This is a genomic window from Nocardiopsis sp. LDBS1602, from assembly GCF_035818715.1.
Taxonomy (GTDB): Bacteria; Actinomycetota; Actinomycetes; order Streptosporangiales; family Streptosporangiaceae; genus Nocardiopsis; species Nocardiopsis alba.
This window is the reverse complement of the sequence record NZ_JAYLVW010000001.1, coordinates 171,710-619,836: the sequence shown is the minus strand read 5'-3', so window position 1 is coordinate 619,836 and position 448,127 is coordinate 171,710. Positions and strand designations below refer to the sequence as shown.

Below are 448,127 nucleotides of genomic sequence, written 5' to 3'. Positions count from 1 at the left end.
CGGTTGGTTTGACCTGTGGGGTGTGCGGGGGCTTCCCCGTGGGTTATGGGGGGGGGGGGGGCGCCGTGGGCCCCCCCGCCCCCGTGGTGTCTCCGTGGTCTCCCTCAGGAGCGCGGGTGGTCGGGGTCCCGCTCCAGCAGGTGGACCAGGGTGCGCCGGGCCGAGTCCACGTGCTCCTCGGCGGCGCGGGCCAACTCCTCGCTGGGGCCGCGGCTCATCAACCGGAGCAGGTCGTGGTGTTCGGGGACCAGCCGGTCGCGGTAGTCGACCTGATCACGCTCTATCCGGATGAGCTGGAAGAGACGGACCTGAGAGCGCACCCCGTGCCAGGCGTCGGTGAGTCGGCCGTTGGCGGCGGTCTCGTAGATCCGGTCGTGGAAGGCCATGTCCAACGCGAGCAGTGTGGAGCCGTCGGCGTCGCCCTCCAGGGCCCGGCCCATGGCCTGCACCAGGGATTCCAGATCGGCCAGCCGGGCGGCGTTCATGCGGGCCGCGGCGCTGATGGTGGCCAGGCGTTCCAGGGCCGCGCGCACCGTGTAGACCTCGTTGACGTCGCTCGGGCTGAGTTCGATGACGCGGGCGCCGCGATGCCACTCGCTGCGGACCAGCCCCTCGCGTTCGAGGATCGCCAGCCCTTCACGCACCGACCCGCGGCTCACGTCCAGGGACGCGGCGAGTTCGACCTCGCGCAGCGCGGAACCCGGGGCGGCCCGTCCGTCGAAGATGGATTCGCGGATGTGGTCGGCGGCCTCGTGGGCCAACCCTCGCCTGCGGACTCTGCGCATTCCGCTGTTCTTGCCGTCATCGTGTGCCACGACGCAAAAGTGTACGTCGTACACCGGTACGGGTGAGGCGTCTCCCGGGTCTCGGTACCACATGGATGTTCGAATGTTGACATTTCGACAACCGCTGAACGAGTATGGGGCATCGTGTGGTGTTCGGAGTCCGGGTCCCGTCCTGACCCGGACCCCGAACACCGCGCACCACCGTAGCGTGCCCGAGGTCTTGCGCACTCCGTGTTCTCCGCGCAACGAGGGTCAGACCGTCGCCGTCCCCTCCACCCCGTCCAGGGCGTCGCGCTCGCGCAGGAGCGCACGGGCGTACCCGATCGCCTCGGACGTGTTCTCGAACACCCGGCCCCGTTCTTGGAGCCCGGCCACCACCTCCAGCGCGTTCAACGCGCGACGGTGCTCTTCCCGGATCCCCGACATCAGCACGACGATGCCCCGCCGCCCGAGCCTCTCGACCGCCTCGCCCAACACCCGGGCACCGGTGGCGTCCACCGCGCTCACCCGCGACATGCGCAGGATCACCACCGCCACGTCGGAGCCCTCGGCGGGCTCCAACGGGAACCGGTGCGCGGCGGCGAAGAACAGGGGACCGTCGAGTCGATAGGCCACGACGCGCTCGTCCACCAGGTCCGGCTCCCGAGCCTCATGTCCCTCGGGAAGGTCCTCGGTCAACTCGACCCGCTCCACACGCGCGTCACGCGAGACCGCCCGCAACGCCAGGACCGCGGTGACCGCCATCCCCGCCAACACCGCCATCACCAGATCCAGGGCCACGGTCGCCACCGCGGTCAACACCAGGACCGCCGCGTCACCACGGGTGAAACGCATCATCGAGCGCAGCGAGGAGATCTCCACCATGCGCACGGCCGTGGCCAGTAGCACCCCGCCCAGGGCGGCCAAGGGCACCAGCCCCACCAGGGGGGCGGCCACCAGAACCACCAGGGCCAGCACCAGGGCGTGGGTGATGGCGGCCAGTCGGCTCCGGGCCCCCGAGCGCACGTTCACCGCGGTCCGCGCGATCGCGGCGGTGGCGGGCACCCCGCCGAAGACCGGGGCGACCAGGTTGGCCACACCCTGACCGAACAGCTCACGGTCGGGGTCGTGGCGCTCGTCCGAACGCATCCCGTCGGCGACGGTGGCCGACAACAACGACTCCAACGCGGCCAGGGCGGCGACCGCGAACGCCGCCCCCATCAACGGCCCCAGGGCCGCCGGATCCAGGAAGGACGACGACGGGGCGGGCAGGCTCGCGGGCAACGCCCCGATGGTGGGGGCCGACAGCGGGGACAGTTGGATCAGGAGGGTGGCGGCGACCACCGCCACCAGGGAGAAGGGCACCGCCGGGTACATCCGGGCGCCGATCAGCATCACGGCGGCCACACCCAGGGCGATCAGCGGCGGGGTCCAATCCGGGGCCGCCGCGAAGTCGCGGACCAGGGAGACCGCGCCCACGAGCACGTCGTGCCCCTCCGGCTGAGGCAGACCCAACACGAACGGCGCCTGTTGCAGGGCGATGACGGCGGCGATGCCCAGGGTGAAGCCCTCGATCACCGGAGCGGGCACGTAGCGCATGTACCGGCCGCCCCGGGCCCAGGCCAGGACGATCAGGATCAGCCCCGCCATCACGCCGACCATGAGCACGCCGGAGGGGCCGTGCAGGGCGACGATGGGCACCAACACCACCGTCATCGCCCCGGTGGGCCCCGAGACCTGGAGGTTGGAGCCGCCGAACACCGCCGCCAGGAACCCGGCGACGATCGCGGTGACCAGCCCGGCCTGGGCGCCCAGACCGGAGGAGATACCGAAGCCCAGCGCCAACGGCAGCGCGACGATCGCCACGGTGACGCCGGCCAGGAGGTCGCGGCCGGGGGAGCGGCGCATCGCGGTCAGATCCGAGGCGCGCGGTAGCAGCGCGCGCACGCGCCCCCACGCTCCCCGGCCCGTTCGGGTGGAGGAGGTCGTCGTCATGTCAGTCCTCGCGCAGTTCGGAGAGGAGCTCCTCACGCCCGGTGCTCAGTTCGGTGAGGATGCGTCGGGCGGCGCGCAGCAGGTCGGCGACGTCGGCGCCGGCCAGTTCGTAGACGACGGTGGAGCCCTCCCGGCGTGAGGTGACGATGCCCGAACGGCGCAGGACGGACAGTTGCTGGGAGAGGTTGGAGGGTTCCACGTCCACGTCGGCCAGGAGGTCGCGGACGGCCTTGGGGCCGTCCTGGAGCAGCTCCAGGACACGGATGCGGACGGGGTGGCCGAGCATGCGGAAGAACTCCGCCTTGGCCTGGTACAGGGGTCGATGCACGGTGGACCTCGGTAGGACGCGACTGGTTCGGCCACCACCATATGTTGAATTGAAGAAATCTTCATGTCGGAATGACGTGAAGGCGATCCTCCACGTCCCCGGGCTCAACCGGTCAGGTCGGGGATGACCCGAGGCCCCACCCGGCACACGTAATCGCGAAAGAGCGCCACGGCCGGCGGCTCGTACCCGCCTCCGGAACCCTCCCGATGCCACACCACGCCGACGGGACGCTCGGCCGGCCCTCCGACGATGGGCACCTCCACCGTGCCCTTCAGCGGCCCCCTGGGGCGCGCGGGCAGGATCGACACCCCCAACCCCGCCGCGACCAGACCGCGGGCGGTGGCGATGTCGTCGGCCTCGAAGGCCACCTTGGGGGTGAAGTCGACCTGGTCGTTGAGGCGATCGGTCAGATGCCGCACCCCGCGCCCCGGTTTGAGCAGGATGAACTCGTCCACCACCGAGGCCGGGGAGAGCGACCCCCGACGGGCCAGCGGGTGGTGTTCGGGAAGCACCAGACGCAGATGCTGGGTGTGCAGGACCTGCGAGGCCAACCCCCGGCCCGTGGGCAGGGGAGAGGTCAACGCCAGATCCGCGCCCCCGGCCGACAACCGCTGGAGGGACTCGGCCCAGGCCTCCTGGGTCAGGGTGAAGCGCACACCCGGATACAGCGAACGGAACCCGCCCAGAAGAGTCGGGACCACCTCCACCCCCAGCGTCGGTAGGAAGGTGAGGGCGACGCGCCCCTCCTCGGTCCCGGTGAGTTCGGCCACTCCCCGGCTCAGATCGTCCAGGGCCCGCTCCACGTGGGGCAGGAGCACGCGTCCGGCCCGGGTGAGCCGGATCCCGCGCCCGGTGCGCTCGACCAGGGCCATCCCCAACTCGTCCTGGAGTCGGGCCAAAGCCCTGCTCAACGTGGGTTGGGGCGTGTCCAGGGCGGCGGCCGCGTGCGTGACGTGCTCGGTGCGGGCGACCTCGGAGATCATCCGCAGGCGAGGCGCGAGCACCCGGGTCAGCGCCTCCACATCAGGACTATCCATACATTTCAGTATGCAACAACGTGAAACCATGCATTGGACGTATGAAAAGGCGCTTTCTAGCGTTGACACATGACCGTGACCAGCGTGCCCTCCGAGACCCACGACCCGCGCCCCCGCGCGGGGACCGCCGCCTACCGGCGCACGGTCATCGCCCTGGTGGCCGCCGCGGTGGCCACCTTCGCCCAACTCTGGGCGGTCCAGCCGATCCTGCCCGCCATCGCCGAGGGCTTCGACACCTCCGCCGGGCAGGCCGCGCTCACCGTCTCCCTGGCCACCGGCGGACTGGCCGGGTTCACCCTGATCTGGAGCGGGATCGCCGACCGGGTCGGCCGCGCGCGCGTCATCGCGATCTCCCTCCTCCTGGCCACCCTGCTGGGCTTCGCGGCGCCCTTCTCCGCCGAACTGTGGACGCTCCTGCTGCTGCGCACCCTTCAAGGGGCCGCCCTGGGCGGGGTCTCGGCCGCGGCCGTCGCCTACCTGGCCGAGGAGATCCACCCCGCCGACGCCCCCAAGGCCACCGGCCTCTACATCGCGGGCAACCCCCTGGGCGGTATGGGAGGGCGCCTCCTGGCCGGTTTCGCCGCCGACCTGGGCGGCTGGCAGTGGGGTGTGGCCGCCAACACCCTGCTGGGTCTGGTCTCCCTGGCCGTGTTCGTGCTGGTCCTGCCCCGCTCGTCGAGGACCGCCCCCGCGCCTCGCGCCGCGGGCGACCCCGGGCCCCTGAGCCTGGGTCGGCGGCTGCGCGCGGCGGCCACCACCCGTGGGCTGCTGCCCATGTACGCCCAGGCGCTGCTGCTGATGGGCGCCTTCATGGCCGTGTACAACGTGCTCGGCTTCCGGTTGACGGACGAGCCCTTCGGCCTGTCCCAGGCGATGGCCTCGTTGTTGTTCCTGTCCTACACGGCCGGGATGGTGGGGTCGGCCGTGGCCGGATCGGCCACCCTGCGCTGGGGCCGCTACCGGGTGCTCACCCTGGCCACCCTGCTGCTGCTCGTGGGGATCGGCGGGCTGTTCACGACCTCGCTGCCGCTGCTGTTCCTGGCCCTGTTGCTGTTGACCTTCGCCTTCTTCTCCGCCCATGCCACCGCCTCGGCCTGGGTGGGTTTCCACGCCGTCACCGGGCGGGCCCAGGCGGCGGCGGTCTACACGCTCGCCTACTACCTGGGCGCCGGTCTCTTCGGCTGGCTGGGCGGGGTGGTCTACGACGCGGTGGGCTGGAACGGCACCGTGGTCCTGGCCTTGACGCTGACGGTCCTGGCCGGACTCGTGGCCCTGCGCCTGCGTCGCCTGCCCACCCCGGCCCAGCCCTGAGTCCACGTTTCTCACGGAGAGTAGTTGCCCGCCCGTGGAGATCGGCCACTTTCCTCTACGGAGAGTGACGATTCGGGGGTCTCGTGGCTAGAGCGGGCGGACGGTGAGGCTCTGCTCGGCGCGCCCCAGCTCCCCCCGGCGGTCGTGCAGCACCGAGGCGGTCAGCCCCAGGCCGGTCGGACCGAAGGCCACCGAGGTGTCCAGCCCCACCCAGGGCCCCTCCGGGCGTCGGTACAGGTGCACCGTCAGGTCCACGTTGGGGAACATCCACTCGCGGGGCGACTCGCGGACCGCGATGCCGTTGGCGGTGTCCACCAGCGCGACGTAGGAGGCGACGGGGCCGACCTTCTCGCCCTGGACCAGCTCCAGCCCGGTCCCGATCCACGCCGTGCCGCGCCCGGGCGCGGGGGTCCCGACCGGGCGCACGTCGATGGAGGAGATGTAGCCGCCGGGCCACAGCGAGGAGATGTCGGCGGTTTCGAGCCCCTCGGGATCGGGGAGGGGGTCGGCGGTGCTCCCGGCGACGGCCTCGGTGTCCCCGGAGATCAGCAGCCAGGCCCTGGCCCGCACGACGGTACGGTCCCCGATCCGGGCCCGGGCCTCGACCAGTTCGATGGTGCGCCCCGGCCGTAGGACCTCCACCTCGATCTCGCACTCCTCACGGGGGAGACGGCCCAGGATGTCGAAGCCGATCCGGGAGATCTGGAGCTTACGTCGGTCGGCGTGGGTCTCGATGGCGTGGGCGATCAGGCCGCCCAAGGGGCTGAAGTGCTGTTCGGCTTCGTTCCAGGCGCCTCCGGTGTGCTCGGTGGGGCGGTATCGGCCCTCTCCGGTGCGGACGTAGTAGGCGTCGGGGACGGGGCTGGTCATGGTCTTCTCCCGGAGTGGCGGACGGGGCGAGACGGGGTGCCTCGTGGTGAGGTTTTCACGTGGGGAAGGTGAGCGCTTCGGGGAGGGGGGATCGTTTCATGGCCGAGACCAGGGAGATTTTTTCCAGGAAGTAGTTTAAGATTCAACATATTGGTGTCGACCCGCACGGCGAGGAAAGGACGAGGACATGGATGTGCGCCCCTCGGGGATCCACCACGTGACGGCGATCGCGAGCGATCCCCAGGCCAACGCCGACTTCTACCTCAACGCGCTGGGCATGCGCATGGTCAAGCGCACGGTGAACTTCGACGCCCCGCAGACCTACCACTTCTACTACGGCGACCGCGCGGGCAACCCCGGCACGATCATGACCTTCTTCCCCTGGCCCGACGCGCCCAAGGGCAAGATCGGCGCCGGTCAGGCGACCACCACGACCTTCTCCGTGCCCGAGGGCTCCCTGGGCTGGTGGGCCGACCACCTGGCGTCGCTGAACGTGCCGACCACGCGCCCGGCCGAACGAGGTCAGGAGGACGTGCTCGCCCTGCGCGACCCCGACGGTCTGCTCATCGAACTGGCCGCCTCCGCCGACTTCCACGACACCGACCCCTGGGACGGGGGAGGGGTCCCGGCCGAGCACGCGATCCGCGGCATCCGCGCGGTCACCCTCACCGAGCAGGACCTGGACGGCACCGCCGCGATGCTCGGCGACACGCTGGGCTTCCGTCTGGAGAGCGAGGGCGGTGGCCGGATGCGTTTTCGGACCGACGAGTCCGGCCAGGGCGTGGGCACGATCGTGGACGTGGTCGGCGACCCCTCGGCCGAACGCGGCGTGGTCGCGGCCGGTACGGTCCACCACGTGGCCTACAGGGCCCCCGACACCCCCGTGCAGGACGCCTGGCGCCGCAGCCTGGCCGAGGACGGGGTGGGGGTCACCGAGATCCGCGACCGTACCTACTTCACCTCGATCTACTTCCGTGAGCCCGGCGGCGTCCTGTTGGAGATCGCCACCGACGGCCCCGGGTTCGACTACGACGAGCCGCTGCTGGATCTGGGGCGTTCGCTCAAGCTGCCGCCGTGGCTGGAGCCCGACCACGAGCGGATCGCCGCGAACCTGCCGAACGTGCGGGTGGGCGGATGAGCGCGGTGGAGGACTTCGTCCACGTCTTCGAACCGGCGACCCGTCCGGACGCGCCGACTCTGCTGCTGCTCCACGGCACGGGCGCCGACGAGTACGACCTGTTGCCCTTGGGGCGGGCTCTGGCGCCCGGCGCGGCCCTGCTCTCGCCGCGCGGCAGGGTCGACGAGAACGGGATGAACCGTTGGTTCCGTCGGCTGCGTGAGGGCGTCTTCGACGTCGAGGACCTGATCGCGCGCACCGCCGAGCTGGCCGGGTTCGTCGAGGCCGCCGTCAGGGCCTATGACCTGGACCCGAAGCGGATCGTGGTGAGCGGTTTCTCCAACGGGGCCAACACGGGCGCGGGGCTGCTCCTGCTCCACCCGGGGCTGGTCGCGGGGGCGGTGCTGCTCGCGGCCGGGGCCCCGTTGCAGGGTCGTGAGCCCGACCCGGTCGATCTGTCGGGGACCCGGGTGTTCCTGGGCAATGGGACGGCCGATCCGATCACCACGGTGGACCAGGGGAGGCTGCTGGCCGAGCAGTTGCGGGGCAGAGGGGCCTCGGTGCGTCGGGAGGAGCATCCCGGGGGACACCAGGTGCCGGCCCCGGTTCTGGACCGGGCGAGGGAGTGGTTCGCGGGCTCGGACTTCTGAGCCCCTTCGAGACCGCGGTGGTGTCCCGTGCCCCCGGGCGCCACCGCCTTCTTTCGAATCGGTACGAATCTACAATATCAAGGTGAAGCTCTTGTAAGGGGATCAAAATACCGGTCCCCTGACAAAACGGGCATTCGATGGTCGATACGTTGGCTCGCGTCCCTTTCCCCACCTCGGAGAAGAGCCCATGATCCCCTCTATCGATGGACCGTTCCGGTAATGGCCCCCGAGATCCTCGGCCTGCTGCTGACGGCCGCCGTCGCCGCCGGTTGGGTCGACGCCGTCGTCGGGGGAGGGGGCCTGCTCCTGCTGCCCGCCCTGATGGTCGCCGCCCCCACGACCCCCCTGGCCACCCTGCTGGGCACCAACAAGCTCGGCGCCGTCTTCGGCACCGCCTCCGCCGCCATCGCCTACGCGCGCAAGGTGCGCGTGGACCGGAGCGTGGTCCTTCCCACGGCCGGACTGGCGCTGCTCGGCTCTGGTCTGGGCGCCGCCCTGGCCACCGCCCTCACCGCCGACGTGCTCAAACCCATCATCATGGTCGTCCTGGCCGGGGTGGCCCTGATGGTGGTCCTGCGCCCCTCCATGGGGGCCTCTCCCGATCCGCGTCCCCGTAGTCGCAACCGTCTCCTGGCGACGCTGGCGCTGGCCGGGGTGGCGATCTCCTTCTACGACGGCGTGGTGGGGCCCGGAACCGGGGTGTTCCTCATCATCGCCTTCACCGCGGTGCTGGGCATGGACTTCCTCCAGGCCTCGGCCTCGGCCAAGATCGTGAACGTGTGCACCAACCTCGGGGCGCTGACGGTCTTCGCGTTCGGCGGTCATGTCGATTGGCTGTTGGGTCTGGGGCTGGCGGTGTGCACCACGCTGGGGGCGCAGATCGGCGCCCGCATGGCCCTGCGGCGGGGCGCGGGGTTCATCCGCGCCGTGCTGTTGGTGGTGGTGCTGGCGCTGCTGGTCCGGATGGGCTGGGACGTCTTCGCCTGAGGTCCGCGCCGTGGCCGCTCATACGGCCGGTTCGGTCCGGCCGGTCAGGGCGTCGGTGACGTCCTGGATCACACGGAGCGCGGCGTGGTGATTGGCCGCGCCCCACACGTCCTGGTCGACCCGGTACAGGTTCCGCTCTCGGACCGCCTCCAGGTGGGACCAGACCCCGTCGGAGAAGGTGTCGGGGGCGTCCGGGAAGCCGGAGCCGACCAGGACGAACACAGCGTCGCCGTCGCCTCGTTCGAGGTGTTCGTAGCCCAGGGGGACGAAGTCGGTGTTGCCCTCGCCCTCCAGTTGTGCGTCGGGGCGGGCGAAGCCGAGGTCGTCGACGACCTGTCCGGCGAAGGAGTCGGGGGTCTCCAGGCGGATCTCGGTCTCGCTCTGGAGGCGGATCAGGGAGAGCTCGGTCTCCTCGGGGACCACCCCGGCCTCCCGGAGTTCGGCGCGGGCCCGCTCGAGGGCGGTGTCGTAGGCCTCGACGGTCTCGTCGGCGGCGTCGGCGGCGTTCAGGATCTCGGCGACCTCCTCCAGGTGTCGGCGCCAGGAGCCGGTGCCCTCCCATTCCAGGAGGACGGTGGGGGCGATGACCTCCAGGGGGTCGAGGAGGGCGGTCTGGGCGCCGACCGGGGTGCTCACGCCGATGATCAGGTCCGGGTCGCTCGTGGCGAGCGCCTCGATGTCGACGTCGTCCTCGGCGGGGGAGGAGGTGACGGGTCGTAGGTCGGCGCCGTCGATGTGGTCGGGTAGGAAGGGGGTCAGGCCCTGGTCGGGGGAGCCGGGTGAGGCCATGGTGGCGACGGGTTCGTGGCCCAGCGCGGTGGCGGCGGCCAGGGTGGGGCGCCATAGGACGGCGACGCGTTCGGGCGCGGTGGGGATGGTCACGGTGCCGTTGGCGGCCTGGACGGTGCGGGTCGGGCCTTCGGGGGCGGCGGTGGGTGTTCCGTCGGTGGCGCAGCCGGTCAGGGTGAGTGCTCCCGCCAGGGTGAACACGGTGGCGGCCTGGAGCGGGCCGAGGGGGTGGGGCATCGTGTCGGGACCCTTCCGTGCGAACATGATGTAGGTAAGGCTAACCTGGCTCGGTGGTGTTCGTCGGGTAGATGGCCGAAAAGCATGATCCGTCCCCCATCGTCACCACCCATAACCGTCCTCGCACAACGAACGGGAAAGCCGTGGTCCTGCGCGCTCCCACACCGACACGCCCCACACGAACCAGACGTGCCCTACGCCCCGTGGGCCTGCTCCTCGCCCTGGGGGCCCTGCTCGTCTGCGCTCTGCTGAGCATCACCGTGGGAGCCAAACCGATCCCCGTGGCCGAGGTCTGGGCCGCCCTGACCGCCCACGACGGCGGCTACGACCACAACGTCATCCTCACCCTGCGCGTCCCCCGCACCATCATCGGGATCTTCGTCGGTGCCGCCCTGGGGCTGGCCGGCGCCCTCATGCAGGCGCTCACCCGCAACCCGCTGGCCGAACCCGGCATCCTGGGCGTCAACTCCGGGGCGGCCGCCGCCGTGGTCATCGCGGTGTTCCTCTTCGGCATGGGCGGGGCCGGTCTGGTCTGGCCCGCGTTCATCGGCGCGGCGGTGGCGGCCGTGGCCGTCTACGCGTTGGGTTCGCGCGGCCGCTCCGCCGCCACCCCGGTCCGTCTGGCCCTGGCCGGAACGGCGATGGCCGCGGTCCTGCAAGGGCTCGTCCACGGCGTGATCGTCCTCAACGACTTCGTCTTCGACCGCATCCGCTTCTGGCAGGTGGGCTCGTTGACCGGACGCGACCTGGACGTGTTCTGGCAGGTGATGCCCTTCCTGGTCCTGGGCATCGTCCTCACCCTGGCCCTGGGCCCCTCGCTCAACACGATCGCCCTGGGCGACGACCTGGCGGCCACCCTGGGCGCCCGCATCCCCTTGATCAGGACCGCCACCGCCGTGGCCGTCATCCTGCTGTGCGGGGCGGCCACCGCCGCGGCCGGACCGATCTGGTTCGTGGGGCTGATCATCCCGCACGTGGCCCGGATCATCACCGGCCCCGACCAACGCTGGCTGCTGCCCTACTCCGCCGTCCTGGGGGCCGTCCTGCTCACCGCCGCCGACACGGTCGGACGCGTGGTCCTGCCGGGCGCGGAGTTGGAGGTCGGCATCATCACCGCTCTGGTCGGGGCGCCGCTGTTCATCGCCCTGGTCCGCACGAAGAGGATGGCCCAGCTGTGAACGAGACCCTGACCTCCGCACGTCCCGACACGGCCGCGCCGTTCCGGCCTCGTGACACCCTGGCCTGGCGCAGCCCCAAGGGGCGGCTGTCGTTCCTGATGCGGCCGCGCACCCTCGTGGTCTGTCTGGCCCTGGTCGCGGTCACCTTCGTCACCCTGGTGGTGTCGGTGTCGGTGGGCGACTACGAGATCCCCCTGCCGGTGGTGCCCGGCGCCCTGATCGGTCAGGGTGAACGTCTGGACGTGTTCTTCGTCCAAGGGGTGCGCCTGCCCCGCGCGTTGACCGCGATCGGTGTGGGCGCGGCCCTGGGCATCGCCGGAGCCGTCTTCCAGAGCCTGTCGCGTAACGCCCTGGGCAGCCCCGACATCATCGGGTTCACCTCGGGGGCGGCGACCGGGGCGGTCTTCGCCATCCTGGTGGTGGGCGCGAGCCGGGTGGTGGTCTCTCTGGGGGCGATCGCCGGGGGGTTGGTGACCGCCGCGGTCGTCTATCTGTTGGCGATGCGCAACGGGGTCCAGGGCTACCGGTTGGTGCTGGTCGGTATCGGTGTCTCGGCGATGTTGGCGTCGGTGCGCGACTACATGATGACCCGCGCCGATCTGACCGACGCCCTGGGCGCTCAGATCTGGATGATCGGCAGCCTCAACAACCGGGGTTGGGGCGAGGCGGCCGCGGTGTGGATCGGTGTTGCGTTGTTGGCGCCGGTCCTGTTGGCGTTGGGTCGGCGGATGCGGTTCATGGAGTTGGGCGAGGACACCGCCCGCGGGTTGGGCGTGCCCACCCGTTCCACGCAGGTGATCGCGCTGGCCGTGGCCAGCGCCCTGACGGGGGCCGCCATCGCCGTGGCCGGTCCGATCGGTTTCGTGGCCCTGGCCGCGCCCCAGTTGGCGCGTCGTCTCACCCGTACCGGCGGTACCACTCTGGTGGGTTCGGCGCTGATGGGCGCCACTCTGCTGGTGGTGGCCGATCTGGTGGCGTTGCGCGCTCTGGCGCCCACGCAGTTGCCGGTGGGTGTGGTGACCGCCGTGATCGGCGGCGGCTACCTCATCTGGTTGTTGTACACCGAGTGGCGTGGTGGACGCGCCTGAGACGTCCGGTGTTCCCGCCCCTTCGATCCGCATCCGAAAGAGAACGATGACCCAAGACGCCCGTCTCAGCGGCCGTGACCTGACACTCGCCTACGACCAGCGTGTGATCTCCCGGGATCTGGCCGTCACCATCCCCGACAACTCCTTCACCGTGATCGTGGGCCCCAACGCCTGCGGTAAGTCGACGCTGTTGCGCGCCCTGTCGCGCACCCTCAAACCGGCCGAGGGCAGTGTGCTGTTGGACGGTCAGGTCATCGGTTCCTATCCGGCCAAGGAGGTGGCGCGCCGGTTGGGGTTGTTGCCGCAGACCTCCATCGCCCCGGACGGGATCGGTGTGGCCGATCTGGTGGCGCGCGGTCGTTTCCCGCATCAGAGTTTCCTGCGCCAGTGGTCGGCCCAGGACGAGGCGGTGGTGGCCGAGGCGATGGAGTCGACGGGGGTGTCGGCGTTGGCCGACCGGTCGGTGGACGAGTTGTCGGGCGGTCAACGTCAGCGGGTGTGGTTGGCGATGGTGTTGGCCCAGCAGACGCCGTTGCTGTTGTTGGACGAGCCCACCACCTATCTGGACATCGCCCACCAGATGGACATGCTCGATCTGTGCGCCGATCTGCACGCCGAGCGCGGTCACACCCTGGTGGCGGTGTTGCACGACCTCAACCACGCCTGCCGTTACGCCACCCATCTGATCGTGATGAAGGACGGGACGATCGTGGCCGAGGGCGAGCCGGCCACGATCGTCACCGCCGATCTGGTGGAGAAGGTGTTCGGGTTGCCGGTGCGGGTCATCGAGGACCCGGAGACGGCCACCCCGATGATCGTGCCGGTGGACCGGCGCGGGGTGCGCCGGGTCCACGACTGACCGTCGGGGCGGGCCGGGTTCAGCGGCGCAGCAGGTCCCGGAGTTCCTTCACGATCAGGGCCGGGTCCTCCTCGGCCATGAAGTGGCCGCTGTCGACGGTGGCGTGCCGCAGGTCTCGGGCCCAGGGCCGCCACAGGGCGGTGGCGTCGTAGCCCAGGGCGGCGCCCCAGTCCTGTTGGAGGACGGTCACCGGCATCGACAGCCGGTGTCCGGCCTCCTGGTCGGCCAGATCGTGTTCGAGGTCGATGCCGGCCGAGGCCCGGTAGTCGGCGACGATGGAGGGCACGTTGCGGCGGCAGGCGTCCAGGTAGGCCCGGCGTACGGGGGCCGGGATCGCCTCGGGGTCGCGGCCCCACAGGTCCAGGAAGTGGCCGAAGAAGGTGTCGGGCGCGGCCTGGATCATCCGTTCGGGCAGGTCCGGTTCCTGGGCCATCAGGTACAGGTGGAAGCCGACCGCGCCTTGGACGCCGCGCAGCGCCTCCCACATCTGGGGGACGGGCAGCACGTCCAGGATCCCCAGGTGGGTGATGGTCTCGGGGTGGTCGAGGCCGGCGCGGATCGCCACCAGCGCGCCCCGGTCGTGTCCGACCAGGGCGAAGCGCTCGTGGCCCAGGGCGCGTGCCAGGGCCACGACGTCTGCGGCCATGGTGCGCTTGGAGTAGGTGTGGGGTCCGGTGGCCTCGGGGGCGTCGCTGTCCCCGTAGCCGCGCAGGTCGGGGCAGATCACGGTGTGGTCCGCGGTCAGGTCGGCGGCCACGTGGCGCCACATCAGGTGGGTCTGGGGGAAGCCGTGCAGCAGGACGAGGGCGGGTCCGTGGCCGCCGACGGCCACGTTCAGCTCCACGCCCTCGGCGACGCTCACGCGTCGTGTGGTGGTGCCGGGGATGACGGTGTCCATGATGGAACCCCTCTGGTCGTTCGAATGGGTGTGCGATCAGTGTGTCGAGCGTCGATGAGCGTTCGATGAGCAAGCGGTACGGTGACCGTGTCCGCCACCGGGGGAGGGAGAGGGGGAGCCCGTGACGGTGCGCTTCGGTGTCCTTGGGCCGCTACGGGCCTGGGACGAGCGGGGGCGGAGCCTGCCGTTGAAGGGGCCGCGCCACCGCGCGGTCCTGGCCCGTCTTCTGGTGGCCCACGGTCGTCTGGTCCCCTTGGACACGCTCATCGAGGACCTGTGGGAGGAGGAGGGCCCTCCTGCGGGGGCGGCGAGCGCGGTACGCACCTTCGTGGCGGCCCTGCGCCGCGCCCTGGAGCCCGAACGGGCGCCTCGTGCCCCCGCGCGTCTGCTCGTGACCGAGGGCCCCGGCTACGCCCTGCGCGCCGATCCGGAGGCGGTCGACGCCCTGGTGTTCGAACGCACCGTCACCGGTGTCCAGGGCCCGCCCGACGAGGGCGCCCTGGAGCGGGCCCTGGACGCCTGGCGCGGCCCCGCCTACGCCGACGTCGCCCACACCGGTTGGGCCCGCGCCGAACGGGCCCGGCTGGAGGAGTCGCGTTCGGGTGCGGTGGAGGAGTTGGCCCGGCTGCGTCTGGCCCGGGGCGCCACCGGCCGGGTGATCGCCGACCTGGACGCCCACGTCACCGATCACCCCTGGCGGGAGGAGGCCTGGCACCTGTTGGCCTCGGCCCTGTACCGCGCCGACCGTCAGGCCGAGGCTCTGGCCGTCCTACGACGTGCCCGTACCCTGCTCGCCGACCGGCTGGGCCTGGATCCGGGACGGGCGTTGGGCCGGTTGGAGCAGGACATCCTCCGACAGAGCGAACACCACGACCCCCGTCTCTCCTCCACCGGGACGGCGCCGGTCGAGGACGAACGCGTCGACCGGCTCTGGCACAGCACGGCCCGCGCCTATGAGAAGGGGCCCGGTACGCGGGCACGTCTGGAATCGACGGTGGGGCTGCTGCGTTCCCTGGCGTTGACCGGCGCCGACGGGCTGCGCGCCGCCCGCGATCGACGCTCCCAGACCATCGACGCCGCCCTGGCCTCCGGTGACGTCGACCTGACCGCGCGGATCATCGGCGCCTACGACGTGCCCGCCGTCTGGACCGGTTCGGACGATCCCGAGCAGGCCGCCCGGGTGGTCCGCGCCGCCGAACACGCCCTGGCCGAGGCGGGCTCGGCCGTCCACCCCACCGTGCGGGCGCGTCTGCTGGCCACCGTGGCCCTGGAGTCCCGGGGAAGCCGTGGTGAACGTCCGGCGAGGGCCGCCGCCGAGGCCGAACGGATCGCCCGCGACCTCGCCGACCCGGCGCTGACGGTCTTCGCGCTCAACGCCCGCTGGATGCAGACCTTCTCCCGTCCGGGGCTGTCGCGGCGGCGCGGCCGGATCGGGACGGAACTGGTGGAGCTGTCCGAACGCCACGGCCTGGACTCCTTCGAGATCCTGGGCCACCTGATCGGCGTCCAGACCCACGCCGCCCACGCCGACGTCGAAGGGGCCGACCATCACGCCCACCGGGCCGATGCGCTGGCCCGACGGCACGAACGCCCGCTGGTGGGGGTCTTCACCGACTGGTATCGGGCCCTGCGGCTGGATCTGACCGGACAGGACCCCGAACGTGTCGCCCGCGCCTACCGGGCCGCCGCCGAACGCACCAAGGGGGCGGGCATGCCCGGCCTGGAACGCGGTCTGGCCCCCTTGGCCCTGCTGTGTCTGCGTGTGCGCCATGGTCTTCCCTGGCGGAGAGAGGCGGGGAGGGTCGACGACTGGGGGCCGCACCTGCCCTGGGTCCATCCGCTCCTGCTCGCCTCCGAACAGCCGGAACGGGCCTCCTCGGTTCTGGACCGGACCCCCGACCCCGCCCCGGGGCTGCTCATGGAGGCCCACTGGGGACTGCTCGCCCACGCCGCCCTGACCCTGGGGGAACGGCCGACACTGCTGCGTGCCCGCACGGCGCTGGAGGCGGCCCGCGGCGAGCACGCCGGGGCCGCCTCGGGCCTGTTCACCCTCGGACCCGTCGACGACCTGCTCGACCGCCTACAGCGGGCCCTGGGCGCCGGCTAGCTCCAGCCGCAGCACCAACTCCACCAGTTCCACCAGCACGCCCTTGACCGACTCCCGGTCCCGGGCGTCGCACAACGACAACGGCACCTCCTCGGCCAGGTCCAACGCCACACGCACGTCCTCGGCGCGATGGGTGCGCTGACCGTCGAAACAGTTCACCGCCACCACGAACGGCAACCGACGCGACTCGAAGAAGTCGATGGAATCGAAGGAGTCCGCCAACCGTCGGGTGTCGGCGATCACGATCGCGCCCAGAGCGCCCTGGGAGAGCTCCTCCCACATGTAGGAGAACCTGCGCTGGCCCGGGGTCCCGAACAGGTACACCACGGTCGAGGCGTCCAACGTGATCCGCCCGAAGTCCAGGGCCACGGTCGTGGTGGTCTTGTCCTCCACCCCGGCCAGATCGTCCACGCCCACACTCCGCGAGGTCATGATCTCCTCGGTGTGCAACGACTCGACCTCGCTCAACGTCGAGACCAGGGTGGTCTTGCCCGCCCCGAACCCGCCGGCGACCACGATCTTCAAGGTGTCGGGAACCGGCGGGTCCCCCTCCACCACCGTCCAGGGACCTGCCATCGTCCACCCCTCACAGTCGTCGGATTCCATCGAGTACCGAACGCAGGGTGTCCGCGTCCGGTCGCCGGTGCTCCCAGGGCGAGGTGTGCGCCACCACCCGCCCCTGGTCCAGCAGGTCCGACAGCAGGACCCGCAACACCCCCAGAGGGAGCCCGGCACGCGAGGCCACCTCGGCCACCGACACCGGACGCGCGCACACCGACAGGATCAGCTCCAGCTCGGGGTCCAGATCCGCCGAACCCATCGAGGGGACCGCCACCACCTGGGAGGTCACCGTCAGATCGCCGCGCGAGGGGCGGGTACGCCCACCGGTGAGCGAATAGGGGCGGATCAGGTTCGATTCCACCGACCGGTCGTCCTCCTCGTAGGCGGACACGTTCACGCCTCGCCCACGCGGCCGCGTGGCAGCGCCGACAGATGCGGCCCCACCTGACGCACCAGACGGTTCACCTCGAACGCCGCCTGTCCCATGTCGCAGTCGGCGTCGGTGATCAACGCCAACTGCGTGCCCTGACCGGCGGAGAGCACGAAGAAGAACGCGCTGTCCATCTCCACCACGCTCTGGCGGACCTCCTCTGCCCCCAGCTCCGAGCGCGCGCCTCGCGCCAGGCTGGCGAACCCGGCCGCGATGGCGGCCAGGCGTTCGGCGCCGTCCCGGTCCAGTTCGGGGGAGCGGGACAGTACCAGGCCGTCCGCGGACGACAACAGGGCGTTGCGGGCACCGGCGACCCGGGCCACCAGGTCGCCCATCAGCCAGTCCAGTCTCCGGATCGCCGAACCCGCGTCCGGGTTCTGCGCGGCGGTGTTCACCGACATCGAGATCACCTCTCCGTGTTCTGCTCGTGTTGATCGTGTGTCTGTTCGACGGGGTCGGCGCCTTCGCGGTCCGATAGGGCGCGGGCCCGTTCGGTACCGGTCTGGAAGGCGCCCATCATCGTGCGGATCTGGTCCAGGGATCGGCGGGGGACGGTAGCGGTGTCGGAGGCGGGCGGGGGGTCGGCGACGACGCGGCGGCGTCGTCGGGGCAGACCCATGTGGGTGTCGGGCCCCTCCTCCAAGGGGGGTAGGGCCTGTGGTTCGGGGACCTCGTCCTCGACCCGGACGGGGGCCGGGGCGGGGGCGACGTCGCGGTCGGAGGGCGGAGCGGGCGCGGCCCCCAGGTGGCCCACCCGCATCGGCCCGGTGGTGTGGGCGGGTTCGACCACCGTGTCGGCGGGAATCTCCACCATGGCCACGGTGCCCTTCCCGGGGGCCGAGTCCACCCGCACCCGGAAGCCGTGGCGGGCGGCGATCACGGCCACCACGTACAACCCCAGCTGGGAGTCGTCCCGCACCCGGGCCAGATCGAACCGGGGCGGGTCGGCCAGCAGCGTGTTGGCCGCCTCCGCGCGCTCCCCGGTCATGCCCAGCCCCTGGTCGCGGACCAGGATCCGGTACCTTCCACGCTCGTCGACGTCGCCCTCCACGATCACCGGGGTGTCGGGAGGGGAGAAGGAGGTCGCGTTCTCCAACAGTTCGGCCAACAGCCGCACCAGATCGGCGCCGGCGCCGCCGCGCAGGGCCACCGGGGGCAGGGCGCGCGCCTGGACACGCGTGTAGTCCTCGATCTCACCGGCCGAGGCCCGCACCGCCTCGTGCAGGCCCACGGGGGCGGCGCCGTGCCGGGTGGGCCGGTCGCCGCTCAGCAACATCAGGTTCTCGGCGTTACGCCGCATCTGGGTGCTCAGGTGGTCGATGCGGAACAGCGCCTCCAATACCTGGGGGTCGGTCTCCTCGCGTTCGACCCGGTCCAGGAGGGAGAGCTGGCGGTGCACCAACGACTGGGTGCGTCGGGCGAGGTTGCGGAACATGTACCGCACCCCGGCGCGTACCCGGGCCTCCTCCACCGCCGCGGTCACGGCGGCGCGGCGGGCGTCGTCGAAGGCCGACGCGACCTGGCCGATCTCGTCGTGGTGGGTCGCGTTCAACGGGGGGACCTCGGCGTCCACGTCGACCTCCTGGCCGGCGCGGAGTCGGGCGGTGACCCGGGGGAGACGGTCACGGGCGTGTTCCAGGGTCCGGGTGCGCAGTTCCTGAAGGCGCGCTCCCAGGCGTTGGGTGCCGACCACGGCCACACCGACGGAGGCCAGGGCCACCAGCAGGGTCGGCACGGTGATGATCAGGGCACGGTCGCGCAGGTCGGCGGCGTGTCGGTGCCCCAACGCGACCACGTGGTCGCGGCGTTCCCGTTCGACCTCGCTCATGCGCCGGTCCAGGGCCTCGGCCGCGCCCTGCCAGGTCTGGGCGTTGACGGGCACTCCGGAGCCGTGTTCTCGGCCGGGGGTGGCGATGACGGTGTCCTGGAGGAGTTCGACGGTCTCCATCTGGGCGGAGCCGTCCAGGCGTACGAAGTCGCGTCCGGCCTCTTCTCCGGCTTCGGCGTCGACCCGGGACCAGGTGTGGCGTTGGGCGCCCACGGCCGCGGCGAATTCGGCGTGGGCCTGGGCGGTGAACTCGTTGGTGGCCACGGCGTGGGCCAGGATCGTGTCCTGCCGGTTGAGGAGTTCGCGGGTGCGGGTGAGGGAGGTCAGGGAGCGCAGGTGGGGGGAGAGGGTGGCGTCGGCGCGTTCGACCAGGGTGCCCCATACGCGTAGGCCGGTTTCGATGAGTTCGGTGTAGGGGCCGGCCGCCAGGGTGAGGGTGTCGGCGTCGTGGGGGAGGGCGTCGACCTCGGCTCGGTGGTTCTCCAGCGAGGTCAGGTGGTTCTGGAAGGCGGTGGCCTGACGGGGCAGGGTGGCGCCTTCCTGGGCGTTCAGGGAGCGGTCCAGGGTGAGGACGGCCTGGTCGGTGGCGGCGCGGGCCTCGTCGAGTCGGCCGTGGGTGCTGCTGGTGGGGGAGTTGAGGGCGGCCAGGGTGGCGCGGCGTTCGCTTTGGAGCCGGTCGATGACGTCGGTGGTGGGGGAGCCGACCTCCTCGATGAGGGTCGCGGTGGTGCGCAGGTCGCCGATGTCGCCTGCGAGGGTGGTGGTGAGCAGTGCCCACAGGGCCAGCAGGGCGGTGCTGGGGATGAGCACCAGGGTGATCATGCGGGCGCGAAGCGATCGGCGCTTCTCGTGGGGCATGGGCTCGCTCTTCGAGGGGAGGCGGGGGGTCCGCCGAGGGGGGTGGGGCGGGGGTGGGACCGAGCTAACCGCCGTGGTGGGGGTTTTGGCAAGACCGAGTGGGGGCCGGGGTGCGGGGTGGGACGGAGGTTCCAGGCATCCCGAAAGCTCCTAAAATAGGACATGTATAGAATCTACGTCGTACAGGCGGCGGTGCTTTTGTTCCAAAAGCGCACCTCAAAACATAAGGAGCGGCTCCGCCGCACCGACCACACCAGGGTCCGCTCGGGGGAGCGGTCGGGTGAGGGACGGCCTCCGACCGGGTAGGTATCGGCCGGAACCGGCCAATCGCGGATTGGCACCACAAGCGGCACCGACAAGGGGGCGGAAACATGCTCCGGCTCAGCGAAGAGCAGATCCGGGACGGTCTGGAACGGCTCACCGACTGGGAATGGGATCCTGACGCGGTCCTGATCCACCGCACCGTACGCCTGGCCGACTTCCCGACCGCCATCTCCCTGGTCCAAGAGGTGGCCCAGGCGGCCGAACAGGCCGACCACCACCCCGACATCGACATCCGCTACGACACGGTCCGGCTCACCCTGAGCACGCACTCCGAAGGCGCCGTGACCGACCAGGACATGGCCCTGGCCGCGCGAGTGGACGAACTGGTCGAGGTCGTCACCGGCCAGGGCTGAACACGACAGGGGCCACGGCGGATCCGACGGCTCTCACCGGGGGCGATCACGGACCCGGTGCGGGCGGGGCTAGGGTCGTGGTCCATGGCGGTACACGAGACGGGCGCGGCCCGTTCCTATGGCATGATCTCCGAGCTCTACGCGGACTTCGCGGCGGGGGCCTTCGAGTCCGACCCGTTGGGGCGGTCGATGATCGACGTTCTGGCGAAGTCGGTGGCGGCCTCCGGGGGTGGGCCGGTGTTGGACGCCGGTTGCGGTCCGGGTCATGTGACGGCGTATCTGCGCGGTTCGGGCGTGGAGGCCTTCGGGGTGGATCTGTCGGAGGGGCTGGTGGAGCTGGCCCGGACGCGGCATGGGGGGATTCGCTTCGAGGTGGGCGATATCGGGGCCCTGGAGGTCGAGGGGGGCTCGTTGGCGGGGGTGGTGTCGAACTATTCGATCATCCATTCTCCGCCGGAGCGGTTGGCGGTGATCATGGCGGAGTTCGCGCGGGTGTTGGCTCCGGAGGGGTATCTGATGGTGGCCTTCCAGAGTCATGAGGATCCGGGTGCGGGGGTGGAGACCTTCGATCATCAGGTGGCGATGGCGTATCGGTACGGGGTGGATCACGTGCTGGCCGAGGCCGTCGCTGTGGGGTTGGTGGAGCAGGCGCGTCTGGTGATGGCTCCGGGGTTGGATGCTCGGCGTGGGTTCTCGCAGGCGCATCTGTTGTTGCGGAAGGCCGGGGTGGGCCTCTAGAGGGCTGTTCCGGGGCGGGTCCGGTGTGTGCCGGGCCCGCTCTTCGTGTGCGGGCGGGTGTCGTGGGGATACGACAGCATGTCCGGCATGGATGATTTCGAGGCTTATCGTGCTGCGGCTCGTGCGGGTGGTGTTCCCGATGAGGCGGTGGAGCTGGCTCTGGGGTTGGCGCGTCCCCAGGTGGAGTTGAGTTCCTCACCGGGGCCGGACGCGGTCCTGGCCGGCCGTTATGGCGGGTGGCCGTCTCTTCCGGCGGAGGTGGAGTGGGAGGGCTATCCGGACTTCGTGGCGTCGGTGGACTGCGCCGCTCTGCCGCGGGTGTTCGATTTCCCGTTTCCGGCGGAGGGGAGTCTGTTGTTCTTCGCCGATCGGCGTGACACGGAGGGGCCCGAGTCGGAGCGGGGCTCGGGGTTCGTGGTGTACGTGGGCGCGGACGCGGTGGTGGAGGAGCGGGTGCCCGAGGACGGGGAGGCGGTGTACGGCGAGCCGGTGCCTTTGTTCGCCCGGTCGTTGTGGAGTCTGCCGATGGCGTGTGATGACGTGGTGGCGGCGGATGAGCGTGTGCGTGGGGTCTATGGGCGGTATCGGTTGGATCAGTGGGATGAGAGGAGGGGTGTGGCGCAGGTGGAGCTTCTGTTGGGGGGTTACGCGTATTCGCCGCAGGATCCTCCTTCGACGGAGGGCGGGGAGTGGGTGTTGTTGGCGCAGGGCCAGTACGGGTTCCGGGATGAGCCGGATTTCGTGGGGTGTCCGTTCTGGTCGGTGCGGCGTGGGGATCTGGAGGTGGGGGATTTCTCGTCGGCGTGGATGGTGATGTGGTCGTACCACTGAGGTGGTGTGTACACGTTGGAGGGACCCCCGGGGTGTGGCCCGGGGGTTTCGTGGTGTCGGGGGTGGGTGGTGTCGGTGTGGATCGTCGTGAGGCGTCCACGGGAGACGGCCTAGGGGAGTCGGGCTCTGCGCATCTTGCCGGAGGCGGTGCGGGGGAGTTCGTCGACGAAGTCGATGGTGTGGGGTGCGGCGTGGGGTGCCAGGTGGGTGCTGACCCAGTCGCGGAGTTCGTCGGCCAGGTGGGGGTCGCCGGTGTGGTCGGGTGCCAGGACGACGCGGGCGCCGACGAGGTGTCCGGCGATGGGGTCGGGGATGGCGTAGACGCCGCATTCGTCGACGGCGGGGTGTGAGGTGAGGATGGTCTCGACCTCGGTGGGGCCGATGCGGTAGCTGCGGGTGATGATGGCGCCGTCGTCGCGGGTGGAGAAGTGGAGGTTGCCTTGGCGGTCCATGATGCCGGTGTCGCCGGTGAGGTGGTGGGTGTGGTCGGGTGTGCGGCGGATGTCGAGGGTGTCGTCGTAGCCGTGGTAGCCCTCGAACCAGTCGAGGGGGCTGGTGGTGTGGTCGATGGCGATGCGGCCGTAGACGCCCAGGGGTGCGGGTTGGTCGTCGATGGGGTCGAGGACGTGGATGTTCCAGCCGGGGAGGGCGGGGCCGATGGCGCCGGGGGGTAGGGGGGCGTCGGCTTGGGGGAGTTCGGGGTTGTTGGGGATGCCGGCGCACCAGCCGAGTTCGGTCTGTCCGTAGTGGTCGCGGATGGGGATGCCGAAGAGGTCGGTGGCCCAGTCGATGACGTCGGGGGCGAGGGGTTCTCCGGCGCTGGCGAGGCGTTGGACGATGATCTCGGGTGGGAGGGTCTTGGTGGCGGCGCGGATGGTGCGGTAGGTGGTGGGGTCGGAGGCGAAGTTGGTGACCTGGTACATGCCCAGGACGTCGAGGGTGAGTTCGGGGTCGAAGAAGCCGGCTTGGAGGGCGAGGGAGGTGTGGCCGGCGAGGAGGGGTGAGATGAGGCCGTGGTAGAGGCCGTAGGCGGTGCCGGGGTCGGCGGTGTTCCAGTAGGTGTCGTCGTCGGTGACGCCGAGGCCGTAGTGGTGGTAGGCGTGCATGGCGGCCAGGGCGCGGACGGGGACGCGTGCGCCGCGGGGTGGGCCGATGAGGTTGGAGACGTAGACGAGGGCGAGGGTGGTGTCGCCGGTGGTGGGGGGTGTGGGGGGAGGTGTGTGGTCGCTGGTGGTGAGGGTGTGGAGGGTGTGGTCGCCGTCGCGGAGTGGGTGGGTTCCGGTGGTGGCGGTGTGCCAGGTGGGTGGGGTGGTCTGGTGGGGGCCGGGGTCGAGTTTGGTGCGGTAGTCGTCTTGGGCGATGACGAGGGTGGTGCCTGAGTCGGTGAGGCGTTGGTGGATGGCGGAGGGGGCCAGGGAGGTGAGGAGGGGGACGAGGGTGGCGCCGAGTCTCCAGGTGGCCAGGGCGGTGATGGTGAGGTCGATGCCTTTGGGGATGAGGGTGGCGATGCGGTCGCCGGGTCGGATGCCGAGGTGGTGGAGGCCTGCGGCGAGGGTGGTGGATTTTTGGTGGAGTTGTCCGTAGGTGAGGGTGGTGGGTTCGAGGGTGGGGCCGATCTGGGTGGTGGCGGTGGTGTGGGGGTCGTGGCGGTCGCAGAGGAGGTGGGCCACCGACGTGGTGGGGGTGTGGTAGGTGGCGATCCAGTCGCGTAGGAGTTGCGCCGGGTCGGACATCGGTGGTGTTCCTCGTTTTCGGTGGTGGTGGTCGTGGGGGGTGCTTTCCACACTATGCCCTTCTGTGGGACGGGTCTCACTTGTGGTGGGTGGGCTCTTCCGTCGGGTGTGGGGTGGGGGCCAGGATGTGGGGATGGATAGTGCTCGTGTGGTGGAACGTTTCGGTTTGGATGAGGGTGCGCGGTCGTGGTTGGAGGCGGCGGAGGGGTTGCCGGAGTCGGGGTTGAGGGTGCCGTCGGGTGTGGAGGCGGCGCGGGTGTTGGACATGTTCGTGTTGGAGGGGCGCGATCGTGTCGAGGTGGAGGGGTTGTGGCCGGGTGAGGGTTGTCCGGTGGAGTTGTGGTGGTTGGTGGAGTTGATGTGTCGGAGGTTGTGCGCCGATGCCGATCTGCCGGTGGGTGTGTGGCGTGGGTGGCCTTCGTTGGTGGAGGTGGAGGATGCGCGGGCGCGGGTGGCGTCGTTGTTCGCGTTCGCGGCGTGGGTGCCGGTGCAGTTGGCGCGGCATGGGGCGTTGGGTGTGGATCGGTCGGTGACGGTGGCGACGTTGGCCGATGTGGGTGTGCAGGTGCGGCGGTCGCGGTGGTTGTTCGGGCGGTTGTCGTTGGAGACGGCGGCGTGGGTGGCGGCGCAGTTTCGGGGGCGGTTGTTCTGGGTGGGTGGTTTGCAGTTGGAGCCCGCGGTGTTGGGTTCTCAGGGGGTGGTGGAGTGGTATTCGCCGGAGGAGGCTTCGGGGTTGGGTCCGGGGTTGGGTGTGGGGGATCCGGTGTTGAGGTTGCATATTCCGACGGGTGGGTTGGATCCGTCGGTGGTGGATGAGGCGTTGGGGCGGGCGCGGGGGTTCGCTCGGGATCATTTGGGGATCGATCCGGTGGTGGCGACGTGTACGTCGTGGTTGTTGGATCCGTTCTGGGCGGAGGTGTTGGGGGAGGGGTCGAATATCGTGCGGTTCCAGCGGCGGTTCAGGTTGGTGGGTGAGGGGGTTCCGGGGGAGTCGGATGTGTTCCGGTTCGTGTTCGGGTCTCCTCGGGTGGATGTGGGGGCCGTGTCGGCTGGGACGCGGTTGGAGCGGGCGGCGTTGGAGCGGTTGGGGTCGGGTGCGGGTTTGAGGGTGTGTACGGGGTGGTTGCGGTTGCCGTGAGGGGCCGGTCCGTGTGTTTCGGTGGCCCTCTGGGTGTGTTCTTCGTGGACGTGTCCGGGGGGCTTCGTCGTGTCCGGGTGGGGAGGGTGAACTCGGGGGTGGTGGGGGGCATCGCACGGGGGTGAGATGCCCTTTTCGTGTTCTGCGGAGGTTCCCCCGATGAGTGATGTCCTCGACCGGTCCGATCCGGCTCTTTCGGTGCCGGGGCGGGTGTGGTTCCTGTTCCTCTACCCCTTGTTGGTGGGGGTGGTGATGATGGTGTCGGGTTTCTTCGCGTTTTTGGGGTTGTTGTACGAGGACACTTCCTTTGCGGCGTTGTTCTTGTTGGTGATGGCGGTGCTCATCGGTGGTGGTTCGGCGGCGCGGTCGTGGGTCGCGCGTCGTCGTGGGGTGGTGGTGCGTCCTTGGGAGGGGGCGGTGGTGTCGGCGGTGGCGTTGTCCGCGGCGACGGTGGGTGTGTGTTTTCAGGCTGTGGCGGGTGTGGCCTGGTCGTGGTCGATGCCGGTGTTGTGGTGTGTGGGGTTGTCGGTGGTGGGGGAGACGGTGTGGGCTCGGTTCGCGGGGCGGTCGTGGTGGTGGTTGTCGTTGGTGGCGGTTCTGGTGGTGGCCGCTGTGGGGGTGGGGGCGGTGTGGTGGGCCGATGCGGTCGGGTAGGGCCGGCGGGTGCGGGGCTCGCACTGGAGGGGCCCACCGATGCGTTGGAGGGAGGCGGGGGTCCGGGGTCGACCGGGTGGAGCCTGTGGGGTGGGTGTGGGTCGGGGGCGTGTGGAGGAGAGTCGGGGTGCCGCGTCTGTTCGGTGCGGGCGTGGGGGAGTCGGGACGAGCGGTGGTCGCTGATTGTTCTCGCGTCATCGCTCTGTGTGTTCGTCGGGGGTGTGGAGTCCGGGTGGTGTCCGGAGGGGCCCTGGGCGGCGTGGGGGTCCTCGGTCGGCGTGGGTCGGGGTCGGGGGTGTGGAGTGGTGGGGGTCATGGGGGGTGAAGGGTCGGAAAAGGCGGCCGTTGGGGGCGTGTCGGTGGTGGCGGAGGGCCTTCCACACCTTCTACTTGACATAATGTGCATTATCGGCGATGTGGAAACGCCTGTGGGGAAGGGGTTTTCGTGTTCTGCGGGCCGTCCGGGGCCTTCGAGGGCTTCGGCGGCGGCTCGCCGCTCGGCGCGGGTCGTGTCGAGTCCCTGCCCGGCGGCCGGATCGACGCACGGTTCGTCCACAGGGAGATCGCACGGGCCGGCGCCGGTCGGCCGCGGCGCGGTAGCGTCGATACGGGGGCACTGTGCGCGTTCGGTGGCCGGGCGTGATGCCCCCGAAGTCGAGTCTGGTCTCTGAGCGGCCTCTGGGGCAAGGTCGGATCTTCGGCCTGTGGACGGTGAGCGCGTGGCGTGAACGCGTGCACCCGCTCTGACGTGGTTCTTCGTCGGTGGGGTCGTCGTGCAGGCGGTGGTATGTCGACGAGCGTCCTCTGGTGTCCGGTGGGCTCTGTGGGGCGCTCTGGGAACGCGCTCCTGGGCGAAGGGCTCGAGCGGGTCGGCCTCGGTGGGTGTCTTCCCGGCGGCCGGGTTTCGCCGGGGCGTTCTCGTCTCGGTGGCTCTCCCTGTGCGCCCCGAGTCCGCCCCGGCGTTCGCCATGGTGTTCGTGAGGCGCCCGACCTGCGTTTTCGTGCTCTTCGTGCCCGCTCGGCGGCTGTCCCGGGTCTGGGGTGGGTGTGCCCTCCAGGGCGCGGCTCGGGTGGGTTCGAGGGGGTGGTGTTCGGTGTCGAGGGGCCTGTGCGGGTGTTCTCGGTGGGCGCGGTCCCCTCTCGGTGGCCCGGTATCTCCATGTTTCATGCATAAACTGTGTTATGCAGCATTTTGCACTCTTTGAGCGACACGTGACCGATATGGCGCGCGCGTCCCTTTTCTTCCATTCTTGACCCCCACTCCCCGCTCTCGCGCCGGCCCGTCCCGACCTCGCATCGAACGTGTGTGCCCATGGCCGCGATCGCGCCCATCGGGGTCGTGTACATCTGTACGAATCCACCCCTCCCCCGTCCTTCATCCCCCAGAGCTCCCCGCGCCGGCGCCACTCACCAGGGAAAAGGGGAGAAATCGCAGGTCACAAGGGGTGTCGAAGATGTTCCCTCGCCCCCCTCTCCCCTATCGGGCGGGTGCCTCACACCCCCAGAACGGCGCGCACGTCGGCTCGTTCGAACGTGCGTACACACCAGAGGAAGTGGCCGTCCGCCCCCGTGTCGGAGTAGGCGTTGGCGCTGATCAGGGCGTAGGCGGCCCGGTACAGCAGCGCTCGTTCGCGTTCGGGGCCCGAGGTGCCGGTCCAGCGGGTGAGCAGGGCGTCGTCGTGTTCTCGGGCGTGGGGTCCGTACATGTCGTGGAAGCCGGCCGCGGTGGCGGTGTCGAAGAGGGGGTCCGCGGCGGTGGTGAGGAAGCCCCAGTCGAGTACGGCGGTGGGGGCGCCCTGGTCGGTGGCCAGGATGTTGGGCGGGCACAGGTCGCCGTGGACGATGCGGGGCGGTTCGGTGGGCAGGTGTGACAGGCGTCGTCGTAGGGCGTCGTGGAGGGTGTCCAGGTCGGGTAGGGCGGCGCGCAGTGGGTGTGCGAAGCGGGTGGTGCGGCGGTCGATGAGGGCGGTCAGGGCCTGGGGCCAGGTGGTGTGGTCTCGCCAGAGGGGGTGGGGTTCGTCGAGGGCGGTCAGGGCTTTGGTGGCGGGGCCCGCGGTGGTGTGGGCCAGGGCGTTCAGGACGTGGGTGGTGGCGTCCTGGACCTGGGTGCGGGTGAGGGTTCCTTGTCGGTGGAGGGTGTCCAGGGGTGTGCCGGGCAGGTGGGGTTCGAGGGTGATGGTGGTGTCGTGGTGGTGGCGGATATGGAGGATGCGCGGGGTGGCGAAGGGCGGGTGTTGGGCGGCGAGTTCGTCGTGGAAGGCCTGGAGGGGGCGTAGGTCGGTCTCGGTGCGGTGGTGCCAGGCCTTGGCGATGAGGTGGTCGCCCAGGGGGCCGGGGCCCAGGGCGTGGACGGTGCCTTCCATTCCTCGGCCCAGGAGGTGGTGGCGGGGGTGGCCCCAGGCGGTGTAGGCGGTGGTGGGGGCGGTGGTCATGGGGGGCAGGTTAGTGGCCGCGACACGGGTTCGTGGGGTGTCCGGGGGGTTCGGGGGTGGACGGTTACGGTGGCCTGGATCGGGCGTACGCGTCGGCCTCGGGGTGGGGTGGGCGGGGTCCGGTCCTCCCCCACCGTGAACACCTCGTCCTGGGAGGGTCGATGGTCGTGGAGCACGAGGACGATCTGGCGGGGCTGGACGCCTATTGGCGGGCGGCGAACTATCTGTCGGTCGGGCAGATCTATCTGTTGGACAATCCGTTGTTGCGGGAGCCGTTGGCTCCTGAGCACATCAAGCCGCGGTTGTTGGGGCATTGGGGTACGACGCCGGGGTTGAACTTCTGTTATGCGCATCTGAACCGGGTGATCCGGCGGCGTGATCTGAACATGATCTATGTGATGGGTCCGGGTCATGGTGGGCCGGCGGCGGTGGCCAACGCGTGGTTGGAGGGCACCTATAGCGAGGTGTACCGGGAGGTGACGTGGGACGAGGAGGGGATGCGGCGGTTGTTCCGTCGGTTCTCGTTTCCCGGTGGGATCCCTTCGCATGTGGCGCCTGAGACGCCGGGGTCGATCCATGAGGGTGGGGAGCTGGGGTATTCGTTGGCGCACGCGTTCGGGGCGGTGTTGGACAACCCCGATCTGGTGGTGGCGTGTGTGGTGGGTGATGGTGAGGCCGAGACGGGGCCGTTGGCGGCGTCGTGGCATTCGAACAAGTTCTTGGATCCGGTGGGCGATGGGGCGGTGTTGCCGATCCTGCATTTGAACGGGTACAAGATCGCCAATCCGACGGTGTTGGCGCGGATCGGTGAGGAGGAGCTGCTCAAGCAGTTGGAGGGGTTCGGGTATCGGCCGTTGGTGGTGTCGGGGTCGGATCCTGAGGTGATGCATCGGCGGATGGCGTCGGTGTTGGACGAGGCGTTGGAGGAGATCGCGCGGATTCAGCGGGAGGCGCGTGAGGGTGGTGTGGGGGGTCGGCCGGTGTGGCCGATGGTGGTGTTGCGTTCGCCCAAGGGGTGGACGGGTCCGGTGGAGGTGGACGGGCTGGCGGTGGAGGGGACGTGGCGGTCCCATCAGGTGCCGTTGGCGGGGGTGCGGTCGAATCCGGAGCATCTGCGGCTGTTGGAGGGGTGGATGCGCTCCTATGGTCCGGAGGGGTTGTTCGACGCTCAGGGCGCGCCGGTGGAGGGGTTGCGGGCGTTGGCGCCGCGGGGTGGTCGGCGGATGAGCGCGAATCCGCACGCCAATGGCGGGTTGTTGTTGCGGCCGTTGGTGTTGCCGGATTTTCGGGACTACGCGGTGGAGTTCGAGGGGCACGGGGTGCGGTCGAGTGAGGCCACGCGTGTGTTGGGCGGGTTTCTACGGGACGTGGTGCGGGCCAATCCGGATCGTTTTCGGATCGTGGGGCCGGATGAGACGGCGTCGAATCGGTTGTCGGCGGTGTACGAGGCGACGGACAAGGTGTGGCGGGGTCGGTTGGAGCCGGGTGATGAGCATCTGGGGCCTCGGGGTCGGGTGATGGAGGTGCTGAGTGAGCATCTGTGTCAGGGCTGGTTGGAGGGGTATCTGCTGACGGGTCGGCATGGGTTGTTCGACTGCTATGAGGCGTTCGTGCACATTGTGGATTCGATGTTCAATCAGCATGCGAAGTGGTTGAAGGTGACGCGGGGGTTGGAGTGGCGGGCTCCGATCGCGTCGTTGAACTATCTGTTGTCGTCGCATGTGTGGCGGCAGGATCACAATGGGTTCACGCATCAGGATCCGGGGTTCTTGGATGTGGTGTTGAACAAGCCGGCGGAGTTGGTGCGGGTGTATCTGCCGCCGGACGCGAACACGTTGTTGTCGGTGGCCGATCATTGTCTGCGTTCGCGTGACTATGTGAACGTGGTGGTGGCGGGTAAGCAGCCGGCGTTGGACTATCTGCCGATGGACGAGGCGGTGGCGCACTGTACGCGGGGTATCGGGATCTGGGAGTGGGCCGGTACCGATGGTGGTGTGGAGCCGGATGTGGTGTTGGCGTGCGCGGGTGATGTGCCGACGTTGGAGACGTTGGCGGCGGTGGATCTGTTGCGGTGTCATTTCCCGGAGTTGCGGGTGCGGGTGGTGAACGTGGTGGATCTGATGCGGTTGTTGCCGGCGGGTGAGCATCCGCATGGGTTGCCCGAGGCCGAGTACGAGGCGTTGTTCACGACGCGGCGTCCGGTGATCTTCGCTTTTCACGGGTATCCGTGGCTGGTGCATCGGTTGACGTATCGGCGTCGGGGTCACGAGAACCTGCATGTGCGGGGGTTCAAGGAGCGGGGTACCACGACGACGCCGTTCGACATGGTGATGTTGAACGATCTGGATCGGTTCCATCTGGTGATCGATGTGATCGATCGGGTTCCGGGGTTGGCGGAGCGGGCGGCGCATGTGCGTCAGCGGATGGTGGACGAGCGGTTGTGGGCGCGGGCCTATACGCGGGAGTTCGGGGAGGATCCGGGGTCGGTGCGGGAGTGGGTGTGGCCGTACTGATGCGGGTTCTGGTGGTGAACGCGGGGTCCAGCAGTGTGAAGTTGAGTGTGGTGGGCTCCGATGGGGTGGTGGAGTGGTCGGAGTCGGTGCCGGTGGAGGCCGGTGTGTGGGATGAGCGTCGGGTGGAGCGGGCGCTGGCCGGTGCGGGGCGTGTGGACGCGGTGGGTCATCGTGTGGTGCACGGGGGTGGGGAGTTCACGGCTCCGGTGAGGTTGGAGGGGTGGGTGGTGGAGCGGTTGCGGGAGTTGGGGTCGTTGGCGCCGTTGCATCAGTCCAAGTCGTTGGCGGGGATCGAGGTGGTGGGGCGGGTGTTGCCGGGGGTGCCGGCGGTGGCGTGTTTCGATACGGCGTTTCACGCGTCGTTGCCGGTGGAGGCGTCGACGTATGCGGTGCCCGAGGAGTGGCGGGCGCGGTGGGGGGTGCGTCGGTTCGGTTTTCATGGGCTTTCGCATGCTTATGCGTCGCGGCGGGTGCGTGAGTGGTCGGGTGCGGAGCGGGTGGTGGTGGCGCATTTGGGGGCGGGTGCGTCGTTGGCGGCGGTGCGGGCCGGTCGGTCGGTGGATACCACGATGGGGTTCACGCCGTTGGAGGGGTTGGTGATGGCGACGCGTTCGGGGAGTGTGGATCCGGGGTTGGTGTTGTGGTTGCAGCAGCACGCGGGGGTGGGGGTGGATCGGATCGCGTGGGTGTTGGAGCACGAGTCGGGGTTGTCGGCGTTGGCGGGGTCGGCGGATATGCGGCGGGTGTTGGAGGCGGAGCGAAGGGGTGAGGCGCGGGCGGTGAGGGCGGTGGGGGTGTATCTGCATCGGTTGCGTGGGGCGGTGGCGTCGATGGTGGCGTCGTTGGGTGGTGTGGACGCGTTGGTGTTCACCGGTGGGGTCGGTGAGGGTTCGTCTCAGGTGCGGGGGCGGTGTGCGGAGGGGTTGGGTTTTCTGGGTGTGGGGGTGGATGAGGTGGCCAACGCCGGGTTGGTGGGTGAGGGTGAGATTTCGGCGGTGGGGGCCGAGGTGAGGTGTTGGGTGGTGCTGGCGCGGGAGGATGTGGAGATCGTGCGGGGGGTGCGTGCGGTGTTGGGGTGAGCGCGGTGGTGGTGCGTGTGGGGTTCGGCCTTGGGGTCGGGCCCTTTTCTTTGTGGTGCCCGTGGGGTCGGGGTGGGGTGGGCAGGGGGCAGGATATGGGGTATGAGTGGCGATGCTGTGGTGGTGGAGCTGGCGATCGAGCGGTATCTGGTGGCGCGGCGGGCGGCCAAGCCCTCTCCGCATACGGTGGCGGCCTATCGGCGGGATCTGGTGGGTGTGGCGGGGTGTGCGGCGCGGGTGTTGGGTGTGGATCCGGGTGGGGTGGTGTTGTCGGATCTGACGTCGCGGGTGTTGCGGGAGGCGTTCGCGGATTTCGGTGAGGAGCGGGCGGCGTCGAGTGTGGTGCGGGCCTGGTCGACGTGGAACGGGTTCTTCGGGTTCTGGGTGGCCGAGCAGGTGGTGGCGGGCAATCCGATGTCGGCGGTGCCGCGGCCTCGGGTGCGGCCTTCGACGCCTAAGCCGTTGATGGGTGAGGATACGCCGGAGCGGTTGTTGGAGGCGTTGGCGCGGGGTGCGCGTCGGGCGCGGGATCCGTGGCCGGAGCGGGATCTGGCGGTGTTGGCGTTGGCTTTGTTGACGGGGATGCGGTCGGCGGAGATGTTGTCGTTGCGGGTGGATTCGTTGGGTGGGCGTTCGGGTGAGCGGCGGATCCGGGTGGTGGGTAAGGGCGGCGGTGAGCGGGTGTTGCCGATCGAGGTGCCGTTGGAGGTGTTGTTGGAGGGGTATTTGGAGTCGCGTCGGGTGCGGTTCGGGGTGGTGCGGGGTGGGGATCCGTTGTTGGTGGACAACCGGGGTGAGGGGTTGCGTCGGGGTGGGTTGCAGTATCTGGTGAAGCAGTGTTATCGGCATGCGGGTGTGCATGATCGGGTGGCGCGGGGGACGTTGGTGCATGCTCTGCGGCATACGTTCGCGACGCGGTTGGCCGAGGATGGGGCGTCGGTCACCGAGATCATGCATTTGTTGGGGCATGCGTCGGTGACGTCGTCGCAGGCCTATATCGAGGTGACGGCGCGGGCGCAGCGGGAGGCGGCGGGTTCGAATCGGACCTATGGGGTGTTGCGTCGGTTGGCGGGGTCGGAGTCGCCGGTGGAGGGGGGTTGAGGGGGTGGGGGTGGTGGCTACTCTGTTGGCGTGAGCCAGTCGAGTTTTGTTGTGTCCAGCGTCAATGTCAATGGTCTGCGCGCGGCGTCGCGTAAGGAGCCGGGGTTCGTTTCGTGGTTGGCGGCCACGGACGCGGATGTGGTGTGTTTGCAGGAGACGCGTGCGGAGGCGGACCAGTTGCCGGCGCATGTGGTGGCGCCCGAGGGTTGGCGTGTGGTGTTGTGTCCGGCGGCGGCGAAGGGTCGTGCGGGGGTGGCGATCTATGCGCGGCGTGAGCCGGACGCGGTGCGGGTGGGTTTTCCGGGGACGGAGTTCGAGGACGCGGGTCGGTATGTGGAGGCCGATCTGGGTGGGGTGACGGTGGCGAGTCTGTATCTGCCTTCGGGTGAGGTGGGGACCGAGCGTCAGGAGGAGAAGGAGCGGTTCCTGGAGATGTTCCTGCCGTATCTGGTGAAGCGTCGCGCTCAGGTGGAGGGTGCGGGGCGGGAGTTGGTGGTGTGCGGGGATTGGAACATCGCGCACACGGAGGCGGATTTGAAGAACTGGCGTGGTAATCGGAGGAATTCGGGGTTCTTGCCCGAGGAGCGGGCGTGGTTGTCGCGGGTCTTCGATGAGGCCGGTTATGTGGATGTGGTGCGGTCGTTGTATCCGGGGCAGGAGGGGCCGTATTCGTGGTGGTCCTATCGTGGGCGGGCCTTCGATAACGACACGGGGTGGCGGATCGACTATCAGGTGGCCACGCCGGGGTTGGCGGCGCGGGCGGTCGAGGGTGGTGTGGAGCGGTATCGGGATCGTGAGAGTCGTTGGTCCGACCATGCTCCGGTGACGGTGCGTTATCGGGTGGAAGGGTGAGGGGTCGGGGTATGGACGTGCCGATCGTGTTGGTGCACGGGTTGCGGTTGTCGTCGAGTATGTGGCGGCCGCAGGTGGAGTTGTTGCGGGCTCAGGGGCGTACGGTGGTGACGCCGGATCTGCCGGGGCATGGTTCGCGGCGGGGTGAGGAGTTCTCGCTGGGGCGTGCGGTGGACAGTGTGTTGGCGGCGATCGATCAGGTGGGTGGTCGGGCGTTGTTGACGGGGTTGAGTCTGGGCGGGTTCGTGTCGATCGCGGTGGCGGGTGCGGCGCCGGGTCGGGTGGCGGGGTTGGTGGCGGCCAGTTGTACGGCCAAGCCGGCGCAGTCGTTGGCTCAGGTGTATCGGATTCCGGCGGTGTTGATGGATCGGTTGCCGGATCGGGGTGCGGCGGTCAATGAGCGTTTTCATCGGTTGACGTTGCGTGATGGTGCGGCCGAGGCGGTGTTGGACGGCGGGTTGGCGGTGGAGGCGGCGACGTCGGTGATCGATGAGATCTCGAATATGGACGCGATCGCGTCGTTGTCGGCGTATGAGGGTCCGGTGTGGTTGATCAATGGGGCGCGGGATCATTTCCGGATCCATGAGAAGCATTTCTTCGACGCGTGCGCGGATGGCCGGTTGGTGAACGTGCCTCGGGCGGGGCACATGGTGAGTTTGGATCAGCCGGTGAATTTCGCGCGGATCGTGGGTGATGCCGCTGATGTGGTGTCGGTGCGTGAGGGGCGTGCGGCGTTGGAGGCTCAGGCGGAGGCTGAGGCGGGTGGGGCTTCGTTGGAGGCCGATGGGGTGTGACCTCGTGTAGGGGTGTGTGCTCTTTGGGGGTGGTGGGGCCGGTGGGGTCCCGCCACCCCCTTTTTTTTGTGTGGTTTCAGGTGCGGGGGGCGGGGTCGGGGTCGCTTGTGTGGCGGGGTCGGGGTGGGGCGATGGTGGCGGCGGGTCGGGGTCGGGCGGGCATGCGGAAGAAGATCATGGGGTTGTGGAGGGATTCGCGGACGGGGGTGTCCAGGCCGAGTTCGGTTTTGAGGTCGTTGAGCATCTGGTGGTGGTGGGGTGCGCGGGCGGCTGAGGCGGTGAAGTAGTCGGTGGTGTTGTTGGTGAGCCATTTGAGGACGACGGCGCCTTCGGTGAAGGGCAGGGCGTAGCGCTGGTGGAAGACGTCGTGGACGCTGATGGGGATGTGGGCGGGCAGGGTGGGCAGGAGGTGGTGGATGTACCAGCGGGCGAACCAGCCGTTGTGGGCGGCGTCGATGAACAGGTAGTCGGTGTGGGAGGGCATGTGGGCGATCTTGGCGCGGACGTCGCCTTTGGTGAAGGTCCAGCGGTCTTGGGCCAGGTGTTCGGGGACGTGGCGGGGGGCGTGGTCGACGATGTCGAAGGAGTGCAGGTGGCCGGTGTCGTTGTCGCGTAGGGCGGACAGGATCCAGGAGGTGGACCAGCCGTAGTAGGTGCCGATCTCGACGACGTTGTGGGGGCGGTGGTGGCGTAGGAGGAGGTAGGTGATCTCGGCTTCGAGGTCGTCGAGTTGGGGGGTCATGGCGGGGTCGGCGTTGGCGTGTTGTTCGCGTTGTTGGTCGCGGACGCGGGCGAGGTCGTCTCGGTGGGTTCGGTACAGGTGGGTGATGAGGTCGAGGTCGATGGCCGGTGGCGTGGTCATGGTGGTCTCCCCCGCGGTGTGTGCGACCGTTCGATTGCCGAACGTAGCACTGTCGTGACTTTGTGTTGGGCGTGTCGTGGGGTGTGTCGTGGGCTCATGTGTGGTGGCGGGGGTGGATGAGTCCGGCGTCGTAGGCGGCGATGACGGCTTGGGTGCGGTCGCGGACGCCGAGTTTGGTGAGGGTGTGGGAGACGTGGGTCTTGATGGTCTGGACGCCCAGGTGGAGGTGGGTGGCGATCTCGGCGTTGGTGAGGCCTTGGGCGATGAGGGTGAGGGTCTGGGCTTCGCGTTCGGTGAGGGTGGCCACGGCGCGGGCGGCGGGGGTGGGTGCGTGGTGGGGGGTTCGGGTGGCGGCGAGGGTGCGCAGGGTGGTGGGGAACAGGAGGGTGTCGCCGCGGTGGACGATGCGGATGGCGGCGAGGATGTCCTCGGGCGGGGTGCGTTTGAGGAGGAAGCCTTGGGCTCCGGCGCGTAGGGCGTCCCAGACGTGGTCGTCGTTGTCGAAGGTGGTGATGACGATGACGCGGGGTGGGCGGGGGGTGCGTTGGAGGGTGTGGGTGGCCTGGATGCCGTCGAGGCCGGGCATGCGCACGTCCATGAGGACGATGTGGGGTCGGGTGCGTTCGACGAGGTCGGGGACGTCGGCTCCGTCGGCGGCCTGGCCGGTGACCTCCATGTCGGGTTCGGCGTCGATGAGGGCGGCCAGGCCGGTGCGGATGAGGTGTTCGTCGTCGATGAGGTTGATCCGGATCATCGGGTGTCTTTCCAGGTCAGGTGGAGTGTGGTGGTCCATTGGTCGTGGTGGGGGCCGTGGGTGAGGGTGGCGCCGATCAGGTGGGCGCGTTCGCGCATGCCGTGGAGTCCGTGTCCTCCGCGGGTGGGGTGGCGTCGTCGGGGTCGGTGGGGTGTGGGCAGGGGGTTGGTGAGTGTGAGGGTGAGTGAGGTGGGGGTGGTTTTGAGGGTGAGGGTGAGGGGTTGGTGGGGTGCGTGGCGTAGGGCGTTGGTGAGGGCTTCTTGGGTGATGCGGTAGGTCTCGCGGGAGAGCAGGGTGGGGATGTGGTCGAGGGGTCCGTCGATGTGGCTGGTCAGGTCGGTTCCGGTGTGGCGGGTGGCCTGGGTCAGGTGGGGTAGGTGGGTCAGGTCGGGGGGTGGGGTGCGTGGGGTGGGGGTGTCCTGGCGTAGGAGTCCGAGGGCGTGGTCGAGGTCGGCGGTGGCGGTGCGGGCGGTGTCGGCGATGTGGGTGAGGGCTTGGCGGGCGAAGTCGGGGTCGGTGTCCAGGAGGCGGGCGGCGGTGGCGGCTTGGAGGGTGACCACGGACAGGGCGTGGCCGAGGCCGTCGTGGAGTTCGCGGGCCAGGCGGTTGCGTTCGGCGAGGCGGTGGGCGTGGGCTTGGGCCGCGGCGAGTCGGTCGGTGGGGGTGGGGCCGAGGAGGTGGGGTGCGATTTTGGTGAGGAGTCGGCCGGTGAGGGCGATGGTGTGGATGAGTGCGAGGAGCCAGAGCAGGGCCAGGGGTGGGCCCAGGTAGGGGTGGGTGGGGGTGAGGGGGGTGGCGGTGCCGTGGTCGAGGGGGGCCAGGGTCAGGAGGGCGGCTTCGGTGAGGGCGACCATGGTGGCGACGCAGGCGAGGAGGCCGATGGTGAGGTGGAGGTGGAGCCAGAGGGTGGGGCGTAGGCGGCCGCTGGTGGGGGTGGTGTCGTGGAGGATGCCCAGGGCGTGGGCGAGGTGGTGTTGTCCGGTGCGGGTGGCGGGGATGAGGGCGGTGGCGGTGATGAGGGTGAGGCCGATGGCCAGGGCGAGGGTGAGGGTGAGTCCGGTGGGGGTGGGTGGGGTGGTGGTGTCGGTGATGAGGGAGGCCAGGACGAGGGAGGCCATGAGGTAGGGGGTGGCCAGGGCGCCGCCGATGATGAGGTGGGCCCAGTGTCGGTAGGTGCGCGGGCTGGTCAGGGCGCCCAGGGGTGGGATGGGGGCGGTCATGGTGTGGATGGTGGCATGTTCGGGTGGGGTGTGGGGGTTCGGTGTGGGGTTTAGGGTGGTGTGACCCCCCGTGCGGATGTGTTGCGCCGAGTCACGTTTGTTGATTTCTGGTCTGTGGCGCACCCCTTTGTGAAGTGTGACCGATCTTTCGTCCTATGGTGGGGCTCGTGACAGGCAGTGAGACGTCGCCCGGTGAGGCGGCACAGAAGAAGGACGGGTCGGGGCTGGCGCACGGGTTGCGCCGCCGGCACATGACGTTGATCGCGATCGGCGGTTCGGTGGGTGCCGGGCTGTTCGTGGGTTCGGGCGCGGTGATCCAGACCGCGGGGCCGGCGGCGGTGTTGTCCTACGCGTTGGCGGGCGCCCTGGTGTTCTTGACCCTGCGGGCCTTGGGCGAGATGGTCGTGTCGGTTCCGGCCGGTGGGAGTTTCTCCGACTACGCGCGGTTGGCGTTCGGGCCCAGGGCGGGTTTCGCCATCGGGTGGGTCTATTGGTGGATGTACGCGGTGTTGGTGGCGGCCGAGTCGGTGGCCGGGGCCACGATCCTGGCCCAGTGGGTGGATCTGCCCGGTTGGGTTTTGGCGTTGACGGTTCTGTTGGCGATGACGGTGGCCAATTTGATCTCGGTGCGGGTCTTCGCTGAGACGGAGTCGTTGTTCTCGCTGATCAAGGTCGCCACGATCGTGGCGTTCTTGCTGGTGGGCGGCTTGTACGCGTTGGGTCTGTGGAGTGGTTCGCAAGGGTCGACGGTGTCGAACCTGTGGGATCTGGGCGGGTTCGCCCCCAATGGCTGGGTCGCGGTGTTGGGTGCCACGGTGGTGGTGTTGTTCGCCTTCGGTGGGGTGGAGATCATCACGATCGCGGCGGGTGAGAGTTCCGAGCCCGAGCGGGGGGTGGCCTCGGCGGTCACCAACGTGCTGTGGCGGATCGGGTTGTTCTACGTGGCCTCCATCCTGGTGGTGGTGATGGTGGTGCCGTGGAACTCCTCCGATCTGGATCGGAGTCCGTTCGTGGTGGTCATGGAGACGGTGGGTATCCCGGGCGCGGCGTTGATCATGGAGATCGTGGTGTTGATCGCGGTGTTGAGCGTGTTGAACGCCGCGATGTACACCTCGTCGCGGATGTTGTTCATGCTCACCCGTCAGGGTGACGCTCCGGCGGTGTTGCGGGGCACGAATCGGCGTGGTGTGCCGGTGCGGGCGATCCTGTTGGGCACCGTGGTGGGGTACGCGGCGGTGGTCGCCGACTATGTGGCGCCGGGCCAGGTGTTCCATTTCCTGGTGGCCTCGATCGGCGCGATCCTGTTGGTGTTGTTCTTGACGATCTGCGCTTCGCAGTTGGTGGTGGGTGCGCGGGTGCGTCGTCGGGCGCCGGAGCGGTTGACGTTGCGGATGTGGGCGTTCCCGTATCTGACGTGGGCGACGTTGTTGGGTCTGGTGGGGATCTTCGTGGCGATGGCGACGTTGCCGCAGCATCGTGAGGCGCTGTGGGCGTCGGTGGGTGCCGTGGTGGTGGCGTTGGTGGCCTATGAGGGGCGTCGTCGTTGGGGTCGGAGCGCGCCGAGTCGTTTGGTGTTGGGTGTGCGTGAGCGTGCCACGCCCGAGGAGTTGGAGCGGATCGCGGGTAAGGGGGGCTCCTCCCCCGCCGGTGGGTGAGTCGTTCGTGGTGTTCGGTGGCGTCGTGTCCGGTGCGGGTGCGGCGCCACCGGTGTGTGGTATCACCGGCGCGGTACACCCTTTTGTGGTGGTTTGTCTAGGTGGTGTCGATGGTGCCGAAGCGGGGTTTTGTCGCTAGGGTGCTGCGCAACCCTTGAGAGGAGCACCCCCGTGCGACATTTCGTCGGCTTCCTGTCGGGCCTGATCCTTGGTCCGGTCCTGTTGTTGTTGACCGGCTGGGCCTTCTCCCACCTGCGCGGTCTGCACGCGGTCGGTACCGCCGTGCTTCAGGGCACCGGTCCGGTCGCCCTGGCCGGTCTGGTGGGCGTGGGATTGTTGGTGGCCCTGGTCGCGGTCCCCCCGCGGCTGACCCCGATGCTGCCCTTCGGTGCCGCCCTGGTCCTGGGCGGTCTGAGCGCCGTGGCCCTGACCCGTATGCATCTGGTGGAGCGTCTGCCGGTGCTGCCCGGGAGCGAGGGCGCCCTGGTGCTGTTGCCCCTGGGCGTGTTCGTGCCCTTGGCGTTGCTGTTGGCGGCGCCGGTGTTCGTGGGCGGGCGTTGGGTCCGTGACGATGACGAGGGGCCCACCAAAGAGGAGTACTTCGACGGCCTCTATGAGGACGATGATGAAGAGGAGCGTTCGGCGCGCGCCGAGCCGGTGCCCGCGCGCTCCGCTGCCCGACATCGGGCGCGGGACTGACCCGTCGGGGCGGCCCCGTTCTCGGACCGTGAGGTCCGGGGGCGGGGCCGTCTCGTGTGTTCGGGGGGCTTCAGCGCCAGGCGGGTCCCCAGCCGCTGCTCTGGGAGACGCCCTTGGGCAGGGGCGGCAGTGAGGGGCCGGTGTCGGCGGTGGGCGAGGGGGTGGCCCGGGTGCCGTCGGGGGGTGTGGCGTCGGGGTCCGGGGCGGGTTCGGGTCGGTGCGGGTCGGTGGGGGGTTCGAGTGTGGCCGGGGCGGTGGGGGGCGTGGTCGCCTCCTCCTCGTCCTGGTGGGTGGTGGGCGGGTTCTCGGCGGGGGCGACCCGGCTCCACCATCGGTGGGCCTCCTCGGCGCTCAGTTCCGATTCGACCTCCAGCCAGCCGCGGACCTGGGGGTGGCGTCGTCCGGCCTTCCAGGAGCGGGGGTGGGTGGGGGTCTCCAGGATCAGGACGTGTTCGCCGTCGATGGTGGGGATCTCCGCGGGCAGGCCTTCGTTCCATACCCAGGAGCCGTCGTGGGCGACCAGGTTCCACCAGCCGTGTACGAGGTCGGCTTCGGGATCGACGGGGGCGTGGCGGTAGGAGGCGCTCCAGCGCGGGTCGGGGGTGTGTCCGGCCAGGCCTTGGCCGTGGGGGCCGATGAGGGCGTCGGCGAGCAGGGTGTGGAGTTGGAGGTTGTCGCCGATGCCGTCGAACAGGACGCGGAAGCCGCGTTCGGAGGCTCGGTCCAGGACCAGGGCGGAGGTGGCCTCGGCCATGCGCAGCAGGGTGCGGATCTGGTCGAATTCGGTGAGCAGGTCGCTGAGCTGGTTGGTGATGGCGACCAGTTCGGCGTGCAGGGAGGGGTCGCGGCGGATGTGGGCGCGGACCTCGGAGTGGGCGAGCATGGTCTTGGCGGCCAGGCCGTGGCGTTGGATGGTCCACCAGCACATGGTGGCGGCGGGGGCGTCGGGGCCCAGGTCGGCGGCCACGCGGGTCTCGGCGTCGGCGGTGACGGCCTCGGGGGCGGGTGGGGTGCCGCCTCCGGTGCGTTCCCAGGCGCGGGCGAAGGCGATGGCGCCCTTGCCCATGGTGCGCAGTAGGTGGAGGATCTCGATTCCGGCGGGTCCGGGGTCGGTGCCGGTCTCGACGAGGGCTCCGGCGATCACGGCCAGGTCGGCGACGATGCCGGGGGCGGCGTGGTCGGTGGCCAGGAGGGGGGCCAGGGCCTCCAGGGCCAGTTCGCGTTCGGCGACGGGGATCTGTGGGGCCAGGAGGTAGACCTTGTGGACGGCCGGTGGGAACTGGTGGGGGTCTGTGGCGACGGAGGCGTCGATCAGTGCTTGGAACGCTGCGCGAAACTCGTCGACCATAGGTCCGTCCCCTTTCTCACGCGACCAACCTAATGCCTCATCAGGGCAGGTTCGCACGTTAACGGGCTATATCGGGTGTTGCGGGTGTGTTTGTTGGTGTTTCGAGATGAGGTCGGTCGGGCCGGTGAAGGGGGGTCACAGGCCCAGTCGGGTGACCGCGTTGTCCTCGAGCGGGTTGGCGGTGCGGATGTAGTCGTGCACCGTGCCCGGGTTGGTCCATCGGCCCTGGCGCATGATCTCGCGGTCCGCGGCCCCGCCCAGGGCGGCCTGGGTGGCGAACCCGGCGCGCAGGGAGTGGCCGCCGAAGTCGTCGGGGTCCAGGCCCGCGCGTTGAGCGTAGCGTTTGACCAGGTCACCGATGGCGCGGGGGGACATGGAGCGTTCGGCGACGCGTCCGTGTCGGTCCACCGAGGGCAGTAGTGGGCGTCCGGTGCCGTCGGCCGGGGTGAGGCGTTCCAGCCCGGAGCAGGAGTGCGCTCCGGTGGGCGGGGTGGGGGGCGTGTGCTCCAGGTGGTTGCGCAGGGCGTGGGCGCCGTGGTCGCGCAGCAGCTCGATCAGACGCGTCCAGTCGGTCAGGGCGCAGATCGGGCAGGTGGCGCGGTGGCGGCCGCGCGGGAGGGCGACCTGTTGGTTCTTGCGGCCCTCCTGGTCGGTCTTGGTGGTGTGCAGGGACACCACCAGGGTGGGGGCGCCGTCGACGGGGTCCTTGACCAGGGTCAGGTCGTCGAAGGTCAGGGCGGCCAGTTCGGAGCGGCGTAGCGCTCCGGCGAAGCCGGTCAGCAGTAGGACGGCGTCGCGTCGGCGGGCCACTCCCCCGGGGTGTCCGTCCTGGGGGCGTACCGCGAGCAGGGCCTCCAGGGTCGAGAGCAGGACGGGGGCCTTGCGGCGGGGGCGGGCCTTGTGGGTGCGGCGGATTCCGCGCAGGGTCATGCGCACCACTTCGGCGCGGGTGGGCGAGTCCAGGCCGTGGGCGCCGTGGACGGCGGCGATGGCGGCGGCGCGTCGTTCCAGGGTGGAGGGGGCCAGGGGGCGTCCGGTCCCCTCTCCGTTCTGGGCGCATGCGGCCAGGTAGACGGCCACGTCCACGGGGTCGGCCGGTAGCGAGGTGCGGCCTTCGGTCAGGCACCAGGCGCCGAAGGCGGTCCAGTCGGCGCGGTAGGCACGCAGGGTGGCCGGTGATTGGGCGTTGGCCAGGAAGCGGCCCAGGAGTCGGGCCTGTTCGGTGTCGAAGCGTTCGCGGACCCGTTCCAGGGCGCGGGTGTCGACCAGGACGTTGTGGTCCAGATGACTCAGGCGGCTGCGTACGGGGACCGGGAGCGGGCTGTCGGTGTCGGTGGTGTCCACGGGGTCCATTGTGGCCTGGGGCGGGTCGGGGCGCGTGAAGGCGTGCGGGTGGGTCGGGGCGCTCAGCCGAACAGGTGGGCGATGACGGCGTCCCAGAGTTCGTTGGGCGGGGCGACCAGCAGTAGGAGGGTCACCGACAGGGCCAGGGCCACACCGAAGGCGATGGCGGCCATGCGTCGGCGTAGCGCCAGGGCGCACACGGTGCCCAGGGCGGGGACGCCCCAGGCGAAGACCAGGAGCCAGATGAGGGCGTTGCCGATGGAGCGCATGGTCCGGTCGGTGTGTTCGGCGATCACCTCTTGTGCGGTCTGGGGGTCCTCCAGGCGCGGGTCCATGGGGTCCACGCCGGTGTCCAGGCCGGCGAAGAGCAGCGCGGCCAGGGCCAGGGGGGTGCCCAGGGCCCACAGGATCCACAGCAGGACCCACAGCGCGGTCACTCTGCGGTCGGGTGGTGAGGCGATCACCGCCGGGGTGCGTTTGAGCGGCCGCTTGTCGGGTGTGGTGCCCGGGGCCACACGGCCGGCCTCGGTGGGCGCGGGTGTGGTCCGGGCGCGGTCCTGGCGGGTGCGGCGGCTCTTGCGTTTCTTGGGTGACACGCCCGGGAGCCTACCCGGCCGAGCGCAGGAGGTGGATAACCACCACGAACACCACGGGCCACAGGAGTAGGGCCAGGGACCACAGGGCGGCGCGGCGGTCGCCGGCGACGGTGGCCACGGCGGCGGCCAGGAAGGGGATGCCGACGGCGGCGCCGAAGGCGAGGGTGAACCATTCGGCGGCCGAGCCGGCGTGGGAGTCGGCGTCCAATCCCATCAGGTATCCGAAGGGGCCCGCGGCCAGGGCGAACAGGGCCAGGAGGCACAGGACGACGCGGATACCGGTGGGGTGGCGGGTGTTGCGGCCGCCGCCGGGGGCGGAGGGACGTTCAGACACGGGGGCCGTGGGGCCTTTCGACGAATACGGGTGGTGGGCCGGATCGTTGGGGCGCGGCGGGGTGCGCCGCGCGGGTGTCGTGGCGCACACCAGAACGAGGTCCCGTTCGTGGGGCGGGACGGCGTGGTGTGCCACGTAAAACGTACTCCACCGGGCAGGTGTCCGAAACCGTGGAGCGGGGTGTCCTCAAGTGTGGTTCCAGGGGCGGGCGTGGTGGGTCAGTCCGGTGAAGGAGGCCAGGAGGCGGAGTTCGTCCACGGTGCGGGGCGCGGTGGTGAGCAGGTCGGGCGAGTAGACGACCAGGGCCAGGAGTTGGGCGCGGGAGAGGGCGACGTTGAGTCGGTTGCGGTCCAGGACGAAGGAGGGGCCTCGGCTGGTCTCGGCGGCGTTGGAGACGGTCATGGAGCAGATGACGGCGGCGGCCTCCTGGCCTTGGAAGCGGTCGACGGTGCCCACGCGTACGCCTTCGAGGGCGGGGTGGTCCTGGGCGGCGTGGGCCAGGGCCTGGCGCAGGGAGCGCACTTGGAGGTTGTAGGGGGCCACGACGAGGATGTCGGCGCCGGTGAGGGGGCGTGGGTCCTGGTCGGGGTCGAGGGTGAGGTGTTCCTCGGTCAGGCGTAGTGCGGCGGCCACGACCGCCTCGACCTCTTCGGGGCTGTGGGTGGTGCGGCCGGTGTGGTGGACGGGGTGGGCGTACACGCCCGCCTCCAGGTGGTGGAGGCGGCGTCGGGCGGTGGTGGGGTGGGCTTGGAGTCGGCCTTGGTAGGACAGGGTGGAGACGGGGGCGCACACGTTCGGGTGCATGCGTCGGGTCTGGTCGAGGAAGTAGCCCAGGGCGGGGTCGATGATGGCCTGGCCGTCCATGAGGTGTTGCAGGGCCGAGGCGTCGGCGCCGTCGGTGTGCACTCCTTGGACGACCTGGGGCAGTTGGCGGGGGTCGCCGAGCAGGACGAGGTCGTGGGCGGAGGCGGACACGGCCAGGGTATCGGCGAGGGCGAACTGGCCGGCCTCGTCGATGATCATCACGTCCAGGGGGTCGGCGATGGTGTCGGCGCCGGACATGCCCCAGGCGGTGCCGCCGATGAGGACGGGCTGTCCTTGGGCGGCGCGTTTGGTGCGCCAGTTGGCCAGGACCTGTTGGCTCGAGGGCTGGTACCAGGGGGCGTCGGGGTCCTTCTTGCCGCCGCGGGGGCGTTTGGCGGCCTCGATGGCCAGGCCTTGTTCGTTCGCGGCGCGCAGGGCGGCGCTCATGACGTTCTCGACGGCCTTGTGGCCGGTGGAGCAGACGCCGACGCTGCGGCCCTTGGCGATCAGGTGGGTGATCAGGCGTGCGGCCAGGTAGGTCTTGCCGGCTCCGGGTGGGCCTTGGACGGCGAGGTAGGAGTGGTCGAGGCGGTCCACGGCGGTGATGGCGGCGTCGATGAGGTCGTCGTGGTGGGCGGGGTCGGGCAGGGGGCCCGGGGGGTCCAGGCGGGGCGGGGTGCGGCGTAGGACGTCCAGGCCGGCGTGGTGGGGCCAGTCGGGCAGGGTGTGGGCGGCGGTGTGGGCGACCGTCTCCAGGGCGCCGTCCTTGGGTTTGGGGTCGACCGGGGAGCCGGGCAGGACGGCGATGGGGGCGCTGGAGGTGATCTGTTCGGGTGGGGCGGTCTCGATGAGGGTGAGGGCGTCGGGTTCGGCCTTGAGGACCTTGGCGGGGCGGGTGGTGGCGCTCTGTCCGGGGGCGGCCGGGTGCAGTAGGTGGACGCTCTCGCCGGTGGTGAAGGGGTTGGGGTGGGCGCGGTCCAGGCGCATGGCGACCTCGCGGCGGGCGTTGCGGCGTTTGCCGGTGGGGTGTTCCCACTCCCCCACGTGGGCCTGCCAAGGGACGGCGCAGTTGCCGTCGGTCTCCAGTTCGTGCAGGGGTGCGTTGGAGCGTTGGAAGTGTTCGCGCCAGGGCGGGCTGTTCTCGCGCCGGTAGTAGCCGACCAGGGCGGCCAGGGTGGCGCGGGGGTGGTCGGCGTCGGTGCGCTGTTCGGGTTGTTCGGGCACGCCGTCGAGGAGGGGTTCGGTCAGGGCGGCGTGGCGGGCGTCCCTTTCGGCGCGTTTGCGGGCGCGTTCGGCCTCTTCCTCGGTGATCTCGATCTGGAGGAGGGGGCGTGTGGTGATGCCCTGGTCGGCGCGGTGGCCTTCCAGCCAGTCGCGTAGGCGTGCGGTGGAGTGGCAGTCGTCGCGATTGTAGGCGGCGATGTCGTCCAGGACGCGGGCGGCGGTGTCGGTGTCGCCGTCCTGGTGGGCGCGCAGGTAGGCGGCGTAGGCGTCGATGCTGGAGGCGGCGGTGGTGACGCCTCCGTCGCGGGCGGTGTCCAGGTAGAGGGGTTCGAGGTACTTGATGGAGTAGGAGCGTTGGGATACGCGCAGGCTCTTGCGGACCACGGTGTACAGGTCGATGAGCCGGTTCTGGCGTAGGAGCCGGTCGACCTCCTCTTCGCGGGTGGCGTAGGCGGAGCTGAGGTGTTTGAGCCGGTCCACCTCGTAGGAGGCGTAGTGGTAGATGTGGGCGCCCTCGTCCGTGTCGATGCGGGCGGTGACGAAGTCGACGAAGTCCTCCAGGGCCTTCTTCTCCTGGGCGCGGTCGTGGGCCCAGAAGGTGTGGAAGGTCTCGTGTCCGTCGGGGTCCTCGGTGGTGGCGCCGAAGAGGTATTCGAGGCCGCGTCCGTCCTGGTGGGAGTGGTAGGGGTAGCCCTCCATGTCGAAGAAGACGTCGCCGGTGGAGGGGGCGGGCAGGGAGGCGAGTCCGTCGGGTGAGAACACTTCGGCGCTGACCCGCCCTTGGGGGTCGTGGGCGGTGCGGGTGGTGTCCTGGCGGACCTGGAGGGCGGCCTGGGCGCGGAGTTGTTCGAAGGAGCGTCGGGGCAGGGTGGTGGGGCGGTCCTGGTCGGGGACGCGGGCCAGGGCGTCGATGGTGGTGATGCCGGCGTCGGTGAGTTTGGCGGCCTGGTCGGTGCGCAGGCCGGCGACCAGGGACAGGTGGCGGGCGGCGACGCGGCCTTGGGAGCACCAGGTGGTGTAGCCGCAGCCGTCGCAGGCGGGTCGGGGTTCGCCCCAGGTGGGGGTGGGCAGGGCGGGTTCGCGTGCCAGGCGTTCCAGGAGGCGGGTGGTGATGGTGGCCAGGATGGGGGTGAATTCGGCGGTGGGCAGGGTGCGGGTGTGCCGGTCGCCGGTGATCAGGTGCATGTTGTGGGGGGTGTGGCCGGACAGGGTGGCGACGGCGTCGGCGTAGGCGGCGAGTTGGACGACGGCGGCGGGTCCGGGGTCGCGGGCGAGTTTGGTGTCCCAGGGTTCGTAGGTGGCGGGCCCGGTGTGGTCGGGTCGGGGTTCGCCGGTGGCGGGGTCCAGGTCGGAGCGGATGAGGAAGTCGGCGCGTCCGTGGAAGGCGACCCGGTCGGTGAGGGGGTGGTGGAAGCTGGCCTGGTAGATGACGGGGACGCGGGCGTCCATGGCGCGGGCGGTGGCGTGCGCGGCCTCGGCCAGGGAGTGGTCGTCGGGGGCGGGGTCGTCGATGGTGGTGACGTCGCCGAACAGGTCGGTGAGGCGGTCGAGTTCGTCGGTCTCGTGGGTGTGGCCGTGGTGGGCGACGAGGGGGTCGACGGGTTCGGGGCGGGGGGCTCCGGGCAGGTGTGCGGCCAGGGCGGTCTTGAGGGCGCTGCGGTGGTCGCATTCGAGGGTGTCGACCAGGTCGGTGGGTGAGACGACCCATCCGGTCGTGGTGCGGAACAAGGTCCGGGCTCCCCTGGGTTCGGTTGTGGTGGCGTACGGGGGTCGTGCCACGTGGGGGTGGCGTCGCGGCTCTCACCTGCGGTGGGGGTGGGGCCTTGGGCGGGATTGTACGCGTCGAGGGGCCCGGGGGTGGTGGTTCTGGGCGGGGGTGGCGGGAAACGACGCGCGCCCCGGACCGTGGTGGTCCGGGGCGCGCGTGGTGGAGCGGTGGCAGGGGCGGGTGTCAGCCCACGACCTCCCAGTCGACGGTGCCGACGCCGGCTCCGGTGCCGATGATCTCGTCGAAGGCGGCCGTGGACAGGTCCAGGCAGCGTCCGGAGATGTAGGGTCCGCGGTCGTTGATGCGGACCGTCACCGACTTGCCGTTGGAGGGGTTGGTGACCCGCACCATGGTGTCGAAGGGCAGGGTCTTGTGGGCGGCCGTCATGCCGTAGGTGTCGAAGGTCTCTCCGTTGGCGGTGGTGGCTCCGTGGAAGCCGTCGCCGTAGAAGGAGGCCTGGCAGGTGCCGCCCTCGCCGGTGCCCTGTCCGCCGCCGGAGGAGGCGGAGGTGTCCGAGCCGCCGGTGTCGGTGGACTCGGTGCTCTGGGTCTCGGGTTCGGGGTCGGGCTCTTCCCGGATGGCCGGGCCCGAGGCGCTCTGGCTGGTGGTGGCCTGGGCGCGGGCCTGTTCGGCGCGTTCCAGGAGTTCGGGGTCGCGTTCGGTGTCGCCCTCGGCGGCCACGAGCGGGTCGGGCTGGGCCTGGGGGATGGTCACCGTGCTGGTGGCGTCGCCCGGGTCCGCGCCGGAGACGATGACGGCGGTCGCGGCGCCGCCGCCCACGACCAGGGTCAGTCCGGCGGCCGAGGCCACGATCATCGCGCGTTTGCGGCGCGAGCGTTTTGCGGCGCGGCGGGGGCCCAGGGGTGTCTCGGCCGGGCCTGTGGCGGCGGCGAGGTCGTCCATGGGGTCGTCCACCGGTGGGTTCTGGGGCTCGTGTTTGCCCACAACGCAGTCCTTCGAACGGGAACAGGGCAGGGCGGCCGCCTCCTGGCGCGTGTCCCCTTCGGGGGGTCGAAGGGTGTCGACGCTCCTGGGGGTGCGGGGTCCACGGGTGTGGGCCGGGCACGGGCGGAGCCGGGACCGCCGGCGTTTGGCGTTGCACGGGGTCTGGGCGCAGAGCTTAGGGGTAACGCGAGAGTAACGGTACCGGAAAGAGGGGGTTTGTGGAACTTATCACCCGGTGGGCGTGCGTCGCGGGGGGAGATGGCCGTTGAACAGGGACTTCGCCGGATCGGGGAGTTCTCGGCCGTCGAGTTCGGCCACGGCGCGGGACAGGGAGGGGTTGTCCAGGTGGCCTCCGACGGTGCGGATCATGTCGGCCATGGTGGGCAGGAGTGGGGCTCCGAGGGCGGTGACGGCGTAGCGGGTGGCCACGGCGGGGGTGCGTGAGGCGCCGGCCCAGCAGTGCAGGAGGACGCGTCGGCCTTGGGCGCGCAGGTCGGTGACGGCCGCGGCGGCCTCGTTCAGGGTGAAGTGGAGGTTGGCGTTGGCGGCGGAGGAGTCGTGCAGCCAGAAGCGGAGCCAGTCGTGGTGGGGCAGGTGGGGCGCGTCGTCGGGGTGGGTGCGGCACAGGGAGACGACCGTGTCCACTGCGTGGGGGTTGTTTCTGAGGTATTCCATGTCGCCGAGCAGGACGTGGGGGTCCAGGGGGTGGGGGACGGCGAAGGAGGGGAAGGTGTGTCCGTCCTCGCTGTTCAGGGGCGCGAGCGGCCAGCGCTCTTCGTCGGGGGTGGGGCCGGCCAGGCGTAGCGCCTCGGTGGTGGGGGTGTGGGGGTCGGTGTGCGCGCCGATGCCGCGCAGGGCCCGGGCGGGCAGGGCGGAGGCGCCCCAGAGCGCTCCGGCCAGCGCCCCGGTGTAGAGGGCGGTGGGCAGGTCGTGGGCGTGGTGGGCGGCGCGGACGGCCTGGACGAGGTGGTCGCAGGCGAAGAAGCCGTGAGCGGGGTCGTGCGGGGGGGGGGGTGTGCGGGTCAGGGCCTTCCAGGAGGCGCCGCGCGGGTCGTGGTGGGGGGCGTCGTCGAGTTCGGGGAGGTGTTCGGGCGGGGTTCCGGTGCGGGCCAGGGCTCGTAGGGCCCGGACCCAGGCCCGGTCGGTGGGGTCGGTGGGCGGGTGGGGTGTCTCCTCTCTGGTGGTGAGTTCCTCCAGGGCGGCGTGGGTGAGCCGTTCCAGGGCGGGGGGCGGGTGTGGTTTCGCGTGGGGGGCCTCCAGGGCGGCCGCGGCGGGTGCGCCCAGTAGGGCTCCGACGGCGCGGTCGTGGCGGGGGCGTTCGTGGGGGCGTGGGGTCATGGGTGCTCCTGGGTGCGGGGTGGGTCCGAGGGGGTCTCTACCCGGTGGTGGTGAGGAGGGCACACGGGTCGCCTTTTGTGGTCAAGCGTGTACATATCGTGGTGGTGTGCTGTGGACAGGCAGGGTCGGGTCGGTGAGGATGTGGAGGATGGTCACCTTCGATCTTTCTCCTTCGGCGCGTGCCCTGGCCGCTCTGTCGGCTCTGGCTGTGGGGGACGCCTTCGGTTCTCGGCTGGCCGACCCCGACCATGGGGGTTCGATCCCCGATCGGATCCCGCCCTGGGGCCCATGGCGGTGGAGCGACGACACCGAGATGGCGGCGTCGGTCCACGCCGAGGTGGTGCGCGGCCAGGGGGTGGACCCGGACCGGTTGGCCGCCTCCTTCGTGCGTCGTCACGACTCCGGGCGTGGCTATGGGGCCGGGACCGAACGTCTGTTGCGTGAGGCCGCCGGGGGCCGTGAGCTGCGTGAGGCGGCGGCGCGGGCCTTCGACGGCGCCGGTTCGTGGGGCAACGGGGCGGCGATGCGGGTGGCGCCGTTGGGCGCCTACTTCGCCGACGATCTGGAGCGGGTGGTGGAGCAGGCGCGGGTGAGCGCGCGTGTCACCCACACCCACCCCGAGGCGGTGGAGGGCGCGGTGGCGGTCGCGGTGGCCGCGGCTCTGATGGCCCGACACGAGTGGTGGGGGCCGGGCCGGTTCCTGGACCGGGTGGCCGAGGCGCTCGAGCCGGGCCCGGTGCGCGAGGGTGTGCGCGACGCGCGTGCGTTGCTGGTCTCCTCCGACCCGTTGGGCGCGGCCACGGAGTTGGGGTCGGGGGCATCGGCGCGGGCGGTGGACACGGTGCCCTTCGCGTTGTGGGTGGTGGCCCGCTATCGGGGCGGGCTCGAGTCGGCGTTGTGGGCGACGGTGGCGCCGGGCGGGGACATGGACACCACGTGCGCGATCGTGGCGGGGGTGCTGGGGGCGGGTTCCTCGGGCGCTCCGGCCTCGCGTGAGTGGTCCTCTCGGGTGGAGGCGTTGCCGTCCTGGGCCCTGGCCGGTGAGGGCGTGGGGCTCTAGGGTCGGCGGGGGCGCCGGCGGGCGGGGTTCATCGGCGTGGTCGTGGGGTGGGGGCTCGTTCCAGGCGGGAGCAGTCCGCCTCGGGGTCGCGGGTGAGGGCGATCACCAGGTCGAGCCGGTCGCGTACGGCGAGCAGGTCGTCGATGCGCTCGTCGACGCGTTCGCGTTCGTCGACCAGTAGTCCCAGGAGCGCCGGGTCGGGTTCTCCGGAGTCCACGCACGGTAGGACCTCGCGGATCACCCTGCTGGGCAGGCCCGCGGAGTACAGCTGTTGGATCAGTTCGACCCGTGCCACGGCGGTGTCGGGGTAGTGCCGTTGGCCTCCGGGGCCGCGTTCGGCGGGGAGCAGTTCCTGTTCCTCGTAGTAGCGCAGTGCCCGAACGCTCACTCCCGCCTTCTCGGCGACCTCTCCGATGCGCACGGGTCCTCCTTCGTCGGGGTGTCCGGCACGACTTGCACCTGACGTTGACGTCAGGTTCTAGGTTAGCCGGCGTCGGCGTCCGCCGACCATTCCTCCCATCGGCCCGTTCGGGTCGTACGGAAAGGCGGAGAACATCATGCGGGCGGTTCGTTATCACGAGTACGGCGGTGTGGACACCCTCGTGGTCGAGGAGGCGCCGGAGCCCTCTCCGGGGCCCGGCGAGATTCGTGTCCGGGTCGCGGCGGCCGGGGTCAACCCCATCGACTGGAAGGTGCGTTCGGGGGCGTTGCGCGGGCTCTTGCCCGTGGAGCTGCCGGCGATCCCCGGGCGTGACGCCGTGGGTGTGGTCGATCGGATCGGTGCCGGGGTGCGCGGTGTGGGTCCGGGCGAGCGTGTCTTCGGGTTGGGCGGTGTCACCGGAGCGACGGCGGAGTTGGCGGTGTTCTCGGCCTGGGCTCGGGTTCCCGAGGCCTGGACCGACGAGGAGGCCGCGGGAGCGGGGCTGGCGTCGGTGACCGCGCTGGGCGGGTTGAACGCGCTGGGCCCCTTGAAGGGGCGCACCCTGTTGGTGGAGGGGGCGGCCGGAGGCGTGGGCGGCGCGGCCGTGGAGATCGCGCGGGCCTTGGGGGCGACCGTGATCGGGACGGCGAGCGAGCGCAATCACGGTTTCCTCGCCTCGTTGGGGGCCGTTCCCACCACCTATGGGCCGGGCCTGGCCGAGCGTGTGGCCGCTCTGGCGCCGGAGGGGGTCGACGTCGCGTTGGACACCGCGGCCTCCGGTTCGTTGGCCGATCTCGTCGCGATCGTGGGCGGTCCCGATCGTGTCTCGACGGTGGCCGATCACGCCGGCGCGCGGCGTCTGGGGGTGCGCGTGGCCGACGCGGAGAACGATTCCGCGCTCTTGGCGCGGGCGGGCGAGCTCGGTCGGCGGGGTCTCTATACGCCGCGTATCGAGAGGGCCTATCCCTTGGAGCGGGTCGGGTGGGCGCACGCCCGTTCCGAGAGCGGGCGTGTGCGGGGCAAGGTCGTGGTCCTGGTCCGAGCGGACCGGGCTCCTTCTCCGACGGGATCGTGACCTCCTGATTTGAGGGTTGGAACGGTGTAGGCGCCTGTTATCAGGGGTTTCCTCCGCTCAGGTCTCATAAAGCGGTTCGATGACACACTTGAAGTACGGGGAGGGGCCGGTCCGTGGGTCGGCCCCTCGTTCTTCGATGTGTCGAAGGGGTGGGACGTGGACCAAGAGGAGATCATCGCGTTCGTGGCGGCGTCGGGGCCGGTACGGGTGGATCGGGCGAGTGAGGAGAGCGGGGCGCCCCCGGTGGCCTGGGGCGACACCTTCTTCACCTACGATCCCGGCGGCCAGGGCGGGGAGCGGGGGTTCGGGCCCTTCGCGACCATCGTGACCAAGGACTATCCGGGGTTCGACACCGCCTCGGATCTGGATCGGCCCGGGGTGTTCCGGGTCAACATGGCGGTGGGGCGGGTCGCGTTCACCGAACGGATGGGCCGCTCCCCCGCCGAGTACTCGGTCGAGGGCGGCGACGTCGACCACGCCGAGATCGACCGGTTGCTGCCGCATCCGGTCTACGCCGCCCAAGGGTGGGTGTCGGTGGTCTCGCCCGGGCCGCGTACCGCCGAGGCGACCCGTGAGCTGTTGCGGCTGGCCTTGGATCGGGCGGTCTCCCGACACCGGGGGTGAGGGGCGCGGCCCTCCCCCGCCCGGGAGGGCGCTCTCCCCCATGGGAGGGAGACGAAACCCTCCCTGTGGGGAGGCGGCGGTGCGGGTGCGAGGGCCACAGTGGGCTCCAGGATCCGTTCCGATGGTGAGGGAGCAAGGCCATGACCGTTTCGAATGCCGAGAGAGCACATCCGCCGGGGGTCCTGGCGTCGGCGCCCTGGGCCGCGTTGGCCTGGTCCGCCGTCGCCCTGGGGCTGGGGATCGGGTGGGGCGCGGGCCTGTTGCCGGTGGGTGTGCCCACCGAGGACGGGTTCGGGTCGTTGTTCGTCGCGGCCGGCTCCGGGGCGGCGGTCGCGGCGTCTCTGGTGATGGGCGGGCTGGGGGTGGTGTTGTCCCTGGTCGTCCTGTCCGGTCGGGCCCGGTGGGGGCGTGCGGTGGAGTTCGCCTCCTGGGCCATGGCGGGGGTGGCGTTCCTGGTGTTCGTCGACGGGCAGCTGTTGGCCTGGCTCGGTTACACGATGATCCTTCCCGTGGTGGGTTGGACGGTGCCGGGTCTGGCCGGGGCCTGGTTGGAGGCCACCTTGCGGCCCACCCACCTGACCGTGCTGTTCTTCGCGCTGGGGGTGCTGGTGTGGGGTGTGGCGGCCCTGTATCGGCGGCGTGCGGTGGGCGGGGCGTGTCCGCGCTGTGGACGTGACGGTCATTGGACGCCGCGGGTGGAGGCGCGGGTGCGTGAGCGGGCCCGGCGCACGGGGGTGGTCGCGGTGACGGCGGGGTCGGCGGTCGCCCTGGTCTATCCGGCGCTGCGGCTGCCCTGGCTCTTCGGGATCCCGATGGGGATGGATCCGGAGGTGTTCGAGGAGATGACCCGTACCGGTGAGCACATCGTCGTCGGTGTGGGGTTGGGGTCTGCGGCGTTGGCGGGGGTGGCGCTGATGAGCGGGCTCGTGCTGCGCTGGGGTGTGCGTCTGCCCTGGTGGACCCTGGGTCTGGCGGGGCGTCGGGTTCCGGTGTCGTTGGCGGTGGTGCCCGCCACGGTGGTGTCGCTGGCGCTGCTCGCCATGGGGCGTTCCTGGCTGGTGATGCTGGGAGAGGCCGATCCCACGCGGTGGAGCGACCCGAACACGTTCGCGCTCTTGTCCATGGGCGTGTGGGGTGTGGCCCTGGCGGTGGCGACCGTCGCCTACGCGGTGCGTCGTCGCTCCGAGTGCGGTCGTTGCGGTCGTGGCCTGGCCGAGGGCGGTACGGCCCCGGTCGGACTCGGCGAGGAGGCGGCCGCGATGGAGCGGTGAGCGGCTTCCGGCGTGAACACGCGCGCCCCGCCCTTCTCGTGGATCGAGGAGGCGGGGCGCGCGTGAGGCGGGTGGTGCGTGGGGGTCAGCGGATCGGGACGCCGGGGATCTCTCCGAAGGCGCCCGCGTACAGGGTCATCTCGTTCACGTCCGCGGCCGGGGCGGGGAAGACCGCCAGGGCCAGGTACTCCTCGCCCGGGCTGAGGGTGTGGATCTGGTCGGCGAAGTCCTCGTACTCGTCCTCGGCGGTGCGGATACGGATGACGTAGCGGATCAGGCCGCTGTCGGGTTCCTCCAGACGGAAACCGCCCATGGTGCCCTCGGCGTACTGGGCGGGGCTGCCGGGCAGCGCCGACTCGTCACCGTCCAGGTCCGCCTCCAGGTCGTTCAGGGTGGAGTTCTGGAAGCCCACCATCTGGAACAGGTAGGCGCCGTCGCGTACCAGCGGGTAGACGTTCAGGTCGATGTCGTCGTCGGAGACGGTGGTGTGGGGCTCCATCTCCTCGAAGTAGGCGGCCGGTCCGGCGACGTGGCGCTGGGCGGAGTCCAGGCCCTCTCCCTCGCTGTCCCGGGCGTCCAGGGGGACCTCGTAGAAGAGTTCGACGCGGCGGTTGCGGGCGCGCGCCTCCTCGTCGTCGTCCCCGCCCTCCTCGGCGAGCAGTTCGTCGCTGCCGCGTCCCTCGGTGGACAGGGAGAATCCGTCACCGAGTTCGGATTCGAGCAGCTCCAGGGCGGCCTGGGCCCGCTCTTGGGACAGGTTCTGGTTGTAGGCGTCGTCGCCGGTGCCGTCGGTGTGGCCGATGACGGTGATCTCGGTGCCCTCGGCCAGGTTCTCCCGCAGGGAGGCGGCGGCCTGGCGGATGGTCTCGGCGGCCTCGTCGGTGGGTTCGGCCTCGTCGACCTCGAACATGTTGTCCGAGTGCAGGGCGATGGTCTCCTGGTCGCCGGCGCGGGTGGTGGAGGAGACGGGGCTGTCCACGAAGCTCTCCATGGACTGCCGCTCCGCGGTCACGTCCAGGCCCGATTCGGGGACGTCGTCGGGGTAGAAGATCTCGTCGGGCAGCTCTTGGCGTTCCCACGTCTCGGGGTCGATGTAGTCGTAGACGTTGGGTTCGGGGGCCTCGGTGAACTCGTCGACGTAGGTGACGGGGACTCCGGGGACGTATCCGAGGCCGGCGCCGGTGAAGGTGAGGGTCTCCACCTCCTCACTGGGGGCGGGGAAGTAGCGGCGCATGGGGGTGGCCAGCCCCTCGTGGGTGGGCATGAAGGGGTCGCCCTCGACGAAGTAGGTGCCGTAGGGCTCGCCGTTGTTGTCCTCGTTCTCCAGGACCCGCAGGACCTCGCCGGAGAGCGGGTCGACCATGCGGATGGGGGCGCTGGTGCTGGTGACGGCGCCCGGGAGCGGTTCGAGGATGTTGTGGGTGACGTCGATCATCAGGTATTCGCCGTCGGATTCCAGGGCGTTGATGACGACCTCGAAGGCGACGTCGTTGCCGTCTTCGACGAAGAGGCGTCCCTGGCGGGTGAAGGGCAGATCCTGGGCGACGGTCTCCTGGGCCTGGTCGGCGGTCTCCTCGGGGGCGGGGTCGGGGTCGCCGTTGTCGGGGAGCAGGCCGCAGGAGCTCAGACTCAGGGCCAGGGCCAGTGCCGCTGCGGACGTGCCGAGGGCTCGTGAGGACATGTGCGGGGGCTTTCTCGTGTGTCCGACGCGGGCCGTCGGAGATGGTCACTCGGCTGCTCAGACGCATCGGGTCGGATTCTGGTTTCGGGTGAGGGGGGATGCTTTCGGCCCGTTCGCGCGGTCGGACCGTGGTGTTCGGGGTAGGGCGGTGTTTCGATGAGGGGCGGGTGCGGTGGTGGGGCGCTCGGACTCGTTCGGGATCGGGAGGGCGCGCCCGACGTGAGAGGGGACAAGGGTGGCGCCGTTGTGAAACGGTGAAGGTGATGAGCCCTCATGTGGAGATCTTCGACCCCGTAGCGGCCTCCGAGGCCGATCTGGAGTCCTGGAGCGCGACCTTCTGTCAGGGACGCGAAGAGCTGTCGGGTGGTGCTCCCCTGCCGGAGGAGTTGGCGGCGCGGCTGCGTGCGAATCGGGCGGGGACGGCCTGGAGGTGGGCGGCGCGCGACGATGCCGAGGGGCCGGTGACGGGTGTGGCCGAACTGCGCCGTCAACACCACGATCCCGGGATCGGGTTCATGCGGCTGTTCGTGATCGACGGTGCCCGTCGCCGGGGCGCCGGCCGCGAGTTGCGCGAGGCGGTGATCGAGCGGGCCCGGTCCCTGGGGATGGAGCGGCTGCGCAGTCTCGTCTCGGCGGGTCCTCCCGGGGAGTCCTTCGCCCGGGCCGGCCCCTATCCGCGGACCCTGTCGCGGTTGGAGTTGCAGGAGCAGCGTCTGGACGCGGAGACGTTGGGGCGTTGTACGAGTCTGGCGGCCACGCCCGGTCGCGGGTATCGGCTCACCCATTGGGAGGGCGAGGCGCCGGCGTCCCTACTGTCCTCCTTCGGAGGGGTGATGGCGCACCTGATGGACGCTCCGGGTGTCGCTCTGGCGATGGGGTCGCGGGCCTGGGGGCCCGACCAGGTGCGGGAGTGGGAGCGTTCGATCACCGAGGACGGGTCCCGTCTGGTGGTCGGCGCCGCGTTGGAGAGCACCTCGGGTCGGGTGGTGGCGGCGACGGTGAGCACGGTGACCGGTGGTCGGGTGGCCGACCAGCACGACACCGCGGTGATGCCCGCCCATCGTCGTAAGGGGTTGGCGAGCCGGGTCAAGGCGACCCAGGCGTTGCGTGTGCACGACCTGTTCCCTCACGTGCGGGCGTTGGCGGTGACGATCGACCTGGAGAACACGGCGATGTTGACGGTCAACCGGTCGCTGCGCTATCGGCGGGTGGGCGAGCGTCTGTTGGTGGAGGAGAGCCTGTCCCACCTCTGACCGCGGGGCGGTGTCCCCGCCGCGGACGGCGGCGGGGACACCGCTCGGGAGCGGGTCAGACGCCGAAGGCGTCGGGGTAGCGGATGGTTCCGCGCGGGGTGGGCCGGTCGGGGTCCAGGGGCAGGGCCATCATGGCCTCGTCGGGTACCTCGAACGGGGCGCGTACGCCGAACCCGGAGGCGGGTGTGAACCCGAACCGGGGGTAGTAGTCGGCGTGGCCCAGGACCAGGACCAGGTTCTCGCCCATGGCTCGGGCGGCGTCCAGTCCGGCGCGGATGGCGGCGGAACCGGCCCCGGTGCGCTGATGCTCGGGCAGGACCGAGCACGGGGCCAGGGCCAGCGCGGGCTGTTCGTCGACGTGGCATCGGGTGAACAGGGCGTGTCCGACCGGGTCGCCGTCGGGGGTCAGGGCGAGGATCGAGAGTCCTTCGATCCAGGCCTCGGGGTCGGCGCGCAGGGCGTCGACGATGTCGGCCTCGGCCTCGGTGTCGAAGGCTGCGGCGGTGAGCGCGCGGATCGGACCGATGTCGGCGGTGGTCTCGGGGCGTGTGGCCCAGGTGCGTGTGGTGTTCGGCAAGGTGTGCGGACCTTCGTCTTCAGGGGTCCCGTGGTGTGTTCAGCCGGGGACCCGGTTTCGGGGAACGTCGTGGGCGCCGTCGAGGGTGGCGCCGGTTCGCGCGCTCATCGGTTTGTTGGGCGTGGACACCCCGTCCTTCAGGGCGGGGAGGAAACACCCTTCTCCTTTCGGTTAAGTGCTCACAAGCTAACCGGTAATATGTGAGACATGGCGAGGAAGGCTGTGAAGCGGGCGTTCAAGTACCGCTTCTACCCCACGGATGCGCAGGCAGCGGAACTGTCTCGCACGTTCGGGTGTGTCCGCCTCGTCTACAACAAGGCCCTGGCCGCGCGCACAGAGGCGTGGTACCGGCGCCAGGAGCGAGTGAACTACAACGCCACATCGGCGATGCTCACCGGGTGGAAGAAGGAAGACGACCTCGCGTTCCTGTCCGAGGTGTCGTCGGTCCCGCTTCAACAGACACTCCGCCACCTGCAAAGCGCGTTCTCGAACTTCTTCGCGGGACGCGCCCGGTATCCGCGTTTCAAGTCGCGAAAGAAGTCGCGGGCCGGCGCCGAGTACACCCCCAGCGCGTTCCGTTTCCGGGACGGGCGGCTCACGCTGGCGAAGATGTCCGAACCGCTCGGCATCGTATGGTCGCGACCCCTGCCCGAGGACGTGAAACCGTCCACGGTGACGGTGTCGCGCGACAGCGCGGGACGCTGGTTCGTGTCCATCCTGTGCGAGGACACCATAGAGACCGCCCCCGCGCCGAACGACGCGGTCGGTATCGATGCCGGACTCACCTCGCTTCTGACCCTGTCCACGGGTGAGAAGGTGACCAACCCCAAGTATGAGCGGCGCGACCGCGCTCGCCTGGCCAAGGCCCAGCGGGAGCTGTCCCGCAAGGCCGAAGGATCGGCCAACCGGGACAAGGCCCGCCGGAAGGTGGCCCGCGTGCACGCGCGGATCACCGACCGCAGGAAGGATTTCCTGCACAAGCTCACCACTCGTCTCGTCCGCGAAAACCAAGTGGTCGTGATCGAGGACCTTCCCGTGCGCAACATGGTCAAGAACCACACCCTCGCCCGAGCCATCTCGGATGCGGCGTGGCGGCAGATGCGCACCATGCTGGAGTACAAGTGCGAGTGGTACGGGCGGGAGCTGGTCGCGGTGGACCGGTTCTTCCCCTCCTCGAAGCTGTGCTCGGCGTGTGGGGAACTCCAAGAGAGGATGCCGCTGAACGTCCGGGAATGGACGTGCTCCTGTGGCGTCACGCATGACCGCGACGTGAACGCGGCGATCAACGTTCGAGCCGCCGGGCTGGCGGCTGCTGCCTGTGGAGCCGGTGTAAGACCTCAACGGGAGTCCTCCCGGACGGGGCGGTTGGTGCCGAAGCAGGAAGGCCACGGAGCGATCCGTGACGGGGCGAAAGCCCCGAACCATCGTTAGATGGTTCCGGAGTCCCCCTCGTTCACGAGAGGGAGGAAGTCAACCGCTTCACCTTCTCCTGTGTATCGGGGGCGGGTGGCCCCGGCGGTTCAACGTCGGTGGGGTGCGGGATGTTCCCCGCGGCGGGGTTCTCCGTGGGGTGGGGAAACCATGGCGCGGGTCGGAGCGTCCCATCGTCAGGGCCTTTCCAGGGTGGGAGGGGCGGGTTCGATGGATGTGGAGGTCGACGCGGTGGAGCTGTTCGAGGAAGGCGCCAAGGTCCTGACGCAGGAGATGGTCAAGGGCGGTTGGACGGTGGTGCGGGGGTGGCTCGCCCGGGTGTTCGAGGGTGATGAGGCCAAGCGGGGTCGGGCTCTGGCCGAGTTGGAGGAGTCCCGTGAGGAGCTGAGCGAGGATCCGACCCTGGTCTCGGAGGTGGAGGAGGCCTGGAAGGTGCGGCTGCGTCGTCTGCTGCGCGAGGACGCCGGGGCGGCGGAGGAGCTGCGGGCTCTGCTGGACGAGGTGGCGCCGCGTGAGAGTGGCGGGACGACGGTGATCAACACCGCTCGTGACGTGCGGGGGAACGCTATTCTGATCCAGGCTGGCAGCATCGGCAGGGTGGTGGGGCCGGAGCGGGGGTCTTCTTCCTCCACGTGAACCGAATGAGATTCGGTCGGGTGTGGTCAAGCTTTCTACTGGCCGGTAACATCGCCCTATGAGCCTTGACCACCCCACCGAAGGCCACGAGTTCGACCGGGACACCCGCGTCGACAAGCGTGCCGACGGCGAGTTCACCGCCACCTTCACCGACGGCTGGACCACCTTCACCTCGCACCCCAACGGCGGATACGTCCTGGGGACGGCCCTGAACGCCCTGCGACAGACCCTCTCCCAGCCCGACCCGATCGCGGTCTCCGCCTTCTACCTGCGCCCGGCCGCGCCGGGGCCCGCGCTGCTGCGCACCGAGACCGTTCGCGAGGGGCGCCGCACGGCCACCGGCGCCGTCGTGGTCGAGCAGGGCGGCAAGGAGATCCTGCGCGCCACCGCCACCTACGGCGACCTGAGCGCCGAGGGGCGTGAGCTCCACCTGGAGGGCGCCCCCGAGCTCCCCTCCCCCGAGGACTGCCACGTGCCGGCCGAGTTCGCGGACAAGCCCGAGGGCGTGACCATCGCGCACCGGATCGAGTACCGCTACCCGGAGCGTCCGGGCTGGTTGGACGGGAAGAAGGACGGCACGCCCCGGGTCGACTTCTGGATGCGCTTCGCCGACGGCCGCGACGCCGACGTGCACTCCCTGCCCGCCATGGTCGACTTCGCGGTCCCGGCGGTGCTGGAGATCGGCGAGTTCACCACCATCACGGTGGAGTTGAGCACCCACGTCCGGGCCAGACCCGCCCCCGGCTGGCTGGCCTGCCGGGTCTTCACCAAGCACCTCTCCCATGGCCTGCACGAGGAGGACATGGAGATCTGGGACAGCGAGGGCACGCTGGTGGCCCAGGCCCGCCAGCTCGCGATGCTCCTCTGAGAGGGTCTCGCCCGGGGCCGCCCCGTCAGGGGACGGCCCCGCAACGTGTTCCGAGCACGGTCGAGGGTCAGCGCCGCATCAGGGCGAAGACCCCCCACCCCAGGTATTCGCGCGTGTAACGCGTATAGCGCGCGGGTTCGGTGGTCAACTCCTCCCGCACCTGGGCGGCCATCTCGTCTTCGGGATTCTCGTCGAGCCAGCGGCGCATGGTGAGCCATTGGGCGGCGCTGTAGCGGTCCCAGCTGTCCTGGTCGGCCAGGGTCATCTCCACGACGTCGTAGCCGAGGTCGCCGAACGATTCGATCAGTCCTGGCAGCGACAGGAAGTCGTCCGGGCCGGTGGCGTGGCAGGCCTTGGCGGTCTCCTCGTCCGGCGGGGTCAGCCGCCAGTAGGGTTCACCGATCAGCATCAGGCCTCCGGGGCGCAGACTGCGTTGGAGCAGCTCGACCGTGCCGGCCACACCGCCGCCGATCCAGGTGGCGCCGACGCAGGCGGCCAGGTCGACCGGGGTGTCGGAGACGTGGCCGGCGGCGTCGCCGTGGACGAACTCCACCCGGTCGGCGACGTCGAGTTCGACGGCTCGGGCCCGCGCCTGTTCGGTGAACAGGGTGCTGATGTCCACCCCGGTACCGGTGAAGCCCAGGTCGCGGGCCCAGGTACACAGCATCTCTCCCGAGCCACCGGCCAGATCGAGCACCCGTGTTCCGGCGGGTAGGCGGAGCGAACGGCCCAGGGCGGCGAGCTTGTCCGGGGTGAACGGGTTGTGGATGCGGTGTTCGCTCTCGCGGATGGTGAAGATGCGGGGAAGGTCCATGGTGGCCTCCTTGTCGTCGGTTCCGGCGGGCGCGGGGCCAGTCGGTGGTCGGTCGTGGGCGTTCAGGTCAGGGAACGGAGCGAAAGTGCGTGGTCAGGGAGGCGTCCTCGGCCAGGACGTGGAAGGCGATCCCGGGCGGCCGAGTGCGCACGGCGCGCGCCTCCTCGGTCTCCCAGGGCATGCTCAGCGTGGAGGTGACGCCGGGGGCGACCAGGACGGGGCGGCCGGCCAGGGTGGCGGCGGCCCCGGTGTGGGCGTGCCCGGCCAGGACGCCGACGACACGCGGGTACTCCTCCAGCAGGGCGACCAGGTCCTCGACGTTGTCGAGCGCCAACCTGTCGGGGAGCGGGTGGTGCAGGCGCACCGGGGGGTGGTGCATGGCCAGGAGGACCGGGATGTCCTCGGGGAGTTCGTCGAGGGTGCGGCGCACGCGCTCCAGGGTCTCGGTCCCCAGGTGTCCGTCGTCGCGCCCGGGGATGGAGGTGTCACAGGCCAGGACGGTGAAGCCAGTACCGCGGTGTTCGGTGTCGACCGGGCCGTCGGAGGGGTCCTGTCCCAGGAGGCCGGAGCGCAGGGCCGCCCGGTCGTCGTGGTTGCCGGGGCAGACCAGGACGGGGAAGGGCAGGTCGAGCAGGGCGGCGGCCTGCTCGTACTCCTCGGGGGCGCCATGGTCGGCGATGTCGCCGCTGACCACGAGCAGATCCGGGCTCCGGTGCAGGGACCGCAGGTGGTCGACGGTGCGGGTGGCGCGTCGGGTGGTCTCCTCGGTTCCGTCCAGGTGCAGGTCGCTGATGTGGGCGATCAGAGCGCTCAAGGGTTCGCTTTCTCCCGGGGGTGGGGTCGTGGCGGGAGGGCCCGGTCGACCCGGCGGGGCCGGATCGACCGGGGGTCGGAGGCGTTCGTGGCGCCGAAAGGGGGCTCAGAGGGTCACGACGACCTTGCCTCGGACCCCGCCTCGTTCGAGCCTACGGTGGGCGCGGACGATGTCGTCCACGCCCAGGACCGTGTCGATCACCGGCACGATCGTCCCCTGTTCGACCAGGGAGGTGAGCTCCTCCAGCTCTCGCGGGGTGGGGTCGTTGCTGAACGCGCCCAGACGGGTGCGCCGGTGGAGGTGGCCCGCCACCACCCACAGGGCCGATCGGATCGGTCGGCTCGGGTCCAGCGCGAGCGGGAACAGCGTGCCGCCGGGGACGAGCCGGGCGCGGAGCGCGGGCAGGTGGGTGCCGACCAGGTCGACGATCGCGTCGAAGCGCCCCAGGTCGTGGAGGGGTGTCCGGCGGTGGTCGAGGGCCTCGGAGGCGCCCAGTTCCCTCAGCCGGGAGAGGTGGTCGGCGCCGGCCAGGGCGGTGACGTGCGCGCCCAGGGAGGCGCCGAGTTGCACCGCGACCACGCCCACTCCCCCGGCGGCTCCGCGGATCAGGAGCCGCTGTCCCGGTCGAAGACGGATCCGGCGGGTCAGGGCGTGCAGGGCCGTGGTGCCCGAGGCGGGGAGCGCGGCGGCCTCGTGGGGCGAGAGCGTGCGCGGGGCCGGGGCGACGCGTTCCTGGGGGACGACGATCGTCTCGGCTATGGAGCCGAAGGTGCCGTGCGGCATCACCCCCCACACGTGGTCGCCGACGTTCGCCCGGGTGACGGCCGTCCCCGTGCGTTCGACGGTTCCCACGAAGTCGACGCCCGTCCCGGCGGGGAGGCGTTGGCGTAGGACGTGGCGCAGCCGTCCGGCGCGGATGGGGATCTCACCGCCGCCGACGGCGGCGGCGCTCACCCGTACCCGCACGTCGGTCTCGCCCACCGGGGGCGTGGGGAGTCCGTCGACGACGGTGAGGACCTCGGGTCCTCCGTAGCGGTCGTAGCGAACCGCGCGCATGGTTCCTCCTGGTGCGGGGAAGTCCCCGCCGTGTTCGTGGGTTCTCACCGGTGGTCGCCGGTGTCGATGGGGGTAACCCGTGCCCCGCCGGCGGGCCATCCCGATGGAGGACAAGTGAGACGAGAAGTGGTCGAGGACGCGCGGTTCCGGTCCGATTCCGAGCCTGGGGGGCTTCGGCGGGACGCCCGGCGTAACCGGCTCGGTGTGCTGAGGGCGGCGCGGGAGGTCTTTCGTGAGCGGGGGCTGGAGGCGACGGTGCGGAACGTGGCCCATCGGGCCGGGGTCTCCACCGCCACGGTCCATCGGCGTTTCTCCGGTCGTGACGCGATCGTCGCGGATCTGGCCGAACAGGTCGCCGGGGAGTGGGACGAACGGTGGGAGGCGCTGGCGCGCGGGTTTCCGGCCGAGGTGGCTCTGGAGCGGGCGCTGCGGCTCGTCGCCTCCGAGACGGTCGCCACGCGCGCGTGTTCCCCGGACCATCGGGAGCTCTTTCCCGAGCGGGCGCGGGAGTTGGAGGAGCGGGTCCATCGGGGGCTGTGCCGGCTGCTGGCGGACGCGAGGGAGACGGGAGGGATCTCGGCGGCGGTCGGTGCCGAGGATCTACGTCTGGTCATGATCTCGGTGGCGGCGGTGGTGGCCGTCGAGTCGGACGAGGAGCGGGCCGAGCGGGCGGCCCAGCGGGTGGTGACGCACTTTCTGAGGTCGTTCCGCGGTACGGGCTGACCGGGGGCGGTGCGTCCGGGCCGGTCCGGTCGGAGCCGGACCGGCCCGGGGTCAGGGTCGTTCGTCCTCGCCTCGTGCCTGGAGGCGTTCGTGACGCTGGCGGGCGGCCTGGGCGGTGCCCAGTCCGAGGCCGAAGGCGATCTCCTGCCAGGTCATCTCGCGTCCCCTGGCCATGGTGAGAAGGCCCGATTCCATCTGGTCGAACTCCGCGCGGGCCAGGGGTACCAGGGTCAGCGCGGCGGTCAGGTCGGCCTGGTCGACGGCCGGCGCGCCTTCGTCGGGAAGGGCGCTGCCGGCGGCCAGGTCGGCGATGCGGCGGACGGCGTCGTGCGGGGCCATGGGCATGCGCCGTTCCTCCCAGCGGGCGCGGTCGGTGCCGGTGGCGTGGCGTTCGGTGATGCGGAACAGGGCCTCGTAGGCGCGAGCGCGTCGGGCCTGTTCGGGGTCGGGTCGGGTGAAGGGGTCCGGTTCGGTGCTCATGGCGTCAACTATGCGTTGTTCACGGATAGTTGTCAACAGAATATGTTGAACATTTTGTTCAATCGATGACGAGCGGCCCGCCTCGATGGTCGGGGCGGGCCGCGAGGGTGGTCGTTTCGACCCTCAGCCCTCGACACGGGCCGGGCTTCGCCGTGCCCGTCCACGTCGCAGGAGGCCGTGGCGGGGCGAGAACAGGTAGGCCAGGGCGAAGGCGCAGGTCTGGGCGAGAACGATGCAGCCACCGGTGGAGGCGTTCAGGTGGAAGCTGCCCAGGACGCCCACGATCGCGGCGAGCACCGCCACGGCGGCGGAGATGAGCAGCATCCTCTCGAAACGGTCGGTGAGCAGGTAGGCGGTGGCGCCCGGAACGATCACCATGGCCACCACCAGGATGATGCCCACCGCCTGGAGGGCGACCACCACGGTCACCGACAGCAGCCCCAGGAGCAGGGTCTCCAGCAGGCGCGGGTTGACGCCGATGGCGTGGGCGTGCACGGGGTCGAAGGCGTACATGGTCAGGTCGCGGTGCTTGTACCAGACCACCGCCAGGACCACGGCGGCCAACAGCAGCACCTGCACGATGTCGGAGTCGGACACGCCCAGGACGTTGCCGAACAGGATGTGGCCCAGATCGGTCTGGCTGGGCACGCGGGAGATCATCACCAGCCCCAGGGCGAACATGGCGGTGAAGACCACGCCGATCACCGCGTCCTCCTTGACCCGGGAGGTGCGGTTGACCACCCCGATCAGCGCCACCGAACCGGCGCCGAACACCAGGGCGCCCAAGGCGAAGGGCAGCCCGAACATGAAGGACAGCACCACCCCGGGCAGGACGGCGTGGGAGACCGCGTCGCCCATCAGCGACCAGCCCACCAGCGTCATCCAGCAGGACAGGACGGCGCAGACCACCCCGGCGACCACGCTCACCAGCAGGGCCCGCTGGACGAACTCGAACTGCAACGGCACCGTGAACCACTCCACGAACCCGATCAACGCGTCCACGAGTTCTCCTCTCCGGGGTGCATACCGAACGCCTCCAGCAGCGTGTCCGGTTCGAGTACCTTCTCCGGCGGCCCGTGGGCGATGACGCGGCGCTGAAGCAGGATCGCCTCGTCGCACAGGGTGGGCACCTGGGCCAGGTCGTGGGTGGACACCAGCAGGGTGCGTCCGGCCCGGCGCAGCTCCAGGAGCAGTTCGACGATGGTGGCCTCGGAGCGCTTGTCCACCCCGGCGAAGGGTTCGTCCAGCAGGAGCACGTCGGCGTTCTGGGCGATGGCGCGGGCCACGAAGGCGCGTTTGCGCTGCCCGCCGGACAGGGCCCCGATCTGGCGGTCGGCCAGGTCGGTCAGGTCGGTGCGGGCCAGGGCCCGATCGACCGCCTCACGGTCGGCGGCGCGGGCGCGGCGGCGGCCGCCCATGTGTCCGTAGCGGCCCATCATGACCACGTCGCGCACCCGGACGGGGAAGGCCCAGTCGACCTGTTCGGACTGGGGCACGTAGCCGACGAGCCCCGCTCGGCGGGCGGCCAGACCGTCCCTGCCCAGGACGCGTACCCGTCCCCGGTCGGCGGGCACCAGGCCCAACACGGTCTTGAACAGGGTGGACTTGCCCGATCCGTTCATGCCGAGCAGCCCGCAGATCCGTCCGGGCTCCAGGGACAGGCTCACCCGGTCCAGGGCCAGGACGTCGCCGTAGTGGACGGTGACGTCGTCGACCTCGATGGCGGCCGTCATGGACGCCTCCCTTCCTCGAAAGCGCTCGTGGTGTGCGGTCTCATGTTCCGGTGAGGCCGTCGACGATGGCCTCGGCGTCGTGGCGGAGCAGGTCGAGGTAGGTGGGGACGGGGCCGTCGGCGGTGGAGAGCGAGTCGACGTAGAGCGTCTCCCCCATGCGTGCGCCGGTCTCGCGTATCACCGAGCGTTGGGCGCTGTCGTTGACGGTGCTCTCGCAGAACACGGTGGGGACGTCGTTGTCCCGGACGAAGTCCGCGACGGCGGCGATCTGGCGGGGGGTGCCCTCGCGTTCGGCGTTGACCGGCCACAGGTACCTCTCGGTGAGGTCGGCGTCGCGGGCCAGGTAGGAGAAGGCCCCCTCGCAGGTGACCAGGGCCCGGGAGGAGGAGGGGACCTCGGCGAGTTCGGTGTCCAGGTAGTCGGCGATCTCGGCGATCTCGGCCTTGTAGGCCTCGGCGGCCTCGGCGAACTCGTCGGCGCCCTCGGGGTCGAGTTCGGTGAGGGCGTCGCGGATGTTGTCGACGTAGATCGGGGCGTTGGCGGGTGACATCCAGGCGTGGGGGTTGGGTTCGCCCTCGTAGCCGCCGGAGGTGATGGGGATGGTCTCGACGCCGTCGGCGAGTACGGCGGTGGGGGCCTGGACGCGTTCGGTGAACTGGGCGAACCAGGCCTCCAGCCCCAGGCCGTTCTCCAGGATCAGGTCGGCGTCGCGGCCGCGGACCAGGTCGTCGGGGGTGGGTTCGTAGCCGTGGATCTCGGCGCCGGGGCGGGTCAGGGAGGCCACGTCGACGCGGTCGGCGGCGACGTTCTCGGTCATGTCGGCCAGGACCGTGAACGTGGTGAGCACGAGGGGGCGATCCCCCGGGCGCTCGGGTGGGGTCGTGGTGCAGGAGCTGAGTACAAGTGCTGACATACCGGCACAGAAAATGACCGACCAGGCTTTTGAAGACAACCCATCTCTAAAGTTCGGCACGCCTAACTTTTACCACAGTCGGGGCGAACCCACACACGTCGCTAGTGATCCGCTGAGGCGGAGTGTGCTCTTGGAGCGCATGGCGACCTTTGCAGTAATTACAGTCATTGCAGTCATGACTGCAATGACTGTAATGTGGCCGCATGAGCGAACCCACAGAGAGGGAACTGGCCTTCGTCGACGAGGTCGCGGTGTTCTTCGAGGACGAAGGGCTGCCCCTGATCGCAGGCCGTGTCATCGGATGGCTCCTGATCAGCGACCCGCCCGAACAGAGCGCCGCCCGGCTCGCCGAGGTACTCCAGGTCAGCCGCAGCTCCATCGGCACCGCCACCCGCATGCTCACCCCCAGCGGCCTGGTCGAGGGCGTACGCAAGCGCGGCCACCGCCAGGAGTACTTCCGCATCGCCGACGACGGCTGGAGCCGGATGCTGGAGCGCCGCTACGCGTTGGCCACGAGCTTTCGCCGGGTCACCGAACGAGGGCTGGCGGCTCTGGAGGACGCCTCCCCCGAACGGCGCGAACGTCTGGCCGGCGTCCACGAGCTCTACGGGTTCCTGGAGAGGGAACTGCCCGCCATGCTCCGACGCTGGCGGGAAAGAGACGAGGAGGACACCCCGTGAACGAGAACACGACCGACCCCCGAGACCGTGTCTTCCACCGCGAACGGGTCTCGATGCCCGAGGGCGACCTGAGCGTGATCGTCGAGGGCCCCGAACAGGCTCCGCCGGTGCTGCTGCTCAGCGGCGGCGGGGTGGACAGCGCCACCCTGAGCTGGCGCCACCTCATCCCCGACCTGGCCCGGGACCACCGGGTCATCGCCCTCGACTGGCCCAAACAGGGCAGGAGCATCCCCTGGGAGGGGATCGCCGACCACGCGACGCTGCGCCGCTGCGTCCTGGCGGTCCTGGACCGCTTCGCCTCCGGACCGGCCCGTGTCGTGGGGCTCTCCCAGGGCGGGGCGATGACCCTGGACACCGCCATCGAACACCCCGACCGGGTGGAACGCCTGGTGGCGATGTGCCCCGCCGGCATCCTGGAGTTCCCACCGGTGGTGCACCAGGCCCTGTGGCTGATGGCGCGCAGCACCCTGCTGGGATCCACCCTGCCGGGGATGATGATCGGCGACCGGCGCAAGGTCGAGGCCTTCGTCCGGCGGAGCCTGTTCGCCGGCCCCGTCGCCGACTTCGACCAGGTCATCGACGAGGTCATGGCCGAGATGGAGGTCAACGGCGCCTCCGCCTCCGACTGGCAGAACACCTCCATCGGCCCCTGGCGCATGAACGTGGACCTGCGGCCGCGCCTGCGCGAGATCACCTGCCCGGCGCTGTTCGTCCAAGGGGCCAAGGACGTGGGCGTGCCCCCGGCCCGCACCATCGCCGCCGCCAAGGCGGTCCCCCACGCCCGCCTGGAACTGCTGGCGGGACACGGTCACTGGCTCGGCCGCCAGTCCCCCGAAAGGGTGGGGCGCCTGGTGCGCGACTTCCTCACCGAGCCCGCCCCCTGAGGACCCCGAAGCGTCCGCCCCGGGAGGACGGCCCCGGCCGGGCGCTTCGGTCGGGGGTTTCGTTTCCCGGCCGCTCAGGGGACCAGGCCGTACAGGGGTTCCCGATCGCCGCCGGGAAGGCCACCGTTCTCGATGTAGGAGACCACCGAGCCCGGAACGACCACGAGACGATGACCTCCCTCGTCGTTCCAACGATCGACGGGGTCGGACATGGGTTCATCGTCGAAGTCCAGCCGTTCCCATACGCTCCGCTCGTCCTCGGTGGCGGCGATGGCCAGTTCTCTGGTCACGCGGCCGTCTCCGGCATCGGAGAGGTACGGCACGAGGAGAGCCGAACGCAGGATGCCCGCGTGCTCGGTCTCTCTCCAGATATCGAAGTCCCGCTCGACCTCGGTGCGGTCGACGATCGCCCCTCCGGCGTCGGTGCGCAGGATCATGGCGCTCTCCTCGCCGATGATCTCGCGTGCCATCACGGCCCCCGTGGAGTCCACTCCCAGGGGGCGGTCCTCGACGTCGCTCGGAGCGTCGGGTTCGAACTCGACCGGTTCGCCCTCGGCCAGGGTGAACGCCCCGCCCGAGGTGAGGACCACGGTCGCGTCCTCGTCCTCCATCAGAGCACCGCTGCCCACGGGCCGCTCGCCCGCGAACAGGTGCTTCGGAGACCACTCCCGGCTCCACACCGGTTCGCCGGTGGCGACGTCCAGGACGATCACCCTCTCGACCGCGTCGTCGGGCACGGCCATCCGGTCGAGGAGCTCCCTCAACTCTTGCGTGCTCGATGTCTCGGGCTCGTCCAGGCACAGGTTATGGATCAGTACCCGATCCGCGTACCCGGCGATCCCGTCACGGGGAACCCACAGACACAGACGCCCCTCGCGCCCCTCGTCCAGAGGGAACTCCCATATCCGCTCGGTGGAGGTCGTGGAGTGGGCGACCGCCCATGGTCGACCCTCCTCCACCATGCCGGACACACGCACCTCCGGAGTGAGATGGCCGGCGCGGGGTTCCTCCTCGGCGTCCAGAGGGGGCATGGGGGCCTCGCGCACGATCTCACCGGTCGCGGTGTCCAGCACGACCATCGTCGGCACCTCGGTCTCCTCCTCCGTTCCGGGTTCGGCCACATGCCTCAGGTAGGCGTACTCCGTCGACCCCGGGAACAGCCCGGTCTCCACCTGTCGGGCGTACGGCAGGCGGTAGGACCACAGTTCCTCGCCGGTGGCCCCGTCCAACGCGACGAAGCCGTCGGGATGCAGCACGATCGGCCCCGACGGTCCGCGTTCCACGCCCACGACCCGCTGCTCGGGCCGCCAACTCCACCCCACCCGTGTCACGATCGTGGGCACAGGCCCGGCCTCTTGCACACCGTCGGCGACGGTGTGCTCGACGGTCAGAGCGTGGACGACCATCGGGGTGAGAGAACAGGTCGGGAGGAGGATGATCAGACCCGCCACGCCACCGGTCGATGCGCGCACCCACCGTTGTGGGCAGAGGGAACCGCGTGAGAACAGCACCAGAACCAGGCCCACGGCCAGGCCACAGACGCCCACCCACAGCCCGACCACCTGCTCGGGGAAGATGTCCTGCCTCGCGTTGGAGGCCGTGCGCAGCAGGTGACGGGTGGGGAACGAGGCCCACACCAAGGCGACCCCCGCCAGAACGGCCGCTCCCCGTACGAGGACGTCCCCCATCCTCGGGAGTCTCCCCTCCGATCCCGAGATGGACCGGGCCCCGGTGAAGAAGAGGAGGCCCATGGCCAGGAACAGGGCACACCACACCAAGGGGGACAGGTCCTCGCCGATGGACTCCGTCGTCGCCCGGAAATCGGAGAGGCGGAGCCAGGTGAGGAGCAGCGCTCCCGTCACCACCGTGGCCCCGGCCCAACCGAGCACCTCCCCGAAAACCCCTGGGGTCGCCTGCGTGCTTCGGCCCTCTGATCGGGGGCGACTCCGGATTCTTGATGTGCGCCGCACTCGTGTCCTTGTCCTCACTACCGTTCCGAGCCGGCGAACACGTCCAAAAGAGGAGGTATGCCGGATTCAGCGGTCGACAACCTAACAGTGCCCGTGCGCTTCGGCTCCCACGTGGCCGGAACCGCCCCGGGAGGACGGCCCGGTGGGCGCTTCGGTCGGGGGTTTCCCGGCTTCGGGTCGTCCCGGTGGGCGCCCGTGGGTAGGCTCGATCCGTTCGGACGGGACCGTAAGGGAGGCACGGGTGTCGCACACCTGGACCGCGATCGACTTCGAGACCGCCAATCAGGACCGTGGCAGCGTCTGCGCGGTGGGGTTGGTGCGGGTGAGCGACGGGCGGGTGGTGGACCGGTTCGGCACCCTCATCCGGCCGCCCGGCCCTGCGGAGTTCTTCTCCCGGCACAACACCGCCGTCCACGGGCTCACCGCCGACGACGTACGCGGAGCGCCCACCTGGGAACCGGTCCTGGAACGGATCCTGGACTTCTCCGGCGGCGGCCCTCTGGTCGCGCACAACGCGGCCTTCGACATGGGCGCGCTGCGTCAGGCCAGCGCCCACATCGGCCATGACCTACCGGCCCTGGAGTACGCCTGCACCCTGGCGATGTCCCGGCGCACCTGGGATCTGCCCGACCATCGGCTGCCCACGGTGTGCGCGCACATCGGCCATGACATCGCCCACCATCACCGGGCCGAGGACGACGCCGAGGCCGCCGCGCGGATCATGATCGCCGCGATGGAGCGCTACGGCACCACCTCCCTGCCCGAGGCGCTGCGCGCCGCCGGTCTTCCCGGGCGTCGGACCGAACGATTCTCGGCGGGTTCGGCGGCGGTCGCGGTTCCGCCGACGAGCACGGTCGGAGAGGGCCGGTTCGAACGGTGGCAGCGGGCCGCCCAGACCCCGCTGCCCGAGCCCTCCCCCGACGCCGACCCGAACGGCCCCCTGTTCGGGCGCACCGTGTGCGTGTCGGGCGACGTGGCCGGGATGGACAAGACCGAGGTGTGGGAGCGCGTCGCCGAGGCGGGTGGACGACCGGCCAAGAACGTCACGAAGAAGACCGACGTGCTCGTGGTGGGCTCCAGCGACCACGGTGGCAAGACCTCCAAGCACCGGCAGGCCGAGACCTACATCGCCAAGGGCCAGCGCATCGACATCATCGATGGACGTGAGCTGCTGACCCGGCTGGGGCTGACCTCGGCCTGAGAGCCTCGGTCGGAGACGTCCTGGTGAGGGGGTCGGGGCCGTGCCGCGGAGAGGACGGCACGGCCCCGACCCGTGGTGGGGGTCAAGGGGTGACGTCGATGTTGGTCAGGCCTCGGCTCGCGTTGTCGACGGTGTTGCTCTCGTAGACGACGTTGGGGTCGTCCGCGCAGTCGGACTGGCTCCACAGGGCGATCGCGAAGCCTCCGACACCGCCCAGGTCGGAGTGGTTGTCGCGGAAGACGTTGCCGCAGCCCTGGCCGTCCACCTGTTGGGTGCTGGTGTAGCCGTGGGCGAACACCCCGGGCGCGGTGAAGGTGCCGACGTTGCCTTCGAAGAGATAGCCGTTGCCCTTGACGTCCACCCAACTGTCGGCGAAGTTCTGCCCGGAGATGCCCTGGCCGTCGAAGGTGTTGTCGGCGATCAGACCGTCGGAGGTGCCCTCCTTGACGTCGATGTGCTCTCCGCGCACGTAGGGGCCGAAGTGGTTGCCGGTGACCTCGATGCGATCGCTGCGGTCCACCCCGTCGTCGGTTCCGTAGCAGCCCCAGTTGCTGACGGCCGACCCCAGATAGACGCCCTCGCCGAAGCCGGGCTGGACCAGTCCGGTGTCGCGGATGCGGGAGTCGCGGATCGAACCGTCGGAGCTGGAGCTGCGAAAGTGCACTCCCTCGTCCTCGATGTCACGCACCTCGATGCCGCTCAGGTGCACGTCGTCGGAGCGGTCGATGACGATGCCCTTCTTGGAGTCGGCGACGGTGACGCCCTCCACGTTCCAGTGGTCGGCCTCGTAGAACCAGAGGCCGTAGCCGCCGGCGTGGGTCTCGGGGGTGGGGCAGCCGCTGCCGGAGGGGGTCTCGTCATTGACCAGGACGGCGTCGGAGGGGCCGGTGAGGGTGATGGGGGCGTCGGCGGTCCCGGCGGTGGTGATCACGAAGGCACCGGTGTAGGTGCCGCCGTCCAGTTCGATGGTGTCCCCCGGCCGAGCCTGGGCCAGGGCCTCCTCCAGGGCGGGGCCGTCGGAGACCGGGATCCGCGCCCCGTCGCGGATCGGTGATCCGGAGGGGGTGGGCAGAGGGTCGGCGAGTGCGGGGATCGCCGATAGGAACAGGGCGGCCGCGCCGACGGCCGCCGTGGTCGGGAGGGTTCCTCGGGGGATGGACACGATGACCTCCGTGTCGGGGGGCGGGCTCCCGCCGGGGCGGGACGGTGCCCCGACACTAGATCGACGTTCCGCCGCGATCAAGGGTCCCGTTCACCGTCCGCGCCCGACCGTGCACGGAGCGGGTGGGGCTCAGTCGCCCAGGAATCGCAGGACCGCCAGGACACGGCGGCTGTACTCGTGGGTGCGCGCCAGGTCGAACTTGTCGAAGATCGCGTTGATGTGCTTCTCCACCGCGCTCAGCGACACGTACAGCCGTTCGGAGATGGCGGTGTTGCTCAGCCCTTGGGCCATGTGCTCCAGGACGTCGCGTTCGCGCGGGGTCAGGCGCGCCAACGGGTCGGTGCGGGTGGTGCCGGCCAGGAGGCGGCGCACCACCTCCGGGTCGAAGGCCGCTCCTCCCCGGGACACCCGTTCCAGCGCCTCCAGGAACTCCTCCACCTGCGCGACCCGGTCCTTGAGCAGGTAGCCGACGCCTTCGGGCGCTCCGGTGAGCAGTTCGACCGCGTAGCGCCGTTCCACGTACTGCGACAGCACCAGTACCGCCACGTCCGGGTGGTCGGTCCGTAGGCGCAGCGCGGCGCGCAGCCCCTCGTCGGTGTGGGTGGGCGGCATTCGTACGTCCACCACGACGGCGTCGGGGGCGTGTTCGTCCACGCGGGCCAGTAGGGCCTCGGCGTCCCCGACGGCGGCGACCACCCGATGTCCCTCCTCCTCCAGCAACCGGACCAGGCCCTCTCTGAGCAGGACCGAATCCTCGGCGATCACCAGACGCATGTGGAGCTCCGTGTTCTCGTGGAAGGGTCGCGATGCCCCAGGGGCAGGACGGCGCGTACGGTCGTGGGGCCGCCGGGAGGGCTGTCCACGGTGAGGACGCCGTCGAAGGCGGCGACCCGGCGGGCCAGCCCGGTCAGTCCACCGCCTTCGGGGTCGGCGCCGCCGCGGCCGTCGTCGGAGACCACCAGTTCGACCCGTTCCTCCGTGGTGTTCAGGTCCAGGATGATCCCGTCCGCTCCGGAGTGTTTGGCGGCGTTGGTCAGGGCCTCGCGGGCCACGAAGTAGACGGCGGTGGCCACGTCGTCCGGTAGCGGCCGGGAGGGTTCGGCGCGGAGGGTGACGGGCAGGGGGCTTCGGCCGGCGGCCTCGGCCAGGGCCGCCTCCAGCCCCAGGGCGTCCAGGGTGGCGGGGTAGACGCGCCAGGCCACCTCGCGCAGCTCGTCCAGGAGGATCCGCGATTCGGTGTGGGCCTGGCGGACCAGCTCACGCGAGCGCTGCGGATCCTGGGCCCGTTGGGCTCTTCCCAACAGCATGGCCAGGGCCACGACCTGTTGTTGGACCCCGTCGTGCAGGTCGCGTTCGATACGTCGACGTTCCTCGTCCACGGCCTGTACCGCGCCCGCGCGGGTGCGGGTGAGTTCGTCGATCCTGCGGTGGAGGAGGATCTCGGTGTCGAGGCCGAGCAGGGCGCGGGCCAGCCCTCGTTCGGCCGCCGCGACCAGGGCGGTGGTGAACCACGTCAGCACCATCAGGCCCAGGATCAGCCCCGCCCCGATGGAGGTGGTGGTGCTGAGGATCTGTACGCCGGGCCAGGTGAGGTGGACCTCGGAGCGGCTTCCGGTGACCGTCTGCCACAGGGTGCCCGCGGTCAACAGCACGGCCAGGCCCGTCCACGCGAACACCGCGTAGAACGAGACCAGGTGCAGTGGCAGCCGGAGCAGGAGGTGGAGCGCTCTTCGCCGCGCGGAGGCCTCGGAGCGGACGGTGATCCCCGTCCAGCGGGAGAGCCGTTCCAGGTCCCGTTCGTTCAGCCGGTGGGTCCAGCGGGCCGCCGTCTCCCGGGACCGGGTACGGGAGGGGGGATGGAGCGTTCCGGCCAGGAGGACCGTTCCGCAGGCCAGGGCCCACAGCGGTGTCAGGAGGCTGACGGGCAGGCCGGCGAACACCCCGACGTACTCGCGTCGACGCCTCCCCCACCGCTCGGTGGTGTGCCGTAGCAGGTGGGCGAGGGGCTCGGGGGCCTTCGACACGTTCTCCCCTCCCTCTCAGGCGTCGCGGTGTTCGAGCACCAGTGTTCCGATCGTCAGGGCGCAGATCGCCCAGGACATGAGTACCACCAGACCGCTCAGGGGTGAGCCGGTGGCCTCCGGCGGCGGCCCCATGATCAGGGCGCCGTCCATCAGGGAGATGCCTCCGACGAGGGGAAGGTAGGGCAGCAGGACGTCCGCTCCCGTCATCACGAGTATCGCGGGAAGTCCGAGGATCAGGAGGAACACGGCGCCCAGGGCGGTGGCGGTGGAGCGCAGAGCGGCGCCGAATCCCAGGCCGATCAGGGCGATCGTCACCAGATGGACGATCGCCCTCAGGACATCGGGTACGGCGTCGGAGAGCTTCAGGGTGCCGTGGTCGCCGAGCAGAGGGTGGGACAGCAGGGCGTGGGCCAGGAGTGTGCCCGCCACGGTCATGACGACGGCCGCCGCCGCCACCACCGTCGAGAGCACGATCGCCTTGGCCGCGAGCAGCCGACGGCGTACCGGTACCGCCTGAAGGGAGAAGTGGACGGCCCCGTTGACGTATTCGGCGGTGACGAAGACGACGGCGACGCCGACCACCGCGAACTGCGCCGCCCACACGATGGCGTTGAGGGCCGCCTCGGAGGCGGGGATCTCGACGGCGGGGACGAGCCCGTTGTCCATGTTGGTGGCCAGGGCCAGCGCCGTTCCGGGGGCGACCAGGAGTGTCAGGGCCAGGGCCGCGGCCAGCCCGGCCCAGGTGGAGCGTACCGATCGGAGACGGACCCATTCGGCGGACACCGCTCCGAGCAGGGGGCGGTGGCGAAGGGCGAGGGTCACAGCGGGTCTCCGTTCGAGAAGGTGTGGTGGGCGCTGTTCGAGGTGAGCTCGTGGTAGGCCTGTTCGAGGGAGGCGCCGCGGGTGCTGAGCTCGTGCAGGGCGACCCCGGCCCGGTGGGCCAGTTCGCCCACACGCTCGATGGAGGTCTCGGTGACGACGAGTTCTCCGGGCGCCGGGCGTTCGACCCCGGCGCCTTCGGCCAGGAGCGCGGCGACCAGGTCCTCGGGGTGCGGGGCGCGCACCCTCACCGCCGTGCCGGGGCCGTGCTCCAGGACCTCGTCCAGGGGCGCGTCGGCGATGAGCCGGCCCTCACCGATCACGACCAGGTGGTCGGCGGTCAGCTGCATCTCGCTCATCAGGTGGCTGGAGAGCAGGACGGTGCGTCCCTCTTCGGCCAGGGACCGGGTCAGGTCGCGGATCCAGCGGACCCCGTCGGGGTCCAGACCGTTGACGGGCTCGTCGAAGATGAGCAGTTCGGGGTCGCCGAGCAGCGCCGAGGCGATCCCCAGGCGTTGGCTCATCCCCAGCGAGAAGCCTCCGGCGTGCCGGCCGGCCGCCTCGGTGAGGCCCACGATGGCCAGGACCTCCTCCACCCGCCGGTCGGGGATGTGGTGGCTGCGGGCCAGGGCCCGCAGGTGGGAGCGGGCGCTGCGGCCCGGGTGCACGGCCCTGGCGTCCAGAACCGCGCCCACGGTGCGCAGGGGGTGTTCCAGTTCCCGGTAGGGGCGACCGCCGATCAGGGCCCGGCCGGCGGTGGGGTGGTCCAGGCCCAGCACCATGCGCAGGGTCGTGCTCTTGCCCGCTCCGTTGGGTCCCAGGAGGCCGGTGACCCGTCCGGGGTGGACCTCCAGGTCCAGGGAGTCCACCGCGAGGACGGATCCGTAGCGTTTGGTCAGGCCTCTCAGGGCGATCATGGCGGTCCAGTCATGGGTGCGAAGGTGTCGCCTTCCATACTGGGAATCGGCTGCCGGCGGGGCCATGAGGTGGGCCGTCGAGGCGGGGTGGGGTGGACCGCAGGGTCGGCGCGGGGTGTCGCCCTCCGTTCTGTCGGACCGGTCCGGGACGATGCCGTGTATGAGCCGACGACGACACCACGCCATCGACTACGTGGAGCTTGCGGTCACCGACCTGGAGGAGTGCAAGCGTTTCTATTCCGAGGCCTTCGGGTGGCGGTTCAACGACTACGGACCGATGTACGCGGGGATCCGCTCGCCCGACGGCGAGTCCGAGGTGGGCGGGTTGAACCCGGGTGGGGAGGTGCGGGGCGGCGGCCCTCTGGTGCTGCTCTACTCCGAGGACCTGGATCGCACGGTGGAGGCCGTGGAGCGCGCGGGCGGCCGTGTGCTGAAGGGCCCCTACGCCTTCCCCGGCGGGCGGCGTTTCCACTTCGCCGACCCGAGCGGGAACGAGTTGGGCGTGTACGCGGACGCCTGAGGTCCGGGCGGACGTGAAGGTGCCCCGTTCCCCCACGGGCGGGGACGGGGCACCGAGGCGAGGACGCGTGCCGTCACTTGGGGAAGCGCAGCGTGGCCCCCGTCTCGTTCGTGGGGGTGCCGTGGTCGACCATCTCGCTGAAGGAGGCGTCGGAGAGCACCGCCGATCGCAGCATCAGGGCGCTGGCGGGCGCCTTGAAGGCGGCGTTCGGGTCGTCCAGCCCCTTGGGCGAGGTGTCCACCAGCGTCGGTGAGGTGAACGAGCCCCACAGTTCGGGTTCGCCGTCGCGTTCGGCCCCTAGCAGCAGGGTCTCGACCCGTCCCTCGGAGAGCATCGGAAGGACGGGTGTGGTGCCTTCGACGGCCTGGTCGTGGGCGAGTTTGCGCTGGTAGTCGGAGAGAGCTTCGATCTGCCGCTCCCTGATGAGCTCGCGCAGGGTCTCCTCGGCGGATTCGCGCAGCCGTTCCTCGGCGTCGACCCCGCCTCGACCGCCGGCCACCACCTTGATCGGGATGGTCAGGCTGCGCGGGCCCAGGTTCTCGCGCAGGTAGGCGATGGCCTCGTCGTCGCCGCCGGCGATGATGACGGCGGCGTCGACGGTGCGCACGGCCTCACGGACCAGTTCGGCGACCTGGGCGGTGTTCTCGCGCCAGGTCTCCTGGCCGATGTGGGTGTCGGCGCGGCGCTTGCCCGCGTCTCCGCGTTGGCCGGGGTAGATGCGGCTGGCCCCGTCGAGGTTCTGGAGGTCCTCGCCCTTGTTCGAGGATTCCAGGACCGGGGTGCGCGTGGGGTGGCCTGCGTAGGCGTACACCTTGGCGTTGACCCGGTCCAGGGCCACGAGGACGTAGGGCAGGCGGCGCCCTCGGTCGATGGCCAGGGGGAGGGTGTCCGGTACGGGGAGGAAGGCCGCCCGGTCCTGGCGGGGAGGTTCGGCGAGCGTGTGGGCGCCCAGGAGCCGGCCCTCGGAGGCGTACAGGGCCTGGCCGTGGTCGCCGTAGGCACGGGATTCGCCTTCGCCGATGGCCTCCTCCAAGACGTCGAGGGTGGCCTCGTCGGTGCCCAGGGACGCGAGTTTCTCGCGCAGGTGGCGCCAGCGTAGTTCGATCTTCTTGTCGGCGTCGGTGGTGTCCCGACTGGTGTCCAGGTGGACCGAGGCCACCGGGGTGTCGCTTTCGTACAGGGGTCGGAGAAAGGCAAGATCCATGGTCTGCGGAGCGCGTTTACCCCCGCCCCGCCCACCTCCTTCTCGGGGTCGGCTTGCCGACGATCCTGAAGGGCCATGGTGGGATCGGGAAGGGCGCCACGTCCAATCAGACACGGATGTTGCCCGATGATTTCCAGGTTTTTCCTTATTGCCCGATTTCTTGGGGCGGGGTCACCCCGCGCCAGGGACGGAGCGGGCCAACGCCTCGTCGACGACCCTCCGGGTGAGCACCAGCGCCGTGATCCCGACCAGCGCCGTCTCCAGCAGGCCCGCGCTCAGGAAGGGCAGGGCCAGCGACCACTCCCGTCCCAGGAGCCCCTCGGAGAACCGGGCGAGGGCGCCGCCCAGCAGCATTCCCAGCGGCAGCATCCCCCAGGACAGGGTCCGGTGCGCGCTGAACACGCGCGAGCGCAACCGGTCGGGGATCACCCTCCCGAACAGGGAGATCGCCGTGATGTTCCACCACATCGAGGCGAAACCGATCAGGAGCTGGCACACCACGAACGCCGGAACGCTGCGCAGCAGGGCCAACGTCAGGGCGGCCACGGCCATGAGCGTCAGGGACAGGACCAGGGAGGTGGAGACGCTCATCCGGGTCGCGAAGGAGGGGATCACCACCGACCCCGCGACCGCGCCCACCGCGGCGACCGTCATCAGCAGCCCGTAGGTCTGCGGGCCCGCGCCCAGCACGTCCTGGACGAAGAGCACCATCACCGACGCCATCAGCGCGGCCCCCAGGTTGGACAGGCCGGTGATCAGCGCCATCGGTCGCATCACCGGATGACGCCACATCCATACGACGCCCTCGCGCAACCGCGACCACGCCGAGGAGGCCGGGCGAGGCTCCTCCGAGGCCTCCTGATCCCCGGCACGGAAGTCCCCGCGCAGGACGAACAGCATGGCCACGGCGCCCAGGATCAGTAGCGCCTGGACGCCGAAGGCGAGCCCGGTGGAGACGGCCAGCAGCACGCCGGCCAGCGGGGCGCCCACGAACTTGTTCAGCACCCGCTCGACCCCCTGGAAGAGGCCGTTGGCCCGCTCCAGCCGGGAACGCGGCACCACCGTGGGCAGCATCGACTGGGCGGTGTTGTCGAAGAAGACCTCGCACACGCCCACCAGCAGGGCGAACACGATCAGCGACGGGATCGATCCCAGCCCCATGAAGGCGAGCGCGGCCAGGGCCGCCAACAGCGAGGCCTTGATCCCGCCGGCCGCCATCATCAGCCGCCGCCGATCGACCCGGTCCCCCAGCACCCCGGCCGGCAGGGCGAACAGCAGCCAGGGCAGGCGGGTGGCGGCCCCCACCAGCGCCACCATGAAGGGGTCGTCGGTGATCGTGGCGGCGTACCAGGGCAGCGCCACCACGGCGATACCGTCTCCGAGGTTGCCCAGCCCCAGGGCGGCCAGAAGCCGGCGGAAGCCGCTTCCCAGGGGTTCGGGGCGAGGGCGGTCGGTGGCGGGGGGCGAACTCTGCGACATGACGCCTTCCGTAAGGGGGGAACGGGGCGCGCAACAGAGTGACACGGAGCGCGGCACGGCGACAGCCCGTTCTCCTGAGAGCGGAAGGGGCGACCCGACCGGAGAGGACCGGCGACGGTCGGGTCGGGGACGGGGCGACCTTCCTAGCGTGGTCGGTGAAAGAAGGGGGAGAACGGGATGCTGGATCGGTTGAACGAGGCGCTGGAGCGGGTCGAACGGAACCTGGACGAGCCGGTGGACGTGGCCGCGATGGCGCGCACTGTGCTCGTCTCCGAGCACCACTTCCGGAGGATGTTCTCGGTCCTGGCCGGGATGCCGATCTCGGAGTACGCGCGCAGGCGCCGGCTCACGCTGGCCGGGGCCGAGGTGCTCCGGGGCGAGGCGACTCTTCTCGATATCGCGGTCCGGTACGGCTACGGATCGGCCGAGGCCTTCGCCCGGGCGTTCCGCGCCATGCACGGGGTCGGCCCGGGTCAGGCCCGACGTGAAGGGGCCGCGCTCGACTCCCAGTCCCGTCTGACCTTCCATCTCACCGTCGAAGGGAACACCATCATGCGTTATCGGATCGTCGAGAAGGAGGCGTTCCGCCTCACCGGTCCCGGAGCCCGCGTGCCGATCGTGTGCGAGGGCGAGAACGAGACCATGACCGCGTTCGTGAAGGGCATCGACGACGCCACGTGGCGGAGGATCGACGCGTTGTCCGACCAGGAACCCCGCGGGATCCTGGGCGTCACGTCCAAGGTGAAGGTCGCTGGAGGCGAGGCCGAGGAGACCGACTTCCTTCAGGCCGCCGCCACGTCCTCGGACGAGGTCCCCGAGGGGATGGAGTCGCTGGAGGTTCCCGCCGGCACCTGGGCCGTCTTCCCCTTCGAGAGGTACTCCTTCCCCGAGGAGATCCAGCGGATCTGGGCGTACGCCTTCGGGGAGTGGTTCCCCTCCAACCCCGCCTACCTGCACGCGGAGGGGCCGGACATGCTCCGTGTGGAGTACGAGGGGCACGAGGAGGGGCTGGCCTCGGGCGAGTTGTGGATGCCGGTGCGCCGTACCGCCTGATGATCCGTCCTCGCGGAGGCGCCGACGTAGGGCGCCTCCGCGCTCCGGACGTGTGCCCCGACCGCCTACGGTCCGGGGCACGACGCCTCCCGCCTCGGGTCAGAGGGCGCGGGAGCGGGTGCGGGCCCGTTCGAGGAAGCGGCGCAGGAGTTCGTTGAACCGTTCGGGACGCTCCAGGTTGGGCAGGTGGCCGGCGCCCTCGATGATCTCCACGATCGAGTCGGGGATGCGCACGTGCATGAGTTCGGCCCCCTCGGGCGGGGTGAATCCGTCGTGCCGGCCCACCATCAGCAGGGTGGGCGCGGAGATGCGTTTGAGCAGCGGGACGTGGTCGGGGCGTTCGGCCCGGCCCAGCTGCGCGGCCGCGGCGCCCTCGGGCGGGGACGCGTACATCATGGAGCGCACGTGGTCGGCGACCTCGGGCAGGTCGTGGACGTTCTCGGCGGTCATCATGCCCACGAGCATCTCGTCGGCGTAGCCTCGCATGCCCTCCTTCCGGAAGCGGTCGGCCAGCCTCCTGCGCGAGGCCCTGCCCTCCTCGGTCTCGGGAAGGGGGTTGGTGGCCACCAGGGCCAGGGAGTCGATCCGGTCGGGGAAGAGCCGGTACATCTCCAGGGCGACCTGGCCGCCCATGGACAGCCCCACGACGTTGACCACGTCCAGACCCAGATGGTCCAGGAGCGCGGCCAGGTCGCGGGCGAAGGAGTCCAGGAAGGTGATGCCGGGGACGACGGTGCTGCGGCCATAGCCGCGCAGGTCCGGCACGATGGCCCGGTAACCTCGTCCGGCCAAGGCCTTGACCTGCGGATCCCACATGGTCCGGTCGAAGGGGTGGCCGTGGATGAACAGGACGGGACAGCCCGCTCCGCGGTCGGTGTAACCGACGCGGACCCCGCGCACGGACACGGTGTCCGGGCCGTCATGATTCGCGGTGTTCGTCGTCTGATAGGTCACAACAGACGATGCTAGTCAGGAGGACCCGGCCTTCGACAGGGGGTGGGGCGGGTGATCGGGCCGCGGGCGGTTCCCTCTTCGCCCGCGGCCCGCCCGCCGCGGCCCGCCGTCCTCGGGCACGGTGGGGGCTCGGTGGTCCCCGTACCCGCGCCGGGGAGTGTGAACGCCCCCGGCGCGGGTGGAGACGCTCTACGAGGCCTTCGGGTTCTCTCCGGTCCTTCTCGTGACCTTCGAAGAGGCGGCGGGGGCTCGGTCCTTCGAGCGGGAACGGCCCATCCGAGCCAGGAACAGGGCGGCCACCAGGTGGGGGGTGGCGAACAGGGCGAAGGCCGCTCCGTGTCCCAGGACGGTGAACACACCGGCGTACACCAGGTAGGTGGACGTCCCCAGGCCCTCGGTCCCCAGATCGGCCAGGGAGGTGACCGTGGCCCGGCTGTCACCGGTGATGCTGTCCTGGAGGCGGGCGTCGGAGACCACGATCATCATCTGGCACACGCCGAAGCCGAAGGCGAGCAGGACCCAGCCCACGGGGTCGGTGAGCAGGGCGCCCGCCGCGATCGCCACCGCCGCCAGGACCAGGAGCGCCGCCAGGAACGGGTGGGGCAGCCGTGAGGCCGGACCCGCGAGCAGCCCTCCCAGGGTGACGCCGATCCACACCACCAGGAGGACCAGGGGCACGTCCTCGGTCGCGACACCGGAGTCCTCGGCCAGCAGCGGGACGTACTCGTCCAACGAGCCCCAGAAGGCGCTGACCAGGATGACCAGGAGGACGGCCGCGCGGACGGCGCGGTCGTCACGGACCTCGGCCAGGCCCAGAAGCAGGGTGCGTCGATAGCCGGGCCCGGCCTCCTCGTCCCCGTCCGAGGCCGAGCGGGTCCGGTGTTCGGGTAGGAACAGCGCCGCGAGCGCGCACAGGACGCAGGCGGCCACGCTGGCGGCGCCCACGAGCGGATAGCCGCCCTGGGACATGGCGGGGACGGCGAGCAGGGTGGCCGAGCCGACGGCGGACACGCCCAGGGCCCGGGTCACGCCCATGATCCGGGCGTAGCGGTCTTCCAGGCCCCGGTGTTCCAGCTCGGTGTAGACCAGGGCCTCGAAGGCGCCGGAGGACAGGGCCCCGCCCGCGCCCCAGAGCACGAAACCGAGGGCGAAGATCCAGGGCGAGGGGAAGAGCGTCCAGAGCGCGAAGCCGGTGCCGGTCACCACCGGGGCGGCCGCCAACAGGTAGCGCCGGGGGATCATGTCGGCCAGCGCGCCTGCGGGCACCGTCAACGTCACCGAGGTCAGGGCCCACAGCACGAAGAGCACGCTGATCTGGGGGACGGTCAGGCCCGTCTCGGTGAACAGCAGGGCGTAGACGGGATAGAGGAGGATGAACTCCTCGAAGAAGGCATAGGCGTAGGCCGGAGCGGTCAGCCTGCCAGCACGCGTGCCGGACACGCGTGTGTTCAGGGTGGTCATGGAGGTCTTTCGGTCGAACGGACGGGGACGCCGGGTGCTTGCGGCACTCGGCGGTCCTCGGGTGTTCGACCCGGATCGACCCCGGTCGGAGACCTAATGTCGTCGGCGCATGGGATCAGGATAGAGGAGCGCGTCGCGGGCGCGCCACCGTGTTCGAAGCGCGGAGGATCAGTCGTTCCGCGCCCGGATCCAGGACTCGGTGGAGCGGTGCGCGTTCAGTCCGACGGCCTCGAACTCGTCGAGGTCCTCAGGCCCCACACGCACCCCCAGGTGGCGCAGGGCACGGGAGATGGGTCCGCCCTCTTCGGGGTGGCGCTCCCACTCTCCGATCGACAGCGGACCCAGGGCGAGGGTCCCGTGCTCCCACACGGCGGAGCACTGCGTGCCGGTGCCGCCGAAGTAGTCGGCCTCCAGGTAGGCGATCGGTCCGAGCGTGGATCGGTCGACGATCCACCGTTCCAGTCGCCCCGACATGAAGGAGAAGACGTCGGAAAGTGGGCGTTTCCCCTCTGTGGGACCGTGATCACGGAGCGCGTCGTTCACCGGCATCAGCGCGAGCCCTTGAGATAGTTCGAGCTGATGGGCCCCGGGAAGAGCGGTGGCGGCCTCGCGCAACAGCGTCGATCGGGCCACGACGGCTTCGAGGGTGTATCCCATGAGCGACTCCGGGAGTGAAGGGGAGAAAGGGTCATCCCACGTTTCGGTCTCGGTGACGCTCGGCCATCCTCCGGTCACCGGGGAGAGGACAACGTTCACCGTCCAGTGGTTGGAACGTACCGCTTCCCGTGGCGGGATGGTGCACGGTCCTTTGTCCAATCGCCATCTCAGGAGACCACGCATGCCGGGCATCCCCGAATCCCCCGACCGCTCCCCCGCGTCCAGGATCGCCACCACCCGCCGCCAGGCGCTCATGGGCGGCGCGGTCACGTTGGGAGCCGCGGCACTGGGTACGACTCTGGGCACATCCTCCGCTTCAGCGGCCACCTCGACCCCCAGAGGCCCCGTGATCAGCGATCCCTTCACCCTCGGCGTCGCCTCAGGCGACCCCTTCCACAACAGCGTCGTCCTATGGACCCGGCTGGCCCCCGACCCCCTGGCCGATGACGGTCTGGGCGGCATGCCCGATCAGACCGTAGAGGTCGAATGGCAGGTCTCCCAGGACGAGAACTTCCGGCGCATCGTCTCCTCCGGCACGGTGGAGACCGGCCCCGACCAGGCCCACTCGGTCCACGTCGAGGCCGGGGGCCTGCGTCCCCGCGCCGACTACTTCTACCGTTTCCGGGCCGCCGGCGAGATCAGCCCCGTCGGCCGCACCCGGACCACCACCGCCCCCGGCGCCCGGCTGGAGCGCTTCTCCTTCGCCTTCGCCAGCTGCCAGAGCTACACCCACGGTCACTACACCGCCCAGGGCCACCTGGCCGACGAGGACCTGGACCTGGTGGCCTTCCTGGGCGACTACATCTACGAGACCGGCGACCAGGGCGACATCGGCCGCGGCCATCTGCCCGCGGTGGAGGTCCGCTCCCTGGCCGAGTACCGGATCAGGCACGCCCAGTACAAGACCGACGAGAACCTCCAGGCCGCGCACGCCGCCTTCCCCTGGGCGGTGGTCTTCGACGACCACGAGCTGGAGAACAACTGGGCCGACGACACCTCCTACGAGGAGGACATCCCCAGCGAGGAGTTCCTGCTCCGCCGCGAGCAGGCGCTCAAGGCCTACTACGAGCACATGCCACTGCGCGCGGCCCAACGTCCGGCCGGTCCCGACCTGCACCTGTACCGCAGGCTGACCTTCGGCGACCTGGTGGACATGCATCTGCTGGACACCCGCCAGTACCGGGACCCGCAGGTGGAGGACACCGAACGGGAGGACCCCGAGCGCACCCTGCTCGGCGCCGACCAGCGCCGGTGGCTCTCGCGAGGGCTGTCCGAGTCCAGGGCGACCTGGAACGTGCTCGCCCAGCAGGTGTTCTTCTCCCAGCGCGACTTCGCCGAGGGGGACGCCACCAACTTCAGCGACGACGCCTGGGACAACTACAAGGTCGAGCGCGACGGGGTCCGTGACGAGCTCGCCCAGGTGTCCAACCCGGTGGTCATCACCGGTGACGTGCACGCCAACTACGTGGTCGACGTCAAGGCCGACTTCGACGACCCCGACTCGGCCACGGTCGCCACCGAGCTGGTGGGGACCTCCTTCACCAGCGGCCGGGACGGGGCGGAGCAGAACCCGGGCGACGCCGTCCAGCTTCAGGAGAACCCGCACATCAAGTTCATCAACCGCCGTCGTGGCTATGTGCGCAACACCGTCACCCCCACCGAGTGGACCGCCGACTATCGGGTGGTCGACAAGGTGAGCTCACCGGGTGCGCCCATCACCGATCGCGCGCGTTTCGTCATCGAGTCCGGTGAGGCCGGGGCCCGCCCTCTGGCCTGACCCCCTCTCCGGGTCCCGGAACGAGGGCGTGCGCGGTGGGGCGGCCGTGCGGAGCGATCCGCGCGGCCGCCCCACCTTCGTCGTAGGTCGGGGGCGAGGCGACACCGTCCACAGGCGCGCTCCGGCTCAGCGCCCCCGAGCGGCGGTCCACGGTACGGTTACGGGCATGGGGAACACACCGGGAAGGCCGTCCACATCGGCCGAGGACTACGTGAAGGTCATCTACGACCTCCAGGAGCGCGGCACCGGGCCGGTGACGATCTCCGGGATGGCCGAACGGCTCTCGGTGTCCAATTCCTCGGTGTCGGGGATGCTGCGCAAGCTCAACGAGCTCGGCCTGGTCCAGCATCAGCGCTATGGCAACGTCAGCCTCACCGAGACCGGGACCAAGGCGGCGCTGGCGGTCCTGCGCCGTCACCGGTTGTTGGAGACCTACCTGGTGGCCGAATTGGGCTACTCCTGGGACGAGGTGCACGACGAGGCCGAGATCCTGGAACACGTGGTCTCGGACAAGTTCGTCGACCGTATCGCCGCGCATCTGGGCGACCCGGTGGTGGATCCGCACGGCGACCCCATCCCCACGCGTGAGGGCGCCATCGTCCAACGCGAGTCCGTGCTGCTGTCCGAGGCCGAGGCGGGGACCTCGGGGGTGATCGTGCGGGTCAACGACACCGACCCCGAGCTGCTGCGCTATCTCACCGACATCGACATCGGCATCGGTAGACGGGTCCGGGTCGTGGAGCGGTTGCCCTTCGCCGGATCGATCCGGATCGGTGTGCGTCCCGAGCCCGAGGACGAGGAGCAGGAGCGGGCGCTCGGGCTGGTGGCCGCCGAGGCGTTGTGGATCAGCCCCGACGAGGGGGCCGTGGCTGGCGGTTGATCCCCCGGCCGGCCCGGCCCGTGGCGGGCGTCCTCAGTTGGAGAACCCGCCCTCGGGGCGGATGATCTCCAGGTTGGTGCCGTCCGGGTCGTTGAAGTAGGCGACCTGGGTGCCCAGGGCCGCGTCCGGGGTGACCTCGCCCGCGATGAACGTGTAGTCCTCGCCCAGGAAGTCGTAGCCGGCCTCCTTCATGCGCCGGTACACCGTGTCGAAGTCGTCGACCTTGAGGCACAGGTGCATCGAACCCGGTCGGTTCGCGGCGCCCTCCGTCCGTTCGCCGACGGGTTCCCGGAACTCGATGAGGTCGATGCCGATGTTGTCGAGGTCGAAGGTGGCGTACCTCAACCTCGCGGTGGAGAGTCCTTGCGAGTGTCCGAACGGCGCGCTGTGCATGGTCTCGTTCGCGACGCTGGGCTCGCGGCCGGTGAGTGCCCGGTAGAAAGCGATCGAGGCGTCCAGGTCCGAGACCGAGATCCCGACGTGGGCGGCCCGCGTGAGGTTCATCGGAGTGGTGGAAACAGTCATGAGCCACATACCTCTCGTCAGTCACTCGGTTCCCTGTGGTCACACCATGGGACACAGGGCGGCATCGAGGAGCCCGTCCGGTATCGCTCCTGGCCTCCTACCCGGACGGTTCTCGTGGAAAACGGTGGATACCGCCGTGACCAGTGTGTTCCGCCCTTTCCAGGCCGGTCCGCGCGGGAGCGTCCGAGCCTTGGGCACGGACCCGCCGGGTGGAGAGGGTCCGGTCGGTCGAGGACGGAAGGTGCGTCCAGAACCCCGGTGTGCGATTCCGGGTTGATCCGCATTCGCTCCGTTTTGCCCGTGGGCCGGTGGCGATTTCGCGCCCCGAGTTCCGAAAACCCGCCCCACGTACGACCGGGCCCGCCAAGACTGGTACCGGTTCAGGAAGGGGGCTCATGAAGGACGTGCGGGCTCGGTACGTGTTGGCTTTCGACGCCTCGTGCGAACGGTGCGCGAACATCTCCGCGGCGGTCGCGGCGGTCTCCGAAGGCCGGCTGGAGACCCTGCCGCTCACCCACCCGGACGTGCGGTCCCGGCGGACCCGCCAGTGGGGGCCGACGGCGCCGTGGGTGCCGACGCTGATCCGTCTGGGCGGGTCGAGGGAGCGCTGCTGGAAGGGGGCGTCGATGATCCCGCCCCTGGTCCTGGGGCTGGGGGCCCGGGCCACCCTCAGGGTTCTGGAGACCCTGGGAGAGGTGAGCCGGGCCAGGATCCCCCTCCCCGCCGAGGAGCGTCCACGCCGGTTGAGCCGCCTGGCCACGGGGGCGCGCGCCGCGTTGGTGATGGCCCTGGGCCGCCGCACCCCGCCTCTGGCCCGTTCCGACCACGCGCTGGCCAGGGAGTGGGTGGAGGCCCACCGTACTCGTCTGCCGACCGACTACGACGCGTTCGTCTCCCATCCCCTGGTGCGACGCCGGCTGATGTTCGCCGAGCTGGCCCCCGAGCGGCGACGCGATCTGTGGCTGGAGCATCTGCGCCGTTACGAATGGGGCCACCCCGAGCTCACCCCCGAGCAGCGGGCGGCCCTGGATCTGGCGTTGGTCACCCTGTCCGAGGCGAGGGTGTTCCGTGAGGGTCTGCCTCCGGAGACGGAGCGGTTGTTGCGTCGTCGCGCCGTGGCGGCCTTCGGGCCGCGCGGGGCCCACGCTCTGTTGGCGACCCTGGGGCCGGACGAGCCCGGCCCGTGGTGTGCGGCGGTACGGGCGTTGGAGAGGGAGGGGGTCGACCCGCCGGAGGGCTCCTGGGAGCCGTGCCTGTCCAAGGGGTGTGCCGAGGTGCCCTTCACCTGCGGGACGGCCTGGGTGTCCACCCACGATGGTGGTGTCCTGCGGTCCACGGCGCGGGTGGGCGCCTGTTGAGGGCGTCTTCGGGAGGTTCGTGGACGGATGCGCGAACACATTCAAAACGGACCGTCTCGTTTCTTTTTGGGGGTACGCTGAGGCCATGACCGACAACAAGGGGCCGGACCACTCCCGGCGCAAGGAGCGTTCACGACGGGCCATCCTGGAGGCCACCCGGGCCCTGGTGGCCGAGGAGGGCTACGACGGGGTCTCGATCGAGGCCATCGCCTCCCGGGCCGGGGTCGGTAAACAGACCATCTACCGACGCTGGCCCTCCAAGGACGCGGTCGTCTTCGCGGCCATCCTCGCCCTCGGCGAGAACCGGGACGGAGACGACATCGCGCTTCCGGACACCGGGGATCTGCGGGCCGATCTGCGGCTCGTCCTGCGCGCCACCGTAGAGGAGTTCACCGATCCGGCCTTCGACCGGCTGATGCGCGCCGTCAACACCGCCGTCTCCGACAACGAGACCCTCGCCGCCCGATACCGGGAGGAGTTCGCCCGACCTTTGGACGAGGCCAAGAGGGCGCGCCTGCTCAGCGCGCGCGAGGCCGGTGAGCTCTCCCCCGACGCCGACCTCGACCTGATGCTCGAAACGCTCTACGCCCCGCTCTTCCAGCGCTGGCTGCACCGTTCCGGTCCGCTCACCGCCGAGTACGCCGACGCCCTCGTCGACACCGCCCTACGGGCCTTCGGGCCCTGAGCGAGAGGGGCCGCCCGGGAGGGGTCAGCGTCCCCGTGCGGGAACACCCGCCTTGAGCAGCATCTCCTCGTACTCCTCCTCCGGGACCGAGTCCAGGACGATCGCCCCTCCCGCCCCCACGGTCACCTCTGAGCCGGCCCGCACCGCCGTGCGGATGACCACGCTCAGGTCGGCCTCGCCGGTGTGCGACACATAGCCCAGGGCGCCCGAGTACACGCCCCTCGCCGAGCCCTCCAACCGGTCGATGATCTCCATCGTGCGCTCCTTGGGGGCGCCGGTCATCGAACCGGCGGGAAAACAGGCGCGCACGGCCTCCAGGGTCGTCACCTCCGGACGCAGACGCCCCTGGATCGTGGAGACCAGCTGGTGGACGGTGGCGTGCGACTCCACGTACATGAAGGCCGGCACCTCCACCGAACCGATCTCGCACACACGCCCCAGATCGTTGCGGAGCAGGTCCACGATCATGAGGTTCTCGGCGCGGGTCTTGGCCCCCAGCCTCAGCTCCTCGGCGATCCGGGCGTCGACCTCGGGGTCCGCGTGACGCGCGGCGGTGCCCTTGATCGGGCGGCTCTCGGCCACCCGGTCGGAGCCCACCCGCAGGAACCGCTCGGGCGAGGCGCTCATGACGGTCACCTCCCCCAGCCGCAGGAAGGACGCGTAGGGGGCCGGGGCGGCGGCGCGCAGTCGACGGTAGAAGTCCAGATCGTCGCCCTCCCCCAGGTCCGGCAGATGGACCCGGTCGGTCAGGCAGATCTCGTAGCTCTCCCCCTCGGCGAGATATCCCAGGCAGGTCTTCACGTCCTCGACGTAGCCCGGACCCGGGCGTTCGAGCAGGTCGGGCAGGTGGGCGGGGGCCGCGCCGGGCGGCGGGGGCGAAGGTGCGGGCAGGTCGACCAGGGTGGCCCGGGTGGCCTCGACCCAGACCCTGCCCTCGTCACCTCCTTCGGAGGAGACCACGTAGGTGCGGTCCTCGTGGTGGTCCACGGCCACGAGTCGGTCGCACCGCATCCACACGGCGTCGGGGGTCGCGGCGGTGTGGGTGTTCGAGGCCCCGCTGTCGGCCTTGAGCTCGTACCCCAGGTACCCCACGTATCCCCCGGCGAGGTCGAAGGGGAGGCCGGTGGGGCGGGGAGCGTGTCCGGTGCGGCGTTCCAGGGCGTCGAAGACGGTGCCGGGTTCCGTCGAGACACCCGAGGGGGTGCGTACGCGGACGCCCTCGTCGCCAACGTCGTAGGTGAGCACCTCGGCGGTGGGGCCCTCGGCCGCGCCGAGGAAGGAGAAGCGGGCCGGCCCCTCCGGGCGGGAGCTGTCCAGCCAGAACGCGTACTCGGCGTCGGAGTACAGGTGGACGAAGGCGTGTTCGGTGTCCACGGCCCGATCGATCTCCGCGACGTGGAGGGGCGCGGTCTCGGGGCCGAGCGCGCGCGGGGGCGTGGGGACCGTGGCGAGGGAGGGGCGACGTCGGGCGTGCGGTCGGGCCAGGTCGAGGAAGCCGGAGATCAGTTCCGCGCCGTACTCCCCGGAGATCGACTCCGGGTGGAACTGGACCCCCCATCGGGGCAGATCGCGGTGTTCCAGGGCCATGATCACCCCGTCCTCGGCCCAGGCGGTCGCCCGCAAGGTGTCGGGAAGGGGTTCGGAGACCGCCAGCGAGTGGTAGCGCACGGCGGTGAAGTCCTGGGGCACGCCGGCGAAGAGTCCGGTACCGGTGTGGCGGATACGGCTCAGGTGACCGTGGCGGGGCTCGGGGGCCGAATCGACCCGTGCCCCGGCCAGGTGCGCGATGGCCTGGTGACCCAGGCAGACCCCCAGGACGGGGAGGTCCAGGCGGCTCAACAGCGCGGGGACCCGTCCCAGGTCGCGGGCGACGGCGGGATGCCCGGGGCCCGGTGACACCACGACCGCGTCCACCGAGGCGGGGTCGAACCCCTCCCATTCCGCGGCGTCGTTGGCGAGCACGCGCGGCTCCTCGCCCAGGACACGGGCCAGGAGTTGGAAGACGTTGAATGTGTACGAGTCGTGGTTGTCCACGAGGAGGACGCGCATTCCGCCCCTTCTTCCCGAGGTCGAGCGGATTCCGGATCGCGGCAACCCAGATTACGGCGATAAGGGACGAAACGTGCACCCGTGGTCGCTGTCCACAGGTCCACCTTCCCCCTGGTGCGCTCCCCTCCGGAAGGGTAGACAAGGAGGTGAGGGCGAGGGAGAGCCGTCTCTCGCGCGGACCACGGGAGGGGACCCATGCCCGTCTTCATCGCGATGATCATGATCCTGGTCATCCTGCCCCTGGCCTTCTTCTTCGTGCTCCTCGCGGGAGAGGCCGGAACTTCCGCCCGAGGCCGTCGCACCGTCGACCGGCCGGACGAGCCGTACCCGCCCGCTCCCCCGCCTCTGGACCCCGCCGAACAGGAACTACGGATGCGTTACGCCAGAGGAGAGATCGACCGGGAGGAGTTCCTCCAACGAAGAATCGACCTGGAGAGATGAGACCCACGGCACGACGGCGCCATGGTTGACAGCCGAGCCGGGGTGGGTAAAGTACTCACGTCCTGTTGTCTACGAATGAGGTGGACGTTGCGCATCTGAGGTTCGCGATCATCACGCGGTACGACCCCCGGTCGTCTTCTTCGCGTGGTTGCAACCTCGGTGCATGGGCCGTCCCTCGTTCCTCAGGATCCCTTCACCTCTCTGCCCGGCCGTCGGCCGCGTGGTGCTCGCATACGAAGCCCTTTCCCATCACGCTTCCGTCTGCGAGAACACCATGTCATTTCCCGTCACCTCCGACGCCTCGGTGACCTGCTCCGACCTGACCTTCCGCTGGGCCGACGACACCACCGTCTTCGACGGCCTGTCCATGGCCGTGGGACGGGGACGCACCGGCCTGGTCGGCGTCAACGGCTCGGGCAAGTCGACCCTGATGCGCCTGATGGCCGGGGTGCTCACCCCGGCGCACGGGGCGGTGACCGTCCACGGCCACCTGTCCTACCTGCCGCAGAACATCACGCTGGACACCGACCTGACGGTGGATCGGGCCCTGGGCATCGCCGACAAGCGCGCCGCGCTCAACGCGATCGAAGCCGGGGACGCGAGCGAGACCAACTTCGAGATCATCGGCGACGACTGGGACGTCGAGGAACGCGCCATGGCCACCCTGGGCACCCTGGGGCTGGACGGCATCGGGTTGGACCGCACCGTGGGTCGGCTCTCCGGCGGGGAGACCGTGCTGCTGCGCCTGGCCGCGCTGCTCATGGAACGCCCCGACGTGCTGCTGCTCGACGAACCCACCAACAACCTCGACCTGTTCGCCCGACGACGTCTGTACGACGCCGTGGACTCCTGGCGCTCGGGCACCCTGATCGTGGTCAGCCACGATCTGGACCTGCTGGAGCGGGTCGACCGCACCGCCGAACTCCGCAAGGGTGAGATCACCTGGTACGGAGGCGGCTGGTCCGCCTACCAGGAGGCTTTGGACGTCCAGCGGGAGGCGGCCGAACGGACCCTGCGCGCGGCCGAGTCCGACCTGCGCAAACAGAAGAAGGAGATGGAGGAGACCCAGATCAAGCTGGCCCGCCGTCGACGGCAGAGCAAGAAGTTGGACGCCCAAGGGGGCATCCCCAAGATCGTCGCCGGCAACCTCAAGCGTTCGGCCCAGGAGTCGGCCGGCAGGCTCAAGGGACTGCACGAGGACCGGCTCCAACAGGCACGCGACCGCAAGGAGGAGGCCGAGGGGGCCATCCGCAAGGACGCCGAGATCCGGGTGGAGCTGCCGCACACCGTCGTGCCCGCCGGTCGGGACGTGGCCCGGGTGAGCGGACTACGCCCTCGGTACGGACGTCTCTCCGAAGCCGATCTGACGATCCGCGGACCCGAGCGGATCGCCTTGGTGGGCCGCAACGGGGCCGGCAAGACCTCCTTCATGCGGACCCTGGCCGGGGAGCTGGAGCCGGCGGAGGGCGAGGCCCGCGTCACGGTGCCGGTGCGTTTCCTGCCCCAGCGGCTGGATCTGTTGGACGAGGATCTGTCGGTGTCCGAGAACGTGGAGCGGGCCGCGCCGAACGTGCCCCCGCAGGACATCCGTGCCCAGCTGGCGAAGTTCCTGTTCCGGGGCGCGCGGGCCGACCAGGAGGCGGGAACGCTCTCGGGCGGGGAACGGTTCCGGGCGACCCTGGCGATGACCATGCTGGCGTCACCGGCGCCGCAACTGCTGATCATGGACGAGCCCACCAACAACCTGGACGTGTCCAGCGTCCGCCAGCTGATCGGCGCGCTGTCCGCCTACGAGGGGGCCCTGTTGGTGGCCGGCCACGATCTGCCGTTCCTGGAGTCGATCGGCGTCACCCGTTGGCTGTTCCTGGACGAGGAGCTGCGCGAGACCGACGCCGAGGAGGTGCGCGACCTACTGGAGGGCCGGGTGCCGGCACGGGGCGAGGAGGACTGACGTCGCGCTGTGGGGCGTGTTCCTTCGGGGACACGCCCCACAGCGCGGCCGGGGTCGCCTTCCGGCGCGGAGGATCCGTGCCTCCGTCCGGAGAGGGCGTTCACCGGGCGGGGCGGTGCCTTCCGGGGCGTGACGTCGAGGGCTCGGTAGAGTCCGGGGTCCGACGTCGACTTCCCGAGAGGCGACCCGCCGTGAGCACTCCCCGGCCGTTCTTCGACGCCCATCTGCACATCATCGACCCTCGTTTCCCCTTGATCCCCAACGAGGGCTACCTGCCCGAGGAGTTCACCGTCGAGCTGTACCGCCGGCGTGTGGACGCTCTCGGGGTGGTGGGAGGGGCGGTGGTCTCCGGTTCCTTCCAGGGCTTCGATCAGGACTACCTGCTCCACGCCCTGAAGGAGCTGGGGCCCGGTTTCGTCGGCGTCACACAGATTCCGTACGACACCCCTGACGCGCGCGTCGTCGAACTCGCCGAACGTGGGGTGCGCGCCGTCCGGTTCAACCTGCGACGAGGCGGCTCCGCGGGGCTGGAACACCTGGACGCCCTGGCCCGCCGGGTCCACGAGGTGGCCGGTATGCACACCGAGCTCTACGTCGACGCCCGCGACCTGGACGAGATCGCCTCGACCGTGGCGGCCCTGCCGTCCGTGAGCGTGGACCACATGGGGCTGCACGCCGAGGGGCTGCCCACCCTGCTGCGGCTGGTCGAACGGGGGACGCGGGTCAAGGCCACCGGCTTCGGGCGCGTCGACCTGGACCCTTTCGAGGCGATGCGGGCCGTGCTCGAGGTCGATCCGACCGCGCTGATGGTCGGCACCGACCTTCCCTCCACGCGGGCGCGGCGCCCCTTCGCCGACACGGACCTGGAGCTGGTGGCCGAGGCCGCCGGCGAGCACCTGGACGCGGTGCTCCACGACAACGCCGCGGCCTTCTACCGCCTTTGACCAGCGGCGCTCCGGCACGGACCGTTCCTCTCTCCGAGTGAGCTCACCCGTGGCGAGTGGGGCCTTCGGGGGCGGCCGAACGTGAGACGCCGCCCTTCGAAGGGCCCGGAACGGGATCCTCGAAGGGCGGCGATCACTCTCGGACCGGTCTCAGCCGGTCATCTCCTCCAGCGTCTTGCCCTTCGTCTCACGAACGAACTTGAGCACGAAGAGGAAGGACAGCAGCGCGAAGCCCGAGTACATCATGTAGGCGCCGGGCAGGCTCCAGTCCCGCAGGCTCGGGAAGCTGACCGTGATGAGCCAGTTGGTCAGCCACTGGGTCGCGGTGGCCACGCCCATGGCGGCCGCGCGGATGCGCAGCGGGAACATCTCCCCCAGCAGCACCCACACCACCACACCCCAGGACAGGGCGAAGAACAGCACGAAGGAGCTCGCGGACACCAGGGCCACCGCACCCCAGGCGAAGGGGAGCGTGACCGTGTCACCTTGGACCTGGGCGTGCGAGAACGCGAAGGCGGCGATCGCCAACGCCACCGTCATCCCGGCCGATCCCACCAGCAGCAGGGGCTTTCGTCCCACCCGGTCCACCAGCATGATCGCGATGACGGTACCGATGATGTTGACCACCGAGGTGAACAGGCTCAACAGCAGGGAGTCGCCCTCGGCCACCCCCACCGACTGCCACAGGGAGCTGGAGTAGTAGAAGATGACGTTGATGCCCACCAACTGTTGGAAGGCCGAGACGGCCATACCGATCCACACGATGGGCAGTAGACCGTAGCGTCCGGTCAGGTCGCGCAGCCGGGGGCGGACCTCCGACCCCAGAGCCTCACGGATCTCGTTGATCCGACGGTCGACCCTGGCCTCGCCGCCGCCCTCGACGTCCTCCAGGATCCGCCGTGCCTGGTCGACCCGGCCCAATCGCACCAGATATCGGGGCGATTCCGGTATGACCAGGCTCAACGCCAGGTAGACCAGGGCGGGCAGCATCTCCACGCCGAGCATCCACTGCCATGCCTGGAGCGGGCCGATCGTGTCGCGCGCGCTTCCGCCGGCCCCCGCGGCGATGGCGTAGTTGACCAGCTGTGAGGCGGCGATCCCCAGCACGATGGCGAGCTGTTGCAGGGAGGCCAGACGCCCTCGATAGGCGGCCGGGGAGACCTCGGCGATGTAGGTGGGGGCGATCACGGAGGCCATACCGATGGCCACCCCGCCCAGGATCCGCCAGAAGGTCAGGTCCCAGACGCTGAAGGGCAGCGCCGAGCCGATCGCGCTGACCGCGAACAGCACGCCGGCGATCTGCATGACGCGGATACGCCCCAGACGGTCGGCGATGTTACCGGCGGTGGCGGCGCCCACCACACAGCCCAACAGCGCCGAGGCGACGGTGAAGCCGAGGACGCCCGCCCCCACCTGGAAGTGGGCCTGGATGGCGTCGACGGCGCCATTGATGACGGCGCTGTCGTAGCCGAACAGGAAGCCGCCCATCGCGGCGGCCGCGGCGATCATGGTCACGTGGGCGAGGTCGGCGCCACCGTCGTGGTGTCCCGCCCCGCTCCTACCGGTTTCTCTCAACGAGAGCTCCTTTCCAGGGCGCACCCGAGGCCCTGTCGGCACCACGGTGCCCAACGGCGGCGGCGAACGGGGGACGCAACGCTGGAGTGGTCGAACACTCTCCGATATTCGCCTCGGGGCACAGTGGCGGGGCGGTGTTCAGCCGGCGCTTCGGATCCGGAACATCCGGGCGGACCGGATCGTCGCGGCGATCCCGGCCTGGGCCGGATCGTAGGCGGGGGCGAGGTCGCCCGCCTTGAGCGCGGAGGTCTCGGCGGCCTCGGCCAGGGCGGGGTCCGCTCCGGGGCGGGCCGCGGCGAGCGACAGGATCCGGGCGTGGGAGTGCTGGAACCTCGACAGTCGCGGGTCGTCCGGGTGGGCTTCGGAGAGCGCGCCTTCGATGAGCTCGACCGCTTCGGTGAGCCCCTCGGGGCCGGCCGCCCCCTGGGCGAGCAGCTCGGCCACCTGGGTCAGCCGGTCCGGCAGGTGGGGGCTGTGGGCGTCGGTCATCGCCAGCCCCTCACGGGCCACGTCCAGGGCCTCCGCCAGCTCGGCGGGGTCGGTGTCCGGGTCCTCCATGAGGGCGCGGGACCACCGCACGCCCAGCGCCCCGGCGAGTTGCTGTCGGAACGTGGCGGCGTCGGGGTCCTCGCTCCCGCCCAGACGGATCGCCTCGCGCAGGTGTTCCAGGCCGCCGTCGAGGTCGGCGCGGTCGCCCTCGGCGACGTATCGGATGCCCAGGGCCATGCCCAGGACGTAGTGGGACCATGGATCCTCGCCGTGTTCCCGCTCCAGCGTTCGGGCGAGCTTCACGCTCTCGTCGTGGTCGTGGTCGGAGTAGAGGACGCTCGCGAGGACTTCGGCGCGGGCGAGGGCGGTGTCGCACATGTGAGGTCCCGGGGGGTTCGTTCGGGTGCGGGGCCTCGATGCTACACAGCGGTGGGCGGGAACGTCTGTGTATAAGGTGCTTCGTGACGGGGTCGACCCCTCGCCCCGCCTCCTGGAACGGAGTCGATGTGTCCGCACCCCCTGTTCGACCCTCCCTTCTCGACGAGGCCGTGGCGTCGTGGACGCGCATGACCTCTTTGATCGGCACGCCCCTGGGTGAGCGGGCCTGGCGTGAGCACCGGGAGCAGGCCCGGCTGTTGCGCCGCTCCTACCTGCGTTTCTGTGCGGGGGCGGGGTTGGTGTCCGGTGTCTCGGCGGCTCTGTCGGTGTTCCTGGTGGGCGCGGAGTGGCTTCAGGGCGAGGGTTTTCCTCTCGCTCTCCCCTTCTTCGTGGCGACCCTGGTACTCCTGGGGCCGGTGTGGAAGCGCCGGACCGTCGCGACCGTGGCCCCGTTCATGAGCCGTCCCCGCCACACGCTGCCCCGCTGGACCTTCACGGTCCTCTTCCCGGTCGTGCTCCTTCTCGGCGTGTTCGTGCCCTGGAGTCCGGCCTGGTCGATCGCGGCCGGGGCGGTGTGCGCCCTCCCCCTGTGGTACGGCGCCCTGACGGAGTTCCGCCGTCCCCTTCCGGCCTATCCCGCCGTGTGGAGCCGGGCCTGATCCCGTACGTCGATGGTCTCGACCGCACAAGAACTCGGCCCGAAACCTGGCGGGTTCGGTGGCTGTCAGGGCACCCGTGTCGCGTCCAGGATCGAGGGCGTGACGACATTCGATTCCCTCGCAGAGAAGGCCCTACGACGCCTGCCGCCCACCCGTGACGAGCTCCTCCGGGTCCTGAAGGGTTCCGACGACGAGCTGATGGAGCTGGTCGCGGCGGCGTCCAGGGTCCGCCATCACCACTTCGGACGGCTCGTCAAGCTCAACTACCTCGTCAACGTCAAGAGCGGCCTGTGCCCGGAGGACTGCTCCTACTGCTCCCAGCGCCTGGGGTCCCGGGCCGGGATCGTCAAGTACACCTGGCTCGACCCCGACCGGACCCGTGAGCTGGCCTCCCACGGGGTCGCCGCGGGTGCGGCCCGCGTGTGTCTGGTGGCCAGTGGCCGCGGCCCCACCGACCGCGACGTGGACCGTCTGGCCCCGACGGTGGAGGGCATCAAGCGGGACCACCCCGACGTCGAGGTGTGCGCCTGTCTGGGGCTGCTCTCCGAGGGGCAGGCCGACCGGCTGCGCGAGGCGGGCGTGGACGCCTACAACCACAACCTCAACACCTCCGAGGAACGCTACTCCGACATCTGCTCCACCCACGACTTCGCGGATCGGGTGGCGACGGTACGGAGCGCGACCCACGCCGGCCTCTCCCCCTGTTCGGGGCTGATCGTGGGGATGAGCGAGAGCGACGAGGACCTGATCGACGCCCTGTTCGCCCTACGGGAGCTGGAACCGGACTCGGTGCCGGTCAACTTCCTCATGCCCTTCGAGGGCACGCCCCTGGAGGGCACCTGGGAGTTGACGCCCCCGCGCTGTCTGCGGATCCTGGCCGCGACCCGCTTCGTCTTCCCCGACGTGGAGGTGCGGCTGGCGGGCGGTCGGGAGATGCATCTGCGCTCGTCGCAACCCTTGGGGCTGCACATCGCCGATTCGATCTTCCTGGGCGACTACCTCACCAGCGAGGGGCAGGCCGGTCGGGACGATCTGGCGATGATCGCCGACGCGGGGCTCCAGGTCCGCGGTGCCGGTGAGAAGGCGGTCTCCCCCACGGGGCACGCCCCGCCGCGCGCACGGCGACGGGGCGCGGGCACCGACCTTCCGCCCAACGTCTGAACACCGTTCTCGGGGCGGCACCGGAAGGGATCCGGTGCCGCCCCGGGCGTCTCAGGAGCGGACGGGGTCGCCCTGCCAGATCGGCATCTGCTGGTGGTACTGGGCCTGCTCGGCCGCGATCAGATCCTCCTGACGGTCGCGGACGCACTTGGCCAGGGTGAACGTGGAGGTGATGACGAACAGGACGCTCATCCCGAGGAAGGCGCGGACCCAGGGGTCGACGGGCAGGTAGAAGATGCCGACGGTGACGCCGATGGAGGAGACCGCGAAGGCGATGATCGCCTGGAGGTAGAACTGGGCGGTGGACCTGGGAAGAGGAGTGGGGGTGCTCATACCCCCATCCTGGGCCTTCGCGCCGTTCCGAGCCTGAGTACGCCTACTCAACCCTGCCGGGTTCCTCCCGGGCGGCCCCAGGTGGGGCTCTGCGCGCGGTCGGGGACGAAGGCGGACAGGTCGACGCCCGGGTCCTGCCCCATCGCCAGCCGGGCCGCGACCAGCCCTTGGAAGGGGCCGAAGGTCAGCCCCTGGGAGCCCGCGCCGGTGGCGACCACGACCCCGGGCAGCCGTTCGATCGGCCCGAGGGAGAGGCGTCCGTCGTGGGTTCCGGGGCGAAAACCGACCCTGGTCTCGACCACGGTGGCCTCGCCCAGTTCGGGCAGGACCTCCAGGGCGGTGGACAGGTTCTCCAGCAGCCCCGAGGCGGTCACCCTGCGGTCGAAGCCCGCCTCGGGTTCCACGGTGCCCCCGGTGACCACGCGATCCGGCGCGGCGGCGCTCACGTAGTAGTCGCGTTCGCCGAACCGCACCACCGGCCAGGATCGGGTGTCCCGGCCGGGGAGGGAGAAGTGCGTCATCTGGCCGCGGATCGGATGTACGCCCAGGTCGACGCCGGTCACCGCGAGGAGTTCGGTGGACCAGGCGCCGGCCGCGACGATCACCGTGTCGGCCTCCAGGTCCTCGGTGCCCACGCGGACGCCGGTCACCCGGTGTCCGTTCCACAGCAGGCGCGCGTCACCCTTGAAGTAGCGCAGTCCGCGCTCCTCGGCCGCGTCGAACAGCGCGGATCGGGCGGTACGGCCGTTCACCCGGGCCATGCCCTCGATGTATACGCCGCCGTACTCCTCGGGGATCAGTGGGAAGTGGGCGCGCGGCTCGCCCGGGGCGAGGCGTTCCACGCGTCCCATGGTGGAGAACTCCGGGCGGCGCGACAACGTGTCGAGCAGGTCGAACCCGGAGTCGTCCCCCTCGCGGTCGACCGACAGCCCGCCGACGACCTCGTAGCCGGCCGGATGCCCGTCCTCGGCCAGTTCGGCCATGAGACGCGGATAGTGCTCGGCGGCGCGCAGTTTGAACTCCTGCTCCCGCGGGTCGTCCCAGGGGAAGGGCCAGGGGAAGACGATGCCGGTCCCCGCCGCGGTGGCCTGGCCCGCGTGGGCGGCGTCCACCAACGCGGTGGACACGCCCTTGCCCGCCAGGTGGAACGCCGCGCTGGTTCCCACGATGCCGCCGCCGACCACGATCACGTCCATGGGGTCCAGCCTGCCTGGGAGAACGTCCCGGGACAAGTCGCCCACCCCGCGTGCCGATCACCGATCCCGGGAAAGGACGCGGATAGGCTGCGGCCCCATCGCGGAGTCCGGCTCCCTTCCCCTAACACAGCAGGAGAACGCATTGGACGGCTACACCTATCGTGGGATCGCCCTGACCCGGCCGCCGGGGCACCGACTGTCCGAGGGCATCGTCACCCATCTCTCCCGCTCCGTGGTGGATCCGGTGCTCGCCGCACGTCAGTACACGATCTATCAGGAGACGCTGGCCTCGGCGGGGTGGCGGGTGGTGGAGGTGGATCCGGCCCCCGAGCACCCCGACGCGGTGTTCGTGGAGGACACCCTGGTGGTGTGCGAGAACCTGGCCGTGGTCACCAGGCCGGGGGCCCGGGAGCGGCGTGGTGAGGTCGAGGGCGCCGAGCGGGCCGCCCGTTCCCTCGGGTTGAGGGTGGCCCGGATCGAGAAGCCCGGGAACCTGGACGGGGGCGACGTCCTCCAGGTCGGGAACACCGTCTACGTGGGTGTGGGCGGCAGGACCGACGAGGAGGGCGCCGACCAGCTCGAACGGCTGCTGGCGCCCTTGGGCCGCGAGGTGCGTCGGGTCCGTCTGGGGCGGGTCCTGCACCTGAAGTCGGCGGTCACCGCGCTGCCGGACGGTTCGTTGATCGGTCTGCCGGAGGCGGTGGAGTCGGCCGACCTGCCGCCGATCCGCCCGGTCGCGGAGGAGCCCGGCGCCCACGTCGTCCCCTTGGGCGGGCGCGACGTGCTGGTCAGTGCCGCCGCCACGGAGACCGTGCATCTGCTGACCGCCGAGCATCTGCGGGTGCTGCCGGTGGACATCTCCGAGTTCGAGAAGCTCGAAGGATGCGTGACCTGCCTGAGCGTCCTGATCCCCGAGGCCTCGCTGGGCTAGGAGGTGCGGCCTCGGGCTCGACGGTGGGCGGCGACCCGGGTGCGGGTGGCGCAGCGGCGAGAGCAGTAGCGTCGTCCGCTGCCGTGGGCGGTGTCGACGAAGACCCGTTCGCAGTCGCGCGCCGCGCACACCCCGCCGGGCAGGCGTTGCCGCTGGGAGACGAGCGAGGCCAGGAACAGGCCGGTGGAGGCCGCGAACCATTCGTCCCAGGGCGCCTCGTCGTCGCTGTCGGCGTGCAGGTGCCACGGGTGGCTTCCCCCGTGGTCGGCCAGGCGTGGTGGGCGGGCCTCGCGCGCGAGCAGGGTGTTGAGTCGGGTGGCCGTCCTCTCCAGGGTGTCGGCGGCCAGTACGTGGCGCAGTTCGACGGCGACCTCGCGCAGGGCCGCGACGTCCTCCTCGTCCAGCTCGGGGTCGATCTCTCCGTGCCTGGTCAGGATCGTGGTGATCGTCGTCGCGTCCGTGGTCCGGTCGGCGAGCGCGTTGAGCAGGTCGGTGGTGCGTTCGGCCAAGGCCCTGGTGGAACCCACCGGGGTCGGCTCGACGAAGGGTTCTCCGGGTGCCATGACTCCAATGTAACGCCCATGGAGTTCTTTCTCGTTACTTTGTAGTTTTCCGTGGATGAGCGAGCGTTATGCGACGGTGCGCTATCTGTGCGGAGCGACGGCCGCGCGTACGGGGGACGAGGCCTCGGGGCCGGCCCTCCTGCTGCTGGGGGTCGCGGTCACCGGAAGCGCGGCCACGGGTTCGGCCCTGTTGGCGGGGGTGACCGCCACCGCCGCGATCGGCGGCCCTCTGGTCGGTGTGGCCCTGGACCGGTCCCGGCGTCCGGGACGGCTGCTCGCGATCCTGCTGGTGCTGTACGCGCTGGGTCTGGTGGCCGTCGCCCTGCTTGTGGGGCGCCTGCACGTGGCGCCGGTGGTGGTCTTGGCCCTGATCGTGGGGCTGCCGAGTCCGGCGCTGTCCGGAGGGTGGACCGCCCAACTGCCCCGGGTGGTCTCCGCTTCGAGGGCGACCGGGGCGAGTACCTGGGACGCGATGACCTTCGGCGCCGCCTCCCTGGTGGGGCCCGCCCTGGCCGGGGCGGTCGCGCTGGGGTTCGGTGCCCTGACCTCGGTCGTGGTCGCGGCGGCCCTCGTCGCCCTGGCGGTGCCCGCGGCGTTGGCCCTGCCCGATCGTAAGCGCCCTCCCGAACGCGTCCCTCTGATCGCCGAATTGGTCTCCGGTGTCCGCGCGGTGCTGGGGAACCGGACCCTGGCGCGGGTCACCGCGGTCTCCACGATCTCGATCGCCGGAACCGGGGCCTTCGTGGTCGCCACCCCCGTACTCGGGGAGCGGACGCTCGGCGGGGCGGCGCAGGGGGCGCTGTTGCTGGCATTGATGGCGGTGGGCTCCCTGGCCGCCAACCTGGTGACCGTCCGCCGCCCTCTTCGGACCCGCCCGGAGACCGTGGTGTTCGTGTGCGTCCTGGTCCAGTGCGTGGGCGTGACGGGGGCGGCGGTGGCGCCCTCCGCGCTCTGGCTCCTGCTCGCGGTGGCGCTCGTGGGCACGGCGGAGGGTCCACAGCTGGCCGCTCTGCTCGCGGTACGGCGTCGGGAGGCCCCCGAACGTCTGCGTTCCCAGGTGTTCACCACCGCCGCCAGCGTGAAGGTGAGCGCCTTCGCGCTCGGCGCCGCCCTGGCCGGACCCGCGGCCGACCTCTCCCCCGCGCTCTGTTCGGCCCTGGCCGCGGCGTTCCAGGGGGCGGCGGCGCTGACCCACCTGCTGATGCGGCCCCGATCGGGTTCTCGGGGTTGATCTCGTGAGGTCCTCGTAGTGGAGGACCGATTCCGGCCGCCACTCTTGGCACACTCGGAACATGAAGTCGACCTCAGCCCGACTGCTGCAACTGCTCTCGCTGCTCCAGCTCCGTAGGGACTGGCCCGGATCCGATCTGGCCGAGCGCCTGGAGGTGAGTCCGCGGACCGTCCGCCGTGACGTGGACCGGCTGCGTGAGCTGGGGTACCCCATCCACGCCCTGATGGGGACCGGCGGCGGATATCGGCTCGGCGCCGGAGCCGAGTTGCCCCCGCTGCTCCTGGACGACGACGAGGCGGTGGCGGTCGCGGTGGGGTTGCGCACTGCGGCCCAGGGCGGGGTCGCCGGGATCGAGGAGACCTCCGTGCGGGCCCTGGGCAAGCTTCTCCAGGTCCTACCCTCCCGTCTGCGCCGACGGGTGGACGCGCTGGGCGCCTTCACCGTCCCCATGCCGGGCCGGGGGCCCACGGTGGATCCCGAGACGTTGGCGTCGGTGGCGGGGGCCTGCCGCGACGGCGAACGGCTGCGCTTCGACTACGAGAGCCACGACGGCTCCCTCAGTCGGAGGATCGTGGAGCCGCACCGTCTGGTCTCGCGCGGGCGACGTTGGTACCTGGTGGCCTGGGACACCGCGCGTGACGACTGGCGCACCTTCAGAGTGGACCGGATCCGCCTGCTCACCCCGTCCGGCCCTCGGGTGCCTCCCCGCGACCCGCCCGAGCAAGGGGTCGCCGCCTATCTGTCCGAACGCCTGAGTCTGCACATGTGGCCGATCAAGGCCAGGGTCCGGCTGGGGGTGGGCGCCGAGGAGGCCGCGCGCGGCCCGGCGGCCCACTACGGTCCCATCGAGGCTGTGGACGAGAACTCCTGCGTCCTGCTGTGCGCGGGCGACGATCTCAGGGCCATGGCCTGCTATCTCGCGCTGCTCGACATGGAGATCGAGGTCGAGGAGCCGATCGAGTTGCGCGAGGAGATGGTGGCGCTGGGCGAACACCTGACCCGTATGGGTCGGGGGCGGGAGCCGGGCGCATGAGTACCCCTACTCAGGAGGACCGAGTAGGAGGACCGATGAGAGGGAGACGCCCCGGATCCTAGGTTTCCGTGTATGAGCCACTTCGGAATCCTCCTCATCGGTCACACCGCGATGGTCCTCCACTACCTGTTCTTCGCCTACGTCGTCTTCGGCGGCTTCCTGGCGCTGATCCGCCCCCGACTCTTCTGGCCGCACCTGGGAGTGGCCGCCTACGCGCTCGGGATCCTCGTCGTCGGCTGGTCCTGTTTCCTCACCGAGATCGAGAACGCCTCGCGTGAGGCGACCGGCCGCGAGGTGATGGAGAACGGTTTCATCGATCACCACCTGACCGGAGTGGTCTACCCGGAGGACCAGCTGATGACCTCGCGTTTCGTCATCGCCGGTATCATCGCGGCCTCCTACGCGCTGTGCGCGTGGCGGTTGTACCGGGCCCGGGCCGCGCGTCGGCGGCCGGTGGGGGTCCGAACCGCCGAATGATCGAACCCCGGCACGACCACACGCCAAAGAAGCTACGTTAAGGAATCACTTGTTATCACAGAGTGACGAAAGCGGGGCTTCCGCGTGCCCGAAAAGACTCGAATTCCCTACCTGAAACCGGGCGAACTCAGTGTTCCGCCGATCATGCGTCCCATCCGCGACGGCTATCGGATCGCTCGCTGGAACTCTCCCGCCGCGCTCGAACCCTCCTGTCGCGACCGACTCCAGGCCACCCTGCTCGGGCTGGCGGCCCGGGCCTTCGGGGCCGACCACTCCGACTACTGGCGGGCCCGCGTCGCCTCCGGCTTCTTCGACCAGATCTCCTGTCTGGCCCTGATCCTGGACCCGCAGGGCATCCCCGTGGGATGGGGCGGCTACCACCGGCGCCGGTTCGCCTCGCGCCGGGCCCTGTACCTGGACGCGGCGGGCGTGGTTCCCGCCCACCGTAGGTTCGGGCTCTCCAGCGCCCTGACCACGCACTTCCTCACCAGGGAGATCCTCACCCACCCCTGGAGCGGCACCTACGTGGTGCTGCGCACCAGAAACCCGGCCGTCTACTCCGGATGGCGCAAGGGGGTGGGCGCCGCTCACGTCTTCCCCCGCCGGGACCAGCACGTACCCCCCGATATCGCCCGTGTGTCCTGGGACGCGGCGAAGTGGCTCGGCGACGGCCCGGGGCTGGACCCCGACACCCTGCTCATCCACAACGCCTACCGGATGTTCGAGGGACGTATCTACGGGGTCGCCCCACGCAGCGGCGACCCCGAACTCGACACCTACTTCGCCAGAGAGGTCGGGCCCAAGGACGCGGTCATGGTGGTGGCGCGGATGAACGCCCTCACTCTGGCCCGCACGCTCTTCCACAGGTCGCCCCGGTCGCGCCGGCCCGCCCTCGCGCCTCCCGCGCACGAAGGGCCACCGACGCGACCGTCCGGTTCTCCGGAGGGGCTCAGTCCAAGGGGACGGCCTTGACGGTGCCGGGGCTGTAGACCAGCCCGCCCATGTCACGGACCCGGTCCATGATCTCGGCGACCCGTCGGCTCTCCGACCACGACATCCGTGGGCTCTCCCGCTCGCCCGCGGCCAGACGGCGCGCCACCTCCTCGGCCTCGTACTCGTAGCCGTTGGCGCGGAAGGGCCGGTGGAACCTCTCGGGTTCGTGGCCGTCGCGGTGCAGTACCAGGTCCGTGGCGGCCCAGAAGCGCTCGACCTCGATCCACCCGGCGGTCCCGGACAGGACCGCGCGTCCGGGCAGCGAGGTGCGCGAGGCGCAGTCCAGCGTGGCCGTCACCCCGTTCTCACCGCGCAGCAGCATGGTCGTCCTGACATCGACCATGTGGTCCGGGGACAGGTGGCGGGTGGCCCCCACCACGGTCATCTCGCCCAGATACCAGGAGGCCAACGACAGTGGGTAGACGCCCAGGTCCAGCAGGGCCCCACCGCCCAGGTCGGCGTTGAACAGACGGTGGTCGGGGTCGTAGGGGAGGTTGATCCCGAAGTCGGCGGAGACTCCGGTCAACTCTCCCACCGCGCCCTCGGCCACCAGGTCCCGGGCCACCTGGTGCACGGGCAGGAAACGTGTCCACATCCCCTCCATCAGGAACCGGTCATTGGCCCGCGCGGCCTCCACCATCTCGGCGACCTGGAGGGCGTTCATCGCCATGGGTTTCTCGACCAGCACGTGTTTGCCGGATTCGAGCATCAGCAGGGTGTCGGGGTGGTGCCAGGGGTGGGGGGTGGCCACGTAGACCACGTCGACGTCCGGGTCCAGGGCCAGGTCACGGTAGTCGCCGTGGCGGTGGGGGATGTCCCAGGTGTCACCGAACCACTCGGCCCGCTCCCGGTCCCGTGAGCCCACGGCGACGACCCGGGCCGAGGGGACCGCCCGCAGTCCTTCCATGAAGGCGTGCGCGATCCCGCCGGTACCGACCACACCCCACCGAAGTCCATCGTTGTCTCGTGTCATGGAGGCATCCTAAAAACCCGGTCATGTCGGGGGCCAGACGGGGAAGATCCTCGGTTTCGGCCCCCGGGAACCGTACGGTGGGCCGGACAGGCGTTGGAACGGAGAAGGAATGTCGTCCACACTCGCCCAGAGGCTGGGGGTCGCGTCCGGGGACCGGATGCTCGTGCTGCACGCCCCCGAACGCTACCTGCGGCTGTTGGAGGCCCCCGCGGACATCCACATCGATCTGGGGGTCATCGAAGGTGCCTCCTACGACGACGTGCACCTGTTCGCCCTCGACCGGGGAACCGTGGACCGCGAGGGTCCCGGGGTGCTGGAGCTGGTGGGGCCCCGGACCCGGCTGTGGGTGTGCTTCCCCCAGCGCGGCGGCACCATCATCACCGACCTGACCGCGGACAAGGGGTGGGACACCCTCACCGACGCCGGTTGGCGCGCCACCGCCAAGGAGCCCATCGACCTGGACTGGGCGGCCCTGCGCTTCGAACGGGACCCCGAGGGAGAGAAGGCCGGATGAGAGGCCGACGGCGACCCCGCCGCTCGGGTCGGGGCCGCACGTGGACCGGCGAGGATCACCCCTGAAGGACCGGGCGCAGTTCGAGCCACTCGTGGATCGGCCGGCCTCCCGGACCCGGGGCCGCGGACAGCTCTCCGGCCAGTTCGATCGCCCGCTCGTAGGAGGCGACGTCGATGATCATCCAGCCGGCGATCAGGTCCTTGCCCTCGGGAAAGGGGCCGTCGGTGACCGGCGGTCGCCCCTCGCCGTCGTAGCGGACGAAGGTGCCCTCCGGTGAGAGCGCCCGGGAGTCGACGAACTCGCCGGTCCCCCTCAGCCGCTCCGCGAAGTCCTCCATGTACCGCATGTGGGCGGAGACCTCCTCCGGCGTCCATTGGTCCATCGGAGCGTCCTCCACCGACGCGGGAGCGCCCCGATAGTGCTTGATCAGCAGGTACTCGGCCATCGTCTTCTCCTCGATGCGATGAGATCCCCGCGACCGTCGCGCGGTCGAACCGGGACGGCCGTATCGGGGCCGACCGTACCGTCCGGTGGGGACATCGCGGCGATGGACACGCTCCGACCCGGCCGGATAACGGAGGAGGGCCCCTCCCGACGATCGCGGGAAAGACCCTCGTCCGAACACGCCCGGGACTATTCGATCCGCACCGAGCCGCTGGTGGTGTCGACCTCGATCCGGCCGTCGGCGTCGGCCGAGGTGTCCACGGACACCTCCCGATCACCGGAGACCGACTCTCCCACGACGTCGTAGACGCCCTCGGGGACCTGGAGCTCGACGTCGCCGCTGACGGTGCTCACCGACATCGACGCGAACGGGGTGTCGGTGTCGACCTCCACGTCTCCCGAGATGGCCTCGGCCTCCAAGGTGGTGAAACCGCCGCCCAGCTCGATGTCGCCGCTGACGGAGGAGGCCCGTACCTCCTCGGCGACGAAGTCCTCCAGCTCCAGCTCACCGGAGGTGGTCTCCACGTCCAGCAGGGGCCCTTCGCCGGAGGCCTCGATGGACCCGCTGACGCTCTGGACGGTGAGCGAGCCGGCGATCCCGGACAGGTCGGCGGAGCCGGAGGTGGTCTCCACGTTCACGTCCCCGGCGTGGCCGTCGATCTGGACCGCGCCGCTGGTGGTGGACACCCTCAGCTCACCGGTCAGGGCCTCGGCGACGACCGGGCCGGAGACCGTGGACAGGACGACCGTGACGTCCTCGGGAACACCGACCTTGTAGTCGATGGAGCATCCCGACAGGAACGGCAACCCCTCGCAGCGACCTTCGATGTCCAGCCCGTCGCCGGACTCGTCGACGCTCTCCTCCGGGTCGGTCAGGGGGCCTCCCCTGAGGGAGCGTTCCACGGTGATCTCGTCACCGCTCACCGCGGTGACCTCGACCCGGCCGCCGGTCCTGTTGTCCAGTCTCAGTTCGCTCGCGCCACCATAGGAGTCCGTCCGGTCCGTCTGGTGGACCACCACGTTGGCCAGGACGGACACGGCGGTGACCACCACGAGGACCACCACGAGCGCGCCGCCCAGGAGCATCCACGGCCCCCACCGGAACCGGCCCGGCTCCTTGCTGGACGAGGCGTACAGTCCTCGTGCCCTGAAAGTCACGTCTCTCCCCTTCCGGAGGGTCCGGGCCCTCTCGGTCCTACGGTTCGTCTTCGGTTCCTCAGTCCTCGGCCGAGCCGCGCAGGTAGCGCAGCACGGCCTGGACCCTGCGATGGTCGTGGTCGTCCTGACCCAGGTCGAGCTTGAGGAAGATGGAGCGGATGTGCTTCTCCACCGCCCGCTCGGTGATGGTGAGCCGGTCGGCGATGCCCGCGTTGTTCAACCCCTCGGCCATCACCTCCAGCACCTCGGTCTCCCGAGGGGTGAGTCGCTCCAAGGCCTGGTCCCTTCGACGGCTGAGCAGCTGGGTCACCACCTCGGGGTCGATCGCGGCGCCGCCGCCGGCCACCCGCCGCAGCACGTCGAGGAACTCCTCGATGTCGGCGACCCGGTCCTTGAGCAGGTAGCCGACCTTGAAGGCCCCGCCGCCCAACAGTTCGGCGGCGTAGCGGCTCACCACGTGCTGGGAGAGCAGCAGCACCGCCACGTCGGGGTGGGTCTCGCGAATCCGCACGGCGGCCTTGATGCCCTCCTCCGAGTAGGTGGGCGGCATGCGGATGTCCACCAGGCACAGGTCCACGTGGGGGTGTTCGGCCACGGCGCGGAGCAGGGCCTCGGCGTCGCCGACCGACGCCAGGACCTCCACCCCGGCGTCCTCCAGGAGCCGGACCATCCCGCTGCGCAACAGCACCGAGTCCTCGGCGATGATCACGCTCGGCCCGTTCCGGTCGACGTCGGCACTGGTCACGGTCACGCCCTCCAGGGGATCTCGGCGGTCAGGACGGTCCCGCCGTCCTCGGGACCACGAACGTTCAACACCCCGTCGACGGCGTCGACCCGGTCCCACAGCCCGTACAGGCCGGTGCCGCGTTCGGGGTCGGCGCCTCCGACGCCGTCATCGGTGACGGTCACCAGCAGCAGGTCCTCGCGCGGTCCCCGGCGGCGTTCGACCACCACGAGCACCTCGGTGGCCCGGGCGTGCTTGGCGACGTTGGTCAACGCCTCGGTGACCACGTAGTAGGCCACCCCCTCCGCGCGCCCCGACGGCCGCTCGGACATCCTCATGTCCAGCCGGACCGGGATCGGGGAGCGTCCGATTGCCACCGGCAGGGCGGCCCCCAGACCGTGGTCGGTCAGGACCCGGGGGTGCAGCCCTCGGGCGACCTGACGCAACTCGGTCATGACCTCCTTGGACTCGCGCTGGGCCTCGGCGATGAGTTCGCGCGCGCCCTCGGGGTCGCGGTCCATCCGGGAGCGGGCACGGGTGAGGGTCAAGGTCAGGGCGAGCAGACGTTGCTGGGCTCCGTCGTGCAGGTCGCGTTCGATCCGGCGACGTTCGGCCTCGGCCGCGTCCACCATGCGCTGGCGGCTGTCCTGGACGTGCAGGAGCCGGCGGCGCATACGCACCTCGGGGGCGTCGAACAGCAGGGCGCGCATCAGCAGCACCTCGAAGGAGACCACGGCCGGGGCCGCTTTCAGGCCCAAGAGCACGAACACCGGCCCGAACAGCATCAACCCCAGGGGACCCACCAGTTCCACGGGCCGGGCCCCCTGTGCCAGGACGTAGACCAGGCCGAACAGCGCTCCCAGGGCGGCGGCGCTCCCGCACACCACCAGCACGACCACCAGACCTCCGACGACCAGTCCGTGCAGGCCGGCGGCGGTGCTGTGGACCACCATCGACCAGGCCTCACGGCCGAAGACGAAGTTCCAGCCTCGCGCCCACCGGTTGGAGCGGGCCATCGGGTCGGGGGTATGGGCCTCCACGATCCCGAACACGTTGGCCAGACGGACCCGCTGGACGGAACAGGCCAGCCTGGCCAGCAGGGTGGCGACCACCGGGAACACGACCATGAACACCAGGACGTCGGTCAACACCCGCTCCGGCGGGCTCTCCGGTGCCGTTCTTCCGAAGGGGGCGTAGAGCGCCACCCCCACCCAGGTGATCGAGGCGACCAGCAGACAGGCCGGGAAGAGGTAGAACAGCGCCAACGCCAGGGAGGTCATCAGATGCAGGACCTCGACCAGCCGCGCCCGCCAGGTGTAGCCCCGACTCTCCTCGAGGAAGGGCACGTCGACCGAGGCGCGCGGCCATCGTCCGGCCCGCGTGCCCGCCCCCGATCTCTCCGCGCCGCTCACGGGTTCCAATCTAGGGCCGTGGCGCGGTCACCGACGATGCCCTCAGCACGAGAGTGACGGGTGGTGCTGGCACTACCCGGCCTCGCGCCCTCGAAGTAGGGTCGCGGAGCGGGCCTCGGCCGAGGCGGAGCGGCGGAAGGAGAGACGTGGACTGCGGCTGCGACGTTCGACGGGAGATCGAGGGCTTCGGGCCCGATGAGGGCCTGTACCAGCGGAGCCCGATCCGCGCCGGGGAGGTCGAGGCGCTGGTCGACCCGGTGGACCTGGAGGCCGACCCCTGCCTCTTGGAGGGGTATCCGCTGTCCGGGGAGAGGTTGGAGCGGGCCGCCCGGGCGGCCGGGTTCACGCCGCGCGCCGACCTGGACTACTTCCTGAGCGCCCACCGAAGGGAACCCGGCTCGGTGCCGATGGCCTCGCTCCTGGCCGACCTCGGCCGGATCAACACGTTCTTCGCCCTGGAGAGCACGCCTCCCGGACCGGGCTGGGAGCCGGTGATGCGCGGCGAACCGACCGGGCCGCGCCTGGCCGCCGAGGTGGAGGGGGTCCGCGCCAGGATCGCCGCGCGTTTCGGAGGGCGCCCCGAGGACGTGGAGTGGCGGGTGGCCGCCTCCCTGTTCCACCAGAGCCTGTCCTCCCGGGTGCTCTCCCCCGTCCTGGCCGCCGCGATCCTGTACGGGGTCCGCATGGACCCGTTCCACCTCTTCCTGCGGACCGGCCACGACGGGCCCATGACCCTGCGCACGATCGACCACGAGGCCGGGCCGCTCCCCGATCGCTCCCCCGAGGCGATCGCCGCCTGGGTGGAGGCGACCGCCCTGGCCGGGCTGTCCCGCGTCGTCCACGCGCTGCGCGAGGTCGGTCGGATCTCTCCCCGGCTGCTGAACGGCAACACCTCCTCGTCGCTGGCCGGAGCGGCCCGCGCCCTGGCCGAGGCCCGTCCGGAGCGTCGCGAGGTCGTCGAGGCGGTCGCGCGCCGGCTGTTGGAGGGGCCCTCCCTGAAGGGCGGCGGTGGCCACACGGAGGCCGACGGGCACGGACGTCCGGTGTTCCGCCGGACCACCTGCTGTCTCTACTACCGGGTCCCGAACGGCGGGAAGTGCGGGGACTGCGTCCTTCTGCACCGAGGCGGGTTTCGAGGCTTGATCCCCTCATGATGGGAAGAACGGGGACATGACCTCTATGAGCGATGACCCCGAAGGCTCCCTCCGCCCCGGGCCCGCCCACGTGCTCCTCTGGGGACCCCCGGTCGGCGCGGCCGCGGTGGGGGCCCTGGCCCCCGGACTCGCCTTCTGCGCGATGTTCGCGCTGGGCTGGATCCTCTTCGGAGGGACGACCGGCGCCCTGGCCGGATCCTGGCTCCTGGCCGCCGCGGCCCTCCTCCTTCCGACCCTGGCCCTGTGGGGGCTGGTCCGTCTGCTGCGTCTGATGGGGGCGTCCTTCCCGTGGACGCTCGCGCTGATCGCCCTGGCCCCGGGGATCGTCCTGGGCGTGCTGTACGCACCGGAACGGACGGTCTACACCGACTGGACCCTCGTTCCGGTGGTGCTGTGGGGCTACCTGATCGTGTGGCTGGGGCTGGCCCGGCCCTTCGGGGCGAAGCGGAGCGGCGCGTCCACCGCCATGACCGACCGACACCCTTGAGCGCACTCCCTGGAGTGCCGGTTCCCGGTGCGTCGGGGGTAGCGTTGGGGAGGATCAGGGATGTTCTCGGAGGTGCGTGCGTGACCAGGCAGTACTACTCGGTGGATCAGGTCGCGGAACTCCTGGGCCTGCACGTCAAGACCGTGCGCGCCTATGTGCGCGAGGGGCGGCTCCCGGCGACCAGGATCGGCAAGCAGTACCGGATCCACCGCAAGGATCTGGTCGACTTCACCGGAGGCTCCCCCGACGGCGATGAGGAGGAACGCCGCACGCGGCCGCGCGTGGAGGCCTCCACCGTCCTCCAGATCGACGACGTCGACGACGCCACGGCCGACCGGTTGAGCACCCTGGTGACCTCGGCCGGTATCGGTGTCTCCGAGAACGCCTCCCGGGTCCACGCCCAGGTGGTGCGCGACCCCGAGCGGGGCCGGGTCAAGATCGTCCTGGTGGGCGACCTGGAGGGGACCGCGCGGCTGATGGAGTACGTCCGCTCCCTGGTCCACGACGACCTCTGATCGGCACGGCCCCGAGCGCCGGAGGCGGCCCGCCGGACCGCGACACCGGCGCCGACCTGCGGTCATGGTCGACCACGACGATATAGCGTCGTGTCGACGCCGTTGCGGACACCGATGTTCACCGGAGGCCACCATGTCCGACCTGCCGATCGGCTACTGGCTCAAGCACCTGGACCGCTTGTTGGAGAACGACCTCGACCGGACCCTGGCCGAGGAGTCGTTGGGGCGGCGCCGGTGGCAGGTGCTCAACTCGCTGCGCAACGAACCGGGCACCGTCGCGGAGCTGGACCGTCGGCTGAGCCCGTTCCTGGACGAGGACGAGAGCACGGTCGCCCCCGAGGTGGAGGCGCTGCGCGGTCGTGGCTGGGTGAGCGGCCGGGACCCCCTGGAGACCACCCCGGAGGGGGATCGGATCCACGACGCCCTGCTGGAGCGGGTGCGTGAGGCGCGCGAGCGCCTCACCGAGGGGATCTCGGACGAGGAGTACCGGATCACCGTCGACGTACTGGAGCGGATGTCGGCCAACCTGGAACGGGGCTGAGTCCTGACCGGTCGGTCGACCTCGGTCCGGCTCAGCGGGGCAGTTCGCGGGTGAGTTCGACGAAGGCCAGATCGTCGCGCTTGGGGAGCCCGAAGGCCTCGTCGCCGTAGGGGAAGGGCTCGATCCGGCCGGTGGAGGTGTAGCCCCGCCGCTCGTACCAGGCGATCAGTTCGGTGCGCTGCTTGAGCACCTTCATCCGCATCAACCCGCTGCCCCATACGCGGGCGGCCGTCCGTTCGGCCTCGGCCAGCACGATCCGTCCCAGCCCCGCGCCCTGGAGGTCGGGGCGGACGGAGAACATCCCGAAGTAGGCCCCGTTGACGCCGCGCTGGAGTTCGCAGCAGGTGATGATCTCCCCGTCCCGCTCCCCCAGCAGGACGAGGGTGTTGCTCCGGGAGAGCAGGTCGCTCATACCGTCGGCGTCCATCCGCTGTCCGTCCAGGAGGTGGGCCTCGGTGGTCCATCCCTGTTCGGAGCTCTCTCCCCGATAGCAGGAGTTGACCAGGTCGACCAGGGCGGGGACGTCGGCTTCGACCGCGTTCCGGAAGTCGATGCCGGAGGCCGGGAACACCGTCTCCTCGGCGTTCGGGGTGGTGGTCACGCGCGTCTCCCTCTTGTGTCCGTTCTGTCCCAGAGTATGTCCGCCGTCACGGCACTCGCGCGCGCCCATGGTGGTCGAGGAGTCCCTCAGTCCCGGCCCCGGTCGTGGGCTCGCAGCGACTCGATGTGGACGAGGAAGGCGCGCAGGCGGCTCCGGGCCACCTCGGGGGTGATCTGTTCGGGGTTGGTCATGAGTTGGAGGGAGATCCCGTCGACGAAGGTGTGCAGATACTCCGACCAGGTCTCCAGCCAGGGGTCGGGCTGGACCCGGGTGGGGTCCTCCAGGGGCGGCAGGTCGGCCAGGGCGGCGACGAGCCGTCGATAGAGCGAACGCTGTCGATGCCAGCGCTCCTCCAGCCGGGGGTCGAGGAAGTCGGGGTCTCCGGTGGCCTCCCAAGCGCGGTACTCGGCCCGGCGGGTCTCGTCCAGGGGCAGCATCTGCTCGGCGAAGCCCAGGACCCGGTCGACCATGGGCGCCTCGGGGTCGAAGGTCTCGGAGTGTTCGCGCATGCGCTCGATCACGCGGGCCTCGGACAGGTCCAGGGCGAAGGCGAGCAGGTCGTCGCGGGTCTGGAAGTAGTGGCGCAGGGCGCCGGTGGACAGGCCCGCCTCGGCGGCGACGCCGCGGAGGGAGACCGCCATCGGTCCGGACTCGGCGATCACCCGCCACAGGGCCTCGGCGAGGGCGCGGCGGCGTTCCTCGTGGTCGACGATCTTCGGCATGCCTCTTTTTTAGCACACCTGTGTTATTTTATTTCACACACTCGTGCTAAAAAGGAGTCCCGATGCCTCCCCTGGACGTCTTGATCCCGGTCGCCGGACTGGCGCTGCTGGACACGCTGAGCCCCACCACCCTGGGCGTCTCACTCTTCGTCCTGCTCGGCGGGGCCCGCTCGGTGGCCCGCCCGCTCTTCGTCTACCTGGGCACCGTCGCCCTGTTCTACTTCACCCTGGGCTGCGCCCTCATGCTCGGACTCGGCGCGCTCCTGCCCCGCCTGGCCGGCCTGACCGAACACCCCGTCGCCGGCTGGGCCATGCTCGTTCTGGGCGCCGCCCTGTTCGCCTACTCCTGGATCATGCCCACCGAGAGAACCGAACGCCGCCGCCCCACCTCCCTGCGCACCACCACGATGATCGGGCTGGGGCTGGCCACCGGTCTGCTGGAGGCCGGGACCGCGCTGCCCTACCTCGGCGCGATCGGCATCATGGGCACCGCCGGTCTGGCCGCGTCCACTTGGGCGCCGATGCTGGCCGCCTACAACCTCGTGATGGTGCTGCCGCCCGTGCTCCTCTACCTGGGCCACCGGGTCCTCGGTGAACGGCTGCGACCGCGACTGGACCGCTTGAGGGACAAGGTCGATTCCGGCTCCCGCGAGGCGATGGCCTGGGTGATCGGCATCGTCGGCCTGATCCTGCTGGTCAACGGCCTCCAGCGGGTCGGGGTCGTCTCGATGATCGACGCCCTGCCCCTGTGAGGTTGCAGAGGCCGCCTCAAGGCACGCGGGTCGACGCCTCCTGCCGGATACGACCCGCGGCCGGCCGTGCGCTACCTGGAGGGCCGCTCCCGGCGGTGAGGAGCGGGGAGGTTCCGTGGTGGTGCCGGCACCACCACGGAACCTCGGGCACGGGGTCCTGACAGGGCGCGTTCCCGGACGTAGCTTCGAAGGCATGAGAGCGCTTCTCTTCGTTCGCGTGATCCGCGAGACCCGCTATCTCTTACTCGGCCTGCCCCTGTCCCTCGTCTCCTTCGCCCTGGTCGCGGTCGGTCTGGTCCTCGGAATCGGCACCGCCGTGCTGTTGGCGGGGCTGGTGGTGCTCTCCGGGACCCTGGTCCTGGCCCGAGGGTTCGCCCACCTGGAACGCCTACGCCTGTCGGACCTGTACGGACGACCGGTGGTCCGACTCCCCTATCGGGGGGTTCCGGCTCGGGCGGGCACGGCGCGCCGCCTCCTGACCCCGTTGACCTGCGGTCGCAGCTGGTCCGACGTGCTGCACGCGCTGCTGTGCCCGATCCCGGCGACGATCGGTGCCGTCCTGGCTGCGGCCTGGTGGGCGCTGGCCCTGGGCGGACTGCTCTATCCGCTCTGGGGCTGGACGCTCTACCTGGTCCCCGGCTACACCGAGGTGGGCCGATTCCTGCTTCCCGAGAGTCCGGCGCTGGCAACCCTGGCGGTCTATCTGGTCGGCGGGCTTCTGTTCGCCCTCACCCTGCCGATGGCCCTGCGTGTGCTGGCCTGGACGAGTTCGTCGCTGTCCCGGCTGTTGCTCCTGGCCCCCGAGGAGGTGACCGCTCGGGTGCTCACCTCCCGGGAGAGGAACGCCGGGGCTGAGGGTCAGAGGCGCGACACCCATCGGCGACGCTATGTCTCGGCCCGTCAGGAATCCCCGATGTCCTGAGGAGGGTGTGAAGGGTGCTCCCCGTCGGCCCGGTCGAGGAGGAACTCCAGGACCGGGCCGGTCTGGCCGAGCACCGCGTGGCCCACCCCGGGCAGGGAGAGGGTTCGGGCGTGCGGCACGTGAGCGCGTACGCGGCGCAGGGTCCGCGCCGAATCGAACATCCGGTCGCGCTCGCCCACGATCACCTGTACCGGCATGGCCAGTGAGCGCAGATCGGCGTCGGAGACGAGCGGCAGGCGCGCGGTGCGCGGACGGAAGTCGGAGAAGTTCTCGAACACCGCCTCCAGCATGGCCCGATCCCCGGGACGGTCCAGGCCGGTCATGGTCCGCACGGCCCTACGGCGTCCGCGCTCTCCGAACAGGGTCGACAGGGCCGCGCCCGCCAGGCTCCACCGACGTTCCCGTCCGATCCCCGCGGGGCAGAGCAGGCAGAGCGCTTCGACGCGGCCGGGTCTGCGGATCGCGTGGTCCAGCGCCGTCCAACCGCCCAGGGAGGTCCCGACCAGGAGGATCCGATCGAGGCCGAGCCCGTCCAGGACGTCGTCCAGCCACAGCGCCGTCGCCTCGGTGGCCGGGTCCGGCCGTGCGGGGGCGCTCAGACCGGGTTCGCCGATCAGGTCCACCGCGTACACCCGAAAGTGCGCGGACCAGGCGGTGACATCCTCTCGCCAGGCCGCCGCGTTGGCGCCGGCGCCGTGCAGCAGGACCAGGGCCGGAGCCCCGGGCGGGCCGCTGGCCAGGACGAAGGTCTCCCCCTCCCGGGTGGCGATCTTCAGATGGTCGGCGGGTACGGGCCAGTGGGCCAGTTCGCGACGGTAGCGCTCGAGGGCGCGGCGGCCGGCCTCCTCGGTGCGGTAGATCTCCACCATGAATCCTCCCTTGAGTTCGTGAAGCAACCCTAATCTTCCCTCTGCGAGAACCACAAAGGGGATTTTGGGGAATGTCGACGAGGAAGTTGACCTCAATCAATGTTGAGGTTCTATGGTTCGAGGGAACCCGAGCCCCGAACGATCGGTGGGACCGATGAGCATGGAAATGGCCGCGTGGAACTCCATCTACCACGCGATGCACGCCGAGGAGGATCGACGGCCCTTCTCCCTGCCGGTGCTGCGCAGGATCGCCGGCTTCGCCCGTCCCCACTCCCGACGACTGGTCTGGTTCCTGGCCCTGAGCGTGGTGACCGCCGCCCTGGCCGTGGCCGCACCGCTCCTGGCCGGCCGGGTCGTCAACGCCATCGTCGACGGCTCCGCCCTCGGCCCCGTACTGCTGCTGGCCGGACTCATCGCCTTGGTCGCCATCACCGAGGCCGTCCTGGGCCTGGTCGTCCGGTGGCTCTCCGCGCACGTGGGAGAAGGGCTCATCCTGGACCTGCGCACCACCGTCTACGACCACGTCCAGCGCATGCCGGTCGCCTTCTTCACCCGCACCCGCACCGGAGCCCTGGTCAGCCGGCTCAACAACGACGTCATCGGTGCCCAACGGGCCTTCAGCGACGTGCTCTCGGGCGTGATGAGCAACCTGGTCACCCTGGTCCTGGCCCTGGTCGTCATGATGACCCTGTCCTGGCAGATCACCCTGTTGGCCCTGGTCCTGCTCCCGGTCTTCGTCCTGCCCGCCCGACGCATGGGCGCCCGCCTGGCCAGGATCGAACGCGAACGCACCCTGCACAACGCCGCCATGGGCACCCAGATGACCGAGCGCTTCTCCGCGCCCGGCGCCACCCTGGTCAAGCTCTTCGGCCGGCCCGACGAGGAGTCCTCGGAGTTCGCCCGCCGGGCCTCCCGGGTCCGCGACATCGGTGTGCGCACCGCGATGGTCCAAGAGGTCCTCTTCACCGCGTTGACCCTGGTCTCGGCGCTGGCGCTGGCCCTGGTGTACGGGCTCGGCGGCTACCACGCCCTGGCCGGAACCCTGGACGCCGGCACCGTCGTGGCGATGGGCATGCTCCTGACCCGGCTCTACGCCCCGCTGACCGCTCTGGCCGGGGCCCGGGTCGAGGTGATGAGCGCCCTGGTCAGCTTCAGCCGCGTCTTCGAGATCCTCGATCTCAAGCCCCTGGTCGACGAACGTCCCGACGCCCGACCCGTCCCCGAGGGGCCGGTCTCCCTGGAGTTCGACTCCGTCACCTTCGGCTACCCCACCGCCGACAAGGTCTCCCTGGCCTCCCTGGAGGAGGTCGCGACCCTGGACACCACCGACCACGGGCCCGTTCTGCGCGAGGTCTCCTTCAAGGTCGAACCCGGCCGGACGGTGGCGCTGGTCGGCTCCTCCGGAGCGGGCAAGTCGACCATCGCCCAGCTCACCCCGCGCCTGTACGACGTGGACTCGGGCAGCGTACGCCTGGGCGGCGTCGACGTGCGCGAGCTGACCTTCGAGTCCATCCGCGCGAACCTGGGCATGGTGACCCAGGACGGCCACCTCTTCCACGAGTCCATCCGTTCCAACCTCACCCTGGGGGCGCCGGAGACCGACGACGAACGGATCTGGGAGGCGCTGCGCCGCGCCCGCCTGGACTCCCTGGTCGCCGATCTGCCCGACGGGCTGGACACGGTGGTGGGCGAACGCGGCTACCGCTTCTCGGGCGGTGAACGCCAGCGTCTGACCATCGCCCGACTGCTGCTCACCGACCCCGAGGTCGTGATCCTGGACGAGGCCACCTCGGCTCTGGACTCCACCTCCGAGGCCGCCGTCCAGGCCGCTCTGACCGAGGCGCTGGAGGGACGCACCGCCCTGGTCATCGCCCACCGGCTCTCGACGATCCGGGCCGCCGACGAGATCCTGGTCGTGGAACAGGGACGGATCGTCGAGCGGGGCGCCCACGCCGAACTGCTGAACCGCGACGGCCGCTACGCGGAGCTGTACCGCACCCAGTTCGCCCAGGGCACCGCGCGGGACGGCTCCGAGGAGGACACCGAGGCCGTCCCCGCGGCCGGTTGACGCCGACCCTCCCCCGAACCCCGTCTCCCCGGTGGCGCCACACCGGGGAGACGGCCTTGTCCAGAGGCCTGTCTAGAGGCTCTTGATCACCCTGGCGGGGTTGCCGACGGCGACCACGTTCGCGGGCAGGTCGCGGGAGACCACCGCGCCGGCGCCGACGACGGTGTTGTCGCCGATGGTCACGCCGGGGCAGACGATGACCCCGCCGCCCAGCCACACGTTCTCACCGATGGTGATGGGCTCGGCCGACTCCCAGCCGGCCTTGCGCTCCTCGGGGTCCAGGGGGTGGGTGGGGGTGAGCAGTTGGACGTTGGGGCCGATCTGGGTGTGGGAGCCGATCCTGATCGGCGCCACGTCCAGCATGACCGCCCCGTAGTTGACGAAGACGTGGTCTCCGAGGGTGATCCGGTAGCCCAGGTCCACCGACAGCGGAGGGCGCACGTCTCCCCCTTCGCCCACCTCGCCGAGCAGGTCGGCCAGGGCCTCGGCGCGACCTTGCGGGTCGTCGGGGGCGGTGGTGTTGAAGCGCTCCATCAGTTTCTGCGCGCGAACGGAGTCGGCGGCCACCTCGTCATCGACCCGGTAGGGCTCACCGGCGAGCATGCGTTCCTTCTGACTGGTCAACGAAAGGTCCTTTCGAACGGTGGACCCACGACCCTAGAGGGTGCCCCCCGCGACGCGCAGGTCTCCAGGATCGAGGTACTCCCGGGGCGCTGAACCCGAGAAAGGGGCGCGGAGGGGGTTCCGCTCCACACCCCTTGCAACTACAGTCGGTAGTACTACACCTGGTAGAGGAGTGGGCATGCACGTTCTCGTCGCCGGAGCCGGAATCGCGGGGGCCGCCGCCGCGCTCGCCCTCGGCAACCAGGGACACCGGATCACCGTCCTGGAACGCGCCCCGGCCGCCCGCGACGGCGGCTGCGCGATCGTCCTGTGGAGCAACGGCACCGCCGTCCTGAAGGACCTCGGCGTGGACCCGACCGCCCTGGGAGAACGCATCGAGGCGGTCGACGTGTACAGCGCCCGCGGCCGCGCGCTGATGTCGGTCGACACCACCCGACTGGAGACCCGCTTCGACGCCCCGGTCCTGGGCGTCCCCCGCCGGAACCTGCACCGGCGCCTCCTGCGGGACCTCCCCGAGGAGATCCTCCACTACGGGGCCCGCCTGACCCACGTGCAGGAGGGCGGCGACCACGTACGGGTCCGCACCTCCGAGGGCCGCGAGTACACCGCCGACCTGCTCATCGGCGCCGACGGGGTCAACTCCGCCGTACGCGCCGCCCTGCCCGGCCCCCTTCCCGAGGCCGAGACCACGGGCGCGGCCACCTGGCAGGGGTTGGCCTCCACGCTCCCCCTGGACCTGGCCTCCCGCTCCCGCCTGTACATGGGCCGCCGGGGCGGGGTCGGCTTCAACCCCGCGGGCCGGGGCCTGGTGCAGTGGCTCATCGACCTGCGCCACACCCCCGACGTCGACCTGGACCGCCCCGACCGGGCCCTGCCCCTGCTGCGCGAGCACTACGCGGACTGGGCCGAACCCGTCACCACGCTGTTGGCCCACCTGACCGAGCACGACCTGGAACTCTTCCCCCATCGCAGGCACCGGGTCGGACGCCGCTGGGGGCACGGCCGCGTCCTGCTGATCGGCGACGCCGCCCACGCGATGCCGCCCATCCTGGCCCAGGGAGCAGGACAGGCGTTGGAGGACGTCTCCCTGCTGACCCGGCTCCTGCCCACCGCCGACCTCACCACCCGGGCGGGACGTGAGGCCCTCCAGCACGCCTACACCCGTCGACGCGCGCGCCAGGCCCGACTGGCCTCGACCATGGCGACCCGAGGGGTGGCCACCTCCGGTCCGCGCACTCTGGCCCAGAGCGAGGCGGCGCTGCGCGGAGCCGCCCTCCTGCCCTCCGGCCTGCCCACCCGCGTGTTCGAAGGCCTCATGACGGGCGTCAGCGAGCGTCTGCGGGCCGGTGCCCCTGTCGAACACGCGCTCCCCCGCCCCTGAGCGAGAACGACGGCGGGGCCGCCCCCTTCCAAGAGGACGGCCCCGCACGGACACGGAACGCTCACAGCACCTTGCGGACGCCGGGGATCGTTCGGATCAGCGCGGCGCTCGCCCAGCACAGCGGCACCGCCAGGGCGGACAGGGCGGCGAACTTGGTCACCGCGGCGGCCTCCCAACCGCTCAGGGCCAGACCGAGCCCCACCAGCACCACCGCGTGCAGCACGTACACGGCGAAGGCGTTGTCGGACAGGAAACGCCACAGGCGGCCGCTCCGGTTCACGAACCGGCGGAAGGACACCAGCAGCGCCAGGATCACGCCCAGGGTGAAGAAGGACTCCACCAGGATCTGGACCAGCGCCTGCCAGGAGCCGGGGGTCAGCGCCGCCTCGTCGAGCGGCCCCGCCATCCCCACGGCCATCACGACCAGGGCGACCAGGGCCATCACCAGCCCGACGGGACCGGCCCGGCCGGGCAGACGCCGCGCCCAATCACCGCGATAGGCGAGGATCCCCACCACGAACAGGGAGACGTACTGGGGCAGGTAGCCGGGGCTGGGCAGCCCCACCACCGGCCAATAGGGCGCGGGGAAGGCCCACCGCCACAGGAAGGTGACCAGCCCCAGACCCACGGCGAACACCAGCACGGGCACGAACCAGCGCAGCGGACCCCGCTCGGCAGGGGCTCCGGTCGCCGACACGGCTTCGGGGACGGTCACGGCCGAACGGCGATCGCGCAGCCGGCGCACCAGTGAGTAGACCAGGCTCATCACCAGCAGCACCTCGACGAACCAGAGCGGCCCCGGGTCGACGCTGAGCAGGTAGAGCAGCCACAACGGCAGGTCGGGTTCGGCCTGAAGGATCTCGGAGTAGGCCGGCGCCATCGCGATCGGACGCAACAGGATCAGGAACAGCAGGAGGGGGACGCCCAGACGGACCAGGCGTTCGCGGACGAACCCGCGCCGCCCCTTGCGGTCGAAGGCGCCCGGCACGAAGTAGCCGGCGATGAGGAAGAACATGCCCATGAAGAACGTCTGGTTGACGATCACGAACACGTCCAGCAGCACCCCGGAGGGGTCCTGCGCGGGTTCGGTGTAGAACCACACCGGGATGTTGCCGTAGGTGACGGCCGCGTGGTGCAGCACGACCAGGATCGTGAGCACCACGCGCAGATGGTCGACGTAGTGCAGACGGGATCGGGGGGTCGGGGGCGAGACGTCGCCCGTGGAGGGTTCGGTGGTCGATGTCATGGTGACCTCGTGGTGGGTGGGGCTGGGGACGACGGTTCGACCCGGATCGCGTGGAGGAGGAGGTCGGCGAGTTGCTCCGCGTGCGCCGGCAGGTCGTGGTCGGGGTGCACCCGCCAGTACTCGAACATGCCGTCCACGGCCGACTGCTGGCTGACCGCCATCACGCGCACGTCGAAGTCGCGGAACTCTCCGCTCTCCTGGCCCGCCCGGTAGAGGTTCTCCAACCCCTCGTACAGGGGCTCGGCCTGGAGGCCGCCGTAGCGGGGGTTCCCCCGGGAGTCGCGGGCGTGGATGAAGATCTGGGCCAGGGCCGCCATGCGCTCGCGGTGCTCCAGCGCGTACTCGGCCACACCGCGGATGTGGACGCGCAAGGCCTCCGAACTACTGTCCTGGGCCATCATCCGGGGCACGACCGTCTCACCGATCTCGGTGTAGACGTCCATCACCACCTGGTCCATCAGCTCGTCCTTGCCCTCGAAGTGGTAGGAGATCACGCCCTTGCTGATCCCCGCCGTCCGCGCGATCCGGGCCAGAGAGGCGTTGGGATAACCGAGCTCGGCGATGGTGCGCACCGCGGCGTCGATGATCTGTTCCCTGCGGGCCCTCTCGATGAAGGACCTCTTCTGACCGTCCGGCTTATTTTTTGACCGCATGGCCAGAATTTAGCACGGGCGGCCTGAAAACCATGGGGGATCCCCCTGAACCGCCCCTGGCCCGCCCCCGAGCGATCACGCACGCCGACCCCGAGGAAAAGGGCCGGCGCACCACCCCCGCGCCCGAGGACGACCAGGTCGCAGGCGGGTGGAAGATGGATTCCATGACCCGACCCGCATCAGGCCTCCCATGGCCGGTCCTCGCCTGGGTCGCGCTCGGCGGTGCCCTGGGCGCCTCGGCCCGACACGGACTGGACCTCCTCTGGCCGCACGCCGCCTCCGGGGTCTCCTGGACCACCCTGGCCATCAACGTCACCGGCAGCCTGCTCATCGGCGTGCTCATGGAACTGATCGTCCACCGGTGGCCGCACAACCCCTACACGCGTCCGTTCCTCGGCGTGGGACTCCTCGGCGGGTACACGACCTTCTCCGCCTACGGCGTGGACGTGGTCACCGCCCTGGAACGGGGCTTTCCGCTCACCGCGTTCGCCTACCTGGCCCTGACCCTGATCGGCGCGCTGACGGCGGCCTGGGCCGCCTCGTCCCTGGCGCACCGGGTGCTCGCCCACGGCGGCGGGAGGAACCCGTGACCACGCTGATGGTGGCCCTGGGCGCGGCCGTGGGCGCCCCGCTGCGGTTCCTGGTGGACCTGTTCCTCAAACGCTGGCTGGGTGAGGACTTCCCCTGGGGCACCCTGGCCGTGAACGTGGTCGGCAGCCTCGTCCTGGGCGTGGTCATGGCGCTGCCGCTGCCCACCGAGGCGACCGCCCTGCTGGGCGTCGGCTTCTGCGGCGCCCTGACCACCTACTCCACCTTCGCCTACGAGACCGTGCAGCTCACCCGGACCGGCGCCCGTCCGCGGGCCCTGATCTCGGTGCTCGCACACCTGGTGGCGGGCCTGGGAGCGGCCTGGTGCGGACTGCACCTCACCGCCCTGCTGCTCTTCTGAACGGCCGGTCCCCCCGCTCATCCGGCGAGCCGTTCCCGGAGCCGACCGATGATCTCCCGCCGCCGTGCCGAGAAGCCCGAGTCCTCCTGCGAACCCCTCGGTGCGGGAACGGGGCTCCCTCCCCGGGACAGGGACTCCCGCATCCTGGCGGCCAACACCGGGTCCGGATCGAAGCCCTCGACCTCGCGGGGCTCCTCCACGGCCACCGCCTCAGGGGCCTCGCGCGCGACACCCTCGGTCCCGGCGTCGGCGACCGGCGGGGGCGGGAGCTCCTCCCCCGGCGTGCTGCGACAAGGCCCCCCACAGCCCGCACACCTCCCTCCGGGCACGTTGCGGACGCTCGGATGGCTCGGACAGGTCAGGTTCGCCCTGCCCTGGGAATCGAGGGCGAACCCCGGCGTGTCCCGCGACGGATCGGCCCCCTCCATCGCGGCCCGGGGGTCGAGCGCCCCGGACACTCCGAAGGTGCTCAACCTCCCGTCCAGGAAGGCCCGCGCCGACTCCGGGCTCCTCAAGCGCCTCATCAACGCCGGGAAGGGCCGCCGTAGGCTCTCCACCCCCCTGAACAGGGACAACAGTTCCCGTGGCTCCAGGCCGCGCCGGGTGAGCCTCTCCACCGCCCCCTCCAGCCGCTCCCGGTCCGTGGGCGGATCCAGTAGAAGACCGTCGGGAATGAGCGCGATCCGTCCGTGGACGCCCCGCCCACGTGGACGCCGCCCACGTGGACGCCGCCCACGTGGACGCCGCCCACGTGGACGCCGCTCGCGGGGCTTCTCCTCGCCCGGGGGCTCCTCGCGCGGGTGCGCGCGCCCTGTACCCTCCCGCCCACGGACGGATTCAGCGACCTCCTCTTCCTGGAAACCCTCACCAGGGAACAGGTCTGTAGGTCGATCTGACCGGGGGCCCATGTCAGATCGACCAGGGGTCGATTCCTCGGTCCGCTCCCCTTCGAGCGCGAGCGGATCCTCCGTCTCGGGCGGCTCCGGATCGCCCATGCCCCGGCCCTCCTCATACGAGGAGCCCTCATCGTGGAAGGGGTTCTCCTCGCCGAGAGCGTTCTCCCGGCTCGCGTCCAGATCCTCCTCGTAGAACGGCTCCGGCGCCTCCGTATCCCAGCGGCCCTCGTCGCAGTAGTCCTCCCACTCCTCCTCTCGCCGCTCCTTTTTCTCGTCCGTCTTCCGGGTGGCGGGGCGAGGAGGCGGCGGCCGGAGCCGGGGCCGGTTGAACCGGGTCAACGGCTCCTCCCCCAAGGCGGCGCGGGCCTCGTTGATCTCGGCCAGGACCGGTTCGGGAAAGTCCTCCATCGGGATCAACAGCTCCAGTACACAGGGCAGGCGGTGCGGAGAGCGTCCCCGGGCGATCTCCCGGGCGAAGAAGATCCGGGCCTGTGCCGGGTCGAGTTTGCGGACCATGCCGGCCTCGATCAGATCGACGATCCCGCGCTGGGCGCTGGAGAGACTGAGCATCCCACCGGAGCGTTCGACCATCGTGTTCAGGTGGAAGAAGCAGAAGCCGCCGTCGGGGTCGACGGCGTCGGCGATGATCGTGGCGGCGCAGAAGGCGCGCATCCTGGCGAACCGGCGCTCGCGGCGCGCCTTCTGCAACCACAGGCCCGGAATGAAACCGATGCCCCGCATCGTGCCGATGCGACGCCTGCGCGGAAGGATTCGCGTGAAGGTTTTCGCGTGATCGGCGGTGGAAGCGGCGGGGGGAGAGGTAGACTCCATGATGAGTCGCCTTCCTGGGTCTAAGGCAGGAAAGTGGCACGGTCGCCCGCCCGTCACGGCGAGGCTCGACCACAACCCGGCCCGGTGTTCCTAGCACCGGCCGGGTTTTCTTGTCGTGCCTCAAGTTAGCGAATCGAACACGAGTACGCCGGCCTTTCGCTCGAATTCGTCCGAAAAAAAGAACGACCGAACGACCGGTGCACACAAAGGCAAGAAAAGCAGTTCCTTCGATAATTCTCCCCCCATTGTTTCAATGTAGGGAAATGCCCCTTTTCTTCCTCGGGGGGACGGGCATGGCCCGCCCACACCGCCCGACGGCGGCGCGAACGGGCCACGACTCAGTTGATCGGACCGAAGACCTCGGCGCGGTCGAAGTCGGCGTCCATGCCGTCCAACACCGCCCCGATCTGCTTCTCCTCGTACCTGAAGTGCGTCTCCATGACCGCCTCGATCCCGTCCAGATGGCGGTGCGCCACCTCCGGATCGGCCGAATCGGCCACGGCCGTGCGCAGTTCACCGATGAGGTGCTCGATCATGTTGTGGTCCTGCGAAAGCTTCGCGACCACCGGCGCCAGATCGGGCCGTGCCCGGAGCAGCTCCGGGAACAGCGAACCGTCCTCGGCGCGATGGTGGCCGGACAGGGCCGCGCAGAATCCGTGGCAGAACAGCAACAGGTCGGTGGCCACATCGGCGGGATCGCCGCCGTCCAACCCCGCCCTGGCCAACACCAGCGCATGGCGCAGTTTGCCGTGGACCCGACGCAGTTCCTCGCCCCAGGCGGTGGCGCGCTCAGTCGACAAGGACGCCCTCCCGTCGCAGCCAGGCCGCGCAGGCGCTCGTCCAGGACGCGGTGTGCGGCACGTTCGCGATGAACTCGTGCGACGCGCCGCCGTACTCCACACCGTCGGCCAGCCCGATACCGTGACCGCCGTCCGGGTAGACGTGCGACTCGACCCGGACCCCGGCGGCCGCCAGAGCGCGGGTCCACTCCAGGGTGTTGGGCAGGCCCGGAGGGTCCTGGGCGGTGGCCCACACGAAGGTCGGACACACCGAGGAGTCCACGTGCCTGGCCGGGGACAGCTCGTCCTTGATCGGCAGCAGATCGCCGAGCAGGTTCTCGACCACCGGCGGCGGCAACAGGTCCAGGTCGGCCAACGCGTAGGGCAGGATCGCGAAGTCCGGTCGGGGCGGAGCGGTGACGCCCTCCTCGATGGACAGGACCCGGCCGGTCATGAGCAGACCGGCGAGTTGGCCGCCCGCGCTCGATCCGAGTACGCCGACCCGGCCGATGTCGAGGCCGTGGTCACCGTCGCGAACGTGGTCCAACGCGGCCCGGGCGTCTTCGAGCGGGGCCGGGAACCGGTGCGGCAACAGCCGGTAGGACAGGACGAAGGCGTGGATTCCGAGGCCGGACAGCCAGCGGGCGTAGCCTTCGCCCTCATGGGGTGGGAGTTCCCGGAAACCTCCGCCGGGCAGAACGAGGACGGCGGGGCGGGGGCCGAGGAACCGGTCCTCGGCGGGGTAGAGCTCGATCTTCTGTGAAATCGGGGTGGAAATGGCCGAAGCCACCTTTCGATACGACGCCTCCATGCCTGACGATCCGTTCGTCACCGGCACGCGACGCTGACCGAAACTATAGCCGGAGCCCGAGAGGCGGTCGCCTCGTGCCACCGAGGCGGGTGGGCGGCCTCCGCTACCGTGGCCGGCATGTCCCTCCTCGACCGACTGGACCGGTTCAACCGGCGCCACCCCTGGAGCCACAACGACCTCTACGGCCCTTGGGCGGCCCACAAGGCGGGCGCCATCGGGGCCCGCCGTGTCCTGGACGTGGGGTGCGGGACCGGTCACCTCGTCGACCGGCTGAGGCGCGGGGCGCCGGAGGTGACCGGTCTGGAACCCGACCCCGACACCGCCCGCCGGGCCCGGGAGCGCTTCGCGCACACCCCCGGCGTCACCATCCTCCAGAGAGGGTTCGACGAAGGGATCGGCTCCGGCTGGGACGCGATCACCCTGGTCGCCGTCCTGCACCACCTGCCGTTGGAGCCGACCCTGCGCGCCCTGAGGGAGGCGTTGGCACCGAAGGGACGTCTGGTGATCGTGGGCTGCCACCGGGAGGAGGGCCCGGTCGACCTGCTCCTCGCGCTGGTCTCGGCGCTCCTGAACCCCCTGGTGGGGATGGTGGTACAGCCCCGGGCCGTGACCGAACCGCCCCCGCACATGAGGGCCCCCACGGCGGCGCCGCGCGAGAGCCTCGCCGAGATCCGTGCAGCGGTCCGTCGAGAGCTGCCCGGGGCCCGGATCCGACGAGGCCTCTTCTGGCGGTACACGCTGGTCTACGACCGTCCCGCCTGAGCCGCCGGCACCGTCGCTACGGACCGACCAGGGCCTCGGGCTCTTCGGGCAGCACCTGGCCGCCGTCCACGACCAGCGCCTGACCGGTGATGAAGGAGGCCCCCGGACCGGCCAGGAACAGGCAGGCCTGGGCGATGTCCTCCACCTCGCCCAATCGCCCCAGAGGCACCACCGAACGCATGCGCTCCAGGTACTCCTCCCCCAGTTCCGCCAGCCCCTCGGTGCACACGTTGCCCGGCATCACCGCGTTGACGGTGACACCGCGCGGCGCCAGCTCCAGGGCCGCGCTGCGCATGAACCCCAGCTGGGCGGCCTTGGTGGCCCCGTAGTGGGACCAGCCCGCGTAGCCGGTCAGGGGTCCGGTGATGGAGGAGGTGATCACCACCCTTCCCCGGTCGGAGGCGGCCAGGGCCTCCATCGCCGCGCGCACCATCAGCATCGTCCCCTTCAGATTGGTGCCGATCACCTCGTCCAGTTCGGCCTCGGTCATCGTCGCCAGCGGGGACGAGGGGAAGACGCCCGCGTTGGTGCAGAGCACGTCCAGGCCGCCCGTGCGCTCGACGACCTCCTCGACGATGCGGGCACAGTCGGCGGCCCGGGAGACGTCGCCCACCGCCCACTCCACCCCGGGAAGGTTCCCGGCGGCCTCCCGCGTCCGTTCCTCGTCCCGTCCGGTGATCACCACCCGGTCTCCGGTCCGTGCGAACGCCCGGGCGATCCCGGCGCCGATCCCCCTGGTCCCTCCGGTCACCAACACCGACCGTCGTTCCTCCGACATGGCACCGCCTCACGCGTTCGATCCCGACCCATCGTGACCACCCAAGCACGCTCGGGCATCCGGGAGAAGAGGAGGGCACACCGAATCCTCCGACAGCGGTACGGAGCTCATGGAGGGGCGGGTTCCGGCGGTGGGGTCCGCGCGATGAGAACGAACGGCGCGCGGACCCCACCGGTGCCGATCACACCCAGGTGTGGTCCTCGTCGGTGACCGCGCCCAAGGAGGCGTCGGCCACCACCGCGCGGGGATCGGGCAGCGCCGCCAGGGCCGGTCCGATCGGCGGGAAGAGCGGCAGCTCCGCGGTGTCCCGGTGGTGCACCCACTCGACGACACCGACCTCGTAGGACCCGTCGGCCTGAAGGTCGTACTCCTCCTTCGCCAGCCCCTCCTGGACGGCGGGGGCGATGTGCAGCCGATAGAGCAGGTGCAGCTTGCGGGGCGAGGGGGTCCGGCCGGGACGGGTGACCCGCTGGTCCACGACCCACAAAAGCTCCGGGGATCCGACCTCGGCCGGGTCCAGCGCCAACTCCTCCTCCAACTCGCGCCGGAGCGCGACCTCCAGGTCCTCGCCGGGCTCCACGTTCCCGCCGGGCGGCGTGTAGTGGACCGAGTCGGGGCGGTCGCGGCGGATGAGGGCCACCCGCTCTTCGCAGAACACGAGCGCGCCGACCCGGATCTTGATCCGTGAGAACGGTGCGAGGGAGGGGTCCGTCGGGTTCGTCATGCGGGCAGTATGACGGGGCGGGGGCACCTCGCCGAGCCCCCGCCCCGTCCGGATCAACGCTCCAGGTAGGAGCGCAGGTGTCGGGCGGTCAGGGTGTCCGCCCCGTTCACCAGTTCGGTCGGGCTCCCCTCGAACACGATCCGACCGCCGTCGTGCCCGGCCCCGGGCCCCAGGTCGATGATGTGGTCGGCGTGGGCCATGACCGCCTGGTGGTGTTCGATCACCACCACGGTGTTGCCGTCCTCCACCAGGCGATCCAGGAGGGCCAACAGCCGGTCCACGTCGGCCAGGTGCAGACCGGTGGTGGGCTCGTCCAGCACGTACACCGCGCCCCGCTCGGCCATGGAGATCGCCAGCTTCAGCCGTTGGCGCTCACCGCCGGAGAGCGTGGTCAGGGGCTGGCCCAGACCGAGGTAGCCCAGACCCACGTCGTGCAGCCGGTCCAGGATGGTGCGGGCGTTGCCGCCGGTGAAGAACTCCCGCGCCGCCTCGACCGACATCGACAGCACCTCGCTGATGTCCTTACCGCGCAGCCTGTGCCGGAGCACCTCGGCCTTGAACCGGCGCCCCTCGCACTTCTCACAGGTGGAGGCCACACCGGCCATCATCGCCAGGTCGGTGTAGACGACGCCGGCGCCCTTGCACTCGGGGCAGGCGCCCTCGGAGTTGGCGCTGAACAGGGACGGCTTGACCTCGTTGGCGCGGGCGAAGGCGGTCCGGATGGGGTCGAGCAGCCCGGTGTAGGTGGCCGGGTTGGAGCGTCGGGAGCCGCGGATCGCCGACTGGTCGACGACCACCACCCCCTCGCGGCCGGGCAGGGAGCCGTGGACGAGCGAGCTCTTGCCCGATCCGGCCACACCGGTGACCACGGTGAGCACCCCCAGCGGGATGTCCACGGAGACGTCCTTGAGGTTGTGGCCGTTCGCCCCTCGGATGGACATGTGTCCGGCAGGGGCGCGCACGCTCTCCTTCAGGTGGGCGCGGTGATCCAGATGGCGGCCGGTGAGGGTGCCCGAGGCGCGCAGCCCGGCCACGTCACCGGTGTAGGTGACGGTGCCGCCCGAGGGGCCCGCCCCCGGACCCAGGTCCACGACGTGGTCGGCGATGGCGATCGTCTCGGGCTTGTGCTCGACCACCAGCACGGTGTTGCCCTTGTCGCGCAGGCCGAGCAGGAGCCGGTTCATCCGCTCGATGTCGTGCGGGTGCAGACCCACGGTGGGCTCGTCGAAGACGTAGGTGATGTCGCTGAGGCTGGATCCCAGGTGACGGACCATCTTGACGCGCTGGGCCTCGCCGCCCGACAGGGTGCCCGATTCCCGGTCCAGGCTCAGGTAGCCCAGACCCACCTCCACCAGGGAGTCCAGGGTGTCGCCGAGGTTGTCCACCAGCGGTTTGACGCCCGGGTCGTCGATGGTGCGCACGAACGCCGCCAGGTCGTCGATCTGCATGGAGGCGCATTCGGTGATGGTGCGTCCGGCGACCTTCACCCCTCGGGCGGCCTCGTTGAGGCGGGTGCCCTCGCATTCGGGGCAGACCGAGAAGCGCACCGCGCGGTCCACGAAGGCGCGGATCGCGGGCTGCATCTTCTCGCGTTCCTTGGTCAGGTAGGTCCGCTTGAGCTTGGGGATCAGGCCTTCGTAGGAGAAGGAGTTCTTGCCGACCTTGACCTTGGTGACGGGCAGGTGGAGGAAGGTGTGCCACTCCTCGTCGGTGTAGTCGGCCAGCCGCTTGTCGGGGTCCAACAGCCCGGAGTTGACGAAGACCTGCCAGTACCAGCTGTCCACGGTGTATCCGGGGACGGTGATGGCGCCCTCGTTCAGGGAGAGGGAGCGGTCGAAGAGCTCCTCCCGGTCGATCCGGTTGGTGCGCCCCAGCCCCTCGCATTCGGGGCACATACCCTCGGAGCTGTTGAAGCTGAACACGCTGGAGGGCTCCAGGCGCGGGCTGCCGACACGGCTGAAGACGATGCGCAGCATGGCGTGGGCGTCGGTGGCGGTCCCCACGGTCGAGCGCGAGTTGGCGCCCATGCGCTCCTGGTCGACGATGATGGCCGCGCTGAGGTTGCGCAGGGCGTCCACGTCGGGGCGGCCCAGGCTCGGCATGAACCCCTGGACGAAGGCGCTGTAGGTCTCGTTGATGAGCCGCTGGGATTCGGCGGCGATGGTGCCGAAGACGAGCGAGGACTTCCCCGAGCCGGAGAGGCCGGTGAAGACGGTCAGCCGTCTCTTGGGGATGTCCACGGACACGTCGTCGAGGTTGTTCTCCCGGGCCCCGCGCACCTGGATGGTGTCGTGGATATCGGCTTGGAGGACGGGTTCGGAGGTCAAGCTTCTCCCCTGATGCTCGAGGTCCATCGATGCCTTATGCGATAAACTAACAGCTGGCGAAGGTTAGTTTATTCCGTAAGGAGACGCAAGTGGTGATCTACGCGGGCCAGGGAGACCCCCGCCGGTCCATGACCCTGCTCTGGCGCGAGCAGGAGGAGGGCGAACGCACCGCCCCCGGCCCCAGGCCGGAACTGAGCGTGGATCTGGTGGTGCGCACCGCCATCGAGATCGCCGACGCCCAAGGGCTCCAGGCCCTGTCGATGCGGGCGGTGGGCGAACGCCTGGGACGCACGGCGATGTCCCTGTACACCTACGTGGCCAGCAAGAACGAACTCATCGACCTGATGTACGACGCGGCCTTCGCGCCTCTGGCCGACCGTCTCGAACAGGACGCGGCCGAGAACACGGTGAAGGGCCTGGGCTGGCGCGAACAGGTCCATACCTGGACCGCGCGCCTGTGGTACTTCTACCTCGAACACCCCTGGACCCTGGAGATCTCCCAGGCCCGACCGGTGCTGGGCCCCAACGAGTACCGGCTCTTCGAGTCGCTGGCCACGCTCTTCCACGGCGCGGGGCTCGAACCCCGGGCCGTCAGCAACGCCTACGGCAGCCTCCTCAACCTGGTCCGGGGCATGGTCCGCACCGCCGCCGAGGCCCGCCAGGCCCCGGTCGTGACCGGCGTGCCCGAGGACGAGTGGTGGTACGCCCGCTCCGGGCAGCTGGAGGAGATCGTCGAGGACTTCCAGGAGCGTTTCCCCGTTCTGACCCTGCTCACCGAGGCCGGGGCCTTCGACAACGACGACCCCGACGAGCCCTACCTGGAGCAGGAGGCCTGGGAGGTGCTCCGTTTCGGACTCGACTCGCTGCTGGACGGCGTACAGCGACGGATCGACGCCACGGGGAAAATCGATCGCCCGGCCGAAGACGATCATGGAAACATCGCCCCATGACCGATGACATGACCCCCGAACAGATCTCCCGACGCACCACGGCCGCCTTCGACGCCGCCGTGGGCGCCGGACGCGATCTCGGGCTCGACGTGGCCGACGCGAAGGTGCTCTACGAACTGTTCTCCGTCGTCGTCCACCTCGCCCCGTCACCGGTCGTGGCCCGGATCCCCGTCGTCCTGCCCGGCTCCACCGACCTCGACTCCCTGGCACGACGCCAACAGGAGGAGCTGGACGTGTCTCGGTGGCTCGCCGATCAGGGCGTGCCCGTGACCGTCCCCAGTCCCCTGGTGCCGCGCGAGCCCGTGCGTCGGGACGGGTTCTCGATGACGTTCTGGGCGTTCGTGGAGGAGGACCGGACGGCGGAGACCGACTACGTGGCCAACGCCGCCACCGTGCCCGACCTGCACGCCGTGCTGCGCTCCTACCCGGGATCGATCCCCTTCCTGTCCTCGGCCGAACCGTGGTTCGTCACCGAGGGCCTCGAACGCCTCGGCGAGCGCCCCGACCTGATCGGCCGGGAGGACCTGGACCGGGCCCGCCGCGAATGGCGGATCCTGGAACCCCTGGTGAGCTCGCGTGAGGCGTTCGAGAAGCGCTTCCCCGGGATCGACGTCCAGACGGTCCACGGCGACTGCCCCGCGGCGAACATCATGCCGACGGTGGACGGCGCCCTCTACGCCGACTTCGAGATGGTCACCTCGGGGCCGGTGGAGTGGGACATGGCGAGCCTGGGCCCGGAGTTCCGGGAGGCCTACGACCGCGGCGCCCGGAGCAACGACATGAGGCCGCTGGACGAGGAGGTGATGCGGTTCGTCGACGCCGTGGGCGCGCTGCGGACCATCGCCTTCCTCTCGCTCACGCCGCACCTTCCCGACCTGGCCGGCTACCTGCTGCCGATGGTCGAGCAGTGGCGGCGGACCCCCTTCGCCGCGGGCCTGGAAGGCTGATGTCGGAGGGCGAAGGGGCGGCGTCCGCGAGGACGATCGGGGACCCGTGGGGCCCCTGGGATCCGCTGTCCCCTCGGGAGGTGGCGGACCTGTTCGAGGGCGTCGCCTCCCCGTGGTGGATCTCCGGCGGTCACGCCATCGAGTTCGCCGTCGGACGCCGATTCCGTCCGCACGAGGACATCGACGTCCTGCTGCTCCGGCGTGATCGGCACGTGGTCCAGGAGGTGCTCGCCGACTGGGAGTGGTGGGCCGCCGATCCGCCCGGGACCCTGCGTCCCTGGCTGATCGGCGAGACCCTGCCACCGCGGGTCCACGACATCTGGTGCCGCCCCGGTCCGTCCGCCCCCTGGCGTCTTCAGTTCATGCTCGACACCGCCGAAGGGGACGATTGGGTCTATCGAAGGGACGGACGGATCCGGCTTCCCGTGGCCCGGCTGGGAGGGCGCTCCCCGGACGGGATCCCCTACCAGGTGCCCGAGATACCGCTGCTGTACAAGGCCCGAGGGACGCGGGCCAAGGACGAACGGGACTTCTCCGAGGTCCTGCCCCTCCTGGGCTCCGAACAACGTCGATGGCTCGCCGAGGCCCTGTCCCTGGTCCATGACGAGCACCCCTGGATCGACCGGCTCCGCATGGAGGGGTGTTGAGGAGGATCGCTCAGATCCAGCCGAGCAGGTACATCAGGAGCAGGCTCAGGGCGACCGAGATCAGCAGCGACGTCAGACAGCCCCAACGGCTGTTGTAGAAGAAGAACACGGGTGTCCCCTCTCGTCGGGAGGAGGCCACCCTATGCCCTGAGACGTGGAAGGGTCCCGCACCCGCCTGCCCGAAGGCGCGGTGGAGGTGTGGTCGAACACCTCGCGTACGGTCCACGGGGCGTCCACGCGAGATCACGGACCGGTTCCTGGGCGACATCCCCGGCTCTGGGGCCCGACCTCGCCCGCGCCACGCCCCTGCGGTCGGCCGGAGGGCTTCACGGTGGCGAGCACCACCTCCACCTATGGGAATCAGCGATCCACCTAAAGGCTTTAGGTGAATATATGATCCCCTTAGGCGAACGAGGGAGGGGCATGGAACGACCGACACTGAACGCCCGACGTCTGACCGAGGCCGGAGCGGAACTGGCGGACGAGGTGGGCTTCGAACAGGTCACCGTCTCCGAACTGGCCCGACGCTTCGACGTCAAGGCCGCCAGCCTGTACTCGCACGTGAGGAACTCCGAGGACCTCAAGGTCCGCATCGCGCTCCTGGCCCTGGAGGAACTCGCCGACCGGGCCTCCGACGCGGTGGCGGGCCGCTCGGGCAAGGACGCCCTGACCGCGCTGGCGAACGTCTACCGCGACTACGCGCGCGAACACCCCGGCCGCTACACCGCCGCCCGGTACCGCCTGGACCCCGAGACCGCCGCGAACAGCGCCGGCCCCCGGCACGCCCGCATGACCCGGGCCGTTCTGCGCGGCTACGACCTGGACGAACCGGACCGCACCCACGCGGTACGCCTGCTCGGCAGCGTCTTCCACGGCTACGTGAGCCTGGAGAGCGGCGGCGGCTTCGACCACAGCGCCCCGGACACCGAACAGACCTGGACCCGCACCCTGGACGCGCTGGACGCCCTCCTGCGCCACTGGCCCGCGCCCTCCGTCCCTCCCACCGACCAAGGCCCCACACCATGAACGCACCCCTGACCACCACGCCCCTGGTACCGGAACTGATCCGAGGCGCCCACGAGCTGGAACGCACCGACCGGGGCCTGCTCCCCCACCGACTGCCCGCCCGGGCCCGGGCCCAGAACACCGACCCGCAGATGGCCATGGTCGAGTCCCAACCCTCCGGGGTGCGACTGGCCCTGCGCACCCGCGCCACCGTCATCGAACTGGACACCATCCCCGCCAAACGCCTCTACGTGGGGGTCCCACCCCGCCCGGACGGCGTCTACGACCTTCGCGTCGACGGCGAGCTCGTAGGCCGGGGCACCGTGTCCGGCGGTGACGTCCTGGAGATCGACGTCGCCGCCGGCACCTTCACGCCCGGACGCGGCGAGGCCGGAACCCTGCGCTTCGAAGGGCTCGCCGACCGCGACAAGGACGTCGAGATCTGGCTGCCCCACAACGAGACCACCGAACTCGTCGAACTGCGCGCCGACGCCCCCATCGCCCCGGCACCGCCCTCGGGCCGCCCGGTATGGCTGCACCACGGCAGCTCCATCAGCCACGGATCCGACGCCGCGAGCCCCACCACCATCTGGCCGGTCATCGCCGCGGACCTGGGCGGGGTCGACCTGATCAACCTGGGCCTGGGCGGCGGCGCCCTCCTGGACCCGTTCACGGCCCGCGCCATGCGCGAGACCCCCGCCGACCTGCTCAGCGTCAAGCTCGGGATCAACCTGGCCAACGCCGACCTGATGCGCCTGCGCGCCCTGGGCCCGGCGGTGCACGGCTTCCTCGACACCCTGCGCGAAGGGCACCCCGAGACCCCGCTGTTGGTGATCTCGGCGCTGTACTGTCCCATCCACGAGCACACCCCGGGCCCGGGCGCCATGGACCCCGAGGCGCTCGCCCAAGGGCGGGTCGGTTTCAAGGCCACGGGAGATCCCTCCGACCCCACCCGGCTCACGCTCACCACCATCCGGCGTGAACTGGAACGCATCGTGGGCGAACGGGCGGAGTCGGACCCCCACCTGTCCTACCTGGACGGACGCGCGCTGTACGGGGAGGAGGACTCCGTCGAACTCCCCCTGCCCGACGGACTGCACCCCGACACCGCGGCCCACCGACGGATCGGCGAGCGCTTCGCCGAGCGGGCCTTCGGCCCCGAAGGACCCTTCGCCCTCCGGGGCCGGTAGCCGGGCCCCGCCTCAGGCGGGGCGGGCGAAGACGACCTCAGGCGAGCCGTCGAAGGAGCGCCCGCTGCCCCGCGTTCAGATCCCGTTCGGCCAGTTCGAGGAGGAGATGAGAGTGCCGCTCGACCACGGTCGGCACGTCGCTCACGAGCTCGGCGGCCAGGCCCCGCATCTCCTCTTCGAGCCGGTCGAGCTCTTCTTCGGGGGTGCTCTCGTCGACGGCGTCGAAACGGGCCTGGGCCGCGATGAGCGCCGACCGCACCTCGGGCCGCCGCAACGCCTCGGCCAGGCGATCGGCCTGCCCCTGATCGGTGTGCAGATGGGCGTAGAGCGTGGAGATCGGGATATCGGCCGGTTTCGTGGACAGGGCGGCGGCCAATCTCGAAAGCCCGAGATGGCGCCCTGACCTGGCTTCGGCCAGACGCCGGCGCTGATCGGCGAGCGCGACGATCCGCAGACGCAGGGCCTCGTCGACCTCGTCGAGGACGGCGTCCGTCGAGGCCTCCACGGAGTCGGCCACGATCGCGCCGGCCTGCGCCAAGGACAGACCCGACCGCGTGAGCCACCGGATCCGCACGAGGGCCACGAGGTCGTCCACCGTGTACTCCCGATAGCCGTTGGCGCGACGCGCGGGCTCGGGAAGGACGTCCTTCTGGTGGTAGTAGCGGACGGTCCGGACGGTCACACCGGCCAGATCCGCGAGTTCTCCGATGCGCATCGCGATCCATTCTCCCCTCGAAGACGAGGCGCCGGAACCGCGGCGTTCGGAACCGATACGTCCCGAACTTGACCCTGACGCGACGTCATGGTCTGAGCTTGTCGCGTGCAAAGGAACATCCTCTTCCACCCGACCTCGTCCGGTACCTCACCTCCGGGACCTCCACCCCTGCCGGAGCCACCGACCCACCGACCTCTTCGAACCCGCCGGACACCGCTCTCACGCCGCCCGCGACACCAGGAGACACGCCCATGAGAACCTACGACGGCCTCCGAAGCGTGCTGCGCGAGAACCGGAGGACCTACCTCCTGCTCAACGTCGTCGTCTACGGCGTCCTCATCGCGATGATGATCGTGACCCCTCACGTTCCCGGAATGCGCGAAGTGGGACAGGAACGGCGAGAGGCCTTCCTGAACGCGCCGGTCCTGTCCATCGTCACCGACGCCTACGCCTCCGGCGACATCATGACGACGACGTTGCTGACGTTCCTGGCCAACCTGCTGTTCGCCGCCCTGCTGACGACGACCCTGCCCTCACTGGTCATCCCCTTCTTCGGTGTGGCCGCGACGGTATGGCGCGTCGTGGAGATCGGCATGTGGACCGCCCCCGCCACGATCGACGAGGGCATCGCGGTCCTCGCCGTCGCGCCCGTGTTCGTGATCGAGATCCAGGCCTACGTCCTGGCGGCGCTGGGGTCCGTGATCCTGTGGCGGTCCACCTTCGAACACCGGCGGCGGGGGCTCCCCTCGGCCCTGGCCGGATACCGGGCCGGGATCGGGGACAACCTGCGTCTCTACCCGGCCATCGTCGTCCTGCTCCTCGGTATCGCGCTGATCGAGGCCGTCACCTACAACCTCCTGTACTGAACGGAGCACCGTCCTCGGAAACGCTCCGAGGACGGTGACCTCAGGCGGGGCGGGCGAAGACGATGATCTCCTCGCTCGTATCGGTCAGCGGACTCCGATCCCAGTACCCGTACAGCGCGGTCGTCCTCAAACCCGCTTCCCCCAGAAGGCTCCGGACCGTTCCGGCATCGGGAAAGCGCAGCGTGCTGCGGCTCGACCCGATCTCCCCCCACCCCTCCAGCGTGTAAGTGGAGGTGAAGGTGACCAGATCCCCCTCCACCCGCTCCAACCGGTGGACCGAGGTGGCGGAACGCCCTTCGGGTCCCCGCACCGTCCGGACCCGCTCCGGGTTCCACGCCTCCCATCCACGCGCCGCCGGGTTACGGGTCTCGAAGATCAACCGGCCCTCGGGGGCGAGCAGCCGCCGCACCCGGGACAGGTTCCGCCGTGTCTCCTCGTCGGTGAGGAACACCTGGAAGGCATGACCGGTCATCACCACCAGGTCGAACCCGCCCTCCTCCGGCCGGGGCGCCTCACCGTCGTAAGGCCCCTCGATCAGATCCCCGAGGGACCATTCGACGTCGTCACGGTCCCGGCGGCCCACCGCCAGCATGGCGTCGGCCGGGTCCAGCCCGACCAGCCGTCCGGTGTGGCCGTGCTCGCGGGCCTTACGCAGCAGCAGACCGGTACCGCACCCCACATCCAGTACCGATCGGGCCTCCATCACCGCCTCGAGGTAGAAGTCGTCGTCAGGGGAGCATCCCCAGAAGTGGAAGTGGTCGTAGAGCTCGGCCATGGAGGGCAGGGAGAAGTGTCGATCGACCATGGGGGCATTGTCGACGATGGTGCTCCTTGCGTCACCGGGTTTTCGGCTTCGCCGCGGGCCCGACCGGCCCGTCGTCCACAGGCGGAGAAAGGCCCTTTCCCGGGCGTGGTCCCGAACCTAGGGTGAGGGTATGGAACCCGGAACCCTCCCCCACCCCTTCGACGTCGACGCCTTCCTGGCCCGCCCCCTGGTGGCCCGCGTCGCCACCAACGACTCCTCCGGAGCCCCCGCGGTCAGACCGGTCTGGTTCCTGTGGGAGGAGGGCGCGATGTGGTGGATCACCGGCGACTACTCGATCCTCTCCCGACACCTGGCGCGCGACCCGCGCACCGCCGTCGTCGTGGACACCTGCGACCTGGAACGCCAGGAGTTCCTCCAGGTGATCATGAAGGGCGAGGCCCGCACGGTGCCCTTCGACCCGGCCCTGGCCCGCCGTAAGCTACGCCGCTATCTGGGCGACGACGAGACCTCCTGGCACCCGGACTTCCGCTATTTCGCCGACGACGCGCTACTGGTCCGCTTCGACCCGGAACGCGTCATCGTCAAGGACCTGTCCAGAAGTACGGCCTGACCCTTCGGCCACGCTCGTGGAGGGTGCTCCCCCGCCGAGAGGCCGGCTCACTCGCCGGTGACCCCGTCGATGCGTTCGCGCAGGAGGTCGGCGTGTCCGTTGTGGCGGGCGTACTCCTCGATCATGTGGATCAGGATCCAACGATGGGAGTACTCCTCGCCGTGTCGACGACCCGCGCCGATCGCGTCCAACGGCAGGGAGGCGGAGAGCTCACGGGCGTGGTCGATCTCGGCGTGCCACAGGGCGAAGGCCTCCTCGATCGAGGCGGTGTCCACGTCCTGGAAATCGGCCTCACGGTTCTCCAGGCTCTTGATCCGGCTCGGCACGTCGTCGCCCTCCAGGACCCACCGGAACCAGACGTGCTCCACCCAGGCCATGTGCCGGACCAGACCCAACAGGGACATCGGCGAGGGCGGGACGGAACGTTCGCGCAGTCGTGCGTCGCTCAGCCCCCGGCACTTGAACTCCAGGGTCCGGCGGTGCCAGTCCAGCCAGGTGGAGAGCATGGTGCGTTCATCGGCGATGAGGGGCGGGTCCACACGGGGATCGTCGTTCATGAGCGACGACCCTAGACCCGGCCTCCTTCGAGCACAACGGAAATAGCGAGGCCGGAGCAGCGGAACCCCAGGTCGCCATGTGAACTGATCACGGAGTTCGGCAACGCCCACCCGTCACCCTCCACCACCCTCAACGGACGCCTACGGCGCGGCCCGGATCCCACGTCACCCTCCACCACCCTCAACGGACGCCTACGGCGCGGCCCGGATCCCACGTCACCCTCCACCACCCTCAACGGACGCGCTGACGCGCGCGGTGCCCTCACACGGGCCCCGGCCTCCTTTCGCGGCTCCGCCCCCTCGGAGCAGGCGCGGACGAGCACGACCGAACCCGGGCGGGGCCGAGGAGGTGTTCCTCCCCTCGAAGCCCATCGGCGGATGCGACACCGATGATGGGCGCCACCCATGGGCGACGAAGGGCACACCGGCCCGGGCTTGCCTGCGGGAAGGGGCCGTGTCAGAATTCTGAGCCATCTTCAGGAGAGGGCCCGTCGTGACGATCGGCATGGTTCTCGGCGACTTCTCCTCTCGCGCTTCGACGCGGGAGCGATAGATCCGCCCTCCCCGATAACCACGCCCGTGGTGTGACCCGGGCGCCTCCCCTCCCACCGTCGAAGTGCTCTTCGTGCCCGCGCACGCCCGAACACGAGGAGTACCCGGTGTCCACCGTCCACTGGACCGAATCCCACACCTCTCGATCCGCCCGCTGGCACTCCGAGAGCGACATCCCGCCCCACGACCGTGTCGTCGTCGCGGACGACCGCACGAAGGCCGACACCGCCTACCGCCTGGCCTGCGAGGGCACGGCGCTGCTGTGGCGCGGCGACTTCCACAACGCCCGTCGACTTCTCCAGGCGATGGGCCGTCGCATCGACCGGAAACCGGTCCGGACCGGCGACGATCCGACCGAGGCCTTCCACCTGCACCGACGGGCCCGCGGCCACCGTGCCCGCGTCCTGGGCAGGCTCCTCGTCCTGCTGGAGGCCGACCACTCCCTGGACCTGCGCAGAGCCCCCGACGTACGTCGGGCGTGCACCGAGGCCTACGGGGTCGCACACGAGCCGTCGGTGATCTCCCTGACGGAGCTGCTGGGCGTGATCGGGGCGCACGAGTGGCGCAAGAAGGGCGTGGAGATCCCGGCCCTGGACGCTCGCGTCCACCCGCACTATGGCGTGTTCTCCCCGGTCAGGGGCGAGTACGTCGACCTGGTCGCCGACGCACCGCTTCCCGCGTCGATGGAGGACCGTGCCACCGGCCGCACCGCGTTCGACCTCGGCACCGGGACGGGGGTGCTCGCGGCACTCTTGGCCCGCCGGGGGATCGACCGCGTCGTGGCCACCGACATCAACCCGCGCGCCCTGGAGTGCGCCCGCGAGAACGCCCATCGACTGGACCTGTCCGAACGCGTCGAGGTCGTGGGCCCCACCCTCTTCCCCGAAGGTCGCGCGGACCTCATCGTCTGCAACCCGCCCTGGCTGCCCGCCCGACCCACCTCGGCGCTCGAGCGGGGCGTCTACGACCCCGACGGCGACATGCTCCGCGGCTTCCTCGACGGGCTCACCGCCCACCTCGAACCCGGAGGCGAGGGGTGGCTGATCCTGTCCGACCTGGCCGAACACCTCGGGCTTCGTACCCGCGAGGAGCTGCTCGCCGCCATCGAGGCGGCGGGGCTGGGGGTGGTGGACCGGACGGACACCAGACCGCGGCACTCGCGCGTCAAGGACGCCACCGACCCCCTCCACACCGCCCGCGCCGCGGAGGTCACCTCGCTGTGGCGTCTGACCCGCGCCTGACCGAGTTCACGGAAGGGCCCCGAACGCGGACGTCCCCGAAGACCCGGCGACCGGGCCTTCGGGGACGTCTCCGACGTGGGGGCGAGGGGCCGAAGGACTAGATGAGCCCCTGGGCGAGCATGGCGTCGGCCACCATCTCGAAACCTGCCACGTTGGCGCCGAGCACGTAGTCGCCGCGGGCGCCGTGCCGCTCGGCCGCCGCCTCACAGCGGTCGTGGATACCGGCCATGGTCTCGGCCAGCTCCGACTCGGCGTGCTCGAAGGACCAGGAGGTGCGACGCGCGTTCTGACGCATCTCCAGCACGCTGGTGGCCACACCACCGGCGTTGGCGGCCTTGCCCGGGGCGAACAGCACCCCGGCCTCGCGCAGCACCTTGACGGCGTCGGGGGTGGTGGGCATGTTCGCGCCCTCGGCCACCGCGACCACGCCGTTGCCGACCAGACGCTTGGCCGAGGCCGCGTCCAGCTCGTTCTGGGTGGCGGAGGGCAGCGCCACCTGGCAGGGCACGTCCCAGACGTTGCCGCCCGCGACGTACTCGGCGCCCTTGCGCCGGTCGGCGTAGGAGCTGATCCGGGCGCGCTCGACCTCCTTGATCTCCTTGAGCAGGTCCAGGTCCAGGCCCCGCTCGTCGAAGACGTAGCCGCCCGAGTCGGAGCAGGCCACCACGTGGGCGCCGAGCTGCTGGGCCTTCTCCACCGCGTAGATCGCGACGTTGCCCGAACCCGAGACGACGACGCGCATGCCGTCCAGGTCGCGACCGTTGCGTTCGAGCATGCGCTCGGTGAACATGACGGCTCCGTACCCCGTGGCCTCGGTACGGACCCGCGAACCGCCCCAGTCCAGGCCCTTGCCGGTGATCACACCGGCCTCCCAGCGGTTGCTCAGCCGCCGGTACTGCCCGAACATGTAGCCGATCTCCCGACCGCCCACGCCGATGTCACCGGCGGGGATGTCGGTGTACTCGCCCAGGTGGCGGTGCAGCTCGGTCATGAAGGACTGACAGAAACGCTCGATCTCGGCGTCGGAGCGGCCCTTGGGGTCGAAGTCGCTGCCGCCCTTGCCGCCGCCGATCCCCATGCCGGTGAGGGCGTTCTTGAAGATCTGCTCGAAGCCCAGGAACTTGATGACGCCCAGGTTCACGCTGGGGTGGAAGCGCAGACCGCCCTTGTACGGACCCAGGGCGCTGTTGAACTCCACCCGGAAACCGCGGTTGACGTGCACGCCTCCCTGGTCGTCACGCCAGGGGACGCGGAAGATGATCTGCCGCTCGGGCTCGCACAGACGCTCCAGCACGCGCTGGGCGGCGTACTCGGGGTGCGTGTTCAGAGCGGGAGACAGGCTCTCCAGGACCTCCAGGACCGCCTGCTGGAACTCGGGCTCGTCGGGGTTGCGACGTACCACGTGCTCGAACGCCGAGCGTACGCCCGGGTGGTGGTCGGCGAGATTCGGCTCCTTGGTCATATGAGTTCTCCTCGTAGGTCACTCGTGCCGCTCCACGCCCTTGTGGTTCGATCACCCGTGTTCCGTTGTTCCGTTCGGTCGTTCTTCGCTCGGCATCGGCGTTACGTGTCGTCACGCTCGTCGCATGGCCACGGGCACACCACGGCTCTGTCCTCTGGTGCCTCCGGTGGACGTGCCGCCCGGGACCGTCTCCGTGGGTTTTCGGAAGCGGTTCCGGCAGGGGCCGGGCGCATGCGACATCGACTCGTGCCCGTTCGACGCTGAATCGGGCTCGATACCGGTCATCACTCGCATACCCCCAGGGGGCCGAGTGATGCCACCCCGCCATCATGGCATCCGATGGTGAATCGCACATATCGCCCCCTCCCCGTAGACGTGCGAGCACCCCGCGTCGTTCCAGGGTCCGCCCTGGGCCGGACCCTGGAGGGCATGGTCCGCGGGGGTTCCGGAACGCGCGTGCCGACGCCGCCGTGACCGTTCTCGGGTACGCCCTCGCCACCGAACCATGGGCCGGCTCACGCGAGCGCGAACCGGGGCCGGGGCACGGCCCGGATCCGAGATCGACGGCCGCGTCGTGGACGGGGCCGTGTGTCGGGAGGAAACACGGGATCCCTCTCGAGGGAGAACGGAAATCGTTCCCGATACATTTCGGAACCGGAGGGAGAAGAGCGCGGGATCCCAGAACATGGATCCGTGTTCGAGAAGCACCCGCGGGGATTTCCCGTGACCCCTATGAAGGACGATGGATGTCTTACGGGTCTCTCCACGTACGGAATCGCGAGCCCTTCCCCCCTTCCGTCAACGGACGAACGCCTTTCCCCGTGGGACGCCACCGATATCCGAAGGGCCGACCGGCGAGATCTCCCCTCCGACGCTCACGGCGCCTCCCCCCGCCCCGTGAGCAGGTCCGTGCCCCGGGACTCCACGACGGGTCCGGCGCCGGGCCGGCGGATGAACCCGCAGCCGAAGAAGTAGTCCAGATAGCGGTCGATGAGGGCGTCGTCGACCGGTGGACACGGCTTGCCGATCGCGGCCTGGGCGGCCTCCGTGTTCCGCCGCCCCAACATGGGGAAGACCCCCTCGCTGTACAGCTGCTTGATCGACAGGTCGGTCCCCCGCCCTCGATCCACCCACATCGACACGAAGGGAGCCGTGGGGCTGGTGGGATCACCCTCGACGTGGTGCACCAACTCCCGCACCCATCGTCGATAGGACAGCGTCGCGATGGAGAACCCGGCCGCGCGCATACGCCGGACGACGTCGGCCAGGACGGCGGGGCGAGGGTTGGTGAGGTGGTAGACGGTCCGAGGCGGCGTCGCCCCGGTGGCGACGTTCACGATGACGTCGGCCACGTGATCGACCGGGACGAAGTCCATCGGCAGGTCGATGTCGGGGGCCACACCGGTCTCCCCGATCATCTTGAACAGCGCGCAGATCGCGGTCTCGGTGTTGCACGCCCCGCTGAAGCGGTCTCCGGTGATCGCGTAGGGGCGGTACACCGTCACCGGCAGCCCCGCCCGCTCGGCCTCGTACAGCATGCGCTCGGCCACCCACTTGCTCTCGGCGTAGCCCAGGGTGAGCCGTTCGGCGTACGCCAGCGGGGTGTCCTCGTCCACCCTGCGCACACCCGCGCTGCCGAAGCCCGCCAGCACCGCGGCCGTGGACAGGAAGTGCACCGGGACCCGCCGACGCGCCGCCAGCCGCACGATCTGACGGGTACCGCCGACGTTGGGGGCGCGCAGCGCCGAATAGGGGTAGACGAAGTTGACCTGGGCCCCGGCGTGCACGATGAGATCGAGCCGTTCGGCCAGGTCGGAGGCGTGATCGGCGGACAGGCCGATCAGGTCGGCCCCCAGGTCGGCGGGAAAGCACAGGAGCCGGGTCTCCGCCTCTCGGGAGGGCAGCCCGTAGCGGGCCAGGGCCGCGGTCACCCGACGGCGCGCGTGCTGGGAGTCGCGTGCGCGCACCGGGCAGTGCACACGGGCTCCGGTACCGCGCAACAGCCGATCCACCAGGTAGGCGCCGACGAACCCGGTGGCCCCGGTGACCAGGATGTCCGAAGGGTTCCGAGGGTTCGGCTCGGGCCCCCTGCGGCGGGGCAGGGAGAACCCCAGCCTCGACTCGGCCTCGAAGTCCACGACCCCCTCGGGGGCGTGCGTCGGCGGCAGGGGAAGCCCCGCCAGTCGTACGGCGTCGGTGAACTCCTCCACCGTCGGCCGGCGGATGAGGGCCCGCAACAGCGCGCTCCCGTGCTCGGCCCCGATCCCCAGCAGACGCCTGGTGCGGGTGACCACCTCGGCGGCCAGCAGGGAGTCGCCGCCGATCCGGAAGAAGTCCTCCCCCGGCTCCGGGCTCACCCCCAGAGTCCGCTCCCAGGCGGCCAGCACGCACCGCAGCGCCTCGTCCCGCATCGGCCACGACGCCAAGGGCGAGGCCGCCTCCCGTTCGGTGGCCTCGATCCGCAGCCGTGTCCGGTCCACCTTGCCCGCCGCCGAGACCGGGAACGACGCCCACCGGTGCACGATCCGGGGGACCGCCTCCGGGGGCAGCCACTCCGCGCAGAAACGGCGCAGCGAGGCCACGTCCACCTCCCGGTCGGTGTGGGCCGGGGTGACGTGGGCGGTCAGGTGCTCGTCCCCCACGTCCACGACCGCCTCGGCGACATCGGGGTGCTCTCGCAACCGTTCCTCGACCTCGTCCGGTTCGACGCGCTGTCCACGGATCTTCACCTGACGGTCGACCCGCCCGCGGAACTCCAGCACACCGTCCTCGCCCATGAGGACCCGATCGCCCGTCCGATAGAACCGCTCTCCGTCGGCGACCTGCACGAACCGTTCGGCGGTCAGGTCCGGATGCCCCAGATAGCCCAGGGCCAGACCGTCGCCGCCCACGTACAGCTCGCCCTCCTCGCCGGGGGCGGCGGTGGCCCCGCTCTCGCGCACCACCCGACAGGTGGAGTTGGCCAGGGGCAGACCGATGGGCACGCTCCGCGCGTCCTCCGCCAGATCGCGCACACGGTGGAACGTGGACACCACCGTGTTCTCGGTCGGACCGTAGAAGTTGACGACCTCGGTCCGAGGGCAGGCCGCCAGAACGGCTCTGGCCAGTTCGGGGTCCATCGCCTCCCCGCCCGCCGAGACGAAGTCCAGCGAGGCGAACACCCCCGGGACCGTGCGCGCCACGTGGTGGAAGACGCTGGTGGTCAGGTAGGCGATGTCGACCAGGTCCTCGGTCAGCCGATGGCGCAACGCCTCGGGAGAGACCAGCTCCTCCCGTTCGGCCACGACCAGACAGGCACCGCCGACCAGGGCGGACCAGATCTCGATGGTCGAGGCGTCCGAGGACAGGCCATAGCCGTGCAGGACCCGGTTGCCCCACCCGGGGCGGGGCAGGCGGGGGTCGGAGGCGACCAGCCGTACGACCCCGCGGTGGGAGACCGACACCGGCCGAGGACGCCCGGTGGAACCGGACGTGAACATGACGTAGGCGCACGAGGTCGTCGGAGGCCGCGCCGGCAGAGGGCCACGAGGGGCGGCGGGACCGGCCGCCTCCACGCCGACCCGGGCCGCCAGACGGCGCACCCGGCACGCGGCGCCCGGCAGCAGCACCGCCGTGCGCACCCCGGCGTCCTCGGCCATCGCGTTGAGCCGGGCCGGCGGCTGCCCCTCGTCCAGAGGGACGTAGGCGCAGCCCGCGCGCAGCACTCCGAGGAAGGCGATGAGCGCTTCGGGGGAACGCCGGCCGCACACGCCCACGGCGTCACCGGGGCGCACCCCCACCCCGACCAGCCGCTCGGCCAGATCGCGCGAGTCTCGTTCCAGCTCGCCATAGGAGAGTTCCCGACCGTGGTGCCGGACCGCCGGGGCCGTGGGATGCAGGGCCGCGTGGGCGATGAACAGTTCGTGCAGGAGCGCGTCCCGTGGATAGTCGGTGACGGGGCCGCGTGCGTCCGCCGTCGAAAGGGAGGACATGGCCGAACTCGTCGTCACGTGAGGATTCCTTTCGTTGAGTCGCGGCCGCGCGGGGTCAGGAGGGCACCGACGGGGCGCACACGGGAAGACCCGTGTCGCTCCGACGTTCGGGACGCGCCGGGAGTACGGCGTCGTGGAGTCGAGTGAAGATCCCCTCCGAGACCCGTGCGTCGAGAGCACGGGTGGGAAGGACCGAGAGGGGTGCCTCTCGGCGGGAACGTGACATGGCAGGGAGCATGAGCCACCTCATCGAATCGGTCGTGTGACACGGGGGGTGTAAAAGGCGCGGCGGCATAGCGATCCGCGCTCACCTTTTATTTCCGAAATCGGCCCGCAGGGAAACAGGGATCCCTTCACTCCCCTTCCCCATTCCCGATGATGAAGGGATTTACGATGATGTGAACCCCCGGATTTCACGCCTTTCGGTGCCGGCCGTTTATAGAAAGAAAGTGCCGGCCGAATCAGGGGAAACGGAGAGGGAACTCCGTTCCCCTCCGGAATTCGGAATCGCCTCGATAGGATGCGGACCCCCGCACCCTCTGGAAGGGACATCGACATGGAGACCGGACACGATCGGGACCACCCCCTCCACGGCGGCATGATGAACACCGTGCGCCGCCGAGGCGACCGGGTTGTACGCCTGGCCCCCGACCACGCGCCCGCGCTCCACGCCTTCCTGACCGACCTGGCCGCGACCGGCTTCACCGGAGCCCCACGTCCGCTGGCCCTGAACGCCGACGGACACGAGGAGCTGACCTACCTCGAAGGGGACGTGGCCCTACCGCCCTTCCCCGCCTGGGCCCTGAACGACCGTACGGTGACCCTGGTCGCCCGACTTCTGCGCCGCTATCACAACGCCGCCGCCGAGGTGCCCTTCGACCCCGGGGCCCGATGGCCCACCGCGCTGAGCGACCCCGAGGGCGGACCCTTGCTGTGCCACAACGACCCGTGCCTGGAGAACGTCGTCTTCCGCGACGGGTGCGCCTTCGCCCTGATCGACTTCGACCTGGCCGCACCCGGCCGCCCCCTCTGGGACGTGGCCGCCCTGGCCTTCTACCTCGTCCCGACCCTGGACCCCGAGTCGGCCGCCGACACCGGCTTCCGCGACGCGGACGTCCCCCACCGGCTGCGCCTGCTCGCCGACGGCTACGGCCTCTCCCACGCCGACCGCGCCCTCCTGCCCGCCACGGTGGTCCGCTACAACGAGGTCTCCCGGGCCTTCGTCCTCGACCGGGTCGAGCGCGGCGACCCGGCGTTCGTCCGGGACCTGGAACGGCTGGGCGGCATGGCCCGTTGGGACCGGCGACGCGACCGGCTCATCGAGCGGGAACCGCTCTTCCTGCGCGCCCTCACCGAGTGAGCTCTCCACCACCCGGGTCACGGCCCCGGCCCGGCGGCCGCGTTCGGTCCCCGCCCTGCGCCATCATGGGCTGATGGACAGTACCGACCCCGGGCCGCAGGGCCCGCTCCCACAACCCACCGTCGAACACCTGGCGTCGGTCCTCACCCGCCACCGTGAGGAACTCGCCGGCGCCGGCGGGGTCACCATCGGCCCCGGCGAGGTCGTACACGCCCTGGCCACCCACCTGTGGGCCGGGGTCGCCGTGGCCGCCACCGCCTGCCACGCGACCGTGGACCCCCTGCGCCTGCGCGCGACCTCGGGCAAGGTGAACTGTCGCCGCTGCCTGGGAGGCTCTCGCCGCTCGGGCGCCCCCATCCCCGGCCAGACCCACCTGGACCTGTAGGACCCCCGCGCGACCCGCCGGCGTGGAAAACCGCCGGCCTCGGCGGACGGAGGCCGGCATCATCACCCCATGCGCATGGGAGTGGTGGGACTGCGAATGGGGCTGCACCTGGCCCGGTGGGCCGAACGGATGGGGATCGAGGTGGTCGCCGGCTGCGATCACGACCCCGAGACCGCCCGGCACGCGGACCGGGAACTGCCCGGCATGGTGCTGGTGGAACACTGGCGCGACCTGCTCACCGCGGAGCTGGACGCCGTGGTGCTCGCCAACGACTTCGACGCCCACGCGCCCCTGGCCATCGCCTTCCTCGAACACGGTGTGCACGTGCTCTCGGAGACGGCCGCCTGTATCTCCCCCGAGGAGGGCCGCGACCTGGTCGCGGCGGCCGAGGCCTCCACCGCCACCTATTCCTTCGCGGAGAACTACGTCCTGCTGCCGCACACGCGACTGCTGCGCGAGAGCGTGGAGTCCGGCGAACTGGGCCTGCCCGACCTCATCGAGGCCGACTACCTGCACGCCATGGCGCCCGAGGCCGTCCAAGGGCTGATCGGGGACCCCTCCCACTGGCGGGGCCGGATCCCGCCCACCGCCTACTGCACCCACTCGCTCTCCCCGATCCTGGCGATCACCGGGGCCATGCCCGTCGAGGTGACGGCGTTCCCCGTGGACACCAACGAGCCGCGCCTGGCGAGCGTGATGGCGGTCCGTCTGTCCACGGGGGCGTTGGCACTGACCCGCAACGGCTTCCTCCAAGGCGAGTCCGAGAGCCACTGGAGTCAGATCTCGGTCCGCGGCGACCTGGGCATGGCCGAGTCGCTCCGGGCCCCGGGCGAACGCTCCTGGTCGATCCGGGTGCGGCACGAGGCCTGGGCCGTCCCCGAGGGTCGGGTGCGCGAGGAGGAACGCCTGACCGCCCCGCTCCTTGTGGACGGCGCCCCGGTCGACCGGGGCGCGGAGGGCACGGTGCTCCTGTTCCAAGGACTGCGCCGCACCGTGGAGGAGGGCGCGCCTCCCCCGGTGGGGGTGCGCGAGGCGGTGGCCGCCTCACTGGTGGGGGTGGCCGGGGCCCGCTCCCTGGAAGAGGGGTCGGTGCCCGTCGCGGTGCCCCTGCCCTGGGGTTGAGCGTGCTCAGCCGCGCCGGGTCAGGGCCACCAGGTAGCGGCAGAGACGCGAGGAGGGGTTGTGGTACTCGCACGCCGCCGGAGCACCGAGCTCCAGACAGTCCCCCTCCCCCAGCAGGTGCTCCGTCTCCCCCTCGGTGAAGGCCAGGACGCCTTCGAGCACCCAGATCCGGTGGTGGGCGAAGGCGAAGGTCTGCGCCGGATAGGGCACGCGCACGCCCGGCGGCAGTTCGACCTCGACCATCTCCATGGCCCCTCCCGGGGAGGGGGAGAGGTCGCGACGCCGATATCCGGTCTCCGGGTCGGTCCACACGGGCTGTTCGTGACGGCGGATCAGACGACGGCCGTCCTGTTCGGCGTGGGCGATCAGCTCCGACAGACTGATCCCCAACGCTCCGGACAGGCGCCCCAGGAGGGAGGCCGTCGGCTGCGCGTCCCCGTTCTCGATCCGGCTGATCATCGCCCGGGAGACCCCGGAACGTTCGGCCAGGGCACCCCCGCTCAGCCCTCGATCCCGACGCAGGGTGCGCAGTGTCACGGCCAGGGCGGTGCCCAGTTCGTCGCTCATGCGTTCACCATAGTCGACAGGCTCGTTTACGATCGTCGACATGGATTCCCTGCTCACCCGTCCCCTGATCCGCGACGCCACCACCGAGGACGCCTCGGCCTGCGCCGAGATCTACCGCCCCTACGTCACCGACACCGCCATCACCTTCGAACTCACCCCTCCCACCACACGGGAGATGGCCGAACGCATCACCGCCGCCCAGCGCGAACACGCCTGGATCGTGATGGAGGACGAGGACGGGGTGATCGGCTACGCCTACGGTGGCACCTTCCGCACCCGGGCCGCCTACCGATGGACCTGCGAGGTCAGCGTCTACCTGGAACGCGACCGCCGACGTTCGGGCGCGGGACGGGCCCTGTACGGAGCGCTCCTGCCCCGCCTGGCCGACCGGGGCATGCGCACCGCCGTGGCCTGCATGACCCTGCCCAACGACGCCAGCCTCGGACTGCACCGGGCCATGGGCTTCGAGGACGTGGGCCGTATGCGCGGCGTGGGCCATAAGCACGGGGCCTGGCACGACGTGGCCTGGGCCCAGCGCGACCTGACGAGCGGCCTCGAACCCTGACCCGACCAGCCCTCCCGCCACGCGGACGTGCGGACGCCGACCGTATGAAGGAACGCGCCGGGCCGACCTCTAAGCTCGGACCGATCCCATCATCCCTCAGGTCCCTGGAGCCCTCCGTGTCCGCGCACTCCACCCGCCACCGCCCCACGGGGTTGGCCTTCGCCCTCCTCGCCGCCCTGGCCTTCGGCGGCTCCGGGGTCTTCGCCCGACCCCTGCTCGACGCGGGCATGGACCCGCTCCACGTGACGTGGCTCCGGGTGGCCGGCGCCGCGCTCATCCTGCTGCCCGTGGCCCTGAGACACCGGGATCTGGTCCGACGTCGCCCCCTCCTGCTCCTGGCCTACGGGGTCTTCCCCATGGCCGGGGTCCAGGCCCTCTACTTCGCGGCCGTCGCCCGCATCCCCGTCGGTATCGCCCTGCTCCTGGAGTTCCTGGGCCCGGTGCTGGTGCTGCTGTGGGTGCGGGTGGTACGCAAGGACCGGGTCTCCCCCGCCGCCATCATCGGCGTGGTCCTGGCCGTGGCCGGCCTCGGACTGCTGCTGGAGGTATGGGCCGGCATGCGTCTGGACGCGATCGGGGTGGGCCTGGCCCTGGGCGCGGCCGCCGCCCAGGCCGCGTTCTTCCTGCTCGGCGACGCCGTGGGCGAGGACGCCGACCCCCTCGCCGTGATCGCCTTCGGCGCCCTGATCGCCACCGTGCTCCTGGGCATCCTCTCCCGCCCCTGGAACCTGCCCTGGAACCTGATGGCGCACTCCCACGACCTGGGCGGCCTCACCCTCCCCGGCTGGGCGCTCGCCCTATGGCTGGCCCTGGTGTGCACCGCCATCGCCTACTTCGCCGGGGTCTCGGCGATCAAACGCCTGTCCCCGCAGGTGGCCGGCGGCGTGGCCTACCTGGAGGTCGTCACCGCCATCGTCATGGCCTGGATCCTGTTGGGCGAATCCCTCAACGCCACCCAGCTGGTGGGGGCCGTGGTGATCGTGACCGGCGCGTTCATCGCCCAGATCGCCGTCCCCTCCACCCCCGAGACCGTCCCCGACCAGGCGACCGAACCCGCCACCCGGCAGGTCCGACCGCCCTCGGAACACCACTGAGACCCACCCGACCCGCCTCCGACCACGCGGTCGGAGGCGGCGGTCACACCGGCCGGCGACGCGCGGGCATGGCGATCCGATCCAGATCGGCGGCCAACACGATCCGCCCGTCGAACTCCTGCGCCGCCTGGGCCACGAACTCCCCCTCACGTTCCTGCTCGTAGCGCTCCGACAGATGCGTGAGCACCAGAAGCCGCACCCCGGCGCGCGCCGCGATCCGCCCCGCCATCCGGGCGGTCAGATGCCGATACTCCCGGGCCAGACGCTCCTCGGAGTCCAGATAGGTCGACTCGATCACCAGCATGTCGGCGCCGCGCGCCAACTCCACCGCCTGCTCGCACTCCCCGGTGTCCATCACGAACGCGAACACCTGCCCGGGACGAGGATCGGCGCACTCGGCCAGGGCCACCTCCCGGCCCGCCACCTCGATCCGCCCCTCGCGCAGCAACCGGGACACGTCCGGGCCGCGCACCCCGTGACGCTCCAACCTCTCGGGCGACATCCGCCACCCGTCCGGCTCCACCAACCGGTAGCCGTACGCGGGAACCGAATGACGCAACGGCAGCGCGGTGACCGTGAAGGGCTCCTCCTCCCCGATCGCGCAGCAGCCCGAACCGCCCACCGGCTGGGGAAGGATCACCTCGGTGTCGTGGAAGGAGGTGGCGTGCCGCAACCGGCGCCAGTACTCCTCACCGGCGCCCGGATAGGCCACCCGCACCGTGTGCGGCACCCGATCGCGGGCGATGCGCTGCATCACCCCGGGCAACCCGAGACTGTGATCGCCGTGGAAGTGCGTCACACAGATCCGGGTGACGTCGGTGGCGGCCAGACCGGCCAGACGCATCTGCCGCTGGGTGCCCTCCCCGGGATCGAACAGCACACCCTGATCGCCCCAGCGCAGAAAGTACCCGTTGTGGTTACGCCGACGGGTGGGCACCGCGCTGGAGGTACCCAGGATCACGAGTTCGCGTACCGACATGGGCCGTATTCTCCCACCGCAGCCCCGCGCCCTCCCGCGCCGAGAGGGAACGGCCGACCTCAACGGGTCCGACGCTCACGCGCCCGCTCCAACGCCGTCTCCAGATCGTCGGTGACCGGCTCCCCGTGCCCGGGCAACAACGCGGTCCGCTCCGACAACCCGGACAACCGGTCCAGGGAACGCACGGCCTGCTCATAGTCGTGGGTGGACATCCCGCCCACCACACAGGGCCCCTCCACACCGGTGGTGAAGTCGTGCGTGACCAGGGCGTCGCCGGTGAAGGCCACCCGCCGGTCCTCGAAGACCACCACCGAACTGCCCGGCGTATGCCCGGGGATCGACAGCACCCGCGGCCGCCCCGGAACCTCCTCCAACACCTCGTCATGACCGAACGTGGAGTAGGAACGCACCCGGGCCGAGGTGAACGCCCCCTGCTGCCCCAGATGGAGCAGGGACCCCGCGGCCCCGGGGTGACGCAGCAGACCGTGCAACAGACCGTGCTCGGGAGGCGCGTGCACCATCGAACTGGTGGGGCCGTCGTCCAGGATCGGAGCGTCGGCCTCGTGCACCCACACCCGGGCCCCGCCGTCGTCGCGCGCCCGCTCGGCCAACCCGGTGTGGTCGGGGTGGGCGTGGGTGAGCACCACCGCCCGCAACCGGCCCCCGATCCAGGCCACGGCGTCCAACAGTTGAGCGCTGTGCGTGGGCAACCCGGCGTCCACCATGACCAGGCCGTCATCGGTGTCCACCAGATAGAAGTTCACCACGTGGTCTCCGAGGCGGTACACACCGGGAGCGACCTGGGTACAGGTGTGCGTCATCATCCCTCCCGCCCCGTCTCGGGCCCGACCTCCCCACTCGACCGGCGGGCCCTCCTCCTCTTGTACCCACCACCGGCGCGAGTCCCGCCCTCACCACGCCGGAGGAAACGCCATCGCTCGAGGTCACGGGCCCCACGGCCCGCGGCGCACCGCCTCGGGACGGCGCGGAGGGCCCGGCGGACCGTGCGCCCCCTCACCGCCTCGACTAGCGTCGGAGCCGTGAGCAACATCGAACCCCACCCCGCCGAGCAGCGGGTCTGCGGCGGCGAGGTCGACCGCCCCGGCCCCGAGCCCGATACCGAACTCCTCGAACCCCGCCGGGTCCCCCTCGGAGGACCGCGCGCCATGCCGGTCCTTCGAGCCCTGCCCGGCAAGAACCGGCGCATGGTCGGAGCCTGGTGCTTCGCCGACGCCTACGGGCCCGTGGACGTCTCCGCGCAGGCCGGTATGCAGGTCCCGCCCCATCCGCACATCGGTCTGCAGACCGTGAGCTGGCTGATCGAGGGGACCGTCCACCACCGGGACGGTCTGGGCTCGGACCAGACCGTGCGCCCCGGACAGCTCAGCCTCATGACCGCCGGACACGGCATCGCCCACTCCGAACGCACCCCCGACGGAGCGCCGGATCTGCTCCACGGGGCCCAACTGTGGGTGGCCCTGCCCGCCGACTCCCGTGAGGACGCGCCCCACTTCGAACACCACGCCGACCTTCCCGTCTTCACCCTGCCCGGGGCCCGGGTCACGGTGATCGCCGGTCGTATGGACGGCCACGAGTCCCCCGCCCGCACCTACACGCCGCTCATGGGCGCCGAGATCGTCCTCGAAGCCGACCGGGACGTCGAACTCCCCGTCGACCCCGCCTTCGAACACGGCCTCCTGCCATTGGACACCCCCGTGGAGTCCCACGGCCACCACGCGCCGGCCGGCTCCATGATCTACCTGGGGACCGGACGCACGACCATCCGCGTCCGCGCCGGAGAACGCGCCCACCTGCTCCTGATCGGCGGTGAGCCCTTCACCGAGGACCTGGTCATGTGGTGGAACTTCGTGGGCCGCGACCACGACGAGATCGTGCGGGCCCGCGAAGGTTGGGAACGGGACCGCGACGGGGCCTCCACCGAGGAGCGCGCGCGCTTCGCCCCGGTCACGACCGACCCCGGAGCGGCCCTTCCCGCCCCGGAACTGCCCAACGCCCGGCTCCGTCCCCGCCCGCCCCACCGAGGTCGCTGACCCCGGTTCCGAATCCGTTCCCACGGCCCGTCCCACCGTCGTCTTTCGGTCGGACGGGCCGTTCGCGTTCCCGTCTCTCCCCCCGGATCCACAGGGGTGCTGAAGCCCTCGGATAAGTCCGACTTGACATCCCCACCTCCGTACGAGCCTGAACAGTTCAGAACGAAAGGCCCTCGTTCGGGCGACATCCGGCGCACGGACCAGCATCGACGATGCTCAAAGCGGCAAATCCTGCTACCGTGCGAAACGCGAACTACGGGATGATTTAGGAGACCTGAACATGGGTCAACAGGCTCGCGAGCAATGGGGAACTCGCGCGGGCTTCCTCATGGCCGCCATCGGATCGGCCATCGGACTGGGCAACATCTGGCGATTCCCCTACGTCGCCTACGACAACGGTGGTGGGGCCTTCCTCATCCCGTACCTCATCGCGCTCTTGACGGCCGGTATCCCGCTGCTCATCCTCGAGTACAGCATCGGACACCGTTACCGTTCCTCGGCTCCGCTGTCCTACCGGCGCATCTACCGGCCCGCCGAGGCCATCGGCTGGTGGCAGGTGGCCATCTGCTTCGTCATCGCGGTCTACTACGCCGTGATCGTCGCCTGGGCGATCCGCTACGCGGGCTTCTCCATCGGACAGCAGTGGGGTGATGACCCCAACGGCTTCTTCTTCGAGGAGTTCCTCCAGATCAGCGACACCCCGGGCATGGTCTCCGGGTTCGTCTCCGGTGTGGCCTGGCCGCTGATCGCCGTGTGGGTGGTCGTCCTGGGCATCCTGGCCCTGGGCGTGCGCAAGGGCATCGAGAAGGCCAACAAGGTCTTCATTCCGCTGCTGGTCGTGCTGTTCGTCCTCCTGGTCGCGCAGTCGCTGACCCTCGAAGGCGCCTCCGAGGGCCTCAACGCCCTCTTCACCCCCGACTGGAGCGCCATGCTCGACGGCGGGGTGTGGATCGCGGCCTACGGACAGATCTTCTTCTCCCTGTCCATCGGCTTCGCGATCATGGTCACCTACGCCTCCTACCTCAAGCGCAAGACCGACCTGACCGGCACCGCCCTGACGGCCGGCTTCGCCAACAGCTCCTTCGAGCTCCTGGCCGGCATCGGCGTCTTCGCCGCCCTGGGCTTCATGGCCAACGCGGCCGGCACCGGCGTGGACGAGGTCGCCGCCTCCGGCATCGGCCTGGCCTTCGTGGCCTTCCCGCAGATCATCTCCACCCTGCCCTTCGGCGGAGCGCTGTTCGGACTGCTGTTCTTCGTCTCGCTGGTGATCGCCGGTATCACCTCGCTGATCAGCATCGTCCAGGTGATCATCTCGGCCGTCCAGGACCGCACCGGCCTGGCCCGCGTTCCCACCGTGCTGCTCGTGGGCGGCGCCACCGCCGTGGCCTCGATCCTGCTCTTCCCCACCCACGAGGGCCTGTACATCCTCGACTCCTTCGACCACTTCATCAACCAGTACGGCATCGCCATGGCCGGCCTGGTGATGATCCTGGTCTTCGGTTGGCTCGTGCGCCGCCTGCCGGTGTTCGAACGGCACGCCAACGCCGTCTCCACGATCCGCCTGGACCGGTGGTGGAAGGTCGCCCTGGGCGGCATCACCCCGATCCTGCTCGGCTTCATGATGTGGGACAGCCTTCGCAGCGAGCTCACCTCCAACTACGAGGACTACCCCGACCAGTTCCTGCTGGTCGCCGGTTGGGGCGTGGCCATCGGCGCCATCGTCTTCGGCATCATCGTCGCCTGCTTCCCCTGGAAGCGCGCCGACGCCATCGCCCGCGCCGACGCCGAGCGTCTGGCCGGGGCCGAGGACGCCGAGGTCCCGCCGGAGCTGGACGCCCCCGACCGGATCACCGCCACCGACGCCGAAGCCGGTGACAACACCAAGGAAGGGGACCGCTGATGTCCGCCAGCGCGATCGTGATGATGGTCATCTCCATCGTCGTCCTGTGGGGCGGCCTGCTCGGCGCCGTGCTGCACCTGCGCCGTCACCCCGACGAGCCCGAGGCCTAGCCCTCCGGCCGACACGACCGGCATGACGAGGAGCCGCCGACACCGTGACGGTGTCGGCGGCCCCTCCTCGCGTCCTCAGCCCGCGAACTCGGACACGATCCGTTCGCAGAACGCGTCCAGATCGCCGGGATCACGGCTGGTGGTGACACCCTGGTCGGTGACCACCGGCTCCTCCACCACCGTGCCGCCCGCGTTACGGATGTCGGTGCGGATACTGGGGTAGGAGGTCAGGGTGCGACCACGCACCACGTCGGCCTCCACCAGGATCCACGGCCCGTGGCAGATCGCCGCCACCGGACCGCCCCGGTTCACGAAGTCGCGCACGAAACCCACCGCGTCCGCGTTCGTGCGCAGATGGTCCGGGTTGATGGTCCCACCGGGCACCACCAGAGCGTCATAGTCGTCCACGCTCACCTTCGAGACCTCACGGTCCACGGCGAAGCGGTCGGCGGGCTCGATGTCGCCGTTCATGGCCTGGATCGGATCCGTGGACAAAGAGACCAGATCCACCCGGGCCCCGGCCTCGGTCAGAGCCTCACGGGGGCGGACCAGCTCCACCTGCTCGACCCCGTCGGCGGCCAGCACGGCCACCCTTCTTCCGGAGAGTTCCCCTGCCATGGCGTCCTCCTGCGTCGTACGTCGCGTTCGGTCGAGTCCCGTGCCACGTTCGCCGCCCTACCCACGCCGGCCCCTCCTGTCACATCCGAGGCCGTGAGACGGTCGTGGACGCGACCGGAGCCGATCACACCCACGACCGTTTCCCACACCGGAGACCTCAGTCCCGGCTCTCCTCCCGGAGCCGATCCGGAAGGAGCTCCAACAGGTCGATGGAGGCCTCGATGGTCTCCAACGCCATCGTGGCCCCCAACCTCCCCCGACGCCACGACAACAGGTGATCGCCGGTCAGCCGGAAGGGGGAACGGAGAGAGGGACGCTCCAACAGGTGCTCACGCACCCGCGGGGTCAGCGTGCGCGCGGCGAACGCCTCGTCGTCGCCCGCCACGTGGAAGGCGGCGTCGAAGTCCTGATCGCCCACCTCGATGTCGCGCACCCCGGCCGCCGCCGAGAGGGCGTACCCCGGGTGGGTCCGACGCACCTCCAGGATCGGGGTGGCACGGGTCCCGACCACCACGACCCCATAACGCTCATTGGCGGTGAGGGAACCCTGCGCGGTGGTCAGGGTGGAGGTGTAGGAGTACTCATAGGCCAGGAAACGATGGCCTCGATGCTCACCGGAGATCACGTGCCGGACCCTGGCGTCGGAGCTGCCGTCCTTGAAGGGCGATCCCCGAAAGAGCCCCACCATCTCCGGACGTTCCCGGTCATAGCGCCAGCCTCGGCCGCGGGCCCAATCCTCCAAGGCCTGGGAACGCTCCCGATCGGCCGCCGACTGCATCACCGTGATGGCCACGATGACCAGGGCCGCGATGAGCAAAAGGGCGATCACGCCACCGGACATAGGGGCCCTCCCCTCTCGTTCCGTCTCTAACGGAGAGACGTACGGCACATCCTTCCGGTTCCCGTACCCCACAGGGAAACCGGACCGTTCTCAACCCCTCGGAGAACGCCCGAGAACACCCCCTCCCCACCTCGACACGGAAAGGCCGCGAAAGGGCGGGGCGGGCCTATCCTGGACACCGCCGCGCCACGGCCGAGACGGGGAGGAACCGACGTGGACGAACCGCCCCGCCTACGCCCCATCGACCTGGCCCGCGCCGCCGGCATCTCCACCCAACAGGTCCGCAACCACGCCGACGAGGGCCTGCTGCCGCCCACGGAACGCACCGAGTCCGGCTACCGCGTCTTCACCCCACGCCACCGACGGGCCCTACTGACCTTCCGCGCCCTCTACGCCGCCTGCGGAAGCGACGTCTCCCGCCGGATCATGCACGCCCTCAACGACGACGACCTCCCCACGGCACTGGCCCTCCTCGACTCCTCCCACGCCGAACTCCACCACCAACGCCTGGCCCTGGACGAGACCGCCAAGGCGCTCACCGCCATCGCCGACCGGGACACCGGCGCGCCCGCACCGCCCACCGGCGACCTGCGCATCGGCGAGGTCGCCGCCCACCTGGGGGTGCGCACCTCCACCCTGCGCGTATGGGAACAGGCCGGACTCCTGGACCCCGCACGCGAACGCGTCACCGGCCACCGCCTCTACACGCCCACCGACGTGCGCCTGGCCCGTATCGTGCGCCTGCTACGCCAGGTCCACTACCCGCTGCCCGACATCGGACCGATCCTCCGAGAACTGGGCCGCACCGGCGACAGCGGCTCCCTGCGCGTGGCCCTGGACCGGCGCGCCCACGACCTCGACCGACGCTCCCGAGCCCTGCTCACCGCCGCCGCCCACCTGCACGAGCACCTCGACCACCCCTGAACGAGCACGGGCCCTCCCCCGAAGGAGAGAGCCCGCACCGACCATCGAGGTGGAGCCGACCCGCACCCGCACCGGCCCCACACCACATCGCCCCTAGACGAACACCTTGCCCGGGTTGAGGATCCCCTTCGGGTCCAGCGCGCCCTTGATCGCCCGGTGCATGGCCACCACGTCGGGCCCCAGCTCATCGGCGGCCCCGCGCATCTTCAACAACCCCACCCCGTGCTCACCGGTGACGGTGCCGCCCATGGCCAGGGCCTCGTCCACGATCTCCTCGAAGGCCCGCTGCGCACGCTCCTTGGCCTCCTCGTCCCCGGCCGGGACGATGAACAGCGGATGCAGGTTGCCGTCACCGGCGTGGGCGATGTTCCCGATCCGGGTCCGGAACCTCTCCCCGATCCGCTCGATCGCCTCCAACATCGTCGGCACCGACGCCTTGGGCACGCACACGTCCTCGGTCAACAGCGGACCCAACCGCTCCAACGCCGGATAGGCCAACCGGCGCGCGGCGAAGAGCGCCTCCGCCTCCTCCTCGTCGGTGGAACGCACCGCGTACACGGCCCGCTCCTTCTCGAAACACTCCAGGATCCGCTCGGCCTCGGCCCGACCCGACTCTCCGGGCAGGTCACTGCGGGCCAACAGCAGCACCTCGCCCTCGGCGGACAGACCCATGTTCTTCCACTCGTCCACCGCCTGAAGACAGAACCGGTCGATCAGCTCCAGCGCCGAGGGCACGACCCCCGCCGCCGACACCGCCGCCACCGCACGACCGGCGTCGGTCAACGAATCGAAATAGCCCACCACGGTGTGCTCGACCCCGGTACGCAACGGCACCAGACGCAACGTCACCTCGGTGACCAGCCCCAACGTGCCCTCCGAACCCACCATGAGTCCGGCCAGGTCGTACCCGGTCACCCCCTTGGCGGTGGTCTTGCCCAGCCGCACCACCCGCCCCGTACCGGTGACCACCTCCATGCCCAACACGTAGTCGCGGGTCACCCCGTACTTGACGCAGCACAACCCGCCCGCGTTCGTGGACACGTTCCCACCGATGGTCGACCAGGGCGAGGACGCCGGATCCGGCGGATACCAGAGCCCGTCCCGGGAGACCCGCGCGCGCAGATCGTCGTTGACCACCCCGGGCTGGACCGTCGCGCTCTGCTGGACCGGATCGACCGCCAGCACCCGGTTCATCCGCTCGAAGGAGACCACCACCCAACCCCGCCCGGAATTGGCCGCGCCCGACAGCCCGGTCCCGGCGCCCCGTGCCACCACCGGCACCCCACGGTCGGCGCAGATCCGCACCACCGCGGCCACGTCGGCGGTCTCACGAGGTCGCACCACCGCGACCGGACCCTCATAGGGGGCCCACTCGGCCTCGTCGTGGGCGTACCCCTCCATCACCTCGGGATCGGTGACCACCAGGCCCTCCCCCAGGGCGGCCCTCAACTCCTCGACCACTCCCGACATGGGCGGCTCCTTTCCGACTGCGCGACCGACGACCTGTCACGTCGGCACTGGCCGAACCCTAACCGCCCACCCCGGAACGGCACACACCCGACCAGGGCAGAACGGGACTTCGCGGACATGCGGTGTTAGCGTGATCGTCTACCGGTCTCGGAGGTGGAGCATGAGCACGATCCTGGTCACCGGCGCCACCGGCACCCTGGGCACCCACGTGGTCCGACGCCTGCGCGAGGACGGACACCGCGTACGCACCCTCAGCCGCCACCCCCGCCCCGACGACCCCGACGCCCACGCCGTCGACCTGCGCGAAGGAACCGGACTCGACCGCGCCCTGGACGGCGTCGACACCGTCCAGCACCTGGCCAGCACCCCCGCCGGTGGCGACATGGCCGCCGCCGGCAACCTGATCCACGCCGCCCGCGCAGCGAACGTCCACCACCTGGTCTACATCTCCATCGTCGGCGTCGACCGGGTCCCCCTGGGCTACTACAAGACCAAGCACACCATCGAACAGGCCCTGCTCGCCTCCGACCTGGGCGTCACCATCGTGCGCGCCACCCAGTTCCACGACCTGGTCCGCGGCCTGTGCGACCGGCTCGCCCGGATCCCCGCCATGCCCTACCCCGACATCGACGTCCAGCCCATCGACCCCGCCGAGGTCGCCCTACGCCTGGCCCACCTGGCCGGAGAGGAACCCGCCGGCCGCGTCGACGACATGGGCGGCCCCCTCGTCGAGCCCTTCCAGGACCTGGCCCGCGCCTACCTGGACTCCCGGGGCCTTCGACGTCGACTCTGGCCACTGCGCGCCCCGGGCCGGATCTTCGCCGCCTACCGCGCCGGCGAACACCTGGCCCCCGACCACCGGGTGGGCCGCACGACCTTCGCCGAATACCTCGCCCGCGACACCACCACCGCGACGATTTGACGGCCCGACGACCCCTTCCCTAGCCTCGTACCGTTCGATCCCTCCCGCGGAAGGAACCCCCTACCTCTTGGCCATCGTGATCACCGGCACGGTTTCGAAGGGCGCTTCGTCCCGGAACCCCGCCGCCTGACATCACCGTCGGCGCCGCCTTCTTCCGGTGTCGAAGCCCCTACCGGGTCCCCATAGGGCGTGACACGCCCTCCACCCGGTCGTCCCGCCTGCCCAGGCCGTGTTCTTCGGATCATCACGCGCTCGCGTCGCCCGGCGGCCGTTCGCCATGGATCGGCCCCGCCGATACCGAACGAGAGCATCCGAAAGAACACTCCCCAGAGGCGGGTCGGCTTCGAACCCTTCCGAGGAACATCGGTGCATTCGCCGTCTCACGAACACGCCACACCTTCCACACCCGCACGCTTCTGGGCGGGACTGGCCCTGCTCTGCCTGCCCACGGCGGTACTCGCCCTGGACATGAGCGTCCTGTACCTGACACTGCCGCACATCTCCGCGGCCCTGGGCGCCGACGCCACCCGGGAACTGTGGATCCTGGACATCTACCCGCTGCTGATCGCGGGCCTGCTCGTACCGATGGGCGCCCTCGGCGACCGCATCGGCCAACGCCGGCTCCTGCTGTACGGGTCCGCGGCCTTCGCCGCCGTCTCGACCCTCGCCGCGTTCTCACCCAACGCCGACACGCTCATCCTCGCCCGCGCCGCCCTGGGCGCGGCCGGAGCGCCCCTGATGCCCACCACCCTCGGGCTGCTCAACGCGATGTTCCCCGACCCGAACCATCGCCGAACCGCGATCGCCGTCTGGAGCAGCGCCTTCATGACCGGCTTCGCCACCGGACCGCTCATCGGCGGCGCACTGCTGGAGACGTTCTGGTGGGGATCGGTGTTCCTGCTCGCCGTCCCCGTGATGGCGCTCGTGGTACTGACCGGCCGCACCCTGCTGCCCGAACACCGCCGTGAGAACCCCGGACGGTTCGACGGTCCGAGCGCGACGCTGTTCTTCGTGGGCCTGCTGCCCCTGGTCCACGGCCTCAAGGACCTCGCCCACCAGGGGGCGAGCCTCGCCGCCGCGGCCTGGATCGCCCTGGGCGCGGCCGCCCTCGTGGCCTTCGTCCTGCGCCAACGCCGACTCACCGACCCGCTGCTGGACCTTCGCCTGCTGACCGACCGCACCTCGGCCACCGCGCTCGCGTTCCTCCTGCTGGGGCCGGCGATCATCGGCGGACTCACCCTGTTCGTACCGCAGTACCTGCAATCGACCCAGGGCATGGGCGCACTGCGCGCCGGAGCCATGGTCGCCCCCGCAGCGCTGGGACTGATCGTGGGCGCACTGCTCGCGCCGATCGCGGCCCGCCGCATGCCGGCGGGCACGGTCATCGCCGCGGGACTGGCGCTCTCCTGCGCCGGGCTCGTCATGGTGGCCCACGGGACCACGGCCGGACCCGCCTGGGTGATCGTCGGACTGATCGTGGTCTACCTGGGCAGCGGCCCCTTCGACGCGTTGGGCACCGACCTGGTCGTGGGAGCCGCCCCCAAGGGCGGGGCCGGCTCGGCCGGAGCGGCGAGCGAGACCGCCACCGAACTCGGCACGGGCCTGGGCATCGCCCTGCTCGGCACCCTGGGCACCGCGATCTACCAGAACCGGGCCGCCCACACCCTGCCCGCCGACCTGCCCGAGGACGTGGCCGTCACGGCCGGCGCCTCGCTCTCAGGGGCCGTGTCCGTCCTGGCCGACCTGGACCGGGCCGAGGCGGACGCCGTCCGAGAGGCCGCCGCGACGGCGTTCGCGGCCGGACTCCAAACGGTCGCCCTCACCGGAGCCGTCATCGCGGCCCTACTCGCGATCGCCTCCGCACGTCTACTCCGCCACGTCTGACCCTCCGGGCGGCCGGCCCCGGTCGGCCGCCCCACCCCCGGCGGGAGAGAGCCCCCCGCGGACCTCTCCCGCCGGGCTCAACGGCCCGCCCGCCGATACCGCCACAACGACAACGGCACGAACACCGCCAACAACACCACCGGCCACACCACGGCCATCGGTATCGCGTGCTGCGCCACCCACGAATCACCCACCGCCACGCTGTTACCGAACAGCTCCCGACACGCCAGCACCGTCGCCGACAACGGATTCCACTCCACCACCGGCGCCAACCAGCCCGGCACCATCCGCGCCGGAACGAACGTCTCGGCCACCATCGCCAACGGGAACACCAACGAGAAGAACTTCATCGCCGCCTCGGGACCGCGCACCAACAACCCCAGGAAGATCCCGATCCAGGTGAACGCCACCCGCAACAGCAGCAACAACCCCAACCCCGCCAGCGCCGCCCACGGGCCCAGATGCCAACGCCACCCGATCAACAGCCCCATCACCACCAGGACCGACAGGTCCACCAGGGCCGCGACCACATCGGCCATACCGCGCCCCACCAACAACGCCGACGGCGCCATCGGCAGCGTCCGGAACCGATCCACCACCCCACGCCCCACGTCGGTGACCACCGCGATCGTGGTGTTGCCGATCCCGAACGCCATCGTCAACGCGAACAACCCCGGCATGAGGAAGTCCCGATAGTCGACGGAATCCACCCCCATCGCCGCGCCCATGGCCTCGCCGAACACGAACCCGAACAACAGCACCGCCATCACCGGGATCATCAACGTGCCGACGATCTCCCCGGGACGACGCACCAGATGCGTCAGATAACGCCGGGCCACCACCACCGCGTCGGCCACCGCCCAACCCAGACCGACCACGACCTCCCGCGTCCACGAACCGGACCGTTCGACCTCCACGGCCTCCACGACCCGCGCAGGCGCCCTCCCCTCCAACGTCCTCACGTCCGCTCCCTCCCGCCCTCACGGGACCCGGTCAACCCCAGGAAGACGTCGTCCAACGTCGGCCGCCGCAACGCGATGTCCTCCACCTCCAGACCGGCCTCGTCCAACGCCCGCACCATCCGGGTCAGCGCCGCGCCCCCGCCCTCGAACGCCACGCCCACCCGCAACGCGTCGACCTCCACCCGGGCCGGCACGCCCGACACACGTTCCATCACCTCGGCGACCGGCGCCAACCCCTCCACGTCGGCCACCACGACCTCCACCCGACCACCGCCCACACGGGCCTTCAACCCCTCCGGGTCGCCCTCGGCGATCACCCGACCCGCGTCCAGCACCGAGATCCGATCCGCCAACCGGTCGGCCTCCTCCAGGTACTGGGTGGTCAACAGCACCGTGGTACCGCCCGCCACCATCGTCCGCACCGCCGCCCACACCTCGCTACGACTCCGCGGATCCAACCCGGTCGTGGGCTCGTCCAGGAACAGCACCCGAGGGTCGAGCACCATCCCCGCCGCCAGGTCCAGACGACGACGCATCCCTCCCGAATAGGTCCGCGCCGGCCGCTCGGCCGCCTCCACCAGGTCGAAACGCTCCAACAACTCCTGCGCCCGAGCCCGCGCGCGCCGACGCCCCAGGTGGTAGAGCCGGCCGAACATCTCCAGGTTGCGGCGACCGCTCAACACCTCGTCCACCGCCGCGTACTGGCCCACGAAACCGATCCGCTCGCGCACCCGACGCGGCCGAGCCGCCACGTCGACCCCCGCCACCCACGCCTCGCCCTCGTCGAAACCGGCCAGGGTCGCCAACACCCGCACCGTGGTCGTCTTACCGGCACCGTTGGGCCCCAACAGCCCGTGTACCGTTCCCGCCTCGACCTCCAGATCGACCCCGTCCAGGGCCATGCCGCCGCCCCGATAGCCCTTGCGCAACCCCCGCGCCAGGATCGCCGCCCGCCCGCTCATCGGACCACCACCGACCCCCGACCGCCCGCCGGCGCCGGGACCTTCGCGCCGCCCCCGGCCATCGTGACCCGTTCATAACGCCCCACCGCGATCCGCGCGATGTTGCGCACCGACTCGCTGCCCCTGCGGTAGTAGGAGCAGTGCCCGTCGATGTCCCCGGTCTCGAAGACCCGCGCGCCGAACGACCTGCGCAACGGCGAGGGGCCGTGCCCCACCGTCCCCACGTGTCCTCGGGGAAAGAACCGGATCCAGTCCCCGGGGCCCAGCCCAGCCCACAGGTTGCCCTCGAAACGCAGATCCTCGCGGGTACGCACCCCCATCCCGGGGCTGCCCAACGCCACACAGTCCGCCACCCGGGCCCGCGCCAACGCCAGACCGCACACCACCGTGCCGTAGCTGTGCCCCACCAACGTCACCCGCGCCGACGAGGGCAGGAAACGCGTCAACCGCGCCAGGTCCTCGGCGCCCCGCAGCGCCGGACCGCGCATCACCGCCTCACCGAACCCACGAGGGGTCCGATAACCCACCCACACCACCACCGCCACACGCTCCCCCGGAGCCTGCCTGCGCATCTCCTCCAACAGGATCGCCGCGTTGGCGCGAGGACGGGTCGAACGCTTCTGGTCGAAGTAGTTGGCCAGATAGTTGTCGTTGCCCGGCACCACCACCGCCACGTGGTCGGCCTCGGCGGCGTCACCGAGCTCCTCCACGATCCGGCCCGCGCCCCGCTCGTCATAGGCCAGTACGCGCACACCGAGTCGCACGTCGCGCCCATAACGCAAAGGGCCCTCGTAGCGGGAAGGGGAAGGGGGGCTCGCCACGATCATGACTCTCCTCGACGGCACCGGGACAACGGGCTGATCCGACCCTTCAACGCTAGGATCGCCGCCCCGCGCGGACGATGACGCAGACACCCGGATCCCGCTCCACCACGGCCCACCCGCTCCGGTGGTGCTCGCACTACCGTGCCCTCGCCGCAGGGCCGCGAACAGCGCCGATACCACCGCCCGAGGAGCCCGTTCGCGACGCGTCCCCCACCCACCGCCTCATAACGAAACGATCACGCGTATGGAATAGTCGAAGGTCGGAGGGGGTCTCCTCCGATCCGGCCCGGCCGCGGGCCGCCTCGACGGTTCCGATCCCGGGACGGGATCGGAAGGGACAAAGGAGTGTCGACCATGACCGACCGGCTCTTGGACTTCACCGACAAGGTCGTCCTCGTCACCGGTGGTGCCACCGGCATCGGACGGGCGACCGCGCGGGCCTTCGCCCGACAGGGCGCCAAGGTCGTCATCGGGGACGTCGACCCGCACGCGGCCGAGACCGTCGCGCTCATCGAACGCGACGGCGGATCGGCCACCTTCGTACGCACCGACGTCACCCGCTCCGACGAGGTCGAGAACCTCGTGAACACCGCCGCCACGACCTACGGCGGACTCGACGTGGCCTTCAACAACGCCGGCGTCCTACCGCCCACCGGAGCCCTGCTCGACCAGACCGAGCAGGACTGGGACCGCACCATCGCCGTCGACCTCAAGGGCGTCTTCCTCTCTCTCAAACACGAGATCGCCTACATGGTCGACCACGGCGGCGGATCCATCGTCAACACCGCCTCGGTCGCCGGACTGATCGCCGACCCCGGGATGGCGCCCTACGTCGCCGCCAAACACGGCGTGGTCGGCCTGACCCGCGCCGCGGCCATCGACTACGCCGAATCCGGGATCCGGGTCAACGCGGTCGCACCCGGCCTGGTCGCCACCGGAATGACCAAGGGCTGGCTGGACGACCCGATCATGGCGGCCGAGGTCCTGGCCGGCTCTCGTATGGGAAGGGCCGCCCAACCCGAGGAGATCGCCGGCATGGTCCTCTACCTCGCCTCGCCCCTGGCCTCGTTCGCCACCGGCGGCGTCCACACCGTCGACGGCGGCCAGACCGCCCACTGACACGACGGGTCGCCCTCCGGTCTCCCGTGGGAGGGCGGCCCGTCGCGGTCCTCAGACCCGTTCGAGCCGGACGTGCTCACCCGCGGGAAGACACACCCCCACCGGCGTCCCCGGTTCGACCTCGCCCTCGGTGAGCACCACGCCCATCACCCCGGCCTTGCGCACCAGCTCGCCCCGCTCGTCCCGGTACACCATCCGCTTGAGCAGGCCGGGCGAGAACCCGTCGATCTGCGCGCACGGGTTGCGCAACCCGGTGATCTCCACCCGGGCCCGCCCCAACTCCAGGACGGTGCCCCGCCCCAACGCGAGCAGATCCACCCCGCGAGTGGTGATGTTCTCGCCCATCTGCCCCGGCTTCACCACGAACCCCGCCTCGGCGACCTCGTCGAACAACTCCTCGTGGATCAGATGGACCTGACGCAGATTGGGCTGAGAGGGGTCCGCGGCCACACGGGAACGGTGCTTGACCGTCCTGCCCATGTGGGCGTCCCCCTCCACCCCCAGACCGGCCAACAACCGGATCCGCGCCCGGTTGACCTTGCCGAACGTGTGCGTGGGACTGCTACTGACCGCCGTGACGACAGGGCCCATGCCCTCGACCTCCTTGGGGGGTGGTGGAGCCCTCAGCGTAGAGCCCCCTCTCACCCTCGAGGGCGAGACCCTACGGCTTCGACGCCGCCACACCCGACTGGATCGACGGCGACCGCACCGTGCGCTCCCTTCGAGAGAGCCCCTTCGGCTGAGGCGGAACCGGTACGTCGACGACACACGATCGCACGGGAGCCCCCTCGGTAGGCCGGCCGCCCAAGGACGGGGCACCGGAACACACGGGCGGACTATATGACCGAACACGTCGACGAGGTCGAGCGGGCCGCCCGTCTCCTCCAGGAGGACCTGGGCCGTTCGGGTACGCACATCACCCACGAACGGGCCCTGGAGACGGCGGCCCGGCTACTCGACCACCACGGCCGCTACACCGACACCGCCCTCGACGTCCCCTCGAAACCCCGGATGCGCGGTGCCGTACCCATCCTGCGGATCCACGACGAGGAGGCGGCACGCGAGTTCTACGTCGACCATCTCGGATGCTCCATCGAGTGGGAACACCGTTTCGCGCCGGGAATGCCGCTGTACGCGCGTCTGCGACGCGATGAACTCGTCATCGACCTGTCAGGCCACGAGGGCGACGGCACCCCGGGATCCGTCCTGTGGGTCGAGGTCGGCGACGTCCACCGACTCCATGAGGAACTGTCGCGAAGCTCCCACCCGCGGACACCACCGGAGATCGACCTCGAAGCGCCCGGCGGGCCGACGATGACGATCGTCGACCCGTTCGCCAACGTGATCCGATTCCGCCGACCCGAGGAGTGAACCCGCGCCCCGCGCCCCTTCAGCCCGGCGCGACCTCGTCGGCCAGATCCTTCACCACCCGGGAGGGCTTGCCCGACACCGAGGAGGCCACGAACCGCTCCATCCCCGGCAGGGCGGACAGCCGCAGCACCGCGCGCCGGATCCGCAGCCGGGCCGGACTCTGAGGCAGGAACCAGGAGGCACCGGTGAGCGCGGCCCGTCGACGCTCCTCCACCACCGGACGCCAACGCCGCTCATAACGCGCCGACGCCTCTTGGACCGAACCTCCCCGGGCCAGCTCCTCGGCCAGCACGAACGCGCCGCCCACCCCGAGCGAGGCACCCTGCCCGGCCAGCAACGACACCGCCTGGCAGGCGTCCCCCACCAGGACCACCCGCCCCCGGCTCCACCGATCCACCACCGCCTGGGCGACGTGATCGTAGTAGACCTCCTCCGGGGCGGGGCAGCGCTCCAAAGCTCCGGGCACCACCCAGCCCAGACCCGAGAGCGCCTCACGCAGAGCCGCTCGGGCATCCTCGGGCAAGGTGGTCTCCAGGGTGCGGTGCACGGTGAAGGCCGCCACCCGCTCCCCCGCCAAGGGGTAGAGCCCCATCTGCGCGCCCAGACTGTCGGTGAGCACGAACCGCCCTCGCAGCGCGGCGTGGATCTCGGCGTCGTCGAAGGCGAAAGCGCCGGTGTGAAAGCCCAGATGGCGCAGGTAGCGCTCCTCGGAACCCCACAACAGACGCCGCACCGTGGAGTGGATACCGTCGGCCCCCACCAGCAGATCGGCCTCCAACACCCGACCATCGGCCAGACGTGTGCGCACCCCCTCACCGTGGTCGTCGATCTCGACCGGACGGGCGCCGTAGAGGACCTCCACGCTCTCGGGCAGCGCCTTGCGCAACAGCTCCTCCAGGTCGGGGCGCATGATGGAGACCACCTCCCCGCCCACCGAACGGGCGAACCCGGTGAAGGAGATCGCCGCTCTCCTTCGACCACGCTCGTCCACGAGCTCCATCTCGTCGAAGTCGTGGCCGCGGTCGCGCAGTTCGGACACCAGCCCCATCGCGCGCATGGCGTCATAGCCCGGCCCGAAGAAGTCGATCATGTAGCCCTGGGGTCTGGGCGCCGGGGCGCGTTCGAGCACCCGGACCCGCGTGCCGTGGTGGGCCAGGCGGTGGGCCAGCGCCAGTCCGGCGATCCCGGCCCCCACCACGAGGACGTCCCGTCGTCGGTCGTTCATCGTCGCTCCTCTCCTCTGTCCTGTTCGGGGATCAATCGGTCCAGGACCGGGGTCAGGGATCGGCGGGTCGCCTCTGGATCCAAGGGCCGGTGGAGCATGAGCCCGTCGACCGTGGCGGCCAACACCCGCGCGGTGGCCTCGGGTTCGGGCACCCCGCTCCGCTCCAGCCATCGGGCGGTCCGTTCCCGAAAGTCCGCCAGCAGCCGGGCGAGCCCCTCCCGGAGACCGGCGTCGCGACCGGCCGCCAGATAGGCCTCCAGGAACAGCCGCGAGGTGGGGTCGTCGCCGGGGTAGCCCTCCAGTTCGAGGAGCATCGCCTCCACCCCCTGACGTGGGGTGGTCTGCTCCATGAGCGCGGCGGCCCGGTCCACCATGGCGCGGACGGTGGCCAGGGCCGCCTCCTCGAGCAGGGCGTTCAGCGAAGAGAAGTGGTAGTGGACCAGCCCCGGGGTCAGCTCGGCGCGTTCGGCCAGGGCCCGGGTGCTCACCGCGGACCAGCCCCGTTCCCCGATGAGTTCGGTGGCGGCCGCCAACAGGCGTTGTCGGACCTGTTCGCCGCGGGGTGAGGACATGAGGTCGCCTCCAGAGAATTTGGGCGATCGCCTTGGACACTTGCCCAACTAAAGGTACGCCCGCCACCGGCCTCGCACAACCCCGCACCCCGCCCACACGAGAACAAGGGGCGGACCGGCGCCCTTCACACCGCACCACCCCTCGCCCCCGAAGGAGGAAGACCTCGATCGGAGCGCACGCTCCACCACCGCGCAGAGCTCATCGAACCGATGCCGCGACACGCTCACCCGGAGCAGACACGACGCGCATTCGATGCCCTCGCCCGCACCGGACCCGACTCCGCGCTCACGATGTAGGCCGAGTCACGATCCGTCCACGGCGTGTACGTGAAGTCGCGGGCAGACCAGGTCCACTGCCGATCGTCCAGACCGGGCCGATGGCAGGAAAGGTGGGCACCCCGTCATTGCGGACACACGAGCGGTGTCCCACGATCGAGACATGGACCGTCCCACCGTGCTCTTCCCGCTCTTCGACCGGGTCCAGAGCCTCGACGTCACCGGCCCCTTGGAGGTCTTCCACGGCGCCGCCTCGATCCCGGGCCACGCCCACCGCGCCCCACGCGTGGTCACCGCCTCCCCCGACGGCGCCCCCGTACGCACCGACAGCGGACTGACCCTGCTCCCCGACACCGCCCTGGACCGGGTCGGCGCCATCGACACCCTCGTCGTCCCCGGCGGCCCCGGAACCCGAACCCCCGACCCGCGCCTGGTGACCTGGGTCGCCGAACACGCACCCCGCATCCGCCGCGTCGCCTCGGTCTGCACCGGCGCCTTCGTCCTCGCCGAGGCCGGCCTCCTCCACGGCCGACGCGCCACCACCCACTGGAACCACTGCGCCACCCTGGCCCACCGCTTCCCCGACATCACCGTCGACCCCGACCCCATCTTCGTGCGCGACGGCCCCATCACCACCTCCGCCGGGGTCACCGCCGGCATCGACCTGGCCCTGGCCCTGGTCGAGGACGACCTGGGAGCCGACGCCGCCCTGCTCATCGCCCGCCACCTGGTGATGTTCCTACGACGCCCCTCGGGCCAGGCCCAGTTCAGCACCCACCTGGCCACACGGACCGCCCGCCGCCCCGCCCTGCGTGACCTCCAACACTGGATCGCCGACAACCCGGCCGCCGACCTCTCGGTACCGGCCCTGGCCGAACGCGCCGGCTTCTCACCACGCCAGTTCAGCCGCCTGTTCACCGCCGAGGTCGGCACCACCCCCGGACGACACGTCGAACGCGTCCGTCTGGAGACCGCCCGCCGCCTTCTGGAGGAGAGCGACGACGGTGTCACGGCCATCGCCCGCGCCTGCGGCCTCGGCACCGACGAGGCGCTGAGACGCGCCTTCGTCCGCTCCCTGGGATGCACCCCCACCGAATACCGGAACCGCTTCCGGACCACGACCTGAACCGACACCACCATCGACCGTCACCACGAAGGAGACGACATGCGCATCGCGATCCTGCTCTTCGACGACCTCACCGCGCTCGACGCCGTGGGCCCCTACGAGATCCTGTCGTTCCTGCCCGGAGCCCGGATCCACCTGGTCGGCGAACGCCGCGGCCCGGTCCGCGCCCACCGGGGCGGACTGGGATTGATGGTCGACACCGAACTCGACGAGCTCACCGACCCCGACATCGTCCTGGTCCCCGGCGGCCCCGGACAGAACGCCCTCATGGACGACGGGCCGGTCCACGACTGGCTGCGCACCGCCGACACCACCAGCACCTGGACGACCTCGGTGTGCACCGGATCGCTCATCCTGGCCGCCGCCGGCCTCCTCGACGGCCGACGCGCCACCTCGCACTGGCTGGCCCTGGAACAGCTGAGCGCCCACGGAGCCGAACCCACCGGTGAACGCGTCGTCGTCGACGGCAAGTACGTGACGGCGGCCGGGGTCTCGTCCGGTATCGACATGGCGCTCACCCTGGTCGGCCGCATCGCCGGAGACACGACCGCCCAGAGCATCCAACTCGGTACCGAATACGACCCCCGGCCGCCCTACGACGCCGGATCGCCCGACAAGGCCCCCGAGGAGGTCGTCCGCCTCCTACGGGACAACAGCAGGTTCGTCCTCCAAGGAAGGTGAGCCGGCCTCACCGCTGTTCGCAGCGCTCCTCCACCGGCTCGACGGCCACGGTGGAGGAGCCGCTCCGTACCAGGACCAGGGTCGACAGCAGACCGACCACCGCGACACCGAACGCCCAGGCCGGCAGCGCTCCGGCCGAGACCCCCGTGTCCAACAGGCGCCCGCCCAGGGCCGCGCCCGCGGCCGACCCCAGGTACATGGCGGCCATCTGGAACGCGATGATCGCCATGGCCTGACGGCCCCGATCGCGCACCAACAGGTGCTGGAGGACGGGCACGCTCGCCCACCCGGCCGCGCCCCACAGGGCGGTCGCCACGATCCACACCGGAACCAGATCGGTCCAGGTCAGGGCCGCCAACGTCACCACCAGCACCGCCACCACCAGGGGCAGCAGCCGGCGCGAACCCCACCGGTCCAGAGGGCGGCCGATCAGGGCCGAACCCAGGACACCGCCCACGCCCCAGGCCCACACCAGCGCGAACGCCCAACCGCCCAGGTCGCGATCCTGGGCCATCGGCACCAGGTAGGTGTACAGGCCCAGGCTCGCCACACCGAGCACGAACGCCGACAGCACCCCGGTGGCGATCGAGGAGGTGCGCAGCAGCCGCAGGTTCTCGGAGATCCTCACCACCGCGATCGCGGGGTAGGACTCCCTGCGGGCCAGGACCGCGACCATGCTGACGATCCCGATCAGCACGACCAGGCCCATGGTCCAACGCCACCCCGCCCACTGGCCGATGAGCATGCCCACCGGCACGCCCGCGACGGTCCCGGTGGAAAGACCGAAGGTCACCATCGCCATGGCGCGGCCGCGTTCGTGGTCGGCGACCATCGCCGCGGCCGTGGCGGTGGCCACCGCCGTCAGGACACCGGCGCCCAGACCGGCCACCACGCGCGAGGCCAGGAACACCGCGATGCCCGGGGCCAGCGCGGTGACGAGGTTGCCGAGGTTGAACAGGATCAGCGCCACGGCCAGGGCGCGACGGGTGGAGCCGGCCACGAGCGGCCCCGACAGCAGCGGCCCGGAGAAGGCGTAGGCGCCGGTGAAGGCGCTCACCCCCAGACCGACGGCGGCCACCGACACCAGAAGGGAGTCGGCGATACGGGGCAGGACCCCGGCCAGCACGTAGGCGTCGATGCCCAGCGCGACGGTGGCGGCCACCAAGGGCCAGAGACGGCGGATCAACGCTCGCCCCCGGCCCGGTCGTCGTGGCCCTGGTCGGCTTCGGACTCATAGCCCGAGAGCACGGTCTCGACCAGCCCGGAGAAACGGGACTCCAGGTCCTGTTCGCGCAGGCTGATCATGCACTTGCGGCCCTCGGCCCGCACGAAGACGACACCGGACTCGCGCAGCAGGCTCGTGTGGTGGGTCAGGGTCGATCGGGGCAGGTCGGGCCCCAGGTCGAGGCTGTCCATCTCGCCCCGTTCGGCGAGTTTGCGGACCATCTCCAGGCGCAGCGGCTCGCTCAACGCGAACAGCACACGCGGCAACGAGATGTCCTCGGTGTCGGGATGGACATAGGTCCGTGCCGCGGACATGGGCACCACCTCCATGATCGTTCGAAGATTTCCGCACGATAATAGTTCGAAAATTCTCGAAAGATCAACTCGGGCGAACAGGACCAGGACCCCCCACCCCACCCACCCCCGGACACACGAAAGGGCCGGAACCCTTCAAGGCCCCGACCCTCGACGCCCACGCCCACCCAAAGGCGCACACCACCCCCGAAAAACAAGAAAATCGCCCACCGACGGTGGACGACTCGACCGGACGGAAGCGATTCAGAACGCTCCCCTCCACTCTCAATCTATAGCGCACCCCGGGCCTTGCCACAAGACCCCCCTCATGCCTCACAATCGACCCTCGTGAACACCGCACACCGCCCGGGGGATGACGTGAAACCAGCCACGACCAGCGCGTTCGACCTCCCCGACCACCTCGCCGCCAAAGCCGACCCCGCACTCATCGCCGCCGACGAACGACACTTCGACGCCATCACCACCACCCTGCGCCGCACCATCACCGACCTGACCCACCGCCTGGACACCGCACGCACCCGCACCGGAGGCACCGGCCGCGAAGTCCTCGAACGCGACCAAGAGATCCGCCGCCTGACCACACGCCTGCGCACCCTGAACCGCTTCGGCCTGGACCTGTGCCTGGGGCACATCGTCCACACCCACGACCCACGACCCCTCTACATCGGACGCCTCGGCCTCACCGACGAAGAAGGAAACCGCCTGCTCATCGACTGGCGCTCCCCCGCCGCCGAACCCTTCTTCGCCGCCACCCACGCCACCCCCATGGGCCTCGAGAGCCGACGCCGCTACCGCTGGAACCACGGACACGTCACCGACTACTGGGACGAGGTCTTCACCGACGACGCCATCCAAGGACACGCCGCCCTCGACGACCAATCCGCCTTCATCGCCGAACTGGGCACCCACCGCTCACCCCGCATGCGCGACGTCCTGAGCACCATCCAGGCCGACCAGGACGCCATCATCCGCGCCGGATCCGAAGGCGCCCTCGTCGTCGACGGCGGCCCCGGCACCGGCAAGACCGTCGTCGCACTCCACCGCACCGCCCACCTGCTCTACTCCGACCCGCGCCTGGGCCACCACCGCGGCGGCGTCCTCTTCATCGGACCCCACCGCCCCTACCTCGCCTACATCGCCGACGTCCTCCCCGGCCTGGGCGAAGAGGGCGTCCAGACCTGCACCCTGAACGACCTGGTCCCCGAAGGCGCCGACGCCCTCCCCGAAACCGACCCGAACATCGCCCACCTCAAATCCACCGCCCGCATGATCGAGGCCATCGAACCCGCCGTCCGCTTCTACGAACGACCCCCCGAACAGACCACCACCCTGACCACCGACCACCACGAACTCACCATCGACGCCTCCCACTGGGCCCACGCCTACGCCGCCCTGGACCCCGCCACACCCCACAACGAGGCACGCGAGGAGATCCTCGACCACCTCCTCCAACTCCTGACCGAGCACCACCCCGACCCCGAACTCACCACCGCCCACCTGCGGGCCGCACTCCCCGCCAACCCCGAACCCCTGGAGATCCTCGCCCGCGCCTGGCCCCTCCTGGAACCCACCGACCTCGTCAACGACCTATGGACGGTCCCCGCCTACCTACGCCTGTGCGCGCCCTGGCTCACCACCGAACAGATCCACACCCTCCAACGCGATCCCGACCACCCCTGGACCACCCAGGACCTGCCCCTACTGGACGCCGCCCGACGACGCCTGGGCGACCCCGAATCCGCACGAGAGACCCGCCGCCACAAAGCCCGAGAGGCCGCCGAACGCGAACGCATGTCCCTGGTCATCGACGACCTCATCGCCTCCGACCACGACGGCGAAGGCCTCATGACCATGCTGCACGGCCAAGACCTGCGCAACAGCCTCGTCGACCACACCACCCCACCCCACAACACCCCCGACCGGCTCACCGGCCCCTTCGCCCACATCGTCGTGGACGAGGCACAAGAACCCACCGACGCCCAATGGCGCATGCTCCTCGCACGCTGCCCCTCACGCAGCCTCACCATCGTCGGCGACCGCGCCCAGGCCCGACACGGCTTCACCGAGACCTGGCACGAACGCCTCCGACGCGTCGGCCTGGACCGCGTCCACCTCACCCACCTGAGCATCAACTACCGCACACCCCGAGAGGTCATGACCGAGGCCGAACCCGTCATCCGCGCCGCACTGCCCGACGCCAACGTCCCCACCTCCATCCGCGCCGCCGGAATCCCCATCACCCACGGACCCACCACCGACCTGAAACCACTCCTGGACACCTGGAAGACCCACAACACCGAAGGCACCGCCTGCGTCATCGGCGACCCCACCCTGCCCGACACCCCCCGCGTCCGCTCCCTCCCACCCCACCTGGTCAAAGGACTCGAATTCGACCTGGTCGTCCTCATCGACCCGCACCGCTTCGGCGACGACGTCCAAGGCGCCGTCGACCGCTACGTCGCCATGACCCGCGCCACCCGACGCCTGGTCATACTCACCACACCCTGACCCCGCACCACCCCGGCCCCTACTCCGCCCCACCCCGGCGGAGTAGGGCACCACCCCCCGGGTAGGAGAGCGCCCATGCGCACCGCCTCCCCCCTCGAACTGCACCGGCTGGACGTCCCCGCCCCACAGACCCTCCCCTTCTCCATCGGCACCTTCGACACCATCGGCCCCCTCTCCCGCGCCCCCTTCCCCCACCGCCACACCTTCCACGAGATCGTCTACGTCACCGCAGGCACCGGCGAACACGTCATCGACCTGCACAGCCGCCCCATCGACCCGCCCAACCTGGGCATCCTCACCGCCGGCCAGGTCCACCACTGGGACCGCGCCCACGGAGTCGACGGCCGCGTCCTCCTCCTGGAGGACTCCTTCCTCCTGGACCGCCCCGGCGACCGCGACCTCCTACGCCGACTGGCCGAAGAACGCCCCTGGCAGACCCCCACCCCCGACACCGCCGCCCAGATCGGCGACATCCTCGACGAGATGCAGCGCGAATTCCACGCCCGCCGCACCGGCATGGCCTCCATCCTGCGCGCCTACCTGCACATCCTGCTCACCCGCGCCGCCCGCTCCTTCGACCGCGAACCCGCCCCCGCCCCACCCGCCACCGACACCCCCGGCGCCCGCTTCCTGCGCCTACTGGACGACCCCGCCACCGCGACCGGCATGACCGTCGCCCAAGCCGCCGCCGAACTCGGCCTCACCCCCGGCCACCTGGCCGAATCCGTACGCAAGAGCACCGGACGCACCCCCGGAGAACTCCTACGCGCCGCCCGCACCCTGGAGGCCAAACGCCTCCTGACCGGCACCGACCTGACCGTCGCCGCCATCGCCCGCGCCGTGGGCTTCAACGACCCCGCCTACTTCTGCCGCTTCTTTCGACGCGAGACCGGCACCAGCCCCGGCGCGTTCCGCCACCACACCCACACCACACCCGCCGAGTCGAAGGAACCCCCCGGAAAACACCACGCCCACCGAGATCCGTCCATCGCCCACCCCACGAACGGAACGTAATCTCGTCCTCACCCACAGGGAGTAACGGCCGGATCCCGCCTCCCCCACTTCTCATCCCGCTACGAGGAGCCCCCATGGCCGAGCGCGACGACCGACCCGACGGCACCGAACACGGGCCCACCCGCAAAAGCCTGCTCAAGGCCGCCTTCGTCGCGGCCCCCGCCGCGGCACTGCTCTCCGGCGCCGGCGCCGCCACCCCCGCCCTGGCCAGAGAACAGGTCCAAGGCGGCCGCTCCCTGGAACCCACCCCCCAGTGCGACGACGGCGACGACCCCACGCCCCCGCAGATGGAAGGCCCCTACTTCAAACCCAACTCCCCGCAACGCACCGACCTGGTCGTGCCCGGCCACCCCGGCACCGCGCTGGTGGTCTCCGGCTACGTCTTCTCCCGCGACTGCCGCCCCGTCTCCGGAGCCCTCGTCGACTTCTGGCAGGCCGACGACGCCGGCAACTACGACAACGTCGGCTACAACTACCGCGGACACCAGTTCACCGGCACCGACGGCGCCTTCCACCTCGACACCATCATCCCGGGCCTCTACCCCGGCCGCACCCGCCACCTGCACGTCAAGGTGCAGGCCCCCAACCGGCCACTGCTCACCACCCAGCTCTACTTCCCGGGCGAACCCCGCAACGGCACCGACATGCTCTACGACCCCCGCCTGCTCATGAACGTCACCAACGAAGGCGCCGGCCGACGGGCCGAATTCGACTTCGTCCTGAACTTCACCGCCTGACCACCTCGACCTCCCCCCGAAAAAACGCGGGGCCGGGCTCCCTGTCGGAGGCGCCCGGCCCCGCGCCCTTTCGAAAGCCCCTCTCCCAGGGACATTCACGCCCACCTCGAGAAACCAAGGATTCCCTCCGAAACCGGACACCGGGTGGAGGATGGACGCCGCAGAGACCACCACCGCCACCCGACCACGGCTCCGGCGGCGGCCACCCGCGCACGATCCACAGGCTCACTCGAGGAGAGCGATGACGGTGAACACCAGGACCAGGGCGATCACGGCGCTCGCGTTGACCGGCGCCCTGCTCGGCGGCGGAGCGTTGACGGCCGCCCCGGCTTCGGCCGCCCCCATTCCCCCCGGATGCACGATCCGGGCCACCTCCACGGCCGCGCACACCAAATGCCTCGACATGGCCCACCGGGCCGCGGTCAAGTGCACCGGAGACAACTGGCACTTCGGTGACTGGGTCGACCCCGGTTTCACCTCCATCGCGAGCTGCGCCTCCGGAGACGTCGCCTTGGACCACTCCATCGACCTGCACGAGTGACCACCCCACCCGAACACGACCTCGGCCCCGCGCTCCACACGAACGCGGGGCCGCCCCCCTTTCCGCCTCACCGCAGACGATCGGCACGCTCCAACAGATAGCGCCCCTCCTCGATCGCCTCCACATCCCACAACGACCGATCCTGCTCCTCCAACGGCACCAGAACACCATCGGCCCCGGTACGAGCCGCGCGCCGCGACCACAACAGCAGCATCATCGCGAGCAGACCGGCGGCCTCGGCCTCCTCGGGCAGAGCCGCCCGCAACATGCGCGCCGACCGGATCGCCTCCGCCATCAGATCCACACGCGAGAGCTCTTCACCCGCCGAAGCGGTGCAACCCTCGTTGAAGACCAGATAGAGGACCCGCATGACCGCGACCGCGCGAGCGGCACGATCCCGATCCCCCACCGGGAGCGTGAACCGGGCACGGGCCTCGGCCGACCGCCGCTCGGCCCGACCGATCCGCGTCCCCATCGTCGCCTCGTCTACCCCATGGGCGTGCGCGATCTGCGCCGTCGTCAGACCACCCACCGCACGCAACGTCAACGCCACCTGCGAGGTGACGCTCAACGACGGATGACAGCACAGGAACGACAACGCCAGACCATCGTCGACCTCCGATACCGAAGCCCCAGGGCCGCGCAGCGCCGGATCGGCGACCACGACCTCCCGCGCCCGCTCGGCCCGCAACAGATCGACCATCCTGCGATAACCGACCCTGATCGACCAACTCCGCGGATCCTCGGGAACCCCATCGACCGTCCAACTCCGGTAGCCCGCCCAAAGAGCCTCCTGGACCGCGTCCTCGGCCGGATCTCGACCGCGCGCTCATGGCCCGCGACGTCGATCACGGCGAAGCTCGCCAACACCTCCTTGAGTTCGACGAAGGGCCCGCCGGACCGGACGTGGTCTCGCGCTTCTACGACTCGCTCGGCAACACCTTGGACTACGTGTACGAGCTCACCGGCGACCGGCTCACCATCTGGGGCGGGACCAAGGGGAGCCCGGCCTACTTCCAGGGGACCTTCGACGCCGCCGGTTCCACGCTCGCCGGGGCCTGGACCCACCCCGGGGGCGGCGGCTACGCCTCCACCATGACCCGCACCTGAACTCGGGGGCGAAGGCGCGGGGTGGTGCTCGGCCGCCACCCCCGCCCCATGGCCCCTTTCCGCCCCCGGAGGCCGGAGAGGAGCCGTCTCCACTCCACGCAATATCGTTTTGTTTGTAACGTTACTCAAGAAACGTTATTAGGTTTCCGCGACGAAACGAAACCCGGAAACCACCGGAATCCTGACTACCGATAAGTCAACCTTCTAGGAAGTCAGGCGCTCAGAGGGGTCGACCCGCGCATCCACACCCACACAGGGACCGCCAACGTTATTCAGGGCCCGTCGACGACCTCGCGAAACGCGACGGATACAGCCACCGCTGTACAGACCTCGGGGTGGACGAAAAGACCTCGAAGGGCCCTTCCGTCACCCCCGCCGGCGAGGACCCGCCCTCACCCCTCACCCCCGCCCCTACCGATAGCCGGCCAGACCGTCGGCCGGATCCCCCAGAGCGACCTCGTCCCAATCGACAACACCGCTCAAACGCGGCACACCCCGCACCCACTCCCACAGGACGTTCTCAGCCCCCAGATCACCGTGGACCACGGCGGTGGTGAGATAGGGCAGGACGTCGAGCGCGCCGAGCTCACGCTCGGCACGTTCTCGACCGGTGGGCGACATCAGTGGGAACAGCTCGGCGCGCACCCGCGCGGCGAACTCCCGCCACCGGTCGGCGAACTCCCGCCACCGGTCGGCGGACACCTCCGGCAACACGGCGCGCCCGGCGCCCGCCGCCGCGAGCCCGCTCAGCAGAGCCGCGTACTGCTCGGCCACCGCCTCCAGCACCTCGGGGCGGGTGAGCGTCTCCCCCACCAGCGGAGCTCCGGGGATACGGCTCATCACCAGATAGGACGGCTCGCCCGGACTCGTCCCGGACCCGACCAGGAGCGCACGGGGAACCCCGAAGTCGAGATCGATCCCGGCCAGAGTACGCAGCGCCACCGCCGTGGCGGGCAGCCGATCGGCGGCCGCGGCCGTGCGGGCCAGACGCACCACCCGATCCGAGCCGACCACCACATGGTGGAACTGTCCCTCATGCACGACCAGGTCCCTCACGCGATCCCCGGGCAGAAGCCGACCCAACAGATCACGGTGCGTCTCGACGATCCCCATGAGGAGGTACCTCTTTCTCGAATGTGGCCGGCCCACCCCCTCTAAGAGCGGGAGCTCAGGTCCGACAGCACATCCTGGACCAGATCGGCGCGTAGAAGAGACCGACCATCACGTCGACGGGCACATCCGAGCGCAGCCGCCCCACGGCGAAGGCCGGCGTTCACCCGCCTCGGCGAAACCGGAGAGCAGCGACTCCAGAGCGAACTCGTGCCCAGGGCCGTCTGCCGCCGCGAGTGAGGCGAGCTGCGGTGTGCAACCGTCGGTAGCGCGGTCGCTTGGGCTCGGCCCGGCCCCGCAGCACGGCGAGATACGAGATGGTGTCGCCACCATGTCCGTGATCACCCGGCCCGGGCCGTGGCCGCCGGTGCGCTGTCGTCCTCCGACCGGCGCTTCACCGAAGGCACCGGTCAGCACGATCGCCTCCGCCGGATCGGCCGGCAGCCGAGCCCCGGCACGCGAGACGACACCTCGCCCGTCGGACGTTACGGACAGCCTCGAACGAGACGTTGCCGAGCTCACGTGAAACCGCTCCAGGCTATGGCGCTTTGTCACCGACAAATCGGATCATCACAGCTCAGAGCGTACTTCTGCGTACCGCTATCAAGGTCCGGACCTACTCGGTGAGACTGGTCGCGATCGAGCAGGCCCACGCCTGACCCACGCCGCCGATCCACCCGGCCCTGCCGCGCGATCGACAAGGTGTTGAAATCCGGATGGTGCGAAAGGAGCGGCAGCGCTAGCGTGCGCGTATGAATCTCGAACCTGGAAAGACCGTTCCCGCCGTTCCCGTTCCTCTCGATGCCGAACTTCGGATCGCTTATGACGCCTACCTGGCGGAGGAACCGGACCCGGCGCCGATGAGCCTCGAGAAGCTGTCGGTGATCCGCGCGGAGATCGACGCCGAAGTGGCGGCGCTCGAGGACCTCGGCCATGGCGGGCGCTTCACCGTCTTCCAGCCTTCGGTGCCCGGGCTGGACGGCGCCCCCGAGATCCCGCTGCTGGTGTGCACCCCCTCCGGCGCGCCCGCGTCACGGCCGGCGCTCTACTTCATACACGGCGGCGGCTTCTACTGCGGCGATCACCGCACCGAGCTCGACCAGATACTCGAGACGGCCGAGCGGCTCGGGGCCACGCTGATCTCGGTCGGCTACCGGCTCGCGCCCGAGCACCCCTACCCCGCCCAGATCAACGACGCTCACGCCGGTCTATTGTGGGTCGCCGACCACGCGGACGAACTCGGCATCGACTCGGAGCGCATCGTCGTCACGGGCTTCAGCGCCGGCGGCACCCTCAGCGCCGCGCTGGCTTTGACCGTGCGCGACAAGGGCGGCCCCCACCTGCTCGGCCAGCTGCTGATCGCCCCACTGCTCGACGACCGCAACGACAGCGCCTCGGCCCTGCAGATGGACGACGTCGAACTCTTCGACCGCAGCCGCAACAGGTTCGCCTGGAGCTCGCTGCTCGGCGACATACAGGGCGGACCTGACGTGCCGCAGTACGCTGCGCCCGCCCGCGCCACCGACCTGGCCGATCTGCCGCCCACATTCCTCGACGTCGGCTCCGCCGAATGCCTGCGCGATGAGATCCTCGCCTACGCCGACCGGATCTGGCAGGCCGGCGGCGAAGCCGAGCTGCACGTGTGGCCCGGCGGAATCCACGGCTTCGACCGGAAGGCCCCCGAGGCGCGGATCAGCAAGGCCGCCGTCGCGGCACGCCACAACTGGCTGGAGCACCTTTTCGCCACCCACTGACGGTCTCCTCCGGCGGTAGCCGGTCCCGGGATGGACAACGTGCCGGCCAGGCGTCTCTAGCAACGAGGTCGAGGAACCTCGCGACGGAACTCAGGCGGATAGCCGCGTGACACGGAGCCCTCCAAGGTTGTGGACCGACAAGTGTCCGGCGTCCCGGCTCCGTCGAACCCCGAGGGCATTGGACAGCCTCCAACGAGACGTCGTGGAGGTCACGTGGCAAGTGCTCCCAGCTGTGATGCCTTGATCTTCGGCAAGTCGGATCATCACAGCCCAGGGAGCACTTCTGCGTTCCGACATCGAGATCCGGACCTGCCCGGTGAACGCGTCAGGCCGGTAGTTCCACGGAAGGCACCCGCAGCAGCGGACGACATGCTGTGAGGCATGCGAAACGTGAACATCTGGAGTGAAGAGTTCGGCGCCCAGACGGACACACCGATCCTGTTGATCATGGGCTCGATGTCGCAGGGCATCCTGTGGCCGGACGAGTTCGTCGGCCGCCTGGCCGCCGGGTGATCCGGTACCGACCACCGTGACACCGGCAGGTCGGACACCGTCGACTTCGCGACCGATCCGTACACCTGAACCGACCTCAAGAACGACGTCTACCGCGTACTGGCGGCCCACGGCCTGGACAGCGCCCACCTGGTGGGCCACTCGGCGGGCGGGCTGCTCAGCCGGCTCATCGCCGTGGAGGCCCCGGAGCGGGTGCGCTCGCTGACCGTCATCGCCTCCTCGCCGCTCGGTCGCGGCGAGGGCCGGGTGCTCCTGCGGGCCCTGACGGGCCGGCCGCAACCCAGAGGCAGCCTGCCGGAGCGGGAGTTCGTGGAATCCTTGCGCGCACTGATGGCCGCCCCGCCCACTCGGGACCACCCCTCGCTGATCAACAGCATGATCGCCGAGCAACGCGTGCTGCACGGAACCGGGCCGCCCCACGACGCGGCCGGGGCAGCCGGAAGGGGTGATCAGCCGCTGACCGTGCGCAGAAAGTGATCGGCGTCTTCCGGCTCGCCGAGTCGGCCCAACTCCAGCCAGGAACCGTCCGCGAACGCGAGCCGGAAGGTGGCGTACCCGCGCGGCTGGCCCGCCTCACCGTCGATCCGGGCCTGGTCGAGGGTGAACTCCGTGACGGTCCGGAAATCGTCGGCCTTGGTCGGCGACAGCCGGCGGCGCGGGGACGCTGCCACGCAGATGCGGTCGCGGGTCAGCATGACCAGGCGTTTAGGGCTGGGCGAGTACCCGTACCAACGCAGCAGCAGCCGGCCCGCGGTCAGGTTCCAGTCCCCGTCGAAGACCCCGTTGGTCGGGTCCTGCCCGCGATCCCTCCCACGAGAACGGCCACGGCCCGAACGCTGTGTGTCGGGTGGAGACGGCTGCCCGGTCCGACCGTCACGACCCCGTCCCGACAACCGTCGGTCGAGTCTACGGCCGAGGCCGTCCAGCAAGATCATCGGTACGACCACGAAGAAGAACACCACGGCTCCGACGTACCACAACCAGTGGTGGCGCGATTTCAGACGTCCTTTGCCGGCGGCACGGTGAACGTCCTTGGGCGGCGCGGGGATGGGTTTGTGGATCTCGCACCAGACCAAGGCCACGGGTTCCTCGCCCAGGATCTTCCGCGCCCGCCGCCGCACCTTGCCCTTCGCCATGCCAAGATCCTAGCGCCGGCCTTCCACCAGTGGGCGGTGGGCAGGCGGTCGGTGGCTGGAGCCGCTCTCCCTCAGCGAGACCGGCCGACGCCGCCGTCCGGGTTGTCGTTCGCGTCGAGCCGGTGTGGCAGCGCGGGCAGGCCGGGGAGGGTGTAGGTGTCGGCGTCGCACTCGTCCAGGCCGCACAACAGGGCGGCGTGCTGTCCACGGCTTCGCTCCGCCTCCACGGATCCTCCCTTCCCCTTGACCCGTTGTACGGCGTACAACAAGGAGGAGTCCATGACCTGCCACCCGCCACGGGCCAAGACGCACCGAACCCCTCGCCCGACCCTCCTCGCACGACTCGAACGCGCGCTCTACCGAGGAGACCAGGCCTCCCCCACCACCCTCATGCGCGCGATCAACCGCCTCGACGCCCTGCTGTACGCCTCGAACCTGCTCTCACCACGCCGGGCCGCGACACTGGAGGTGACCGGCAGGCGCTCGGGACGTCGACTTTCACTGCCCGTCGCCGTCACCCACCTGTCCGGCGAACGCTATCCGGTGTCGATGCCGGGCGAGAACACGAACCGGGTGCGCAACGTCCGCGCGGCGCACGGCCACGCGGTACTGCGCAGCGGAGGAGCCGAACCGGTCACGCTCCACGAGATCCCCGTCGACGAACGCGCACCCGTGATCCGCCGCTACCTCGCCATCGCCCCGGGCGCCCGCCCCCACATACCGGTGGACCCACGCGCGCCCCTGGCGGAGTTCGAACGCGTCGCGCACCGTCATCCGGTCTTTCGTATCGCCTCACGCGAAGATCGTCCGCCCTCACCGACCCCGTGAAAGACCGGCGACGCTCAGGGGACACCGTCCGGGCACCGAGCCCTCGCGAAGGGTTCTCCGTCAGGGCTCCTGGGCGGGGACGGGAAGCGGGTGGGTGGCGTTCATCGCCTCGACCGCCGCGACCAGAGGGGCCAGCCCGGGGTTCTCGGCGGCCTCCTCCAACGCCTGGGCGAAGGCGGTGTCGTTGGTCGGCCGCGCCTGCTCCAAAAGCTCGAGGCCGGCCTCGGTGACGTCGGTGTAGATACCGCGACGGTCGGTCGGGCACAGGTAGCGCGAGAGCAGACCGCGCTCCTCCAGCCGGGTGACCAGCCGGGTGGTGGCGCTCTGGCTGAGCACCACGGCGTCGGCGACCTGCTTCATCTGAAGGTGGCCTCCCTCGCCGTCGTGTTGGCGGCTGAGCACGTCGAGCAGGGAGTACTCGCGCACGCTCAAATCGTGTTCGGTCTGTAGGGCGCGTTCGATACGCGTCTCGATCCTGCCGTGGAGCAGGTAGAGCGCCGCCCATCCGTTGGCGAGGGCGGTCAGCGCGGGATCGGTGGCGGTCATGGGTCCTGTCTCCTTCTGGGTGCCGACACCCCTCAGGATAAGCTCTGCTGAAAATACCGGCCAGCACATATAGAACGCGCCTGCAAATATTATGTGCGTGGTTCACGAAACCAGGCCACACCCGTCAACCGGCCTCCAGAATCCGCACCCGCTCCACACCCTCCTCCAAGAACCCCGCCAACACCCACCCCTCGGCCTCCACCTCCTCACACTCGGCCCTCGACAACGGCCGAAGCGGCGCCACCTCCAACCACCCCCGACCATAGGTCCAGGTCGCGGCCGCACGCCCATCCACCAACACCGCCCTCTGTCCCGCCACCGACAACCCCAGATGAGCCTCATCGATCACCCGACTCCGATCCCGATAACCCAGGATCGCGTTGTCGAACGCCGGCAGGAACCGCACCGGCGCCGGCGTATCCGGATCCGGACGCGGCGCCTGCTCCAGATCCCACAACCGGCGCCCCCGCTCATCCCGGAACGACACCAACTCCGGCTCCAACTCCCGCACCGCCGCCGGCAACCCCGCCAACCCGCACCAGGCCCGCACATCGGCCGTGGTGGCCGGCCCGAACGCCGCCAGATACCTCCGCACCAACTCCCGCCCCACCGGATCGCCCCGCTCGGCCGGCGGATCGACCTCACACCCCAGCCACGTCTCCAACGGCAGATTGCGCACCCCCGCCCTGACCTTCCACAACCCCCGAGGCGGCAGCTGCGCCATCGGCACCAGCGCCGCCACCACCAACTCGCCCAACGCCCGCCGCGACACCGCCGGCCAACGCCCCTCCAAAGCCTCGGCCAACTCACGCATCGTGCGCGCACACCCGTCGGACATCACCTCACGCCCGGCCCGCGCGACCTCCTCCAGGTCCAGACCCGCCAACTCACTCCGATAGACGCCCAGAACCTTCTGCCGCAACATCGCCTCATGACGCGAACGCCACGCCAACGCGTCCCGCGCCGCCACCAGATGGACCGTGCGCCGCATCAGATGGGTGCGCACCACCGCCCGACCGGTCAACGCGGCGTCCGACATCCCCACCTCGAAACCGGACAGACGCGACCACAACCCCACGAACGGCTCCTGGGGTTCCTGCGCCTGCACCCCGCACAGACGTGCCACCGCCTCCGGCACCGACCACTTCGAACGCTCCAACAACGACTGCCGCGCCAACATCGCCCGATTCAGCGCACGAACCCCCAGAACCGTCACCGGCCGACCCCCTCCAACACCCGCACACCACCCCGAAGGGCGCTTCTCGCACATCAGGGTCCCCGACGTCCAGGACACCCCCCGTCCTGCACTCGAAAAAACACGATGCGCCCACCCACCCCCATGACCCAGGATCGACCCCCATGGAGCACACCCCACCCGAACCCGTCCTCGCCCTGGCCGAAGACGCCGCCCGACGCCACCACCTGCACCCCGACCGGATCCACCCACTGCCGGCGGGGGAGGCCAACCACGTCCTCGCCCTGGGAGAACACCTGCTCCTGCGTGTGCCCCGCACCCCCGAACACGCCCACGACCTGGCCAAAGAAGCCGAAATCCTCCCCCTGGCCCACGCCGCCGGACTGCCCGTCCCCCACCCGATCGAACACCACACCACACCCCGGCCCCACATGATCCAGACCCGCCTACCCGGCCACGACCTGCACGGCCACCACCCCACCACCCGACTCCTCACCGAACTGGGCCACCGCCTCGCCCACCTGCACCGACTCCCCACCCGCACACTCACCCGCACCCCCCACCAGGACGACACCACCCGCCCCCACACCCTCATCCGACGCCTGCACCACACCGGACACCTGGACCCCGACACCGCCCACTGGCTCCACACCTGGTACCGGCACCTGGAAACCCACCTGCCCCCACACCCACCCGAAACCGTCCTGATCCACGGCGACCTGACCCCCGCCAACCTCCTCACCGGCCACGACGGCACCCTCACCGGCATCGTGGACTGGGGCGACGCCGCCCTGGCCGACCCGGCCGTGGACTTCGCCAAACTCCCGCCCCACCGACTCACCCCCGTCCTCAACGGCTACCTGACCACCCTGAGCCTCGAAGACGACACCCTCACCTGGCGGGCCCGTATCCTGCACCACCAGCTCACCTGGGCCCTGGCCCGCCTGAAGGACCCACACCCCCACCCCGACGCCCGCCACTGGAGCGCCCCACCCCACAGCCGACTCCTCGGGCTACTACGCCTGTTCGCCACCCACCCCGACCCCACCTGGCGCGCCCTGACCCCACCCGGCTGACCACCACACCCTCGCCCCCACGGGCACGGCACCGCGAAAACCCCTCACACGTGGGCGCCGATCCACCCCATCTGCGCCTCCACGATCCCCTCCAACACCCGCCGATCCGCGAAACCCCCCTCCAACAGACGCAACGGCCCCGCCACCAACGACAACCGCTGCGCCCACGCGTACAGACCCAGACGCGCCCCGTCCAACCCCGGCACCTCCAACGACCGGTACAGGTCACCGAACCGCAACCGCACGAACACGTGCTCCCACTCCACGTCGAAGAACATCGTCCCCTCCACATCGATGAGCACCGGCTCCCCACCCGCACCCACCAGCACATGGTCCGGACCCAACTCGCCGTGCACCAACCCGTAACGACGACGAGGCTCCACCCGGGCCGCGGCCTCCACCACCCCGCGCTCCACCCGCCCACGCACCGCCGCCAGATCCGGACGCCGCCGCGCCCCCTCGGCCAGATCACGCAGAGCCCGCTCCAGAACCAGCCGCTCACAGGCGCCCTCACCCCGGACCGCCCCCGAGACCCGCCCCCACCCGGAACCGCGCAGGGACGCCATCGTCTCCAACACCGACCCCAGCCGCTCCACCACCCTCATCCCCGCACGCCGATCCCGCGCCAACAACCCCTCCAGGTCGGGGCCGGGCACATCCTCCACCACCGCCATGTCCACCCCCGGCCCCGGATGGTCGCGTTCGACCCACTCCACCGCCGGCACCCGCACCCCCGCCCCCTCCAACACCCGCGCCGCACCCAGGAACAGATCCAACCCATCGGGATCGGCGAAGGGCCCCTCCCGCTCCACCGCCGCCTCGGGCCACCGATGCTCCGCCCGCCCCCACACATAGACGACCACATCACGGCCACCCTCGACCCGCACCCGATAGACGCCCTTACGCGTCCCACCGCGCAGCCGCTCCACCCCCACCGCCCGACCCCGCCCACCCAGAGCACGGGCCGCCACCGCGACGATCGCCCCCGGATCGGTCCGCCCACCGACAGCGCACATCCACAACACCCCACACCGAGAAGAGGCCACACGAAAGCCCGAACCCACCCTTCCCCACCCCAGGCGAGTTCACCCCACCGCAACGATCGGCCCCGGAGCGTTCACTCCCCGTTACACCACACCGACTAGCGTCGACCCGTCCCACACCCGAACACCGAAAGCGAACCCCCATGACCGCGCTCCCCCGCTCCACGGTCCACCTCGCCCTCGCCCTGATCGGCGGCGCCGCCCTGACCCTGACCCCCACCGCCGCCGTCCACGCCCGACCCGCCCCCACCGTCCAAGGCTTGACCGAACGCATCACCCTGTCCCCCACCGCAGACCCCACCACCTCCCAGACCATCACCTGGCGAGGCGACCACGGCGACACCGCCCTGGTCCGCTACGCACCCGCGGACGACCCCGAACAGACCCGCGACGTCCAAGCCCACATCAGCACCGAGGCCGCCGGCACCTACTACACCGCCACCCTCACAGGCCTGACCCCCGCAACCGCCTACGACTACCGGGTCGGCGACGGCGACACCACCCTCAGCGCCCCCCGCACCTTCACCACCGCCGCCCCGGACGACACACCCTTCGACTTCCTCTACTTCGGCGACACCCAGAACGACATCACCGAAGAGGCCGCCCCCGTCGTCCGCGCCGCCCTCCAGGCCCAACCCGACGCCGCCCTGGCCCTGCACGCCGGCGACCTCATCAACACCTCCACCAACGACGCCCAATGGGCCGAGTGGTACGACGCCTACGGGCCCGCCGCCGTCAAGATGAACCAGCTCGCCGCCCCCGGCAACCACGAATACTCAGGCACCACCCTCAGCCCCCAATGGACCGGCCAGTTCCCCGGCTCCGGCAACGGCCCCACCAACGGCGCCGACCTCCCCGAAACCACCTACTACACCGACTACCAGGGCGTCCGCTTCATCGTCCTCAACTCCAACTACCGCAACGCCGCACCCATCAGCCGCAACGCCTGGCTCCAGGAACAGGCCCGATGGCTCGACCAGGCCCTGACCGACAACCCCGGCCGCTGGTCCGTGGTCACCTTCCACCACCCCGTCTTCTCCAACACCCCCGGCCGCGACAACCCCGAACTGCGCAACGCCTGGATGCCCGTCTTCGAGGACAACGACATCGACCTCGTCCTCCAAGGCCACGACCACTCCTACAGCCGCGGCAACCTCACCACCAACGACACCGACGACCCCACCGTCCAGACCGGCCCCGTCTACACCGTCGCCGTCACCGGCCCCAAGATGTACGACGCCCACGAAGGCAACTGGACCGACAACGGCGCCCGCGTCCGCGCCCACGCCACCGACACCCAGACCTACCAGTCCATCGAGGTCGACGGCACCACCCTGGAATACCAGGCCCGCACCATCGACGGTCAGATCATCGACGCCTTCACCATCGTCAAGGACGACCAGGGCAAGACGGTCACCGACCGTCTCTAACCCCCGCACGTCGGGTGCCCGGGCGAAGCGCCCGGACACCCGACCCCTCACACCGGCTCCGGCTCCCGATCCAACAACGCCCGCGCCCGCCCACGCACCCGCTCCACCCGCTCACCCGGCACCGAAACCGCCGGCTCGCCCACGGCCACGGCCACAGCGGCCTCCACATCGCCCAACGCCTCCACCAGACGGTGCCGACACCCCGCACCACCACAAGCCGACACCCGCGCACAGGCCCGCTCGCACTCGACCAACGCCCCCTCCAACCGGGCCCGCGCACCACGATCGGCCACCACCACACAGACCACCAACCCCACCACAGCGCCCAACACCGTGGCCGCCGTACGCTCCACCACCAGATCGAACGTGCCCTCACCCGGCCGGGCCAACGCCGACAACGCCAACGTCAACGGCGTCACGCACACGATCGCGTACGCGTAGTTGGTCATCACCACCAACTCCGCCCCCACCTGGCAGGCCACCACCAAAGCGATCACCACCCACACCGACGAGATGTCCACCAGCGCGAACACCCCCACCGCCACCACCGCGCCCACCACGGTCCCCACCCCGCGCTGGACCGTCCGATGCCAGGTCGCCGACACACCGGCGACCTGCAACACCGACGCCGCCGACACCGTCGCCCAATACCCATGGCCCAGCCCCCACAGCCACGCCACACCACCGGCCACCACCGACGCCACCGCCACACGCACCACCCAGGCGCCCGAAGCCCGCCCCCACGACCAGCCCCGGACGGGCCGCGCACCGGCCCGCACCCGATCGGCATAGGCGCTCAACCGGACACGCTCACCCTCCTCCACCAGCGGATCCACCACACGACGCCGCCGCACCCGACGCGCCACCTCACGCAACTCCGCAGCCCGACGCGCCCGCTCCACCACCGAACCACCACGGATCGCCCCCTGGGCGCGGGCCGCCAACACCTCCAACCCACGCGTGCCCTCACCGCGCTCTCGCGCGTGCAACACCCGCCAGGCCGCCCGCACCGCGTCCTCGGCCCGATGAACCCCTCGCCCGGAAGGGTCCTCCAGATGGTCGGCGACCGCGTGCAGGGCCCGCGCCAGAGCCAAACGCTCCGGAGCACGAGGATGCGCCAGAGCTCCCACCACGGCCGCCGCCCAGCACAACCCGGCCGCCGCGGCGGTCACCCCCGCGCTCACCCCCACCTCCGGCCACGTCCGCGGCGCATACCCCGCCACCCCCGCGGCGAACACGAACATCAACCCCGCCGGAGCGCCCAACGCCACCACCTCCGACAGGTACCTGGCGCCGGACGCCACCGCCGCCACCACCAGGATCGGCGCCCACACGCCCACCCCCAGCGCCGAGGCGGACGCGCCGGCGGCCACCGCCACCGTCAACCCGACGCCCACCACCGCCAACAGCCGCACCCGACGCGCGTAGGTCTCATCGCGCGCGTACAGGGAGGTGAAACACCCCATCGCCGCATAGGGCGCCAGATCCATTCGACCGGTGAGCCGCAACGACACCAACACCAGCGCCAGACACCCTCCGGCGCGCACCGCCGTCACCAGCACGTTGCCGCGCACCCGCCGAGGAACCAGGGCGCCACGAACGTCGAAGAGGTCGGCACGCCGACCCCATAAAGAAGAAAAGTAGTTCACAAGTAAATTATTATAGGGTGTGTCCGCCCCGGCACCACCCACCGAAAGAACCACCCATGACCGACGCCGTACAACGCTTCCGCGACAGCTGGGCCCACCTCCACCCCCACCTGGACCTGACCGGCATGGAGACCATGGGACGCGTCCTACGCCTGGCCGCACTCATGAACAACATCACCGAAGACGCCCTCACCGACAGCGACGTCTCCCGCCCCGAATTCGAAATCCTCGCCGCCCTACGACGCACACCCCAAGGCCTACGCCCACGCCACCTCACCCGCGAAACCCTCTCCTCCGGCGCCGCCACCACCAAACGCCTCACCCGCCTCGAACAGATCGGACTCCTCACCCGCACCCGCATCGAACGCGACCGCCGCGAAACCCTCGTCCGCCTCACCCCCCAAGGCGAACAACTCATCGACACCCTCTTCACCCACCAACTCGAACGCGAAACCACCCTCCTGACCCCCCTCACCCCCCAAGAACGCACCCACCTGGCCACACTCCTGACCCGCGTCCTGACCCCCATCGACCCACAACCACCCCACACACCCGAGGCACCCCACCCATGAACACCCACCTGTGGAACCCCACCACCACATGGCTCAACACCGCCCAACACGGCCTCCCACCCACCACCGCCCACACCGCCCTCACCCAAGCCCTCCACCAATGGCACACCGGCACCACCCCCATCCACCACTGGAACCAGACCACCGAACACACCCGCACCCTCTTCGCCCAACTCATCAACGCCCCCACCACCGACATCACCCTGGGCGCCACCACCTCCCAGATCATCGGCACCATCGCCGCCTCCCTACCCGACCACACCAACGTCCTCCTCCCCCAAGAGGAATTCACCTCCACCACCTTCCCCTTCCACACCCACCACGACCGCGGCATCACCATCACCACCGCACCCCTGCACTCACTCGCCGACCACATCAACCCCCACACCCACCTGGTCGCCTACAGCCCCGTCCAATCCGCCACCGGCACCCTCGCCCCCACCGAACAGATCCTCACCGCCGCCCGCGAACACGACACCCTCGTCATCGCCGACGCCACCCAGGCAGCCGGCTGGCACCCCCTGAACGCCACCCACTTCGACGCCCTCGTCTGCTCCGCCTACAAATGGCTCATGGCACCCCGCGGCCTCGCCCTGGCCTACATCGCCCCCACCCTCCGCGAACGCCTACGCCCCATCAACGCCGGCCCCAGCGCCGACCGCCACCCCGCCCACGCCTTCTACGCACCCCACCCCGACACCAGCCCCCACGCCCGCGGCCTCGACCTGTCCCCCAACTGGTTCGCCACCCTGGCCGCCGCCCCCGCCCTCCAAACCCTCCTCGACACCGGCATCGACAAGATCCACACCCACAACACCCACCTGGCCGACCGCTTCCGCGCCCACCTGGACCAACCACCCGCCCACTCGGCCATCACCACCGTCACCACCCCCGGCGCCCTCCAGACCCTGCGCGAAGCCGGCATCATCGCCACCGAACGCGGCGGCCACACCCGCCTGGCCTTCCACCTCTACAACACCGAAGCCGACGCCGACCTGGCCGCCCACACCCTCACCCGCTGACCCCCGACCGGAGACCGCGCCCTCCCCCGCACACGAAAAAGGAGGGGGCGGGCCCCAAGACCCCGCCCCCTCCACGCGTTCGAACCCCTTCGAACACCCAGTTCAGGGCACCAACCCCGCACGCTCGGGCCGCACCGTACCCAACACCCGCTCCACCGCGATCTCGATCACCACCCGCTCCGGATTCTCCCGCGGCCGCCGATACCGCTCCTCATACCGACGCTCGGCCTCGGCCACCGCCCCACGATCACGCACCACCCGCGCACGACCCTCCAACGTCGACCACCGCGCACCCTCCACCTGCGACACCGACACCCGCGCCCCCGGACGCGCCGCCAGATTCCGCGCCTTATAACTGGCTCCCGAACAGATCACCCGCGCCAGATGCCGCTCCGGATCATAGGTCACCCCCACCGGCACCTGATGGATACTCCCGTCCGGACGCGGCGACGCCAACATGCACAACCGGTACTCGCCCCAGAACACCAGGAAGGGATCCTCCACACCGGACCCTTCCACCCCCGACACCACCTCGGACACACGACCTCCCACCATCGAAACCACGGGGAACACCCCCACCACCAGCATCCCAGCGCCCCCACACCACCCCCACCGACCCCCGCCCACCCACATGTTCGAACCCCTTCGAACACCCCCGAGAGCGCACACCGACCCGTGGCCCCCTACGGCGGAACCCCGCCCTCCTCCCACGACCAAAGACGCGAACGCCACCCGCGGGCCACCGCCGACGCCCCCGCGTTCGAACAGGCTCGAACACCACCGGGACACCGCACACCCGTGGGCGCGGCGGCGGCCGGGGAACGCACACCGAAGGCCGCCCCCGGACACGGGCGACGAGGAAAAGAGAGCGGCGGACCACCCCGCGCACGACAAGGGACGCCCACCGGAACCACCCGTCCCGACAGACGCCCCCTCTTCACCCCGGTCATCTCTCCAGACCGGGGCGCGCACCCCTCACAGGTGCGGCGTGACCAGATCGACCACGTTGCCCTTGCTCGCCGGGCCGATACGCGTGGCCACGATGCTCCCGCCCTTGAACACATACAACGTGGGAATCGCCGTCACGTCGTACTCGGGCGGCGTCTCCGGACTCTCATCGATGTCCAACCGCGCGACCGTCAACCGACCGTCGTACTCCTTGGCGACCTCGACCAACACCGGATCCAACGCCCGGCACACCGCACTCCACTCCGCGCGAAAGACCGCGAGCACCGGCCCCGCGACCCGGACGACCTTCGCCTCGAAATCAGCGTCGGTGACATCGACGACGGTACCGCTCATCAGAGGTGACTCCTTTTCTCCAGAGGGAACGGCGACACCAGGGCCACCGCGCATTCGAACAACCATCGAACAGACCCGGACGAGCGCTCCTCGACGAACACGAGAACGACCACGCCCGACGAAACCGGCACCACCACGGAACCGGACCGGCGCCCTACACCCCGACGGAGGACGCACCCCGGAAAGGTCTTCGACCAGGACACCGACGAAGACCACCCCGACAGCCAGGGGACGAACCGAACAACGGAGCACTCTCCTTCACACGGGCCGCAGGAGGGAGGACGACGCCACCAACGCGAACGAACCCCAGGGCCCGAGAACCCCGAACGCCATCACGAAACGCGACGAACCGATCACACGATCATGCCGGCCGGCCACCCCTCACCGAAAGACCCCAGGTCAAACACCCCACTAACACACCAACATCCCGAAAACCACCCCCACACCCGAAACACCCCACTACCTCCCCCGCCTAGAAAAAACCCGCCCCCACCCCCACCACACCCGCTACCATCACCGGTCCCCACAAAGAAAAGAGCCCCGAATGCACCCCATCACCACACCCCACACCACCGGCACCCTCACCCGCCCCCACGGCCAACACCTGCACTGGCAAGAACACGGCAACCCCCACGGAACACCCCTCCTGGGCATCCACGGCGGCCCCGGCGCCCACTCCAACCCCCGCTGGTCCCAACTCGCCGACCCCCACCACTACCGACTCATCCTCATCGACCAACGCGGCACCGGCGCCAGCACCCCCAACGCCGCACACCCCCACACCGACCTCACCCACAACACCACCGGCCACCTCATCGCCGACTTCGAAGCCCTACGCACCCACCTGAACATCGACCGATGGCACCTCCTCGGCGCCTCCTGGGGCACCTGCCTGGCCCTGGCCTACGCACAAACCCACCCCCACCACATCCACTCCCTCACCCTCCTGGCCGTCAACACCGGCACCCGACGCGAAATCGAATGGATCACCCACGACATGCGCCGCGTCTTCCCCCACCAATGGGAAGAATTCCGCGCCGCCGCCGGACCCGACGCCGACCCCCGCAGGCTCCCCACCGCCTACAGCCGACTCCTCGCCCACCCCGACCCCACCATCCGCCACGACGCAGCCCTGGCCTGGTGCCGCTGGGAGGACACCCACGTCGCCACCACCCCCGGCCACACACCCGACCCCCGCTTCGACGACCCCGCCTTCCGCGCCACCTTCGCCCGCCTGGTCACCCACTACTGGGCCAACGACTGCTTCCTCGAACCCGACCAACTCACCCGCGACCTCCACCGCATCACCCACCTACCCGCCACCCTCATCAACGGCCGCCTCGACATCAGCGGCCCCAGCGACATCGCCCACGACCTCGCCGCCTCCTGGCCAGGCGCCCACCTCGTCATCGTCGACAACGCCGGCCACACCTCCGACCACCACGGCGTCGGCCAAGCCGCCAAAGACTCCCTCGACCGCATGCGCACCCTCTGAACACGAAAAAGAGGGCCGCCCCACACCCGGCGACCCCCACCACACGCACAACCCACCCACCCCATCAGCCACAATGACCAACAACCACCACACAACCCCGAAAGGCCCCACACACCACCATGCCCATCCCCAAAGCCGAACTCCACCTGCACATCGAAGGCACCCTCGAACCCGAACTCGCCTTCCAACTCGCCCACCGCAACAACATCACCCTGCCCTACCCCGACGTCCCAACCCTGCGCGACGCCTACTCCTTCACCGACCTCCAATCCTTCCTCGACCTCTACTACCGGCTCATGGACGTCCTACGCACCCCGGCCGACTTCCACGACCTGGCCACCGCCTACCTCACCCGCGCCGCCGCCCAAGGAGTCCGCCACGCCGAGATCTTCTTCGACCCCCAAGCCCACACCCAACGCGGCATCCCCCTCGAAACCGTCATCGACGGCCTCACCTCCGCCCTCGACACCAGCCTCCAAGACCACGGCGTCTCCACCCACCTCATCCTGTGCTTCCTACGCGACCAGAGCGCCCAGGACGCCATGGACACCCTCGACGCCGCCCGCCCCCACCTGCACCACATCACCGCCGTAGGCCTGGACTCCGCCGAAGTCGGCAACCCGCCCGAAAAATTCACCGAGGTCTTCCAAACCGCCGCCGACCTGGGCCTACGCCGCGTCGCCCACGCCGGAGAAGAAGGCCCCGCCACCTACATCTGGAACGCCCTGAACCACCTGGGCGCCGAACGCATCGACCACGGCATCCGCTGCATGGACGACCCCGAACTCATCACCCACCTGGCCACCACCCGCACCCCCCTCACCGTCTGCCCCTTCTCCAACGTCCGCCTACGCGCCGTCCCCACCCTGGACCAACACCCCCTGCCCGCCATGATGGACGCCGGCCTCCTGGTCACCGTCAACTCCGACGACCCCGCCTACTTCGGCGGCTACGTCCACGACAACTACCTCGGCCTCCAACACCACCTCGGCCTGACCGACGAACAACTCCGCACCCTGGCCCGCAACTCCTTCACCGCCTCCTTCCTGACACCCGAACGCCGCGACGCCCTCATCGCCCAGGTCGACGCCCACACCTTCTGACCCCCCACACCGACACAGGAGGGGGACCACCGCACACGGTGGTCCCCCTCCTCCATGTCCGCCCCCGGCCCGCTCACCGCCAGGCCAACGTCCCCCCATGCTCACCCGCGTACGCCACCACACGGCCGTCCACCGCCACCGCGAAATCCGTATCCACACCACCGAAGGCCCCCTCCCACTCCGGGAAGACCGCCCCACTCTCATTCGACACCCACGTCACGTCCAACCCCCGCACCAACCCCTCGAACCGCACCCGATCCACCCGCGACAGATACGCCAACACCGCACTGTGCAACACCACCGGCCGCACCCCCGCAGGCACACGCTCCACCACCCCCGGCAACTCCTCCAACAGATCCCCCGCCACCATCCACGCCGGCTCCCGCGCAGCCACCGACGCCGCCGCCCGCAACCGCGCCACCCTCTCCAACTCACCCTCACCCGGCCACACCAACGCCGCCAACCAGTCCACGTCACCCTCATCGGCCGGATCCAACGGATTCATGTCGATCCCCGCCCGCCACACCACCTCCGGCACCCTCTCGGGTATCGGAACACCCCCCGACGTCGCACACTCCAACACCACCGGACTCTCCACCGGCCCCACCGGCCCACCACCATCGAACCGATACCGATACCGGTCCGGATACAGACACAACCCCGCCGACGCCCCCACCTCGATCAACGCCAACGGCCCCTCCAAACCCGCCAACACCGGCAACAACGTCGCACACCGACGTGCCTCGTTGGTCTGCGTCGAACGCGACAGCACCACCTCCACCACCGCCTCCGAACGCTCGAGCACCCACCCCCGAAACGCCTCGAACGAGTCCACCGGCCCACCCAGGAACCGCACCGCCCCCAACCACAGGTTCGGCTGACGCTTATTACCCTCCGGAACCGACATCACCAACTCCAGCAACGCCCGATCCCGCGCCAGGCCCCGCGCGATCCGCGCGTAGGCCGGCGAACCACCCCGCTCGAAATGGACCGCCATCCGCTCGAACCTCTCGGCCACCCGACCCGCGTCCTCCACCACGACACACCCCTTCGCAACAGACGAAAACGTGCGCCGACCCTACACATCCACCCCCACACCGCCACGACCCGCCCCCGTGCGAAAAACCCGCCAGAACCCTCACCCGCCCACGACAGTCCCACCCGCCGAAGAACCCACCCACACGAACGGACCACCCGTGAGACTCATCGACCGCGGCCACCTGCACCACACCACCACCGCACCCACCCCACCCCCACCACCCCTGCTCCGGATACGCGACCTCACCCACACCCACCTGCACCACCTCGACCTGACCCTGCGCCCCTCAGAACACGTCGCCCTGGTCGGCCTGACCACCCCCGCCCGCACCACCCTCACCCGACTCCTCCACGGCCACCTCCACCCCACCCGAGGCGACCTGCACACCACCACCGCCCTACACCACACACGACCCCACCCCACCCTCGCCCAGGCCATCACCGGACACACCCACCCCCACCCCGACGACCCCCACCTACACCACGCACTGACCGCGACCGGCCTCCACCACCACCCCCACACCACACCCCTGAAACACCTCCAACCCCACCTGGCCTCACACCTGCACCACGCCCGCACCCTCTACGCCCACCACACCCACGCCCACCTCCTCCTCATCGAACAACCCACCACCCCCACACCCCCGCCCACACCCACCACCGCACACCTGACCCTCACCGACCACCCCACCCTGGCCCGCAACGCCGACCGCATCCTCCACCTCCACCACGGACACGTCACCGAAACCGGAACCCACCACCAACTCCTCATCCGCGGCGGCGCCTACGCACGCCTGTACGCCCTCCAGAGCACCCGCACCCACCTACACTGAGCCCGTGGCACCCGTAACCAAGGAACTCACCGTCGGCCAGGTCTCCCAACGCTCCGGAGTGGCCGTCTCCGCCCTGCACTTCTACGAACGCCAAGGCCTCATCCACAGCCGACGCACCTCAGGCAACCAACGCCGCTACCACCGCGACACCCTGCGCCGCGTCGCCTTCATCCGCATCTCCCAACGCGTGGGCATCCCCCTGGCCCGCATCCGCCAGGCCCTCGAACGCCTCCCCGAGAACCGCACCCCCACCCGCGCCGACTGGGCATCGGTCTCGGCCCAATGGCGCACCGAACTCGACGCCCGCATCACCCAACTCATCCGCCTCCGCGACGACCTGACCGGATGCATCGGCTGCGGCTGCCTGTCCCTGAGCTCGTGCACCCTGTCCAACCCCGACGACGAACTCGCCGCCACCGGCCCCGGCGCCCGCCGCCTCATGGTCGACCCCTTCAAGGACGAGACCACCTGAGACGACGAAGGCGGCCCCGCCCCCCACCAGGGAACGGGACCGCCCGCACACCACCACGCCGGCCGCCTCAGGCGGCCGCGGCCTCATCCCGACCACGCCGCGCCAACTCGTCGGCGTGCTCGTTGCCCTCATCACCGCTGTGGCCGCGCACCCACTTCCACTCCACCTCGTGCTCGGCGGCCAACGCCTCCAGCCGCTGCCACAGATCCACGTTCTTGACCGGCTTCTTGTCCGCCGTCCTCCACCCGCGCCTCTTCCACCCGTGCACCCACGAGGTGATGCCGTTGCGCACGTAGGAGGAATCGGTGTGCAACACCACCGGCACCCGCCGCGTCAGGCTCTCCAACGCCTTGATGGCCGCCATCAGCTCCATCCGGTTGTTGGTGGTCTGCGCCTCGCCTCCGTACAGTTCCCGCTCATGCTCGCCATAGCGCAGCCACACACCCCACCCGCCCGGGCCGGGGTTGCCGCTGCACGCCCCGTCGGTGTAGATGACCACACGTCGCGTCGACCCCTGGTCGACCTCGTCCCCGTTGTGCATGCCGGGCAATCTACCGCCCCCACAGGTCACAAAAAGGCCACAACCCCCGAACAAAGTGCCACTTTCAGAGCCAATCGTGACCAATGGAGCCCCCAAAACGGCCATTTCAAACCACCTGAACAACCAAAGGCACCCCCACACCCCACCACCACCGACCACCCGACACAAAAAACGAGGGCGCCCCGGCCACACCGGAACACCCCCGCCACCGACGGAACCGACCACCTCAGGCCGGCTCCACCCCCAACTCACGCGCCCGCTCCACACGACGAGCGAACACACTGTCCGACATCTCGTTCATCTTCTTCAACACCCGCTTACGCTCACGCTTGGACAACCGATCCACGTACAAACGCCCGAACGTGTGATCGGTCTCGTGCTGAAGACAACGCGCGAAATACCCGCTCCCGCTCACCACCACCGCGTTGCCGTCCTTGTCCACCCCACGCACCGTCGCGTGCTCGGCCCGCCCCAACTCCGCGTGCGGACCCGGAACCGACAGACAACCCTCGTTCTCCACCACCACCGCGTCGGACACATCACGCTCGTCCAACACCGGATTGATCACATGCCCCACATGCCGCACACCATCATCATCGGGGCAGTCATAGACGAACAACCGCAGATCCACACCCACCTGGTTGCCCGCCAACCCCACACCCTCGGCCGCGTACATCGTCAAGAACATGTCATCGACCAGACGCGACAACTCCGCGCCGCCCAACATCTCCTCGGGCACATCGGCGTTCACCCGGTGCAGGACCTCCTCACCCGTCACCGTCACCCGCAGCACACGACCACGAGCCGCTTCCGGCGCCATATCCGGATAGTCCGACACCTCCCGCCCCTGAACGAAGACGGCGGGCACGGGCGTGGACTGCTCCGACATGGTCCTTCTCTCCGGGGAAACGGCCACCGACGGCGACACACCGCCACGGCCGATGAAAACGAACACCGACCGACGACCCGCCCCGGCCCCTAACGGAACCAGGCGTTGCCCTGAATGAAACACCGCGCCAGATAGTCGCGCAACGACACCACCACCAGGCGCCGCCGGTCACTCTCATGATCCCACACCACGATCCCCGGCCCGTAGTCCGTGTGCACATACGCGAACTGCGGACCCATGTCCGAATCACCGAAGAAGATCATCTCGTCGAAGGGCGCGTACAACTCCTCGTAATCCGGCTCACACCGCATCGCCAGATTGTCCTCCACCAACCGGCGCGCACCCCACACCACCGCGTCCCCGTACTCGTTGGTCACCCCATCGGTCTCACGCAACAACGACGCCAACTCGAACGGCAAAGGCAGCATCAAGTGCTTCTCCACCTCGGCCAGCATCACCTCATCGGCCGGATCACTCAGATCGGCCTCCGGATACATCTCCAGGATCAGTTCACGCCACACACCACCGATCATCACAGGTCATGGCAAGACACGGGAAATCGTGGTCGGCGAGTTGCGCCGAAAATCCACCCCACCACCCACCCGGATCACCACGAACACCCCAAACCCCCACAAAACCCCCAGCCCCGGAGGCCACCCCACCCACCAAAACCAACACCCGAAACCACCAACCCACTACAAAAAGTCACCAACCACCCCACACACCACCCCCACCACGAACCCACACACCACCCCCACCACCACAACGCACAATAGAACAACACCACCCACACCCACCCCTGGAAGAGACCACCATGGCCACCACCCGACCACCACGAACCCCCCACCACACCACCACGGCCTACCTCTTCCTCCTCATCTCCCACAACACCGCAGCACTCACCCTCACCCCCCTCGTCATCGCCTCAGGCCTCCTCACCCTCCTCTGGATCGGCCTCCCCTTCATCATCCTCACCGCACTCACCCTCCGCACCATCGCCAACGCCCAACGCACCACCCTCACCCACCTCCTCCACAAACCCCTCCCACCCCCCTACCGACCCCTCCCACCCACCGGCATCATCCCCCGCGTCCGCATCATCCTCACCGACCCCGCCACCTGGCGAGACCTCCTCTGGCTCACCACCTCACCCCTCCTCATCACCCTCGCCCTCATCCCCACCGCACTCCTCGCCCACGCCACCTACCAAACCCTCTACGCCCTCCTCCTCTGGCACACCCACCCCCTCTACGACACCTTCACCGCCACCACCCAAACCCAAGCCCTCACCGCCCTCATCCCCGCCACCCTCCTCACCATCACCGCCACCCTCCTCACACCCCACACCACCCACGCCTACACACACCTATCCCAACTCATCCTCGCCCCCTCCGAAAAAGCCCGACTCACCGCACGCGTCGCCCACCTCGCCACCAGCCGCGCCGACACCATCGACACCCAAGCCGCCGAAATCCGCCGCATCGAACGCGACCTCCACGACGGAGCCCAAGCCCGCCTCGTCGCCCTCGGCATGCACCTCGCCATGACCGAACAGATCATCGAAACCGACCCCACCACCGCCCGCACCATGCTCACCGAAGCCCGCGAAACCACCCGCCACGCCCTCACCGAACTCCGCGACCTCGTCCGCGGCATCCACCCACCCGTCCTCGTCGAACGCGGACTCGACGGAGCCGTCCAAGCCCTCGCCCTCACCCACCCCCTCCCCATCACCGTCACCACCCACCTCCCCGGCCGCCCCGCCGACCCCGTCGAATCCGCCACCTACTTCGCCATCGCCGAACTCCTCACCAACACCGCCAAACACTCAGGCGCCACCCACGCCCGAATCCACATCAACCACGGCCGCCAACGCCTCATCACCACCGTCACCGACAACGGCCACGGCGGAGCCCACCCCACCCCCGAAAGCGGCCTCAACGGCATCGCCCGCCGCCTCGACGCCTTCGATGGCACCATGAACATCACCAGCCCACCCGGCGGACCCACCATCATCACCCTGGAGATCCCATGCGCGTTGTCATCGCCGAAGACCTCGCCCTCCTCCGCGACGGCCTCATAAGACTCCTCCAAGCCCACGACTTCACCGTCGTCGCCGCCGTCGACAACGGCCCCGACCTCCACACCGCCCTCACCCAACACAAACCCGACGTCGCCGTCGTCGACGTCCGCCTACCCCCCACCTTCACCGACGAAGGCCTCCAAGCCGCCATAGACGCCCGCACCCACCTCCCCGGCCTGCCCATCCTCGTCCTCTCACAACACGTCGAACAGCTCTACGCCCGCGAACTCCTCTCCGACCACACCGGCGGCGTCGGCTACCTCCTCAAAGACCGCGTCTTCGACATCGGCCAATTCATCGAAGCCGTCCGCCGCGTCGCCGCCGGCGGCACCGCCATGGACCCCGCCGTCATCTCCCAACTCCTCGCCCGCCAGGACAACCAAGGCCCCCTCGCCCAACTCACCCCCCGCGAACGCCAGGTCCTCGCCGAAATGGCCGAAGGACGCTCCAACTCCGCCATCGCAGGACGCCTCTACATCACCGAAAAAGCCATCAGCAAACACATCAACAACATCTTCACCAAACTCGACCTACCCCCCTCCTCCGACGACAGCCGCCGCGTCCTCGCCGTCCTCGCCTACCTCAACGGCCGCTAGAGCACCCACCACATCCCGAGACCACACCTCCACCACCGACCGAAGAACGACACCCGAACCCACACCCCACCCAGACCACAACCAAGAACACCCCCCGCACACACAAAACGGCCGTGGCCCCCAAGGACCACGGCCGCACGCACACCCCCACCTACTCCCGACGCACCCGATACAGACCATCGATCTCCTCGGAGAACGCCCTCAACACAGCCTCACGCCGCAACTCACCCGAAGGCCGCACCAACCCCGACTGCACCGTGAACTCCTCCGCCAACACATGGAACGACCGCACCGCCAAATGCCGCGGCACACTCCGATTGGCCTCGTACACCAACCCCTGCACCTCACGAAGCAGATCACGATCCCCCGCGACCTCCTCCGGCGCCATCGACAACGGCCGACCATTCACCAAACGCCAATACTCCAACTGATCACGCACCAACGTCACCAGAGCACTCGCGAACGGCCGCCCCTCCACGATCACCAACACCTGACTGATCAACGGATGAGCCCGCAACCGAGCCTCGAACCCCGCCACCAACTCGGCGTCCTCACCCGAAACACCGGAAGAACCCTCCTCCTCCGGCTCCTCCACACCCGACTCCACGACCCCGGACCCGGCACCCTCACCCTCGGCCACCGCCCCCAGAACCGCCAACGCACGACGAGCCTCCTCGGCCCCCCGCCCCTCGACCGGACCCCCCGAAGACCCCTCAGAACCCTCCACCTCAACGACCCCAGAAACCCCCGAAGACGCCACAAAACGCCCAGGAACCTCCAACGCCGACGCCTGAGGCCTCACACGCCCCGACACCCGAACAAAACCCTCATCATCCACCTCGGCCGCCACACCCGTGGCCAACCACCCATCACGAAACGCCGCCCGCGTCCCCTCCACATCCGCCCAATAACCCAAGAACACCGCACCACCACGCAAGAACAACTCACCCTCACGCGACACCCACGGCTCCCGGCCCTCCACCACACGACCCACAGAACCCGCCACACGATCACCCACAGCGTTCGCGGCCACCACACCACCCGCCTCGGCGACCCCGTACACCTGCATCAACGGAACACCCAAACCGTTGAAATACGAATCCAGACGCTCCGACAACCCCCCACCCCAGCACACCGCCACATGCACACGACCACCCAACGCCTCCCGCACCTTCGCGAAAGACCAATCGTGCATCGACCGCGACAACCGGGCCCAAGCACCCTTCTTCTTGTTCTGATCGAACTGCACCGCCGCGTCCACCGCCGCGTTGAACGCCCCCACCGAATTCCAGTCCGTCGCATGCGCGGTCGACCGCTCCGCACCATGCACACGCTCGAAGAACCCCGACGTCCCCACCAACACCGTCGGCCGGAACCTCAACAACTCACGACGCAACCCACCAGGCCGAGCCACACCCGCCCGCACCCGACCGGCCACACACGCCACCAACATCGCCAGACCCGAGAACTCCGACAGCGGCATATCCACCACCGCACTCGCCTTACCCTCGGGCAACTCCGACAACCGCGGCCACAACCGATCCACCACATCCGCCGCCGACGACAACAACGCACCATGCGAGAGCACCACACCCCGCATCGTCCGCGACACCGTACTCATCGGATACAGCACCACCGCCGGATCCTCCGCCACCACCGCATCACGACGGAACCGCACAGCCGAAGCGTCCATATACGCCCCCAAGCTCGCCACCTCCGGCAAACCCTCCGAAAAACGCCAGACCCTCCCCAGATCCGACATCTCCCGCTGCAACCCCACCACCACACGATGAGCACGCTCACCCGACACCACAGCAGCCGCCGGACGCGTATGCCGCACCACATACGCCAACCGCTCCGACGACGCCACCACCGGAACCGGCACCAACACCGCACGCACCGACCACACCGCGTACGCCAAACGCACCCAGTCATGCCCCTGCGGCAACACCGACAAGACCCGGTCGCCCTCACCCACACCCGCCGCGACCAAACCCTTGGCCAACGACGTCACCTCGGTCGCGAACTCCCCCGCCGTCAACCGCTCCCAACGCTCCTCCCGGAACACCGAGAACACCTGCGCATGCGCGTCAGAGGTCGCCACGTCATAGATCTGGTCACTCAGCCCGGACTGCTCCCGAGCCACCGAACCGGGGGTCTCGCCCATATCCCACTCATCCTCTGCCACATCAGAAGACGGGCCACACGAAACCAACCCGCCTCAATCGGGGAATTAGAGCCCTACTGTGCCCACTTCACCACCGAACGGCAACCTCAGAACCCCAGCACAACCCACAACGACCACACTCACACCACCCTCACCCGAGAACCCCACACGAACGCCCCCAACGACAACACCGCCACCGACGCCATCACCACCGCCATACTCACCAACGACGCCTCACCCGACGGAGTCAACCCCGCCAAAGCCGCCACCGAACCACCCAACGCGAACTGCAACGACCCCATCAACGCCGAAGCCGTACCCGCCACCGACGCCGGCTGACCGTCCAACGCCGTCACCGTCGCGTTCGGCATGATGAAACCGACACTGAACATCATCAACGCCAACAACGCCGACACCGACCACAACTGCGCCACCCCGGCCAACGCCACCACCAACAACGTCACCACCGAGAACAACGCCACCGACAAACCGGCCGCCAACCGCCGCCGCGTATCCACACGACCCACCAACAGACCATTGCCCTGCGTCCCCAACATCGACGCCAGAGCGTTCACCGCGAACAACCACCCGTACGTCTGCGGCGACACCCCGAACTCGTTCTGCGAAACGAACGAGAACGCCGACACATACGTGAACAACATCCCGAAACTCAACCCCAGCGACAACACCGGCCCCATGAACCGCCGATCCCGCACCAGAGAACCCACCGTCGCCAACAACACCCGCGGCCCCTGCGCCCGCCGAGCCTCCACCGGCAACGACTCCGGCAACCACAACGCCACCAACACCAGGCTCAACGCCGACATCGCCGCCAACACCCAGAAGCTCAACTGCCAGGGACCCACCAACAACAACTGGGCACCCACCAGCGGAGCCAACAACGGCGCCAACATCATCACCAACGCCAGACGCGAGAAGAACCGCACCGCGTCATCACCCTGGAACATGTCCCGCACCACGGCCCGCGCGATCACCGCACCCGCGGCACCCGCCACACCCTGAACGAACCGCAACACGATGAACGCCGTCACGTCCGGCACGAACACGCACAACACCGACGTCACCGTGAACAACGAGACGCCCACCAACAACGGACGCCGACGACCCCACGCGTCGCTCATCGGCCCGATCACCAACTGGCCCACCGCCAGCCCCAACATGATCGCCGTCAGCGTCAACCCGATCTGCGCCTCAGAGGCCCCCAACTCCTCGGTGATCTGAGGGAAGGCCGGCAGATACATATCGGTCGCCAACGGACCGGTCGCCGTCAACACACCCAGGACCAGCACCAACAACGCGATCGCACCACGCGAACGTGGCGGCCTGAGAACCGCCGCCCCTTCGGGAACGGCGGTGGGGGAGGACGAGGAAGACACAGGGACTCCAGTTCATCGAACGAGGACGAGGTAGGGGAAAGCACACCCGAAGGCGCACAACACTCCATACCAACACCAGGCCGACGAGAATCGCTCCCCGCCCCCGCGAACCGAAACCTGTGACCTCCCTTACGTCCACCCCCCGGATCAACGCACCAGACGATCCAACAATCGCTCCACCTCGGCCTCCGGATCCTCCGTCAACCCCCCGTGGATCTCCCCCGCACGCACGATCGTGCTCCGCGGAGCCGTCAACCAACGGAACCGCTGCCCCGGCCGCTCACGACCGGCCGCACCCGCCTCATCACCACCGCGGCACATCATCTCCACCGCCTCCAGGGCCCGACGCACCCCCACCAGGTCCACACCCTCGTCCAACGCCAACAGACGACCCTCGTCCAACGCCGAACGAGCCGCCAGGAACGCCCTCTCCTGGCAGTAAACGATCACCCCCGCGTTGACACACTCACCACGCTCCACACACGGCACCACACGCAACAGGGCGTACTCGAACACGGCACGATCGCGTTCCACACCCACACGCCCGGTGGTCACCGTCCCACTGGGGTAACGCTCACTCACGAGGACACCTCCGGAAGCCAGGAACGATCGGCCATACGAGCCGACAGATGACGCACGTAGGCCTCACGGACCTCCTCGGCCGAGTCGAACCCCGGCTCGTCCACCAACCACACCTCGGGCACCGCGGCCACCACACGACGCAACAGGACCTCGTCCACCACCGGGGCCAGCACGGCGTCCGCCGCGGCCACATCCGGCCGCACCCCCGACAACACGTGATCGGAGGCGTCATAGGGACGGGAGACGAACCGGTCGGCGTTGGCCCACGAGTGATGGAAGATCAACGAGGCGCCATGGTCGATCAGGTAGGGCGCACCGTGCCACATCAACATGTTCGGGTTGCGCCAGGAACGGTCCACGTTCCCGACCAGGGCGTCGAACCACAGCACCCGCCCCGCCAGGTCCCGATCGACCTCGAAGACCAGCGGATCGAAGCCCAACGACCCCGGCAGGAAGTCCATCCCCAGGTTCAACCCGTCACTGGCCTTGAGCAGCTCCTGGACCTCCGGGTCGGGCTCACCGCGACCGATGACCGCGTCGAACTCCACCAGCGCGAGCTCGGGCACCGGCAATCCCAGGGCCCGACCCAGCTCACCGGCGACGACCTCCGCGATCAGGGTCTTACGCCCCTGTCCGGCCCCGATGAACTTGACCACGTACATTCCCAGGTCGTCGGCCTCGACCAACCCCGGGAGCGAACCTCCTTCGCGCAACGGCACCACGTACCGCGTCGCGATCACTTTCTTCAGCACGCCGGCCAGCATAGACACCGATGACCCGAGGCGGGACCGACCGCGATGTCGCGCACCCCACGGTGCTTCGAACCCGCACCGCCGAGTGCGCTTTCGAGTCCGGGAGGAGACGAGGCGTTCAGTCCTTCTCTCCGCGATCGGTCGCACGCACCCACGCCGTCACCGGAGAGCACCCCTCCAGGGGTCTCCAACACACCCCTGAACACGTTCTAGATATGGCCCCGAGGGGCCACGACACGCCGAGGGTCCTTCAGGGAGGGGTTTATAGGGGTGCGGCGTAGCCGCGCGATCTTCTTTTCAGTGAATGCTTTTCATAGAAAAGCCGCGCCACCTTGACGACGTAGATTTATATGCTGGAACGCGTTCCATGTCAGGGTCCTTCGAAGATCTTCACCGTCTTCCCGCCGATCTCCCCCGGGAAAGAGGGTGTCTCCTCCGCCCGACCGGGCCCGCTCCCCTAGACGTTGTCCTCCGGGAGCTCCTCCCAGCCCTCCTCCCCCCGCGGATCCTCTCCCGGACCCGGCAGGGACGGCACCGGGGTGGGCTCCCCCTCCTCGTCCCCCGGTGACGGCTCCTCCTGCGCCGGTTCGGACCGCTCCTCCCCCGGTTGCTCCTCGGGGGTGCTCTCAGGCTGGGGGAACTGCAACATCCACAGGTACAGAAGGAACATCGACACCAGCAGCAGGGCCAGCAGCGCGCCCAGGGCGCCGATCAACCACCAGTTGGCCTCGCCCCGGGCCACCTTGCTGTCACGCCCGTCACCGCGCACGCTCCATCGCACGGCGGAGGCGCCCCGCTCCCCCGCCCAGTGCGGCATCACCACGGGACCGCTGCGCACCGCCGGACCGCCGCCTCCGGCCCTCTCCAACAGCACCCCGGCGTCGGGGCCGTCCTCGGTGTGGGGCCGCGCCACCCACAGAGCCGAACGGCCGCTGATGCGCGCGGCCACCACGTCGTCGTCCTCCTCCACCACCCGGGCGAACCGCTCACGGGTGGGCTCGTCGATCGCGGCGGCGTCGTTGAGCATCGCCACGCTCACGAGCTCTCCCGAACTGTCCCGCCCCAGGTAGACCACGCCCAGGCGCGACTCGCGCAGTCTCCCCAGCAGCCGGTACTCCCCCAGCTGCCGCGGATCCCCCTCACGCAGCCCCATCGTGGGCACCGACATCCGTCTCCCCCTTCGCCGCGAACGCCCTGACCCACCACCCGTGCCGGAAACCGGAACAACGGGGCCGGAACAGGTAGTGTCGCCACAGGTGATCCACAACCTACTCCTACCGGTGCCCGAGGACGGAGCACCCAGTCTGGGAAGGCGGGCCATGGCAGAAACCTCACCCGGGAACGGTTCCCCCACTCCGAGCCCCGAGAGTGCACCGGGGGAACCGACCCGTCTGCTGCGCGCGGCGCTGCACGAGGTCTCCACCGTCATCGTCGGCCAGGAGCGCATGGTGGAGCGCTCCCTGATCGCCCTGGTGGCCCGAGGACACTGTCTCATCGAGGGGGTCCCCGGCATCGCCAAGACACTGGCCGTGTCCACACTGGCCAAGGTCACCGGTGGTTCCTTCACCCGGATCCAGTTCACCCCCGACCTGGTCCCCTCCGACATCGTGGGCACGCGCATCTATCACCCCTCCACGGAGCGGTTCGACGTCGAGCTCGGTCCCGTGTTCGCCAACTTCGTCCTGGCCGACGAGATCAACCGGGCCCCGGCCAAGGTGCAGTCGGCGCTGTTGGAGGTCATGGCCGAACGGCAGGTCTCCATCGGCGGCACCACCCACCCCCTGCCCGCCCCCTTCATCGTCATCGCCACGCAGAACCCGGTGGAGTCCGAGGGCGTCTACCCCCTTCCCGAGGCCCAGCGCGACCGTTTCCTGATGAAGGTCGACGTGAACCACCCCAAGGCGCACGAGGAGATGGAGATCCTGCGGCGGATGAGCACGGAGCCGCCCACCGCCCACCAGGTGCTGGATCCGGTGACCCTGGGCGAGCTCCAGGCCGACGCCGAGCGGGTGCACGTCCACCAGCTCATCGCCGACTACGTGGTCCGGCTGGTCATGGCCACCCGCGAGCCCGAGAACCACCAGATGCCCGATCTGCGCCAGGCCCTGGAGGTGGGGGCCAGCCCTCGCGCCACGCTGGGGCTGGTCGCCTCGGCCCGCGCCCTGGCGCTGCTGCGCGGGCGCGACTACGTCCTGCCCGACGACGTGCGCGTGCTCGCCCACGACGTCATCGCCCACCGTCTGGTCCTGACCTTCGACGCGCTGGCCGACGGGATCACCCCGGGGCAGGTGGTCGATCGGATCCTGTCCACCGTTCCGGCGCCCAGGGTGATCTGGGACGAGCCGCCCAGCGGAGAGACCGCCTCCTTCGCCGCGCGGAGGTGACCGGTCCATGAACACTCCCGCCATCGGCACCGACCCTCGGTTGCGTGCCGCGCTGCGCCGTCTGGACCTGCGTATCGTGCACCGGCTGGACGGGCTGTTGCACGGTGAGCATCTGGGGTTGCGGTTGGGGCCCGGTTCGGAGGCGGCCGAGGCGCGTCTGTACCAGCCGGGCGAGGACGACGTACGGCACATGGACTGGGCCGTGACGGCGCGCACCGACACCCCGCACGTGCGCGATCTGGTCGCCGACCGGGAGTTGGAGAGCTGGACCCTGTTGGACCTGTCCCCTCGGATGGACTTCGGTACCGGCCTGTACTCCAAGCGCGACGTGGCGGTGGGGGCCCTGGTGGCGGCGAACCTGCTGACGCAGCGGGTGGGCGACCGTTTCGGCGCGCACTTCCTGCATCAGGGGCGGGTGCGCCGGTGGCCGGCCCGGTCGGGCAAGGAGGCCCTGCTGGGGTTGTTGGCGACGGTGGCGGCCGCGCCCACGGGTGACGAGAACGTCCCGTCGGCGGACGGGGCGACGTTGGCCGACGCGATCGACGATCTGGTGCGTACGCGTCGTCGGCGTGGTCTGCGCGTGGTCGTCTCGGACTTTCTGGACACTCCGGCCTTCGGGGGCACGGTCCCCTGGGAGCGGCCGTTGCGCATGTTGGCCGCGCGCCACCAGGTGTTGGTGGTGGAGGTGGTGGATCCGCGTGAGTTGGACGTGCCCGAGGTGGGCGACGTGGCTCTGCGGGACCCCTCCAGTGGGCGGGTGCGCGACGTACGGCTGACCCGTGCGGTGCGGGAGCGTTATCGTCGGGCGGCGGCGGAGCAGCGGGCGACGATCCGTTCGGCTCTGCGTCGTTGCGGCGTCCAGCATCTGGTGTTGCGGACCGACCGTGACTGGGTACTGGACATCGCGCGGTTCGTGGTCGATCAGCGTCGGACCGCGCATCACATGGCCCGTCACACTCCGGGGGCGCCCCGGTGAGACGGAGTCGTCAGGACCAGGCGTGGGAGGCCCCCGCGCATTCGACGCCCATGGGGGAGGCGAGGCCGTCATGACCTTCCTGGAACCGCAGCGGCTGTGGTGGCTGCTGCTCATCGTGCTCCTGGTGGTCGCCTACGTCCTCGCCCAGCGGCAGCGTCGTGAGTACACGGTGCGGTTCACCAACCTGGAGTTGTTGGACCAGGTGGCGCCGAAGCGTCCGGACGTGCGTCGTCACGTCCCGGCGGTGCTGTTCGCGGGGACGACGGCGGTGTTGATCGCCGCGATGGCGGTGCCGGCGATGCCGGTTGAGGCCCCTCGTGAGCGGGCGACCATCATCGTGGCGGTGGACGTGTCGTTGTCGATGGCGGCCACCGACATCGAGCCGGACCGGTTGCGCGCGGCCAAGGAGTCGGCGCGCGGGTTCGTGGAGACGTTGCCGGAGCGGTTCAACGTGGGTTTGGTGTCCTTCTCCTCGACCGCTACGGTGGTGGCGCCTCCGACCCAGGACCACGAGGCGGTCATGGGGTCGATCGAGAACCTTCGGTTGGGGCCGGGTACGGCCATCGGCGAGGGTGTCTTCGCCTCGTTGGAGTCCATTCGCGGTTTCGACGAGGACGCGGAGGAGGATCCGCCTCCCGCGGCGATCGTGCTGCTCTCCGATGGTGAGAACACCAGCGGTCGGGACATCGCGCAGGCGTCGTCGGTGGCGGCCGAGGACGAGGTTCCGGTGTCGACGATCGCGTTCGGCAGTGGGGCCGCGATGATCGAGATCGACGGCTACCAGGTGCCGGCCGACATCGACAAGGAGGCGTTGCGCGCGTTGGCCCAGGACACCGGTGGCCACTTCTACGAGGCCGAGAGCGAGAGCGAGCTGGACGAGGTCTATGAGGACATCGGCTCCTCGTTGGGGACCGAGTACGTGCACGAGGAGATCGTCACGCGTTTCGTTCTGGTCGCGATCGTGCTGTCCATGGCCACCGCGTTGACCTCGCTGCTGTGGTTCCAGCGACTTCCCTGATCAGAGCCACCCCCACCACCCCCGAAGTGATGTTGACCACATCCTTTTAGGTGGGGTTTACACCAATTGACCCGGTGATACCGGTTAGCGTTGGCATGTTTTGTCATGCCCACTTACATCGAGGAACGATGTCGAACACACCCGCTTCTCCGACCGCGATCCTTTTCGATCTGGACGACACCCTCATCGACGACGCGGCCTCCTCCTCCGCGGGGCTGCGCGCGGTCATGGAGCGCATCGGCCACCCTGACTTCGGCGCCGCCCGCGCCCTGTGGGACATCCAGACCGAGCTCTCCTTCGGCGCCTACCTTCGCGGACACCTGTCCCTGGACGAGCAGCGCCGCGAACGCATCCGCGCCCTGGCCGTCCAGGCCGGGCACAACGAGCTCGCCGACCAGCACTGCGACGAGCTCTACCGCCTCTACCTGGAGGTCCAGCGCACCGCCTGGCAGGTCTTCCCCGACACCCACTCGACCCTGGCCGCGCTGGGGCAGGCCGGGTACCGGCTGGCGATCGTCACCAACGGCATCGAGGCGCTCCAGCACGCCAAGCTCCAGGCCCTGGAACTGACGGGCTACTTCCACACCGTGGTCTGCGCCGACACCGCCGGCGCCGGCAAGCCCGACGCGCGCATCTTCCAGTTCGCCGCCCAGCGTCTGGGCGTGGACCCCACCGCCTGCTGGCACGTGGGCGACCAGCTCCAGTCCGACGGGGTGGGGGCCACCGCCGCGAGCATGCGTCCGGTCATCATCGACCGCGCCGGCCGGAGCCCCATCGAGGGCGTCACGGCCGTTCCGGACCTGGAGGGCCTCCTGCGCCTTCTGGGTCTCCCCTCGGCCGTGGGGGCCCTGTGACCACTGCCGACTGGATGGCCCGTCGGGTCACCGTCCACCTGATCACCGACGGACCTCGGGGGCCGGTCCTATCGGGCGCCCGGGTGCTCTTCGGTCAGGATCCCGAGGCGATCGCCCGCGAACTGGGCGGGATGTCCCGGGAGGAACCGCTGGCGACCGTGGACGTGCTCACCGAGACCGTGAGCCTGTCCCACAGCCGCGCCCTGCACGTGGACCGCGTCGTCTACTCCCGACCCCATCTGCTGGCCTCCTGGCCGAACGTGGTCCCCACCGAGGGACTCACCCCGACCGCGTCGCGGCTCGTCGACGAAGAGCCCGAGCCGGACGCCGACGCTCCGCCGAGAAGGCGCCGTTTCGCCTCCTACGGCATCGTCACCGACCCCTCCGGGCGGATCCTGTTGAGCAGGATCGCCGAGGGCTATCCCGCCGCCGGCACCTGGCACCTGCCCGGAGGCGGCGTGGACGCCGGTGAGGACGTGCGGGCCGCGCTACGGCGCGAGGTGCTGGAGGAGACCGGCCAGTTCGGCGTGGTCGGAGACCTCATCAAGGTGACCAGTCACCGTCGTACCCCGGAGGGCGGCACCGACGTCTACGCGGTCTGGGTGTTCTCCCATGTACACGTGGGTCGGCCCACCGAGCCGCGGGTGAACGAGCCGGACGGCTCCACCGCCGACTGCGCGTGGTTCACCCCCGAGGAGCTGGCGGAACTGAACCTGTCCACCACCGCGCGTCGCGGGTTGGGCTTCCTCGTCGAGCATCGCGGCCGCTGAGGGCCGTCCCGGGGTCGAGCATCACCCTCGGCCCGGCCCCGGCTCAGGCCAGAGCGCGGTGGCGCAGCCACCACAGCCCCGCGCCGGCCCCCAGGACCAGAACACCGAGCATGACCACCGGCAGGGGCAGGCTGCACGCCAGCACCACGCACCCCACCAGGCCCCCGACCGGGGCGATGAGGGGCGGCCGGTTCTCCTCGGGCCCCAGACGCAGCGCCGAGGCGTTGGCGATGGCGTAGTAGACCAGCACGCCGAAGGCGGAGAAGGCGATCACACCGCCCAGGTCGCCGACCAGCACCAGGGCGATCACCACCACGGCCACCGCCACCTCGGCGCGGTGGGGCACCCCGAAACGTTCGTGGGTGCGGGCCAGGTGGCGGGGCAGGTGCCCGTCGGCGGCCATCGCGGCGACCGTGCGCGAGACGCCCAGCAGCAGGGCCAGCAGCGCGCCCACACAGGCCAGGACCGCGCCGGCGATCACGAACGGGACCAGGAAGGGGACCCCGGCCACGCGTACCGCGTCCACCAGGGGGGCGTCGCTGGTGGTCAGCCTCTCGCGTCCCAGCACGATCAGCAGGCTCGTGCCGATCGCCAGGTAGAGGGCGAGCACCACGCCCAGGGCCAGGGTGATGGCGCGGGGGATGGTGGTCCTGGGGTCGCGTACCTCGCCGCCCAGGGTCGCGATCCTGGCGTAGCCGGCGAAGGCGAAGAAGATCATCCCCGCCGCTCCGAGGACACCGAAGGATCCCGGCCAGGGGCCCATGCCGTCGACCTCGGCCACCGCGGACAGGCGGCCGCTGAACACCATCGCGGCCAGGACGGCGAGCAGGACGGCCAGGACCGCCACCAGCAGGATCTTGATGACGAGGGTGGATCTGCGCACCCCTCGGTAGTTCAGGGCGGCCAGCACCAGGACCAGGGCCACCGCCACGGGTCTCTCCCAGCCGGGGAGGAGGTAGGCGGCGAAGGTCAATGCCATGGCGGCGCAGGAGGCGATCTTTCCCACGACGAACGCCCAACCGGCGAGGTAGCCCCACAGGTCGCCCAGGCGTTCGCGTCCGTAGACGTAGGTGCCGCCGCTCTCGGGGTGGCGGGCGGCCAGTCGCGCGGAGCAGATCGCGTTGCAATAGGCGACCAGGCCCGCGATGGCGATGGCGACGGGAAGCCAGGCGCCGGCGCCCAGTGCCGCCGGTGCGAAGACCGAGAACACCCCGGCGCCGAGCATCGCGGCGGCGCCGATGGCGGCCGCGTCGACGGTACCCAGCACCCGGGCAGGTTCGGCCTGCGGTCCGGAAGAGGTGGCCAACAAGGTCTCCTTGATCGATGATCCGACTTTTCGAGTGTGCCCGATCCGATCGGCCCGCGGGGGCCGCCTCCCGTGGTCGCGGTGTCCGGCCCCGGTCTCACGGCGGCCGCGAACCCCGACCCCGTCGGCACAGCGAGAGGCCCTCGGACCTCTCCGAGGGCCTGCTCACATCGCGTCGACCCGGCGGTCGGCGCCCCTGGTCGCCCCGCCCGTCGCGTTCACGTTCAGATCGGACGCCACGGGGTGCCGGTGTTGTCGTTGATGTCCTCGGCCGCCACCTGACGCAGTTGTCGGGACAGGTCGGACAGGGCGCGGGAGACCGCGAGCTCCTCTCCGATCTCCGGTACGTCCAGATCGACGGGGTGCTTACGGGCCATGCCGTGTCCCCGGAGCGCGGTGCCGTCGTCGGCCATCAGCCCGACTTCGGCCCAGGTCCGGGCGGCGTCGCCCTCGCTCTCCTCCGCGACGACCACGTCGACGTTCCATCGCTTCATCGTCTGCATGGACTCGGCTCCCCTCGCGTGCGGTATGTGTTCGATGTGCGCGTCGGGTCCCGGGTAGATCAGGTCCCGGTGTTCGACGCCTCCATCGGTCCAGCGCACCTGGTAGGGCGGTGCCCCCTCGGGCCCCCTGACCTCGGTGACCACCGCGGTCCGGCGGTGGGTGTCGGCGTTCGGGCTTTCGACGACCAGGTGGTCGCCTACCTTTGCTCGCATCGGTTCCCCCACAAACCTCGCCTATCCTCATCATTCCGCCCGAAACGGTGATCACACCAACGGTTGGCCCTTTCGTTCCCCGTGGTATGAGAGGTTTTTACCGGCTCGTCACGGGCTCCGACCCTGGTAGCGTCACGGCGTGGCCCAGCACTACTTCGACTCCTCTCCGAGCTCCGCCAGTCGGCCTTCCACCGCCGACCTGGTGCTGCCCGATCTCCACCTGCGCCTGCGCACCGACCGCGGGGTGTTCTCCCCCGACAAGGTCGATCTGGGCACCCGCGTCCTGTTGGAGAGCGTTCCGCCCCCGCCGCCCGAGGGCACCCTGCTCGACGTGGGCTGCGGCTACGGACCCATCGCCCTGACCCTGGCCTCGCGCGCGCCGGGCGCCCGCGTGCTGGGGGTCGACGTCAACGCCCGCGCCGTCGCGCTGGCCCGCCGCAACGCCGCCGAGCACGGCCTGGACGGGGCCCGCTTCGCCGTGATCACCCCCGAGGGCGATCCGGCCCCCGAACAGGGCGAGGTCGAGGGCGCGGCCCCCACCTCCGAAGACCTTCTCGGACCCTTCGACGTGCTGTGGTCCAACCCGCCCATCCGGGTGGGCAAGGAGGTCCTGCACTCCCTGCTGCTCACCTGGTTGGGTCGCCTGTCCCCCACGGGGGTCGCCCACCTGGTGGTCCAGCGTCACCTGGGTTCGGACTCCCTCCAGAAATGGTTGGAGTCGCGGGGGCACGCCACCGAACGTCTGGCCTCGCGCGCCGGTTTCCGGGTGTTGACCGTGCACCCCGCGACCCCCGACGAAAGGGCCTGAGGTCCCGAACGCGCCGGGTCGGGCGTGCACACCCGACGGGGTGCCGGTAGTGTGTACCGACCAGGGCCGGACCGTCCGGCCCAGACCCACGAGGAACACACCGCAGTTGAGCACGCAGTTGCGTCCCACGGACGTCAAACGTCTGAACCGCCAGTGGCGCAGGCGGACCGAGGGACGTCTTTCCCTGTTGGTCGAGTCGGTCACCCAGCCCTACAACCTGGGTTCCATCCTGCGCACCTGCGCCACCTTCGGTGTGGACCGTCTCTGGCTCACCGGCAACAGCGCCGACCCCGACGACCCCAAGGTCGGTAAGACCGCGCTGGGCACCGCCGCCAAGATCGCGCACGAGCGCGTCTCGACCACCGCGCAGGCCCTCGAGGCCGCCCGTGCCGACGGCTACAAGGTCGTGGCCGTCGAACTCGCCAAGGGCGCCGTCCCCCTGCACGCCGCCCCGCTGGAGCCCGACGTGTGCCTGGCCGTGGGCGCCGAGGACCACGGCTGCTCCCCCGCGCTGCTGGCCGGCGCCGACGCGATCACCTACATTCCGCAGATCGGCCGGGTCGGCTCCCTCAACGTGGCCGTGGCCACCGCCATCGCCCTGGCCGAGGCCCGGCGCCGCGAGTGGACCACCTTCGACGGCGAGGCAGAGGCCCCCGTCGGGATGTGACCGGGCCGAGGGGAATCTTTTCCCCGTCCCGTACGTCACCCTTTTGACCATTACCGTGTATTCCGCACATCAGTCCCAAGCGCCACGGCGCAGAGAGAGGAACAGTGGACCCGTCCCGAAGTACCGGCAGCATCCCTCGTGGATGCTGTGACCCCGACTCCGACGAGCCCCCTTCTTGGAAGGGCGCGCACCTGGCTAGAAACCCGATCCACGGGCGAGAACAGGCGGTGCGTGCCCGATGAGCACCGTCCTCAGTATCGCCTTCGGAGCGTTGGTGGTCTTCTTGATCACCATGGCGACCGGCTATTTCGTCGCCCAGGAATTCGGCTACATGGCCGTGGACCGCTCCAGACTCAAGGCACGGGCCGCCGCCGGTGACACCGGCGCCCAGCGGGCCCTGTCCATCACGAACCGCACCTCGTTCATGCTCTCCGGTGCCCAGTTGGGCATCACCGTCACCACGCTCCTGGTCGGCTACATCGCCGAACCGATGATCGGTGACGGTGTCGGCGAGCTCTTGGGGGGCGCGGGCGTCCCCCTCGGCACCGGCCTCGCGATCGGAACGGTCCTGGCCCTGCTGTTCTCCACCGTCGTCCAGATGGTGTTCGGCGAGTTGTTCGCCAAGAACCTGGCCATCGCCCGTCCCGAGCCGGTGGCCCGCCGGTTGGCCCTGTCCACCGGCATCTACCTGAAGGTGTTCGGCCCGGTCATCTGGCTGTTCGACCAGGCGGCCATCGGACTGCTCAAGCTCGTCCGGATCACCCCGGTCGAGGACGTCCAGCACGCGGCCACCCCGCGCGACCTGGAGAGCATCATCGCCGAGTCCCGTGAGAGCGGCGACCTTCCGGCCGAGGTGTCGACCCTGTTGGATCGCACCCTGGACTTCCACGAGCGCACCGCCGGTCACGCGATGATCCCGCGTCCGGAGGTCACCACCGTGGAGGAGGGCGATCCGGTCAGCCGGGTCGTGGAGCTGATGGCCTCCGACCACTCCCGTTTCCCCGTGCTGGGGGACGGCGTCGACGACATCGTCGGCGTGATCTGCCTGCGCGACGTGCTCGCCCTGGGCGATCGGGACCTGTCCGAGATACTCGTACGCGACGTGGCCCGGCCCACCGTGATGGTGCCGGCCTCGCTTCCGCTGCCCGGGGTCCTGGACCAGCTCCGCGACGCCTCGGAGGAGTTCGCGTGCGTGGTCGACGAGTACGGCGGCCTGGCCGGCGTCATCACCACCGAGGATCTGGCCGAGGAGCTGGTCGGTGAGATCGCCGACGAGCACACCCCCGAGGAGGAGGCTCCGGCCCCGCTCGGCGGTGACGACGGCTATCTGGTCCCCGGCGCCCTGCACATCGACGAGGTTGAGCGGCTCATCGGCCACGACCTGCCCCAGGGCGACTACGAGACCATAGGCGGTCTGGTCATCCACGCGCTGCACCGGCTGCCCCGTGTGGGCGACCGGGTCGACCTGCCTCTGCCCCGGCCGGCCGGCGCCCATGACGAGGACCCGGACATGACGTTGGCCCTGACGGTCAACGCGGTCCAGCGGCACGTGCCGCACACGGTCGAGGTCAGGTTGCACGAGGTCGCCGGAGAGGGCGCGCGGGAGGTGCGGGCATGAGTGACATGAACATCTGGTTGGCGATGGCGCTGACCGTCCTGTTCATCGCGTTGAGCGGGTTCTTCGTGGCGATCGAGTTCGCCCTGGTGGCGGCGCGCCGCTACCGGTTGGAGGAGGCCGCACACACCAGCGCCTCGGCTCGCGCCGCTCTCAAGAGCGCCCGCGACCTGTCGCTGTTGCTGGCCGGTTCCCAGTTGGGGATCACCCTGGCCACCCTGGCCCTGGGCGCGATCTCCAAGCCCGCCTTCCACCACATGTTGGAGCCGCTGTTCGGCGGTCTTCCCGACACGGTGGGCTACGTGCTCTCGTTCACCTTCTCCCTGATCATCGTGACCTTCCTGCACCTGGTCGTGGGAGAGATGGCGCCCAAGTCGTGGGCGATCTCGCATCCGGAGAAGTCGGCGACCATGCTGGCGATCCCGATGCGGGCGTTCATGTGGCTGACCCGCCCGGTGATCGTGATGCTCAACAACATGGCCAACGGGGTCCTGCACCTGTTCGGGGTGCAGGCCGTGGACGAGCTGGTGAGCGGCCACAACCCGGAGGACGTGCGGGAGCTGGTCGAGCACTCGGCCAAGGCCGGTGCGTTGGACTCCGAGCGTCGTGACCAGTTGGCCACCGCCCTGGAGGTCAACTCCCAGCCGTTGAGCTCGCACATCACCCCGCGCGAGGAGATCGCCTGGGTGGGCCCGGACGCGGACGTGGAGGAGATCAAGCGGGTCTCGCGCGAATCCACGCACCTGCGTCTGGTGGTCATGGAGCAGGAGCGGCCGGTGGGCGTGCTCCACGTGCGCGAGGCGCTCATCGGGCCGGCGGGCACCACCGCCGCCGACCTGATGCGTCCGGTGCTGACGCTGGCCCCGGCCACGCCGATGTACGCGGCCATGGGGATCATGCGGGAGAGCCGCAGCCACCTGGCCCTGGTGGAGGACGGTGAGGAGCTGGTGGGTCTGGTGACCCTCCAGGACATCCTGGACCGCCTCCTGCTGTTGGACACCGCCGCCTGATCCTCGCGGTGGACGTGACGACGGGCCCTCCCGCTCTGGTGCGGGAGGGCCCGTTCGTCGTCCGGGGCCGGGTTCAGCGGTGTCGGCGGGCGCGGACGACGGCGTCGCGCATGCTCTTGTGCCCGCCGTCGGGGAGGGTGACGACGCGTTCGCGGCTGTCGGCCTCCAGCACGTCCCATTCCGCGGGGTCCAGGACCGCCGCGACCCGAGGCGCCGACATGTGGGCGTGGGTCGGTCGGTCGTGCGGGGCGGCGTGGGTGTGGGCCTCGGAGGTGTCGTGGCCCACGATGAGCAGGGTGCCGCCCGGAACGACCTTGGCGGCCAGGCGTTCCACCAGTCTCTCGAAGCGGCCGGTGGGGTGGGCGTAGTGGCTGCTGACCAGGGTGAAACCGGGCTCGCTCGGAGCCCATTCGGTCAGGTCGGCGCGCACCCAGGTGATCCGTGCGGCCGCCTCGGGGTCCAGGTCCCGAGCGCTCTGGGCGGCCTGGTCGAGGGCGGCCTCGGAGATGTCGACCGCCGTGACCCGCCAGCCGCGTCGCGCCAGCCAGATACCGTCCTCGCCTCGGCCGGCGCCGGCCTCCAGGGCGGTGCCGGGGTCGAGCTCCCCCGCGGTCTCGACCAGCGTCGGGTTGGGTCCCCGGTGCGTGCCGTGGCCGTGCTCGTGACCCTCGTAGCGCCGTTCCCAATAGTCCCGGCCGAAGGTGTCGGACATGTGCTTCCCCCTGTGGTGTGTCGATCCCGGTTCCGGCACGTCACCGGCCCGGCGTTGCCTCGTGCCCCGGTTCAGGCCGAGGATCCGCTCTCCCCGTTCAGGGCCCGGTCGACGTCGGCCTCGATCAGGTCGGCGTTGATCCGGGCGGCCGCCAGGGTTCCGGCGGCGGCCGAGGCCCCGACCTGCGCGGAGGGGTCGGTGGCGTTACCCGCCGCCCAGACCCCGGCCACCTCGGTGCGTCCGGTGGCGTCGGCGGGCAGGTGGTCGCCCATCCCCGAGGGGTGGTCGACCGGCTTCAGGCCCAGCGGCGCCAGGAAGTCCACGCGTGCCTCCATCCTCGCGGCCACGGCCAACGCCCGGCGTTCGACGAGTTCCCCCGTGTCCAGTCGTACCCCCGCCAAGGCGTCGTCGACCGTCTCGATCGCGGTGACCGGCTCGGACACGACCCGGATGCCCTGGGCGTTCAGGCGGCGGGCCTGCTCGGGGGCGATCTCTCCGCCGTCGGCGAAGTAGATCACGTCCGGGCTCCACTGGCCGAACATCGAGGCCTGGTGGGTGGACATCGGGCTCGTGGCCAGGACGCCGATGGGCAGGTCGCGTACCTCCCAGCCGTGGCAGTAGGGGCAGTGGAGCACGTCCCGGCCCCAGCGTTCGGCCAGTCCGGGCACGTCGGGGAGCCGGTCGGTGAGCCCGGTGGCCACCAGGATCCGGCGCGCGCGGAGCACGCGTCCGTCGGCCAGGGCCGCCCGGAAGCCGTTCTCGGCGTCGCCCTCGACGCTTCGGACCCGGCCCGAGGTGATCTCGCCTCCGTAGGAGCGCACCTCGGCACGGCCGCGTTCCAGGAGTTCGGTCGGGGGGATCCCCTCCAGCCCCAGCAGGCCGTGCACCCCGCTCGCGGGGGCGTTGCGAGGTTCGCCACCGTCCACCACCAGGACAGAGCGTCGGGCCCGGGCCAGGGTGAGCGCGCCGCTCAGGCCGGCGGCTCCCCCGCCGACCACCAGTACCTCGTGGACGTCCTCGTTCTTCGTGTTCATACGACCACCTCCACCGAACACGGTGCGCCCTCCCCGGCGTAATGACAACTTTCCTTGCCGGTATGGCAACATGGACGCATGGATCACGACCTGGATCAGGCGCTGGACGCGGTCGGCCCCCGGCTGCGGGCGCTGCGGCTGCAACGTGGCACCACCCTGGCCGACCTGTCCGAGAGCACCGGGATCTCGGTGAGCACCCTGTCACGGCTGGAGACCGGCGATCGGCGCCCCGCCCTGGAACTCCTGCTCCCCCTGGCCCGGGCCTACGGGGTCACCCTCGACGAACTCGTGGACGCCCCTCCCACCGGCGATCCCCGCGTGCACCTGCGCCCCATGAACCGGCACGGCATGACCGTCATCCCGCTCACCCGCCGCGCGGGCGGTATCCAGGCCTTCAAGATGGTGCTGTCCCCCGGGGGCGGGCGCGAGGTGCCCGATCCGCAGAGCCACGAGGGCTACGACTGGCTCTACGTCCTGGACGGGCGGCTGCGGCTGGTCCTGGGCGAGCACGATCTGGTGCTCTCCCCCGGCGAGGCCGCCGAGTTCGACACCCGCACCCCGCACTGGTTCGGCACCGCCGACGACCGTCCGGTGGAGATCCTCAGCCTCTTCGGCACCCAGGGCGAACGCGCCCATCTGCGGGCCCGCCCGCGGCGTGGTCAGGGCCGGGACGAGGGGTCATCCGCCTAGCCCCTCCACCACGCGGCCGATGACGCGAGCCCCCTCGACGAAGTCGCCCGGGCGCGGACCGGAGTAGTTGAGCCGCAGGTAGGGGCCGGTGGGTTCGGTGGGGAACCATTCGTCCCCCGGCGCCACGACGACCCCGGCCCGCGCGCACTCCTCGGCCGCCCGGAGCGGCGAGACCCCCTCGGGCAGGCGCGCCCACAGGTTCAGCCCTCCCCGGGGCGGGGTCTCCACCCGCAGGGCGGGGGCGTGTTCGGCCAGGGCCGAGGTCAGCAGGTCGCGCCGTTCGGCCAGCCGATGGCGCAGTCCCTGGCGGTGGGTGCGCCAGGCAGGTCGGGTGACCACGTCCAACGCCACCTCCTGGAGGGCTCCGCTGACGTACATCGACTCGCTCTGAGCGCTGACCAGGACGCGTTCGCGCACCGGACCCCGGGCGATCACCGCGGCCACCCGCACCGCCGGGGACACGCTCTTGGTGAGCGAGCGCAGGTGGATCACGTGCCCGTCGTCGTCACGGGCGGCCATCGGCACGGGGTCGTCCTCGATCCCGAAGTCGTGGGCCCAATCGTCCTCGATGAGGAAGACACCGTGGTGGCGCACCACCTCCAGGATCCGTTCGACCGTCTCGACCGACCAACAGGTGCCGGTCGGGTTGGCGAAGAGCGGTTGGGCGTAGAAGGCGCGCGCCCCGCTGCGGGCCAGCGCCCGGTCGACCTCGTCGGGGTCGGGTCCGTGTTCGCCCCCGGCCACGGGGACGACGCGCACCCCCGCCCAGGCGGCCGCCCTGATCGCACCCCAGTAGGTGGGCGACTCCATCACCAGCGCCCCTCCGGGGCCGGCCAGGGCACGGAAGAGGGTACTGATCCCGCTCTGGCTGCCGGGGACGACGACCACGTCCTCCGGGGTCGGCGGGTCGATCCCGTGGAGCGCGGATCCGGCCAGGGAAGCGGCGAACCAGGCCCGTAGTTCGGCGTCACCGGCCGCCGTGGGACGCTCCAGCGCGGCGCCGCCCCGGGCCGCGCGGGCGAAGGCGGCACGCACCAGCCGTTCGGGGAGCAGTTCCCGGTCGGGGTAGCCCGAGTGCAGCGCGATGGCCCCCTCGGGGGCGGGGCACAGCGCGGTGGAGGGCTCCGGCACGCGGGGCGCGGCACCCAGGGCGGAGGTCTGCCATCGGTGATCGTGGACGCGGGTCGCGCGGCGGGCCCGGACGAAGGTGCCCACCCCGGGACGGCTCTCCACCAGCCCTTGGGCGACGAGGGCGCGCAGGGCCTTTTGCACGGTGACCGGGCTCGCCTCGTGGCGGGCGACCAGTTCCCGGGTGGAGGGCAGGCGCGCGCCCGGTTCGGCCCGAGAGATCCAGTCGCTCAATTCCGCCACGATACGGCCACTGCTATCGTTGGACATGAGAGTCAACGATAGCGCTACTCACACGACCGCACCACCGCTACCCTCTTTCGGGAACGGTCTCCGCTGGGGTCTACTCGGGGTGGCGGCCTTCTCCCTGACCGTTCCGCTCACGCGGCTGGCCGTGGCCGACGAGGGGCTGACCCCTCTGTTCGCCGGCGCCGGCCGCGCGGTCGTGGCGGCCCTGCTCGCCGCCGCCGCGCTGGCCCTGACCCGACAGGCCCTCCCCCGGGGTCGACAGTGGCTCCGCGTGGCCGTGGTCTCGGCGGGTGTGGTCATCGGTTTTCCGGTCCTGACCTCGCTGGCGCTGACCACCGCCACCGCCACCCACAGCGCCGTGGTGATCGCGCTACTGCCCGCCGCGACGGCCACGGCGGTCGTCCTGCGCGCCCGGGAGCGGCCCGGGCCGCTCTTCTGGGGGACGGTCGCGCTGGGCGCGGTGGCCGCGCTCGGCTTCTCCATCCTGTCCGGAGGCGGCGCGCTCGGCGCCCTCGCCTTCGACCCGCTCCTGTTCGGCGCGGTCCTGGCCGCCGCCGCGGGCTACGCCGAAGGCGGTCTGCTCTCCCGTGAGCTGGGCGCCTGGCAGACCATCTCCTGGGCGCTGGTGCTCGCCTCGCCGGTGATGGTCGCGCTGACCGCGTGGACCGCGGTCCACGAGCCGCCCACCGCCTCCCCCACCCAGTGGGCGGCCTTCGCCTACCTGGCCGTGGTCAGCATGTACCTGGGCTTCTTCGCCTGGTATCGGGGGCTGGCCATCGGGCCGCCCGCCCGGGTCGCCCAGATCCAGCTCACCCAGCCGGTGATGACCGTGGGCTGGGCGGCGCTGCTGCTGGGCGAGGCCCTGACCCCCATGGTGGTGCTGGGAGGGGCCGCCGTCCTGTTGTGCGCGACACTGGCCGTACGCACCCGCTCGCGTTCCTGAACACGACGATGGGGGCGGCGCGCACGATGCGCGCCGCCCCCATCGGGGATCGGATCCCGACTCAGGCGGTCTTGACGGTGAGGCCGACCTCGATGTTGCCGCGGGTGGCGCGGGAGTAGGGGCACATCTGGTGGGCGGACTCGACCAGCTTCTCGGCCTGGTCCTGCTCCAGGCCGGGCAGGGTGACGGTCAGGTGGACGACCAGGTCCATGCCCTCGTCCTTGCCCAGGGTGACCTCGGCGTCGATGCTGGAACCGGCCACGTCGACCTTGTTCAGGCCGGCGACCTTCTTCAGCGCGCCGTGGAAGCAGGCGCCGTAGCCGACGGCGAAGAGCTGCTCGGGGTTGGTGCCGGGGCCGTCGTCGCCGCCCAGGCCCTTGGGGACGGACAGGTCGACCGACAGACGGCCGTCGTCGGTCTTGCCGCTGCCCTTGCGGCCTTCACCGGTGACGGTGGCGTTGGCGGTGTAGAGCTTCTGGAAAGCCATGGTTGCCTCTCTATGGGTCCCGGCGGTCGGCCGGGTCCCGGGTGAGTGGGGTGGGGTCGTCGGTGTCCCCGGTCACCGAACGGGTGACCTGGTCCAGGAGGGAGCGCAGGTCCTCGACCCGGTCTCGGGGAAGACCGGTGGCGCACAGGACCCGATGGGGAATGTCCCGCGCGCGCTCGCGCAGACGCGCGCCCTCGTCGGTGAGGGCGACGTGCACGACACGTTCGTCCTCGGAGCCGCGACTGCGCGTCAACAGACCGGCGCCCTCCATACGGCGCAGGAGGGGGGAGAGTGTGCCGGTGTCCAGGCTCAGCGCCCGTCCCAGCTCCTTGACCGGCAGGGGATCGTGTTCCCACAGCACCAGCATCACCAGGTACTGCGGGTAAGTGAGCCCCAGGTCGGTCAGGATCTCCCGATAGAGCCCGGTCAGGGCCCGGGAGGCGGTGTAGAGGGCGAAGCAGAGCTGCTGGTCCAGGTGGAGGGGATCTCCCTCGTCGGTACCGGCCATGGGCCCTCCCCCGTATGCGCCGCGGTGGTCGGAGCCACCGTAACAGAGAAAAGGTTGTGCACAACAGTGTTGGGCACGACTTTTCTAGGCGCACCGCGGCCACGAGGGCCCGCGCCCCGGGGCGCGGGCCCGACGCCGCTCCGCTACAGGAAGCGCACCCCCTGGGCGAGCGGCAGCTCACCGCCGTAGTTGACGGTGTTGGTCGCCCGCCTCATGTACGCCTTCCACGAGTCCGAACCCGACTCCCGGCCGCCGCCGGTGTCCTTCTCGCCACCGAAGGCCCCACCGATCTCGGCGCCCGAGGTGCCGATGTTGACGTTGACGATCCCGCAGTCCGATCCGGCCGAGGACAGGAACCGCTCGGCCTCGGCCTGGTCCTGGGTGAAGATCGCCGACGACAACCCCTGCGGCACCCCGTTGTGCAGCTCCACCGCCTCCTCCAGGGTGCGGTAGGTCAACACGTAGAGGATGGGCGCGAAGGTCTCCTCCCGCACCACCTCGGCCTGCCCGGGCATGCGCACCACCGCGGGCTCCACGTAGAAGGCCTCGGCCGCGTCCTTCTCCAGCCGTCGCTCGCCGCCCACCAGGACCCGACCGCCGTCGGCGCGGGCCCGCTCCAGGGCGGCGCGCATCGCCTCGTAGCCGCGCTCGGAGACCAACGGACCCACCAGGGTGTCCTCCTCGAAGGGATCTCCCACCCGACCGCCCAACTGCTCGTAGGCGTTCACGATGCGCTCGGTGACCTCCTCCACCACGTCCTCGTGCACGATCAGCCGGCGCAGCGTCGTACACCGCTGCCCCGCCGTCCCCGCTGCCGCGAACACGCTGCCGCGCACCACCAGATCGACGTCGGCCGAGGGGGTCACCACCGCCGCGTTGTTACCGCCCAGCTCCAGCAGGTAGCGGCCCATCCGCGCGGCCACCCGGGGCGCCACCGCGCGCCCCATCGCCGTGGAGCCGGTCGCCGAGACCAGCGCCACCCGGGGGTCGTCCACCAGGGTCCGGCCGATGTCGGCCCCGCCCAGCACCACCCGGTGCACGTCGGCGGGGGCGCCCACGTCGGCCGCCGCGCGCATCAGGAGACCGTGACAGCCCAGCGCGGTCAGCGAGGTCGTCTCCGAGGGCTTCCACACCACCGTGTCGCCGCACACCAGCGCCACGCAGGTGTTCCACGACCACACCGCCACCGGGAAGTTGAAGGCGGTGATGACCCCGACGACCCCCAGCGGGTGCCAGGTCTCCATCAGGCGGTGTCCGGGCCGTTCCGAGGGCATGGTGCGCCCGTACAGCTGACGCGACAGTCCGACGGCGAAGTCGCAGATGTCGATCATCTCCTGGACCTCGCCCAGCGCCTCGGAGCGGATCTTGCCCGCCTCGATGGTCACCAGTTCGGCCAGGTCCGCCTTGTGCTCGCGCAGGAGCTCGCCCAGTCGGTGCACCAGCCTGCCCCGCTCGGGCGCGGGGGTGTCGCGCCAGGTGGAGGTGAAGGCGGCGTGCGCCGCGGCCACCGCGTTCTCGGCCTCGACCGGGGTGGCGAACTCCAGGGGGAACAGGTCCTGGCCGGTGATCGGCGTGCGGGCCCGCCCCGGCGCCCCGACGGCTTCGGGCAGCCCGGTCGTACCGCAGCGTTCCAGAGCGATCCGCGCGCGTTCGGCGAGGGACCGCGTGTCGGGAAGAGCACCATTCGGCATGTGTGTTCTCTCTCCGTTGAGAGGGACGATGGTCACCCCTCACCTTGCCAAGTCCCCGCTCCGGGGTCCACCCCCGGCGTTCGGATTCGCCTTCCCCATCGGAGTTCCGGCCCGTTCGTCACCGACGAACGTTAGACTCTGCGGGCCCGTCCCCGACCCAGACAGCTGGCCCGTGCACCACGACACCACCCCCGAAGAGAACCGTGCCCTCCTCCCCGCTCCCCTCCGGATCCTGGAACGTTCCGGTTTCGGCGCCGCCGCGCCCCTGTTCACCGCCGACCTGCGCGACGCCGGCTCCTTCGAGCGCGCGCGGGAGGTGGTCGCCTCGCACGCCTCACGCCTGTGGACCGAGGCGGTCCGCGAGGACGGCGGTCCGGTCGACGACCGTCCGCTGTACTGGGCCCGCCTGACCCTGGCGGCCCGACTACGCTCCTGGTCGCCCTCCTTCCCCTTGGAGGCCGAACGGCGCGCCGAGCTCGCGCGCCTGTTGGAGACCGCCTCCCGAGGCATCACCGAGCTGGACTTTCCGCCCGGCGACCGCTGGGTCCGAGTGGTGGTGACCGGTTTCGACCCCTTCCATCTGGACGGGGATCCCGAGTGCTCCAACCCGTCGGGGGCGGTGGCCCTGGCCCTGGACGGTCTGACCTTCCCCATGGGCGAGCGCACCGCGCTGGTGCGTTCGGCCCTGTTCCCGGTGCGCTGGTCGGACTTCGAGGAGGGGATGGTGGAGGAGGCGCTGGCTCCCCCGCACGGGGTGGCCGACGCCGTCATCACCCTGAGCCGGGGCCGACCGGACCGCTTCGACCTGGAGGTGTTCAACGGCGCCTGGCGCGGCGGCGGCACCGACAACCTGGGGCAGACCCGCACCGAGCCCGTACCGGTCTCCGAGGGGCCCGGGCCGGAGTGGACGCGCACGTCCCTGCCGGTCGAGGAGATCGTGGCCGCGGTGGAGGGCCCCTATCGGGTGGTGGCCAACACCGAGGTCGTCGAGGTCCCCGCCGGTGGCGCCGAACCCGTGACGCGCCCGGAGGGACCGAGCGAGGGTTCGTCCGCACGGAGCGGCGGCGGGGGCGACTACCTGTCCAACGAGATCGCCTACCGCAACACCCTGCTGCGGGACCGGCTCGGCTCCCGTGCCCGCTCGGGGCACGTGCACCTGCCCAAGACCACGCGTCCGGAGGAGCACGTCGACGTGGTGGAGCAGACACGCGCCATCGTCGCCGCGGCCCTGATCTGAGCCCTTTCGTCCTTCGCCCGGCCCCGGGTCGCTCCGTTCCCTTCCGAGAGCGACCCGGGGCCGGGTTTTCGTCGGCCGGGGGACACGCCCGAGCGCGCACCGAAGAACAAATCGCACTTTTCCGCCAACGAACGGACATTCATTCACACTGCGAGGTCGACTCGTCGCTCTGAGGTGCGGCTTTGCGGCCCCACCTCCGATATGGTCCCCACGTGTCTGTCATCTCTCTGCGACGAAACGTCACCGTCGGTGTCGCCCTGGGGATGCTCCTGGTCCCCGGGTGCCACGCCGCGGACACCTCGATGCCCTACGCGGAGGCGATCCAATTCGCCCCCGAGGACCTGGGTGGCCTGAACACGCGCACCGTGTCCGTGGAGTCCGAGGACAGTACGGTCTCCTACAGCTATCCGATCCTGGGTGAGTCCCATCCGCTCTCCGCCTACGTGCGCACCGCCATGGCCGAGCGGCAGACCGCCTTCCTGGAGAACCTGCCCGACCGGGGCGCCCCCGAGCTCGTCCAGACGACGAGCCTGCTGGCCGCCTCCGACGACGTGGTGGGTGTGCGCATGAGCGTCACCGACTCCACCAAGGCCTCCGACCGACCCGGATCGTCCACCCTGTGGTACGACGCCCGGACCGAACAGGTCATGCCCTGGACCTCGCTCTTCCACGACGAACAGGCCCTGGCCCAGGCCCACCTGGCCCTGGCCGACGTCCTGCGCGAGGACTACGACATGGCCCCCGAACAGTTGCCCGGCCTGGTGGGCGAGGTCTCCGCCAAGGCCGAGGAGTCCGACGGCGAACTCGTCCCGGCCGCGGCCTCGGACCCGGCGACCGACCCCGAGGAGGGGGAAGGCGCGGGCGAGGGAGAACTGCCTCTGGGCGACGCCGACCTGACCGATCCGGAACAGGCCATGGAGGCGGCCGAACGCTGGTCCGCCTCACCTCTGGCCGACCTGGCCTTCAGCACGGCGGGCGGCCTGGCCGTCCGCATGGACCCGGCCCAGATCCCGGGGACGGGCCGGGCCGAGGAGGCGCTGATCCCGATCGAGGCGGAGGAGACCGAGGAATCGCTCTCCGAGCTCGGCTATCGGGCCCGCGACGCCGCCGTCAACGGCAACTCCGTGCCCGCCGAACGGGTCGCCGAGACCACCGGTGACACCGAGGGCCGCACCCTGGACTGCGCCGAGGCCAAGTGCGTGGCGCTGACCTTCGACGACGGACCCGGCGAGTACACCGAGGAACTCCTCGACACGCTCGCCGAGTACGACGCCCAGGCCACCTTCTACGTGCTGGGCTCCCTGGTGGAGGAGTTCCCCGAGATCGCGGAACGCACCGCCGCCGAGGGCCACGAGGTCGGCAGCCACACCTGGAAGCACGACGACCTGACCTCGCTGTCCGGCGACGGCGTCCGCGAGGACATGGAGCGCACCTCCGAGGCCATCGAGAAGGCCACCGGGAAGGCTCCGCGCACCATGCGTCCGCCCTACGGCTCGCACAACAGCACCGTGAGCGACGCCCTGGGACAGCCGATCATCCTGTGGGACGTGGACACCATGGACTGGCAGAGCCGCGACACCGACGCGATCATCGATCACGCCGTCTCCGAGGTCGATACGGGCAGCGTGGTGCTCTTCCACGACATCCACAAGAGCACCGTCGACGCCATCCCCGACATCCTGAAGGAACTGCATTCCCAGGGCTACCACTTCGTGTCGGTGGAGAACCTGTTCGCGGACGGACAGCTCTCCGAGGGGGAGGCCTACACCGACGCCCGACTCGAGTGACATCCGTACATGAGGGCCGGGGCGCGAGGGCGCGCTCCGGCCCTCCCTTCATATCCGAACGCCTCGGAGGCGGTGATCGCCCCGGATCCCCGACATGGCCGAGGAAGCGGACCGAAACCGCCCTCACCTGGAAGAAGAGGCCTTACTCACTCGGCACGCCCCAAGGGCCCCCCACGTTGTCACCACGAAAACATTCACGTACATTTCGATGCGTGAACGTTACCTCTGTGATGCGTAAGGCCGCCGTCGGTGGGCTCATGGCCACCACCGGTCTGCTCGCCCTGACCACCGTCCCCGCCGGTGCCGCGCCGGAAGACGTCACACCCGACTGCGACGAGGTCAAGTGTGTGGCGCTGACCTTCGACGACGGACCCGGCGAGTACACCGGACGGCTCCTGGACATGCTCGACGCGCACGACGCCCGGGCCACCTTCTACCTGCTGGGCTCCAACGTGGCCGACCACCCCAACGAGGTCGAGCGCATGGTCAAGACCGGACACGAGGTCGGCAGCCACTCCTGGCGGCACGACGACCTGACCACACTGTCCGGCGAGGAGATCGAGAAGGACCTCGAACGCACCGACAAGGCCATCGAGGACGTCACCGGTCAGACCCCCGCCACCCTGCGCCCGCCCTACGGCGCCGTCGACGACACCGTCCGCGAGGCCGCCGACCGCCCCCTCATCCTGTGGGACGTGGACACCGAGGACTGGAAGAACCGCGACCCCGGAACGATCCTGGACATCGCCGACCGCGACTCCGGCGAGGGCAGCATCGTGCTCTTCCACGACATCCACCAGACCACCGTCGACGCCATCCCCGCCGTCCTGGACAGGCTGACCGACGAGGGCTACACCTTCGTCACCGTCTCCGAACTGATGGGCGACGACCTCGACCAGGGCACCGCCTACACCGACGCCCGCTCCCAGGACTGACCCCGGGCACGAAGGAAGGGGCCCGACCCGCGCCCGGACCGGCCCCCTCCTCGACGCCGCCTCAGAGCATCCGGCGCAGGATCTTCTCCTTGAGCTGGGTGATGGGCGCGTAGGCCACCCGCATGGTGTCCATCACCAACGACTTGTCCAGCACCGACTTGGTGTGGGAGAAGACGTCGATGGACGCCTTGCCGTGATAGGCGCCCATACCGCTCTCCCCCACACCGCCGAAGGGCAGGTCCGGCACGGCCAGGTGGGCGATCGGCAGGCCGAAGCCGACCGCGCCCGACGAGGTCTCGGTGGTCAACCGCCGCTTGGTGACGTCGGAGTCGGTGAACCCGTACAACGCCAGCGGCTTCTCGTGGTCGTTGACGTAGGCGATCGCCTCGTCCAGGTCGGCGACCTCGACGATCGGCAGGATCGGACCGAAGATCTCCTCGGCCATCACCGGGCTGTCGGGAGACACCCCGCCCAGCACGGTGGGCGCGATGTAGAGGTCCGCGCGATCGCTGGAACCGCCCACGACCACCTCACCGCTGTCCATCAACGCGGTGAGCCGGTCGAAGTGGCGCTCGTTGACGACCCGCCCGTAGTCGGGGCTCTTACGCGGGTCGGAACCGAACATCTCGGTGATGGCCGCGCCCAGCTCACGCTGGAGACCGGCCGCGGTGTCCCCGATGGCCAGCACGTAGTCGGGGGCCACACACGTCTGACCGGCGTTGGTGAACTTGCCCCAGGCCAGCCGGCGCGCCACCGTCGCCAGATCCACCCCGGGCTCCACGATCGCCGGGCTCTTGCCGCCCAGCTCCAACGTGACGGGGGTCAGGTGTTCGACCGCGGCCGCCATCACGATCCGCGCCACCGTCGAGTTACCGGTGTAGAAGATGTGGTCGAAACGCTCGGCCAACAGCGCGGTGCTCTCGGGCACCCCGCCCTCGACCACGGCGACCGCCTCGGTGTCCAGGTAGCGCGGGAGGAGGTCGGCCAGCGCGTTGGAGGTGGCCGGGGCCAGCTCGCTGGGCTTGAGCAGCACGCTGTTGCCGGCCGCCAGGGCGCCGACCATCGGCGCCAGCGCCAGGTTCACCGGATAGTTCCACGGGCTGATGACCAGCACCGTGCCCAGCGGTTCGCGGACACGGCGGGCCCGGGCCGGCGCCAGGGCCATGGGCACCGAGACCCGCTCGGGCCGCAGCCACGAGGCCAGGTGCTTGAGGGTGTGGTCGATCTCGTTGATGACGAAACCGATCTCGGTGGTGTGCGCCTCCAACGGGCTCTTGCCCAGGTCGTCCTGGAGCACCTTCTCCAGGGTGGGGCGTTCCTCGACGAGCATGCGGCGCAGGGCCCGCAGCTGAGCACGACGCCAGGCGAGCGGCTTGGTCCGACCCGAGGCGAAGGTCCCGCGCAGTCGGGCGACGGTCTCGGGGATGTCGACGGTCGTGGTCAACGGTTCTCGAGGGGTTTCGGTCGTAGCCATGACTCAGATAGTAAACGAAAACGTTTCGTTTCCAATAGGAACGCGCCTAGAATTATCCCCATGACGACCCATCTGCCGGCCGCCTCCGCACAGGTCTCTCCACGAGGACGACCCCGCGACGCCAGCCGAGACCGCGCGCTGATGGACGCCACACTCGCCGAACTCCAACGACACGGCTACAGCGGACTGACCACCGCCTCCGTGGCCAAACGGGCCGGGGTCTCCACGGCGACCCTCTACCGACGCTGGCGCTCCAAACAGGACCTGGTCGTGGGCGCCGCCCAGGCCTGGGCCGAGAACCTGGGCCCCGACCACGACACAGGCTCCCTCGAAGAGGACCTGGGGGCACTGCTCCACGACAAGGCCCTCGCCCTGGAAGGCCCCTCCGGTCGACTGCTGCGAGCGGTCCTGGGCGAGGCGGCGCACAACCGCGCCCTGGCCGACGTCCTCTTCGACGCCTTCGTCCTCCCCCTCCAGGACAGGGTCTTCGCCCTCCTGGAACGCGCCGTGGCACGCGGCGAGATCCCCCCGGTGGAGGATCCGCTGGTGGTCGCGGAGATGGTGATCGGCCCCATGGTCAGCCACACCTTCCTCGTACCCGAGGGGGAGGCCGACACCCCCGCTCCGGGGCGGGACATCGCGACCCGGATCCTGCCCTACCTGCTGCGGGCCCTGGGCCACCGCCGCCCCTGAACGGGGAGCGCTCCCGTACTCGAGCGCGGACCCGGCCGTCCACGCACACCCTCCAGGGGCGAGCGGTGTCCACCCCTCGCCCCGAGAACCCGACCCCCGGCGTAAGCCCCCCGTACGTAAGCCCACACCTCGTGCCTACCCCCGGCCGGCCCACCCACCGAACCGCCACGCCGGAACAGGTCGCACGGACCGCCCTCGGGGGCACGCCCCTTCCTCAACGCGCGCCGACCGACTCCACCGGCCGCTCCACCCCTGCCGCATCGAGCACCCCGGTCACCGCGCGCGAACGCCCCGCCCGCACCCCGTTGGCCACCACGACCACCTCGGCCACCTCGTGCACCAACACCACCGCGGCCAACCCCAACACCCCGAACAGCGCCAACGGCATCAGCACCGCGATGATCGCCAGCGACACCCCTACGCTCTGCCACATGATCACCCGCGCACGACGGGCGTGCGCCAACACCTGGGGCAGATGCCGCAGGTCCTCCCCCATCAACGCCACATCGGCCGTCTCCACCGCCACATCGGTGCCCATCGCCCCCATCGCGATCCCCACATCCGCGCGGGCCAGCGCCGGAGCGTCGTTGACCCCGTCACCGACCATCGCCACCGGGCCGCGCCCACCGAGCTCGGACACCACACGGGCCTTGTCCTCCGGACGCAGCTCCGCGTACACCTCCTCGGCATCGATCCCGACCCTCTCGGCCACCGCGAGCGCCGTGGCCCGGTTGTCACCGGTCAGCATCGCCACCCGATGACCGGCCGCGCGCAACGCCGCCACCGCCCGCCCCGCCTCGGGTCTGGGCTCGTCACGAACCGCGACCGCCCCGATCACACGGCCGTCCTCCTCCACCAGCACCACCGTGGCACCGGCCTCCTGCGCCCGCGACACCGCATCGGCCAACGGACCGGCCTCGATCCACCCCGGACGCCCCAGCCGCAGCCCCACCTCGCCATCGGCCGCACGGCCGATCAGACCGGCCCCCGGCACCGCCGTCACGTCCCGCGCCGGCACCGGATCCCCGACCTCCGCCAGGATCGCCGCCGCCAACGGATGCTCACTGCGCGACTCCAGGGCCGCCGCCACCGCCAGCACCTCGTCACGACCACGCCCCTCGACCGGCACCACCTCGACCACCGCCGGCCGGTTACGGGTCAACGTCCCCGTCTTGTCCAACGCCACCGTCCGCACCCCGCCGAGCGCCTCCAGAGCCGCGCCGCCCTTGACCAGCGCACCCCCGCGCGTGGCGGCGCCGATGGCCGAGACCACCGTCACCGGCACCGAGATCGCCAACGCGCACGGCGAGGCCGCCACCAGCACCACCAGGGCACGCTCGATCCACACCAGCGGATCGCCCAGCGCGGCACCGAGCACCGCGATGAGCACCGCCGCGACCATCACCCCCGGCACCAACGGGCGGGCGATCCGATCGGCCAACCGCTGCCCCGCGCCCTTGCGGGCCTGCTCGACCTCCACGATCCGCACCACACGGGCCAGCGAATTGTCCTCGGTCCCGGCGCTCACCGCGACCTCCAGGACACCGGTGCCGTTGACCGTCCCCGCGAACACCTCCGAGCCAGGACCGACCTCCGCCGGGATGGACTCCCCCGTGACGGCGGAATCGTCCAGGGCGCTATGCCCCGACACCACCACCCCGTCGGTCGCCACCCGCTCCCCCGGACGGATCAACAGGGTGTCGCCGGGGACCAGCTCCTCGGGCGCCACCTCCCGCTCCCGACCGTCTCGGAGCACGGTCGCCCGCGCCGGCACCAGATCCAACAGAGCCCGCAACCCCCGCCGGGTGCGCGCCACCGAGTAGCCCTCCAACCCCTCGGCGATCGTGTACAACACCGCCAGGAGCGCGGCCTCGGCCACCTCTCCCAACAGGACCGCGCCGACCGCCGCGATCGTCATCAGGGTGCCCACCCCGATCCGATCCCGGAACGGACCGGAGCCGAACAGCCGGCGCAGCGTCCCGGGCACGAAGGTCCACCCGGCCACCACCAACGCCAAGGCCCACAGAACGTGGACGATCGTGTCGGGGACACCCAGCCACGACCCGGTGTGACCGGCGACCAGCGGGACCAGCGCCACCGCCGCGAAACGGATCTCCCGCACACCCCACAGGGTGCTCGGACCCGACTCCGCGCCGCCGGCCTCCTCCGGACGGTCGGACGAGCAACCGCAGGCGTCACTCATGAACGGTCGCCACCCCGTACTCCGGGCACAGCGCGACGGCCTCGCCCGTGGCCTCCAACAGACGCTCGGCCGAGGCCAGCAGGTCGAGGAGCTCGGGCCGGGCCAGCCGGTAGAACACCTGACGCCCCTCGGGTCGCCCCTCCACCAGACCGCAGTCGCGCAGACAGGCCACGTGCGCGGAGATCGTGGACTGGGCCGACCCCAGCCGCTCGACCAGGTCGGAGACGCGGGCCTCCCCTTCGGCCAACCGACGCACGATCGCCAATCGGGTCCCGTCGGAGAGGCTACGGAAGAGGGCCTCGGCCGCGCCGGTGCCGGGGGCGCACCCCTGTTGATTCATCGCCATACAACGATCATATCGCCGCCAGACGATGAGTCAGGGTGCGGGGCGACCGAGACCGGGAACCTCAGCCGCGCCGCCGCTCCCGATAGGTGCGCATCTTGTGCCGCGCCCCGCAGATCTCCATGCTGCACCAGCCACCGTTGCCCGCCGGAGAACGGTCGTAGAAGACCCACCGGCACTCGGGCGACCGACACACCTTCAACCGCGCCCGACGATCGGCCAACTCCGCCACCGCCAGCACCGACAACACCTCGGCCACCACACGGCGTACCGGCTCCTCCGTGGCCACCGGCAGCACGACCTCCCCCTCGGCGCCCCACCGCGGAGCCCCCAGAAGTTCGCTCGACAGGCCGGTGAGATGCCCGGCCGCCTCTCGATCCCCCTCCAAATGCTCGCGCACCGCCTCACGGGCACGTCGCAGCCAGGCCAGGGAGTCGACGTCGAGCGCTTCGGCGACCCCGGGCAGATCGCGCGCGTTCGCCCACGCGCGCGCCGAGTCGAGGGAGACGAGGAGGTCCTCCCTCTTCAGAAAGCGGGCGGAGTTACAGAGCCCCTCGATGAGCGCCAGGTCTCCGGGGGCGGGTGGACGGTCGTAGGCCATACCCCAGAGGTTACCCCCTTTACATGAATGATGGTAACGCTCTACGGTTACCCCCATAAGCCAGATAGCGGTAACGGAGGAGATCATGACCGAGAAGAGCGACGCCCTGGACCGCTGGACCCCCGACGAACGCTTCGCCTCGCCCCACGGAGAGGTGCGCTGGACCCGCGCCGGCCAGGGACCACCGGTGGTCCTGATGCACGGCACCCCCTTCTCCTCCCACGTGTGGCGGGAGATCGCCGAGGCCTTGAGCGGCCGCCACACCGTGTACCTGTGGGACATGCCCGGCTACGGCCGGTCCGAGATGAGAGAAGGACAGGACGTCTCCCTCGCCGCCCAGCAGGAGGTCTTCACCTCGCTGCTGGAGCATTGGGGGCTGGAGCGACCCCGCGTGGTCGCGCACGACTTCGGCGGCGCGGTGGCCCTGCGCACCGCTCTGTTGGATCGCGTCGCCTACGACCGGTTGGCCCTGGTCGACGCGGTGGCGATGCGCCCTTGGGGCAGCCCGTTCTTCCGGCTGGTCAACCGCTCGGCGGAGGTGTTCTCGGAGCTGCCCGAACACCTGCACGAGGCGCTGGTGCGCGCCTACATCGCCGGATCCTTCCACCGGGAGCCGAGCGCGACGACCCTCGATGCCCTGGTCCGTCCCTGGCTGGGCGAGGTCGGCCGGGCGGCGTTCTACCGTCAGATCTCCCAGGCCGACGAACGCTACACCGCCGAGTTCGAACCCCTGCTGGGTGAGTTGGAATGCCCGGTCACCGTGCTGTGGGGCGAGGAGGATCCCTGGCTTCCCGTGGAGCGCGGGCGGGCCTTGGCCGAGGCGATCCCGCAGGCCGACCTTCGGCTGATCCCGGGCGGCGGGCACCTGGTCCAGGAGGATGCCCCCGCTCCCCTGACCGCGGCCCTGATCGACTTCCTCGGGAAGTGAGCGGGGCCCTTCGATGTGGATGTCGATTCGACGCCACGATCCCCGAACGGACCCTTGTGGGTTCGGTGCGGCGAAGCCGCTCGTTGTGCTGTGGGGTTCGGGTGTGAACCCGACCCTCACCTTGACGACGTAGATTTACACTATGGCGAGAGGGGAACGGTGAATCCCCCGATCCCGGCCCCTCGAAGCCTTGGCGGAAAGAGCGGCGCCGCCTTCCGGATCAGGGCGGCCCCTCTCGCTCCGCCCCCGAAAGTCCGCCTTCGCCCCCTCTCCCCTCCCCTGAGCGGGCGAGCGGAAGGACTCCAGGGAGAAGCGAGGCCCCATGGTCTTCGGTGCTTCCACTCCCCTTCCCCTCAGTGGGCACTTCCCTCACCTACATCGAAGCGAGCAGCTCCCCCACCCTCCGCCGGACGTAGGGCAGCGGTCGGGCGTGCAGGTCGTCACGCTCCGACGCCTGGATCACCTCGGCGGAGATGACCAGCTGGGCGAACCTCCCGGCCTCGGTCTCCATCACGTCGGCGAACACCTCGCGCACCTTGGCCGCCATCTCCGGCGCGGGCAACGCGTAAGTGTGCAGAACGGCGACGTCGTATCCGACCGGGGCCTGCCCCCACCCCTCCCAGTCGATGATGGCCAGGGGCTCGGCGGTGAGGTTGGCCCAGTGGAGATCGCAGTGGGAGGTCTCCCACGCGGGCACTGTCAGGTCCAGGCCCTCCAGTTCGGGGATGAACCGCGGCATGCGTTCGATGAACCCAGGTGTGTGGCTCCTCTGTCGGTGTTCGGGTACGGCCGTCCGCCGTAGGTGTTCGAGTCCGTCACGCAGTTCGGTCCACCATGGGTCGGAGAGTGTGACCGGTTCGGACAGGTCAGGGGTCCGTGACACCACCCGGCCGGTGAGCCGCTCCCAGAGAAGGGCCTGGAACATCGAGCCGCTCGGCCCCGACCACTCGTGCTCGCCGATCAGAGCCGGCCGCGGGATCTCGTCGTCGAGTGTCGCGGCGGCCAGGGCCGAACCCTCCCAGGTCCTTCCGCCCGCCTTGGTGGCTCGCATCACCCGCAGCCACGCGGGTGTCCCGTTCGAGGCCGTGACCGGGCCGCTCAGGGTTCTGTCCCCGACCCCCGTCTGGAGCGCGAGGTCGGGGGCGGCCTTCGTACCGAAACGCTCGGCGGCGCGGAGCCACGCGGCCATCAGCTCGTTCGGAGGCGACGAGGCCTTCACGACTCGAACTGTCGCTTGACCAACGACGGCCCCTCGAACTCTTCGGGTCGGTCCGCGCGCAGGGGGCCGATCCCGGCTTTGGTCCCGCGTAGCCAGAGGGTCGGGGCCTCGGTGTCGCTCATGGTCGTCCTGTGGTCCTCGTGGTCGGGGTACGGCCGGAGGCCGGCCGTCACCGACTCTTCCAGAACCACGCCGTGAGCAGGGCCGAACCGAGCAGATCACCGTTCGACGAGAGCCCGGCCGAACAGCGGGTCCGGGTCAGTCGACGTGAGCCGGGCCGGGAGCGGACCAGTGTTCGTGCAGGAGCTCGATCTGTTCGGGCACGACCCGTGCCACCGACAGTTCCGGCAGGTCGTCCACCTCGAACCAGCCGGCGCCGCTGGTCTCCACGCTGGTGAAGTCGGTGTCGACCTCCTCCACCGGCTCACAGACGAAGAACAGCTTGTAGACGTGCCGGTCGTAGGTCGGAACGTGCGGCCACCGGTGCCGGTCCAGGACCCCGGCGAGATGGATCGCCTGAACCGCTACCCCGGCCTCCTCTTCGACCTCGCGCTCGATCGCCTCCCGAGGGCTCTCCAGGATGTCGCACCATCCGCCGGGCAGGGTCCAACGGTGCCGGTCGGAGACCTCCCGCACCAGCAGAACCCGTCCCGAGGCGTCGAAGACGCCACCGCGCACGTCGAGTTTGGGGGTGGTGTATCCGGCGACCGAGGCGACCCGCCGGTCGTAGGCGGGCGGCTCTTCGGTGGAGACGGTCGCCATCAGGTCGCGGGCCAGGGAGCCGATGCGGTGGAAGCGTTCGATGTCGAACCGGTCGGTGCAGTACGCCAGCCCCGACTCGGTCAGCGCGGTGAGCTCCATCGCGACGCGTCGGATCTCTTCGGCGGGCTGAGGAGAGGTGCTCACGCGGCTCCCTGGGCTCATGTGGTCGGCGAACGGCTCGGCCACATGCTCGCACAGAGTCACCGGGAACTCCCCGAACAGCCCGGCCTCAGAACCCGGTGCCCGTCGAATACCGCCCCTTCCGGATCAGAAAACGGAGGGGAACACGACCAGCGGGAGGTCCCCGGCTTCGACCTCGGACCGACCTATCTCCAACCCGCAGTGGTCGCCGACCGCGGTAAAGACCCTCGGTAGGAGATCGTCGAAATGCTCCTCCCAGTACGTCTCCACCAGCTCTTCAGGGGAACCCCGCAGGGAAGGGTAGATCGCTCCGGCGGCTCGCAGGGAGTCATCGAACGCGGAATGCCCCGTGGGGTCTCCCGCCTCCACGTAGGAGGCGTGTCCCTCGGGCGTGACGTGGGAAACGTAGGGCGGAGGGTCTTCCTCCCTTGTGGTCACGCAGACGATCTCCGCTCCGAGCAAGGCCCGTGACCTCTGGAGGTCGAGGCTCTTCGCGTACCACGTGGCGTCCTGGGTCTCCTCCAAGACGTAGACCCACCCTCCTCGGGTTTCGTACATGGCGAAGGAGTCGAAGGTCGCGCTCCTCGGCTTCTCTCGATCCTTGAAGAGGACCCCTCGATCGAGATCCTCCGCGTGGGCGCCGAGAGCCAGAAGGAACTCCCTCGCCCCGGTACCGCGTGCGACCGTGAGGGAGATGCCCTCTCGCATCCCGGGGAGGCCGGGGCTCCTACGGGTGTACCGGTGTTCTCCGATCCAACGGATCCCCTTGTTCATGCGGCCAGGCCAGTGGTCGAGGAAGTGGGCCCGGTGTGGGTTCGCACCGAACGTCCGACGCGTTCGGAGCCGTGCCTTCTCCTCGACGCCCGGCACCTCCTCATTCGCCTCCACCTCCGCCGTCGCCACCACCAGCGCCACCGGCTCCTTCAACCCAGCCGCCGGGGTAGCAGATCGTGACCAACACGAAGCCCAGGGCAAAAGACCCCGCCGGATACCAGACGAACCGACCGTCGAGTCCGAGCACGGCGAGAAGCAGCACGAGCAGGGACGAACCCCAGAGCAGCACCAGCCCGACCTTGCCCACACGGCTTCGGAGGCTGCCTGGGGCGGGGTTCCTGTCGTCCGGCTCGTCAACCGACCTCCATCCGGTCAGTCCGGCCATGACGAACGCGGCCGCCATCGGGTAGAGCAGTGCCAGAAAAAGGAGCCGAGGCAGAGCGAACAGGTCGAAGTCCCGTAGTTCGTTCAAGCGTGCGAGCGGATCCATCAACACGATGACGGACATCAGCACCACGGTGGCGATGAACTTGATCGCCAGAGCCACCAAGGGCTTCACTTCGTTCGGGTCCCTGTCGGCCGGTGATGGCGGAGGGCCGGAGAGAAAAGTCGTGAGGAAGGATATGAGCGGGCTCACCAGGTTCAGGGCGAGCAGCACGAGGGCGAGCAGGGACAGGGGAAGGAGGGCGGACAGGTCCCCGTCCCCCGTTCTCTCCACCAACGGGATCATCATGAGGCTCACGACGCCCAAGGCCAGAGTCAGAGCGAAGAACAGGATCAACGGCAGGGAGGAGAGCAGAGTTCGAGTGAGGGAACCGGTTCTGGTCATCGGCGCTCCGGAATAGGGGAATTCACGGTATGTCGCCGAGCGATGGGAGGGCTCGGTCGGAGGTGGCCGTATCCGGCCGTCCCCGCCGTGTTTCCTCCATGAGCGTGTCCGCCTCGCGCTCACCGACGACGCGGACGGTGCAGCGAAGCCGGTCGGGTCGGTGTCCTGGAAGGCGCTTCACTCCCCCAGGAGTGTGTCCGCGAACGAAGAGGAGTCCGAGGTTCCGCGGTCAGGCCGGAACCCCGGACTCCCCGCCCATTCCGAAGTCCTAGTCCCGGTAGGTCTCCAGAGCGTGGAGCGCGGCCCGGGCGATCTCCTCATCGATCGCGCCGTCCGGGGCTCCGCCGACGCCGATGCCGGCGATCGGGGTGCCGTTCGAGATCACCGGAACCCCGCCGGCGAGGAACAGGGTGCCGGGGATGTCGGAGAGGTTGGGCTCGTCTCCGGAGGCGCCTTCGGTGAGGGCGCTGGTGGGCTGTCCGAAGGAGACCGCGGTGAACGCCTTGCGCTCCGCCGATTCCTGGGTCTGCGGGCCGGCGTTCTCGGTCTTGAGCACCAGGCGGGTGGAGCCGGAGCGGTCCACGATGGCGATGGTGACCTGCTGCCCCTTCTCGTGGGCCGCGTTCAGGCCGGCCTCCGCTGCGGCCAGGATGGCGTCGGCCTTGAGCACCTCCTGCTGCGCGACGGCGTCGGGGGACACGGTCCGGTCGTATCCCTCGGAGGCGGCAGCGGCGGCGGGGGCTCCGGGGAGGCCTTCGGGCATGGCGATGGTGGCCAGTCCGCCGAGCACGGCCAGGCCGACCGCTCCGCCGGCGATGCGTGCCGCTGTGGCGGGCTTCAGCATTGTCTCTCCCTGCTTTTGCATGATCACGGAACGTGATGATCGTAGGTACACCGGAGCGGATTTCCCGGCCATGACAGGGCCCATCGGCGAGTTTTCCGCACCGGTAAGCGGGGATGGGGTTCCGATAACGGGGCGAAGCCAGGGAAAATCCCCACCCCTGTAACGCGGCCCCTTCTTTCAGGGGCGCGTGGCCGGGTATCCCGCCCCGGCCACGCGGTCGAGGGAAGCGTGGTGGGGGTCGCCTACCGAACGTCGTAGGTGACCTGCATCATCCCGTTGTCGAAGCGGCGCGCCCGGTCGAGCGAGAGGTCGAGCCGCAGGCCCTCGGGGAAGATCGGTGTTCCGGCGCCGACGATGGCCGGGCACACCAGCACCTCGACCACGTCGACGCGGCCGAGGCGGAGCGCCTCTCCGGCCAGGGTCGGCCCTTCGATCGTCAGGTCGCCGGAGGCCTCGGAGATGGCCCTCTCGATGGCCTCGATGGTCAGCTCGCGCTCCAGCCGGGTGCGTTCGGTCCACACCTTCGGCAGGGTCCTGGAGAAGACGATCTTGTCGGCGGCCTTCCACATCCTGGCCCAGTTGGCGGACTCCGGTGACTGGTCGGCGGTGGTGGGGTCGGTCTCCCAGACGGCCATCGTCTCGTACATGCGCCGCCCATAGAGGAAGGTGCTCGCCCGGGCGGCGTCCTCGGTGAGCGCCGCGATGACCTCCTCGTCGGGGACGGCCCAGGAGAAGTCGCCCTGGGGATCGTTGATGTAGCCGTCGAGTGAGGAGGCGACCGAGTAGATGACGCGGGACATGGGATGGGTCCTTCCTGATCGGTTTCCCCGGGAAGACCTCGGCGGCGGACGGAACTCATCGCCCCGGCCCGGGTGGATTCTCCCCGGTGCCCTCGACCGGCCGGCCCGCGTTGTCTCCCACGGGCCCCGACGGGTGGCTCTCCTCTCTTCCTTCCCCTTGGACACGGCTCTCACCATGGCCCCGACATACCCGTGTGAACCGACACCACCGTGCCGGGGACGCTCCGTCCTCGCCCCGGCACGGTGTGCGGTCAGGTGAGGGGCACGTCGGTCACGTCGCCGAAGTCGGGGACCTCGACGGTGACCGTCTCCAGGTCCGCGGGCACCGAGTACAGCGACCAGTAGGTGAGCGTGGCTCCGGGGTCGAGCCGGGTGTCGATGGTGCCGACGGTGTCGCGGGTGCACAGGCAGGCGGACTCGGAGTTCATCGCGGGGTGGAAGCGGGTGCGACTCTCCTCGTCCCGCAGGGTCACCCCGGCGAAGCTCTGTCGGTCGAAGTCCAGGGAGGTGTCCTTGGGGTTGATCGTGATCCGCTCGGTGCCCTCGTTGCGGACGCTCCACAGCAGGGTCGCGTAGGTGCCGGAGGAGTCACGGCTGAGCTCGTTCACCTCCAGCACCAGGCCGGCGGTCCTCTCGTCGACGCCGGTGGCGGTGCCGACGTGGTCGAGGGTGTCGGCGGGCGCGGCCGTGCCGGTGGCCAGGAGCGCGGCGGTGGTCAAGGTCAGGAGTGCGGCGGTGCGCTTCATGATCGGTTTCCTCACGAGGTCCTACTTGGCGAAGGTGACGGTGACGCGGCGGTTCTGGGCGCGACCCTCGTCGGTGTCGTTGTCGGTGACGGGGTCGGCCGATCCGTGTCCGTCGACGTCGTAGGCGATGCCGGAGCGGTCGACGAGGTCGTTCAGGGCCGTCTCCACGGCTTCGGCCCGCTCTCGGGAGAGGGGGACGTTGACCGAGTCGTCGCCGGTGTCGTCGGTGTGGCCGTCGATGGAGATCCGGTCGGCGGAGGAGATGTCGATCTCGGCCGCGACCCGTTCCAGGCTCTGTGCGGCGGCGTCGCCGAGTTCGGCGCTGTCGGTCTCGAAGAGCACGTCGGCGGCGAGTTCGTAGGTCACCTCGCCGTCGGTCTCGTGGCGTTGGTAGTCCGTGACGACGGTGTCGGTCGGGTGGGTGAGATCGAGGATCACGGGGGCGTCGGCGCCCGGGTCGGGGATCTCCTCGTCGGCGTCGGTGAGGGGAACGCCGTGGAAGGGCGCGGTGATGGGGGTGAGGACCGCCATGGTCTCGACGCCTTCGGGCGGGGCGGGGAAGAGGACGGTGGTGGACTCCACCACGCCCGCACGGATACGCCGGTCGGGGAACTCCTCGCAGACGCAGTCGCCGCCCACGGTGAGGGGGAGGTACTGCCGGTCGGTGGTGACGTCGAGGAGGGTGAGCCCGGACAGGTCGTATCCGCCCAGGTCGTTGTCGCGCAGGTTCTTGAAGTGGCGGATGTCGTCGGTGGTGTGGTTGCCGACGCCGACGGTGAGGCGGAGCGCGTCGCTTCCGACCCGTTCGAGGGCCTGGATCTCCACCTCCAGGTCGGGACCCCAGGCGGTGGAGGTCGTGGTCGAGCCGACGGGGAGTTCGACGGCCTCCTGGGCGGCGGCGCCTTCTGCGGAGTTCGCGGTGTCGCCACCGTCACCGGTGTCGTCGGCCTCTTCCTCAGGGGTGTTTCCGATCAGTCCGCATCCGGTGAGCAGGAGCAGGAGGGCTCCGGCGGAGGCCGCGGCCCTGAGCCGGGCTCGGGGTGAGGTGGGCAGGGCGGGGGTGTGTTCCATGTCCATCTACCTGGGTTCCCATAGAGCCAACACATCGTTGGCTGTTTGCTTACTCTTGACGCATACGACTCCACTGGAATCCTTCTGGTTCCCATGTGAGTTTGTTTTTTCGCTTCTTCGGTTGCTCTGTGACCACAGCAGGCTCAGGAGGGTGCTCACTTCCCCCACGGCGCGGCCCGGGAATGTCCGTGGCCGCCGGCAGGCTTCCCCGCATGAGCGACCAGGTACGTCTACGGGAAGTGGAACCGGCCGATCTCGAGGTGTTCTTCGCCTACGAACACGACGAGGAGGCCGTGCGGCGTTCACGGTTCCCTCCGCGTGATCGGGAGGCCTTCATGGAGCACTGGCGGACCCGGGTCCTCGGCGACCCCGATTCCTTCGTGCGGGCCGTCACCGTCGACGGTGAGCTCGCGGGCAACCTGGTCTCGTGGTCCATCGAGGGGCGACGTTTCCTCGGCTACTGGCTCGGGCGGCCCTACTGGGGTCGGGGCGTCGGCGGTCGGGCCCTGGCGCTGTTCCTGGAACAGGAGCGGACGCGGCCTCTGCGCGCCGACCCCTTCGTCGAGAACACCGCCTCGGTACGGCTGTTGGAGAGGCACGGCTTCCGTCGCGAAGGGACCGTCCGGTACGGCGAGGACGAACATCTCATGCTGGTGCTCGACGAGGGGTCCTGTTAGCCCCCCCATCGCGCGGCGTCTTGCCGGCCCTTCCCGCCCGCACTACCGTGCCGCCGTGGATCTCTTCGCGTACTCCTGGGCGGCGCTGCGCGCGGCCGTCGCCGATCTGCCCGATGAGGACTTCGCCCGTCCCTCCGGGTGTACCGGCTGGCTGGTCCGGGATCTGGTGTTCCACCTGGTCATCGACGCCCAGGATGTGCTGATCACCCTGGCCACCCCGACGGAGGCCCCGCCGACCCGGGACGCGGCGACCTACTGGGATGTCTCCGCCTCCCCTCCCGCCGGCGACGATCCGTTCGACGCGCTCACCGTCCGGCTGGCCGCCGCCTACGAGGAACCGCGGCTGTTGAGGTACCACCTCGACGACCTCGGTTCCGCGGCGGGCCGAGCCGCCGAACTCGCCGACCCCGACCTGCGGGTGGAGACCCAGGGCGAGGTCCTCACCGTGCGCGACTATCTGGACGCGTACGTGCTGGAGTGGACCCTGCACCACCTCGATCTGGTCGCCCATCTGCCGAACGCCCCGAGGCCGGCTGCGGCGCCCCTGGCCCATGCCCGCCGGCTGCTGGAACGGATCGCCGGTGATCCCTTTCCCGAGACCCTCGGCGACGAGGCCGTGCTGCGGATCGGCACCGGACGCCGAGCCCCGACCGAGGCGGAGAGCGTCACCCTGGGCACTATGGCCGCACGGCTCCCCCTCGTGCTGAGTTGAGCCCTCGTGCCGGCGTCGGCCCCGGCGAGGACCGTCCGGTGGTATTCGGCCGACACGCAGGCGAGCGACGGCGGGCCGTGGTGGACCGGCGGTTAATCTGAGGCCCGCCCACCCCACCGGCGTCCCCTTCCGGGAGGAACCCGGCGGATACGGGACGCGGGAACCGACCCCGAGACAGGACCGCCTTGATGCGCTCACCGATCCTCGACTACCTCGACGCGATCATCGCCCAGACCGAGCACGTCGTCTCCGGGGCCCCGGCCGACTACATCCCGGAGCTGGCCTCCGCCGACCCCGACCGGGTGGCGGTCGCGGTCTGCACGGTCAACGGGACCGTGTACGCGAGCGGCGACGCCGACGACCTGTTCAGCATCCAGTCGATGTCCAAGCCCTTCGCCTACGCGCTGGCGATCGAGGACCGGGGGATCGACGACATCCTCGACCGGGTGGGGGTGGAGCCCAGCGGCGAAGCCTTCAACGAGCTGTCGTTGGATCCCGAGACCGGCCGGCCGCGCAACCCGATGATCAACGCGGGCGCGATCGCCGTCCACGCGCTCGTCGACGACCGGGAGGCTCCGGCGATCGACCGCCTGCTCGGCCTCTTCTCCGACCTGGCCCAACGGCCGGTCGAGATCGACGAGGCGCTGGCCGCCTCCGAGCTGGCGACCGGGGACCGCAACCTGGGGCTCGCGTACCTGCTGCACGCCTCGGGCCGTCTGGCCCGGGATCCGGCCTCCTCGGTGGAGGGCTACGTCCGCCAGTGTTCGGCGTCGGTGACCGTGCGCGACCTGGCGTTGATGGCGGCGACCCTGGCCAACGGCGGCGTGCAGCCCAACACCGACAAGAAACTGTTCAGCAGGCGCACCACCCGGCACCTGTTGAGCGTGATGGCCTCCTGCGGCATGTACGACGCGGCCGGCGACTGGCTGACCAGCGTGGGCATCCCCGCCAAGAGCGGTGTGGCCGGAGGCATCATCGGGGTGCTCCCGGGACAGGTGGGCGTCGCGGTGTTCTCCCCGCGCCTGGACCGGCACGGCAACAGTGCCCGGGGCGTCGTGATGATGGAGAAGCTGTCCGAGGATCTGGGCCTGCACCTGATGGAGCCGGGGCGCCCGTCGCGTTCCTCGCTGCGGGAGACCCGTAAGGAGGTCGTGGAGGGGGAGCCGACCACGATCTACGTGCTCCAGGGCGACATGGTGTTGAGCAGTATCGAGGCGCTCGTGCACGAGCTGGTCGAGAACCCGCCGGCGACCGACGTGGTGGTCTTCGACATGAGCCGGGTGGACGAGGTGCTTCCGGTGGCGCGCAGGACCGCGGCCGAGACCGCCACCAAGATGATCGACGGCGGGTACCGGATCATCGTGGTCGACCCCGAGGAGACCGTGCCGGCCTTCCACGACAGCCGGGGGCGTTCGGTGGAGCGCTGGACCTCCGAACGCCTGGAACTCGCCCTCCGGAGCTGAGAAACCCCATGGACGCGCCGCCCCGCCCCGGGATAGGAACGTCCTCGTCACGGTGCCCCGGTGGCCTTCTCCCTCGAAGGCGCCGGGGCCGCCCGCGACGGACCCGTCACTCACCCGGAAGGTGCCCCATGGCCGCCAAGTTCACCGAGCTCGCGATCGATTGCGCCGATCCCGCCGCACTCGCCCGCTTCTGGTGCGCGGTACTCGACTACGAGGTCCAGGGCGAGGAGGAGGACGGCGTGATCAGCATCGGCTCCCCCGAGGTGCCCGAGGGGCGGGAGCGTCCCGGGCCGGTGCCGCCGGTGTTGACGTTCGCGCGCGTGCCGGAGGGCAAGGTCGTCAAGAACCGGCTGCACATCGACATCAATCCGACCGACCGGGATCAGGGGGCGGAGGTCCGTCGCCTGCTCGACCTGGGGGCTCGGCGCGCCGACGTCGGTCAGAGCGAGGTGAGCTGGGTGACGCTCACCGACCCCGAGGGGAACGAGTTCTGTGTCCTGGCCACCCGCTGCCCCTGAGCAGACACGTACGTGGCGCGGGGTTCCCCGGGCGAGAGGTCCCGCGCCACATATGCCCCACAGCTCACAACCACCTCGGTAGAGCACCTCGTCGGGCAGGCGTCATGTCAGAGCGTCCCGGTCGGTGTTCCGAGGGGTGTCCCCAACGGGCTACTTGAGCAGCCGGAACCCGGGCCGCTCGACCCAGGCGCGTAGGAACGCCGCGGTGCCCAGCACCGTCGGATAGCCATCGTCGACCAGGCCCAGCACCCCGGGGAGGCCGGCGATCACCCGTTCCTGTCCCACCGGCAGTTCGGCCTTGACCACACCCCCGAGGACGTCGATGATCGCCGCGGTGAGCAGGGCGGTGGCGACGTGATCGATCTCCTGGTTACGGCCCGCACTGACGTTCACGGCATGCGTCGGCTTGAAACCCAAGGCCGCCTCGATCACGGCCTCGTCCGCGTGCTCGGCCTCGAAGAGGCTCTCGTCACCGAACCCCGGCCCCATCAGGTGGACCAGGAAGGGTCGATCGTCCGTCTCCCCCGGGTCGAGAGCCCTCCGCGCCTCGACGCCCAGCCGTTCCACGGGCACGCCGACGTCGAAGTATCCGCGACGGGTCCGTTCGAAGTGGGTGGAGAGCGCTCGTATCAACGCATCGAACTCGTTCGACCTGGTGGAGGGGGGAGGCCCCGCCAGGTCGATCACCAGGGTCGGGCCGGCCATGCCGGGAGCCTATCCCCGCCCTGGTAGGACATCGCCGGGAGGCCCGTCGTCCCGATACGCGCTCGGCGCGGGGCTCCCCTGTCGAGAGGCCCCGCGCCGTGCGATCGGCTAGCAGCGGGGCAGGGCCGAGGCGTTCTCGACGTACATGTAGTCCCAGAACACGTAGCCCCGAACCCCGGTGGTGTGGTTCCGCACGCCGTAGTACCCGACCATGGGGTCGGGGTAGATGGCGCAGAACGCGGAGACCGAGTGGTTCCGGTAGCCCAGACCCAGCACCTCGCTCGTCGAGTCGTAGGAGCGGCGGATGCGGACGCCGTCCTCACGGAAGGAGGCCGGGACGTCGGCCTGCGCCATGGGGGTGGTCGTCGAGGCCGCGGAGGTGTTCTCGGCGGCGGGCGCGACGGTTCCGGCGGAGGCCGGAACGGCACCGAACGCCAGGACGGCGGTGAAAACGGCGAGTGCGAGAGCCCTGGTACGAGCACGAAGCATGAAACGGTCCCCGTTCGTGGTGTGTACGATCCGCGAAACATGGTGACCGATCGAGGTGCTGCGGGTCAGCCGCTTCGAGGACAACCTGTCATCACACCTTTGCCACAAAGAGCTGCCCCGAAGGACAGGTCCGTAGTGCGCCCGTGCGACCGAAGACGCGGGCCGACCCATCCCCGCGTGTGCGGGGCTCAAGACGAAGTCGTGCGAATCGGAGACCTGTGCGACGGTCCATCCCCGCGTGCGCGGGGCTCGGCGATACGAGAACCTCACGACGGAGAGAACGGCCGGTGGTGAGGTTCCGCTACACCCGACGAGAACGCACCGCTTCGGCCAATCCGTGCGCGGCCGCGCCCTCTCCGATCTCGGTGACGAGTCGCAGCATCCTCTGTCGAGTGTTGGCCCGCAACGATCCCTCCGGCACCGCTTCGAGCACGCTCATCCCCAACGCCACCGCGCCGTCGATGTCCCGGCCCCCGAACCCGACCACGTGGGCACGATGATCGGCGTCGGCTACCGGTGATGGCGGCCTTCGTCCGCTGAGCCTCGGGGACGAGAAGCCCCCGCTCACCCGCTCCGTCGGGCCATCGCCTCGATTCCGTCGAGCAGGGAGCGCAGGCCGAAGTCGAACGCCTTCGCGGCGGCCTCGGCGGGGCTGCGGTCGAAGCCGCCGTCGTTCCAGGTGCGTTCGATCGCCGGGTAGCGCGCCGGGTCGAAGATGTTCTCCCAGAACACGCGGCGGTCGTCCCACCAGTCCTCGTCGGATTGGCCGCTGATCCGTTCGGCGTGCGAGTGTTCGGCGAGGGTGGCGCTCGCGCCGTCGACGAAGGTGATGATGGAGTCGCTCGCGGCGGAGATCTCGGCGGCGGTCAGTCCGGTCTCGAACAGGGCGCTCAGTAGGAAGTCGTTCCTGGCGAACAGGCCGGGGCCCAGGGGCGGGCGCGCGGTGGAGACCTGGCGCAGCCAGGGGTGGCGTTCGTGCAGGGCGACGTTCTGTCTCGCGTAGCGCTCGATCCGTTCGCGCCAGGGGCCTTCGGGGGCCAGGTCGAGTTCCCGCCAGGCGTGGTCCACCATCAGGTCGGTCAGTTCGGCCTTGCCGGGGACGTGGGTGTAGAGCGTCATCGTGCCGACGTCGAGGGAATCGGCGATGCGGTCCATGGTCATGGCGTCGAGCCCGTCGCGGTCCGCCAGGGCCATGGCCGCGACGATGATCTTGTCGAAGGAGACCTTGGGCGGTCGGCCGCGCCCCGACCTGGCCCGCGGCGTCCGCCAGAGCAGGTTCAAGGTCTCCCGGGGGTCTCCCCTACCGCTGCGGTCCATCATGCCTCCTCATTTTCCGTATAGGCTACGGTATTATTTATCCGTAGGACGTACGAAAAAGGAGTGATCAGTGCGAGTTCTGGTGACCGGGGCGACCGGGAACGTGGGGCGACGGGTGACGGCGGGTCTGGTCGAGGCGGGGGTCTCGGTACGTGCCCTGACCAGGAACCCGGCGAGGGCCGAGCTTCCCGGAGCCGAGATCGTCCGGGGCGATCTCACCGAGCCCGAGACCGTGCCGTTCGACGGCGTGGACCGGATGTTCCTCTTCCCCGAGCCGTCGACCGCGAAGGAACTGGTCGAACGCGCCGTGCGCTCGGGTGTTCGGCGGATCGTCGTGCTCTCCTCGGGAGCGGTGACCGGCGGTTTCGACACGACGTTCCACCCTCCGGTCGAACAGGCCGCCGAGCGGTCGGGGGTGGAGTGGACGCATATCCGGCCCGGCGAGTTCGCGGCCAACAAGCTCGCGCTGTGGGGGCCGTCGATCCGGGCAGAGCGGGTGGTCCGGGATCCGAACCCGGACGGAGGCTGGTACCCCGTGCACGAGTGGGACGTGGCCGACGCGGCGTTGGCGGCCCTGCTGGAGGACGGTCATCACGGCAAGGCCTACGACGTCAACGGCCCCGAGCTGATCAGTCTGCGCGACCAGGTCGGGGCCATCGCCGACGCGCTCGGCGAGGAGGTCCGCTTCGAGGAGGTCACCCCGGCCGAGGCACGCGAGATCTACCAGAGGCTTGGAGGGTTCGCCGCCGAAGCCGCGGACTTCCTGTTGGGGTTCACCGACTACGACGGCAATGCGGCCGATCCCGCCGAGGCCGCCGACTTCGACCCGAGTTCTCTGGGGCCTCTGCCCACCGTGAGCTCCGTGACGGGCGCCGAGCCGCGAACGTTCGCGCAGTGGGCCCGAGACCGGGTCGAGGACTTCCGCTAGGAACACTCCCCGCCCTCGGCCACGGCACGTGCGCCGGGGCGCGGGGCTCACCCCTCCACCGCACTCTCACGATCTCTTCCAAGAGCCCCTCGAAGGTCGTACCCCCGCGTTACCCTCCCGCCATGCTCTTGGACTCGATCACCCTTCAGGCCGACGATCCGTCCTTCCTGGCCCGCTTCTGGTCGAAGGCCCTGGAGGTGCCGGTCGTGTCCGATGGGCCCGCCGGGTTCCTCCTCCCCATTTCTGGAGTACCGCTGCGCTTCCTCCCGACCCCGGTCTCCCCCACGCCCCGGCCCGAGGCCGCCATCACGCGACTGCACCTCGACCTCAACGGCGGAGGCGACCATCGGGCCTGGGCGCGGAGCCTGTGCGAGCTGGGCGCGAGCCCTCGCGACGTGGGTCAGGGGGACGTCGTCTGGGAGGTGCTGGCCGATGTGGAGGGCCATCTGTTCTGTGTGATGCCCGGCGATCGTTACGAGGAGACCGGCCCCGGCCTGGGTTCCCTGCCCGTGGACTCCGCACGCCCTCGGGTCGATCGGGACTTCTGGGCCCGGGTCACCGGCTGGATCCCCGTCGAGGCGAGCACGCCGGAGCTGCGTCCGCCCCAAGGCCCCGGCATCCGCTTGGCGTTCTGCGACGAACTCGCCCCCAAGCCGGTGGACGAACCGAACGTCATGGGCCTGGCGCTACGGCTCGACGAGGGTGAACGGGAGAGCGACGCCCTTGATCTGCTGGTGGACCTGGGCGCGCGTCGCGTGGAGACCGAGGCCGAGGGGCCCTGGCACCTGTTGACCGACCCTTCGGGGAACGAGTTCAGGCTCGCGAAATCGCTCCGCTGAGTTCTCGGATCCGGATTCCAGGGTGTGCCGATACCCTCACCGCCCGGTAACAGCCTCGACCCGAGGTCGGCGTTCGTCGGGCGCCCCACATCGCCCGCGGATACACTCGCGCAGTGCGTCCAGCCTCTTTTCTCATCCCAGCAGCCGCTTTGACCGGAATCATCGCGTGGGCGGAGGTCGTGCATTGGCGATCCTCCAGGCGTGGTCTGGGCGGTGTGAGACGCGCTGGAGGGTCCGAGGCGGTCATCGTGCTCGGTTTTCGGAACCGGTCCGTCAAGGCCAACTATCTGAACCGCTATCGGGTGCGCGCCGGGCTGCGCTCTCAAGATCCCCATGCGAAGCGGAGCGTGCTGGTGCTGTGCGGGGGCACGGTGGCCGGTGACGTCTCCGAGGCCGAGGTGATGGCGCGTTACGCCCGTTATCAGCTGGGATACACGGGGCCGATACGGCTGGACCGCAAGAGCACCAGCACCTGGGAGAACATCGAGAACGTGATCCCGCTGGTGGAGGACATGGACACGCTCAAGATCGTCTCCAACTCCCTGCACGCGGAGAAGGGCCGCGCCTACCTGTGGCGTCAGCGGCCCGACATCGCCGTGCGGCTCGTACGTGCGGAGGAGCACCGTTTCGGGGAGCTCGCTCTGCTCAAGCCGGTGTTGGCCGTCATCGGCCTGAACAGGTTGGGACGTCTGCGCCGGGGGTGAACCCGGCCTCTTCAGCCGGGCTCACCGCTCGGAACGGTCCGATCGGTCCAGGAGGCGGGCCCGAACGCGGGCGAGGTCGTCATCGGCGACCCCGGCCTCCAGGAGGAGGGCCTCCGCGTCCAGATCTTCGAGGGCGGCGAGGACACTGTCGCGCAATGTCAGCCCTCGGTCGGCCAGGAGGGAGGCGATCAGCGGCCCCTGGTCCTCCTTTCCCATCGCGGCGAAGAGCGGCTTGAGCGCTTCGGTGGAGATCTCGTAGTCGTCGGCGATCGAGTCGGGCTCCACTTCGGCCAGGGCGAGCAGCAGCAGACCGATCAGACCGGTGCGGTCGCGGCCGGCCCCGCAGTGGAACAGGACCCCGCCGGGTTCGGAGCGCGCCAGGGCGGTGACCACCGCGGCGCACCGTTCGGCCTTGCGATCGAGGAAGGGGCGGAAGTAGAGCGGGCTCCCGTTCAGCCCTCGCCCGTTGATGTCCTTCCAGAACTCGACGTCCTCGACGTGGTCCAGGGGGATCTCCAGACGGTTCATCCCCGGTGGAAGGGGCGCCTGGTCCGCGGACGCGGGGAAGACGGCGGACCCTCCCTGTCTCGTCAGCCCTTCGTCCTGGCTCGGTCGGATCTCGTCGGGGTTTCGCAGGTCGACGATGGTGCGCACACCGGCCTCGTAGGCGGACCGCCATCCTTCGACGGTGACGAAGCGCAGGTCGGCGGCTCTGATGAAGGCCCCGCGTCGGGTGGTGCCGCCGTGGCTGGTGGGGAGGCCGCCGAGGTCACGGGTGTTGAAGAAGCCGTCCCAGGTGATCTGTCGGTTCTCGCTCATGGATGTCAGGGAACTCGACCCGGTGGGGCGATGAAAGTGCTTTGGTCACTTTCCGGACGGTCCATCGGATCCCGGTGGCGGGGACCCGAAGCCGAGCCCTTCCCCCCACCACCTGCTCAAAGCCCGAAGAGTCCGGAGAATACGGCATCGACCTTGGGGACATCGGATACGGCCCGTCCCCGCGTACGCGGGGGCAGGGACCACTGCCACCCGCCGATCCTCCCGGACCCATCCCCGCGTGCGCGGGGGCAGGTGGGTCTTTCACACGCCGAAGGCCTCAGGGCGGACCATCCATGGCCGTCAACAGCGGGGAACGTCGCCCGCTCGGACGTACTCCGTCAGCCCCCGGCCGAGCCGAAGCACCCTGTGACCCCGACCGTTCTCAGACCCCCGATTCACTACCCAGGGTAACGAGTCTTGCGAATTCCCCGGGGCTCATTACTACGCAGAGCAACAATGGGGGCGGCCCCCGACAGCACAGGACGCGACCTCCTCACGACTCGCAGGTCTGAGCACAGCCTGCTCCCACTTCCACCAGACCGGCACCCGGCACCCGGCACCCGGCACCCGGCACCCGGCACCCGGCACCCGGCACCCGGCACCCGGACGATCGTCCCCTCCCTCTGGAAGGCTGTTCCCGTGCGGGAACACGACTGGTACTACGACAACGACGAGGAAGCGCCCCTCGACGCAGACCTCGACGATCCGAACTCGGAGGCCGCGACGCACTGGATCGCGGTGGAACGGGTCTACCGCCTGGACTGGCGTCGCTTCACCCCCGAGAGTTGGGAAACGCTGCGCCGGATCTACCAGGCTCTGCCCGGACACCTGCCTTCCTCCGCCGACAGCGCTCGGTGGTTCTCGCTGGACGAAGATCGGGAGCTGTACCTGTGGGCTTCGGTCGAACCCCCCGGCCTCCAGGTCGAGGGGATGCTGACCCTGGCCATGTGGCACGACTGGGACTCACGGTTCCGCCGTGAGGTGATCGAGCACGATCTTCCTCGCTCCCCTATTCCCTCGTGAGCAGAAACGAATTCACCCTCTCTCCGCACACCCCTGTCGACCGAAACCCCTGCCAGGGTCACCGGCAGGTGCACAGGGTTCTCCTTTTCGACTCGACCCGGAAAACCCTTCTGTGAAGAGCCCGAACACCGTCCCGGGCGGCGTCCGGAATCCGATGTCTTCGTCGCCACCGCGTTCCGGCACCCGGAAAACGGGCTCGGGCTCCGGGCATCACGCCTGGGCGGTCAGGGCCTTCCACAGGGTGACGTCTTCGGCGCGGTTGAAGTAGGCGTTGGTGCACACGTCGTACAGGCCCGGCCCTGCGGTGCTGTTGGTCTCTAGAAAGCTGCCGCTGCCGTAGAGGTTCCACAGCAGCAGGACGTCGCCGAGGCGTACGGCCTGGTCCGTGGGGCTGGAGGTCTGGGCGAAGATCCGCCAGCGTCCGGTGCCCTCGCCTCGGTCCTTGCCTGGAGAGGTGGAGACGTCGTACCTTCCGCCGGAGCGTTTCTGGCCGTCGGAGGCGTGTCCGTTGGTGTCGAGGTATCCGCCGTCGTCCTGGTAGAGGTTTCGCAGGTAGACGACGTCTCCGCTGATCACGGCCGTCCCGTCGGTCTTGCCTTCGGCCGAGAGGACCTCCCAGGTTCCGGTGCCCGGACCTCGGGTGGGACCGGGCAAGAGGCGCGCTCCGAGCCCGCGCGCGGCCAAGGAGCCAGAGCCGCGAATCGGCCCTCACTGGCAAGGGACTCGTTTTCCCCGCCTGCACCGTGCGGCGATCGCGCACGGGGTTCACCCCCACATGCGCGGAGCCCTGCCGCCTGAGCCCGCCGACCTCGGATGCTCGAATACCCATCCCCACATGCGTGGGGAGCAGCCCCTCGGATCCTCCGGGCATCCCGTGAAAATCTGAGAGAGTGAAGAGAATCCTCTTCAGACGGCCAGAACTAACGCGTCGCCGATACAGCGACCAACGCCGACCACTCTTCGGGCGCGAAGTTCAACTTCACACCCTTCGAGCTCTTCGAATCCCTGATCAGCGTGCCGCATTCAGCATGTCCGACCTCCACACACTGACCGCCATCCGAGTAACTGCTCGTGAACCACCTGATGTCTTCGTTCAACTTCCGTTCCTCCTTGGCTCGGTGGAACGCCGAAGAGGTCGAAGCGCTTCGCACATCCGTGGATCACATCGACCTGGGCGCGAATCAAGACTAAAACCGCGTAGAGGTTCAGACCATAGAAATCACGTGATCGATACAAGCAAGGAGCATCCCCCACACAGCTCCTCCCCCACCCCCATGAAGCCCCAGTTCAGCACCCCATTCCATCTTCACACGTCTCGAGTTGTATGAACTTGTCCATACTCAAACGAATACAAAGGGTCAGTAGCCCGCACGTAGCGTAACTATTACGGTTACGCCATGGACCAGCCGCTCGGCCCTGACGCCGACATCATTCACGACGCCCCCGAACCGCCCTACCGTCAGCTCGCCCAGATCCTGATCGCCCGGATCAAACGGGGCGACTGGGCCCCCGATCGCCCGATGTCCTCGGAGACCCAGCTCGTCCAGGAGTACGAGCTGGCCCGCTCCACCGTGCGCCGCACCATCGCCCTCCTCGTCGAGGATGAGTGGGCGTACGTGGTGCCTCGCCGTGGCACCTACGTGAAGAAGCGCGACAGCTAGTTCGACGTCGTCCGGGACGGTGGTGACGTCCCGGCCGTTCGGACGACGGCCGACAACGCACAGCCGAAGGGTCGACTTCGATCCGCGGTCTGGAGGAGCCGGGGCGACGGTGCTGCCCCGGCCCCTCCATTCGTTGGAGCGTTCCTACCGACTCACTCGCCTGAGGACGTCGTCCTGAAGCGGCCCTCGGGGCCATATTCGGCCACTTCAACGAGAGAACCGGCTTCCAGCGCCTCAGAGGTTCCATTACACCCTGGACCACCAGAGCACCGTGCTGGCTCTGACCGCCGAAGGCTCCGACGCCGAGTCCCCGGACACGGTCTATGAGTACGGCCCCTACGGTGAACAGACCTCTGAGACCCTGGAGGACACCCGGGCGGGAGAGCTGAACCCGTTCGGCTACACCGGCGCCTACCAGTTCCAGGACGGGACCGTACACCTGTCCCACCGTTTCCTGGACACGTTCACCCTCAACTTCACCCAGCCCGACCCCTCGCGCCAGGAACTCGACAACCACACCTACGCCGCCTGCGACCCCATCAACAACACAGATCCGACCGGACTGAACCTCTGCAATGCGATCGCCATCGTCGGTGGTTCCATCAGCATGGCTCTACTCTTGACCGGAGTCGGGATCGGCTGGTCTCTTGTTGTGGCCGTACCGACATTGGCTGCAACATTAATCTGTGGAGCAATGTGGCTTTCGAACCATGCAGCCACACAGCAACCTTGAGAATAAGTAGTTCTTCGGGGCCTGCAAGTGACTTGCAGGCCCCGAGTTCATTAGCATCGACCTTAGGAGAGCAATGGATTTCATTACGCTACTTGCCATCATTTTCTTGGCGACATCCCTCATGCTCCTGATAATCCTGAAAAGTCGAAACGAAAAACCAAAATCGAATTCTTGGATTATGATATTTGCGCTCTCCTTCTCCCTGCTCGCCATCACCCTCGGACTCTATGGACTATTCTATTAATTTCTTCTCTTGACTTGATCGCCACCCGCACCTTTTGACGGTCGACCTGAGTATTTTTCACTGTGCACGATAAGTGAGATCTCATGCAAAGAGATCGATGTGCCTGTTCGCTTGCTTCTCAGGCCCGACCTTCCAAGCGGATGGAGTGAACCCGGCGGCTCCACCGCACCACCTGCAACGAGCCCTCCAGGAGGCCGCCGTCCTTCGCAGGCAATGATCCACGACCGTGAACCCGAATCACGCTCTCCTCCCACGCCCTTCCGATCTGGACATCGAGCGAAGAGAGTGCAAGGCTCGAAAACCGCGGTTCGCGCACCGGACTCGATGGAGATGAATGATGCGCGCGGGGATCTCATGGGATGCGGCGGGTTTCCATGTCACCGTGGTCGATGATTACGGAAGAACGGTGATACCCACCCATGGATACCGAACAGATGAAATCGAGACCATGGTCGATTTTCTACAGGGAAACGGATCTCGGGTCATCATCGACGACACCAACGGCCTTCTGTACGACCGACTCACCGAGGCGGGCCTCATCGTGTACCGGGCGGACCACCGGGCCCCGTCCGAACTCCCGCTTCTCGGCTCGGCCCCGGCCGAGGCCCTGGCACGCACGATCCTCCGTGATCGGCCTCCGCTCTCCCGGTCGGCGATGGGCTCGGGGACCCACTCCGGGCGCGACGAGGAGCTCGCCGGAGGATATGAGACCGCTATGGCCGCGGTCGCCGATCAGCCCGCCCCGGGCAGGTTCTTCGCCCACGGTCCGCGTGGCGAGAAGAAGGTCGCCCTCACCTTCGATGACGGCCCCTTTCCTCCGCACACCGACCGAATCCTGGACATACTCGAGCACTATGCGGTGCCGGCGACCTTTTTTTGCGTGGGCCTGAACTCCGTCGCCCACCCCGAGATCCTCGGGCGAATACAGGAGCGGGGGCATGCGTTCGGGAACCACACGTGGTCGCATCCTTATCTGCCGGATCTGTCCGAAGCGCAGATCCTCGAACAGCTGCGTAGCACGGGCGAGGCGCTCTCCACGTTCACCAACGGCGACGCACCGACCTTGTTCCGTCCCCCGTACGGCGCTCTGCCACCGGGACCGTACGACTGGTTGACGACGATGGAGGCGACCACGGTCCTGTGGGACGTGGATCCGAAGGACTGGTCGAGGCCCGGAGTGGAGGTCATCGCCCGGTCGGTACTCGATCAGGTCCGCCCCGGGTCCATCGTTCTGATGCACGATGGTGGCGGAGACCGTTCGCAGACCGTCGACGCCCTGCCCACGATCATCGAGACGTTGCTCGACCGGGGCTACCGGCTGGTCCGGGTCGATCACCTCTTGGAGAGGCCCGTGTCCGAACAGGCCGAGGCTCGGGGCACCTCGCCCTCGAACCCCGGTTGAACGCGGTCCGTTCGACGCACGACTATGGCCGGACGCCCCGGCCATGGAACAGGGCCGCACCCCGAAGGGTGCGGCCCTTGCGGAGGGCCCCTTCGAAACCGCCGGGTCTCCAGTCCCGCGGCCCCGATATCCAGCCGGCCCTCACGTTCTACGCTGCCCCGAATCACATTTCGGTCAACCCGAAAATGGTACCTCTGATTCGTGCAGGGGTAGTACCGGTATCCCCCTTTTGGGGGAACCTAAAGATATCGAACAAGTCACGACCCTGATGAACGATCTCGAACACCGGCGAACGCACCTGTTCGCAAAGCGGCCCAGTCACCGAAGAGCGTGACTTACGCACATCAACAGGACAACCAGGACGAAGAGACTTGCGAGTCGCTGCGCACCCGTCCCAGGATGATGTACTTTCTCCTTTACGGCCCCTGTCGCTCCCTTGACGGCTTGGCATCTCCAGAATCCGCCGAAGCCGAAAGATCCGGGGTTTCGCGACTATCCAGCCGTGTCAATCACAACGAAAGGTCTCATGTGACCGCCTATCTCTCCCTCGACTCTCGAGGGATGCGCGTCATGATCGTGGTCGTCATGATTATCGTCGCGCTCGTCCTGCATCGTCTGGGACAAGACCTCGCCACCGCCCTCGTACTGGCTGCGATAACACTCGGATTCGCCGCTGATGTCTCTCATCGCATCATCCCGAAGGAGGCGCGCTGATGTCGTCCGCGTACGCCTTCGAGGGCGAGCGGTACGTGGTGGCCGCCGAGGCTCGGCCCCGTGCCGTCCGCAAGGATCCGGACGGTTCCCTGTGGGCGGAGTTCCCCCTCACCCTGGCCCGTGACACTCCCCCTGGCCGGCGGGGATCGGTCCACACCGTCCTCGGCCCTCGACCCGCGCCACGTCCGGAGAAGGTGCCGGAGGTGCCGGAGGACGTCCCGGGGTTCTCCATGAAACCGGATCCCATGGAGGCCACGAGCGTCGCGGAATTCATCGAGATGATGCGGCGGTACCGGAGGTGGGCGGGCGACCCCAGCTTCCGCAAGATGTCGCTCCGCGTCGGAACGTGTTCGGCCGCCGGATTCTGCGAGGCGCTGAAATCCGACAGGCTCCCCACCTTTCCGCTCCTCAATGCCTTCGTGGTTTCCTTGGGCGGTGACTCCGACGACTTCCAGAGGTGGGCGACCGCCTGGCGGGCGTTGGACGGACAGGCGCCGGGGCACTCTCTCCTATTGGTCATCTAGCGCGTAATGCGTGAAGGGGCTCGCGCCCGCGCGCGGGCCCTTTCCTTGGAATGTCCGTTCACGTGGGTCACCGTTCGGGTTCCTCGATCAGATGTCGGACGTCGGCGCGGAGGTACCGGCGGTGGCCGCACGACGCGCGAACCCGGTGCGGCCGGGCCCTCGTTCCGCGGGGCTGCCACCCCGCGTCGTTGTGCGGTGAGTGTGTTCTGGAGGGGCCGGAGGTGGTGGTGACACCCCCGGCCCGCTCCCCCATGGCCCCGCCCGGCTTCAGGTCCGAGCGGAGCCTCACCACCCGTAGGCGGCGGGGCCTGGTGAGCGTGGCGGTACGGGACCTGACGGCCCCCGCGAAGGGGCGGTCCGCGCTGTCCGAGGTCGACCGCACCGCCACGCCGGCTTTCACACCCCCGCGCACGTCACCGACGAAGCGGAGGCGGAAGGTCTTCGTGTCTCGATCACAGCCCGCTCCGGCACCCCGAGATCGACGTGGTCCGGGCCTCGATCATCGGCCGGGCTCGGTGAGCAGGCGTTGAACGTCGGACTTGAAGTAGCGACGATGTCCGCCGAGCGTGCGGACCCACCGCAACCGCCCTTCTTGCGCCCACAGGCGCACGGTCTTGGGATCCACCCGAAACGCCTGGGCGACTTCCTGAGGGGTCAGGAGGTCCATGGGGTCGACATCCGGCTGCGTCATGTTCTTCTCTCAAAGGGGGTCGTCATCGGGGGTCAGGGAAGTTCAGGGTTCGAGGAGGATCCGGCTGCTCGACGGGGCCGTCTCGGCGAGGCGAGCTCGCTCCTCCGGGGAGCGAAGCACCTCTCGTCACACCGGTATTCGTGTCCGGGCGGCGTGCAGCGCGGCCAAGGCCTGGAGCAGCCGTCCTTCGGCGTCGTTCAGCAGGGCGTTCCGTCGAGTCGCGCCGTTCCCCGCCCATTGGGCACGGGTGAGGTAGCGGGCGGCGTCCTCGGCGGCGCTCGCTCCGGCCAGTAGCGTCGGGCCGCGGACCGGTTCACCGCTCAAGTCCCACGAGGTGCGCGTTCCCTCGATCTGCCGGCGTCGGGTCTGGAGGGGTAGTTGGGCCTGGTCCCACAACAGGTAGGCCTGCTCGCGCCCCTCCTGATCGGCCTCGTAGACGTCGAGCAGGCGGATCATGAGCTCGTGCGAGGGGCGGATCCGCCCGTTCTCGATGCGGGAGACCGTCGACTGGTCCACCCCGGGGAGCCGGTATCCGCTCAGTCCGGCCACTTCGCGCAGCCTCCTCAGGTGGACGCCGAGTGCCTTCTTGGCTTCGCCGTCGTCATCCATGCGGGGCGTCCCGTCGTGTGGACCAGAGTGCCTGGTGGGGTTCGTGCAGCCAGAGGATCTGGCGTTCTCGTGCGAGGTCGACGGTGAGCCCGAAGTCGGTGTAACCGGGTTCGCCCTGGTCGTGCCACCACTCGCGCGCCTGCGCGGCCTGGTCGACGAGGTTCCGTTCGCCGGCCTGTTCGATCCGGCCGTCGGCGTGCAGCCGTGCCCAGGAGGGGCAGGTGGTGGAGGCGATCCACACGTACGGTTCCTCGGCGTCGTCCTCCTGTCCCATGCCGTGGGCCCATCCCGGCATGAGCAGGGAGAGCAGGAGTGCCTGTTCTCCGTCGAGCCAGGGTGCGCGGGGGTCGTCGTCGACTCGGGCCACCGTGTCGGCCTCGACTCCGATGGGCGGGCTGTGGCCCGCCCGCCGTTGGCCGCGCGCCCACATGAACGCCAGGCCCCCTTCGAAACGGCCTTCGGCGCGGCCGTCGGCCACGTCCAGGACGGCGAGGACCCCGCCGGGGGCACCCGGTGTCGGCGCCCAGGGGGTGACGATCCGGCCGTGTTCCCGTACCTGTCGGATCCACACGGCCGGGACTCGACTGACGGTGCAGGTGGCGATGGCCTGGTCGTAGGCGGGGCCGGGGAGTCCGGTCGCGAAGTTCTCGCCATCGCCGGTGAGGACGGTCGGCGCGAACTCGGCCTCGATCAGCGACCGCCGGGCTCGGGCGGCGATCCGCGGGTCGATCTCGATGGAGGTGACCCGGTCGTCGCCGACCAGGGTGCTGAGGAGGGCGGCGTTGTATCCGGTGCCGGTGCCGATCTCCAGGACGCGGTCGCGGGGTTCGATCCGGGCGGCGGTGAGCATGCGGGCCATGACCGTGGGGGCGCTCGACGAGGAGGTCGGGAGGCCCGTGCCGTCTTCGCGTCCGTCGTCGCGTTGGGTGACGAGCGCCTGGTCGGTGTAGGCGGTGCGCGTCCACGCGTCGGGGTCGAGGGAACGGTCGTGGCGGACGCGGTTCTCGTCCCACAGGACATCGGGCAGGAAGCGGTGCCGGGGCACAGTGGCGAACAGGGCACGGACGTGTTCGGGGCCGGGGAGCCGTGCGGCCAGGTCCCGGGCGAGGTCGGTGGGGTTCGGGCGGGTGGTGGCGTCGCTCATCGGACGGTGCCCTTCCTCTGCTGACCGGCACAGGGAACCCGGAGGCGAGGGTGGACGCCGAGGGTCCCCGCGGCTCCGGTATCTCCGGTGTTCCGGCGCGGGCCGAACGGCGCCGGCTCCCGCGGGGCCGGGGGTGCCGGCGCGATCGGCGCGGTCGGCGCGGCGTATGTGATGAGGGGGGTCATGGTTTCCTTTGCGCGTCGGTCGCGGGGCGAAGGCGGGGCGTTCTCTCGAGGTACGCCCGCGTCGTCTCTGTTCTCCGGGAAAGGGCCGTGGTCTGGGGGCCCAGGAGGGCGCCGGTGAGGGCGCGCCTCCTGGGACACCGGACGGGCCACGCATTGCTGCTGCCAGGCCGCAAGTGCCCCGCCGTCTTGTGGGAGTTGCTAGGCGAGGGTGCGCACCAGCGCGACCCAGGCGCTGCCCGGCAGGGTCAGTCGGACCTGGTCGGGGTTCTGGGTGTCGCCCATCAGCACGTTCCCGCCATCAAGCAGCTTGGCGGCGGCGCAGTTGGTGGCTCCCTGCGAGGCCTCGGCCTTGTGCTGAACACCAGCGGTAAGGGACTTACGACCCTGGGTGTAGATGATCTGCATCGATAGCCTGCTTTCTGCTTCTTCTTTTGGTGAAGCCCGGGGACGCGGCGGCAACCGCGCCCGGGACCGGGGCTCTGTCCCCCGTGTTCAGCCCTTCCGTAGTCGGGAGGGGCTGACGTCTTCTTCCATCGGCGTGGTACGTCCCGCCGGTGGGGGGCCGCACCCGGCCTCCGCGGTGGACCGGCCGGGTGCGTGACCCATCTGTTCAGAGGGGTCGGGCGGTGCGGTCCGGGAGGTTCGGTCGGTTCGATCGGGGTGTGTGGAGGCGTCCAGGGTGGTCAGGGCGGCGATCGGCGGTTCTCCCCCACCCGACTCACGCGGCGACAGACCCCGCCAACGCCCCCAGCCCGAGGCTTCGAAGACCTTCCGCAACCCCTCCGGATCCCGCGCCACCAACCGGGTATCCGCCCCCTGCTCTCGGGCCTGGCCTGTGTAGACCTCGGCGGCCCCGTTCATCCCGGACAGGTGGGTGATCCCCCAGCCGCTTCCCGGAGGCAGCCTCGCGGCGAGTGCCTCCACCAGGCCTGTGACCTCGGTGTCTTCGAGGTGGTCCAGGGTCAGGGTGGAGAGCACCCCCACCGGCACCGACAGATCCAGGTGCTCACCCAACGCGTTGACCAGAGTCTCCGGATAGCGCAGGTCCAGATCGAGGACCCGCACGTTGTACCCCCGAACCTGAGCCGGATGCTCCCACCACGCCCTAACGGCGGCCAAGGCGGCGAGGTCGTGGTCGACATAGACCGTCCTCGCCCGGCTCCCCCACAACACCCTGCCGCGTTCGTGTGGAGCCCGGCGCATCGCCGGCAGTCCGCAGCCCAGATCCACGACCTGGGAGAAGGAGCGGCAGACCGCGTCGACCACGCCTTCGCGTGCTTTGCGGTGCACCAGCATCTGCCCCGCCAGACCGGGCGAGGCTTCGGCCATCTTGACGGCGGTGTGGCGGTCTTGGCTCCACGAGTCTTTCCCGTAGTCCAGGTAGTCGAAGGTGCGGGCCGCGTTGGTCAACGCCCATTCCTCACGATCCAACAGAGTCCCGCTGCGGGCCGCGCCCCAGGTCATCGTCATCGCTACCCCCGCATTCGCGTCGTGGTTCGGATAAGGGGCGACACCCGTGGCCCGGGCGCGCCTGACCTGGTCGACGGTGCCCTGGAGGTAGTAGTAACGACGCCCCACATGCAGAGCCGGGATCACGCCTTCGCGGGCCCAGCGGGCGGCGGTCGCATACGACACCCCCCACTGAGTGGCGGCCTGGGCGGGGGTCAAGAGGTCGTCCACGACCGACCTACTTGCGCCAGGTATCGGCGTATGGCCGTTCCCAACTCCTGGGTACCGGCGTCCTGTTCAGCCTGTTCGGCTTCGCGCAACTGCCGTTCCACCCGGGACCGCTCGTCCAAGATCCCGTCGACCAACAGCCGAGCCAGACTCAACCGGTGATCCACCCGAGCCAACCTCTGCTGCACACTCAACCGACCCAACAACCTCAACGCGCTCAACTCCGCGGCCGCGTTCTGCTCCACCGAACGCGAAGCGGACGAGTCAGAAGAGGCTGAAGCACTGGAAGTGGACTGTGCGGGACGCCGAGGAGGAGGCACGGGAGAGGTCGGTGGGACGGGCGAGGCCGACCGGAACACCGGAGCCGGCGGTGTGCTCGGAGCAGGGTGGGCGGCCGAAGCGCGCCGGGCAGGCAGAGGCGGCCGGGGCTCCGAAGCGGGCGGAACGCTCGGTGCGACCGGGGTGTCCGAAGCGTCCGGAACCGTCGAGGGCGGTGAGACCGGACGCTCGGCCCGGCCCGATGTCGGGAGGAACCCGGCCCAGTGGGCGAACCGGCACCGAAGACCGAACCAGCGCTTCCGAACCTTCGGGATGACCGGAGTAGCGGTGGTGGTGTCGGGCGGAACGAAGATTCCCTGCCGGACAGGCAGGACAGGGGTGCCCTTGGGCGGGGTGAATGTGGTGGTTGGGAGGGTGCGTCGGACCTGTGTCGGGATCATGCTCACGATGTGCTCCTTCACGCTGGTCAGGGAAGTTCGATCCGGGCCTTGACCGTCACCGGTAGACCCGCGCACCCGTCCCAATCCCAATAGAAGGAGAGCGAAGCCACCCGCCCCAGACCACCGCCGTGGCCCTTCTGCTCCGGGAAAGAGAGCCGCTTGCAGCCGGGGGTGGGACCGGCATCGGTGACCGTGATCGACAACAGATACCGCGACCGCTCCAACATCAGCGTGAGCGTCTGATCCGGAGCACCCGAGTGAGAATGACGATGGGCGTTGTCCATCAACTCCCACGCGATCAACGAAGCCCGGTTCGCGATCTCAGCCGCCGCCATCGGGTTGGCGATCCCCCGAACAGCATGGCGGCGTACCCAGTTCCGAGCAGCGGCACGAGCAGCCACCGTGTGCCGCACCCGAAGGCCCAGCCTGTCGGGGTCGGAATAATGGAGCATTTGGTACGGAGCGGACAAAAGCCTGTTGTCCCGCCGCTTAGCAGCGATACACTTCATGTCGTCTCACCTCGGTGCAGTCGGGGTGGGTTACAACCCCGGGCGGCCGCTCTCGACTTCGGCCCCCGGGGGTTTCTCTGCTCAGAGTTCGGTTCGTCTCGGATCTGCCTTTTGAAGCGAACCGATACCGCTCCCACCTGATCAAAGGCGGGGCGATCTGGTTGGCCATCTCACTCCGTGACGCGAGGTGGCCGTGCAGCTCATGCCCCCATCTCCCCAGACGGAGAACAGTGAACTGAAAACCGAACCGATGCTCTCGGTTACGGCTTCGCCACAGACCTTGCCAACAACAGGGGCATGCGGTCTATGATTACCGCTAAAGACGGTAAAAGTTCTATTCTCAGCGGTAGCTTCAGGTAACACGGTGGTGCAATTGAAGAACGCAGAGGACGGGGAGGATGCCGCAAGGCTCCGATTCGGACAGCTTCTCAGGAAAGCCCGAGGTCAGGCGGGATTATCCCAACAAGAACTGGCGGCTGCGGCCATGGTTTCACAGAGCGCCGTCAGCGATTTGGAACTAGGGAAAAAAGGGACAAGGCGGGACCCTGTGGTCCGTCTCGATAAAGCCCTTACCGCTCGGGGTGTCCTCGTGGATGCCTGGGACGCGGTCTTCTCCGGTTCCGGTATGACCGCATATTTCCGCGAGGTGGCCGAGTCCGAACATGTCGCGACCACCATCCGCGAGTACTCACTCAGCTTGGTTCCCGGACTGTTCCAGGTAGAGGAGTACGTTCGGGCGATCAGTGAGATTGCCGAACCCGACAAACCACCTGAGGTCATAACCAAGATCGTGAAGGCCCGGAAGCTTCGAAAGCAGATTCTGGAGCGCCCACACCCTCCGAAGGTCACAGTGCTCTTGGATGAGGTGGTGCTGCTGCGACGGTTCCGAAACCCAGAGGTCATGAGGTTACAGATCAGCCACCTGCTCAAGCTGTCCTACCGCCCCCGCATGCACATTCAACTGGTGCCGACAACAGCCGAAGATCATCCCGGCCTAGGCGGTTCATTTAAGCTGATGGATGTACCCGACACCGGGTCGTTCGTGTACATCGAGAGCCAGCAGACCGGGCTCTCACTGAAGCAACCTGATGTTGTGGCACGCTATGACCGAACGTTTGCGGAGTTGAGGAGCGCCGCGTTGCCCGTAGCGGCGTCACGAGCTCGCATGGAAGAGATTCGAGGCAACATCACATGATGACCGAAGAGTGGAACAAGTCCACTTACAGCAACGGTAGCGGCGGTGACTGCGTAGAAGCCTGCGTCATCGAGCAGGAAGCCGCTGTGCGTGACACCCAGAATCGCGAGCTGGGACACCTGTCCTTCTCTGCGAACGAGTGGACCGCACTCCTCAGCGCAACGACCTCCAGGTAGTCCGGACCACACGCAAACCGGCCCCCGCCAGGCGAGTTGGCGGGGGCCGGTCGTGTTCGTGCACTCCTAGAGTAACTCCCCTACGTAACAACGCAAGGGGAGATATGTCCGATCGTGAAGAAACAAGGACTACTCCCCAGCTCAACGGGGAAGAAGAAATTGCGTATCTCCGCATCATCTCAGCCGTAGATACGCCCTAAGAACACTCTTCCCCCACGAGCACATGACCTCTCTCGGTCCCCCGAAAAAGCCCCGCTCCGCAGCAGTCAGCCTCCGACCTCCGAAGAGAACGGGCAGCGCATGACCAGCGAAATCACGTGGCACAAGTCGTCCTACAGCCCCAACGGCAGCAACTGCGTCGAAGTGGCCGAAGGCCCCACCACCCACATCCGCGACACCCAGAACCGCGACCTGAGCGAACTCACCCTGCCCGCTCGCGAATGGAACGCCCTGCTCAGCGCGGTCCACACGAGCTGAGCCCCTCAGGCGACGGCCAGAGCCTCTACCAAAGCCACTGCTTGTAGCCGTCGAGCCCCGAGGCCGGTCACCATAAACCACGTGACCGGCCTCGGCCGTGGGGCCAAGAGCACCCCCAACAGACCCGCGCCCACCCATCCCCCCACATGCGGAGAACGGCCCCAACCGCATTAGCAGTGCGGCGACCTCATGGAGCTATCCCCGCCCACGCGGGGAGCAGCTGGACGGGCGCCGAGTGATCCGCACGGTGTGGGGTGTGCGGGGAGCAGAAGACGGTCGTCTCCCTGCTCAGGTGGTTGATGGGTCCATCCCCGCATGCGCGGGGAGCAGTACCACTGCGGGCTCCTCATGGAGTGGGAAACGGGTCCATCCCCGCATGCGCGGGGAGCAGAACGCCCCTTCCGTCCTCGGCGCCGTCGTCGTGGGTCCATCCCCGCATGCGCGGGGAGCAGAACGCCCCTTCCGTCCTCGGCGCCGTCGTCGTGGGTCCATCCCCGCATGCGCGGGGAGCAGTCTTCCTGACCTGCAACGCTATCCCGACCAACCCACCATTTCTGCACGTTGTCGAGAAACAGACAAAACAGACACCCCTCGATCCCTCCGCGAGAGTCCCTCACCGATCAGCGTAGACACTCCGCTCAAGCATCCGCCGCCTCGAACAACGCACCCGCTCTCCTCAGGAACCGAAGCGCAGGTCCGTGATCACTGCCAGATCGATGCCGTAGCGGGTGTAGACCTTCGTGGTGTTCTCACCGGTCAGAGACGCCTCATCGAAACCGAGCAATGCGGCCACACGCACCACCTCCGCCCGGCTGTCGGCCTCGACCTCCAGGTAGGCGGGGATGCGGGGCCAGGTATCGATCTCCAACTGCGCCCCGTCCAGAGTGAAGCTGTGCCGCCGGTTCTCCTGGTAGGCCTTGGGGGTGTAGCCGAGCTTGCCCAGCAGGGCGTTGGTGGTCTCGAAGTCGCCGACCTCCGTCTCGGTCTCCCGGGTTCCACCGATGGCGTCCGAATCGATCTCCTTGACCGTGAGCGTGACCTGGCTACCGGTGTCGCGCAGACGCACCCACCGGGACTCGTCCCCAGGCTCGATGTCGTACACATAGCGCCGCTGAAGCACCTCACCCAGGTCGACACCGCCCTTGTCGAGAATCAGACGAGCCACCCGCTCGGGATCGATGTCCAGAACCTTGGCCTCGTACTCGATCACGCTCATATCGTCGGGGTCCCTTCCTCGCTGTGCATAGACGGTGGAGAAGTCGTGAAGTCACGGTGGTCGGCTTCCAGCCTGTCACGGTCGGACCGGCGAAACCGGAGGATCTCGGTGCTCATGTGTTCGTTGAGGAAATCATCGATCGGCCGACACAGGTCCATGCGTTGTAGACACACACCGACCAGGTATCGCCCTGTGCGATCCCGGTACAGGCGGAGACCGTAGAAGCCTTCCTGACAGTCGGTGTCGTTGTTGAACCGGCACCCCTGGCACGTGGTCGGCAGACGCACAGGACGGATCCATTTGACGTGAATGCGTCGTTGTCCTCCATCGATGAGATAAGCGGTCCGTGCCCCCGAGGCTCCGGCCGTCAATCTCCGGGCCTCGGCCACCGCACCACGTTGACGCAGAACCTCATCGATGGCGTCGATAGACGCCTGGCCATGGTCGAGGGAGTTGAGCAGGCGCACGGACAACTGTGGTGCGTAACTGTCCAGGAGCCGGTGGACACGTTCGATGTGAGTGTGGTCGAGCACAACGATGTTGGCGCCGACTCGGACCCGATGCTCGACGCAGGCTTGGATAGAGGCGTGCAGGGCATCGATCTTGGCGGCGGCCTTGGCCCTGTCGCGAAAGCGCTCGTGCTGGACTTCGGCGAGTTCCTCAGGAGTCGTACCAAAGATGGAGAAGTTGACCCGGTCGAGACCGGCTTCGGCGCAAGCAGGGATCTGACGAACCCCGTTCTCCCCGTTGGAGGTCATACACACCCGGTATCCCTGTTCTGCGGCGAGGTTCACCAGTTCGGGCAGACGAGGGTGAAGGGTGGGTTCGCCCCCGGTGAGGTGAAGTTCGGTGAACTCCATGTTCTCGCCCAAACGACGCAGGGCCTGGGAGAAGTCTTCGTCGGGAGGGATGCTGCTCGGTAGAAAAGTGGAGCCATTGGTGGCGGCGTAGATCGACGTCCGCCCGGAGCTTCCGCTGGTCTTGAAGAGGGCGAGCCCGCGGTTCCGATTGTCGACTACGACGGGCGTCCCCTCGTTATGGCAGAAGGTACAGGTCAGGCCACAGGCGTCGAGGATCTTGACCCGCAACGTGGTGTCGGTTTCGATATGTGTCGGCAAAGGTGAAGCGAGAGAGGGCAGGGACTTCCCCGGCTCAACGCTCATCGTTGCCACAACTCCCCCCTGGCTGGAGGATCGATCAACCCTTCCGTTCGGACGTTTCCCGCAGACATCCACGTGGAGAACACGCACGGGGACACCGACCCGTCAGGAGCGATCGACGCCCGCCCATCCCCACACGCCCCGCACAGACCAGAGCAATCCGGTTCATCGCCCTGCGCCCCACGTCCATAGGGGCGCACTCGGTCGACGCCGATACGGGTGACACCGAGACCTTCGAGTTCGGCCCGGGGCTCCTCGACCCCTTCTCCATCAGCGGTGATGATCGCGACGCGCAGTGGAACCCCCAGTTCCACGGCACGGACGATGTTCGTCCGTGTGTGGCGGTGGGAGGCGGGGCGACCGGTCATGGCGCTGTGTCGTGCGGGGTCATGGGAGTAGTAGGAGGTGGCCAGGGACATTCCCGGCCGCTGGAGCAGCTCCCACCAGGCGGGGGTGACGTGGACGAGGTTGGAGTAGACCTCGACCGCGCAACCGGCGGCCAGGGCGTGTTCCGCGATCCGGGGCGCGTCGGGATGGAGGGTGGGTTCTCCGCCAATGAGCTGGACCAGGTGTGTCCCGCTCTGGGCCGCCTGGTCGATGACGCGCCGCCAGTCGGTGAGCGTCATGGTTCCGTGGTCGCCGGCCGGGCCGGAGGAGTTGTAGCAGTGAGCGCATTCCAACTGGCAGCGTCGGGTGAGATCGAGCCAGAGCATGCCGGCGGGTCGGGAGGTGGCTCGTTCGGGGGTGACGGTCACTTGCCCTCCTGAAATGGGGGTGAGGGTGGACAGTGCGCACGAACTCGACCAGGAACGTAACCATCCGTGGTCGGAATAACACGCTTTGGGCCAGAACCGGCCAATGGTCCGACTCCGTTCACGAGGTAGGAAATCTGTCCTGTGAGAACGGGGTTCAGGAGTATTCGAGTCACTTCGGAAGCCGATGTCATCCCCCGGAATGTGGGAGACAGGGTGAGCGTAGAACGGGCCCCGCTTCGGAAAGGCGGTGTTGCGCGGGATTGCGTCCAGCGCCTTCCTCAGACCCTGTCGCGGTCGATCATCGCTCGACATACTCCAGACAGGCCCCCTGATTCGAGGAGCACCATGAAACTCCGCAAATTGGGCACCACCTCCCACGGAGGAAACTGCCCCACCCTGTACGAGACCGACGAGGGAAACATCGTGGTCCAGGGTTACCGCCTGACCGACCCCGAAGCGCTGTCCCAACTCGCCGATGTCCTACCGAACGAAGAGTTCGTCATCGTCCCCCGAGAACTCCTGACCCGATTCGCCCCCGAGGAGTAACGTGTCCGACCTCGTCACCGGAGAGGAATTCGACGACCTCTTCCGCCACTACCGGCACACCGCCTGGCGGCTGGAGACCCGCACCTTCTACGGCGTCCTCCACGAGAACAAACCCTTCCAACGATGGCTCACAGGCGACGACTCCGACCTGGAGTGGTTCACACCGTGGCTGAAGATGATGCGCCCCGAACTCGCCACCGGCAAACGCATGGAGAGAGTGCGCCTCATCGACGACCCGCCCTCGGACTACCTGCGCTGGGAGCTGTGGAGCACCCCCTACAACCTCGGCATCGGCGAGGACATCCGCTACCTTCCACGCACCCACCCCATCGTGGAGGAACTCCCTGACCAGGACTTCTGGGTCTTCGACAGCCGACGGGTCGCCTGGTTCGAGTTCGATGAGAAGGGCAACGTCCTCGGAGCCAGACTGAGCGAGGAACCAGAACAGGTCCTCACCGCCCTGCGTGCCCGAGACGCCGCGTGGCATCATGCACTGACATTCACTCAGTACATGGCGACAAGGGTGCGATGACCGACTACCAGACAGCCCGCGTCTCCCTCGGCGTTCGACTCCGCGAACTCCGCGAGGAGGCCGGGCTGTCCGGGCGCGAACTCGCCTCCCGAGCGGGATGGCATCCCTCCAAGGTCTCCCGCCTGGAACGCGGAAACCAGACCGCGGCCGTCGCCGACCTGCGCCGGTGGGCGTGGTTGTGCGGGCGCCAGGACGCGACCGAAGGGCTCATCGCCCAGCTCGGAGCGTTGGAGACGCACTACACCGGTTGGCGGCGCAGTCTCGCGGCGGGCAACCGGGCGCGCCAGCAGAACGCCATCGAGATGGAGAGCCGGACCGGAACGCTGGGGATCTTCGAGTCGGTGTGCGTTCCCGGGATCCTCCAGACCCCCGACTACGCCCGGATGATGCTGCGCAAGGCCGCGGAGCTCTACGGGACGCCGACCGATATCGAGGACGGCGTACGCAAGCGCATGGAACGGCGTTCGATCCTGGACGTGCGGCGCCAGGGGCTACGGATCCTGCTGTGGGAACCCGCGCTGTACACACGCCAGGCTGGCAGGCGAGTCCAGGCCGAACAACTCGATCACCTCGCCGAATGTGTGCGCACCGGGCGGGGACGTATCGGGATCGTGCCCCTGGGGACCGCGCTGTCGGCCTCACCTGTACACGGCTTTTGGATCTACGACGACGAACGTGTGATCGTGGAGACCATCGGCGCGGAGCTGGACCTGACCGACGACGACGCGGTCGAGCCCTACCGTCGAGTGTTCGACTCCATGAACCGCGACGCGGTGAACGGCAAAGCCGCCCTGGACCTGGTGCTACGCGCCCGTGATCGCCTGAAAGGCGAATGACCCTGCCAGGGGCCTCCGCACCTATGTGTTAGGGACAACCGGGTTCTACAACTGCTTCGGACAAAGCGAGATCAACGCATCCCCACAGGCGCGGGGAGCAGGTCGGCCTCGCGCCGGCTCTCGGCCTCGGCGCGGGTCCATCCCCGCGTGCGCGGGGAGCAGGCGGCGCAGGACGGGCTTCTTGATGTCGCGGTGGGGTCATCCCCGCGTGCGCGGGGAACAGTTGACCACCTCCGCGCCGCCGAGCACCAGCCAGGGGTCATCCCCGCGTGCGCGGGGAGCAGTGGTGCTGGGTGGCTGCCTCCCTGCTGACGGGGGGTCATCCCCGCGTGCGCGGGGAGCAGGCTCCGTTCTGGGGTGGGCCGCCCGGGGCCGTGGGGTCATCCCCGCGTGCGCGGGGAGCAGTCTTTCTGACCTGCAACGCTATCCCGCCCGACCCATCATTTCTGCATGTTGTCGGGAAACAGACAAAACCGACATCGTCTCGACCGTCCACCCGAACGCCACTTTCCCCAGCCTAAACACCCTCGCCAGAAGCAGAGGCGAAGTCTTGGAGCCCATCCTCGCGCGCGCAGTACTCAGGTCGGTGTGGCGCCACCACTCCGTGCCGCCTCAGAGCGAATACCCGAAGAAAGGGTGGTAGGCGACGTCTTCCCTTCCTTCGAGAGCGTTCGTGACCGCGGCGCCGAGGCTGTTGAGGATGTGCGAGCGCACCAGCGCGGCCGCGGCGGCACCATCACCACTGACGACGAGCTCCAGGATCTCGTGATGCTGGTTCTGGTCGATGGTGCGCGGCTCGGCTCCCGCGGGCAGTTCCAGACCGATCCGCCGGTACCGGTCGGTCTTGTCCCACAGATCGTCCAGAAGCCTGATCATCACGTTGTTGTGGGAGGCCGTATAGATCGCCCGGTGGAAGGCCCTATGCGCCACGATGGCCTCCTCGCCCCAGGTACGGGTCACCGGAAGGAGCGCGTCGGCCGCCGCCCTCATCGCGGCTATCTCTCGTTCCGTCCGGCGCAGCGCGGCGAGCTCGGTGGCGGAGGGCTCCAGCGAGAAACGGGCCTCCAGCAGCTCACGTGCTTCGGACGCGCTCATGGGTGCCACGCGAACGTCTCGGTGGGTCTCCATCACGACCCAGTCCTCGCTGGCCAGCCGCCTGACCGCCTCACGGAGAGGGGTGATGCTCATCCCCATCTCCTCCGCCAGCTCGTACTGAGACAGGCGTGATCCCGGGGCGAGCTCACCCGAGGTGATGCGGCGGCGCAGCTCGGTATAGGCCAGACCACCCTTGCTGGAGAAGACGTTCGCACTGCTCATCGTGACCTCACTCACAAGATCTTCCCCCACGGGCTTGTGACCCCCATCTCAGCCATTATAGGGTCCGAATAACTTATAAGTACCTTATAAGATCCGTTTCCGCAGGAAGAGACCCATGCGAATCGTTTCCGCCCACGCCGGCACCATCCCGATCAGCTCGTCGATGCGCAACGCCTACATCGACTTCAGCAAGATGGACTGCACGATCCTGGCCTTGGTCAGTGATGTCGTGGTCGACGGCAGGCCGCTGGTGGGGTATGGCTTCAGCTCCAACGGCCGGTACAACGCCACGGCCATCCTGAACGAGCGGATGCTGCCCCGGCTGCTCGACGCCACGGCCGAGGACCTCCTCGACGAGGACGGCGAACTCTCGCCCGCCAAGGCGTGGAACGTCATGATGAGCAACGAGAAGCCCGGTGGACACGGTGAACGCTCCGTCGCCGTCGGCGTGGTGGACATGGCTCTGCACGACCTCGCGGCCAAGGCCGCGGGCGTACCGCTGTATCGGTGGCTCTCCGATCACTACGGTGACGGTGCCCCGGACGAGGACGTCTTCGTCTACGCCGCCGGCGGCTACTACGCGCCCGGCAAGACCCTGGGGGACCTCCAGGACGAGATGCGGGGCTTCCTCGACGCCGGCTACGAGGTCGTCAAGATGAAGATCGGCGGCGCCGACCTGGCCGAGGACCTCAGGCGCATCGAGGCGGTCATCGACGTCCTGGACGGCGACGGATCCCGGCTGATGGTGGACGTCAACGGGAAGTTCGACCTGCGGACCGCCCTGGAGTACGGCCGAGCCCTCGACCAGTACGGCCTCTTCTGGTACGAGGAGGTCGGCGACCCGCTGGACTACGCGCTGAACGCGACCCTGTCCGAGAACTACCGCAACCCCATCGCGACCGGAGAGAACCTGTTCTCCCTCCAGGACGCCCGGAACCTGATCCGCTACGGCGGAATGCGCCCGGACCGGGATTTCCTCCAGGTCGACCCGGCACTGAGCTACGGCCTGACGGAGTACCGCCGAATCCTGGACATGCTCGCCCTGCACGGCTGGTCCTCCCGCCGATGCATTCCACACGGTGGGCACCAGTTCTCGCTGCACATCGCCGCGGCCCTCAAGCTCGGCGGCAACGAGTCCTACCCCGGAGAGTTCCAGCCCACGGGCGGCTTCACCGACGACGCGGTGATCACCCGCGGCCGCGTGGCGCCGGGCGACCTCCCTGGCATCGGCCTCGAAGGCAAGGCGGAGTTCTACAAGATCCTCCGAGACCTGCACGGCTGACCGTCCGAGACCGACGGCTCCCGCGACGGCCGCGCGTACGGGAGCCGCCGTCTCCGACACCGCGCACCATGCCTCCGAGACGGTGCGAACGACCGCCCGGTCCACGAGCACCGCCGACTGAACCGGTGCCACGACCGGCGACGGTCACCTACCTCCCCGCGGAGTCCCCACGACCCTGTTCCCGAACACGGCCGATGGCGACCCGCTACCCCCTCCCCCCGAACCGGTCTCTTCGCCTCGGTACAAGCCGGGCCGAAGAGCAGAGAAGGTGCAGCAATGGCGACCTCTTACCCGTACACCCTCTGGGAGAGCCTGTGGGCCTCCCACCGGGAGATCAAAAGGCTCCTGATGTTCGCGAAGCGTGAGGAGCCACCGCAGAGGGAACCGGTGGCCTCCGGCGGCGGATCCGCCGCGCATGCGGGCCCCGAGGCCACGGGTCCGGCCGCGGAGCCCGGCGACCCCGGTCCAGGATCAGGACCCGGACCAGGCCCCGGCTACACGCCCGCACGCGTCACCGGGCTGGTGCTCGGCCCGCTGCTGTTCGTGGTGACGCTCTTGTTCTTCGAACCCGAAGGGCTCTCACCGGAGGGGCTGGCGGTCCTCGCCACCACCCTCTGGGTCGCGACCTGGTGGATCACCGAGGCGATCCCCATCCCGGTCACGTCCCTGCTCCCGATCGTGCTCCTACCGTTGACCGGCGCGCTGGACGGCGACGCCGTGGTCTCGGCGTACGGCAACGACATCATCTTCCTCTTCCTCGGAGGGTTCACGCTCGCGATCGCGATGGAGAAATGGAACCTCCACCAGCGCATCGCCCTCTCCATCGTCTCGGCGATCGGGACGAGTCCGCGCCGCATCATCCTCGGCTTCATGGTCGCGACGGGCTTCCTGTCGATGTGGGTCTCCAACACGGCCGCCACCATGATGATGATCCCCGTCGGACTGGCGGTCGTGTACCAGGCCGCACGTTCGCTGCGAGGAGGGGAGTTCGCCGACGACCTGCCCAAGTTCGAGAAGTCCATCATCTTCGGCATCGGATACGCGGCCACCATCGGCGGTCTCGGGACACTGATCGGAACACCGCCGCTCGCCATCCTCTCGGCGACCGTCGGGGAGCTCTTCGACGAGAGCATCTCCTTCGGAGGGTGGATGCTGTTCGGAGTCCCGATCGCCGCCATCCTCATGGCCTCGGCGTGGCTCTACCTGACGGGCGTCAAGTTCAAGGTCCGGTTCAAGCAGCTTCCCGGCGGCCGGGAGATCATCCGGAAGGAGCGGAGGGCCCTCGGCCGGATGTCCGCCGAGGAGAAGATCGTGCTCGCCGTCTTCCTCGGAACGGCGTTCATGTGGGTGACCCGGTCGTTCCTCTGGGAGGGCCTCCTTCCGGGGATCAGCGATGGGCTGATCGCGATCGTCGCGACGGTGGTCCTGTTCACGCTGCCGACCCGCAGCGCCAGTGAGAAGCGGATCCTCCAGTGGGAGGACTCCAAGAAGATCCCCTGGGGCATCCTCCTGCTGTTCGGCGGCGGGCTGGCCATCGCCGCGGGGTTCGTCGACACCGGCCTCTCCGCGTGGATCGGTGAGCAGTTGCGCGTGCTCGACGGGGTCAACATCATTCTGACCATCGTCTTCGCCACCGCGCTCGTACTGTTCCTGACGGAGATCACCTCGAACGCCGCGACGGCGACGATGATCCTCCCGGTCATCGCGGCCCTAGCGTTCTCCCTGAACATCCACCCGTACGCGTTGATGGTCCCCTGCGCGATGGCCGCGAACTGCGCGTTCATGCTTCCGGTGGGCACTCCCCCGAACGCGATCATGTTCGGCACAGGCAGAGTGACGATCATGGAGATGGTCAGGACCGGGTTCTGGCTGAACCTCTTCGCCCTCGTCCTCATCGTCGTGGGGACGCTGTTCCTGCTGCCGTTGTTGTGGGGAATCGACCTCATGACGATCCCCGCCGGGTTCCGGTAACCGGCTCGTCCGGGTCGGTTCCTGTTAGCCGGACCCGGTGGAACGGCCCTTCACCGAGATCGCCCAGTGGGTGATCCGGTGGAGGCCCTCCACCTCCCCGGAGGTCGGGCCCATCCCCGCGTGCGCGGGGAGCAGGACCCGTGCACCAGCACCAGCACCAGGTTCGCCGGACTGGGTCCATCCCCGCGTGCGCGGGGAGCAGGCCGATGCCGAGCGCCTGCGGGAGTTGGTGCCGGGGTCATCCCCGCGTGCGCGGGGAGCAGTCCGCGCTGCCGCTGATGCGACCGACGGTGCTGGGGTCATCCCCGCGTGCGCGGGGAGCAGCAGGTGCTTCTTGAAGTCCTCGCGCACGGCGAGGGGTCATCCCCGCGTGCGCGGGGAGCAGACCGCGAGGGTCGTTCACCAGGTGGAGGGTCTGGGGGTCATCCCCGCGTGCGCGGGGAGCAGCTTCCTGACCTGCAACGCTATCCCGGCCGACCCGCCATTTCTGCAAGTTGTCGAGAAACAGACAAAACAGACACCCCTCAACCACCCACCCCAACACCACTCTCCCACCAACCTAGCCACCCCGCCCCCTCATTCGGTATCCACCCGCCACCTCAGTTCTCGAACCAGAAGTGGATCCGTTCGCAGGCCTCGTCTCCGAACAGCGCGTACTCCTCGTACATCGTGAACAACCTCCGAGAGGCCTCCACCTTCCCGCCCCTCCCTCGCGTTCCCTGACGGGCGACCTTCTCGTCCACCATCGCCAAAACATCACCCGGGCGAATCCGTGAGCCTGCGGACGACCCGAACGCCCCGGATCCCGTCCGAGAACCCCTATTACAAGGGGCTTGTGGTCGATAGCGTCGGGAATCCGATGCTGGCAAGGCTCGATGGAGGCGGAACGTGGGGCTGTGGAGGAGGAAGGCCTCGGGCGGCGGAGTCAGGAATCTTTTCTGGGGCACCGTCCAAACGGGTGGCACGCTCATCCAGAGCAAGACCATCGATACGGTGCACGTCTACGACCGCACCACGGCCGATCTACCTGATCCCGCGGAGTGGCCGCCGGCGAAGGACTGGGACGGGCTCCTCGCGGGTGTGCACCGTGCCCGACCGGGCGCGGAGACGGAGGCGCTTCCCGAGTACGTGAAGCGAGACGCGGACGAGCGGCTGGGCGAGCGCCTGGGTGAGGCGGCCGGAGAGGGCGGCCTGGTGCTGGTCACCGGGGACTCCACAGCGGGCAAAACCCGGGCCGCTTTCGAGGCTCTGCGATCCGTGTTACCTGGGCACCGTGTCCACGCACCGAGCAACCCCGCGGATCTGAGGGCCGGGGCCACGGCGATCCTACGAACGAAATCGCCATGTGTGGTGTGGCTGGACGATCTGGAACGCTTCCTGGGACCGGGCGGCTTCGACACCGAGCTTCTGACCCGGTTGCGCGGCAACGGTACTCCGGTGGTGGCGACCATGCGCCTGAAACAGTGGGCTTCCTTCACCTCGCCCGTGACAGGCGGAAGCGATCGTGAAGACGGCGCACACGCCGCCAAAGTCCTCAACAGCGCCGAACGTGTGAACCTGGACCGGCTGTGGAGCGACCAGGAGCTGCTGCGGGCCGGGGACAGCGCCGACACGAGGGTCCTGGACGCGCTTGAGTACCAGGAGCGTTACGGTCTCGCCGAGTACCTGGCGGCCGGACCAGGACTATTGGAGAAATGGCGGGCGGCCTGGACCCCTGGCGGCAGCCCACGCGGTGCGGCTCTGGTCGCGGCCGCCGTGGATCTGGCCCGGACCGGGCTGATCGGCCCCTACCCGCGTTCGGTACTGCTGCGGCTGCACCAGCGATACCTGGACGACGCCGGGGGTCGTCATCTGCGCCCGGAGAATGAGGACGAGGCCTTCTCCTGGGCGGCTTCCTTACATTTTGGAGCGACGAGCCTGCTGTTGCCCGGGGAGACCGGTGACAGCCAGACCTGGGAGCCCTTCGACTACCTGGTCGATCATGCGGAAGAACCTGTGACACCTGAGGCCTGGGATGAGGCGTTGGTCCACGCGAAGGACCCGGAACAGCGCTTTCAGGTCGGGGTCGCTGCGGTCGAGGCCAAACGAATGGATGTCGTGGAGCGGGCATGGCGGCCCATCGTGCACCTCGATCCCGACATCGGCATGATGCTGGGATCACTGTTCGCCTTGATGGAGCGCGACACCGAAGCGGAAGAGATGTTCCGTTCCGCCTCCCGCGAGGGCTCCTTGGAATCGAGTACCGCCCTCGGCCTGTTGTTGGCCCGAACGGGGCGGGAGGACGAGGCCGAGGTCCTGCTTCGACAGAGGGCAGGGGCGGGTAGTCTCCGCGCGATGTTCGTTCTGGCTGAACTCCTGCGTCAGACAGGGCGCGAGAATGAGGCAGAAGAGTGGCATCGGCGCGGGGCCATAGAGGGCAGTGTCCCCGCGCAGGCGAAGTACGGGATGCTTCTCATGGATCTGGGGCGAGCGGCCGAGGCCGAAACGTGGCTGGAACGGGCGGTGGAGCAGGAGAACTCAGGCGCGATCGCCGCACTGGGGCTCCTGCTGATGCGAACAGGTCGTGAGGACGAAGTCGGGGAGCTGTTCGCTCGCGCATCGACCAAGGGCAGCTTCGCCTGTCTTCGCCTGGGGATGGGACGAAACTGGGCGGGACTACTAGCCGAGCCGCGCAAGGCGGAGCTGGAATTCAGGCGTACCCATGTCCTCGCTCATATGGAGGCGGCCTCCGGAGCGAACGCCGATATTCTATGCGTGCGCCCGGATACTTCCGATGAAGATGAGTACTTGCGGCGTCGGGCCAACCAGGGCGATGTCTACGCGGCGTTGAGTCTGGCCGGATTGGCACCGGAATCGCCTCCGCCGGCCGATGACATGTACGGGCGAGCGACCGCCGCCGGCATATCCGGCGACAACATCGAGGCAGCCGAGATCGTTCGTTCCGCCGCGGAGGCCGGGGACGCCCGGGCTCGATCCATTCTCATCACCGCCCTTCTTCAGCAAGGAAGGGTGAGACAAGCGCTTCCCTTCCTACGCGTTCAGGTACAGGAGGGGAAGGAGGACGATATTCCGCGGTTGGCCGAAACTCTGAGCGTGACCGGCCACGAGGAGGAAGCGGAGCGCTACACCGGCGGGCTCGGGGCTCAGGAAGGGGAGGAGGCCTATCGGCGAGGCCTCTACTTCCAAAGGTCGCTTGTCCTCTCACTCCGGGATAGGTCGAAGGAGAACCTGGCGGCGATTCGAAGACTCTCACCGTTGAGTGAGCACGAGGCCGAGGAACTGGGGCTCGCGTACTACCGGTACGCGGCGCGACTGGGCCACACCGAGGCCGCCATCAAGGCCGCGGACCTGTTGGAGAAGGCCGGGAAACCCGAAGAAGCGGCTGAATACCGCCGTCGAGCGGCTGACGCCGGACACCGATCCAGTTCCTACAAATACGCGCTGTGGGCCGACACCCAGGGCCGAACGCAAACGGCGGAACAGTACTTTCGGCGGGCGGCCGACGCGGGCCACACCGAGGCTATCCGGCGTCTACGAAGGCTTCTGGTCGCTTCGGGACGACGTGCCGAGGCCAAGGTCTACCGCCGACAAGCCGCCATCGAGGCTCGGCGCCAGAGACGGCTGGCAGCGAGTCCGTCACAGAAGGTGGCGTGGACACTCCTTATCCTCGGGTCATGCGGGTTCCTGGCATGGGCGCCCTTTCTGTACTTGACCGTGCGGCGTGGGAGAGGCGAGGACTGGCTGTTGTTCAGTTCCTCTGGCGGCTTGACCCTGATGACGGTCGTGGGCATGGTGGCCGGGCAGCTTCCCCCGGCATTGGCCCTCGTGCTTCAAGCGTTCGTCGCCGGTGGTTCCTTGCTCAATCTCCTGGTGTTCGTGTTCGACCCTCGGGACGACTGAGAGCTTCCAAACGATCGAATACCGCCCAGGCTCGCAGCCGGACACTAGCGGGAGCGGGTTCGGACTGTCCAGAAGTTCGTGAACGACCACCTGGCCGACTTCAGTCATCCCCGCGTGCGCGGGGAGCTGCCCGAGGGGGTCGTTAGGGTCGTTGATCCAGTGGGTCCATCCCCGCGTGCGCGGGGAGCAGAACGACACCTCCAACTTCACGCCCAGCCCTGAGGGGTCATCCCCGCGTGCGCGGGGAGCAGGCGAGAGGCCTCGTAGGCCTCCTGGACCGCCCGGGGGTCATCCCCGCGTGCGCGGGGAGCAGATCGCCTCCGGGATCATGATGGCCATCGGCCGGGGGTTATCCCCGCGTGCGCGGGGAGCAGTCAACGATCCAGTCGACCACCGGCTTGATCGCGGGGTCATCCCCGCGTGCGCGGGGAGCAGAGAGGCCTAGATAGAGGCCTGGTCGATGCGGTGGGGTCATCCCCGCGTGCGCGGGGAGCAGCCACGATGGGAGTGGTGACTCCGACGGTCATTGGGGTCATCCCCGCGTGCGCGGGGAGCAGCGGGCCTGTGCTGTGGTCATGCCTCGGCGGGCGGGGTCATCCCCGCGTGCGCGGGGAGCAGGGCTGAGAGTTCGCCGGTGATCTCTCCCGAGCGGGGTCATCCCCGCGTGCGCGGGGAGCAGGTAGGCGGTCGTGGTCATGGTGTGCCTTTCGGGGGGTCATCCCCGCGTGCGCGGGGAGCAGTTGGCCTCAGCGCTCATCGGGGTTCTCCTTCTCGGGGTCATCCCCGCGTGCGCGGGGAGCAGTCGGAGGTGCCGCCTCGACCGACCGTGTAGCCGGGGTCATCCCCGCGTGCGCGGGGAGCAGACCGAGTCCACCACGACGCACGACATCCTCCAGGGGTCATCCCCGCGTGCGCGGGGAGCAGGAGTACACGCGCCACGGGTGGCGGCCTGTGTGGGGGTCATCCCCGCGTGCGCGGGGAGCAGGGAAGCTCCTCAGTCTCTGTGTCGATGCTGGCGGGGTCATCCCCGCGTGCGCGGGGAGCAGAGAGCACGTCAGGAAGCCAGGAAGTGGACTCTGGGGTCATCCCCGCGTGCGCGGGGAGCAGGGCGTCTACATCTGGTCCCCCGACCTCAGCGAGGGGTCATCCCCGCGTGCGCGGGGAGCAGGGTGAGGGCGGCATGACGCGCCTCGAGCTGTGGGGGTCATCCCCGCGTGCGCGGGGAGCAGACAGAGAGGCCTCCGCCGCGGTTGAGCACGATGGGGTCATCCCCGCGTGCGCGGGGAGCAGCTTCCTGACCTGCAACGCTATCCCGGCCGACCCGCCGTTTTTGCAAGTTGTCGAGAAACAGACAAAACCGACAATCCTCAATCACCCACCCGACGCCACTCCCCCTCCAGCCTAGAGCGCCTGGAATCGACACGGGGCGGAGTGTACGAGGTTGCACCTTCCGTAACGGCATGTGGTCCAGTGGACTCACGTCCCGATCCCCTGAGGAAAGGTCCCCGCTCATGCACTCGTCCTTCAAACCACCCCGCCAGGTCAAGATCGGTGACGCGGCGGCCTTCGCCGGCACCACGCCACGAGCGATCCGCCACTACCACGAGATCGGCCTGCTCCCCGAGCCTGAGCGGGGCGGCGATGACCGTCGTCGCTACGGGTACGAGGACATGATCCGCCTGCTGTGGATTCGCAAGATGGCCGACGCCGGGATCGCCCTCGACGACATCCGTGACGCCTTCACCACCGGCACGGACAGCGAAGACGGTATCGCGAACACTCTGGAACGGCTGGAGGAAACCCTCGCCGAGCAAGAAGCCGAATTGCGGCGGCAACGGACCGCCGTGCAGCGGATGCGCACCGAAGGCAGCCGTATGGGTCTGCTCTCCGACTTCGTCACCGACCGACTCAAGAACCTGCCCGAGGGCTCTCTGCGTCAGGCGGACCTGGACACTCTGCTGGTCACTGAACGGATCTTCGGCCCGCTCGGCGCGGCTGTCCAGGCCACCCGCTTCATCGTCCTGGCCACGCATCCCGCTCTGCGGGAGGATTCCGACCGCATCGATGACGCCGAGGAGGCGCTCGATGACAGTGTCGCCGTCGATGATCCACGGGTGGCTCAAGTGGCCGCCGAGCGGCACATCTTCGAGAGCGCCCTACAGACCGTCATCGAGGAGTCCGGACTGGGTGAGGACGACGATGCCCTCTTCGACGCCTGGGACGCTTTGCACCCTGAGCCCGCCGATGACGATGAGGCCGACATCAGATCCGGAAGGAGGGAGGCAGGCTCCATGAGCGCGTTCGAAGCCATCGGAAAGATGCCCTACGACGCCTCCCCGGCCCAATGGCGCTGCATGGAACTGGCCATAGAACTATCCGCTCAAGATTCACCTGCTATCTAGAACACTGACCAGGGCCATCCCCGCGTGCGCGGGGAGCAGGAAGTCAGAGGGTCAGGAGCCCAGGAACCGGAGGGGTCATCCCCGCGTGCGCGGGGAGCAGCTTTTCCGGTCGACCGTTCTCTCGCCGCGCCGTGGGGTCATCCCCGCGTGCGCGGGGAGCAGGAAGCAGACTCCGGACCAGGGAAAACGCCCTAGGGGTCATCCCCGCGTGCGCGGGGAGCAGAGCACGTCGGCCCCGTCAGTGACGCCTTCTCTGGGGTCATCCCCGCGTGCGCGGGGAGCAGATGCGGCCATTTTTACACCGACCAGTCGGTATGGGGTCATCCCCGCGTGCGCGGGGAGCAGTGACGCCCCCACCCGAACAGAGTGGGGGCGTTCGGGGTCATCCCCGCGTGCGCGGGGAGCAGGGGCCGAAAAGCTCACCGCGGGGACAGCCCGCGGGGTCATCCCCGCGTGCGCGGGGAGCAGACATGGGGGGTGGTCCTCTCGGTCTTCGGGCGGGGGTCATCCCCGCGTGCGCGGGGAGCAGCCCCAGGGTGCACACATCCGGTGTCGCGCCAGGGGGTCATCCCCGCGTGCGCGGGGAGCAGGACACCGGTGAGCAGGACCAGGCGACCCAACGCGGGGTCATCCCCGCGTGCGCGGGGAGCAGGAGCTGGGCATCCGCGATCGGATCGCCCGAGGGGGGTCATCCCCGCGTGCGCGGGGAGCAGTTGGAGCGGACCCGCAAGGCTCTGCTGCACCGGGGGGTCATCCCCGCGTGCGCGGGGAGCAGAGCGGCACGGTCGCCGGCGAGATGCCGGGCCTGGGGTCATCCCCGCGTGCGCGGGGAGCAGACACCACCGTCTGCGCCGTGTCGTCAAGCGCGGGGGTCATCCCCGCGTGCGCGGGGAGCAGCTGGCGGCGGTCGAGGTCGGCGACGTCGAAGCGGGGTCATCCCCGCGTGCGCGGGGAGCAGTCGGCGATGACCTCACCGCCACCCTCGCTCAGGGGGTCATCCCCGCGTGCGCGGGGAGCAGGGGGAGGGTCGTCTCCCGCACCTGAGAGGCGGGGGGTCATCCCCGCGTGCGCGGGGAGCAGTCTTCCTGACCTGCAACGCTATCCCGGCCGACCCGCCATTTTTGCAAGTTGTCGAGAAACAGACAAAACCGACACTCCCCCAACCATCCACCCCAGCACCACTCCCCCACCAACCTAGTCACCCCCACCTGTTCGGAGGCAGCGACAGGCGAAGATCATCTGAGGTCGCTCAGGGAACAGGCGAAGAACTCGTCGACGTCGAAGGACACATGCCCGTGGAAGATGCTGGGAAAGTCGAACACCTTTCCAGGCTAGGGCGCCCTCCTTCAAAGAAGAAGGGGATCTTCCGAGCCTGTGGACAACCCGCCACCGGAGCTACAGCCACCGCCCTCCCGCCGAGACCCCACACCCACAGGCATCACCGAAGCCGGGATGCACACGCCCACCCATCTGTCGTAGGCGATCGCTAATCTCCCACCATGAGTTCCTCGCTTTCCCCCTACGTGGTCGACCTCGACGTCCTGCGCAGCGGCATCGGTTCCAAGAACGACAAGCTCCGGCGCATGATCGGTGGCCGGTTCAAGAAGCACCTGGACTTCGACGACCAGCAGTTCGACTCACTGATCGATGAGGGCGCCCCCAACATCCGCGACGCGATCCGCACGGTCATCGAAGGCGGCCCCTTTAATGATCAGCACGGAACGATGTACTCCTACGCCTATAAGTGGATGTGCGAGTTCCACGGCCGATTCCAGGTCAACGGTGACTTCTGCCCGATGAAGTACGACTGGCTGGAGATGGTCGACGAGGGCCTGGAGCAACTCGGGGTGACCGCGGTCGACGTCAGTTCGTTCAGCCACGGAAGCGTCCCCTCTCCGATCCCCTCCCCGGTGGATCTCGTGCCGGGTTACGGGGAATGGAGCTTCGAGCAGTGCCGCGAGGCCCTCGAACAGTGGGAGGCCGCCACCGACGAGGCCAAGTCCGCCATCGACTCCGAGGTGCTCCACGCCATCGAGACCTGCATGGGCTGGTGCCGCAACGCCACCGCGCTCGAACGGGGCGTCGCCGCCTTCTTCTTCTGACCGCCCCCGTCGCACGAGCGGCTCGGCCGTTCGATGGCGCCCCTTCGGGCCGCTCGTGCACCTGTATCCCGGCGAGGCCAGAACCCACGCCCAAGCCCTCTTCTCGTCTCGCTCGCCAACGCGTCAGCGTCCCATTCGCTATGCTCCGCGACGGCACCTTCTACAAGGCCCGCGCCCCGAAGCAGCCACCGCATGCCCCTCGGTCTTACCTGGTCTCTCGGGGTCACGGCGGGAAAACCCACTCCCCGAAGGGCACCCCCATGAGTTCGCCGCAGGGTATCGAAGTCCCTGACGCCCTGGTCGCGTCGTACACGAGGAACGGCGGTGAGGAGGAACGGGCCTGGGTCGCCCGGCTGCCCGCGCTGGTGGCGGAACTGCTCGACCGATGGAAGTTGGAGCGCGACGGCGACATCAGGTCCGGCGAAGCCTCACTGGTAGTGCCGGTGCGCCGCACGGACGACACCCGCGCCGCCCTCAAACTCCAGATGCCCCGCGAGGAGACGACCGCCGCGCTGATCGGGCTGCGGGCATGGAACGGCGACGGCATCGTGCGGCTGCTCGACCACGACCCCGAGAGCAGCGCCATGCTGCTGGAGCGCTTGGACGGCTCACGCACCCTGGCTTCCGTCGAGGACGACGACGTGGCCATGACCACCCTGGCCGGACTCATGACCCGGCTGCACTCCGTCCCGGCTCCCGAGGGCCTGCGCGACCTCGGTGACCTCGCGCGCGACATGCTGGCGTCCGTGCCGGCCGCCCTCGCCGCCCTGCCGGACCCCGAGGACCGACGGCGGCTACACGGCTGGGCCTCGGCCGTCACCGAACTGGTCGAGGAGCCCGGCGACCGGATGCTGCACTGGGACCTGCACTACGACAACGTGCTCGCCGCCGAGCGCGAGCCGTGGCTGGTCATCGACCCCGAACCCCTCATCGGCGACCCGGGCTTCGATCTGTGGCCCGCGCTGGACACCGGCTGGGAGAGGCTCCACGCCACCGGGAACGCTCCCCGGGTGGTGCGGCGCCGCTTCGACCTGCTGACCGAAGCGCTCGGACTGGACCGTCGGCGCGCGGCCGGCTGGACCCTGGCCCGGCTGTTGCAGAACACACTGTGGGACATCGAGGACGGGCGGACCGACATCGACCCCTCCCAGACCATCGTGGCCGAGGCGCTGCCCCGCAACTGAGCGCAGCGCCCCCGAACCCACCACGAATCACGCGACCGGCCTCGACCCCGCCTCCTGTCGCCTGAGGCCGGCGCCGGGCCAGGCGCGCTCCTCCGCGTGCCCATGGCCCGGCGCGAGTTCCGCCGATGCACCGGAGAGGGCGAGGGCGACCAGTGGCGCGGGGCCGTACCGCCCCTGGCGGGCTTCAGCGACCCCTGCCGCCCACTCCGGTATCGCTCATGCTCCCTCTATCGTTCCGCGTGTTCACCCGGCCCATGGGGCGCGAGGCCCGAACGCCAGGGCCGTGATCGGACGACGGCGTCATGATGACGAGGCAGGAGCAGGTGGGGGGCGAGCTTGATGGCGAACACCTCCGGTGCCGGCTTCGCTAGTCGTCGATGAGGGCGAGTATCCCCGTCAGCATGCGCGCGCGATCGGCCCCGGTCATCGGCGCCGACAGCGTGCTCTCGTAACCCCAGGAACCATCGGCGGCCATCCGCGCGACCAGGCAGCGCAGCGAGAGGTCGTCGAGCTCCCCCACAGGCTGTTCCCCCTCGGGGAACCAGCGCCGGTACACCCGTTCCCACGGGGCCATCCATTCGGGTTCGTTGGCGGCCTCCATGATGAGCCGCATCTCGACGTTGGTCGGGGACTTCATCGAAGCCCGCACGTACCCACGCGTGCGCTCCACGAGACTCGCCCCTTCGGGCTCCCTTCCCGTGGCGTCGAGGAGTTCGCGCTCCATACGCGCGGCGAGGTCCTCGTGAATCCCCGCCAACAGGGCGTGCTTGCTGGGGAAATGGTAGATGAGGCCACGTTTGGTGACCCCTGCCTCCTCGGCGACCGCGTCGAGTGTGAGCGCCGTGACGCCGCGCTCCTCGACCACCGTGAGAGCGGCCTCGATCAGCCTGGGCCGTGCGCTCGGTCGAGCCATCGGTTCCTCCTATCGACTCGATTAGTATACCTTCTGGTGAAGTACACTGTTTGGTGAAGTAACTCGCTAGGAGGCAGAAACCCATGCCGGAAACACCACCCCGGGCCACCACCCGCACCTGGATAGGCCTGGCCGTACTCGTACTGCCCATGCTGCTCATCGCCGTCGACGGCATGGTGCTGATCTTCGCCCTGGCCGACATCGCCGCGGACCTGGAGCCCTCGGGCGCCCAACAACTGTGGATGCTCGACATCTACGCGCTCATGCTCGCGGGCCTGCTCATCACCATGTCGTCGCTGGGAGACCGCTTCGGGCGGCGCAAGGTACTGCTCATCGGCGCGGTCTTCTTCGCGATCGCCTCCGTCATGGGCGCGCTCTCGACCGAACCTCGGATGCTGATCGCCGCCCGCGCCCTCCTCGGCATCGCGGGCGCAGCGATCATGCCGGGAACGCTCTCCCTCATCCGCAACATGTTCCTCGACCGCAACCAGCGCCGCACCGCCATAGCGGTCTGGTCCTCGATGGGCGCGCTCGGCGCCGCCGCGGGCCCGATCGTCGGCGGCTGGATCATCGAGGTGTTCAGCTGGCACGCCGCGTTCCTCATGAACATCCCGGTCATGATCCTGCTGCTCGTCCTGGCGCCGATCCTCGTCCCCGAGAGCAGGAACCCGAACCCGGGCCGCGTCGACCTCCCCAGCATCGTCCTCTCGCTGGCAGGCATGATCTCGTTCGTCTACGGCGTGAAGACCTTCGCCGGAGGCAAGGAACCGGGCCTTGCCCTCCTCACCTTCCTCCTCGGCCTCGCCCTGCTCGTCCTGTTCGTCATCAGACAGCTGCGCGTGCCGGTGCCCATGATCAACGTCCGACTCTTCCGTGTGCGAGCCTTCACCGGCGCGGTGATCACCGACCTGCTCTCGGTGTTCTCCCTGGTCGGCGCGATGTTCGCCCTCACCCAGTTCCTACAGCTCGTCGTAGGCCTCAGTGTCATCCAATCGGCGCTATGGATGCTGCCGCAGGCCGCCGTCTCCGCCAGTGCCGGCTTCATCGCCGCGGCGCTCGTCAAGCGGATCCCCACCGCGCTCCTCGTCTCCACGGGCGTGCTCATCACCGCGGGAGGCTTCGCGACCCTGCTCACCCTCACCCCCGACACCCCGCCGTGGGTGATCGCCATCGCCCTGTGCCTGGTCGGCCTCGGCGCCGGTGTGGGCATGATGCTGACGAACGACCTCATCATGAGCTCGGTCCGCCCCGAACAGTCCGGCCAGGCCGCCGCGGTCAGCGAAACCGCCTACGAGCTCGGCACCGCGTTCGGTACCGCCATCCTCGGCTCGGTCCTGCTCGGCTTCTACCGCACGGGCCTCGCCGACACCGCCCCGGCGGACCTGCCCGGCGGCGTGCTCGAAGCCGCGCAGGAGACCCTCGCCGGAGCGCTGCTCTACGCCCGGGAACTACCGGGCGAACTCGGCGAGGCGCTGGCCACGGCCGCCACCGACGCGTTCACGTCCGCGCTCTCGGCGACCGGAGGGATCGCCGCGCTGATCCTGCTCGCGGTGGGTATCTTCGCGGGCATCATGCTCCGCGGGGTCTCCTCTCAGGCCGACCTCACCGAGACCGAGGAGCAGCCCGAACCGACCACCGCCCCGTAGGTCGGGCGGTTGTCATCGAGCCCGGGGCCGGTCACCACGACCATGTGACCGACCCCGGGCTTCCCAATGTCGTTCTCAACCCCGAACAGGCCGAGTCGCCGTTTGCCAGTCCGATGCCACCTCGTGAGGACTTCGTCGTGCGACCGTTGTATGGGGGTTTTGCTCGGAAACCTTGTGGATGCCTCCAATGCGCGAAGTCGTGTCGATGCAGGGCGCCCCCGTTAGCTGCGCGAGCAGGACGCCCTAGCTCGATTTCGGTTCAGGACAGAGTGGTTCCGATGGCGGCCAGAAAGATGATGAACACGATGATGGCGATCAAACCGGGGTCGATGGTCCCCTGCGCGGCGGAGTTGGACTGCCGAGTGGGTCGGGTTCGGTAGTGGCCTCGAACGCGGGTTCCATCCTCGCGAACGTAACCGCGGACGCGCTGGCGAGCATAACGGGGGTTAGCCATGGGGAAAGCTCCTCGAAGAAGTTAAGGGGCGCAGAGGCACCTGCGAAGTCCATGTCTTTGCTGGCTCCCCATGAAGTGAGGCAGCATGGAGTTGTTCCAGCTCGGGCCGGTCGCTCTTCCTGTGGAGGTGAACGCCAGCCGCAGAAGTCAGGTGCCGGCCGCACGCCCGACGAGAAGGGATATGAGCTGCTCGAAGTAGTACTTGCAGGCGAGGCTCTGCTTGTCGTCACGGGTGAAGATTCCGACAACAAGTGGGAGCGCGAACAGGGATGCGGCAAGGTACACAGCACCTCCAAGAAACACCAGAACCCACAGCAGAGCACTGTTGTCGACACCCACCAGAGTGAGACCGGCGCCACCGACCCCGATAGCGCTTGCGGCCCTGATCAGCATTGACAACCGAGACTTGGCGGTAGATACTTGGGGGGAATCGGAGGGCTGGGGCTTCTGAGCCAAGGACAGTTCTCCTCATGATCGACCTGTGAATCTTGACGGCCTCCTGCTGCAACAGGGGGTCGTTACGTTTTTTGGGCGCACGCAACCCAAGGCAGTCAAGAAAACCCAGACTATACGCCTCCCCAACAGGCCAAGTGCACCACCCAATCCACCTCCCTCAGGGGAATCCGAGATAATCTTCTTTGCCTTGGCCTTATTTTTGCTGGTAGGCGTCAAGTTGATCTTCATTGAAAGCAAGAAAAGCCACCTCATGTGATATAGATCACACCCCTTGACTTAACCCTTAAAAATAAGCGCAAATGTGCTTATTTGATCCTTGTAGGACTTTAGTCATCGAGGCTAGGAAGATGCCTGCTTCCGGAGCCCGCGTTGTGCTCACCGAGGGATGACGTTGATGTATTGGGTGCTGAGGGCGCGCACTTGGTCGTAGACCCTGGAAAGCCCGGTGAGAGGACAGGAATCTTGGCCGGGACAGGTGGGCCCGACTGAGGCCTGAGAAAGGCGGCGGTGTATGGCGGAATCGCCTACCGTCACTCGCCTCTGGACCTCACTTGAGGGTCGAGAAGCGCCGGCTCCTCTGTGCGCTGGCCCCCTAGACTCGGACGCATGTCGAGAAGCCTGTACCTGGTGTTGTCCGGAGCCTCCGCCCCGGAAGGGGCGCCCGAACTCGTCCAGGCCCTCCACGGCCACGACTGGTGTGTGACCGTACTGTCCACCCCCACGGGCACCGACTTCCACGACCAGGACCGGCTCGCGGAGTTGACGGGCGAGCCGGTCCGCGTCGCCTTCCGCAAGCCCGGGCACGGTAAGTCCCTACCGCCCGCCGACGTGGTGTTGGCCTGTCCACTGACCTTCAACTCCACGAACAAGTTCGCCCAGGGGCTGGCGGACAACTTCGCCATCGCTCTGCTGTGCGAGATGGTCGGATACGGGGTATCCACCGTGGTCGTGCCGCACTGCAAGCCCCAGCTCGCCGCCCACCCGGCCTTCGTCCGCTCCCTGGAGATCCTGCGCGGGATGGAGCCGGTCACCGTCCTGCACGATCCCGATGCCCCCTACGAGAACCGTCTGCCCTCCTGGCAACAGGTCATCGTCACCGTCAACGGCCTCTGACCGGAAACGAAACCGAGGTGGTCACCGACATGCGCCACGACGTCGCTTCCACGACCGATCGGGTCATGGTGCGTTACTCCACCTGTCCGGGACCCTCCACCCAGCGAGAGGGGAGGCAGCGACTCCTGGTTCACTCTCGGACCGCCCGGCGCTTGAACGGGGTGGACGGCCATGATCCGCTGGTCGAGGTCGGCCGACGCGGACTCGTCGGCGGACAGGAGGACATGCTCGGCGACATCGCGCTGGACCTGACCTCCGACCACGCCGCGCGGGAGGTCTCGTGATCGGCCGCCGTATCGACGTCCATCAGCACATCATCCCGCCCTTCTACCGTGAGGCCCTGGCGAGCGCGGGCATCGCCGACGCCGGCGGGCGGCCCCTCCCCGATTGGAGCCCCCAGGCGGCGCTCGCGGCGATGAAGACCTTGCGTATCGCCACGGCGATCGTCTCGGTCTCCACCCCTGGAGCCGGTTTCCTCACGGATCGGGACGAGGTCGCCGACATGGCCGCGCGCCTCAACGACTTCTCCCACGGCCTCGGCACCGAGCACGAGAACCGGTTCGGGTTCTTCGCCACCCTGCCGATGCCCGACATCGACGCCTCGGTGGTCGAGGCCGAGCGTGCCCTGGACGAGCTCGGGGCCGCCGGGGTCACGGTCCTGGCCAACACCCACGGCGTCTACGCGGGAAGCCCGGGGCAGGACCGCCTGTGGCGGAGTCTCAACGAGCGAGGCGCGACCGTCTTCGTGCACCCCGCCGACCTTCCCGCTCCCCCGGTGGAGGGGATCCCGCCCTTCGCCGCGGACTTTCTCCTGGACACCACGCGCGCCGCGTACCTGCTCGTCCGCAACGGGGTGGTGCGCCGTTACCCCGACATCCGGTTCGTCCTGAGCCACGCGGGCGGGTTCGTGCCCTACTCCTCCCACCGGATGGCGGTGGCCATCGCCGACGACACCGGACGCACGCCCTTGGAAGTACTGCGCGACCTCCACGGCTTCTACTTCGACACGGCTCTGTCCTCCAGCCCGGCGGCCCTGCCCACGCTGCTGGCCTTCGCCAAGCCCGGTCACGTGCTCTATGGAAGCGATTGGCCCTTCGCGCCCACCGCGGCGGCCCGTTACTTCACTGCGGACTTGGAGAGCACCCTGCGCGGCGGGCCGGCCGCGGCGATCGACAGCGCCAACGTGAGGGCCCTGATCCGTCGCCTGCCCGCACCGCCCGCGCCCGCCTCTCTGTTCGAGCGTGTGCGCTCCGGGATCCAGGCCGGGGCGGCCCGCACCGTGTTCAAGCTGATGCAGCCGCCCGGCTCTGCCGAGCGCTCACGGGAGGCGTCCGACTGAGGAGCCGGCCTCGGTCGTCGCGAACGCCCCGGACCCGCGGCGGCCCGTTACTTCACCTCGGGCCGGGGCCGCCGTGTGCGGCCATGTGGACACGTCCAATTGAGGCGCGGCCACGCTTCAGAGATCGGCTTCCTGCCAAGCGACGGTGGTGAGTTCCGGCAGCGGACGGTGGGCGAGTTCGTGCGCCTCCTCCGGCGCCATGCCCAGCATGCGTAGGAGGTCCTCGGCCACCTGATCGGTGGCCTCGGCGTCGTCGCGTTCGGGGTGTTCGTGCAGGAGGTTGCCCAGGACCAGCGTCGCCCCGGCCACGATCGTCAGGGACAGCTCGGGGTCGGCGACGGTGAAGCGTCCCGCGTCGGCCCCGGCCTTGATGGCGCGCAGGGCCCGGGGGGCCAGGCCGATCTCGATATCGATCAGCTGGAGACCGTAGTCCAGGAGGACACGGCTCAGCTCCGGTTCCCTGCGGTGGATGCGCCCGGTGAGCCGGAAGTTCTGGGCGAAGATCTCCGCCGGGTCGTCGATGCCGAGGGTCAGCTCGTCCAGGAGTCGTCCGTGTGCTTCGAAGGCCTCCTCAGAGGCGACCCGCATGAGTTCCTCGCGGCTCTCGAAGTGGTTGTAGAAGGAGCCCATGCCCACGTCGGCGGCCTGGGTGATCTCCAGGATCGGCGCGTGGGGTCGACCCTCCGCGATGAACCCCTGTGCCGCGCGCACCAGGGCGGCGCGGGTGCGCGCCTTGCGCCGTGCGGTGCGGTTCGGCGCTGTTTCGGGAGTAGCGGGCATGGGTCGACTCTCACTCTCTGACTCGTCCGACCCGGCCACCCTACCTTCCATCAGAGTTGAGGATTTCCTCAGAACCGGGTGTCCTTCTTCACCCGCTCCCCCATGAACTCGCGACCGCACCCCACTCGACCTTCACAAAGGCGCACAGCCAGGGCATACGAACCGCGAGGTGACGCAGGGAACCGGGCGAAGCGAGAGAGGACACACACCCGAGCTTGGGATTCTCGCGGGGCACCTCGTATAGTCTCGCCTGAGCAATGAGTCATAACTGATGAAATCATCAGAATGTGGATCGGGCGCGGAGCCCGGATCCCGATGACGCCCTCCCACAGAAGACGAGACGATGGCGACACTCCTCTATCACCTGGGAAAGTTCTCCTACCGACACCGTTGGCCGGTCCTTCTGGCCTGGGTCGCGCTCGTTGCCCTTCTGGCCACGGCGGCGGTCACCTTCCGCGTGCCGGTGACCGACTCCTTCTCCATCCCCGGGACCGAGTCCCAGGAGACGGTGGACAAGCTCCAGGAGCGCTTCCCCGAACGCAGCGGCGGCCAGGCCACCGTGGTCCTGACCGCTCCCGACGACGAAAGCGTCACCTCACAGGCCTACGAGCAGGCGGTACGCGACACCGCTCGGGAGATCGAGGGCATCGACGGGGTGGAGTCGGTCACCGATCCCTTCGAGCTCTACGAAGAGGGCTACGACGAGGCCCTGCACAGCGATGAGCTGCGCTCCACCCTGATGGAGTCGGGCATGGAGCAGGCCCGCGCGGACTACGACTCCGAGCTGTCGTCCGCGGAGGACGACGCGGTCGAACAGGCACGGGCCGTCGTCGAGACGCAGTACCCCGAAGGCGCCCCCGGCCGAGAGCAGGCCCTGGAACAGGCCGAGGAGCAGGCGCGCGAACAGGTCGCCGCCCAGGCGCCCGCCTTCGACGAGGAGACGGTCCGCCCGCAGGTCGAAGAAGAGGTCGACCGCCGTATCGCCGACGACGACCTGCCCAAGGAGGCCGTCGAGGAGATCGACGACCGGGTCAAGCAGGAGATCCCCCTGTTCTCCGAGGACGAGACCACGGCCCTGCTCGCCGTCCAGTTCACCGAGCCCGACGGCAGCGTCGCGCCGGAGACGGTGGACGCCCTGCTCGACAGTGGCACCGAGGCCGAACAGGCCGGTCTGACCGTGGACTTCAGTGGCCAGTCCATCTCCGTGGCCGAGGTCTCCGGCATCCACGGCGGAGAGGGCGTGGGCCTGCTGATCGCCCTGGTCGTGTTGGCCCTCAACTTCGGCGCCGTGGTGGCGGCGGGCATCCCCATCCTGATGGCGCTGGCCGGTTCCGGCGCGGGTATGGCCCTGCTCTACGCGCTCTCTCAGGTCCTGAACCTGACCAGTACCGCCCCGCTGCTGGCGCTGATGCTCGGGCTGGCCGTGGGCATCGACTACAGCCTGTTCATCCTCGCCCGCCACCGTCACCAGATCCTGGAGGGCATGGACCCGGAGGAGTCGACCGGGCGGGCCATCGGCACGGCCGGAAGCGCCGTCGTCTTCGCCGGGGTCACGGTGGTGATCGCCCTGCTCGGCCTGGCCATCGTCCGGATCCCGTTCCTGACGGTCATGGGTATGGCCGCGGCCATGACCGTGACCTTCTCGGTCCTGGTGGCCATCACGCTGCTGCCCGCCGTCCTGGGTCTGCTCGGCACGAAGGTGGGCTCCGGTCGTATCCCAGGTCTGGGCGCTCGCGCCGAACGGGCCCTGACCGCCGAGTCGACCCTGGGCTCACGTTGGGCCACCGCCGTCACCCGGCGCCCGCTGATCACCACGCTCTCCGTCCTGATCGTGCTGGGCCTGGCCCTGCTCCCGCTCCAGGACATGAGGCTCGGGCTGCCCACCGACAAGTCCAGCGCTCCCGAGAGCACCCAGCACCAGGCCTACGACACCGTCACCGACAAGTTCGGCGAGGGCTACAACGCGTCACTGCTGGTCGTGGTGGAGTCCGACGACACCGGTGCCGCCGATCGGGTCCGTGAGGACCTGGAAGGGCTCGACGGCGTGACGGCCGTGCAGCCGCCCGTCCACAACGACGCCGAGGACACGGCCATGATCGTGGTGGTCCCCGATGAGGGTCCCTCCGCGGAGGCGACCGAGGGCCTGCTGCACGACATCCGTGACGCGCGCCAGGACTGGGAGTCCGACACCGACTCCACGATCACCGTCACCGGAGCCACCGCGACCAGCATCGACACCTCGGAGCGCATCGCCGAGGCCATGCCGCTCTTCCTCTCGGTCGTGGTGGGTCTGGCCCTGGTCCTGCTGATGCTGGTCTTCCGCTCCGTTCTCGTGCCGATCAAGGCCGCCCTCGGCTTCGTGCTGAGCATGGGCGCGGCCCTCGGCGCGACCGTCGCGGTGTTCCAGTGGGGCTACGGCAGCGACCTGCTGGGGGTCACACCGACCGACACCCTGCTGTCGTTCCTGCCCATCGTGCTCATCGGCACCCTGTTCGGTCTGGCCATGGACTACGAGGTCTTCCTGGTCAGCCGGATGCGCGAGGACTTCGTGCACGGGAGCGACGCGAGGCGGGCCGTCGTCACCGGCTTCCGGTCCAGCGCCCGCGTGGTGGTGTCCGCGGCCGTCATCATGATCTCGGTGTTCGCGTCGTTCGTCTTCAGCGACAACACCACGATCCAGCCGGTGGCCTTCGCCCTGACGATCGGTGTCCTGGTGGACGCCTTCCTGGTCAGGATGACCCTCGTGCCGGCCGTGATGGCGCTCTTCGGCAAGGCCGCCTGGTGGCTTCCCCGGTGGATGGAGCGCGTGCTGCCCAACGTGGACATCGAAGGCGAGAACCTCCGAACCGAGGTGCCGGAGCACGGAAGCGGCAGTTAGCCCCGCTGCCAGGGCGCCTCGTGCGAGGCAGCGCCACGGAGTAAGGGACAGGGCCGTGCCGGTCGCCGTATCAACGGTGACCGGCGCGGCCCTGCGTTCGTCCGACGAAGGTTCGAAAGCGGCGATTGTGAAGGAGCCCCTCGCCATTCATCGGCATCGCACCGTTCCACCTCGGAGAGGAGAAGTCTTTTCACCGTAGGCGGGTTCTCGCGAGGGCCGCCCCAAGGCCCCGGCGGTAGCCGAGGTGGAAACAGGTGGCGGAGCCGGACCTGGGACAGCGACATCCCGTCAGGTCGAACCATCGGCATCGGGCTCTTGCTGGATCCGCGCGAGCCATTCCTGTACGCGGAGCATCCGATGCTCGTCGCCGGAGGTCTCGTACAGGTCCACCGACCGCCGCATCGCCTCGACCGCCTCGGCGCGCCGGCCGCCGCCCGGCGTCAGCGCCGCGCCGAGGTTCCGCCACGCCCCCGCCTCACCGTGTGTGTCGCCGGTCCGTTGGTACAGATCGCAGGCGCGGGTGTGGGCGTCGATCGCCTCATCGAACCGCCCCAGGTCGGCCAACGCCACGCCGAGGTTGTTCCACGCCACGGCTTCGCTGTGGACGTCACCCACCTGGTGGAAGACCTCGCGGGCCCGAGTGTGAGCCTGGATCGCCTCATCGAACCGACTTACATCGACCAACACCGTACCGAGATTCGTCCACGCCCGTGCTTCGCTGTGGGCGTCACCCACGTGGTGAAAGACCTCACGGGCGCGGCTGAGAGCATCGATCGCCTCATCGAACCGATCCAGCTGCCGTAGGACCGTACCCAGGTTGTTCCACGCCTGCGCTTCGCTGTGGGCGTCACCCACCTGCCGAAAGACCTCACAGGCGCGGCTGAGCACACCGACCGCCTCATCGAACCGACGCAGATCGATCAGCACCGAGCCGAGGTTGTTCCACGCCTGCGCTTCACCGTGAGCGTCACCCACCCGCTGAAAGACTTCATGAGCGCGGAAATGGGCGCCGATCGCCTCATCGAACCGACGCACCTCCCGCAGCACCGCACCCAGGTTGTTCCACGCTCCCGCTTCACCATGGGCATCACCGGCCTGCTCAAAGACCTCACAAGCGCGGAAATGGGCCCTGATCGCCTCATCGAACCGGCGCAGGTCGACCAACACCAGGCCGAGGTTGTTCCACGCCTGCGCTTCACCTCGAGCCTCACCGACCTGGTGGTACAGGTCGCAGGCGTGAATGTAGGCGTCGATCGCCTCATCGAACCGACGCGTCCGCCGCAGCACCACGCCGAGGTTGGTCCATACCCCTGCTTCGTTGTAGGCATCGCTGACCGCGTGGGCGACCCTCTGTGCGGAGCGTGAGACCTGTTCCAGGTCCTCGAAGTGACGCCCACTCCCCAGGTAGAAGCCCAGGCACAGGGGTAGGACCATGGCCGCCCCGGTGTGCCCGAGGCCTGGGGCGGCCAGAGCCGCGGCCACCAGCGTGGCGCGCTCGACATCCAACCACCCCGACGCCGTCTCCCGATCGGGGAAGAGGTCGGAGGTCGACCGCCCCGGCAGGGCTTGCAAGTGCTGGTCGGCGGCACGAACAACGGCGGTGTAGCCGTCCAGAAGCCGCCCCAGTGCCTGGTCGCGTTCGGCGGGCGGGTCGGGGTGGTGGCGGGCGTAGTCCGCGAGCAGGTCGTGGACCCCCCATCGCCCAGGGGCCGGCTGGGTGAGCAGGTGCGCGGCAGCCAGCTCCTCCAGTACCTCTTCGACCTCCTCGAAGGGCAGGTCGGTCAAGACAGCGGCCGAGGCCGTGCTCAGGGTAGGGCCCGGGGTGGAGGCCACGAGCAGGAACACCTCGGCCTCGCCTCGATCCAGGTGCTCCAGGGAGGTGTCGAAGACCGCCCGTAGCGCCCGCTCCTTCCCGACCCCACGATCGGGGTCGGCGAGCTTGTCGACTCGCGACGCGGCCTTCTCCAGCCGGTCGGCCATTCGGTCCGGGGTCAGGCGGGGGTTGCGCTTGAGGTAGGCGGCGGCGATCTCCAACGCCAATGGCAGGCGTCCGCACAGCTCGATCAGGCGGCCCAGCCCCGTCTCATCCTCGGCGCGCGGGTCTTCGGGGGTGTGCGAGGTCAGCTCGGCGGCCAGCAGCGCGAGGGCCCCGTCGAGATCGAGGACGTCCAGGTCCACGTGACGGGCCCCGGCCAGGGAGTGCAGGCCCCCGCGGCTGGTCGCCACCAGTTTGTGTCCACCCGGCCCCGGCAGGAGGGGCTTCACCTGAGCGGCGGTATTGGCGTTGTCGGCCACCACCAGAACCGGACGCCCCTGGTCATCGGCCCTCTCGAGAGCGGCCAGCGCGGAACGGTAGAAGGAGGACCGCTCCGTCTCCCCCACGGGAATGTCCTCCGGGTCCACCCCCATCTGGCGCAACAGCACGTCCAAGGCCGCGTGCGCGGACAGGGGTTCGGCCCCCGGGGTGTAACCGCGTAGATCCACGAACAGCTCGGCGCAGAACCACCCCTTGTGGTGGGCGATCGCTCCGGCGGCCAGGGCCAGGGCGGTCTTACCGACCCCGCCCATCCCCGCCAGAGCCGAGACCACCACACCCGAGGAGGCGTTCTCGCCCTGGGGAAGATCGGTGCGCGTGCCGTCTTCGGGGGCCGGGGCGAGTTCGCCGAGCAGCGCTTCGAGGTCCGCCACACGCCCCACCAGCCTGGTCGGGGGCGGGGGCAGGGAGAACAGGGCGGTGGGCAGCGGTCGGGGCAGGTTCACCACCTGCCCGATGACGTCGCCACCGGCGACGATCCACCGCATGTCGATATGGGCCGTGGGCCCCCGGGAGAAGGTGTCCTCGCCGCTCACCGGGGCGGCCTGCGGCGCGCCTGCGTGGTCTTCTTGCCGACCACGTCCTTACCGGCCCGGATGCCGCGCATGCGGATCCGGTCTCCGGACGAGGCGGTCTCCGGACCGGCCTTACCCGTGACCGACCCTTGCGCCCGCACCCGATCCATCTCGATCGAGTCACCTTCGGCGTCCCCGCCACCGTCGTGCGAGGGTGCGTCCGAGCGCGACGTCCACACGGTCATGACCAGAGCCGCCGCGGCCACCGCGAGAGACGCGATACCCGCGACCTGGTTGAGCTCGTTCAACCCCCAGTCCAGGTCGGGGAAGAGCCGGGGGATCGCCCAGAACCCGGCGAGCACCAGCGCGACCGTACCCAAGGCCGACGCCCAGATCTTCTTACGTCCCATGGGGGCGATTGTTCCCTAACGGCCGGTGTTGTGGGTCGGTTCGGCCGAAAACGGTCACTCCGGCTCGGGATCCGGCGCTGTATCCCGGGGCCGCGGCCAGGGCGATCGGCGCTCGACCCTATTCGTTCGAGCCCTCCGACGCGGGTAGCGCGACGGCGTGCGGGAACATGGTCGCGAACACGTCGCAGACCTGTTCGGAGTCCAGGACCTCGATCTCGGGCACGGCCTCCTGGATCGGCCGGGTGAGGAAGTGCATCAGGATGGACCCACCATGGTCGGTTCGCTCGGCCAGTGCGCACCGATGAGGCGGGTTCCGGCCGCCACCGCCCGGTCCCGATCCGGAGGGCGCCCCCGGATCCACGCCCCAGGCGCGTACGGCCTCGTCCAGGGATCCGCGGGGTCCGCCCAGGCGCCGCAACAGGGTGCTGCGGGAGATCCCCTCTTCCTGGGCGACGTCGTCGACGTGTGCGGGGACCCCCTGTTCGGCGGTGATCGCGTCTCCCACCTCGATTCCCACACCGAGGGCACGGTTCGTGCCCACAGCTCCTTCGTTCGTCGAGGTCGGTTGGAACGCGCGAGCTGAGGCGGGGCCACCTGTCGGCGACCCCACCTCCGCTCCGCGCCTTGTCGCCGTCAGTCCTCGGGGACGACCTCCAGGGTGTTACGGCGCACCGGTTCGGTCGACATCGTCACCGAGTACTCGCTGTCCGCGTACTTGTCCAAGAACGAGGCGTCCACGGCCCGGTTGGTCTCCTCGTCATCGGGGTCGACGGGCACGAACCGCACGGCCTTGTCCACGCCGCCCGCGGAGATCCGACCGCGGCCCGTCTCCAGGGCCGGCCCGTACCACTTGCCCCGGGTACCGTTGTAGGAACGGATGAAGATCCGACCCCCCACCGGTACGGACCAGATGTCCACGGTCTTCGGGGTCGTCCCATCGGGCAGCGTGGCCCCGACCGTGAAGTAGACCTCGGCGTTGATGCGGTCCAGTTCGTCCTTCGTCCAAGAGGCCATGATCGATGTCCTTTCGTCTGATGTGGTCGTGCCGCTCACGCGACCGGCGCCGCGCGGCACGGGGTACTCGGCTCAGAGCTTGTCGGTGAAGAACGGGCCGAGCTCGCTCACGGCCTCGGCGACCTCCTTCTCACCGTCGTAGAGCTCCATGTGGTTCGCGCCTTCCACGACGTGGAACGACTTGTCCTCACTGGCGGCCCGCGCGTACAGGTCCTCGCTCATCCACTTCGAACCGGCCTCGCCACCCGCGATCACGAGCAGCGGCTGCGTGAGGAACGCCTCGGCCTTGTGGAAGGCGTCGTAGGCGATGATCTGCGACAGGCTGCGCGCGGTCATGAAACCCGGAGCGTTCGGGTGCTCGCAGCGGGGCGTGTGGTAGTACTCCCACGCCTGGCGCAACTCCTCGTTCGGGGCGTCCTCCTCGCGCATCGGGGCCAGCGGGAACGGGTTCTCCTCGCCCCGGGCGTCCGCGCTGCGAGCGGCGGCGCCCATCGCGAGCACGGGAGCGGCGTCGGCGTCGGCGACGTCGTTCGTCCATCCGTTGCGGAACATCTGGCCGATGTTGACCAGGCTCACCGTGCCGACCGCCTTGATCCGCGGGTCGTCGATCGCGGCGTTCGCGCTGTACCCGGCACCGGCACAGATGCCCATCGCTCCGATCCGGTCGTCGTCCACGTAGTCCAGCGTGATCAGGTGATCCACCACCGCGCTGACGTCCTCGGTACGAATGTGCGGGTTCTCCAGCTGACGGGGCTCGCCCGTGCTCTCGCCCTGGAACGACGCGTCATAGGCCACGGTGACGAAGCCCCACTCGGCGAGCTTGCCCGCGTAGAGGCCGGCCGTCTGCTCCTTGACGCCTCCACCGGGATGGGAGACGACGATCGCCGGGTACCTCTTCGACGCGTCGAAGTCGTCGGGGAAGTAGACGATGGCGGCGAGGGTGGTGCCGTAGCCGTTCTTGGTCTCGATCGAGGTCTTCTCGCTCATGATGCTCCTTGGGTCGGTGTGGGAGTGGAGCCCGGAGTGCGCCGGGCTCACAGGTGCGCGCCGAAGAACTCCGTCGCGGCCCGAATGGCCTGACGTGTCGGCTCCGGCCGGTCGTAGAGGTCGTAGTGCGAGGTGTCCTCGACGACGAGGAGCCTCTTGTCCTTCGAGGCGGCGCGGCCGTAGATCTCCTGGCCGTCGCGATAGGCGCCGAAACCGCCGGGCCTGTCCCCGATCACGACCAGCAGCGGCCGGGTGAGCAACCGCTCGGCGTCGAAGAACGCGTCCCAGCCGATCGCGGCCGCTCGCCGCGAGAACACGACGCTCGTCATGCCTCCGGCGGTGCGCCCACGCTCGGTCTTGTAGTAATCCGTGGCCTCGAGCACGTCGATGTCGGTCAGCCCGGCTTCGCGCCCGGCCTTGACCGAGGGCGGGAGGAGGTCGTCGACCCGCGTGTCCTCGCCACGCGCCTCGGCGGTACGCTGAGCGGCCATCCGTTCGAGAGCGTCGATGGGGTCATGGCCGCTGAACGCTTCACGGCTGAGCCGGCCGAAGTTCACTCCGGTGATGCTGGTGACGGCCTTGAGGCGGCGGTCGGTCATGGTCGCGTTGATGACGTAGCCGCCTCCCCCGCAGACCCCGATTCCACCGATGCGTTCGGCGTCGACGTAGGGCAGGGTCACCAGGTGGTCGATCGCCACGCGAATGTCCTCGACGCGCTGCGCGGGGTCCTCGATGAGCCGAGGCGACCCGCCGCTCTCCCCCTGGTAGGAGGCGTCGAAGACCAGGACCACGTATCCGGCCTCGGCCAGCGCCCTGGCGTACACGTCGCCGGCGGTCTGCTCCTTGCAACTGCCGATCGGATGCACGCTCACGATCGCCGGATAGGACCGGTTCTCGTCGAAGTCCGCGGGCAGATGAAGAATCCCCGCCAGATCCCAGGCCATCCCGGGGGAACGGAATGCCACACGCTCTGTTCGTTCGGTCATGGCGTCTCCTGATGGTCGCGCTCGTATCCGTCGAGGGTCCGGCCGGTGGTCGTTCCCTCCTACGACATCGATCCTCGTCGCGACGGAGCGAACGTGGAAGGTTCCAGCGGAACCCCCCTCTTCCCAGGTCACGACCGTTTTCAGGGGGTTCTGTCAGAACCTGGATCCCGGTGTGGAACCGGTCTAGCGTTGACGCCATGACTCCGAAGGACGAGAGAGTGCGGGACTTCCTGGCCACCCGCCGCGCGAAGATCACCCCCGACATGGCGGGCCTTCCCCAGGGCGGCGGCGTACGCCGCGTCCCGGGACTGCGCCGGGAGGAGGTCGCGATACTCGCCGGAGTCTCGGTCGACTACTACACACGGATCGAGAAGGGCGACCTCACCGGTGTCTCCGACGACATCCTCGACGCCCTCGCCCGAGCCCTACGGCTGGACGAGGACGAGACCGCCTACCTCTACGACCTCGCTCGCACGGCGCGGCGGCCCGCACGCGCCCGCAGACGGCCCGGGAACGCGACGTCCGTGTCGCAGCAGGTCCAGATGCTCATCGACTCCATGAGCGCGTCGCCGGTGATCGCCCTGAGCGGGCGACTCGACATCCTGGCCGCGAACACCTTGGGCCGGGCCCTGTTCGACGTCGTCTATGACAGCCCCACACGAAGGTCGATGACGTCCCCGCCGAACCTCGCGGCCTTCGTCTTCCTCGACCCGGCCGCCGGCGAGTTCTACGCCGACCTCGACGAGGCGGCCGCCACCAGCGTGCGCATGCTCCGTGCCCAGGCGGGAGCGATGCCGCATGACCAGCGGCTGATCCAGCTGATCGGAGAGCTGTCCACCCGCAGCACGGACTTCAGCGCCCGTTGGGCCGCCCACGACGTCGGCCTCCACCGTGCGGGGAAGAAGACCCTCCGACACCACGAGGTCGGGGAGCTCGTCCTGGGATTCGAGGAGCTCACACTCGACTCGAACCCGTCGATCGCCCTGTCCACCTACGTCGCCGAGCCCGCCTCGCCCACCGCCGAACGCCTACAGCTCCTGGCCGCCTGGGCGGCGACCGAAGCGGCGACACGGAGCTGAGCGCGGGTACGCGACACGGCCGAGGGACGACCTCTGTTTCCGGGTGGAGCGATCGGTGGGGCGAGGCCCGCCCCGCACCGACCGCCGCACTCGACATCCCGGGGAAGCCCGGAACCCATCGCGCTTCGGTCAGGTTCTAACAGCCGCTCTCTGATCCTTCCCGGCCTCTGCGGTCGTGTCCGTCGCGGCTGTTCTAGAGATAGGCGAACGCAGGACGAAAGCCGAGATCAGGGCGGGCGTTGGCTTCAATATTCCACAGTGTCAGAGTCAAGCGGAAGCCCTCGTAAGCATACGCGAACCCGTAGCCCTGGAGCCAATTCGCGTTTCTACCCAAAGCGACTTCGTAGACATCCACGGAGCGCTGTTCCGAATCCTCCACTATGAAAACGACGCCGCTGCGATCTCCGGTATCCGGGCGCAACTGGAAATTGGTGATGATCGTCCCTGTATCGGTGGCTTCCCTGGAGAATTGGCGCGGAGAACACCAAGAGAACTCGTGCCATTCGCTGCGAAGCAGGAGGGGGACGCCTTCTCGCACGGTAAGGCTCGACTTCACCGACACGTTGCGGGCCGCGATGTCACCCCCCGTCACCCGCACCAGCAGACTCTGCCGATCCCGCACGTCTTCGGACCACGAGGGTTTCAGTTCGAACGTGGTGTCGGTGGTGAGCCCGGATATCTTCACCGGCTGCGGGTGGTCCTCGTTCAGTTTGATCTCCTCGCGATTGGCGAGGAGTGTGTAACGGATACCTTCGATCGGTGGCTCCAACCAGGTGAGCGTGACCGACTCTCCGTACTCGACCGGGTTGGTGTCCGCTCGCAACTCCCGCAGGTAGTATCCGGCCGGGAACTTACCGAGAGGAGTACCGTTCCAGGCCTCATCCCCACCCTTTTTCTTTTCCACACCCACGTCGACGGAGGTGACCCCCGCCATTGCGCTGACAGGGATGTCGTGGATGGCGACGGAGACCGTCTCACCGGGCTTGAACGGCTCCGCGCCCTCCCCACCGGAATAGGTGAAGGTGTAGGTACCCAGGCCATCGTCGGAGACCGAACGCGTCTTGGGTTTCCGGGTGACGGTCTCGCCCCGTTTCGACCAGGTCTCGCTGAGAAGGTTCCCTTCAGGCTTTCCCTCCTTGGAGACCTCGAGGCGGATCAGGATCGCGTGCGCCCGCACCGCTTCCTCACCGACGTTGGTCACCATCACGCTCAGCCCCGCGAGATTGGCGGGACCCCGCGCCCCCGAGGCCACCAGAGGCGACGGATCGGTATGCACCGCCACGCTCAACTCCTCGGGAAAACCCGGATCACTGTAGGCCGCGCTGGGCCCCCACCGCTCGTCCGCCGGTTCCTCCGGGATCCGCTCCCGCGTGTCCGTCATGACCGTCCGCCTTCCTGATCGTTCGTGTCGTCGGTCCCGTGAGCCGGGCCGAACCCGTGCCGCAGTCGGAGCAGCCCGGTCCGTAGGTGTGTGGGCACTTCCGGGGTGAGACGGGCCGTACCGTCGTCGTCGCGGACCGGTGTCGGGTTCGCGCGATCGTTCATCGCCGGGACCCACGACCACGTACCGTGCTCGACCTTCGGCAGCGGCATCGGGAAGGCCATGGCCTCGGCCGTCACGGTCCCGCCGTGTTCGACCGTGACCGGGCGCTTGCCGCCCAGGCTGGGCCCGACGTGGAAGAGCGCCTCCATCCGGCCCAGCGCGTCGGCCACCGCTTCGGGTTCCAAGCGCAGTCGTGAGGTCGGCACCACGTGGGTGGTGGCGTGCACGGACGTCCACGGGTCCAGCAGCATCGAGACCTTCACGCTCTCCTCGCGGTTCAGCCGCAGCCGCAATCGCGAGCCGAGGTTCCGGTCGGCCACGTATCCGCCCCGTTCCTCCGGTGGGGAGACCGCGTAGAACGTGTCGTACGCCTCCTCCTGGAAGTAACCCACCAGCCCGTCGCCGAAGGCCGCGTCCGAACCCAGCAGCACCGGCCAGGTGTGGTCCATGTAGGCGGGGCGAGGGGCGATGGCGGTCAACCGGTCGAGCTTGACCGGAACGATCGCACCCGCGTCCGGTTCCAGCGTCAACCGCGCGCACACCAGCGCCATCGGCCGTCCCAGCAGGCGCAGTGTCGGAGGGCCCGCGGCGGTCCGGTCGGGGCTGATGGCCGGCCGGGCCAGTTCCTCGGCCCGAAGAAACGCGACCAGAGCGGCCGGGCCCTTCCTCCGCATGCCCTCGAGGAGACCGACCAACGCGGGGTCGGGGGTCAGGCCACTGCCCGCGTCCTCCCAGACCAGGTCCCCGTCGACATCGCGCAACTCACCCAACAGCACCCCGTCGTGCGCGTAACAGAGCACGCCCTGGTCCAGATGGTCGGGCACCACCCAGGCCCGGATCTGGTCGCCGTCGACCGGCCGGACCGATCGTTCGGTCTCCGACCCCCTCGACAGCGCCTCGAAGCGGAGCCGGGCCGGTTGGGGGAAGCGCGGTCGCAGCTGCATCACCCGGGTCGACCAGTCCTTGTCGGTCCACTCCGAGAGCACGGTGGCGTCGGCCTTGTCTCCGCCCGGCGTCTTGTCGTCAGGGGTGACGGTCGCCGACCGGGTGAGCCCCACCTTCAGGTCTGGACGACCTTGCCCGCCCTCGGTGTCCACCGCGCAGGCACGACCGAAACGGTCGATGATCATGAGCCGTGTGATGACGAACTGTCCCGCACGCAGCCCTTCGGCGGGTAGCGGCCGGATCCAGTTCTCCGGGTCGTCGGGGTCCTCCGGTTCGCTTCCGGTACCGAACGGGCGGGGTTCGTAGGCGTAGTCGGGCGAGACCAGATCTCCCAACGGTTCGGGGGCAGGCCTCAGCAGGGATTCCCGACCGGTGAGCTGCGCGCTGAACCCGTCCAGCGCCTGGGAGACCAGATCGGTCCCCTTCTTCGCGTCGTTGAAGTTCTCCAGGATCTTCGACACGAACTCCAGGAAGGCCGGGTCCTGGCCCCGCGCGGAGTCCTTCAGGTGCCGGTAACGGTCGGCGAGGTTGTGCACGGCGTGCGGGGACAACAGGACGCGCCCGCTCACCGTGTGGGAGAGCAGCGGGTCGCCCTTCTTCGCGACATGCCCCTGGCCCCGCCACAGGTACTGCCGTCCGTCGAAGACCCAGTTCCGTTCACCCTCGTGCCCGGGCCTGCGGTCCTCGTAGGGCACGGGGTAGTAGTCGGCGCTCCACCACAGGTAGAGCGGGGTCCATGGCTGGCACCACCATTCCGTCTGGTATCGCAGCGCCGCCATCCGGGGGTCGGAGGTGGTCGACCACGAGACCGCCGTCGCCTCGTCGGCGAAGGCCACCGTCGTCGTGTCCTCGGGAGAGCGGTGGTCGTCCAGCGCGGTGAACTCGGCGAGCAGGGCCTTGTGCAGGTCTCTCGGGAACACGCCCTTCCAACCGGGCCGGTCGAGGATCGTGGCGAAGCCGTCCGGGACGACAGGAGCGGGCGCGGCCACGTCCATCTTCGTCACGGTCTGTCCGCCACCCCGGCAGGTGAGCTCGCCGGGGCGGTCCTCCAGAAGCCGCCGCGTGCCCGCGCCGCGCAGCAGGACCACCGGCTCGGTCGGGCGGTGGAACGACTCCCGAGGGAACCGTGTGAGAACCCCGACAGGTTCGTGGCCCAGCAGCTCTTCGAGCCCCCTCAGCTCGTCGGTGATGGCCCGTTCGATCCGCTCCGGGTCGGTCTCACGCACGAGGGCTCGGTATTCGCTCAGGGCGATCTGTGCCCCACTGATCCGCGCGGCCAGGGAGTCGGCCTGCGCGGGATCGAAGTGGGGGGAGATCTTCTCGGCGAGGGCCTTCATCTTCTTCGCCCTCGTCGTAACGAAGCGGCCTTTCTTGCCGCCCAAGTGGGCCGCGTGCTCGCGGTACCCCCACAAGGTGCGCAGCCGTTCCTGGAGCCGTGTCAGCTCCCGGAGCTTCGTGTCGTAGGCCTCCTGCTCGGTGTTGAGGGTCTTCAGCCAGTCCACCTGTGTCTGGGGGACGTCGGGTGGTGGGGCCGGTTCGCCCTGGTCGGATTGCCCGCTCACGAAGTCCCAGACGTAACCCCCGGCCACCGGTTCGAACCGGGCCTCATGTGCCTTGCGCGCCACCTCGGCACGCCCACCGGGGGCGTCGTACTCGTCCAGAAGCCCGTACTGAAGGGCCTGCAACCGGGCCTGGTACTCGGCGCGTTCGTCGGGCCGCTCGTCCGGCCAGATGTCGGGGATCCGCTGGGCGAGCGCGCTCAGACCCTCGGAGGAGGTCTCGGCCGTACCCAGGCGCAGGCCGACCCATTGGCCGGTCTTGTCGTCCCGGCGCGGTTTCTCGTCCCCCTCTCCCTCTCCATGCCTACGCCAGACGAGGCCGTGCACGCTGCCCGCGTGCACCGAGCGCATCGTGCCCGTGATCGGCCCGGTGTAGCGCCACCGCAATCGGCCCAGCAGCTCGCGCAGCCGTTCCTCGTACCTCTCGGCCGGCACGTCGGCCACCCGGGAGAGCGGGTCGCGGTCGGTGCTTCCGTACCAGCCGAAGACCTGGTAGCTCAGGTCGATGCCGTCCGGCCCCTCGCTCAGCCCCGCGAGGTCGTCGTGCATCGAGAACACGCCCAGGTTGTAGGGCTGGTACACCGAGAACGCCGGAACGCCCGGGCCGAAGGCGGTGAGCGGCTCGGACATCGACGGTTCGGTGATGTCCTCGGTCAGCTCCCACCGCCGTCCGATCCGCCTCTGGTCGATCTTCCGGCCTTTCTCCGTTTCGGAGACCATGCCGTAGGGAGAGTTGTCACTGGCGTCGGACACGTCCTCGGGCCTGCGCAGGGCATCGCTCTGGATCAGCCAGGCCTTGGCCCGCCGTCGTCCGTCCTGCTTCGCGTAACGCACCACGACCCAGCGGTCGGGACAGTTCAGGGGCCGGGTGTCGCCCTCGCGCAACGGATCGGTGTCCCGCAGGGCCCTCGGCGGCTCCCAGTGCAAGAGCACACCGTCCAACGGAGCCCCACCGAGGGGAGGGTTCCCAGGGAGCGGTTCGGGGCCTTGGTGGAAGGGCGCGGAGAAGTTCAGGCTCCACCGCGCGAAGGTGTTCTCCGTACTCTTTCGCACGGTCGGGTTGACCATCAGGGCGGTCACCCGCACCGGGACGATCAGGGCGTGATCGCTCATGTGTGTGCTCCCTCGTCGTGGCCCGGGCCGGCGGCCGGGGCCGTGGGGGTGTGCAGGACGGCCCTTTCGGGGGCGTGGACGAGTTGCAGGCCGAGTTCTCCGGGGGACGGTGCCGTCCGACCGGTGTCCTTGTAGGGGCCGAGACCGGTCCAGATCGCGTCGAGCAGTCCGTCGGGGCCCGCCAGCCTCAGCACCCGCGTGTCGTCGCGGAAGGGGACCGTGACGCGGGTGCCGGCACCGCCCTGGGCCGGCACCTGGTCCCCGACCTTCACATCGCCCGCTTCCCGCAGGGCTCGTAGTGTGATCCGTTCCCGACCGCCCTGGAAGCCGACGCCCAGGTGCACCCCTTGGTCCGGCTCGTTCAAGTGCAGTTCCGAGGGCACCTCGTCGAAGAGCACCAGCAGCACCCCGGGGGCGAGGACGGCCCGGCGGAGCACCCGGCCCTCGGAGGGGACGATCCCCACCTCGGGGAAGTCGGTCACCAGGCGGGAGCGGATCAGGATCCCCGAGCTCGGTGTGGGCGATCGCGACTCGTCGAGGTAGGTATCGACCAGCGCCTCCACCACCCTTCGGTCGTGTGATCCGCAGATGCCGGCCCACAGCGCCCCGGTCACCAGGGCGTCGAGCCAGCCCCGGTCCACCCGGAACCACCGCATGCTCTCGGGTGGCAGCGCCGCCGTGTCCGGAACGAGGTGATCGAACGGCACTCCGGAGAGCACCCGAAGCCCGTTCAGGAACGAGTCCAGCGCGGGCTCCCTCGCGGCCGCGGACTCAGGGGCGCCGTCGCCCTGAGGGCCGGAGTGGCCGAGTGAGGAGGAGCCGAGCACGTGCGCGGCGAAACGCTCCATCACCCGGGGGTCCTCGGCGATCGCCGCCACCGTTTCGGTCACCGGTGGCATCGAGGCGGGGAAGGACAGATCTCCGGCCCGGACCATCGTCACCGGGTCGGCCCGGACCTCTTCGTCCGATCCGGCGCCGCCCTCCGCGGTGCCGGTGCTCGGTCCGCCGCCGTACCGCGTGGCCAGCCCGTCGAGCAGGGCCCGGGTGTGGAATCGCGGGGGCTCCCCGGCCAGCAACCGGTCGAGGGCCTCCATCCCCGCCCGCCGCTCGGACGCCGTGTCCCCATCCGCCGGGCCCCACGCCTCCTCGCCCTGGGAGAACGAGTACCCCTCCGGGGGCAACAGGGCGTCCAGAGGGCCTGCGGCCGAGTACGCGGGGCCGGCCATGCCGACGGCCTCGGCGCGGGCCCGGTATCCCCCGGCGATCTGCGCGAGGTTCTGGACGGCCTTCTGTGCCTGGTCCACCGCCCGGGCCAACGCGGCGGAGAACTCCTGATCGGCCAGGGCCAGTCCGCGTCCCAGTGACCACGCCGTGTGGTGGCCCACGTTCCGGACACCGAAGCCGTCCTCGTCCGTGATCCACCATCGGCCGGTGCGGTCGACCGGGTCCGTCGGGTAAGGAGTCAACGGCCCCCGGTAGAAGTCGTAGGCGCCGGGCCGGTCGGCCCGCACGTGCCGCAGCGCCACGTGCCCCGTCTCGACCAGGTGGCGAACGCGGCGGGTGTAGGCGTCGGGAGTGTCTCCGTACTCCGGCACCGGGCGGGCCAGCAGGTGGGGTCGGGCGGGCCCGTCCGTGAGCCGTGCGCGCAGGTCGGAGTAGGCCGTCCCCGCCTCGACCCGCGCGGAGACGAACGACCAGTGGTGGAGCGATACCAGGCGTACGTGCGCCTTGGCCCGGTCGGGATGGTCCAGCAGCTCCTTGTGGCCCTCGAAGGAGACCAGGTGGGCCACGTACCGTCCACCCTGCGGATCGGGGAGCCGGTTGGCCAGAAGGTAGGCGTACTCGGCGGAGCGGCGTTCCTCGTGGGAGTCCCCGGCGTCCTCTGGGGTGCGGACGTGCGCGAGGTGGGCGAGTTCGGTGGAGGTGGGCGCGATCCGGGCGAAGACCTCCCCGGGCACCCGGATCGTGTTGATGGTGGCGGTCTCCTCCTCCGCCGTCAGTGGATGGTCCGCGAAGTCCGGGACGCTCACCTCGGGGTCGTTCCGCGGATCGAGCAGCGTCCTCGCGCCCCCCGTCTCGGTGCCGCCGAGCGCCTTCGGGTCGTCGGGCAGCTCGCCTTCGGCGAAGAGGAGCACCCCCAACCACGGGGTGGTTCCGCCCTTGTCGTCGTCGGAGATCCTGCGCTCCCAAGGCACGATGCGACGTTCCAGGGCCACGTGCGGCAGGTACAGGTCGAACCGGCCGGCCGTACCGGGCGGCGGGTAGACGCCGTGGATCTCGTCGGCCTCCACGCGCAACCGCAGCCCGGTGACGGTGAAGTCCTGCGTGAGGGTGAAGGCCGTCCCCGAGGGGATGTTCCCGCCGGTCGGCGTCTGCGTGACCGTGATGGTGTGGTCGCCGGCCGAGACACTCGGAACGAGGTTGTCGATGAAGTGCAGATTCCTGGTCACGGTCATACCGTCTCCACCAGTAGGTTCAGTTTCTTGAGCGTCTTCTCGAGCTCGGTGCGCGCCTTTCCCTTGTCCTTCTCGGGCGAGGTGACGTTCTCGTCCGCCGCGTACTCGCCCTCGGTCAGGTTCAGGGGGTTGGCCGCGCACCGCTCATCGGAAAACTGGACGGCCTCGCCGTCGGCGGTCAGACTCTGTCCCTTGGTCGTGGGCGGAGGGGCGCTCACCTGGATCCCGCTCGTGCACGAGACCGTCTGCGGTTCGCCCGGACCCGGTAGCGCGCTTCCGGCCCCCTCCTGGGCGGCCCACAGGGCCATGGGGAAGGCGCCGGTGATCTCGGAGGCCTCCCAGCCCGTGACCGTCGTGCCGCCTCGGGTTACCTTCACGTGCTGGGTGATGGCCACCTGAGCATCGCCCATCGGCCCGACCGTCAGCGGAGCCCGGCCGCGTGGTGCCGTGTCGTCGCCGTGGCTCCACCCGGTCGAGGGCAGCGCGCTTCGTGTACTGAAGGAGAACCCGTCCGTGCTCACCAACCAACGTCCGCCCTTGGTCGCCTCCGGCCTGGTCGGGTCGGTCAGCAGACCGTCCATGGGGCTGATGCCGAGCGGATCGGCCGGGAGCTGCCTGGCGTGGAAGTCCGCCCACGGGAGCGGTTCCCGTTGGAGCCTCCTGGGTTCGCCGAAGTCGATGCTCTTGGAGAAGGGCCCCACCTCGACCCGGACCGTGCCGCCGGTGGCCGGACCCCACACGTTCAGGTACGCGCCGACCTCGGCCCGGATCGTCACGTCCCACCAGAGCACCCGAGCGGTGTAGCTGGCCCCGATACTGATCCACATGCGCAGGTCGAAGTAGAGCGGCGCCCACCGCACGATGGCGTCGAACCCGGCGTCGAGCCAGGCGTGCAGCCCTCCGGAGGCGAAGTCGACCGAGAGTCGGCCGCCCACCATGCCGACCTTCGGGGTCACGGCGGCGTAGAGCTCGCCCTTGATCCGCACGTCCGAACTCACCGACCAGTCCAGACCCAGGCGCGGCACCTGCTGCGGGTAGTGGGACGGCGGTCGGTAGGCCGGATGGTAGCCGCCGACGGTGGCCACGAAGTCGCCCGCGTGGTCGCTGCCCGGGAACCACACGTACACCGCGGCGCCACCGGTGAGCTTGCAGTCCGGGTGGATCACCCAGGAGTTGTCCGAGAGCGCCGCCGTGAGCGCGAGCCGCCGCTTGGCGTGTTCGTACAGCGCGCGGAACCCGAGTTCGATGTGGGCCACCCGGGGCGTGTCCGCGTCCTCGGAGGCGGTGGCCGGGGCCTTCGGACCCTTCTTCCCGGACTCGGACTTCTTCTTACGCTGAGCCGGGAAGTCGGCGTTCATCGCGCCCAGGAGCGCCACGGAGAAGTCGTCCGGGCCGAACTGCGCGATCAGCAGCGCCTGTACGGCCACGGTCTCGGCGATGGTGGCGGCCACCCCCGCCGTGAACCACAGGTTGCCCGGCTCGGGGAGCACGACCGCGTCCTTCGAATCCTCCGCGCCCCCGGTGATCTTCTCCAGCGTGGAGAGCGGGTCGGGCGGGTCCCCGACGAACCCCGGCATGTCGGCCAGCGCCTGGACGAACGGAAAGTCCGAGACGCCGTCCGCCTCGGGCAGCTCGACCCTGCTGTTGTAGCCGCCGCCCAGGGCCAGGCCGGTGAAGACCACCGGAGGCGGGCCCGCGATCTTGCCCGCCAGCCCGCCGAACACGAACAGGGACGTGTACCCGGGCCGCTTCTCGGTGTCCTTGAGCCGGGCGTAGGAGCCCACGGCCAGGAGCCCCCACTTCTCCGCCTTGACCAGCAGCAGGCCCTCGTAGTCGTACGCGTAGCCCTTGCGGTCCCGCTTGACGAACGCGCCCGTGATCGTCAGCGGATCGCGGGAGAAGGTCGCCCCCAGGCCGGAGAGCTCCACGGTGACGCGGGGATTCTTGGTGATGGTCAGGCCGATGGCCAGGCCGGTGGCGCGCAGTTCGAAACCGGCGGCGACCAGCGCGGCGTCGATGTCCAACAGCACCCGGGTGGCCTCTGAGTCGTCCTCGGGAACGGCCAACCGCAGGCCCACCCGATCGATGTGCAAAGGTCCGAGAGGGCGTTGGACCTCGCTGGAGGAGGAATCCGACCGCACCGGCGCCGGGTCGTCGGCGGCCGGCTCGATCTCGGCGGCGGAGACGGCGTAGGGCGCGGGCTCGTCCTTCTTACGTCCCAGGACGACGACGGAGCGCTTCTCCTTCAACAGCGTGAAGTCCAGGCCGACCCGAAGGCCCTTGGCCAGGTCCCCGGAGCCGGGGACCTTGGGGGCTCCATGGGCTTCCAGAACGGTGCCGACCTTGGTCAGAGCGTCCTCGGGGATCGGTGCGGTGGCTCCGATCACCGTCACCGCGTCCAAGGACAGGTCGGCGTCCTTCGGGACCTGTCCCTCGACCAGGTCGAGACGGGACAGACGGGCCAGATCACCGAGGGGGAAGGACGCCGAGAGGAGCAGCGGGCGCTTGCCCTCGATCTCGGGCAGCAGCGCCAGACCCCACGTGAACCCCTCCGGGGCCTCGTCCTCGTCGTCGGTGGACTTCTTCTCCTCGGCGGATTCCTTTTTCTCGTCGTCCTCGTCGGTGGATTCGTTCTCCTCCTCGGTGGACTCCTCTTCCTCTTCTTCCTCTTCCTCGGTGCTGTCGGCGGTGATCATCACCTCGACGTCCTCGCCACCCGGGGTGTAGTCGAGACGGAGGCCGGGGGCGCTCGGCAGGAGACGGCCGAACTCGTCCACCCCGGTCATGCCGAGCCTGCTCAGAGCGTCCACGAGGGAGAACGGGGTCTTATCGGCGCGTGCGACACGGAAGAGATAGCTCGTGCGCTTCTTCTTCTCGAAGCCGAGTTCGCAGGAGGCCCGGAGCTCCGGCGAGGTCTTGAGGACGAGTTCGACGGTGAGCCGCTTCCTCACCCCCTTTGGAGACTTCTCCTCGGTCTCGGAACCCTTCTCTTCCGTCTCCTCGTGCTTCTTCTCTTCGGTGGCCTCCGAGCGCTTCTCTTCGGTGTTCTCGGAAAGCTCGTCGTCCGCCTTCGGGGGCTTCTTCTCGGTCTCCGAGGCCTCGTCGTCGTTCTTCGTGACCTTCTCGGCCGCGAAGACGAGCTTGGGCGACTTCAGGCCCACGTCGGTGAGAGCCCCCCAGACCGAGTGGTCCGTATCGAGGGAGATCGTCAGGGAGACCCCGGTCACCGGGGTCGTGTCGGCCGGCTCCGGCTCCTTCTCGGTCGACTTCGAGCCCCCATCGTCCGACTTCGGATTTTCATCGGTCGACTTCGAGTCTTCGAGGGTGAACTCCAGCGTCACCTCCAGCCCGCCCTTGGGGAGGGTGCCCGTGAGGGAGAGATCGCTCTTCCGATCGATCTGGACGACCGTCGACGCGGCCCCGGCCGCTTGATCGACGGCGGCGAAATCGATCAGGTCGAGAATCCCCTTGACTCTGCCGTGTCGATTCGGTGTCAGATCCAGCCGAGAGTTTATTTTGACCGTATCGAGCCAGCTCTTCAGGTCGCCGTACGTGACCGCCACAGTGTCCCCTCCGCGTATCGAGCCCGAACGACTTTCACAGAGGACACCGAGGCGGTCAATATTTCGCTGATTCAGGCGTGTTTTCCCATTTCCACCGAACGGACCTGCCGAGTTCATTTTCGTATATCGCGGATATGACCGTCCGGGGTCGAATGACCTGAACCGTGCCGAGAACGGGTCGAGGAATATTTCGGGCACATCGAGAGGGAAGGGAACACCGGGAACACGACGTGGACCTTTCACCGGCCGGTGCCCTCGACCGGACGACCCCTTCGGATGTGCGGTGGTCCTCGTCGGCTCACCCGATCACGGGGCGACGGCCGATCACCACCCGAGCAAGGGGCCTGCCGCCAGGTGGATCATGTGGACGGCCGCCGCGACCGCGAGGATCAGGTACAGCCCCGGGAAGGCGATGTTGTGGAAGACCCGGGCCCGGATGTGGGCGACGACGGCGCCGACGAAGAAGAGCACCAGGCCGACGCCGGCGGCGACACCCGCCCAGGGCCACACGCTCAGGCCGACGAGGAGCCCGACCGCACCGGCCAGCTTCAACGTCGCGAGGTGGGGCAGGGCACTCGCGGGAAGACCCACCTCGGCCGAGTTCCTCAGTACGAAACCCGCCCCGGCGTAGTCGGCGACGGCGATCAGGACATTGGCCACGACGCACACGATGGTCGCGGCGAAGAGGACCGTGGTCACGCCGGACCCCCTCCTCTCGGCGTGCGCGGGCGGCACGGTTTCGGTGCGCATCGGTGTTCGGTGCGCGAGCGGATGATCTGTACTCTCATCGGTGGGCATCTCCTCATGAGGTTCGTCGGGCGGAAGTCCTCTGCTCTCATCCCTCCCGACGTCCGCTCACTGAGAAAGGTGACACCCGGTGGTGCCGAACATGGATTTCGAAGCGATGAGGCCGCGGCTGACGGCGATCGCGTTCCGGCTGCTCGGCTCCGTCCAGGACGCGGAGGACGCCGTACAGAACACCTGGCTCAAGGCATCGGCCGCGCACACAGAGGACCTTCGCAACCCGGACGCGTGGGCGACGACCGTACTGACCCGGGTCTGCCTCGACGAGCTGCGCAAACGCCACCGCCGCCGTGAGGAACCACTGTTCGCGGACCTGCTCCCCTCGAAGAGCGTCGCCGCGGACGAGCGTTACCTCCGGCGGGAGGACGTCTCTCGCGCGTTGATGGTCGTCCTCCACCGACTGACACCCGCCCAACGCGTCGCGTACGTCCTGCACGACCTGTTCGACGTCCCGTTCCGTGAGGTGGCGAAGACGCTCCACACCAGCGTGGCGAGCGCCAAGAAGCACGCGAGCCGAGCGCGCGGACGCCTGGAGAGGGCCACACCGGAACCGTCCGCGCCCACCGCCGATCGAGACGTCGTGGAAGCGTTCCTCGCCGCGGCCGTCGGTGGCGACGTCGACCGGATGGTCGCCCTGATGACCGACGACTGCGTGCGCGTCGCCGACGCCGACCTCCTCCCGCCCGGCGTACCGACGGTCGTCACCGGCGCCCGCTCCGTCGCTCGGGAGACCTCGTCGTTCGCCGACCGCATCCGCGCCGCCGCGCCGATGCTCATCGACCGCCGCCCCGTCGACGTCATCGCCCCCGGCGGTCACCCGTTCGCGGTCATCACCATCACCACCGTGGGCCGACGCGTCGCCCGAATCGAGATCGGCCGGCCACCCGGGTTCTCCTTGACACAAGGTCGGTGAGAACGCGCCTCGCGGCACCGGCTCCGGCCGATGACAGAGCCGGGGCTTCCTCAGCGCGACTCCAGCGCTCGCCGCGCGGCGTTGATGACGTTATGAGCGTCGGCCCCGTAGACCGCCGACTCCTCCAATGTCCGCCAGACCTTCGAGTACAGGGCGATGTTCTCGTCGTCGTCGAGCCACAGCTCGGCGTGCCAGTCCTCGGCGACGACGAGGCGCTCGTCGAGGATCCAGAAACCGTTGGCCGGCACGATCTTCACCGGGGCGGTGAACGGGACGATCCCCAACTCGACGGTGTCCATCCCGATCACCCCGGAGAGCCGATCGAGCTGGGCGGCCAACACGGCCGGCGGGCAGATGAGCGACCTGAGCGCGGCCTCCCACAGGAGCACTCGCATCTTCCGCCCCGGCTGATACAGCCACTCCTGCCGCCGTGTCCTCGAACGCACCGCGGCGTCGATGTCCGCGGCCCCGCCCAGCAGATGGGCGTAGCGAGTGATGACGTGGCGGGCGTATTCGGGGGTCTGGAGCAGGCCCGCGACGACCGACTCCTCCCAGACCCTCATGACCGCGCTGCGGTCGATCTCGGTGCTCAGCGATTGGTGCAGGGGCGCGAATCCACCGGCCAGGGCTCTGCGCCACGACCTGATGTGGGACTCGAACCCGGCCAGGCGACCGGCGAGTTCCTCGTAGGTCTCGGGGTGGCCGGTCGCCTCGGCCCACGCCCGCAGATCCTCGGGCGTGGCCGTCTGCCTACCGTTCTCGATCTTGCTCACCTTGGAGCCGGGCCGGCCCAAGAGCGCCACCAACCGTCGACCGGTGAGCCAGCCGTGCGGGCAGGTGAACCTCAGCTCGCGCAACCGTGCGCCCAGGGCGGCCCTGGCCTGCTGGTAGTCGGTGCTCAATGGACCCCCGGTCTCATGTCATCCGGTCGCGTCGAACTCGTCGTAGGGCACCGCGTGGTGCATCGCCGCGTCCCGGATCATGGCATAGCGCACGACCGCGGCCGGCTCGGTGATCAGCTCGATGCCCGTGATCCAGGCCCCGGTCGACGAGCACTTCCTTCAAGGATGGTCGTCGTTCTCCGCTCGGCGCCAGAGGGATGAGGAGGGGTCAGGAGCAAATACCGGAAATTCTCCGGGTTCACTGAGCAAAGTCGAGAAACAGCACGCTGAGACCGGTGCGGCCGTTCACTCCATCCCCACGTGCGTGGGGCTCAGGGGAAACGACCTGCGGAAACAGAGGCCGTTATCTTCCCGCGACCTTCGGTCGGAAGCAGCCTCCGCCCATCCCTACCGCACCGCCCCGAAGCGAACAGGCCGTGGGCACGGACACGGCCCCGTCCCGAGGAACCGCCCTCATACTCCTGCCCCCACCGGTCCATCTCACGAACACCACCCTTCCCTCCTCCAACGAGAGCGCCCCTGGTTGCGGCGGCCGGCTCCGGATTGACAGGCTGGAAGCCACAAATCGCCGAAGCCAGGGAACCGGAGATCACGATGGACAGCACCACCGAGCGCACGGACGACGGACAGGCCGCGATGCGGGCCGTCCGGCAGGAGGAGCTCGGCGGGACCGACGTCCTGCGGATCGCCGAGATCCCGCGCCCGAAGCCCGGCATCAGCGAGATCCTCGTGCGCGTGCACGCCGCGAGCGTGAACCCCACGGACTGGAAGCACCGCGCCACCGGCCGCTTCCTCGGCGAACCCCCGTTCGTTCTGGGCTGGGACCTCTCCGGCGTCGTGGAGGAGGTCGGGCTCGGGGTGACCCTGTTCAAGCCCGGGGACGCGGTCTTCGGCATGCTCCCCTACCCCGACGGCGCCGGCGCCCACGCCGAGTACGTGGTCGGCCCCACCCGGGCCTTCGCGCATAAGCCCGACGAGGTCGACCACGTGCAGGCCGGCGCGATGCCGCTGGCGGCGCTGACGGCCTGGCAGTCGCTCGTGGACACCGCCCATCTCTCCAGCGACGACCGGGTGCTGGTCCACGCCGCGGCGGGCGGTGTCGGACACTTCGCGGTGCAGATCGCGAAGGCGCGCGGCGCGTACGTCATCGGTACCGCGAGCACGCCCAAGCACGACCTGGTGCGCGACCTGGGCGCGGACGAGGTCATCGACTACCGGGAGGTCGACTTCGCCGAGGCGGTCAAGGACGTCGACGTGGTCCTGGACACCATCGGCGGCGACTACCAGCCGCGTTCCCTGCGTACCCTGAAGCCCGGCGGTGTCCTCGTCTCCACCATCCCCGTCGCCGCCGAGGGACTGCGTGAGGAGGCGGAGCGGCTGGGTGTGCGCGCCGAGATCATCCTCGTCGAGTCCGACCACGCCGGTATGCGGTCCATCGGCGCCCTCGTCAGGTCCGGGCGGCTGCGGGCGACCATCGCCGGAACCTTCCCGCTCGCCGAGGCGGCACGCGCCCATGAGGCCGGGGAGACCGGGCACACGACGGGCAAGCTGGTGCTCGTCGTCCGGGACGACGAGTCCGCCTCGGGCTGAGCCCGAAGCGACGAAGACGGGAGCCCACGACTTCGCGAGTCGTGGGCTCCCGTGATCCGGTACATGCGATGAGCGCCTGAGCGGCCTGCTGACGGAGCCTCGGGGTTCAAGGCGCGAAGAATGCCGTGCCGCACGGGTCCTTTCCGGTCCCCCGACGCTCGGCCCCACCTTGCTCGGACGCGGCCTCGCCTTCGGGGGTGACGCGAGGCCTCCGAACGACCACGGGCACACGCCTGTCGTTCAGCGCCCAGAGCGTCACCCGGTGTGACCATGGCATGAGTCGCGCGGCGCGTGGTCGCGAGGAGCCTTCGCGCGCGAAGGGATCCGGACAGGACGGAGTGACCATGACGGACACGTACACCCTCACCCTGTACAACAGGTCGACTGCCCCACGGTGGACGTTCGCCGTCTACACCGTCGTCCCGGTCTCCGGGTCGGACCGGCTCTCCCCCGTCGCCTGGCTCACGAAAACCGTGGACTCGGGCGACAGCGTCACGTTCGAATGGACCCTGGACCACCGGCTCGTGTTCGCGGCCCAAGGGATCGATACGGGCACCGAGTGGACGGAGGCCGCCTCCATGCCGGTCGCCGCCGGAACCCACGACAACGCGGCGAGGCTCGGCTACCAGAGCGACGGCCACATGTTCACCCTGGAGCCCGCCGAGGCACGCCCGGCCACGCCCGGAAGGCTCTACGTCGACACGGACCCGAACGTCCCGGAGTACGGTCCGATCGGCGGGCCCACCGTGGGGCTGGCCCTTTCCGGCGGCGAGCGGAACCGACCGTCGACCTTCGCTCCGGCGATCGTGGGCACCAGCGGCCCCGGGCTGAGCCACGCCTTCGATCTGGATCCGACCTACTACATCGACGCCGGAACCATCCGGCAGGGAACCCTGGTCGACTTCGACGCGGTGACCGGCTTCCAGAAGGTGGAGTTCGGGCCGGGGCGGTTCTCCTCCGAGTGGACCCTGGACGCGTCCGACACCTGGGTACCCGGACCGCCGGCCTAGGCGTCCGCGACGAGGGACGGGAACGAGGGGCCTCCCAGTGGACGAGGGACACCCCCACAAGGGCGCCGAGGATGGATTCACTCCGCCCTCGACGCCCTTCGTCTTGTCATCGACGTTTCAGGGAACCCCCGCCAACGCTCTACCCCTTGACCCAGTTGCCGTTGCTGTCCAACTGCCAGCCATCGACCTCGTAATTCTGAATGAACAACTCACCGCTCTGCATCACCGAGACCTCGGCCTTGACGAAGGCCGACGCGCCAAGAGAGACGTCGCCATCATCGAAGGTGTTCACCAGTCTCACCTCCACGGTGTTCTCATCGTCGGAAGGCGAGAGAGCGCACTTCACCTGAACCACCGCGGAGGAGTAGTCCTCTTCCATCTCCGAGCCATCGGCCGAGACCCCGGTGAAGGCATAATATGCGGCGTCCTGCGGAGGCCTTTCGTCGTAGTACTGCTCGGAGAATTCGACGAGGCGTTCGAAGAGCTCATCGGTATAGCCGAAGTCGTACCGAACAGCACACTCGGAAGGATCCTCGGCCTCGGTCGCGGAGACGGTGACGGAATCGAGCAGGCGACGCTCCGCGTACTCCTGATCCATCTCGACGAGCTCATCGGGCACCTCGAACCGGATGGCCTCCGCAGGCTCCATCAAAGGTTCGGTGAAATCGAACTCGACCCCGGAGGAAGAACACGCGGTCAAGACGAAAACGGCGGACATACCTACGGCCGCCAACCGCACAGAAGAGCCGAAATTACCCACAGGAACGATCTCCTAGAAAATGAAGAGAACAAGAAAGACACGACTCCCCAGAAGATCAAGAACAGGGACCAGGAGAGCGAAAAGAGCAGAACCTAGCCCTTGACCCAGTTGCCGTTACTGTCCAACCGCCAACTACGGGCCTCGACCCCGTGGACGAACAGCTCGCCATCGCTCATGACCGAGAACTCGGCAAGGATAAAGTGGGTGGTTCCGCCCTTGTCATTGGTCCGAACGAATCTCGCCTCAGCGGTGTCGCTGTCATCGGACGGCGACAGGGCGCACTTAAGCTGAACCACGGCCGAGGACAAGTCATCCTCCATATCGGTATCGTTCGGAGCCTCACCGGTAAAAGCGTTGAACGCGGCCTCCCTCGGTGGCCTGGTCTCGTAGTGGTTCTCCGCGAACTCGGTGAGACGGTCGAGATCGTCACCGGTGTAGCCGAAGTCGTACCGAACAGCACACTCGGAAGGATCCTCGGCCTCGGTCGCGGAGACGGTGATGGAATCGACCACACGGTTCTCCGCGTACTCCTGATCCATCTCGATGAGCTCGTCGGGCACCCGGAACTCGATGGTCTCGGCAGGACCCATCGACGTCTCCGTGAAATCGAACACATCAGAAGAAGAACACGCGGTCAGAACGAACACGGCGGACAGACCCACAGCCGCCCACCGCACAGGAGAACTAACGCTGGTCAAGGGGGTGATCTCCTCAAAATCAACTGAATCCGGAGGACGCGACGCTCTCTGTTTTACCGCACCGAGAAGAGTTCCGAAGACACGGACCTGCGACTACAGCCGCTCATAAGAGCACTTCAGAACACGAGAAGCCGGGAAGAATCATCTGATCCATGGCTTCACCTCGGATTTCATCGGCAGCGCCGTCAGCACACGACTCTTCTTCATCGCTGTTTCAGGGCATAAGAAATCAAGGAAATCCGTCTCCTCCTGCCACCGTTTCAGGTCGGCCCGACCGGGCTCGGCGGGCGGGATCACCCCTTCCGTGGCAGAAGAAACCCGGCCAGGGCCATCACCACCGCGGCGGCCGAGAGCGCCGCCCGAGCGTCCAGCAGAGCGGCCACCACTCCCCCGAGCAGAATGAACAGCGGCTGCGAGACCGTGGTCGCGAACGCCCAGAGGGTGGCCACCCGAGACATCAGGGCGTCCGGGGTCTCCAACTGCCGATACCCGGCCATCGCCGAGTTGGCCGCGGCGGAGAACAGTAGGAGCAGGCCGAACCCCGCCCCGCACATCAACAGCCCTACAGGGCCGGGAACCGCGAAGGGGATGAGGAAGTACCAAGGGCCGCGCAGCAGGGAGGCCCACCGCAGCGTGCGCAGCGCACCCAGTCTGCGGACCAGTGAGGGCACGAGGCGAGCCCCCACCAACCCGCCGATCGAGGGCACCCCCATGAGGAGTCCGTACTCGAACGTACTGAACCCCAGGTCACGCATGTAGAAGACGGCGGTGAGCGGGGCCGCCATCGAGGAGGCCCCCGCGAACAGAATCCAACCGAACAGGATCGGCCGCAGGGTGGGATGGCCCCGGACGAATCCGAGGCCGGCGAAGAGCTCCGCGCGACGCGAGGTGCGCTCTCCCGAGAGGGGGCGCTCGGGTGGAGGGGGCTCGGGCTCGCGGATGGTCCGTACGGCCAGGGCCCCGAAGAGATGGCCCACGGTGGTGGTCACGAGCGCGCCGACCGCCGACAGTGCGGCGATCAGCGCTCCGGCGAGCGCGGGCCCGAGAGAGATGCTCAGCCAACGGGTCGATTCCAGACGACTGTTGGCGTCGATGAGGCCGGCGGGTGAGACCAGGGACTTCAGATGCGCCTGTGAGGCCCCGGTGAAGGCGATGGCGCAGACGGCGTTGACCGCCGCGACCGCGCACAGGTGGGCATAGGTGAGGGCGCCGAGGACATGGGCCACGGGAAGACTCGCCAGGGTGACGGCTCGGATGAGGTCGCCACCGATCATGACCGGGCGTTTGCGCGTATATTCGACGAGGTGACCTACGTGGAAGGCGACCAGCACGGTGGTCAGCGCGGTGATCCCGGCCAAGAGGGAGACCTGCCAGGCGCTGACGTCCAGTACGACGACGGCGATGACGGGTAGGGCCACCATGCCGATGGCGGATCCGAATTGACCCACCACCGAACCGGCCCAGAGACGGCGGAAGTCCCGGTGTCCACCGACACCGTCGATACGGGGGGAAGGCATTCGATCGAGACTACTCCCCGCCGGTGAGGCGTGGTCGTCTTCCGAGCCCGGAAACCGATACGGCTTCTGCCCGCGATCGCGTTACCGGCTCATGAGGGCTCGGCCGAGGAACCGGATCGCCTCCAGCGTGCGCCGCTCGGCGGCGGGGCCGACGTGGCCGGCTCCCTCGACGAGTCGGAACGTGTGCTCGATGTCCAGCTCGGTCAGCACCCCGTGGAGGTACGCGGCCCCTTCGTGCAGAAGGAACTCGTCGGCGGCACCGCAGTCGATCAGCACGGACGGGCCCGAACCTCTGATGAGCTCGGCCCGGGTCCGGGCACGGCCGTGGACCGAGTTCCGGGCATAGGTCCGGGCGTCGCCGCCCGGGGCCATCGTCCGGTGCAGCTCCCCGAGCACGGAAGGGATGTTCCGCGCGGGAACGTCGGCCGGGGATTCGCCGGGGAACACCGCGGGTGAGAGGGCCGCGACCGCAGTGAACCGCTCGGGGTCGGCGAAGACCTGCTTGAGCGCACCGTAGCCGCCCATCGACGCTCCCAGGAGCGCCACCCGATCGAAGGTTCCGAAGGTCTCCTCGAGGTGCGCGGGAAGCTCGGTACCAACCATCGCCTCCCAGGCAGGCCCGTCCTCCTGGTCGAGGTAGAAGCCGCCCTGGGTCGGGGTGCTCGGGCAGGCGACGACGGCGCGTGGGAACTCTTCGGCGTCGAACGCCTCTCGATACAGGGGCAGGGCGAGTTCCAGCGAGGCCGAGGACGACATGGCCCCGTGGAAGTGGAGGACCAGCGGCAGCCGCTCCCCCTCCTGGTGATCGTCGGGGAGGAGCAGCCGGTATTCGACCTCGGCCTCGACCGCGTGCGAGGTGAAGGTGTGGGAGGAGAGGCGCAGGGGCATGGTCGTCGGTCTTTCTGTGGCGGGACCATCGACATAAGTTCTACGATGGTAAACTTTCCATCATGGTAAATATCGGCCTGAGGGAGCGCAAGCGCCGCGAGACCAGGCAACGCATCTCCGACCGCGCGACCCGGCTCTTCGAACGCGACGGCTTCGAGACCGTCACCCTCGCCCAGATCGCCGAGGCCTCGGACGTATCGATCAAGACGGTGACCAACTACTTCACCGCCAAGGAGGACCTGTTCTTCGACGCGGAACCCGCTGTGCTCGACGCGCTGATCACGACCATCGAGGCCTGCGACGGGCCCGCGGCCGCCACCGAGGCGCTGCGCCCGCTCATCCTCGACGGCCCCCTGCTCGCCGACACTCGCCGATGGGCCGACGTGGGACCGGAGGATTGGGAGGGTATGCGTCGCTGGAGCCGCTGTGAACGGGACTCCCCCACGTTGACCGCCGGGCGTTCGGCGATCCTCCATTCGTGGATCGCCCCGCTTTCGGAGGCAGGGGGCTCCCGGGCCTGGGCCGGATTGCTGGTCGGGGCACTTCTCCTGCGGCACGACCTCTTTCACGAGGGGATCCTGCGAAGGGAGGAGCCCGAGGAGATCGAACGCGTCATCCGCGGAGAGGTGGGGCAGGCGCTCGACGCGCTCGGGACGGTCGATACCGGCTGAAGGGACTCCTGGATCCTTGAGCGGGAGGCCCTCAGAAAGAACGGCGGGCAGGCCTTGGACATCCTCGAGCGGTCGGGAACGGACCGGGCGAGGATCGATACGCCGAGGGGTCTCCCTGGGCGGCCCTCGGGCAGCCCTCCCTCATGGCCTCGAAAAGCACCCTTCCCGCCCATGGTGGCCCTCACCCGATGACGAGCCGGGTCACCCCCGAGGGCCTTCCGCTACCAGGCCTCGGCCTCTCTCCCTCGGCCGGCTTCGCCCAACAGGACGGCGAGGTTGTGCGCCGCACCGGGATGACCCGCGTCAGCGGCCTGTCGGAACCAGGACACCGCTTCCTCCACTCGGCCGGCGTCGTTCAACAGGACCCCTAGGTTGGACATCGCGCCGGGGTCGCCCTCGGCGGCGGCGCGCCGATACCACTCCTCGGCTCCCTTCGACCGTCCTTCCCTGTGCATCAGGAGCCCGAGGTTGAACACCGCTTCGGTGTCACCTCCATCGACGGCCCGCCGATACCAGGCCTCCGCCTCCCCGATACGACCCGCCTCCTCCAACATGAGACCGAGGTTGTTCATCGCCTTGACCTCGCCTTCTTCGGCGGCCCACCGAAACCAGGCCTCGGCTTCCCCATCCCGCGCCAGCCCTTTCAGCAGGAGCCCGAGGTTGAACATCGCATCGCTTCGGCCTTTCTCAGCCGCCCTCCGATACCAGGATTCCGCCTCCCCGAACCGACCCGACCTGGACAGCAGGATCGCCAGGTTGCCCATCGCGTCGATCTCATCCACGTCGGCGGCCCGCCGGTACCAGGACTCGGCCTCCTCGAGCCGACCCACCTCTTGCAGCAGAAGCCCGAAGTTGAACATCGCACCGGCCAGACCCCCTTCAGCGGCCCGGCGGTACCAAGGCTCCGCTTCCTCGAGCCGGCCCGACCTGTAGAGCAGGATCCCGAAGGCGTGCATCGCGTTGATCTCGCCCTTGCCTGCCGCCCGTCGAAGCCAGGCCTCCGCTTCCCCGACTCGGCCCACCTCCTCCAGTAGGAGCCCGAGGTCGACCATCGCAGCGTTGTAGCCCTGCTCGGCCAACGGGGTCCAGGCGGCTTCGGCGACGTCGTACAAGTCGGCGCTGTGGGCCGTGAGGCCGACGTCGAGCCGCTCTTGTCCGGTGGTGGTCTCCAGGGCGGTGCGCCACACGGCTTCGGGCAGAGGACCCTGGTGGGTGAGGTAGTCGAAGGCCCGCCAGCGACGGCCCTCATGATCGGCGGGCACCAACAACCCGGCCATACCGCTACGTGGACAGGTGGCCCACTCCCAGGCCTGATCGTCCTCCTCTGGCAGAGGTGGAGGGGCCGGTAGATAGGCGACGTGTACGGCCTGGATCTGCTCGCGGGTCAACGGACTCGACACACCTGCTTCGGCCAGACCCACGGCGGCGGCCACCAGCGCGTAACCGCGGGCATGGCCGCCGTCGGGGCCTCCGTTCCAGGCCTGCTGGAGAAGAGGGCCCGCCGCCAACTGCTCGGCCACTCCGAACCGCTCGTCGTCGGCGGCCTGCACCAAACGCTCATCACCACTGGCCCGTGCCCGATCGCGCTCTTGTGGATTCCACCGGCGTTCGACGACGACCGATGGGGTCTTGAGCACCGCGTACCCCACACCTTCCGCGGTGAAGGCACGGTCGGTGAGGCTCGGACGCAGTGCCTCCAGGTGGTTGCGGCGGATGGTGGCGGCCACGACCGCACCGGCCAGACCGAGCTCGGCGACCAGTGTCGGGGTCAGCCCCGAGGAACCCAGATGACGTTCCAGGTCGTCCAGCCAGACCACCCACCCCTGGGGTGCGCTCTCGGCCCGTTCTCCGAGCCAGGCCGGGAGTGCCCGTAGATCGGCGCCCTCTGGCGGAGCCACCAGCATCCGGTCGGGAAGCGTGCGTCCCAACGCTTCGACCATGGCCCGGGTCTTACCCGCCGTCGAGGCTCCGGTCACCAACACCAGACCACCGCGTGGCGCTTCCGAGACCGCGGCCAGGCGCCGGTCGATCTCCTCGTCCACATCCCGGGCCACGTAGGGAGGAAGCCCCTCACCCTCGTCTCCGGGCAGGGCGTTGTGGATGCCCAACTCGCCCACATCGCACCGATGGACGGGCAGGGCCGTATCCACCCATCCGGGCACCGAAGCGTCGGTCCGGGGGTGCACGGTGATCGGCCCATTGATGTCACGGGCCTGGATCGAGACCCCGTGGTTGTCGCGCGTACGGTTGTCGACCACCGCTACCACCGACCCCGGAACCGAAAGGACACCAGGTGACCGGGCCACGCCGGAGACGCGTCCGGCACCGTCGGCGTCAAGGGGGAGGTCGTGCGTTCCCACGCCCGTGTTCGTCGCATACGACGATTCTGCCCCTTTCCCATGACGTTCACAGCCGGCCACGAACGACGTCGTGATCGCCATGGCCCCAGAACCTTCGAAGGCTCCCCGGCACTCGGGGAGTGCGTGTTCAATGAGGTGACCGGATTCCCGTCGCCCCTCCCACGAAAGCGAGATAAGTGAATCTCCAGTTGGTCCGGATCGAGGCCCGTCTTTGGGACTGGTCCGCCCTGCCCACGCTGACCGGCGACGCGTCCTTTGTTCCCGACAGCATGATCGAGCTCGTCTCGCAGGCCTCCGAAGACGACGCGATGAACCACTACTGGGATATCGAGAACTCGGTCTTCGTCCAAGGTCGGCTCTTCGAAGCGGCCGAGGCCACGGTCTCACTGGCGATGGCCGCCCTGGCCTGCGATCCCCCGTCACACGTGAAGCCGGTCCTCTTCGAGGTGATCTTCCAGATCGTTTCCGGTGTCGCTCACGAGGAGGTGCTGGAAAGGGGCGACCTCGATCTGGAGAGAAGGTGCAAGGGCATCGTCGAAAGAGGGGCCTGGATCCTTGAGCGGGAGGCCCTCAGAAAGAACGGCGGGCAGGCCTTGGACATCCTGGAGCGGTCGGGAACGGACCGGGCGAGGATCGACGCGTTGAGGGGCCTCGGCAGGTGACCGTTCGGGCGGCCCGCCCGGATGCCTCAGGCGGGGTCGCCGACGATGACGGAGCGCGCCCTTTCCAGCGCGGAACCCGATCCGACCACTCCGCCGGCGGCGACCACCAGGTACTCGCCCTCGAAGGCGTCGCTGGGCACGCCGCCCTCCCGGGCGGGGTCGCACGGGACCCCGATGAGGTGGACCACGGTGTCCGTGGCGTTGTGGAACCTGGAGACCCTCTCCGGTGCGGAGCGGACCTCCTCGGGGACGGCCGCGCAGCCGAGTTCCGGGGTCTCGACGACGACCTCGGATCCCCCTTCCACGGTCCAGACGAGAGCGCCCTCGGTGGCGGCGTGCGCCGGAGCGATGGTGGAGGCCACGAGGGCACAGGCGACCAGCGGCACGGCGACGGCGGTGGGAACGGGGACCACGGCTCATCCCTTTCTGTGGGCATCTGACATCACACGGTTCTCAGTGTGTGCGCCGATCATCATCGATGTGCTCTCGACACACCGCGAAACACCCTGGTCAGGGTGGTTCGACGAGGTCGGGAGCATCGATCGCCCACCGACACGCCCCGTCCAAGAAAACCGGCCGGGATGCCCTGGAGGAGAGCGCCCCGGCCGGTCTCGAAGTCGATCAGGCCCGACGAGGCCGCGCGGGCACCAGGCCGTCCGTCTCGTAGCGGTCGAACAGGTCGAGGAAGGCCCGTTCGGTATCGACATAGGTGTCGAACCCGGCCAGCCGGCTCTTGGTCATGTCGGCGACGACCTCGACCTCCACGCCGAGGTCGCTGTCGGTGTGCCAGAACGACGCCACCCGGTCGAGCCGGCGCTCCTTGAGCCCGTACCGGTCGGCGATCTCCTCCCAGAGCCCTTCCTTCCCGGCCATCTGCCCGACCAGTGGACGGGGCTCGGAGGTGGGGCCCTCCCAGTCGACGCCGAGCGCGTCGGCCAGGCGCGGCCACAGCCGGCGCCAGCGGAAGATCTCGCCGTTGGTCACGTTCCACGCCTCATCACCGATGCCGGGGGTGGTCGACGCCCAGATCATCTGTTCGGCGACCACCCGCGAATCGGAGACGTCCGTGAGGTGGTTCCAGACGAGTTCGGTGCCGGGGAAGATCAGCGGGGTACCGGTCTCGCGGGCGATCGCCCCCTGGACGGCGAGCGTGAGCGCGAAGTTCATCGCGTTGCCGATGGCGTACCCCGTGACGGTGTGCGCACGATGGACGCTCCAGGTGAAGCCATCGCGTTCGGCGGCCGCGAACAGCTCGTCCTCCTGCGCGTAGTAGAAGTTCGGCACGTCCAGCCGTGCGGATTCCTCCCTGAAGGGGGTCTCGCTCATCTCGCCGGTGCCGAAGGCCTCGAACGGGCCCATGTAGTGCTTCAACCCGGTCATGAGCGCGGCGTGACGCACCGTTCCGGCCGGGGCGAGCGCTTCGAAGAGGTTGCGCGTCATGGCCCTGTTGACGCGGATGTTCTCGGCCTCGTTCTCCTGCCTCGACCAGGCGGTGAAGAAGACATGGGTCGGCCGAACGTCCTTCAGGGCCGGGGCGAGGCTCTGAGCGTCCCGTAGGTCGCCGAGGATCGGGCGCACCCTCGGCGGAAGCTCGTGGGCCGAGCGCGACAGGCCGTGCACGTCCCAGTCGTCACGGATAGCGAGCCTGCGCGCGATCTCCGAGCCGACGATGCCGTTGACACCGACGATGAGCGCGGTGGAGCGGTGGTCGTTCATGGGTCCTTCCTCAGCGGATCGAGTGGGCCGCGACGATCGGCGGCCGGGCGACGCCGCGCACGTAGAGGTGGTGCCGGTCGTGTCGCCGACGGCCAGTCTCATGCGCGGTCGCCGTGGCGACCAGACACCCCTTGATCGTGCGATCGCCGTGCGTACCACCGACAGGGTCAGGCTGAACGTGGAGGATCCACGTACCCTGGCTCGTATGAGTGGTTCGTCCCGCCCGCGCGGTTCAGGTGGATTGGGCGGCTTTCTGAAGTCGCGTCGCGACGCCCTGAGCCCGGCCGAGGCCGGTGTCGAGTACCGGGGCGGACGTCGGCGGGTACCCGGCCTGCGCCGTGAAGAGGTCGCCCACCTGGCGGGGGTCTCCGTCGCCTACTACGTCCGTCTCGAACAGGGCCAGGCCCACAACGCCTCGGACGAGGTCCTTCTCGCGATCGCACGCGCGCTGCGCCTATCGCGGACGGAGACCGAGCATCTGCTCGATCTGGCCAGGCCCTCCCCGGTGAAGGCCGCTCCGCGCACACGCCCCGAGCATCCGGACCCGCGCTCCCTGACGATGCTGGAATCGCTCGGGAACCGGCCGGCCGTACTCCTGGGCCGGCGCAACGACGCGCTCGCCTGGACACCGACCGGGCACGCGCTCCTGGCCCCGCACCTGCCCTTCGACACCGACGATCCGCACACCCGCCCCTCGCTGCCGCGTCTGCTCTTCCTCGACCCGCGGGTGCGGGAGACCTACGCCGATTGGGAGGCGGAGGCCCGCACCTATGTCGCCTATCTGCGGCTGATCAGCGGCAAGTACCCCGATGACACCCGCCTGGCCGAACTCGTCGGCGAGCTGTGCATGAAGGACGCCGACTTCGCCGCGATGTGGGCGTCCGGCCGGGTCAAGGCGTGCACCCAGGGGACCAAGCGCCTGCGGCACCCGCTCGTGGGCGCGCTGACGGTCCACTTCCAGGTCTGGCTCCAGGCCGATACCCCGGACCATCGATTGGAGGTCTACTTCCCCGCCGACGAGCCTTCCACCGATGCCCTGGCCCTGCTGGACACCCTCGTCCACGAGGGGCGGACAGGCCGTGCGCGACGCGAGGCGGAAGTGGGCTTCTTCGAGTAGGCCCCCTCCTTGAGCGTTCCGGCGGTGGGCGGCCGACGCTCTCCGCCGGAGGGAACCCGCGGGCCGGGGCGCCCTCCTCCAGAGCACCCCGGCCGGCCTCAATCCCAGGTCACGTCGAGACTCGTCCGGCCCTCGCCGTCCAGGCGCACTTCGAAGCCGACCTTCGCGGTGCGCTCCCACCCCCGGATCAGGTCCGCCATCCGTTCCGCGAGCCTTCGCCCGGCCTCTCCGTGGCCGACCACCCCGAACTCCCACTCCCCTCGCGGATCAGCGGTGAGGGCCCGGGCGGTGAGGTAGGCCAGCCCCCGCTCATCGACGGGTACCGAGGCCATGTCCCCCCACGGAAGGCCGGGGGCGACCAGGCCTGAGACGATCGCGGCGCGCTCGACCAACATGCGGGAGACGGAGTTGTCGAGTAGCAGCGCCAGCCGGAGCCACACCTTGTCCCGGGGCTCCATCCCACCGATGGTGACGCCGGTCCACACCAGGGACGAGGGCTCGTCCAGTACGCCGCGCACCTGCTCGTCGGTGACGCGCTGCTCCCGGTTGACCTGAAGGGTGACCCTGTCATCACCGGTGATGGACCGGTAGGCACGGGTGTCCTCCTCCACGGAGTCCCGCAATGGGATGAACGTGGCCGGTCGGGCGTCGACACTCGCCCACTTCTCACCGTCGCGTTCGAACACGATGCTGTACGAGACGTCTCCGGCGACCCGGACCGGGGCGATGAGCCGACCTTCGGGAGCGAGCTGCCTCAGCCACGCCGCGGGGATCCGGTGCGAGCCGACCGTGGCGATGATCCTGTCGTAGGGCGCTCCGGCCTCGTACCCGAGAGCACCGTCCCCGAGTACGACCTCCACGTCGGTCGCGCCCGTCTCGGCGAGACGGGCGGCCGCGTCGTCGGTGAGGTCCCGGTCCACGTCGATGGTGACCACCCGGCCGTGCTCCCCCACTATGCGCCCGAGCAGAGCGGCGTTGTATCCGGTACCGGCACCCACTTCGAGGACGCGCGCCCCGGGCTCGATCCGGGCCTGCTCCAGCATCGACGCGACGACGCCGGGCATCGAAGCGCAGCTCAGCGACCTGCCGCTCTCGTCGTCCTTGATGGAGACGATCGTGTCGGAGTAGGCCTCCTCCAGACTCGCGTGGGGCAGGAAGGCGTGCCGGGGCACGTTCCGGAAGGCCTCCTCCACGGCCGCGTCGGTGATGGTCCCCTCGGCGCAGAGGCGATCGGCCAGTGTGTGGCGCGCGTGGGCGATCGTGTCCTCGGTCAGGGTGCTCGTGTCGGTCATCAGGGTCTCTCCAGCCATGGTGGACGGGAATGTGGGGTTCCGATGGGCGGTGGTCCCATCGGTCGAAGGGAAGGCTCGGGTCGGAAGCGGGCCCCGGGTGAGCGGGGCACCCCGGCTCCGCGGACTTTCGGCCGGCCTCCGGCAGCCACCGAAGAGGGATCAATCGGCGAGAAGACTCTTCACGTGGTCTCTGATCGGCTCTCGAAGATCGTCGTGGAATCCGTTCTCCACGGCGGTCAGGACATTCGCGGCGGCGAACACCTGTGCCAGTTCTCCGGATTCGCCCGAAAGGACGTCCGAGAAGAGATCACGCACACGGTCGGCGGTAGGGGGATGGGCGAGGCTGTAGATCAACAGATGCGCCGCGTCGGAACCGGCCGGGGCCAGGGAAAAGCCCTCCCAGTCGACGACCGTCAGCTTCGGGGCGAGAAGGTTCTGCCAGTGGAAGTCGTTGTGCTGCGGGATCCACTCGATCTCGGTGTCGGCGAACCTCTCCCCGGCCAAGGAGGAGACCCAACGACGTACCCTTCGCTCCGACTGCCCTGGCCCCGACCAGCCGGCCTCGGAGATCCGGTCATGGGCTCGACGCAGGTCGTCCCACCACACCTCGTCCACCGACGGGTCCTCCCGGATCATGGGCTCAGGGGAGACGGGAGCGCCTTCCACGTAGGCGAAGACGTGCGCTCGCGCTCGGCGATCGACACCCTCGTCGACATCCGGCCTCCACCAGGTGAAGCTGCCCAGGACGTGGGGCATGGGCACGAGGAAGGACAGCTCTCGGGAGGCCTCCTCGATGGCCTCCGGACGCATCCACACCACGTGGTCGGCCACGGTGCCCACCCGCACCCACACACGGGTTCCGTCCGACATGCGCGCGGGACCGGTGACGGTGGCCGCCCGATATCCGATTCTGATCGGCCCGTCCGAATAAAACCCCAGCCTCCCCAACGCGTACCGAAAATCCCATTCCGTATACCGCACCCCGAACACCCTTCCCCCTCTTTCCGCGAGAAGCTACCACGGAGCCGACGAAAGAACCGGGGAACGAGAAATCAGCGAGCGCTTTCCGAATATCGGGGAATCGGAATGGAGACTTCTCCCGTCTTTTCTGTTTCGGTTTCGGTTGAGTGCCTTCGTCGACTTCCCGACCTAAGGCAGAAGAGGGACACTCTCACCCATCTCCCGAACGGAGACCCCGCCCACGCCCGAGCCGGGCACCGATCGCATCGGCACCCGGCTCGAAACGTCGGGCGGTCTCCCTAATTGATGATCTCGTCGCGGCCTTCCTCGCGAAGAACGGCGAGCCGCTCCCGCCACATCTGGAGCGCCTCGGGGCTCAGCCGCGTCCAGTCGGTGATCTCCTCGACGATCAGCAGCGGATCCGTGCTCCGGTAGGAGCGCGTGGGGTTGCCAGGGAACTTCTTGTCGGTGACGTTCGGATCGTTCTCGAACACCCCGGTCGGCTCGACGAGGTACACCCGCGGGGTCCCCTCGCCCGAGGCGAGTTCGACGGCGATCTCGGCGGCGAGCCCCGCGCCGTCGATCAACGCGGTGAAATAGATGTGGTTCATGACGATCTCGGGCCGGTAGTTGGAGCGGAAACCGGCGGTGAGATGATCTCCGACCCGCAGGTCGGCGTTGGTGCCGTGGTAGAACGGCCCCTCGTCCAGTGGATCGACCATCCCTTCAGGTTACCGGCCCGCCTCCGGCTCACCAGGGGCGAGAACATCGATCTTTCCCCTCTTCCGCGACCGGGACGAGAGGTCGACCGGTTACGCTTCCCGGCGTCCCCGGATCCACCCCACCGGGGTTCCGATGTACCGGAGCGGAGAAACATGGACCACGTAGCGCACACCCGCAACGGTCGGGTACGCGGTCTCCCCCTGACCGACGACATCGTCGCCTTCCGCGGCATCCCCTACGCCGGGCCACCGACGGGCGCCGCCCGATTCCGCGCCCCGGTCCCGCCCACTCCCTGGCATGACATCCGGGACGCCACCCGGTTCGGACCGGTCTCCCCTCAGTCGAATTCGTTCCCCGGTGCCCCGCCCTGGACCCCCGACGACGAGGCGGAATACCTCTCAGTCAACGTGTGGGCCCCGAGGAACCACCCCGGGCCGCTCCCGGTACTGGTGTGGATCCACGGTGGCGCCTACCTCTTCGGCACCGCCGCCGAGCCGCTGTACGAGGCGAGCGCGCTCGCGCGGGCCGGACTGGTCGTCGTCTCGCTCAACTACCGCCTCGGTTTCGAGGGCTTCGGCCACGTCCCCGGTCGCCCCGACAACCGGGGCTTCCTCGACCAGGTGGCGGCGCTGCGGTGGGTGCGCGACAACATCGCCGAGTTCGGCGGCGACCCCGACAACGTCACCGTCGCCGGGCAGTCGGCGGGCGCCGGTTCGGTCGCCGCACTGCTCACGATGCCCTCGGCGCGCGGACTGTTCACCAGGGCGATCGCGCATAGTGCTCCCAGTGACTTCCGCGCCGTCGACCACGCGCGCGAGGTCACCGAACGGGTCGGCGCCGCGCTCGGTGTCCCGCTCGGCCGGGGCTCTTGGGACGACATCCCGCCGGAGGCCCTCATCAAGGCCACCCGTGCCGTGATCGCGTATTTCAGGGGCGATCGGAACGCCGGCTTCAACCACTACGTCTCGATGCCCTACGCCCCGATCCTGGACGGGGAGGTGCTGCCCGAGAACCCGCTACGCGCGATCGCCGCCGGGGCCGCCCGAGACACCGACCTGCTGGTCTGCCACACACAGCACGAATGGACCCTGTTCACGGCGTTGGAGTCGGTCTCCCCCGTCGAGGACGAGGAGGGCCTGAGGCACGCGGCGGTCTCCTTCGGGCTGGGCGAGGACGCCGTCGACGGGTACCGGGCACTGCTCCCCGGCGCGTCCCCGTCCGACCTGTACAACGCGATCGCCGGCGACGGCCTGTTCTCCGAGTACAGCATGCGTATCGGAGAGGAGCACGCGCGCGCCGGCGGACGGACCTTCCTGTCCCGATTCACCTGGGAGAGCCCCGCCTTGGACGGCGCGCTCGGGGCCTGCCACGGGCTCGACCTCACGTTCGTCTTCGGAAAACTCGACTCCGGACAGAGCGCGTTCTTCCTGGACGGCCCCTCCACCGATCGACACCGTGACCTGTCGGAACGCATGATCCGCGCGTGGGCCGATTTCGCCTCGCACGGCGACCCCGGGTGGGCGGCGGCCGGCCCGGACAACACCCCGGTACGGATCTGGGACCTGCCCGTCGACCTGCGGAAGGAGGATCGGGACGGCGGCGTGCGCGCGCTGTGGCGGGACGTCTCCTTCTAGGGCACGTCCTTCGAAGCGGAGACGGGACGGGTCGAGGGTCGAAAGGCCCTCGACCTCCATGGTCGTCCCCTGAGAGCCCACCGATACCACCGGGTCCGGCTCGTCCGGCTAGTGTGACCGTTCATGAGCGACGCCCCGATCGAGATCACCGCCGAGCTGATCGACGACCTGCTGCGCGAACAGCATCCGGACCTGGCGGGCCGGAGCATCCACGAGGTGGAGGGCGGCTGGGGCAACCAGATGTGGCGTCTGGGAGAGGACCTGGCCGTGCGGATACCGCGCATGGACGACGCCGCCAGGCTCCAGCTTCGGGAACGCCGTTGGCTGCCCCTCCTGGCCCCGCGCCTTCCCCTTCCGATCCCCGTCCCGGTGCGGTCCGGTGAGCCGTCGGCCCGCTTCCCCAGGCCCTGGACCGTCATGACCTGGATCCCCGGCGAGCCCTTGGACCGCGCCCCCATCGATCGTGGCGAACACGCGGCCGTCATCCTGGCCGACTTCCTCAACGCCCTCCACGTGGAGGCGCCCGCGGACGCGCCGATCAGTGAGACCCGCGGCGGACATCCCGGTGAGTACACGGAGGGATTCGACCACTTCTGCCACGCGGTCGTCCCCGACGATCTCGCCGACCGGGTCCGGGCCGTATGGGAGGACGCCGTCGCCGCTCCCGCCTGGGAGGGCCCGCCGTTCTGGGTGCACGGCGACCTCCACCCCGCCAACGCCATCGGCACGGACGGAACGCTCTCGGGGGTGGTCGACTTCGAAGACCTGCTCGCCGGAGACCCGGCCTGGGACCTCGCCGCCGCCTGGGTGCTGCTTCCCGACGGTGCCGCCAAGACCTTCTTCGACGCGTATGAGCGAGCGGACGAGGGGACGATCCGGCGCGCCCGTGGTCTGGCCGCCATGAAGAGCCTGTTCCTCATGCTCATGGGCCGCAACGGCGACCGGGGGCTGCCCGGCGGCAAGCCGACCTGGGGGCCGGCGGGCCGGGCGGCGCTCGATCGAGTCCTGAAGGACGGTGTGGTGTAGGAAGGAAAGGCGCGACGAACCGCGCTCGACCGACCACGAAGAACGCGGGACATGACTCCACACCCCCCACGGAGCGACACCACCGAACTCCCCCACGGTGAGGAAGGCACCCGCCGGAGAAGACCGCTCCGCGCCTTTCTTCTAGGGGCCGGACTCGGCCTCCTGGCGTTGAACCTCGCCTTCGCCCTGGCCTGGACGAAGGTCCACATCGGCTACGGCGGTCACTTCGACATCGGCCTTCTACGGTTGTCGTACAGCCCGAACCTGGGCCACCCCGTGCACCTCGTCGTCCACGAGGCGCGGATCGTGTTCTTCCTGCTCGGCTGCGGGCTCACGTCCCTCGTGGCGCACCGGGCCCGGCCCCGCTGAGCAAGGGGTGCGGGGCCTGGCCCCGCACCCGGGTCTTCTTCGCACCGGCCGTACCGTCTCCCCTCAAGCGTGAACCGAGCGGACTCGGGGCGGCGGGGCCCGTCGTTGGACCGGCCGACCGGATGCCCGGTATCCAGCTCGCCGGAAGGCCGTCCGTTCGTACAGGACGGAAATTCTCTCCGATCCATCGGTGCCCCTACCCCCGCACACCAGGCTTTCGTAGCAATAAGCTCCTGTTCAAGCACAGTGAGTGACAAGTATGCTTCCAGGGCTTCGCCGGGAACGACCGCGCTTCCCTCAACGCCCGATACCCGGCATGCGACCCATGACGCGGGGCCACGCCCCACACTCTCAGCCAGGGAATGCCATGAGCATCAACGAAGAGCAGGCCGCCGAAGCCCTCCGGGACGCTCCCCCGATCATCCTGGAGGCCGGCCCACGCACGACCGACCGTATCCCGCCCCCTCCCAGCGACGTCTGGGAACTCCCCCACGGCACCGCCTGGGTGTACTACGGCGAGGGCAACGGCGGACTCACCCGCCCGGTCCTCATGGCGGACGGCTTCAGCGTCGGCCCAGCGACCTCGATCTCACCTGGGAGCTCCTGGAGTACGGCCCGTACCCGCTGCTGAGCGAGATCCGTCGCCAGGGCCGAGACGTCGTCCTCATCGGCTACGAAGAGCGCAGCGCCTCGATCCTGCACAACGCCGAGACGGTGATGGCGGCCGTCACGAAGGCGATCGAGCGTCGCGAGGGCGACCACGCGCTGACCGTCGGCGGCTTCAGCATGGGCGGCCTGGTCAGCCGTTACGCCCTGGCCAAGATGGAGACGGAGGGCCTCGAACATCAGGCGCAGCTCTACTTCTCCTACGACAGCCCGCACAACGGCGCCTGGATCCCCATCGCCCTCCAGGCGTTCGCCCACTACATCAAGAAGCTCAACGCCGACTTCTCGAACCAGATCAACAGCGACGCCTCCCGGGAACTGCTCTGGAGGCACATCGCGCACTGGGAGGACGAGCCCGGCACCAGCGAGCGGCGCCTGGAATTCCTGCGCGCGTTGGAGGAGGTCGGCGACTGGCCGCAGGAGCCCCGACGGGTCGCCATCGCCAACGGCCCCGCCGACGGCACCGGTAACGGTGTCGAGCCCGGCGTCGCGGCCGTCATCGGGAAGGGGGCGTCGATCACCGGCACCGAACTGCGCACCCAGCCCGAAGGCGTGGACGACCTGGTCGCCAGGCTCCGGGTCATCACCGTTCCCACCCGAGAGGTCCGCACCAGCGGCCTGCCCGACATCGACGGAGCCCCCGGCGGAACCCTCTACGGCTTCGGCATCCTCGCCGACGCGTTGAACTCGATGCCTCCCCTGCTCGGTTTCAAGGTCGAGAACCCGATCCGCGAGCACTGCTTCGTCCCGGCCGTCAGCGCCATCGCCGCGCGGGAACCGGCCACCCACGACGACCTCTACACCCCGCTGAGCGACGAGGAGTTGGAGAAGACGCCCTTCCACGCCGTCAAGCTCTCCTCTCGGAACGACACCCACGCCTTGATCACCGAGGAGCTCGCCGGCTGGCTCCTGGAGCAGCTGCCGTAGGGCCCGACTCATCGGTTCCGGTCTCGCGAGTCCCCTGAGCGGGAACGGCGTGCTCGCGAGACCGGACGGCGGCGCGCCGCCGACGCGGGGGCCTCCTGAACGACGGCGGTGTGCCCTCGCCCGGGTCGCCCCGACGCTCAACCCGTCGACTCGGCTTCGAGATCGAGCCGCGCTCCGGCCCAGCGTTCACGGATCCAGCGGTCGTGCGAGGCGATGACCACGGTGCCCGGATACTCGCCGATCGCCCGTTCCAACGCCGTGACCAGCGGCAGCGACAGGTGGTTGGTGGGCTCGTCGAGCAGGAGCAGCTCGGGTGGGTCGGCCAGCAGGATCGCCAATTCCAGACGACGTCGCTGCCCGAGACTGAGCGCCCCGACGGGACGGTGCTCGTCACGCCCGGACAGCAGCCCGAAGGTCGACAAGGGGGTCCGCTCGGCGCGCTCGGCCCCGACGGCCTCCGTGTAGGCCTCGGAGACGGTGCGCTCCGAACCGTCCTCGTGGGAGAGCGCGATGGTCACGTCCTGACCGAGCAGCCCCACGCGCTGCCCCGAAAGCAGGTTCAGCGTTCCCGAGACCGGTGCGAGACGGCCCGAGATCAGGCGCAGCAGTGTCGACTTGCCCGCCCCGTTGGCACCGGTGACCAGGAGCCTGTCCCCCGCTCCGAGCGCCAACGACACCGGAGCGAGACGGCCCGGTACGTGGACCTCGGAGGCGGTGAGCAGCGGTCCATCGTCCTCCGGCGAAGTGACCGTCGGAACGCCCGAGGCGGTGAGACCGGCGAACGCCAACTCCTCCGGGGGCCTGCGGATCTGCTCCTTCTCCAGGGTCTCCAGACGGGCACGGGCGTCGTTGACCCGCCGCGCGACGACCTTGGCGTTGCGATCCCCGTAGAACTTCTTGGCTATACGCGACTCCGTGCGGGGCTTCCAGTTCACGTGCCCCACCTGCTGATTGTCCTGGACACCGGCCCGCAGCCTTCTCAGCTCGTCCTGCTCGTCGCGGTAACGCCGTTCCCAACGGAGGCGGGCCTCGGACCGCGAGACGAGGTAGTCGCTGTAGGTGCCGGAGAACCGGGTCACCCCGATCCCCGACCCGGGACCGTCCTCCCTGACCTCGTCCGCGAGCCGGTGCGGGATCGGCGCCGGATCGAGGTCGACCAGGGACGTGACCACCTCGTCGAGGAAGGCCCGGTCGTGGCTGGCCAGGAGCACCGGACCGCGCCGGCCGAGCAGCACACGACGCAGATGCTCCGTGGCGGCGTCGTCCAGATGGTTGGTGGGCTCGTCCAACAGCAGCACGTCCGGATCGCGGAGCAGCAGCCAGGCGAGCGAGAGCCGGGACCGCTGCCCGCCCGAGAGCTCCCTTGTGCGCCGCTCTCCCGGTACGGAGGCCAGGCCCAACCCCACGAGCATCGTGGAGATACGGGCGTCCACGCTCCAGGCGTCCAGGCGTTCGGCCACGTCCAGAGCGTGCGCGTACGCCCGCCCCACCTCGGCGTCCTGAGGAGCCTCGGCCAGGGCCTGGGCGCTATGGTCCACCGCCGCGGCCGCGGCCCGGATCGGAGCGACCGCCGTCTCGATCGCCTCGTGCACCGTCATCGAGGGGGCGAAGGGCGCTTCCTGATGCAGCAGTCCGACCGCCGACGTGCCGTCCTGCCCGCCGACCACGCGAGCCGTCCCCGCGTCGGGCGACAACAGCCCCGCGGCGACCCTCAGCAACGTGGACTTGCCGGATCCGTTCTCGCCGATCAGGCCGACCCGATCGCCCGAGGAGACCACGAACGACACGTCCGTGAGCACGCGACGGTCCGGGAAGGAGACGGAGACCGCGTCGATACGAAGGTGCGCGGAAGCGGAAGGAGAAGAAGAGGAAATGGCCACGAGTGCTCTCTGCGTCATCGGTAAGGATCCCGCCGGGCGATGGCCGCGGACGCGGGAGAAGGAAGAGCACTCAAGAAGCCATGTCGGGACTGTAGCAAGGGGCGGCCGAGGGTTCCAACCTCTTTTCCGGCGGGGTGGCGAAGCCGGTCCGGGGCGGACGTCTACTACCACGCGGACTACTCGATGTACGACTACATGGCCCTGGGCACCACGGGGGTGGGGCACCTGAGAAGAGGTGAACCCGCCGGTCGTGGGACTCGAAGGCGGTTCACCCCATGAGGGTGCGTACCGCCCGGTCGTACACCGCCTGCGCGATGGGGATCGTCTCGACCAGGACCCGCTCGTCGGTGGCGTGTAGTCCCTCGTACACGGCGCCGAAGCCGGCGGTGGCCGGGATCCCCAGCCCGGCGAGGTGGTTACCGATGTTCGACGGGCCGGCGATCTCGGCCACCACATCGATGCCCTGCTCGGCTGCGGCCCCCAGCAGCGCCGACCGCAGGGGCGACCGCTCCGGTAGGGCGTACGCCGGCCAGCGTGTGCGCTCCTCCACCAGGGTCGGTGGGGTGCCGGGCCACGCGGCGTCGACCTCGGCCACCACCGCGGCGACCAGGTCGGCGGCCTCCTCCCCGGTGAAGCGGGCGGTGGTGCGCACGTCCACGTTCACCGCGCACAGATCGGGGACCGCCGAGAACCCCGTTCCGCCTTCGATGGCGGTCACCGTGAGTTTTCCGGGCCCGAAGCCCTCGGCCGGCCCCGGCAGCGGCTTCTCCTCCAGCGCCCGAACGATCGCCGCCGCCTTGCCGATCGCGTTCGGCGTGCTCCGCCTTCCCCCCGAGTGCGAGGATCGCCCGTGCACCCTGAGCCGTACGCGATACACGCCCCGACCACCGACGACGAGCTTGTCCATCCCGGGGTAACCGATCATCACGCCGCCGACGTCCGTCGGAGCGTCCGGGCCCTCGAAGTAGCGCTCGGCCCCGCCGAAGCCGCCGGTGTGCTCGTCCAGGTCGAACAGGAGCACCAGGTCTCCGCGAAGGTACGCGGCCTCGTGTCTCAGGCGCGCGGCCAGATGGCAGAAGACGGCGACCGCGGACTTGGAGTCGGCGGCCCCACGTCCCCACAGCCACCCCTCATGCACGTCTCCGCCGGTGGGCGGGTGGGTCCAGGCGGCCTCGTCACCGAACGGCGCGGTGTCCAGGCAGGCGTCCAATACCCATGTCGGCCCGGGTCTTTCTCCACGAACGGACGCGGTGAGCGCGACGGCCGAGCCGGTGTCGTCGCGCAACACCGTCGGTTTCAGACCCTTCTCCGCCATCCACCGGCCCAGATGGTCGACGGCGTCGTCGTAGGGGTCGATGCCGCCCCGGGTCGGGATACGGACCAGGTCCCGGGTCAGTTCCAGGACCGAGTCGAGGTCGGCCCTGGCTCGGAGCAGGGCGGGAGAGGTGCGGAGGTCGGCCATGAGCGATCCCGGGGGTGTGAGGGAGCGGGAAGGAGTCCGTGCAGGGCTTCGAGGCTTTCCACCCGAGTGGCCGCGGCATAGCACTGGCGAGCGTGGTCCAGTAGACGCTCGGCGGCGGGTGGACCGAGCAGCACCCCGGAGTCGAAACCATAGGCGCTGGTGAGGGAGGGGATGGGGACGACGGCGGCCCGCTCGGAGGCGACGAAGAACCGCTCCGGCATGTCCTGCTCGGGACGGATGAGACCGATGTGCAGGGTCTTCATCCCCAACGACCGGTCGTCGGGGTCGCGGGCCTCCAGCAAACGCCCCAGGTGGGCGTGCAGGGCCCTGTTGCGAGGAGGTCCGAACAGCAGCCGGTAGTGGACCAGTTCCGGGCGTGCCGCGAGCGCCTTCTCGATGGTCTTCAGGTAGGCGACGTCGCGGGAGCGGGACCCGGTCACCGCCAGATGGGAGGCGGCCGTTCGCGCCACCTCGCTCATGGCCTCGCGCAGGTCACGGGGGCCGTTGACCAGACAGGACGTGTTCCCGGACTCGACCGCGCCGTCCTGGTGGACGAACAACTCCTCGATCGGACGACCGTAGTAGTCGGTGAGCAGGTCCCGGTAGCGGCGACTGGTGGTGCGCCGGCCGCGCTCCCACCCGGAGAGCATGCTCGGGGTGACCCCGCTGGACCCGGTCCGTGACCGGTGGTCCAGGTCGGCGCACACCTGTTCCAGGGTCAGACCGCGATCGACGCGGACCTGACGTAAGGGGCTGGGTCGGGGGGTGGGTGGTGTCACGCACCACGTCCTCGGTCAGGGGGGAGCGGGGCGGGGATCGGTGCTGGTGGACCCCGTTCACCTCCGTACCCGGCGGATCGACCTCGCATACCCGCACCCGCGGTCCTGGGTCGGGCGGAGAACCAGGTCCGCGGAAGAGGATCCTCCTCGCTGGAGCGCGGGTGGCCGTCTCGGCGTTCCTTGTCCCCGGGCTGTCCACCGTGCCCGAGCAGGGGGTGAACAACGTGGTGGACAACCGGTGACCTGGCCCGGGGCCCGCCGGTGGGCGACCCTGGGACCATCCATCGTCTTCGGTCGGAGGTCTTCCGTGAACCACCACCGCTCGCCCGTCATCGTCGAGTTCCCCCGCGCGTCGGAACCCGGCACACTCCACACGTCGCTCACTTCATGCCCGGTCGGGCCCGAGGGCCCCGGGTTCCACGCCATCACCGGACCCGGAGCCGAGATCGACCGGGGCACCCCGTCCCCGGACGAGGACGCCTTCGAGGCGTCGCCACGAGGGTTCGCCCACTGGGCGTCCCTTCCTCGACGGCCGTACCGCTCCCCCGCCGCCGGTCGCCTGACGACACCGGTGCCCGAGGTTCGGGTCGGGGAGGCCGCGTGATCTGTCTGGCCGTCGACCTGAACGACTGCGTCGTGGACCCCGCGCCTCAGGACGTCGGTGAGGCCATGCGCACCACCGCGCGACGGCTGGGCGTACGGGTACTGCTCGAAGCGCCCGCCGGGTACCCGGACCACGGCGTCACCCACATGATGGCCCTGGCCGAGTCCCACCTGGTCGTGTCCACCTGGCCCGAACATCGCGCGGCCCAGATCGACCTCGTCTCCTGCCGCGCCGACACCGATCCGGAGAACGCCCTGGAGCCGTTGCTGTCCCTGTTCGGCCCGGGGAGAACCACCATTCGGCACATTCCACGGTGGAACCCGAAGGCGGCTCCGGTCCCCGGGTAGGAAGGCCCCGTCTCACGGGTGGCCCACATCCCCCACCACCCGCTTCCGAAGAGTAGGCGGGAGCCCCGGCGTCCGGGCATCAGGAACGAACCCGGCAGGCGCTATCTGAAATGAGAACGCCAAGGCTCAAGAAAGTCACCCCAAGAGAAAGGAGGATATCTATACATAGAACGAATATGCGACCTGAATTGCAGTGATCATCGTGGTATTTTCCTTGCACGCACCCCCCTTCGACTCCAGGCTCCGACAGGAGAGCCATCAGGCCATGATCTCTGTGGTGGCAGGCCTGTCCCACGTGACATGTAGACAGGGAAAACCCCTGATAGGCCAACCGATACCCCTATCAGCGAAAGCGGACATCCCCGATGCTTGACACTATCGATGGTCTCATCGGTGAGAGCCTGGAGCTCGATCCCTACCTCGATGAATTCGACGGACGTCTGGCCTCGCTCAGGAACGCCGAAGTCTGGAAGCTCGAACGGCAACAGGTCTTTCACCAGCCGGAAAGTGAAAGTTGGCCGGCCTTCCGCGATGGACACCGAGACGATTCCCTACGGTTTCTGGAGGACAACCGCGCCTCCCTGCGAGAGCAGTTCACCGAACTCGCCCGAGCGGGATGCGTGCTGCGAAGGACCCGTGTCGTGGAGAAGCCCTTCACGACCTATCTTCTGTGGGAACTGCACTCCCTCCACCTACGAGCCCAGTGCGGTGAGGACATCAGGATCATCTCCGCCGAGCCTCTGGCCGCTTGGGAACGGGAACGTCCGGTACCCGAGATCGTGGGGCTCGGCGATGAGGTGATGTACCGGATCCAGTACGACGACCAGGGGGTTCTCCAGGGCGGCGTCCGTTTCACCGACCGCGCCGTCATCACACGATGCCGCGCGGAGGTCGCCGCCCTCCACCAGGTCGGCGAGGACCTGAGGAGCTACTTCCCCCGCGAGGTCGAGGGGGTGATGCTCGACCGTGGATGACGGGGAGCGGTGGCCCGGGAACGCTCCGGGGCCGCCTTCAGGGCTCCATGGGGGCGGGCCCGCGCAGCTCGTATTCGACCTCGCCGTGTTCGGTGCCCGGGAGCGGGTCGTCGAAGTGCGCGTGGAAGGTCCGCACGTACCTCAGGCCGGCCTTCTCCATGACGCGGCGGGAGGCGAGGTTGACCGCCATGGTCTCGGCCCACACCCGCCGTACTCCCAGCTCGTCGAAGCCCTTGCGCACCAGCGCTCGCGCCCCCTCGGTGGCGTATCCGCGACCCCAGACCGACGTCTTGAGCCGGTAGCCGAGCTCCACCTCCTCCGCGCCGCCGTCCGCGGAGGGTTCGAGGGCGAACCAGCCCAGGAACTCGCCCGTGGAGCGTTCGATGGCGGCCCAGTGCCCGACCGGCCCGAGTTCGTACTCGCGTAGGAACCCCGGCAGCACCTTCTCCTCGATCTCGGCGCGCGGCGTCGGCTCGCCGGCGAGAAAGCGCATCACCTCGGGGTCGCCGTCCAGCCGGACCAGGTGGTCCACGTCCGCTTCGGTGAACCGCCGGAGCAGCAGCCGTTCGGTCTCCAGGAAGACCTCCACGGGCGGGCCTCTCTCCTCGTGGGGGCAGGGTCGTTCGTCATCCTGTCGGGGTCCGACCGGTCCCGTCCACGATTTTTCGACGCGGTGAGGCCGAGGTTCAGGCCGCTGTCTGCTCCGCGAGCCGTTCGGCGACTCCGCGGGGTTCACGTCCGAGGAGTTCGGACAGCAGCGGGGTGGTCTCGGCGAAATGGCCCTCGCGGGCCGCCCGATACCAGGTGAGCATGAACCGGGCCGCCGGTTCGGGGAGGCCGGCCGTGATCTGGTCGGCGACCCACCGTTCGTCGTCCACGACGACGCGCTCGATGGTGCGGCCGGTGAGTTCGGAGGCGATGGCCGCGATGTCCCCGAGGGTGAGGGCGGTGGGCGCCGCGAGGGTGACGGGGCCGTCGATGCGGCGGTCGCCGGCGAGGATCGCCGCGGTCGCCTCGGCCACGTCGGCTCGGTCGGTGTACGGGACGGGGCCGTCCGCGGGCAGGGCGATCTCCCCGGTCCGTGACCACGGGCCGAGCACCTGGTCGAGCGGGCCGTAGGCGCCGTTGCGCAGGACCGTCCAGGCGAGACCGGACTCGGCCAGGGCCGCCTCGGTGTCGATGTGGATCCGCGACGGCGGGTACGGGTTGCCGGGGACGGCGGCCTGCTGTCCGGTGTAGACGATCCTCTGGACACCGGCGTCGACGGCGGCCTCGATCGCGTCGCGGTGCAGGGCGACGATGTCGGCGGTCGGATCGTTGCCGGACACCAGCAGTACCTGTTCCGCTCCGGCGAAGGAGTCGCGCAGAGCGGCCGGATCCTCGTAGGAGCCTCGCCGCACGCGGACGCCGCGGTCGGCGAAGTGCCGCGCTCTGGTCTCGTCACGGACGCTGACGCCGATCCGCCCGGCGGGCAGGCGCCGGAGGAGGTGCTCGACGGTGGCGCCGCCCAGACCGCCGGTCGCACCGGTCACCACGATCATGGTCACACCCTTCGTTCATAAACTGACCGGGGTGGTCAGTTTCGCTCATGACCCCGACCCTAGGTAACCTGACCCTGTAGGTCAATTTATGGTGGCGACGACGAGGGCGGTGTGGAGATGAGCGGTGGAGTGTCATCGAGGCCTCGGCTGCGCGCCGACGCCGAACGCAACGCCGCCCAGATCAGGCGCGCCGCGATCGACGCCTTCCGGGGGCGGGGCCTCACCGTGCCTCTGGAGGAGGTCGCCAAGGCGGCCGGGGTGAGCAAGGCGACGATCTTCAACCGCTTCGGCGGCCGGATCGGCCTCATCGACGCGGTCATCGAAGAGGTCGTCGCGGTCGAACTGCGCGCCATCGTCGACCGCACCCGCTCCATCGACGACGCCGGGGAACGACTCGCGTACTACGTCACCGCGATCCGCGACCTCCAGTACCGTCAGCCGGCCGCCAACGACACCATGTTGCAGGTCTATCCCGAGGCTCGAAGCCTCATGGAGATCTGTCGGATCGCCGGCGAGATCAACGAGGAGCTCATCTCGGCGAGCCGGGCCTCGGGGGCGCTGCGCCCCGAGTTCACCGTGGACGACCTCCACGCGCTCGTGCACGACAACGCGCTCGCGCTCAAGCACGGCCCTCTCCCCCGGCGGGAGGGCTACGACCGCCGCACCGTCTTCCTCCTCGATGGGATGCGCGCCCGATAGAGGGGCGCGAAGCCCTCCCGCTTCAACGGGTTCTCGGTGGCGGACGAGAGGGACGGTGGGCGTGGGACGGTGGACGGGCCTCACGCCGACGACCACCCCTCGTCCCTCTCCCGTAGGGCACCCTCCTTTGAGAGAATGAGGGTCCGGACCCTCACCAGACGGCCCCCACGGCGACTGCACCCGGCCGAGGCACCGAAGACCCTGTTCGGCGAGACCCGCTCGAGGTGCGTATGTCCTCCGCTCAGCCGCGTCCGTCCCTGCCCGAAGAGTTCCTGCTCCTGTCCCACCACCCGCACGGGCGCCTCGACGATCCCGACCTCACCGCGTTGGGATGCGCGCTCGCCGAGCTCGGCGAACTGGTGCTCCGCCGCGACCTGTGGCTCGCCACCAAGAAGACGCGACTATTCGGCCTGGACGTCTACTCGCTGTCGGGCAGGATCCACCTCCAGTCCTCCGCCCCCACCGGCCTGGCCTGGGCCGACGAGATCCTCTCCGAGGTGGGGGCCATGACGGTCTCGCGGGGTGGGCCGATCCGCCTGGACGCCTGGATCCGGCACCGCGACTCCAGAGCGCTGTCCCTGCACGAGGAGGCCTTGATCGGTCGCGGCCTCCTACGGCCCTCGAGAATTCGTGGGCACCGCGTTCCGGACCCCGCCGTGTGCGACACGCTCGTCATCTGGCTCCAGGCGATCGCCGAGGAACGTGCCTCGATGGACGAACGGATGCTGTTCCTGTTCGACCTCGTGACCGGTGCCCGTCTGGGCGAGCACCTCGGGGTGACCCTCAAGACGCGCCAACGGTTCGATCGGGCCCGGGGCATCGGGGCCGTGGCGGGACTGTCGGAGGACATGCGGGACGCCAGCACGGTGCTGTCCGAGAAACTCACCCTCTACCGGGCCCGGAGCAGGGGAGGCAATGGAGACGGTGGGGATGGCGGTGACGGCGGGGGCGAATAGGGGCCGTGCCCCGCCCCGGGCCGGGACGAGAACCGATCCCCTCGACCACCCCCTCGCCCCCACCCGCGCGAACGGCGGAACACCCCCTCGGAAACGGACGCGTTCGGCGGTGGCCCCCTGGAACCGGCGCGCACGACGATGGGACGGACAACGGCCACGCGATGGGCACCCGAACGTTCCCCCAAGGCGAACGCCTTCGCCCCCCGTCGCGCGGCGGCCGAACCCGGAAGGGCGGACGACGCCCCCGGAGAAACGGCGACCGGCCCCGATCGCCCCGAACGAAGGAGGAGACGAATGAAGGCGGCACGCTTCTACGGCAAGGAGGACCTGCGCGTCGAGGAGGTCCCCGAACCGGTTCCGGGTCCGGGCCAGGTGAAACTGCGCAACGCCTTCGCGGGCATCTGCGGCTCCGACCTCCACTTCTTCTTCTATCCCGAGTCGCTGCCGTTCGACCTGGACCGGCCCCACCCTCTGAGCGGTGCCACGCTGCCGCAGATCCTCGGCCACGAGTTCTCCGGCACGGTCGTCGAGGTCGGTGAGGGTGTGACGGACGTGAAGGTCGGAGATATCGGCGCCGTCTACCCGCTGGCGGTCTCCTGTGGCACGTGCTCCGCCTGTCGTAAGGGGCTGCCCTTCTCCTGCCCGCTGATGGGGGCGGTCGGTTCGAACGTCGAGGGCGGCGGCCTGGCCGAGTACACCACCTGTGACGCGTCTCAGCTGCACGTCCTACCGGAAGGTGTCGATCTGCGTCTGGGTGCCCTCGTCGAGCCGATGGCGGTGGGCTGGCACGCCGTCTCGCGTGGCGGCGTCGAGCCGGGCGGCAGCGCGCTCGTCGCGGGAGCCGGTCCGATCGGTATCGGCACCTGGTTCGCGCTCAAGGCCCGCGGTGTGGAGAAGGTGCTCGTGTCCGAGCCGAGCGCGGACCGTCGCGCGATCATGTCCGCGCTGGGCGCGCGTGTCGTCGACCCGGTCGGCGAGGACCTGCCCGCCGCCGTCGCTTCGCTCACCGGCGGCGAGGGTGTCGACATCGCCGTGGACGCCGCAGGCGCGGGCCCGGCCATCACCTCGGCCCTGGCCGCTCTGGCCCCCGGTGGGCGGCTGGTGGTCGCGGCTCTGCACGAGCAACCGATGGACTTCCAGCCCACGGGGCTCAGCATGGCCGAGACCGAGATCGTCGGCGCGGTCGGTTACCGGCCCGAGGAGTTCGACGCGGTCATCTCGGCCATGGCCGACGGGTTCTACGACACCACCGGCTGGGTCCAGGAGCTGCCGTTGGAGAGCGCCGTCGACGCCATCCGGTCCCTGCGCGCAGGAATCGGCGGGAAGATCCTCCTGAAGGTCGGCTGAACCACCTCGAACGGTCCGGTGCGGGTCCCCTTTCCTCGAAGGCTCCCGCGCCGGACCGCGGTGTGTCCGCGATACGTCGCCGGGCCGGGTGCGCGAACGGCGGCTCTCCACCGCCGAGACCGCAACGTTCGGCGGTTCCACGCGAAGCGCCCCGCGGGCGACGATCGACCCATACCGTGACCAGGCGCTATAGACCGAGGAGCCTCATGTCCACCGCCCTTCCCCGTCCTCCGTTCGATCCGGAGCTCGAAGCCGTCCTCTCCGCCCTCGCCGACCGGATCCCGCCGACCATGACCGCGGAGATGATCCCGGACATGCGCCGGTCCTCGCCGGTGGAGATCGGCGACGCGACGTTCGACGCCATGGACCTGACCAGACGCGACGTCACCATCCCCGGCTACCTGGGCGACGAGATCACCGTCTCGGTGATCACCCGACGCGACCACCGGGAACCCGGCCCGGGGGTGTACCACACACACGGAGGAGGCATGGTCTCCGGCGACCGCTTCTCCGGCCTGCTCCACGTCCTGCCGTGGGTCGTCGAACACGACGCGGTCCTGGTCACCGTCGACTACCGCCTCGCCCCCGAGCACCCCGACCCCTACCCGGTCGAGGACTGCTACGCGGGACTGCTCTGGACCGCCGACCACGCCTGGAAGCTCGGCATGGACCCCGACCGGCTGATCATCGCGGGGCAGAGCGCCGGAGGGGGCCTCGCCGCGGGCACCGCCCTGTTGGCGCGCGACCGGCGGGGGCCGTCCCTGCTCGGCCAGGTGCTCATCTATCCGATGCTCGACGACCGGGACCGGACGGTCTCCTCCGCCCAGTACGACTCCGTCGGCATCTGGGACCGGGGCAGCAACGTCATGGGCTGGACCGCGCTCCTCGGGGAGAGGCGCGGAACCGACGAGGTGTCGATCTACGCCGCGCCCGCCCGCGCCACCGACCTCACGGGGCTGCCGCCCGCCTTCATCGACTGCGGCTCGGCCGAGGTCTTCCGCGACGAGGACGTCGCCTACGCGACCGCCCTCTGGCACGCGGGGGTCCAGACCGAACTCCACGTCTGGCCCGGCGGGTTCCACGGCTTCGACCTGACCGCCCCGCACACCGCCCTCGCGCACGCGATGACGTCCGCCCGTGACGCCTGGGTGGCTCGTACCCTGGGACTTTGAGGGCCCGGCCGCCGGACTCGACGGTTCGGGGGCAAGGCGAGGAGGAACGCGCGTGCACCAGTTGGTCGGACGGTTGAACTCACTCGACCCGCAGGCGAGTGAGACCCTGCGGATCGTGTCGTACTTCGACGTCCTCATCGCCCGTAACGCCGGTCTCGACGGTCTCCTGCGCGGCGCCGCCGTCCTGTCGGGGACGGTCGCCGGGGCCGAGATCCGAGGGCGGGTGAACCGGCGCGACCCCGACGGGCATGCTCCCGCCGAGGCGGCCGACGTCCGGCTGCGTTCCTCTCGCCGCTCCGATGGCGACTGGACGGTGTGGCTCGAACGGGACGGCGAGCCGGGGCCCGACGACGAGATGATCGTGGAACGGCTCGCCCTGGGGGTCGAATTGATCGAGGCGCGCCGGCGTCCCGAACACGGTCTCGACGCGATCATCGACGCGGCGCGTCCGATCACCGAACGCGTGAGCCTGCTCGCCGAACGTCGGATCGACCCGGCCACGCCGGTGCGGATCCTGGCGGTCCCGGCGGACGCCCCCGAGGTCGAGGGGGCGCCCTCGGCGATCGTTCCGACCCGGTACGGGCTCCTGAGGGCCGTGCTCGACCTCTACGGCAAGGTCACTCCGCCCGAACCTGTCGGGCTCGGGATCCGGGTTCGCGCCGATCGGGCGCCCGAGTCCTGGGAGGCGGCCGTCGTCGCGCTGCGGCTGACGGAGGCCTCCGTGCCCGTGGTCGACGCCGCCGATCTCGGGGCGATGCTCCTTCTCGCACAGGCCTACGATCCGCGGAACCCGCACGAGGACGTACGCGCCCTCGCCGGGCTCGACCGACGTGCCGCCGAGATACTCCTGGCCCTGGTGGAGGCCGATAGCCTCCGCTCGGCCGCGACCACTCTGGGGATGCACCACTCCACCGTTCAGGCTCGTCATGAGGCCTTGACCCACGCTCTGGGGTACGACCCGCGCGGTCACGTCGGCAAGATGCGCTACATCGCCGCCGCGCTGTTGTTGCGTCTCACCGAGCCGTTGCCCCCGCTCCGTTGGAAGGGCGCCCGCCGGGTCTCGGCGGACCGCTCTCCGACGAGCGGCGGGCGATGAGCGCCGAACCCGCCACGAACGGCGGGTGACCCGACCGGGGAGAGCGTCGTTGACTCGAGGTGGATCCACCACACGTCACGGGCCGACCGGTCCCCCCGATCGTGGGGAACACGACCGAGGTCGTCGGCCCGCCGACCGTCGTTCGACGGAGAAACGGAGCGTCCCATGACTCGACCCCGGAAAGAGGCGGCACTCGTCACCGGAGCGGCGTCCGGTATCGGTCTCGGTATCGCGCGGGCACTCGCCGCCGAGGGAACGAGGATCGCGCTCGTCGACGTCGACGAGGCACGGCTCGCGAGAGCGGAGAAGGAGCTGCGGGACGCCGGGGGCACGGTCGTGGCCCTGCCGTTCGACGTCGGCGACGTCGACGGTTGGGAGAACCTGGCCGACCGGGCCGAGGAGGCGCTCGGTCCGATCTCGCTCCTGTGCAACGTCGCCGGTGTCAACGGCGGCGGGGCCGTCGACCGGACCCCGCTCCAGGTATGGCGCTGGGTGCACGGCGTCAACCTCGACGCGCAGTTCGCCGCCGCGGCGACGTTCATCCCCCGGTTCAGGAGGCGCGGCGGTCGCGGCCACATCCTGAACACCGCCTCCGTCGCCGGTCTGGTCCCCATGGCCGGTGTCGCGGCCTACACCTCCTCCAAGGCCGCGAGCGTGGGACTGTCGATGGCGCTGCGCGAGGACCTCGAAGGCACCGACATCGACGTCTCGCTGCTCATCCCGGGTGCGGTCGCCACATCGATCAACCTCAACGCCGGATCCGCCGAGGCGGAACTGCTCGGACGAGAGGTGGACACGGCCGCCATCGAGCGGAACGGCGCGCTGCTCGCTCAGGGGGCCGACCCCGACCGTGTCGGCGAGCAGGTGGTCGAGGCCCTACGAGCGCGGGAGTTCGTGATCGTCACCCATCGGGAGTGGGGCCCGGTCGTAGAGCGCGTCCACCGCGAGATCGAGCGGGCCTACGACGAGTTCGATGGACGGCACGGACCGGACCCGGTCGTGCCCGTCATGGCGATGGGCGAGGGTCCGCGGCCTGCCCTGGGGTGACCTTCTCGCGCGTTCACCTCTCGATGGTGTGACCGAACGTGGCCGACCGGCCTCGGTCTGGCCCGGGACCGGTCGGCGGCTCGCTATCGTGATGGGCGACCCCGACGAGCCTGTCCCCTTTTCAGGAGCACCGATGAGCGAGCAGCAGCCCAAGAAGGACCTCCCTCCGGAGGCCATGGGGAACGAGAAGTGGCACGACACCACCGACGCGGTATGGATGCGCTCCTCGCTCTCCGATCCGGAGTCGGAGGCGATCGTGGAGGTCGCCGAGTTCGACGACGGCTTCCGGGCCGTACGCGACGGCAAGTCCCCGGAGAAGGGCACGCTGTTCTTCACCCCCGCCGAATGGGAGGCCTTCACCCTGGGTGCGAGGGACGGAGAGTTCGACATCCCCGAGGAACACCTCACCGAAGAGGAGATCGCCCTCCAGCGCGAGCGCGCGAACCAACCCGCCGAATGGGTACCCTCCCCGCTGCTCACCCCCAAGGCCCGCGAGGAATACGAACGCCGCCGGGCCGCCAAGGCCTGACGAGACGGCGTACCCCCGGTCTGCTTCCCCGTGGTGGACCGTGGTGGTGGAACGGCGAGCGCGGCGGCCCCTACTTACCGCTGTAGACGGGGAAGCCGCTGTGCTCGCCGTAGTCCCGCATGCGCACGTTCCGCAGAGCGTCCATGTCCTCGTCGGAGATGACGAAGTCGACCTGGGCGTTGGCGCGCATGTGCTCGGGGTTCGCGGTCTTGGGCAGTGAAACGGTGCCCAGCTGGAGGGTGTAGCGGATGCACAGCTGTGGGACGCTCACGCCGTACCTCTCGGCCATCGCCGCGACGTCCGTGTTCTCCAACATCCGTCCGTGGGCGATCGGCGAGTAGGCCTCGACCAGGATGTCCTCGCTCTCGCAGAAGGCGATGAGCTCGGACGGGGTGTTGCCGACGTGGACGAGCAGCTGGTTCACCTGCGGTGCGACGGTGCAGGAGCCGAGGATGTTCTCCAGGTCGGACCGCAGGAAGTTGGAGACCCCGATGGAACGGATCCTGCCGGTGCCGTACGCGTCCTCCAGGGCCCGCCAGGCCTCGCGGTTGCCCTCGGCGTAGTCGTCGCCGCGGAAATCGTCCCAGGGCTGCGGGCTGTGGATGAGCATCAGATCGATGTGGTCCAGCCCCAGGTCGGCGAGCGACCCCTCGATCGCGGCGACCGCCCGGTCGTAGTCCTTGATCTCCGCGGCCAGCTTCGTGGACACGAACAGGTCCTCACGGGCGATATCGGCGGTGCTCACCCCATGCCCGACCCCGCGCTCGTTGCCGTAGGCCTGCGCGGTGTCGATGTTGCGGTAGCCGATCTCGACGGCCTCGCGTACCGCCCGCGCCACCTCGTCGTCGTCGATGAACCACGTGCCCAGCCCCACCTTGGGGATGGCCACGCCGTTGGACAGCGTGTAGGTCTCGTTCAGGATCGTCATGTTCCGCCCCTTCCCGCCCGAGCCGGCCGTACCGCTCTCCGGTGATCGGTTCGAGCCCCGCGTCGTGGCCTTCGTGGCTCGAGGAGCACGGCCCCGATGGCGACGTTCTCGCTGGTGAGCATGTGCAGATACCTCTGCCCGACGAGGCTCTGGGCGTAAACCTCGCGCCCCTCGCCCCGGTGGCGGGGAGGGGATCGCTCGTTCCCCGCCCTCCCCACACCCACGAAGGTTCTTTCGGGGGGATGGATCGGGCCAGGTTTCGGGAAAATCGGTTTCCGCGCCCACTCCACCGGTCAACCACCTGTGCGGGGTGCCACCCCGTGCCGGGTCTCGTGGCGCGAGGTCCCGAACCCTCGCGTCCACTCGGATCCGTCCGGCGAGTGCTCCCCCGGTGAGCGAGTTCCGCTCCCGCGCGACACCGACCGAAGCGGAGTAGGGAAGATGTCCGAGCACAAGGTGGTCCTGGAGCAGGCGGCCCGGGAGTTCGCCGACGTCAACGCGAACGAGCCCTTCATCTACCAGGTCCCGCCCGAGCAGGGCCGGCAGATCCTGGAGGACGTCCAGAGCGGCAAGGGCGTGCCCAAGCCCGAGGTGGTCGACGCGTGGTTCACCGTGGAGGGCGGTCCCACCGGCCAGGTGCCGGTACGGGTCGTGCGTCCGCCCGGGGCCACCGGGGTCCTGCCGGTGATCCTCTACGTCCACGGGGCGGGCTGGGTCTTCGGGAGCGCGAACACCCACGACCGGCTGGTGCGGGAGCTGTGCGTGCGCACCGGCGCGGCGGTGGTCTTCCCCGAATACGACCGCTCACCCGAGGCGAGGTATCCGACCGCGATCGAGCAGGGATACGCGGTGGCCCGCTGGGTGGTCGAGCACGGCGCCGAGAAGGATCTGGACGGAACCCGCATGGCGGTGTGCGGGGACTCGGTGGGCGGCAACATGGCCACGGTGCTGACGTTGATGGCCCAGGACCGGGGGGACGTGTCGTTCAAGGGTCAGGCGTTGCTGTACCCGGTGACCGACGCCGACTTCGACACCGATTCCTACCACGAGTTCGCCACCGGCTACTTCCTGAACCGGGACGGCATGATCTGGTTCTGGGACCAGTACACGACCGACCCCGATGAGCGGGCGCAGGTCTACGCCTCGCCGCTGCGGGCGTCGCTGTACCAGCTACGCGAACTGCCTCCGGCGATCGTGCTCAACGGGGAGGCCGACGTGCTGCGCGACGAGGGCGAGGCGTACGCGAATCGGTTGCGGGAGGCGGGGGTGCCGGTGACGGCGGTCCGCTTCCAGGGCATGATCCACGACTTCATGATGATCGACAGCATGCGCGACACCCACGCCAATCAGGCGGCGCTGAGGTTGACGTCGGACTTCCTGGCCGACGTGCTGGAGACCCGGTCGACGGTGCCCAGGCAGCAGGCCGGGCAGCGGTCGGGGGCGTATTCGCGCTGAGGTGATCGTCGGCGGAGGCGAAGACGCCCCCGCCGACGTCGCCCGCGGGGCCGGGGCCGGCCCGCGTGGGTCATCGACCGGCCGGGGCCGCCGGGTTCCTTCGCTCGGACAGCCAGGCGCGGTAGCGGCGCAGCGCCCGACGTTGCCCGAGGCGTTCCGAGATCAGGGCGTAGGCCGGAAGGGTGCCGGGGCGCGGCGCCCTGCCCCGGGCGACGCGGCGGAGTTGGTGGCGGACCCGCGCCATGCTCGCCGCCGAGGCCAGCGCCTTGTTCGACCAGGTCACCGGCGGCATCGACCGGCCGGTCTCACGGTGTTCCCGCCAGAGCAGGGGAAGGTCGGGGGTGAGGGACAGGGCGGTGCCCATCCCGACGACCGCCACGCCGTCGGCGACGACCTTCTCGGCGGTCTCGCGTCGGGTCACGCCGCCGGTGAGCATCAACGGTAGCGGGCTGGTCGCCACCAGCTCCCGTGCCAGGTCCAGGAAGTAGGCCTCTCGGGCCCGTGTGCGTTCGTCGGCGGAGCGGCCGGTCATCGCGGGGCTCTCGTAGCTGCCGCCGGACAGTTCGACCAGGTCGACGCCGAGCGGTTCGAGCATCGCGATCACCCGACGCGCGTCGTCCACGTCGAAGCCGCCGCGTTGGAAGTCGGCGGAGTTGAGCTTCACCGCGACCGCGAAGGTCGGTGAGACGGTGGCCCGGATCGCGCGGACCACGTCCAGCAGCGTCCGCGCCCGGTTCTCCAGCGATCCGCCCCAGGCGTCGGTGCGCTTGTTGACCAGTGGGGACAGGAACTGGGACAGCAGGTATCCGTGCGCCGCGTGGATCTCCACCCCGTCGAACCCGGCCTGTTCGGCGCGGGTCGCCGTGACCGCGAACCGCTCCACGGTGGCCTCGATCTGTTCGGGGGTCATGGCGGTGGGGCGGCCGAAGTTCTTGCTGAGCCGGCCCAGCTCGACGCCGACGGCGGACGGAGCCCACACGACGCCGGGCATGTCGGCCTGGACCTGGCGGCCGGGGTGGTTGATCTGCATCCACACGGTCGAGCCGCCGGACTTGGCGGCCTGTGCCCACCGGGTGAACGGTTCCAGCGGGGAGGCCTCGTCGAGGACGATACCGGCCGGTCCGGTGAGCGCTTCGGCGTGCACCATGACGTTCCCGGTGATGAGCAGGCCCGTTCCGCCCGCCGACCAGCGCCGGTACAGCTCCAGGAGTCGGTGGTCGGGCAGTTGGCCCTCGCCCGCCATGTTCTCCTCCATGGCGGCCTTGGCGATCCGGTTGCCCAGAACCGCCCCGGAGCGCAGACGCAGAGGTGAGTACAGTCCACCGGCCATCGGAATCGGCCCCTTCTTCGGATTCGCTACCATGTGTGCACTGCTCACATTAGATGGGCAATGTGTGCACTGTAAACATGAGGGAGTGTGATCCGTGTCGCGGGCCAAGAGCACCTACCACCACGGCGACCTGCGGGCCGCCTGCGTCAGCGCGGCCCGAGAGCTCCTCGAGGAGGACGGCGGGGCCGCGCTGTCCCTGCGCGCGGTGGCCAAACGCGCCGGGGTGTCGGCGACCGCCCCCTACCGTCACTTCGCGGACCGCGACGCGCTCGTCTCCGCCGTCGCGGCCGAGGGCTATCGCGAACTCGCCGAACATCTGGCGCGGGCCCACCCCTCCCCCGAGACCCCCGACGACCTGGCCGAGATCGCCATCGCCTACGTCCACTTCGCCTTGGAACACCCGGCGCTGTTCCGGGCGATGTTCGCCGAACCCTGCGACCCCGCGCACGAGGAACGGGCCGCCGCGACCGCCGCCATCCGGGCCTACGTCCACGGTCTCGTGCGCGCCGTCTTCCCCGAGGCCGAGCCCGAGGCGCTCTCCACGGCGGTGTGGTCGCTCGTCCACGGGCTGGCCTTCCTGCACCTGGACGGCAAGCTCGACGCCACGGACCCGGAGGAGATCGCCGGAAGGATCCGTTCCACCGTGCGGGCGATGCTCACCGCCGGAGCGGCGGTCGAACCGAGGTAGTGGGGGCGAGCGAACGACTCGAACGGTGGCCTTCGACGTGCCGGAGAGTTCACCCGCACCGTGCAGGCACTTCGACACCGAGGAACAAGACGAAAAGCCCTATCGTTCTGTCATGTTCTGGCCGCAAGCGGTCACCGTCGAGTCCTCTCCGTCCCACGACCGGTCGGTATCGTGTTGGTACCCCCGCCACCGAAACCCCCATGGACCGGTCGATGAACGCCTGCCCTACCTGCCATCGGACGGACCGGAGCTCCCGTGTGACCGCCATCGTGCGCGGCGGAACCAGCCGCGGTTCGGGGTCGGGAACGTCATGGCACAGTGGTTCCTTCATCACCTCTGGACCGGATTCCGCCTATATCGGCGGGTCGACCAGCCACCACGAGTTCTCCTCCCACGGGCAGACCGACCTCGCCAGGGCCCTGACGCTCGACACGGGTGACCGCCCGAGCCACGCCTGGTTCGTCGTCGGAGGCACCGCGCTGGTCCTCCTGCTGATGATCATGTTCGGCCTGGTCGACCAGGTCATGTGGGCGCTACTGCTGGGGGTGGCCCTCGCCGTGGCGGTCGCGTCCGGCGACGCGCGGGCCGGCTGCGGCTGCCTCTTCCTCCTTCTCATCGTGGCCCTCATCTGGGAGTTGGCCACCGGGCGGGACTCACGGGTCGTGGTCAATGTCCTCACCTACGTGGCTCCGGTGGTGGCCCTCATCGGGATCGGAGGAGGAGCGATCGCCTGGAAGAGGTACAACGACGAAGCGCCCGAACGCGCACGACGCCTTCGTGTATGGTCACGCCTCTTCCATTGCTCACGAGACGATCTGGTCTTCGACCCCGAAACCGGGGAGTACGCCTCCGTGCCACAGATGGACTTCCTCATCGACCGCCTACGCTGACCGGACCTCGGTGTCGAGCGAGTCGGCCTTCCCGGCGAATAACAGCGAAGGCCCGATGAGAGGTAACGTCGTGCGGCGGACAGCCACTCGACACCGGAAGAGACCCGTGAAGCCCCGATGTCCGGCCTGCGACGGAACAGGCACCCTGCACGAACCGGTCGTCCCGGTCACCCAGTACGCCTCCCCCGAACTGATCGAGAGGATCGTCTACGCAGGGCACGACCCCGGCGACGACCCGGCCTGGGCGATATCCGGGGCGACCTCCCGCGAGGAGTACGGCGCCTGGTGCGGCCACGCCTGTGGCATGGCGTGCCTGCGCATGGTCCTCGCCCACCGCGATGGCGACGCTCCCCCGCTCCTCGAACTCCTGCACGGGACCCGCGAGGCGGGCGGCTACGTGGAACGGCCCGACGGCACGGTGAAGGGCCTGATCTACGCGCCCTTCGTCGAATACGTCCGCGACACCCACCGGCTGGACTCCCGCGTACGCACCGACCTGGACACCGAGGCGCTGCGCTCGGAACTGGACCGGGGCCGGATGGTGATCGCGTCGGTGCACAAGGAGATCCGCCGCCCCGAGCGCGCGGCACCGGGGAAGGGCGGACATCTGGTTCTGGTCATCGGCCACCGGGACGGGCTCCTCCACTTCAGGAACCCCTCCGGGCATCGGCCCGACACGGTCTCGGCGACGGTGGCGGAGGCGACCTTCGCGACGTTCTTCGCCGGGCGGGGCGTCGTCGTGGACCCCACCCGGTATCTGTGAAGGTCAGCCCACGGTCAGCGCGTCCGCCAGTTCCCCGAGCCGCGACGAGTGGGCGCCCTTGACCAACAGCACGTCCCCGGAGGCGAAGCGTTGGCCGCCCAACCACTCTCGGGCCGCGTCCTTGTCCGAGAGCACCAGGGCGTCGGGCCCGTACCCTTCGGCCAGGGCCCGTGCCTCGGCGGTGCCCACCACGGTCACCGTGTCGATGCCGAGTACCGCGGCGAGCACACCGATCTTGCGGTGCTCCTCCATCGACCCGTCCCCGAGTTCGCGCATCTCTCCCAACAGGGCGATCGTCCGTCCGGCACGCCCGCGCCCTAGATGCGCCAACGCGCGCAGCGCCGCCGAGGTGGAGTCGGTGTTGGCGTTGTAGGCGTCGTTGACCACCAACAGCCCGTCTCCGCGTTCGACCACCCGCATCCGCCCCTCGGACACGGGCGTCGCCGTCGACAGCATCTCTCCGACCTGGAGTACGTCCATACCGACCGCTCCGGCCGCCGCCGCTGCCGCCAACGCGTTGGGCACCTGGTGCTCGCCCACGACCTGTAGGCCCACCATGCAGTCGCCCGCGCGGGTCCGCAGGGTGAACGAGGCCCGCCCCTGTGAGTCCAGTCCGATATCGACGGCGCGCACGTCCGCCCCTTGGGCCGTGCCGAAGGTGATGATCCGGGCCTTGGTCCGGTCGGCCATCGCCGCCACTCGGGGGTCGTCGGCGTTGAGGACCGCGACCCCGCCCTCGGCCGCCGGGGGGAGGGCGGCGACCAGTTCGCCCTTGGCCTTCGCGGTCAGCTCGGGTCCGCCGAACTCCCCCATATGGGCGGTGCCGACGTTGAGGACCACGCCCACGGTCGGCGGGGTGATCTCGGTGAGGTAGGTGATGTGCCCCTGCCCGCGGGCGCCCATCTCGGCCACGAGGTAGCGGGTTTCGGTGTCGGTCTCCAAGGCGGTGAGGGGGAGGCCGATCTCGTTGTTGAACGAGCCCTCGGTGGCGACGGTCGGTCCGGCCGGTTCCAGGATCTGAGCGATCAGGTCCTTGGTGGAGGTCTTTCCGGAGGATCCGGTGACCGCGATGGTGGTCAGGTCCGGAAGCGCCTCCACGTGGGCTCGGGCCAGAACACCGAGAGCGGTGAGCGGGTCTTCGACCAGGACCGAGGGCAGTCCCAGGGACCGGGACGCCAGGACCGCGGAGGCCCCCGAGGCGATCGCTTCGTGGGCGTGGTCGTGCCCGTCACGCCCCTCGCCGCCTCGGAGGGCCACGAAGAGATCCCCCGGGTGGACCTTGCGAGAGTCGTAGGAGATGCCGGTGACCTCGATCGTCTCGGACACCTCCGAGATCCGACCCGAGGTCGCGTTCGCGATGTGGGCCAAGGTGATGGGCAGCATGGTTTCCTCTCGGTCCGGAGGTATGAAGACGACCGTACCCAGGTCGGGGGCGTTTCCAGGGGAACGACGCATCGGGTGCGTCGGCGTCGGTACCGCACGTGTCCCCGTATGCGTGGCGAAACGACCCGCGAGGACGGAGAGCACGGGCCCTCCGCGCTCCACCGTCCCGGTGACACGGCTCCCGGAACACCGGCCGTCCGGAACCGAGGAAAAATCACTACAGGTAATGAAACCATCACGCTTCAGCGTGGAGAAGGCCGGGGAGGACCAAGGTGCTCGATCACTCAACGCGCATGGAGATAACACACTGTGGTGAATCAGCCGTCGTTCGACGACCGCACCGACTTCGACGACGCCGACCGGGGTTACCTCGGTACGGCGGCGGATCCGCGGATCACCGATGGGACCGGACGCGTCGTCTGGGACCTGGACGCGTACGCGTTCCTCGACGCCGATGCCCCCGAGACGGCGAACCCGAGCCTGTGGCGCCAGTCGCAGCTCAACGCCAAACACGGCCTCTACGAGGTCACCGACGGTATCTACCAGGTGCGCGGCTTCGATCTGTCCAACATCACCTTCGTCGAGGGCGACGAGGGCGTCATCGTCATCGACCCGCTGATCTCCGTGGAGTGCGCGGAGGCCGCGCTCGCCCTGTACCGCGAGTACCGGGACGAGAACCGCCCCGTCACCGCGGTCATCTACAGTCACTCCCACGTCGACCACTTCGGCGGGGTCCGGGGCGTGGTGCCCGAGGGCGCGGACATCCCGATCATCGCCCCCTCCGGCTTCCTGGAGCACGCCGTCTCCGAGAACGTCTACGCGGGCACCGCCATGACCCGACGGTCGATCTTCATGTACGGGTCCGTGCTGGGCAGGGGCGCCGACGGTCAGATCGGCACCGGGCTCGGCCAGACCACCTCCACCGGCACCATCTCCCTGATCGAGCCGAACACCTACGTCACCGAGACCGATCATGAGGAGCTGATCGACGGGGTCCGGATCCGTTTCCAGCTCACCCCGGGCACCGAGGCGCCCTCGGAGATGAACTTCTTCTTCCCCGACCGCAACGCCCTGTGCATGGCCGAGAACGCCACCCACACCCTGCACAACGTGCTCACCCTGCGGGGCGCGCTCGTCCGTGACCCGCACGTGTGGGCGAACTACCTCACCGAGGCCATCGAGCTCTTCGCCGCCGACTCCGACGTCCTGTTCGCCTCCCACCACTGGCCGACCTGGGGCACCGAGAAGCTCACCACGTTCCTCTCCCAACAGCGCGACCTGTACGCCTACCTGCACGATCAGACCCTGCGCATGATCAACCAGGGCTATACCGGCATCGAGATCGCCGAACGGATCCAGCTTCCGCCCGTGCTGGAGAGCGCCTGGCACGCCCGTGGCTACTACGGGTCCGTCTCGCATAACGTCAAGGCCATCTACCAGCGTTACATGGGTTGGTACGACGGCAACCCCGCCCACCTGTGGGAGCTGCCTCCGGAGGAGTCGGCGGCCAAGCACGTCGAGTTCATGGGCGGCGCCTCGGTGATCCTGCCCAAGGCCCAGGAGGCCTACGACGCCGGGGAGTTCCGCTGGGCCGCCCAGGTCCTCAACTACGTCGTCTTCGACGACCCCGGCGATACCGACGCACGAGAGCTGCTCGCCCGGGTCTACACCGCGCTCGGCCACGGCGCGGAGAACGGCACCTGGCGCAACTTCTACCTCCAGGGCGCCGAGGAGCTGCGCGGCAACAAGGTCCCCACCCCCATCGACACCGCCTCCCCCGACGTCATGAACGCCCTGAGCATCGGGCAGATCTTCGACTCGGTCGCCATCCTCGTCGACGGGCCCCGGGCCTGGGACACCGAGCTCGTCATCGACTGGAACTTCACCGACCCGGTGGAGAAGGTCAGGCTCACGCTCAAGAACGGCGTCCTCACCCAGCACGCCGAGCGCGAAGGGGCCGAGGCCTCCCTGACCGTCACACTCACCAAGGCGCAGCTTCTCCAAGTGCTCGCCACCCGGAGCCTGGACGGTATCGATTACGAAGGGGACCCTGAAACGCTCACGACCCTGTTCGGGCTCTTGGACGAGGACGATCCCGACTTCGACATCGTCACGCCCTGAGGAAGGTCGCGTCCTGAGGTGAACACGGTGTCCTGGCGCCGCCCGTGTCGGGTGGGCCCGCGATGGCGGGTCCACCCGGTGAAGGCCCCGGGGCCGGAGAGTGCACTCTCCGGCCCCGGGTCGGTCGAGCCCCCGAGCGTACTCGGGGCGGCGGGTCAGGGCACGTCGTGACCGGCGGCCTGGAACAGGCCGTACCACTCGCTCCGCGTCAGAGGGAGCTCCGAGCCCGCGGCGGCGTCGGTGACGCGCCCCGGGTTCGTCGTGCCGAGCACGACCTGCATCCCGGCCGGGTGACGGGTGATCCACGCCGTCGCGATCGCGATCGGGGTGACCCGGTACTTCTCGGCGAGGCGCTCCAGCTCGGTGTTCAGCTCCCGGTGGTCCTCGGAGTCGAAGAACACCCCGCCCTGAGAGCCCTTCTGGAACGGTGACCACGCCTGGAGGGTGATCCCGTTGATCCGGGCGTGGTCGAGAAGACCGCCCCCGTCACGGGTGATCGAGTCGTCGGCTCCGGCCATGTTCGACGAGATCCCCTGGGCGATGATCGTCGAGTGCGTGATCGACAGCTGCACCTGGTTCGCGACGATCGGTTGGGAGACGGCGGTCCTCAACAGGTCGATCTGCCTCGGCGTGTGGTTGGAGACCCCGAACGCGCGCACCTTGCCGCCGGACTCCAGGTGGTCGAAGGCGCGCGCGACCTCCTCGGGTTCCACGAGCGCGTCCGGGCGGTGCAGCAGGAGCACGTCGATGTGGTCGGTGTTCAAGGCCTTCAACGATTCTTCGACGGAGGCCACGATGTGCTCGTACGAATGGTCGTAGCCCCGGCCCGGGACGATGCCGGTCTTCGTCTGGAGGGTGATCCCCTCCCGCTCCGAGGAGCTCAGACCCAGGGCTTCGGCGAACCGGCGTTCGCACAGGTGGAGACCGCCGCCGGGGTGGCCGATCCCGTAGATGTCGGCGTGGTCGAAGAAGTCGATCCCGGCCTCGCGGGCGGTGGTGTACAGCTCACGGATCTGCTCATCGGTCTTGTCGGCGATCCGCATCATCCCCGCGATGACGTTGGGCACCCGGGTGTCGGTGGTTCCGAAGGGGACGGTCTTCATGGGTTCCTCTCGTGGGGCCATGCCCGACAGGGGTCGGTGGAGAGAGCACGGTTCTCGTAGAGGTCGAGGTTGCCACGTCCGAGGAAGGGGTTCACGCGCGCCCCCGGCCGAGCCGCGAAGACCCGACCACAAGGAGGACTCCGCATCCGCAAGCGGCCGAACGGGGCGAATAGGGGCATCTCACCAATCCCACCTTCTCTCCACCCCCGGTGGCTACGGTGAGCGTATGGGCTCCCTGACCGACGACCCGGACTTTCGAGCGACGACCTTCGTGGCCATCGACTTCGAGGCGACCACCCCGGCGGGACACCCGGCTCAGCCCATCGAGGTCGCGGCTCTCGCGCTGCGCTACGAACAGGGCGACTGGGTGGAAGCGGGTCGCTTCGCCTCCCTGATCCGCCCACCGGAGTTCGCACCGGTGACCCGGTTCAACACCCTCCACAGCGGCCTCACCTCCGAGCACCTCGCCTCGGCCCCCACACCCGCCGACGCCCTGGGCGCTCTGGACCACTGCTTCACCGCGGGCTCCCGATACCTGTTGGTGGCCCAGCACGCCGCCACCGAGGCGGGGCTCCTCTACAACCAACGCGAGCACTGCCCGGTGGCGGCGCGCATCGACCTTCTCGACACCATTCCGTTGGCCAGGCGCCTGATACCCGGCCTGCCGAACTACAGGCTGGACACCCTGCTGAGGCACTACTCCATCCCCTTGCCGGAGGACCGTCATCGCGCCGCCGCCGACGTCCGGGTGACCGCGCGGGTGTTCAGGCGACTCATCGAGGACGCCGACCGTGAAGGCGCCATACGTGGCTTCGCCGAGCTGGTGAGGGTCGCCGGACGCAGGGCCAAGGTCGACCGGCCCGCACAGGGAGAGCTGTTCACCCTGTAACCGTCCTCGTCATGACGGATGAGCGCAGAACCCTTGTCAGAGCGGGCGGACTTTCGGAAAACTTCCACGAAAACCCCGCTTGTGCATTCGAGAAGCCGAACGTAAAGTGACGCTCAAGTACTAATGGTCACAGGGTGACCACCCCGGGTGCACCCTGTGGCGCTTCCCCCCGGAGTAGCCCATGCACCGCGCCCTGTTCATGGCGGTCGTCACCGCCGCGGCCCTCATCTCCCCCACCACCGCCTCAGCGTCCACCACGGAGTCCGACATGCGAGCCACCCTCGTGTGGTCCGACGAGTTCGACGGCCCCGCCGGGAGCGCTCCCGACCCCGCCAATTGGAACCACGAGACCGGTGATCACGGCTGGGGCAACAACGAGCTCCAGAACTACACCGACAGCCGGGCCAACTCGGCCCTGGACGGCAACGGCAACCTCGTCATCACGGCCCGCCAGGAGGCGGACGGTGGTTACACCTCGGCCAGGCTGACCACCCAGAACAAGGTGCAGCCCCAGTACGGCCGAGTAGAGGCCAGTATCCAGATCCCGCGCGGCCAGGGCATCTGGCCCGCCTTCTGGATGCTGGGCGCGGACTTCCCGAACACGCCGTGGCCGGACTCGGGCGAGATCGACATCATGGAGAACATCGGCCGCGAGCCCCACCTGGTGCACGGCAGCCTCCACGGCCCGGGCTACTTCGGCGGCGAGCCGCTCACCGGCTCCTACATGCACCCGCAGGGCTGGTCCTTCGCCGACACCTTCCACACGTTCGCCGTGGACTGGAGGCCCGGTTCGATCACCTGGTCGGTCGACGGCGTCGCCTACCAGACCTACACCTCGGCCGACACCCGAGGGAACCCGTGGGTGTTCGACCAGCCGTTCTTCATGATCCTCAACGTGGCCGTGGGCGGCGACTGGCCCGGCTACCCCGACGGCAGCACGCAGTTCCCCCAGGAGATGCGCGTGGACTACGTGCGGGTCTACGAACTGGGCTAGCCCCCCGGAAGACCCTGGCCCGGAGAGATCGAAGTGGGGCCCCGTCTCGGAAGCCGGGGCCCCACGTCCATCCGAGTTCGGATCAAACGGCACCCGTTTCGACGTACGGTGTCGTGCCATGACCGTTCTGATCATCGGTGGCAGTGGGTTTCTCGGCGGCGAACTGACCCGACAGGCCATCGCCGCAGGACACACCGTCACGGCGACCTTCGGCACCCGCGCAGGAGCCCTCCCCGGCGCCGAATGGCGGCGGCTCGATCTCCGACGTCCCGAGGCGATCACCTCTCTGTTCGAGGAAGTGCGACCGACCGTCGTGATCAACACGGCCTATCGGAGGTCCGACTGGGCGACGACGGCGGACGGCGCCATCAGGGTCGCGTTGGCCGCGGTCGGCCAGGGCGCGCGTCTGGTCCAGGTGTCCAGCGACACGGTCTTCTCCGGCGACCGGGTCCACTACGACGAGGACTCCCTCCCGGACCCGGTCACCCCCTACGGCGCCGCGAAGGCCGCAGCCGAAACCGCGATCCGGTTGCTGGATCCCACGGCCGTCATCGCCCGCACCTCCCTGATCATCGGTGACGGCGGTTCCGTTCACGAGTCCTTGGCCCACGACCTGGCCACCGGACGCCGGGATGGGGCCCTGTTCACCGACGATGTCCGCTGCCCCGTGCATGTCGGGGACCTGGCGTCCGCTCTTCTGGAACTGGCCTTCTCCGACTACGGCGGCGTCTGCCACGTCGCCGGCTCCGACGCCGTCAGCCGTTACGAGCTGGGGACTCTGATCGCCCGGCGTGACGGTCTCGACCCTTGCGCTCTGACCGCCGGGAAGCGTGCGGAGATGGGGCCTCCCGGACCTTTGGACGTCCGGCTGGAGAGCGGCCGGACACAGAGCCGGATCAGCACCGTTCTCCGAGGGGCTCGGGAGTTCCTCGCGGCGCCGGTCTCGAAGAAGGACGAACCCGGGCGATGAACCTTGGCCGGGGCGCATGGTCGGTCGGTGATCCTCCCCGCGTGCGCGGGGCTCGGAACCGTTGAGATTCGTCCGCCGTATCCAGCGCTCGGCCCATCCCCGCGTGCGCGGGGTTCAGGGAAGTCGCCCCGGGGGAACAGAGACCGCGCCTCACGGCCCCGCCCTCTTCATCCCTCCTTGCGAACGGTGGTCGTGTCGACGCCGGCGGGTTCGCCCCGCGCGTCGGTGGGGCGCAGCTCCGGGAGCGGAACGCCGTTCTCGTCGACGAGTACCGAGTGCTCCTCCCCTCGCGCGAACGCGTGCCGCTCGCCCCACTGCCGTAGGGACACGATGACCGCGAAGAGGTCGCGCCCCGTGTCCGTGAGGACGTAGACCTGCCTGCGGCCGGTGGGGGCGGTCCGTCGTTCGAGGATCCCTCGGTCGACCAGGCGTCGCAGTCGGTCGGTGAGGATGTTGCGGGCGATCCCGGTCCGGCTCTGGAAGTCGCCGAAGGCCCGCGCGCCGTCCATGGCGTCCCGGACGATCAGCAGGCTCCACCGGTCTCCGACCAGGTCGAGCGTGCGGGCGACCGGGCAGGAGGGGTCGGTCCAGGTCATCGCGTCGTCGGGCGTCGCCGTGTTCGCCATCACCACTCCAGAAGAGTTGCGGTTTGAAACCAGTGTGCCCTACCGTCAAATCAGTTGCAATCTGCTACTGATTTGAGGAGGCGCGATGAACACGATGGCCCGAAGGAGACTGCTCTTAGCGGCGATCTGCGCGGTGGCGGTCTCGACCATCTACGCGGCCCAGCCCGTACTCGCCCGGATCGGCGACGACCTGGGGATTCCCGAAGCCGATCTGGGATGGATCGTCACCGCCGGACAGCTCGGCTACCTGATCGGCCTGGTGCTCCTGGTGCCTTTGGGCGACATGTTCGACCGACGCCGGCTTCTGGTCGGGCACCTGTCCCTCTCCGCCGGCGGTGTGCTCCTGGCCGCGGTCGCGGACCGGCTCTGGCTTCTGCTCTCGGCGCTCGCCCTCGTCGGTCTGCTCGCCGTGGTCGTCCAGATGGCCGTCGCCTACGCCGCCGACCTCTCCTCCCCCACCGAACGCGGGCGCACCCTCGGCATCGTGACCTCGGGGGTCATCCTCGGCATCCTCGGTTCCCGTGTGTTCGCGGGAGGGCTCGCCGCGCTCTGGGGGTGGCGAAGCGTATACCTGACACTGGCCGTACTACTGCTGGCACTCGCCTATCTCGCGCTGAGGCTTCTACCGACCGACCTTCGCACCGAGCGCCCGACCTACGGGCAGGTGCTGTTCTCCCTCGGCCGCCTGTTCCACGAAGGGCTGTTCCTCTCACGCGGACTGATCGCGTTCTTCCTCTTCGCCTCCTTCGGCACACTCTGGAGCGGCCTGGCCCTGCCGTTGGCGGCGGAACCCTGGAACCTGGACACCGCGCAGATCGGCCTCTTCGGGGTCGCCGGTCTCGCCGGGGCCCTCGGCGCCGCTCGCGCCGGACGTTGGGCCGACTCCGGACAGGCCGATATCGTCACCGGAGCCGCACTGGTGCTCCTGGCGGTGTCGTGGGTGGCGACCGGACAGGTGGCCTGGTCGCTCTGGGCGGTCGTCGTCGGCGTCGTCGTCCTCGACTTCGCGGTGCAGGCGGTGCATGTGAGCAATCAGCACCTGCTCACGACCGCCCGACCGGGCCGGACCGGCAGCGTCATCGGCGGGTACATGGTCTTCTACTCGCTCGGCTCCGCTCTCGGAGCGACCGCCACCACGACCGTGTACTCGACCTACGGGTGGACGGGGTCCAGCGTTCTCGGCGGGGTCTTCTCCCTCTGCGCGCTGGCCGTCTGGGCGGTCGGGCGGCGCGTGGTGGCGGGTGACCGGCGCAGCGTGGCCGCGTAGTCGAGGTCGGGGGGGGTGGGATGCCGTCAGGATCGTGGGTGAGGCCCGGAAGAGGCAGGACACCGAGGAGCGTCTCGTCGTCTTGGAGGCGAGTCCGACCCCTCGTTCTCGGAGAACAGCAGTTCGAGGCCCGTACGCACCGCCGGGAGATCGATCCATTCCCGCGTGCGCGGGACTCGGGCACCGACGGCCCCGGGAGACTCGACGGTCGGAGCCTCCCGGGGCCGTTCTCATACCGTCACCCTCTCCGCCTCACCGCGCGTACGCGGGACGGCCCGGCAGAGCCTGGTGACCAGACGCTCGTTTCTTCTCCCCTTCTTCCCGGAAGGACACCGGGAAACGCCGAGATGACGCCGAAGCCGACCATGGAAAAGAACGACGGGGAGTTCGGACAGAAGGGCGACTGCCATATACGGTTCGTCTCCTCGGCATCTCAGAGGCTCCTGGCGACATACCGCCGAAGGGTTCTGAATCCAGACCGAAGCCTCGGGGTCGGCATGAGCGTCAGCCGAGACCGCAGCAGCGAGGCCATCAAGAAGACGAGGGGGATTTTATTCAAAGTCCCTCTTTCGAGAACATCGAATGAGACAACACGACCTTACGCAGACCACGCTCATTCCGTCAAGAAAAAATCGCCCCGAAAACCATCCGAGCGCCGATTTGGTTTGACCCGTTTCGACCGGACGAAAGCAGAGGAGGCGAAAACCCGAAAGGGATTCATCTCGACGCCCCCTCACCGTCTCGGCGCGCTCACCCGATACGCGGCGTGTCGTGGTGACCGACCGTCCGCGCCGGCACGGGTCGACCGAAGTCGTAGACCACCGCCCGACCCCCGCACCCCCGTTCGAGCCGTTCTCGAACGGCGGCCGGTGTGAACGGAACGACTCCGAGGTGAGGCGTCGCCTCCGCTCACGATGGCGACGGCCCCGGCGGGCCCACCCTCGAGGGCCTGCCGGGGCCATGCTCACACCACCACTCTCTCCGCCCGACCACGCCGACTCAGCACCGCACCGGCCAGGAGCACGAGGGTCACGCCGATCAGATACCCCAGGCTGTTGGCCAGAAGGTCGTCCAGCGCGCTCTGCCTCCCGGTCGCGAGAACCGCCTGAGCCACCTCGACCGTCAGTGAGACCAGCGGGCCGAGGAGCCACCGGACCCAATGGGTGAACAGCAGGGCCGCGACGATCCCCAGAGGAAGGAAGAGAAGGATGTTGAGCATCCATTCCTCCCAGTGCAGGGAATTCTCGGTCACATGCTCACCGGAGAGGAAATCGAACGGGATGAGGCTGACATTGACTCCCCCGCCTCCGACCTGACCCCAACCGTCGACCGGCTCGACGAGGACGATCACATAGGCGAGCAGGGAGACCGCCAGCACGACCCGGCAGACCCCGGTGACCAGGCGCTCGTTCCCTCTCTTCAGGAGGACCCCGAGAAACGCCACGACGGCACCGACGACGACCACGGAAAAGAACACCGGGACGTTCATGTAGAAGAGCAGCTGCCACATACGTCTCGCCTCCTCGACGTCTCAGAGGCTCCTACCGGCATCCGACCGAAGGGGTCTGGAACCTGCCCTGCCCTTCGACCTCCATGTATCCGACCACGCCGCCGGGAACCCGCACCTGTTCCCAGGTCTGGCTCACCGTCTCTCCGGCCGCGACGCCCCGCTTCGTCCCGCTCACCCTGCCGGTGTCACCGGAGAACCATCCGAGCTTCAGGTTCACCGATACACCCGAGCGCTTCACGTAACTCACCCGGACGTAGTTGCAGTTGTTGGACCGCAACGACAACGTTCCATTGGAAAGCCTCGTCGAGGTATCGCCGGCCATACGGTCGAGGTCGCTCCCCGTCTCGACGATCCGCCCATCGTCATAGACGGTGATCTCGACCTCCACCTCCTGCCCCTCTTCCTCCGCATGGGCGACATTCGACATCGGAAGCAGTAACGCCACCAAGAACACGAGAAGGTGTTTCTTCAAAGTTCCCCTTTCGAGAACAGCGAATGAGACACCACGACTTTACGCAGACCCTACAGATGGCGTCAAGGAAAAAATCACATCGAATGCCGCCCACACATTGCCTTGATCTGACCCACTTTGCCCCGACAGAAGCAAAGGAAGACCGAAGACCCGAAAAGGATTTGTTTCAAAAATTCCATACTCACTTCAACCCCCACCACCGGAGACGAAGCACTTAACAGGAAGACCCTCATGGATCACGAGAAATCAAAAGCCAATACACTCATATAGATTCCGAAATCGGGCGATCTCGACATCGAGAATTCACCGTTTCGATGATCCACTAGAGGGAACCCGGTAGATATCCACCCCTCGGGGCCTCCGGCCGTTCGAGCCCGCCCGGGTCAGTCGAAGTCGTAGACCGTCACCTGGACCCCACGCTCCAGAAGCTCCCGCTCGACCAAGGGCTGGATCCGTTCCCACTTGCCACCGGCCAGGCCGCAGCCGATGCGGGGCATGTGCACGGTGGCGCCGAGTTCGAGGGCGTGCGAAGCCAGGGCACGCAGGCAGGAGGCCACCGCCTCGTAGCGGATCGGCGGGCCGCCGCTACCGCGCCGCATGCCGTGTTGGCCGATCATGTTCGCCACCCACTGGTCCGCTTCGACCTGGACCAGGCGCACGGCACCGAGTTCGAAGTCGTTGTGGGCGCGTTCGCGATACCAGTCACGGTAGTCGCGTTCGGGCTCGGGCCAGCGGCGGGAGATCGCCAGGACGAACCCCTTGCCCCAGCCGCCCCGGTCGTTGCAGACGTGGGCGATGATCTTGGGCCCGGAGGCCTGCGGGCTGGTGGCGTCTCCACGCAGAATGCGCAGGCCGGAGGGCAGCGGGGCGTCGGGAGAATCGGACATGCGTGAACGATAACGAGCGGGTCGGACACTCCTACGGAACGCTCGGCGTTCGGCGAGGCGCGGCCGCTCCCCCTCTCGACGGGACGTCGGCCCGGTCAGATCTCCTGGTTCCGCGACCGTTCCATGAGGTCCCGCATGGAACGGTGGAACTCGCGGCGCCGTTCGGCGCTCCAGCCCTCGGTCAGTCGGTCGAAGACCCGCTCCTGCCAGTGGTGGGCCTGTTCCAGCAGGGCACGTCCCTCGTCGGTGAGCGACGCCTCACGGCGTCGCCCGTCCGTCCGGGAGACCTCTATGGCCAGGTATCCGTCTTCGGTCGCGCTCTTGACCAACCGCGACACCCCGCTCTGGTCGATGCCGAGCAGAGTGGAAGCGCGTGGCCGGTAATGCCATGGTGAGGGGTGGCCATTACACGACCTCCGACTTTTCGAGTGGCCGCGGCATCGTCCTCGAACAGCGCGAGGCCCCCTGCCCCGTGGGGCCTGGAAGGAGGAGGGCCACGGAAGGGCTCGCACCACCACGGCCGGACAAGACTCTTCCCCGCACACGCGAACCGGATCGACCCCTAACGGACCTCTCCCGCGTACAGGTACACGCCGAGCTTCTCGGGGTTTCCGTCCAAGCGGATCTCCATGTCCTCCGACGCGGCGCGGGTCATCCCCCTCTTCTCGTAGAACCCGTAGGAGCAGAGCGAGTCCGTGTACAGGTAGAAGTCCTTCCTGCCGTGATCCCGCAGGTGCCGGACGTAGTCCTGGTACAGGGCCTTTCCGACGCCGAGGCCCCGCGTGGAGGAGTCGACCGCGAAGAGGGTGAGCTCGTCGGTCAAAGGCGCGGACGTGTTCCGACGCAGCCTTCGATAGACGCCGTCGAACTTGAAGTACTGCGTCAGAGAGGGCAGATCGGAGAGGCCGGTGAGGGCGATCCCGGCCATGTGCGACCAGGTCAGAGCTCTGTTCCGGGCCACGTGAGGTACCCGGGGGCGGCCCGGGATCCGCCCCATGATCACTCCGACCGTCCGCCCGTCCTTGACGGCGACCCGGGTGTAGGTGCTGGCCAGGAGGCGTTCACGAAGATAGACCTCCAGGGCGCTGTCGAGTAGTCGCTCCTTCTTCATGTAACGGCGGATGTGGAACGCCTCGTCGATCATCGCCTTGATGTCCTCGGCGTCACGCTCTTCGTACGGTCTGTAAATGATGTCGGTCATGTCCGTCCCCACTCCTCGATCGCTCTCTTCCTCTCACCACCGGCGGAGGTCACCTCGAGGAATCCGTCCTCTTTCGAGCGAGAACCGCGAGGAGCTCCGCGAACGCGTCGAGACTCTTCCGTGCGGCCGCGTTATCGCGATGGGCGAGCCACGACCACGCGATGCCGTTCAGGGTGGTGATGACGAGCTCGGCGATCGCGCGCTCCTCACGCAGGTACGTCAGGCCCGCCTCCTCCCCCAGACGCGTGATGTATCCGGTGGTCTTCTCCAGTGACTCGCCGTACTCCCATCTGGGCAGCTCCTGGAGTTCGGGGTCCCGGAGCACGAAACTCCCCAGGTCGAAGAGGACGAGCTGCGCGTCGGGATCGCTCTCGACCTGGGACCAGTACGCGAACAGGAGCTTCCGGATGTTCTCGGTCGGGCTCTCCTGCGGGGAGATCTCCGGCCAGACGGCGCCCAGGTCTATCTCGATGTCGCTGGCGAGCAGAGCCGCGTAGAGCTCCCTCTTCGAGTGAAAGCAGTAGTGGAAGGCACCGTGCGGCATCTCCGCCTCCGCGCAGATGGCGCGGGTGGTCGCCGCCGCGATCCCCTCCCGCTTCATCACCCGCAGCGCCGCCGCGAGCAGCCGACGCCGACGCTCGTCCGCGCCGAGTCGTCTGTTCGGTGTCTTCTTCTCCTGGTCGCTCATGGGCACAAGCTAACAGCCGGCCATGTGACTTGGCCAGTTGACTCAGTCAGTCGGCCAAATATTCGATTTCACTCGAGAGGGTGGAGGCGTCGGTACTTCGGACAGGCCCGGGCCGCGTGCGCTCGGGCGCGGGGATCGATCGGCGCCATGCCGAACGCCGAGACGATCCATCCGGGCCTATGACTCCGCCCTTGCGCACGCGGGGGACCGGCTTCGGGTTCACGCTCGGACCACAACCGGCCTCTCGCGTCCACGCCGTTCCGCCCCTCCACCGGACCGGCTAGCGTCGGGGCGGACCACTCCCCCGACGGACCGGAGACGAGACCCCCATGACGACCAGCGACTACGACGACTTCGCGGCCGCCTACGCGGCCGACAACGAGGTCAACCTCTCCAACGGACACTACGAGCGCCCCGCGATGCTGAACCTGGCGGGCGACGTCGCGGGCCGCAGGATCCTGGACGCCGGTTGCGGTTCCGGCCCGCTCGCTCTGGCGCTCCGTGAGCGGGGCGCGCGGGTGACCGGGTTCGATGCCAGCGCGGAGATGATCAGGCTGGCCCGAGAGAGGCTCGGCGAGGACACCGATCTGCGCGTGCTCGACCTGGCCGAGGAGCTCCCCTTCGAGGACGGCGCGTTCGACGACGTCGTCTGCTCGCTCGCGCTGCACTACCTGGAGGACTGGTCCGCCCCGCTCCGTGAGCTGCACCGGGTGCTCCGGCCCGGCGGTCGGCTGATCCTGTCGGTGGAGCACCCGATGGTCCACAAGCTCGTGCATCCGGAGGCCGACTACTTCGAGACCTCGCTCTGGCCCTTGGAACACGAGTTCCAGGGGCAGAAGGCCGTGCTGAAGATCTGGCACCGTCCGCTGCACGCGATGGTCAAGGACTTCACCCGGGCCGGGTTCCGGATCGCGGACATCGACGAGCCGCCCTACGCCGAGGACACGCCCGCCGAGCTGTTGCCGCCCGAGCTCCGGGAACGGACCCGCTTCATCGGGTTCCTCTTCTTCGTCCTGGTCGCCGAGTAGCGCGTCGACGCATGACGAGGGCGCGGCCCCACGGCATCCACCACGAGGCCGCGCCCTTCGTCTTCTAGGAGAAGACGGTCATGCCGTAGAGCACGAAGACCATCAGGTGGGCGGCGCCGTGCAGGGCCGTCACCCGCTTACCGGAGAAGGTCGTCAGGGTCAGCAGCAGGGTGACCCCGAGCAGCACCAGGTTGGTCGGGTTCTCGGCCAGGATCACGGTCTGGCCGGTGAACAGCCCGATGGTGAGCACCGCGGGGATGGTGAGTCCGACGGTGGAGACGAGCGCCCCGTGGCAGAGGTTGCTCACCCGCTGGATCTCACCGCCCAGGGCGGCGCGGATCGCGGTGAGGGTCTCGGGCAGGAACACGATCATCGCGATGAGGATGCCGGACAGCGCGATCGGGGCCCCGGCGCGGTCGAGTCCGTCGTCCAGGAGGCTGGCCATGTCGTGCGAGAGCAGCACGATCGGGATCACGGTCATCACGAGGACGAGCGCGCGGGCGATCACCTCGGAGCGGTGTTCGGAGATGATCGCCAGGACCGAGACGCGCTCCGGCTTCTCCTGCCGCGCCACCGCGCCATCGCCCTGCGGGGCGACGCCGGCGCCGGTGGCCCCCACGGAGACGACCTCCTTGAAGTCGTCGCGCTGGGCGCCCATCTGCCGAGTGAGGAAGGCGACGTAGAGGATCACCGTGAGGATGATGATCGGGATCTCCTGGCCGGCCGTGTAGGCGCCGCCCTCGCCGATGAGGCCGGGCAGCGCGAACGCGACGGTGCCGAGCACCACGAGCAGCGACAGGTAGGTCGATACGCCGGTGCTGTTGGCGCGGACGTCCCTGTGGCGCAGGCCGCCGATGAGCAGGGAGGCGCCGACGACGAGGTTGAGGATGATCATCGACACGGCCATGACGGAGTCACGGGCGATCGTGGCGTGTTCGCCGGGGCCGAGCATGACCGCGGAGATCAGGATGACCTCGATCAGCACGATCGAGAGTGTGAGGATGAGCGTGCCGTAGGGGTCGCCGAGTCTGTGGGCGAGGTGTTCGGCCTCGACGACGACGCCGAAGGCGCACACGATGATGACGGCGACGATGGCGCCCAGGACGGCGATCAGCGCCGGGGTCGGCAGGTGCGCGGCCAGGAACGGCTGGGCGACGAGGGTCGCGATGAACGCGCCCCAACCGAGTGCCAGTCGGATGATCACCGCAGGCGTCAGGACACCGCGGAGAATGTGCTGAGTTCGCACGGGTGGATACCCGTTTCTGCTGGGCCGTCCCTGCTCATGTGCTCATCCGAACGGGCCGTCCCGTCGGGATCCTTCGTGATCCATTTTACCCGTCGCGGATGGACGCTTCGCCTCGGTGCGCCCGTACGCGACGGGATCGGTCCGGAAGGGGCGGAGGGATGAGTCCTCCACCGGTCCCGGACCATCGGCGTCGAGGGGCGGGGCCTAGGCTGAGATGACACTCGCGAGAGGCGGCCCGTGTCGACGCCGTCCTTGGAAGGAACGTCTTGGCCTCGCACGTCTATTTCGACTTCTTCGGCACTCTGGTCGACTACGACCCGTCGATCCACCCGGCCGCCTACAACGCGCCGTACGAGTTCGCCCGCCGGGCCGGGCTTCCGCTCTCCTCCGAGCGGACGGACGCGCTCTGGTCGCGGGCCTGGACCGAGCTCGACGATCGCGCGTGGGAGACCGGCCGGGAGTGCTCGATGCTGGAGATCGCCGCCCGGTATCGGGAGTTGCTCGGTTCGCCTCGGGTGGGCGGGGGAGAGATCGACCGGCTGATCGCGGAGTATCTGGAGGTGTGGACCTCCGATGTGCGCGCGGCCGACGGGGCTCTGGACTGTCTGGCCGACCTCGCGGAGGACCACCGTCTCGCCATCGTCAGCAACACCCACCACATTCCGCTCGTGCCGGATCTGGCCAAGGCGTTCGGGATGACCGGGTACGTCGCCGACGTCGTCACCTCGGTCGAGGTCGGGTGGCGCAAGCCCGATCCCCGCATCTACACGCATGTCCTGGAGCGTCACGGGATCACCGCGGCGGACGCCGTGTTCGTCGGCGACAACTGGACGGCCGATGTGGAGGGGCCTCGGCGGGCCGGGCTGGCGGCCTTCTACGTGGGCGCACCGGCGGAGGGCCGTGTGCCGGTGTCGCTCGCCGAGCTGCCCGGATCGATCCGCGAGCTCGGCTGATCCGAGCGGCCGTCCATCAGGAAGAGACCCCGGCGGCCTCACTTCGCGGCGAGCGGTCGCGGGCCTCCCGGTCGAGCAGGTCGGCGTCGGCGATGAGCCGGTCGAGTCGGACGAGGGTGTCGGCCATCTCCTCGACCCTGGCGGCGAGACGGTCGCGTTCCACGTTCAGCATCTCGCGCTGCTCCCGCGTGGCCTGACCGCCGCCCACGCAGGGCAGCAGGGCCGCGATGGAACGGCTGCTGAGGCCGGCCGCGTAGAAGCGCTGGAACAGGCGCACCACCTCGACGGTCTCCTCGGTGTAGCGACGCTGCCCCGAGGGGGTGCGTTCCGGGGCCAGCAGCCCCTGTTCCTCGTAGTAGCGCAGCGCGCGCACGCTCACCTCTGCCCGCCGAGCGAGCTCTCCGATCTTCATCGCGCCGAAATCTCCTCTCTCCAGCGCTTGAACCTCACGCCGACGTGAGGTTCTAGGTTAGCGGTCATGGACATGCGAAACGAGATCGCTCTGGTCACCGGCGCGAACCGCGGAATCGGGAACGGCTTCGTCGAGGAACTGCGCGCGAGAGGCGTGAAGAAGATCTACGCGGCCGTACGTCGGCCGGAGACCGTCCCCGAGTCGGAGGGGGTCGTCCCGCTGAGGTTGGACGTCACCGACGACGCGTCCGTGGCCCGGGCCGCCGAGCTCGCCGGGGACACGACACTGCTCATCAACAACGCCGGGGTGTCGACCTTCGCCCGGTTGATCGACGGGGCGGAGGAGGACATCCGGCTGGAGATGGAGACCAACTTCTTCGGCCCCTTGCGCATGGTGCGCGCCTTCGCCCCGATCCTGGGCGCCAACGGGGGCGGCGCCGTGTTGAACGTGCTGTCGGTGATGGCGTGGATGGCCTTCGAGCACTCCAACGGTTATGGGGCGTCCAAGGCCGCCGCCTGGTCGTTGACCAACGGCGTCCGTCACGAGCTCGCCGCGCAGGGCACCCGGGTCACGGGGCTGGCCATGGCGAGCGTGGACACCGACATGATCGCCGATATCGAGGACGAGAAGTCCGATCCCCGCGTGATCGCCAAGGCCGCGCTGGACGGTGTGGAGGCCGGTGCCTTCGAAGTGCTGGCCGACGCGCGGACGGCGGGGTGGAAGGCCCGGCTCGGTGAGGACCCGGCCCTTCTGTACCCGCACCTGACGGAGGTCGGGGCGGCCGGGCGGTAGGCCCTGTCGGCCGGGGCTCGTGGTTCGTGGGCCGCCGCTAGGTGGTCCTGCGCGCCATCAGGCGTAGGGCCGCCGCGATGTCGTCCCGCACGAAGTCGAGCTCCTCGGCGGCGATCAGATCCCGCATGCGGGGCACCTCGCGGGCGACCCCCGGCAGCCTGAACACCGCACAGCCCGCCGCGCTGCGCACGTCCCAGTCCTCGTCGTGCTCGGCCAGCCGGATCAGGGTCTCGCGTGCTCCGGCGGCGAGCGCGTCATCGCGCAGGGGCACGATCTCCAGCAGCCGGATCGCCTCGATCCGTACGAGGTCCTCTTCGGCGGGGTCAGCGGCCACGGCGAGCAGGAACGGCGTGATGACGGGTGCGTCGTCCGGACCGGGCACACACAGTCGCAGGGCCTGGAAACGTGAGTCCACCGAGAGCCCCGGGTGCTCGTCGATCAGGACGCGCGCCTCCGCGGAGCAGGTCATAGCGCCATGTTAGCCGTGGAAGCGGCGAGGACGAGGGCCTCGGGGTTCGTCACGCGTCCATGGTGGCAGCCGGACGCCCCGGGGAAGCACCCCGGGTCCGATGGCCACCTCGTCCCGACGCGGCGAGGCCTCGCGCCCTCTCCGCCGGTTACGGATGAGGACACGAGGCCCGTCGTGTGCCGGGAACACCGTGGCGCCCCGGGCCGGTGTTCAGGCGTGCGGGGACCAGAAGGCGACCAGGCGACCGACGCCGTGCTCCACGCTCTTCCAGGAACCGGAGAAGGTCAGCACCGTCGTCGCGCTCGTGGGGTAGCCCGAGCGGTTCATCCGCGCGAGCAGGTCCCCCTCGGCCTCGCCCGCCAGCGCGTCGGCCAGAGCGTGGAGTCCGGGGTTGTGGCCGACGACCATCAGGTCCTCGACCTCGTCGGAGGTCTCGTTGAGGATCGCGATGAGCTCACCGAGGGAGGCCTCGTAGATCCGTTCGTCGTAGACGGTCTTGGGGCGCTGAGGTAGCTCGGCGACGACGAGCTTCCAGGTATCACGGCAGCGGGTGGCCGTCGAGCACAGGGTGAGTTCGGGAACGACTCCGGATCCGGCCAGCCATTGGCCGGCCACCGGGGCCTCCTTGCGCCCCCGTTCGGCGAGGGGGCGTTCGTGGTCGTCGTTGTCGGACCATTCGGCCTTGGCATGACGGAGCAGGACGAGGCGACGGGTTGCTTCAGTCATGTCGTCAACTATTCCACGTTCCGTGCCCAAAGTATCGCTTTCCGCGATATTCGGAGCTTCTCGTCCGGGTCGCGTTCCAGATCCCTACCGACCGCGCCCTCGCCGCGAGCACGACCGGGCACGCGACGGCCACCCCGGACGGGCGTCTGTTTCCGCACCCTTCGTCCCTCACCCGCGCCCACTGACCGGCCTCCGACCCAGGTCTGATTCCCACCTATAGCCGAATCAGTCACCCATCGTGGTTTTGGCCGAGAGTTCGAGTGAAAAATCCTGCGCCTGCAACCGTTCGCGTTCACCGTTTTCTCAGCCGACATATCACCCCGTACCACCTGCCGCCGGACACCGCCGAGCGCTTTCTCGAAGAAGTCGCCTCCCGCGTGGTTCTCGGTGCCAGAGCATGGAAAGCAGTTCGACGGCACCGGGTCCCTCACCCCGGTGGACTTCCGTACCTTCCTCTCTACTTCGAGGTGCCATGCCCTTCGCCGTCCGAGAGCTGCGCTCTCTCCTGGACGACTCGCACGACCACGTGGAACTGCCCCGCTCGGTGTTCGATCCCGACGGATCGCACCGGCGGTTGGAATCCCTCCTCGGTTCCCCCGAACTACGTCTGCACGACCCTCGGGTCGACCCCGACCGACTGACCGTCAGCGGAACCTCCCCCGAACGGGGGGTCGCCGTGCGCATCGTCTTCGAGGCCGACGATCAGCACGTCACCGGAGCGGAGATCCACGCCGCCCTCCCCCGGGACGAACTCGACGAGGACCTGGCCCGTCTGGTGCGCGCCGGGTTCACCGAGCCCAGGGTCGTCGTGGCCTCCGGTTCGTCCGTCGACGGCCATCGGGAACGGCACGCCGTCACCCTGACCTTCGATGACGACCGCTCGGTCGAGTTGACGGCCCCGGTCGACGGTTCCGAACCGTTCACCGCCCGAGACGTCGCCCCCGTCCCGCTGCCCGCGCTGGCGGCGTCCCTGGGGATGGTCGACCCTCCGGCCCTGCCGGAGGCCGCCCTGGACGGCGCGACCACGTTGACGGCCCGCACCGGCCCGGACGGTGTCGTCGTGACCGGGAGCGGCGCCCTCGGCCGCACGGCGGTGGTGCACGACGAGGACGGCTCCGCCCGCCTGCTGGTGGCCGAGGGCGACGGCGCCTGGCAGGTGCTGTACACCGACCGTGACCTGTCCGCGGAGGAGGTCCGGGAGGCCGCGACCCGTCTGGGGTCCCTGGACGACGCGCCCCGGCCGAAGCGGGTCGAACGGCTCGGTCAGGGCACCTGGTTGTCCGCCTCCATGGAGCCGGGCACCGCGGTCGAGACCCTGCCGCTGCGGGCCTACGCGCCCCGGCCCGTGGATCCGGACCGGCGTGACGGCCTGGGCCGGGCACTGCCCGAGAAGCCCCCGCAACGCCGTTCCCGGGCCCGGTTGCGGGCCGATCGGGCCCGACGGCACGTGGTGGCCGGACGCGACGGCTTCCTGGTCGTGGACCGGGGCCGCCGAGGCTCTCGCCGCCTCGGGATGTCCGGGCGCACCGTCACCCCGCTCGGTTTCAAGCCCGGCTACTCCGACGGCATCGTCTCGATCGCCTACAGCAAGCCGCCCCTGAACATCGCCGGGGCCTTGACCATGCGTGCCGTCGACGACCCGGCCTATAAGAAGGTCTTCGGCGGCGCGGTCACCGTCGACGCCAAGACCCTGACCGGCAGCGGCGCCGCGGCCTTCTTCGAGCCCAAGGACGACGCCGACCCCTCGTTCTTCGCCTACGGGGCCGTCAACGCCCGTAAGGGCATCGGTCCGCCGCCCTTCCAGATCCGCGGGTTCACCGCCGGGATGGGGTGGAACAGTCGGATCCGTCTTCCCTCCGACGCCTCCGAGGTGCCCGCGTTCCCCCTGGTCCAAGCGCTCAACGACCCCGGAGCGATCGGCGCGTCCAAGGGCGATCCGGTGGCGATCCTCAAGAACCTCACCGGTGAGGGCGCGTGGATCACCCCGGCCGAGGACGAGCTGTGGATCGCCGCCGGGATGGCCTTCAGCAGTTTCGAGCTGCTCAAGGGCCAGGCCGTGATGGTCCTCCAGGCCGGCTCCGAACTGGCCCTGTCCCTGTTGGGCCGAGGCGGTATGGCCTTCCCCGCCGAGAGCGCGCGCAAGATCGCGAACATCGAACTGGCGGCCGGCGCGGTGTTCAAGCCGATCAAGGGAGAGCTGTCGCTCAGCTACCAGCTCACCCCGGCCTCCTATGTGCTCGATCCCAACTGCAAGGTCTCCGGCGGGGGCGCGCTCGCGGTATGGTTCGGCGACCACCCGAACGCGGGCGACTTCGTCTACACCGTGGGCGGCTACCACAAGGACTACGAGAAGAACCTGCCCGCCCACTACCCCAAGGTGCCGCGGACGAGTCTGGAGTGGAGCCTGGGCTCGAAGGTGAGCATCACCGGGCAGTCCTACTTCGCCCTCACCTCCGGGGCCGCGATGGCGGGCGGCCTGTTGGCGGTGCGCTTCCACGCCGGCCCGGTCAAAGCGTGGCTGGACGCCTGGCTGGACGCCCTGGTCAAGTGGAAACCGTTCCACTTCAACGTGGGCATCGGCGTGTACATCGGCGTGCAGGCCAGCGTGAAGCTGCTGTTCGTCCGCGTGACGATCACGGTGGAGGTCGGCGCCGACATCAACGTGTGGGGGCCGCCCACCGGCGGTAGGGCCAAGATCAAGCTCTGGTTCGTCTCCTTCACCATCGACTTCGGCGCGAGCCGCGAGAGCGGGCCCTCCACGGTGGACTGGAAGGGTTTCCAGGAGATGCTCCCGCCGCCGGAGCAGACCGTGCGGATCATCGCGGGCCCCGGGCTCATGTCCGAGCAGCGTGACGACGAGGCGACGGGCGACCGCGGACCGGCCTGGCAGGTCTCGGCTGCCGGGTTCACCTTCCGGACCGACTCGGCCCTGCCCGTGCGCGAGCTCTACCTGGACGACGGCGGAACGCCGACGCACTCCTCGGACCCGCTGCGCATCCGCCCCATGGACCGTTCCGACCTCACCAGCCTGAACCGGGTGGAACTGGAGCGCGACGGTTCGCGCGAGCCCCTCGCCTCCTGGGAGGACACGGCCCTGCGCGGTGCGATGCCGGCCGCGCTGTACGGGTCCGGTAGCGGCTCCACTCTGCCCGCCCCCGGCGGCCAAGTGGTCCCGGACCGTCTCACCGGTGTGGGGCTCACCTCGCCCCCGGTCGCCCACGGAACCACGACCGGCTACATCGACGAAGAGGCCCTCAAGCAGCACGCCCTGGATCCGGACGGTCCTCAACCGCTGGATCCGTCGGCCGCTCCGACCGGACCGGTCCCCGTGTACCGCGAGGGCACCGCCGCCACGGTCCGCGACACCGTCGCCTCGGCCACCCGGAGCGAACGCGACGCGCTCGCCGACGCCCTGGCGGGGCTGGGCTTCGACCTCGGTGACAGGGACGTCGAACTGCCCGGCTACGCCCGCGAGGCCGACGTCGCCTTCACCCGCGAGCCGCTGCTCGTCCCCGCCGGCTGAGAACAGGAACCGCGACATGACAGAGAACACCGTCCCGACCCGTACCCGGTTCTTCGACCACCGCATCCCCTCGCTGTCCGGCGGCAAGTACCGGATCACCGTCACCCAGGACATCGAGGAGATCGACACCGCGCGGGATCTGCCTCCCGCCGTACAGCCCTTCGACGTGCGCACCGAACGGTTCGTCCTCGGCGAGGACGACGTACGCGCCTGTTATCCGGTCCCCGACACCGTCGGCGACTACAAACATCTGCTGGCGCACATCACCACCGAACTGCCCGCCCTGGCCTGGTCCCGAAGGCTGCCGGGCCGGGAACGCGCGACCCCGTGGACCGCGCTGTTGGTCTTCCGCGAGGACGAACTCCCCGAGGACCCCGAGGCCCTGGGCCTGGTGGAACCGTGCACCGTCCGTACGCTCCTCGATGGAGAGCTGGACGGGACCCCGCCCGGGATCGCCCCCGGCACGATCTTCGACGACGAATGGGACCTGGTCTGCGACACCATCCGGGTCCCCGGGGACCTGTTCGCCGCGATGCTGCCCCGCGCCGAGGAGGCGGCGCTGCTGGCGCACGTCCGTGAGGGCGGCCCGCCCGACGCCACCCACGTCCCCAGCGGTTACGAGGACGACCCGCCCCGAGAGGACGAGCTCACCTCGGTGATGGTCGCCAACCGCTTCCCCGCCACCAACGGCACCCACGCCGTGCACCTGGTCTCCTTGGAGGGTTGGGAACACCTTCTGGACGGTGGCGCGCCCGAAGGGGACGTCCGTCTGATCTCCCTGTGGTCGTGGTCCTTCACCGCCAAGAGCGACAGGACCAAGGGTTTCGGCGACGTGGTCCAGAACCTGGCCACCGAGGGGCTCCCCGAAACCGAACAGCCCGATCTGCTCCTGCGCTCACGGGTTCCGGAAGGGTCGCCTTCGACCGAGGCCGAGCGCACCGCCCGCGAGTACCTGGCGAACGGGTACACCCCGCTCGCCCAACGGATGGAATCGGGTGAGGCCGGCTACGCCTTCTACCGAGGGCCGCTGACCGCCGCTCCGGCCCGGCCGCTGCCCGACGATCTACCGCCCCGGTTCGACTCGGGGAACTCCGCGTTGATCTACCTGGCCGAGTACGGGATCTTCGACGCCACCTACGCGGCCGCCTTCACCCTGGGCCGGACCCTGGCGTTGGCCGACGCCGAGTTCCGTCGCCATCTGCTCGCCTACCGGTCCGCGGCCCGATCGGCCACCCGCCGGTTGGCCGCCCTCCCGGACACCGGGAACCTGTCGGTGTCCGACACCGCCTCCCTGCTGCGTACGGGCGGGGCACGGCGTTCCTTCGACCGTCTGCTGACCGCCGACGGCGGCCGGGAGATGACCGCCGCGCTCACCGGAGCCGGGCCGGCCCTGCTCTCGGGGCGACGACGCGTACGCACCCGTTCCACGGGGCCGGTCCGCGTGCGCACCGCCGATCTGAAGACCATGGTCGCCGGCGAACGAACGCGCGCGGCCCTGGCCTCCGTACTGTCCGAGGAGCTGGAACCGGTCACCGCCTGGCTGGATCGGCTGCGCCTGTTGGAACAGGTGCCCTTCGACCACCTGGTGCCGACCTTCGACGAACGGGACGACGAGGGCGCGCTGCCCCCGGAGAGCATCCGCTTCGCCTACGTCGATCCCGGCTGGATCCGCGCCGCCGTGGACGGAGCGCTCAGCGTCGGTGTGGGCCACGTCCTGGACTCGGCGCTCAACGAGCTGGCCGCGGAGGGAACGGTCTCGGCCGCGTCGGCGGTGCTGGTCCGCTCCGAGGTGGTGCCGAACTGGCCCGACACCCTCTACACCGCCCACCGCGAGGGGGAAGAGGTCACGGAGGTGCGCCGGGCCCGCGTGGGCGAGGACCTCCTCCTGTTCCTCTACCCGGAGGTGGTGGACGCCTTCGCCATCACCGAGCCGCCCCAAGGGCTGCACTTCGGTCTCGACAGCCTCGGGCAGCTCACAGCGCGCAATCTCGACCCGGAGCGGGGCGAGGTGGGTGCCGAGCTCGACGATCCCTTCCCCAGGGAGACCCACGCCTTCGACCGGTTCCTGCGTGCCACCGGCACCGAGCTCGGCGCCGACGTGATCGCGGTGACCGAGGGGCCCGATCCGCTCGTTCCCGCCTTGGCCGAGGCCGTCGGGGTCGACGACCTCACACCGGCGCGGTTCGCCCTCCAGATGGTCGATACGCCCGAGAGCCAGCGCTTCGTCCGCCCCCGCACCTAGAGAGACCTCCCACATGAGTGGAATGAACTTCCCGGCCTCCGACACGCTGGTCGTACCCGTCGAGGTGGCGGCGCTGGCCGTCAACGAGACCGTGCGCGACACCAGTGTCGTCTACCGGGCCGCCGCCAACTACTACTCCGTGCTCGAGGGCGAGCACAGCGCCGACCCCGCCCCGTTCGCCAACGACACCGAGTGGTGGCAGAAGCAGGACGTGCCCGGTGTCTACCTCCAGTGGCAGCTTCCCGAGGCACTCTCCCGAGGCCGGCAGACACCCGACGGCGAGATCGGCGACTTCCCGCTGGTGCCCAACCGGTGGCTGATCGCCCGTTACCGCTCCGGCTCCCGTGACGTGCGGGCCTGGATGGTGCACAGCGACTTCGTGGACGAGTGGGAGGGCACCGTCTCCTTCGTCGACCCGCACAGCCCCCGCCCCAAGGCGACCAAGATCGGTCGCAAGGTGGAGCTGGTCAAGGGGTCGCCCTGGAACGAACCCGAGGACGGCGGCGCGCCCTTCCTCACCGCGGTCGGCCCCGGCCTGCTCACCTTCTCCGTCTACCAGCCCTTCAACGAGAACGTCTTCTCCATCCACGACCCGCTGGAGGACGTGGACGGCGAGGAACGGCTGGGCTACTTCGTCGCCGGCTGGTACTCCGACCCGGACAGCGACATCCTCTCGGGCGACGTCGACCACACTGCCCTGCTGGAGGAGCTGGAGTGGCGGGTGACCCCGGGGAGCGGAGAGCCGCGCCGTTCCCTGTACACCGGCACGGTCCTGGGGATCGGCTGGAAGCCCACCGGGCGGATCGACGACGACATGCCCGACCGGGGCGACGTGGCCGTGGCGGTCGGCAACAGCACCGCCGAGGCCCAAGGGGCCCTCCAACTCCAGGCCTCCGGTGTGATGAGCGAGGAGGACGCCGACCTGTTCCGCGCCTTCCTCCTGAACACCCTCGACGAGATGGACCGGCCCGAGGGGCGGACCCTGCTGGATCGGGCCGCCCACCGCACCGGCTTCGGGCACGGTCCCGGCGGCTACACCTGGCAGGTGGCCGACCGCGGCGACCCCACCGCCCTGCCGCCCGAACCGGCGGCCGTTCGAGAGCAGCGGCTGCGCGCCGAACACTCCATCGTGGGCGAACTCAACCGGCTCCAGGCCGAGCACGACCGGCTCGAACGCGACCTGGCCGCCGCACGTGATCGCCTCTACCACCTGTGGTTCATGGACCACATGTCCACCGGTCAGGACAAGCCCGGCGAATTCACCCGTTACATCGCCGACGAGCTGGACCCGGAGAACCCGGACGGGGCCGCCGGCACCGTCCGTCGACTGGCCGCCGAACTGGCCCGCATGCGCGGCGAGGACCTGCCCTGGGGCCACGAGGCCGAGGAACTGGAGGTCGAGGCGCGCGCCTACGCCGAGAGGAACGGGATCACCGGCACACGGGTCCTGATGCGCGTGCCGGACACCGGGTTCGACCACTCCGCCGACCCGGTCGTCCTGCTTCAGGGGGCCGGGCTGCACGCCCCGCTCTCCCGTGACGGCTTCCTGCCCTGCCGCACCCCCGATCAGGCGATCACCAAGGTCACCGACGGCGGCAGCAACGTCGACGCCCCCGGAATGCGCCAGGAGATCGATCGGCTGGAACTGACCGGTCTGCCCGCCGCCCTGGAAGCGCTCGCCGCCGAGTTCTTCGTCCTCGAACGCGCCCGCGCCCGCGGACTGCGCCTGGACGGGCACGAGGGCGTCCTGCCCGAATACGGCACCGAGGACTGGAAGCAGGCCTGGCAACCGTTGGCCCTGCACTGGAGCGTCCGCTACTACCACACTCCCTTCCAGGAGAACGGAGAGGACCACTGGGCCTTCGACGGGGTCCGCTACCGCTGGAAGGGCGGTGAGCGCGAGAGCGGCTACCGGGAGATCACCGGCAAGCAGTACCTGATGCCCAGCGCGGGCGCCGACCTCAGCGGCCGGCTCGCCGCCTACGCCCGGTACCGCGACGACCTCGAACCGGCGACGATCGGCTCCCTGCGCCGGGAGGCCGAGGAGCTCGACCTGCTCTCCCAACGCCTGGACGGCTTCTCCACCCGGCTGGCCCAACGGCTGGCCGGAGGGCACGTCTCCCCCACCGGAGAGATCGCCGAACTGATCGGCGACGGCCAACGCCTGGCCCCCGACCCGGGGAAGATCCCCGGCCGATTCGACCCCTGGCCCGAGTCGGAGTTCGTGGACCTGCGCGCCGGCCAGATCCTCTTCTCCAGCCTGACCATCGTGGACCGGTTCGGCCGGTCCGTACGCCTGGTCCCCGGCGACGACCCCGCCCACTTCGCGCTGGACGCCGTGCCCGAATCGATGGTGCCCGACCATCCGGTGGGCGAATTCGGGGCGGACCGGTACGTGGAGTTGGGCCCCCGGCTGCTCCAGCCCGCCCGCCTGTCCTTCGAGCCGCTCATCCCCGGTGAGGAGGATCCCGTCACCTTCGACCCCTCCCGCAACCCGGTGTGCGGATGGCTGTTGCACAACCGGCTGGACGCCTCCCTGGCCTGCTACGGACCGGCCGGGGACGCCCTGGGCGAACTGCGCACGGTCATGGACCCCGATAGCGGAGAGCGGGTGGTGGCCTGGCGGCGACTGCCCGGCTCGGAACTGCACACCATGGACGACCTGCGCGAGGACCACCCCTACCTGTACGAGGTACTCGAACCGGTACGGAGCAAGGGTCCGGACACCCTGGCGGCGCTGCTGGCCACCGTGGACGAGGCGGTCGCCGGGATCGACCCGGGCGGTATCGACCCCGGCGGGGCCGGGTTCTTCCTCGGCCGCCCCCTCGCCCTGGTCCGCGCCCGGCTCGACATGCGGTTGGAGGGGCCGGCCCGCGCCGACGTGAGCTGGCGTGAGGCCATCGATCCCCCCGTGCCCGCCACCACCGGCTACCTGTGGACCGTGCGCCTGGGGGAGGCCGCCCAGACCGACGACGGCCTGGTGGGGTACGTGCTCAACCGGGACTACGAGCACCTGGAGACGGTCGTCGACCCGGAAGGACCCGACACCGACTACCTGCGCCCCATCGCCAACGGCGAACGGTTGCGGCTGCGGCTGGACACCGACGACGCGGCCGAGGTGATGCTGCTCATCGACCCCCGCGCCCCCGTGCACGCGGTCACCGACGTGCTGCCGACCGGTCGGTTGGAGATCCCCCGGCGGTTCGTGGACCCGGTGTTGGAGCACATGTCGGTGTCCTTCCGTACCGGACCGCTGCTGGCCGCCACGGTGGAACGCGAGGTGGACGGCGAACCCGTGGCCGCGGTATCGATGCCGCGCCCCTCGACCGTCACCGGCGCCTGGTCATGGACCGAACCGGTCGGCGAGGGCTGGGAGGCGCACCCGATCGAGGCGGCCGACCCCACACGTCCCCCCGCCGCCAAGCCGCACCTCAGGTCCGGGTTCCTGGTCTTGGACGACGCCGTCGCGGCACAGAGCTCGAACGAATGACCCTCTCATCACAGCGGAAAAGGATCCATCTCTCATGACGATCATCAACACCACACAGGCCGGGCCCAACGGTGAGGAACCGGCCCTCCTGGAGTACAGGCTCTACACGGACCCCCACCCCATCCGGGTCTCGCCCAAGGGCGCCGAGGAGGGGGACGACCCTGAGATCGATCCCGCGCGGGCCCAGTTGATGTTCGTGGCCTCCAACAACGGCCGCGAATCGGTGCGACTGAGGAAGCTGTCGGTGGAAATCCCCACAGGAGAAGGGGCCGCCCAACTGGCCTTGAGCCTGGAACGGGCGGAGTCCACCATCAGCCTCAAGGGGTGGACCGCCTCCCGCAACGGTGAGGTCATCGAATTCACCACCACCGACCCCTACACCGAGATCTCCCCTAACCAGGGCCTGACCTTCCAGATCTCCGAGATCCCGGTCAACCACGAGGTCGGCGCGGTCGAACTGCGCATCACCGAAGGCTACGAGGGTACGAGCCGGGGAAGCCTCAGTATCTTCACCGGCAAATTCCCCCAGGACTTCTACCTCGACGGCTTCTCCGCCGACACCTACGAGATCGACAACGGCGGAAAGGTGGTGCTCACCTGGAAGCGCTCGGAAGGGGTCACCACCACCCTCCTGTACGGAGGAAACCCACCGGAGGACGTCACCGGACAAGAACTCAAGGAGATCAAGGACCTCAAAACCACCACGACGTTCTACCTCATCGGCCAGGTCGGCGACGTCCAGATCATGCGATCGGTCCTGGTCACCGTCCTCAACCCCGATCTCGTCGTCAACAAACTCACCGTCAACGACACGTTGGACGCCAAAGGTGACGTGGTCATCGCCAACGGTAAAAAGCTCAAAACAAACGACATCGCCGGCAACGGAAGCCGTATCGAGGTCCACAACACCATCGCCCAACTCGAGGGACTGATCCGAACCGGGCCTGAGGGAATCGAGGTCAACGGTCCACTCGATGTCGGGGGCTACCTCACCGTCGACCCCTCGAACGACGCCCACGGTACAGGCCCCGGGCGCTTCCAAGTGGGCAACCTCATCGTCCGCCCGGGCGATGTCCTCCTCAAGGACGGTATCCGTGTGACCGGGGAGTTGGAGGCCCAAGGCGGCGCCACCGTCAAGAAGAGCTTCTCCCTCAGCTCCATGAGCGAAGGCACAAGCTTGATGGGTAGCAGGCACAACCTGAGCGCTCGGCACCCGTTCTCCGGCATAGGAGAAGGGGCTATGTACAAGTACCGGGCCAATACCGACGGGTACGTGTACGCCACCATCAGGGCCGACGCCCATGGCACCGTGGCTCGCGCCAATATCTACAACCTCTCCAACGAGCTGACGGTCGGGGCACTCGTCGATCCTGCGGGCAACACACCTGATAGGTCCTCGGTCGTCATAGGCATCAAGAAGGGGCAGGAGTTCGGCCTGACCCGAGCGGTATGGCAGGGCTCCGTGTATATCTACTTCCGCTGGGTCTCTATCGGGCCTGATGCTCCCGCCCCCTCCTTCCTCGGTACGGGGTCGGTGTCCGCCGAGGATTTCACCGAGATCACGGAGACCGACTTCGGCTCCGCCCCGGAAGGCGCCCCGATCGTGGAAGGCGTCATGGCGGACGACTGACCCCTGGCACCTCCAGGTCCACTGGACGCCGAACCACTATGCCGACGTGTACAGCGGCTTGAGGATCGAGAAGTCCTAGGTCAGGAACCTTGGCGGGGTGCGCGTCCCCCGGGGGCCGCGTACCCTTCCGCCTCGCCCCAGGAGATGAAGAGAGGTAACGTCCTGCTGTACATAGGGCGTTACGAATGACGCGCTCGAACCACTGCCACGACACCGTGGAGCGGGAGATCCACCTGTGTCCATGACAGCGCGTTTCTCCGGGGACGGCCCAGGGGTGATCGTTGGTCGGGGGCCGCACCCGAAGTGCGGTGCGCTTCGGGTGCGGCCCCCTGCGGAGGGTCCCGATCAGAGCCGTCGGGTCTCCAGTCCCGCGGCTCCGACATCCAGCCGGCCCTCACGATCTGTGGCTGCTCCGACCCGTCGAGTGCGGAGCGCTCTTCTCCGCATCGACGTGCGGTGATGTGTGGTGTGGAGGGGCCGGAGGTGGTGGTGACACCCCCGGCCCGCTCCCCCACGACCCCTCCCGGATCCAGGTCCGGGCGAGGCCTCGCCACCCGAAGGTGGCGGGGCTTGGTGAGCGCGGCGATGCGGGACCTGACGGACCCCGCGAAGAGGTGGTCCGCGATGTCCGAGGTCGACCGCACCGCCGCGCCGGCTTTCACGCCGCTGTCGCGGTCCGCCGGCGGATCATCGTCCGGGTTCGGTGAGCAGGCGTTGGACGTCGGACTTGAAGTACCGGCGATGGCCGCCCAGGGTGCGGACCCACCGCAGTCTGCCTTCCTGGGCCCACAGACGGACGGTCTTGGGGTCCACCCGGAAGGCCTGGGCGACCTCCTGGGGCGTCAGTAGGTCCATGGGGTCGACATCCGGCTGCGTCATGTTCTTCTCTCAAAGGGGGTCGTTATCGGAGGTCAAGGAAGTTCAGGGGGTTGGGTCGTGTGCGCCGGGCCCACGTCAGGGGCGCGGAAGTCGTAACAGGGGAAGGTTCATCGCGCCGGTGTCCGTTTCCGGGCGGCATGCAGCGCGGCTAAGACCTGGACCAGGCGTCCTTCGGCGTCGTCCAGCAGGGCGTTTCTGCGGGCGGGGCTGTTGCCGGCCCATTGGGCGCGGGTGAGGTAGCGGGCGGCGTCCTCGGCGGCGCTCGCTCCGGCCAGCAGGGTGGGTCCGCAGGCCGGGCGGGCGGCCTGGTCCCACGCGGCACGGGTGCCCTCGACCTGCCGCCGTCGGGTCTGAAGCGGCAGTTGGGCCTGGTCCCACAGCAGGTAGGCCTGCTCCCGACCTTCCTGGTCGGCCTCATAGGCGTCCAAGAGCCTGGTCAGGAGCTCGTGGGAGGGGCGGATGCGTCCGGTCTCGATCCGCGAGACCGTCGACTGATCCACCCCCGAGAGCCGATAGCCACTCAATCCGGCCACTTTGCGCAACCGCTTCAGGTGGACACCGAGCTCCTTCTTGGACTCGGTGCACAGGGAGTCCGCGTCCTGATCCACCTGGGCCTCCTTGGTCTTCGCCGACACGGGCCGGTCATCGTTTGGTCTGCTTGGGACCCGGTGGACGAGAGGCGCGAGAGCTTCTCTGTGCTTCCGGGCGGGGTGGGCCCCAGGAGGGCGCCGGTGAGGGCGCGCCTCCTGGGACACCGGACGGGCCACGCGTTGCTGCTGCCAGGCCGCAAGTACCCCGTCGTCTTGGGGGGATCGGCTAGGCCAGGGTGCGCACCAGCACGTCCCAAGCACTACCCGGCAGAGTCAGTCGGACCTGGTCGGGGTTCTGGGTGTCACCCATCAACACGTTCCCGCCATCAAGCAGCTTGGCGGCCGCGCAGTTGGAGGCGCCCTGCGAGGCCTCGGCCTTGTGCCAAACACCAGCGGTCAAGGACCTACGACCCTGGGTCTCCACGATCTTCATGAAATATCCTCTACCTGCTTGTTCTTGCGGTTGAAACCCCGGAAGGCGGCAGCCACCGCCCCCGGGAACGAGCCCACGCGGGCTCTACGGTGCCCTCACCTCTCGGGTGAGGGCACCGAGCCTTTCCACGACCCGATCAGCCGGGCTCGACGCAACGGTCAGGCCGGGCGAGCGTGGTCAGAGCGGCGATCGGCGGCTCTCCCCCACCCGACTCACGCGGCGACAACCCCCGCCAACGCCCCCAACCCGCGGCCTCGAACACCTTCCGCAACCCCTCAGGGGCACGCGCCACCAACCGGGTATCCGCCCCCTGCTCTCGGGCCTGGCCGGTGTAGACCTCGGCGGCACCGACCATCCCGGACAGATGGGTGATCCCCCACCCGCTGCCAGGTGCCAGGCCCGCAGCGAGTGCCTCCACCAGGCCCGTGACCTCTTCGTTTTCCAGATGGTCGAGGGTCAGGGTGGAGATCACCCCCACCGGAACCGACAGATCCAGATGCTCACCCAGAGCGTTGACCAGGGTTTCCGGGAACCTCAGATCCAGATCCAAGACCCGCACGTTGTACCCCCGAACCTGAGCCGGGTGCTCCCACCAGGCGCGGGCGGCGGCCAGGGCGGCGAGGTCGTGGTCGACATAGACCGTCCGAGCCTGAGATCCCCACAGCACCCGGCCGCGTTCATGCGGGGCGCGGCGCATCGCCGGCAACCCACACCCCAGATCGATCACTTGAGAGAAGGAGCGGCAGACCGCGTCGACCACACCTTCGCGTGCCTTGCGGTGCACCAGCATCTGCCCCGCCAGACCGGGTGAGGCCTCGGCCATGCGCACGGCGACATGGCGATCCTCGCTCCAGGAATCCTTGCCGTAGTCCAGGTAGTCGAAGGTGCGAGCCGCGTTGGTCAACGCCCATTCCTCACGATCCAACAAAGTGCCGCTACGGGCCGCACCCCAGGTCATCGTCATCGCTACCCCCGCATTCGCATAGTGGTTCGGATAAGGGGCGACACCCGCACTCCGGGCGCGCCTGACCTGGTCGACGGTGCCCTGGAGGTAGTAGTAACGACGCCCCACATGAAGGGCGGGGATGGTGCCTTCCCGGGCCCAGCGGGCGGCGGTCGCATACGACACCCCCCACTGCGAAGCAGCCTGGCTGGGAGTCAGGAGGTCGTCCATGTCCGACCTCCCATGGCGAGATAGCGCTTGACCGCGACCCCGAGCTCTTGGGTACCGGCGTCCTGCTCGGCCTGTTCGGCCTCGCGTAGTTGCCGTTCCACGCGGGAACGTTCGTCCAAGATCCCGTCGACCAACAGCCGAGCCAACCGCAACCGGTGATCCACCCGAGCAAGCCGCTGCTGCACGCTCAAGCGGCCCAACAACCGCAACGCGCTCAACTCCGCGGCCGCGTTCTGCTCCACCGAACGCGAAGTAGGGGCCGGAGGACTGGACGGGGGACGCGGGGTACGCCGGGGAAGAGGGACCGGAGGCTTCGGCGGGGCGGGACGCTCAGGTTCGCTGGAAGTCGGAAGGAACCCGGCCCAGTGCGCGAACCGGCGCCGAAGACCGAACCAGCCCCTCCGAACCTTCGGGATAACCGGGCTAGTAGTGGCGGCGGCGGCGGTGGTGGTGGTGTCGGTGGCTTTGGGGCGAGCGAGGGTCCCCCTCCGGGGCGGCAGGGCGTGCCTGCCCCGCTGTACCGGTGAGGTGGACGTGGTGGTGGTTGGGAGGGTGCGTCGGACCTGTGTCGGGATCATGCTCACGGTGTTCTGCTCCTTGGGGCTGGTCAGGGAAGTTCGATCCGGGCCTTGACCGTCACCGGCAGGCCGGCGCATCCGTCCCAGTCCCAATAGAAGGAGAGTGAAGCCACCCGCCCCAAGCCACCACCGTGGCTCTTCTGCTCCGGGAAAGAGAGCCGCTTGCATCCCGGGGTGGGGCCGGCGTCGGTGACCGTGATCGACAACAGATACCGCGACCGCTCCAACATCAAAGTGAGCGTCTGATCCGGAGCACCCGAATACGAGTGCCGATGGGCGTTGTCCATCAACTCCCACGCGATCAACGAAGCCCGGTTCGCGATCTCAGCCGCCGCCATCGGGTTAGCGATCCCCCGAGCCGCATGCCGACGCACCCAGTTCTGCGCAGCAGCACGAGCGGCCACCGTGTGCCGCACACGCAAGCCCAGCCTGTCGGGGTCTGAATAACGGAGCATTTGGTACGGAGCGGACAAAAGCCTGTTGTCCCGCCGCTTAGCAGCGATACACTTCATGGCGGTTCACCTCGGAGCTGTCGGGGTGGGTCACAACCCCGGGCGGCCGCTCTCTACTTCGGCCCCCCGGGGTTCTTGCTGTCGGGCGCTTTCACCCGACGTACGTAGCCCTCTGTGCTGACGTGAGTCCAGCTTGGAGCGTCATCCAGTGATTCCACAGCGTCTGAGCAATCCGTGGAATCTAAAGTGTGATCATGAGAAGCCATGGGCAATAATTAATCCATGACCCCCAATCTGTTTGCTGAAAATCTCGTCAGGCTCCGGGAACTTGCAGGTCTGACGCAACAGCAGCTAGCCAAACGTTCCAACACTGGACACTCGTCCGTGAATAGGTGGGAAAAGGGGAAATCAACACCAAAACGGGGCAATGTGGAAAGTCTAGACAAGGCTCTCGGCGCGAACGGCGACCTCATGTCGGTGTGGCTAGCCGTCACCACTGGCAATGGGCTACCTGAGTGGGCTCGCGACATCGAAGGGATCGAGCGCGCAGCCCGCCGGGTCACCATCGCAACCCCGGCTCTTGTACCGGGCATGCTCCAGTGCCCGGAATATGCTCACGCTGTGTTCACTGCAGGGCAGCCAGACACCGATGCGGAGGAGATCGCCCGGCTTGTCGCACTCAGGTGTGGGCGACTCAAAGAGCTAGCCGAGCTCCAAGTGACAGCAGTTTTTCCACTGGGGGCTGTCTCCTACATGTCCCCCAAGGTCCGCTCCGCGCAGGCGGCCGCGCTACTGTCCTGGCACGAGACCGGGAGGGTTAAGGTGCAGGTGATCCCCGAGGGAACATTGGTCTTGGTCCCGGCTGCACCGTTGATGGACTACCGACTCCGGTCTGGGGAGTCTGCCATCGTAAGCGATCACGCAGACGGTAACCTGGTCTACGACCTGCAATCCGGTGACAGGCTTGCCGGACAGATCACCGCAGCGCTCGCCGCTGCACTTCCGGAACCCCTCTCAATAGAAGCTTTGAGGTCCCTCGTATGAAGACCCCAACCGACTGGCACAAGAGCACGTACAGCGCAAATGGCAGCAACTGCGTGGAAGCGCGAGAGTGCCCTGGCGGCGCGGACGTGCGTGACACTCAGAACCGGGAACTCGGCCATCTGTCCTTCGGCGCGGGCGAATGGTCCGCACTTCTCGGCGCGGTCGCTTCTGTTAAGTAGCAGACCACAAACCGGCCCCCGCCAGTCAAGGTGGCGGGGGCCGGTTGTGTTCCGCACGACCCCAGAGTAACTCCCCTACGTATCGGCGCAAGGGGAGATATATCTGGTCTAGAAAACACAAGGACTACTCCCCAGCTCAACGGGGAAGAAGAAGTTGCGCACCTCCGCATCATCTCAGCCGAAGTCATGTTCTGAGAACACCCCCATCCCCCGAGTACACGATCTCTCTCGCCCCCAGAAGCCCGCTCCGCAGTAGTCAGCCTCCGACCTCCGAAGAGAACGGACAGCGCATGACCAGCGAAATCACGTGGCACAAGTCGTCCTACAGCAGCAGTTCGAACTGCGTCGAGGTCTCCGAAGGCCCCACCACCCACATCCGCGATACCCGACACCGCGGCCTCGCCGAGCTCAGCGTTCCCGCCTCGGAGTGGACCGCTCTGCTCAGCACCCTCCGCACGAACTGACTCCCGGCAGGCCCACCGCGGAACAGCGGAACCTTCCTCGAAGGACTTTCGCAGACGAGAACTCTCCGCCCCCATCTGAGAGATCGAGGCAGCGCGACATGATGAACGAGCACTGGAAGAAGTCCACCTACAGCAACACCGGCGGAAACTGCGTCGAGGCCCGCACCATCGCCCAGGGCGCCGCCGTCCGCGACACCCAGAACCGCGGGCTCGCCGAGCTCAGCCTTCCGAACGCGGAATGGAGCGCCCTGCTCCACGCGCTCCGCACCCGCTGACCCCTGAACCGGAACTCCCCCACCCCTGAAGGGAAGTACAGCGCATGCCCAACGAACAGCGCCCCTGGCACAAGTCCACCTACAGCACGTCCGGAGCAAACTGCGTCGAGGTGGCCGAAGGCGCCACCACCCACCTCCGCGACACCCAGAACCGCGCCCTGGCGGAACTGAACCTGCCCGCTCGCGAATGGTCGGCCTTCCTCACCACCCTCACCCGGTAACCCCCACAACCACAAGGCCCCGGAAGCAAAAGCCCCCGGGGCCTCCCCACGCCCAAACCCCCCTCCCCGCATCCGTGAAGCGCAGGAACACAGGGGAAGCGCGTTGTCGTTGGCGTCCGGTCCATCCCCACGTGCGCGGGGAGCAGCACCCTTCCAGGCACCGGGCGGCTGCGATCTCGGGTCCATCCCCACGTGCGCGGGGAGCAGTCTTCCTGACCTGCGACGCTACCCCAGCAGACCCGCCATTTCTGCACGTTGTCGAAAAACAGACAAAACCGACACCCCTCAGATGTCCCCGCACACAAGCGCGTTCGGGTTGAACAGTCCATCCCCACATGCGTGGGGCTCAGATGGCCAAGCCCGTGTCCGGAGCGCCGCGGCCACGGCCAGGACGGCCACGTCATTCCAAGGACAGCTCATACGGCGACTGCCCGACCAGCTCAACCCAAGTAGGGCCCGCTCCCACTGACGAACACATGTCGCAGGCGCAACCTTTGCGTGTGATGCATGGGGAGTTCGTCGAGATCGACGTCGACCCCGAGAACGACGCCTACCTCGACTTGGCCACCCTGTACCGGAACCTCGTCAAAGAGCGCTTGCTCGTGCGCGACACCGAGACCCTTCACGTGATGCTCAAGGGAGGCGACTGGGCCTTCGGCTCACAGCTCGTCGACGGTGCTCTCGGTGTCCTGGACACCCCCGGGGCACGGATGCCGCTCCGTATCTTCACGCCCCAGGTGCTCGCACCGACCGGCGCGAAGCTGTCCAAGTCGCTGCTGCGCGACCGGAGCGCGGACGCGTTGCCGGCCGACGTCGAGCCCTGGATGCTCGACACCACCCGGTGGGAAGGGGGCACCGACCATTATGTCGACGCGCTGTTGTGGCTCGTCGGCGAACTACTCACCGATCCGAAGCACTTCTTTCGAAGCTTCACCGTCAAAGAACTAGGCCGACTCATGAATGACCGACCCGCCGACCTCGATCAGCGCCCCCGCGCACACGAGATGGGCATCTACAAGCGGTACTTCGACCTGATCGCCTCGGGCGAGAAGACGACCGAGATCAGGGTCAATGACTCATCACGTCAGCGGTTGAAGGAAGGCGACCTTCTCCGTTTCAAGTGCCGCGACGAGGAAGTGCTCACGCGGATCACCCGAATCGCGCGCTACCGGGACTTCGACGAGATGTTCGACCACGAACCCGTCTCATCGGTCAACCCGACCGCCTCCCGCGAAGACCAGCTACGAAACGTGCGGGAGATCTACCCACCTGAACGCGAAGCCCTGGGCGTGATGGCGATCGGGATCGAGCTCGTCGAGACCTAGCCGCAGCCGACGAAACACCCCTGCCCCTGGGAGAGCCCCCAGGGGCAGGGCATCGTCACATCAGACCGAGGCCGCACAGTGTGTGCGAGACAAGCCGTCCGGTCTCGGAACCGACGAGGGCGACAGTCACAACAGACACCGTCGCCTCTGAAGATGCGGCCCGTCCCCACGTGCGCGGGGAGCAGGCACTGGAGGGCGCCGTGTACTACGACACCGTGGGTCCATCCCCGCGTGCGCGGGGAGCAGTGTACACCACCGTGGATGGCGAGGTGGACATGGGGTCCATCCCCGCGTGCGCGGGGAGCAGGGCCCGGTGCAGGGCGCCCCGAGGGGCCGCGCGGGTCCATCCCCGCGTGCGCGGGGAGCAGAGTGCCTCGGCTACCTGGTCAGTCGAATTGATGGGTCCATCCCCGCGTGCGCGGGGAGCAGGGCGAGGGCGTCGGGGGTCAGGCGGAAGCACTGGGTCCATCCCCGCGTGCGCGGGGAGCAGTCTTCCTGACCTGCAACGCTATCCCAGCAGACCCGCCATTTCTGCACGTTGTTGAAAAACAGACAAACCAGACACCCCTCAATCGCCCACCTCAATACCACTTCCCCACCACTCCGCCTCAATCACCGCCTCCTCCGTCACCTCCATCGCCACCGACACCGCCATAACCGTCGTATCCAGAGCCTCCACCGGAACCGCCGTCATAGCCGGAGCCGGTCTCACCGCGACCGCCTCGGTACCGCCGCAGCATCCGCTGTTGTCTCCGCCATGCGCTCTTGCTCATCCACTCGGGGCGCCGAGGGGTGTTCCGGTCCTCCTCCCCCACGACGATCATGAACCCGATCACCACGACGAACGTCACGACCGAGAGGATCACGATCCCCAGAAACTCCAGAATCCGCGCCAGGACGTTCCCCACGGTGGTCACGACCGTGGCGACCGCGTCCCGGACATCGGGAACGGACAGGATCATGAACAGGGCCATGATGACGCCCAGGTACGCGGCGCTCATGGCGACCATTGGGAAATGGAGAACGCGCCCGCGATGACGGGGGACATCGCCGACGAAGACGACGGTCAGGAGGCACGCGGCGCACACGAACGCGGACGCGGCCAGGACCAGTGGGAAGAACATGGTCCCGTGCTCCCGGGACAGCGCACGCTCGAACAGGGCCAGGGTCATGCCCACGTTGCCGCAGGCCGCCCACAGCGCGAAGGTCACGAGCCTGTCGTTACGGCCCCGATGACGTTCTTCGCCGTAGGAGTCGACCACATCCCAGAGGAGGTAGACGCATAACAGCGCCAGTCCTCCGGCGATCAAAGACATCGACAGCATGGCGGGGCCTCCACGACATGATGGTGATCGACCTCTACCCGCCTGGCCGCCACCGAGGGCCTGGAGCCATGGCCGGATCAGGACACGGCCCACGCCCATCGTTCATGGACGCCCTGGGCGCGCAAGGAAGAGGGGTAACGGCCTGCTTCCTGTAGGCCGTTACCCCTCATCGTGTTCGTCGGTGACCGGTGCGTGGAGCGGGACCCCCGGTCCCCGCTCAGGGCTTGCGGGCCACGCCGCCGTACTGGTCCAGGCCACGACGGGCGCTCAGCTCACCGGCCAGGGGACGCCACTTCGGGCAGGGCACCACGCCCGGCTCCAGCAGCTCCAGCCCCTCGAAGCGGGCCGCGACCGCCTCCGGGCTGCGCAGGATGTAGGGAACGTCCCCGTGCTTATTGCCCGCCTCGATGGCCTCGTTGTAGGCCTCGCTGGTGTTGGTGCCGTCGTAGCTGGCCAGATAGCTACCGGAGGGCAGGGCGCCCAGCAGCTTCTGGACGATCGGCTGGAGGTCCTCGTCCGGGATGTGGCCGAGCACGCCCATGAGCATCAGCGCGATGGGCCGATCGAAGTCCAGTGTCTCGGCGGCCTTCTCCAGGATCGCGTCGGGGTCGCGCAGGTCGGCGTCGATGTAGTCGGTGACGCCCTCGGGGGTCCCCACGAGGAGGGCGCGCGCGTGCGCGAGCACGAGGGGGTCGTTGTCCACGTAGACGACGCGGCACTCGGGGGCGATCCCCTGGGCGACCTCGTGGGTGTTGTTGGCGGTGGGCATCCCGGTCCCGATGTCGAGGAACTGGCGGATGCCCGCCTCCTCGGTCAGGTGGGTGACCACGCGGATCAGGAACTCCCGACTGGTCCGGGCCAGGTCGACGATCTCCGGAAAGGACTCGGACACCTGGTCGCCCGCGATGCGGTCGATCGGGTAGTGGTCCTTGCCGCCCATCCAGTAGTTCCAGATCCGGGCCGAGTGGGTCCGGGTGGTATCGATCGGGGCGGGACGGTCGGGATCGTTGTAGGTGGACGGGGAGGAGTCGTCGGACATCAGAGCATCTACCTCTACACGCAGGGGGTCGCGCCACGCGGCCGAGCATCCGGCGATCGCCTCGGGGCGGCGATCGCTCTCGGCCATAAGCCGGTCGCCCCAACCATAGGGGAAAACGCCTTCGTTGGGCGGATGTGAGGTATGGGTTTCTTGTGGTCTCGTGTGACTCATCGTCTCCCAGCAGCACCTGATGGGCGCTCCCTCGGGGTGCGCTGATGGTCGAGGTGACGGGCGGCGTTCGGCTCCCGACCCGACCGGCCCCCGCGAGCACGGGGGCGCACCTCGACCATCCGGGCGTTCGACCTGGTCGAACGCCCACCCGGCTACGTTCCCTCCTCGTCGGGAGCGGTCGCCCCGTGTTCGATGAGGGACGTGCTGGAGGCCAGGGCTCGGGCCGCGTCGGCGAAGTACCGCTCATCGGCGCCCTCGGCCAGGCCGAGCATCACGCCTTGGCCGAGCCCCGTCACCAGCGCTCTGAGCGCGGTGGCCAGCCGCCGTGCCCGCTCCGACGTCACGACGATCCCCTCATGTGATCTGCCGGTGAACATCGCCGCGAGCCGGGCCTCCTGTTCCTGGACCGAGGAGGCGAGCCGCGATCCCAACTCGGGGTCGCGGAGAGCCATGTCGAGCAGGACGAGCTGCAACGACAAGGCCACGCGCGCGTCGGGGGCGTCACAGCCGCGCCGATGGTGTCGGGCGAAGGCGTCGACCGCTTCGAGCAGGTCCGCCTCGGCTGGGATCGCCCGTTCCACCTCCTCGTAGTCCACCTCCAGGCGGTCGGCGACCAGGGCCACCACCAGGCCGTTCTTACTGCCGAACAGCGAGTAGACGGCGCCGGTGGTCAGCCCGGCCGACTCGGCGATCTCGTCGAGTCTGGCGCGGTAACCATCGCGGGAGACGAGCCGGAAGGCCGCGTCCAGCAGGGCTCGGCGGTTGCGTTCCTTGGTCTCCGCCCTTGTCATTCTCATAATCTCATTATTATAGTAATCCCGTTATCGAAACAAGCGTGGACCGAACCTCCGGAGGAACCCATGACGCACACCCGGACCACGCCTCCGGCCCGGTCGATGCTTGTAGGGGCCATGGCCGACGGAGCCTTCAAGGTCGCGCTCGGCGTCGCGTTCCTCGGCGGGGCCACCCGCCTCGGCGAGCTACTCGACGTGACCCCCTGGCTGATGACCCTGTCCGGCGTCGCGCTCCTGATCGGCGGTGGGGTCGAGATCGGCTACGTGCGTCGCCGTTCGACGCGTACCTCCACCCTCCTCATGGCCGCCTACGACGGCGGCTGGACGGTGGCGGCGATCGTAGGTCTGGTGATCGCGTGGCGAGGCGGGGACATGGGCGGCGAGATATGGATCGGCTACCAGGCGGTGGCCCCTCTCGCATTCGCCGCCCTTCTCATCGCGGCCCCCTCGTCACCCTCGGAGGCTTCGCGCACTGATGACCCTGCGGGCGATCGACCACGGAAACGCACTCTCCCGAGGGACACCGTGGAGACGCACGATCGATGAGGGCGAAGGCTTCTCGGTGGAGCGGATGAAGGCGGGCCGGGCGCGAAGTCGGGTGAACCGAACCGGCATCTTTACGACATAGATTCACTGCTCTTTCGAGGCTCCACAGTCGAATTCGCAGGTGAGAGCAGCACGAAAAGTTCACCGTTATCTTTCCGCGACCACTTGTGGCCATTCGGCGCTACTCACACCACCTTCGACGTACTTTTGGGCCCCTACTTCGGAGGTTCGATGAGAGGTTGCATCGTCTTCGTGGCCCTGGGTCTCCTGGGTGGCCTCGGGGTCACGCTCTTCGGTGAGGTGCTGAGCGGGAGCCTGTCCGCCCTGCTCTGGCTCCTCGCCCTGATCGCGGCGACCGCGACGGCCATCGTGCTCGCCGACCGGCTGTCGACGAAGCGGGAGAACATCGACGACGCACCCGGCGACGATGAGGAAGAGGAGGAGAAGAGGCGCAGGTTCCGCGACCGCCTGGGCCTGTTCGGCGTCGCTCTGTTCATCGCCATGTTCCCCGCCACCCTCCTGCTCGCGATGTTCGAAGCCACCGACCCTCTCATCCCCTACGCGCTGGGCGCGGGGGGCGTGGGGTTCGTCCTCTCGCTCTTCGGAGATCGTGGAGGAAGCGGGGAGGGTGGAGGGGACGATGGTGGAGGTGAATGACGAACGCTCACCCTCCCGTCACCGCGCGCCTTCGCCATGGCTTCGGTGAATCGACCTCGTGAAGGCCCGCCACTCAGTGGGTCTTCGCCCCTCGATCGCGCGAGTCCATGAGGAATCCGCGCAGTTCGTCGAGGGTGGAACGCGTCCTGAGCGAGAGGCCTGAGCCCGACGACGGCCTCGGCCCGCCCGGCGCCGCCGAGGCCGTGGAGGGCGCCCCTCCCCCAGCGAGGGAGGCCCTCATCCGCTCCACCAGTTCCGGGTCCAGCCACTCCCCCGCGAGGTCGGGCTTTTCCCGGGGAAGCGACCGCGGCTCCGGTCGGGCCGCGGGTGCGGGAACGGGGTGCAGGAGTTCACCCGGCGTCGAACGGCACCGGGCGCCGCACAGAGCGCAGTTCCCGCCCGGGACGTTACGAACGCCGGAGTGCTCCGGGCAGGTCCCGTCGGCCTTCCCTTGAGAGTCGAGGTGGAACTCCGGAGCCCGCCCGAAGGGATCGTCGTCCGGCGTCGGCCATCGCGGCGAGAAGAACCCCGCACCGGTCACACCCCGCCCCAGAGATCCGTCCAGGAAGGCCCGTGCCGCCTTCAGGCCGCGCAGCCGGTGCATCAACGCGGGGAACGGGCGCCGCAGCCCCTCCATCCCGTTGAACAGGGCGGTCACGTCGCCGACGCCCAGGCCTTGGCGGAGCAGATCGTCCACCGCCCGCCCGAGCCGTCGCCTATCGGCCGCCGGTTCGCGCAGGCGAATGTTCGGAATGCGGGAGATGAGGCGATGGGGTCCGTCCGATCGTTTCGGTGCGCTTCGCTCCCCTGTACCTACGCTGTCACGGACGGAAGCAGGGGCCTCGTTCGAAGAGCGTGTATCAGGACAACCGTCTGTAGCGCTTTCCGAGCCGTCGTCCTCGGCAAGATGAGCCGTCGTTCCTACCGATGGGTAAGGGCGGGTGGTCTCGTCCAGAGGCCCTTCACCGAGCCTGTCCCGCGCCTCGTTGATCTCCTTCAGGGTCTGCTCCGGGTAGGCGGAGGCCGGGATCAGCAGCTCCAGTACCGAGGGGAGCCGGTCGCCCCATCGCTTTCCGTCGGCGAGGTCCTCGGCGAAGAAGGCCCGCACCTGACGCCGGTCGAGTTTGCGAACCAGCCCGGCCTCGACCAGGTCGTCGATCGCGCGCTTGACGGTGGGCAGGCTCATGGTCCCGCCGGAGCGCTCGACCACCGCCTTCAAGTAGAGGAAGCAGTAACGGCCGTCGCAGTCACCGGCCGTGGCGATCACCGAGGCGACCGTGTAGGCGCGGGTGCTGCTGAAGAGGCCGGCCTTGAGCGCGTCGCGCACCCAGAGCAGAGGGATGAACCCGATGCCCTTCAGGGCGCCGAGCGGGCGCTTGCGGATCACATGCGCGCCCAGAGATCGCGCGGTTTCGGCCACGTCGACGGGGAGGGTAGGGGTAGACTCCATCACGAGTCGCCTTCCTGGTGCTTTCAGGGAGGTGGCACGGTCGAACCGCCTGTTGACGCAGGCGTCGGCCACAACCCGGCCCGGTGCGCTAACACCGGCCGGGTTTTTTCTTGTCGTGTTCCACGCTAGCGAGTCGAACAGGGGTTCGTGGCCTTTTCGCTGGATACCTCATATTCGGCTTGAGAAGGACAGGGAATCACGGAAAGAAATGCCTGAATTGTTCGCTTGGTTCGAAATAGGCGAGCAACACCCGCCGATCCGATACCAAGGCTCGCGCCGGAACGTACAGAGGTGCTCCGGGCGGTTCGGGGGAAGGTGAGAGGTTCGGGGCGTTCGTTCGGTATCGCTCCGATCACCCCGGGTAGGGCGAAGGGTATGACTCCCCGCTACTTCCCCAGGAACGTCCGCCCCACGGACGCCGATCGGCTCGTTCCCCTGTTCAGCGCCCTGTCCTACCCCGCGTCGACCGAACGGATACGGGCGCGGCTGGAACGTCTGGGCCAGGACCCCACCTATGAGGCCTGGGTGGTCGAGGACTCCCGCTGGGAGCTGGTGGGTTTCGCCGCCGGACATCTGCTGTTCCCGATCGAGGACGACACCCCTGCGGCCCAGCTCATCGCCCTGGTCACCGCCGAACACGCGAGGGGGCGGGGGGTCGGCGCGGCCCTGTGCTCCGCGTTCGAACGGTGGGCGACGGGCCGGGGCGCCGCGCGGGCGCAGCTGAACTCCGGGGAACCCCGGAGTGAGGCGCATGACTTCTACTCGGGGCGCGGTTACACGGCCTCGGGCGTCCGGTTCAGCAAGCGTCTGGCGGACGCCTCCCATTGAAGGAGCCGGCGCCCCGGCGTCGACGCGCACGAGGGGCTCGGGGTGTCACCACCCCGAGCCCCTCGAAGTCTCTCCGCACGACGAAAGCACCCCAGCGGCAGAACCTCGACAGAGGCCGCGTCCGCGGCGGCCCCGGGATCGAGACATAGGACGCCCCACCGCGCGAGGGCGGTGGGGCGTGCCCCCGTCACCGGTTGGGCGCGGCCCCGCTGACATCGGCGAGGGCGGAGTCCTCGTCGACGGCCAGGGCCAGGTCCCCTATGGTCACGATGCCGGTCACCTCCTCGCCGTCGACGACCGGCAGGCGGCGTACGTGCTCCACCCGCATCGCGTGCACGGCGTCTCCGACACTGCTCTGATGCGGCACCGTCACCGGTTCGGAGCTGCACACCTCGCCGACCGTCACGGTCTCCGGGTCTCCCCCTTCGGCCACGCATCGGACCACGATGTCCCGGTCGGTGAGGATGCCTCTCAGGTGATCGTCCTCCAGTACCACGACATCGCCCACGTCCTGGTCGCGCATGATCTCGGCGGCCTCGCGCAGGGTCGTGTCCGGGGTGACGGTGTGCACCACGGGGGTCATCACTTCGACGATGCTGTCCACCATGGCCGTTCTCCCTTCATCGCTACGGCCCTCATCGAAGCCCCTGACCGACCCCGCGCGCCCCGAAACGTCCCCGGCCGTCTTCTCCTCGGGGTGCGGCCCCTCGGGGCGGGGCCCGTGGGCTCCGGTCCCCCGAGGGGCCGCGTCGCGGGGTCAGGCGCAGTTGTGCGCGGCGGAGGTGGCCGAACCGACGACCACGTCGATGCCGCCCGGAGCGGTCAGTCGGGCCCCGTTCACGGTGAGGGAGCCGTCCTCCTCGACGATCTGCTCGTTGACCACGAGGCGGGCCCCGGTGATCCCGAGGTCGACGTCGATCTCCAGGTCGGGGGTGTCCCCGATCTCGATCGGAACTCCGGCGACCTTCAGCGTCATGTCGACGGAGCCGACCTGTTCCTCACAGGTGCTGGTGGAGGCGACCTCCACCCCGGACAGTTCGATGAGCGAGAGACCGGCCAGGCCGATCCGCGCCTCGGAGACGTTGGCGCTCGCGGTGACGGCGGTCGGGTCGGTGTCGCTCACCACCTGGGCGCACAACACGTCGGCGGTGACCAGCGCCGATCCCAGCCGTTCCAGGCAGGAGGGTTCGGTCTCCTCGGCGTGCGCGGTCCGCACCTCGCCGCTCTCGGGGGCCGGTCCGATGGAGATCGGCAGGCCCAGGACGGGGATGTCGGCGGACAGACCGAAGGCGCTGCCGGTCACGTACTCCAGGAGGACCTCGGCGGAGGCCTCCGAGGGCAGGTAGAAGCCGTCACCGTCGAAGGTCAGGGAAACGGGGACGGTGGTCTCGTCGGTGAGGGGCTGGTCGACGGCCTCGACCGTGCACGTCACCGCTCCGTCGGCGGTGGTCGTGCCCTCGCAGGCCTGTTCGGTGTCGCCGGCACCCAGGGTGAAGGCCACCGTCTGGTCGGGGACCGGGGCGCCGGTCTCGTCGATCAGCGTGCCCGACAGTTCGGCGGCGGTGTCGTTGGCGATCGAGGCGGGGCCGGTGTACTCCAGCTCCGTTTCGAGGGTGATGCGCAGTTCGGTCTCGTGGGAGGAGGCCTCGTACTCGTCGTCTCCGGCGAAGTCCAGCCGCAAGGGGACCATTCCGTCGTCGGTGAGGGGCTGGTCGACGGTGTCGATCACGCACGTGGCCCCGCCGTCGGAGCCGGTCGTGCCCTCGCAGGCCTGTTCGGAGTCGCCGGTGCCCAGGGTGAAGGAGACCGTCCGGTCGGCGACCGGTTCGTCCCCCTCGTCGGTCAGGGTGCCGGACAGCTCGGCCGGCTCTCCGTTGGAGACGATCTCGGGGCCGGTGTAGGCCAGCGAGGTCTCCTCCTTCTCCACCGGCGGCTGTTCGCCGTCGCAGCCGTTGGTGCTGGTGAAGTACTTCTCGTGGTAGCCGAACGGGTAGGGCGCCAGCTCCTCGCCGTCCACGACGATCTCCTGGGCGGTGCCGTTCAGGCGCTGTTCGTAGTGCAGGTGGGGTCCGGAGCTGACACCGGTGTTGCCCATGGTGCCGACCTGCTGGCCCTGTTCGACCCGCTGCCCGTCCTCGACCGTACGTGTGTCCAGGTGGTAGTGGCGGGTCTGCCAGCCTCCCTCATGGTCGATGTTCACGACCAGACCGGCGCCGGGCCCCTCGGTCAGGCGGGCGGTTCCTGGGGCGGAGGCGAGGATCGGGGTTCCGAGGTCCTGTCCACCGTCGGCGCGGATGATGTCGAGGGCGTTGTGGTCGTGGTCCTCGTAGGTGGAGTAGGTCACCCGCAGTCCGCATTCGAAGGGCGCCTTGAAATCCGCGGGAAAGTCCAGGGCGGTCGCGTCGTCGGTGGCGGGTTCCGCGTGGGCGACGCCCAGGGAACCGACGAGAAGCGCGGCGGAGGCCACGAGGGCGGTCAGGAGACGACGGGGGTTCGTTTGCCGTGCGGGCCGTTTCGTGAAACGGGAAGGCGACGAAGAAATGGTTCTCTCCTCGGTCGGGCACCCGTGAAAGGCAGGGTTCACGGACGCCATGGCGATGGAAGACGGCGCTGTCCATTCTCAAGGGACATGGGGGATATCGGGCGGCACGATCACTCGGGGAGGAAAAAGGGAATCGGCTCGAAAACCCTTCGCCCGTGAAAAGGAATCGTGGAACCCGGAACGGATGGCCGGCGCCGGAAAACTCGACGCGTCAACATCATTCATCAGGACCCGATGGCGCTCAAGCGATAGAGGTGTCCGTACTCGGCCAATCGGAGCACCGGGGGCGTTCTCCCTTCACGCCCGTTTTCTCCGGAACCATGCGTGGGATGGATCCCCGAAAAGGGACGGCGTCCCGAATACGTCTCCGTCTCCGACCGTTCTCCGCCCCTTGTGGGACGCCGTCAGAGAGGGGTGTCGAGGACCTCGCGCAGGAAGGTCCGCACCTGCTCGGCGTGGCCGCGCGGGTCGTCCAGATGCACCCAGTGGCCGCAACCGGCGAGTTCACGCAGACGGGTGCCGGGGCGGGCACGGACCATCTCCTCGGCGCGATCCCTGGACAAGAGCGGGCTGTTCCCACCGCGCAGGAGCAGGGTCGGGTGGGTGGAGGCCGCCCAGTCGGCCCGGAAGTCCCCGGCGTTGCCGTGTTGAACGGCCAGCATGTCCTCGTGGTCGAAGCGCAGCCGCCACCGGCCACCGCTCCCGTGGGCGCTGTCCATGAAGTAGCCGAGCGCGGGCACCCCCTGACCGACGAGGAAGTCGGCGAGGGCGTTCCGATCGGAGAAGGAGCGCGGCCATTCGGTGACGTCGAAGACCGGATGTTCGAGCTCGGAGGCGTCGGTGACCGACCCGACGTCCTCGATCACCAGGGCGCGGACGAGGTCGGGGCGGCGGGCCGCCAGCCGGTAGGCGACCACCCCGCCCATGGAGTGGCCGAGCAGGAGGGCCGGCCCCTGGTCGAGGTGTTCGAGGAGGGCGACGGCGTCGTCGACGAACGCGTCGCTTCCGAGGTCGCCGCCGTGGTCGGAGAGCCCGTGGCCGCGCTGGTCGAGGGCGATGGTCCGGAACTCCGGGGCCAGGTACGAGGCCGTGGCGGAGAAGGTGGAGGCCCGGCCGAACGTGCCGTGCAGGGCGATCAGTGGGACGCCGTCGCCGCCGAAGTCGAGGAGGCCGAAGCGTCGGCCGCGCAGGTCGAGAAAGGAGGGGGTGGGCACGGTGATCTCCTCAAGGGCCGGTGACGAGGGGAGGCAGGAGCATCGCACACACCGTCGCGGGAGGCGAAACGGCCCGCTCATGAGGTTGTTGACCGTCGTTTGGTCGTAGCCCGAGCCACCTCCGGGTAGATGCGCTCGGACACCCTGTGCCCGTGGGCCTCGCCCGAGGCCGGGACGTACCGGAGGAGGTTCCGATGACCCGTGGCACCGGATCGACGCACACGACCGCGGGTGTCCCCCGACAGACGAGGTCGAGGGGCACCGGATCGAAGGGTCACGAACCGTCCATGGACGACACCACCGACTTCGACAGCGCCCTGCGCGGGCTCATCGCCCCCGCGCCCACCTTCGTCACCGACGATGAAGGCCGTCTGGTCTGGGATCTGCGCCGGTTCGACTTCCTCCAGGGCAAGACCGCGCCGGAGACCGTCCACCCCCATCTGTGGCGCCAGGGCCGGTTGACCGTCCTGAGCGGGCTCTTCGAGGTGACCGAGGGCGTCTACCAGGTCCGGGGCATGGATCTGTCCAACATGACCCTGATCGAGGGCGACGAGGGCGTCGTGGTCGTGGACCCGCTGGTCTCCGAGGAGGTGGCCGCCGAGGCGCTGCGGCTGTACCGCGAGTACCGGTCCGATCGTCCGGTCACCGCGGTCGTCTACACCCACCCGCACCTGGACCATTTCGGTGGTGTGCGCGGGGTCGTCGACGAGGACGACGTCGTCTCCGGTCGGGTGCCGATCGTGGCCCCGGAGCACTTCATGGAGCACGCCGCGTCGGAGAACGTGTACGCGGGCACCGCGATGATCCGGCGCGGCATGTACTTCGCCGCCTTCGACCTGGATCCCGGGCCCGAGGGGCGGGTCGGGATGGGGTTGGGCATCGGGACCTCCAACGGAAGCGTGGGGCTGATCCCGCCGACCCTGGAGATCACCCATACCGGCCAGGAGGAGGTCTTGGACGGGGTCCGGTTCGTGTTCCAGATGACCCCGGGCACCGAGGCCCCGGCGGAGATGAACTTCCATCTCCCCGAACGTCGGGCCCTGTGCACGGCGGAGAACGCCTGCCACACCCTGCACAACCTGCTCACCCTGCGGGGCGCCCAGGTCCGTGACGCGCGTATGTGGTCGCGCTACCTGAACGAGACGATCCGGCTGTTCGCCGACGACTCCGACGTCGTCTTCGCCTCCCACCACTGGCCCACCTGGGGCGCCGACGCGCTGCGCGATCTCCTGGCCGAACAGCGCGATATCTACGCCTACCTGCACGACCAGACGCTCCGGCTGATGAACAAGGGCTTCACCGGGATCGAGATCGCCGAGGAGCTGACGCTGCCGCCCGCGCTGGAACGGGCGTGGAGCTCGCGCGGCTACTACGGATCGGTCTCCCATAACGTCAAGGCGATCTACCAGCGTTACATGGGCTGGTTCGACGGCAACCCGGCCCACCTGTGGCAGCATCCGCCCAAGGCTCAGGCAGAGCGTTACGCCCGCGCCATGGGCGGGGTCGACGGTCTCCTCGCACAGGCCCGGGTCTTCGCCGACGAGGGTGATCTGCGGTTCGCCGCCGAGCTGGGTTCGCACGCGGTGTTCGCCGCCCCCGACCGCTCCGACGCCCGGGGGTTCCTGGCGCACGTGTTGACCCGGCTCGGACACGGGTCAGAATGCGCGACCTGGCGGAACTTCTTCCTGGTGGGGGCCTCCGAGCTCACCTCCGAGGTGCCGCCCACGGCCCTGCCCCTGGCCGACAGTCTGCTCTCGGCGCTGAACGTCACCCAGATCCTCGACTCCCTGGCGATCCGCGTCGACGGGCCCCGCGCCTGGCGGGAGGAGCTGTCCCTGGAGCTGCGGGTGACCGACCTCGGGGAGCGTCATCGGGCGCTGCTCTCCAACGGGGTCCTCGTCCACTATCCCGACCCCGAGGAGGACGAGGAGTCCGGGCTCACCCTCACTCTCACAAAGGAACGGCTGCTCCGGGTGACCGCGGGCGCCGAGCCGGAGGGTTCGGAGTACGAGGGCGATCTCGGGGTGCTGCGCCGTCTGATGGCGCTCCTGGACGCGCCCCGACCCGACTTCCCCATCGTCACGCCCTGACACGAACGTGGCCCGACCGGAACCCCGGTCGGGCCACACCGTCACCGTCCCTCAGGGGACGATCACGAGCTTGCCGCGCACGTGCCCCTCGCGACTGACCCGGAAGGCCTCCGGGACCTCGTTCAACCCGTAGGTGCCCGCCACCTCGACGGTGAGCTCCCCCCGGTCGGCGAGCGCGGCGAGCCGGGCCGTCTCGTTCCCGTCCGGACGCACCCAGATCACCCGACCACCGTGCGCGAGCACGTCGTTGTCGACGATCGACACGTGGACTCCGTCCGGGGTGAGGACGGACAGGGTCGTCTCCAGCTGGCCACCGACGAAGTCGGCGACCGCGTCGACGCCCTCGGGCGCCATCTCGGTCACCCGTTCGGTCAGCCCCTCGCCGTAGCTCACCGGCTCCACGCCGAGGCCGCGCAGGAACTCGTGGTTGCGTTCGGAGGCCGTCCCGATCACCCGGGCCCCCTGGGCACGGGCGATCTGCGCGGCGAAGGAGCCCACGCCCCCGGCCGCCGCGTGGATCAGCACCGTCCGACCCGCGATCGGTCCCAGGGCGTCCACCGAACGCAGGGCGGTGCCGCCGGCCAGCGGCAGACCACCGGCCTGTTCCCAGGTGAGGGAGTCGGGCTTGCGGGTCGTGGCGGCGGCCGAGACCGCCACCCGTTCGGCGAACGTGCCCGGGCCCAGGACGTCCTTGCGGGCGTAGGCCATGACGGCGTCGCCGATCTGGAACTCGGGGGCGTCCAGACCGACGTCGACGACGACCCCGGCCACGTCCCAGCCCGGGATCACCGGGAAGGTGGCGTCGATCAGCGGATCGAGTCCACCGGTCATCGCCTTCCAGTCGACCGGGTTCACCCCGGCCGCGCGTACCTCGACCAGGACGGATCCGGGGAAGACCTTGGGTTCGGGCACGTCACGGACCTCGATGGTGTCGACGTCCGAGCTGTACTGACTGTAAGTGGCTGCGCGCACATGTCCTCCTTGATCGGAACGCACCGTATCCGTCCTGAGGAACAACGGTGGCGTGGAGCGCCGCTGTTCCCTCTCGGCGGACAGGACGGCCCGGATCCGGGTGGCGCCCCCGCGCCGGTCAGGCCGCTTCGATCAGCCCTCTGGCCAGCGAATACGCCTCCGACAGACTCGACCCCGTGTAGTGGAGGGAGGCCATCCGCGCGATGTGCTCGTCGCCGTTGACCGACACGGTGTGGGTGAGGTGCTCGAAGAGCGGACCGTCCGACAGGGAGTCGCCGTAGGCCACGCAGGCGTCGACCTCCACACCCCTGCGCGCACGCTCGCTCTCCACGATCCGCACCTTGTCCACGGGGGTGAGGATGTTCTCCGGTTCGATCGGGGCGCTGAAGGGCAGCGGCGGGAAACGTGAGGCGACCACCTCGTCGAACCCGAAGCGGAGCAGCAGCCGCGCGTAGAAGTCCGGGGACATGCTCACCACCATCGAGTACTCGCCCCGCGCGCGGATGTCCTCGCACACCTCGCGGACGTCGTCCAGGAAGGGGCTCGCCTCGAAGGCCGCCAGGACGTGCTCCTCGGTGAGCTCGGACCAGAGGGCGTGGACACTGCGCGCGAAGACCCGCGTGTCGATCGCCTGCCGGCGGAAGTCGGCCTCCAGCTCCAGCAGTCGGGTCTCGCACCGGAGCAGGCGGGCGATCTCCAGGCTCGCGGTGGTGCCCCGCAGCAGGGTTCCGTCCATGTCGAAGACGTGCAGGTGGGTCATGTACTCCTCCGCCGTAGGGCGCGCGTTCTCGACGTGCCCCGCCCGGCTCGGGACGGGGTCGATGGTCGTGGCGGCTCCATGCTTTCAGAGGCGGAGCGGGGTGAAGCCGACGGCCCCACCTCCGGCTCCGGCGAGCGACGAAGGGCCGTGTACCCAAGGGACATGGCGGGAAAGGACAATGGCCCTATGCGACCCCACAGCATCGAAACGGACGCTCGGGGCCTCGACGACCTGCGGCGTCGCCTGGAGATGACCCGCTTTCGCCCCGAACTCCCCGACGAAGGGTGGGCTCGGGCACCCCGCAACCCTGGCTGCGCGACCTCGTGGAGCACTGGCTGCACCGCTACGACTGGCGGAGGACCGAGGCGGAGCTGAACCGGATGCCCCAGGTCGTCGGGGAACCCGCCGGGCTCCGCGTGCACGCCTTCCACCTGCGCTCACCCCATCCGGGGGCGACACCGCTCCTGCTGTGCCACGGGTGGCCGGGGTCGATCGTGGAGTTCCTCGACTGCCTGCCCGCGCTGGTCCACCCCACCGAGCATGGCGGACGCCCCGAGGAAGCCTTCCACGTGGTGCTGCCCTCCCTGCCCGGCTTCGGGTTGTCCGGTCCCACCACCCGCCCCGGGGTCGACGTCCCCGCCATCGCGTCGGCGTTCGCCGACCTCATGACCGGGCTCGGATACCCGCGCTTCCTCGCCCAGGGCGGCGACTGGGGCGGCTTCGTCGTACGCGAGCTCGGGCTGGAACACCCGGACCGGTTGATCGGCGTCCACACCAACTTCCCCTGGGCGGTGCCACCACCCGATCTCGAAGACCCCTTCGCCGATGTCACCCCGGACGAACGCGCCGTTCTGGAGTACAACGAGCGCGTCTATGGGACCGACCAGGGGTACTACGTCCAGCAGGCCACCCGGCCGCACACCCTGGGCCCGGCCTTGGAGGACTCCCCCGCCGGTCTGGCGTCCTGGCTCCTGGAGAAGTTCCACACCTGGTCGGACACCCGCGACGGGACGCCCTTCACCCTCGACCGAATGTTGGACAACACCATGCTGTACTGGCTGAACGGCACCGCCACCTCCGCCGCCCGCCTGTACGCGGACTCCGAACGGTACGGTTCCGACCCCCATGTCTGGGGGCGCCGGGTGGAGGTGCCGACCGGTGTGGCGATCTATCCGTACGAGAAGACCCGCGCGCCCCGGAGCTGGGTCGAACGTCAGTGGAACCCGGTCCACTGGTCCGAGCAGCCTCGCGGGGGCCACTTCGCCGCCTTCGAGCAGCCCGGACTCTTCACCCGTGACCTGCGGGCCTTCTCCCGCCTCCTGTCGAAGGGGTGATATCGGGGGTCCGGGGAAAACCGGTGGCGGCGCGCGACACGACGATCGACCATGGTCCGATGACGGAAGCGAGCACATCCGACGGGGTCGTCACCCTGACGCCCCTGGGACCGAACGACGCGACGGCACACCTGGACGGTGAGGACGAACTCCTCGTCCGATGGCTCAACGGCGGCCCCGGTACCCGAGAGACCGTCGAGAGATACCTCCGGCACTGCCGTGAGCAATGGGAGGTCTCCGGGCCCCTCCGTGCCTTCGGTGTCCGCGTGGGGCCCGAGGGAACGCTCGCGGGAACGGTCGACCTGCGATTCGCGGAGGAGGGTCTGGCCCCGGGCCAGGTGAGCCTCGCCTATGGCCTCTACCCCCTGTGGCGGGGGCGCGGCCTGGCCACCCGGGCGGTTCTCCTGGCGTCGCGCTACGCGGCCGACCTGGGAGGCACCGAGGCGGTGATCGAGGTGGAACCGGAGAACCGGGCCTCCGTGGCGGTGGCGCGCCGGGCGGGTTTCGCCCTCTATGGCCGAGGGGAGCTCGGGGACGGCACCCCGGTCGACCGGTACGTCCTCGCCCTGAGGCGTCCTTCCGGTTGACGATCCGGAGTGGGGCGGTCAGCGGCGGAGACCGCGCAGTAGGGCCTCACGGTGCTGGAGCGTCCACGCGTGCACCTCTTCGATCTCGCGCACGACCCCCGTCTCCCGCAGGTGGATCATGGCCGGGTGCCCCCGCCGCGCCGCCTCCTCGATCCCCCGACGGCAGCGCTCCTGCCACCACAGGACGGTGTCGACCAGGTCGGCCGGATACTCGTAGGCGCCCGGACCGTAGGCGTCGGCGATCTCTCGGAGCGTCTCCCCCGCCGCCACGGCGTCGGTCCATCCGGGGCCGAGATCCAGATACTGCCAACAGACGTGCGCCAGGTCGTGGACCCGCTCCCCCGGCCCGGCCAGGTCCCAGTCGACGAAGGCCACCGGGAGCGGGCCGGCGCCGGAGTCCCGGTAGACGGTGTTCTTCGGGGACAGGTCGTTGTGGCAGACCACCTCCGACGCCCCGGCGAGCGGGGTGCCGGCGGTCAGATCGTGGAGTTCGCGGACCAGCCGGGCCACCCCGCGCAGAGCATCGAGCGTGCGCACGGCGATCGCGTCCTCGGGCCGCCAGGCGACGTGGCCGGGCAGGAAGGACAGGACCTCGCGCCCCTGCTCGTCCAGGCCCAGGAAGCGCGGGGCGCCGGGCCAGGACCGCTCGCGCAGGTGTTCCAGCAGCTCGTGCACGAACCCGGAACGCTCGGCGGGGACACGACGGACGGTGTCGCCGACCCGGACGACCCGGGTGACGAACCCTCCCTCCAACGGGATCTCCGACATGGACGACCTCAGACGATCCGGGCGCGCACCACACGCGCGGCACCGGCCTCGATCGACATCGCGACCATCCCGCCACCTCCCTCGTTCCCTGGACAGGATGCCGGCGCGAAAACCAGGGCAGAACACCCGAAAAGGGTTTGCCGCCCTCGCGCGCCCGCTGCCAGGATCACGCCCATGACACCGCTGTACCAGGTCCGCGCCGACCACGACGCGCACACGATCGTGGTCTACCAGGCCTACTCGTCCGCCATCGCCGACCCGGCGCTGCGGGAGGGGCGTTTCGTCCCTCCGTTCTCGTTCCGGCGGATGACCTGGATCAAACCCTCGCTCCCCTGGTTGGCCCACCGCAGCAACTGGGCTCGAAAGTCCGGGCAGGAACGGATCCTCGCGGTGCGGATCACCCGTCAGGGATGGGAGGAGGCTCTGGGACGGGCGGTGCTCACGACCTCGTCGCCCGAGGCCGTGGCCCGGGCCGACGTCCACCTCCAGTGGGACCCCGAACGGTCCCTGCGCGGGGCGGCGCTGAACCACTACAGCGTTCAGGTCGGGATCGGTCGCGGGCTGATCCGGACCTTCGTCGACGACTGGATCGTCGGGCTCACCGACCTCACCCCTCGAGTGCGCAAGGCCTCCGACCTGGTCAGACGCGGAGACACCGCCGGGGCCCGGCGTCTGCTCCCCGCCGAACGGGTCTACCCCCTGCCTCCGGCGCTGGAGGAACGTCTGTGCCCGAAGCGGCGCGGGTGACGGTGGACCTCGTCGGCCCTCCGCCACCCGCTCACTCGTTCACGGTCACCGGCCGTCAGGCTTCATCGAGCGGCGCCTGGAGTTCGGTCACCCAGTCGTCGAGGTTCTCCGGGCATTCCAGGGTGACCTCCCGGGGGTAGCCGACCGACGTGTGACCACCGGCGTCGATCCAGCGGGCCAGGGTCTGGGCGGTGGGGAGCACGGTCGCCATCGCGCCCCGGTGCACGATGGTCGCCGCCCGCTCCACCGGCGGCAGGTCGACGACCTCGAAGTCGCCGCTCCCGAGCGGCGCCGAGACCTGGACGGCGGCGTGGACCGTGATCCGACCGCCGCCCTCGGGGGCGTCCTCGTAGTGGGAGACACCGGGGCCGGTCGGGGCGATGCCCGCCAGTTCCAGGCGCCGGAACAGCACCGTGTAGAGCGGACCGATGACCGGACCGATGTCCTCGGGGTCGAAGCTCGCCGCGGTGGCGGTCATTCGCGCTACCCGGACGGCGGGGACGGACTTGAGGACGACGTCGTTCGTGGGCATGTGCCCCTCGCTCTCGATCGCTCGGAGCCTCGCCTCGACCTGGGTCAGCCTGGCCCGCTCGGCGGCCATGGCGGTCTCCAGTTCGGCCCGCCGCAGCCTGAGCATGCCGCGCAGCTCCTCGGCCTCGACCTTCTCGTCGACGATGTCGTGGACCTGCCTCAAAGTGAAGCCGAGGTCCTTGAGCGCGATGATCCGGTTGAGGCGGGCGAGCTGGGCCGCGGTGTAGTGCCGGTAGCCGTTGGCGGGATCGACGTGGGCCGGACGCAGCAGCCCGGTCGCGTCGTAGTGACGCAGCATCCGGACCGAGACGCGACCGTGTCGGGCGAAGTCTCCGATGGTGAACATGATGCTCCGAGTGGATCGCCTGACACGGTGTGAGGGTCAAGAGGCTACGCGCCGAACGGGACACGGGTCGGCCCCGCGCGCCTGTCGTCGAGGCGCGCGGGGCCGGAGGGCGACGGTCAGCGGGCGGGCAGGATCCGGCCGGTGACCTCGCCGAAGTCCACCCGGGTGCCGTCCGGGCCGGGGGCGGTGGCCGTGATGGTCACCTCGTCACCGTCCTCCAGGAAGGTGCGCTCGGTGCCGTCCGGCAGCCGGAGCGGCTCCTTGCCGGACCAGGTGAGCTCCAGCAGACAGCCGCGCTGGGCGACCTCGGGGCCGCTGACGGTACCCGAGGCGTACACGTCGCCGGTGCGCAGGGAGGCGCCGTTGACGGTCATGTGCGCCAGCTGCTGGGCGGCGGTCCAGTACATCAGGGAGAACGGCGGGCTCGACACCAGATGTCCGTTGAGCCGCACCTCCAGCCGCAGGTCCAGACCCCAGGGCTGGGAGCCCCGCAGGTAGGGCAGCGGTTCGGGGTCCTGGGCGGGCTGTTCGACCCGGGCCGCCTCCAGGGCGGACAGCGGCACGATCCAGGGCGAGATCGAGGTGGCGAACGACTTGCCCAGGAACGGGCCCAGGGGGACGTACTCCCAGGCCTGGAGGTCGCGCGAGGACCAGTCGTTGAGCAGGAACACCCCGAAGACGTGGTCGGCGAAGTCGTCGACCCCCACCCGTTCGCCCATCTCCGTGGGCGTGCCCACGACGAAACCGACCTCGGCCTCGATGTCCAACCGGACCGAGGGGCCGAAGACCGGTGTGGACTCCGTGGGCGGTTTGCGCTGGCCGGTGGGGCGCACGATGTCGGTCCCCGAGGCCACGATCGTGCCGGAGCGACCGTGGTAGCCGATCGGCAGGTGCTTCCAGTTGGGGGTGAGGGGCTCCTGGTCGGGGCGGAAGATACGGCCGACGTTGGTGGCGTGGTGCTCGGAGGCGTAGAAGTCCACGTAGTCGGCGACGGTGAACGGCAGGTGCAGGGTCACCTCGGCGCGCTCCACCAGGTGGGGGCGGACCGCGTCGGCGTGGGCGGGGTCGGTCAGCCACGTGGTCAGGGCGGCGCGGACCTCGTCCCAGACGGGTTTCCCGGCGGCCAGGAGCGCGTCCAGGTTCGGTCCGTCGACGACGTCGGCGAACGGGGCGCCCTGGGCGCGGGCCGCGGACCCCAGGTCCAGGACGTGGTCGCCGTAGGCCACCCCGACCCGGGTGCGCGGGTCGCTCGCGGTGGAGTAGACCCCGTAGGGCAGGGTCGCCGGGCCGAACCGCGCGTCGGGGGCGATGTCGAGCGGGCTGTCGGACATGGATCTCGCTTTCCGAAGGTCAGAGGGTGAGCGCTCCGAGGACCACGAGGTCCTCCAGGGGTTCGGTGACGCTGCACGTGCCGAAGGAGCGGAACCGGGAGCGCACGTCGGCGATCTCGGTCTCGGTGAGGGCCGCGGCGCGGGCTGCCAGGGCCCGGCCGTCCCGGTCGGCCAGGGTGGCGGCGGCCTCCTTGCGGCCCTCGCCGTCCAGGAGCAGGCGGGTGGCCAGCAGGACGTTGAGGAATCCGTGCTGTTCGAACCCCTCGGGGGTGGTGTGGCGGACCGCGTGGTGCAGTCCGGCCGTGCACTTGAAGGGCAGCCCGGCGTTGACCGTGGTGGCCAGGAGCGCGGCGAGTTCGGCCTCGGAGGGGTGGGCCTCGGCTCGGACCCCGCCGGTGCGGAACTTGGCGTGGGCGCCGGTGCCGACCAGGGAGGCGATGTCGGAGGCGGCCCGTTCCCCCCGGGCGATCTCGACGTGGCCGCCGACGCCCCGGGGCAGGGTGGCGGCGAGCGCGACGGCGGTGTCGCCGGCCCGGTCCGGGGGCGCGGCCACCTCCACTCCGACCAGGCGCAGGACCGGATCGGCGGTGATCGCCTCGATGGCGGCGGCCAGGTCGTCGGATCCGCCGGGCACGGTCACCACGACGTCGAGCGGGCCGTGGTCCCCCTCTTCCCGGGCCAGGACCGCGCGCAGTTCGGCGATCCGGCCGTCGGAGACCAGGAAGGGGCCCACGTACGGGGCGCGGGCGCCCGCCCGGTGCGCCCGGTGGGCGGGCAGGGCCTCGCCCATGGGCGCGTTACCGGGCGGGAACAGCGCGGCGTCGTCGAACAGTCCGCGGTACAGGGCCGAGGTCATGCCCGCCCCTGTCCCTTGGCCCAGGTCCAGGCGTAGGTGCCGTCGTCGACGGCGGTGCCGCCCTCGCCCAGGTCGAGCGGGCGGAAGGTGTCGACCATGACGGCGAGCTCGTCGAAGGCCTCCGCGCCGACGCTGCGCTCGTAGGCGCCGGGCTGGGGGCCGTGGGAGTGACCGCCGGGGTGCAGGGAGATGGAGCCCTGGCCGATGCCGGAGCCCTTGCGCGCCTCGTAGTCGCCTCCGCAGTAGAACATGACCTCGTCGGAGTCCACGTTGGAGTGGTAGTAGGGCACCGGGATGGACTCGGGGTGGTAGTCCACCTTGCGGGGCACGAAGTTGCAGATGACGAAGTTGTGCCCCTCGAACACCTGGTGGACGGGCGGCGGCTGGTGGACGCGGCCGGTGATGGGCTGGAAATCGTCGATGTTGAAGGCGTAGGGGTACAGGCAGCCGTCCCAGCCCACGACGTCGAAGGGGTGCGTGGGGTAGGTGTAGCGGGTGCCGGAGATGCCGCCGGGTCCGTCGCCGCGGTGCTTGATGAGCACGTCGACGTTCTCGCCCTCGACGAGCAGCGGACCCTCGGGGCCGCGCAGGTCGCGTTCGCAGTAGGGGGCGTGCTCCAGGAACTGGCCGTAGCGGGACAGGTAGCGCTTGGGCGGGGCGATGTGGCCGTTGGCCTCGACCACGTAGGCGCGCAGGGGTTCCTCGCCGGTGGGCACCCAGCGGTGGGTGGTGGCGCGCGGCAGGATGACGTAGTCGCCGCGGCCCACCTCCAGGACGCCGAAGACCGTCTCGACGCGGGCGGTGCCCGATTCGACGTAGACGCATTCGTCGCCGATGCCGTTGCGGTACAGCTCGGAGGGGGCTCCGGCGACCACGTAGGAGATGCGCACGTCGTCGTTGCCCAGGACGAGACGGCGGGACTCGACGACGTCGGCGGCCTTCCAGTCCTGGCCGGGGAACAGGTCGTGGAGTTTGAGGTGGCGGGGCACCATCGGGGCGTTGCGCCTGCGGGTCTGGTCGGGCACCTCCCACTCGGCGGCGTCGACGATGGCCGACGGGATGGCCCGGTGGTACAGGAGCGAGGAGTCGGAGGAGAAGCCCTCCTCCCCCATGAGCTCCTCGTAGTAGAGGCCGCCGTCGGGGTTGCGGTGCTGCGTGTGGCGGGTGCGGGGCACCTCGCCGACCTGGCGGTAGTGGGCCATGGTCGTCTCCTTGTTCGGCTCTCGGGTCCGGTGTCCTCGCCCCTTCGCGGGGCCGTGGAGCGGGTCGTCGTGTGCGTCGGGGTGGATCGTTCCCCGGGTTCGGGTGCGTGTCCCCCCGGCCGGGGGCCGGGTTCGTCAGGCTGTGGCGACGATGTCGGCGGCCGGGTGTCCCAGGGCGGTGCGGATGGCGGCGCGCACGGCGTCGTGGTCGTCGCAGGGAAGGACGGCCGCGATGTGGGCGTCGGGGCGCACCAGCCAGACCTGACCGGGTTCACATTCCAGGGCTCGGCCCAGGGCTCCGGTGGGGTCGATGTCGTCCAGGTGGAGCGTGGTGATCGGGGCGGGCGTGGTGCCGGTGGCCACGGCGTGCAGCGCGGCGCGCGTCGTCTCGGGGTCGGTGCCCTCGGGGGTTCCGCTCAGGAGGAGTGTCAGCCCCTCGCGCAGGAGGGGGCGGAGTCGGGTCAGGTCGGGACGGCCGGGCAGCGCCAGCGGGACGTCGGGCATGATCACGCCTGGACAGGGTCTGGGCGCCGACCCGCGCGGGGGGCGTCCGCCGAAGGGGCGGTCGGGGCAGGGGGTGGTGAGCGCCGAGTCGGTGTACCAGAAGGGTTCGGCCAGTCGGCCGGAGTCGACCTTCGGGTGGACCTTCTCGTCGGTGACGGCGCGTTCGAGGACGCTCAGCCTCAGGTCGTGCTCGTCCTCGCCCTGGGGGACGAGGAAGCGCATGGTGGCGCCGGTGACCTCGGCGTTCTCCAGCGCGGCGGCGTGGCGTTCGGTGTGGTAGCTCTCCAGGAGCCACTCTCCGGCCCGACCGTCGCGGACGTAGGCCAGTTTCCAGGCGGCGTTCTCGGCGTCCTGGACCCCGGAGTTGAGGCCGCGCGCGCCGAAGGGGGCGACCAGGTGGGCGTTGTCGCCGGCGAGCAGGACCCGGCCCACGCGCATCCGGTCGGCGACGCGGGTGTGGAAGCGGTAGACCGAGTGCCACACGATCTCGTAGGGGGTGTCGCCGATGATCTCGCGGATACGCGCGTCCAGCCGGCCGCTCGATTCCTCCGTCTCCAGGTCGAAGTCGGCGGGGACCTGCCAGTCGATCCGGAACACCGAGTCGGGGCAGGGGTGGATGAGCACCTGTCGGCCGGGGTTCCACTCGGGGTCGAAGTAGAAGCGGCGTTCGCGTTCCCAGTCGCCGAGGTCGGCGCGGATGTCGCAGATGAGGAAACGGTCGTCGAAGCTGGTGCCGGCGAAGTCCACCCCCAGGGCCTTGCGGACGACGCCGCCGTGGGAGCCCAGACAGGAGACGGCGTGGGTGCCGCGGAGCAGGACCCGCCCCCGCGGGGTGGCGCATTCGACGGTGACGCCGTCCTCGTCCTGGTCGATGCCGGTGACCTCGTGGTTCCAGCCGATGACCACCCCGGCGCGGGCGAGGAGGTCGTCGAGGATCTCCTCGGTGCGCGACTGGGAGATGTTGACGAAGGTGGGCAGGGGCGAGGAGCCGGGGTCGGGCAGGCGGACGTCGAACAGCTCGTCGTCCCGGTAGAAGGTGCGCGCGGTGTCCCAGGTCAGGCCCTCGGCGGCGATGGCGCCGCCGCCGAGCCAGTCCCACACGTCGAGGACGTCGCGTTGCTGGCAGATGGCCTTGGAGCCGACGGCGTCGCGTTCGGGTCGGGCGTCGACGATCCGTACGGGCACCCCGCGACGGGCCAGGAGCAGGGCCGTCGTCTGTCCCACCGGGCCCGCGCCGAGGACCAGCACGGGGTCGGTGGAGGTGTCGGCGGGAGGACGTGGCTGTGGGGGGCGGTGCATGCCGGGCTCCGTTCGTGGGGCGTCCCGTACGGACGTGAGGGGAGGTGGAGGTGTGGGGGCGGGGTTCTTCCGGTCGGGGCCGGTCGGGGAGGACGGTGAGGGCCGGGTCAGCCCTGGAGGAGGTCCCAGACCTCGCGGTCGCGTTCGGCGGTCCAGATGACGGGCCGCTCGATGCCGGAGAACTCGTCCCACAGGCGGGAGACGTCGAAGGGCAGGCAGTGTTCGAAGATGGGCCAGTGGCCATAGCCGTCGACCAGGGCGGCGTGGGTGTTCTCGAAGGCCTCCTTGAGGGTGCCGCCGCGTTCGTGGACGGCGCCGACCTCGCGGATCATCACCTTGAGGAAGTCGCGGGTCTGCTCGATGGCGGCGTCGACCTCCTCGCGGCCCCGGCTGACGGCGCCGCGGCCGCCGACGAGCATCTCGGCCTGGAGGGCCTTGACCCGGTCGAGGGTGGCGCCGGCCCAGTCCTTGTGGAAGGCGTCGCCGGTGTAGAGGGCGGCCTGGGCCTCGACGAGGTCACCGGCGAAGAGGATCCGCTGCTTGGGCAGCCAGGCGACGATGTCGCCCTCGGTGTGGCCGCGGCCGAAGTACTCCAGGACCAGTTCGCCGCGGTCGCCGCCCAGGTCGATGGTGGTGCGGTCGGCGAAGGTCTGGGTGGGCCAGGTCAGGCCGGGGACGGAGTCGGCGTCCTTGGCCAGCCGGGGCATGCGGCCGAACTCGCTGGCCCAGTCCTGCTCGCCGCGTTCGCGGATGAGCTCGTGCGTCTTCTCGTGGGTGAGGATGACGGTGGCGTCGAAGGCGCTGGCCCCCAGGACCCGGACCGCGTGGTAGTGCGACAGGACCAGGTAGCGGACGGGCTTGTCGGTGTGCTCACGGAGCTTGGCGAGCCATTCCCTGGCGGCGGTGGGGGTGGCCAGGGCCTCGAAGGCCACGACGAAGTCCTCGCCCTCGATGGCGCCCACGTTGGGGTCGCCCTCGGCGGTGAGGGCGTAGACGCCGTCGGCCAGGACCTCCAGGGTCTGTTCCTTGGCGTCGGTGTCTGCGGACGAGGCGAACGGCTTGGCTGCCATGGTCGGAAGGCCCCTTCGGTCGTCACGGGCGGTGTCCGCCGCCCAAATGATCAAACGTTTGATGAAAATGACCATAACGTGCCCTACGCCACAGGGCCAAGAGGCCTGGAACCCTCGATATCGTGATGCAGCTCACATATCGAACATGCGCGCGAAACCCGACGAAGCGACCGTGACGCACCCGTTTCGGAGCGTCACCGCCATCGATCGAAAGGGAAAGTGCTGGTGGGGCCGGTGTGACAGAGGAAAACGCCCCGGGACGGCCCCGGCCGCGTACTAGGGTGGTCGGCGTGACTCACAACACCGCACCCCCGGACGATCTCACCTTCTGGTCCTTCGTGGACTACGCGGTGCAGAAGGCCGAACGGGAACTCCCCACGGTGAACGCCGAGGCCATGCGCATGGTGCTCACCCTCAACCGGGCCACGAGCATGGTCGTCTACGACCTGGAGTCCTCCGTCCACCGCCCCCGAGGCTGGACCTGGCCCGGCTTCCGCGTCCTCTTCGCCCTCTGGCTGGCCGGCCCCATGGAGGCCAAGACCACCGCCGAGATCTCCGGAATGAGCCGCGCGGCCCTGTCCGCCCTGCTCAACACCCTCGAACGCGACGGACTGCTCAGCCGCGAACGCGCCACCCACGACCGGCGCGCCCTCCAGCTCAGCCTGACCGACGCCGGCTACGGGGCGATCCTGGGCGTCTTCCGCGCGCACAACCGACGCGAGAGCGCCTGGGCCCAGGCCCTCGAACCCGAGGAGCGCCGTGAGCTGGTGCGCCTGCTCAACAAGCTGATGGCCGGCTCCACCGACGCCCAGGCCAAGTTCCGCAACTGAGAGACCGGCCCGGTGGTCGGTGCCCACCCCCCATGAAGGGACCGACGATCATGAGAGAACCCCGGGCCCGGCGGGCGGTGTCCGCCGCCCTCGCCGTCGCCGCCTCCTTCGACCTCGACGCCGACGACGCGGTGGTCCTGCACGAGTCGAACCGGATCACCCTGTGGCTCACGCCCGGCGACGTGCTGGCCCGGGTGGCCCCTCTCGGCGAGGACGCGGCCGGATTCGAGGTGGAGCTCGCCCGACGACTCACCCTGGCCGGAGCGCCCGTGGCCTCCCCTCACCCCCGCGTGCCGGCGGTCGTCCACGAACGCGACGGCTTCGCGATCACCCTGTGGACCCACCACCCGCCGGTGCCGCCCTTGGACGTCCCCGCGTCCGACTACGCCCACGCCCTCGCCCGACTGCACGAAGGTCTGCGCGAGATCGACCTCCCCGCACCGCGCTTCACGGACCGGGTGGCTCAGGCCCGCGCCCTCGTGGACGACCACCACCGCACCCCGGAACTGACCGCCCCCGACCGAGAGCTGCTCGCCGGCACCCTGCGCGAGATGGAGCAGGGCGTCCTCGAACACGGCGCCCCGGAGCGGCTCCTGCACGGCGAACCGCACCCCGGCAACCTGCTCCCCACCGCCGAAGGACCGCTCTTCGTCGACCTGGAGACCTGTTGCCGAGGGCCGGTCGAGTTCGACCTCGCGCACGCCCCCGACGAGGTCGCCGACCACTACCCGGACGTCGACAGGGAACTACTGCGCCGGTGCCGCACGCTCATGACGGCGATGATCGCCGCCTGGCGATGGGACCGGGACGACCGTTTCCCCGACGGACGACGGCAGGGCGTCGAGTGGATCGCCCGGCTCCGGGCCGCGACGGGCGCAGACGGCGCCGGTCTTCGGTGACGGATCGGGTCTTGTCGTGGGGGCACTCCCCTGTGAACATCTCGCTATGGAACAGAGCAGCGCCCACGAGCGCCTGCGCGCCGCCCGATCGTGGTTCGGCGCCCGGAACGTCTACCTCGACACCGCCACCCATGGCCTGACACCCGGGCCGGCCCTCCGGGCACTGGAGGAGCACACCCACGAGGTGGCCGAAGGAGGCTTCTCCCCCGCCGAGGCCGACGCCGGGGTCGAACGCGCCCGCGCCTCCTACGCCCGGTTGACGGGGGTGACCCCCGACCGGGTCGCCCTCGGCACCCACACCGCCCAGTTCACCGGGACCGTCGCCGCGAGCCTGCCGGAGGGCGCGGAGGTGCTGGTGGCCGAACGCGAGTTCAGCTCCACCGTGCACCCCTTCTCCACCCGTGAGGGGCTGAGGGTGCGCGAGGTCCCCCTGGAACGGCTGCCCGAGGAGGTCGGCCCCTCGACAGCGCTCGTGGCGGTGTCGGCGGCGCAGTCCTCCGACGGCGCGCTCGCCCCTCTGGACGACCTGGTGGCGGCCTGTTCCGACCGCGATACCCGCCTGCTGGTCGACACCACCCAGTCCGCCGGCTGGCTTCCCTTGGACGACGACCGCTTCGACTACGTGGTGTGCAGCGCCTACAAGTGGCTGCTGGGGACCCGGGGCTCGGCCTTCCTGTCCGGGACCGCCGAGGCGCTGGCCGCGCTGCGGCCGCGGGCGGCGAACTGGTACGCGGGGGCCGAACCGTGGGGGTCCCTGTACGGGGCGGCCCTGGAACAGGGATCCGACGCCGGGCGGTTGGACCTGGCCCCGGTGTGGCCGGCCTGGGTGGCGTTGGAGCGTTCCCTGGAGCTGATCGAGGAGGTGGGGGTCGCCGCGATCCACGAGCACGACACCTCCCTGGCCGACCGCTTCCGCGCCGAGCTCGGGCTGGAGGGCACCGGGTCGGCGATCGTGTCCGTGCCGGTTCGGGAGGGCACGGCCGCGCGGTTGGCCGAGGCGGGGGTGAAGGCCTCGGTCCGGAACGGGCGGCTGCGCCTGTCGTTCCACCTGTACAACACCGAGGACGACGTGGACCGGCTCTTGGAGGCGCTCGCCGGTTCCCTCTGAGCCCGCGCACACGACCGGCCCCCGCCCATCACGCTCACGCGGGGCGGGGGCCGGACCGGTCGGGATCAGCCCTTGGGGCCGACGACGAACACCGGGATACGGCGGTCGGTCTTGCGCTGGTAGTCGGCGTAGGGCGGGTAGGCGGCCACGGCCCGCTCCCACCACAGCTCCCGCTCGTCGCCCTCGACCTCGCGCGCGGTGGCGGCGAAGGGCTCGGGCCCGTCCTGGAGCGCCACCTCGTCGGGGGCGGCGCGCAGGTTGTGCACCCAGGCCGGGTCCTCGGGGGCTCCGCCCTGGGAGCCGATCACCGCGTACAGGCCGCCGTGCTCGACCTTCATGACGGCGGACTTGCGGACCTTGCCGCTCTTGCGTCCGCGCGTGCTGAGGATGACGACCGGCATCCCCGTGTCCATGAGGGTGTCGCCCTCGCGACCGCCGGTGCGTTCGTACAGTTCCACCTGGTCGCGGACCCACTGCGAGGCGCTCGGCTCGTATTCTCCGGGCAGGATGTCGTGCGTGGCCATCTCTCTCCCTGGCTCAGGCGAGGTCGTCGGATCACCCCGATGGTGGCACGAGAGGCCCCGCCCGGGGCGCGCGACATGCGTACCGCGGCCCCGGCGGGATCGGCCGATCAGAAGATGACGCCGCAGAAGGGGGCGTCGTGGCGGTGCAGGGCGGTGTCGAGTCGGGCCGTGGCGCCCGGGGTGTGCTCGGTGATCAGACCCGCCCGCAGGTAGCCGGTGAGCGAGGTCCGACCGAGGTGGGCCGAGCCCAGGTGGTGGACGTCCAGGGACAGATCGGGCGCGGCGTCGGTGGACTCGACCCGGGCGCCGTCGGTGTCGGCCTTGATCCGCCACCGTCCGGCGTTCCAGGGCGCGTACCGGTCGGCGACCTCCAGGACGCCCTCGAAGGGCGCGGCGTAGGGACGCTCGGACAGAGCACCCGGGACGTCGACCAGGCGCACCCACAGCGAGGGGAAGAGCTTGGCCGGGGCACGGCCCCGGTCGGGGAGCAGGTGGTGCAGCGGGCAGTCGGCCGGGAGGAAGGAGAACTCGACCCGGGAGACCAGGTCCCGGTTGAACAGATGCTCGAACAGGGCGGTCCAGACGGTGGGGGCGGTGGCGACGATCTCCTGGACGTACACCTCGCCCTGGGCGCCGTCGTCGGCCCACCGGGCCTTGGTGCGGTACAGGGCGTAGCCCAGCGGTCCCTCCGCCCCGTACACCACGACCGCCATCATGGGGCTGCGCCCTTCGCGGCGGTCGGGGGTGTCGCGCAGGGTCCGGTCCCACCAGGGCTCGGTCCGGCGGAACTGTCCGACCCTGGTCGAGGCGAAGGCGTCGTGGACGCGCTCCAGGTCGGCGCGGACCGCCGCCGGTTCCCGCAGGACGACCTTCAGGTCCGGGTCGCGGGGAGCGTCGGCCCGCAGCACGTCGTGGGGGCTGGAGATCGAGATCTCGTCCATCTCGTGGCAGGCGACGCCGTAGCCGAAGCGCTCGTAGATGGAGCCCTCCGAGGCCCACAGGGCGGCGTAGCGCACCCCCTGCTCATGGATGTCGGCGAGCTGACGGCGCATGATCGCGCTCAGGACGCCGCGCCGACGATAGGTGGGCCACACGCCCACACCGGTCACACCGGCCACGGGGACGGGCCCGCCGGGCATGGTCATCTCGAAGGGGAAGTGGTTGGCCGAGCCGATGATCTCCTCGGTTCCTTCGGTGTCGTCCACCGCGACGAGGAGGCGTTCGTAGCCCATCACGTCGTGCAGAAGGCGGGATCGTTCGAGCAGGGCCTCGAGTTCCTCGCCGAACAGGAGCGCCTGCCCGACCACGCGCATCGCCTCGGCGTAGTCGTCGCGGTCGCCGTGGCGCACCGTCCATTCTCTGCGGGTCGTGTTCACGGTCTTCTCCTCGGTTTCGCCGGCCATGATCGATGGTTACCAGGTCGGAGAAGGATCGAGCCACAGGTTTTTCACGCGCCGCGCCCTCGATCGGCGCCGTCGGAAGCGGCGCGAGAACCGGGTTCCCGTTCGAACCCGGAGCCGCACCCGGGTGAGTAATCCGCCCCCGCTCAGGGCAGGCTCTGTTCGTGACGACACGACGATTCCCTCCCTCCTCCCCCGCTCCCTCCCTGGTCGTGGGGGTGGACGCCGGGGGCACGACCACCCGCGCCCTGGTGACCACCCTGGACGGCGTCCCCTTGGGCGAGGCCCGGGCCGGCGGGGCCAACCCCAACGCGCACGGCCCCGAACGGGCCGCCGAGCAACTGACCGAGGCGATCGGTTCCGCCCTGGACCGGGCCGGGCCGACGGCGCGCGGTTCGGTGGTCGCGGCCGTGGTCGGTCTGGCCGGGGTATCGCTCCTGCGGGACGACACGATCCGCGAACACATGGAGGACGCGCTGGTCAAGGCCGGCCTGACCCCGGGAGGGGACGAGTTCGTCGGGGACGACGAGGTCGCCTTCGCCTCGGGCACCCCCGAGCCCCACGGCACCGTCCTCATCGCCGGGACCGGGGCGATCGCCACCCGGATCGAAGGGCGGCGCCGTGTCAGGACCGCCGACGGGATGGGCTGGCTGATCGGGGACGAGGGCTCGGCGTTCTGGATCGGGCACCAGGCCGCCCGGGAGACCGCTCGACAGATGAGCCTGGGCGGCGAGCTCAGTCCGCTGGCCCGGGCCGTGGCCAAACGGGTGGTCCCGGGGCGACGCCCCACCGGGGAGTACCGGCCCGAGGAGCACGCGCGCGACTTCGCCCGGACCCTGACCGCCGCCCCGCCGATCGGTCTGGCCGAGTTCGCCCCACTGGTGACCGAGGCGCATCGACAGGGCGATCCGTCGGCCGAGGTGATCGTGAACGCCGCCGCCGGGCACCTGGCCCAGTCGGTGCACCAGGTCCGGGTGCCGGGCGAACGTCTGCCGGTGGTGCTGGCGGGCGGGGTGCTCATCCGGTCCGCGCCGATCCGGGAGGCGTTGACCCACAAGCTGACCCTGGGCACCGGGGCGCCCGTGCTGCGGGCCGGTCGCACGGAGGGGGCCGCGGCCTGGCTGGCGGCGGTGAACGCCGGTGTGGACGGCGACGACCCCGCGCTGCACGCCGCCTTCACCGGCGCGGATCCGGCCGCCCCCTCGGTCCCGGCCTGATCGGCGCCGGTTTGCTCCGTTCCGTCACGGTGCCCTACTGTGTATCGGGTTAGGCTTGCCTAACCTACAGGAGAGGGGACTCCGTGACGGAGCGGCGGACACGTCCGAAGAGAATCGTCCACACCGGCCGGGTCGAGCGCGTCGAACGCCCGACCCCGCACATGGTCCGGGTCGTGCTGGGCGGTGAGGGCCTGGCCGCGTTCGAGACCTCCGGGGTCACCGACTCCTACGTGAAGCTGCTGTTCCCGCCGCCCGCCCCCGGCGACCCCGAACCCTACGACGTCGAGGCGATCAAGGCCGAACGGCCGCGCTCGGAGTGGCCGGTCACCCGCACCTACACGGTGCGCGCCTGGGACCCGCGGACCCGCGAGCTCACCATCGACTTCGTCTATCACGGCGACGTCGGCCTGGCCGCCGTCTGGGCCGCCCGGGCCCGCCCCGGCGACCTCCTGCGCTTCTTCGGCCCGGGCGGTACCTACGCCCCCGCCGCCGAATCCGACTGGCACCTGCTGGTCGGAGACGAGAGCGCGCTGCCCGCCATCGCCGCCTCCCTGGAACAGCTGCCCGAAGGCGCCACCGCGCACGTGTTCCTGGAGATCGAGGACGCGGCGGAACGTCAGGAGCTGAGGACCCCGGAGGGCGTCCACGTGCGGTGGCTGCACCGCGAGGGCGCCCGGGTGGGATCGCTCCTGGTGCCGGCCCTGAAGGAATGGACCTTCCCCGAGGGCGACCTCCAGGCCTTCGTCCACGGCGAGGCCGGGATGGTGCGCGAACTGCGCCGACTGCTGCGCGTGGACCTGGGGGTCCCCAAGGAGCGTCTGTCGATCTCCGGCTACTGGCGACTGGGCCGCAACGAGGACGGCTGGCAGGCCTCCAAGGCCGAGTGGAACCAGAGTGTGGAGGCCGAGGAGGCCGCCGCCCTGCGCGAGCGCGTCGACGTCTAGACGTCGAGCGCCTCCAGGGCCACGATGTAGCCCTCGTTGTAGGTGGGGAACTGGGGAACGGAGTCGCGCAGCGTCTCCACCGACAGCCCCGTCCGGATCGCCAACGCCACGGTGTGGATCCACTCCGAGGCCATCGGACCGAAGGCCCAGGCCCCCACCAGCACGCCCCTTCCACGATCGGCCACCAGACCCAGGCGCCCGATCGGATCGGTGGCGTAGGTCCAGGGCCGGGCCAGGACCTCGGTGAGGTCGACCTCGGAGGTGGTCACGTCCACCCCCTGGTCGCGGGCCTGCTCCTCGGTGAGCCCCACGGCCGCGATCTCGGGGTGGGAGAACACCACGCGGGGCACGCCCGTGTAGTCGGCGACGCGCGAGCCCCCGAGGACGTTGTCGGCCACCACCCGCCCCTGGTACTTGGCCACGTGCGTGAACATGGAGCGCGCGGTCACGTCCCCCACCGCCCACAGTCCCGGGGCCACCCGACAGTGTTCGTCCACCGGCAGGGAGCCCCGGTCCGGTTCCACCCCGAGGTCGGCCAGGCCCAGTTCGTCGCCGCGAGGACGACGTCCGGTGGCCAGCACCACGACGTCGGCGTGGACGCGGGAGCCGTCCGAGAGCTCGGCCACCACCCCGTCCCCCTCACGCGCCACCGAGGACACCTCGGCGCCGGTGCGCACGGTGACGCCCTCGGCCTCGAACCTCTCGGTGACGAGCCCGCACAGACGGGGGTCCTCACGGTCCAGAAGCCGGGGACCGCGCTGGACGATGGTGACCTCCGAACCCATGTCGGCGAGGAACCCGCCCAGTTCGATCCCGACCGCGCTGCCGCCGATCACCAGGGCCCGCGAGGGGATCTCGGTGAGGTTCGTGGCCTCCCGGTTGGTCCACACCAGGTCCGGGCCCAGCCGGTCCAGCCCCTCGACCGGCGGGCGGATCGGGGACGAACCGGTGGCGACCACGACGTGGTCGGCGGTCACCTCGGTGCCCGCCACCTCCACCCGCCAGGGGTCGCGCCCCACGATCCGGGCGGCCCCGCGCAGCACCAGGGCTCCGCGGTCCCGATAGTTCTCGGCCTGGGCGCTGTCGTCCAGGTGGCGGACCATGCCGTCCCGGTAGGAGCGCAGCTCGGACCACTTCCGGTCCGGGCGGGAGAGCCCGGCCACGTCGGCCGCCTCCTCCCGCGCCTCGGGAGAACGCAACAGGACCTTGGTGGGGATACAGGCGTAGTAGGCGCACTCCCCGCCGATCAGTTCCCGTTCGACCACCGCCACACGTCGTCCCTCGGCGAGCAGTCGGTCGGCGACCACCTCACCGCCGGGCCCCATTCCGATGACGATCGCGTCCACGTGTTCCATGTTCCCCGTCCTCGGTTCGCCGGATCTCCTCCCCGATGGTGTCGGCACGCGCGTCGGCGGGAGGGAACCGACACGCCTGTCGACTCCCCCGAAGGGGAACCTCTCAACCGCGATCGCGCCGCCAGATCCGCGAGGGGACCCCGGAGACCAGGTCCCGGCCCCGCAGCACTTGGATCCGCCAGGGTTCCAATCGCAGGACCTGGAACCTCGGATCGTCGGGCCCCTCCCAGAAGCCGCCGGGATCGTAGCCCGCCCCCGGCGGGCTGCCGTGTCGGTACAGGTCCCATACGTGCTCCCGGACCCGGGGGTCGTCGATCCACTCGGCGACCACGTCCACCGACACCGTGTTCTGCGCCGGAGACCAGTAGGAGAAGGAGGCGTGCGGGTTGCCCCTCAGGTGCGCGGTCTTGACCGGGGTCCGATAGGTCCCCAACCACCCCAGGGGGACCTCCCCTCCGGTCTCCCAGACCGGGATCAACACCCTGGACCGGGGGCGTCCCTCCGCGTCGACGGTGGTCATGGTGGAGTAGACGACCGAGCCGACGATGGCGTCGAAGTCCTCACGGACGGCGGCGAAGTCCTGGACCCTGCCACAGCTTCGCGCGTGGGAGCCGGGGTTCACGACTCCTCCCCGAGACGCTCCAGGACCACGATCGGGATCGGCCCCGGGGCCTCCCGCGCGTAGCGGTGGTAGACCGGCGCCCGGTCGGTCATCAGCCGCCACAGACGGGTGTACTCCTCGCCGACGGCCTCATGGGCCAGGACCCGGAAACGTTCGGCGCGCACCTGGACCTCCGCCTCGGGCGTGGCCATGAGGTTGTGGTACCAGTTCGGCGTCGGCTGTCCGAACACCGAACCCGAGGCGACCAGGACGAGACGTTCCCCGTCCCGGCCGAAGAAGAGCCCGGTGCGATGGCGGCGGCCGCTGCGGCGGCCCACCGTGGTGATGACGAGGTTGGTGGTGCCGCCCTCCAGGTAGCCGTCCTCTCCATTACTGGCGAGGTAACGGCGGACGTGTTCGGCGACGGACGGATCGGGGCTGTCGGTCACGATGTCGTTCATGGCCCCACACTGCGACGAACGCCTTCGGGTTTCCTCAGGGTCGGCTTCGGACCGCCTCGGCCCAGGCCTCCTCCCGGCTCAGCGCCCGGCCGAGCGCGCGCTCGCGTTCACGGGGCCCGGGACGGAGGGCCGCCGCGACACGCTCCTCGATCCGATCCACGTCCCCCCGTTCCGCAGCGGGCAGGGGCGCGCCCACCGAGGCCCGCAGACTCTCGGCCGCGCCCAGGAGCCGGACCGCCCGCGCGGCGTCCCCGGCCAGAGAGTACGCCCCGGCCGTCCCTTCCAGAGCGAGCGCCCACGCGCGTGGGTCCCCGGTGCGTCGCGCGGCCTCCAAGCCGCGCAGGTGCGAACGGAGCGCCGCCTCGACGTCCCCTTCCACCTCGGCGACGAAGCCCAGTTCGGCCAGGATGAGCGCCGCGCCGAAGTCCGACCCCGTTCGCAGGTGCCAGTCGAGCCAGGCCTCCAGGTGCCGGCGCGCGGTGTCGAGGTCTCCCCGGCGGCGGGCGATCATGCCCAGCCCCAGCACGGCGGCCTCCTCGCCCACCACGTGGCCGTGGTCCACCGCCGTCCGGCGGGCGCGTTCGTGGAGTTCCTCGGCGCGCGCGAGGTCGCCCTCCAACAGGGCGATCCGGCCCAGGGAGATGAGGCGCTCGCCGACCTCGGTCCACAGACGCAGATCCTCGGCGACACGCATGCCCTCGCGATGGTGGCGGGCGGCCGTGGAGTGATCGCCGACGACCTCGGCGTACGACCCCAGCAGGGCGGCGGCCGGTACGAGACCCCACCGGTCGCCGATCTCGACGAACCGGGCCCTGCCCCGTTCGGCGTGCTCGCGTAGCGCGTCGAGTTCGCTGCGACCGTACGCCGCCCGGGCCCGGGTCAGGGAGACGGCCGCCGCTCCCCAGGGACCGGAGGCCTCGAAGGCGTCCAGGACGAGCCCGTTCCGAGCCCGGGCCTCCTCGGAGTCGGCGTCGGTGAAACCGATCCCGCTGTGCAGCAGGTACCAGCGGGCGCGCAGTTCGGCCTCGTCGGCGTCCGGGGACGTGAGGAGAGCGGGGTCCGGGTCGCTCCCTCCTCCGTGCCCGTAGGCCAGACCGGCCCGCCACAGCAGGGCGGTACGGCGCGCTCCGGCGTCGCCCCCGGGCATCTCCAGGGCCAGGTCCAGCAGTCGGCCTCCCTCCACCGATCGGCCCCGCAGCATCCAGTACCAGGCGAGGGCGTTCACCAGGCGCAGGGCCCGGTCGGTGGCGCCGATCCTTCGCGCGGTGGTCAGGGCCCGACGCAGGTCGGCCGACTCGGTGTCCAACCGGTCCAGCCACTCGCGTTGCAGAGTGGTGCGCAGACGCGGGTCGGCGCGCTCGGCCAGTCCGACGTGGTGGTCCAGGTGGCGGGAGCGGACCCGCTCCTCCTCCCCCGCCTCGCGCAGCCGTTCCAGCCCATAGGCCGCCACCGACTCCAAGAGCCGATAACGCGGACCGAACCGGTCGTGGGAGACCGTCACCAGGGAACGGTCCACCAGCGTCGTCAACGATTCCAGGACCCGGGCGGACGGAAGGCGCTCGTCGGCGCACACCGTCTCGGCCGCCTCCAGCGTGCAGCCCTCGGCGTGGACGGAGAGCCGTCGCAGGACGGCCCGTTCGGGCCCCTCGATCAGATCCCAGCTCCAGTCGATCATCGACCGCAGGGTGCGTTGACGATCGGGCGCGTCCCGGTAACCCGTGGACAACAGGGAGAAACGGTCGTCCATGCGCTCGGCCAACACCCGAACACCCAGAGAGCGGACCTTGGCCGCGGCCAACTCCAGGGCCAGCGGCAGCCCGTCCAGGCGACGGCAGATCGCGATGACCGCCTCGACGTCGTCGTCGGTGAGCGCGAACCCGGGGTCGGCGGCCGAGGCCCGTTCCACGAACAGGGCGACCGCCGCCGAGGAGACCGCCTCCTCCCTCCCCGCCCCCGGCTCGGGGAAGGGCAGCGGCCGGACCGGCCACACCCGTTCGGCCCCCAGGAGCAGCGGGGTCTGGCCGGTGACCAGCACGGTCAGGCCGGGTGCCCCGCGCAGCAGGGCCGTGACCACCGCGGCGACCGGTTCCACCAGGTGCTCGCAGTTGTCCAGGACCAGGAGGGCGTCGTGGGAACGGACCGCCTCGACCAGCCGACGCGTCCCCCGCTCCACGGAGACGTCCGGATCGGGTGCGGAGGCCGTGTCGTCGCGCACGCCCAGCCCCATGGCGATCGTCTCGACCACCGACGCCGTACAGGCGTGGGGCTCGGATTCGCAGAAAGGGTCGACCCCGGACAGATCGACCAGATGGACCCCGTCCGGTCGCTCGACACCGGCCGCCACCGCCAGAGCCAGGCGGGTCTTGCCCACCCCGCCGGGCCCGGTGAGGGTGACCAGCCTGGAGCCCTCCAGAAGGGAGACGATCCGCGCGACCTCCTCGTCCCGGCCCACCAGGGAGGTGGCGGGTCCGGGCGGGAAGGAGGGGCCCGGATCGGTCGGGGTGGGAGGAGAGGCGGCGGAGGAGGTGTCCAGGACCGCCGGCCCCATGATGGACGGGGCCCTCGGTACGGGGCCGGGATCCTCATCGAGCTCTTGGGCGAGGATGGCCCGGTGCAGTTCGGCGAGGGCGGGCCCCGGGTCCAACCCCAGTTCCTCGGACAGGCGCGTGCGAAGACGGTGGTAGCCGTCCAGGGCCTCGCTCTGACGACCCGCGCGGTACAGGGCCCGCATGTGGGCGGCGCGCATCCGTTCACGGAGGGGATGACGCTCGGTCAGGTCGCCCAACTCGTCCGCCACCAGGTCGTGCTCGCCCAGTTCGAGGCGGGCCTCCGCCTGTTCCTCCAAGGCGGTGAGCCTCCGGTCCTCCAGCCGGGTCGTGACGATACGGGCGAAGTCGTGGTCGGCGAACTCCCCGAAGGCCGGACCGCGCCACAGGGCCAGGGCGTCGGAGATCAGGGCGGCGCGGACGGCGGGGTCGGGCGCGGCGCGGGCCCGGGCGAGCAGGTCGTGGAAGGTCTGGGTGTCCACCGACCCCGGTGCGACGTCGAGCAGGTAGCCCGGAGGCCGGGAGACCAACGCCCCGCGACCGCCCTCCTCCGCCTCGTCCAGGACACGACGCAGTTGGGAGGCCCGGGTCTGGAGGGAGGCCGTCGGGTTGGCCGGCAGGTCGGAGCCCCACAGGTCCTCGATCAACCGGTCCGCGGGTACCAGCCGTCCCGGCTCCACCAACAGACCCGCCAATAACAGGCGCACCTTGAACTCGGGCACCCGGACGAGGTGCCCTCCCGAAGTCCACACGGCCAACGGGCCCAGCACCCCGAATCTCATGCGCCAACGATAGGGCCTGCTCGAGAGGGCGACCGTACGCCCTGGTCAGGACGGCCGATGGAGACCCTGAGCCGTTCCGAAGAAGGTCCGGAGCCCCGATCGGCACGGTGGTGACCGTTCACCTCGACCTTCGAAGGGACACCGTTCAATGTCCACGTCCATCGATATCCCACCCCGGGCCGACGCCCGGATCCGGCTGGGCCTGGTGGTACTGCTGCTTCCCACGGTGCTGCTGTTCCTGGCCATGACCGTCCTCTTCCTCGCCACACCCCACATCGCCGCCGACCTGAACCCCACCGGCGGCCAGCTCCTGTGGATCAACGACGTCTACGGGTTCGTGATGGCCGGTTTCCTGGTCACCATGGGCACCCTCGGCGACCGGATCGGCCGCCGTCGCCTGCTGCTCGCCGGAGCGGCGCTGTTCGGCGTCGCCTCGGTCGCGGCGGCCTACGCGCCCGGCCCGGAGGTACTGATCGCCGCCCGCGCCCTGATGGGGCTGGGCGCCTCCGCCATCATGCCCGCCACCCTGTCCCTGTTGACCGTGATGTTCCGGGACGAGCGCCAACGCGCCACCGCGATCGGCCTGTGGGCGGCCTCGGTCTCGGCCGGTGTGGCCCTCGGCCCGCTCGTGGGCGGGCTGCTCCTGGAGGCCCTGTGGTGGGGCGCGTCCATGCTCATCGGTGTCCCTGTGATGTTCCTGGTGCTGGTCGCGGTCCCGTTCCTGGTCCCGGAGTACCGCGCTCCGAACGCCGGAAGGCTGGAGCCGTTGAGCGTCCTGCTGTCGCTGGCCGCCCTGTTGCCGTTCGTCTACGGGGTGAAGAAGCTCGCCGAGGAGGGCGTGGCGACGGCGCCGACGATCGCCCTGGTCGCCGGGATCGTGTTCGGCGTGGTGTTCGTTCGTAGACAACTCCGTCTGGACGACCCCCTACTGGACATGCGGCTGTTCCGGGATCGGGTGTTCAGCGGCTCGCTGAGCGTCTTCCTCCTCGTCGCCGTCGCCCTGGGCGGGGTGTACCTGCTGTTCACGCAGTACCTTCAGTTGGTCGCCGAGCAGTCGCCGATGCGCGCGGGCCTGTGGGTCCTGCCCGCCGCGATCGGTCTGGTGATCGTCTCGACGGTGACCCCCGCGATCGCCCGTCGCGTACGGCCCGCCTACGTCATGGCGGCGGGGATGGCGCTGTCGACCCTCGGCTGCCTGATGCTGACCCGGGTGGAGGGGGCCGATGGGCTTCCGCTGCTGGTGGCCGCCTTCTATGTGCTCTACCCGGGCATCGCTCCGACGATGGCCCTGGTGCCGGGGCTGGTCATCGGCTCCGCTCCGCCGGAGAAGGCGGGCGCGGCCTCGGCGGTCAACACCACCGCCAGCGACCTGGGCACCGCCCTCGGCGTGGCCCTTCTGGGCAGCGTCGGCACGGCGGTGTACCGCGCCGGGATGGCCGACACCGCCCCCGACGCCGCCCGAACGCTGCCGGGTGCGCTGGAGGCGGCGGCGGAAATGCCCGGCGCCGCCGGCGAGGCCCTCGCCCTGGCGGCACGGACCTCCTTCACCGACGGTCTGACCGTGGCGGCGTGGGTGGCCGCGGCCCTGTCCGCGACGGCGGCGGTGCTGACCCTGACCCTGCTGCGTCGGGTACCCGCCACCGGCTCCGCAGAGATCGACACCGGTTCGAGGACCCGCGTGGACGAGGATGTGCCACCGAAGGACACCACCGACGTGCGGACCTCCACGGAGTGCCTCGCGCCCGGCGAAGGAGAGCCCGTCACTCCTTGAGCCCACCCGCGGTCGGGGTCGGCGCGGAGGTCTCCACGCCGACCCCGACCCTCCCGTTCCGGCGTGCCGCCCGGACCGCACGCGCGGGGAACGGGGCGGGCGTGATGGAATCATCGGCATCGACCCACCTCGCGCAAGGAACCCTCCACCGGCCATGTCCACTCAGAACGTCCTTCTCGTCCTCGACCTCCTCGGGATCTTCGCCTTCGCCCTGGACGGGGCCCTGACCGCGATCCGCACCGCGCGGGTCGACATCGTCGGGGTGATGGCGCTGGGGGTGGTGACCGCCATCGGCGGCGGCGTCATACGCGACGTCCTGCTCGGCGAGACCCCGGCCACCTTCCAGGACTGGCGCTACCTGACGACCGCGCTGGCCGGCGGCACACTGGCGTTCTTCCTCAGTCGTCGGCTCACCCACCTGGCCAAACCGATCCTGTTGTTCGACGCCGCCGGGCTGAGCCTGTTCGCGGTCATCGGGGCGACCAAGGCCCTGGCCTTCGGGTTCGGACCGCTCCAGGCGGTCCTGCTGGGCGTGCTCAGCGCGGTGGGCGGAGGCACCATCCGCGACGTCCTGCTCAACCGGGTGCCCACCGTGCTCAGCGCCAACTCGCACCTGTACGCGATCCCCGCGATGCTCGCCGCCGGGATCGTGGTCCTGGCCGACCTGGTCGGGTTCTCCGCCGGGTGGATCGCGGTGGTCGGCGCCCTGGTCTGCTTCACCCTCCGGACGCTGGCGTTGCGTTACCGCTGGAACGCGCCCAACCCTCCCGGCGCCCCGCCCCTGTGACCGACGCGAAGTCCACGGACGCCGGGTTTCGGTCGGTTCCGAGGAAAGAGCGAAGTGCCGAGAACGGCCCCTTTCCCGACCGCTCATGGGATAATCGCCCGGGAGGACGGAACGCGAGGTTCCCCCTCGCCCGCGCCGGTCGCGAGAGCCGGATCCACGGGTGTCGGGGCCGTGCGAACGGCCCCGGGGCCACGGCTCCCGAACGTCCCTCCCCCAGGGCGACGAGGGACCCGGGTTCCGGCCGAATCGGTCCCCTTTCCCACGAAAGGGAACCGGAAAACGGCCCGTACAGAAGAGGAGTCTTTTTCGGTGAGCCCCCACCCCCCCGGACCCGTTCCGCTCCCCCACCCCTCCGATGACGAGGAGGAGAGCGCACGCCCCATCAGGGTGCTCGTGGTGGACGACCACGCCCTGTTCCGACGCGGGCTGGTCTCGGTCCTGGACGACGAGGACGACATCGACGTCGTCAACGAGGCCGGGGACGGGGACGAGGCGGTCCGACTGGCCACCGAACTGCGCCCCGACGTGGTCCTCATGGACGTGATGATGCCCGGCTCCACCGGTATCGAGGCCTGCCCCCGCATCCGCGCGGCCGTCCCCGAGGTCAAGTTCGTGATGCTGACCATGAGCGAGGACGAGAGCGACCTGTTCGAGGCGTTGAAGGCCGGCGCCACCGGCTATCTGCTCAAGGAGATCGCGGTCACCGACATCTCCCGGGCCGTGCGCACCATCGCCCGGGGCCGGTCGTTCATCGAACCCTCCATGGCCACCAAGCTGATCGCCGAGTTCGCCGAGTTGGCCAAACAGGACAGCTCCCCTCCGGCCAGGGCGGAGCTGCCCCAGCTCACCCCCCGCGAGACCGAGGTGCTGAAGCTGCTGGCGCGTTCGATGAACAACCGGGAGATCGGCGAACGGCTGTTCATCACCGAGAACACCGTGAAGAACCACGTGCGCAACATCCTGGAGAAGCTCCAGGTGCACTCGCGCACCGAGGCCGCCATCTACGCCGTGCGCGCCCAATACGTCGCCTGACCCGGACCACCGAGGGGTGTGGAAAACGGGTGGTGTTCCGGTTTTCGGGATGTCAGGGTGGCGCGCATGATCTCGACAGTGCTGAACGTGGCCATCGACTGTGAGGACGCCTACGGGCTCGCGGGTTTCTGGAGCGCGGTGACCGGACGTCCCGTCCATCCGGAGAGCAGGCCGGGCGACGAGGAGACCCTGGTGGAGATGGCCGAGGGGCCGACCCTGTACTTCAACCAGGTGCCCGAGGCCAAGACGGTCAAGAATCGGATCCACCTGTGTCTGCGCCCCGACACCTCGCGGGAGCGGGAGGTCGAGCGGCTGCTGGGGCTGGGCGCCACCTTCGTCGCCGACCATCGGCGCCCCGACGGTTCGGGCTGGGCGATCCTCGCCGACCCCGAGGGCAACGAGTTCTGCGTCCTGCGCGGCGAGGACGACGCGCCCGTCCACTAGCGGGCGAGGGTCCGTGCGGCGGCGCGGCGCAGGGTGGTGACCATGGCGGACACCGGTTCGGTCGGACGACGGCGGTGCACCGTGTAGATCTCCCGTGCCAGACGGGCCCCGCGCAGGGGGCGGGCGACCCACCCGTCTCCGTGCGCGGCCCCCAGGATGCTCCGCGGAAGGAGGGCCACCCCCATGCCCGCCTCGATCAGGGCCAGCGCCACCTCGTAGTCGCGGGTCTCGTAGGCGACCCGCAGTCGTACCCCCGCCGCCTCGGCCGCCGCGTCCAGACTGACCCGGTTGTGGATGCCCGGGGCCCCGCAGATCCAGTCCTCGTCGGCCAGTTCGGCCAGGGAGAGCTCCCCGTCGGCGAGCGGGTGACCGGCCGGGGCCGCCACCATGAGCGGATCCACCAGGAGCCGTTCCCGGTGCAGGCCGCCCGTGCGGGGCGGAGGGACGCCCGGATAGCGGTGGGTGATGAGCAGGTCGAGGTCGCCGGAGGTGACCAGGTCGTGGCCTCCGGGCGGTTCGATGTCGGACAGCGACAGGCGCACGTGGGGATGTTCGTGGCCGAACACCGCCAGGGCCTCGGGCAGCAGCACCTTGCCCGCGCTGGCGAAGGCGCCCAGGGAGAGACGGTCCGCCCGCTCCCCCGAGACGGCGCGTACCGCGGCCTCGGCGTCGCGCAGTTCGCCCAGGACGCGTTCCCCGTGTTCGAGCAGGACACGGCCGGCCTCGGTGAGCGTGGCGCCGGTGCGTCCGCGTTCGACCAGCCGGCAGCCGAGTTCGGTCTCCAACTTGGTGAGCTGTTGCGACAGGGCCGAGGGGGTGAAGGAGAGCCGTTCGGCGGCGGCCGCGATCGATCCGGCGCGCGCGATCTCGACCAGGACCCGCACCCGATTGGCGTCCAGCATCCGGCCTCCCCTCGCGACACTCCGTACCGAATCAAAGTCTGACACAAAGTTTCGCTTAATCATCTTTAGCAGACACAACTTTAAGTTAATCGCCGGTAGCGGCAGAGTGGGACCATGAGCACCACGACCGCGCCCGCCGTGCCCACGGCCACCGACGTCCGTGCCGCCGCCGAACGCATCTCCCCCCACACCAGACGGACCCCGGTGATGCGCGCCGAGATCGACGGGCGGACCCTCACCCTGAAGCTGGAGCAGCTCCAGCGCACGGGCGCCTTCAAGCTGCGCGGCGCGCTCAACGCCCTCATGGGCGGCGAGCCCACCGACCGGGTCATCACCGCCTCCGGTGGCAACCACGGTCTGGGCGTGGCCACCGCCGCGAAGATCCTGGGCGTGCGGGCCACGGTCTACGTCCCCGAGACGGTCCCCGAGGCCAAGGCCGTCCCCTTGGCCGCGACCGGGGCCGAGATCGTCCGGGTGGGCGAGCACTACGCGGTGGCCGCCGAGGCCGCCCGTCACCAGGCGGAGACCGAGGGGATCCGCTACCTGCACGCCTTCGACGACGCCCTCGTGGTGGCCGGTCAGGGCACCGTGGGGCTGGAGGTGGCGGCCGACGCCCCCGAGTGCGACACGATCGTGGTGGCCGTGGGCGGCGGCGGTCTGGCGGCCGGGGTGCGGCTGGGAGCGGACGGCCGTCGTGTGGTCGCGGTCGAGCCCGAGGGCTGCCAGAGCATGCACGCGGCGATGGCGGCGGGACATCCGGTCACCACCCCGGTGGAGTCCGTGGCGTCCTCGGCGTTGGGCGCCGCCACCCTGGGCCGGGTGCCCTTCGAGGTGCTGCGCGCCCACCCGGTGACGCCCGCGCTGGTCAGCGACGCCGAGATCATCAGCGCCCAGACCCGTCTGTGGCAGGAGTTCCGGATCGCCACCGAGCCCGCCGCGGCCGTCCCCTTCGCCGCCTGGCTGGCCGGACGCGTGCCCGGCGAGAACCCGTGCCTGGTGGTGTGCGGGGCCAACGCGGACTGGCGTCCGGTCGACTGACCGGGGCCGGAACCCTTCCACGGGGGTGTGCGTTCGACCGTTCTCCCCCGTTTCCCTCCCTTTGGGTGACCTGGCGCACTCTATGTGTGCCACGCCATTGTTACCGCCGGGTCACCCTTACATTGGGTGCGGCGTTCGTCCGACCATCCCAAGGGAGAACACGTGCTCTACGGTGCGTTGCGGCAGACCGCGGCGATCCTCGCCCGGACCTTGTGCCGCCCGACCATCGAGGGCCGTGAGAACGTCCCCGCCACCGGGTCGGTCATCCTGGCCAGCAACCATCTGTCCTTCGTCGACAGCGTCGTCATCCCGTTGTCGGTCCCCCAGCGCCGCGTCCGCTTCCTCGCCAAGTCCGACTACTTCGAGACCCCCGGGGTCAAGGGACGGCTCACCAAGACGATGTTCGGCGCCCTGGGCGCCATGCCGGTCCGACGCGGCAGCTCGCGCGACGCCATGGTGGCCCTGGAGACGATGTTGGACCGGCTCAACGAGGGCGAGGCCTGCGTGGTCTACCCCGAGGGCACCCGTTCCCGGGACGGACGCCTGTACCGGGGCCGCACCGGCGTCGCCCATCTGGCGCTGGAGTCCAAGTCCCTGGTCGTGCCGGTCGGGATCAGCGGCACTCAGAAGGTCCAGCCGGTGGGCGCCGGCGTGCCGCGTCCGCACCCCTTCACCGTGCGGTTCGGCGAACCCCTGGACTTCTCCACCGGCTTCGACCACCTGACCCCGGCCAAGGCCCGCAGGGCCATCACCGACCGGGTCATGGACGCCATCCACGAGTTGACCGGCCAGGAGCGGGCCGACACCTACAACGACCACGGCTCCGCCGACTGATCCGGCCCGATGCCCTCCGCCGGTGGACGGCCCGACGGGGTGGCGTCGCCGCCGTAGCGGTCCAGGAGGCGACGTGAGAGGGCGAGCGTGCCCTCGGTCGATCTCGGCGGGAGCGGCGCCCCTCGTTTGAGGAACCGGTCGGCGTGCTCGGTGAGCCGATCGTCGAGCCGCGCCTGGGCGCGGTCCGGTTCGTGCACGGCCAGTGAGGCCCCCTCGCCCCAGGACTCCCAGCGCGGACGGTAGTAGCCGCCGACCAGCCCCGACCACAGACGTCCGGCGTAGTCGTCGAGCCGGGGGTCGTCCAGGGTGGTCCAGACGGTGAGGACGCGTCGGGCGTTGTCGGTCAGGACCCGGTGGTCCTCGGTGCCGGTGGCCCAGGAGGTCGCCTTGGCCTCCCAGGTCCGATAGCGGTACTCGGGGCGGGTCTCCAACAGGGCGTCCAGGTCGTCGAAGACCTCAAGGAACCGCTCCAGGTCTCCTTCGGGGAGCTCCGGGTGGTGGTCGAGGTGTTCGACCATCTCCAGGTAGCGGTGGTCGGCGACCCGGGACAGGACCGCCATGGCCACGTCGACCAGGTCGTGCCCCAACGGCCCCTCGACCGCGAGGGGGTCGGTCTCGGCCCCGGCCACCAGGCGTTCCCAGGCCGCGAGCAGGTCGGGCCAGGGGTACCAGACCAGGGCGGTGACCTCGGCCCGGAGCGCGGACGAGTCCTCCAGGTGTCGGTAGTGGGGCCGCAGGGTGAGGACCCCGTTGAACTGTTCGGGGAAGATCCGCACGCCCGAGGCGCCCAGGACGGTGCGCAGCAGCCCCCGCCATCCCTCCAGGAGCGCCGGGTCGTGACCGGGGCCGTAGCGTTGTGCGACGAAGTCGGGCAGCCATTCCTCCTCGACCCGTCCGGTCCGGGTCCAGGCCTGGTCGACGACCAGTTCGAAGAAGGCCGGGTTGTTGCGGGTGGCCTCCATGGACAGGCCGATCCCCTCGGGCGGGTGGGCGGAGTCCTTCGCCGCGCCGATCCGGTCCACGGCCCCTTGGAGGTCGGCCATCGGGTCGGTCCGGCCGCCGAAGTTCAGCAGGGCGCACCAGGTCCAGGGCGTGCCACCGAAGGCGTGGAAGCGACTCCACTGGGGGTCGTACTCGGCCCACAGGTCGAGCAGGTGCAGATGGTCGTCGGGGATGGCGTCGAGGAAGGCCTCGACGCGTTCGGGGCTCCAGAAGTCGCTCTGGTAGGAGAAGGGCCAGGTCTGGAGGAACCACACCGCGCGGGGGTCGGCCCGGGTGAGCCCCTCGATGGTGGCGCGGGCGACCAGCCCGGGGAAGCCGGGGTCGGAGTCGACCGGGATCATCTCGATGAAGGGGTCGATCGCGTACCGGTGGTCGGTACCGAAGAGCTCCTTCTGGGTCTGGACGATCTCGGCGCAGAGCGTGGTGTAGAGGGGGTCGGTGGGAACGAGGACGTGGGTGACCAGGCCCTGCCAGGTGCGGCTCCCGGTCCGGCCGGGGGCCAGCGAGGGCGGGACGTGTCCGGTGAACCCGGGCAGGACCGGGGTCATGCCCAGCGCGCGCTGGCGCTCCAGCACCCGGCGCCCCAGTTCGCGGTGGCCCTCGATCCACGACCGGGGCATCGGCCCGGCGAAGTGGTCCAGGTTGCCCATGTACTGCCAGGGCAGGTAGCCGGGGCCGCCGATGAACTCCCGGACCCGTTCCTCGTCCATCCCGAGCCGGACGTAGGTGTCGTACAGGACGGCCTCGTGTCCGGTCAGGGTGAGCGGGGTGGTGACGCCGTGCAGCGCCATCCAGTCGATCTCGCGTTCCCAGTCGGCCCAGTTCCAGTAGGCGGCCGTGTAACCGGTGGTGCAGAAGTTGAGGTGATAGGTCCGGTCGACCTCGGCGACGCCGCGCGTGGGCGGGGCGTCGGGCAGGGAGGAGACCGGTAGCGGCAGGACGGTGTCCCAGGACACCGAACGCCCGCACACCCGCCGCAGGTAGGTGTGCAGGCCCACGGCGGCCGCGATCGGGTCGGTCGCCGAGACCGTGAGCGTTCCGCCGTCGGCGCGGTACTCGAAGGAGCGCCGCTCGTCCTCGTGCTCGCGCAGGCGCAGCGGTCGATGCGCGGAGCCGAGGATCCGACGGGCCAGCGCGTCGATGGCGGCGCCCCATGCGGGCGTGTCCCGTGCGTCCTCGATCATCCGCGTGCCCCTTCGGTCAGGATACGAATCGATTACGTACAGTACATAACCATATTCGGTATGGATAGAAGCGGAACGGGTAGGGCGTGTGCACGCGCCCTGTCCCCGCGGTCCCACCACCGGCCGAACCCGACCCAGGGAGGGCGCGATGTCCCCTCGTTCAGAGACGACCGCCCCCGGTCCGCCCCCGCGGCGGGCCGGTCCCGTCGCGGCGGGCGCGGCCTCGATCCTCCTGCTCACCTCGTGCGCCGTGCTGACCGCCGGGGACCGGCTGGACAACGTCCCCCACGACGTCTCCACCGACATCACCGACGAACCGGTCGAGCTGGTCGTGGCCTACACCGACGATCCGCCCGTCACCGAACTCGTCGAGGGGTTCACCGAACTCCACCCCAACGTCTCGATCGAACTCCAGCAGACCCCGTTCAGCGACTACATCAAGACCGTCACGCTCGCGATGTCCTCGGAGGACCCGCCCGACCTGGCCCAGTACAACCCGGGGGCCATGCGGTCGCTCATCCCGGGCGGCTACGTGCTCGACCTGGATCCCTACTCCGAGGCCTACAACTGGGAGGGATCCTTTCCGGCCGCGAGCCTGGAGCCGTTGCGCGCCGACGAGGACGCCGCGCGCTTCGGCGAGGGGAGTCTGTACGCGGCGCCCGGCGCGCTCTCGGTCATCGGGGTGTTCTACAACCGGGAGCTGTTGGCGAAGGCCGGAGTGGAGGAGCCACCCACCACCCTCGAGGAGTTCGAGGAGGCCCTGGAACGGGTCGCGGCGGCCGGCATCGTCCCGTTCGACGTCGGCGGCCTGGGGGTGGGCGGCATCCACCTGTGGAACGCGCTGCTCAACGCCCACGGAGATGGAGGGGCCTACCGCGACTGGGTGCACGGGGTCCCGGACTCCACCATCGAGACCCCCTCCGCGCTGGAGGCGACCCGGACCTTCACCCGCTGGGTGGAGGCCGGATACGTGCCCGCGAGCGCCAACGCCACCTCCGACGACGACGCCAGGGCCGACTTCGCCACGGGGAGCGGCGCCTTCCTGGTCACCGGCAACTGGGCCGCCTTCGAACTGGACGAGGCGATGGGAGAGAACGTCGGCTTCTTCCCGATGCCCGGCGTCGACGCCGACCAGGAGCCCCTGATCTCCGGCTCCAGCGTCTCCTTCGTCATGTCCTCGCAGACCGAACACCCCGACGTGGCCGCCGCCTTCCTGGACCACCTGAGCTCGCCCGAGTCGGCGCGGATCCAGCTCGGGGCCGGGTTCATGCCGGTGGACACCGACGTGACCGCACAGGAGGGAGGCGTGTTGGAGGAGATCAACACGGCCTATACGCGGGTGGCCGAGGAGGAGGGCATCGTCCCCTTCCCCGACTTCGTCACCCCCGGCATGATCGACCGGCTCACCCCGGGCGCCCAGGGGCTGACGTCGGGGACCCTCGACGAGGAGGCCTTCCTCGCCGAGATCCAGACCGAATGGGACCGGGTCCATGGCCGGTAGCGCGCTCCTCCGACGCGGGAGGGAGGAGACCGGGCGGCGTCCGGGCGGTCGTGGAAGAGGGGGACGCTCCCGGTGGCGGGCCTGGCTCTACCTGCTGCCCGCGCTGGTCGTCTACCTGGGCTTCGCGGTCTACTCGGGGCTCAACACTCTGCTGTTCTCGTTCCTGCACTGGGACGGGTTCCAGACCCCCGCCTGGGCCGGACCGGACAATTACGCCCGGGTGCTCACCGACCCGCTGCTGTCCGGGGCGATCCTCAACGCCCTGGTGCTCATCGTCTTCTTCTCGCTGATCCCGATCGCCGTGGGGCTGCTGCTCACCGGGCTGCTCCTGGGGCGGGTGCGGCGCGGGATGACCTTCTACCGCACCGTGTTCTTCCTGCCCCAGGTTCTGCCGTTGGTGGCGGTGGGCACCACCTGGCGCTGGCTGTACGCCGACGACGGCATGATCAACCAGGCGTTGGAGGCGGTGGGGGCCGGTTTCCTGACCCGCGCCTGGCTGGGCGACCACGATCTGGCGCTGTTCGCGCTGGGGCTGATCGGCACCTGGTGCATGAGCGGCCTGTGCATGGTGCTGTTCCTGAGCGGGGCCCAGCGGATCGACCCGTCGCTGAACGAGGCGGCCGCCATCGACGGGGCCGGGCCGGTGCGCAGGTTCATGAACGTGACCCTGCCCGGGCTGCGCCGCGAGATCGGTATCGCCGCGGTCATCACCACCATCGCCGCGCTGGCCGGCTTCGATCTGGTGTTCGTCACCACCAACGGCGGTCCGGCCGGCCAGACCAACGTGCCGGCGCTGCTGGTGTACCGGCTCGCCTTCAACGAGGGCTCCATCGGCGCCGCGAGCGCGCTCGCGGTGGTGCTGACCCTGCTGGTCATCGTGCTGGTCGGCGCGATCCGTCTGCTGACGCGGGAGGAACGTTGAAACCGGACGCGATCGCGACCGCCCTGCGCTATGGGCTGCTGAGCACTCTGGCGGCGCTGGTGCTGCTGCCGTTCCTGGGGATCGTCCTGGCCTCGCTGCATCCGGCCGGCGGCCAGGTGCCCGGGTTCTCC

The 448,127-nt window shown here is 69.7% G+C and carries 433 protein-coding genes, 2 pseudogenes and 5 CRISPR repeat arrays (1 of these 440 cut by a window edge); of the genes and pseudogenes, 212 read left to right on the top strand and 223 right to left on the bottom strand.

Annotated elements, in window-relative coordinates:
• Positions 1-104: 104 nt before the first annotated feature.
• The 4 genes from U9J66_RS02945 to U9J66_RS02930 all read right to left on the bottom strand — a co-directional run bounded on the left by U9J66_RS02945 (position 105) and on the right by U9J66_RS02930 (position 4,124).
• A complete protein-coding gene (locus U9J66_RS02945; RefSeq protein ID WP_234305752.1) occupies positions 105-815 on the bottom strand; it encodes a GntR family transcriptional regulator in 711 nt (236 codons plus the stop codon).
• 222 nt (positions 816-1,037) lie between these two features.
• Positions 1,038-2,759: a SulP family inorganic anion transporter gene (locus U9J66_RS02940; protein ID WP_326336945.1), complete on the bottom strand. Its 1,722-nt coding sequence runs from the start codon at positions 2,757-2,759 to the stop codon at positions 1,038-1,040.
• Position 2,760: 1 nt separating this feature from the next.
• Positions 2,761-3,087 carry an ArsR/SmtB family transcription factor gene (locus U9J66_RS02935; RefSeq protein ID WP_014908436.1) on the bottom strand — a complete coding sequence of 109 codons (327 nt, stop codon included), beginning with the start codon at positions 3,085-3,087 and terminating at the stop codon, positions 2,761-2,763.
• Between the two features lie 104 nt (positions 3,088-3,191).
• Positions 3,192-4,124 carry a LysR family transcriptional regulator gene (locus tag U9J66_RS02930; RefSeq protein ID WP_042281669.1) on the bottom strand — a complete coding sequence of 311 codons (933 nt, stop codon included), beginning with the start codon at positions 4,122-4,124 and terminating at the stop codon, positions 3,192-3,194.
• Between the two features lie 69 nt (positions 4,125-4,193).
• Here U9J66_RS02930 and U9J66_RS02925 point away from each other — a divergent pair, with 69 nt between their 5' ends.
• A complete protein-coding gene (locus tag U9J66_RS02925) occupies positions 4,194-5,435 on the top strand; it encodes an MFS transporter (protein WP_014912261.1) in 1,242 nt (413 codons plus the stop codon).
• A gap of 87 nt (positions 5,436-5,522) precedes the next feature.
• On the opposite strand, the gene U9J66_RS02920 is transcribed toward U9J66_RS02925, so the two are convergent.
• On the bottom strand, positions 5,523-6,305 hold the full coding sequence (locus tag U9J66_RS02920) for a thioesterase family protein (protein ID WP_326336944.1): 783 nt from the start codon (positions 6,303-6,305) through the stop codon (positions 5,523-5,525).
• 187 nt (positions 6,306-6,492) lie between these two features.
• Between U9J66_RS02920 and U9J66_RS02915 the strand changes: the two genes are divergently transcribed.
• The 3 genes from U9J66_RS02915 (at position 6,493) to U9J66_RS02905 (ending at position 9,059) form a co-directional block, all read left to right on the top strand.
• Entirely contained in the window at positions 6,493-7,443 is a 951-nt protein-coding gene (locus U9J66_RS02915) for a ring-cleaving dioxygenase (protein WP_326336943.1), read from the top strand.
• Positions 7,440-8,072 (top strand): alpha/beta hydrolase, encoded by a 633-nt coding sequence (locus tag U9J66_RS02910; protein ID WP_017534795.1) that lies wholly within the window; start codon positions 7,440-7,442, stop codon positions 8,070-8,072. The genes U9J66_RS02915 and U9J66_RS02910 overlap by 4 nt, the downstream gene beginning before the upstream one ends.
• Before the next feature lie 219 nt (positions 8,073-8,291).
• On the top strand, positions 8,292-9,059 hold the full coding sequence (locus U9J66_RS02905) for a TSUP family transporter (RefSeq protein ID WP_017534796.1): 768 nt from the start codon (positions 8,292-8,294) through the stop codon (positions 9,057-9,059).
• A gap of 18 nt (positions 9,060-9,077) precedes the next feature.
• On the opposite strand, the gene U9J66_RS02900 is transcribed toward U9J66_RS02905, so the two are convergent.
• On the bottom strand, positions 9,078-10,085 hold the full coding sequence (locus tag U9J66_RS02900; protein ID WP_442789848.1) for an ABC transporter substrate-binding protein: 1,008 nt from the start codon (positions 10,083-10,085) through the stop codon (positions 9,078-9,080).
• Between the two features lie 143 nt (positions 10,086-10,228).
• Between U9J66_RS02900 and U9J66_RS02895 the strand changes: the two genes are divergently transcribed.
• The 3 genes from U9J66_RS02895 to U9J66_RS02885 are packed head-to-tail and all read left to right on the top strand — an operon-like array spanning position 10,229 to position 13,210.
• On the top strand, positions 10,229-11,263 hold the full coding sequence (locus U9J66_RS02895; RefSeq protein ID WP_026125044.1) for a FecCD family ABC transporter permease: 1,035 nt from the start codon (positions 10,229-10,231) through the stop codon (positions 11,261-11,263).
• Entirely contained in the window at positions 11,260-12,351 is a 1,092-nt protein-coding gene (locus tag U9J66_RS02890; protein ID WP_014912532.1) for a FecCD family ABC transporter permease, read from the top strand. Before U9J66_RS02895 ends, U9J66_RS02890 begins: the two co-directional genes overlap by 4 nt.
• Before the next feature lie 46 nt (positions 12,352-12,397).
• The gene (locus tag U9J66_RS02885; RefSeq protein ID WP_017534798.1) at positions 12,398-13,210 is read left to right on the top strand and encodes an ABC transporter ATP-binding protein; all 813 of its coding nucleotides are present in this window, start codon (positions 12,398-12,400) and stop codon (positions 13,208-13,210) included.
• A 19-nt stretch (positions 13,211-13,229) separates the two neighbouring features.
• On the opposite strand, the gene U9J66_RS02880 is transcribed toward U9J66_RS02885, so the two are convergent.
• On the bottom strand, positions 13,230-14,108 hold the full coding sequence (locus U9J66_RS02880; protein ID WP_326336941.1) for an alpha/beta fold hydrolase: 879 nt from the start codon (positions 14,106-14,108) through the stop codon (positions 13,230-13,232).
• A gap of 121 nt (positions 14,109-14,229) precedes the next feature.
• Between U9J66_RS02880 and U9J66_RS02875 the strand changes: the two genes are divergently transcribed.
• Complete coding sequence (locus tag U9J66_RS02875) at positions 14,230-16,215, top strand: AfsR/SARP family transcriptional regulator (protein WP_326336940.1); 1,986 nt, start codon at positions 14,230-14,232, stop codon at positions 16,213-16,215.
• Here the strand turns inward: U9J66_RS02875 and U9J66_RS02870 are convergent.
• Genes U9J66_RS02870 through U9J66_RS02855 form a run of 4 tightly spaced genes read right to left on the bottom strand, consistent with a single transcriptional unit; the run spans position 16,189 to position 19,892 of the window.
• The gene (locus U9J66_RS02870; RefSeq protein WP_014911430.1) at positions 16,189-16,791 is read right to left on the bottom strand and encodes a GTP-binding protein; all 603 of its coding nucleotides are present in this window, start codon (positions 16,789-16,791) and stop codon (positions 16,189-16,191) included. The two genes, U9J66_RS02875 and U9J66_RS02870, sit on opposite strands and share 27 nt — an antisense overlap.
• 10 nt (positions 16,792-16,801) lie before the next feature.
• Positions 16,802-17,167 (bottom strand): DUF742 domain-containing protein, encoded by a 366-nt coding sequence (locus tag U9J66_RS02865; RefSeq protein ID WP_014910541.1) that lies wholly within the window; start codon positions 17,165-17,167, stop codon positions 16,802-16,804.
• Between the two features lie 2 nt (positions 17,168-17,169).
• Positions 17,170-17,607, bottom strand: coding sequence for a roadblock/LC7 domain-containing protein (locus U9J66_RS02860; RefSeq protein ID WP_014908907.1), 438 nt, complete (start codon positions 17,605-17,607; stop codon positions 17,170-17,172).
• 5 nt (positions 17,608-17,612) lie between these two features.
• Entirely contained in the window at positions 17,613-19,892 is a 2,280-nt protein-coding gene (locus U9J66_RS02855) for a sensor histidine kinase (protein ID WP_326336939.1), read from the bottom strand.
• 371 nt (positions 19,893-20,263) lie between these two features.
• Between U9J66_RS02855 and U9J66_RS02850 the strand changes: the two genes are divergently transcribed.
• The 3 genes from U9J66_RS02850 to U9J66_RS02840 all read left to right on the top strand — a co-directional run bounded on the left by U9J66_RS02850 (position 20,264) and on the right by U9J66_RS02840 (position 22,138).
• Positions 20,264-20,569: a 4a-hydroxytetrahydrobiopterin dehydratase gene (locus U9J66_RS02850; protein WP_014911960.1), complete on the top strand. Its 306-nt coding sequence runs from the start codon at positions 20,264-20,266 to the stop codon at positions 20,567-20,569.
• An 84-nt stretch (positions 20,570-20,653) separates the two neighbouring features.
• Entirely contained in the window at positions 20,654-21,307 is a 654-nt protein-coding gene (locus U9J66_RS02845; RefSeq protein WP_326336938.1) for a class I SAM-dependent DNA methyltransferase, read from the top strand.
• A gap of 27 nt (positions 21,308-21,334) precedes the next feature.
• Positions 21,335-22,138: a DUF1963 domain-containing protein gene (locus U9J66_RS02840; protein WP_442789842.1), complete on the top strand. Its 804-nt coding sequence runs from the start codon at positions 21,335-21,337 to the stop codon at positions 22,136-22,138.
• Between the two features lie 110 nt (positions 22,139-22,248).
• Here the strand turns inward: U9J66_RS02840 and U9J66_RS02835 are convergent, their stop codons facing one another.
• A complete protein-coding gene (locus tag U9J66_RS02835; RefSeq protein ID WP_161111968.1) occupies positions 22,249-23,871 on the bottom strand; it encodes an AMP-binding protein in 1,623 nt (540 codons plus the stop codon).
• Between the two features lie 133 nt (positions 23,872-24,004).
• On the opposite strand from U9J66_RS02835, the gene U9J66_RS02830 reads away from it, so the two are divergent.
• Positions 24,005-25,009: an acyltransferase domain-containing protein gene (locus U9J66_RS02830; protein WP_026125050.1), complete on the top strand. Its 1,005-nt coding sequence runs from the start codon at positions 24,005-24,007 to the stop codon at positions 25,007-25,009.
• A gap of 210 nt (positions 25,010-25,219) precedes the next feature.
• Positions 25,220-25,663: a hypothetical protein gene (locus tag U9J66_RS02825; protein ID WP_326336937.1), complete on the top strand. Its 444-nt coding sequence runs from the start codon at positions 25,220-25,222 to the stop codon at positions 25,661-25,663.
• Between the two features lie 1,493 nt (positions 25,664-27,156).
• On the opposite strand, the gene U9J66_RS02820 is transcribed toward U9J66_RS02825, so the two are convergent.
• Entirely contained in the window at positions 27,157-28,095 is a 939-nt protein-coding gene (locus tag U9J66_RS02820; protein ID WP_326336936.1) for a phosphotransferase, read from the bottom strand.
• A gap of 161 nt (positions 28,096-28,256) precedes the next feature.
• Here U9J66_RS02820 and U9J66_RS02815 point away from each other — a divergent pair, with 161 nt between their 5' ends.
• The 5 genes from U9J66_RS02815 to U9J66_RS02795 all read left to right on the top strand — a co-directional run bounded on the left by U9J66_RS02815 (position 28,257) and on the right by U9J66_RS02795 (position 34,434).
• On the top strand, positions 28,257-30,608 hold the full coding sequence (locus U9J66_RS02815) for a phosphoketolase family protein (protein ID WP_326337401.1): 2,352 nt from the start codon (positions 28,257-28,259) through the stop codon (positions 30,606-30,608).
• On the top strand, positions 30,608-31,687 hold the full coding sequence (locus U9J66_RS02810) for an acetate/propionate family kinase (RefSeq protein ID WP_326337400.1): 1,080 nt from the start codon (positions 30,608-30,610) through the stop codon (positions 31,685-31,687). Before U9J66_RS02815 ends, U9J66_RS02810 begins: the two co-directional genes overlap by 1 nt.
• Positions 31,688-31,789: 102 nt before the next feature.
• A complete protein-coding gene (locus U9J66_RS02805; RefSeq protein ID WP_017534812.1) occupies positions 31,790-32,788 on the top strand; it encodes a tyrosine-type recombinase/integrase in 999 nt (332 codons plus the stop codon).
• A gap of 30 nt (positions 32,789-32,818) precedes the next feature.
• Positions 32,819-33,640, top strand: coding sequence for an exodeoxyribonuclease III (locus tag U9J66_RS02800; RefSeq protein ID WP_326336935.1), 822 nt, complete (start codon positions 32,819-32,821; stop codon positions 33,638-33,640).
• 11 nt (positions 33,641-33,651) lie between these two features.
• Positions 33,652-34,434, top strand: coding sequence for an alpha/beta fold hydrolase (locus tag U9J66_RS02795; RefSeq protein ID WP_014911848.1), 783 nt, complete (start codon positions 33,652-33,654; stop codon positions 34,432-34,434).
• Between the two features lie 76 nt (positions 34,435-34,510).
• Here the strand turns inward: U9J66_RS02795 and U9J66_RS02790 are convergent, their stop codons facing one another.
• The 3 genes from U9J66_RS02790 to U9J66_RS02780 all read right to left on the bottom strand — a co-directional run bounded on the left by U9J66_RS02790 (position 34,511) and on the right by U9J66_RS02780 (position 37,270).
• Positions 34,511-35,296, bottom strand: coding sequence for a class I SAM-dependent methyltransferase (locus U9J66_RS02790; RefSeq protein ID WP_326336934.1), 786 nt, complete (start codon positions 35,294-35,296; stop codon positions 34,511-34,513).
• 94 nt (positions 35,297-35,390) lie between these two features.
• Complete coding sequence (locus U9J66_RS02785) at positions 35,391-36,050, bottom strand: response regulator (protein WP_017534815.1); 660 nt, start codon at positions 36,048-36,050, stop codon at positions 35,391-35,393.
• On the bottom strand, positions 36,047-37,270 hold the full coding sequence (locus tag U9J66_RS02780; RefSeq protein WP_161111973.1) for a sensor histidine kinase: 1,224 nt from the start codon (positions 37,268-37,270) through the stop codon (positions 36,047-36,049). The genes U9J66_RS02785 and U9J66_RS02780 overlap by 4 nt, the downstream gene beginning before the upstream one ends.
• Positions 37,271-37,521: 251 nt before the next feature.
• Here U9J66_RS02780 and U9J66_RS02775 point away from each other — a divergent pair, with 251 nt between their 5' ends.
• Both U9J66_RS02775 and U9J66_RS02770 read left to right on the top strand, forming a co-directional pair.
• Positions 37,522-38,925 (top strand): amino acid permease, encoded by a 1,404-nt coding sequence (locus U9J66_RS02775; RefSeq protein ID WP_042281648.1) that lies wholly within the window; start codon positions 37,522-37,524, stop codon positions 38,923-38,925.
• A gap of 171 nt (positions 38,926-39,096) precedes the next feature.
• On the top strand, positions 39,097-39,624 hold the full coding sequence (locus U9J66_RS02770; protein ID WP_014910567.1) for a hypothetical protein: 528 nt from the start codon (positions 39,097-39,099) through the stop codon (positions 39,622-39,624).
• 70 nt (positions 39,625-39,694) lie between these two features.
• Here U9J66_RS02770 and U9J66_RS02765 read toward each other — a convergent pair whose 3' ends face one another.
• The 7 genes from U9J66_RS02765 to U9J66_RS02735 form a co-directional block, all read right to left on the bottom strand.
• Entirely contained in the window at positions 39,695-40,972 is a 1,278-nt protein-coding gene (locus U9J66_RS02765; protein ID WP_326336933.1) for a hypothetical protein, read from the bottom strand.
• Positions 40,973-41,107: 135 nt separating this feature from the next.
• On the bottom strand, positions 41,108-42,325 hold the full coding sequence (locus tag U9J66_RS02760; protein WP_326336932.1) for a site-specific integrase: 1,218 nt from the start codon (positions 42,323-42,325) through the stop codon (positions 41,108-41,110).
• Positions 42,326-42,378: 53 nt separating this feature from the next.
• Positions 42,379-42,912 (bottom strand): hypothetical protein, encoded by a 534-nt coding sequence (locus U9J66_RS02755; protein ID WP_326336931.1) that lies wholly within the window; start codon positions 42,910-42,912, stop codon positions 42,379-42,381.
• Between the two features lie 10 nt (positions 42,913-42,922).
• The gene (locus U9J66_RS02750) at positions 42,923-43,246 is read right to left on the bottom strand and encodes a hypothetical protein (RefSeq protein ID WP_014911955.1); all 324 of its coding nucleotides are present in this window, start codon (positions 43,244-43,246) and stop codon (positions 42,923-42,925) included.
• Between the two features lie 186 nt (positions 43,247-43,432).
• Positions 43,433-47,002 carry a TM0106 family RecB-like putative nuclease gene (locus tag U9J66_RS02745; RefSeq protein ID WP_326336930.1) on the bottom strand — a complete coding sequence of 1,190 codons (3,570 nt, stop codon included), beginning with the start codon at positions 47,000-47,002 and terminating at the stop codon, positions 43,433-43,435.
• Between the two features lie 223 nt (positions 47,003-47,225).
• On the bottom strand, positions 47,226-47,987 hold the full coding sequence (locus U9J66_RS02740) for a septal ring lytic transglycosylase RlpA family protein (RefSeq protein WP_017534821.1): 762 nt from the start codon (positions 47,985-47,987) through the stop codon (positions 47,226-47,228).
• A gap of 228 nt (positions 47,988-48,215) precedes the next feature.
• On the bottom strand, positions 48,216-49,325 hold the full coding sequence (locus tag U9J66_RS02735) for a protein-tyrosine phosphatase family protein (RefSeq protein WP_326336929.1): 1,110 nt from the start codon (positions 49,323-49,325) through the stop codon (positions 48,216-48,218).
• Positions 49,326-49,473: 148 nt separating this feature from the next.
• On the opposite strand from U9J66_RS02735, the gene U9J66_RS02730 reads away from it, so the two are divergent.
• Positions 49,474-50,385, top strand: coding sequence for an ADP-ribosylglycohydrolase family protein (locus U9J66_RS02730; protein ID WP_042281639.1), 912 nt, complete (start codon positions 49,474-49,476; stop codon positions 50,383-50,385).
• A 28-nt stretch (positions 50,386-50,413) separates the two neighbouring features.
• Here the strand turns inward: U9J66_RS02730 and U9J66_RS02725 are convergent, their stop codons facing one another.
• Positions 50,414-50,806, bottom strand: coding sequence for a MerR family transcriptional regulator (locus U9J66_RS02725; RefSeq protein ID WP_161111978.1), 393 nt, complete (start codon positions 50,804-50,806; stop codon positions 50,414-50,416).
• 136 nt (positions 50,807-50,942) lie between these two features.
• On the opposite strand from U9J66_RS02725, the gene U9J66_RS02720 reads away from it, so the two are divergent.
• The 3 genes from U9J66_RS02720 (at position 50,943) to U9J66_RS02710 (ending at position 53,776) form a co-directional block, all read left to right on the top strand.
• Positions 50,943-51,881 carry an NADP-dependent oxidoreductase gene (locus U9J66_RS02720; RefSeq protein WP_326336928.1) on the top strand — a complete coding sequence of 313 codons (939 nt, stop codon included), beginning with the start codon at positions 50,943-50,945 and terminating at the stop codon, positions 51,879-51,881.
• 156 nt (positions 51,882-52,037) lie between these two features.
• Complete coding sequence (locus U9J66_RS02715) at positions 52,038-52,505, top strand: DUF6194 family protein (protein WP_014911193.1); 468 nt, start codon at positions 52,038-52,040, stop codon at positions 52,503-52,505.
• A gap of 140 nt (positions 52,506-52,645) precedes the next feature.
• Positions 52,646-53,776: a hypothetical protein gene (locus U9J66_RS02710; protein ID WP_326336927.1), complete on the top strand. Its 1,131-nt coding sequence runs from the start codon at positions 52,646-52,648 to the stop codon at positions 53,774-53,776.
• A gap of 85 nt (positions 53,777-53,861) precedes the next feature.
• On the opposite strand, the gene U9J66_RS02705 is transcribed toward U9J66_RS02710, so the two are convergent.
• Positions 53,862-55,457: an OmpA family protein gene (locus U9J66_RS02705; protein WP_161111982.1), complete on the bottom strand. Its 1,596-nt coding sequence runs from the start codon at positions 55,455-55,457 to the stop codon at positions 53,862-53,864.
• A 263-nt stretch (positions 55,458-55,720) separates the two neighbouring features.
• Here U9J66_RS02705 and U9J66_RS02700 point away from each other — a divergent pair, with 263 nt between their 5' ends.
• Positions 55,721-56,710, top strand: a complete 990-nt coding sequence (locus tag U9J66_RS02700; RefSeq protein ID WP_326336926.1) for a GNAT family N-acetyltransferase — start codon at positions 55,721-55,723, stop codon at positions 56,708-56,710.
• Between the two features lie 55 nt (positions 56,711-56,765).
• On the opposite strand, the gene U9J66_RS02695 is transcribed toward U9J66_RS02700, so the two are convergent.
• On the bottom strand, positions 56,766-57,287 hold the full coding sequence (locus tag U9J66_RS02695; protein ID WP_326336925.1) for a GNAT family N-acetyltransferase: 522 nt from the start codon (positions 57,285-57,287) through the stop codon (positions 56,766-56,768).
• Between the two features lie 207 nt (positions 57,288-57,494).
• Here U9J66_RS02695 and U9J66_RS02690 point away from each other — a divergent pair, with 207 nt between their 5' ends.
• From U9J66_RS02690 to U9J66_RS02680, 3 genes are all read left to right on the top strand, one after another.
• Positions 57,495-58,718 (top strand): RNA-guided endonuclease InsQ/TnpB family protein, encoded by a 1,224-nt coding sequence (locus tag U9J66_RS02690; RefSeq protein WP_326336924.1) that lies wholly within the window; start codon positions 57,495-57,497, stop codon positions 58,716-58,718.
• 210 nt (positions 58,719-58,928) lie between these two features.
• Positions 58,929-59,354, top strand: a complete 426-nt coding sequence (locus U9J66_RS02685; RefSeq protein ID WP_014910580.1) for a hypothetical protein — start codon at positions 58,929-58,931, stop codon at positions 59,352-59,354.
• 58 nt (positions 59,355-59,412) lie between these two features.
• On the top strand, positions 59,413-60,222 hold the full coding sequence (locus U9J66_RS02680; RefSeq protein WP_017534830.1) for a thioesterase family protein: 810 nt from the start codon (positions 59,413-59,415) through the stop codon (positions 60,220-60,222).
• A 67-nt stretch (positions 60,223-60,289) separates the two neighbouring features.
• Here the strand turns inward: U9J66_RS02680 and U9J66_RS02675 are convergent, their stop codons facing one another.
• The 3 genes from U9J66_RS02675 to U9J66_RS02665 form a co-directional block, all read right to left on the bottom strand.
• Entirely contained in the window at positions 60,290-61,036 is a 747-nt protein-coding gene (locus tag U9J66_RS02675; RefSeq protein WP_017534831.1) for an SAM-dependent methyltransferase, read from the bottom strand.
• A gap of 67 nt (positions 61,037-61,103) precedes the next feature.
• Positions 61,104-61,850 carry a metallophosphoesterase gene (locus tag U9J66_RS02670; RefSeq protein WP_326336923.1) on the bottom strand — a complete coding sequence of 249 codons (747 nt, stop codon included), beginning with the start codon at positions 61,848-61,850 and terminating at the stop codon, positions 61,104-61,106.
• A gap of 105 nt (positions 61,851-61,955) precedes the next feature.
• Positions 61,956-62,906 carry an NAD(P)-dependent alcohol dehydrogenase gene (locus tag U9J66_RS02665; RefSeq protein WP_202421782.1) on the bottom strand — a complete coding sequence of 317 codons (951 nt, stop codon included), beginning with the start codon at positions 62,904-62,906 and terminating at the stop codon, positions 61,956-61,958.
• Between the two features lie 114 nt (positions 62,907-63,020).
• Here U9J66_RS02665 and U9J66_RS02660 point away from each other — a divergent pair, with 114 nt between their 5' ends.
• Positions 63,021-63,629: a TetR/AcrR family transcriptional regulator gene (locus U9J66_RS02660; RefSeq protein WP_326336922.1), complete on the top strand. Its 609-nt coding sequence runs from the start codon at positions 63,021-63,023 to the stop codon at positions 63,627-63,629.
• A 51-nt stretch (positions 63,630-63,680) separates the two neighbouring features.
• On the opposite strand, the gene U9J66_RS02655 is transcribed toward U9J66_RS02660, so the two are convergent.
• The 4 genes from U9J66_RS02655 to U9J66_RS02640 all read right to left on the bottom strand — a co-directional run bounded on the left by U9J66_RS02655 (position 63,681) and on the right by U9J66_RS02640 (position 66,755).
• Positions 63,681-64,109: a hypothetical protein gene (locus U9J66_RS02655; protein WP_042281623.1), complete on the bottom strand. Its 429-nt coding sequence runs from the start codon at positions 64,107-64,109 to the stop codon at positions 63,681-63,683.
• Positions 64,110-64,232: 123 nt separating this feature from the next.
• A complete protein-coding gene (locus U9J66_RS02650; protein WP_026125055.1) occupies positions 64,233-65,111 on the bottom strand; it encodes a metal ABC transporter permease in 879 nt (292 codons plus the stop codon).
• Complete coding sequence (locus tag U9J66_RS02645; protein WP_017534835.1) at positions 65,099-65,842, bottom strand: metal ABC transporter ATP-binding protein; 744 nt, start codon at positions 65,840-65,842, stop codon at positions 65,099-65,101. Before U9J66_RS02645 ends, U9J66_RS02650 begins: the two co-directional genes overlap by 13 nt.
• A 40-nt stretch (positions 65,843-65,882) precedes the next feature.
• Positions 65,883-66,755, bottom strand: a complete 873-nt coding sequence (locus U9J66_RS02640) for a metal ABC transporter solute-binding protein, Zn/Mn family (RefSeq protein ID WP_326336921.1) — start codon at positions 66,753-66,755, stop codon at positions 65,883-65,885.
• A gap of 203 nt (positions 66,756-66,958) precedes the next feature.
• Between U9J66_RS02640 and U9J66_RS02635 the strand changes: the two genes are divergently transcribed.
• The gene (locus U9J66_RS02635; protein WP_017534836.1) at positions 66,959-67,435 is read left to right on the top strand and encodes a GbsR/MarR family transcriptional regulator; all 477 of its coding nucleotides are present in this window, start codon (positions 66,959-66,961) and stop codon (positions 67,433-67,435) included.
• The gene (locus U9J66_RS02630; RefSeq protein WP_326336920.1) at positions 67,432-68,319 is read left to right on the top strand and encodes an alpha/beta fold hydrolase; all 888 of its coding nucleotides are present in this window, start codon (positions 67,432-67,434) and stop codon (positions 68,317-68,319) included. The genes U9J66_RS02635 and U9J66_RS02630 overlap by 4 nt, the downstream gene beginning before the upstream one ends.
• Before the next feature lie 74 nt (positions 68,320-68,393).
• Here the strand turns inward: U9J66_RS02630 and U9J66_RS02625 are convergent, their stop codons facing one another.
• Positions 68,394-70,208 carry a hypothetical protein gene (locus U9J66_RS02625; RefSeq protein WP_326336919.1) on the bottom strand — a complete coding sequence of 605 codons (1,815 nt, stop codon included), beginning with the start codon at positions 70,206-70,208 and terminating at the stop codon, positions 68,394-68,396.
• A 322-nt stretch (positions 70,209-70,530) separates the two neighbouring features.
• Between U9J66_RS02625 and U9J66_RS02620 the strand changes: the two genes are divergently transcribed.
• Positions 70,531-71,490: an exonuclease domain-containing protein gene (locus U9J66_RS02620; RefSeq protein ID WP_326336918.1), complete on the top strand. Its 960-nt coding sequence runs from the start codon at positions 70,531-70,533 to the stop codon at positions 71,488-71,490.
• Between the two features lie 82 nt (positions 71,491-71,572).
• Here the strand turns inward: U9J66_RS02620 and U9J66_RS02615 are convergent, their stop codons facing one another.
• The 5 genes from U9J66_RS02615 to U9J66_RS02595 all read right to left on the bottom strand — a co-directional run bounded on the left by U9J66_RS02615 (position 71,573) and on the right by U9J66_RS02595 (position 76,412).
• A complete protein-coding gene (locus U9J66_RS02615; RefSeq protein WP_326336917.1) occupies positions 71,573-72,652 on the bottom strand; it encodes a right-handed parallel beta-helix repeat-containing protein in 1,080 nt (359 codons plus the stop codon).
• A 129-nt stretch (positions 72,653-72,781) separates the two neighbouring features.
• Complete coding sequence (locus tag U9J66_RS02610) at positions 72,782-73,426, bottom strand: response regulator transcription factor (protein ID WP_014908839.1); 645 nt, start codon at positions 73,424-73,426, stop codon at positions 72,782-72,784.
• A complete protein-coding gene (locus U9J66_RS02605; RefSeq protein ID WP_014911716.1) occupies positions 73,414-74,676 on the bottom strand; it encodes a sensor histidine kinase in 1,263 nt (420 codons plus the stop codon). The genes U9J66_RS02610 and U9J66_RS02605 overlap by 13 nt, the downstream gene beginning before the upstream one ends.
• Positions 74,677-74,691: 15 nt before the next feature.
• Positions 74,692-75,498 carry an ABC transporter permease gene (locus U9J66_RS02600; RefSeq protein ID WP_326336916.1) on the bottom strand — a complete coding sequence of 269 codons (807 nt, stop codon included), beginning with the start codon at positions 75,496-75,498 and terminating at the stop codon, positions 74,692-74,694.
• Positions 75,495-76,412, bottom strand: a complete 918-nt coding sequence (locus U9J66_RS02595; protein WP_326336915.1) for an ATP-binding cassette domain-containing protein — start codon at positions 76,410-76,412, stop codon at positions 75,495-75,497. The genes U9J66_RS02600 and U9J66_RS02595 overlap by 4 nt, the downstream gene beginning before the upstream one ends.
• A 160-nt stretch (positions 76,413-76,572) precedes the next feature.
• On the opposite strand from U9J66_RS02595, the gene U9J66_RS02590 reads away from it, so the two are divergent.
• Positions 76,573-76,932, top strand: a complete 360-nt coding sequence (locus tag U9J66_RS02590) for a VOC family protein (protein WP_326336914.1) — start codon at positions 76,573-76,575, stop codon at positions 76,930-76,932.
• A 73-nt stretch (positions 76,933-77,005) separates the two neighbouring features.
• On the opposite strand, the gene U9J66_RS02585 is transcribed toward U9J66_RS02590, so the two are convergent.
• Together U9J66_RS02585 and U9J66_RS02580 are read right to left on the bottom strand one after the other, a co-directional pair.
• On the bottom strand, positions 77,006-78,136 hold the full coding sequence (locus U9J66_RS02585) for a baeRF2 domain-containing protein (RefSeq protein ID WP_326336913.1): 1,131 nt from the start codon (positions 78,134-78,136) through the stop codon (positions 77,006-77,008).
• Between the two features lie 171 nt (positions 78,137-78,307).
• On the bottom strand, positions 78,308-79,615 hold the full coding sequence (locus U9J66_RS02580; protein WP_326336912.1) for an MFS transporter: 1,308 nt from the start codon (positions 79,613-79,615) through the stop codon (positions 78,308-78,310).
• Positions 79,616-79,792: 177 nt separating this feature from the next.
• On the opposite strand from U9J66_RS02580, the gene U9J66_RS02575 reads away from it, so the two are divergent.
• Positions 79,793-80,668 (top strand): AraC family transcriptional regulator, encoded by an 876-nt coding sequence (locus U9J66_RS02575; protein WP_326336911.1) that lies wholly within the window; start codon positions 79,793-79,795, stop codon positions 80,666-80,668.
• Between the two features lie 99 nt (positions 80,669-80,767).
• On the opposite strand, the gene U9J66_RS02570 is transcribed toward U9J66_RS02575, so the two are convergent.
• The 3 genes from U9J66_RS02570 to U9J66_RS02560 all read right to left on the bottom strand — a co-directional run bounded on the left by U9J66_RS02570 (position 80,768) and on the right by U9J66_RS02560 (position 83,740).
• Positions 80,768-81,622, bottom strand: coding sequence for an alpha/beta fold hydrolase (locus U9J66_RS02570; RefSeq protein ID WP_014910005.1), 855 nt, complete (start codon positions 81,620-81,622; stop codon positions 80,768-80,770).
• A 189-nt stretch (positions 81,623-81,811) separates the two neighbouring features.
• The gene (locus U9J66_RS02565; protein ID WP_326336910.1) at positions 81,812-83,083 is read right to left on the bottom strand and encodes an MFS transporter; all 1,272 of its coding nucleotides are present in this window, start codon (positions 83,081-83,083) and stop codon (positions 81,812-81,814) included.
• 168 nt (positions 83,084-83,251) lie between these two features.
• Positions 83,252-83,740 (bottom strand): hypothetical protein, encoded by a 489-nt coding sequence (locus tag U9J66_RS02560; protein ID WP_326336909.1) that lies wholly within the window; start codon positions 83,738-83,740, stop codon positions 83,252-83,254.
• A gap of 181 nt (positions 83,741-83,921) precedes the next feature.
• Between U9J66_RS02560 and U9J66_RS02555 the strand changes: the two genes are divergently transcribed.
• Together U9J66_RS02555 and U9J66_RS02550 are read left to right on the top strand one after the other, a co-directional pair.
• Positions 83,922-85,517: an alkaline phosphatase D family protein gene (locus U9J66_RS02555; protein ID WP_161111994.1), complete on the top strand. Its 1,596-nt coding sequence runs from the start codon at positions 83,922-83,924 to the stop codon at positions 85,515-85,517.
• A gap of 166 nt (positions 85,518-85,683) precedes the next feature.
• Positions 85,684-86,397: a metal-dependent transcriptional regulator gene (locus tag U9J66_RS02550; protein ID WP_161111995.1), complete on the top strand. Its 714-nt coding sequence runs from the start codon at positions 85,684-85,686 to the stop codon at positions 86,395-86,397.
• A gap of 33 nt (positions 86,398-86,430) precedes the next feature.
• Here the strand turns inward: U9J66_RS02550 and U9J66_RS02545 are convergent, their stop codons facing one another.
• Positions 86,431-86,922 carry a VOC family protein gene (locus U9J66_RS02545; RefSeq protein ID WP_326336908.1) on the bottom strand — a complete coding sequence of 164 codons (492 nt, stop codon included), beginning with the start codon at positions 86,920-86,922 and terminating at the stop codon, positions 86,431-86,433.
• A 395-nt stretch (positions 86,923-87,317) separates the two neighbouring features.
• Between U9J66_RS02545 and U9J66_RS02540 the strand changes: the two genes are divergently transcribed.
• Together U9J66_RS02540 and U9J66_RS02535 are read left to right on the top strand one after the other, a co-directional pair.
• Complete coding sequence (locus U9J66_RS02540) at positions 87,318-88,280, top strand: bacteriocin fulvocin C-related protein (RefSeq protein ID WP_326336907.1); 963 nt, start codon at positions 87,318-87,320, stop codon at positions 88,278-88,280.
• A gap of 85 nt (positions 88,281-88,365) precedes the next feature.
• Entirely contained in the window at positions 88,366-88,965 is a 600-nt protein-coding gene (locus U9J66_RS02535; protein ID WP_017534855.1) for a TetR/AcrR family transcriptional regulator, read from the top strand.
• A 24-nt stretch (positions 88,966-88,989) separates the two neighbouring features.
• Here the strand turns inward: U9J66_RS02535 and pabB are convergent, their stop codons facing one another.
• Entirely contained in the window at positions 88,990-91,014 is a 2,025-nt protein-coding gene (pabB, locus tag U9J66_RS02530; RefSeq protein WP_326336906.1) for an aminodeoxychorismate synthase component I, read from the bottom strand.
• A 195-nt stretch (positions 91,015-91,209) separates the two neighbouring features.
• On the opposite strand from pabB, the gene U9J66_RS02525 reads away from it, so the two are divergent.
• From U9J66_RS02525 to U9J66_RS02515, 3 genes are all read left to right on the top strand, one after another.
• Positions 91,210-91,455, top strand: coding sequence for an SHOCT domain-containing protein (locus U9J66_RS02525; RefSeq protein WP_014913419.1), 246 nt, complete (start codon positions 91,210-91,212; stop codon positions 91,453-91,455).
• Positions 91,456-91,729: 274 nt separating this feature from the next.
• Entirely contained in the window at positions 91,730-93,406 is a 1,677-nt protein-coding gene (locus tag U9J66_RS02520; protein WP_326336905.1) for an ABC-F family ATP-binding cassette domain-containing protein, read from the top strand.
• Positions 93,407-93,597: 191 nt separating this feature from the next.
• Positions 93,598-94,350, top strand: coding sequence for an amidohydrolase family protein (locus U9J66_RS02515; RefSeq protein ID WP_326336904.1), 753 nt, complete (start codon positions 93,598-93,600; stop codon positions 94,348-94,350).
• Positions 94,351-94,500: 150 nt separating this feature from the next.
• Here the strand turns inward: U9J66_RS02515 and U9J66_RS02510 are convergent, their stop codons facing one another.
• Entirely contained in the window at positions 94,501-95,859 is a 1,359-nt protein-coding gene (locus U9J66_RS02510) for a sugar porter family MFS transporter (protein WP_234305760.1), read from the bottom strand.
• Between the two features lie 204 nt (positions 95,860-96,063).
• A complete protein-coding gene (locus U9J66_RS02505) occupies positions 96,064-96,792 on the bottom strand; it encodes a hypothetical protein (RefSeq protein ID WP_326336903.1) in 729 nt (242 codons plus the stop codon).
• A gap of 188 nt (positions 96,793-96,980) precedes the next feature.
• Between U9J66_RS02505 and U9J66_RS02500 the strand changes: the two genes are divergently transcribed.
• Together U9J66_RS02500 and bioB are read left to right on the top strand one after the other, a co-directional pair.
• The gene (locus U9J66_RS02500; protein WP_202421796.1) at positions 96,981-97,451 is read left to right on the top strand and encodes a hypothetical protein; all 471 of its coding nucleotides are present in this window, start codon (positions 96,981-96,983) and stop codon (positions 97,449-97,451) included.
• A gap of 99 nt (positions 97,452-97,550) precedes the next feature.
• Positions 97,551-98,612: a biotin synthase BioB gene (bioB, locus tag U9J66_RS02495; RefSeq protein WP_326336902.1), complete on the top strand. Its 1,062-nt coding sequence runs from the start codon at positions 97,551-97,553 to the stop codon at positions 98,610-98,612.
• A 51-nt stretch (positions 98,613-98,663) separates the two neighbouring features.
• On the opposite strand, the gene U9J66_RS02490 is transcribed toward bioB, so the two are convergent.
• Both U9J66_RS02490 and U9J66_RS02485 read right to left on the bottom strand, forming a co-directional pair.
• Positions 98,664-98,945, bottom strand: coding sequence for a YiaA/YiaB family inner membrane protein (locus U9J66_RS02490; RefSeq protein WP_014912919.1), 282 nt, complete (start codon positions 98,943-98,945; stop codon positions 98,664-98,666).
• Between the two features lie 47 nt (positions 98,946-98,992).
• Positions 98,993-100,141 carry an NAD(P)/FAD-dependent oxidoreductase gene (locus U9J66_RS02485; protein ID WP_161112573.1) on the bottom strand — a complete coding sequence of 383 codons (1,149 nt, stop codon included), beginning with the start codon at positions 100,139-100,141 and terminating at the stop codon, positions 98,993-98,995.
• A gap of 142 nt (positions 100,142-100,283) precedes the next feature.
• Between U9J66_RS02485 and ddaH the strand changes: the two genes are divergently transcribed.
• Positions 100,284-101,072: a dimethylargininase gene (ddaH, locus tag U9J66_RS02480; RefSeq protein ID WP_161112003.1), complete on the top strand. Its 789-nt coding sequence runs from the start codon at positions 100,284-100,286 to the stop codon at positions 101,070-101,072.
• On the opposite strand, the gene U9J66_RS02475 is transcribed toward ddaH, so the two are convergent.
• Positions 101,069-101,635 (bottom strand): CGNR zinc finger domain-containing protein, encoded by a 567-nt coding sequence (locus tag U9J66_RS02475; protein WP_017534866.1) that lies wholly within the window; start codon positions 101,633-101,635, stop codon positions 101,069-101,071. The two genes, ddaH and U9J66_RS02475, sit on opposite strands and share 4 nt — an antisense overlap.
• Positions 101,636-101,690: 55 nt before the next feature.
• Between U9J66_RS02475 and U9J66_RS02470 the strand changes: the two genes are divergently transcribed.
• From U9J66_RS02470 to U9J66_RS02455, 4 genes are all read left to right on the top strand, one after another.
• Complete coding sequence (locus U9J66_RS02470) at positions 101,691-102,866, top strand: MFS transporter (RefSeq protein WP_326336901.1); 1,176 nt, start codon at positions 101,691-101,693, stop codon at positions 102,864-102,866.
• A gap of 61 nt (positions 102,867-102,927) precedes the next feature.
• Positions 102,928-103,899, top strand: coding sequence for a helix-turn-helix transcriptional regulator (locus U9J66_RS02465; protein ID WP_326336900.1), 972 nt, complete (start codon positions 102,928-102,930; stop codon positions 103,897-103,899).
• A gap of 72 nt (positions 103,900-103,971) precedes the next feature.
• Positions 103,972-104,376 carry a DUF2784 domain-containing protein gene (locus U9J66_RS02460; protein WP_017534869.1) on the top strand — a complete coding sequence of 135 codons (405 nt, stop codon included), beginning with the start codon at positions 103,972-103,974 and terminating at the stop codon, positions 104,374-104,376.
• Between the two features lie 84 nt (positions 104,377-104,460).
• Complete coding sequence (locus U9J66_RS02455; RefSeq protein WP_326336899.1) at positions 104,461-105,348, top strand: GNAT family N-acetyltransferase; 888 nt, start codon at positions 104,461-104,463, stop codon at positions 105,346-105,348.
• Here the strand turns inward: U9J66_RS02455 and U9J66_RS02450 are convergent.
• The gene (locus U9J66_RS02450; protein ID WP_202421801.1) at positions 105,326-106,342 is read right to left on the bottom strand and encodes a Gfo/Idh/MocA family protein; all 1,017 of its coding nucleotides are present in this window, start codon (positions 106,340-106,342) and stop codon (positions 105,326-105,328) included. The genes U9J66_RS02455 and U9J66_RS02450 overlap by 23 nt on opposite strands.
• A 109-nt stretch (positions 106,343-106,451) precedes the next feature.
• Here U9J66_RS02450 and U9J66_RS02445 point away from each other — a divergent pair, with 109 nt between their 5' ends.
• Positions 106,452-106,856, top strand: a complete 405-nt coding sequence (locus U9J66_RS02445; RefSeq protein WP_326336898.1) for a hypothetical protein — start codon at positions 106,452-106,454, stop codon at positions 106,854-106,856.
• 55 nt (positions 106,857-106,911) lie between these two features.
• Here the strand turns inward: U9J66_RS02445 and U9J66_RS02440 are convergent, their stop codons facing one another.
• From U9J66_RS02440 to U9J66_RS02425, 4 genes are all read right to left on the bottom strand, one after another.
• The gene (locus U9J66_RS02440; RefSeq protein WP_014912407.1) at positions 106,912-107,301 is read right to left on the bottom strand and encodes a YciI family protein; all 390 of its coding nucleotides are present in this window, start codon (positions 107,299-107,301) and stop codon (positions 106,912-106,914) included.
• Between the two features lie 188 nt (positions 107,302-107,489).
• Positions 107,490-108,386, bottom strand: a complete 897-nt coding sequence (locus tag U9J66_RS02435; RefSeq protein WP_161112575.1) for a DUF4097 family beta strand repeat-containing protein — start codon at positions 108,384-108,386, stop codon at positions 107,490-107,492.
• Between the two features lie 130 nt (positions 108,387-108,516).
• Positions 108,517-109,209 (bottom strand): response regulator transcription factor, encoded by a 693-nt coding sequence (locus U9J66_RS02430; protein WP_017534873.1) that lies wholly within the window; start codon positions 109,207-109,209, stop codon positions 108,517-108,519.
• Complete coding sequence (locus U9J66_RS02425; RefSeq protein WP_014911060.1) at positions 109,206-110,594, bottom strand: sensor histidine kinase; 1,389 nt, start codon at positions 110,592-110,594, stop codon at positions 109,206-109,208. The genes U9J66_RS02430 and U9J66_RS02425 overlap by 4 nt, the downstream gene beginning before the upstream one ends.
• 146 nt (positions 110,595-110,740) lie before the next feature.
• On the opposite strand from U9J66_RS02425, the gene U9J66_RS02420 reads away from it, so the two are divergent.
• The 4 genes from U9J66_RS02420 to U9J66_RS02405 all read left to right on the top strand — a co-directional run bounded on the left by U9J66_RS02420 (position 110,741) and on the right by U9J66_RS02405 (position 113,291).
• Entirely contained in the window at positions 110,741-111,748 is a 1,008-nt protein-coding gene (locus tag U9J66_RS02420) for a (2Fe-2S)-binding protein (protein ID WP_326336897.1), read from the top strand.
• A gap of 16 nt (positions 111,749-111,764) precedes the next feature.
• The gene (locus U9J66_RS02415) at positions 111,765-112,235 is read left to right on the top strand and encodes a hypothetical protein (RefSeq protein ID WP_326336896.1); all 471 of its coding nucleotides are present in this window, start codon (positions 111,765-111,767) and stop codon (positions 112,233-112,235) included.
• Positions 112,236-112,315: 80 nt separating this feature from the next.
• The gene (locus U9J66_RS02410; protein ID WP_161112009.1) at positions 112,316-112,750 is read left to right on the top strand and encodes a helix-turn-helix domain-containing protein; all 435 of its coding nucleotides are present in this window, start codon (positions 112,316-112,318) and stop codon (positions 112,748-112,750) included.
• A gap of 133 nt (positions 112,751-112,883) precedes the next feature.
• Positions 112,884-113,291 carry a MarR family winged helix-turn-helix transcriptional regulator gene (locus tag U9J66_RS02405; protein ID WP_014910430.1) on the top strand — a complete coding sequence of 136 codons (408 nt, stop codon included), beginning with the start codon at positions 112,884-112,886 and terminating at the stop codon, positions 113,289-113,291.
• Between the two features lie 31 nt (positions 113,292-113,322).
• On the opposite strand, the gene U9J66_RS02400 is transcribed toward U9J66_RS02405, so the two are convergent.
• Positions 113,323-113,892, bottom strand: a complete 570-nt coding sequence (locus tag U9J66_RS02400) for a GNAT family N-acetyltransferase (protein WP_017534878.1) — start codon at positions 113,890-113,892, stop codon at positions 113,323-113,325.
• A gap of 86 nt (positions 113,893-113,978) precedes the next feature.
• Positions 113,979-114,614, bottom strand: a complete 636-nt coding sequence (locus U9J66_RS02395; RefSeq protein ID WP_326336895.1) for a TetR/AcrR family transcriptional regulator — start codon at positions 114,612-114,614, stop codon at positions 113,979-113,981.
• A gap of 62 nt (positions 114,615-114,676) precedes the next feature.
• Here U9J66_RS02395 and U9J66_RS02390 point away from each other — a divergent pair, with 62 nt between their 5' ends.
• Positions 114,677-115,366 (top strand): GAP family protein, encoded by a 690-nt coding sequence (locus tag U9J66_RS02390; RefSeq protein ID WP_326336894.1) that lies wholly within the window; start codon positions 114,677-114,679, stop codon positions 115,364-115,366.
• A 193-nt stretch (positions 115,367-115,559) separates the two neighbouring features.
• Entirely contained in the window at positions 115,560-116,288 is a 729-nt protein-coding gene (locus U9J66_RS02385; RefSeq protein ID WP_326336893.1) for a sensor domain-containing protein, read from the top strand.
• Here U9J66_RS02385 and U9J66_RS02380 read toward each other — a convergent pair.
• Positions 116,267-117,157, bottom strand: coding sequence for an alpha/beta fold hydrolase (locus U9J66_RS02380; RefSeq protein WP_326336892.1), 891 nt, complete (start codon positions 117,155-117,157; stop codon positions 116,267-116,269). The two genes, U9J66_RS02385 and U9J66_RS02380, sit on opposite strands and share 22 nt — an antisense overlap.
• A 154-nt stretch (positions 117,158-117,311) precedes the next feature.
• On the opposite strand from U9J66_RS02380, the gene U9J66_RS02375 reads away from it, so the two are divergent.
• Positions 117,312-119,225, top strand: coding sequence for an ABC transporter ATP-binding protein (locus tag U9J66_RS02375; protein WP_161112014.1), 1,914 nt, complete (start codon positions 117,312-117,314; stop codon positions 119,223-119,225).
• A 72-nt stretch (positions 119,226-119,297) separates the two neighbouring features.
• On the opposite strand, the gene U9J66_RS02370 is transcribed toward U9J66_RS02375, so the two are convergent.
• Positions 119,298-119,828, bottom strand: a complete 531-nt coding sequence (locus tag U9J66_RS02370) for a sugar O-acetyltransferase (RefSeq protein ID WP_014908553.1) — start codon at positions 119,826-119,828, stop codon at positions 119,298-119,300.
• A 199-nt stretch (positions 119,829-120,027) separates the two neighbouring features.
• On the opposite strand from U9J66_RS02370, the gene U9J66_RS02365 reads away from it, so the two are divergent.
• The gene (locus U9J66_RS02365) at positions 120,028-121,230 is read left to right on the top strand and encodes an NAD(P)/FAD-dependent oxidoreductase (RefSeq protein WP_326336890.1); all 1,203 of its coding nucleotides are present in this window, start codon (positions 120,028-120,030) and stop codon (positions 121,228-121,230) included.
• 61 nt (positions 121,231-121,291) lie between these two features.
• Here U9J66_RS02365 and U9J66_RS02360 read toward each other — a convergent pair whose 3' ends face one another.
• Positions 121,292-122,476: an acyltransferase family protein gene (locus U9J66_RS02360; RefSeq protein ID WP_326336889.1), complete on the bottom strand. Its 1,185-nt coding sequence runs from the start codon at positions 122,474-122,476 to the stop codon at positions 121,292-121,294.
• On the bottom strand, positions 122,473-123,129 hold the full coding sequence (locus U9J66_RS02355) for a TetR/AcrR family transcriptional regulator (RefSeq protein WP_326336888.1): 657 nt from the start codon (positions 123,127-123,129) through the stop codon (positions 122,473-122,475). The genes U9J66_RS02360 and U9J66_RS02355 overlap by 4 nt, the downstream gene beginning before the upstream one ends.
• A 164-nt stretch (positions 123,130-123,293) precedes the next feature.
• Between U9J66_RS02355 and U9J66_RS02350 the strand changes: the two genes are divergently transcribed.
• Both U9J66_RS02350 and crcB read left to right on the top strand, forming a co-directional pair.
• On the top strand, positions 123,294-123,719 hold the full coding sequence (locus U9J66_RS02350) for a fluoride efflux transporter FluC (RefSeq protein ID WP_326336887.1): 426 nt from the start codon (positions 123,294-123,296) through the stop codon (positions 123,717-123,719).
• Positions 123,716-124,078, top strand: a complete 363-nt coding sequence (gene crcB, locus U9J66_RS02345) for a fluoride efflux transporter CrcB (protein WP_326336886.1) — start codon at positions 123,716-123,718, stop codon at positions 124,076-124,078. Before U9J66_RS02350 ends, crcB begins: the two co-directional genes overlap by 4 nt.
• 17 nt (positions 124,079-124,095) lie before the next feature.
• Here crcB and U9J66_RS02340 read toward each other — a convergent pair whose 3' ends face one another.
• From U9J66_RS02340 to U9J66_RS02330, 3 genes are all read right to left on the bottom strand, one after another.
• Positions 124,096-125,715, bottom strand: coding sequence for a hypothetical protein (locus U9J66_RS02340; RefSeq protein WP_326336885.1), 1,620 nt, complete (start codon positions 125,713-125,715; stop codon positions 124,096-124,098).
• A gap of 428 nt (positions 125,716-126,143) precedes the next feature.
• Entirely contained in the window at positions 126,144-126,605 is a 462-nt protein-coding gene (locus U9J66_RS02335) for a hemerythrin domain-containing protein (RefSeq protein ID WP_326336884.1), read from the bottom strand.
• Positions 126,595-127,374, bottom strand: a complete 780-nt coding sequence (locus U9J66_RS02330) for an alpha/beta hydrolase (RefSeq protein WP_326336883.1) — start codon at positions 127,372-127,374, stop codon at positions 126,595-126,597. Before U9J66_RS02330 ends, U9J66_RS02335 begins: the two co-directional genes overlap by 11 nt.
• 138 nt (positions 127,375-127,512) lie before the next feature.
• Between U9J66_RS02330 and U9J66_RS02325 the strand changes: the two genes are divergently transcribed.
• Positions 127,513-128,157 (top strand): class I SAM-dependent methyltransferase, encoded by a 645-nt coding sequence (locus tag U9J66_RS02325; protein WP_161112020.1) that lies wholly within the window; start codon positions 127,513-127,515, stop codon positions 128,155-128,157.
• A gap of 16 nt (positions 128,158-128,173) precedes the next feature.
• Here the strand turns inward: U9J66_RS02325 and fabG are convergent, their stop codons facing one another.
• The 3 genes from fabG to U9J66_RS02310 form a co-directional block, all read right to left on the bottom strand.
• Positions 128,174-128,935, bottom strand: a complete 762-nt coding sequence (gene fabG, locus U9J66_RS02320; protein WP_326336882.1) for a 3-oxoacyl-ACP reductase FabG — start codon at positions 128,933-128,935, stop codon at positions 128,174-128,176.
• A gap of 181 nt (positions 128,936-129,116) precedes the next feature.
• The gene (locus tag U9J66_RS02315; RefSeq protein ID WP_326336881.1) at positions 129,117-129,659 is read right to left on the bottom strand and encodes an NUDIX hydrolase; all 543 of its coding nucleotides are present in this window, start codon (positions 129,657-129,659) and stop codon (positions 129,117-129,119) included.
• A gap of 53 nt (positions 129,660-129,712) precedes the next feature.
• Positions 129,713-132,013, bottom strand: coding sequence for an ATP-binding cassette domain-containing protein (locus U9J66_RS02310; RefSeq protein WP_442789841.1), 2,301 nt, complete (start codon positions 132,011-132,013; stop codon positions 129,713-129,715).
• 62 nt (positions 132,014-132,075) lie between these two features.
• On the opposite strand from U9J66_RS02310, the gene U9J66_RS02305 reads away from it, so the two are divergent.
• The 5 genes from U9J66_RS02305 (at position 132,076) to U9J66_RS02285 (ending at position 136,725) form a co-directional block, all read left to right on the top strand.
• The gene (locus tag U9J66_RS02305; RefSeq protein WP_017534895.1) at positions 132,076-132,936 is read left to right on the top strand and encodes a TetR/AcrR family transcriptional regulator; all 861 of its coding nucleotides are present in this window, start codon (positions 132,076-132,078) and stop codon (positions 132,934-132,936) included.
• The gene (locus U9J66_RS02300; RefSeq protein WP_326336877.1) at positions 132,933-133,883 is read left to right on the top strand and encodes a phosphotransferase; all 951 of its coding nucleotides are present in this window, start codon (positions 132,933-132,935) and stop codon (positions 133,881-133,883) included. The genes U9J66_RS02305 and U9J66_RS02300 overlap by 4 nt, the downstream gene beginning before the upstream one ends.
• Positions 133,883-134,530: a nucleotidyltransferase domain-containing protein gene (locus tag U9J66_RS02295; protein WP_326336875.1), complete on the top strand. Its 648-nt coding sequence runs from the start codon at positions 133,883-133,885 to the stop codon at positions 134,528-134,530. The genes U9J66_RS02300 and U9J66_RS02295 overlap by 1 nt, the downstream gene beginning before the upstream one ends.
• Before the next feature lie 423 nt (positions 134,531-134,953).
• A complete protein-coding gene (locus U9J66_RS02290; RefSeq protein WP_326336873.1) occupies positions 134,954-135,556 on the top strand; it encodes a TetR/AcrR family transcriptional regulator in 603 nt (200 codons plus the stop codon).
• Positions 135,553-136,725, top strand: a complete 1,173-nt coding sequence (locus U9J66_RS02285; protein WP_326336871.1) for an SGNH/GDSL hydrolase family protein — start codon at positions 135,553-135,555, stop codon at positions 136,723-136,725. Before U9J66_RS02290 ends, U9J66_RS02285 begins: the two co-directional genes overlap by 4 nt.
• Positions 136,726-136,762: 37 nt before the next feature.
• Here U9J66_RS02285 and U9J66_RS02280 read toward each other — a convergent pair whose 3' ends face one another.
• On the bottom strand, positions 136,763-137,440 hold the full coding sequence (locus tag U9J66_RS02280; protein WP_326336869.1) for a helix-turn-helix domain-containing protein: 678 nt from the start codon (positions 137,438-137,440) through the stop codon (positions 136,763-136,765).
• 251 nt (positions 137,441-137,691) lie between these two features.
• On the opposite strand from U9J66_RS02280, the gene U9J66_RS02275 reads away from it, so the two are divergent.
• Complete coding sequence (locus U9J66_RS02275; RefSeq protein WP_326336868.1) at positions 137,692-138,306, top strand: hypothetical protein; 615 nt, start codon at positions 137,692-137,694, stop codon at positions 138,304-138,306.
• A gap of 40 nt (positions 138,307-138,346) precedes the next feature.
• On the opposite strand, the gene U9J66_RS02270 is transcribed toward U9J66_RS02275, so the two are convergent.
• A complete protein-coding gene (locus tag U9J66_RS02270) occupies positions 138,347-139,111 on the bottom strand; it encodes a class I SAM-dependent methyltransferase (protein WP_326336866.1) in 765 nt (254 codons plus the stop codon).
• A gap of 130 nt (positions 139,112-139,241) precedes the next feature.
• Here U9J66_RS02270 and U9J66_RS02265 point away from each other — a divergent pair, with 130 nt between their 5' ends.
• The gene (locus U9J66_RS02265; RefSeq protein ID WP_014913506.1) at positions 139,242-139,682 is read left to right on the top strand and encodes a pyridoxamine 5'-phosphate oxidase family protein; all 441 of its coding nucleotides are present in this window, start codon (positions 139,242-139,244) and stop codon (positions 139,680-139,682) included.
• Between the two features lie 47 nt (positions 139,683-139,729).
• Here the strand turns inward: U9J66_RS02265 and U9J66_RS02260 are convergent, their stop codons facing one another.
• The gene (locus tag U9J66_RS02260) at positions 139,730-140,239 is read right to left on the bottom strand and encodes a DinB family protein (RefSeq protein ID WP_326336865.1); all 510 of its coding nucleotides are present in this window, start codon (positions 140,237-140,239) and stop codon (positions 139,730-139,732) included.
• Between the two features lie 659 nt (positions 140,240-140,898).
• Here U9J66_RS02260 and U9J66_RS02255 point away from each other — a divergent pair.
• A complete protein-coding gene (locus U9J66_RS02255) occupies positions 140,899-142,032 on the top strand; it encodes a class I SAM-dependent methyltransferase (protein WP_326336863.1) in 1,134 nt (377 codons plus the stop codon).
• A gap of 97 nt (positions 142,033-142,129) precedes the next feature.
• On the opposite strand, the gene gdhA is transcribed toward U9J66_RS02255, so the two are convergent.
• On the bottom strand, positions 142,130-143,494 hold the full coding sequence (gdhA, locus tag U9J66_RS02250) for an NADP-specific glutamate dehydrogenase (protein ID WP_326336862.1): 1,365 nt from the start codon (positions 143,492-143,494) through the stop codon (positions 142,130-142,132).
• A gap of 875 nt (positions 143,495-144,369) precedes the next feature.
• Positions 144,370-147,483 carry an amino acid adenylation domain-containing protein gene (locus U9J66_RS02245; protein WP_326336861.1) on the bottom strand — a complete coding sequence of 1,038 codons (3,114 nt, stop codon included), beginning with the start codon at positions 147,481-147,483 and terminating at the stop codon, positions 144,370-144,372.
• A 538-nt stretch (positions 147,484-148,021) separates the two neighbouring features.
• Between U9J66_RS02245 and U9J66_RS02240 the strand changes: the two genes are divergently transcribed.
• The 3 genes from U9J66_RS02240 (at position 148,022) to U9J66_RS02230 (ending at position 150,332) form a co-directional block, all read left to right on the top strand.
• Positions 148,022-148,825 carry a phosphotransferase gene (locus U9J66_RS02240; RefSeq protein WP_326336860.1) on the top strand — a complete coding sequence of 268 codons (804 nt, stop codon included), beginning with the start codon at positions 148,022-148,024 and terminating at the stop codon, positions 148,823-148,825.
• A 73-nt stretch (positions 148,826-148,898) separates the two neighbouring features.
• A complete protein-coding gene (locus U9J66_RS02235) occupies positions 148,899-149,210 on the top strand; it encodes a hypothetical protein (RefSeq protein WP_014911259.1) in 312 nt (103 codons plus the stop codon).
• 69 nt (positions 149,211-149,279) lie between these two features.
• Positions 149,280-150,332: a Gfo/Idh/MocA family protein gene (locus tag U9J66_RS02230; protein ID WP_326336859.1), complete on the top strand. Its 1,053-nt coding sequence runs from the start codon at positions 149,280-149,282 to the stop codon at positions 150,330-150,332.
• 6 nt (positions 150,333-150,338) lie between these two features.
• On the opposite strand, the gene U9J66_RS02225 is transcribed toward U9J66_RS02230, so the two are convergent.
• Complete coding sequence (locus U9J66_RS02225; protein WP_014910681.1) at positions 150,339-150,899, bottom strand: helix-turn-helix domain-containing protein; 561 nt, start codon at positions 150,897-150,899, stop codon at positions 150,339-150,341.
• A 40-nt stretch (positions 150,900-150,939) separates the two neighbouring features.
• On the opposite strand from U9J66_RS02225, the gene U9J66_RS02220 reads away from it, so the two are divergent.
• Positions 150,940-151,464: a GNAT family N-acetyltransferase gene (locus tag U9J66_RS02220; RefSeq protein ID WP_014909817.1), complete on the top strand. Its 525-nt coding sequence runs from the start codon at positions 150,940-150,942 to the stop codon at positions 151,462-151,464.
• Between the two features lie 116 nt (positions 151,465-151,580).
• Positions 151,581-152,558: an EamA family transporter gene (locus U9J66_RS02215; RefSeq protein WP_187294491.1), complete on the top strand. Its 978-nt coding sequence runs from the start codon at positions 151,581-151,583 to the stop codon at positions 152,556-152,558.
• Between the two features lie 43 nt (positions 152,559-152,601).
• Here the strand turns inward: U9J66_RS02215 and U9J66_RS02210 are convergent, their stop codons facing one another.
• A complete protein-coding gene (locus U9J66_RS02210) occupies positions 152,602-153,537 on the bottom strand; it encodes a ribonuclease Z (protein WP_017534909.1) in 936 nt (311 codons plus the stop codon).
• A 59-nt stretch (positions 153,538-153,596) separates the two neighbouring features.
• Positions 153,597-154,358 (bottom strand): MBL fold metallo-hydrolase, encoded by a 762-nt coding sequence (locus U9J66_RS02205; protein WP_014913270.1) that lies wholly within the window; start codon positions 154,356-154,358, stop codon positions 153,597-153,599.
• A gap of 219 nt (positions 154,359-154,577) precedes the next feature.
• On the opposite strand from U9J66_RS02205, the gene U9J66_RS02200 reads away from it, so the two are divergent.
• The 3 genes from U9J66_RS02200 (at position 154,578) to U9J66_RS02190 (ending at position 157,598) form a co-directional block, all read left to right on the top strand.
• Complete coding sequence (locus tag U9J66_RS02200) at positions 154,578-155,588, top strand: pirin family protein (protein WP_326336858.1); 1,011 nt, start codon at positions 154,578-154,580, stop codon at positions 155,586-155,588.
• 280 nt (positions 155,589-155,868) lie between these two features.
• Positions 155,869-157,488: a sodium-dependent transporter gene (locus U9J66_RS02195; protein ID WP_017534911.1), complete on the top strand. Its 1,620-nt coding sequence runs from the start codon at positions 155,869-155,871 to the stop codon at positions 157,486-157,488.
• Positions 157,488-157,598, top strand: coding sequence for a methionine/alanine import family NSS transporter small subunit (locus U9J66_RS02190; RefSeq protein WP_017534912.1), 111 nt, complete (start codon positions 157,488-157,490; stop codon positions 157,596-157,598). The genes U9J66_RS02195 and U9J66_RS02190 overlap by 1 nt, the downstream gene beginning before the upstream one ends.
• Before the next feature lie 75 nt (positions 157,599-157,673).
• On the opposite strand, the gene U9J66_RS02185 is transcribed toward U9J66_RS02190, so the two are convergent.
• Together U9J66_RS02185 and U9J66_RS02180 are read right to left on the bottom strand one after the other, a co-directional pair.
• Positions 157,674-158,216, bottom strand: coding sequence for a type 1 glutamine amidotransferase domain-containing protein (locus U9J66_RS02185; RefSeq protein WP_017534913.1), 543 nt, complete (start codon positions 158,214-158,216; stop codon positions 157,674-157,676).
• Between the two features lie 157 nt (positions 158,217-158,373).
• A complete protein-coding gene (locus U9J66_RS02180) occupies positions 158,374-159,057 on the bottom strand; it encodes a hypothetical protein (RefSeq protein WP_042281483.1) in 684 nt (227 codons plus the stop codon).
• 213 nt (positions 159,058-159,270) lie between these two features.
• On the opposite strand from U9J66_RS02180, the gene U9J66_RS02175 reads away from it, so the two are divergent.
• Complete coding sequence (locus tag U9J66_RS02175) at positions 159,271-159,981, top strand: MerR family transcriptional regulator (RefSeq protein ID WP_326336857.1); 711 nt, start codon at positions 159,271-159,273, stop codon at positions 159,979-159,981.
• A 93-nt stretch (positions 159,982-160,074) separates the two neighbouring features.
• Here the strand turns inward: U9J66_RS02175 and U9J66_RS02170 are convergent, their stop codons facing one another.
• Positions 160,075-161,451 (bottom strand): FAD-binding oxidoreductase, encoded by a 1,377-nt coding sequence (locus tag U9J66_RS02170; RefSeq protein ID WP_017534916.1) that lies wholly within the window; start codon positions 161,449-161,451, stop codon positions 160,075-160,077.
• 160 nt (positions 161,452-161,611) lie between these two features.
• Here U9J66_RS02170 and U9J66_RS02165 point away from each other — a divergent pair, with 160 nt between their 5' ends.
• Both U9J66_RS02165 and U9J66_RS02160 read left to right on the top strand, forming a co-directional pair.
• Positions 161,612-162,373, top strand: coding sequence for an SDR family oxidoreductase (locus tag U9J66_RS02165; RefSeq protein WP_326336856.1), 762 nt, complete (start codon positions 161,612-161,614; stop codon positions 162,371-162,373).
• Positions 162,374-162,739: 366 nt separating this feature from the next.
• Positions 162,740-164,257 (top strand): MFS transporter, encoded by a 1,518-nt coding sequence (locus U9J66_RS02160; protein WP_326336855.1) that lies wholly within the window; start codon positions 162,740-162,742, stop codon positions 164,255-164,257.
• Positions 164,258-164,334: 77 nt separating this feature from the next.
• Here the strand turns inward: U9J66_RS02160 and U9J66_RS02155 are convergent, their stop codons facing one another.
• The 3 genes from U9J66_RS02155 to U9J66_RS02145 are packed head-to-tail and all read right to left on the bottom strand — an operon-like array spanning position 164,335 to position 167,005.
• Complete coding sequence (locus U9J66_RS02155; RefSeq protein ID WP_326336854.1) at positions 164,335-165,219, bottom strand: ABC transporter permease; 885 nt, start codon at positions 165,217-165,219, stop codon at positions 164,335-164,337.
• Positions 165,216-166,181 carry an ATP-binding cassette domain-containing protein gene (locus U9J66_RS02150; RefSeq protein ID WP_326336853.1) on the bottom strand — a complete coding sequence of 322 codons (966 nt, stop codon included), beginning with the start codon at positions 166,179-166,181 and terminating at the stop codon, positions 165,216-165,218. The genes U9J66_RS02155 and U9J66_RS02150 overlap by 4 nt, the downstream gene beginning before the upstream one ends.
• Positions 166,178-167,005 (bottom strand): alpha/beta hydrolase, encoded by an 828-nt coding sequence (locus U9J66_RS02145; protein ID WP_421648068.1) that lies wholly within the window; start codon positions 167,003-167,005, stop codon positions 166,178-166,180. Before U9J66_RS02145 ends, U9J66_RS02150 begins: the two co-directional genes overlap by 4 nt.
• Before the next feature lie 354 nt (positions 167,006-167,359).
• Between U9J66_RS02145 and U9J66_RS02140 the strand changes: the two genes are divergently transcribed.
• Positions 167,360-168,124, top strand: a complete 765-nt coding sequence (locus U9J66_RS02140; RefSeq protein ID WP_202421864.1) for an SDR family NAD(P)-dependent oxidoreductase — start codon at positions 167,360-167,362, stop codon at positions 168,122-168,124.
• 51 nt (positions 168,125-168,175) lie between these two features.
• On the opposite strand, the gene U9J66_RS02135 is transcribed toward U9J66_RS02140, so the two are convergent.
• Positions 168,176-168,715, bottom strand: coding sequence for an MOSC domain-containing protein (locus U9J66_RS02135; RefSeq protein ID WP_161112036.1), 540 nt, complete (start codon positions 168,713-168,715; stop codon positions 168,176-168,178).
• Positions 168,716-168,964: 249 nt separating this feature from the next.
• Between U9J66_RS02135 and U9J66_RS02130 the strand changes: the two genes are divergently transcribed.
• A complete protein-coding gene (locus U9J66_RS02130; RefSeq protein WP_326336851.1) occupies positions 168,965-169,495 on the top strand; it encodes a glyoxalase superfamily protein in 531 nt (176 codons plus the stop codon).
• Between the two features lie 19 nt (positions 169,496-169,514).
• On the opposite strand, the gene U9J66_RS02125 is transcribed toward U9J66_RS02130, so the two are convergent.
• The gene (locus tag U9J66_RS02125; protein ID WP_326336850.1) at positions 169,515-170,720 is read right to left on the bottom strand and encodes an FAD-dependent oxidoreductase; all 1,206 of its coding nucleotides are present in this window, start codon (positions 170,718-170,720) and stop codon (positions 169,515-169,517) included.
• On the bottom strand, positions 170,717-171,292 hold the full coding sequence (locus U9J66_RS02120) for a TetR/AcrR family transcriptional regulator (protein ID WP_326336849.1): 576 nt from the start codon (positions 171,290-171,292) through the stop codon (positions 170,717-170,719). Before U9J66_RS02120 ends, U9J66_RS02125 begins: the two co-directional genes overlap by 4 nt.
• A 439-nt stretch (positions 171,293-171,731) precedes the next feature.
• Between U9J66_RS02120 and U9J66_RS02115 the strand changes: the two genes are divergently transcribed.
• Together U9J66_RS02115 and U9J66_RS02110 are read left to right on the top strand one after the other, a co-directional pair.
• Positions 171,732-172,694, top strand: coding sequence for a GlxA family transcriptional regulator (locus U9J66_RS02115; protein ID WP_326336848.1), 963 nt, complete (start codon positions 171,732-171,734; stop codon positions 172,692-172,694).
• 39 nt (positions 172,695-172,733) lie between these two features.
• A complete protein-coding gene (locus tag U9J66_RS02110; RefSeq protein WP_161112040.1) occupies positions 172,734-173,375 on the top strand; it encodes a DJ-1/PfpI family protein in 642 nt (213 codons plus the stop codon).
• Positions 173,376-173,382: 7 nt separating this feature from the next.
• On the opposite strand, the gene U9J66_RS02105 is transcribed toward U9J66_RS02110, so the two are convergent.
• Positions 173,383-174,561: an MFS transporter gene (locus tag U9J66_RS02105; protein WP_326336847.1), complete on the bottom strand. Its 1,179-nt coding sequence runs from the start codon at positions 174,559-174,561 to the stop codon at positions 173,383-173,385.
• Complete coding sequence (locus tag U9J66_RS02100) at positions 174,558-174,914, bottom strand: ArsR/SmtB family transcription factor (protein WP_326336846.1); 357 nt, start codon at positions 174,912-174,914, stop codon at positions 174,558-174,560. Before U9J66_RS02100 ends, U9J66_RS02105 begins: the two co-directional genes overlap by 4 nt.
• A 357-nt stretch (positions 174,915-175,271) precedes the next feature.
• Here U9J66_RS02100 and helR point away from each other — a divergent pair, with 357 nt between their 5' ends.
• From helR to U9J66_RS02080, 4 genes are all read left to right on the top strand, one after another.
• On the top strand, positions 175,272-177,422 hold the full coding sequence (helR, locus tag U9J66_RS02095; RefSeq protein WP_326336845.1) for an RNA polymerase recycling motor ATPase HelR: 2,151 nt from the start codon (positions 175,272-175,274) through the stop codon (positions 177,420-177,422).
• Between the two features lie 75 nt (positions 177,423-177,497).
• The gene (locus tag U9J66_RS02090) at positions 177,498-178,436 is read left to right on the top strand and encodes a helix-turn-helix domain-containing protein (RefSeq protein ID WP_017534934.1); all 939 of its coding nucleotides are present in this window, start codon (positions 177,498-177,500) and stop codon (positions 178,434-178,436) included.
• Between the two features lie 74 nt (positions 178,437-178,510).
• Positions 178,511-179,173: a dioxygenase family protein gene (locus U9J66_RS02085; RefSeq protein ID WP_017534935.1), complete on the top strand. Its 663-nt coding sequence runs from the start codon at positions 178,511-178,513 to the stop codon at positions 179,171-179,173.
• 241 nt (positions 179,174-179,414) lie between these two features.
• Positions 179,415-179,714 (top strand): hypothetical protein, encoded by a 300-nt coding sequence (locus U9J66_RS02080; protein ID WP_042281457.1) that lies wholly within the window; start codon positions 179,415-179,417, stop codon positions 179,712-179,714.
• Between the two features lie 67 nt (positions 179,715-179,781).
• On the opposite strand, the gene U9J66_RS02075 is transcribed toward U9J66_RS02080, so the two are convergent.
• Positions 179,782-180,417: a DUF6596 domain-containing protein gene (locus U9J66_RS02075; protein ID WP_326336844.1), complete on the bottom strand. Its 636-nt coding sequence runs from the start codon at positions 180,415-180,417 to the stop codon at positions 179,782-179,784.
• 128 nt (positions 180,418-180,545) lie between these two features.
• Here U9J66_RS02075 and U9J66_RS02070 point away from each other — a divergent pair, with 128 nt between their 5' ends.
• Complete coding sequence (locus U9J66_RS02070; protein ID WP_326336843.1) at positions 180,546-180,824, top strand: hypothetical protein; 279 nt, start codon at positions 180,546-180,548, stop codon at positions 180,822-180,824.
• 423 nt (positions 180,825-181,247) lie between these two features.
• On the opposite strand, the pseudogene U9J66_RS02065 reads toward U9J66_RS02070, so the two are convergent.
• Positions 181,248-181,937: pseudogene (locus U9J66_RS02065) on the bottom strand (phosphotransferase family protein); the annotation flags it as partial.
• 749 nt (positions 181,938-182,686) lie between these two features.
• Here U9J66_RS02065 and U9J66_RS02060 point away from each other — a divergent pair.
• From U9J66_RS02060 to U9J66_RS02050, 3 genes and pseudogenes are all read left to right on the top strand, one after another.
• Positions 182,687-183,688, top strand: coding sequence for an alpha/beta hydrolase (locus tag U9J66_RS02060; RefSeq protein ID WP_017534940.1), 1,002 nt, complete (start codon positions 182,687-182,689; stop codon positions 183,686-183,688).
• A 390-nt stretch (positions 183,689-184,078) separates the two neighbouring features.
• Positions 184,079-184,201 carry a hypothetical protein gene (locus U9J66_RS02055; RefSeq protein ID WP_326336841.1) on the top strand — a complete coding sequence of 41 codons (123 nt, stop codon included), beginning with the start codon at positions 184,079-184,081 and terminating at the stop codon, positions 184,199-184,201.
• An 84-nt stretch (positions 184,202-184,285) separates the two neighbouring features.
• A pseudogene (locus tag U9J66_RS02050) lies at positions 184,286-184,678 on the top strand (alpha/beta fold hydrolase); the annotation flags it as partial.
• Here U9J66_RS02050 and U9J66_RS02045 read toward each other — a convergent pair.
• Together U9J66_RS02045 and U9J66_RS02040 are read right to left on the bottom strand one after the other, a co-directional pair.
• The gene (locus U9J66_RS02045) at positions 184,651-185,337 is read right to left on the bottom strand and encodes a hypothetical protein (protein ID WP_042281447.1); all 687 of its coding nucleotides are present in this window, start codon (positions 185,335-185,337) and stop codon (positions 184,651-184,653) included. The pseudogene U9J66_RS02050 and the gene U9J66_RS02045 overlap by 28 nt on opposite strands.
• A gap of 71 nt (positions 185,338-185,408) precedes the next feature.
• Complete coding sequence (locus U9J66_RS02040; protein WP_159068767.1) at positions 185,409-185,564, bottom strand: hypothetical protein; 156 nt, start codon at positions 185,562-185,564, stop codon at positions 185,409-185,411.
• Between the two features lie 52 nt (positions 185,565-185,616).
• On the opposite strand from U9J66_RS02040, the gene U9J66_RS02035 reads away from it, so the two are divergent.
• Positions 185,617-186,165, top strand: coding sequence for a nitroreductase family deazaflavin-dependent oxidoreductase (locus U9J66_RS02035; RefSeq protein WP_326336840.1), 549 nt, complete (start codon positions 185,617-185,619; stop codon positions 186,163-186,165).
• Positions 186,166-186,225: 60 nt separating this feature from the next.
• Here the strand turns inward: U9J66_RS02035 and U9J66_RS02030 are convergent, their stop codons facing one another.
• Entirely contained in the window at positions 186,226-186,711 is a 486-nt protein-coding gene (locus tag U9J66_RS02030) for a MarR family winged helix-turn-helix transcriptional regulator (RefSeq protein WP_017534953.1), read from the bottom strand.
• 124 nt (positions 186,712-186,835) lie between these two features.
• Entirely contained in the window at positions 186,836-187,927 is a 1,092-nt protein-coding gene (locus U9J66_RS02025; RefSeq protein WP_326336839.1) for a winged helix DNA-binding domain-containing protein, read from the bottom strand.
• A gap of 143 nt (positions 187,928-188,070) precedes the next feature.
• Between U9J66_RS02025 and U9J66_RS02020 the strand changes: the two genes are divergently transcribed.
• Positions 188,071-188,982, top strand: a complete 912-nt coding sequence (locus U9J66_RS02020) for a phosphotransferase family protein (RefSeq protein ID WP_161112049.1) — start codon at positions 188,071-188,073, stop codon at positions 188,980-188,982.
• Positions 188,983-189,026: 44 nt separating this feature from the next.
• On the opposite strand, the gene U9J66_RS02015 is transcribed toward U9J66_RS02020, so the two are convergent.
• The gene (locus U9J66_RS02015) at positions 189,027-189,998 is read right to left on the bottom strand and encodes a phosphotransferase family protein (protein ID WP_326336838.1); all 972 of its coding nucleotides are present in this window, start codon (positions 189,996-189,998) and stop codon (positions 189,027-189,029) included.
• 170 nt (positions 189,999-190,168) lie between these two features.
• Here U9J66_RS02015 and U9J66_RS02010 point away from each other — a divergent pair, with 170 nt between their 5' ends.
• On the top strand, positions 190,169-191,455 hold the full coding sequence (locus U9J66_RS02010) for a metallophosphoesterase family protein (protein ID WP_326336837.1): 1,287 nt from the start codon (positions 190,169-190,171) through the stop codon (positions 191,453-191,455).
• Between the two features lie 47 nt (positions 191,456-191,502).
• Here U9J66_RS02010 and U9J66_RS02005 read toward each other — a convergent pair whose 3' ends face one another.
• The gene (locus tag U9J66_RS02005; protein WP_237450355.1) at positions 191,503-192,945 is read right to left on the bottom strand and encodes an FUSC family protein; all 1,443 of its coding nucleotides are present in this window, start codon (positions 192,943-192,945) and stop codon (positions 191,503-191,505) included.
• Between the two features lie 215 nt (positions 192,946-193,160).
• Between U9J66_RS02005 and U9J66_RS02000 the strand changes: the two genes are divergently transcribed.
• Both U9J66_RS02000 and U9J66_RS01995 read left to right on the top strand, forming a co-directional pair.
• Positions 193,161-193,676, top strand: a complete 516-nt coding sequence (locus tag U9J66_RS02000) for a MarR family winged helix-turn-helix transcriptional regulator (RefSeq protein WP_161112051.1) — start codon at positions 193,161-193,163, stop codon at positions 193,674-193,676.
• The gene (locus tag U9J66_RS01995) at positions 193,673-194,698 is read left to right on the top strand and encodes an aminotransferase class V-fold PLP-dependent enzyme (RefSeq protein WP_326336835.1); all 1,026 of its coding nucleotides are present in this window, start codon (positions 193,673-193,675) and stop codon (positions 194,696-194,698) included. Before U9J66_RS02000 ends, U9J66_RS01995 begins: the two co-directional genes overlap by 4 nt.
• 102 nt (positions 194,699-194,800) lie before the next feature.
• Here U9J66_RS01995 and U9J66_RS01990 read toward each other — a convergent pair whose 3' ends face one another.
• Both U9J66_RS01990 and U9J66_RS01985 read right to left on the bottom strand, forming a co-directional pair.
• A complete protein-coding gene (locus U9J66_RS01990) occupies positions 194,801-195,253 on the bottom strand; it encodes a pyridoxamine 5'-phosphate oxidase family protein (RefSeq protein ID WP_187294494.1) in 453 nt (150 codons plus the stop codon).
• Between the two features lie 420 nt (positions 195,254-195,673).
• Entirely contained in the window at positions 195,674-196,000 is a 327-nt protein-coding gene (locus U9J66_RS01985) for a thioredoxin family protein (protein ID WP_326336834.1), read from the bottom strand.
• A gap of 544 nt (positions 196,001-196,544) precedes the next feature.
• Here U9J66_RS01985 and U9J66_RS01980 point away from each other — a divergent pair.
• Positions 196,545-197,495, top strand: coding sequence for an alpha/beta fold hydrolase (locus tag U9J66_RS01980; protein WP_326336833.1), 951 nt, complete (start codon positions 196,545-196,547; stop codon positions 197,493-197,495).
• Between the two features lie 119 nt (positions 197,496-197,614).
• Positions 197,615-198,598, top strand: a complete 984-nt coding sequence (locus U9J66_RS01975; protein WP_326336832.1) for an adenosine deaminase — start codon at positions 197,615-197,617, stop codon at positions 198,596-198,598.
• Positions 198,599-198,671: 73 nt separating this feature from the next.
• Here the strand turns inward: U9J66_RS01975 and U9J66_RS01970 are convergent, their stop codons facing one another.
• Positions 198,672-199,637 (bottom strand): DUF2332 domain-containing protein, encoded by a 966-nt coding sequence (locus tag U9J66_RS01970; RefSeq protein WP_326336831.1) that lies wholly within the window; start codon positions 199,635-199,637, stop codon positions 198,672-198,674.
• Between the two features lie 157 nt (positions 199,638-199,794).
• Here U9J66_RS01970 and U9J66_RS01965 point away from each other — a divergent pair, with 157 nt between their 5' ends.
• Together U9J66_RS01965 and soxR are read left to right on the top strand one after the other, a co-directional pair.
• Positions 199,795-200,469: an ABC transporter ATP-binding protein gene (locus U9J66_RS01965; protein WP_161112057.1), complete on the top strand. Its 675-nt coding sequence runs from the start codon at positions 199,795-199,797 to the stop codon at positions 200,467-200,469.
• 4 nt (positions 200,470-200,473) lie between these two features.
• Complete coding sequence (soxR, locus tag U9J66_RS01960; protein WP_014912762.1) at positions 200,474-200,941, top strand: redox-sensitive transcriptional activator SoxR; 468 nt, start codon at positions 200,474-200,476, stop codon at positions 200,939-200,941.
• A 67-nt stretch (positions 200,942-201,008) separates the two neighbouring features.
• Here soxR and rnhA read toward each other — a convergent pair whose 3' ends face one another.
• The 3 genes from rnhA to U9J66_RS01945 all read right to left on the bottom strand — a co-directional run bounded on the left by rnhA (position 201,009) and on the right by U9J66_RS01945 (position 202,904).
• Positions 201,009-201,482, bottom strand: a complete 474-nt coding sequence (gene rnhA, locus U9J66_RS01955) for a ribonuclease HI (RefSeq protein WP_017534966.1) — start codon at positions 201,480-201,482, stop codon at positions 201,009-201,011.
• A gap of 226 nt (positions 201,483-201,708) precedes the next feature.
• Entirely contained in the window at positions 201,709-202,371 is a 663-nt protein-coding gene (gene def / locus U9J66_RS01950) for a peptide deformylase (protein WP_017534967.1), read from the bottom strand.
• Positions 202,372-202,460: 89 nt separating this feature from the next.
• Positions 202,461-202,904, bottom strand: a complete 444-nt coding sequence (locus U9J66_RS01945; RefSeq protein ID WP_026125071.1) for an SMI1/KNR4 family protein — start codon at positions 202,902-202,904, stop codon at positions 202,461-202,463.
• 281 nt (positions 202,905-203,185) lie between these two features.
• Here U9J66_RS01945 and U9J66_RS01940 point away from each other — a divergent pair, with 281 nt between their 5' ends.
• Together U9J66_RS01940 and U9J66_RS01935 are read left to right on the top strand one after the other, a co-directional pair.
• Positions 203,186-204,454: a sensor histidine kinase gene (locus U9J66_RS01940; protein ID WP_326336830.1), complete on the top strand. Its 1,269-nt coding sequence runs from the start codon at positions 203,186-203,188 to the stop codon at positions 204,452-204,454.
• Positions 204,403-205,050: a LuxR C-terminal-related transcriptional regulator gene (locus U9J66_RS01935; RefSeq protein WP_017534969.1), complete on the top strand. Its 648-nt coding sequence runs from the start codon at positions 204,403-204,405 to the stop codon at positions 205,048-205,050. The genes U9J66_RS01940 and U9J66_RS01935 overlap by 52 nt, the downstream gene beginning before the upstream one ends.
• A gap of 151 nt (positions 205,051-205,201) precedes the next feature.
• Here the strand turns inward: U9J66_RS01935 and U9J66_RS01930 are convergent, their stop codons facing one another.
• The 5 genes from U9J66_RS01930 to U9J66_RS01910 all read right to left on the bottom strand — a co-directional run bounded on the left by U9J66_RS01930 (position 205,202) and on the right by U9J66_RS01910 (position 211,116).
• On the bottom strand, positions 205,202-207,217 hold the full coding sequence (locus tag U9J66_RS01930; RefSeq protein ID WP_017534970.1) for an AMP-binding protein: 2,016 nt from the start codon (positions 207,215-207,217) through the stop codon (positions 205,202-205,204).
• A gap of 140 nt (positions 207,218-207,357) precedes the next feature.
• On the bottom strand, positions 207,358-208,614 hold the full coding sequence (locus U9J66_RS01925) for a multidrug effflux MFS transporter (protein ID WP_042281423.1): 1,257 nt from the start codon (positions 208,612-208,614) through the stop codon (positions 207,358-207,360).
• Positions 208,615-208,761: 147 nt separating this feature from the next.
• Positions 208,762-209,196 (bottom strand): DUF3037 domain-containing protein, encoded by a 435-nt coding sequence (locus U9J66_RS01920; RefSeq protein ID WP_026125072.1) that lies wholly within the window; start codon positions 209,194-209,196, stop codon positions 208,762-208,764.
• Complete coding sequence (locus U9J66_RS01915; protein ID WP_161112581.1) at positions 209,193-209,960, bottom strand: HipA family kinase; 768 nt, start codon at positions 209,958-209,960, stop codon at positions 209,193-209,195. The genes U9J66_RS01920 and U9J66_RS01915 overlap by 4 nt, the downstream gene beginning before the upstream one ends.
• Positions 209,961-210,405: 445 nt before the next feature.
• Positions 210,406-211,116, bottom strand: a complete 711-nt coding sequence (locus tag U9J66_RS01910; protein ID WP_326336829.1) for a hypothetical protein — start codon at positions 211,114-211,116, stop codon at positions 210,406-210,408.
• Between the two features lie 151 nt (positions 211,117-211,267).
• On the opposite strand from U9J66_RS01910, the gene U9J66_RS01905 reads away from it, so the two are divergent.
• The 5 genes from U9J66_RS01905 to U9J66_RS01885 all read left to right on the top strand — a co-directional run bounded on the left by U9J66_RS01905 (position 211,268) and on the right by U9J66_RS01885 (position 215,950).
• On the top strand, positions 211,268-212,332 hold the full coding sequence (locus tag U9J66_RS01905; protein WP_014908995.1) for an AAA family ATPase: 1,065 nt from the start codon (positions 211,268-211,270) through the stop codon (positions 212,330-212,332).
• Between the two features lie 7 nt (positions 212,333-212,339).
• Positions 212,340-213,308 (top strand): DUF58 domain-containing protein, encoded by a 969-nt coding sequence (locus U9J66_RS01900; protein ID WP_017534974.1) that lies wholly within the window; start codon positions 212,340-212,342, stop codon positions 213,306-213,308.
• A 70-nt stretch (positions 213,309-213,378) separates the two neighbouring features.
• A complete protein-coding gene (locus U9J66_RS01895) occupies positions 213,379-214,326 on the top strand; it encodes a VWA domain-containing protein (RefSeq protein WP_017534975.1) in 948 nt (315 codons plus the stop codon).
• A gap of 128 nt (positions 214,327-214,454) precedes the next feature.
• Entirely contained in the window at positions 214,455-215,180 is a 726-nt protein-coding gene (locus U9J66_RS01890; protein WP_161112062.1) for an HAD family hydrolase, read from the top strand.
• A 14-nt stretch (positions 215,181-215,194) separates the two neighbouring features.
• Entirely contained in the window at positions 215,195-215,950 is a 756-nt protein-coding gene (locus tag U9J66_RS01885) for an NUDIX hydrolase (protein WP_326337399.1), read from the top strand.
• Between the two features lie 43 nt (positions 215,951-215,993).
• Here the strand turns inward: U9J66_RS01885 and U9J66_RS01880 are convergent, their stop codons facing one another.
• Both U9J66_RS01880 and U9J66_RS01875 read right to left on the bottom strand, forming a co-directional pair.
• A complete protein-coding gene (locus U9J66_RS01880) occupies positions 215,994-217,256 on the bottom strand; it encodes an APC family permease (RefSeq protein ID WP_017534978.1) in 1,263 nt (420 codons plus the stop codon).
• 224 nt (positions 217,257-217,480) lie between these two features.
• Positions 217,481-217,972 (bottom strand): dsRBD fold-containing protein, encoded by a 492-nt coding sequence (locus U9J66_RS01875; protein WP_081536581.1) that lies wholly within the window; start codon positions 217,970-217,972, stop codon positions 217,481-217,483.
• Between the two features lie 139 nt (positions 217,973-218,111).
• Between U9J66_RS01875 and U9J66_RS01870 the strand changes: the two genes are divergently transcribed.
• The 4 genes from U9J66_RS01870 (at position 218,112) to U9J66_RS01855 (ending at position 222,072) form a co-directional block, all read left to right on the top strand.
• Entirely contained in the window at positions 218,112-218,780 is a 669-nt protein-coding gene (locus U9J66_RS01870) for a class I SAM-dependent methyltransferase (protein WP_017534980.1), read from the top strand.
• A gap of 106 nt (positions 218,781-218,886) precedes the next feature.
• Positions 218,887-219,447, top strand: a complete 561-nt coding sequence (locus U9J66_RS01865) for a TrmH family RNA methyltransferase (protein ID WP_187294495.1) — start codon at positions 218,887-218,889, stop codon at positions 219,445-219,447.
• 238 nt (positions 219,448-219,685) lie between these two features.
• Positions 219,686-221,065 (top strand): hemolysin family protein, encoded by a 1,380-nt coding sequence (locus U9J66_RS01860; RefSeq protein WP_014913572.1) that lies wholly within the window; start codon positions 219,686-219,688, stop codon positions 221,063-221,065.
• Entirely contained in the window at positions 221,062-222,072 is a 1,011-nt protein-coding gene (locus tag U9J66_RS01855) for a hemolysin family protein (protein ID WP_014909362.1), read from the top strand. The genes U9J66_RS01860 and U9J66_RS01855 overlap by 4 nt, the downstream gene beginning before the upstream one ends.
• A gap of 73 nt (positions 222,073-222,145) precedes the next feature.
• Here the strand turns inward: U9J66_RS01855 and U9J66_RS01850 are convergent, their stop codons facing one another.
• A complete protein-coding gene (locus U9J66_RS01850; protein ID WP_161112064.1) occupies positions 222,146-222,784 on the bottom strand; it encodes a class I SAM-dependent methyltransferase in 639 nt (212 codons plus the stop codon).
• Positions 222,785-222,855: 71 nt separating this feature from the next.
• The gene (locus U9J66_RS01845) at positions 222,856-223,818 is read right to left on the bottom strand and encodes an NAD(P)/FAD-dependent oxidoreductase (protein ID WP_326336828.1); all 963 of its coding nucleotides are present in this window, start codon (positions 223,816-223,818) and stop codon (positions 222,856-222,858) included.
• A 78-nt stretch (positions 223,819-223,896) separates the two neighbouring features.
• Between U9J66_RS01845 and U9J66_RS01840 the strand changes: the two genes are divergently transcribed.
• Positions 223,897-224,508, top strand: coding sequence for a helix-turn-helix domain-containing protein (locus U9J66_RS01840; RefSeq protein WP_326336827.1), 612 nt, complete (start codon positions 223,897-223,899; stop codon positions 224,506-224,508).
• Here the strand turns inward: U9J66_RS01840 and U9J66_RS01835 are convergent.
• Positions 224,497-225,906: an aminotransferase-like domain-containing protein gene (locus U9J66_RS01835; protein ID WP_326336826.1), complete on the bottom strand. Its 1,410-nt coding sequence runs from the start codon at positions 225,904-225,906 to the stop codon at positions 224,497-224,499. The genes U9J66_RS01840 and U9J66_RS01835 overlap by 12 nt on opposite strands.
• Here U9J66_RS01835 and U9J66_RS01830 point away from each other — a divergent pair.
• The gene (locus U9J66_RS01830) at positions 225,905-226,828 is read left to right on the top strand and encodes a DMT family transporter (protein WP_326336825.1); all 924 of its coding nucleotides are present in this window, start codon (positions 225,905-225,907) and stop codon (positions 226,826-226,828) included. The genes U9J66_RS01835 and U9J66_RS01830 overlap by 2 nt on opposite strands.
• Before the next feature lie 61 nt (positions 226,829-226,889).
• Here U9J66_RS01830 and U9J66_RS01825 read toward each other — a convergent pair whose 3' ends face one another.
• From U9J66_RS01825 to amaB, 3 genes are all read right to left on the bottom strand, one after another.
• Positions 226,890-227,315 (bottom strand): organic hydroperoxide resistance protein, encoded by a 426-nt coding sequence (locus U9J66_RS01825; protein ID WP_014910250.1) that lies wholly within the window; start codon positions 227,313-227,315, stop codon positions 226,890-226,892.
• Between the two features lie 10 nt (positions 227,316-227,325).
• A complete protein-coding gene (locus U9J66_RS01820) occupies positions 227,326-227,823 on the bottom strand; it encodes a MarR family winged helix-turn-helix transcriptional regulator (RefSeq protein WP_014910754.1) in 498 nt (165 codons plus the stop codon).
• A 143-nt stretch (positions 227,824-227,966) separates the two neighbouring features.
• Entirely contained in the window at positions 227,967-229,514 is a 1,548-nt protein-coding gene (gene amaB / locus U9J66_RS01815) for an L-piperidine-6-carboxylate dehydrogenase (protein WP_326336824.1), read from the bottom strand.
• A gap of 172 nt (positions 229,515-229,686) precedes the next feature.
• Between amaB and U9J66_RS01810 the strand changes: the two genes are divergently transcribed.
• From U9J66_RS01810 to U9J66_RS01800, 3 genes are all read left to right on the top strand, one after another.
• On the top strand, positions 229,687-230,751 hold the full coding sequence (locus U9J66_RS01810; protein ID WP_326336823.1) for a pyroglutamyl peptidase: 1,065 nt from the start codon (positions 229,687-229,689) through the stop codon (positions 230,749-230,751).
• Positions 230,752-230,963: 212 nt separating this feature from the next.
• The gene (locus U9J66_RS01805) at positions 230,964-232,538 is read left to right on the top strand and encodes a polysaccharide deacetylase family protein (RefSeq protein WP_326336822.1); all 1,575 of its coding nucleotides are present in this window, start codon (positions 230,964-230,966) and stop codon (positions 232,536-232,538) included.
• 230 nt (positions 232,539-232,768) lie between these two features.
• On the top strand, positions 232,769-233,473 hold the full coding sequence (locus tag U9J66_RS01800) for a polysaccharide deacetylase family protein (protein ID WP_017534987.1): 705 nt from the start codon (positions 232,769-232,771) through the stop codon (positions 233,471-233,473).
• 61 nt (positions 233,474-233,534) lie between these two features.
• On the opposite strand, the gene U9J66_RS01795 is transcribed toward U9J66_RS01800, so the two are convergent.
• Positions 233,535-234,947 (bottom strand): aldehyde dehydrogenase family protein, encoded by a 1,413-nt coding sequence (locus U9J66_RS01795; protein WP_202421868.1) that lies wholly within the window; start codon positions 234,945-234,947, stop codon positions 233,535-233,537.
• A 141-nt stretch (positions 234,948-235,088) separates the two neighbouring features.
• Here U9J66_RS01795 and U9J66_RS01790 point away from each other — a divergent pair, with 141 nt between their 5' ends.
• Positions 235,089-235,640 carry a TetR/AcrR family transcriptional regulator gene (locus U9J66_RS01790; RefSeq protein WP_442789847.1) on the top strand — a complete coding sequence of 184 codons (552 nt, stop codon included), beginning with the start codon at positions 235,089-235,091 and terminating at the stop codon, positions 235,638-235,640.
• A 214-nt stretch (positions 235,641-235,854) separates the two neighbouring features.
• On the opposite strand, the gene U9J66_RS01785 is transcribed toward U9J66_RS01790, so the two are convergent.
• The 3 genes from U9J66_RS01785 to U9J66_RS01775 all read right to left on the bottom strand — a co-directional run bounded on the left by U9J66_RS01785 (position 235,855) and on the right by U9J66_RS01775 (position 238,787).
• Positions 235,855-237,843 (bottom strand): heavy metal translocating P-type ATPase, encoded by a 1,989-nt coding sequence (locus U9J66_RS01785; protein ID WP_326336819.1) that lies wholly within the window; start codon positions 237,841-237,843, stop codon positions 235,855-235,857.
• A complete protein-coding gene (locus U9J66_RS01780; protein WP_017534991.1) occupies positions 237,836-238,189 on the bottom strand; it encodes an ArsR/SmtB family transcription factor in 354 nt (117 codons plus the stop codon). Before U9J66_RS01780 ends, U9J66_RS01785 begins: the two co-directional genes overlap by 8 nt.
• Positions 238,190-238,250: 61 nt before the next feature.
• Positions 238,251-238,787, bottom strand: coding sequence for a CGNR zinc finger domain-containing protein (locus tag U9J66_RS01775; protein WP_326336818.1), 537 nt, complete (start codon positions 238,785-238,787; stop codon positions 238,251-238,253).
• Between the two features lie 85 nt (positions 238,788-238,872).
• Between U9J66_RS01775 and U9J66_RS01770 the strand changes: the two genes are divergently transcribed.
• The gene (locus U9J66_RS01770) at positions 238,873-239,715 is read left to right on the top strand and encodes an alpha/beta fold hydrolase (protein WP_326336817.1); all 843 of its coding nucleotides are present in this window, start codon (positions 238,873-238,875) and stop codon (positions 239,713-239,715) included.
• Between the two features lie 373 nt (positions 239,716-240,088).
• Here the strand turns inward: U9J66_RS01770 and U9J66_RS01765 are convergent, their stop codons facing one another.
• The 9 genes from U9J66_RS01765 to U9J66_RS01725 form a co-directional block, all read right to left on the bottom strand.
• Positions 240,089-240,934 (bottom strand): phosphotransferase, encoded by an 846-nt coding sequence (locus U9J66_RS01765; RefSeq protein ID WP_326336816.1) that lies wholly within the window; start codon positions 240,932-240,934, stop codon positions 240,089-240,091.
• Entirely contained in the window at positions 240,931-241,056 is a 126-nt protein-coding gene (locus tag U9J66_RS01760; protein ID WP_326336815.1) for a hypothetical protein, read from the bottom strand. Before U9J66_RS01760 ends, U9J66_RS01765 begins: the two co-directional genes overlap by 4 nt.
• Before the next feature lie 136 nt (positions 241,057-241,192).
• Entirely contained in the window at positions 241,193-241,840 is a 648-nt protein-coding gene (locus tag U9J66_RS01755; RefSeq protein ID WP_326336814.1) for an NUDIX hydrolase, read from the bottom strand.
• A 123-nt stretch (positions 241,841-241,963) separates the two neighbouring features.
• The gene (locus U9J66_RS01750; RefSeq protein ID WP_326336813.1) at positions 241,964-242,752 is read right to left on the bottom strand and encodes a hypothetical protein; all 789 of its coding nucleotides are present in this window, start codon (positions 242,750-242,752) and stop codon (positions 241,964-241,966) included.
• The gene (locus U9J66_RS01745; protein WP_326336812.1) at positions 242,712-243,440 is read right to left on the bottom strand and encodes a hypothetical protein; all 729 of its coding nucleotides are present in this window, start codon (positions 243,438-243,440) and stop codon (positions 242,712-242,714) included. Before U9J66_RS01745 ends, U9J66_RS01750 begins: the two co-directional genes overlap by 41 nt.
• A gap of 268 nt (positions 243,441-243,708) precedes the next feature.
• The gene (locus tag U9J66_RS01740) at positions 243,709-244,284 is read right to left on the bottom strand and encodes a GlcG/HbpS family heme-binding protein (protein WP_161112073.1); all 576 of its coding nucleotides are present in this window, start codon (positions 244,282-244,284) and stop codon (positions 243,709-243,711) included.
• Positions 244,285-244,526: 242 nt separating this feature from the next.
• Positions 244,527-245,084, bottom strand: a complete 558-nt coding sequence (locus tag U9J66_RS01735; RefSeq protein WP_017534996.1) for a dihydrofolate reductase family protein — start codon at positions 245,082-245,084, stop codon at positions 244,527-244,529.
• A 251-nt stretch (positions 245,085-245,335) separates the two neighbouring features.
• Positions 245,336-245,830, bottom strand: coding sequence for a hypothetical protein (locus tag U9J66_RS01730; RefSeq protein WP_326336811.1), 495 nt, complete (start codon positions 245,828-245,830; stop codon positions 245,336-245,338).
• 21 nt (positions 245,831-245,851) lie between these two features.
• Positions 245,852-246,901, bottom strand: coding sequence for an OmpA family protein (locus U9J66_RS01725; protein WP_326336810.1), 1,050 nt, complete (start codon positions 246,899-246,901; stop codon positions 245,852-245,854).
• Positions 246,902-247,113: 212 nt separating this feature from the next.
• Between U9J66_RS01725 and U9J66_RS01720 the strand changes: the two genes are divergently transcribed.
• The 4 genes from U9J66_RS01720 (at position 247,114) to U9J66_RS01705 (ending at position 250,271) form a co-directional block, all read left to right on the top strand.
• The gene (locus U9J66_RS01720) at positions 247,114-247,578 is read left to right on the top strand and encodes a GNAT family N-acetyltransferase (protein ID WP_326336809.1); all 465 of its coding nucleotides are present in this window, start codon (positions 247,114-247,116) and stop codon (positions 247,576-247,578) included.
• Between the two features lie 55 nt (positions 247,579-247,633).
• The gene (locus tag U9J66_RS01715) at positions 247,634-248,290 is read left to right on the top strand and encodes a maleylpyruvate isomerase N-terminal domain-containing protein (protein WP_326336808.1); all 657 of its coding nucleotides are present in this window, start codon (positions 247,634-247,636) and stop codon (positions 248,288-248,290) included.
• A gap of 188 nt (positions 248,291-248,478) precedes the next feature.
• Complete coding sequence (gene glsA, locus U9J66_RS01710; protein WP_326336807.1) at positions 248,479-249,753, top strand: glutaminase A; 1,275 nt, start codon at positions 248,479-248,481, stop codon at positions 249,751-249,753.
• 128 nt (positions 249,754-249,881) lie between these two features.
• Positions 249,882-250,271: a VOC family protein gene (locus U9J66_RS01705; RefSeq protein WP_326336806.1), complete on the top strand. Its 390-nt coding sequence runs from the start codon at positions 249,882-249,884 to the stop codon at positions 250,269-250,271.
• A gap of 150 nt (positions 250,272-250,421) precedes the next feature.
• Here the strand turns inward: U9J66_RS01705 and U9J66_RS01700 are convergent, their stop codons facing one another.
• The 4 genes from U9J66_RS01700 to U9J66_RS01685 all read right to left on the bottom strand — a co-directional run bounded on the left by U9J66_RS01700 (position 250,422) and on the right by U9J66_RS01685 (position 252,785).
• Complete coding sequence (locus U9J66_RS01700; RefSeq protein WP_326336805.1) at positions 250,422-250,976, bottom strand: DUF6368 family protein; 555 nt, start codon at positions 250,974-250,976, stop codon at positions 250,422-250,424.
• Positions 250,977-251,084: 108 nt separating this feature from the next.
• The gene (locus U9J66_RS01695) at positions 251,085-251,465 is read right to left on the bottom strand and encodes a hypothetical protein (protein WP_326336804.1); all 381 of its coding nucleotides are present in this window, start codon (positions 251,463-251,465) and stop codon (positions 251,085-251,087) included.
• Between the two features lie 301 nt (positions 251,466-251,766).
• The gene (locus tag U9J66_RS01690; RefSeq protein ID WP_017536601.1) at positions 251,767-251,952 is read right to left on the bottom strand and encodes a hypothetical protein; all 186 of its coding nucleotides are present in this window, start codon (positions 251,950-251,952) and stop codon (positions 251,767-251,769) included.
• Positions 251,953-252,029: 77 nt separating this feature from the next.
• Positions 252,030-252,785, bottom strand: coding sequence for a TetR/AcrR family transcriptional regulator (locus tag U9J66_RS01685; RefSeq protein ID WP_326336803.1), 756 nt, complete (start codon positions 252,783-252,785; stop codon positions 252,030-252,032).
• 67 nt (positions 252,786-252,852) lie between these two features.
• Here U9J66_RS01685 and U9J66_RS01680 point away from each other — a divergent pair, with 67 nt between their 5' ends.
• The 3 genes from U9J66_RS01680 to U9J66_RS01670 all read left to right on the top strand — a co-directional run bounded on the left by U9J66_RS01680 (position 252,853) and on the right by U9J66_RS01670 (position 255,253).
• The gene (locus tag U9J66_RS01680) at positions 252,853-253,710 is read left to right on the top strand and encodes an SDR family oxidoreductase (RefSeq protein ID WP_326336802.1); all 858 of its coding nucleotides are present in this window, start codon (positions 252,853-252,855) and stop codon (positions 253,708-253,710) included.
• 122 nt (positions 253,711-253,832) lie between these two features.
• Positions 253,833-254,549, top strand: a complete 717-nt coding sequence (locus U9J66_RS01675) for a VOC family protein (protein WP_326336801.1) — start codon at positions 253,833-253,835, stop codon at positions 254,547-254,549.
• 248 nt (positions 254,550-254,797) lie between these two features.
• Positions 254,798-255,253: a YdcF family protein gene (locus tag U9J66_RS01670; RefSeq protein ID WP_326336800.1), complete on the top strand. Its 456-nt coding sequence runs from the start codon at positions 254,798-254,800 to the stop codon at positions 255,251-255,253.
• A gap of 21 nt (positions 255,254-255,274) precedes the next feature.
• Here the strand turns inward: U9J66_RS01670 and U9J66_RS01665 are convergent, their stop codons facing one another.
• A complete protein-coding gene (locus tag U9J66_RS01665; RefSeq protein WP_326336799.1) occupies positions 255,275-256,072 on the bottom strand; it encodes a tyrosine-protein phosphatase in 798 nt (265 codons plus the stop codon).
• Between the two features lie 639 nt (positions 256,073-256,711).
• On the opposite strand from U9J66_RS01665, the gene U9J66_RS01660 reads away from it, so the two are divergent.
• A complete protein-coding gene (locus U9J66_RS01660; protein ID WP_326336798.1) occupies positions 256,712-257,095 on the top strand; it encodes a hypothetical protein in 384 nt (127 codons plus the stop codon).
• Between the two features lie 210 nt (positions 257,096-257,305).
• Here the strand turns inward: U9J66_RS01660 and U9J66_RS01655 are convergent, their stop codons facing one another.
• Together U9J66_RS01655 and U9J66_RS01650 are read right to left on the bottom strand one after the other, a co-directional pair.
• Positions 257,306-257,749, bottom strand: a complete 444-nt coding sequence (locus U9J66_RS01655; protein ID WP_326336797.1) for a hypothetical protein — start codon at positions 257,747-257,749, stop codon at positions 257,306-257,308.
• A 266-nt stretch (positions 257,750-258,015) separates the two neighbouring features.
• Positions 258,016-258,246 carry a DUF397 domain-containing protein gene (locus U9J66_RS01650; RefSeq protein ID WP_275040964.1) on the bottom strand — a complete coding sequence of 77 codons (231 nt, stop codon included), beginning with the start codon at positions 258,244-258,246 and terminating at the stop codon, positions 258,016-258,018.
• Between the two features lie 246 nt (positions 258,247-258,492).
• Here U9J66_RS01650 and U9J66_RS01645 point away from each other — a divergent pair, with 246 nt between their 5' ends.
• The 5 genes from U9J66_RS01645 to U9J66_RS01625 all read left to right on the top strand — a co-directional run bounded on the left by U9J66_RS01645 (position 258,493) and on the right by U9J66_RS01625 (position 262,373).
• A complete protein-coding gene (locus tag U9J66_RS01645; RefSeq protein ID WP_014911697.1) occupies positions 258,493-258,756 on the top strand; it encodes a winged helix-turn-helix domain-containing protein in 264 nt (87 codons plus the stop codon).
• A gap of 271 nt (positions 258,757-259,027) precedes the next feature.
• Positions 259,028-259,489, top strand: a complete 462-nt coding sequence (locus U9J66_RS01640) for an RHS repeat-associated core domain-containing protein (RefSeq protein WP_326336796.1) — start codon at positions 259,028-259,030, stop codon at positions 259,487-259,489.
• A 692-nt stretch (positions 259,490-260,181) separates the two neighbouring features.
• On the top strand, positions 260,182-261,135 hold the full coding sequence (locus U9J66_RS01635; protein WP_326336795.1) for a polysaccharide deacetylase family protein: 954 nt from the start codon (positions 260,182-260,184) through the stop codon (positions 261,133-261,135).
• Between the two features lie 528 nt (positions 261,136-261,663).
• Positions 261,664-261,849, top strand: coding sequence for a hypothetical protein (locus U9J66_RS01630; protein ID WP_017536589.1), 186 nt, complete (start codon positions 261,664-261,666; stop codon positions 261,847-261,849).
• Positions 261,849-262,373 (top strand): hypothetical protein, encoded by a 525-nt coding sequence (locus tag U9J66_RS01625; protein WP_017536588.1) that lies wholly within the window; start codon positions 261,849-261,851, stop codon positions 262,371-262,373. Before U9J66_RS01630 ends, U9J66_RS01625 begins: the two co-directional genes overlap by 1 nt.
• Positions 262,374-262,872: 499 nt before the next feature.
• On the opposite strand, the gene U9J66_RS01620 is transcribed toward U9J66_RS01625, so the two are convergent.
• The 7 genes from U9J66_RS01620 to U9J66_RS01590 all read right to left on the bottom strand — a co-directional run bounded on the left by U9J66_RS01620 (position 262,873) and on the right by U9J66_RS01590 (position 267,733).
• Positions 262,873-263,040: a BldC family transcriptional regulator gene (locus U9J66_RS01620; protein ID WP_014910824.1), complete on the bottom strand. Its 168-nt coding sequence runs from the start codon at positions 263,038-263,040 to the stop codon at positions 262,873-262,875.
• A gap of 150 nt (positions 263,041-263,190) precedes the next feature.
• Positions 263,191-263,673 carry a helix-turn-helix transcriptional regulator gene (locus tag U9J66_RS01615; protein ID WP_326336794.1) on the bottom strand — a complete coding sequence of 161 codons (483 nt, stop codon included), beginning with the start codon at positions 263,671-263,673 and terminating at the stop codon, positions 263,191-263,193.
• A complete protein-coding gene (locus U9J66_RS01610; RefSeq protein ID WP_326336793.1) occupies positions 263,666-264,817 on the bottom strand; it encodes a methyltransferase domain-containing protein in 1,152 nt (383 codons plus the stop codon). The genes U9J66_RS01615 and U9J66_RS01610 overlap by 8 nt, the downstream gene beginning before the upstream one ends.
• 383 nt (positions 264,818-265,200) lie before the next feature.
• A complete protein-coding gene (locus U9J66_RS01605) occupies positions 265,201-265,407 on the bottom strand; it encodes a DUF397 domain-containing protein (RefSeq protein ID WP_326336792.1) in 207 nt (68 codons plus the stop codon).
• An 87-nt stretch (positions 265,408-265,494) separates the two neighbouring features.
• The gene (locus U9J66_RS01600) at positions 265,495-266,682 is read right to left on the bottom strand and encodes a helix-turn-helix domain-containing protein (protein ID WP_326336791.1); all 1,188 of its coding nucleotides are present in this window, start codon (positions 266,680-266,682) and stop codon (positions 265,495-265,497) included.
• The gene (locus U9J66_RS01595; RefSeq protein ID WP_326336790.1) at positions 266,667-266,924 is read right to left on the bottom strand and encodes a hypothetical protein; all 258 of its coding nucleotides are present in this window, start codon (positions 266,922-266,924) and stop codon (positions 266,667-266,669) included. Before U9J66_RS01595 ends, U9J66_RS01600 begins: the two co-directional genes overlap by 16 nt.
• Before the next feature lie 500 nt (positions 266,925-267,424).
• The gene (locus U9J66_RS01590) at positions 267,425-267,733 is read right to left on the bottom strand and encodes an ATP-binding protein (protein ID WP_326336789.1); all 309 of its coding nucleotides are present in this window, start codon (positions 267,731-267,733) and stop codon (positions 267,425-267,427) included.
• Positions 267,734-268,280: 547 nt separating this feature from the next.
• Between U9J66_RS01590 and U9J66_RS01585 the strand changes: the two genes are divergently transcribed.
• The 3 genes from U9J66_RS01585 to U9J66_RS01575 all read left to right on the top strand — a co-directional run bounded on the left by U9J66_RS01585 (position 268,281) and on the right by U9J66_RS01575 (position 269,755).
• The gene (locus tag U9J66_RS01585; protein WP_326336788.1) at positions 268,281-269,102 is read left to right on the top strand and encodes a helix-turn-helix domain-containing protein; all 822 of its coding nucleotides are present in this window, start codon (positions 268,281-268,283) and stop codon (positions 269,100-269,102) included.
• Positions 269,099-269,278, top strand: a complete 180-nt coding sequence (locus U9J66_RS01580; RefSeq protein ID WP_326336787.1) for a DUF397 domain-containing protein — start codon at positions 269,099-269,101, stop codon at positions 269,276-269,278. The genes U9J66_RS01585 and U9J66_RS01580 overlap by 4 nt, the downstream gene beginning before the upstream one ends.
• Positions 269,279-269,578: 300 nt before the next feature.
• Positions 269,579-269,755, top strand: coding sequence for a DUF397 domain-containing protein (locus tag U9J66_RS01575; RefSeq protein ID WP_326336786.1), 177 nt, complete (start codon positions 269,579-269,581; stop codon positions 269,753-269,755).
• A 676-nt stretch (positions 269,756-270,431) separates the two neighbouring features.
• Here the strand turns inward: U9J66_RS01575 and U9J66_RS01570 are convergent.
• Genes U9J66_RS01570 through U9J66_RS01560 form a run of 3 tightly spaced genes read right to left on the bottom strand, consistent with a single transcriptional unit; the run spans position 270,432 to position 272,886 of the window.
• A complete protein-coding gene (locus U9J66_RS01570; RefSeq protein ID WP_326336785.1) occupies positions 270,432-270,971 on the bottom strand; it encodes a class IV adenylate cyclase in 540 nt (179 codons plus the stop codon).
• Positions 270,968-272,134: a radical SAM protein gene (locus U9J66_RS01565; RefSeq protein WP_326336784.1), complete on the bottom strand. Its 1,167-nt coding sequence runs from the start codon at positions 272,132-272,134 to the stop codon at positions 270,968-270,970. Before U9J66_RS01565 ends, U9J66_RS01570 begins: the two co-directional genes overlap by 4 nt.
• The gene (locus U9J66_RS01560; protein ID WP_326336783.1) at positions 272,131-272,886 is read right to left on the bottom strand and encodes a radical SAM/SPASM domain-containing protein; all 756 of its coding nucleotides are present in this window, start codon (positions 272,884-272,886) and stop codon (positions 272,131-272,133) included. Before U9J66_RS01560 ends, U9J66_RS01565 begins: the two co-directional genes overlap by 4 nt.
• A 345-nt stretch (positions 272,887-273,231) precedes the next feature.
• Between U9J66_RS01560 and U9J66_RS01555 the strand changes: the two genes are divergently transcribed.
• From U9J66_RS01555 to U9J66_RS01545, 3 genes are read left to right on the top strand one after another with little or no spacing between them, the layout of a single operon-like run.
• A complete protein-coding gene (locus tag U9J66_RS01555) occupies positions 273,232-273,432 on the top strand; it encodes a hypothetical protein (protein ID WP_042285889.1) in 201 nt (66 codons plus the stop codon).
• A gap of 1 nt (position 273,433) precedes the next feature.
• Entirely contained in the window at positions 273,434-273,964 is a 531-nt protein-coding gene (locus tag U9J66_RS01550; protein WP_326336782.1) for a DUF6879 family protein, read from the top strand.
• Complete coding sequence (locus tag U9J66_RS01545) at positions 273,961-274,800, top strand: helix-turn-helix domain-containing protein (protein ID WP_326336781.1); 840 nt, start codon at positions 273,961-273,963, stop codon at positions 274,798-274,800. Before U9J66_RS01550 ends, U9J66_RS01545 begins: the two co-directional genes overlap by 4 nt.
• Positions 274,801-274,933: 133 nt before the next feature.
• Positions 274,934-275,205: a CRISPR direct-repeat array (repeat unit 29 nt; unit sequence GGGGTCATCCCCGCGTGCGCGGGGAGCAG).
• A gap of 207 nt (positions 275,206-275,412) precedes the next feature.
• On the opposite strand, the gene U9J66_RS01540 is transcribed toward U9J66_RS01545, so the two are convergent.
• Positions 275,413-276,117 (bottom strand): GntR family transcriptional regulator, encoded by a 705-nt coding sequence (locus tag U9J66_RS01540; RefSeq protein ID WP_326336780.1) that lies wholly within the window; start codon positions 276,115-276,117, stop codon positions 275,413-275,415.
• Positions 276,118-276,232: 115 nt separating this feature from the next.
• On the opposite strand from U9J66_RS01540, the gene U9J66_RS01535 reads away from it, so the two are divergent.
• On the top strand, positions 276,233-277,399 hold the full coding sequence (locus U9J66_RS01535) for a mandelate racemase/muconate lactonizing enzyme family protein (protein WP_326336779.1): 1,167 nt from the start codon (positions 276,233-276,235) through the stop codon (positions 277,397-277,399).
• A 276-nt stretch (positions 277,400-277,675) separates the two neighbouring features.
• Positions 277,676-279,370, top strand: a complete 1,695-nt coding sequence (locus tag U9J66_RS01530; RefSeq protein WP_326336778.1) for an SLC13 family permease — start codon at positions 277,676-277,678, stop codon at positions 279,368-279,370.
• A gap of 106 nt (positions 279,371-279,476) precedes the next feature.
• A CRISPR array of direct repeats spans positions 279,477-279,817; the repeat unit is 29 nt; unit sequence GGGGTCATCCCCGCGTGCGCGGGGAGCAG.
• A 152-nt stretch (positions 279,818-279,969) separates the two neighbouring features.
• Here U9J66_RS01530 and U9J66_RS01525 read toward each other — a convergent pair.
• A complete protein-coding gene (locus tag U9J66_RS01525) occupies positions 279,970-280,116 on the bottom strand; it encodes a hypothetical protein (protein ID WP_326336777.1) in 147 nt (48 codons plus the stop codon).
• Between the two features lie 142 nt (positions 280,117-280,258).
• On the opposite strand from U9J66_RS01525, the gene U9J66_RS01520 reads away from it, so the two are divergent.
• The 4 genes from U9J66_RS01520 (at position 280,259) to U9J66_RS01505 (ending at position 288,958) form a co-directional block, all read left to right on the top strand.
• On the top strand, positions 280,259-283,270 hold the full coding sequence (locus U9J66_RS01520; RefSeq protein WP_326336776.1) for a hypothetical protein: 3,012 nt from the start codon (positions 280,259-280,261) through the stop codon (positions 283,268-283,270).
• 100 nt (positions 283,271-283,370) lie between these two features.
• Positions 283,371-284,560: direct repeats of the CRISPR family, unit length 29 nt; unit sequence GGGGTCATCCCCGCGTGCGCGGGGAGCAG.
• 221 nt (positions 284,561-284,781) lie between these two features.
• The gene (locus U9J66_RS01515) at positions 284,782-285,672 is read left to right on the top strand and encodes a MerR family transcriptional regulator (protein ID WP_326336775.1); all 891 of its coding nucleotides are present in this window, start codon (positions 284,782-284,784) and stop codon (positions 285,670-285,672) included.
• A 9-nt stretch (positions 285,673-285,681) separates the two neighbouring features.
• A CRISPR array of direct repeats spans positions 285,682-286,752; the repeat unit is 29 nt; unit sequence GGGGTCATCCCCGCGTGCGCGGGGAGCAG.
• Positions 286,753-287,171: 419 nt separating this feature from the next.
• Positions 287,172-287,774, top strand: a complete 603-nt coding sequence (locus U9J66_RS01510; RefSeq protein WP_326336774.1) for a DUF7691 family protein — start codon at positions 287,172-287,174, stop codon at positions 287,772-287,774.
• Positions 287,775-288,034: 260 nt separating this feature from the next.
• Positions 288,035-288,958 (top strand): aminoglycoside phosphotransferase family protein, encoded by a 924-nt coding sequence (locus U9J66_RS01505; RefSeq protein ID WP_326337398.1) that lies wholly within the window; start codon positions 288,035-288,037, stop codon positions 288,956-288,958.
• 367 nt (positions 288,959-289,325) lie between these two features.
• Here the strand turns inward: U9J66_RS01505 and U9J66_RS01500 are convergent, their stop codons facing one another.
• Positions 289,326-289,871 (bottom strand): TetR/AcrR family transcriptional regulator, encoded by a 546-nt coding sequence (locus U9J66_RS01500; protein ID WP_326336773.1) that lies wholly within the window; start codon positions 289,869-289,871, stop codon positions 289,326-289,328.
• An 83-nt stretch (positions 289,872-289,954) separates the two neighbouring features.
• Between U9J66_RS01500 and U9J66_RS01495 the strand changes: the two genes are divergently transcribed.
• Positions 289,955-291,517: an MFS transporter gene (locus tag U9J66_RS01495; RefSeq protein ID WP_326336772.1), complete on the top strand. Its 1,563-nt coding sequence runs from the start codon at positions 289,955-289,957 to the stop codon at positions 291,515-291,517.
• A 259-nt stretch (positions 291,518-291,776) separates the two neighbouring features.
• On the opposite strand, the gene U9J66_RS01490 is transcribed toward U9J66_RS01495, so the two are convergent.
• Together U9J66_RS01490 and U9J66_RS01485 are read right to left on the bottom strand one after the other, a co-directional pair.
• Positions 291,777-291,971, bottom strand: coding sequence for a hypothetical protein (locus U9J66_RS01490; RefSeq protein ID WP_326336771.1), 195 nt, complete (start codon positions 291,969-291,971; stop codon positions 291,777-291,779).
• A 147-nt stretch (positions 291,972-292,118) separates the two neighbouring features.
• Positions 292,119-292,256 carry a hypothetical protein gene (locus U9J66_RS01485; protein WP_326336770.1) on the bottom strand — a complete coding sequence of 46 codons (138 nt, stop codon included), beginning with the start codon at positions 292,254-292,256 and terminating at the stop codon, positions 292,119-292,121.
• A gap of 777 nt (positions 292,257-293,033) precedes the next feature.
• On the opposite strand from U9J66_RS01485, the gene U9J66_RS01480 reads away from it, so the two are divergent.
• Genes U9J66_RS01480 through U9J66_RS01470 form a run of 3 tightly spaced genes read left to right on the top strand, consistent with a single transcriptional unit; the run spans position 293,034 to position 294,879 of the window.
• Positions 293,034-293,540: a flavoprotein gene (locus U9J66_RS01480; protein ID WP_326336769.1), complete on the top strand. Its 507-nt coding sequence runs from the start codon at positions 293,034-293,036 to the stop codon at positions 293,538-293,540.
• Positions 293,541-293,569: 29 nt separating this feature from the next.
• Positions 293,570-293,824, top strand: a complete 255-nt coding sequence (locus U9J66_RS01475; protein ID WP_326336768.1) for a hypothetical protein — start codon at positions 293,570-293,572, stop codon at positions 293,822-293,824.
• A complete protein-coding gene (locus tag U9J66_RS01470) occupies positions 293,821-294,879 on the top strand; it encodes an amidohydrolase family protein (protein ID WP_326336767.1) in 1,059 nt (352 codons plus the stop codon). Before U9J66_RS01475 ends, U9J66_RS01470 begins: the two co-directional genes overlap by 4 nt.
• Before the next feature lie 117 nt (positions 294,880-294,996).
• Here the strand turns inward: U9J66_RS01470 and U9J66_RS01465 are convergent, their stop codons facing one another.
• Positions 294,997-295,659 (bottom strand): TetR/AcrR family transcriptional regulator, encoded by a 663-nt coding sequence (locus U9J66_RS01465; protein ID WP_326336766.1) that lies wholly within the window; start codon positions 295,657-295,659, stop codon positions 294,997-294,999.
• Between the two features lie 343 nt (positions 295,660-296,002).
• Here U9J66_RS01465 and U9J66_RS01460 point away from each other — a divergent pair, with 343 nt between their 5' ends.
• Complete coding sequence (locus U9J66_RS01460) at positions 296,003-298,537, top strand: MMPL family transporter (RefSeq protein WP_326336765.1); 2,535 nt, start codon at positions 296,003-296,005, stop codon at positions 298,535-298,537.
• Between the two features lie 288 nt (positions 298,538-298,825).
• Here the strand turns inward: U9J66_RS01460 and U9J66_RS01455 are convergent, their stop codons facing one another.
• From U9J66_RS01455 to U9J66_RS01430, 6 genes are all read right to left on the bottom strand, one after another.
• Positions 298,826-301,387: a tetratricopeptide repeat protein gene (locus U9J66_RS01455; RefSeq protein WP_326336764.1), complete on the bottom strand. Its 2,562-nt coding sequence runs from the start codon at positions 301,385-301,387 to the stop codon at positions 298,826-298,828.
• The gene (locus U9J66_RS01450; protein WP_326336763.1) at positions 301,384-301,776 is read right to left on the bottom strand and encodes a hypothetical protein; all 393 of its coding nucleotides are present in this window, start codon (positions 301,774-301,776) and stop codon (positions 301,384-301,386) included. Before U9J66_RS01450 ends, U9J66_RS01455 begins: the two co-directional genes overlap by 4 nt.
• A gap of 118 nt (positions 301,777-301,894) precedes the next feature.
• A complete protein-coding gene (locus U9J66_RS01445) occupies positions 301,895-302,317 on the bottom strand; it encodes a hypothetical protein (RefSeq protein ID WP_326336762.1) in 423 nt (140 codons plus the stop codon).
• 92 nt (positions 302,318-302,409) lie between these two features.
• On the bottom strand, positions 302,410-302,790 hold the full coding sequence (locus tag U9J66_RS01440; RefSeq protein WP_326336761.1) for a DUF2255 family protein: 381 nt from the start codon (positions 302,788-302,790) through the stop codon (positions 302,410-302,412).
• Between the two features lie 72 nt (positions 302,791-302,862).
• On the bottom strand, positions 302,863-303,828 hold the full coding sequence (locus U9J66_RS01435; RefSeq protein ID WP_442789840.1) for an alpha/beta hydrolase: 966 nt from the start codon (positions 303,826-303,828) through the stop codon (positions 302,863-302,865).
• Positions 303,825-304,763 (bottom strand): alpha/beta hydrolase, encoded by a 939-nt coding sequence (locus U9J66_RS01430; protein ID WP_326336759.1) that lies wholly within the window; start codon positions 304,761-304,763, stop codon positions 303,825-303,827. Before U9J66_RS01430 ends, U9J66_RS01435 begins: the two co-directional genes overlap by 4 nt.
• A gap of 197 nt (positions 304,764-304,960) precedes the next feature.
• Here U9J66_RS01430 and U9J66_RS01425 point away from each other — a divergent pair, with 197 nt between their 5' ends.
• Positions 304,961-305,842: a helix-turn-helix transcriptional regulator gene (locus tag U9J66_RS01425; RefSeq protein ID WP_326336758.1), complete on the top strand. Its 882-nt coding sequence runs from the start codon at positions 304,961-304,963 to the stop codon at positions 305,840-305,842.
• A gap of 193 nt (positions 305,843-306,035) precedes the next feature.
• Here U9J66_RS01425 and U9J66_RS01420 read toward each other — a convergent pair whose 3' ends face one another.
• The 5 genes from U9J66_RS01420 to U9J66_RS01400 all read right to left on the bottom strand — a co-directional run bounded on the left by U9J66_RS01420 (position 306,036) and on the right by U9J66_RS01400 (position 317,771).
• Positions 306,036-307,223 (bottom strand): hypothetical protein, encoded by a 1,188-nt coding sequence (locus U9J66_RS01420; RefSeq protein WP_326336757.1) that lies wholly within the window; start codon positions 307,221-307,223, stop codon positions 306,036-306,038.
• Positions 307,220-311,002, bottom strand: coding sequence for a hypothetical protein (locus U9J66_RS01415; protein ID WP_326336756.1), 3,783 nt, complete (start codon positions 311,000-311,002; stop codon positions 307,220-307,222). The genes U9J66_RS01420 and U9J66_RS01415 overlap by 4 nt, the downstream gene beginning before the upstream one ends.
• The gene (locus tag U9J66_RS01410; RefSeq protein WP_326336755.1) at positions 310,999-313,458 is read right to left on the bottom strand and encodes a hypothetical protein; all 2,460 of its coding nucleotides are present in this window, start codon (positions 313,456-313,458) and stop codon (positions 310,999-311,001) included. The genes U9J66_RS01415 and U9J66_RS01410 overlap by 4 nt, the downstream gene beginning before the upstream one ends.
• Positions 313,455-317,021 (bottom strand): DUF6603 domain-containing protein, encoded by a 3,567-nt coding sequence (locus U9J66_RS01405; protein WP_326336754.1) that lies wholly within the window; start codon positions 317,019-317,021, stop codon positions 313,455-313,457. The genes U9J66_RS01410 and U9J66_RS01405 overlap by 4 nt, the downstream gene beginning before the upstream one ends.
• A gap of 324 nt (positions 317,022-317,345) precedes the next feature.
• The gene (locus U9J66_RS01400; RefSeq protein ID WP_326336753.1) at positions 317,346-317,771 is read right to left on the bottom strand and encodes a DoxX family protein; all 426 of its coding nucleotides are present in this window, start codon (positions 317,769-317,771) and stop codon (positions 317,346-317,348) included.
• Between the two features lie 139 nt (positions 317,772-317,910).
• Between U9J66_RS01400 and U9J66_RS01395 the strand changes: the two genes are divergently transcribed.
• Positions 317,911-318,738 (top strand): sigma-70 family RNA polymerase sigma factor, encoded by an 828-nt coding sequence (locus U9J66_RS01395; protein ID WP_326336752.1) that lies wholly within the window; start codon positions 317,911-317,913, stop codon positions 318,736-318,738.
• 50 nt (positions 318,739-318,788) lie between these two features.
• Here U9J66_RS01395 and U9J66_RS01390 read toward each other — a convergent pair whose 3' ends face one another.
• Positions 318,789-319,640: a helix-turn-helix domain-containing protein gene (locus U9J66_RS01390; protein ID WP_326336751.1), complete on the bottom strand. Its 852-nt coding sequence runs from the start codon at positions 319,638-319,640 to the stop codon at positions 318,789-318,791.
• An 18-nt stretch (positions 319,641-319,658) separates the two neighbouring features.
• Positions 319,659-319,763, bottom strand: coding sequence for a hypothetical protein (locus U9J66_RS01385; RefSeq protein WP_326337397.1), 105 nt, complete (start codon positions 319,761-319,763; stop codon positions 319,659-319,661).
• 471 nt (positions 319,764-320,234) lie between these two features.
• Between U9J66_RS01385 and U9J66_RS01380 the strand changes: the two genes are divergently transcribed.
• A complete protein-coding gene (locus U9J66_RS01380; protein ID WP_326336750.1) occupies positions 320,235-321,230 on the top strand; it encodes an NADP-dependent oxidoreductase in 996 nt (331 codons plus the stop codon).
• 344 nt (positions 321,231-321,574) lie between these two features.
• Positions 321,575-322,240: a hypothetical protein gene (locus U9J66_RS01375; RefSeq protein ID WP_326336749.1), complete on the top strand. Its 666-nt coding sequence runs from the start codon at positions 321,575-321,577 to the stop codon at positions 322,238-322,240.
• Positions 322,241-322,379: 139 nt separating this feature from the next.
• Here U9J66_RS01375 and U9J66_RS01370 read toward each other — a convergent pair whose 3' ends face one another.
• The 4 genes from U9J66_RS01370 to U9J66_RS01355 form a co-directional block, all read right to left on the bottom strand.
• On the bottom strand, positions 322,380-322,889 hold the full coding sequence (locus tag U9J66_RS01370) for a hypothetical protein (protein WP_326336748.1): 510 nt from the start codon (positions 322,887-322,889) through the stop codon (positions 322,380-322,382).
• Between the two features lie 203 nt (positions 322,890-323,092).
• Positions 323,093-323,698 (bottom strand): hypothetical protein, encoded by a 606-nt coding sequence (locus tag U9J66_RS01365; protein WP_326336747.1) that lies wholly within the window; start codon positions 323,696-323,698, stop codon positions 323,093-323,095.
• Positions 323,699-323,991: 293 nt separating this feature from the next.
• Positions 323,992-325,215, bottom strand: coding sequence for an MFS transporter (locus U9J66_RS01360; protein ID WP_326336746.1), 1,224 nt, complete (start codon positions 325,213-325,215; stop codon positions 323,992-323,994).
• A gap of 81 nt (positions 325,216-325,296) precedes the next feature.
• Positions 325,297-326,103: an alpha/beta hydrolase gene (locus U9J66_RS01355; RefSeq protein ID WP_326336745.1), complete on the bottom strand. Its 807-nt coding sequence runs from the start codon at positions 326,101-326,103 to the stop codon at positions 325,297-325,299.
• 62 nt (positions 326,104-326,165) lie between these two features.
• Between U9J66_RS01355 and U9J66_RS01350 the strand changes: the two genes are divergently transcribed.
• Positions 326,166-326,774 (top strand): TetR/AcrR family transcriptional regulator, encoded by a 609-nt coding sequence (locus U9J66_RS01350; RefSeq protein ID WP_326336744.1) that lies wholly within the window; start codon positions 326,166-326,168, stop codon positions 326,772-326,774.
• Between the two features lie 221 nt (positions 326,775-326,995).
• Here U9J66_RS01350 and U9J66_RS01345 read toward each other — a convergent pair whose 3' ends face one another.
• Positions 326,996-329,032, bottom strand: coding sequence for a tetratricopeptide repeat protein (locus U9J66_RS01345; RefSeq protein WP_326336743.1), 2,037 nt, complete (start codon positions 329,030-329,032; stop codon positions 326,996-326,998).
• Positions 329,033-329,403: 371 nt separating this feature from the next.
• Between U9J66_RS01345 and U9J66_RS01340 the strand changes: the two genes are divergently transcribed.
• Positions 329,404-329,796, top strand: a complete 393-nt coding sequence (locus U9J66_RS01340) for a hypothetical protein (RefSeq protein ID WP_326336742.1) — start codon at positions 329,404-329,406, stop codon at positions 329,794-329,796.
• 26 nt (positions 329,797-329,822) lie between these two features.
• Here the strand turns inward: U9J66_RS01340 and U9J66_RS01335 are convergent, their stop codons facing one another.
• Positions 329,823-330,209 carry a hypothetical protein gene (locus tag U9J66_RS01335; RefSeq protein WP_326336741.1) on the bottom strand — a complete coding sequence of 129 codons (387 nt, stop codon included), beginning with the start codon at positions 330,207-330,209 and terminating at the stop codon, positions 329,823-329,825.
• 208 nt (positions 330,210-330,417) lie between these two features.
• The gene (locus U9J66_RS01330) at positions 330,418-331,512 is read right to left on the bottom strand and encodes an SDR family oxidoreductase (RefSeq protein WP_326336739.1); all 1,095 of its coding nucleotides are present in this window, start codon (positions 331,510-331,512) and stop codon (positions 330,418-330,420) included.
• A 205-nt stretch (positions 331,513-331,717) separates the two neighbouring features.
• On the opposite strand from U9J66_RS01330, the gene U9J66_RS01325 reads away from it, so the two are divergent.
• The gene (locus U9J66_RS01325; protein ID WP_326336737.1) at positions 331,718-332,629 is read left to right on the top strand and encodes a helix-turn-helix domain-containing protein; all 912 of its coding nucleotides are present in this window, start codon (positions 331,718-331,720) and stop codon (positions 332,627-332,629) included.
• 98 nt (positions 332,630-332,727) lie between these two features.
• Here U9J66_RS01325 and fxlM read toward each other — a convergent pair whose 3' ends face one another.
• The 3 genes from fxlM to arr all read right to left on the bottom strand — a co-directional run bounded on the left by fxlM (position 332,728) and on the right by arr (position 335,603).
• The gene (gene fxlM, locus U9J66_RS01320) at positions 332,728-333,921 is read right to left on the bottom strand and encodes a methyltransferase, FxLD system (protein ID WP_042285954.1); all 1,194 of its coding nucleotides are present in this window, start codon (positions 333,919-333,921) and stop codon (positions 332,728-332,730) included.
• Positions 333,922-334,080: 159 nt separating this feature from the next.
• Complete coding sequence (locus U9J66_RS01315) at positions 334,081-334,791, bottom strand: phosphotransferase (RefSeq protein WP_326336736.1); 711 nt, start codon at positions 334,789-334,791, stop codon at positions 334,081-334,083.
• Between the two features lie 389 nt (positions 334,792-335,180).
• Positions 335,181-335,603 (bottom strand): NAD(+)--rifampin ADP-ribosyltransferase, encoded by a 423-nt coding sequence (gene arr, locus U9J66_RS01310; RefSeq protein ID WP_042285598.1) that lies wholly within the window; start codon positions 335,601-335,603, stop codon positions 335,181-335,183.
• 153 nt (positions 335,604-335,756) lie between these two features.
• Between arr and U9J66_RS01305 the strand changes: the two genes are divergently transcribed.
• The 5 genes from U9J66_RS01305 (at position 335,757) to U9J66_RS01285 (ending at position 340,226) form a co-directional block, all read left to right on the top strand.
• Positions 335,757-337,238: a carboxylesterase/lipase family protein gene (locus tag U9J66_RS01305; protein WP_326336735.1), complete on the top strand. Its 1,482-nt coding sequence runs from the start codon at positions 335,757-335,759 to the stop codon at positions 337,236-337,238.
• A 123-nt stretch (positions 337,239-337,361) separates the two neighbouring features.
• Positions 337,362-338,264 carry an aminoglycoside phosphotransferase family protein gene (locus U9J66_RS01300; RefSeq protein ID WP_326336734.1) on the top strand — a complete coding sequence of 301 codons (903 nt, stop codon included), beginning with the start codon at positions 337,362-337,364 and terminating at the stop codon, positions 338,262-338,264.
• Between the two features lie 51 nt (positions 338,265-338,315).
• The gene (locus U9J66_RS01295; protein ID WP_326336733.1) at positions 338,316-338,633 is read left to right on the top strand and encodes a hypothetical protein; all 318 of its coding nucleotides are present in this window, start codon (positions 338,316-338,318) and stop codon (positions 338,631-338,633) included.
• A 367-nt stretch (positions 338,634-339,000) separates the two neighbouring features.
• Positions 339,001-339,264, top strand: coding sequence for a hypothetical protein (locus U9J66_RS01290; protein ID WP_326336732.1), 264 nt, complete (start codon positions 339,001-339,003; stop codon positions 339,262-339,264).
• 86 nt (positions 339,265-339,350) lie between these two features.
• On the top strand, positions 339,351-340,226 hold the full coding sequence (locus tag U9J66_RS01285) for a hypothetical protein (protein ID WP_326336731.1): 876 nt from the start codon (positions 339,351-339,353) through the stop codon (positions 340,224-340,226).
• A 137-nt stretch (positions 340,227-340,363) separates the two neighbouring features.
• Here the strand turns inward: U9J66_RS01285 and U9J66_RS01280 are convergent, their stop codons facing one another.
• The 3 genes from U9J66_RS01280 to U9J66_RS01270 all read right to left on the bottom strand — a co-directional run bounded on the left by U9J66_RS01280 (position 340,364) and on the right by U9J66_RS01270 (position 344,347).
• The gene (locus tag U9J66_RS01280) at positions 340,364-342,025 is read right to left on the bottom strand and encodes an ABC-F family ATP-binding cassette domain-containing protein (RefSeq protein WP_326336730.1); all 1,662 of its coding nucleotides are present in this window, start codon (positions 342,023-342,025) and stop codon (positions 340,364-340,366) included.
• A gap of 349 nt (positions 342,026-342,374) precedes the next feature.
• On the bottom strand, positions 342,375-343,568 hold the full coding sequence (locus U9J66_RS01275) for a M20 family metallopeptidase (RefSeq protein WP_326336729.1): 1,194 nt from the start codon (positions 343,566-343,568) through the stop codon (positions 342,375-342,377).
• Complete coding sequence (locus U9J66_RS01270) at positions 343,499-344,347, bottom strand: helix-turn-helix domain-containing protein (RefSeq protein WP_017536287.1); 849 nt, start codon at positions 344,345-344,347, stop codon at positions 343,499-343,501. Before U9J66_RS01270 ends, U9J66_RS01275 begins: the two co-directional genes overlap by 70 nt.
• Before the next feature lie 600 nt (positions 344,348-344,947).
• Between U9J66_RS01270 and speD the strand changes: the two genes are divergently transcribed.
• Positions 344,948-345,298, top strand: a complete 351-nt coding sequence (speD, locus tag U9J66_RS01265) for an S-adenosylmethionine decarboxylase (protein WP_161112158.1) — start codon at positions 344,948-344,950, stop codon at positions 345,296-345,298.
• A gap of 365 nt (positions 345,299-345,663) precedes the next feature.
• Positions 345,664-346,272, top strand: coding sequence for a DUF6879 family protein (locus U9J66_RS01260; RefSeq protein WP_326336728.1), 609 nt, complete (start codon positions 345,664-345,666; stop codon positions 346,270-346,272).
• Positions 346,273-346,309: 37 nt separating this feature from the next.
• On the opposite strand, the gene U9J66_RS01255 is transcribed toward U9J66_RS01260, so the two are convergent.
• Together U9J66_RS01255 and U9J66_RS01250 are read right to left on the bottom strand one after the other, a co-directional pair.
• Entirely contained in the window at positions 346,310-346,861 is a 552-nt protein-coding gene (locus U9J66_RS01255; RefSeq protein WP_161112167.1) for a GNAT family N-acetyltransferase, read from the bottom strand.
• 97 nt (positions 346,862-346,958) lie between these two features.
• Complete coding sequence (locus U9J66_RS01250; RefSeq protein ID WP_326336727.1) at positions 346,959-347,813, bottom strand: NmrA family NAD(P)-binding protein; 855 nt, start codon at positions 347,811-347,813, stop codon at positions 346,959-346,961.
• Positions 347,814-347,930: 117 nt separating this feature from the next.
• Here U9J66_RS01250 and U9J66_RS01245 point away from each other — a divergent pair, with 117 nt between their 5' ends.
• The 7 genes from U9J66_RS01245 to U9J66_RS01215 all read left to right on the top strand — a co-directional run bounded on the left by U9J66_RS01245 (position 347,931) and on the right by U9J66_RS01215 (position 354,659).
• Complete coding sequence (locus U9J66_RS01245; RefSeq protein WP_161112169.1) at positions 347,931-348,512, top strand: TetR/AcrR family transcriptional regulator; 582 nt, start codon at positions 347,931-347,933, stop codon at positions 348,510-348,512.
• A gap of 230 nt (positions 348,513-348,742) precedes the next feature.
• On the top strand, positions 348,743-349,468 hold the full coding sequence (locus U9J66_RS01240) for a GOLPH3/VPS74 family protein (protein ID WP_326336726.1): 726 nt from the start codon (positions 348,743-348,745) through the stop codon (positions 349,466-349,468).
• Between the two features lie 294 nt (positions 349,469-349,762).
• Positions 349,763-350,815, top strand: coding sequence for a 2,3-butanediol dehydrogenase (locus U9J66_RS01235; RefSeq protein WP_326336725.1), 1,053 nt, complete (start codon positions 349,763-349,765; stop codon positions 350,813-350,815).
• Positions 350,816-351,021: 206 nt separating this feature from the next.
• Complete coding sequence (locus tag U9J66_RS01230; protein WP_326336724.1) at positions 351,022-351,987, top strand: alpha/beta hydrolase; 966 nt, start codon at positions 351,022-351,024, stop codon at positions 351,985-351,987.
• Positions 351,988-352,039: 52 nt separating this feature from the next.
• On the top strand, positions 352,040-353,083 hold the full coding sequence (locus U9J66_RS01225) for a hypothetical protein (RefSeq protein WP_326336723.1): 1,044 nt from the start codon (positions 352,040-352,042) through the stop codon (positions 353,081-353,083).
• Positions 353,084-353,248: 165 nt separating this feature from the next.
• On the top strand, positions 353,249-354,130 hold the full coding sequence (locus U9J66_RS01220) for an SDR family NAD(P)-dependent oxidoreductase (RefSeq protein ID WP_326336722.1): 882 nt from the start codon (positions 353,249-353,251) through the stop codon (positions 354,128-354,130).
• Between the two features lie 133 nt (positions 354,131-354,263).
• On the top strand, positions 354,264-354,659 hold the full coding sequence (locus U9J66_RS01215; RefSeq protein WP_041562025.1) for a DUF397 domain-containing protein: 396 nt from the start codon (positions 354,264-354,266) through the stop codon (positions 354,657-354,659).
• Between the two features lie 70 nt (positions 354,660-354,729).
• Here the strand turns inward: U9J66_RS01215 and U9J66_RS01210 are convergent, their stop codons facing one another.
• Positions 354,730-355,587 carry an aldo/keto reductase gene (locus tag U9J66_RS01210; protein ID WP_042285568.1) on the bottom strand — a complete coding sequence of 286 codons (858 nt, stop codon included), beginning with the start codon at positions 355,585-355,587 and terminating at the stop codon, positions 354,730-354,732.
• Positions 355,588-356,028: 441 nt separating this feature from the next.
• Here U9J66_RS01210 and U9J66_RS01205 point away from each other — a divergent pair, with 441 nt between their 5' ends.
• The gene (locus tag U9J66_RS01205) at positions 356,029-357,042 is read left to right on the top strand and encodes an alpha/beta hydrolase (protein WP_042285566.1); all 1,014 of its coding nucleotides are present in this window, start codon (positions 356,029-356,031) and stop codon (positions 357,040-357,042) included.
• Between the two features lie 70 nt (positions 357,043-357,112).
• On the opposite strand, the gene U9J66_RS01200 is transcribed toward U9J66_RS01205, so the two are convergent.
• Positions 357,113-358,372, bottom strand: coding sequence for an NADH:flavin oxidoreductase/NADH oxidase family protein (locus U9J66_RS01200; protein WP_161112171.1), 1,260 nt, complete (start codon positions 358,370-358,372; stop codon positions 357,113-357,115).
• A 94-nt stretch (positions 358,373-358,466) separates the two neighbouring features.
• On the opposite strand from U9J66_RS01200, the gene U9J66_RS01195 reads away from it, so the two are divergent.
• The 3 genes from U9J66_RS01195 to U9J66_RS01185 all read left to right on the top strand — a co-directional run bounded on the left by U9J66_RS01195 (position 358,467) and on the right by U9J66_RS01185 (position 360,713).
• The gene (locus U9J66_RS01195; protein WP_326336721.1) at positions 358,467-359,060 is read left to right on the top strand and encodes a TetR/AcrR family transcriptional regulator; all 594 of its coding nucleotides are present in this window, start codon (positions 358,467-358,469) and stop codon (positions 359,058-359,060) included.
• A gap of 257 nt (positions 359,061-359,317) precedes the next feature.
• On the top strand, positions 359,318-359,950 hold the full coding sequence (locus U9J66_RS01190) for a hypothetical protein (RefSeq protein WP_326336719.1): 633 nt from the start codon (positions 359,318-359,320) through the stop codon (positions 359,948-359,950).
• A 106-nt stretch (positions 359,951-360,056) separates the two neighbouring features.
• Positions 360,057-360,713, top strand: a complete 657-nt coding sequence (locus tag U9J66_RS01185) for a C39 family peptidase (RefSeq protein WP_326336717.1) — start codon at positions 360,057-360,059, stop codon at positions 360,711-360,713.
• Between the two features lie 3 nt (positions 360,714-360,716).
• Here U9J66_RS01185 and U9J66_RS01180 read toward each other — a convergent pair whose 3' ends face one another.
• A complete protein-coding gene (locus tag U9J66_RS01180; protein ID WP_326336715.1) occupies positions 360,717-362,096 on the bottom strand; it encodes a UDP-N-acetylmuramoyl-tripeptide--D-alanyl-D-alanine ligase in 1,380 nt (459 codons plus the stop codon).
• A 309-nt stretch (positions 362,097-362,405) separates the two neighbouring features.
• Between U9J66_RS01180 and U9J66_RS01175 the strand changes: the two genes are divergently transcribed.
• Complete coding sequence (locus tag U9J66_RS01175) at positions 362,406-364,217, top strand: alkyl/aryl-sulfatase (protein ID WP_326336714.1); 1,812 nt, start codon at positions 362,406-362,408, stop codon at positions 364,215-364,217.
• Positions 364,218-364,372: 155 nt separating this feature from the next.
• Here the strand turns inward: U9J66_RS01175 and U9J66_RS01170 are convergent, their stop codons facing one another.
• Entirely contained in the window at positions 364,373-365,320 is a 948-nt protein-coding gene (locus tag U9J66_RS01170; RefSeq protein ID WP_161112177.1) for an aldo/keto reductase, read from the bottom strand.
• Between the two features lie 226 nt (positions 365,321-365,546).
• Here U9J66_RS01170 and U9J66_RS01165 point away from each other — a divergent pair, with 226 nt between their 5' ends.
• The 3 genes from U9J66_RS01165 to U9J66_RS01155 all read left to right on the top strand — a co-directional run bounded on the left by U9J66_RS01165 (position 365,547) and on the right by U9J66_RS01155 (position 368,173).
• Positions 365,547-366,209 carry a 3'-5' exonuclease gene (locus U9J66_RS01165; protein WP_326336713.1) on the top strand — a complete coding sequence of 221 codons (663 nt, stop codon included), beginning with the start codon at positions 365,547-365,549 and terminating at the stop codon, positions 366,207-366,209.
• A 181-nt stretch (positions 366,210-366,390) separates the two neighbouring features.
• Positions 366,391-367,203, top strand: a complete 813-nt coding sequence (locus U9J66_RS01160; protein WP_014913442.1) for a glycoside hydrolase family 16 protein — start codon at positions 366,391-366,393, stop codon at positions 367,201-367,203.
• 118 nt (positions 367,204-367,321) lie between these two features.
• Positions 367,322-368,173 carry an SDR family oxidoreductase gene (locus U9J66_RS01155; protein ID WP_326336712.1) on the top strand — a complete coding sequence of 284 codons (852 nt, stop codon included), beginning with the start codon at positions 367,322-367,324 and terminating at the stop codon, positions 368,171-368,173.
• A 167-nt stretch (positions 368,174-368,340) separates the two neighbouring features.
• On the opposite strand, the gene U9J66_RS01150 is transcribed toward U9J66_RS01155, so the two are convergent.
• Positions 368,341-368,799, bottom strand: a complete 459-nt coding sequence (locus U9J66_RS01150) for a winged helix-turn-helix transcriptional regulator (RefSeq protein WP_161112181.1) — start codon at positions 368,797-368,799, stop codon at positions 368,341-368,343.
• A gap of 85 nt (positions 368,800-368,884) precedes the next feature.
• Here U9J66_RS01150 and U9J66_RS01145 point away from each other — a divergent pair, with 85 nt between their 5' ends.
• Entirely contained in the window at positions 368,885-370,066 is a 1,182-nt protein-coding gene (locus U9J66_RS01145; protein WP_326336711.1) for an MFS transporter, read from the top strand.
• 964 nt (positions 370,067-371,030) lie between these two features.
• Here the strand turns inward: U9J66_RS01145 and U9J66_RS01140 are convergent.
• From U9J66_RS01140 to U9J66_RS01115, 6 genes are all read right to left on the bottom strand, one after another.
• On the bottom strand, positions 371,031-371,576 hold the full coding sequence (locus tag U9J66_RS01140) for a VanZ family protein (RefSeq protein ID WP_326336710.1): 546 nt from the start codon (positions 371,574-371,576) through the stop codon (positions 371,031-371,033).
• 31 nt (positions 371,577-371,607) lie between these two features.
• Positions 371,608-372,003 carry a hypothetical protein gene (locus U9J66_RS01135; RefSeq protein WP_202423530.1) on the bottom strand — a complete coding sequence of 132 codons (396 nt, stop codon included), beginning with the start codon at positions 372,001-372,003 and terminating at the stop codon, positions 371,608-371,610.
• Between the two features lie 428 nt (positions 372,004-372,431).
• Entirely contained in the window at positions 372,432-372,935 is a 504-nt protein-coding gene (locus U9J66_RS01130; RefSeq protein WP_326336709.1) for a macro domain-containing protein, read from the bottom strand.
• Positions 372,936-373,030: 95 nt separating this feature from the next.
• Positions 373,031-373,264: a MarR family winged helix-turn-helix transcriptional regulator gene (locus U9J66_RS01125; protein WP_326336708.1), complete on the bottom strand. Its 234-nt coding sequence runs from the start codon at positions 373,262-373,264 to the stop codon at positions 373,031-373,033.
• 233 nt (positions 373,265-373,497) lie between these two features.
• Entirely contained in the window at positions 373,498-374,136 is a 639-nt protein-coding gene (locus U9J66_RS01120; RefSeq protein ID WP_326336707.1) for a GNAT family N-acetyltransferase, read from the bottom strand.
• A 49-nt stretch (positions 374,137-374,185) separates the two neighbouring features.
• The gene (locus U9J66_RS01115; protein ID WP_326336706.1) at positions 374,186-374,824 is read right to left on the bottom strand and encodes a TetR/AcrR family transcriptional regulator; all 639 of its coding nucleotides are present in this window, start codon (positions 374,822-374,824) and stop codon (positions 374,186-374,188) included.
• A gap of 329 nt (positions 374,825-375,153) precedes the next feature.
• On the opposite strand from U9J66_RS01115, the gene U9J66_RS01110 reads away from it, so the two are divergent.
• Entirely contained in the window at positions 375,154-375,852 is a 699-nt protein-coding gene (locus tag U9J66_RS01110; protein WP_326336705.1) for a class I SAM-dependent methyltransferase, read from the top strand.
• Between the two features lie 64 nt (positions 375,853-375,916).
• Here the strand turns inward: U9J66_RS01110 and U9J66_RS01105 are convergent, their stop codons facing one another.
• Entirely contained in the window at positions 375,917-377,098 is a 1,182-nt protein-coding gene (locus tag U9J66_RS01105) for a calcium:proton antiporter (RefSeq protein ID WP_326336704.1), read from the bottom strand.
• Positions 377,099-377,364: 266 nt separating this feature from the next.
• On the opposite strand from U9J66_RS01105, the gene U9J66_RS01100 reads away from it, so the two are divergent.
• Positions 377,365-378,051 (top strand): HAD family hydrolase, encoded by a 687-nt coding sequence (locus tag U9J66_RS01100; protein ID WP_326336703.1) that lies wholly within the window; start codon positions 377,365-377,367, stop codon positions 378,049-378,051.
• A 16-nt stretch (positions 378,052-378,067) separates the two neighbouring features.
• Here U9J66_RS01100 and U9J66_RS01095 read toward each other — a convergent pair whose 3' ends face one another.
• Positions 378,068-378,463: a MerR family transcriptional regulator gene (locus U9J66_RS01095; RefSeq protein WP_017536252.1), complete on the bottom strand. Its 396-nt coding sequence runs from the start codon at positions 378,461-378,463 to the stop codon at positions 378,068-378,070.
• A 66-nt stretch (positions 378,464-378,529) separates the two neighbouring features.
• Here U9J66_RS01095 and U9J66_RS01090 point away from each other — a divergent pair, with 66 nt between their 5' ends.
• Positions 378,530-379,255 (top strand): SDR family oxidoreductase, encoded by a 726-nt coding sequence (locus U9J66_RS01090; RefSeq protein WP_326336702.1) that lies wholly within the window; start codon positions 378,530-378,532, stop codon positions 379,253-379,255.
• Between the two features lie 37 nt (positions 379,256-379,292).
• On the opposite strand, the gene U9J66_RS01085 is transcribed toward U9J66_RS01090, so the two are convergent.
• The gene (locus U9J66_RS01085) at positions 379,293-379,724 is read right to left on the bottom strand and encodes a hypothetical protein (RefSeq protein ID WP_326336701.1); all 432 of its coding nucleotides are present in this window, start codon (positions 379,722-379,724) and stop codon (positions 379,293-379,295) included.
• A gap of 210 nt (positions 379,725-379,934) precedes the next feature.
• A complete protein-coding gene (locus U9J66_RS01080; protein WP_326336699.1) occupies positions 379,935-380,450 on the bottom strand; it encodes a SixA phosphatase family protein in 516 nt (171 codons plus the stop codon).
• 472 nt (positions 380,451-380,922) lie between these two features.
• Here U9J66_RS01080 and U9J66_RS01075 point away from each other — a divergent pair, with 472 nt between their 5' ends.
• From U9J66_RS01075 to U9J66_RS01060, 4 genes are read left to right on the top strand one after another with little or no spacing between them, the layout of a single operon-like run.
• Complete coding sequence (locus U9J66_RS01075; protein ID WP_326336698.1) at positions 380,923-383,973, top strand: DUF6603 domain-containing protein; 3,051 nt, start codon at positions 380,923-380,925, stop codon at positions 383,971-383,973.
• Positions 383,974-383,989: 16 nt separating this feature from the next.
• Positions 383,990-386,215, top strand: coding sequence for a hypothetical protein (locus U9J66_RS01070; RefSeq protein ID WP_326336697.1), 2,226 nt, complete (start codon positions 383,990-383,992; stop codon positions 386,213-386,215).
• Between the two features lie 13 nt (positions 386,216-386,228).
• The gene (locus U9J66_RS01065) at positions 386,229-389,705 is read left to right on the top strand and encodes a hypothetical protein (protein ID WP_326336696.1); all 3,477 of its coding nucleotides are present in this window, start codon (positions 386,229-386,231) and stop codon (positions 389,703-389,705) included.
• A 34-nt stretch (positions 389,706-389,739) separates the two neighbouring features.
• Positions 389,740-391,335, top strand: a complete 1,596-nt coding sequence (locus U9J66_RS01060; protein WP_326336695.1) for a hypothetical protein — start codon at positions 389,740-389,742, stop codon at positions 391,333-391,335.
• A gap of 687 nt (positions 391,336-392,022) precedes the next feature.
• On the opposite strand, the gene U9J66_RS01055 is transcribed toward U9J66_RS01060, so the two are convergent.
• From U9J66_RS01055 to U9J66_RS01030, 6 genes are all read right to left on the bottom strand, one after another.
• Positions 392,023-392,190 carry a BldC family transcriptional regulator gene (locus U9J66_RS01055; RefSeq protein WP_014910824.1) on the bottom strand — a complete coding sequence of 56 codons (168 nt, stop codon included), beginning with the start codon at positions 392,188-392,190 and terminating at the stop codon, positions 392,023-392,025.
• A 131-nt stretch (positions 392,191-392,321) separates the two neighbouring features.
• Positions 392,322-392,849, bottom strand: a complete 528-nt coding sequence (locus U9J66_RS01050; protein WP_326336694.1) for a helix-turn-helix domain-containing protein — start codon at positions 392,847-392,849, stop codon at positions 392,322-392,324.
• 181 nt (positions 392,850-393,030) lie between these two features.
• Complete coding sequence (locus U9J66_RS01045; RefSeq protein ID WP_326336693.1) at positions 393,031-393,237, bottom strand: DUF397 domain-containing protein; 207 nt, start codon at positions 393,235-393,237, stop codon at positions 393,031-393,033.
• 136 nt (positions 393,238-393,373) lie between these two features.
• On the bottom strand, positions 393,374-394,411 hold the full coding sequence (locus U9J66_RS01040; protein WP_326336692.1) for a helix-turn-helix domain-containing protein: 1,038 nt from the start codon (positions 394,409-394,411) through the stop codon (positions 393,374-393,376).
• Positions 394,396-394,653 carry a hypothetical protein gene (locus tag U9J66_RS01035; RefSeq protein WP_326336691.1) on the bottom strand — a complete coding sequence of 86 codons (258 nt, stop codon included), beginning with the start codon at positions 394,651-394,653 and terminating at the stop codon, positions 394,396-394,398. Before U9J66_RS01035 ends, U9J66_RS01040 begins: the two co-directional genes overlap by 16 nt.
• A 365-nt stretch (positions 394,654-395,018) precedes the next feature.
• Complete coding sequence (locus tag U9J66_RS01030) at positions 395,019-395,327, bottom strand: ATP-binding protein (protein WP_326336690.1); 309 nt, start codon at positions 395,325-395,327, stop codon at positions 395,019-395,021.
• A gap of 396 nt (positions 395,328-395,723) precedes the next feature.
• On the opposite strand from U9J66_RS01030, the gene U9J66_RS01025 reads away from it, so the two are divergent.
• The 6 genes from U9J66_RS01025 (at position 395,724) to U9J66_RS01000 (ending at position 398,949) form a co-directional block, all read left to right on the top strand.
• Entirely contained in the window at positions 395,724-396,485 is a 762-nt protein-coding gene (locus tag U9J66_RS01025) for a Scr1 family TA system antitoxin-like transcriptional regulator (RefSeq protein WP_326336689.1), read from the top strand.
• Positions 396,482-396,664 carry a DUF397 domain-containing protein gene (locus tag U9J66_RS01020; RefSeq protein ID WP_017536432.1) on the top strand — a complete coding sequence of 61 codons (183 nt, stop codon included), beginning with the start codon at positions 396,482-396,484 and terminating at the stop codon, positions 396,662-396,664. The genes U9J66_RS01025 and U9J66_RS01020 overlap by 4 nt, the downstream gene beginning before the upstream one ends.
• A 290-nt stretch (positions 396,665-396,954) precedes the next feature.
• On the top strand, positions 396,955-397,128 hold the full coding sequence (locus U9J66_RS01015; protein ID WP_326336688.1) for a DUF397 domain-containing protein: 174 nt from the start codon (positions 396,955-396,957) through the stop codon (positions 397,126-397,128).
• A 98-nt stretch (positions 397,129-397,226) separates the two neighbouring features.
• Positions 397,227-397,403, top strand: a complete 177-nt coding sequence (locus tag U9J66_RS01010) for a DUF397 domain-containing protein (protein WP_326336687.1) — start codon at positions 397,227-397,229, stop codon at positions 397,401-397,403.
• 44 nt (positions 397,404-397,447) lie between these two features.
• A complete protein-coding gene (locus tag U9J66_RS01005; RefSeq protein WP_326336686.1) occupies positions 397,448-397,624 on the top strand; it encodes a DUF397 domain-containing protein in 177 nt (58 codons plus the stop codon).
• Between the two features lie 350 nt (positions 397,625-397,974).
• Positions 397,975-398,949, top strand: a complete 975-nt coding sequence (locus U9J66_RS01000) for an ASCH domain-containing protein (RefSeq protein WP_326336685.1) — start codon at positions 397,975-397,977, stop codon at positions 398,947-398,949.
• A gap of 155 nt (positions 398,950-399,104) precedes the next feature.
• A CRISPR array of direct repeats spans positions 399,105-399,439; the repeat unit is 29 nt; unit sequence GGGTCCATCCCCGCGTGCGCGGGGAGCAG.
• A 118-nt stretch (positions 399,440-399,557) separates the two neighbouring features.
• On the opposite strand, the gene U9J66_RS00995 is transcribed toward U9J66_RS01000, so the two are convergent.
• From U9J66_RS00995 to U9J66_RS00985, 3 genes are all read right to left on the bottom strand, one after another.
• Positions 399,558-400,274 (bottom strand): hypothetical protein, encoded by a 717-nt coding sequence (locus U9J66_RS00995; protein WP_326336684.1) that lies wholly within the window; start codon positions 400,272-400,274, stop codon positions 399,558-399,560.
• 217 nt (positions 400,275-400,491) lie between these two features.
• Positions 400,492-401,313, bottom strand: coding sequence for an SAM-dependent methyltransferase (locus tag U9J66_RS00990; protein WP_026125317.1), 822 nt, complete (start codon positions 401,311-401,313; stop codon positions 400,492-400,494).
• A 323-nt stretch (positions 401,314-401,636) separates the two neighbouring features.
• On the bottom strand, positions 401,637-402,275 hold the full coding sequence (locus tag U9J66_RS00985; protein ID WP_326336683.1) for a TetR/AcrR family transcriptional regulator: 639 nt from the start codon (positions 402,273-402,275) through the stop codon (positions 401,637-401,639).
• Positions 402,276-402,344: 69 nt separating this feature from the next.
• Here U9J66_RS00985 and U9J66_RS00980 point away from each other — a divergent pair, with 69 nt between their 5' ends.
• Together U9J66_RS00980 and U9J66_RS00975 are read left to right on the top strand one after the other, a co-directional pair.
• Positions 402,345-402,824 carry a hypothetical protein gene (locus tag U9J66_RS00980; protein ID WP_326336681.1) on the top strand — a complete coding sequence of 160 codons (480 nt, stop codon included), beginning with the start codon at positions 402,345-402,347 and terminating at the stop codon, positions 402,822-402,824.
• A 231-nt stretch (positions 402,825-403,055) separates the two neighbouring features.
• Positions 403,056-403,481 (top strand): hypothetical protein, encoded by a 426-nt coding sequence (locus U9J66_RS00975; RefSeq protein ID WP_326336680.1) that lies wholly within the window; start codon positions 403,056-403,058, stop codon positions 403,479-403,481.
• 73 nt (positions 403,482-403,554) lie between these two features.
• On the opposite strand, the gene U9J66_RS00970 is transcribed toward U9J66_RS00975, so the two are convergent.
• On the bottom strand, positions 403,555-404,931 hold the full coding sequence (locus U9J66_RS00970) for a hypothetical protein (RefSeq protein ID WP_326336678.1): 1,377 nt from the start codon (positions 404,929-404,931) through the stop codon (positions 403,555-403,557).
• Between the two features lie 375 nt (positions 404,932-405,306).
• On the opposite strand from U9J66_RS00970, the gene U9J66_RS00965 reads away from it, so the two are divergent.
• Positions 405,307-405,759: a GNAT family N-acetyltransferase gene (locus tag U9J66_RS00965; RefSeq protein WP_326336676.1), complete on the top strand. Its 453-nt coding sequence runs from the start codon at positions 405,307-405,309 to the stop codon at positions 405,757-405,759.
• A 187-nt stretch (positions 405,760-405,946) separates the two neighbouring features.
• On the opposite strand, the gene U9J66_RS00960 is transcribed toward U9J66_RS00965, so the two are convergent.
• The 3 genes from U9J66_RS00960 to U9J66_RS00950 all read right to left on the bottom strand — a co-directional run bounded on the left by U9J66_RS00960 (position 405,947) and on the right by U9J66_RS00950 (position 409,515).
• Positions 405,947-406,366 (bottom strand): CBS domain-containing protein, encoded by a 420-nt coding sequence (locus tag U9J66_RS00960; RefSeq protein ID WP_017535319.1) that lies wholly within the window; start codon positions 406,364-406,366, stop codon positions 405,947-405,949.
• A gap of 150 nt (positions 406,367-406,516) precedes the next feature.
• Positions 406,517-408,226: a M23 family metallopeptidase gene (locus U9J66_RS00955; protein WP_326336675.1), complete on the bottom strand. Its 1,710-nt coding sequence runs from the start codon at positions 408,224-408,226 to the stop codon at positions 406,517-406,519.
• Positions 408,227-408,705: 479 nt separating this feature from the next.
• Positions 408,706-409,515, bottom strand: coding sequence for an alpha/beta fold hydrolase (locus U9J66_RS00950; protein WP_326336674.1), 810 nt, complete (start codon positions 409,513-409,515; stop codon positions 408,706-408,708).
• A 194-nt stretch (positions 409,516-409,709) separates the two neighbouring features.
• Between U9J66_RS00950 and U9J66_RS00945 the strand changes: the two genes are divergently transcribed.
• Positions 409,710-411,605 (top strand): alkyl/aryl-sulfatase, encoded by a 1,896-nt coding sequence (locus U9J66_RS00945; RefSeq protein WP_326336673.1) that lies wholly within the window; start codon positions 409,710-409,712, stop codon positions 411,603-411,605.
• Positions 411,606-411,656: 51 nt separating this feature from the next.
• Here U9J66_RS00945 and U9J66_RS00940 read toward each other — a convergent pair whose 3' ends face one another.
• Both U9J66_RS00940 and U9J66_RS00935 read right to left on the bottom strand, forming a co-directional pair.
• Positions 411,657-412,577, bottom strand: a complete 921-nt coding sequence (locus U9J66_RS00940) for an NADP-dependent oxidoreductase (RefSeq protein WP_326336672.1) — start codon at positions 412,575-412,577, stop codon at positions 411,657-411,659.
• 118 nt (positions 412,578-412,695) lie between these two features.
• Entirely contained in the window at positions 412,696-413,337 is a 642-nt protein-coding gene (locus U9J66_RS00935) for an HAD family hydrolase (protein ID WP_042285524.1), read from the bottom strand.
• A 284-nt stretch (positions 413,338-413,621) separates the two neighbouring features.
• On the opposite strand from U9J66_RS00935, the gene U9J66_RS00930 reads away from it, so the two are divergent.
• Together U9J66_RS00930 and U9J66_RS00925 are read left to right on the top strand one after the other, a co-directional pair.
• Complete coding sequence (locus tag U9J66_RS00930; protein WP_326336671.1) at positions 413,622-414,671, top strand: epoxide hydrolase family protein; 1,050 nt, start codon at positions 413,622-413,624, stop codon at positions 414,669-414,671.
• 59 nt (positions 414,672-414,730) lie between these two features.
• A complete protein-coding gene (locus U9J66_RS00925) occupies positions 414,731-415,258 on the top strand; it encodes a GNAT family N-acetyltransferase (RefSeq protein WP_036568282.1) in 528 nt (175 codons plus the stop codon).
• 18 nt (positions 415,259-415,276) lie between these two features.
• Here the strand turns inward: U9J66_RS00925 and U9J66_RS00920 are convergent, their stop codons facing one another.
• Complete coding sequence (locus tag U9J66_RS00920) at positions 415,277-416,026, bottom strand: phosphotransferase family protein (RefSeq protein WP_326336670.1); 750 nt, start codon at positions 416,024-416,026, stop codon at positions 415,277-415,279.
• A 174-nt stretch (positions 416,027-416,200) separates the two neighbouring features.
• Between U9J66_RS00920 and U9J66_RS00915 the strand changes: the two genes are divergently transcribed.
• Positions 416,201-416,773 (top strand): DUF4291 domain-containing protein, encoded by a 573-nt coding sequence (locus U9J66_RS00915; protein WP_326336669.1) that lies wholly within the window; start codon positions 416,201-416,203, stop codon positions 416,771-416,773.
• A 55-nt stretch (positions 416,774-416,828) separates the two neighbouring features.
• Here U9J66_RS00915 and U9J66_RS00910 read toward each other — a convergent pair whose 3' ends face one another.
• The 6 genes from U9J66_RS00910 to U9J66_RS00885 all read right to left on the bottom strand — a co-directional run bounded on the left by U9J66_RS00910 (position 416,829) and on the right by U9J66_RS00885 (position 423,912).
• Positions 416,829-417,650 (bottom strand): MerR family transcriptional regulator, encoded by an 822-nt coding sequence (locus U9J66_RS00910; RefSeq protein WP_326336668.1) that lies wholly within the window; start codon positions 417,648-417,650, stop codon positions 416,829-416,831.
• Between the two features lie 116 nt (positions 417,651-417,766).
• The gene (fahA, locus tag U9J66_RS00905) at positions 417,767-418,981 is read right to left on the bottom strand and encodes a fumarylacetoacetase (protein WP_042285514.1); all 1,215 of its coding nucleotides are present in this window, start codon (positions 418,979-418,981) and stop codon (positions 417,767-417,769) included.
• A 19-nt stretch (positions 418,982-419,000) separates the two neighbouring features.
• Positions 419,001-419,837 (bottom strand): hypothetical protein, encoded by an 837-nt coding sequence (locus U9J66_RS00900; RefSeq protein ID WP_326336667.1) that lies wholly within the window; start codon positions 419,835-419,837, stop codon positions 419,001-419,003.
• Positions 419,834-421,039: a homogentisate 1,2-dioxygenase gene (locus U9J66_RS00895; RefSeq protein WP_161112211.1), complete on the bottom strand. Its 1,206-nt coding sequence runs from the start codon at positions 421,037-421,039 to the stop codon at positions 419,834-419,836. Before U9J66_RS00895 ends, U9J66_RS00900 begins: the two co-directional genes overlap by 4 nt.
• Positions 421,040-421,174: 135 nt before the next feature.
• Positions 421,175-422,842: an FAD-dependent monooxygenase gene (locus U9J66_RS00890; RefSeq protein WP_326336666.1), complete on the bottom strand. Its 1,668-nt coding sequence runs from the start codon at positions 422,840-422,842 to the stop codon at positions 421,175-421,177.
• A gap of 107 nt (positions 422,843-422,949) precedes the next feature.
• Positions 422,950-423,912, bottom strand: a complete 963-nt coding sequence (locus U9J66_RS00885) for an MBL fold metallo-hydrolase (protein WP_014911234.1) — start codon at positions 423,910-423,912, stop codon at positions 422,950-422,952.
• A gap of 290 nt (positions 423,913-424,202) precedes the next feature.
• Here U9J66_RS00885 and U9J66_RS00880 point away from each other — a divergent pair, with 290 nt between their 5' ends.
• Genes U9J66_RS00880 through U9J66_RS00870 form a run of 3 tightly spaced genes read left to right on the top strand, consistent with a single transcriptional unit; the run spans position 424,203 to position 426,749 of the window.
• Complete coding sequence (locus U9J66_RS00880; RefSeq protein WP_014908722.1) at positions 424,203-424,742, top strand: MarR family winged helix-turn-helix transcriptional regulator; 540 nt, start codon at positions 424,203-424,205, stop codon at positions 424,740-424,742.
• A 50-nt stretch (positions 424,743-424,792) separates the two neighbouring features.
• Positions 424,793-425,641, top strand: coding sequence for an aminoglycoside phosphotransferase family protein (locus U9J66_RS00875; protein ID WP_326336665.1), 849 nt, complete (start codon positions 424,793-424,795; stop codon positions 425,639-425,641).
• Between the two features lie 46 nt (positions 425,642-425,687).
• On the top strand, positions 425,688-426,749 hold the full coding sequence (locus U9J66_RS00870; RefSeq protein ID WP_017535301.1) for an aminotransferase class V-fold PLP-dependent enzyme: 1,062 nt from the start codon (positions 425,688-425,690) through the stop codon (positions 426,747-426,749).
• Between the two features lie 65 nt (positions 426,750-426,814).
• Here U9J66_RS00870 and U9J66_RS00865 read toward each other — a convergent pair whose 3' ends face one another.
• Both U9J66_RS00865 and U9J66_RS00860 read right to left on the bottom strand, forming a co-directional pair.
• A complete protein-coding gene (locus tag U9J66_RS00865; RefSeq protein WP_017535300.1) occupies positions 426,815-427,273 on the bottom strand; it encodes a nitroreductase family deazaflavin-dependent oxidoreductase in 459 nt (152 codons plus the stop codon).
• Positions 427,274-427,380: 107 nt separating this feature from the next.
• Positions 427,381-428,676 carry a GNAT family N-acetyltransferase gene (locus U9J66_RS00860; protein ID WP_326336664.1) on the bottom strand — a complete coding sequence of 432 codons (1,296 nt, stop codon included), beginning with the start codon at positions 428,674-428,676 and terminating at the stop codon, positions 427,381-427,383.
• 215 nt (positions 428,677-428,891) lie between these two features.
• Between U9J66_RS00860 and U9J66_RS00855 the strand changes: the two genes are divergently transcribed.
• Both U9J66_RS00855 and U9J66_RS00850 read left to right on the top strand, forming a co-directional pair.
• Positions 428,892-429,890, top strand: coding sequence for an N-acetylglucosamine kinase (locus U9J66_RS00855; RefSeq protein WP_014908369.1), 999 nt, complete (start codon positions 428,892-428,894; stop codon positions 429,888-429,890).
• Between the two features lie 83 nt (positions 429,891-429,973).
• Positions 429,974-430,834, top strand: coding sequence for a siderophore-interacting protein (locus U9J66_RS00850; protein ID WP_326336663.1), 861 nt, complete (start codon positions 429,974-429,976; stop codon positions 430,832-430,834).
• Here the strand turns inward: U9J66_RS00850 and U9J66_RS00845 are convergent.
• From U9J66_RS00845 to U9J66_RS00830, 4 genes are all read right to left on the bottom strand, one after another.
• Positions 430,831-432,189: a dihydrolipoyl dehydrogenase family protein gene (locus U9J66_RS00845; protein ID WP_326336662.1), complete on the bottom strand. Its 1,359-nt coding sequence runs from the start codon at positions 432,187-432,189 to the stop codon at positions 430,831-430,833. The genes U9J66_RS00850 and U9J66_RS00845 overlap by 4 nt on opposite strands.
• Positions 432,190-432,292: 103 nt before the next feature.
• Positions 432,293-432,811 carry a pyridoxamine 5'-phosphate oxidase family protein gene (locus tag U9J66_RS00840; RefSeq protein WP_161112218.1) on the bottom strand — a complete coding sequence of 173 codons (519 nt, stop codon included), beginning with the start codon at positions 432,809-432,811 and terminating at the stop codon, positions 432,293-432,295.
• A complete protein-coding gene (locus U9J66_RS00835) occupies positions 432,808-433,251 on the bottom strand; it encodes a nitroreductase/quinone reductase family protein (protein WP_326336661.1) in 444 nt (147 codons plus the stop codon). Before U9J66_RS00835 ends, U9J66_RS00840 begins: the two co-directional genes overlap by 4 nt.
• Positions 433,252-433,285: 34 nt before the next feature.
• Entirely contained in the window at positions 433,286-436,579 is a 3,294-nt protein-coding gene (locus U9J66_RS00830; RefSeq protein WP_326336660.1) for an AfsR/SARP family transcriptional regulator, read from the bottom strand.
• Between the two features lie 148 nt (positions 436,580-436,727).
• Between U9J66_RS00830 and U9J66_RS00825 the strand changes: the two genes are divergently transcribed.
• From U9J66_RS00825 to U9J66_RS00810, 4 genes are all read left to right on the top strand, one after another.
• On the top strand, positions 436,728-438,350 hold the full coding sequence (locus U9J66_RS00825) for an MFS transporter (RefSeq protein ID WP_326336659.1): 1,623 nt from the start codon (positions 436,728-436,730) through the stop codon (positions 438,348-438,350).
• A 154-nt stretch (positions 438,351-438,504) separates the two neighbouring features.
• Positions 438,505-439,137 carry a trimeric intracellular cation channel family protein gene (locus U9J66_RS00820; RefSeq protein ID WP_014909283.1) on the top strand — a complete coding sequence of 211 codons (633 nt, stop codon included), beginning with the start codon at positions 438,505-438,507 and terminating at the stop codon, positions 439,135-439,137.
• A gap of 309 nt (positions 439,138-439,446) precedes the next feature.
• Entirely contained in the window at positions 439,447-440,169 is a 723-nt protein-coding gene (locus U9J66_RS00815; protein ID WP_014911878.1) for a response regulator, read from the top strand.
• A gap of 66 nt (positions 440,170-440,235) precedes the next feature.
• Positions 440,236-440,613 carry a VOC family protein gene (locus U9J66_RS00810; RefSeq protein WP_161112223.1) on the top strand — a complete coding sequence of 126 codons (378 nt, stop codon included), beginning with the start codon at positions 440,236-440,238 and terminating at the stop codon, positions 440,611-440,613.
• On the opposite strand, the gene U9J66_RS00805 is transcribed toward U9J66_RS00810, so the two are convergent.
• Entirely contained in the window at positions 440,610-441,515 is a 906-nt protein-coding gene (locus U9J66_RS00805) for a LysR family transcriptional regulator (protein ID WP_014912988.1), read from the bottom strand. The two genes, U9J66_RS00810 and U9J66_RS00805, sit on opposite strands and share 4 nt — an antisense overlap.
• 114 nt (positions 441,516-441,629) lie before the next feature.
• On the opposite strand from U9J66_RS00805, the gene U9J66_RS00800 reads away from it, so the two are divergent.
• Both U9J66_RS00800 and U9J66_RS00795 read left to right on the top strand, forming a co-directional pair.
• Entirely contained in the window at positions 441,630-442,553 is a 924-nt protein-coding gene (locus U9J66_RS00800) for a threonine/serine dehydratase (RefSeq protein WP_017535293.1), read from the top strand.
• Between the two features lie 162 nt (positions 442,554-442,715).
• Entirely contained in the window at positions 442,716-443,387 is a 672-nt protein-coding gene (locus U9J66_RS00795; protein WP_041562034.1) for a lysophospholipid acyltransferase family protein, read from the top strand.
• Here U9J66_RS00795 and U9J66_RS00790 read toward each other — a convergent pair.
• Positions 443,360-445,573, bottom strand: coding sequence for an alpha-N-acetylglucosaminidase (locus U9J66_RS00790; protein ID WP_326336658.1), 2,214 nt, complete (start codon positions 445,571-445,573; stop codon positions 443,360-443,362). The genes U9J66_RS00795 and U9J66_RS00790 overlap by 28 nt on opposite strands.
• Before the next feature lie 148 nt (positions 445,574-445,721).
• Between U9J66_RS00790 and U9J66_RS00785 the strand changes: the two genes are divergently transcribed.
• The 3 genes in view from U9J66_RS00785 to U9J66_RS00775 are tightly spaced (each overlapping or abutting the next) and all read left to right on the top strand, a layout consistent with a single transcriptional unit that may run on beyond the window.
• Entirely contained in the window at positions 445,722-447,074 is a 1,353-nt protein-coding gene (locus U9J66_RS00785; RefSeq protein WP_326336657.1) for an ABC transporter substrate-binding protein, read from the top strand.
• A complete protein-coding gene (locus tag U9J66_RS00780; RefSeq protein ID WP_014911189.1) occupies positions 447,064-447,996 on the top strand; it encodes a carbohydrate ABC transporter permease in 933 nt (310 codons plus the stop codon). The genes U9J66_RS00785 and U9J66_RS00780 overlap by 11 nt, the downstream gene beginning before the upstream one ends.
• On the top strand, positions 447,993-448,127 hold the beginning of the coding sequence (locus tag U9J66_RS00775) for a carbohydrate ABC transporter permease (RefSeq protein WP_017535288.1). The gene runs 690 nt beyond the window's last position; 135 of the gene's 825 nt are visible here — the first part of the coding sequence; it begins with the start codon at positions 447,993-447,995; the stop codon falls past the right edge of the window. The genes U9J66_RS00780 and U9J66_RS00775 overlap by 4 nt, the downstream gene beginning before the upstream one ends.

Excerpts from the sequence above, each read along its gene's own strand:
- U9J66_RS02325 (WP_161112020.1), top strand. The coding sequence starts at position 127,513 with ATGTCCCTCCTCGACCGACTGGACCGGTTCAACCGGCGCCACCCCTGG.
- U9J66_RS01695 (WP_326336804.1), bottom strand. The coding sequence starts at position 251,465 with ATGCTTCGTGCTCGTACCAGGGCTCTCGCACTCGCCGTTTTCACCGCC.
- U9J66_RS02855 (WP_326336939.1), bottom strand. The coding sequence starts at position 19,892 with ATGCCCCACGAGAAGCGCCGATCGCTTCGCGCCCGCATGATCACCCTG.
- U9J66_RS01745 (WP_326336812.1), bottom strand. The coding sequence starts at position 243,440 with ATGACCAGAACCGGTTCCCTCACTCGAACTCTGCTCTCCTCCCTGCCG.
- U9J66_RS00925 (WP_036568282.1), top strand. The coding sequence starts at position 414,731 with ATGACGGAAGCGAGCACATCCGACGGGGTCGTCACCCTGACGCCCCTG.
- U9J66_RS02870 (WP_014911430.1), bottom strand. The coding sequence starts at position 16,791 with ATGGCAGGTCCCTGGACGGTGGTGGAGGGGGACCCGCCGGTTCCCGAC.
- U9J66_RS01230 (WP_326336724.1), top strand. The coding sequence starts at position 351,022 with ATGTCCACCGCCCTTCCCCGTCCTCCGTTCGATCCGGAGCTCGAAGCC.
- U9J66_RS00820 (WP_014909283.1), top strand. The coding sequence starts at position 438,505 with ATGTCCACTCAGAACGTCCTTCTCGTCCTCGACCTCCTCGGGATCTTC.
- U9J66_RS01420 (WP_326336757.1), bottom strand. The coding sequence starts at position 307,223 with ATGACGGACACGCGGGAGCGGATCCCGGAGGAACCGGCGGACGAGCGG.
- U9J66_RS01250 (WP_326336727.1), bottom strand. The coding sequence starts at position 347,813 with ATGATCGTGGTGACCGGTGCGACCGGCGGTCTGGGCGGCGCCACCGTC.
- U9J66_RS01080 (WP_326336699.1), bottom strand. The coding sequence starts at position 380,450 with ATGACTGAAGCAACCCGTCGCCTCGTCCTGCTCCGTCATGCCAAGGCC.
- U9J66_RS01075 (WP_326336698.1), top strand. The coding sequence starts at position 380,923 with ATGCCCTTCGCCGTCCGAGAGCTGCGCTCTCTCCTGGACGACTCGCAC.
- U9J66_RS01350 (WP_326336744.1), top strand. The coding sequence starts at position 326,166 with ATGGTAAATATCGGCCTGAGGGAGCGCAAGCGCCGCGAGACCAGGCAA.
- U9J66_RS00975 (WP_326336680.1), top strand. The coding sequence starts at position 403,056 with ATGAGAGGTTGCATCGTCTTCGTGGCCCTGGGTCTCCTGGGTGGCCTC.
- U9J66_RS01020 (WP_017536432.1), top strand. The coding sequence starts at position 396,482 with ATGAAGACCCCAACCGACTGGCACAAGAGCACGTACAGCGCAAATGGC.
- U9J66_RS02545 (WP_326336908.1), bottom strand. The coding sequence starts at position 86,922 with ATGACTGTTTCCACCACTCCGATGAACCTCACGCGGGCCGCCCACGTC.
- U9J66_RS02535 (WP_017534855.1), top strand. The coding sequence starts at position 88,366 with ATGACCGACAACAAGGGGCCGGACCACTCCCGGCGCAAGGAGCGTTCA.
- U9J66_RS00960 (WP_017535319.1), bottom strand. The coding sequence starts at position 406,366 with ATGGTGGACAGCATCGTCGAAGTGATGACCCCCGTGGTGCACACCGTC.
- U9J66_RS02170 (WP_017534916.1), bottom strand. The coding sequence starts at position 161,451 with ATGTCGGGAGTGGTCGAGGAGTTGAGGGCCGCCCTGGGGGAGGGCCTG.
- arr (WP_042285598.1), bottom strand. The coding sequence starts at position 335,603 with ATGGTCGATCCACTGGACGAGGGGCCGTTCTACCACGGCACCAACGCC.
- U9J66_RS01015 (WP_326336688.1), top strand. The coding sequence starts at position 396,955 with ATGACCAGCGAAATCACGTGGCACAAGTCGTCCTACAGCAGCAGTTCG.
- U9J66_RS01785 (WP_326336819.1), bottom strand. The coding sequence starts at position 237,843 with ATGAGTGACGCCTGCGGTTGCTCGTCCGACCGTCCGGAGGAGGCCGGC.
- U9J66_RS01460 (WP_326336765.1), top strand. The coding sequence starts at position 296,003 with ATGGCGACACTCCTCTATCACCTGGGAAAGTTCTCCTACCGACACCGT.
- U9J66_RS02355 (WP_326336888.1), bottom strand. The coding sequence starts at position 123,129 with ATGCGGTCAAAAAATAAGCCGGACGGTCAGAAGAGGTCCTTCATCGAG.
- U9J66_RS01615 (WP_326336794.1), bottom strand. The coding sequence starts at position 263,673 with ATGGATGACGACGGCGAAGCCAAGAAGGCACTCGGCGTCCACCTGAGG.
- U9J66_RS01150 (WP_161112181.1), bottom strand. The coding sequence starts at position 368,799 with ATGGCGAACACGGCGACGCCCGACGACGCGATGACCTGGACCGACCCC.
- U9J66_RS01245 (WP_161112169.1), top strand. The coding sequence starts at position 347,931 with ATGAGCGGTGGAGTGTCATCGAGGCCTCGGCTGCGCGCCGACGCCGAA.
- U9J66_RS02465 (WP_326336900.1), top strand. The coding sequence starts at position 102,928 with ATGAAGTCGACCTCAGCCCGACTGCTGCAACTGCTCTCGCTGCTCCAG.
- U9J66_RS01500 (WP_326336773.1), bottom strand. The coding sequence starts at position 289,871 with ATGGCTCGACCGAGCGCACGGCCCAGGCTGATCGAGGCCGCTCTCACG.
- U9J66_RS01025 (WP_326336689.1), top strand. The coding sequence starts at position 395,724 with ATGACCCCCAATCTGTTTGCTGAAAATCTCGTCAGGCTCCGGGAACTT.
- U9J66_RS01465 (WP_326336766.1), bottom strand. The coding sequence starts at position 295,659 with ATGCCCGCTACTCCCGAAACAGCGCCGAACCGCACCGCACGGCGCAAG.
- U9J66_RS02110 (WP_161112040.1), top strand. The coding sequence starts at position 172,734 with ATGCGCATCGCGATCCTGCTCTTCGACGACCTCACCGCGCTCGACGCC.
- U9J66_RS02195 (WP_017534911.1), top strand. The coding sequence starts at position 155,869 with ATGGGTCAACAGGCTCGCGAGCAATGGGGAACTCGCGCGGGCTTCCTC.
- U9J66_RS01850 (WP_161112064.1), bottom strand. The coding sequence starts at position 222,784 with ATGTCCGACACCTTCGGCCGGGACTATTGGGAACGGCGCTACGAGGGT.
- U9J66_RS02900 (WP_442789848.1), bottom strand. The coding sequence starts at position 10,085 with ATGCCCCACCCCCTCGGCCCGCTCCAGGCCGCCACCGTGTTCACCCTG.
- U9J66_RS01515 (WP_326336775.1), top strand. The coding sequence starts at position 284,782 with ATGCACTCGTCCTTCAAACCACCCCGCCAGGTCAAGATCGGTGACGCG.
- U9J66_RS01430 (WP_326336759.1), bottom strand. The coding sequence starts at position 304,763 with ATGACCGAACGAACAGAGCGTGTGGCATTCCGTTCCCCCGGGATGGCC.
- fahA (WP_042285514.1), bottom strand. The coding sequence starts at position 418,981 with ATGTCCGACAGCCCGCTCGACATCGCCCCCGACGCGCGGTTCGGCCCG.
- U9J66_RS00805 (WP_014912988.1), bottom strand. The coding sequence starts at position 441,515 with ATGCTGGACGCCAATCGGGTGCGGGTCCTGGTCGAGATCGCGCGCGCC.
- U9J66_RS01085 (WP_326336701.1), bottom strand. The coding sequence starts at position 379,724 with ATGACCTGCTCCGCGGAGGCGCGCGTCCTGATCGACGAGCACCCGGGG.
- U9J66_RS02220 (WP_014909817.1), top strand. The coding sequence starts at position 150,940 with ATGGATTCCCTGCTCACCCGTCCCCTGATCCGCGACGCCACCACCGAG.
- U9J66_RS01425 (WP_326336758.1), top strand. The coding sequence starts at position 304,961 with ATGACTCCGAAGGACGAGAGAGTGCGGGACTTCCTGGCCACCCGCCGC.
- U9J66_RS01045 (WP_326336693.1), bottom strand. The coding sequence starts at position 393,237 with ATGAAGATCGTGGAGACCCAGGGTCGTAGGTCCTTGACCGCTGGTGTT.
- U9J66_RS01400 (WP_326336753.1), bottom strand. The coding sequence starts at position 317,771 with ATGCGCACCGAAACCGTGCCGCCCGCGCACGCCGAGAGGAGGGGGTCC.
- U9J66_RS00900 (WP_326336667.1), bottom strand. The coding sequence starts at position 419,837 with ATGACCTCGGCCCTGTACCGCGGACTGTTCGACGACGCCGCGCTGTTC.
- U9J66_RS01205 (WP_042285566.1), top strand. The coding sequence starts at position 356,029 with ATGTCCGAGCACAAGGTGGTCCTGGAGCAGGCGGCCCGGGAGTTCGCC.
- U9J66_RS01360 (WP_326336746.1), bottom strand. The coding sequence starts at position 325,215 with ATGCCTTCCCCCCGTATCGACGGTGTCGGTGGACACCGGGACTTCCGC.
- U9J66_RS01450 (WP_326336763.1), bottom strand. The coding sequence starts at position 301,776 with ATGGGACGTAAGAAGATCTGGGCGTCGGCCTTGGGTACGGTCGCGCTG.
- U9J66_RS01635 (WP_326336795.1), top strand. The coding sequence starts at position 260,182 with ATGGTCGATTTTCTACAGGGAAACGGATCTCGGGTCATCATCGACGAC.
- U9J66_RS02760 (WP_326336932.1), bottom strand. The coding sequence starts at position 42,325 with ATGGACCCCGTGGACACCACCGACACCGACAGCCCGCTCCCGGTCCCC.
- U9J66_RS01165 (WP_326336713.1), top strand. The coding sequence starts at position 365,547 with ATGGGCTCCCTGACCGACGACCCGGACTTTCGAGCGACGACCTTCGTG.
- U9J66_RS01275 (WP_326336729.1), bottom strand. The coding sequence starts at position 343,568 with ATGGCCGACCTCCGCACCTCTCCCGCCCTGCTCCGAGCCAGGGCCGAC.
- U9J66_RS00870 (WP_017535301.1), top strand. The coding sequence starts at position 425,688 with ATGGAACAGAGCAGCGCCCACGAGCGCCTGCGCGCCGCCCGATCGTGG.
- U9J66_RS02205 (WP_014913270.1), bottom strand. The coding sequence starts at position 154,358 with ATGACGCACACCTGTACCCAGGTCGCTCCCGGTGTGTACCGCCTCGGA.
- U9J66_RS02590 (WP_326336914.1), top strand. The coding sequence starts at position 76,573 with ATGAGCCGACGACGACACCACGCCATCGACTACGTGGAGCTTGCGGTC.
- U9J66_RS01135 (WP_202423530.1), bottom strand. The coding sequence starts at position 372,003 with ATGTCGAATGTCGCCCATGCGGAGGAAGAGGGGCAGGAGGTGGAGGTC.
- U9J66_RS01130 (WP_326336709.1), bottom strand. The coding sequence starts at position 372,935 with ATGTCCGATTCTCCCGACGCCCCGCTGCCCTCCGGCCTGCGCATTCTG.
- U9J66_RS01930 (WP_017534970.1), bottom strand. The coding sequence starts at position 207,217 with ATGGGCGAGACCCCCGGTTCGGTGGCTCGGGAGCAGTCCGGGCTGAGT.
- U9J66_RS02450 (WP_202421801.1), bottom strand. The coding sequence starts at position 106,342 with ATGACACGAGACAACGATGGACTTCGGTGGGGTGTGGTCGGTACCGGC.
- U9J66_RS02185 (WP_017534913.1), bottom strand. The coding sequence starts at position 158,216 with ATGGCAGGGGAACTCTCCGGAAGAAGGGTGGCCGTGCTGGCCGCCGAC.
- U9J66_RS02820 (WP_326336936.1), bottom strand. The coding sequence starts at position 28,095 with ATGACCACCGCCCCCACCACCGCCTACACCGCCTGGGGCCACCCCCGC.
- U9J66_RS01010 (WP_326336687.1), top strand. The coding sequence starts at position 397,227 with ATGATGAACGAGCACTGGAAGAAGTCCACCTACAGCAACACCGGCGGA.
- U9J66_RS01040 (WP_326336692.1), bottom strand. The coding sequence starts at position 394,411 with ATGGACGACCTCCTGACTCCCAGCCAGGCTGCTTCGCAGTGGGGGGTG.
- U9J66_RS02940 (WP_326336945.1), bottom strand. The coding sequence starts at position 2,759 with ATGACGACGACCTCCTCCACCCGAACGGGCCGGGGAGCGTGGGGGCGC.
- U9J66_RS01610 (WP_326336793.1), bottom strand. The coding sequence starts at position 264,817 with ATGAGCGACGCCACCACCCGCCCGAACCCCACCGACCTCGCCCGGGAC.
- U9J66_RS02395 (WP_326336895.1), bottom strand. The coding sequence starts at position 114,614 with ATGCCGAAGATCGTCGACCACGAGGAACGCCGCCGCGCCCTCGCCGAG.
- U9J66_RS02635 (WP_017534836.1), top strand. The coding sequence starts at position 66,959 with ATGAGCGAACCCACAGAGAGGGAACTGGCCTTCGTCGACGAGGTCGCG.
- U9J66_RS01300 (WP_326336734.1), top strand. The coding sequence starts at position 337,362 with ATGAGCGACGCCCCGATCGAGATCACCGCCGAGCTGATCGACGACCTG.
- U9J66_RS02540 (WP_326336907.1), top strand. The coding sequence starts at position 87,318 with ATGAAGGACGTGCGGGCTCGGTACGTGTTGGCTTTCGACGCCTCGTGC.
- U9J66_RS01000 (WP_326336685.1), top strand. The coding sequence starts at position 397,975 with ATGGCCAAGCCCGTGTCCGGAGCGCCGCGGCCACGGCCAGGACGGCCA.
- U9J66_RS01295 (WP_326336733.1), top strand. The coding sequence starts at position 338,316 with ATGACTCCACACCCCCCACGGAGCGACACCACCGAACTCCCCCACGGT.
- U9J66_RS01285 (WP_326336731.1), top strand. The coding sequence starts at position 339,351 with ATGGCGGCCGTCACGAAGGCGATCGAGCGTCGCGAGGGCGACCACGCG.
- U9J66_RS00945 (WP_326336673.1), top strand. The coding sequence starts at position 409,710 with ATGACCCGTGGCACCGGATCGACGCACACGACCGCGGGTGTCCCCCGA.
- U9J66_RS02370 (WP_014908553.1), bottom strand. The coding sequence starts at position 119,828 with ATGCTCGCCGGTGAGCCCTACCGGGTCGATGACGAGGTGGCCGCCGAC.
- U9J66_RS01395 (WP_326336752.1), top strand. The coding sequence starts at position 317,911 with ATGGATTTCGAAGCGATGAGGCCGCGGCTGACGGCGATCGCGTTCCGG.
- U9J66_RS02525 (WP_014913419.1), top strand. The coding sequence starts at position 91,210 with ATGCCCGTCTTCATCGCGATGATCATGATCCTGGTCATCCTGCCCCTG.
- gdhA (WP_326336862.1), bottom strand. The coding sequence starts at position 143,494 with ATGACCAAGGAGCCGAATCTCGCCGACCACCACCCGGGCGTACGCTCG.
- U9J66_RS02405 (WP_014910430.1), top strand. The coding sequence starts at position 112,884 with ATGTCCGACCTGCCGATCGGCTACTGGCTCAAGCACCTGGACCGCTTG.
- U9J66_RS01200 (WP_161112171.1), bottom strand. The coding sequence starts at position 358,372 with ATGGCCGGTGGACTGTACTCACCTCTGCGTCTGCGCTCCGGGGCGGTT.
- U9J66_RS01140 (WP_326336710.1), bottom strand. The coding sequence starts at position 371,576 with ATGTGGCAGCTGCTCTTCTACATGAACGTCCCGGTGTTCTTTTCCGTG.
- U9J66_RS02790 (WP_326336934.1), bottom strand. The coding sequence starts at position 35,296 with ATGACCACGCCACCGGCCATCGACCTCGACCTCATCACCCACCTGTAC.
- U9J66_RS02150 (WP_326336853.1), bottom strand. The coding sequence starts at position 166,181 with ATGAGCGGGCGGGCGGCGATCCTGGCGCGGGGGTTGCGCAAGGGCTAT.
- U9J66_RS02610 (WP_014908839.1), bottom strand. The coding sequence starts at position 73,426 with ATGCGTCTGGTGATCGCCGAGGATTCGGTCCTGCTCAGAGAGGGCCTG.
- U9J66_RS01415 (WP_326336756.1), bottom strand. The coding sequence starts at position 311,002 with ATGAGCGATCACGCCCTGATCGTCCCGGTGCGGGTGACCGCCCTGATG.
- U9J66_RS00865 (WP_017535300.1), bottom strand. The coding sequence starts at position 427,273 with ATGGCCACGCACGACATCCTGCCCGGAGAATACGAGCCGAGCGCCTCG.
- U9J66_RS02930 (WP_042281669.1), bottom strand. The coding sequence starts at position 4,124 with ATGGATAGTCCTGATGTGGAGGCGCTGACCCGGGTGCTCGCGCCTCGC.
- U9J66_RS02280 (WP_326336869.1), bottom strand. The coding sequence starts at position 137,440 with ATGCGCATCGGAGAACTCGCGGATCTGGCCGGTGTGACCGTCCGGACC.
- U9J66_RS01215 (WP_041562025.1), top strand. The coding sequence starts at position 354,264 with ATGAGCGAGCAGCAGCCCAAGAAGGACCTCCCTCCGGAGGCCATGGGG.
- U9J66_RS02275 (WP_326336868.1), top strand. The coding sequence starts at position 137,692 with ATGAGAACCTACGACGGCCTCCGAAGCGTGCTGCGCGAGAACCGGAGG.
- U9J66_RS01060 (WP_326336695.1), top strand. The coding sequence starts at position 389,740 with ATGACGATCATCAACACCACACAGGCCGGGCCCAACGGTGAGGAACCG.
- U9J66_RS02035 (WP_326336840.1), top strand. The coding sequence starts at position 185,617 with ATGACCTGCCACCCGCCACGGGCCAAGACGCACCGAACCCCTCGCCCG.
- U9J66_RS01180 (WP_326336715.1), bottom strand. The coding sequence starts at position 362,096 with ATGCTGCCCATCACCTTGGCCCACATCGCGAACGCGACCTCGGGTCGG.
- U9J66_RS01055 (WP_014910824.1), bottom strand. The coding sequence starts at position 392,190 with ATGGACCTACTGACGCCCCAGGAGGTCGCCCAGGCCTTCCGGGTGGAC.
- U9J66_RS01535 (WP_326336779.1), top strand. The coding sequence starts at position 276,233 with ATGCGAATCGTTTCCGCCCACGCCGGCACCATCCCGATCAGCTCGTCG.
- U9J66_RS00970 (WP_326336678.1), bottom strand. The coding sequence starts at position 404,931 with ATGGAGTCTACCCCTACCCTCCCCGTCGACGTGGCCGAAACCGCGCGA.
- U9J66_RS00935 (WP_042285524.1), bottom strand. The coding sequence starts at position 413,337 with ATGACCCACCTGCACGTCTTCGACATGGACGGAACCCTGCTGCGGGGC.
- U9J66_RS02710 (WP_326336927.1), top strand. The coding sequence starts at position 52,646 with ATGACCGTTTCGAATGCCGAGAGAGCACATCCGCCGGGGGTCCTGGCG.
- U9J66_RS01475 (WP_326336768.1), top strand. The coding sequence starts at position 293,570 with ATGCGCCACGACGTCGCTTCCACGACCGATCGGGTCATGGTGCGTTAC.
- U9J66_RS02090 (WP_017534934.1), top strand. The coding sequence starts at position 177,498 with ATGCGCACCGCCTCCCCCCTCGAACTGCACCGGCTGGACGTCCCCGCC.
- U9J66_RS02780 (WP_161111973.1), bottom strand. The coding sequence starts at position 37,270 with ATGACCGCCCCCATCCCACCCCTGGGCGCCCTGACCAGCCCGCGCACC.
- U9J66_RS00800 (WP_017535293.1), top strand. The coding sequence starts at position 441,630 with ATGAGCACCACGACCGCGCCCGCCGTGCCCACGGCCACCGACGTCCGT.
- U9J66_RS02080 (WP_042281457.1), top strand. The coding sequence starts at position 179,415 with ATGACGGTGAACACCAGGACCAGGGCGATCACGGCGCTCGCGTTGACC.
- U9J66_RS00895 (WP_161112211.1), bottom strand. The coding sequence starts at position 421,039 with ATGGCCCACTACCGCCAGGTCGGCGAGGTGCCCCGCACCCGCCACACG.
- U9J66_RS02665 (WP_202421782.1), bottom strand. The coding sequence starts at position 62,906 with ATGCGCGCGGTTCGCTACGACCGCTACGGAGGACCCGAGGTCCTCACC.
- U9J66_RS01625 (WP_017536588.1), top strand. The coding sequence starts at position 261,849 with ATGTCGTCCGCGTACGCCTTCGAGGGCGAGCGGTACGTGGTGGCCGCC.
- U9J66_RS01525 (WP_326336777.1), bottom strand. The coding sequence starts at position 280,116 with ATGGTGGACGAGAAGGTCGCCCGTCAGGGAACGCGAGGGAGGGGCGGG.
- U9J66_RS01885 (WP_326337399.1), top strand. The coding sequence starts at position 215,195 with ATGGCCCGTCGGGTCACCGTCCACCTGATCACCGACGGACCTCGGGGG.
- U9J66_RS02735 (WP_326336929.1), bottom strand. The coding sequence starts at position 49,325 with ATGACCCCACGCCCCCACGAACGCCCCCGCCACGACCGCGCCGTCGGA.
- U9J66_RS02375 (WP_161112014.1), top strand. The coding sequence starts at position 117,312 with ATGAGCATGGAAATGGCCGCGTGGAACTCCATCTACCACGCGATGCAC.
- U9J66_RS02640 (WP_326336921.1), bottom strand. The coding sequence starts at position 66,755 with ATGTCAGCACTTGTACTCAGCTCCTGCACCACGACCCCACCCGAGCGC.
- def (WP_017534967.1), bottom strand. The coding sequence starts at position 202,371 with ATGTCGGAGCAGTCCACGCCCGTGCCCGCCGTCTTCGTTCAGGGGCGG.
- U9J66_RS02240 (WP_326336860.1), top strand. The coding sequence starts at position 148,022 with ATGGAGACCGGACACGATCGGGACCACCCCCTCCACGGCGGCATGATG.
- U9J66_RS02925 (WP_014912261.1), top strand. The coding sequence starts at position 4,194 with ATGACCGTGACCAGCGTGCCCTCCGAGACCCACGACCCGCGCCCCCGC.
- U9J66_RS02190 (WP_017534912.1), top strand. The coding sequence starts at position 157,488 with ATGTCCGCCAGCGCGATCGTGATGATGGTCATCTCCATCGTCGTCCTG.
- U9J66_RS02210 (WP_017534909.1), bottom strand. The coding sequence starts at position 153,537 with ATGTCGGTACGCGAACTCGTGATCCTGGGTACCTCCAGCGCGGTGCCC.
- U9J66_RS01770 (WP_326336817.1), top strand. The coding sequence starts at position 238,873 with ATGACCGAGAAGAGCGACGCCCTGGACCGCTGGACCCCCGACGAACGC.
- U9J66_RS01290 (WP_326336732.1), top strand. The coding sequence starts at position 339,001 with ATGAGCATCAACGAAGAGCAGGCCGCCGAAGCCCTCCGGGACGCTCCC.
- U9J66_RS01540 (WP_326336780.1), bottom strand. The coding sequence starts at position 276,117 with ATGAGCAGTGCGAACGTCTTCTCCAGCAAGGGTGGTCTGGCCTATACC.
- U9J66_RS00780 (WP_014911189.1), top strand. The coding sequence starts at position 447,064 with ATGGCCGGTAGCGCGCTCCTCCGACGCGGGAGGGAGGAGACCGGGCGG.
- U9J66_RS01440 (WP_326336761.1), bottom strand. The coding sequence starts at position 302,790 with ATGGCCTCTTGGACGAAGGACGAACTGGACCGCATCAACGCCGAGGTC.
- U9J66_RS02290 (WP_326336873.1), top strand. The coding sequence starts at position 134,954 with ATGGAACGACCGACACTGAACGCCCGACGTCTGACCGAGGCCGGAGCG.
- U9J66_RS02550 (WP_161111995.1), top strand. The coding sequence starts at position 85,684 with ATGGGGAACACACCGGGAAGGCCGTCCACATCGGCCGAGGACTACGTG.
- U9J66_RS02730 (WP_042281639.1), top strand. The coding sequence starts at position 49,474 with ATGGTCACCTTCGATCTTTCTCCTTCGGCGCGTGCCCTGGCCGCTCTG.
- U9J66_RS01985 (WP_326336834.1), bottom strand. The coding sequence starts at position 196,000 with ATGAGCGGTACCGTCGTCGATGTCACCGACGCTGATTTCGAGGCGAAG.
- U9J66_RS01570 (WP_326336785.1), bottom strand. The coding sequence starts at position 270,971 with ATGAGCGTGATCGAGTACGAGGCCAAGGTTCTGGACATCGATCCCGAG.
- U9J66_RS02045 (WP_042281447.1), bottom strand. The coding sequence starts at position 185,337 with ATGGCGAAGGGCAAGGTGCGGCGGCGGGCGCGGAAGATCCTGGGCGAG.
- U9J66_RS01115 (WP_326336706.1), bottom strand. The coding sequence starts at position 374,824 with ATGAGCGACCAGGAGAAGAAGACACCGAACAGACGACTCGGCGCGGAC.
- U9J66_RS02350 (WP_326336887.1), top strand. The coding sequence starts at position 123,294 with ATGACCCGACCCGCATCAGGCCTCCCATGGCCGGTCCTCGCCTGGGTC.
- U9J66_RS02075 (WP_326336844.1), bottom strand. The coding sequence starts at position 180,417 with ATGGTCGATCTGTTGCGGGCCGAGCGGGCGCGGGAGGTCGTGGTCGCC.
- U9J66_RS01565 (WP_326336784.1), bottom strand. The coding sequence starts at position 272,134 with ATGAGCGTTGAGCCGGGGAAGTCCCTGCCCTCTCTCGCTTCACCTTTG.
- U9J66_RS02475 (WP_017534866.1), bottom strand. The coding sequence starts at position 101,635 with ATGGCACCCGGAGAACCCTTCGTCGAGCCGACCCCGGTGGGTTCCACC.
- U9J66_RS02140 (WP_202421864.1), top strand. The coding sequence starts at position 167,360 with ATGACCGACCGGCTCTTGGACTTCACCGACAAGGTCGTCCTCGTCACC.
- U9J66_RS01675 (WP_326336801.1), top strand. The coding sequence starts at position 253,833 with ATGCTCTTGGACTCGATCACCCTTCAGGCCGACGATCCGTCCTTCCTG.
- U9J66_RS01145 (WP_326336711.1), top strand. The coding sequence starts at position 368,885 with ATGAACACGATGGCCCGAAGGAGACTGCTCTTAGCGGCGATCTGCGCG.
- U9J66_RS02645 (WP_017534835.1), bottom strand. The coding sequence starts at position 65,842 with ATGACGGCCGCCATCGAGGTCGACGACGTCACCGTCCACTACGGCGAC.
- U9J66_RS01700 (WP_326336805.1), bottom strand. The coding sequence starts at position 250,976 with ATGGCCGGCCCGACCCTGGTGATCGACCTGGCGGGGCCTCCCCCCTCC.
- U9J66_RS01315 (WP_326336736.1), bottom strand. The coding sequence starts at position 334,791 with ATGTCGGACGGAACCCGTGTGTGGGTGCGGGTGGGCACCGTGGCCGAC.
- U9J66_RS00965 (WP_326336676.1), top strand. The coding sequence starts at position 405,307 with ATGACTCCCCGCTACTTCCCCAGGAACGTCCGCCCCACGGACGCCGAT.
- U9J66_RS02705 (WP_161111982.1), bottom strand. The coding sequence starts at position 55,457 with ATGTCCTCACGAGCCCTCGGCACGTCCGCAGCGGCACTGGCCCTGGCC.
- U9J66_RS02810 (WP_326337400.1), top strand. The coding sequence starts at position 30,608 with ATGCGGGTTCTGGTGGTGAACGCGGGGTCCAGCAGTGTGAAGTTGAGT.
- U9J66_RS02655 (WP_042281623.1), bottom strand. The coding sequence starts at position 64,109 with ATGAGCACCGAACCGGACCCCTTCACCCGACCCGACCCCGAACAGGCC.
- U9J66_RS01875 (WP_081536581.1), bottom strand. The coding sequence starts at position 217,972 with ATGCGAGCAAAGGTAGGCGACCACCTGGTCGTCGAAAGCCCGAACGCC.
- U9J66_RS01210 (WP_042285568.1), bottom strand. The coding sequence starts at position 355,587 with ATGACGATCCTGAACGAGACCTACACGCTGTCCAACGGCGTGGCCATC.
- U9J66_RS01910 (WP_326336829.1), bottom strand. The coding sequence starts at position 211,116 with ATGTCGGTGCCCACGATGGGGCTGCGTGAGGGGGATCCGCGGCAGCTG.
- U9J66_RS02510 (WP_234305760.1), bottom strand. The coding sequence starts at position 95,859 with ATGATCGCCGCGGCCGCCGCGATGGGCGGCTTCCTGTTCGGCTACGAC.
- U9J66_RS02390 (WP_326336894.1), top strand. The coding sequence starts at position 114,677 with ATGCCTCCCCTGGACGTCTTGATCCCGGTCGCCGGACTGGCGCTGCTG.
- U9J66_RS02500 (WP_202421796.1), top strand. The coding sequence starts at position 96,981 with ATGACCTCTTTGATCGGCACGCCCCTGGGTGAGCGGGCCTGGCGTGAG.
- U9J66_RS01305 (WP_326336735.1), top strand. The coding sequence starts at position 335,757 with ATGGACCACGTAGCGCACACCCGCAACGGTCGGGTACGCGGTCTCCCC.
- U9J66_RS01155 (WP_326336712.1), top strand. The coding sequence starts at position 367,322 with ATGACCGTTCTGATCATCGGTGGCAGTGGGTTTCTCGGCGGCGAACTG.
- U9J66_RS01490 (WP_326336771.1), bottom strand. The coding sequence starts at position 291,971 with ATGGCTAACCCCCGTTATGCTCGCCAGCGCGTCCGCGGTTACGTTCGC.
- U9J66_RS00830 (WP_326336660.1), bottom strand. The coding sequence starts at position 436,579 with ATGAGATTCGGGGTGCTGGGCCCGTTGGCCGTGTGGACTTCGGGAGGG.
- pabB (WP_326336906.1), bottom strand. The coding sequence starts at position 91,014 with ATGCGCGTCCTCCTCGTGGACAACCACGACTCGTACACATTCAACGTC.
- U9J66_RS01780 (WP_017534991.1), bottom strand. The coding sequence starts at position 238,189 with ATGGCGATGAATCAACAGGGGTGCGCCCCCGGCACCGGCGCGGCCGAG.
- U9J66_RS02580 (WP_326336912.1), bottom strand. The coding sequence starts at position 79,615 with ATGTCGCAGAGTTCGCCCCCCGCCACCGACCGCCCTCGCCCCGAACCC.
- U9J66_RS01720 (WP_326336809.1), top strand. The coding sequence starts at position 247,114 with ATGAGCGACCAGGTACGTCTACGGGAAGTGGAACCGGCCGATCTCGAG.
- U9J66_RS01830 (WP_326336825.1), top strand. The coding sequence starts at position 225,905 with ATGAGAGTCAACGATAGCGCTACTCACACGACCGCACCACCGCTACCC.
- U9J66_RS00835 (WP_326336661.1), bottom strand. The coding sequence starts at position 433,251 with ATGAACGACATCGTGACCGACAGCCCCGATCCGTCCGTCGCCGAACAC.
- U9J66_RS02915 (WP_326336943.1), top strand. The coding sequence starts at position 6,493 with ATGGATGTGCGCCCCTCGGGGATCCACCACGTGACGGCGATCGCGAGC.
- U9J66_RS01495 (WP_326336772.1), top strand. The coding sequence starts at position 289,955 with ATGCCGGAAACACCACCCCGGGCCACCACCCGCACCTGGATAGGCCTG.
- U9J66_RS01855 (WP_014909362.1), top strand. The coding sequence starts at position 221,062 with ATGAGTGACATGAACATCTGGTTGGCGATGGCGCTGACCGTCCTGTTC.
- U9J66_RS01735 (WP_017534996.1), bottom strand. The coding sequence starts at position 245,084 with ATGTCCCGCGTCATCTACTCGGTCGCCTCCTCACTCGACGGCTACATC.
- U9J66_RS02340 (WP_326336885.1), bottom strand. The coding sequence starts at position 125,715 with ATGCGGGGCATCGGTTTCATTCCGGGCCTGTGGTTGCAGAAGGCGCGC.
- U9J66_RS02225 (WP_014910681.1), bottom strand. The coding sequence starts at position 150,899 with ATGAGCGACGAACTGGGCACCGCCCTGGCCGTGACACTGCGCACCCTG.
- U9J66_RS01555 (WP_042285889.1), top strand. The coding sequence starts at position 273,232 with ATGAAACTCCGCAAATTGGGCACCACCTCCCACGGAGGAAACTGCCCC.
- U9J66_RS02795 (WP_014911848.1), top strand. The coding sequence starts at position 33,652 with ATGGACGTGCCGATCGTGTTGGTGCACGGGTTGCGGTTGTCGTCGAGT.
- U9J66_RS02180 (WP_042281483.1), bottom strand. The coding sequence starts at position 159,057 with ATGTCCGGTGGCGTGATCGCCCTTTTGCTCATCGCGGCCCTGGTCATC.
- U9J66_RS00875 (WP_326336665.1), top strand. The coding sequence starts at position 424,793 with ATGAGAGAACCCCGGGCCCGGCGGGCGGTGTCCGCCGCCCTCGCCGTC.
- U9J66_RS02020 (WP_161112049.1), top strand. The coding sequence starts at position 188,071 with ATGGAGCACACCCCACCCGAACCCGTCCTCGCCCTGGCCGAAGACGCC.
- U9J66_RS01380 (WP_326336750.1), top strand. The coding sequence starts at position 320,235 with ATGGACAGCACCACCGAGCGCACGGACGACGGACAGGCCGCGATGCGG.
- U9J66_RS01480 (WP_326336769.1), top strand. The coding sequence starts at position 293,034 with ATGTCGAGAAGCCTGTACCTGGTGTTGTCCGGAGCCTCCGCCCCGGAA.
- U9J66_RS02360 (WP_326336889.1), bottom strand. The coding sequence starts at position 122,476 with ATGACATCGACCACCGAACCCTCCACGGGCGACGTCTCGCCCCCGACC.
- U9J66_RS01235 (WP_326336725.1), top strand. The coding sequence starts at position 349,763 with ATGAAGGCGGCACGCTTCTACGGCAAGGAGGACCTGCGCGTCGAGGAG.
- U9J66_RS02910 (WP_017534795.1), top strand. The coding sequence starts at position 7,440 with ATGAGCGCGGTGGAGGACTTCGTCCACGTCTTCGAACCGGCGACCCGT.
- U9J66_RS02310 (WP_442789841.1), bottom strand. The coding sequence starts at position 132,013 with ATGGACCTCGAGCATCAGGGGAGAAGCTTGACCTCCGAACCCGTCCTC.
- U9J66_RS00920 (WP_326336670.1), bottom strand. The coding sequence starts at position 416,026 with ATGTCGGAGATCCCGTTGGAGGGAGGGTTCGTCACCCGGGTCGTCCGG.
- U9J66_RS00860 (WP_326336664.1), bottom strand. The coding sequence starts at position 428,676 with ATGGCCGGCGAAACCGAGGAGAAGACCGTGAACACGACCCGCAGAGAA.
- U9J66_RS00980 (WP_326336681.1), top strand. The coding sequence starts at position 402,345 with ATGACGCACACCCGGACCACGCCTCCGGCCCGGTCGATGCTTGTAGGG.
- U9J66_RS01915 (WP_161112581.1), bottom strand. The coding sequence starts at position 209,960 with ATGCTGGCCGGCGTGCTGAAGAAAGTGATCGCGACGCGGTACGTGGTG.
- U9J66_RS01590 (WP_326336789.1), bottom strand. The coding sequence starts at position 267,733 with ATGGCGGCGGCTGAGATCGCGAACCGGGCTTCGTTGATCGCGTGGGAG.
- U9J66_RS02565 (WP_326336910.1), bottom strand. The coding sequence starts at position 83,083 with ATGACCACCCTGAACACACGCGTGTCCGGCACGCGTGCTGGCAGGCTG.
- U9J66_RS02685 (WP_014910580.1), top strand. The coding sequence starts at position 58,929 with ATGGATGTGGAGGTCGACGCGGTGGAGCTGTTCGAGGAAGGCGCCAAG.
- U9J66_RS01410 (WP_326336755.1), bottom strand. The coding sequence starts at position 313,458 with ATGACCGTGACCAGGAATCTGCACTTCATCGACAACCTCGTTCCGAGT.
- U9J66_RS01665 (WP_326336799.1), bottom strand. The coding sequence starts at position 256,072 with ATGAGCGAGAACCGACAGATCACCTGGGACGGCTTCTTCAACACCCGT.
- U9J66_RS00785 (WP_326336657.1), top strand. The coding sequence starts at position 445,722 with ATGTCCCCTCGTTCAGAGACGACCGCCCCCGGTCCGCCCCCGCGGCGG.
- U9J66_RS02470 (WP_326336901.1), top strand. The coding sequence starts at position 101,691 with ATGAGCGAGCGTTATGCGACGGTGCGCTATCTGTGCGGAGCGACGGCC.
- U9J66_RS00845 (WP_326336662.1), bottom strand. The coding sequence starts at position 432,189 with ATGGAACACGTGGACGCGATCGTCATCGGAATGGGGCCCGGCGGTGAG.
- U9J66_RS01725 (WP_326336810.1), bottom strand. The coding sequence starts at position 246,901 with ATGGAACACACCCCCGCCCTGCCCACCTCACCCCGAGCCCGGCTCAGG.
- U9J66_RS01030 (WP_326336690.1), bottom strand. The coding sequence starts at position 395,327 with ATGGCGGCGGCTGAGATCGCGAACCGGGCTTCGTTGATCGCGTGGGAG.
- U9J66_RS01110 (WP_326336705.1), top strand. The coding sequence starts at position 375,154 with ATGACGACCAGCGACTACGACGACTTCGCGGCCGCCTACGCGGCCGAC.
- U9J66_RS02130 (WP_326336851.1), top strand. The coding sequence starts at position 168,965 with ATGACCGAACACGTCGACGAGGTCGAGCGGGCCGCCCGTCTCCTCCAG.
- U9J66_RS02000 (WP_161112051.1), top strand. The coding sequence starts at position 193,161 with ATGACCGACGCCGTACAACGCTTCCGCGACAGCTGGGCCCACCTCCAC.
- U9J66_RS01685 (WP_326336803.1), bottom strand. The coding sequence starts at position 252,785 with ATGATGGACCGCAGCGGTAGGGGAGACCCCCGGGAGACCTTGAACCTG.
- U9J66_RS01120 (WP_326336707.1), bottom strand. The coding sequence starts at position 374,136 with ATGACCGACATCATTTACAGACCGTACGAAGAGCGTGACGCCGAGGAC.
- U9J66_RS01990 (WP_187294494.1), bottom strand. The coding sequence starts at position 195,253 with ATGGTGGGAGGTCGTGTGTCCGAGGTGGTGTCGGGGGTGGAAGGGTCC.
- U9J66_RS02015 (WP_326336838.1), bottom strand. The coding sequence starts at position 189,998 with ATGTGCGCTGTCGGTGGGCGGACCGATCCGGGGGCGATCGTCGCGGTG.
- U9J66_RS01260 (WP_326336728.1), top strand. The coding sequence starts at position 345,664 with ATGCTTGACACTATCGATGGTCTCATCGGTGAGAGCCTGGAGCTCGAT.
- U9J66_RS02265 (WP_014913506.1), top strand. The coding sequence starts at position 139,242 with ATGGAACCCGGAACCCTCCCCCACCCCTTCGACGTCGACGCCTTCCTG.
- U9J66_RS01620 (WP_014910824.1), bottom strand. The coding sequence starts at position 263,040 with ATGGACCTCCTGACCCCTCAGGAAGTCGCCCAGGCGTTTCGGGTGGAT.
- U9J66_RS02680 (WP_017534830.1), top strand. The coding sequence starts at position 59,413 with ATGAGCCTTGACCACCCCACCGAAGGCCACGAGTTCGACCGGGACACC.
- U9J66_RS01330 (WP_326336739.1), bottom strand. The coding sequence starts at position 331,512 with ATGAACGACCACCGCTCCACCGCGCTCATCGTCGGTGTCAACGGCATC.
- U9J66_RS00825 (WP_326336659.1), top strand. The coding sequence starts at position 436,728 with ATGTCCACGTCCATCGATATCCCACCCCGGGCCGACGCCCGGATCCGG.
- U9J66_RS00915 (WP_326336669.1), top strand. The coding sequence starts at position 416,201 with ATGACACCGCTGTACCAGGTCCGCGCCGACCACGACGCGCACACGATC.
- U9J66_RS01375 (WP_326336749.1), top strand. The coding sequence starts at position 321,575 with ATGACGGACACGTACACCCTCACCCTGTACAACAGGTCGACTGCCCCA.
- U9J66_RS02295 (WP_326336875.1), top strand. The coding sequence starts at position 133,883 with ATGTCGGAGGGCGAAGGGGCGGCGTCCGCGAGGACGATCGGGGACCCG.
- U9J66_RS00885 (WP_014911234.1), bottom strand. The coding sequence starts at position 423,912 with ATGGCAGCCAAGCCGTTCGCCTCGTCCGCAGACACCGACGCCAAGGAA.
- U9J66_RS02720 (WP_326336928.1), top strand. The coding sequence starts at position 50,943 with ATGCGGGCGGTTCGTTATCACGAGTACGGCGGTGTGGACACCCTCGTG.
- U9J66_RS01775 (WP_326336818.1), bottom strand. The coding sequence starts at position 238,787 with ATGGCCTACGACCGTCCACCCGCCCCCGGAGACCTGGCGCTCATCGAG.
- U9J66_RS01240 (WP_326336726.1), top strand. The coding sequence starts at position 348,743 with ATGTCCTCCGCTCAGCCGCGTCCGTCCCTGCCCGAAGAGTTCCTGCTC.
- U9J66_RS02835 (WP_161111968.1), bottom strand. The coding sequence starts at position 23,871 with ATGTCCGACCCGGCGCAACTCCTACGCGACTGGATCGCCACCTACCAC.
- U9J66_RS01340 (WP_326336742.1), top strand. The coding sequence starts at position 329,404 with ATGATCGAGCTCGTCTCGCAGGCCTCCGAAGACGACGCGATGAACCAC.
- U9J66_RS02860 (WP_014908907.1), bottom strand. The coding sequence starts at position 17,607 with ATGTCGGTGAACACCGCCGCGCAGAACCCGGACGCGGGTTCGGCGATC.
- U9J66_RS01845 (WP_326336828.1), bottom strand. The coding sequence starts at position 223,818 with ATGAACACGAAGAACGAGGACGTCCACGAGGTACTGGTGGTCGGCGGG.
- U9J66_RS01070 (WP_326336697.1), top strand. The coding sequence starts at position 383,990 with ATGACAGAGAACACCGTCCCGACCCGTACCCGGTTCTTCGACCACCGC.
- fxlM (WP_042285954.1), bottom strand. The coding sequence starts at position 333,921 with ATGACCGACACGAGCACCCTGACCGAGGACACGATCGCCCACGCGCGC.
- U9J66_RS01995 (WP_326336835.1), top strand. The coding sequence starts at position 193,673 with ATGAACACCCACCTGTGGAACCCCACCACCACATGGCTCAACACCGCC.
- U9J66_RS02365 (WP_326336890.1), top strand. The coding sequence starts at position 120,028 with ATGCACGTTCTCGTCGCCGGAGCCGGAATCGCGGGGGCCGCCGCCGCG.
- U9J66_RS02700 (WP_326336926.1), top strand. The coding sequence starts at position 55,721 with ATGAGCCCTCATGTGGAGATCTTCGACCCCGTAGCGGCCTCCGAGGCC.
- U9J66_RS01160 (WP_014913442.1), top strand. The coding sequence starts at position 366,391 with ATGCACCGCGCCCTGTTCATGGCGGTCGTCACCGCCGCGGCCCTCATC.
- U9J66_RS01905 (WP_014908995.1), top strand. The coding sequence starts at position 211,268 with ATGGCAGAAACCTCACCCGGGAACGGTTCCCCCACTCCGAGCCCCGAG.
- U9J66_RS01605 (WP_326336792.1), bottom strand. The coding sequence starts at position 265,407 with ATGCAGATCATCTACACCCAGGGTCGTAAGTCCCTTACCGCTGGTGTT.
- U9J66_RS02005 (WP_237450355.1), bottom strand. The coding sequence starts at position 192,945 with ATGGATCTGGCGCCCTATGCGGCGATGGGGTGTTTCACCTCCCTGTAC.
- U9J66_RS02690 (WP_326336924.1), top strand. The coding sequence starts at position 57,495 with ATGGCGAGGAAGGCTGTGAAGCGGGCGTTCAAGTACCGCTTCTACCCC.
- U9J66_RS01980 (WP_326336833.1), top strand. The coding sequence starts at position 196,545 with ATGCACCCCATCACCACACCCCACACCACCGGCACCCTCACCCGCCCC.
- U9J66_RS00995 (WP_326336684.1), bottom strand. The coding sequence starts at position 400,274 with ATGCTGTCGATGTCTTTGATCGCCGGAGGACTGGCGCTGTTATGCGTC.
- U9J66_RS01575 (WP_326336786.1), top strand. The coding sequence starts at position 269,579 with ATGACCAGCGAAATCACGTGGCACAAGTCGTCCTACAGCCCCAACGGC.
- U9J66_RS02445 (WP_326336898.1), top strand. The coding sequence starts at position 106,452 with ATGTCGTCCACACTCGCCCAGAGGCTGGGGGTCGCGTCCGGGGACCGG.
- U9J66_RS02490 (WP_014912919.1), bottom strand. The coding sequence starts at position 98,945 with ATGAGCACCCCCACTCCTCTTCCCAGGTCCACCGCCCAGTTCTACCTC.
- U9J66_RS02485 (WP_161112573.1), bottom strand. The coding sequence starts at position 100,141 with ATGGACGTGATCGTGGTCGGCGGCGGCATCGTGGGAACCAGCGCGGCG.
- U9J66_RS01935 (WP_017534969.1), top strand. The coding sequence starts at position 204,403 with ATGCGCGTTGTCATCGCCGAAGACCTCGCCCTCCTCCGCGACGGCCTC.
- U9J66_RS01510 (WP_326336774.1), top strand. The coding sequence starts at position 287,172 with ATGAGTTCCTCGCTTTCCCCCTACGTGGTCGACCTCGACGTCCTGCGC.
- U9J66_RS02595 (WP_326336915.1), bottom strand. The coding sequence starts at position 76,412 with ATGATCGCCCTGAGAGGCCTGACCAAACGCTACGGATCCGTCCTCGCG.
- U9J66_RS02675 (WP_017534831.1), bottom strand. The coding sequence starts at position 61,036 with ATGGACCTTCCCCGCATCTTCACCATCCGCGAGAGCGAACACCGCATC.
- U9J66_RS02070 (WP_326336843.1), top strand. The coding sequence starts at position 180,546 with ATGGCCCGCGACGTCGATCACGGCGAAGCTCGCCAACACCTCCTTGAG.
- U9J66_RS02030 (WP_017534953.1), bottom strand. The coding sequence starts at position 186,711 with ATGACCGCCACCGATCCCGCGCTGACCGCCCTCGCCAACGGATGGGCG.
- U9J66_RS02520 (WP_326336905.1), top strand. The coding sequence starts at position 91,730 with ATGTCATTTCCCGTCACCTCCGACGCCTCGGTGACCTGCTCCGACCTG.
- U9J66_RS02010 (WP_326336837.1), top strand. The coding sequence starts at position 190,169 with ATGACCGCGCTCCCCCGCTCCACGGTCCACCTCGCCCTCGCCCTGATC.
- U9J66_RS02165 (WP_326336856.1), top strand. The coding sequence starts at position 161,612 with ATGAGCACGATCCTGGTCACCGGCGCCACCGGCACCCTGGGCACCCAC.
- U9J66_RS00985 (WP_326336683.1), bottom strand. The coding sequence starts at position 402,275 with ATGACAAGGGCGGAGACCAAGGAACGCAACCGCCGAGCCCTGCTGGAC.
- U9J66_RS01090 (WP_326336702.1), top strand. The coding sequence starts at position 378,530 with ATGGACATGCGAAACGAGATCGCTCTGGTCACCGGCGCGAACCGCGGA.
- U9J66_RS01505 (WP_326337398.1), top strand. The coding sequence starts at position 288,035 with ATGAGTTCGCCGCAGGGTATCGAAGTCCCTGACGCCCTGGTCGCGTCG.
- U9J66_RS02880 (WP_326336941.1), bottom strand. The coding sequence starts at position 14,108 with ATGGACACCGTCATCCCCGGCACCACCACACGACGCGTGAGCGTCGCC.
- U9J66_RS02555 (WP_161111994.1), top strand. The coding sequence starts at position 83,922 with ATGCCGGGCATCCCCGAATCCCCCGACCGCTCCCCCGCGTCCAGGATC.
- U9J66_RS02380 (WP_326336892.1), bottom strand. The coding sequence starts at position 117,157 with ATGGTGGAGATCTACCGCACCGAGGAGGCCGGCCGCCGCGCCCTCGAG.
- U9J66_RS01790 (WP_442789847.1), top strand. The coding sequence starts at position 235,089 with ATGGACGCCACACTCGCCGAACTCCAACGACACGGCTACAGCGGACTG.
- U9J66_RS01065 (WP_326336696.1), top strand. The coding sequence starts at position 386,229 with ATGAGTGGAATGAACTTCCCGGCCTCCGACACGCTGGTCGTACCCGTC.
- U9J66_RS02905 (WP_017534796.1), top strand. The coding sequence starts at position 8,292 with ATGGCCCCCGAGATCCTCGGCCTGCTGCTGACGGCCGCCGTCGCCGCC.
- U9J66_RS01705 (WP_326336806.1), top strand. The coding sequence starts at position 249,882 with ATGGCCGCCAAGTTCACCGAGCTCGCGATCGATTGCGCCGATCCCGCC.
- U9J66_RS01545 (WP_326336781.1), top strand. The coding sequence starts at position 273,961 with ATGACCGACTACCAGACAGCCCGCGTCTCCCTCGGCGTTCGACTCCGC.
- U9J66_RS01800 (WP_017534987.1), top strand. The coding sequence starts at position 232,769 with ATGCGTAAGGCCGCCGTCGGTGGGCTCATGGCCACCACCGGTCTGCTC.
- U9J66_RS02560 (WP_326336909.1), bottom strand. The coding sequence starts at position 83,740 with ATGGGATACACCCTCGAAGCCGTCGTGGCCCGATCGACGCTGTTGCGC.
- U9J66_RS02845 (WP_326336938.1), top strand. The coding sequence starts at position 20,654 with ATGGCGGTACACGAGACGGGCGCGGCCCGTTCCTATGGCATGATCTCC.
- U9J66_RS01825 (WP_014910250.1), bottom strand. The coding sequence starts at position 227,315 with ATGGCTTTCCAGAAGCTCTACACCGCCAACGCCACCGTCACCGGTGAA.
- U9J66_RS02385 (WP_326336893.1), top strand. The coding sequence starts at position 115,560 with ATGAGAGCGCTTCTCTTCGTTCGCGTGATCCGCGAGACCCGCTATCTC.
- U9J66_RS02120 (WP_326336849.1), bottom strand. The coding sequence starts at position 171,292 with ATGTCCTCACCCCGCGGCGAACAGGTCCGACAACGCCTGTTGGCGGCC.
- U9J66_RS02920 (WP_326336944.1), bottom strand. The coding sequence starts at position 6,305 with ATGACCAGCCCCGTCCCCGACGCCTACTACGTCCGCACCGGAGAGGGC.
- U9J66_RS01740 (WP_161112073.1), bottom strand. The coding sequence starts at position 244,284 with ATGCTGAAGCCCGCCACAGCGGCACGCATCGCCGGCGGAGCGGTCGGC.
- U9J66_RS02440 (WP_014912407.1), bottom strand. The coding sequence starts at position 107,301 with ATGGCCGAGTACCTGCTGATCAAGCACTATCGGGGCGCTCCCGCGTCG.
- U9J66_RS01940 (WP_326336830.1), top strand. The coding sequence starts at position 203,186 with ATGGCCACCACCCGACCACCACGAACCCCCCACCACACCACCACGGCC.
- U9J66_RS02260 (WP_326336865.1), bottom strand. The coding sequence starts at position 140,239 with ATGAACGACGATCCCCGTGTGGACCCGCCCCTCATCGCCGATGAACGC.
- U9J66_RS01945 (WP_026125071.1), bottom strand. The coding sequence starts at position 202,904 with ATGATCGGTGGTGTGTGGCGTGAACTGATCCTGGAGATGTATCCGGAG.
- U9J66_RS02815 (WP_326337401.1), top strand. The coding sequence starts at position 28,257 with ATGGTCGTGGAGCACGAGGACGATCTGGCGGGGCTGGACGCCTATTGG.
- U9J66_RS01820 (WP_014910754.1), bottom strand. The coding sequence starts at position 227,823 with ATGGCCGGTACCGACGAGGGAGATCCCCTCCACCTGGACCAGCAGCTC.
- U9J66_RS02115 (WP_326336848.1), top strand. The coding sequence starts at position 171,732 with ATGGACCGTCCCACCGTGCTCTTCCCGCTCTTCGACCGGGTCCAGAGC.
- U9J66_RS00990 (WP_026125317.1), bottom strand. The coding sequence starts at position 401,313 with ATGTCCGACGACTCCTCCCCGTCCACCTACAACGATCCCGACCGTCCC.
- U9J66_RS02460 (WP_017534869.1), top strand. The coding sequence starts at position 103,972 with ATGAGCCACTTCGGAATCCTCCTCATCGGTCACACCGCGATGGTCCTC.
- U9J66_RS02060 (WP_017534940.1), top strand. The coding sequence starts at position 182,687 with ATGAATCTCGAACCTGGAAAGACCGTTCCCGCCGTTCCCGTTCCTCTC.
- U9J66_RS02300 (WP_326336877.1), top strand. The coding sequence starts at position 132,933 with ATGACCGATGACATGACCCCCGAACAGATCTCCCGACGCACCACGGCC.
- amaB (WP_326336824.1), bottom strand. The coding sequence starts at position 229,514 with ATGCCGAATGGTGCTCTTCCCGACACGCGGTCCCTCGCCGAACGCGCG.
- U9J66_RS01975 (WP_326336832.1), top strand. The coding sequence starts at position 197,615 with ATGCCCATCCCCAAAGCCGAACTCCACCTGCACATCGAAGGCACCCTC.
- U9J66_RS01890 (WP_161112062.1), top strand. The coding sequence starts at position 214,455 with ATGTCGAACACACCCGCTTCTCCGACCGCGATCCTTTTCGATCTGGAC.
- U9J66_RS01895 (WP_017534975.1), top strand. The coding sequence starts at position 213,379 with ATGACCTTCCTGGAACCGCAGCGGCTGTGGTGGCTGCTGCTCATCGTG.
- U9J66_RS02585 (WP_326336913.1), bottom strand. The coding sequence starts at position 78,136 with ATGGATCTTGCCTTTCTCCGACCCCTGTACGAAAGCGACACCCCGGTG.
- U9J66_RS02850 (WP_014911960.1), top strand. The coding sequence starts at position 20,264 with ATGCTCCGGCTCAGCGAAGAGCAGATCCGGGACGGTCTGGAACGGCTC.
- U9J66_RS00790 (WP_326336658.1), bottom strand. The coding sequence starts at position 445,573 with ATGATCGAGGACGCACGGGACACGCCCGCATGGGGCGCCGCCATCGAC.
- U9J66_RS01860 (WP_014913572.1), top strand. The coding sequence starts at position 219,686 with ATGAGCACCGTCCTCAGTATCGCCTTCGGAGCGTTGGTGGTCTTCTTG.
- U9J66_RS02230 (WP_326336859.1), top strand. The coding sequence starts at position 149,280 with ATGCGCATGGGAGTGGTGGGACTGCGAATGGGGCTGCACCTGGCCCGG.
- U9J66_RS02270 (WP_326336866.1), bottom strand. The coding sequence starts at position 139,111 with ATGGTCGATCGACACTTCTCCCTGCCCTCCATGGCCGAGCTCTACGAC.
- U9J66_RS02575 (WP_326336911.1), top strand. The coding sequence starts at position 79,793 with ATGCTGGATCGGTTGAACGAGGCGCTGGAGCGGGTCGAACGGAACCTG.
- U9J66_RS02100 (WP_326336846.1), bottom strand. The coding sequence starts at position 174,914 with ATGTCCGCGGCACGGACCTATGTCCATCCCGACACCGAGGACATCTCG.
- U9J66_RS02285 (WP_326336871.1), top strand. The coding sequence starts at position 135,553 with ATGAACGCACCCCTGACCACCACGCCCCTGGTACCGGAACTGATCCGA.
- U9J66_RS01795 (WP_202421868.1), bottom strand. The coding sequence starts at position 234,947 with ATGGCTACGACCGAAACCCCTCGAGAACCGTTGACCACGACCGTCGAC.
- U9J66_RS01530 (WP_326336778.1), top strand. The coding sequence starts at position 277,676 with ATGGCGACCTCTTACCCGTACACCCTCTGGGAGAGCCTGTGGGCCTCC.
- U9J66_RS02235 (WP_014911259.1), top strand. The coding sequence starts at position 148,899 with ATGGACAGTACCGACCCCGGGCCGCAGGGCCCGCTCCCACAACCCACC.
- U9J66_RS01220 (WP_326336722.1), top strand. The coding sequence starts at position 353,249 with ATGACTCGACCCCGGAAAGAGGCGGCACTCGTCACCGGAGCGGCGTCC.
- U9J66_RS01835 (WP_326336826.1), bottom strand. The coding sequence starts at position 225,906 with ATGTCCAACGATAGCAGTGGCCGTATCGTGGCGGAATTGAGCGACTGG.
- U9J66_RS00810 (WP_161112223.1), top strand. The coding sequence starts at position 440,236 with ATGATCTCGACAGTGCTGAACGTGGCCATCGACTGTGAGGACGCCTAC.
- U9J66_RS02805 (WP_017534812.1), top strand. The coding sequence starts at position 31,790 with ATGAGTGGCGATGCTGTGGTGGTGGAGCTGGCGATCGAGCGGTATCTG.
- U9J66_RS02315 (WP_326336881.1), bottom strand. The coding sequence starts at position 129,659 with ATGACGAACCCGACGGACCCCTCCCTCGCACCGTTCTCACGGATCAAG.
- U9J66_RS02830 (WP_026125050.1), top strand. The coding sequence starts at position 24,005 with ATGGATAGTGCTCGTGTGGTGGAACGTTTCGGTTTGGATGAGGGTGCG.
- U9J66_RS01900 (WP_017534974.1), top strand. The coding sequence starts at position 212,340 with ATGAACACTCCCGCCATCGGCACCGACCCTCGGTTGCGTGCCGCGCTG.
- U9J66_RS02765 (WP_326336933.1), bottom strand. The coding sequence starts at position 40,972 with ATGGTCGACGAGTTTCGCGCAGCGTTCCAAGCACTGATCGACGCCTCC.
- U9J66_RS01370 (WP_326336748.1), bottom strand. The coding sequence starts at position 322,889 with ATGGAGCCTGCGGAGGCCATCCGGTTCGAGGTGCCCGATGAGCTCGTC.
- rnhA (WP_017534966.1), bottom strand. The coding sequence starts at position 201,482 with ATGCACAACGGGGACGAGGTCGACCAGGGGTCGACGCGACGTGTGGTC.
- U9J66_RS01355 (WP_326336745.1), bottom strand. The coding sequence starts at position 326,103 with ATGCCCCTGCGCCTCTCCTCCCACACCTTCACCTCGCACGCGGTCGAG.
- U9J66_RS01005 (WP_326336686.1), top strand. The coding sequence starts at position 397,448 with ATGCCCAACGAACAGCGCCCCTGGCACAAGTCCACCTACAGCACGTCC.
- U9J66_RS02135 (WP_161112036.1), bottom strand. The coding sequence starts at position 168,715 with ATGGGCCCTGTCGTCACGGCGGTCAGTAGCAGTCCCACGCACACGTTC.
- U9J66_RS01095 (WP_017536252.1), bottom strand. The coding sequence starts at position 378,463 with ATGAAGATCGGAGAGCTCGCTCGGCGGGCAGAGGTGAGCGTGCGCGCG.
- U9J66_RS02085 (WP_017534935.1), top strand. The coding sequence starts at position 178,511 with ATGGCCGAGCGCGACGACCGACCCGACGGCACCGAACACGGGCCCACC.
- U9J66_RS00890 (WP_326336666.1), bottom strand. The coding sequence starts at position 422,842 with ATGCACCGCCCCCCACAGCCACGTCCTCCCGCCGACACCTCCACCGAC.
- U9J66_RS01645 (WP_014911697.1), top strand. The coding sequence starts at position 258,493 with ATGGACCAGCCGCTCGGCCCTGACGCCGACATCATTCACGACGCCCCC.
- U9J66_RS01325 (WP_326336737.1), top strand. The coding sequence starts at position 331,718 with ATGAGTGGTTCGTCCCGCCCGCGCGGTTCAGGTGGATTGGGCGGCTTT.
- U9J66_RS01840 (WP_326336827.1), top strand. The coding sequence starts at position 223,897 with ATGGATCACGACCTGGATCAGGCGCTGGACGCGGTCGGCCCCCGGCTG.
- U9J66_RS01170 (WP_161112177.1), bottom strand. The coding sequence starts at position 365,320 with ATGAAGACCGTCCCCTTCGGAACCACCGACACCCGGGTGCCCAACGTC.
- U9J66_RS01580 (WP_326336787.1), top strand. The coding sequence starts at position 269,099 with ATGATGACCGAAGAGTGGAACAAGTCCACTTACAGCAACGGTAGCGGC.
- glsA (WP_326336807.1), top strand. The coding sequence starts at position 248,479 with ATGCGCTCACCGATCCTCGACTACCTCGACGCGATCATCGCCCAGACC.
- U9J66_RS02505 (WP_326336903.1), bottom strand. The coding sequence starts at position 96,792 with ATGTGCGACACCGCCCTCGCCCGCGCCGAAGTCCTCGCGAGCGTCCTC.
- U9J66_RS02435 (WP_161112575.1), bottom strand. The coding sequence starts at position 108,386 with ATGCTCCTGGGCGGCGCGCTCGTGGTGGTCCTCGTGGTGGTCACCGCC.
- U9J66_RS01730 (WP_326336811.1), bottom strand. The coding sequence starts at position 245,830 with ATGAAGCGCACCGCCGCACTCCTGACCTTGACCACCGCCGCGCTCCTG.
- U9J66_RS02785 (WP_017534815.1), bottom strand. The coding sequence starts at position 36,050 with ATGATCCGGATCAACCTCATCGACGACGAACACCTCATCCGCACCGGC.
- U9J66_RS02415 (WP_326336896.1), top strand. The coding sequence starts at position 111,765 with ATGACCTCTATGAGCGATGACCCCGAAGGCTCCCTCCGCCCCGGGCCC.
- U9J66_RS01760 (WP_326336815.1), bottom strand. The coding sequence starts at position 241,056 with ATGAGCGACACCGAGGCCCCGACCCTCTGGCTACGCGGGACCAAAGCC.
- U9J66_RS00910 (WP_326336668.1), bottom strand. The coding sequence starts at position 417,650 with ATGTTCACCATCGGAGACTTCGCCCGACACGGTCGCGTCTCGGTCCGG.
- U9J66_RS02125 (WP_326336850.1), bottom strand. The coding sequence starts at position 170,720 with ATGAACGACCGACGACGGGACGTCCTCGTGGTGGGGGCCGGGATCGCC.
- U9J66_RS02775 (WP_042281648.1), top strand. The coding sequence starts at position 37,522 with ATGACGTTGATCGCGATCGGCGGTTCGGTGGGTGCCGGGCTGTTCGTG.
- fabG (WP_326336882.1), bottom strand. The coding sequence starts at position 128,935 with ATGTCGGAGGAACGACGGTCGGTGTTGGTGACCGGAGGGACCAGGGGG.
- U9J66_RS02885 (WP_017534798.1), top strand. The coding sequence starts at position 12,398 with ATGACCCAAGACGCCCGTCTCAGCGGCCGTGACCTGACACTCGCCTAC.